At 72.6% G+C, this 456,429-nt stretch carries 392 protein-coding genes, 1 tRNA gene, 12 pseudogenes and 2 riboswitches (2 of these 407 running past the window's edge); of the genes and pseudogenes, 166 read left to right on the top strand and 239 right to left on the bottom strand.

All coding sequences use genetic code 11. The annotated features are described in order from the left end of the window. Positions 1-1,021 carry the 3' portion of a TerD family protein gene (locus AC2RP6_RS29270; protein WP_486448889.1) on the top strand. 266 nt of this gene lie to the left of the window's left edge, so 1,021 of the gene's 1,287 nt are visible here — the last part of the coding sequence; its start codon lies beyond the left edge, outside the window; the stop codon is at positions 1,019-1,021. 102 nt (positions 1,022-1,123) lie between these two features. After that, a complete protein-coding gene (locus AC2RP6_RS29265) occupies positions 1,124-1,300 on the top strand; it encodes a hypothetical protein (protein WP_356812006.1) in 177 nt (58 codons plus the stop codon). A 27-nt stretch (positions 1,301-1,327) separates the two neighbouring features. Here the strand turns inward: AC2RP6_RS29265 and AC2RP6_RS29260 are convergent, their stop codons facing one another. Both AC2RP6_RS29260 and AC2RP6_RS29255 read right to left on the bottom strand, forming a co-directional pair. After that, on the bottom strand, positions 1,328-2,767 hold the full coding sequence (locus AC2RP6_RS29260; RefSeq protein ID WP_486448888.1) for an alkaline phosphatase PhoX: 1,440 nt from the start codon (positions 2,765-2,767) through the stop codon (positions 1,328-1,330). A 182-nt stretch (positions 2,768-2,949) separates the two neighbouring features. After that, positions 2,950-4,467 carry a hypothetical protein gene (locus AC2RP6_RS29255; RefSeq protein ID WP_486448887.1) on the bottom strand — a complete coding sequence of 506 codons (1,518 nt, stop codon included), beginning with the start codon at positions 4,465-4,467 and terminating at the stop codon, positions 2,950-2,952. Between the two features lie 377 nt (positions 4,468-4,844). Here AC2RP6_RS29255 and AC2RP6_RS29250 point away from each other — a divergent pair, with 377 nt between their 5' ends. From AC2RP6_RS29250 to AC2RP6_RS29240, 3 genes are all read left to right on the top strand, one after another. After that, complete coding sequence (locus tag AC2RP6_RS29250; RefSeq protein WP_486448886.1) at positions 4,845-6,686, top strand: endonuclease/exonuclease/phosphatase family protein; 1,842 nt, start codon at positions 4,845-4,847, stop codon at positions 6,684-6,686. Positions 6,687-6,985: 299 nt separating this feature from the next. Then, the gene (locus tag AC2RP6_RS29245; protein WP_486448885.1) at positions 6,986-7,240 is read left to right on the top strand and encodes a hypothetical protein; all 255 of its coding nucleotides are present in this window, start codon (positions 6,986-6,988) and stop codon (positions 7,238-7,240) included. A gap of 297 nt (positions 7,241-7,537) precedes the next feature. Then, a complete protein-coding gene (locus AC2RP6_RS29240; protein WP_486448884.1) occupies positions 7,538-7,813 on the top strand; it encodes a hypothetical protein in 276 nt (91 codons plus the stop codon). Positions 7,814-7,873: 60 nt separating this feature from the next. Here the strand turns inward: AC2RP6_RS29240 and dapD are convergent, their stop codons facing one another. Further along, positions 7,874-8,854, bottom strand: coding sequence for a 2,3,4,5-tetrahydropyridine-2,6-dicarboxylate N-succinyltransferase (gene dapD, locus AC2RP6_RS29235; protein ID WP_486448883.1), 981 nt, complete (start codon positions 8,852-8,854; stop codon positions 7,874-7,876). Positions 8,855-8,863: 9 nt separating this feature from the next. After that, entirely contained in the window at positions 8,864-10,129 is a 1,266-nt protein-coding gene (locus tag AC2RP6_RS29230; protein WP_486450490.1) for an MFS transporter, read from the bottom strand. 93 nt (positions 10,130-10,222) lie between these two features. On the opposite strand from AC2RP6_RS29230, the gene AC2RP6_RS29225 reads away from it, so the two are divergent. Beyond that, positions 10,223-11,113 (top strand): winged helix-turn-helix transcriptional regulator, encoded by an 891-nt coding sequence (locus AC2RP6_RS29225; protein ID WP_486448882.1) that lies wholly within the window; start codon positions 10,223-10,225, stop codon positions 11,111-11,113. Between the two features lie 71 nt (positions 11,114-11,184). Here the strand turns inward: AC2RP6_RS29225 and AC2RP6_RS29220 are convergent, their stop codons facing one another. Beyond that, a complete protein-coding gene (locus AC2RP6_RS29220) occupies positions 11,185-11,733 on the bottom strand; it encodes a TetR/AcrR family transcriptional regulator (protein ID WP_486448881.1) in 549 nt (182 codons plus the stop codon). After that, a complete protein-coding gene (locus AC2RP6_RS29215) occupies positions 11,733-12,053 on the bottom strand; it encodes a DMT family transporter (protein ID WP_486448880.1) in 321 nt (106 codons plus the stop codon). Before AC2RP6_RS29215 ends, AC2RP6_RS29220 begins: the two co-directional genes overlap by 1 nt. A gap of 137 nt (positions 12,054-12,190) precedes the next feature. Here AC2RP6_RS29215 and AC2RP6_RS29210 point away from each other — a divergent pair, with 137 nt between their 5' ends. Further along, positions 12,191-13,030: a hypothetical protein gene (locus AC2RP6_RS29210; protein WP_486448879.1), complete on the top strand. Its 840-nt coding sequence runs from the start codon at positions 12,191-12,193 to the stop codon at positions 13,028-13,030. On the opposite strand, the gene AC2RP6_RS29205 is transcribed toward AC2RP6_RS29210, so the two are convergent. From AC2RP6_RS29205 to AC2RP6_RS29165, 9 genes are all read right to left on the bottom strand, one after another. Continuing rightward, positions 13,014-14,345, bottom strand: coding sequence for a hypothetical protein (locus AC2RP6_RS29205; RefSeq protein ID WP_486450489.1), 1,332 nt, complete (start codon positions 14,343-14,345; stop codon positions 13,014-13,016). The genes AC2RP6_RS29210 and AC2RP6_RS29205 overlap by 17 nt on opposite strands. A 204-nt stretch (positions 14,346-14,549) precedes the next feature. Beyond that, positions 14,550-14,894 (bottom strand): metal-sulfur cluster assembly factor, encoded by a 345-nt coding sequence (locus AC2RP6_RS29200; RefSeq protein WP_030027092.1) that lies wholly within the window; start codon positions 14,892-14,894, stop codon positions 14,550-14,552. After that, positions 14,891-15,352 (bottom strand): Fe-S cluster assembly sulfur transfer protein SufU, encoded by a 462-nt coding sequence (sufU, locus tag AC2RP6_RS29195; RefSeq protein ID WP_030027090.1) that lies wholly within the window; start codon positions 15,350-15,352, stop codon positions 14,891-14,893. The genes AC2RP6_RS29200 and sufU overlap by 4 nt, the downstream gene beginning before the upstream one ends. Positions 15,353-15,374: 22 nt before the next feature. Next, complete coding sequence (locus tag AC2RP6_RS29190) at positions 15,375-16,631, bottom strand: cysteine desulfurase (RefSeq protein WP_486448878.1); 1,257 nt, start codon at positions 16,629-16,631, stop codon at positions 15,375-15,377. After that, positions 16,628-17,392: a Fe-S cluster assembly ATPase SufC gene (gene sufC, locus AC2RP6_RS29185; protein WP_486448877.1), complete on the bottom strand. Its 765-nt coding sequence runs from the start codon at positions 17,390-17,392 to the stop codon at positions 16,628-16,630. Before sufC ends, AC2RP6_RS29190 begins: the two co-directional genes overlap by 4 nt. A gap of 7 nt (positions 17,393-17,399) precedes the next feature. After that, the gene (locus AC2RP6_RS29180) at positions 17,400-17,717 is read right to left on the bottom strand and encodes a bifunctional 3-phenylpropionate/cinnamic acid dioxygenase ferredoxin subunit (RefSeq protein ID WP_486448876.1); all 318 of its coding nucleotides are present in this window, start codon (positions 17,715-17,717) and stop codon (positions 17,400-17,402) included. Beyond that, positions 17,717-18,928, bottom strand: coding sequence for a Fe-S cluster assembly protein SufD (sufD, locus tag AC2RP6_RS29175; RefSeq protein WP_486448875.1), 1,212 nt, complete (start codon positions 18,926-18,928; stop codon positions 17,717-17,719). Before sufD ends, AC2RP6_RS29180 begins: the two co-directional genes overlap by 1 nt. Before the next feature lie 71 nt (positions 18,929-18,999). After that, positions 19,000-20,415, bottom strand: coding sequence for a Fe-S cluster assembly protein SufB (gene sufB / locus AC2RP6_RS29170; protein WP_361599162.1), 1,416 nt, complete (start codon positions 20,413-20,415; stop codon positions 19,000-19,002). After that, positions 20,412-21,173, bottom strand: a complete 762-nt coding sequence (locus AC2RP6_RS29165; RefSeq protein WP_486448874.1) for a helix-turn-helix transcriptional regulator — start codon at positions 21,171-21,173, stop codon at positions 20,412-20,414. The genes sufB and AC2RP6_RS29165 overlap by 4 nt, the downstream gene beginning before the upstream one ends. A gap of 357 nt (positions 21,174-21,530) precedes the next feature. Here AC2RP6_RS29165 and AC2RP6_RS29160 point away from each other — a divergent pair, with 357 nt between their 5' ends. From AC2RP6_RS29160 to AC2RP6_RS29145, 4 genes are all read left to right on the top strand, one after another. Further along, entirely contained in the window at positions 21,531-22,457 is a 927-nt protein-coding gene (locus tag AC2RP6_RS29160) for an ABC transporter ATP-binding protein (RefSeq protein WP_486448873.1), read from the top strand. Then, entirely contained in the window at positions 22,454-23,221 is a 768-nt protein-coding gene (locus AC2RP6_RS29155) for an ABC transporter permease (protein ID WP_486448872.1), read from the top strand. Before AC2RP6_RS29160 ends, AC2RP6_RS29155 begins: the two co-directional genes overlap by 4 nt. 68 nt (positions 23,222-23,289) lie before the next feature. Then, positions 23,290-24,423, top strand: coding sequence for a hypothetical protein (locus tag AC2RP6_RS29150; RefSeq protein ID WP_486448871.1), 1,134 nt, complete (start codon positions 23,290-23,292; stop codon positions 24,421-24,423). Positions 24,424-24,457: 34 nt separating this feature from the next. Then, positions 24,458-25,417, top strand: coding sequence for a COX15/CtaA family protein (locus AC2RP6_RS29145; protein WP_486448870.1), 960 nt, complete (start codon positions 24,458-24,460; stop codon positions 25,415-25,417). A gap of 30 nt (positions 25,418-25,447) precedes the next feature. On the opposite strand, the gene AC2RP6_RS29140 is transcribed toward AC2RP6_RS29145, so the two are convergent. The 3 genes from AC2RP6_RS29140 to AC2RP6_RS29130 all read right to left on the bottom strand — a co-directional run bounded on the left by AC2RP6_RS29140 (position 25,448) and on the right by AC2RP6_RS29130 (position 27,991). Beyond that, positions 25,448-26,539 carry an amidohydrolase family protein gene (locus AC2RP6_RS29140; RefSeq protein ID WP_486448869.1) on the bottom strand — a complete coding sequence of 364 codons (1,092 nt, stop codon included), beginning with the start codon at positions 26,537-26,539 and terminating at the stop codon, positions 25,448-25,450. Between the two features lie 126 nt (positions 26,540-26,665). Further along, positions 26,666-27,025: a hypothetical protein gene (locus tag AC2RP6_RS29135; protein ID WP_486448868.1), complete on the bottom strand. Its 360-nt coding sequence runs from the start codon at positions 27,023-27,025 to the stop codon at positions 26,666-26,668. A gap of 24 nt (positions 27,026-27,049) precedes the next feature. Next, complete coding sequence (locus AC2RP6_RS29130; protein WP_486448867.1) at positions 27,050-27,991, bottom strand: heme o synthase; 942 nt, start codon at positions 27,989-27,991, stop codon at positions 27,050-27,052. A 331-nt stretch (positions 27,992-28,322) separates the two neighbouring features. Here AC2RP6_RS29130 and tkt point away from each other — a divergent pair. From tkt to pgl, 5 genes and pseudogenes are all read left to right on the top strand, one after another. Beyond that, positions 28,323-30,411, top strand: a pseudogene (gene tkt, locus AC2RP6_RS29125) (transketolase). Between the two features lie 34 nt (positions 30,412-30,445). Beyond that, positions 30,446-31,564 (top strand): transaldolase, encoded by a 1,119-nt coding sequence (gene tal / locus AC2RP6_RS29120; RefSeq protein ID WP_486448866.1) that lies wholly within the window; start codon positions 30,446-30,448, stop codon positions 31,562-31,564. 5 nt (positions 31,565-31,569) lie between these two features. After that, positions 31,570-33,096: a glucose-6-phosphate dehydrogenase gene (zwf, locus tag AC2RP6_RS29115; protein ID WP_486448865.1), complete on the top strand. Its 1,527-nt coding sequence runs from the start codon at positions 31,570-31,572 to the stop codon at positions 33,094-33,096. After that, positions 33,093-34,121: a glucose-6-phosphate dehydrogenase assembly protein OpcA gene (opcA, locus tag AC2RP6_RS29110; RefSeq protein WP_486448864.1), complete on the top strand. Its 1,029-nt coding sequence runs from the start codon at positions 33,093-33,095 to the stop codon at positions 34,119-34,121. The genes zwf and opcA overlap by 4 nt, the downstream gene beginning before the upstream one ends. A 128-nt stretch (positions 34,122-34,249) precedes the next feature. Further along, positions 34,250-35,032, top strand: a complete 783-nt coding sequence (pgl, locus tag AC2RP6_RS29105; protein ID WP_486448863.1) for a 6-phosphogluconolactonase — start codon at positions 34,250-34,252, stop codon at positions 35,030-35,032. A 61-nt stretch (positions 35,033-35,093) separates the two neighbouring features. Here pgl and pgi read toward each other — a convergent pair whose 3' ends face one another. From pgi to AC2RP6_RS29040, 13 genes and pseudogenes are all read right to left on the bottom strand, one after another. Continuing rightward, positions 35,094-36,749 (bottom strand): glucose-6-phosphate isomerase, encoded by a 1,656-nt coding sequence (gene pgi / locus AC2RP6_RS29100; protein ID WP_486450488.1) that lies wholly within the window; start codon positions 36,747-36,749, stop codon positions 35,094-35,096. A 150-nt stretch (positions 36,750-36,899) separates the two neighbouring features. Then, entirely contained in the window at positions 36,900-37,235 is a 336-nt protein-coding gene (locus AC2RP6_RS29095; protein WP_010352468.1) for an RNA polymerase-binding protein RbpA, read from the bottom strand. A gap of 181 nt (positions 37,236-37,416) precedes the next feature. After that, positions 37,417-37,647, bottom strand: coding sequence for a preprotein translocase subunit SecG (gene secG / locus AC2RP6_RS29090; RefSeq protein ID WP_030659973.1), 231 nt, complete (start codon positions 37,645-37,647; stop codon positions 37,417-37,419). A 130-nt stretch (positions 37,648-37,777) separates the two neighbouring features. Continuing rightward, on the bottom strand, positions 37,778-38,554 hold the full coding sequence (gene tpiA / locus AC2RP6_RS29085; RefSeq protein ID WP_486448862.1) for a triose-phosphate isomerase: 777 nt from the start codon (positions 38,552-38,554) through the stop codon (positions 37,778-37,780). 6 nt (positions 38,555-38,560) lie between these two features. Further along, positions 38,561-39,772 (bottom strand): phosphoglycerate kinase, encoded by a 1,212-nt coding sequence (locus AC2RP6_RS29080; RefSeq protein WP_486448861.1) that lies wholly within the window; start codon positions 39,770-39,772, stop codon positions 38,561-38,563. Positions 39,773-39,899: 127 nt separating this feature from the next. Continuing rightward, the gene (gap, locus tag AC2RP6_RS29075) at positions 39,900-40,904 is read right to left on the bottom strand and encodes a type I glyceraldehyde-3-phosphate dehydrogenase (RefSeq protein WP_486448860.1); all 1,005 of its coding nucleotides are present in this window, start codon (positions 40,902-40,904) and stop codon (positions 39,900-39,902) included. A gap of 232 nt (positions 40,905-41,136) precedes the next feature. Beyond that, positions 41,137-44,108, bottom strand: a pseudogene (locus tag AC2RP6_RS29070) (M14 family metallopeptidase). 151 nt (positions 44,109-44,259) lie between these two features. After that, positions 44,260-45,255 carry a DNA-binding protein WhiA gene (gene whiA, locus AC2RP6_RS29065; RefSeq protein ID WP_030009075.1) on the bottom strand — a complete coding sequence of 332 codons (996 nt, stop codon included), beginning with the start codon at positions 45,253-45,255 and terminating at the stop codon, positions 44,260-44,262. After that, complete coding sequence (locus tag AC2RP6_RS29060) at positions 45,246-46,301, bottom strand: gluconeogenesis factor YvcK family protein (RefSeq protein ID WP_486448859.1); 1,056 nt, start codon at positions 46,299-46,301, stop codon at positions 45,246-45,248. Before AC2RP6_RS29060 ends, whiA begins: the two co-directional genes overlap by 10 nt. After that, entirely contained in the window at positions 46,298-47,245 is a 948-nt protein-coding gene (gene rapZ, locus AC2RP6_RS29055; protein WP_486448858.1) for an RNase adapter RapZ, read from the bottom strand. Before rapZ ends, AC2RP6_RS29060 begins: the two co-directional genes overlap by 4 nt. Next, on the bottom strand, positions 47,242-49,278 hold the full coding sequence (uvrC, locus tag AC2RP6_RS29050) for an excinuclease ABC subunit UvrC (RefSeq protein ID WP_486448857.1): 2,037 nt from the start codon (positions 49,276-49,278) through the stop codon (positions 47,242-47,244). Before uvrC ends, rapZ begins: the two co-directional genes overlap by 4 nt. Positions 49,279-49,482: 204 nt before the next feature. Further along, positions 49,483-50,319, bottom strand: a complete 837-nt coding sequence (locus AC2RP6_RS29045; protein WP_486450487.1) for a hypothetical protein — start codon at positions 50,317-50,319, stop codon at positions 49,483-49,485. Between the two features lie 5 nt (positions 50,320-50,324). After that, a complete protein-coding gene (locus AC2RP6_RS29040; protein ID WP_486448856.1) occupies positions 50,325-50,927 on the bottom strand; it encodes a papain-like cysteine protease family protein in 603 nt (200 codons plus the stop codon). Between the two features lie 229 nt (positions 50,928-51,156). On the opposite strand from AC2RP6_RS29040, the gene AC2RP6_RS29035 reads away from it, so the two are divergent. Further along, positions 51,157-52,098 (top strand): hypothetical protein, encoded by a 942-nt coding sequence (locus tag AC2RP6_RS29035; RefSeq protein ID WP_486448855.1) that lies wholly within the window; start codon positions 51,157-51,159, stop codon positions 52,096-52,098. A gap of 49 nt (positions 52,099-52,147) precedes the next feature. Here the strand turns inward: AC2RP6_RS29035 and AC2RP6_RS29030 are convergent, their stop codons facing one another. Then, positions 52,148-52,579 (bottom strand): Rieske (2Fe-2S) protein, encoded by a 432-nt coding sequence (locus tag AC2RP6_RS29030; protein ID WP_486448854.1) that lies wholly within the window; start codon positions 52,577-52,579, stop codon positions 52,148-52,150. Positions 52,580-52,674: 95 nt separating this feature from the next. Here AC2RP6_RS29030 and AC2RP6_RS29025 point away from each other — a divergent pair, with 95 nt between their 5' ends. Beyond that, positions 52,675-53,556 carry a carbohydrate kinase family protein gene (locus AC2RP6_RS29025; RefSeq protein WP_486448853.1) on the top strand — a complete coding sequence of 294 codons (882 nt, stop codon included), beginning with the start codon at positions 52,675-52,677 and terminating at the stop codon, positions 53,554-53,556. Between the two features lie 363 nt (positions 53,557-53,919). Here AC2RP6_RS29025 and uvrA read toward each other — a convergent pair whose 3' ends face one another. Beyond that, positions 53,920-56,925, bottom strand: a complete 3,006-nt coding sequence (gene uvrA, locus AC2RP6_RS29020) for an excinuclease ABC subunit UvrA (RefSeq protein WP_486448852.1) — start codon at positions 56,923-56,925, stop codon at positions 53,920-53,922. Between the two features lie 186 nt (positions 56,926-57,111). Here uvrA and AC2RP6_RS29015 point away from each other — a divergent pair, with 186 nt between their 5' ends. The 3 genes from AC2RP6_RS29015 to AC2RP6_RS29005 all read left to right on the top strand — a co-directional run bounded on the left by AC2RP6_RS29015 (position 57,112) and on the right by AC2RP6_RS29005 (position 59,993). After that, positions 57,112-57,801, top strand: coding sequence for a maleylpyruvate isomerase family mycothiol-dependent enzyme (locus AC2RP6_RS29015; protein WP_486448851.1), 690 nt, complete (start codon positions 57,112-57,114; stop codon positions 57,799-57,801). Between the two features lie 23 nt (positions 57,802-57,824). Next, positions 57,825-58,481 carry an MBL fold metallo-hydrolase gene (locus AC2RP6_RS29010; RefSeq protein WP_486448850.1) on the top strand — a complete coding sequence of 219 codons (657 nt, stop codon included), beginning with the start codon at positions 57,825-57,827 and terminating at the stop codon, positions 58,479-58,481. A 180-nt stretch (positions 58,482-58,661) separates the two neighbouring features. Next, on the top strand, positions 58,662-59,993 hold the full coding sequence (locus tag AC2RP6_RS29005) for an MFS transporter (RefSeq protein ID WP_486450486.1): 1,332 nt from the start codon (positions 58,662-58,664) through the stop codon (positions 59,991-59,993). 28 nt (positions 59,994-60,021) lie between these two features. Here AC2RP6_RS29005 and AC2RP6_RS29000 read toward each other — a convergent pair whose 3' ends face one another. The 4 genes and pseudogenes from AC2RP6_RS29000 to uvrB form a co-directional block, all read right to left on the bottom strand. Next, entirely contained in the window at positions 60,022-61,005 is a 984-nt protein-coding gene (locus AC2RP6_RS29000) for a TerC family protein (protein ID WP_486448849.1), read from the bottom strand. Positions 61,006-61,244: 239 nt separating this feature from the next. Beyond that, on the bottom strand, positions 61,245-63,203 hold the full coding sequence (locus tag AC2RP6_RS28995; protein WP_486448848.1) for a TerD family protein: 1,959 nt from the start codon (positions 63,201-63,203) through the stop codon (positions 61,245-61,247). A gap of 44 nt (positions 63,204-63,247) precedes the next feature. Beyond that, positions 63,248-63,826 (bottom strand): TerD family protein, encoded by a 579-nt coding sequence (locus AC2RP6_RS28990; RefSeq protein ID WP_486448847.1) that lies wholly within the window; start codon positions 63,824-63,826, stop codon positions 63,248-63,250. A gap of 88 nt (positions 63,827-63,914) precedes the next feature. Continuing rightward, positions 63,915-66,090 (bottom strand): annotated as a pseudogene (gene uvrB / locus AC2RP6_RS28985) (excinuclease ABC subunit UvrB). A 234-nt stretch (positions 66,091-66,324) separates the two neighbouring features. On the opposite strand from uvrB, the gene AC2RP6_RS28980 reads away from it, so the two are divergent. From AC2RP6_RS28980 to AC2RP6_RS28970, 3 genes are all read left to right on the top strand, one after another. After that, on the top strand, positions 66,325-67,227 hold the full coding sequence (locus AC2RP6_RS28980) for a glycerophosphodiester phosphodiesterase (RefSeq protein ID WP_486448846.1): 903 nt from the start codon (positions 66,325-66,327) through the stop codon (positions 67,225-67,227). A gap of 35 nt (positions 67,228-67,262) precedes the next feature. Continuing rightward, on the top strand, positions 67,263-67,826 hold the full coding sequence (locus AC2RP6_RS28975) for a methylated-DNA--[protein]-cysteine S-methyltransferase (protein ID WP_486448845.1): 564 nt from the start codon (positions 67,263-67,265) through the stop codon (positions 67,824-67,826). A 244-nt stretch (positions 67,827-68,070) separates the two neighbouring features. Beyond that, complete coding sequence (locus AC2RP6_RS28970) at positions 68,071-69,366, top strand: MFS transporter (protein ID WP_486448844.1); 1,296 nt, start codon at positions 68,071-68,073, stop codon at positions 69,364-69,366. Here the strand turns inward: AC2RP6_RS28970 and AC2RP6_RS28965 are convergent. Continuing rightward, positions 69,356-69,736: a cupin domain-containing protein gene (locus AC2RP6_RS28965; protein ID WP_486448843.1), complete on the bottom strand. Its 381-nt coding sequence runs from the start codon at positions 69,734-69,736 to the stop codon at positions 69,356-69,358. The genes AC2RP6_RS28970 and AC2RP6_RS28965 overlap by 11 nt on opposite strands. Before the next feature lie 181 nt (positions 69,737-69,917). On the opposite strand from AC2RP6_RS28965, the gene AC2RP6_RS28960 reads away from it, so the two are divergent. Beyond that, positions 69,918-70,862: a pseudouridine-5'-phosphate glycosidase gene (locus tag AC2RP6_RS28960; RefSeq protein WP_486448842.1), complete on the top strand. Its 945-nt coding sequence runs from the start codon at positions 69,918-69,920 to the stop codon at positions 70,860-70,862. Next, positions 70,859-71,764 (top strand): carbohydrate kinase family protein, encoded by a 906-nt coding sequence (locus AC2RP6_RS28955; protein ID WP_486448841.1) that lies wholly within the window; start codon positions 70,859-70,861, stop codon positions 71,762-71,764. Before AC2RP6_RS28960 ends, AC2RP6_RS28955 begins: the two co-directional genes overlap by 4 nt. A 43-nt stretch (positions 71,765-71,807) precedes the next feature. Here the strand turns inward: AC2RP6_RS28955 and AC2RP6_RS28950 are convergent, their stop codons facing one another. Then, positions 71,808-72,467, bottom strand: a complete 660-nt coding sequence (locus AC2RP6_RS28950) for a nucleoside/nucleotide kinase family protein (protein ID WP_486448840.1) — start codon at positions 72,465-72,467, stop codon at positions 71,808-71,810. 92 nt (positions 72,468-72,559) lie between these two features. Here AC2RP6_RS28950 and AC2RP6_RS28945 point away from each other — a divergent pair, with 92 nt between their 5' ends. Further along, positions 72,560-74,014, top strand: a complete 1,455-nt coding sequence (locus tag AC2RP6_RS28945) for a WGR domain-containing protein (RefSeq protein ID WP_486448839.1) — start codon at positions 72,560-72,562, stop codon at positions 74,012-74,014. Here AC2RP6_RS28945 and AC2RP6_RS28940 read toward each other — a convergent pair. Then, the gene (locus tag AC2RP6_RS28940) at positions 73,978-74,445 is read right to left on the bottom strand and encodes a cupin domain-containing protein (protein WP_486448838.1); all 468 of its coding nucleotides are present in this window, start codon (positions 74,443-74,445) and stop codon (positions 73,978-73,980) included. The two genes, AC2RP6_RS28945 and AC2RP6_RS28940, sit on opposite strands and share 37 nt — an antisense overlap. 150 nt (positions 74,446-74,595) lie before the next feature. Here AC2RP6_RS28940 and AC2RP6_RS28935 point away from each other — a divergent pair, with 150 nt between their 5' ends. After that, positions 74,596-75,264: a DUF2293 domain-containing protein gene (locus tag AC2RP6_RS28935; protein WP_486448837.1), complete on the top strand. Its 669-nt coding sequence runs from the start codon at positions 74,596-74,598 to the stop codon at positions 75,262-75,264. On the opposite strand, the gene AC2RP6_RS28930 is transcribed toward AC2RP6_RS28935, so the two are convergent. Next, on the bottom strand, positions 75,257-75,979 hold the full coding sequence (locus AC2RP6_RS28930) for a chaplin (RefSeq protein ID WP_486448836.1): 723 nt from the start codon (positions 75,977-75,979) through the stop codon (positions 75,257-75,259). The genes AC2RP6_RS28935 and AC2RP6_RS28930 overlap by 8 nt on opposite strands. A 125-nt stretch (positions 75,980-76,104) precedes the next feature. On the opposite strand from AC2RP6_RS28930, the gene AC2RP6_RS28925 reads away from it, so the two are divergent. Then, entirely contained in the window at positions 76,105-76,653 is a 549-nt protein-coding gene (locus AC2RP6_RS28925) for a hypothetical protein (protein WP_486448835.1), read from the top strand. Here the strand turns inward: AC2RP6_RS28925 and AC2RP6_RS28920 are convergent. The 3 genes from AC2RP6_RS28920 to AC2RP6_RS28910 form a co-directional block, all read right to left on the bottom strand. Continuing rightward, positions 76,634-77,839, bottom strand: a complete 1,206-nt coding sequence (locus AC2RP6_RS28920) for an SWIM zinc finger family protein (RefSeq protein WP_486448834.1) — start codon at positions 77,837-77,839, stop codon at positions 76,634-76,636. The two genes, AC2RP6_RS28925 and AC2RP6_RS28920, sit on opposite strands and share 20 nt — an antisense overlap. Continuing rightward, positions 77,836-80,712: a DEAD/DEAH box helicase gene (locus tag AC2RP6_RS28915; protein WP_486448833.1), complete on the bottom strand. Its 2,877-nt coding sequence runs from the start codon at positions 80,710-80,712 to the stop codon at positions 77,836-77,838. The genes AC2RP6_RS28920 and AC2RP6_RS28915 overlap by 4 nt, the downstream gene beginning before the upstream one ends. Before the next feature lie 96 nt (positions 80,713-80,808). After that, positions 80,809-82,254: a helix-turn-helix domain-containing protein gene (locus AC2RP6_RS28910; RefSeq protein ID WP_486448832.1), complete on the bottom strand. Its 1,446-nt coding sequence runs from the start codon at positions 82,252-82,254 to the stop codon at positions 80,809-80,811. A 138-nt stretch (positions 82,255-82,392) separates the two neighbouring features. Between AC2RP6_RS28910 and AC2RP6_RS28905 the strand changes: the two genes are divergently transcribed. Then, positions 82,393-83,010: a hypothetical protein gene (locus AC2RP6_RS28905; RefSeq protein WP_486448831.1), complete on the top strand. Its 618-nt coding sequence runs from the start codon at positions 82,393-82,395 to the stop codon at positions 83,008-83,010. A 45-nt stretch (positions 83,011-83,055) separates the two neighbouring features. Here AC2RP6_RS28905 and AC2RP6_RS28900 read toward each other — a convergent pair whose 3' ends face one another. The 4 genes from AC2RP6_RS28900 to rpsA form a co-directional block, all read right to left on the bottom strand. Continuing rightward, positions 83,056-83,442, bottom strand: a complete 387-nt coding sequence (locus AC2RP6_RS28900; protein ID WP_486448830.1) for a tetratricopeptide repeat protein — start codon at positions 83,440-83,442, stop codon at positions 83,056-83,058. Positions 83,443-83,509: 67 nt separating this feature from the next. Further along, entirely contained in the window at positions 83,510-84,139 is a 630-nt protein-coding gene (gene coaE / locus AC2RP6_RS28895) for a dephospho-CoA kinase (RefSeq protein ID WP_486448829.1), read from the bottom strand. A gap of 45 nt (positions 84,140-84,184) precedes the next feature. Continuing rightward, the gene (locus tag AC2RP6_RS28890; protein ID WP_486448828.1) at positions 84,185-85,123 is read right to left on the bottom strand and encodes a PAC2 family protein; all 939 of its coding nucleotides are present in this window, start codon (positions 85,121-85,123) and stop codon (positions 84,185-84,187) included. A gap of 254 nt (positions 85,124-85,377) precedes the next feature. Continuing rightward, positions 85,378-86,886: a 30S ribosomal protein S1 gene (gene rpsA / locus AC2RP6_RS28885; protein WP_030666059.1), complete on the bottom strand. Its 1,509-nt coding sequence runs from the start codon at positions 86,884-86,886 to the stop codon at positions 85,378-85,380. A gap of 352 nt (positions 86,887-87,238) precedes the next feature. Between rpsA and AC2RP6_RS28880 the strand changes: the two genes are divergently transcribed. Both AC2RP6_RS28880 and AC2RP6_RS28875 read left to right on the top strand, forming a co-directional pair. Then, positions 87,239-88,111: a class I SAM-dependent methyltransferase gene (locus AC2RP6_RS28880; RefSeq protein WP_486448827.1), complete on the top strand. Its 873-nt coding sequence runs from the start codon at positions 87,239-87,241 to the stop codon at positions 88,109-88,111. A 4-nt stretch (positions 88,112-88,115) separates the two neighbouring features. Further along, positions 88,116-91,394: an ATP-dependent helicase C-terminal domain-containing protein gene (locus AC2RP6_RS28875; protein ID WP_486448826.1), complete on the top strand. Its 3,279-nt coding sequence runs from the start codon at positions 88,116-88,118 to the stop codon at positions 91,392-91,394. On the opposite strand, the gene pgfA is transcribed toward AC2RP6_RS28875, so the two are convergent. The 3 genes from pgfA to AC2RP6_RS28860 form a co-directional block, all read right to left on the bottom strand. After that, positions 91,381-92,370 (bottom strand): cell envelope lipid trafficking protein PgfA, encoded by a 990-nt coding sequence (gene pgfA / locus AC2RP6_RS28870; protein WP_486448825.1) that lies wholly within the window; start codon positions 92,368-92,370, stop codon positions 91,381-91,383. The genes AC2RP6_RS28875 and pgfA overlap by 14 nt on opposite strands. Before the next feature lie 13 nt (positions 92,371-92,383). Beyond that, the gene (locus tag AC2RP6_RS28865; RefSeq protein ID WP_350994938.1) at positions 92,384-92,524 is read right to left on the bottom strand and encodes an SPW_0924 family protein; all 141 of its coding nucleotides are present in this window, start codon (positions 92,522-92,524) and stop codon (positions 92,384-92,386) included. Positions 92,525-92,680: 156 nt separating this feature from the next. After that, complete coding sequence (locus AC2RP6_RS28860) at positions 92,681-93,916, bottom strand: lytic transglycosylase domain-containing protein (RefSeq protein ID WP_486448824.1); 1,236 nt, start codon at positions 93,914-93,916, stop codon at positions 92,681-92,683. Between the two features lie 184 nt (positions 93,917-94,100). Between AC2RP6_RS28860 and AC2RP6_RS28855 the strand changes: the two genes are divergently transcribed. After that, the gene (locus tag AC2RP6_RS28855) at positions 94,101-95,006 is read left to right on the top strand and encodes a DUF4184 family protein (RefSeq protein ID WP_486448823.1); all 906 of its coding nucleotides are present in this window, start codon (positions 94,101-94,103) and stop codon (positions 95,004-95,006) included. A 39-nt stretch (positions 95,007-95,045) separates the two neighbouring features. Here the strand turns inward: AC2RP6_RS28855 and polA are convergent, their stop codons facing one another. Further along, complete coding sequence (polA, locus tag AC2RP6_RS28850; RefSeq protein WP_486448822.1) at positions 95,046-97,769, bottom strand: DNA polymerase I; 2,724 nt, start codon at positions 97,767-97,769, stop codon at positions 95,046-95,048. Between the two features lie 200 nt (positions 97,770-97,969). Here polA and AC2RP6_RS28845 point away from each other — a divergent pair, with 200 nt between their 5' ends. The 8 genes from AC2RP6_RS28845 (at position 97,970) to AC2RP6_RS28810 (ending at position 107,822) form a co-directional block, all read left to right on the top strand. Beyond that, on the top strand, positions 97,970-100,240 hold the full coding sequence (locus AC2RP6_RS28845) for an FdhF/YdeP family oxidoreductase (RefSeq protein WP_486450485.1): 2,271 nt from the start codon (positions 97,970-97,972) through the stop codon (positions 100,238-100,240). Between the two features lie 54 nt (positions 100,241-100,294). Continuing rightward, positions 100,295-100,786, top strand: a complete 492-nt coding sequence (locus tag AC2RP6_RS28840; protein ID WP_486448821.1) for a PaaI family thioesterase — start codon at positions 100,295-100,297, stop codon at positions 100,784-100,786. 318 nt (positions 100,787-101,104) lie between these two features. Next, positions 101,105-101,506 carry a hypothetical protein gene (locus tag AC2RP6_RS28835; RefSeq protein ID WP_486448820.1) on the top strand — a complete coding sequence of 134 codons (402 nt, stop codon included), beginning with the start codon at positions 101,105-101,107 and terminating at the stop codon, positions 101,504-101,506. A gap of 542 nt (positions 101,507-102,048) precedes the next feature. Next, entirely contained in the window at positions 102,049-103,281 is a 1,233-nt protein-coding gene (locus AC2RP6_RS28830) for a branched-chain amino acid ABC transporter substrate-binding protein (protein WP_136234319.1), read from the top strand. 116 nt (positions 103,282-103,397) lie between these two features. Continuing rightward, positions 103,398-104,330, top strand: coding sequence for a branched-chain amino acid ABC transporter permease (locus AC2RP6_RS28825; protein ID WP_486448819.1), 933 nt, complete (start codon positions 103,398-103,400; stop codon positions 104,328-104,330). Between the two features lie 5 nt (positions 104,331-104,335). Beyond that, the gene (locus AC2RP6_RS28820; protein WP_486448818.1) at positions 104,336-106,066 is read left to right on the top strand and encodes a branched-chain amino acid ABC transporter permease; all 1,731 of its coding nucleotides are present in this window, start codon (positions 104,336-104,338) and stop codon (positions 106,064-106,066) included. 5 nt (positions 106,067-106,071) lie between these two features. Continuing rightward, positions 106,072-107,109, top strand: a complete 1,038-nt coding sequence (locus tag AC2RP6_RS28815) for an ABC transporter ATP-binding protein (RefSeq protein ID WP_486450484.1) — start codon at positions 106,072-106,074, stop codon at positions 107,107-107,109. Then, positions 107,106-107,822 carry an ABC transporter ATP-binding protein gene (locus tag AC2RP6_RS28810; protein WP_486448817.1) on the top strand — a complete coding sequence of 239 codons (717 nt, stop codon included), beginning with the start codon at positions 107,106-107,108 and terminating at the stop codon, positions 107,820-107,822. Before AC2RP6_RS28815 ends, AC2RP6_RS28810 begins: the two co-directional genes overlap by 4 nt. Positions 107,823-107,914: 92 nt before the next feature. Here AC2RP6_RS28810 and AC2RP6_RS28805 read toward each other — a convergent pair whose 3' ends face one another. Next, positions 107,915-108,568, bottom strand: coding sequence for an ANTAR domain-containing response regulator (locus AC2RP6_RS28805; protein WP_030664904.1), 654 nt, complete (start codon positions 108,566-108,568; stop codon positions 107,915-107,917). A 98-nt stretch (positions 108,569-108,666) separates the two neighbouring features. On the opposite strand from AC2RP6_RS28805, the gene AC2RP6_RS28800 reads away from it, so the two are divergent. Together AC2RP6_RS28800 and AC2RP6_RS28795 are read left to right on the top strand one after the other, a co-directional pair. Beyond that, positions 108,667-108,741 (top strand) — tRNA-Leu (locus AC2RP6_RS28800). Positions 108,742-108,851: 110 nt separating this feature from the next. Next, a complete protein-coding gene (locus tag AC2RP6_RS28795) occupies positions 108,852-109,598 on the top strand; it encodes a helix-turn-helix domain-containing protein (RefSeq protein ID WP_486448816.1) in 747 nt (248 codons plus the stop codon). A gap of 46 nt (positions 109,599-109,644) precedes the next feature. On the opposite strand, the gene AC2RP6_RS28790 is transcribed toward AC2RP6_RS28795, so the two are convergent. The 3 genes from AC2RP6_RS28790 to AC2RP6_RS28780 all read right to left on the bottom strand — a co-directional run bounded on the left by AC2RP6_RS28790 (position 109,645) and on the right by AC2RP6_RS28780 (position 112,690). Continuing rightward, positions 109,645-110,229 (bottom strand): GNAT family N-acetyltransferase, encoded by a 585-nt coding sequence (locus AC2RP6_RS28790; protein ID WP_486448815.1) that lies wholly within the window; start codon positions 110,227-110,229, stop codon positions 109,645-109,647. Positions 110,230-110,411: 182 nt separating this feature from the next. Beyond that, positions 110,412-111,839, bottom strand: coding sequence for a pyruvate kinase (gene pyk / locus AC2RP6_RS28785; RefSeq protein WP_486448814.1), 1,428 nt, complete (start codon positions 111,837-111,839; stop codon positions 110,412-110,414). 146 nt (positions 111,840-111,985) lie between these two features. Further along, complete coding sequence (locus AC2RP6_RS28780) at positions 111,986-112,690, bottom strand: SIMPL domain-containing protein (RefSeq protein WP_486448813.1); 705 nt, start codon at positions 112,688-112,690, stop codon at positions 111,986-111,988. A 127-nt stretch (positions 112,691-112,817) separates the two neighbouring features. Between AC2RP6_RS28780 and AC2RP6_RS28775 the strand changes: the two genes are divergently transcribed. Beyond that, complete coding sequence (locus AC2RP6_RS28775) at positions 112,818-114,620, top strand: bifunctional metallophosphatase/5'-nucleotidase (RefSeq protein WP_486448812.1); 1,803 nt, start codon at positions 112,818-112,820, stop codon at positions 114,618-114,620. Positions 114,621-114,693: 73 nt separating this feature from the next. Here the strand turns inward: AC2RP6_RS28775 and AC2RP6_RS28770 are convergent, their stop codons facing one another. The 8 genes from AC2RP6_RS28770 to AC2RP6_RS28735 all read right to left on the bottom strand — a co-directional run bounded on the left by AC2RP6_RS28770 (position 114,694) and on the right by AC2RP6_RS28735 (position 125,461). Continuing rightward, positions 114,694-116,184 carry a hypothetical protein gene (locus AC2RP6_RS28770; RefSeq protein WP_486448811.1) on the bottom strand — a complete coding sequence of 497 codons (1,491 nt, stop codon included), beginning with the start codon at positions 116,182-116,184 and terminating at the stop codon, positions 114,694-114,696. A gap of 81 nt (positions 116,185-116,265) precedes the next feature. Beyond that, complete coding sequence (locus AC2RP6_RS28765) at positions 116,266-117,675, bottom strand: lysine N(6)-hydroxylase/L-ornithine N(5)-oxygenase family protein (RefSeq protein WP_486448810.1); 1,410 nt, start codon at positions 117,673-117,675, stop codon at positions 116,266-116,268. Beyond that, complete coding sequence (locus AC2RP6_RS28760) at positions 117,672-119,114, bottom strand: pyridoxal phosphate-dependent decarboxylase family protein (protein WP_486448809.1); 1,443 nt, start codon at positions 119,112-119,114, stop codon at positions 117,672-117,674. Before AC2RP6_RS28760 ends, AC2RP6_RS28765 begins: the two co-directional genes overlap by 4 nt. A gap of 176 nt (positions 119,115-119,290) precedes the next feature. Continuing rightward, a complete protein-coding gene (gene pepN / locus AC2RP6_RS28755; RefSeq protein WP_486448808.1) occupies positions 119,291-121,804 on the bottom strand; it encodes an aminopeptidase N in 2,514 nt (837 codons plus the stop codon). Between the two features lie 32 nt (positions 121,805-121,836). Next, positions 121,837-122,196, bottom strand: a complete 360-nt coding sequence (locus AC2RP6_RS28750; RefSeq protein WP_486448807.1) for a chorismate mutase — start codon at positions 122,194-122,196, stop codon at positions 121,837-121,839. A 67-nt stretch (positions 122,197-122,263) separates the two neighbouring features. Further along, positions 122,264-123,454 (bottom strand): sensor histidine kinase, encoded by a 1,191-nt coding sequence (locus AC2RP6_RS28745; protein WP_486448806.1) that lies wholly within the window; start codon positions 123,452-123,454, stop codon positions 122,264-122,266. Between the two features lie 316 nt (positions 123,455-123,770). After that, entirely contained in the window at positions 123,771-124,424 is a 654-nt protein-coding gene (locus tag AC2RP6_RS28740) for a response regulator (protein ID WP_486448805.1), read from the bottom strand. A gap of 284 nt (positions 124,425-124,708) precedes the next feature. After that, positions 124,709-125,461: a S1 family peptidase gene (locus AC2RP6_RS28735; RefSeq protein WP_486450483.1), complete on the bottom strand. Its 753-nt coding sequence runs from the start codon at positions 125,459-125,461 to the stop codon at positions 124,709-124,711. A gap of 171 nt (positions 125,462-125,632) precedes the next feature. Here AC2RP6_RS28735 and AC2RP6_RS28730 point away from each other — a divergent pair, with 171 nt between their 5' ends. Then, on the top strand, positions 125,633-126,529 hold the full coding sequence (locus AC2RP6_RS28730; protein ID WP_486448804.1) for a hypothetical protein: 897 nt from the start codon (positions 125,633-125,635) through the stop codon (positions 126,527-126,529). 170 nt (positions 126,530-126,699) lie between these two features. Beyond that, complete coding sequence (locus tag AC2RP6_RS28725; RefSeq protein ID WP_486448803.1) at positions 126,700-127,383, top strand: HAD family acid phosphatase; 684 nt, start codon at positions 126,700-126,702, stop codon at positions 127,381-127,383. A gap of 218 nt (positions 127,384-127,601) precedes the next feature. Here the strand turns inward: AC2RP6_RS28725 and AC2RP6_RS28720 are convergent, their stop codons facing one another. Both AC2RP6_RS28720 and AC2RP6_RS28715 read right to left on the bottom strand, forming a co-directional pair. Then, entirely contained in the window at positions 127,602-128,513 is a 912-nt protein-coding gene (locus tag AC2RP6_RS28720) for an SDR family oxidoreductase (protein ID WP_486448802.1), read from the bottom strand. 1 nt (position 128,514) lies between these two features. Further along, entirely contained in the window at positions 128,515-129,279 is a 765-nt protein-coding gene (locus AC2RP6_RS28715) for an SDR family oxidoreductase (protein ID WP_486448801.1), read from the bottom strand. 56 nt (positions 129,280-129,335) lie between these two features. On the opposite strand from AC2RP6_RS28715, the gene AC2RP6_RS28710 reads away from it, so the two are divergent. From AC2RP6_RS28710 to AC2RP6_RS28690, 5 genes are read left to right on the top strand one after another with little or no spacing between them, the layout of a single operon-like run. Continuing rightward, positions 129,336-130,085 (top strand): enoyl-CoA hydratase family protein, encoded by a 750-nt coding sequence (locus AC2RP6_RS28710; RefSeq protein ID WP_486448800.1) that lies wholly within the window; start codon positions 129,336-129,338, stop codon positions 130,083-130,085. Beyond that, a complete protein-coding gene (locus AC2RP6_RS28705; RefSeq protein ID WP_486448799.1) occupies positions 130,082-130,933 on the top strand; it encodes a CoA transferase subunit A in 852 nt (283 codons plus the stop codon). Before AC2RP6_RS28710 ends, AC2RP6_RS28705 begins: the two co-directional genes overlap by 4 nt. Then, entirely contained in the window at positions 130,930-131,691 is a 762-nt protein-coding gene (locus AC2RP6_RS28700) for a CoA-transferase subunit beta (RefSeq protein ID WP_486448798.1), read from the top strand. The genes AC2RP6_RS28705 and AC2RP6_RS28700 overlap by 4 nt, the downstream gene beginning before the upstream one ends. Positions 131,692-131,695: 4 nt before the next feature. After that, positions 131,696-132,805 (top strand): NAD(P)H-dependent flavin oxidoreductase, encoded by a 1,110-nt coding sequence (locus AC2RP6_RS28695; protein WP_486448797.1) that lies wholly within the window; start codon positions 131,696-131,698, stop codon positions 132,803-132,805. 30 nt (positions 132,806-132,835) lie between these two features. Continuing rightward, positions 132,836-133,765 carry a tyrosine-protein phosphatase gene (locus AC2RP6_RS28690; protein ID WP_486448796.1) on the top strand — a complete coding sequence of 310 codons (930 nt, stop codon included), beginning with the start codon at positions 132,836-132,838 and terminating at the stop codon, positions 133,763-133,765. A gap of 68 nt (positions 133,766-133,833) precedes the next feature. On the opposite strand, the gene AC2RP6_RS28685 is transcribed toward AC2RP6_RS28690, so the two are convergent. The 22 genes from AC2RP6_RS28685 to AC2RP6_RS28580 form a co-directional block, all read right to left on the bottom strand. Beyond that, on the bottom strand, positions 133,834-134,253 hold the full coding sequence (locus AC2RP6_RS28685) for a hypothetical protein (protein WP_486448795.1): 420 nt from the start codon (positions 134,251-134,253) through the stop codon (positions 133,834-133,836). 84 nt (positions 134,254-134,337) lie between these two features. Further along, a complete protein-coding gene (locus tag AC2RP6_RS28680; RefSeq protein ID WP_486448794.1) occupies positions 134,338-135,258 on the bottom strand; it encodes a glycosyltransferase in 921 nt (306 codons plus the stop codon). Between the two features lie 240 nt (positions 135,259-135,498). Continuing rightward, positions 135,499-136,146 carry a GOLPH3/VPS74 family protein gene (locus AC2RP6_RS28675; protein ID WP_486448793.1) on the bottom strand — a complete coding sequence of 216 codons (648 nt, stop codon included), beginning with the start codon at positions 136,144-136,146 and terminating at the stop codon, positions 135,499-135,501. Between the two features lie 58 nt (positions 136,147-136,204). Further along, complete coding sequence (locus AC2RP6_RS28670; protein ID WP_486448792.1) at positions 136,205-137,080, bottom strand: ABC transporter permease; 876 nt, start codon at positions 137,078-137,080, stop codon at positions 136,205-136,207. A gap of 35 nt (positions 137,081-137,115) precedes the next feature. After that, positions 137,116-137,997, bottom strand: coding sequence for an ABC transporter ATP-binding protein (locus AC2RP6_RS28665; protein ID WP_486450482.1), 882 nt, complete (start codon positions 137,995-137,997; stop codon positions 137,116-137,118). A 195-nt stretch (positions 137,998-138,192) separates the two neighbouring features. Beyond that, positions 138,193-139,347 (bottom strand): nucleotide disphospho-sugar-binding domain-containing protein, encoded by a 1,155-nt coding sequence (locus AC2RP6_RS28660; protein WP_486448791.1) that lies wholly within the window; start codon positions 139,345-139,347, stop codon positions 138,193-138,195. A 41-nt stretch (positions 139,348-139,388) separates the two neighbouring features. Then, complete coding sequence (locus AC2RP6_RS28655) at positions 139,389-139,739, bottom strand: transcriptional regulator (protein ID WP_486448790.1); 351 nt, start codon at positions 139,737-139,739, stop codon at positions 139,389-139,391. After that, positions 139,736-140,179: a hypothetical protein gene (locus AC2RP6_RS28650; RefSeq protein WP_486448789.1), complete on the bottom strand. Its 444-nt coding sequence runs from the start codon at positions 140,177-140,179 to the stop codon at positions 139,736-139,738. The genes AC2RP6_RS28655 and AC2RP6_RS28650 overlap by 4 nt, the downstream gene beginning before the upstream one ends. An 87-nt stretch (positions 140,180-140,266) precedes the next feature. Beyond that, positions 140,267-142,945, bottom strand: a complete 2,679-nt coding sequence (locus tag AC2RP6_RS28645; RefSeq protein ID WP_486448788.1) for a M16 family metallopeptidase — start codon at positions 142,943-142,945, stop codon at positions 140,267-140,269. 23 nt (positions 142,946-142,968) lie between these two features. After that, positions 142,969-143,919: a phosphotransferase gene (locus tag AC2RP6_RS28640; RefSeq protein ID WP_486448787.1), complete on the bottom strand. Its 951-nt coding sequence runs from the start codon at positions 143,917-143,919 to the stop codon at positions 142,969-142,971. Beyond that, on the bottom strand, positions 143,916-145,616 hold the full coding sequence (locus tag AC2RP6_RS28635; protein ID WP_486448786.1) for an LLM class flavin-dependent oxidoreductase: 1,701 nt from the start codon (positions 145,614-145,616) through the stop codon (positions 143,916-143,918). The genes AC2RP6_RS28640 and AC2RP6_RS28635 overlap by 4 nt, the downstream gene beginning before the upstream one ends. Beyond that, positions 145,613-147,403: an ABC transporter ATP-binding protein gene (locus AC2RP6_RS28630; RefSeq protein WP_486448785.1), complete on the bottom strand. Its 1,791-nt coding sequence runs from the start codon at positions 147,401-147,403 to the stop codon at positions 145,613-145,615. The genes AC2RP6_RS28635 and AC2RP6_RS28630 overlap by 4 nt, the downstream gene beginning before the upstream one ends. A gap of 50 nt (positions 147,404-147,453) precedes the next feature. After that, on the bottom strand, positions 147,454-148,458 hold the full coding sequence (locus AC2RP6_RS28625; RefSeq protein WP_486448784.1) for a methyltransferase: 1,005 nt from the start codon (positions 148,456-148,458) through the stop codon (positions 147,454-147,456). A gap of 99 nt (positions 148,459-148,557) precedes the next feature. Continuing rightward, positions 148,558-148,743 (bottom strand): LxmA leader domain family RiPP, encoded by a 186-nt coding sequence (locus AC2RP6_RS28620; RefSeq protein WP_037848572.1) that lies wholly within the window; start codon positions 148,741-148,743, stop codon positions 148,558-148,560. Positions 148,744-148,834: 91 nt separating this feature from the next. Continuing rightward, complete coding sequence (locus AC2RP6_RS28615; protein ID WP_486448783.1) at positions 148,835-149,002, bottom strand: LxmA leader domain family RiPP; 168 nt, start codon at positions 149,000-149,002, stop codon at positions 148,835-148,837. Positions 149,003-149,144: 142 nt separating this feature from the next. Then, positions 149,145-150,107: a T3SS effector HopA1 family protein gene (locus AC2RP6_RS28610; protein ID WP_486448782.1), complete on the bottom strand. Its 963-nt coding sequence runs from the start codon at positions 150,105-150,107 to the stop codon at positions 149,145-149,147. Positions 150,108-150,160: 53 nt separating this feature from the next. Beyond that, positions 150,161-151,264, bottom strand: a complete 1,104-nt coding sequence (gene lxmK / locus AC2RP6_RS28605; RefSeq protein ID WP_486450481.1) for a class V lanthionine synthetase subunit LxmK — start codon at positions 151,262-151,264, stop codon at positions 150,161-150,163. A 1,044-nt stretch (positions 151,265-152,308) separates the two neighbouring features. Next, positions 152,309-153,994: a DEAD/DEAH box helicase gene (locus AC2RP6_RS28600; protein ID WP_486448781.1), complete on the bottom strand. Its 1,686-nt coding sequence runs from the start codon at positions 153,992-153,994 to the stop codon at positions 152,309-152,311. Positions 153,995-154,095: 101 nt separating this feature from the next. Continuing rightward, entirely contained in the window at positions 154,096-154,299 is a 204-nt protein-coding gene (locus AC2RP6_RS28595; protein WP_030662250.1) for a cold-shock protein, read from the bottom strand. A 237-nt stretch (positions 154,300-154,536) separates the two neighbouring features. Beyond that, entirely contained in the window at positions 154,537-155,694 is a 1,158-nt protein-coding gene (locus AC2RP6_RS28590) for an acetyl-CoA C-acetyltransferase (protein ID WP_486448780.1), read from the bottom strand. Positions 155,695-155,728: 34 nt separating this feature from the next. Then, on the bottom strand, positions 155,729-156,370 hold the full coding sequence (locus tag AC2RP6_RS28585; RefSeq protein WP_486448779.1) for a TetR/AcrR family transcriptional regulator: 642 nt from the start codon (positions 156,368-156,370) through the stop codon (positions 155,729-155,731). Positions 156,371-156,392: 22 nt separating this feature from the next. Next, the gene (locus tag AC2RP6_RS28580) at positions 156,393-157,175 is read right to left on the bottom strand and encodes an SDR family oxidoreductase (RefSeq protein WP_486448778.1); all 783 of its coding nucleotides are present in this window, start codon (positions 157,173-157,175) and stop codon (positions 156,393-156,395) included. Positions 157,176-157,263: 88 nt separating this feature from the next. Here AC2RP6_RS28580 and AC2RP6_RS28575 point away from each other — a divergent pair, with 88 nt between their 5' ends. Both AC2RP6_RS28575 and AC2RP6_RS28570 read left to right on the top strand, forming a co-directional pair. After that, a complete protein-coding gene (locus tag AC2RP6_RS28575; RefSeq protein WP_486448777.1) occupies positions 157,264-158,409 on the top strand; it encodes an acyl-CoA dehydrogenase family protein in 1,146 nt (381 codons plus the stop codon). Beyond that, positions 158,409-159,404: an acyl-CoA dehydrogenase family protein gene (locus tag AC2RP6_RS28570; protein WP_486448776.1), complete on the top strand. Its 996-nt coding sequence runs from the start codon at positions 158,409-158,411 to the stop codon at positions 159,402-159,404. Before AC2RP6_RS28575 ends, AC2RP6_RS28570 begins: the two co-directional genes overlap by 1 nt. Here the strand turns inward: AC2RP6_RS28570 and AC2RP6_RS28565 are convergent. Continuing rightward, positions 159,391-160,119, bottom strand: a complete 729-nt coding sequence (locus tag AC2RP6_RS28565) for a class I SAM-dependent methyltransferase (RefSeq protein ID WP_486448775.1) — start codon at positions 160,117-160,119, stop codon at positions 159,391-159,393. The genes AC2RP6_RS28570 and AC2RP6_RS28565 overlap by 14 nt on opposite strands. A gap of 54 nt (positions 160,120-160,173) precedes the next feature. On the opposite strand from AC2RP6_RS28565, the gene AC2RP6_RS28560 reads away from it, so the two are divergent. Next, the gene (locus AC2RP6_RS28560) at positions 160,174-160,647 is read left to right on the top strand and encodes a hypothetical protein (protein WP_486448774.1); all 474 of its coding nucleotides are present in this window, start codon (positions 160,174-160,176) and stop codon (positions 160,645-160,647) included. A gap of 26 nt (positions 160,648-160,673) precedes the next feature. On the opposite strand, the gene AC2RP6_RS28555 is transcribed toward AC2RP6_RS28560, so the two are convergent. Together AC2RP6_RS28555 and AC2RP6_RS28550 are read right to left on the bottom strand one after the other, a co-directional pair. Continuing rightward, complete coding sequence (locus tag AC2RP6_RS28555; protein ID WP_486448773.1) at positions 160,674-161,225, bottom strand: hypothetical protein; 552 nt, start codon at positions 161,223-161,225, stop codon at positions 160,674-160,676. Between the two features lie 89 nt (positions 161,226-161,314). Further along, on the bottom strand, positions 161,315-162,046 hold the full coding sequence (locus AC2RP6_RS28550; protein ID WP_486450480.1) for a glucose 1-dehydrogenase: 732 nt from the start codon (positions 162,044-162,046) through the stop codon (positions 161,315-161,317). Between the two features lie 776 nt (positions 162,047-162,822). Here AC2RP6_RS28550 and AC2RP6_RS28545 point away from each other — a divergent pair. The 3 genes from AC2RP6_RS28545 to AC2RP6_RS28535 all read left to right on the top strand — a co-directional run bounded on the left by AC2RP6_RS28545 (position 162,823) and on the right by AC2RP6_RS28535 (position 164,635). Further along, positions 162,823-163,551 (top strand): VWA domain-containing protein, encoded by a 729-nt coding sequence (locus AC2RP6_RS28545; RefSeq protein ID WP_486450479.1) that lies wholly within the window; start codon positions 162,823-162,825, stop codon positions 163,549-163,551. Between the two features lie 35 nt (positions 163,552-163,586). Then, positions 163,587-164,132: a pyridoxamine 5'-phosphate oxidase family protein gene (locus AC2RP6_RS28540; RefSeq protein WP_486448772.1), complete on the top strand. Its 546-nt coding sequence runs from the start codon at positions 163,587-163,589 to the stop codon at positions 164,130-164,132. Between the two features lie 86 nt (positions 164,133-164,218). Next, positions 164,219-164,635: a hypothetical protein gene (locus tag AC2RP6_RS28535; RefSeq protein ID WP_486448771.1), complete on the top strand. Its 417-nt coding sequence runs from the start codon at positions 164,219-164,221 to the stop codon at positions 164,633-164,635. A gap of 54 nt (positions 164,636-164,689) precedes the next feature. Here AC2RP6_RS28535 and AC2RP6_RS28530 read toward each other — a convergent pair whose 3' ends face one another. After that, positions 164,690-165,079: an ATP-binding protein gene (locus tag AC2RP6_RS28530; protein ID WP_486448770.1), complete on the bottom strand. Its 390-nt coding sequence runs from the start codon at positions 165,077-165,079 to the stop codon at positions 164,690-164,692. Between the two features lie 145 nt (positions 165,080-165,224). On the opposite strand from AC2RP6_RS28530, the gene AC2RP6_RS28525 reads away from it, so the two are divergent. Together AC2RP6_RS28525 and AC2RP6_RS28520 are read left to right on the top strand one after the other, a co-directional pair. After that, positions 165,225-165,767 carry a GntR family transcriptional regulator gene (locus AC2RP6_RS28525; protein WP_486448769.1) on the top strand — a complete coding sequence of 181 codons (543 nt, stop codon included), beginning with the start codon at positions 165,225-165,227 and terminating at the stop codon, positions 165,765-165,767. Continuing rightward, positions 165,764-166,546, top strand: coding sequence for a GntR family transcriptional regulator (locus AC2RP6_RS28520; RefSeq protein WP_486448768.1), 783 nt, complete (start codon positions 165,764-165,766; stop codon positions 166,544-166,546). Before AC2RP6_RS28525 ends, AC2RP6_RS28520 begins: the two co-directional genes overlap by 4 nt. 881 nt (positions 166,547-167,427) lie before the next feature. On the opposite strand, the gene AC2RP6_RS28515 is transcribed toward AC2RP6_RS28520, so the two are convergent. From AC2RP6_RS28515 to AC2RP6_RS28505, 3 genes are all read right to left on the bottom strand, one after another. Beyond that, positions 167,428-168,888, bottom strand: coding sequence for a glutamate synthase subunit beta (locus AC2RP6_RS28515; protein WP_486448767.1), 1,461 nt, complete (start codon positions 168,886-168,888; stop codon positions 167,428-167,430). Then, positions 168,881-173,419 (bottom strand): glutamate synthase large subunit, encoded by a 4,539-nt coding sequence (gene gltB, locus AC2RP6_RS28510; protein ID WP_486450478.1) that lies wholly within the window; start codon positions 173,417-173,419, stop codon positions 168,881-168,883. The genes AC2RP6_RS28515 and gltB overlap by 8 nt, the downstream gene beginning before the upstream one ends. A gap of 361 nt (positions 173,420-173,780) precedes the next feature. Then, complete coding sequence (locus AC2RP6_RS28505; RefSeq protein ID WP_486448766.1) at positions 173,781-174,512, bottom strand: VIT1/CCC1 transporter family protein; 732 nt, start codon at positions 174,510-174,512, stop codon at positions 173,781-173,783. 261 nt (positions 174,513-174,773) lie between these two features. Here AC2RP6_RS28505 and AC2RP6_RS28500 point away from each other — a divergent pair, with 261 nt between their 5' ends. From AC2RP6_RS28500 to AC2RP6_RS28470, 7 genes are all read left to right on the top strand, one after another. Then, positions 174,774-175,769, top strand: a complete 996-nt coding sequence (locus tag AC2RP6_RS28500; RefSeq protein ID WP_486448765.1) for an ADP-ribosylglycohydrolase family protein — start codon at positions 174,774-174,776, stop codon at positions 175,767-175,769. Next, entirely contained in the window at positions 175,766-177,850 is a 2,085-nt protein-coding gene (locus tag AC2RP6_RS28495) for an ADP-ribosylglycohydrolase family protein (RefSeq protein WP_486448764.1), read from the top strand. The genes AC2RP6_RS28500 and AC2RP6_RS28495 overlap by 4 nt, the downstream gene beginning before the upstream one ends. A gap of 130 nt (positions 177,851-177,980) precedes the next feature. Next, complete coding sequence (locus AC2RP6_RS28490; protein WP_486448763.1) at positions 177,981-179,126, top strand: ADP-ribosylglycohydrolase family protein; 1,146 nt, start codon at positions 177,981-177,983, stop codon at positions 179,124-179,126. Continuing rightward, on the top strand, positions 179,123-181,348 hold the full coding sequence (locus AC2RP6_RS28485; protein ID WP_486448762.1) for an ADP-ribosylglycohydrolase family protein: 2,226 nt from the start codon (positions 179,123-179,125) through the stop codon (positions 181,346-181,348). Before AC2RP6_RS28490 ends, AC2RP6_RS28485 begins: the two co-directional genes overlap by 4 nt. Next, positions 181,345-182,313, top strand: coding sequence for a ribokinase (gene rbsK / locus AC2RP6_RS28480; protein ID WP_486448761.1), 969 nt, complete (start codon positions 181,345-181,347; stop codon positions 182,311-182,313). The genes AC2RP6_RS28485 and rbsK overlap by 4 nt, the downstream gene beginning before the upstream one ends. Positions 182,314-182,765: 452 nt before the next feature. Further along, on the top strand, positions 182,766-183,941 hold the full coding sequence (locus AC2RP6_RS28475) for a CaiB/BaiF CoA transferase family protein (protein ID WP_486450477.1): 1,176 nt from the start codon (positions 182,766-182,768) through the stop codon (positions 183,939-183,941). Then, positions 183,938-184,753 (top strand): HpcH/HpaI aldolase/citrate lyase family protein, encoded by an 816-nt coding sequence (locus tag AC2RP6_RS28470; protein ID WP_486448760.1) that lies wholly within the window; start codon positions 183,938-183,940, stop codon positions 184,751-184,753. The genes AC2RP6_RS28475 and AC2RP6_RS28470 overlap by 4 nt, the downstream gene beginning before the upstream one ends. Before the next feature lie 197 nt (positions 184,754-184,950). Here the strand turns inward: AC2RP6_RS28470 and lgt are convergent, their stop codons facing one another. The 11 genes and pseudogenes from lgt to hisI all read right to left on the bottom strand — a co-directional run bounded on the left by lgt (position 184,951) and on the right by hisI (position 194,309). Further along, positions 184,951-186,024 carry a prolipoprotein diacylglyceryl transferase gene (gene lgt / locus AC2RP6_RS28465; protein ID WP_486448759.1) on the bottom strand — a complete coding sequence of 358 codons (1,074 nt, stop codon included), beginning with the start codon at positions 186,022-186,024 and terminating at the stop codon, positions 184,951-184,953. Between the two features lie 334 nt (positions 186,025-186,358). Further along, a pseudogene (locus AC2RP6_RS28460) lies at positions 186,359-187,153 on the bottom strand (DsbA family protein); the annotation flags it as partial. 158 nt (positions 187,154-187,311) lie between these two features. Then, a pseudogene (trpA, locus tag AC2RP6_RS28455) lies at positions 187,312-188,140 on the bottom strand (tryptophan synthase subunit alpha). After that, complete coding sequence (gene trpB, locus AC2RP6_RS28450; protein WP_486448758.1) at positions 188,137-189,408, bottom strand: tryptophan synthase subunit beta; 1,272 nt, start codon at positions 189,406-189,408, stop codon at positions 188,137-188,139. The pseudogene trpA and the gene trpB overlap by 4 nt, the downstream one beginning before the upstream one ends. 205 nt (positions 189,409-189,613) lie before the next feature. Then, positions 189,614-189,805, bottom strand: coding sequence for a tryptophan biosynthesis modulator TrpM (gene trpM, locus AC2RP6_RS28445; protein ID WP_045324077.1), 192 nt, complete (start codon positions 189,803-189,805; stop codon positions 189,614-189,616). 8 nt (positions 189,806-189,813) lie between these two features. Beyond that, positions 189,814-190,623: an indole-3-glycerol phosphate synthase TrpC gene (trpC, locus tag AC2RP6_RS28440; protein WP_030032547.1), complete on the bottom strand. Its 810-nt coding sequence runs from the start codon at positions 190,621-190,623 to the stop codon at positions 189,814-189,816. Positions 190,624-190,795: 172 nt separating this feature from the next. Then, positions 190,796-191,296: a DUF2752 domain-containing protein gene (locus AC2RP6_RS28435; RefSeq protein WP_486448757.1), complete on the bottom strand. Its 501-nt coding sequence runs from the start codon at positions 191,294-191,296 to the stop codon at positions 190,796-190,798. A gap of 68 nt (positions 191,297-191,364) precedes the next feature. Continuing rightward, entirely contained in the window at positions 191,365-191,616 is a 252-nt protein-coding gene (locus AC2RP6_RS28430) for an HGxxPAAW family protein (protein ID WP_030662148.1), read from the bottom strand. A 122-nt stretch (positions 191,617-191,738) separates the two neighbouring features. Continuing rightward, complete coding sequence (locus tag AC2RP6_RS28425; RefSeq protein ID WP_486448756.1) at positions 191,739-192,419, bottom strand: TIGR02234 family membrane protein; 681 nt, start codon at positions 192,417-192,419, stop codon at positions 191,739-191,741. A 14-nt stretch (positions 192,420-192,433) separates the two neighbouring features. Further along, on the bottom strand, positions 192,434-193,924 hold the full coding sequence (locus tag AC2RP6_RS28420; protein WP_486448755.1) for an anthranilate synthase component I: 1,491 nt from the start codon (positions 193,922-193,924) through the stop codon (positions 192,434-192,436). A 16-nt stretch (positions 193,925-193,940) separates the two neighbouring features. After that, positions 193,941-194,309, bottom strand: a complete 369-nt coding sequence (gene hisI, locus AC2RP6_RS28415) for a phosphoribosyl-AMP cyclohydrolase (RefSeq protein ID WP_486448754.1) — start codon at positions 194,307-194,309, stop codon at positions 193,941-193,943. 91 nt (positions 194,310-194,400) lie between these two features. On the opposite strand from hisI, the gene AC2RP6_RS28410 reads away from it, so the two are divergent. Beyond that, positions 194,401-195,033 carry a TIGR03085 family metal-binding protein gene (locus AC2RP6_RS28410; RefSeq protein ID WP_486448753.1) on the top strand — a complete coding sequence of 211 codons (633 nt, stop codon included), beginning with the start codon at positions 194,401-194,403 and terminating at the stop codon, positions 195,031-195,033. A gap of 535 nt (positions 195,034-195,568) precedes the next feature. Here the strand turns inward: AC2RP6_RS28410 and hisF are convergent. From hisF to hisD, 8 genes are read right to left on the bottom strand one after another with little or no spacing between them, the layout of a single operon-like run. After that, positions 195,569-196,324: an imidazole glycerol phosphate synthase subunit HisF gene (hisF, locus tag AC2RP6_RS28405; protein ID WP_486448752.1), complete on the bottom strand. Its 756-nt coding sequence runs from the start codon at positions 196,322-196,324 to the stop codon at positions 195,569-195,571. After that, positions 196,321-196,707 carry a RidA family protein gene (locus AC2RP6_RS28400; RefSeq protein ID WP_030665595.1) on the bottom strand — a complete coding sequence of 129 codons (387 nt, stop codon included), beginning with the start codon at positions 196,705-196,707 and terminating at the stop codon, positions 196,321-196,323. Before AC2RP6_RS28400 ends, hisF begins: the two co-directional genes overlap by 4 nt. After that, the gene (priA, locus tag AC2RP6_RS28395) at positions 196,704-197,435 is read right to left on the bottom strand and encodes a bifunctional 1-(5-phosphoribosyl)-5-((5-phosphoribosylamino)methylideneamino)imidazole-4-carboxamide isomerase/phosphoribosylanthranilate isomerase PriA (RefSeq protein ID WP_486448751.1); all 732 of its coding nucleotides are present in this window, start codon (positions 197,433-197,435) and stop codon (positions 196,704-196,706) included. Before priA ends, AC2RP6_RS28400 begins: the two co-directional genes overlap by 4 nt. Further along, a complete protein-coding gene (hisH, locus tag AC2RP6_RS28390) occupies positions 197,435-198,085 on the bottom strand; it encodes an imidazole glycerol phosphate synthase subunit HisH (protein WP_486448750.1) in 651 nt (216 codons plus the stop codon). The genes priA and hisH overlap by 1 nt, the downstream gene beginning before the upstream one ends. Next, positions 198,082-198,249, bottom strand: a complete 168-nt coding sequence (locus tag AC2RP6_RS28385; protein ID WP_030028108.1) for a hypothetical protein — start codon at positions 198,247-198,249, stop codon at positions 198,082-198,084. The genes hisH and AC2RP6_RS28385 overlap by 4 nt, the downstream gene beginning before the upstream one ends. Before the next feature lie 2 nt (positions 198,250-198,251). Further along, positions 198,252-198,845, bottom strand: coding sequence for an imidazoleglycerol-phosphate dehydratase HisB (gene hisB, locus AC2RP6_RS28380; protein WP_486448749.1), 594 nt, complete (start codon positions 198,843-198,845; stop codon positions 198,252-198,254). After that, positions 198,842-199,963, bottom strand: a complete 1,122-nt coding sequence (locus AC2RP6_RS28375; protein WP_486448748.1) for a histidinol-phosphate transaminase — start codon at positions 199,961-199,963, stop codon at positions 198,842-198,844. The genes hisB and AC2RP6_RS28375 overlap by 4 nt, the downstream gene beginning before the upstream one ends. Next, positions 199,960-201,291 (bottom strand): histidinol dehydrogenase, encoded by a 1,332-nt coding sequence (gene hisD, locus AC2RP6_RS28370; RefSeq protein ID WP_486448747.1) that lies wholly within the window; start codon positions 201,289-201,291, stop codon positions 199,960-199,962. The genes AC2RP6_RS28375 and hisD overlap by 4 nt, the downstream gene beginning before the upstream one ends. Before the next feature lie 125 nt (positions 201,292-201,416). On the opposite strand from hisD, the gene AC2RP6_RS28365 reads away from it, so the two are divergent. From AC2RP6_RS28365 to ybaK, 3 genes and pseudogenes are all read left to right on the top strand, one after another. Next, the gene (locus AC2RP6_RS28365) at positions 201,417-203,015 is read left to right on the top strand and encodes an oxidoreductase (RefSeq protein ID WP_486448746.1); all 1,599 of its coding nucleotides are present in this window, start codon (positions 201,417-201,419) and stop codon (positions 203,013-203,015) included. Positions 203,016-203,049: 34 nt separating this feature from the next. Beyond that, positions 203,050-203,788, top strand: a pseudogene (locus tag AC2RP6_RS28360) (LON peptidase substrate-binding domain-containing protein). Positions 203,789-203,820: 32 nt separating this feature from the next. Beyond that, positions 203,821-204,315 (top strand): Cys-tRNA(Pro) deacylase, encoded by a 495-nt coding sequence (ybaK, locus tag AC2RP6_RS28355; RefSeq protein ID WP_486448745.1) that lies wholly within the window; start codon positions 203,821-203,823, stop codon positions 204,313-204,315. A gap of 87 nt (positions 204,316-204,402) precedes the next feature. On the opposite strand, the gene AC2RP6_RS28350 is transcribed toward ybaK, so the two are convergent. The 4 genes from AC2RP6_RS28350 to AC2RP6_RS28335 are packed head-to-tail and all read right to left on the bottom strand — an operon-like array spanning position 204,403 to position 208,397. Continuing rightward, a complete protein-coding gene (locus AC2RP6_RS28350; protein ID WP_486448744.1) occupies positions 204,403-205,086 on the bottom strand; it encodes a hypothetical protein in 684 nt (227 codons plus the stop codon). Positions 205,087-205,133: 47 nt separating this feature from the next. Then, a complete protein-coding gene (locus AC2RP6_RS28345) occupies positions 205,134-205,997 on the bottom strand; it encodes an ABC transporter permease (protein WP_486450476.1) in 864 nt (287 codons plus the stop codon). A 20-nt stretch (positions 205,998-206,017) separates the two neighbouring features. Then, positions 206,018-207,055 carry an ABC transporter ATP-binding protein gene (locus tag AC2RP6_RS28340; RefSeq protein WP_486448743.1) on the bottom strand — a complete coding sequence of 346 codons (1,038 nt, stop codon included), beginning with the start codon at positions 207,053-207,055 and terminating at the stop codon, positions 206,018-206,020. 28 nt (positions 207,056-207,083) lie between these two features. Next, entirely contained in the window at positions 207,084-208,397 is a 1,314-nt protein-coding gene (locus AC2RP6_RS28335; RefSeq protein ID WP_486448742.1) for an NYN domain-containing protein, read from the bottom strand. A gap of 225 nt (positions 208,398-208,622) precedes the next feature. Between AC2RP6_RS28335 and AC2RP6_RS28330 the strand changes: the two genes are divergently transcribed. Further along, the gene (locus AC2RP6_RS28330) at positions 208,623-208,781 is read left to right on the top strand and encodes a hypothetical protein (RefSeq protein WP_486448741.1); all 159 of its coding nucleotides are present in this window, start codon (positions 208,623-208,625) and stop codon (positions 208,779-208,781) included. Between the two features lie 126 nt (positions 208,782-208,907). Here AC2RP6_RS28330 and dnaE read toward each other — a convergent pair whose 3' ends face one another. Continuing rightward, the gene (gene dnaE / locus AC2RP6_RS28325) at positions 208,908-212,450 is read right to left on the bottom strand and encodes a DNA polymerase III subunit alpha (RefSeq protein WP_486448740.1); all 3,543 of its coding nucleotides are present in this window, start codon (positions 212,448-212,450) and stop codon (positions 208,908-208,910) included. 172 nt (positions 212,451-212,622) lie between these two features. Between dnaE and AC2RP6_RS28320 the strand changes: the two genes are divergently transcribed. The 5 genes from AC2RP6_RS28320 (at position 212,623) to AC2RP6_RS28300 (ending at position 218,518) form a co-directional block, all read left to right on the top strand. Further along, on the top strand, positions 212,623-213,948 hold the full coding sequence (locus tag AC2RP6_RS28320; protein ID WP_486448739.1) for a DUF2252 domain-containing protein: 1,326 nt from the start codon (positions 212,623-212,625) through the stop codon (positions 213,946-213,948). A gap of 56 nt (positions 213,949-214,004) precedes the next feature. Next, a complete protein-coding gene (locus AC2RP6_RS28315) occupies positions 214,005-214,703 on the top strand; it encodes a hypothetical protein (RefSeq protein ID WP_486448738.1) in 699 nt (232 codons plus the stop codon). A 47-nt stretch (positions 214,704-214,750) separates the two neighbouring features. Further along, positions 214,751-215,545 carry a DsbA family protein gene (locus AC2RP6_RS28310; RefSeq protein ID WP_486448737.1) on the top strand — a complete coding sequence of 265 codons (795 nt, stop codon included), beginning with the start codon at positions 214,751-214,753 and terminating at the stop codon, positions 215,543-215,545. A gap of 130 nt (positions 215,546-215,675) precedes the next feature. Continuing rightward, positions 215,676-217,337, top strand: a complete 1,662-nt coding sequence (locus AC2RP6_RS28305) for an alkaline phosphatase D family protein (protein ID WP_486448736.1) — start codon at positions 215,676-215,678, stop codon at positions 217,335-217,337. 233 nt (positions 217,338-217,570) lie between these two features. After that, a complete protein-coding gene (locus AC2RP6_RS28300; protein WP_486450475.1) occupies positions 217,571-218,518 on the top strand; it encodes a zinc metalloprotease in 948 nt (315 codons plus the stop codon). A gap of 59 nt (positions 218,519-218,577) precedes the next feature. Here AC2RP6_RS28300 and AC2RP6_RS28295 read toward each other — a convergent pair whose 3' ends face one another. The 6 genes from AC2RP6_RS28295 to AC2RP6_RS28270 all read right to left on the bottom strand — a co-directional run bounded on the left by AC2RP6_RS28295 (position 218,578) and on the right by AC2RP6_RS28270 (position 224,081). Continuing rightward, positions 218,578-219,147, bottom strand: coding sequence for a dienelactone hydrolase family protein (locus AC2RP6_RS28295; protein WP_486448735.1), 570 nt, complete (start codon positions 219,145-219,147; stop codon positions 218,578-218,580). A 241-nt stretch (positions 219,148-219,388) separates the two neighbouring features. Further along, on the bottom strand, positions 219,389-220,981 hold the full coding sequence (locus tag AC2RP6_RS28290; RefSeq protein WP_486448734.1) for a Na+/H+ antiporter: 1,593 nt from the start codon (positions 220,979-220,981) through the stop codon (positions 219,389-219,391). Positions 220,982-221,147: 166 nt separating this feature from the next. Beyond that, positions 221,148-221,615, bottom strand: coding sequence for a GNAT family N-acetyltransferase (locus AC2RP6_RS28285; protein WP_486448733.1), 468 nt, complete (start codon positions 221,613-221,615; stop codon positions 221,148-221,150). Then, on the bottom strand, positions 221,612-222,553 hold the full coding sequence (locus tag AC2RP6_RS28280) for an RluA family pseudouridine synthase (protein ID WP_387127653.1): 942 nt from the start codon (positions 222,551-222,553) through the stop codon (positions 221,612-221,614). Before AC2RP6_RS28280 ends, AC2RP6_RS28285 begins: the two co-directional genes overlap by 4 nt. A gap of 53 nt (positions 222,554-222,606) precedes the next feature. Then, entirely contained in the window at positions 222,607-223,167 is a 561-nt protein-coding gene (lspA, locus tag AC2RP6_RS28275; protein ID WP_356813203.1) for a signal peptidase II, read from the bottom strand. A 98-nt stretch (positions 223,168-223,265) separates the two neighbouring features. Beyond that, the gene (locus AC2RP6_RS28270) at positions 223,266-224,081 is read right to left on the bottom strand and encodes a TraR/DksA family transcriptional regulator (protein WP_486448732.1); all 816 of its coding nucleotides are present in this window, start codon (positions 224,079-224,081) and stop codon (positions 223,266-223,268) included. Between the two features lie 588 nt (positions 224,082-224,669). Between AC2RP6_RS28270 and ileS the strand changes: the two genes are divergently transcribed. After that, entirely contained in the window at positions 224,670-227,816 is a 3,147-nt protein-coding gene (gene ileS / locus AC2RP6_RS28265; RefSeq protein ID WP_486448731.1) for an isoleucine--tRNA ligase, read from the top strand. Positions 227,817-228,367: 551 nt separating this feature from the next. On the opposite strand, the gene AC2RP6_RS28260 is transcribed toward ileS, so the two are convergent. The 10 genes and pseudogenes from AC2RP6_RS28260 to murD form a co-directional block, all read right to left on the bottom strand. Continuing rightward, the gene (locus tag AC2RP6_RS28260) at positions 228,368-229,561 is read right to left on the bottom strand and encodes a DivIVA domain-containing protein (RefSeq protein WP_486448730.1); all 1,194 of its coding nucleotides are present in this window, start codon (positions 229,559-229,561) and stop codon (positions 228,368-228,370) included. A gap of 82 nt (positions 229,562-229,643) precedes the next feature. Continuing rightward, the gene (locus tag AC2RP6_RS28255) at positions 229,644-229,940 is read right to left on the bottom strand and encodes a YggT family protein (RefSeq protein WP_486448729.1); all 297 of its coding nucleotides are present in this window, start codon (positions 229,938-229,940) and stop codon (positions 229,644-229,646) included. A 60-nt stretch (positions 229,941-230,000) separates the two neighbouring features. Continuing rightward, positions 230,001-230,618 carry a cell division protein SepF gene (locus AC2RP6_RS28250; RefSeq protein WP_030031797.1) on the bottom strand — a complete coding sequence of 206 codons (618 nt, stop codon included), beginning with the start codon at positions 230,616-230,618 and terminating at the stop codon, positions 230,001-230,003. Between the two features lie 149 nt (positions 230,619-230,767). Continuing rightward, positions 230,768-231,488, bottom strand: a pseudogene (locus AC2RP6_RS28245) (YggS family pyridoxal phosphate-dependent enzyme). Further along, positions 231,475-232,242: a peptidoglycan editing factor PgeF gene (gene pgeF, locus AC2RP6_RS28240; protein WP_486448728.1), complete on the bottom strand. Its 768-nt coding sequence runs from the start codon at positions 232,240-232,242 to the stop codon at positions 231,475-231,477. Before pgeF ends, AC2RP6_RS28245 begins: the two are co-directional and overlap by 14 nt. Positions 232,243-232,259: 17 nt before the next feature. Further along, entirely contained in the window at positions 232,260-233,465 is a 1,206-nt protein-coding gene (gene ftsZ, locus AC2RP6_RS28235) for a cell division protein FtsZ (RefSeq protein ID WP_486448727.1), read from the bottom strand. A gap of 279 nt (positions 233,466-233,744) precedes the next feature. Next, the gene (locus AC2RP6_RS28230; RefSeq protein WP_486448726.1) at positions 233,745-234,323 is read right to left on the bottom strand and encodes a cell division protein FtsQ/DivIB; all 579 of its coding nucleotides are present in this window, start codon (positions 234,321-234,323) and stop codon (positions 233,745-233,747) included. A gap of 307 nt (positions 234,324-234,630) precedes the next feature. Then, a complete protein-coding gene (gene murG / locus AC2RP6_RS28225) occupies positions 234,631-235,725 on the bottom strand; it encodes an undecaprenyldiphospho-muramoylpentapeptide beta-N-acetylglucosaminyltransferase (protein WP_356813196.1) in 1,095 nt (364 codons plus the stop codon). Between the two features lie 6 nt (positions 235,726-235,731). Next, positions 235,732-237,102, bottom strand: coding sequence for a putative lipid II flippase FtsW (ftsW, locus tag AC2RP6_RS28220; protein WP_486448725.1), 1,371 nt, complete (start codon positions 237,100-237,102; stop codon positions 235,732-235,734). Between the two features lie 70 nt (positions 237,103-237,172). Continuing rightward, positions 237,173-238,619 (bottom strand): annotated as a pseudogene (gene murD, locus AC2RP6_RS28215) (UDP-N-acetylmuramoyl-L-alanine--D-glutamate ligase). Here murD and AC2RP6_RS28210 point away from each other — a divergent pair. Beyond that, complete coding sequence (locus tag AC2RP6_RS28210) at positions 238,509-238,760, top strand: hypothetical protein (protein WP_486450592.1); 252 nt, start codon at positions 238,509-238,511, stop codon at positions 238,758-238,760. The pseudogene murD and the gene AC2RP6_RS28210 sit on opposite strands and share 111 nt — an antisense overlap. Here AC2RP6_RS28210 and mraY read toward each other — a convergent pair. From mraY to rsmH, 6 genes are all read right to left on the bottom strand, one after another. Further along, the gene (gene mraY, locus AC2RP6_RS28205; RefSeq protein ID WP_356813193.1) at positions 238,733-239,803 is read right to left on the bottom strand and encodes a phospho-N-acetylmuramoyl-pentapeptide-transferase; all 1,071 of its coding nucleotides are present in this window, start codon (positions 239,801-239,803) and stop codon (positions 238,733-238,735) included. The genes AC2RP6_RS28210 and mraY overlap by 28 nt on opposite strands. Then, positions 239,800-241,230, bottom strand: a complete 1,431-nt coding sequence (locus AC2RP6_RS28200; RefSeq protein WP_486448724.1) for a UDP-N-acetylmuramoyl-tripeptide--D-alanyl-D-alanine ligase — start codon at positions 241,228-241,230, stop codon at positions 239,800-239,802. The genes mraY and AC2RP6_RS28200 overlap by 4 nt, the downstream gene beginning before the upstream one ends. After that, entirely contained in the window at positions 241,227-242,936 is a 1,710-nt protein-coding gene (locus tag AC2RP6_RS28195; RefSeq protein WP_486448723.1) for a UDP-N-acetylmuramoyl-L-alanyl-D-glutamate--2,6-diaminopimelate ligase, read from the bottom strand. Before AC2RP6_RS28195 ends, AC2RP6_RS28200 begins: the two co-directional genes overlap by 4 nt. 45 nt (positions 242,937-242,981) lie before the next feature. Then, positions 242,982-245,003, bottom strand: coding sequence for a peptidoglycan D,D-transpeptidase FtsI family protein (locus AC2RP6_RS28190; RefSeq protein WP_486448722.1), 2,022 nt, complete (start codon positions 245,001-245,003; stop codon positions 242,982-242,984). A 162-nt stretch (positions 245,004-245,165) separates the two neighbouring features. Then, positions 245,166-245,717 carry a cell division protein FtsL gene (ftsL, locus tag AC2RP6_RS28185; protein ID WP_486448721.1) on the bottom strand — a complete coding sequence of 184 codons (552 nt, stop codon included), beginning with the start codon at positions 245,715-245,717 and terminating at the stop codon, positions 245,166-245,168. Then, positions 245,714-246,673, bottom strand: coding sequence for a 16S rRNA (cytosine(1402)-N(4))-methyltransferase RsmH (gene rsmH / locus AC2RP6_RS28180; protein WP_486448720.1), 960 nt, complete (start codon positions 246,671-246,673; stop codon positions 245,714-245,716). Before rsmH ends, ftsL begins: the two co-directional genes overlap by 4 nt. Positions 246,674-247,017: 344 nt before the next feature. Between rsmH and AC2RP6_RS28175 the strand changes: the two are divergent. The 4 genes and pseudogenes from AC2RP6_RS28175 to AC2RP6_RS28160 all read left to right on the top strand — a co-directional run. Beyond that, positions 247,018-247,182: pseudogene (locus tag AC2RP6_RS28175) on the top strand (carbonic anhydrase); the annotation flags it as partial. Positions 247,183-247,320: 138 nt separating this feature from the next. Then, entirely contained in the window at positions 247,321-248,331 is a 1,011-nt protein-coding gene (locus tag AC2RP6_RS28170) for an AAA family ATPase (RefSeq protein ID WP_486448719.1), read from the top strand. Continuing rightward, positions 248,331-249,701 (top strand): DUF58 domain-containing protein, encoded by a 1,371-nt coding sequence (locus AC2RP6_RS28165; RefSeq protein WP_486448718.1) that lies wholly within the window; start codon positions 248,331-248,333, stop codon positions 249,699-249,701. Before AC2RP6_RS28170 ends, AC2RP6_RS28165 begins: the two co-directional genes overlap by 1 nt. Then, positions 249,698-252,109: a transglutaminase TgpA family protein gene (locus AC2RP6_RS28160; protein WP_486448717.1), complete on the top strand. Its 2,412-nt coding sequence runs from the start codon at positions 249,698-249,700 to the stop codon at positions 252,107-252,109. The genes AC2RP6_RS28165 and AC2RP6_RS28160 overlap by 4 nt, the downstream gene beginning before the upstream one ends. A 402-nt stretch (positions 252,110-252,511) precedes the next feature. Here AC2RP6_RS28160 and AC2RP6_RS28155 read toward each other — a convergent pair whose 3' ends face one another. From AC2RP6_RS28155 to AC2RP6_RS28145, 3 genes are read right to left on the bottom strand one after another with little or no spacing between them, the layout of a single operon-like run. Beyond that, entirely contained in the window at positions 252,512-253,144 is a 633-nt protein-coding gene (locus tag AC2RP6_RS28155) for a TetR/AcrR family transcriptional regulator (RefSeq protein WP_486448716.1), read from the bottom strand. 29 nt (positions 253,145-253,173) lie between these two features. Further along, the gene (locus AC2RP6_RS28150; protein ID WP_486448715.1) at positions 253,174-255,267 is read right to left on the bottom strand and encodes a YhgE/Pip family protein; all 2,094 of its coding nucleotides are present in this window, start codon (positions 255,265-255,267) and stop codon (positions 253,174-253,176) included. After that, complete coding sequence (locus AC2RP6_RS28145) at positions 255,239-256,225, bottom strand: ATP-binding cassette domain-containing protein (RefSeq protein WP_486448714.1); 987 nt, start codon at positions 256,223-256,225, stop codon at positions 255,239-255,241. The genes AC2RP6_RS28150 and AC2RP6_RS28145 overlap by 29 nt, the downstream gene beginning before the upstream one ends. A gap of 178 nt (positions 256,226-256,403) precedes the next feature. Here AC2RP6_RS28145 and AC2RP6_RS28140 point away from each other — a divergent pair, with 178 nt between their 5' ends. The 5 genes from AC2RP6_RS28140 to AC2RP6_RS28120 all read left to right on the top strand — a co-directional run bounded on the left by AC2RP6_RS28140 (position 256,404) and on the right by AC2RP6_RS28120 (position 260,625). Next, positions 256,404-256,910: an SAV_6107 family HEPN domain-containing protein gene (locus AC2RP6_RS28140; RefSeq protein WP_486448713.1), complete on the top strand. Its 507-nt coding sequence runs from the start codon at positions 256,404-256,406 to the stop codon at positions 256,908-256,910. Between the two features lie 73 nt (positions 256,911-256,983). Next, complete coding sequence (locus AC2RP6_RS28135; protein ID WP_486448712.1) at positions 256,984-257,742, top strand: methyltransferase; 759 nt, start codon at positions 256,984-256,986, stop codon at positions 257,740-257,742. 292 nt (positions 257,743-258,034) lie between these two features. Next, positions 258,035-258,436, top strand: coding sequence for a DUF3040 domain-containing protein (locus AC2RP6_RS28130; protein ID WP_030663992.1), 402 nt, complete (start codon positions 258,035-258,037; stop codon positions 258,434-258,436). Positions 258,437-258,543: 107 nt separating this feature from the next. Further along, entirely contained in the window at positions 258,544-259,170 is a 627-nt protein-coding gene (locus tag AC2RP6_RS28125; RefSeq protein ID WP_486448711.1) for a DUF4126 domain-containing protein, read from the top strand. Positions 259,171-259,206: 36 nt separating this feature from the next. Then, complete coding sequence (locus AC2RP6_RS28120; RefSeq protein WP_486448710.1) at positions 259,207-260,625, top strand: phytoene desaturase family protein; 1,419 nt, start codon at positions 259,207-259,209, stop codon at positions 260,623-260,625. A 10-nt stretch (positions 260,626-260,635) separates the two neighbouring features. Here AC2RP6_RS28120 and AC2RP6_RS28115 read toward each other — a convergent pair whose 3' ends face one another. The 5 genes from AC2RP6_RS28115 to AC2RP6_RS28095 form a co-directional block, all read right to left on the bottom strand. Beyond that, complete coding sequence (locus tag AC2RP6_RS28115; protein WP_486448709.1) at positions 260,636-261,499, bottom strand: hypothetical protein; 864 nt, start codon at positions 261,497-261,499, stop codon at positions 260,636-260,638. 42 nt (positions 261,500-261,541) lie between these two features. Then, a complete protein-coding gene (metF, locus tag AC2RP6_RS28110; RefSeq protein WP_030832763.1) occupies positions 261,542-262,456 on the bottom strand; it encodes a methylenetetrahydrofolate reductase [NAD(P)H] in 915 nt (304 codons plus the stop codon). A 176-nt stretch (positions 262,457-262,632) separates the two neighbouring features. Further along, positions 262,633-263,289, bottom strand: a complete 657-nt coding sequence (thiE, locus tag AC2RP6_RS28105) for a thiamine phosphate synthase (protein ID WP_486448708.1) — start codon at positions 263,287-263,289, stop codon at positions 262,633-262,635. Positions 263,290-263,367: 78 nt separating this feature from the next. Further along, positions 263,368-263,733, bottom strand: a complete 366-nt coding sequence (locus tag AC2RP6_RS28100; RefSeq protein ID WP_392577359.1) for an Rv2175c family DNA-binding protein — start codon at positions 263,731-263,733, stop codon at positions 263,368-263,370. Positions 263,734-263,807: 74 nt separating this feature from the next. Continuing rightward, complete coding sequence (locus AC2RP6_RS28095) at positions 263,808-265,028, bottom strand: NAD(P)/FAD-dependent oxidoreductase (protein ID WP_486448707.1); 1,221 nt, start codon at positions 265,026-265,028, stop codon at positions 263,808-263,810. 81 nt (positions 265,029-265,109) lie between these two features. Next, positions 265,110-265,221: riboswitch (TPP riboswitch) on the top strand. Here AC2RP6_RS28095 and thiO point away from each other — a divergent pair. From thiO to AC2RP6_RS28065, 6 genes are all read left to right on the top strand, one after another. Continuing rightward, positions 265,219-266,400 carry a glycine oxidase ThiO gene (gene thiO, locus AC2RP6_RS28090; protein ID WP_486448706.1) on the top strand — a complete coding sequence of 394 codons (1,182 nt, stop codon included), beginning with the start codon at positions 265,219-265,221 and terminating at the stop codon, positions 266,398-266,400. (Overlaps the previous riboswitch by 3 nt.) Further along, a complete protein-coding gene (gene thiS / locus AC2RP6_RS28085; protein WP_468137332.1) occupies positions 266,397-266,597 on the top strand; it encodes a sulfur carrier protein ThiS in 201 nt (66 codons plus the stop codon). Before thiO ends, thiS begins: the two co-directional genes overlap by 4 nt. 5 nt (positions 266,598-266,602) lie before the next feature. After that, a complete protein-coding gene (locus AC2RP6_RS28080; protein WP_486448705.1) occupies positions 266,603-267,397 on the top strand; it encodes a thiazole synthase in 795 nt (264 codons plus the stop codon). 168 nt (positions 267,398-267,565) lie between these two features. Next, a complete protein-coding gene (gene pknB, locus AC2RP6_RS28075; protein ID WP_486448704.1) occupies positions 267,566-269,479 on the top strand; it encodes a Stk1 family PASTA domain-containing Ser/Thr kinase in 1,914 nt (637 codons plus the stop codon). Between the two features lie 6 nt (positions 269,480-269,485). Beyond that, positions 269,486-270,346, top strand: coding sequence for a deoxyribonuclease IV (locus tag AC2RP6_RS28070; protein ID WP_486448703.1), 861 nt, complete (start codon positions 269,486-269,488; stop codon positions 270,344-270,346). A 90-nt stretch (positions 270,347-270,436) separates the two neighbouring features. Further along, entirely contained in the window at positions 270,437-270,946 is a 510-nt protein-coding gene (locus AC2RP6_RS28065) for a DUF4396 domain-containing protein (protein WP_486448702.1), read from the top strand. Positions 270,947-270,974: 28 nt separating this feature from the next. Here the strand turns inward: AC2RP6_RS28065 and AC2RP6_RS28060 are convergent, their stop codons facing one another. Continuing rightward, positions 270,975-271,607 carry a sulfite oxidase-like oxidoreductase gene (locus AC2RP6_RS28060; RefSeq protein ID WP_486448701.1) on the bottom strand — a complete coding sequence of 211 codons (633 nt, stop codon included), beginning with the start codon at positions 271,605-271,607 and terminating at the stop codon, positions 270,975-270,977. Positions 271,608-271,780: 173 nt separating this feature from the next. Here AC2RP6_RS28060 and bfr point away from each other — a divergent pair, with 173 nt between their 5' ends. After that, the gene (gene bfr, locus AC2RP6_RS28055) at positions 271,781-272,257 is read left to right on the top strand and encodes a bacterioferritin (RefSeq protein WP_486448700.1); all 477 of its coding nucleotides are present in this window, start codon (positions 271,781-271,783) and stop codon (positions 272,255-272,257) included. Positions 272,258-272,294: 37 nt separating this feature from the next. Here the strand turns inward: bfr and AC2RP6_RS28050 are convergent, their stop codons facing one another. Both AC2RP6_RS28050 and AC2RP6_RS28045 read right to left on the bottom strand, forming a co-directional pair. After that, on the bottom strand, positions 272,295-272,552 hold the full coding sequence (locus AC2RP6_RS28050) for a (2Fe-2S)-binding protein (protein WP_486448699.1): 258 nt from the start codon (positions 272,550-272,552) through the stop codon (positions 272,295-272,297). 172 nt (positions 272,553-272,724) lie between these two features. Beyond that, complete coding sequence (locus AC2RP6_RS28045) at positions 272,725-274,086, bottom strand: class II 3-deoxy-7-phosphoheptulonate synthase (protein WP_486448698.1); 1,362 nt, start codon at positions 274,084-274,086, stop codon at positions 272,725-272,727. 330 nt (positions 274,087-274,416) lie between these two features. Between AC2RP6_RS28045 and AC2RP6_RS28040 the strand changes: the two genes are divergently transcribed. After that, on the top strand, positions 274,417-276,342 hold the full coding sequence (locus tag AC2RP6_RS28040) for an anthranilate synthase family protein (RefSeq protein ID WP_486448697.1): 1,926 nt from the start codon (positions 274,417-274,419) through the stop codon (positions 276,340-276,342). On the opposite strand, the gene AC2RP6_RS28035 is transcribed toward AC2RP6_RS28040, so the two are convergent. The 6 genes from AC2RP6_RS28035 to AC2RP6_RS28010 form a co-directional block, all read right to left on the bottom strand. Further along, on the bottom strand, positions 276,311-276,619 hold the full coding sequence (locus tag AC2RP6_RS28035) for a hypothetical protein (protein ID WP_486448696.1): 309 nt from the start codon (positions 276,617-276,619) through the stop codon (positions 276,311-276,313). The two genes, AC2RP6_RS28040 and AC2RP6_RS28035, sit on opposite strands and share 32 nt — an antisense overlap. A 78-nt stretch (positions 276,620-276,697) precedes the next feature. Then, positions 276,698-277,693, bottom strand: coding sequence for a 2-hydroxyacid dehydrogenase (locus tag AC2RP6_RS28030; RefSeq protein ID WP_486448695.1), 996 nt, complete (start codon positions 277,691-277,693; stop codon positions 276,698-276,700). A gap of 71 nt (positions 277,694-277,764) precedes the next feature. After that, positions 277,765-278,793: a 6-phosphofructokinase gene (locus AC2RP6_RS28025; RefSeq protein WP_486448694.1), complete on the bottom strand. Its 1,029-nt coding sequence runs from the start codon at positions 278,791-278,793 to the stop codon at positions 277,765-277,767. A 154-nt stretch (positions 278,794-278,947) separates the two neighbouring features. Next, entirely contained in the window at positions 278,948-279,592 is a 645-nt protein-coding gene (locus AC2RP6_RS28020; protein ID WP_486450474.1) for a response regulator, read from the bottom strand. 59 nt (positions 279,593-279,651) lie between these two features. Continuing rightward, positions 279,652-280,869 carry a MacS family sensor histidine kinase gene (macS, locus tag AC2RP6_RS28015; RefSeq protein WP_486448693.1) on the bottom strand — a complete coding sequence of 406 codons (1,218 nt, stop codon included), beginning with the start codon at positions 280,867-280,869 and terminating at the stop codon, positions 279,652-279,654. 36 nt (positions 280,870-280,905) lie between these two features. Continuing rightward, a complete protein-coding gene (locus AC2RP6_RS28010; protein WP_486450473.1) occupies positions 280,906-281,637 on the bottom strand; it encodes a lysophospholipid acyltransferase family protein in 732 nt (243 codons plus the stop codon). 170 nt (positions 281,638-281,807) lie between these two features. Here AC2RP6_RS28010 and AC2RP6_RS28005 point away from each other — a divergent pair, with 170 nt between their 5' ends. Continuing rightward, on the top strand, positions 281,808-282,587 hold the full coding sequence (locus tag AC2RP6_RS28005; protein WP_486448692.1) for an alpha/beta hydrolase: 780 nt from the start codon (positions 281,808-281,810) through the stop codon (positions 282,585-282,587). Continuing rightward, a pseudogene (locus tag AC2RP6_RS28000) lies at positions 282,580-283,154 on the top strand (hypothetical protein). Before AC2RP6_RS28005 ends, AC2RP6_RS28000 begins: the two are co-directional and overlap by 8 nt. Before the next feature lie 143 nt (positions 283,155-283,297). On the opposite strand, the gene AC2RP6_RS27995 reads toward AC2RP6_RS28000, so the two are convergent. The 6 genes from AC2RP6_RS27995 to AC2RP6_RS27970 all read right to left on the bottom strand — a co-directional run bounded on the left by AC2RP6_RS27995 (position 283,298) and on the right by AC2RP6_RS27970 (position 288,341). Further along, positions 283,298-284,065: an endonuclease/exonuclease/phosphatase family protein gene (locus tag AC2RP6_RS27995; protein ID WP_486448691.1), complete on the bottom strand. Its 768-nt coding sequence runs from the start codon at positions 284,063-284,065 to the stop codon at positions 283,298-283,300. 67 nt (positions 284,066-284,132) lie between these two features. After that, entirely contained in the window at positions 284,133-285,074 is a 942-nt protein-coding gene (locus AC2RP6_RS27990) for an ROK family glucokinase (RefSeq protein ID WP_030385620.1), read from the bottom strand. A 61-nt stretch (positions 285,075-285,135) separates the two neighbouring features. Further along, entirely contained in the window at positions 285,136-285,600 is a 465-nt protein-coding gene (locus tag AC2RP6_RS27985) for a DUF5304 domain-containing protein (protein ID WP_486448690.1), read from the bottom strand. A 75-nt stretch (positions 285,601-285,675) separates the two neighbouring features. Further along, positions 285,676-286,842, bottom strand: coding sequence for an ArsA family ATPase (locus AC2RP6_RS27980; RefSeq protein WP_486448689.1), 1,167 nt, complete (start codon positions 286,840-286,842; stop codon positions 285,676-285,678). 103 nt (positions 286,843-286,945) lie between these two features. Then, entirely contained in the window at positions 286,946-287,386 is a 441-nt protein-coding gene (locus AC2RP6_RS27975; RefSeq protein ID WP_030850114.1) for an SRPBCC family protein, read from the bottom strand. Positions 287,387-287,522: 136 nt separating this feature from the next. Beyond that, positions 287,523-288,341, bottom strand: coding sequence for a metallophosphoesterase family protein (locus tag AC2RP6_RS27970; RefSeq protein ID WP_486448688.1), 819 nt, complete (start codon positions 288,339-288,341; stop codon positions 287,523-287,525). A 243-nt stretch (positions 288,342-288,584) separates the two neighbouring features. Here AC2RP6_RS27970 and AC2RP6_RS27965 point away from each other — a divergent pair, with 243 nt between their 5' ends. Continuing rightward, on the top strand, positions 288,585-290,381 hold the full coding sequence (locus AC2RP6_RS27965) for an AMP-dependent synthetase/ligase (protein WP_486448687.1): 1,797 nt from the start codon (positions 288,585-288,587) through the stop codon (positions 290,379-290,381). On the opposite strand, the gene AC2RP6_RS27960 is transcribed toward AC2RP6_RS27965, so the two are convergent. From AC2RP6_RS27960 to AC2RP6_RS27930, 7 genes are all read right to left on the bottom strand, one after another. Continuing rightward, a complete protein-coding gene (locus AC2RP6_RS27960) occupies positions 290,369-292,024 on the bottom strand; it encodes a GMC oxidoreductase (RefSeq protein WP_486448686.1) in 1,656 nt (551 codons plus the stop codon). The genes AC2RP6_RS27965 and AC2RP6_RS27960 overlap by 13 nt on opposite strands. A 127-nt stretch (positions 292,025-292,151) precedes the next feature. After that, a complete protein-coding gene (locus tag AC2RP6_RS27955; RefSeq protein WP_486448685.1) occupies positions 292,152-293,294 on the bottom strand; it encodes a glycosyltransferase family 4 protein in 1,143 nt (380 codons plus the stop codon). A 20-nt stretch (positions 293,295-293,314) separates the two neighbouring features. Continuing rightward, entirely contained in the window at positions 293,315-294,397 is a 1,083-nt protein-coding gene (locus tag AC2RP6_RS27950) for a hypothetical protein (RefSeq protein WP_486448684.1), read from the bottom strand. A 152-nt stretch (positions 294,398-294,549) separates the two neighbouring features. Then, complete coding sequence (locus tag AC2RP6_RS27945; protein ID WP_486448683.1) at positions 294,550-295,614, bottom strand: C40 family peptidase; 1,065 nt, start codon at positions 295,612-295,614, stop codon at positions 294,550-294,552. A 237-nt stretch (positions 295,615-295,851) separates the two neighbouring features. Beyond that, positions 295,852-296,880, bottom strand: a complete 1,029-nt coding sequence (locus tag AC2RP6_RS27940) for a C40 family peptidase (protein WP_486448682.1) — start codon at positions 296,878-296,880, stop codon at positions 295,852-295,854. A 252-nt stretch (positions 296,881-297,132) separates the two neighbouring features. Beyond that, on the bottom strand, positions 297,133-298,497 hold the full coding sequence (locus AC2RP6_RS27935; protein WP_486450472.1) for an NYN domain-containing protein: 1,365 nt from the start codon (positions 298,495-298,497) through the stop codon (positions 297,133-297,135). A 43-nt stretch (positions 298,498-298,540) separates the two neighbouring features. Continuing rightward, positions 298,541-298,780: a hypothetical protein gene (locus AC2RP6_RS27930; RefSeq protein WP_008738811.1), complete on the bottom strand. Its 240-nt coding sequence runs from the start codon at positions 298,778-298,780 to the stop codon at positions 298,541-298,543. Between the two features lie 123 nt (positions 298,781-298,903). Between AC2RP6_RS27930 and AC2RP6_RS27925 the strand changes: the two genes are divergently transcribed. Further along, positions 298,904-299,638, top strand: coding sequence for a rhomboid family intramembrane serine protease (locus tag AC2RP6_RS27925; RefSeq protein ID WP_486448681.1), 735 nt, complete (start codon positions 298,904-298,906; stop codon positions 299,636-299,638). After that, the gene (locus AC2RP6_RS27920) at positions 299,635-299,916 is read left to right on the top strand and encodes an Lrp/AsnC family transcriptional regulator (protein WP_030036325.1); all 282 of its coding nucleotides are present in this window, start codon (positions 299,635-299,637) and stop codon (positions 299,914-299,916) included. The genes AC2RP6_RS27925 and AC2RP6_RS27920 overlap by 4 nt, the downstream gene beginning before the upstream one ends. Positions 299,917-300,731: 815 nt before the next feature. Here the strand turns inward: AC2RP6_RS27920 and AC2RP6_RS27915 are convergent. The 6 genes from AC2RP6_RS27915 to ctaE all read right to left on the bottom strand — a co-directional run bounded on the left by AC2RP6_RS27915 (position 300,732) and on the right by ctaE (position 307,991). Next, positions 300,732-302,141, bottom strand: a complete 1,410-nt coding sequence (locus AC2RP6_RS27915) for an aminotransferase class V-fold PLP-dependent enzyme (protein WP_486448680.1) — start codon at positions 302,139-302,141, stop codon at positions 300,732-300,734. Positions 302,142-302,373: 232 nt separating this feature from the next. Then, a riboswitch (SAM riboswitch) is annotated at positions 302,374-302,490 on the bottom strand. An 85-nt stretch (positions 302,491-302,575) separates the two neighbouring features. Further along, complete coding sequence (gene trpD / locus AC2RP6_RS27910; RefSeq protein ID WP_486448679.1) at positions 302,576-303,640, bottom strand: anthranilate phosphoribosyltransferase; 1,065 nt, start codon at positions 303,638-303,640, stop codon at positions 302,576-302,578. A 164-nt stretch (positions 303,641-303,804) separates the two neighbouring features. Next, positions 303,805-305,433: a cytochrome bc1 complex cytochrome b subunit gene (gene qcrB, locus AC2RP6_RS27905; protein ID WP_030654928.1), complete on the bottom strand. Its 1,629-nt coding sequence runs from the start codon at positions 305,431-305,433 to the stop codon at positions 303,805-303,807. Further along, a complete protein-coding gene (gene qcrA / locus AC2RP6_RS27900; RefSeq protein ID WP_486448678.1) occupies positions 305,430-306,488 on the bottom strand; it encodes a cytochrome bc1 complex Rieske iron-sulfur subunit in 1,059 nt (352 codons plus the stop codon). Before qcrA ends, qcrB begins: the two co-directional genes overlap by 4 nt. Beyond that, positions 306,485-307,294, bottom strand: a complete 810-nt coding sequence (gene qcrC, locus AC2RP6_RS27895) for a cytochrome bc1 complex diheme cytochrome c subunit (protein WP_030036316.1) — start codon at positions 307,292-307,294, stop codon at positions 306,485-306,487. The genes qcrA and qcrC overlap by 4 nt, the downstream gene beginning before the upstream one ends. A gap of 76 nt (positions 307,295-307,370) precedes the next feature. Next, complete coding sequence (gene ctaE / locus AC2RP6_RS27890) at positions 307,371-307,991, bottom strand: aa3-type cytochrome oxidase subunit III (protein WP_030036314.1); 621 nt, start codon at positions 307,989-307,991, stop codon at positions 307,371-307,373. 199 nt (positions 307,992-308,190) lie between these two features. Here ctaE and AC2RP6_RS27885 point away from each other — a divergent pair, with 199 nt between their 5' ends. After that, positions 308,191-308,595, top strand: a complete 405-nt coding sequence (locus AC2RP6_RS27885; RefSeq protein WP_183065062.1) for a hypothetical protein — start codon at positions 308,191-308,193, stop codon at positions 308,593-308,595. Positions 308,596-308,648: 53 nt separating this feature from the next. Here the strand turns inward: AC2RP6_RS27885 and AC2RP6_RS27880 are convergent, their stop codons facing one another. The 4 genes from AC2RP6_RS27880 to ctaC all read right to left on the bottom strand — a co-directional run bounded on the left by AC2RP6_RS27880 (position 308,649) and on the right by ctaC (position 313,121). Further along, positions 308,649-309,893, bottom strand: a complete 1,245-nt coding sequence (locus AC2RP6_RS27880) for a L,D-transpeptidase (RefSeq protein ID WP_486448677.1) — start codon at positions 309,891-309,893, stop codon at positions 308,649-308,651. Between the two features lie 131 nt (positions 309,894-310,024). After that, positions 310,025-310,423: a cytochrome c oxidase subunit 4 gene (locus AC2RP6_RS27875; protein ID WP_030654914.1), complete on the bottom strand. Its 399-nt coding sequence runs from the start codon at positions 310,421-310,423 to the stop codon at positions 310,025-310,027. Then, positions 310,420-312,150: an aa3-type cytochrome oxidase subunit I gene (ctaD, locus tag AC2RP6_RS27870; RefSeq protein WP_030654913.1), complete on the bottom strand. Its 1,731-nt coding sequence runs from the start codon at positions 312,148-312,150 to the stop codon at positions 310,420-310,422. Before ctaD ends, AC2RP6_RS27875 begins: the two co-directional genes overlap by 4 nt. Continuing rightward, positions 312,147-313,121, bottom strand: a complete 975-nt coding sequence (gene ctaC, locus AC2RP6_RS27865) for an aa3-type cytochrome oxidase subunit II (protein WP_486448676.1) — start codon at positions 313,119-313,121, stop codon at positions 312,147-312,149. The genes ctaD and ctaC overlap by 4 nt, the downstream gene beginning before the upstream one ends. A 283-nt stretch (positions 313,122-313,404) precedes the next feature. Here ctaC and AC2RP6_RS27860 point away from each other — a divergent pair, with 283 nt between their 5' ends. Further along, positions 313,405-314,784, top strand: a complete 1,380-nt coding sequence (locus tag AC2RP6_RS27860; RefSeq protein ID WP_486448675.1) for an aminotransferase class V-fold PLP-dependent enzyme — start codon at positions 313,405-313,407, stop codon at positions 314,782-314,784. A 398-nt stretch (positions 314,785-315,182) separates the two neighbouring features. Here the strand turns inward: AC2RP6_RS27860 and AC2RP6_RS27855 are convergent, their stop codons facing one another. Continuing rightward, positions 315,183-316,157, bottom strand: coding sequence for a carbohydrate kinase family protein (locus AC2RP6_RS27855; protein WP_486448674.1), 975 nt, complete (start codon positions 316,155-316,157; stop codon positions 315,183-315,185). Positions 316,158-316,288: 131 nt separating this feature from the next. Between AC2RP6_RS27855 and AC2RP6_RS27850 the strand changes: the two genes are divergently transcribed. Together AC2RP6_RS27850 and AC2RP6_RS27845 are read left to right on the top strand one after the other, a co-directional pair. Then, positions 316,289-316,528: a hypothetical protein gene (locus tag AC2RP6_RS27850; protein ID WP_486448673.1), complete on the top strand. Its 240-nt coding sequence runs from the start codon at positions 316,289-316,291 to the stop codon at positions 316,526-316,528. Between the two features lie 91 nt (positions 316,529-316,619). Next, positions 316,620-318,056 (top strand): hypothetical protein, encoded by a 1,437-nt coding sequence (locus AC2RP6_RS27845; protein ID WP_486448672.1) that lies wholly within the window; start codon positions 316,620-316,622, stop codon positions 318,054-318,056. A gap of 138 nt (positions 318,057-318,194) precedes the next feature. Here AC2RP6_RS27845 and erpA read toward each other — a convergent pair whose 3' ends face one another. Next, positions 318,195-318,551: an iron-sulfur cluster insertion protein ErpA gene (gene erpA / locus AC2RP6_RS27840; RefSeq protein ID WP_030010511.1), complete on the bottom strand. Its 357-nt coding sequence runs from the start codon at positions 318,549-318,551 to the stop codon at positions 318,195-318,197. Between the two features lie 295 nt (positions 318,552-318,846). On the opposite strand from erpA, the gene nadA reads away from it, so the two are divergent. Next, a complete protein-coding gene (nadA, locus tag AC2RP6_RS27835) occupies positions 318,847-320,034 on the top strand; it encodes a quinolinate synthase NadA (RefSeq protein ID WP_030029079.1) in 1,188 nt (395 codons plus the stop codon). A 110-nt stretch (positions 320,035-320,144) separates the two neighbouring features. Here nadA and AC2RP6_RS27830 read toward each other — a convergent pair whose 3' ends face one another. The 3 genes from AC2RP6_RS27830 to cobS all read right to left on the bottom strand — a co-directional run bounded on the left by AC2RP6_RS27830 (position 320,145) and on the right by cobS (position 325,054). Then, entirely contained in the window at positions 320,145-323,282 is a 3,138-nt protein-coding gene (locus AC2RP6_RS27830; RefSeq protein WP_486448671.1) for an efflux RND transporter permease subunit, read from the bottom strand. Between the two features lie 136 nt (positions 323,283-323,418). Continuing rightward, on the bottom strand, positions 323,419-324,108 hold the full coding sequence (locus AC2RP6_RS27825; protein WP_486450471.1) for a response regulator: 690 nt from the start codon (positions 324,106-324,108) through the stop codon (positions 323,419-323,421). Between the two features lie 124 nt (positions 324,109-324,232). After that, a complete protein-coding gene (gene cobS / locus AC2RP6_RS27820) occupies positions 324,233-325,054 on the bottom strand; it encodes an adenosylcobinamide-GDP ribazoletransferase (protein ID WP_486448670.1) in 822 nt (273 codons plus the stop codon). Between the two features lie 70 nt (positions 325,055-325,124). Between cobS and AC2RP6_RS27815 the strand changes: the two genes are divergently transcribed. Beyond that, positions 325,125-325,928: a hypothetical protein gene (locus AC2RP6_RS27815; RefSeq protein WP_486448669.1), complete on the top strand. Its 804-nt coding sequence runs from the start codon at positions 325,125-325,127 to the stop codon at positions 325,926-325,928. Positions 325,929-326,036: 108 nt separating this feature from the next. Here the strand turns inward: AC2RP6_RS27815 and pspAA are convergent, their stop codons facing one another. Both pspAA and AC2RP6_RS27805 read right to left on the bottom strand, forming a co-directional pair. Next, positions 326,037-326,315, bottom strand: a complete 279-nt coding sequence (pspAA, locus tag AC2RP6_RS27810) for a PspA-associated protein PspAA (RefSeq protein ID WP_486448668.1) — start codon at positions 326,313-326,315, stop codon at positions 326,037-326,039. 13 nt (positions 326,316-326,328) lie between these two features. After that, entirely contained in the window at positions 326,329-327,123 is a 795-nt protein-coding gene (locus AC2RP6_RS27805; protein WP_078658699.1) for a PspA/IM30 family protein, read from the bottom strand. A 271-nt stretch (positions 327,124-327,394) separates the two neighbouring features. On the opposite strand from AC2RP6_RS27805, the gene AC2RP6_RS27800 reads away from it, so the two are divergent. After that, the gene (locus AC2RP6_RS27800; protein ID WP_326479230.1) at positions 327,395-328,003 is read left to right on the top strand and encodes a DUF3043 domain-containing protein; all 609 of its coding nucleotides are present in this window, start codon (positions 327,395-327,397) and stop codon (positions 328,001-328,003) included. 56 nt (positions 328,004-328,059) lie between these two features. Continuing rightward, positions 328,060-328,812 (top strand): class I SAM-dependent methyltransferase, encoded by a 753-nt coding sequence (locus AC2RP6_RS27795; protein ID WP_486450470.1) that lies wholly within the window; start codon positions 328,060-328,062, stop codon positions 328,810-328,812. An 87-nt stretch (positions 328,813-328,899) separates the two neighbouring features. Here the strand turns inward: AC2RP6_RS27795 and AC2RP6_RS27790 are convergent, their stop codons facing one another. Further along, positions 328,900-329,112, bottom strand: a complete 213-nt coding sequence (locus AC2RP6_RS27790; protein WP_030765703.1) for a hypothetical protein — start codon at positions 329,110-329,112, stop codon at positions 328,900-328,902. A gap of 104 nt (positions 329,113-329,216) precedes the next feature. Here AC2RP6_RS27790 and AC2RP6_RS27785 point away from each other — a divergent pair, with 104 nt between their 5' ends. The 5 genes from AC2RP6_RS27785 to AC2RP6_RS27765 all read left to right on the top strand — a co-directional run bounded on the left by AC2RP6_RS27785 (position 329,217) and on the right by AC2RP6_RS27765 (position 335,476). Continuing rightward, positions 329,217-330,419: a bifunctional adenosylcobinamide kinase/adenosylcobinamide-phosphate guanylyltransferase gene (locus tag AC2RP6_RS27785; protein ID WP_486448667.1), complete on the top strand. Its 1,203-nt coding sequence runs from the start codon at positions 329,217-329,219 to the stop codon at positions 330,417-330,419. A 105-nt stretch (positions 330,420-330,524) separates the two neighbouring features. Next, positions 330,525-331,589 (top strand): nicotinate-nucleotide--dimethylbenzimidazole phosphoribosyltransferase, encoded by a 1,065-nt coding sequence (gene cobT, locus AC2RP6_RS27780; protein WP_486448666.1) that lies wholly within the window; start codon positions 330,525-330,527, stop codon positions 331,587-331,589. Positions 331,590-331,672: 83 nt separating this feature from the next. Further along, the gene (locus AC2RP6_RS27775; RefSeq protein ID WP_486448665.1) at positions 331,673-333,538 is read left to right on the top strand and encodes a phosphatidylglycerol lysyltransferase domain-containing protein; all 1,866 of its coding nucleotides are present in this window, start codon (positions 331,673-331,675) and stop codon (positions 333,536-333,538) included. Then, entirely contained in the window at positions 333,535-334,236 is a 702-nt protein-coding gene (locus tag AC2RP6_RS27770; protein WP_486448664.1) for a hypothetical protein, read from the top strand. Before AC2RP6_RS27775 ends, AC2RP6_RS27770 begins: the two co-directional genes overlap by 4 nt. 73 nt (positions 334,237-334,309) lie before the next feature. Next, positions 334,310-335,476, top strand: coding sequence for a sensor histidine kinase (locus tag AC2RP6_RS27765; protein ID WP_486450469.1), 1,167 nt, complete (start codon positions 334,310-334,312; stop codon positions 335,474-335,476). A 210-nt stretch (positions 335,477-335,686) separates the two neighbouring features. Here AC2RP6_RS27765 and AC2RP6_RS27760 read toward each other — a convergent pair whose 3' ends face one another. The 5 genes from AC2RP6_RS27760 to AC2RP6_RS27740 all read right to left on the bottom strand — a co-directional run bounded on the left by AC2RP6_RS27760 (position 335,687) and on the right by AC2RP6_RS27740 (position 342,414). Continuing rightward, positions 335,687-336,511, bottom strand: coding sequence for an endo alpha-1,4 polygalactosaminidase (locus tag AC2RP6_RS27760; RefSeq protein ID WP_486448663.1), 825 nt, complete (start codon positions 336,509-336,511; stop codon positions 335,687-335,689). Continuing rightward, positions 336,508-337,212, bottom strand: a complete 705-nt coding sequence (locus tag AC2RP6_RS27755) for a spherulation-specific family 4 protein (RefSeq protein ID WP_486448662.1) — start codon at positions 337,210-337,212, stop codon at positions 336,508-336,510. The genes AC2RP6_RS27760 and AC2RP6_RS27755 overlap by 4 nt, the downstream gene beginning before the upstream one ends. Beyond that, positions 337,209-338,765 (bottom strand): hypothetical protein, encoded by a 1,557-nt coding sequence (locus tag AC2RP6_RS27750; protein WP_486448661.1) that lies wholly within the window; start codon positions 338,763-338,765, stop codon positions 337,209-337,211. Before AC2RP6_RS27750 ends, AC2RP6_RS27755 begins: the two co-directional genes overlap by 4 nt. After that, positions 338,762-340,288: a GT4 family glycosyltransferase PelF gene (gene pelF, locus AC2RP6_RS27745; RefSeq protein WP_486448660.1), complete on the bottom strand. Its 1,527-nt coding sequence runs from the start codon at positions 340,286-340,288 to the stop codon at positions 338,762-338,764. Before pelF ends, AC2RP6_RS27750 begins: the two co-directional genes overlap by 4 nt. 95 nt (positions 340,289-340,383) lie before the next feature. Continuing rightward, positions 340,384-342,414 (bottom strand): hypothetical protein, encoded by a 2,031-nt coding sequence (locus AC2RP6_RS27740; protein WP_486448659.1) that lies wholly within the window; start codon positions 342,412-342,414, stop codon positions 340,384-340,386. A 346-nt stretch (positions 342,415-342,760) separates the two neighbouring features. On the opposite strand from AC2RP6_RS27740, the gene AC2RP6_RS27735 reads away from it, so the two are divergent. From AC2RP6_RS27735 to AC2RP6_RS27710, 6 genes are all read left to right on the top strand, one after another. Beyond that, positions 342,761-344,296: a leucyl aminopeptidase gene (locus tag AC2RP6_RS27735; RefSeq protein WP_486448658.1), complete on the top strand. Its 1,536-nt coding sequence runs from the start codon at positions 342,761-342,763 to the stop codon at positions 344,294-344,296. A 286-nt stretch (positions 344,297-344,582) separates the two neighbouring features. Continuing rightward, complete coding sequence (gene lpdA / locus AC2RP6_RS27730; RefSeq protein ID WP_486448657.1) at positions 344,583-345,971, top strand: dihydrolipoyl dehydrogenase; 1,389 nt, start codon at positions 344,583-344,585, stop codon at positions 345,969-345,971. Between the two features lie 54 nt (positions 345,972-346,025). After that, entirely contained in the window at positions 346,026-347,861 is a 1,836-nt protein-coding gene (gene sucB / locus AC2RP6_RS27725) for a 2-oxoglutarate dehydrogenase, E2 component, dihydrolipoamide succinyltransferase (protein ID WP_486448656.1), read from the top strand. Positions 347,862-347,995: 134 nt separating this feature from the next. Further along, on the top strand, positions 347,996-348,619 hold the full coding sequence (locus AC2RP6_RS27720) for a GntR family transcriptional regulator (RefSeq protein ID WP_486450468.1): 624 nt from the start codon (positions 347,996-347,998) through the stop codon (positions 348,617-348,619). Between the two features lie 220 nt (positions 348,620-348,839). After that, entirely contained in the window at positions 348,840-351,536 is a 2,697-nt protein-coding gene (gene aceE / locus AC2RP6_RS27715) for a pyruvate dehydrogenase (acetyl-transferring), homodimeric type (RefSeq protein WP_486448655.1), read from the top strand. A gap of 166 nt (positions 351,537-351,702) precedes the next feature. After that, on the top strand, positions 351,703-352,221 hold the full coding sequence (locus AC2RP6_RS27710; protein ID WP_486450467.1) for a DUF4240 domain-containing protein: 519 nt from the start codon (positions 351,703-351,705) through the stop codon (positions 352,219-352,221). Here the strand turns inward: AC2RP6_RS27710 and AC2RP6_RS27705 are convergent, their stop codons facing one another. Beyond that, complete coding sequence (locus AC2RP6_RS27705) at positions 352,222-352,992, bottom strand: SDR family NAD(P)-dependent oxidoreductase (protein ID WP_486448654.1); 771 nt, start codon at positions 352,990-352,992, stop codon at positions 352,222-352,224. 86 nt (positions 352,993-353,078) lie between these two features. On the opposite strand from AC2RP6_RS27705, the gene AC2RP6_RS27700 reads away from it, so the two are divergent. Then, positions 353,079-353,732 (top strand): TetR/AcrR family transcriptional regulator, encoded by a 654-nt coding sequence (locus tag AC2RP6_RS27700; protein WP_486448653.1) that lies wholly within the window; start codon positions 353,079-353,081, stop codon positions 353,730-353,732. Positions 353,733-353,831: 99 nt separating this feature from the next. Here AC2RP6_RS27700 and AC2RP6_RS27695 read toward each other — a convergent pair whose 3' ends face one another. Both AC2RP6_RS27695 and glnA read right to left on the bottom strand, forming a co-directional pair. Then, positions 353,832-354,368, bottom strand: a complete 537-nt coding sequence (locus AC2RP6_RS27695) for a hypothetical protein (RefSeq protein WP_486448652.1) — start codon at positions 354,366-354,368, stop codon at positions 353,832-353,834. 168 nt (positions 354,369-354,536) lie between these two features. Further along, positions 354,537-355,946 (bottom strand): type I glutamate--ammonia ligase, encoded by a 1,410-nt coding sequence (glnA, locus tag AC2RP6_RS27690; RefSeq protein WP_030654817.1) that lies wholly within the window; start codon positions 355,944-355,946, stop codon positions 354,537-354,539. 185 nt (positions 355,947-356,131) lie between these two features. Between glnA and AC2RP6_RS27685 the strand changes: the two genes are divergently transcribed. Continuing rightward, positions 356,132-356,599, top strand: coding sequence for an RDD family protein (locus AC2RP6_RS27685; protein WP_486448651.1), 468 nt, complete (start codon positions 356,132-356,134; stop codon positions 356,597-356,599). Positions 356,600-356,689: 90 nt separating this feature from the next. On the opposite strand, the gene AC2RP6_RS27680 is transcribed toward AC2RP6_RS27685, so the two are convergent. From AC2RP6_RS27680 to AC2RP6_RS27660, 5 genes are all read right to left on the bottom strand, one after another. Then, positions 356,690-357,388 (bottom strand): DUF4191 domain-containing protein, encoded by a 699-nt coding sequence (locus tag AC2RP6_RS27680; RefSeq protein WP_030030927.1) that lies wholly within the window; start codon positions 357,386-357,388, stop codon positions 356,690-356,692. Between the two features lie 10 nt (positions 357,389-357,398). Beyond that, on the bottom strand, positions 357,399-357,596 hold the full coding sequence (locus AC2RP6_RS27675) for an SCO2195 family GlnR-regulated protein (protein WP_030010916.1): 198 nt from the start codon (positions 357,594-357,596) through the stop codon (positions 357,399-357,401). 443 nt (positions 357,597-358,039) lie between these two features. Continuing rightward, complete coding sequence (gene lipA / locus AC2RP6_RS27670; protein WP_356812181.1) at positions 358,040-358,993, bottom strand: lipoyl synthase; 954 nt, start codon at positions 358,991-358,993, stop codon at positions 358,040-358,042. A gap of 119 nt (positions 358,994-359,112) precedes the next feature. Then, a complete protein-coding gene (gene lipB / locus AC2RP6_RS27665) occupies positions 359,113-359,904 on the bottom strand; it encodes a lipoyl(octanoyl) transferase LipB (protein ID WP_486448650.1) in 792 nt (263 codons plus the stop codon). A 77-nt stretch (positions 359,905-359,981) separates the two neighbouring features. After that, on the bottom strand, positions 359,982-360,254 hold the full coding sequence (locus AC2RP6_RS27660; protein ID WP_486448649.1) for a hypothetical protein: 273 nt from the start codon (positions 360,252-360,254) through the stop codon (positions 359,982-359,984). A gap of 172 nt (positions 360,255-360,426) precedes the next feature. On the opposite strand from AC2RP6_RS27660, the gene AC2RP6_RS27655 reads away from it, so the two are divergent. Next, positions 360,427-361,866, top strand: coding sequence for an NsdA family TPR-like regulatory protein (locus tag AC2RP6_RS27655; protein WP_486448648.1), 1,440 nt, complete (start codon positions 360,427-360,429; stop codon positions 361,864-361,866). A 60-nt stretch (positions 361,867-361,926) separates the two neighbouring features. On the opposite strand, the gene AC2RP6_RS27650 is transcribed toward AC2RP6_RS27655, so the two are convergent. Continuing rightward, a complete protein-coding gene (locus AC2RP6_RS27650; RefSeq protein ID WP_486448647.1) occupies positions 361,927-363,198 on the bottom strand; it encodes an NAD(P)/FAD-dependent oxidoreductase in 1,272 nt (423 codons plus the stop codon). A gap of 153 nt (positions 363,199-363,351) precedes the next feature. Beyond that, on the bottom strand, positions 363,352-364,251 hold the full coding sequence (locus tag AC2RP6_RS27645) for a TIGR01777 family oxidoreductase (RefSeq protein ID WP_486448646.1): 900 nt from the start codon (positions 364,249-364,251) through the stop codon (positions 363,352-363,354). Positions 364,252-364,498: 247 nt separating this feature from the next. Between AC2RP6_RS27645 and AC2RP6_RS27640 the strand changes: the two genes are divergently transcribed. Next, positions 364,499-365,587, top strand: a complete 1,089-nt coding sequence (locus tag AC2RP6_RS27640) for a PP2C family protein-serine/threonine phosphatase (protein ID WP_486448645.1) — start codon at positions 364,499-364,501, stop codon at positions 365,585-365,587. A gap of 92 nt (positions 365,588-365,679) precedes the next feature. Here AC2RP6_RS27640 and AC2RP6_RS27635 read toward each other — a convergent pair whose 3' ends face one another. Continuing rightward, a complete protein-coding gene (locus tag AC2RP6_RS27635; RefSeq protein ID WP_486448644.1) occupies positions 365,680-365,931 on the bottom strand; it encodes a hypothetical protein in 252 nt (83 codons plus the stop codon). Positions 365,932-366,038: 107 nt separating this feature from the next. Between AC2RP6_RS27635 and AC2RP6_RS27630 the strand changes: the two genes are divergently transcribed. Further along, on the top strand, positions 366,039-366,410 hold the full coding sequence (locus AC2RP6_RS27630) for an ArsC/Spx/MgsR family protein (RefSeq protein WP_486448643.1): 372 nt from the start codon (positions 366,039-366,041) through the stop codon (positions 366,408-366,410). Here AC2RP6_RS27630 and AC2RP6_RS27625 read toward each other — a convergent pair. Then, positions 366,407-367,237 (bottom strand): class I SAM-dependent methyltransferase, encoded by an 831-nt coding sequence (locus AC2RP6_RS27625; RefSeq protein WP_486448642.1) that lies wholly within the window; start codon positions 367,235-367,237, stop codon positions 366,407-366,409. The two genes, AC2RP6_RS27630 and AC2RP6_RS27625, sit on opposite strands and share 4 nt — an antisense overlap. A 50-nt stretch (positions 367,238-367,287) precedes the next feature. Further along, positions 367,288-368,163 carry an alpha/beta fold hydrolase gene (locus AC2RP6_RS27620; RefSeq protein WP_486448641.1) on the bottom strand — a complete coding sequence of 292 codons (876 nt, stop codon included), beginning with the start codon at positions 368,161-368,163 and terminating at the stop codon, positions 367,288-367,290. 345 nt (positions 368,164-368,508) lie between these two features. On the opposite strand from AC2RP6_RS27620, the gene AC2RP6_RS27615 reads away from it, so the two are divergent. The 3 genes from AC2RP6_RS27615 (at position 368,509) to AC2RP6_RS27605 (ending at position 371,005) form a co-directional block, all read left to right on the top strand. Then, a complete protein-coding gene (locus tag AC2RP6_RS27615) occupies positions 368,509-368,943 on the top strand; it encodes a MarR family transcriptional regulator (protein WP_486450466.1) in 435 nt (144 codons plus the stop codon). Continuing rightward, a complete protein-coding gene (gene pdxR / locus AC2RP6_RS27610; RefSeq protein WP_486448640.1) occupies positions 368,940-370,340 on the top strand; it encodes a MocR-like pyridoxine biosynthesis transcription factor PdxR in 1,401 nt (466 codons plus the stop codon). The genes AC2RP6_RS27615 and pdxR overlap by 4 nt, the downstream gene beginning before the upstream one ends. Positions 370,341-370,474: 134 nt before the next feature. Then, a complete protein-coding gene (locus tag AC2RP6_RS27605) occupies positions 370,475-371,005 on the top strand; it encodes a hypothetical protein (RefSeq protein ID WP_486448639.1) in 531 nt (176 codons plus the stop codon). An 11-nt stretch (positions 371,006-371,016) separates the two neighbouring features. On the opposite strand, the gene AC2RP6_RS27600 is transcribed toward AC2RP6_RS27605, so the two are convergent. After that, complete coding sequence (locus AC2RP6_RS27600) at positions 371,017-371,958, bottom strand: Gfo/Idh/MocA family protein (protein WP_486450465.1); 942 nt, start codon at positions 371,956-371,958, stop codon at positions 371,017-371,019. A gap of 201 nt (positions 371,959-372,159) precedes the next feature. On the opposite strand from AC2RP6_RS27600, the gene glnII reads away from it, so the two are divergent. Continuing rightward, positions 372,160-373,179 (top strand): glutamine synthetase, encoded by a 1,020-nt coding sequence (glnII, locus tag AC2RP6_RS27595; protein WP_486448638.1) that lies wholly within the window; start codon positions 372,160-372,162, stop codon positions 373,177-373,179. A gap of 520 nt (positions 373,180-373,699) precedes the next feature. Continuing rightward, entirely contained in the window at positions 373,700-374,269 is a 570-nt protein-coding gene (locus tag AC2RP6_RS27590; RefSeq protein WP_486448637.1) for a winged helix-turn-helix domain-containing protein, read from the top strand. A 69-nt stretch (positions 374,270-374,338) separates the two neighbouring features. Here AC2RP6_RS27590 and AC2RP6_RS27585 read toward each other — a convergent pair whose 3' ends face one another. Then, positions 374,339-375,796, bottom strand: coding sequence for a PepSY-associated TM helix domain-containing protein (locus AC2RP6_RS27585; RefSeq protein WP_486448636.1), 1,458 nt, complete (start codon positions 375,794-375,796; stop codon positions 374,339-374,341). Positions 375,797-375,882: 86 nt separating this feature from the next. Then, entirely contained in the window at positions 375,883-376,476 is a 594-nt protein-coding gene (locus AC2RP6_RS27580; protein WP_486448635.1) for a hypothetical protein, read from the bottom strand. A 185-nt stretch (positions 376,477-376,661) separates the two neighbouring features. Between AC2RP6_RS27580 and AC2RP6_RS27575 the strand changes: the two genes are divergently transcribed. From AC2RP6_RS27575 to AC2RP6_RS27540, 8 genes are all read left to right on the top strand, one after another. Then, a complete protein-coding gene (locus AC2RP6_RS27575) occupies positions 376,662-377,249 on the top strand; it encodes a rhomboid-like protein (RefSeq protein ID WP_486448634.1) in 588 nt (195 codons plus the stop codon). A gap of 33 nt (positions 377,250-377,282) precedes the next feature. Next, positions 377,283-378,080, top strand: a complete 798-nt coding sequence (locus AC2RP6_RS27570; RefSeq protein ID WP_486450464.1) for a tyrosine-protein phosphatase — start codon at positions 377,283-377,285, stop codon at positions 378,078-378,080. Between the two features lie 56 nt (positions 378,081-378,136). Beyond that, positions 378,137-380,077 (top strand): hypothetical protein, encoded by a 1,941-nt coding sequence (locus AC2RP6_RS27565; RefSeq protein ID WP_486448633.1) that lies wholly within the window; start codon positions 378,137-378,139, stop codon positions 380,075-380,077. Positions 380,078-380,250: 173 nt separating this feature from the next. Beyond that, a complete protein-coding gene (locus tag AC2RP6_RS27560; protein WP_486448632.1) occupies positions 380,251-381,654 on the top strand; it encodes a hypothetical protein in 1,404 nt (467 codons plus the stop codon). Positions 381,655-381,732: 78 nt separating this feature from the next. Then, complete coding sequence (locus tag AC2RP6_RS27555) at positions 381,733-382,629, top strand: metal-dependent hydrolase (protein WP_486448631.1); 897 nt, start codon at positions 381,733-381,735, stop codon at positions 382,627-382,629. Then, complete coding sequence (locus tag AC2RP6_RS27550) at positions 382,626-383,681, top strand: PDR/VanB family oxidoreductase (RefSeq protein ID WP_486448630.1); 1,056 nt, start codon at positions 382,626-382,628, stop codon at positions 383,679-383,681. The genes AC2RP6_RS27555 and AC2RP6_RS27550 overlap by 4 nt, the downstream gene beginning before the upstream one ends. Positions 383,682-383,704: 23 nt before the next feature. After that, complete coding sequence (locus AC2RP6_RS27545; protein ID WP_486448629.1) at positions 383,705-384,421, top strand: TetR/AcrR family transcriptional regulator; 717 nt, start codon at positions 383,705-383,707, stop codon at positions 384,419-384,421. 64 nt (positions 384,422-384,485) lie between these two features. Continuing rightward, a complete protein-coding gene (locus AC2RP6_RS27540; RefSeq protein ID WP_486448628.1) occupies positions 384,486-385,022 on the top strand; it encodes a GNAT family N-acetyltransferase in 537 nt (178 codons plus the stop codon). On the opposite strand, the gene pulA is transcribed toward AC2RP6_RS27540, so the two are convergent. The 7 genes from pulA to AC2RP6_RS27505 all read right to left on the bottom strand — a co-directional run bounded on the left by pulA (position 385,009) and on the right by AC2RP6_RS27505 (position 399,813). Then, complete coding sequence (pulA, locus tag AC2RP6_RS27535; protein WP_486448627.1) at positions 385,009-390,351, bottom strand: pullulanase-type alpha-1,6-glucosidase; 5,343 nt, start codon at positions 390,349-390,351, stop codon at positions 385,009-385,011. The two genes, AC2RP6_RS27540 and pulA, sit on opposite strands and share 14 nt — an antisense overlap. Positions 390,352-390,450: 99 nt before the next feature. Next, positions 390,451-392,169, bottom strand: coding sequence for a carbohydrate-binding module family 20 domain-containing protein (locus tag AC2RP6_RS27530; RefSeq protein ID WP_486448626.1), 1,719 nt, complete (start codon positions 392,167-392,169; stop codon positions 390,451-390,453). A 1,831-nt stretch (positions 392,170-394,000) separates the two neighbouring features. Further along, positions 394,001-395,017: a LacI family DNA-binding transcriptional regulator gene (locus AC2RP6_RS27525; RefSeq protein WP_486448625.1), complete on the bottom strand. Its 1,017-nt coding sequence runs from the start codon at positions 395,015-395,017 to the stop codon at positions 394,001-394,003. After that, positions 395,002-396,591 carry a glycoside hydrolase family 13 protein gene (locus AC2RP6_RS27520; protein WP_486448624.1) on the bottom strand — a complete coding sequence of 530 codons (1,590 nt, stop codon included), beginning with the start codon at positions 396,589-396,591 and terminating at the stop codon, positions 395,002-395,004. Before AC2RP6_RS27520 ends, AC2RP6_RS27525 begins: the two co-directional genes overlap by 16 nt. 51 nt (positions 396,592-396,642) lie before the next feature. Further along, entirely contained in the window at positions 396,643-397,485 is an 843-nt protein-coding gene (locus tag AC2RP6_RS27515; protein WP_356812154.1) for a sugar ABC transporter permease, read from the bottom strand. A 2-nt stretch (positions 397,486-397,487) separates the two neighbouring features. Beyond that, the gene (locus AC2RP6_RS27510; RefSeq protein WP_356812153.1) at positions 397,488-398,534 is read right to left on the bottom strand and encodes a carbohydrate ABC transporter permease; all 1,047 of its coding nucleotides are present in this window, start codon (positions 398,532-398,534) and stop codon (positions 397,488-397,490) included. A gap of 7 nt (positions 398,535-398,541) precedes the next feature. Next, positions 398,542-399,813 (bottom strand): extracellular solute-binding protein, encoded by a 1,272-nt coding sequence (locus AC2RP6_RS27505; RefSeq protein WP_486448623.1) that lies wholly within the window; start codon positions 399,811-399,813, stop codon positions 398,542-398,544. A gap of 222 nt (positions 399,814-400,035) precedes the next feature. On the opposite strand from AC2RP6_RS27505, the gene AC2RP6_RS27500 reads away from it, so the two are divergent. From AC2RP6_RS27500 to AC2RP6_RS27490, 3 genes are all read left to right on the top strand, one after another. Continuing rightward, complete coding sequence (locus AC2RP6_RS27500; protein ID WP_486448622.1) at positions 400,036-402,531, top strand: alpha-amylase family glycosyl hydrolase; 2,496 nt, start codon at positions 400,036-400,038, stop codon at positions 402,529-402,531. Positions 402,532-402,557: 26 nt separating this feature from the next. Continuing rightward, positions 402,558-403,598, top strand: a complete 1,041-nt coding sequence (locus AC2RP6_RS27495) for a LacI family DNA-binding transcriptional regulator (protein ID WP_486448621.1) — start codon at positions 402,558-402,560, stop codon at positions 403,596-403,598. Positions 403,599-403,672: 74 nt separating this feature from the next. Beyond that, positions 403,673-404,566, top strand: coding sequence for a phosphatase PAP2 family protein (locus AC2RP6_RS27490; protein ID WP_486448620.1), 894 nt, complete (start codon positions 403,673-403,675; stop codon positions 404,564-404,566). On the opposite strand, the gene AC2RP6_RS27485 is transcribed toward AC2RP6_RS27490, so the two are convergent. The 4 genes from AC2RP6_RS27485 to AC2RP6_RS27470 are packed head-to-tail and all read right to left on the bottom strand — an operon-like array spanning position 404,563 to position 406,791. After that, complete coding sequence (locus tag AC2RP6_RS27485) at positions 404,563-405,081, bottom strand: GNAT family N-acetyltransferase (RefSeq protein ID WP_486448619.1); 519 nt, start codon at positions 405,079-405,081, stop codon at positions 404,563-404,565. The two genes, AC2RP6_RS27490 and AC2RP6_RS27485, sit on opposite strands and share 4 nt — an antisense overlap. Beyond that, positions 405,078-405,689 carry a hypothetical protein gene (locus AC2RP6_RS27480; protein WP_486448618.1) on the bottom strand — a complete coding sequence of 204 codons (612 nt, stop codon included), beginning with the start codon at positions 405,687-405,689 and terminating at the stop codon, positions 405,078-405,080. Before AC2RP6_RS27480 ends, AC2RP6_RS27485 begins: the two co-directional genes overlap by 4 nt. Continuing rightward, positions 405,686-405,946, bottom strand: coding sequence for a DUF397 domain-containing protein (locus tag AC2RP6_RS27475; protein ID WP_486448617.1), 261 nt, complete (start codon positions 405,944-405,946; stop codon positions 405,686-405,688). The genes AC2RP6_RS27480 and AC2RP6_RS27475 overlap by 4 nt, the downstream gene beginning before the upstream one ends. Beyond that, complete coding sequence (locus AC2RP6_RS27470) at positions 405,943-406,791, bottom strand: helix-turn-helix domain-containing protein (RefSeq protein ID WP_486448616.1); 849 nt, start codon at positions 406,789-406,791, stop codon at positions 405,943-405,945. The genes AC2RP6_RS27475 and AC2RP6_RS27470 overlap by 4 nt, the downstream gene beginning before the upstream one ends. 110 nt (positions 406,792-406,901) lie before the next feature. On the opposite strand from AC2RP6_RS27470, the gene AC2RP6_RS27465 reads away from it, so the two are divergent. Together AC2RP6_RS27465 and AC2RP6_RS27460 are read left to right on the top strand one after the other, a co-directional pair. Next, positions 406,902-407,366 (top strand): ATP-binding protein, encoded by a 465-nt coding sequence (locus tag AC2RP6_RS27465; protein WP_486448615.1) that lies wholly within the window; start codon positions 406,902-406,904, stop codon positions 407,364-407,366. A 204-nt stretch (positions 407,367-407,570) separates the two neighbouring features. After that, positions 407,571-408,416: a DEAD/DEAH box helicase family protein gene (locus AC2RP6_RS27460; protein ID WP_486448614.1), complete on the top strand. Its 846-nt coding sequence runs from the start codon at positions 407,571-407,573 to the stop codon at positions 408,414-408,416. Between the two features lie 7 nt (positions 408,417-408,423). Here AC2RP6_RS27460 and AC2RP6_RS27455 read toward each other — a convergent pair whose 3' ends face one another. Further along, positions 408,424-408,993, bottom strand: coding sequence for a hypothetical protein (locus tag AC2RP6_RS27455; RefSeq protein ID WP_486448613.1), 570 nt, complete (start codon positions 408,991-408,993; stop codon positions 408,424-408,426). A 650-nt stretch (positions 408,994-409,643) separates the two neighbouring features. On the opposite strand from AC2RP6_RS27455, the gene AC2RP6_RS27450 reads away from it, so the two are divergent. Further along, on the top strand, positions 409,644-410,438 hold the full coding sequence (locus AC2RP6_RS27450) for a CAP domain-containing protein (protein ID WP_486448612.1): 795 nt from the start codon (positions 409,644-409,646) through the stop codon (positions 410,436-410,438). A 91-nt stretch (positions 410,439-410,529) separates the two neighbouring features. Here the strand turns inward: AC2RP6_RS27450 and AC2RP6_RS27445 are convergent. Further along, positions 410,530-413,518, bottom strand: a pseudogene (locus tag AC2RP6_RS27445) (bifunctional [glutamine synthetase] adenylyltransferase/[glutamine synthetase]-adenylyl-L-tyrosine phosphorylase). A 488-nt stretch (positions 413,519-414,006) separates the two neighbouring features. On the opposite strand from AC2RP6_RS27445, the gene AC2RP6_RS27440 reads away from it, so the two are divergent. Together AC2RP6_RS27440 and AC2RP6_RS27435 are read left to right on the top strand one after the other, a co-directional pair. After that, complete coding sequence (locus AC2RP6_RS27440) at positions 414,007-416,838, top strand: PIG-L family deacetylase (RefSeq protein WP_486448611.1); 2,832 nt, start codon at positions 414,007-414,009, stop codon at positions 416,836-416,838. 279 nt (positions 416,839-417,117) lie between these two features. Continuing rightward, positions 417,118-418,803 (top strand): annotated as a pseudogene (locus AC2RP6_RS27435) (PIG-L family deacetylase); the annotation flags it as partial. Positions 418,804-419,365: 562 nt separating this feature from the next. Here AC2RP6_RS27435 and AC2RP6_RS27430 read toward each other — a convergent pair. The 4 genes from AC2RP6_RS27430 to AC2RP6_RS27415 form a co-directional block, all read right to left on the bottom strand. Beyond that, complete coding sequence (locus AC2RP6_RS27430; protein ID WP_486448610.1) at positions 419,366-420,031, bottom strand: histone deacetylase; 666 nt, start codon at positions 420,029-420,031, stop codon at positions 419,366-419,368. A 163-nt stretch (positions 420,032-420,194) separates the two neighbouring features. Then, positions 420,195-420,449: a hypothetical protein gene (locus AC2RP6_RS27425; RefSeq protein ID WP_486448609.1), complete on the bottom strand. Its 255-nt coding sequence runs from the start codon at positions 420,447-420,449 to the stop codon at positions 420,195-420,197. A gap of 158 nt (positions 420,450-420,607) precedes the next feature. Continuing rightward, entirely contained in the window at positions 420,608-421,399 is a 792-nt protein-coding gene (locus tag AC2RP6_RS27420) for an arylamine N-acetyltransferase family protein (RefSeq protein ID WP_486448608.1), read from the bottom strand. A gap of 125 nt (positions 421,400-421,524) precedes the next feature. Beyond that, the gene (locus tag AC2RP6_RS27415; protein WP_486448607.1) at positions 421,525-422,886 is read right to left on the bottom strand and encodes a glutamine synthetase family protein; all 1,362 of its coding nucleotides are present in this window, start codon (positions 422,884-422,886) and stop codon (positions 421,525-421,527) included. A 217-nt stretch (positions 422,887-423,103) separates the two neighbouring features. On the opposite strand from AC2RP6_RS27415, the gene AC2RP6_RS27410 reads away from it, so the two are divergent. From AC2RP6_RS27410 to AC2RP6_RS27395, 4 genes are all read left to right on the top strand, one after another. Further along, positions 423,104-423,433, top strand: coding sequence for a hypothetical protein (locus AC2RP6_RS27410; RefSeq protein ID WP_486448606.1), 330 nt, complete (start codon positions 423,104-423,106; stop codon positions 423,431-423,433). Between the two features lie 57 nt (positions 423,434-423,490). After that, a complete protein-coding gene (locus AC2RP6_RS27405) occupies positions 423,491-424,192 on the top strand; it encodes a thioredoxin-like domain-containing protein (protein WP_486448605.1) in 702 nt (233 codons plus the stop codon). A gap of 8 nt (positions 424,193-424,200) precedes the next feature. After that, positions 424,201-424,863 (top strand): DUF305 domain-containing protein, encoded by a 663-nt coding sequence (locus AC2RP6_RS27400; RefSeq protein WP_486450463.1) that lies wholly within the window; start codon positions 424,201-424,203, stop codon positions 424,861-424,863. 176 nt (positions 424,864-425,039) lie between these two features. Then, entirely contained in the window at positions 425,040-425,459 is a 420-nt protein-coding gene (locus AC2RP6_RS27395) for a CBS domain-containing protein (protein WP_486448604.1), read from the top strand. A 52-nt stretch (positions 425,460-425,511) separates the two neighbouring features. Here the strand turns inward: AC2RP6_RS27395 and AC2RP6_RS27390 are convergent, their stop codons facing one another. After that, a complete protein-coding gene (locus AC2RP6_RS27390; RefSeq protein WP_486448603.1) occupies positions 425,512-426,519 on the bottom strand; it encodes an alpha/beta fold hydrolase in 1,008 nt (335 codons plus the stop codon). After that, positions 426,516-427,217 (bottom strand): DUF998 domain-containing protein, encoded by a 702-nt coding sequence (locus AC2RP6_RS27385; protein ID WP_486448602.1) that lies wholly within the window; start codon positions 427,215-427,217, stop codon positions 426,516-426,518. Before AC2RP6_RS27385 ends, AC2RP6_RS27390 begins: the two co-directional genes overlap by 4 nt. Positions 427,218-427,388: 171 nt before the next feature. Here AC2RP6_RS27385 and AC2RP6_RS27380 point away from each other — a divergent pair, with 171 nt between their 5' ends. From AC2RP6_RS27380 to AC2RP6_RS27365, 4 genes are all read left to right on the top strand, one after another. Beyond that, positions 427,389-427,766 carry a hypothetical protein gene (locus AC2RP6_RS27380; RefSeq protein WP_486448601.1) on the top strand — a complete coding sequence of 126 codons (378 nt, stop codon included), beginning with the start codon at positions 427,389-427,391 and terminating at the stop codon, positions 427,764-427,766. Positions 427,767-427,885: 119 nt separating this feature from the next. Continuing rightward, entirely contained in the window at positions 427,886-429,502 is a 1,617-nt protein-coding gene (locus AC2RP6_RS27375) for a multicopper oxidase family protein (protein WP_486448600.1), read from the top strand. A gap of 112 nt (positions 429,503-429,614) precedes the next feature. Beyond that, positions 429,615-430,907: a DUF4352 domain-containing protein gene (locus tag AC2RP6_RS27370; protein WP_486448599.1), complete on the top strand. Its 1,293-nt coding sequence runs from the start codon at positions 429,615-429,617 to the stop codon at positions 430,905-430,907. Between the two features lie 95 nt (positions 430,908-431,002). Next, on the top strand, positions 431,003-432,757 hold the full coding sequence (locus tag AC2RP6_RS27365) for an NAD+ synthase (RefSeq protein ID WP_486448598.1): 1,755 nt from the start codon (positions 431,003-431,005) through the stop codon (positions 432,755-432,757). A gap of 70 nt (positions 432,758-432,827) precedes the next feature. Here the strand turns inward: AC2RP6_RS27365 and AC2RP6_RS27360 are convergent, their stop codons facing one another. Further along, positions 432,828-433,856, bottom strand: coding sequence for an endonuclease/exonuclease/phosphatase family protein (locus AC2RP6_RS27360; protein WP_486448597.1), 1,029 nt, complete (start codon positions 433,854-433,856; stop codon positions 432,828-432,830). Between the two features lie 287 nt (positions 433,857-434,143). On the opposite strand from AC2RP6_RS27360, the gene panB reads away from it, so the two are divergent. The 3 genes from panB (at position 434,144) to AC2RP6_RS27345 (ending at position 437,052) form a co-directional block, all read left to right on the top strand. Then, positions 434,144-435,013 carry a 3-methyl-2-oxobutanoate hydroxymethyltransferase gene (panB, locus tag AC2RP6_RS27355; RefSeq protein WP_030832402.1) on the top strand — a complete coding sequence of 290 codons (870 nt, stop codon included), beginning with the start codon at positions 434,144-434,146 and terminating at the stop codon, positions 435,011-435,013. Between the two features lie 177 nt (positions 435,014-435,190). Continuing rightward, on the top strand, positions 435,191-436,204 hold the full coding sequence (locus AC2RP6_RS27350) for an ATP-binding cassette domain-containing protein (protein ID WP_486448596.1): 1,014 nt from the start codon (positions 435,191-435,193) through the stop codon (positions 436,202-436,204). After that, positions 436,201-437,052, top strand: a complete 852-nt coding sequence (locus AC2RP6_RS27345; RefSeq protein ID WP_486448595.1) for an ABC transporter permease — start codon at positions 436,201-436,203, stop codon at positions 437,050-437,052. Before AC2RP6_RS27350 ends, AC2RP6_RS27345 begins: the two co-directional genes overlap by 4 nt. Before the next feature lie 57 nt (positions 437,053-437,109). Here the strand turns inward: AC2RP6_RS27345 and AC2RP6_RS27340 are convergent, their stop codons facing one another. After that, a complete protein-coding gene (locus AC2RP6_RS27340; RefSeq protein ID WP_486448594.1) occupies positions 437,110-441,036 on the bottom strand; it encodes an AfsR/SARP family transcriptional regulator in 3,927 nt (1,308 codons plus the stop codon). 73 nt (positions 441,037-441,109) lie between these two features. Here AC2RP6_RS27340 and AC2RP6_RS27335 point away from each other — a divergent pair, with 73 nt between their 5' ends. Beyond that, positions 441,110-441,910, top strand: coding sequence for a site-2 protease family protein (locus AC2RP6_RS27335; RefSeq protein ID WP_486448593.1), 801 nt, complete (start codon positions 441,110-441,112; stop codon positions 441,908-441,910). Between the two features lie 61 nt (positions 441,911-441,971). Further along, positions 441,972-442,589: a DUF7691 family protein gene (locus AC2RP6_RS27330; RefSeq protein ID WP_486448592.1), complete on the top strand. Its 618-nt coding sequence runs from the start codon at positions 441,972-441,974 to the stop codon at positions 442,587-442,589. Between the two features lie 29 nt (positions 442,590-442,618). On the opposite strand, the gene AC2RP6_RS27325 is transcribed toward AC2RP6_RS27330, so the two are convergent. Further along, positions 442,619-442,807: a hypothetical protein gene (locus AC2RP6_RS27325; protein ID WP_486448591.1), complete on the bottom strand. Its 189-nt coding sequence runs from the start codon at positions 442,805-442,807 to the stop codon at positions 442,619-442,621. Between the two features lie 239 nt (positions 442,808-443,046). On the opposite strand from AC2RP6_RS27325, the gene AC2RP6_RS27320 reads away from it, so the two are divergent. Beyond that, on the top strand, positions 443,047-445,098 hold the full coding sequence (locus AC2RP6_RS27320) for a TerD family protein (protein ID WP_486448590.1): 2,052 nt from the start codon (positions 443,047-443,049) through the stop codon (positions 445,096-445,098). Positions 445,099-445,198: 100 nt separating this feature from the next. Here AC2RP6_RS27320 and npdG read toward each other — a convergent pair whose 3' ends face one another. Continuing rightward, the gene (npdG, locus tag AC2RP6_RS27315; RefSeq protein WP_486448589.1) at positions 445,199-445,903 is read right to left on the bottom strand and encodes an NADPH-dependent F420 reductase; all 705 of its coding nucleotides are present in this window, start codon (positions 445,901-445,903) and stop codon (positions 445,199-445,201) included. An 84-nt stretch (positions 445,904-445,987) separates the two neighbouring features. Here npdG and AC2RP6_RS27310 point away from each other — a divergent pair, with 84 nt between their 5' ends. Further along, entirely contained in the window at positions 445,988-446,593 is a 606-nt protein-coding gene (locus AC2RP6_RS27310) for a hypothetical protein (protein WP_486448588.1), read from the top strand. A 103-nt stretch (positions 446,594-446,696) separates the two neighbouring features. Here AC2RP6_RS27310 and AC2RP6_RS27305 read toward each other — a convergent pair whose 3' ends face one another. Then, the gene (locus AC2RP6_RS27305; protein WP_486448587.1) at positions 446,697-446,939 is read right to left on the bottom strand and encodes a hypothetical protein; all 243 of its coding nucleotides are present in this window, start codon (positions 446,937-446,939) and stop codon (positions 446,697-446,699) included. A 93-nt stretch (positions 446,940-447,032) separates the two neighbouring features. On the opposite strand from AC2RP6_RS27305, the gene map reads away from it, so the two are divergent. Together map and AC2RP6_RS27295 are read left to right on the top strand one after the other, a co-directional pair. Further along, positions 447,033-447,890, top strand: coding sequence for a type I methionyl aminopeptidase (gene map / locus AC2RP6_RS27300; protein ID WP_486448586.1), 858 nt, complete (start codon positions 447,033-447,035; stop codon positions 447,888-447,890). Positions 447,891-448,017: 127 nt separating this feature from the next. Then, a complete protein-coding gene (locus AC2RP6_RS27295) occupies positions 448,018-448,665 on the top strand; it encodes a biliverdin-producing heme oxygenase (protein WP_486448585.1) in 648 nt (215 codons plus the stop codon). Positions 448,666-448,770: 105 nt separating this feature from the next. Here the strand turns inward: AC2RP6_RS27295 and AC2RP6_RS27290 are convergent, their stop codons facing one another. Both AC2RP6_RS27290 and AC2RP6_RS27285 read right to left on the bottom strand, forming a co-directional pair. Next, positions 448,771-449,439: a PhzF family phenazine biosynthesis protein gene (locus AC2RP6_RS27290; RefSeq protein ID WP_486448584.1), complete on the bottom strand. Its 669-nt coding sequence runs from the start codon at positions 449,437-449,439 to the stop codon at positions 448,771-448,773. Positions 449,440-449,458: 19 nt separating this feature from the next. Continuing rightward, positions 449,459-449,791: a hypothetical protein gene (locus tag AC2RP6_RS27285; protein ID WP_486448583.1), complete on the bottom strand. Its 333-nt coding sequence runs from the start codon at positions 449,789-449,791 to the stop codon at positions 449,459-449,461. A gap of 264 nt (positions 449,792-450,055) precedes the next feature. Between AC2RP6_RS27285 and efeO the strand changes: the two genes are divergently transcribed. Genes efeO through efeU form a run of 3 tightly spaced genes read left to right on the top strand, consistent with a single transcriptional unit; the run spans position 450,056 to position 453,428 of the window. After that, positions 450,056-451,207, top strand: a complete 1,152-nt coding sequence (gene efeO, locus AC2RP6_RS27280; protein ID WP_486448582.1) for an iron uptake system protein EfeO — start codon at positions 450,056-450,058, stop codon at positions 451,205-451,207. A gap of 42 nt (positions 451,208-451,249) precedes the next feature. Further along, on the top strand, positions 451,250-452,542 hold the full coding sequence (gene efeB, locus AC2RP6_RS27275) for an iron uptake transporter deferrochelatase/peroxidase subunit (RefSeq protein ID WP_486448581.1): 1,293 nt from the start codon (positions 451,250-451,252) through the stop codon (positions 452,540-452,542). A 25-nt stretch (positions 452,543-452,567) separates the two neighbouring features. Continuing rightward, entirely contained in the window at positions 452,568-453,428 is an 861-nt protein-coding gene (gene efeU / locus AC2RP6_RS27270; RefSeq protein ID WP_486448580.1) for an iron uptake transporter permease EfeU, read from the top strand. A 4-nt stretch (positions 453,429-453,432) separates the two neighbouring features. On the opposite strand, the gene AC2RP6_RS27265 is transcribed toward efeU, so the two are convergent. From AC2RP6_RS27265 to AC2RP6_RS27255, 3 genes are read right to left on the bottom strand one after another with little or no spacing between them, the layout of a single operon-like run. Continuing rightward, the gene (locus AC2RP6_RS27265; protein ID WP_486448579.1) at positions 453,433-454,005 is read right to left on the bottom strand and encodes a GNAT family N-acetyltransferase; all 573 of its coding nucleotides are present in this window, start codon (positions 454,003-454,005) and stop codon (positions 453,433-453,435) included. Then, positions 454,002-454,865, bottom strand: coding sequence for a PhzF family phenazine biosynthesis protein (locus AC2RP6_RS27260; RefSeq protein WP_486448578.1), 864 nt, complete (start codon positions 454,863-454,865; stop codon positions 454,002-454,004). Before AC2RP6_RS27260 ends, AC2RP6_RS27265 begins: the two co-directional genes overlap by 4 nt. Before the next feature lie 58 nt (positions 454,866-454,923). Further along, the gene (locus tag AC2RP6_RS27255; protein WP_486448577.1) at positions 454,924-455,682 is read right to left on the bottom strand and encodes an SDR family oxidoreductase; all 759 of its coding nucleotides are present in this window, start codon (positions 455,680-455,682) and stop codon (positions 454,924-454,926) included. A gap of 108 nt (positions 455,683-455,790) precedes the next feature. On the opposite strand from AC2RP6_RS27255, the gene AC2RP6_RS27250 reads away from it, so the two are divergent. Continuing rightward, on the top strand, positions 455,791-456,429 hold the start of the coding sequence (locus AC2RP6_RS27250; RefSeq protein ID WP_486448576.1) for a Bcr/CflA family multidrug efflux MFS transporter. 678 nt of this gene lie beyond the right edge of the window; the window shows 639 of its 1,317 coding nt (coding positions 1-639); it begins with the start codon at positions 455,791-455,793; its stop codon lies off the right edge, out of view.

Here is a 456,429-nt window from a genome sequence, read left to right as displayed (position 1 = left end):
CCCGGACGCCGCCGGGCAGACGTTCCAGGGCATCGAGCCCACCGCCACCGTGCGCAATGCCGACGGCGGCGCGGTGATCGCCTCGTTCACGCCGCCGCAGCTGGCCACCGAGACCGCGCTCGTCGTCGTCGAGATCTACCTGCGCGGTGGCGCGTGGAAGGTCCGGGCGGTCGGCCAGGGCTATGCGAACGGCCTCGCCGGCATCGCCACCGACTTCGGCGTCAGCGTGGAGGAGGAACCGGCTCCCGCGGCCGCCGTCACCCCGCCCGCACCGGCCGCGCCCGCGGCCCCGCCCGCGCCGCCCGCCCCGCCGGTCACGCACCAGCCCTCCCCCTGGCTCACCGCCGGCGCCGGGACCCCCGCCCCGGTCACCCCCGCCCCGGTCACCCCGGCCCCGGCGCCCGCCGCGCCCCCGGCCGCCCCCGCCGCACCGCCCGCCACCGGGAAGATCAACCTGGACAAGGGCCGGGTCAGCCTCCAGAAGAACCAGACCGTCTCGCTGGTCAAGGGCGGCCGCCCGCTGCTCTCCCAGGTCAAGATGGGCCTGGGCTGGGAGCCCGCGTTCCGGGGCAAGGACATCGACCTCGACGCGTCCGTCATCGCCTACGGCCCCCAGCGCAACCACATCGACAGCTGCTACTTCGGCAAGCTGTCCATCCTGGGCGGCGCCGTCAAGCACTCCGGGGACAACCTCACGGGTGAGGGCGCGGGCGACGACGAGGTGATCGTCGTCGACCTCGGCCGGCTGCCCGCCGACGCCACCGGCCTGGTCTTCACGGTCAACTCCTTCTCCGGCCAGAAGTTCACCGAGGTGGCCAAGGCCTACTGCCGGCTCATCGACGCGGCCAGCGGCGAGGAGCTGGTGCGCTTCGACCTCACCGCCGCCGAGCCCCAGACCGGCGTGATGATGGCGAAGCTGATCCGTCAGTTCTCCGGCGAGTGGGAGATGACGGCCATGGGCGAGTTTGTGAAGTCGCGCACAGTGCGCGGCATGGTCAAGCCCGCCGCCCAGGCACTCTGAGCAGGTGGGCGGGCACCGGCGGCCACCGGACCGGACCGCGGGTGATGGATGCCACGCGTAATCCGTGAGTGGCTGTCAGTGCCCGCCCGTAGCCTTGTAGGCATGCACGAGACACTCACACCCGCGGGGCCCGCCCGCCCGTCCGCCGCCGAGGCGAACGAGGCGATACGGCACCTCGTGGAGACCCGGGTGGACGGCGAGTGGCCCTCCGAGGCCTATGAGTTCCTGCTCGCCGAGTGGGCCGAGGCCTCCCGCGCGGAGGTGTCCCCGGCCCAGTGAGGCCCGCGATCCAGGCCGGGCGGGGCGTCAGTGTGCGCGCCGCCACGGCCCCGTGACGGCCAGCATGATCCCCGGGTCCTGGATGTTCGCGTAGAGGGTCCGCCCGTCCGGCGAGAAGCAGACGCCGGTGAACTCCGAGTACTCGGGCTCCTCCGGCGTCCCGATGTTCAGCTCGTTGCGCGCCAGCGGGTAGGTGCGCCCCGCTGCGGTCGCGCCGAACAGGTGCTGCAGCCCCGAGCCGTCCTCGGCGATGACCAGGCCCCCGTACGGCGACACGGTGATGTTGTCCGGGCCGTCGTAGCCGCCGTCCACCGACGGGTCCGCGTTGACGCCGATGAGGACGGTGAGCCGGATCGTGCGCCGCTTGGGGTCGTAGAACCAGACCTGGCCGTCGTGCGCCGCGCCCGGGCTCTCCTCCCGCGCGTACGAGGAGACGAAGTAGGCGCCCCCGTCGGCCCACCACATGCCCTCCAGCTTGCGGCCGCGCGTGACCGCGGTGTCGGTGAACTGCCGCCGCACCGGCACCGTCCGCGCGTCCCGGTCCGGCACGTCCACCCAGTCGACGCCGTAGACGGTGCCGATCCGCGCGGCGCGCGAGAGGTCGTCGACGAACCGGCCCGAGCTGTCCGTGCACTTGGCGGCCTGGAGCACGCCCGCGTCGGCGGCGAGCGTACGGAGCCTGCCGCGCCCGTGCTCGAAGCCGCGGGGCGGCGTCCAGCGGTAGAGCAGCCCGTTGGGGCCGGAGGCGTCCTCGGTCAGGTAGGCGTGGCCCTGCCGCGGGTCGATGACGACGGCCTCGTGGTCGTAGCGGCCGAACGCCTTGAGCGGCTGCGGATCGCGGTTGGCGCGGCGGTCGTGCGGGTCGACCTCGAAGACGTAGCCGTGGTCCTTCGTCATGCCGTTCTTGCCGGCGAGGTCGGAGTTCTCCTCGCAGGTCAGCCAGGTGCCCCAGGGGGTGGCGCCGCCCGCGCAGTTGGTCGACGTACCGGCGATGCCGACCCATTCGGCGACCTCGCCGCCGCGCCGGACCTCGACGACCGTGCACCCGCCGGCCGCGGCCGGGTCGTAGACGAGGCCCTCGGTGAGCGGGACCGGGCGCGCCCAGTTCTCCCGCTTGCCCTTGAGCTCGTGGTTGTTGACGAGGAGGGTGACGCCGCGGTGGCCCTCGAACGCGGCCGTGCCGTCGTGGTGGGAGGGGGTGGTCTCGCCGGACTCCAGCGTGGTGACGCCGCTGTGCGTGACGACCCGGTACCGGAACCCGGCCGGGAGGGCGAGGATGCCCGCCGGGTCGGGAACGAGCGGGCCGTAGCCGGGCTCGCAGGGCCGGCCGTGCTCGTCGCGGGCCGTGCCGTCCTCGGCCGCGAGCGCGCCCGGGGCGGTGGCGAGGGCGCCGACCGTCCCGGTGAGCGCGACACCCGCGCCGGCGATGACGGTACGGGCGGTGAAGTCTCTGCGGCTGAGCGGCATCGGGTCTCCTGGGGTGGGGAGTGGTGCGCCTGTCGTGCGGTCGTCGGCGCACACGCTCCCGCCCGCACGTGAACGGCGGCTGAACTACCCACGAAGCCGAACCGACCCCTCACGCATCGGCCGCAATGGCCAACTCAGTTCCAGGAACGGCGCATTGTCACCGGGCTCCCGGGCCTCCCGGCTCAGGGCCTGCGGGAGCGCGCCTTGAAGGCGGCCTTGCGGGCCTCCTTGGCCGTCCCCCGGTCCGGGTGCAGCCGGCCCATCGCCTCCAGCACCCGGACCGTCGACGGGTGCTCCACGCGCCACACCCGGTCGAAGAAGCCCGTGTGGTGCGCGGTCAGGGTCTCCATCAGGAGGGGCAGCTCCTCGGTCTCGCCGTCCGCCGCGAGCTGGGCGGCGATCGTGTCGACGGTCAGCCAGAACACCATCTCCGGGGCGGGCGCCGGTACGTCGGCCGCCCCGTGCTCCGCCAGCCAGACCCGGGCGAGCCCGCCGAGTTCCGCGTCGTCCAGCACGGAGCGGACCGCCGGTTCGGCCTCCGGTCCGGCCGGCGCGAGCGCCTGCTGGCAGCGCAGCCGTCGCAGCGGGCCGCCCTCGTCGTCCCCGCGGGCGGCGGCGAGCAGTTCGGCGACGGCTGCGGGCAGGTCACGGCCCGCCATCCACTGCTCGATCTCGGCCTGCGCGGCGTGCTCGGGGTAGGAGGCGACGGCGTCGAGGAGGGCGTCGGCGCCCTTGCCGGCCAGTTCCCCGAGCGCGGGGGCGTCGATCCCGGCCTCCAGCATCCGGGCGCGGATGCCGTAGAGGCCGAGCGGGGTCAGGCGGACCATGCCGTAGCGGGAGACGTCCTCGTCGTCGTCCTCCCGTTCACCGAGCGGGGCGTCCTCGTCGGCCTGCGCCATGAGGTCCTCGTCGACGGGCCGGAACTCCACCAGTCCGATCGGCTCCAGCTGCCGGAACTGGTCGTCGAGGCGCATCATCGCGTCCGAGACCTGCTCCAGCACGGCGTCGCTGGGCTCGCCCATTCCTTCGGGCACGACCATCGAGGCGGCCAGCACCGGAAGCGGGATCGGTCGGTCCAGCCCCCCGGCGCCGGAGACGGTGAGCAGGTAGAGGTTGGCGAGGACCGCGTCGAGCACGTCCGCCTCGCGGCCCGGGTTCCAGTCCAGCCGGTCGAAGTCGATCTCCCCGCCCGTGTCCAGCGCGTCGACGAGGTCCTCCAGGTCGGGTACCGCCGCGTCGGCGAGCACCGCCTCCAGGGCCGCCCGCCACAGGTCGAGCACGTCCCCCGGGGTGCCGCCCGTCACCAGGGCCAGGTCCTCGCCGGGCGCGGCCGTGCCGTACGGCCCCTCGCCGGTGTCCGCGGCGTCCCCGGCCGAGGCGGCACGCCCGTCCGCGTCCGCGCCCGCCTCCTCCTCCGGCTCGGTCACGTCCACCAGTCCGGTGTCCACGGCAACCCGCCAGGCCCGGCTCGCGTACCCGGGGGCGTCCTCGTCCGCGGAGTCGAGGCCGAGGTGCGCGGCGGCGGCGGGCAGCTGGTCGGCCGCCAGTTCACCGCCGACACCGACGCGGGTCGCGGGCCCGGCCCAGCGTGCGAGCCGTACGGCGCGCGCGAACAGCGGGGCACCGAGGGCGTCGCGCGCCAGCTCCGCATCGGAGTGCAGCCGGACCGGCGGCAGTGTGGGGTGCGACTCAGCGGACATGGGGCGGCTCTCCTCGCGGACGCGGTGGTGACGGGCGGGCCGTGACGGTCCGGCCGGGCGGCCGGGCCGTCAGGTGCGCCCGAAAACCGGCGACATGGCCGACATGACGGGGCAGTGCGGGCATGGCCGATGTGGCGCAGATGACAGCCGTGGCCGTCGTACGGCGACCCAGCGTAGACGCATATCGGGCGCCTCCGACGGGCCATCGCCTTTGGTTCATCCCACAGTCAGCTGCCGTCTCCCCTGGAGGGCTTGACAACTTTGCTGGCAACACAGGAAATTGACGCGCGTAGACGTTGGGGGGCCGACCAACCCCCCGCAGATCTCGCTGCTCGCAGCCTCTCCCTACCCCTCTCCCACACCGGAGTCTCCTGACCATGCGCTCCTCGTATCCCCGCTCCGCCGCCGTCGCGGCCCTCGTCGCCTCCGCGCTGGCCACCGGCCTGCTCGCGGGCTCCGCCGACGCGGCCGAGGGCACGGCGTCCGCCGACCCGGTACGCATCCACGACATCCAGGGCACCACCCGGATATCCCCGCTCAACGGCAAGCAGGTCGCCGACGTCGAGGGCATCGTGACGGGCGTGCGGACCTACGGCTCGCGCGGCTTCTGGATCCAGGACCCCGACGCGGACGACGACGCCGCGACGAGCGAGGGCGTCTTCGTCTTCACCAACTCGGTCCCGACCGTCGCCGTCGGCGACGCGGTGAAGGTGTCCGGCACGGTCGGCGAGTACGTCCCCGGCGGCGTCAGCTCCGGCAACCAGTCGGTGACCCAGATCTCCAAGCCGACGGTCACCGTGGTCTCCTCCGGCAACGCGCTGCCCGAAGCCGCCGCGATCAACGAGTACACGGTCCCCGCCGAGTACACCCCGGCCGGCGACCCGGCCGCCGGCGGCAGCATCAACGGCCTGACCCTGGACCCCTCGCGCTACGCCCTGGACTTCTACGAGTCCCTGGAGGGCATGAACGTCAAGATCGGCACCTCGCGCGTGGTCGGCGCCACCGACCCGTACTCGGAGCTGTGGGTCACGGTCAAGGGCTGGGAGAACACCGCCAAGCGGGGCGGCACGATCTACGGCTCCTACGAGTCCCAGAACACCGGCCGCCTGCAGGTCCAGCAGCTCGCGCCCATCGCGCAGCAGCCCTTCCCGGTGGCCAACGTCGGCGACAAGCTGACCGGCACCACCGAAGGCCCCCTGGACTTCAACCAGTTCGGCGGCTACACCCTGGTGGCCCGCACCCTCGGCACCGTCAAGGCGGGCACCATCGCCCCCGAGAAGACCAAGCCGCAGGCCGAGCAGGAGCTCGCGGTGGCCACGTACAACGTCGAGAACCTCGACCCGACCGACCCGCAGGAGAAGTTCGACGCGCTGGCGAAGGCCGTCGTCGAGAACCTGGCCTCCCCCGACATCCTCGCCCTGGAGGAGATCCAGGACGACAACGGCGCCAAGAACGACGGCACCGTCTCCGCGGAGCAGACCCTCGCCAAGTTCACCGCGGCCATCGCGGCGGCGGGCGGCCCGGCCTACCAGTGGCGGACCGTCAACCCCGAGGACAAGAAGGACGGCGGCGAGCCCGGCGGCAACATCCGCCAGGTGTTCCTCTTCAACCCGGCGCGCGTCTCCTTCACCGAGCGCGCCCCGGGCGACGCGGTGACGGCGACCGGCGTCGTCAAGGAGAACGGCAAGGCCCACCTGACCCACTCCCCCGGCCGCGTGGATCCCGCGAACCCGGCGTGGGCCGACAGCCGCAAGCCGCTCGCCGGCGAGTTCGTCTTCCGCGGCAAGACGGTCTTCGTGATCGCCAACCACTTCGGTTCCAAGGGCGGCGACGAGGGCCTGACCTCCCACCACCAGCCGCCGCTGCGCTCCTCGGAGGCCAAGCGGCTGCTCCAGGCGCAGGCCGTGAACGGCTTCGTGAAGCAGATCCTGGCGGAGGACAAGAACGCCAACGTCCTCGTCCTCGGCGACATCAACGACTTCGAGTTCTCGGCGACCACCGACGCGCTGGCGGACGGCGGGGCGCTGTACCCGGCGATCAAGTCGCTGCCGAAGGCCGAGCGGTACTCCTACGTCTACCAGGGCAACGCGCAGGTGCTGGACCAGATCCTGACCAGCCCGGCGATCAAGAAGTTCACGTACGACAGCGTGCACATCAACGCGGAGTTCGCGGCGCAGAACAGCGACCACGACCCGCAGGTGCTGCGCTTCCGCCCGTAACACCGGGGCCGGAGAGCAGGGGGCCCGGCCGCCGTCCCGGCCGGGCCCCCTGCCGTCTTTCCGGCCGGGCCCCCTGCCGTCTTTCCGGCCGGGCCCCCTGCCGTCTTTCCGGTCGGGCCCCCGCCGCCTTTCCAGCCGGGCCCCCGCCGCCTTTGCAGCCGGGATGGGGACTTTCGGCCCTGGCGTGACGCTCGCCACATCTCCACCGAATCGACCGGTTGTGGTGTTGAGTGTCTGCACGCCCGATCTTGTCCCGGACCGGCTCGCGCCGCTCGTACCGCTCCCCCTGGAGGATCCTGGTGTTCCCCTCGATCTCCCTCGCGCAGGAAATAGGGCTCGCCGTCCTGCTCGTGGCAGCGGTCGTCTGGGTGGCCGGACGGGGCCACGTCCTGCGGGACGGCCGCTTCCGGCAGCCGGAGCCGGTCGTCGCCGAGGCACTGCCGGTGATCCCGGCCCAGCGCGGCTCCGCCGGGCACCCGATGGAGTCGGTGCAGCTGACCGAGGCGGAGGAGCAGGCCTTCGCGGGCCTGATCCGTACGATCCCCCTCCACTGACCGTCGGCCCGGCGCATGGGTCACCGGACTCGGCCTGCCACCAGGGCCGGGAACTCCGGCCGCAGCCTGCCGTGGTCGAGCGCGCCGACCTCGGCGACCGGCTACGGTCGACCCATGACGACACATCAGGCGGATGCCCCGTAGATCCCCGCGCAGGCTGAGGGCCGACGCGCCCGGCAGCCGCGCAGACGCGGTCGGCACGCTGCTGGTCGGCACCTGCCCGGGCCGGCCTGCACCGACCTCCACACCTACCTCTTCGTCGACGGCCTCGACGTCATCACCCGCAGCGACAGCAGGATGGCCGGGCTGTCCCCCGGGGTGCTCCTGCGCCCGGGCGGGCCGCTCCACCCGACGGACACACCCCGCACGGTGAACGTGGCCGCCGAGGTACCGCCCGGCCCGGCGCCGGAACACCTCACCGTCCGGATCGGCCTCCGCGGCGCGACGGTCGTCTGGTCCGGCCTGGTGCACCCGGGCGCCGACGGCACGGTGGTCGAGGAGGTCCGCTTCCACCTGGACCAGTACCTGGCCGAGATCGAACGGGCCCGCACGGCACTCCGCCACCTGCCCTGACCCGGCCGAACGCCCTCCCGGGCCGCGGTGGGCCGGGAGGGCGTTCGGGGTGGGACGGGGTCAGTTGTGGCTGTGCAGGACCTCGTTCAGGCCGCCCCAGGTGGCCTTGTACGGGCGGGCTTCGACGGTGCCCGTGACCGAGTTGCGGCGGAAGAGGATGTTGTCGGCGCCGGAGAGTTCCAGGGCCTTGACGACCTGGCCGTCCGGCAGGGTGACGCGGGTGCCCGCGGTGACGTAGAGGCCCGCCTCGACGACGCACTCGTTGCCGAGGGCGATTCCCACGCCCGCCTCGGCGCCGACCAGGGTGCGCTCGCCGATCGAGATGATCTGCTTGCCACCGCCGGAGAGGGTGCCCATGGTGGAGGCGCCGCCGCCGATGTCGGAGCCGTCGCCGACGACGACGCCCGCGGAGATGCGGCCCTCGACCATGGAGGTGCCGAGCGTGCCGGCGTTGAAGTTGACGAAGCCCTCGTGCATGACGGTGGTGCCCTCGGCGAGGTGCGCGCCGAGGCGGACGCGGTCCGCGTCGGCGATGCGCACGCCCTTGGGGGCGACGTAGTCCGTCATCCGCGGGAACTTGTCGATCGAGGTGACCTGCAGGTGCAGGCCCTCGGCGCGGGCGTTGAGGCGGACGGTCTCGACCTGGTCGACGGCGACCGGGCCCAGCGAGGTCCAGGCGACGTTGGCCAGGAGGCCGAAGACGCCGTCGAGGTTCTGGCCGTGCGGCTTCACCAGGCGGTGGCTGAGCAGGTGCAGGCGCAGGTACGCGTCGTGCGCGTCCAGCGGCTTGTCCTCCAGGGAGGCGATGACCGTGCGGACGGCTACGACCTCGACCCCGCGGACCGCGTCCGAGCGGATCGCCTTGGCCGCGGCGGCGCCGAGGAACTCCACGGCCTGCTCGGCGGTGAGGCGCTCGGTGCCGGCCGGGCCGGGCTCGGCGACCAGCTCGGGGGCGGGGAACCAGGTGTCGAGGACGGTGCCGTCGGCGGTGAGGGTGGCAAGTCCGGCGGCGACGGCGCCGGTGGTACGCGTAGCAGTCATGCCCGAAACCTAACCGGCGACGGCCCGAGGTTGCGAACCGGTCTCATGTGCCGGTCGGAGCGCGTGTCGGGACGCCTCCGCGGACGCGTGGTCCGACGGGCGTCGCCGCTGCCGCGCCCAGGCCCACAGCACCGCCCCGCCCGCCGCCACCGCGAGCCCGGCGCACAGCGGCCACAGCAGACCGGGCGCGGCCGAGTACAGAGCACCGCCCAGCGGCGGCCCGAGGACGACGCCGCTGACCGAGATCCCCGCGTACAGGCTCTGGAACCGCCCGACGGCGTGCTCGGGCGCCTCGTCGGCGACGTAGGCGGTGGCGGTGGTCTTGTAGAGGATCTCCCCGAGGCTCAGCAGGACCATCATCACCACGGCGCTCGCGATCCCGGCCCCGAACAGCAGGGCCCCGTACCCGGCTCCGACCAGCACCAGCCCGGCGGCGATCACCGGCAGCGCCGGCCGTTCGCGCAGCGCGACGGCGGCGGGCAGTTCCAGCAGCAGGATCACCCCGCCGTTGAGGGCGATGACGAGGCCGAAGGCGCGCGGGTCCAGGCCGTGGTCGGTGAGGAAGACGGGGAAGACGGAGTACTGCTGGCGGTAGACGACGTCGGTCACGAGGATCGCGCCGAGCAGCACCAGCAGGGCCGGCCGGGCCCTCAGTTCGGCGGCGAGTCCGCGGCCCCGACCCCCGTCCGGGGCCGCGGAGGTCGTGCGGGCCGCGCCGCGCGCCGGGACGACGCGGGCGGTCCAGAGCGCGAAGGCGAGGGTCCCGGCCCCGTCGGCGACGAAGAGCCAGTCGTACGAGAGGCCGGTCGCGACGAGGGCGCCCAAGGGCGGCCCGAGGGTGAAGCCGCCGTTCGACGCGCAGCGCACCAGGGCGAAGGCCTGGCGGCGGCCGCCTTCCGGGACGGTGACGGCGACCAGCGCGGAGTTGGCGGCGCGGATCACCCCGGAGGCGTACTGGGCCACCGGCATGGCCGCGAAGAGCAGCGGCGTCGGCAGCAGCGGGAAGGCCGCGAGGGTGACCCCGGCGAGGGTGGAAGCGGCGAGCAGCACCCGGCGGTGGCCGAAGCGGTCCCCGTACCAGCCACCGCTGAAGTTGCCCGCGACCAGGCCGACCCCGCCGATGCCGCTGACCAGGCCGGCCTGGGCGGCGCCCAGTCCGCGCGGGCCGGTCAGGTAGAGGAAGACGAAGACGAACGTGAAGCTGACGACGGCGTTGACGAACACCCCCGCAGCCAGCAGCCACACGACCCTCGGTATGTCCTTGAACCCCTGCAGCACACCCGTGCCCCCCGATTCCCCGACTAAGTTCCTTTTGGGAACGGACTATGTCAGCATGACAGCCTTGGGTCAACGGACGAAGGAGTTCCCATGGCCCAGCGCACACACCTCGGCGACGCGGACTGCGCCATCGCCCAGGCCCTCGACGTGGTGGGCGACTGGTGGACGCTGCTGATCGTCCGTGACGCCGCGCGCGGCCTGCACCGCTTCGACGAACTCCAGCGCGAGCTGGGGGTCTCCCGCAAGGTGCTCGCGGAGCGGCTGAAGCTGCTCGTGGAGGCCGGGGTGCTGTCGCGCGAGCCGTACCAGGAACGCCCGGTGCGGCACGAGTACCGGCTGACCCCGCGCGGGCGGGGGCTGCTGCCCGTCCTGGTGGCCCTCCAGGACTGGGGCGACACCTGGGTCCTGGGAGACGGAGAGATGACGGCGACGACCGACGAGGCATCACGCGAGGCGGAACGGGTGCACGCGCTGCACGGCACGCGGGTACCGCCGCTGCTGCTGCCGGACCGTTTCGGCGGGCTCAGCGACCCGGTGGCGGACACCCCGTTCACGGTCTTGTACTTCTTCCCGGGCGGATACGCGCGGGCCGAGTCCTACCCGCCGGGCTGGGCCGGGATCCCGGGCGCCAAGGGCTGTACGTTCGAGTCGTGCACGTACCGCGACCAGCTCGCGGAGTTCACCGCGGCCGGCGCCACCGTGCACGGCGTCTCGACCCAGCGCCCCGACGAGCAGCGGGAGTTCGCGGAGCAGGAGCGGCTGCGCTTCCCGCTCCTGTCGGACGCCGACCTGGCACTGACGACCGCGCTGCGCCTGCCGACGTTCCGTGCCGCGGGGGTGAGCCGGATCAAGCGGCTCACCCTGGTCGTCGACCGCGACCGCGTGGTGCGCGAGGTCGTCTACCCCATCCGCGACATCGAGGCGAGCGTGCGGACCGCCCTGACGGCGGTCCGCACCGCCGCCCCGCCGGACACCCCCTAGGCTTTGTCGTCAAAGTTGCACCTGGCCCGCGGCGCCCGGCAGCCTGACCGGCGCCACTTTGACGACAGGACCTAGCGCGGCAGGAGGCGGGCCAGCACCTCGCGGGCGTACGCCTCGTCGTACTCGGCGTCCGTCAGCAGGACCTGCAGGCTGATGCCGTCCATGGCGGCGACGAGCGCCCGCGCCGTCACCGGGTCGGTCCGCCGGGTCAGCGCCCGGCACGCGGCCTCGCACCACTCGGCGGCCACCGGCCGCAGGGCCGGGCGGCGCAGGGCCGCGAGGTAGAGCTCGTACTCCAGCTCCACCCGGCCCCGGTCCGCCGCCAGGAACTCCCCCAGGAGGCGGGCCAGCGCCCCGGCCAGGTCGGCGTCCGGGTCTGCGAGCACCGGCGCGTCCGCCACCGCCCGGGCGAAGCCCTCGTTGGCCTGCCGCAGCGCCGCCACCAGCAGGTCGTCCAGCGTCTTGAAGTGGTACGTCGTCGAGCCCAGCGGTACGTCGGCTTCCGCGGCCGCGCTGCGGTGGCTCAGCCCGGCGATGCCCCTGGCGCCCACCACGCGGATCGCGGCGTCGATGATCCGCTGCCGCCGGTCGGGGTCGTAGCGCCGCACGCCCTGCGGCATCAGTGCGCCCCGCCCAGGTTCAGCAGGACCACACCGCCGATCACCAGGGCGATCCCGGCGATCTTGGCGGCGGTGGCCGCCTCCCCCAGGAACACCATGCCGATCGCGGCGATGGCGGCGGTGCCGACGCCGGCCCAGATCGCGTAGGCCGTGCCGACCGACATGGATTTGAGCGTCTGCGCGAGCAGGGTGAAGGCGATCGCGTATCCCACCAGGGTGCCGAGCGAGGGCCACAGCTTCGTGAAGCCGTCGCTGTACTTCATGGCGGTGGTACCGGCGACCTCGGCGGCGATGGCTGCGGCGAGCAGGACGTAGGGCATGTGTACAAGGGTACACAGCGATGCGTACACCTGTACACACGAGAGGAGGCGCGCGCGACCCGGGACTCCTGCGGCCCGCAGCGCTACCCTGGCGCCTCCTCGGGCGACGGCGACGGCGACGAAGGGGCGGGCGGCGCATGGCGCAGCATTGGACCCACCAGGGCGGCTGGCTGCCGCCGCGTGCTCCCCGGCCGGGCGTGATCCCCCTGCGCCCGCTGGCCGCCCGGGAGATCCTCGACGGCACCCTCACCGCGCTGCGCCGGTACGGCGGGCGGCTGGTCGGCGCCCTGCTCCTCGGCCAGCTCGGTGGACTGCTGCTGGTCACCGCGGTCGCGGGCGCGGCCACCCTGGCCTCCCTCACGCGGACCGCGGGCAGCCGGGCCTTCGTCTACGCCCTCGTCCCGGCCACCGCGCTGTTCCTGCTGTTCAGCTGGGCACTGGCCGGCGCACTGGCCGCGGTCCTGCTCCGGCCTGCCGTGCTCGGCCGCCCCGTCGCCGTGCGCGAGCTGCTGCGGGCCGCACTGTCCCGCACGCCGGCGGTGCTCGGCGCCCGGCTGCTGGCCCTGCTCGCCGCCACCGGGCCGGGCGCCGCCGCCTTCGCCGCCGGTCTGCCGCCGCTCGCGCTGCTCCCCCTCGCCCCGGCCGCCCTGTGGCTCGCCGTGCTGTTCGCCCTGGCGCCCACGGCCGCCGGGTACGAGGGACTCGGCCCCGCCGCCGCCCTGCGCCGGTCGGCCCGCCTGGTGCGCGGCGCCTGGTGGCGGACCTTCGCCGTGACGGCCCCGGCGGGCGCCCTGGCGCTGGGCGCCTCGTACGCCTTCCAGCAGTCCCTGGGCGTCCTCGGGCTCCTCTTCGCGCCCGCCCTGCTGCTGGCCTTCCCGCAGCTGGCCGTCGGCCTGCTCTACGCCGACCGGCGGTTGCGCCGTGAGCGCCTCGCCGGGACCTTCACGGCGGAGCCGCTGGTCACGGGTTCAGCGTGAACCAGGCCGCCCGCGCCTTCTTCCACTCCGGATGCGTCAGGTCCTTGGCATCGGTGCCGTCCCCGTACAGGTCCGCGGACCCGTTGTCGGTGATCAGCTGCACCCGGGCGCCCGCCGCGGTCAGGTCCGGGACGTCCACGATCGCCTCCCAGCCGCCGGGGTCGGTGGTCGGCAGGTCGGCCCGCTTGACCGGGGCGTGGCCCGGGACGCCGTCCCACTGGTAGAGGGCGTAGGGATCGGAGTTGTCGTCGGCGGCCCAGGAGCCGGCCAGGATCAGGTACTGCCCGGCCGCGTTCTTCCTGAGGTCCCGCACGGACAGCCCGCCGAGGTCCAGCTCGACGCCCGCGCCGAAGACGGCCTTGGCGCCGTTCGCCAGGACCTGGTCGATGTTGGTCACGGGCACCAGCAGTGCCCTGCCGCCCGGCAGGGCCGGTGCCAGCGGGGCGCGGAAGCCCAGGTAGGCGGTGGTCGTGGAGCCCGGCGCGAACTCCAGCCCCTCCACGTTGAAGCCGTCGATCTGCTTGGGGGCCTCGCCGGCTGCGGTACCCGCCGCGAAGCCGTAGCGGTTGCCGTTGGCCTTGTCCCAGGCGACCAGGTCGTCGCGGAGCTTCGTGTAGGAGCGTCCGTAGGTCAGCTGCGTGCCGGATCCGGATCCGCTCACGGTGGTGGTGAACACCGTGTTCCGGGGGGCCTTGTACTCGCCGTCCTTGTTGTTGCCGAGGGAACCCGTCCAGTAGACGGTGTCGCCGATCCGGGTCGCGCCCTCGATGTCGACCTCCTTGGTGACGCCGAGCCGGGAGCTGAAGTCCCAGGTCTTCACCGGCGCGCCCGAGCGGGAACGGTCGTACAGGCGCAGCACGTTGGACTCGTCGTCGGCCACCAGCGCGTAGCCGCCGCCCACGTCCACGGCGGCCGAGGCGTCCGCGGAGCCGGTGAGCCAGCGGGCGTCCGCCGGGTTCTGCACGGCGGCCGAGGCCGCGTAGTACAGCGTCCTGGTGGCGTTCTTCCCGCCCAGTCCGGCGACCTTGACGGTGAGGTTGGTGTAGCCGCGGCCGCGTGCGGTCACGGCCAGCTGCCGCACCGCGCCGGCGCCGGTCACGGTGACGTCCCCGGTCCCGGCGACCGAGGCCCTGCTCGACGCCGAGGCGCTGACCGTCAGCGCGGAGGCATCGGCCCCGCTCTGGCCCACGGTGACGTTCACGACCGGGTCCCCGGTCGCCCCGACGGCTCCGGACAGGTAGGACGCGGACAGCGCGATCGTCGGCGTCCCGTACGTCACGGCCTGTGCGGGCGCGGTCGTCCCGGCGATCAGCAGCGCGGCGACGCCGGCGGTCCCGGCGGCGAAACGAACGGTCACGGAGGGTCCTCTCGTATGCGGCGCCACGTCCTGGCGGCCGTCGAGAAGGTTCGGCGACGACGGACAACACGAGGTGCACGCCGGCCGTCCGCCCGGAGAACAGCACGCAGCAGGGCCCCCGGCACGTGCGTGCCGGGGGCCCTGCTGTGCGAGCGGTGCTGCTCAGACGTTGAAGCCGAGCGCGCGGAGCTGCTCACGACCGTCGTCCGTGATCTTGTCCGGGCCCCACGGCGGCATCCAGACCCAGTTGATCCGGAGTTCGTTGACGATTCCGTCCGTCGCCGACTTCGCCTGGTCCTCGATGACGTCCGTCAGCGGGCACGCCGCCGAGGTCAGCGTCATGTCGAGGGTGGCGATGTTCGCGTCGTCGATGTGGATGCCGTAGATCAGGCCCAGGTTGACGACGTCGATGCCCAGCTCGGGGTCGACCACGTCGTAGAGGGCCTCGCGGACCTCCTCCTCGGTGGCCGGCTTGGTCGACGCCTCGGGCGTCGCGTTCTCGGTCATGCCGTCTTCCTCTCCGCGTCGCCCAGAGCCTGGGCGGTCGCGTCCTTCCACGCCATCCAGCTCAGCAGAGCGCACTTCACACGCGCCGGGTACTTGGAGACGCCGACGAACGCGACCGCGTCCTCCAGCACCTCCTCCATGGCCTCGTCGGGCTCGATCTTGCCCTTGGACTGCATCATCTCCAGGAACACGGCCTGGATCTTCTGCGCCTCGGCCAGTTCCTTGCCCACGAGCAGCTCGTTCAGTACGGAGGCGCTGGCCTGGCTGATGGAGCAGCCCTGGCCCTCGTAGCTGACATCTGTCAGCGTCTCACCGTCGTACTTCACGCGCAGCGTGATCTCGTCACCGCAGGTCGGGTTGACGTGGTGCACCTCGGCGTCGCCGTCGCGCAGGCCACGCCCGTGCGGGTGCTTGTAGTGGTCCAGGATCAGTTCCTGGTACATCGAATCCAGCTTCACTGCGTCCTCGTCGCCTCGTCCGTCAGCCGAAGAAGTTCCGTACGTGCTCCAGCCCGTCGACCAGTGCGTCGACGTCGGCCGGAGAGGAGTACAGGTAGAAAGACGCTCGCGTCGTCGCGGGAATTCCGTAGCGCAGGCAGACGGGGCGCGCGCAGTGGTGTCCCACGCGGACCGCGATGCCCTGCTCGTCCAGGACCTGGCCGACGTCGTGCGGGTGGATGTCGCCGAGTACGAAGGAGATCGCGGCGCCGCGGTCCTCGGCCGTGGTGGGGCCGATGATCCGCAGGTCGGGCACCTCGGCGAGGCGCTTGATCGCGTACTCGGTGATCGCGTGCTCGTGCGCGGCGATCTTGTCCATGCCGATCGCGGACAGGTAGTCCACGGCCGCGCCGAGGCCGACGGCCTGGGCGATCGGGGGCGTACCGGCCTCGAACTTGTGGGGGGCCGGGGCGTAGGTCGAGGCGTGCATCGACACGGTCTCGATCATCTCGCCGCCGCCGAGGAACGGCGGCAGGTCCTCCAGCAGCTCCTGGCGGCCCCACAGGACGCCGATGCCGGTCGGGCCGCACATCTTGTGGCCGGTGAAGGCCACGAAGTCGGCGCCGAGCGCCTGCACGTCGAGCGGCATGTGCGGAGCGGCCTGGGAGGCGTCGATCAGCACCAGCGCGCCGACGTCCTGGGCGCGCCGGACGATCGCCTCGACCGGGTTGACCGTGCCCATGATGTTGGAGACCAGCGTGAAGGAGACGATCTTCGTCTTCTCCGTGATGACCTCTTCGATGTTGGACAGGTCGAGCCGGCCGTCGTCGGTGAGGCCGAACCACTTCAGCTTCGCGCCGGTGCGCTGCGCGAGCAGCTGCCACGGGACGATGTTGGAGTGGTGCTCCATCTCCGTGATGGCGATCTCGGTCTCACGGTCGACCCGGTAGGGCTCGTCCGCCCAGCCGAGCATGTTCGCGACGAGGTTGAGCGACTCCGAGGCGTTCTTGGTGAAGATCACCTCGTCGCGGCTCGGCGCGTTGATGAAGGCGGCGACCTTGTCGCGGGCACCCTCGTACAGCGCCGTGGCCTCCTCGGCGAGCACGTGCACGCCGCGGTGGACGTTCGCGTTGTGCTGCTCGTAGTACTCGCTCAGCGCGTCGAGTACCTGGCGCGGCTTCTGCGAGGTCGCAGCGTTGTCCAGGTAAACGATCTTCTTCCCGTCGTGGACCACACGATCCAGCAGGGGGAAGTCCTTGCGGATCGCCTCGATGTCGAGGAGGCCAGGCAGCTGTGTCACGCGGTCGCGCCACCCTTCACGTACTTGTCGTAGCCCTCGTTCTCCAGCTGGTCGGCGAGCTCGGCGCCGCCGGACTCGGCGATGCGGCCGTTCGCGAACACGTGCACGAAGTCGGGCTTGATGTAGCGCAGGATGCGCGTGTAGTGGGTGATCAGCAGGGTGCCGACCTCACCGGACTCGCGGACGCGGTTGACGCCCTCGGAGACGATGCGCAGGGCGTCGACGTCCAGGCCGGAGTCGGTCTCGTCGAGGATCGCGATCTTCGGCTTGAGGAGCTCCAGCTGGAGGATCTCGTGGCGCTTCTTCTCACCGCCGGAGAAGCCCTCGTTGACGTTGCGCTCGGCGAAGGCCGGGTCCATCGACAGCTGCTCCATCGCGGACTTGACCTCCTTCACCCAGGTGCGCAGCTTGGGGGCCTCGCCGCGGATGGCGGTGGCGGAGGTGCGCAGGAAGTTGGAGACCGAGACTCCGGGGACCTCGACCGGGTACTGCATGGCGAGGAAGACGCCGGCGCGGGCGCGCTCGTCGACGGACATCTCCAGGACGTCCTCGCCGTCGAGGGTCACAGTGCCACCGGTGACGGTGTACTTCGGGTGACCGGCCAGGGAGTACGCCAGCGTGGACTTGCCGGAGCCGTTCGGACCCATGATGGCGTGCGTCTCACCCTGCTTGACGGTGAGGTCGACGCCCTTGAGGATCTCGCGGGCGCCGTTCTCGGCCTCGACGGAGACGTGCAGGTCGTGGATTTCAAGCGTTGCCATGGATACCTCAGGACTCCTGGGTGAGGGAGACGAGCACGTCGTCCCCTTCGATCTTTACGGGGTAAACGGGGACGGGGCGCGTCGCGGGCAGGCCGGACGGCTTGCCGGTGCGCAGGTCGAAGGCCGACCCGTGCAGCCAGCACTCGATCATGCAGTCCTCGACCTCGCCCTCCGAGAGCGAGACGTTCGCGTGCGAGCAGATGTCGTTGATGGCGAACACCTCCCCGTCGGTGGAGACGATGGACACCGGCGTGCCGTCGAGTTCCACCCGCTTGGGGGTGTTCTCCTCCAGCTCGCTCAGCGCGCAGGCCTTGACGTAGGTCATCAGACGGAACCCTGGAGCTCGGCCTCGATCTTGGAGATCAGGCGCTCCTCGATGTCGTCGACGCCGATCTGCTGGACGAGCTCGGCGAAGAAGCCGCGGACGACCAGGCGGCGGGCCTCGTCGGCCGGGATGCCGCGGGCCTGCAGGTAGAAGAGCTGCTCGTCGTCGAAGCGGCCGGTGGCGGAGGCGTGGCCGGCGCCGACGATCTCGCCGGTCTCGATCTCCAGGTTCGGCACGGAGTCGACCCGCGCGCCGTCCGTGAGGACGAGGTTGCGGTTCATCTCGTACGTGTCGGTGCCCTCGGCGCTCTTCTCGATGAGCACGTCGCCGATCCAGACGGCGTGGGCGTCCTGGCCCTGGAGCGCGCCCTTGTAGACCACGTTCGACTTGCAGTGCGGGGCGTCGTGCGTGACGAGGAGGCGGTGCTCCTGGTGCTGGCCGGCGTCCGTGAAGTACAGGCCGAGCATCTCGGCCTCGCCGCCGGGGCCCGCGTAGGTGACGCGCGGGTGCAGGCGGACGAGGTCGCCGCCGAAGGTGACGACGACGGACTTGAAGGTCGCGTCGCGGCCGACGAGGGCGTTGTGCTGGGAGGTGTGGACGGCGGTGTCGTCCCAGTCCTGGACGGACACGAAGGTCACCTTGGCGCCGGCGCCGACGAGGATGTCCACGTTGGCGGCGCGCACGCCGTCGCCGGTGTGGTCGATCACGATGATCGCCTCGGCGAAGGGCTTCACGTCGAAGACGGTGTGGCCGAAGGTGGTGCCGCCCTCACCGTGCAGGGCGACCCGGATGGGCTCGCTGAGCACGGTCTCCTTGGGCACGGTGATGACCGTGGCCTTGGCGAAGGACGAGAAGGCCTGTGCGGCGACGCGGTCGACGGGGGTGCCGGCCTTGCCGATCCGCTCGTCGCCGCGCTCCACGGACTCGACCGTGACGCCCTCGGGCGCGTCGATCTGGGCCTTGATGGCGCCGTCCGCGACGGCGGTGCCGTCGTGCAGGCCCTTGAGGCGGGCGAGCGGCGTGAAGCGCCACTCCTCCTCGCGGCCGTGCGGGACCGGGAAGTCGGCCACGTCGAAGGACGGGGGCGCGCTCATCCGGGTGGCGACGGTGGACTCGGCGGCCACCGCGATCGCGCCGGCGGTGGTGGAGCCCGCCGCGGGGGTACCGCCCTGAACCGTCAGGTTCTTGGGGGCGTTCTGAGCCTCAGCCATGGCTGTCGTGTTGCTCTCTTCCTACGTCTACAGAATCGTCGCTGTACTGCGGTTCGGGGGCGGTCGGCGGGTCAGCCGACCGAGCCCTCCATCTGCAGTTCGATCAGCCGGTTGAGCTCCAGCGCGTACTCCATCGGCAGCTCCTTCGCGATCGGCTCGACGAAGCCGCGCACGATCATGGCCATGGCCTCGAACTCGGTGAGGCCGCGCTGCATCAGGTAGAAGAGCTGGTCGTCGGAGACCTTGGAGACGGTGGCCTCGTGGCCCATCGTCACGTCGTCCTCGCGGACGTCCACGTACGGGTACGTGTCCGAGCGGGAGATGGTGTCCACGAGCAGCGCGTCGCACAGGACGTTGGACTTCGATCCGGCGGCGCCCTCGCCGATCTCCACCAGACCGCGGTAGGAGGTGCGGCCACCGCCACGGGCCACCGACTTGGAGACGATGTTCGAGGAGGTGTTCGGCGCCATGTGGACCATCTTGGAGCCGGCGTCCTGGTGCTGGCCCTCGCCCGCGAAGGCGATGGACAGGGTCTCGCCCTTGGCGTGCTCGCCCATCAGGTAGACGGCCGGGTACTTCATGGTGACCTTGGAACCGATGTTGCCGTCGATCCACTCCATGGTCGCGCCCTCGTACGCCACGGCGCGCTTGGTGACCAGGTTGTAGACGTTGTTCGACCAGTTCTGGATCGTCGTGTAGCGGCAGCGGCCGCCCTTCTTCACGATGATCTCGACGACGGCGCTGTGCAGCGAGTCCGAGGAGTAGATCGGGGCGGTGCAGCCCTCGACGTAGTGGACGTAGGCGTCCTCGTCGACGATGATCAGCGTCCGCTCGAACTGACCCATGTTCTCCGTGTTGATGCGGAAGTAGGCCTGGAGCGGGATGTCCACGTGGACACCCTTGGGGACGTAGATGAACGAGCCGCCGGACCACACCGCGGTGTTCAGCGAGGCGAACTTGTTGTCGCCGACCGGGATGACCGTGCCGAAGTACTCCTGGAAGAGCTCCGGGTGCTCCTTGAGGGCGGTGTCCGTGTCGAGGAAGATCACGCCCTGCTCCTCCAGGTCCTCGCGGATCTGGTGGTAGACGACCTCGGACTCGTACTGGGCGGCGACACCGGCGACGAGGCGCTGCTTCTCCGCCTCCGGGATGCCGAGCTTGTCGTACGTGTTCTTGATGTCCTCGGGCAGGTCCTCCCAGGAAGCGGCCTGCTTCTCGGTGGAGCGCACGAAGTACTTGATGTTGTTGAAGTCGATGCCCGAGAGGTCGGAGCCCCACATCGGCATGGGCTTCTTGTCGAACAGCTTCAGGCCCTTGAGGCGGAGGTTCAGCATCCACTCCGGCTCGGACTTCTTCGCCGAGATGTCGCGGACGACGTCCTCGGACAGACCCCGCTTGGCGGCGGCACCGGCCGCGTCGGAGTCGGCCCAGCCGTATTCATAGGTGCCCAGGCCATCGAGCTCAGGGTGAGCGGTCTCCGTGGTCATGCGGGGTTCCTCCCGGCCGTACTTGCAGATACTGATGTGTCGGTCTGTGTGGTGCCCGCGCTTCGCGGAATGAACGTCGTGCACACTCCGTCGCCATGGGCGATCGTCGCGAGGCGCTGCACGTGCGTCCCGAGCAGGCGGGAGAAGACCTCGGTCTCCGCCTCGCAGAGCTGCGGGAACTGCTCGGCCACGTGGGCGACCGGGCAGTGGTGCTGGCAGAGCTGTTCACCGCTGTGCGGACCGGGAGCGCTCTTCGCCGTAGCAGCGTACCCGTCCTGCGTCAACGCCCTGGCAAGGGCCTCCGTGCGGCCCTCGGGGGCGGCCGCCTCGACGGCTTCCCGGTAGGCCTGCGCCTGCGTCTCCATCCGCGACCGGGCGAAGGCGGCGACGGCCGCCTCGCCCTGCTCGCCACCGCCGACGGACTGCGCGATCCAGCGCAAAGCGTCCGCGGCGAGCTTGTCGTAGGACTGGTCGAAGGCGTCGCGGCCGCAGTCGGTGAGCGCGAAGACCTTGGCGGGCCGACCCCGGGTCCGCGCTCCGTACACCCGCTGCTCACGGGCTTCGACGACGTCGTCGGCGACGAGCGTGTCGAGGTGGCGGCGGACGGCGGCCTGGGTGAGGCCGAGGCGCTGGGCGAGGTCGGCGACGGTGGACGGACCGTGGTCCAGGATCGAGCGCGCCACGCGGTTGCGGGTTGACCGCTCCCCGGTGGCGAGCTCCCCCTGGGGGGCCTCGTTCTGCCGTTCGCCGTATTTCACAACACCATTGTTGCGTAATTAACCGAGCCCGGACAAGCCGTGACGGACGCCACGCCTGGTGGCCTCCATCACTAAGGGTTACCTTATTTATCGACGGAGAGTTATTCGGAGGACGGAATTCCACTCACCCGCGAAAGGGCTCGACGCGCCGCATTCCCCACTCCCACCAGCACTCTTGCACCCTCGGCGGTTTCCGGCGCCCACCAGCGCGGCCCCCATGAAAGATCACCGAAACCGGATGGGCCGCCCGAAACCACGGGACCGAAAAAAGCCGTGACCGCGACCGGGCGTTCGAATGATTCGGCCCCGGGACCCGCGATCCGGGGCGCGCACCACGGCTCCGTAGACTCACCCACCATGAGCAACGACCCCGCCGTGGAGATCCGCGGACTGGTGAAGCGGTACGGCCCCAAGACGGCGGTGGACGGACTGGACCTCACCGTCCGCAAGGCCTCCGTCACCGCGGTCCTCGGACCCAACGGGGCGGGCAAGACCACCACCGTGGAGACCTGCGAGGGCTACCACCGCCCCGACGCCGGCACCGTCCGCGTCCTCGGTCTCGACCCGGTCGCCCAGGCCCCGGCCCTGCGCCCGCGCATCGGCGTGATGCTCCAGTCCGGAGGCGTCTACTCCGGGGCCCGCGCCGTCGAGATGCTGCGCCACATGGCCACGCTGTACGCCGACCCGATCGACCCGGACATCCTGGTGGAACGCCTCGGACTCGGCGGCTGCGGCCGCACTCCCTACCGCCGGCTGTCCGGCGGCCAGCAGCAGCGCCTCGCCCTGGCCATGGCCGTCGTCGGCCGCCCGGAGCTGGTCTTCCTCGACGAGCCCACCGCCGGCCTGGACCCGCAGGCCCGCCGCGCCACCTGGGACCTCGTACGGGAACTGCGCGCCGACGGGGTCACCGTCGTCCTCACCACCCACCACATGGACGAGGCCGAGCAGCTCTCGGACGAGGTCGCCATCGTCGACGCGGGCCGGGTCATCGCGCACGGCAGCCCCGAGCAGCTGTGCCGGGGCGGCGCCGAGAACACCCTGCGCTTCACCGGCCGCCCCGCCCTCGACCTGGCCTCGCTGCTGAAGGCCCTGCCCGACGGCAGCCGGGCGGCCGAGGTCACCACCGGCGTCTACCGGGTGACCGGCGAGGTCGACCCGCAGCTGCTGGCCACCGTGGCCTCCTGGTGCGCGCAGAACGGCGTGATGCCGGACAGCCTCGCGGTGCAGCGGCACACCCTCGAAGACGTCTTCCTCGAACTGACCGGTAAGGAGCTGCGCGCATGAGCGCCGGTACGTTCACCCCCCGCCCGGGGGCCGCGCCCGTGTCCCGCATGATCCTCGCGCAGACGGCGCTGGAGACCCGGATGCTGCTGCGCAACGGCGAACAGCTGCTCCTGACCGTGATCATCCCGGCGCTGCTCCTGGTGCTCTTCTCCGCCGTCGACATCGTCGACACGGGCGCCGGGGAGCCGGTCGACTTCCTCGCCCCCGGCGTCCTCGCCCTCGCCGTGATGTCCACCGCCTTCACCGGCCAGGCCATCGCCACCGGCTTCGACCGCCGCTACGGGGTCCTCAAGCGGCTCGGGGCCTCCCCGCTGCCGCGGTGGGCGCTGATGGCAGCCAAGACCCTCTCGGTGCTGGTCACCGAGGTGCTCCAGATCGCCCTGCTGACGGTGATCGCACTCGCCCTGGGCTGGTCCCCGCACGGCAACCCGCTCGCGGTCGCCGCGCTCATCCTGCTGGGCACCGCCGCCTTCTCGGGGCTCGGCCTGCTGATGGCGGGCACCCTCAAGGCCGAGGCCACCCTGGCCGCCGCCAACCTGGTCTTCCTGCTGCTGCTGGTCGGCGGCGGGGTGATCGTGCCGCTCGACAGGTTCCCGGAAGCCGTCCGGTCCGTTCTGGAGCTGCTGCCGATCTCGGCCCTGTCCGACGCACTGCGCGAGGTGCTCCGCAACGGCGCCGGGCTGCCGTGGGGCGACGCGGCCGTCCTCGCGGTCTGGTCCGTACTCGGTCTGGGCGCCGCCGCGCGCCTCTTCCGCTGGGAATGAAACCCTTCCCCTGCCGGCCGCGCAGCCGGGAGGATGGGCGCCTCCACACATGAAGCCGGGGGGCGGACATGGTGCAGCGGGAGGCCGTTCTTCGGCTGGACGACCAATGGGCGCGGGTACGGGCGGGGGCCGCGCCGACGGATCCGGCGGCGCGGGAAGGGCTCCTCGACGAGCTGATCGGCGCCCTGCGCACGCTCACCGACGACCCCGAGGGCACCGCCCTGCTCGGACTGCGCCTCGCAGACCGGGCCGCCCTGCGGTTCGCCGCGGGGGACCGCGCGGGCGCCCTCGCCACCATCGAAGAGGGCCTGCGCAGCTCCGAACGGGCCGCCCGGCACACCCCGGAGTACGCCCGCTGGTACGCCCGGGGGCTGATCAACCACGGCGTGTGGCTGGCCTGGCCGCTGAGCGACGCGGACCGGCTGCCGAGGCACCCGCTGGGCCCCGCCGCCGGCGACGGCCCGAGCGCCGTGGACCGAGCCGCCGGTGAGCGCGCCCGCGATCTGACCCGTACCGCCGTGGAGGTGTGGGCGGGACTCGACCAGGCCGATGCCGTCAACCGGCGGGGCCTCGCCCAGGCCAAGGTGTTCCTCGGCGACCGCCTGGCCGAGCTGGGCGCGACGGAGGACGCGGTGGCCTGGGCCGTGGACGCGGAGGCCGACTTCCGCCGGCTGCTGCTGGCGGACCCGGCCGCGGAGGAGGCCGGGGCCGCCGAGGAGGCCCTCGACCACATCGACCGCCAGCTGGAACTGCGCCTGCGGCACCTGGCCTTCGACGAACTGGTCGGCCTGCGCACCAGGGGTCTGCTGCCCGAACGGCTGCTGCCCCGGGCCGTGGTGGCCGCCCGCATCCGGTCGGTGGCGGAGCCGGAGATCGCGGCCCGGCTGCACCTCGACGCCGAACAGGTGCGCACCATGCTGGAGGTCACCCCGTGGCTCGCGGTGTGGCGCTTCGACGTGCGCGGCGCTGACGGACTGTGGAACGCACTCCCCCATCCCTGGCACAGCGCCACAGAGGTGAGGAACAGGACGGCAGAGGACGTAGCGGGCGAATTACTCAGCCGGTTCACCCGCTCGCGGGAGTACCCGGGGGACGCAGCGCACTGGCGCGTCCTCCTGTGGTGGCACGAGGAGGGCGACCCCGCCGGGGCCCGGTTCCGGCTGCTCGCCGGACCCGACACCCCCTCCCCCACCCCCTCGTGAAACTTTGCACAAGGGGTCGCCTACGATATGGGGCGTGTTGAACCCCCTCGCATACATCGCCAGCCGCTGGACCCCGTCACCCCGGACCGTCCGGCGGGCCGCGCTCGCCGCGCTCCTCATGAGCGTGGCCATCGTCGTCACCGGCGGCGCGGTGCGGCTGACCGGATCCGGTCTCGGCTGCGACACCTGGCCCAAGTGCACCGACGACAGCCTGATCGTGACGCAGGAGCAGGGCTTCCACGGCGCCGTCGAATTCGGCAACCGGATGCTGACGTACGTGCTCTCCGCCGCCGTCGGCTGGGTGATCGTCGCGGCCCGGTCGGCCAAGCCCTGGCGCCACTCGCTGACCAGGCTCGGCTGGATCCAGTTCGCCATCGTGATGTGCAACGCCGTGCTCGGCGGCATCACCGTCATGACGGGCCTCAACCCGTACAGCGTGGCCGGGCACTTCCTGCTCGCCACCACGCTGATCGCCGTCACGACGATCACCTGGCACCGCGTCGGCGAGGGCGACACCGCCCCCCGCCCGCGGGTCCCCGGCCCGGTCCGCAAGCTGTCCTGGGCGCTGATCGCGGCCACCCTCGTGCTGATCGCCGCGGGCACGGTGGTCACCGGTTCCGGCCCGCACGCCGGCGACAGCAGCGAGATCAAGCGGATGCCGTTCGACTGGGAGGCCACCGCACACGTCCACGCGATCGCCGCCTGGGTCGTCTGCGCGCTGGCCGTCGCGATGTGGCTGGTGCTGCGCGTGGTCGACGCCCCCGGCGACACCCGGGCCCGCGCCCGTGACCTGCTGCTCGTCCTGCTCGCGCAGGGCGGCATCGGCTACGTGCAGTTCTTCACCGACGTGCCCGAGGTCCTCGTCGCGGTGCACATGCTGGGCTCCTGCGTGGTGTGGATCGCCGTGCTCCGGATCGCCCTGAGCCTGCGCGAGCGGCCGTCGGAGGAGGCGGGCGTCCCCGCGGTGGACGACGCCCGGCTGTCCTCCGTCTGAGCCGACGGGTCCGGCGCCCGCGGACCGGCCTCACGGCCGGTCCAGCCGGTAGACGCGGCGGGCGTTGCCCGCCGCGACCATCGCGGCCACCCGGTCCGCGTCCCGCCAGGACCAGGACCCCTCGGCGACCCAGCCGCCGAGCACACGGCCCAGTGCCTCCCGGAACACCAGGGCCCCCACCGCGTGCAGTTCGGGCAGCCGCCGCCCCCCGCTGGAGAACAGCAGCTTCCCGAAGGGCGCGAGTTCCAGCAGGTCGGCCAGGACCGCCGAGGCGCGCGCCGGAGTCCGTCCGAGGTGCGCGCCCGCGTCGGCGTAGACGTGCGGGAAGGCCTGTGCGAGCCGCGCGGCGTGCCGGTGGTGCGGAGGTCCGCCGAGCAGTACCAGCCGCGCGCCCGGCCGCGCGGTGGCCCGTACGAATCCGGTCAGCGCCGAGGGGTCCTCCGTACCCGTGTGCAGCTGGAGCGGCACCCCGGACGCCACCGCGCTCCAGAGCAGGTGCCGCAGCAGTACGGGATCCCGCAGGGCTCCGCCGCGCGGCCGCCCCTCCAGCCACCGTCCGGCCGCCCCGCGCACTTCGCCGGGGCCGGGCGGGTCGGGATCGAGGAGCGGGCCGTCCGCGCGGTCCGGGGCCGGGGCGCAGGAGAAGGCCGCGGCCCCGGCGGCGGCGTGGTGCACGGCCTCGGCGAGGTTGGCGAGGAAGGCTGCCACGGTCCCGGACGTGTCGGCGACCTGCTCGGCCAGTGACTCCAGCCGGACCGTTTCGAAGGCCTCGGCGCCCGCCGCGAGCGCCATGTCCTTGGGGCCGGTGAGGTCCCCGGCCGTCCCGGTGTCGACCAGGTAGGCGGCGACCCCGGACCCCCGCAGCAGGCGCCGCGCGGACTCGTCGGGGCCCAGCTCGCGGCGCCGGGCCAGATAGCGGGCGGGGGCCGCGTGCGGCTCCAGCCCCAGCAGCGGCGGACACCAGCGGCGCACGGCGAAGCCGGTCTGGGTGTCGAAGAAGGTGGTGCCCGCGGCGGGCGGGCCGGCCGAGTCGACCAGCTCGGCCTCGAAGGTGCCCAGGCCCAGCTCCGTACGGAGGACTCCGTGGCAGTGCTGGTCCACCAGCGGCGGGGTTTCGATCATCCGGGCATCCCGTTGCGGACGTGGGGAAGGCGCTTCCACACGTCCTAACGGGTGAGCGGGGTGTGAGGTGTTGCTCGGGCTGTTGACCGAGGTCCCACACCGGCTCCGGACGCCGGTCCGGGGAGGTCAGGCGGCCGGGTTCGCGGATCCGCCGAGCTGGATGCCGGCCATCCGCGACCACTCGTACGGACCGGTCCGTACGCGCGCGGCGAACTCCCCGTCGAACTCGTCGTGCAGGGTCAGCCCGGCCTTCTCCGCGGCGAGCCGGGCCACCGCGAAGGTCGGGGCCACCAGGTCGCCCCAGCCGCCGTCCGTGCCCACGAGCACGATGCGGGTGCCGGCCTGGCCGATGTGGGCGAGCTGGCCCTCGGCGCCGCCGTGCTGCTCGGCGAAGGCGCCGATCTGCCGGGCCAGCTTCGCGGCGGTACGGTCCTGCTTCTTGTCCGCGGCGCCTGCGGCGGCCGCGCTGTCTGCGGTGTCTCCCATGAGGGTCATGCTACCGGCGAGTAATCAGCGGAGGAAGGGATCCACGGCCACCGCCACGAACAGCAGCGACACATAGGTGATCGACCAGTGGAACAGGCGCATCTCCTTGAGCTTCGCGCCCGTCACGCCCGCCTTGGCCCGCGCGTGCAGCGCGTGGGCCTCCCACAGCCACCAGCCGCCCGACGCCAGCGCGACCGCGGTGTAGAACCAGCCCGTGTAGCCCAGCGGGGTCAGCAGCAGCGATACCGCCACCATCACCCAGCTGTAGAGGACGATCTGGCGCGACACGGCCTTGTTGCCCGCGACGACCGGGAGCATCGGAACACCGGCGCGCGCGTAGTCGTCCTTCACCTTCATCGACAGCGGCCAGTAGTGCGGCGGCGTCCAGAAGAAGATGACGAGGAAGAGGATGACCGCGGCCCAGGAGACCGAGTTCGTGACGGACGACCAGCCGATCAGCACCGGCATGCAGCCGGCGATGCCGCCCCAGACGATGTTCTGCGCGGTGCGCCGCTTCAGCAGCATCGTGTAGATCACGACGTAGAAGAGGAGCGCCCCGAGTGACAGCGCCGCCGACAGCCAGTTGACGAGCAGGCCGAAGAAGAGGGTGGAGACCACCGCGAGCGTGAGGCCGAAGGCCAGGCACTCCCGCGGGCTGACCATGCCGGTCACCAGCGGGCGCTGCGAGGTCCGGTCCATCAGCGCGTCGATGTCGCGGTCGATGTACATGTTCAGCGCGTTGGCGCCGCCGGCCGACAAGTAGCCGCCGAAGCAGGTCACGAGGACCAGCCACATCGACGGCACGCCCTGCTCGGCGAGGAACATCACCGGCACTGTGGTGATCAGCAGAAGTTCGATGATCCGCGGCTTGGTCAATGCCACGAAAGCCATGACGCGGGTCCCGAGCGGCCGCTGACCGGGGCTCGTCCCGAGCACCCCCGCTGGACGGGATTCGACGGCCGTCACGCACACCCCTGAGAGAGAATCCAGCAAGCCCCGACGCGGGCCGTTCACAACATGAAGGCCCGGTTGAGGCTTGCGCGTACCACGCCACTGTAGACGTTGCGCTTACGTCGCCCCGCGCCGGGGTCGCTTCGTGTTGGGCCGATCGGACCGTGCATATATACGGGGCACGAGCCGCGCCCGGCCGCCGTGACCGGGTGAACGCGGGCCGGCGGCGCGGTGACGGACCGCCTGCACTCGAATAGCTGCACGCCGTTGCGGGGGTAGGCTCGGAATCGCCGGTGCACCGTTCGTCACCGGGACACGAACATGTGGAGAGGAGCCCTGACCCACGGTGAGCACCAAGCCGACCACCACAGAGCTCGAGTGGACCGAACTGGACCAGCGGGCCGTCGACACCGCCCGCATCCTGGCCGCTGACGCGGTCCAGAAGGTCGGAAACGGCCACCCCGGTACGGCGATGAGCCTGGCCCCCGCCGCCTACACCCTCTTCCAGAAGGTGATGCGGCACGACCCGGCGGACCCCGAGTGGGTGGGCCGCGACCGTTTCGTGCTCTCCGCGGGGCACTCGTCCCTGACCCTCTACACCCAGCTGTACCTGGGCGGGTTCGGGCTGGAACTGGACGACCTGAAGGCGTTCCGGACCTGGGGCTCGAAGACCCCCGGCCACCCGGAGTACGGCCACACGACCGGCGTCGAGACCACCACCGGCCCCCTCGGCCAGGGTGTCGCCAACGCGGTGGGCATGGCCATGGCGGCCCGCTACGAGCGCGGTCTCTTCGACCCGCAGGCCGCCCCCGGGACCTCGCCGTTCGACCACATGATCTACGCGGTCGCCGGCGACGGCTGCCTCCAGGAGGGCATCTCGCACGAGGCGTCCGCCCTGGCCGGCCACCAGAAGCTCGGCAACCTCGTCCTCCTGTGGGACGACAACCACATCTCCATCGAAGGTGACACGGAGACGGCCGTCTCCGAGGACACCATGAAGCGCTACGAGGCGTACGGCTGGCACGTCCAGCGCGTCGAGCAGCAGGAGAACGGCGACCTCGACCCGAAGGCGCTCTACGCCGCCCTTCAGGCCGCCAAGGCCGTCACGGACCGCCCGTCCTTCATCGCCGCCCGCTCCATCATCGCCTGGCCGGCCCCGCACGCCCAGAACACCGAGGCCGCCCACGGCTCGGCGCTCGGCGACGACGAGGTCGCGGCCACCAAGCGCGTGCTCGGCTTCGACCCGGAGCAGACCTTCGAGGTCTCCGACGAGGTCATCGCCCACACCCGCAAGGCGCTGGACCGCGGCCGCGAGGCCAAGGCCGCCTGGGAGAAGGACTTCTCCGCCTGGCGCACCGCCAACCCGGAGCGCGCCGCCGAGTTCGACCGCATCAACGCCAACGAGCTGCCCGCGGGCTGGGAGGACGAGCTCCCCCGCCTTCGAGACCGGCAAGGGCGTCGCCACGCGCGCCGCGTCCGGCAAGGTCCTGCAGGCGCTCGGCGCGGTCATCCCGGAGCTGTGGGGCGGCTCGGCCGACCTCGCCGGCTCCAACAACACCACCATCGACAAGGAATCCTCGTTCCTGCCGGTGGGCAACCCGCTGCCGGAGGCCGACCCGTACGGCCGCACCATCCACTTCGGCATCCGCGAGCACGCCATGGCCGCGGCCATGAACGGCATCGCGCTGCACGGCCACACCCGCATCTACGGCGGCACCTTCCTGGTGTTCTCCGACTACATGCGCAACGCCGTCCGCCTGTCCGCGCTGATGCACCTGCCGGTGACGTACGTGTGGACGCACGACTCCATCGGCCTCGGCGAGGACGGCCCGACCCACCAGCCGGTCGAGCACCTCGCCTCGCTGCGCGCCATCCCGGGCCTGAACGTCGTCCGCCCGGCCGACGCCAACGAGACCGCCATCGCCTGGCGCGAGATCCTGCGCCGCCACACCAAGGTGTTCGGCAAGGGTGCCCCGCACGGCCTCGCGCTGACCCGCCAGGGCGTGCCGACCTACGACCGCAACGAGGACGCCGCCAAGGGCGGGTACGTCCTGTTCGAGGCCGAGGGCGGCCCGGCGCAGGTCGTCCTCATCGGCACCGGCTCCGAGGTGCACGTGGCCGTCGAGGCCCGCGAGCAGCTCCAGGCGCAGGGCGTCCCGACCCGGGTCGTCTCGATGCCGTCGGTCGAGTGGTTCGAGGAGCAGGGCCAGGAGTACAAGGACAGCGTCCTGCCCCCGTCGGTCAAGGCGCGCGTCGCGGTCGAGGCGGGCATCGGCCTGACCTGGCACCGCTACGTCGGCGACGCCGGCCGGATCGTCTCGCTGGAGCACTTCGGCGCCTCGGCCGACGCGAAGGTGCTCTTCCGCGAGTTCGGCTTCACCCCCGAGAACGTGGTGGCCGCCGCCAACGAATCCCTCGCCGCCGCCGCGCGCTGACGCCGGTCCGGAACCAAGTAGGAGATGTAATCCCATGACAGACGCACTCAAGCGCCTCTCCGACGAAGGCGTCGCGATCTGGCTGGACGACCTGTCCCGCAAGCGCATCACGTCCGGCAACCTGGCCGAGCTCATCGACCAGTCTCACGTGGTCGGTGTCACCACCAACCCGGCGATCTTCCAGAAGGCCATCAGCAGCGGCGAGGGCTACGAGCAGCAGCTCACCGACCTCGCGACCCGCAGGGTCACCGTGGAAGAGGCCCTGCGCATGATCACGACGGCGGACGTCAGGGACGCCGCCGACATCCTGCGCCCGGTCTTCGACCGCACCGACGGCCAGGACGGCCGCGTGTCCATCGAGGTCGATCCCCGTCTGGCGCACAGCACCCCGGCGACCATCGCCGAGGCCAAGCAGCTCGCCTGGCTGGTGGACCGCCCGAACACGCTCATCAAGATCCCGGCGACCAAGGCCGGCCTGCCGGCGATCACCGAGGTCATCGGCAGGGGCATCAGCGTCAACGTGACGCTGATCTTCTCGCTGGAGCGCTACCGCGAGGTCATGGACGCGTACCTGGCGGGTCTGGAGAAGGCCAAGGCCGCCGGCCTGGACCTCTCCCTGATCCACTCGGTCGCCTCCTTCTTCGTGTCCCGCGTGGACACCGAGATCGACAAGCGCCTGGACGCCGTCGGCACCGACGAGGCGAAGGCCCTCAAGGGCAAGGCGGCGCTCGCCAACGCCCGTCTGGCCTACGAGGCCTACGAGGAGGTCTTCTCCTCGGACCGCTGGACCGCCCTGGAGCGCGCCGGAGCCAACAAGCAGCGCGCGCTGTGGGCCTCGACGGGCGTCAAGGACCCGGCGTACAAGGACACCCTGTACGTGGACGACCTGGTCGCCCCGAACACGGTGAACACCATGCCGGAGGCCACCTTGGAGGCCGCCGCGGACCACGGGCAGATCACCGGTGACACGGTGCGCGGCACCTACGAGCAGGCCCGCGCCGAGCTCGATGCGGTCGCGAAGCTGGGCATCTCGTACGACGATGTCGTTCAGCTGCTGGAAGACGAGGGCGTCGAGAAGTTCGAGGCGTCCTGGAACGACCTGCTGAAGTCGACCGAGGCGGAGCTCCAGCGCCTCGCCCCCACGGAGGCCTGAACACCTTGTCTGTAAACGGAGCGAACCCGCTTCGTGACGCACAGGACCGGCGGCTCCCGCGCATCGCGGGGCCGTCCGGCCTGGTCATTTTCGGCGTTACGGGTGACCTGTCGCGCAAGAAGCTGATGCCTGCCGTCTACGACCTGGCCAATCGCGGCCTGCTCCCGCCGGGCTTCTCCCTCATCGGGTTCGCCCGCAGGGAGTGGGAGCACGAGGACTTCGCCCAGGAGGTGTACGAGGCGGTCAAGGAGCACTCGCGCACCCCCTTCCGTGAGGAGGTCTGGCAGCAGCTGGTCCAGGGCTGCCGCTTCGTCCAGGGCGACTTCGACGACGACGCCGCCTTCGAGACGCTGAAGGCGACGATCGACGAGCTCGACAAGGCGCAGGGCACGGGGGGCAACTTCGCCTTCTACCTGTCCGTCCCGCCGAAGTTCTTCCCCAAGGTGGTCCAGCAGCTGAAGGACCACGGTCTGGCGCAGAAGGAGGGCTCCTGGCGGCGTGCCGTCATCGAGAAGCCCTTCGGCCACGACCTGAAGAGCGCCGAGGAGCTCAACAAGGTCGTCCACGAGGTCTTCCCGCGCGACGAGGTCTTCCGGATCGACCACTACCTCGGCAAGGAGACCGTCCAGAACATCCTGGCGCTCCGTTTCGCCAACACGATGTTCGAGCCGATCTGGAACCGGTCGTACGTCGACCACGTGCAGATCACCATGGCCGAGGACATCGGCATCGGCGGCCGGGCGGGCTACTACGACGGCATCGGCGCGGCCCGCGACGTCATCCAGAACCACCTGCTGCAGCTGCTCGCGCTGACCGCGATGGAGGAGCCCGGCTCCTTCCACCCCAAGGCGCTGGTGGCGGAGAAGCTCAAGGTGCTCACGGCGGTGCAGCTGCCGGAGGACCTGGGCAAGCACACCGTGCGCGGCCAGTACGCGGCGGCCTGGCAGGGCGGCGAGAAGGTCGTCGGGTACCTCGAAGAGGACGGCATCGACCCCAAGTCGAAGACCGACACCTACGCGGCCGTCCGCCTGGAGATCAACAACCGCCGCTGGGCGGGCGTCCCCTTCTACCTGCGGACGGGCAAGCGCCTCGGCCGCCGGGTGACGGAGATCGCCGTGGTCTTCAAGCGGGCCCCGTACCTGCCCTTCGAGTCGGGCGCGACCGAGGAGCTGGGGCAGAACGCCCTGGTCATCCGGGTCCAGCCGGACGAGGGCGTGACGGTGCGCTTCGGTTCCAAGGTCCCGGGCACCTCCATGGAGGTCCGGGACGTCACGATGGACTTCGCCTACGGCGAGTCCTTCACGGAGTCGAGCCCCGAGGCGTACGAGCGGCTCATCCTCGACGTGCTCCTCGGCGACGCGAACCTCTTCCCCCGTCACCAGGAAGTGGAGCTGTCCTGGAACATCCTCGACCCGATCGAGGAGTACTGGGACAAGCACGGCAAGCCCGCGCAGTACCCGGCGGGCACCTGGGGGCCGGTCGAGGCGGACGAGATGCTCGCACGAGACGGACGGAGCTGGCGCCGGCCATGAAGATCGACCTCACGGAGACCAACTCCAGCAGGATCAATGCCGCGATGGTGCAGGCACGCCGGGACATCGGCACGCCGGCCGTCGGCATGGTCCTCACGCTGGTGATCGTGACCGACGAGGAGAACGCGTACGACGCGCTCAAGTCGGCGAACGACGCGTCCCACGAACACCCCTCGCGGATCGTCGTCGTCATCAAGCGGGCCAGCCGCTCGCCGCGCAGCCGCCGCGACGCCCGGCTCGACGCGGAAGTCCGCGTCGGGGCGGACGCCGGCAGCGGTGAGACGGTCGTGCTGCGCCTTCACGGCGAACTGGTCGACCACGCCCAGTCGGTGGTTCTCCCGCTGCTCCTTCCGGATGCGCCTGTCGTCGTCTGGTGGCCGGACGGTGCTCCCACGAACCTGGCGGGCGACCCGCTGGGTGCGCTCGGTCAGCGCCGCATCACGGACACGTACTCCTGCGAGGACCCGGTCGGGACGCTCGGCGCCCGGGCGGGCGCGTACGCCCCCGGGGACACGGACCTCTCGTGGACCCGGATCACCCCGTGGCGCTCCATGCTGGCCGCGGCGCTGGACCAGCAGTCCCTGTCGGTCGTCTCGGCGACCGTCGAGGGCGAGGGCGACAACCCGAGCTGCGAACTGCTGGCCATGTGGCTGGCGGACCGGCTCCAGGTCCCCGTCCGCCGCACGCTGTCGTCGGGGCCGGGTCTGACGGCCGTACGCCTGGCGACGAAGGACGGCGACATCGTCCTGAACCGGGCGGACGGCGGGCTGGCCACGCTGTGCATGCCGGGGCAGCCCGACCGGAACGTGGCGCTCAAGCGCCGCGACACGGCCGAGCTCCTGGCGGAGGAGCTGCGCCGGCTGGACCCGGACAACACGTACGCGGCCTCGCTGAAGTACGGAGTGTCCCAGCTGGCGGCCGCGACGCCGGTGCCGGAGGCCGAGGCTCCTGCCGAGTCGGCTCCGGCCGGGAAGCCGGCGGCCGGGCCGACCGCCAAGGCGACGAAGAAGGCCCCGGCCAAGTAGCCCGTCCCGCTGCGCGGAGCTCTCCCCGCCACGTTTCCCGGGGCTCCGCCCCGGTTCGTGGCGGGGAGAGCTCCGCGCAGTGGCACCAAACCACCCCAGGACCACCACAAAGGCGGCAGCACATGGGTATGACGACTCCTCAGGTCGTCGTCCACCGGGACAAGGAACTGATGGCCCGGGCCACCGCGGCCCGGCTCATCACGAAGATCGTGGACGCCCAGGCGGCCCGCGGCACCGCGTCCGTGGTCCTCACCGGCGGACGCAACGGCAACGGCCTCCTCGCCGCGCTGGCCACCGCCCCGGCCCGCGACGCGGTCGACTGGCAGCGGCTCGACCTGTGGTGGGGCGACGAGCGGTACGTGCCCGCCGACGATCCCGAGCGCAACCACACCCAGGCCCGCGAGGCCCTCCTGGACTCCGTCCCGGTCGACCCGGCGCGCGTGCACGCCATGCCGGCCTCGGACGGCCCGTACGGCGCCGACGTGGACGCGGCGGCCGCCGCGTACGCGGCCGAACTGGCGCGGGCGGCCGGTCCGGAGGACCACGGCCCGGTGCCCACCTTCGACGTGCTGATGCTGGGCGTCGGCCCGGACACGCACGTGGCCTCGCTGTTCCCCGAGCACCCGGCGGCCCGGGAGACCGAGCGCACGGTGGTCGGCGTGCACGGCGCGCCCAAGCCCCCGCCCACCCGGATCTCGCTGACCCTCCCGGCCATCCGGGCGGCCCGCGAGGTCTGGCTGCTGGCGGCCGGCGAGGACAAGGCCGGAGCGGTCTCCATCGCCCTCGGCGGGGCGGGCGCGGTGCAGGCGCCGGCCGCGGAGGCGTACGGGCGCTCGCGCACCCTGTGGCTCCTGGACCGCGCGGCGGCGGCCAAGCTGCCGTCCGGGATGTACCCTCCGGCCTCCTCCTGACCGGGGACCGACGCGAAGGGCCCGCCCTCCTCCGGGAGGGCGGGCCCTTCGCGCGTGTGCGTCAGCCGCGTCCGCGCAGCTTCCGGTAGGTGGCCACCAGCGACTGCGTCGAGGCGTCCAGACCCGGCACCTCCGCGCCCTCGGTGAGGGCGGGCTCGACGCGCTTGGCGAGCACCTTGCCGAGTTCGACGCCCCACTGGTCGAAGGAGTCGATGTTCCACACGGCGCCCTGGACGAACACCTTGTGCTCGTAGAGTGCGATCAGCTGGCCCAGCACGCCGGGGGTGAGCTCCACGGCCAGGATCGTGGTCGTCGGGTGGTTGCCGTGGAAGGTCTTGTGCGGGACCAGCGACTCCGGCGCCCCTTCCGCGCGGACCTCGTCGGCCGTCTTGCCGAAGGCCAGTGCCTGGGTCTGCGCGAAGAAGTTGGCCATCAGCAGGTCGTGCTGGGCCGCCGGCGCGGCCTCCAGCTCGGCCACCGGGTTGGCGAAGCCGATGAAGTCGGCGGGGATCACCTTCGTCCCCTGGTGGATGAGCTGGTAGTAGGCGTGCTGGCCGTTGGTGCCGGGCGTGCCCCAGACCACCGGGCCGGTCTGCCAGTCCACCGGGTTGCCGTCGCGGTCCACGGACTTGCCGTTGGACTCCATGTCCAGCTGCTGCAGGTAGGCGGTGAAGCGCGAGAGGTAGTGGCTGTACGGGAGCACCGCGTGCGACTGCGCGTCGAAGAAGGCCCCGTACCAGATCCCCAACAGGCCCATCAGGAGCGGGGCGTTCTCCTCCGGCGGCGCCGTGCGGAAGTGCTGGTCCATCAGGTGGAAGCCGGCGAGCAGGTCGCGGAAGGCGCCCGGGCCGATGGCGATCATCAGGGAGAGCCCGATGGCCGAGTCGAAGGAGTAGCGCCCGCCGACCCAGTCCCAGAACTCGAACATGTTGGCCGGGTCGATGCCGAACTCGGTGACCTTCTCCGCGTTGGTCGACAGCGCGACGAAGTGCCGTGCCACGGCGGCCTGGTCACCACCCAGCCCGGCGAGCAGCCAGCCGCGCGCCGACGTGGCGTTGGTGATGGTCTCGATGGTGGTGAAGGTCTTGGAGGCGATGATGAACAGCGTCTCGGCCGGGTCCAGGTCGCGCACGGCCTCGTGCAGGTCCGCGCCGTCGACGTTGGACACGAAGCGCACGGTCAGGCCGCGGTCGGCGAAGGCGCGCAGGGCCTCGTAGGCCATGGCGGGCCCCAGGTCGGAACCGCCGATGCCGATGTTGACGACGTTCTTGATGCGCTTGCCGGTGAAGCCCGTCCACTTCCCCGACCTGATCTGCTCGGAGAATGCCGCCATCTTGTCGAGGACCGCGTGCACGCCCGGGACGACGTCCTCGCCGTCCACCTCGACGACCGTGTCGGCCGGTGCGCGCAGCGCGGTGTGCAGGACCGCCCGGTCCTCGGTCGTGTTGATCTTCGCGCCGCGGAACATGGCCTCGCGCAGCTCGGCCACGCCCGTCGCCGCCGCCAGTTCGCGCAGCAGCTCCAGCGTCTCGTCGGTGACGAGGTGCTTGGAGTAGTCGATGTGCAGGTCGCCGACCTGCAGGGTGTAACCGGCGCCGCGGCCGGGGTTCTCCTCGAACAGCTGCCGCAGGTGCGTGTTCCCGAACTCCTCCCGGTGCTTGCCGAGTGCCAGCCACTGCGGCGTCCGGTTGAGCTTCGCCCTGCTCTCTGCGTTCATCTCGGACATCAACCCGTTTCTTCCGTCCTGTCGTGCCCCGCCGTTCACCAACTTAAGGGATCACAAGCGGCGCAACGCACACAAAGAGGCCCGGCCCCGCAGGAGAGATTCCTGCGGGGCCGGGCCTCACGTCATATTCGCCGGGCGGGGTCAGATCTCGCCCCGGAGCTTGGCGAGCGCCTCGGCGAGGATCGCTTCGCCGTCGGCGTCGGAGCGCCGTTCGCGTACGTACGCCAGGTGCGTCTTGTACGGTTCGGTGCGCGGCGGCGCGGGCGGGTTGTCCCGGTCCTGGCCGGCCGGGAACCCGCAGCGCGGGCAGTCCCAGGTGTCCGGCACCTGCGCGTCGCTGGCGAAGCTCGGCTGCGTCTCGTGCCCGTTCGAGCACCAGAAGGAGATGCGCAGGCGGGGCGCGGACTCGCCGCGCTCTGCCTCACCCATCGGCCCCGCTCCGACCCGGCTACCACGGATCGCGTTGCCACTTGCCACGGTCGTAACTCCCTGCGTGATGGTGCCGCGGAGTATGAGTGGAATTCCCGCCGCGGAGCGCCCAAGTCTACGTAAGGCCCAACGCACGTCCAGTGAGCGGAGTTACTGATTCCACGTCGTGAACGCCTGCCCCATCATAGGTCGGGCGATGCCGACCGGACTGCCGGAATGGCGAGAACGGTCAGCTGCTCGACTTCATCACGAGGCCGAGCGCGACGATGCACGCGAACCAGAGCAGACCCACCACGACGGTGATGCGGTCCAGGTTCCGCTCCGCGACGGAGGAGCCGCCCACCGACGACTGCATGCCGCCGCCGAACATGTCGGAGAGGCCGCCGCCCTTGCCCTTGTGCATCAGCACGAGCAGCATCAGCAGGGCGCTGAAGACGATCAGGGCGATCGAGAACCCCATAATCACGGCTGATTCCTACTTTCTGGCTTTTTCAGGCTTTCCGGCTTTGCGGGATGTGCGCGGGGGCCAGCGGCTGGTGGTTCAGCCTCTGGCCCCCGCAAGGGTACGACGGATCGGCCCTACCGCATACTCACTGGTCGCGGAAGCGGACGATCTTGACGAACTCGTCCGCGTCCAGCGCCGCGCCGCCGATCAGGGCGCCGTCGACGTCGGGCTGCGCCATGATCGCCGCGATGTTCCCGGACTTCACGGAGCCGCCGTACTGGATGCGGACCGTGTCGGCCAGCTCCTGCGAGTACAGCTCCGCGAGGCGGCCGCGGATCGCCCCGCAGACCTCCTGGGCGTCCTCGGGGGTGGCGACCTCGCCGGTCCCGATGGCCCAGACGGGCTCGTAGGCGATCACGATGGACTCGACCTGCTCGGCCGGGACGTCCTTCAGGCCGCCGTCGAGCTGGGCGAGCGTGTACGGGACCTGCTCGCCGGCCTTGCGGACGTCCAGGCCCTCGCCCACGCACAGGATCGGGGTGATCCCGTGCTTGAAGGCGGCCTTGACCTTGGCGTTGCAGATCTCGTCGGTCTCGCCGTGGTACTGGCGGCGCTCGCTGTGGCCGACGGCCACGTACGTGCAGCGCAGCTTCGACAGCATCGGGCCGGAGATCTCGCCGGTGTAGGCACCGGAGTCGTGCGCGGAGATGTCCTGGGCGCCGTACTTGATCTTGAGCTTGTCGCCGTCGACCAGGGTCTGGACGGAGCGCAGGTCGACGAAGGGCGGCAGGACCGCGACCTCGACGGCGTCGTAGTCCTTGTCGGCGAGCGCGAAGGCGAGCTTCTGGACGTGGGCGATGGCCTCCAGGTGGTTGAGGTTCATCTTCCAGTTGCCCGCCATGAGCGGGGTGCGGGTGGTCATGCGGGTTCAGCCCTCCAGGGCGGCGAGGCCGGGGAGCGTCTTGCCCTCGAGGTATTCGAGGGAGGCGCCACCGCCGGTGGAAATGTGGCCGAAAGCGTTCTCGTCGAAGCCGAGCGTGCGGACCGCGGCGGCGCTGTCGCCGCCGCCGACCACGGTGAAGGCGTCGCTGTCGACGAGGGCCTGCGCGATCGCGCGGGTGCCTCCGGCGTAGTCGGGGTGCTCGAAGACGCCCAGCGGACCGTTCCAGAAGACGGTCGCCGCGTCGGCGATCTTCGAGGCGTACAGCTCACGGGTCTTCGGACCGATGTCCAGACCCTCCTTGTCGGCGGGGATCTTGTCCGCGTCGACGGTGGTGTACTCGGCCGGGGTCTTGCCCTTGAGGTCGGGGAAGTCCGTCGAGGCCAGGATGTCGACCGGCAGGACGAGCTCGACGCCGGTGGACTCGGCCCGGGCCATGTACTCCTTGACCTTGTCGACCTGGTCCTTCTGGAGCAGGGAGATGCCGACCTCGTAGCCCTTGGCGTAGAGGAAGGTGTAGGCCATGCCGCCGCCGATCAGGAGGCGGTCGGCCTTGCCGAGCAGCTCGTCGATGACGGCGAGCTTGTCGGAGACCTTGGCGCCGCCGAGGACCACGACGTAGGGGCGCTTGACCTCGTCGGTCAGCTTCTTCAGGACGCCGACCTCGGTGGCGATGAGCTGGCCGGCCGCGTGCGGCAGGCGCGCGGGCAGGTCGAAGACCGAGGCGTGCTTGCGGTGGACGGCACCGAAGCCGTCGCCGACGTAGACGTCGGCGAGCTCCGCCAGCTGGTCGGCGAAGGCGCCGCGCTCGGCGTCGTCCTTCGAGGTCTCGCCGGCGTTGAAACGCAGGTTCTCGATGACGGCGACCTTGCCGTCGGTGAGGGCGGCGACGGTCTCCTTGGCGGAGGACCCCACGGTGTCGGTGGCGAACGCCACGTCCGTGCCGAGCAGTTCACCGAGGCGCGCGGCGGCCGGCGCGAGCGAGAAGGCCGGGTCCGGGGCGCCCTTGGGGCGGCCCAGGTGCGAGGCCACGATGACGCGGGCGCCGGCCTCGGCGAGCTTCGCGATCGTGGGCCGGACGGCGCGGATGCGGCCGTCGTCGGTGATGGTGCCCTCGGCGAGCGGGACGTTGAGGTCCGCGCGGACGAAGACCCGCTTGCCCTTGACGCCTTCGGCGAGCAGTTCGTCGATCGTCTTCATGTGTTTCTGACTCCTTTGGGCGCCCGTGTCGGGGGCGAAGAACGACTGGCAAGCTACAGGGTCCGGACTGCGCATCGTCGCGCGGCCCGGACCCTGTGCTTCACATCGTGGTGTCAGCCCTGGAAACTCAGAGCCGGCCGCCGACGAAGACCGTCAGGTCCACGAGGCGGTTGGAGTAGCCCCACTCGTTGTCGTACCAGCCGACGACCTTGACCTGCTTGCCCTGGACCATGGTCAGGGAGGAGTCGAAGGTGCAGGACGCCGGCCAGTTCACGATGTCGGAGGAGACGATCGCGTCCTCGGTGTAGTCGAGGATGCCCTTCAGCTGGCCCTCGGAGGCCTTCTGGAAGGCGGCGTTGATCTCGTCCTTGGTGACCTCGCGGTCGAGTTCCAGCACGAGGTCCGTGACCGAGCCGGTCGGGACCGGGACGCGCATCGCGATGCCGTCGAGCTTGCCCTTGAGCTGCGGCAGGACCAGCGCGGTGGCTTTGGCGGCACCCGTGGAGGTCGGGATGATGTTCTCGGCGGCGGCGCGGGCGCGGCGCAGGTCCGAGTGCGGGAAGTCCAGGATGCGCTGGTCGTTCGTGTACGCGTGGACCGTCGTCATCATGCCCTTGACGATGCCGAAGTTCTCGTCGAGGACCTTGGCCATCGGCGCCACGCAGTTGGTGGTGCAGGACGCGTTGGAGATGACGTGGTGCTGGGCGGCGTCGTACTTGTCCTGGTTGACGCCCATCACGATGGTGATGTCCTCGTCCTTGGCCGGAGCCGAGATGAGGACCTTCTTCGCGCCGGCCGCGATGTGCTTGGCGGCGTCGGCCTTCTTCGTGAAGATGCCGGTCGACTCGATGACGATGTCGGCGCCCAGTTCGCCCCAGGGGAGGTTCGCGGGGTCGCGCTCGGCGAAGGTCTTGAAGGTGTTGCCGCCGACGGTGATCGTGTCGTCGGTGTGGGACACCTCGGCCTTGAGGCGGCCCAGGATGGTGTCGTACTTGAGAAGGTGCACCAGGGTGGCGTTGTCAGTCAGGTCGTTGACACCGACGATCTCGATGTCCGCTCCCTGCTCCAGGAGGGCCCGGAAGTAGTTGCGGCCGATGCGGCCAAAACCGTTGATGCCTACGCGGATCGTCACGAACCGATCTCCTCGTTGGTGCGCCGGTGAGAGCGCCGGCGAGATGTAAATGGGATGTCCCCGACCGCTTACGACCCTACCTCTCCGTGAGCTTTTGGGTGACATCGGTCGAGGCCTGACACTCCCCGCACTTCGCGGGGTACCCCCGCCGGGGCCCGCCCCGGACGCTCCGGTGCGGGCCCCGGGGACCGCGGTCCCGGTCACTCCGGGTGAGGGTCGGGGATGGCGCTGTTCAGCGGTGGAGCGAGCGGAGCGCCTTACCGACGAGTAGGGCGCGATCCGCCGCCGCGGGCAGGTGTTCCAGGCCGAAGCCCAGAAGGACGGTGTCACGCGTGGTCACCGAGGCGTAGGACCGGAAGAGCTTCTCCCGTCCGGGACCAGTCGCCCGGGACGTCGGGACTTCCGGCGGGGGCGCCCTGGGCGGCCCAGGCGCCGAGGGCGGTCTCGAACCCCTCGGCCGCCTGCTCCCCGGCGGCGGTCGACAGGCGCGCCTCGTCCGCGAAGACGCCGCGTCCGCCGGTGCTCGGGTCGGTGATGGAGGAGAGGGAGAAGCTCGACGGACCGGCCCGCGTAGGCGCTCAGGTCGAAGGAGACCTGCTTCCAGCCGCCGGAGGATCCGGTGAAGGTGTTCCACTGGCCGCTGGTGCCGGACGGGGTGCAGCCGCCGCTCTCCAGGGTGAGGTAGTGGCGCAGGAACGGGTGGCCGTTGACGAAGAATCCGGCCGCGCACTCCTCCGGGACGGCCGGGCTGCTCAGGCCGCCCGCCTCCGGCAGCATGGTCCAGTCCTCGCCGCCGGCGCTGCGGGCCTCCAGCGCGGCGTGGTCGTAGCCCTCCTCCAGGTTCCAGTTGAGGGCGAGCTTGAGCTGCGGCCGGTCGGCCGCGGTGACTCCGGTGAGGTCGAGGGTGCGGACGAGCCGCTTCCAGTCGCTGTCGTTGTGCAGGGCCGAGGCCATCCCGGTGCCGGCGTAGGGGGCGTACGGGTTGGTGATCCCGGTGTACCGGCCCGCCTGCGCGCTGGTGAACTGCGGGAACTGCGCGGGCGCCAGGGTCTCGGAGGTCACCGTGTAGGAGCCCGGGGCATTCAGCGGGTTGTCCGCCGCGTCGCCGAGGCCGCCGCTCGCTCCCTGCAGGGCGCCGGCGCCGGTGAAGCCGGTGGCGCCGGGGGTGCTGCTGCGGCCGTAGGCGCCGAGCCAGTACTGGCTGAAGTCGTTGGTCACGGCGCGGCCGACCTGGGCGTTGCCACCGGCCGGTTCACCGGCCTCGATCAGCTTCCCGCCCTCGTTCAGGAAGTCGCGGACGGCCAACTGCATGTCCCCGCCGGGCGTCTTGGCCCCGGTGTAGTGGACGGCCGTGCCGAAGTGGGAGAGGACCCCGAGGTCGTGCGGGACGCCCTGGACGGCGACGTCCCAGACCGCTGCGGACCTGCCGTTGGCGCGCAGCGCGTCGACGTACTTCTGGGCGTGCTGGGCGGCGGCCCCCTCCTCGGCGACCACCAGGACGTCCGCGCGCGGCCGCTCGGCCACCGTGTAGGTGAAGTGCTCGCTGGAGACCTGCGTGCCGGAGCGGTCGCGGCCGGTGAACCAGACCTCGACCTTGTCGCCCGGCCGGGTGCCCTCGACCTCGGCGCGGTACTCGTCGAACCAGTTGTTGTCCTCGCCGCCGTAGACGTCGCCGCCCTTCCAGGCCCTGAGGTCCTCGTCGTGCGTGCGGCCGCCGTTGATGCGGTAGTTGAGCTCCTTGTCCTTCAGTGCCTTGCGGGCGGTGACGGCGACCTCCTGGTCCTGGCCGCGGGCCGCGTAGGAGGTGGTGAAGGGGTCGAGGGTGAAGTCGGCAGCGCTCAGGCCGACGGGCGACGAGGGGCGGTCGGGGTGGGCGGCGCTCTCGGCGACCGCGAGGGCGAAGGGGACGTTCTTGGCGAACTCCGCCTGGATGAGCTTCTCGTCGTCCGGGAAGTTGAAGCCGGAGGCGCAGTCCTCGGGCTTCCACCGGTCGTCGGGGTCGGCCGCCGAGGCGGTCTGGCAGGTGGTCATCTCCGGCGTGAACATCATGATGCCGTTGACGTTGGAGGCGTGGCCGTCGGCCTCGCCGTTGGTGGTGTAGAGCTCGGAGGACACCTGCGGGTAGTAGCCGGGGACGGCCGGGTTCTCGGGGGTGCCCGCGAGGGCCTTGTAGGCCACGTCGTCGGGGGTGGGGGTGGCCACCTGCCAGCCCACGCCGTAGAGCAGCAGCTCGGCGGCGGAGTGGTAGTTGATGGCGTAGTCGAAGCCGACGCGCTTCTCGAAGGCGTCGAGGGCGGCGGTCTCGGGCTCGGAGGTGGCCCTGGGGCCGCGGTAGGTCTCGCTCGTCTGGTTCGGCGAGGAGCCCTCGTTGTCGTAGCCCCACTTGTAGGCGAAGTTGCGGTTGAGGTCGACGCCGTCGCCGGCGGTGACCTTGCCGTCGCCGTTGTTGTCGCGCAGGTTCTTGCGCCACAGCCGCTGGCTTTCGTCGGCGTGGGTGTAGTCGTAGCCGTCGGGGTTGGCGCTGAGCAGGAACCACAGTTCGCCGGAGTCCACCAGCTTCGTGATCCGCTGGTCCTTGCCGTAGTTGTCGAGCGTGTGGTGCATCAGCCGCCGGGTCATCTCGGGGGTGATCCACTCGCGGGCGTGCTGGTTGGACATGTAGAGCACGGAGGGCTTGGCGCCGTCCTTGGTCTTCCTGGCGTTCTTGCTGACCTTGAGGGCGAGGATGTCCTTGCCCTGGACGGTCCTGCCGATGGAGACGACCTTGGTGAGCGCCGGGTTCTCCTGCGCGGTCCGCAGGATCTCCTCCTGGAGGCCGCCCTTGCCGCTGTACGGGCGGAACACGCCGTCGCCGGCCGCCTCGGCCCGGGCCAGGCCCCGGGCCGGGATCCGGCGCTCGGCGAGCTTGACGCCCTGGGCCGCGAGTTCGGCGGCCTGGGCTCCGGTGAGGAAGAGCTCGACCCGGGCGGTTCCGCTCTCCGGGGCGCGCTCGGTGAGTTCGTGGGCGTCCTGGCCGGCCGCGAGGACGATCGGCACCTGCTCCCGGGTGATGTCGGCGTCGTAGACCCGCACCTCCTCGGCGCCGGACGCGGGGCCGGGCGCGGCGGGGCCGGGCCGGGCCTGGGCGGTCGCGGGCAAGGCGGCGAGTGTGGTTCCGAGAACGAGTGCGCTTGCGGCGAGGACGACTCTCGCGCGGTGACTCATGTGCCCCCCTGGGCGTCGGCTGCCACGAAAGGTTCGGACGCCAGACTCAAGACCGGCCCATGCTCATGTCAATGGGGCATGCGGGAAAGGGGCCCGCACGAGTGATCGCGCGAGCCCCTTCTGCCGTAGGCGGTGCCTGGGCGGCGACCGGTCATCCGGCCATGTTGTCGGCCATTTCCTCGCTGAGGTCGAGGTTCGACTCGGTGCCCGGGATGCCGAGGTCCTGGGCCCGCTTGTCGGCCATGGCCAGCAGGCGGCGGATCCGGCCGGCGACGGCGTCCTTGGTCAGCGGCGGGTCGGCGAGCGCGCCCAGCTCCTCCAGGGAGGCCTGCTTGTGCTCCATGCGCAGCCGGCCCGCCGCGGCGAGGTGTTCGGGGACCTCCTCGCCGAGGATCTCCAGCGCGCGCTGCACGCGGGCTCCGGCGGCCACGGCGGCCCGGGCCGAGCGGCGCAGGTTGGCGTCGTCGAAGTTGGCGAGGCGGTTGGCGGTGGCGCGCACCTCGCGCCGCATCCGCCGCTCCTCCCAGGCGAGCACCGACTCGTGCGCGCCGAGCCGGGTCAGCAGGGCGCCGATCGCGTCGCCGTCGCGGACGACGACCCGGTCCACGCCGCGGACCTCGCGCGCCTTGGCGGCGATGGAGAGCCTGCGGGCGGCGCCCACCAGGGCCAGGGCGGCCTCCGGGCCGGGGCAGGTGACCTCCAGGGAGGAGGACCGGCCCGGCTCGGTGAGCGAGCCGTGGGCCAGGAAGGCGCCGCGCCAGGCCGCCTCGGCGTCGCAGGTGGCCCCGGAGACCACCTGCGGGGGAAGACCGCGGATGGGGCGTCCGCGGCCGTCCACGAGGCCCGTCTGGCGCGCCAGCTGGTCGCCGCCGGCCACGACGCGGACCACGTAGCGGCTGCCGCGGCGCAGTCCGCCGGGGGCCATCACCACCAGGTCCGAGGAGTGGCCGAAGATCTCCAGGATGTCCTTGCGCAGGCGGCGGGCGGCGATCCCGGTGTCGAGCTCCGCCTCGATGACGATCCGGCCGCTCACCAGGTGCAGCCCGCCCGCGAACCGAAGGATCGCCGAGACCTCCGCTTTTCTGCAGCAGGTCCGGGTGACGGGGAGCCGGGAGATCTCATCCTTCACCGCTGGCGTCATCGCCATGGGCCGATCCTTCCATGCATCCGAAAAATACGGTCGTACGCGGCGGCCAGCAGCTCCGGGTCGTGCTTCGGTGAGCCGTCCTGCCTGGCCACGGGGGCCAGCTCGACCGCGGCACCGAACCGTTTCGCGGCATCGGCGAGGGACTCGCGGTCGGGCACGGCGGCCTCGTCGGCCAGCACCACGTCCAGGGCGAGTTTAGGGGCGTGTCGGGCCAAAACCTCCAAATGACGCTGCGGAGAGAAGCCCTCTGTTTCACCGGGCTGCGGCGCGAGGTTCAGCGAGAGGACCCGCCGGGCCTTCGTCTCCATCAGCGCGTCCAGCAGTTCCGGCACCAGCAGGTGCGGGATCACGGACGAGAACCACGAGCCGGGACCCAGGACCACCCAGTCGGCGTCCAGGACCGCGGCGACGGCCTCCGGTACGGCGGGCGGGGCGCTGGGCACGACCTGTACGGAGAGCACCTCGCCCGGGGTCAGGGCCACGGTGGCCTGCCCGCGGACGGTGTCGACGTCCTCGGGGCGGGCCGGGTCGTGGCCCCTGACCAGCGCCTGGAGCTCCAGCGGCACCGCCGACATCGGCAGCACCCGGCCCTGGGCGCCGAGCAGCCGGCCCACCAGGTCGAGGGCCTGGACGGGGTCGCCGAGCTGCTCCCACAGGGCGACGATCAGCAGGTTGCCGACGGCGTGCCCGTGCAGGTCGCCCTCGGACTGGAAGCGGTGCTGGATGACGCGGGCCCAGGTCTGGCCCCAGTCGTCGTCGCCGCACAGCGCGGCCAGCGCCTTGCGCAGGTCGCCGGGCGGCAGCACGCCGAGCTCCTCGCGGAGCCGTCCGCTGGAGCCGCCGTCGTCGGCGACGGTGACCACGGCGGTGAGGTCACCGGTGATCCGGCGCAGGGCGGCGAGGGAGGCCGACAGGCCCTGGCCGCCGCCGAGGGCGACCACCTTGGGCGTGGCGCCCCTCCGGCGGCCGGGGCGGCCCGCGCCGTCCTCTCCCCGCCCTGGGGTGAGGCGGCGCAGCCGGCTCAGCCGCGGGGTCCGTGCGGTCACTCGCGCCCCATGTCCCGGTGGACGACGACGGTCTCGACTCCCTCGGAGGCGAGGCGGGCGGCGAGCTTCTCGGACATGGCCACGCTGCGGTGCTTGCCGCCCGTGCAGCCGACCGCGATGGTCACGTACCGCTTGCCCTCGCGGCGGTAGCCGGTGGCGATGAGCTGGAGCAGCTCGGTGTAGCGGTCGAGGAACTCCTTGGCGCCGGGCTGGCTGAAGACGTACCCCGACACCTCCTCGTTGAGCCCGGTGAAGGGGCGCAGGTCAGGGACCCAGTGCGGGTTGGGGATGAAGCGGCAGTCGACGACGAGGTCGGCGTCGACGGGGAGGCCGTACTTGTAGCCGAAGGACATGACGGTGGCCCGCAGCTCGGGCTCCTCGTCCCCGGCGAACTGGGCGTCCATCTTGGCGCGCAGCTCGTGCACGTTGAGGCTGGAGGTGTCGATCACCAGGTCGGCGTCGCCGCGCAGCTCGCGCAGCAGGTCGCGCTCGGCGGCGATGCCGTCGGTGATGCGCCCGTCGCCCTGGAGCGGGTGCGGGCGGCGGACCGACTCGAAGCGGCGGACCAGCGCGTCGTCGGAGGACTCCAGGAAGACGATGCGGCGGGTGACGCCCTTGTTGTCGAGGTCGGCGAGGGACTCGCGCAGGGCGTCGAAGAACTGCCGGCCGCGGACGTCGACGACGACCGCGATGCGGGCCACGTTGCCCTGGGAGCGGGCGCCCAGCTCCACCATGGTGGGGATCAGCGCGGGCGGCAGGTTGTCGACGACGAACCAGCCGAGGTCCTCCAGACACTTGGCCGCCGTGCTGCGGCCGGCCCCGGACATGCCGGAGATGATCACCAGCTCGGGGATGGCCGCCTCGGCGGTCTCGCCGGGCTCCATTGTCGTGCCCGTACTCACCTGTGCTCCGTCTCGGTCGTGCGCGGTCTCGTGCTCGGTCATTGCTCGGTCCCCCGTTCGGACGATGCTCCCGCTGGCGCGGGGTTCTCATCCTCAATGATCTCTCCTGTGGCCGTGTTGACGGCAGGGCCGGCGGGGACCGCCCCGGCGAGGGCCGCGGCCACGGTCTCGGCCGTCTTCCGTCCTATGCCCGGGACCTCGCAGATCTGGTCGATTGTCGCCTGTCTCAGCTTCTTCACCGAACCGAAGTGCTTCACCAGGGCCTGCTTGCGGCTCTCGCCGAGGCCGGGCACCTCGTCCAGCGGCCCCGACTTCAGGCGCTTGCCGCGCTTGCTGCGCTGGTACTGGATGGCGAAGCGGTGGGCTTCGTCACGTACCCGCTGGAGGAGGTAGAGGCCCTCGCTGGTGCGGGGCAGGACGACCGGGTCCTCCTCGCCGGGCACCCAGACCTCCTCCAGCCGCTTGGCCAGGCCGCAGACGGCGACGTCGTCGATGCCGAGCTCGTCCAGGGCCCGGCGGGCGGCGGCCACCTGGGGCTGCCCGCCGTCGACGACGACGAGCTGGGGCGGGTAGGCGAAGCGCTTGGGCCTGCCGTCGTCCTCGGGCGGCCCGTCCTCGCCGTCCTGGGGGTCCCACTCCCCCGTCCTGGTCTTCTCCAGCAGGTAGCGGCGGAAGCGCCGGGAGACCACCTCGTGCATGGACCGGACGTCGTCCTGCCCCTCGCCGTGCCAGACCTGCGTGTCTCCGACACGGCCTTTGATCTGGAAGCGGCGGTACTCGCTCTTGCGGGCCAGGCCGTCCTCGAAGACGACCATGGAGGCGACGACGTCGTCGCCCTGGAGGTGGGAGATGTCGAAGCACTCGATGCGCAGCGGTGCGCCGTCCAGCTCCAGCGCCTCGGCGATCTCCTCCAGGGCGCGGGAGCGGGTGGTGAGGTCGCTGGCCCGCTTCGTCTTGTGCAGGGCGAGGGACTGCTGGGCGTTGCGGTGGACGGTCTCCATGAGGGCCTTCTTGTCGCCGCGCTGCGGTATCCGCAGGCTGACCTGCGATCCGCGACGCTCGGCGAGCCACTGGCCCAGTGCGGGCGTGTCCTCGGGGAGCGCGGGGACCAGCACCTCCTTGGGGACCGATTCGCCCGTCTCCTCGCCGTAGAGCTGCTGGAGGGCGTGCTCGACGAGCCCGGCGGTGTCCACGGCCTCGACCTTGTCGGTGACCCAGCCGCGCTGGCCGCGGACGCGGCCGCCGCGGACGTGGAAGATCTGTACGGCGGCTTCGAGCTCGTCCTCGGCGACGGCGATCAGGTCGGCGTCGGTGGCGTCGGCGAGCACGACGGCGTTCTTCTCCATGGCGCGGCGGAGCGCGCCGATGTCGTCGCGCAGCCGGGCGGCCTTCTCGTACTCCATGTCCTCGGCCGCGATGTGCATCTCCTTCTCCAGCCGGGAGAGGTAGGCGCCGGTGCGGCCGGCCATGAAGTCGCAGAAGTCCTCGGCCAGTTCGCGGTGCTCCTCGGGGGTGACCCGGCCGACGCAGGGCGCGGAGCACTTGCCGATGTAGCCGAGCAGGCAGGGACGGCCGATCTGGGCGGAGCGCTTGAACACTCCGGCGGAGCAGGTGCGGACCGGGAACACCCGGAGCATCAGGTCGACGGTCTCGCGGATCGCCCAGGCGTGGGCGTACGGGCCGAAGTAGCGCACGCCCTTCTTCTTGGGGCCGCGCATGACCTGGACGCGGGGGTACTGCTCGTTGAGGGTGACGGCGAGGGAGGGGTAGCTCTTGTCGTCCCGGTACTTGACGTTGAAGCGGGGGTCGTACTCCTTGATCCAGGAGTACTCCAGCTGGAGCGCCTCGACCTCGGTGGAGACCACGGTCCACTCGACGGAGGCGGCGGTGGTCACCATGGTGGCGGTACGGGGGTGCAGGCCCGCGACGTCCTGGAAGTAGTTGGCCAGGCGCTGGCGCAGGCTCTTGGCCTTCCCGACGTAGATCACCCGGCGGTGCTCGTCGCGGAATCGGTAGACCCCCGGGGAGTCGGGGACCTGCCCCGGCTGGGGGCGGTAGCTGGAAGGGTCGGCCATGCCAACCACCCTACTGGCGCGCACGGACAACGACCCGTACCCCTGCGGCGCGGACTCCGCCCTCTCAGCCCCGCCGGCGTTCGAGGCGCGGGGTCCGGGGCGGAGCCCCGGGAAACGGCGAAGGGCGGGGCGGGGAGAGCCGCCCGCAGGGCCCGGCCCCGAGGTGGGGGGACGGACCGGGCCCTGCGGGCGGGACGCCGTCGCTCAGGCCCGCGCGCCCACCCGGCGGGATCGCCGGACGGCGGCCGCGGCCAGCCCTCCGAGCGCCAGCACAGCGGCCCCTGCCGTCCACGGCACCTGCGCACCCTCGGCGACAGTCGACACGGCGTCCGACACGGCGTCCGGCACGGCGTCCGGCACGGCGTCGGCATCCGCACCGCCCTCGGCGTAGCCGCCCGCCGTGCCGCGTTCGGCGTACGGGGAACCGGGGAGCTTGTCCCCGTACGCCCCGGCGACCCGTGCCCGGTACGCGCCGAGCGTCGTGCCCCCGTCGCCCACGGCCCGTACGCCGTCCTCGTCCAGTGGCAGCACCCGGCCGCCCCCGGCCACGTACCAGGCGTCGATCTGCGGTTCCCGGAAGACGGTCCCGCCGGGCAGTTTCTCCGCGCCCAGTCGCGCGTAGCGGAATTCGTCGTCACCGGTGGCGATGTTCACCACCTGCCAGCCGTTCTCCGTCGGGGCCGTCCACAGCGCGGCCTCCTGCCCGTCGGAGGAGACGGCCCGGCTGGCGAGGAACTCCAGGCGGGCGACGGACGCGCCCGGCCGGCCCGCGACGAAGTCCGGGGAGAGGTGGTGGACGGGGACCGCCTCGCCCTCGATCCGGGGCTGCGCGGCGGCGAGGGAAACCTTGCCCTCCCGGGCGAAGAACCGGGAGAGCGTGGCCAGCGTGTCGGGGGCGGTCGCCGCCCGCGCGGCGGCCGCCCTGTTCTCGGCGGTGGCGGACGGGGGCTGCGGCACGGGGGCCGCGAGGGCCTGCGGGGCGAGTCCGAGGAGGGCGGTGGCGGCCAGGACGGCCGCGGCGGCCGAAGCGCGCAGGGTCATGGCGCTCACGCCCCGATCCGGTAGAGGGAGTGGGTCCAGGAGAAGGTGCTGTTGTTGACGTACCAGGCGTGGGAGGCCCAGTTGTAGCGGTCGCTGGAGGGCCAGGGGTCGCCCCAGTAGACCCAGTTGCTCGCGGTGTCGTAGCCGTAGACGACGTGCATGTGGCCGCCGCCGTTCGACCACTGGATCCGGGTCTCGATCGGGCGCCCCGCGTTGATCTCGGTCTGGACGGTGGAGTACTGCAGCCAGCCGGTGACGTACGAGCCGGGGCTGACGCCCGCCCAGCGCAGTCCGGTCTGGACGTTGCCGAGGGTGGCCTGGTTGTTGGGGCAGTCGGTGCCCTGCTGGCGGTTGAAGGCGGCGTTGCAGAACTGGTTCTGGGAGTGGTTCCGGCCGAACCAGGTGGCGATGGTGTTGCCGCCGGCGGCCCAGCACCAGTTGCTCTTCGTCTGGGACTGCATGGTGATGTTGAGGCGCTTGGCGGCGAGGGCGGAGTCGGTGCCGGCCTCCGCGGCGGTGGCGGTGGTGGCGGGCAGGGCGAGGACCAGGGCGCTGAGCAGGGCGGTGAGGGCGGCGGCCGGGGAAAGCCGCCGGTTTCGGTTGCGCATCGCGTTCCTCCCGAGGTGGGGAGTGGGGGGTGGAGGAGCGCGTCCGGACGCTGTGGAGGAGCATCAGGCAGTTGTCGCGATCAGGTCAACGCGCTTGAATACGCGGTGACGTTGCAGTGTGAACGGTGGGGCTGTGGTGTGAACGGTTGCTGCCGTTCCACCTGGCCCCCCGGGGCTGCCGCCGTGATCCCCCACCCCGGCGCGTGTGAACGTTCACAGAGGAGTCGCCATGCGGCCTTCCCCGGACCCGGCATGCCTGGCCGAACTGGACCGGCTGTTGCGCGGCGGCCCCTTCCACCTGGCCCTGCGCGCCGCCCTGGCCGCCCGGGGGCTGCCCTTGCAGCGGGTGCAGCACCGGCTCGCGGCGCAGGGCATCACGGTCGGGGTGACGAGCCTCAGTTACTGGCAGCAGGGCGCGCGGCGACCGCGCCGTCCGGAGTCCCTGCGGGCCGTCAGCGCCCTGGAGCGGATCCTGGAACTGCCCGACGGCGCCCTGGTCCGGCTGCTGGCGGCCCCGGCGTCCGGCGCGGGGCCCGCCCGGCCGGCCGGGCGCTCCTACCGGGCCCTGTTCAGCGGCGGCGGGACGGTGGAGCGGCTGCTGGAGGCGATGGACCTCCCGCCCGACGGCGGGCTGCACTCCCTCGGCCACCACGAGCGGGTCCGCATCGGGCCGGGGGGCGAGCTGCGGGTCCGCGAGTCGCAGCAGATCGTCCGGGCGCACCGGGACGGGGTGGACCGCTACCTCGCCGTCCACCACGGCGACCCGGGCTGCGACGTGTCCCGGGTGCGCGTGACGGCCTACGAGAACTGCCGTACGGGCCGGGTGCGGTGCCATCCGGAGGCCGGGGTGGTGGTCGCGGAGCTGCTCTTCGACGCCCGGCTGCGGCGCGGCGACACGTACGTCTTCGGTTACGGCGTCGAGGACGGCACGGGTCAGCGCAGTGGGGAGTACGTCCGCGGCTTCAGCTACGCGGGCGGCCAGTACGTGCTCCAGGTGCGCTTCGACGAGGCGGCCCTGCCGGTGCGCTGCCGGCGTTTCGCCCGCAGCGGGCCGGACGCCCCCCGCACCGGCCTCGCGGACCTGACGCCGAGCGGCCGGCACCGGGCGGTGCACCTGGTGGAACAGGCGGTGCGGCGCGGGATCGTGGGCATCGCCTGGGACTGGGACTGACGCCCGCCGGACCGGTGCCGGTCCTCGTCCCGCCGGAGCCGGGTACGGGTCAGCCCGCGACGAGCCTGCCGTTCTCCGCGCGGACCGGCACCTCCGGCAGCGGCCGCTCGGCCGGACCGCGCAGGACCTTGCCCGTCGACACGTCGAACCGGCTGCCGTGGCAGGGGCAGTTCCCCTCCCCCTCGTCGATCGTGTCGAGGACGCAGCCCGCGTGGGTGCACTGGGCGCTGAACGCCTTGTACTGGCCCTCCGCCGGGCAGCTGACGATCAGCTTCCGCTCCCGGTAGAGCTTCGCGCCGCCCACCGGGACGTCGGCCGCGGCGCCCAGCTCGACGGGCGCGGTGGGGGTGGCGGGGGTGTTGCCTCCGCTGTTGCCCTCGGTGGAGCAGGCCGTGAGCGCCGCCCCGGCGCCGGCGGCCCCCGCGAGCGCGGCGGCGCCCTTGAGGACGGTACGGCGGGCGGCGGACTGCGGCGCGGACATGCGGTTCTCCTGAGGTGCACGGGCGGGGGCGGCGACCGGACGGGCCGGACGGTCCACCCGACGATACCGCCGCCCCATGGAGTACCTTCCTCCGCGTGATCGTCGTCGGCGGAGAAGCCCTCATCGACCTGGTGCCCGCGGCCGGGCCGCCGGGCGCGCTGCTGCCCCGCCCGGGCGGCGGCCCGTACAACACCGCGCGTGCCCTCGGCCGCCTCGGCGCGGCGGTCGCCTTCTGCTCCCGGGTCTCGACGGACGGTTTCGGCGAGAGCCTGCTGGCCGGCCTGCGGGCCGCCGGGGTGGACGTGTCACTGGTGCAGCGCGGGCCGGAGCCGACCACCCTCGCCGTGCCGTCGCTGGCCCCGGACGGCTCGGCCTCGTACGGGTTCTACGTGGAGGGCACCGCGGACCGGCTGTTCACCCTGCCGCCCGCCCTCCCGGACGGCGTACGGGCCCTCGCGCTCGGCACCTGTTCGCTCGTCCTGGAGCCGGGCGCGAGCGCGTACGAGACCCTGCTGCGCCGGGAGTCGCGGCGCGGGCTGCTGACCCTGCTGGATCCCAACATCCGGCCGGCGCTGATCGCGGACCCGGAGGGGTACCGCGCCCGCTTCACCGAACGGCTGCTGCCGTGCACGGGCGTGCTGAAGCTGTCGGAGGAGGACGCGGCCTGGCTGGGCGGGCGGGTCGGTGACTGGCTGGCGGCCGGTCCCTCGGCGGTGGTGCTGACCCGTGGCCCGGCGGGGCTGACCGTCTGGACCCGGGACGGCGCGGAGTACTCGGCGGCGGCCCGTCCGGTCGCGGTGGCCGACACGATCGGGGCGGGCGACACCGTCAACGCCGCCCTCCTGCACCGCCTCGCCGCGGCGCCGGGCGGCCCGGTGGACTGGCCGGACGTCCTGGCGTACGCCGCGCACGCGGCGGCCCTGACCTGCACCCGCCCGGGAGCGGAGCCGCCGTACGCGGCGGAGCTCAGCGCCTAGGTCCTGTCGTCAAAGTGGCGCCGGTCAGGCCCGCGGCGTCCGGTGCCGTGCATCGCAAGGCGGAGGGGCGCCCGAGTACTGGACGTACTTGGGCGCCCCGACAACGCGGCGAGGTGCGGTGCCGGGCGCCGCGGGCCAGGTGCAACTCTGACGACAGGGCCTAGCAACCGCGCGCCGCGGCGGCCTGACGATCATCGCGTCCAGCACCGCATGCCACCGGCCCCGGCTCCCGAGCCCCTTGCCTCCGTGCGTCCGGGCGGGAGCGCACGGCCACGGCGCGGTGGCGCCGGGGCAGGGCCGGGACGGCGGGAGGGGCCCTGCCGGTGGCCGGGCCCCTCCCGTCTGCTGAGCCGATCGCAGCGATTAGACCTTGCGGGTCCGCGTCGTCGTCTTCTTGGCCGCGGCCGCGGTCTTCTTCGCGGGAGCCGCCTTCTTCGCCGCGGTCGCCTTCTTGGCCGCGGTCGCCTTCTTGGCCGGGGCCTTCTTCGCCGCGGACCGCACCGGGGACGCCCCGGCGTCGGAGACCCGGTCCGCGCCCAGGATGTCCCGCAGGAACTTGCCCGTGTGGCTCGCACCGACCGAGGCCACCTGCTCGGGCGTGCCCTCGGCCACCACCAGGCCGCCGCCGTAACCGCCTTCGGGGCCCATGTCGATGACCCAGTCCGCGGTCTTGATGACGTCCAGGTTGTGCTCGATGACGATCACCGAGTTGCCCTTGTCGACCAGCCCCGACAGCACCTTGATCAGCTTCGAGATGTCCTCGAAGTGCAGGCCCGTCGTCGGCTCGTCCAGCACGTAGACCGTGCGGCCCGTCGAGCGCTTCTGCAGCTCGGAGGCCAGCTTCACGCGCTGCGCCTCACCGCCCGACAGGGTCGGCGCGGACTGGCCGAGGCGGACGTAGCCCAGCCCGACCTCGTTCAGCGTCTTGAGGTGCCGCGCGATGGTCGGCACCGCCTCGAAGAAGCCCAGCGCCTCCTCGATCGGCATGTTCAGGACTTCCGCGATGGACTTGCCCTTGTAGTGGACCTCCAGCGTCTCCCGGTTGTACCGGTCGCCGTGGCAGACCTCGCAGGGGACGTAGACGTCCGGCAGGAAGTTCATCTCGATCTTGATCGTGCCGTCGCCGGAGCAGTTCTCGCACCGGCCGCCCTTGACGTTGAAGGAGAAGCGGCCCGGCAGGTAGCCGCGCACCTTCGCCTCCATCGTCTCGGCGAAGAGCTTGCGCACGTGGTCGAAGACGCCGGTGTACGTCGCCGGGTTCGACCGGGGCGTCCGGCCGATGGGCGACTGGTCGACGTGGACCACCTTGTCGACGAGGTCGTCGCCGTCCACCCGGGTGTGGCGGCCCGGGACGGAGCGGGCGCCGTTCAGCTCGCGCGCGAGGTGGGTGTAGAGGATGTCGTTGACCAGGGTCGACTTACCGGAACCCGAGACGCCGGTCACGGCCGTGAGCACGCCCAGCGGGAAGGACACGTCGATGTCCCGCAGGTTGTTCTCCTTGGCGCCGTGGACGGTCAGCCTGCGCTCGCCGTTCACCGGCCGGCGGATGTCCGGGATCTCGATGGACTTCTTGCCCGCGAGGTACTGCCCGGTCATCGACTCGGTGTTCTTCAGCAGCTCCTTCAGCGAACCGCTGTGGACGACCTTGCCGCCGTGCTCGCCCGCGCCCGGACCGATGTCCACCACCCAGTCGGCCACCTTGATGGTGTCCTCGTCGTGCTCGACGACGATGAGGGTGTTGCCCATGTCGCGCAGCCGCACCAGCGTCTCGATCAGCCGGTGGTTGTCGCGCTGGTGCAGGCCGATGGAGGGCTCGTCCAGCACGTACAGCACGCCGACGAGACCGGAGCCGATCTGCGTGGCGAGCCGGATGCGCTGGGCCTCGCCGCCCGACAGGGTGCCGGCGGCCCGGTTGAGGGAGAGGTAGTCCAGGCCGACGTCCACGAGGAAGCGGAGCCGCTCGTTGACCTCCTTCAGGACCCGCTCGGCGATCTTCTTGTCGCGGGCGTCGAGGCGCATCCGCCCCAGGAAGTCCGCGCACTCGCTGATCGACATGGCGGCGACCTCGGCGATCGACTTCTCCATCACCGTCACGGCGAGCACGATCGGCTTCAGGCGGGTGCCCTCGCAGGTCGGGCAGGGCACCTCGCGCATGTAGCCCTCGAAGCGCTCGCGGCTGGCGTCGCTCTCGGACTCCGAGTGCCGCCTCTTCACGAACGGCACGGCGCCCTCGAAGGCCGTCGTGTAGGCCCGCTCGCGCCCGTAGCGGTTGCGGTAGCGGACCTCGATCTGCGTCCGGTGGCCGTAGAGCAGGGCCTTCTTCGCGCGCACCGGCAGCCCGGCCCACGGGATGTCGGTGCGGAAGCCCAGTTCCCCGGCCAGCGCGCCGATGAGCCGCTGGAAGTAGTCCTTGGTGTGGCCGAGCGACCACGGCGAGACCGCGCCCTCGTCGAGGGACTTGTCCTCGTCGGGAACGATCAGCTCCGGGTCCACCTCCATGCGCGTGCCGATGCCGGTGCACTCGGGGCAGGCGCCGAAGGGCGAGTTGAAGGAGAAGGAGCGCGGCTCCAGCTCCTCGAAGGACAGGTCGTCGTACGGGCAGTAGAGGTGCTCGGAATACATCCGCTCACGCTCGGGGTCGTCCTCGGCGAGGTCGACGAAGTCCAGGATCACCATGCCGCCGGAGAGGCCGAGGGCGGTCTCCACGGAGTCGGTGAGCCGGCGCTTGGCACTGTCCTTGACGGTGAGGCGGTCGATGACCACCTCGATCGTGTGCTTCTCCTGCTTCTTCAGGGTCGGCGGCTCGGAGAGCTGGACGGTCACGCCGTCCACCCGCGCGCGGCTGTAGCCCTTGGTCTGGAGGTCGGCGAAGAGGTCGACGAACTCGCCCTTGCGCTCGCGCACCAGCGGCGAGAGCACCTGGAAGCGGCTGCCCTCGGGGAGCGCGAGCACCTTGTCCACGATCGCCTGCGGCGACTGGCGCGAAATGGGCCGGCGGCACTCGGGGCAGTGCGGCCTGCCGATGCGGGCGAAGAGCAGGCGGAGGTAGTCGTAGACCTCGGTGATGGTGCCGACGGTCGAGCGCGGGTTGCGCGAGGTGGACTTCTGGTCGATCGAGACGGCCGGCGAGAGGCCCTCGATGAAGTCGACGTCGGGCTTGTCCATCTGCCCGAGGAACTGACGGGCGTACGACGAGAGCGACTCGACGTAGCGGCGCTGACCCTCGGCGAAGATCGTGTCGAAGGCCAGGGAGGACTTGCCCGACCCGGAGAGTCCGGTGAAGACGATGAGGGAGTCGCGGGGCAGGTCGAGCGAGACGTTCTTGAGGTTGTGCTCGCGAGCGCCACGAACGATGAGACGGTCGGTCACGCCGGTCCGCACCTTTCTTGAGAGAGCGGGGGGCACGGCCCCCGTCCCAGGGTATGGGGGGGCGCCTCTGCGGTGGAGATGGAGCTTGGACTTCGAGCGTATAGCACGCACATTCGATTTACGGCACTCCGCGGACCTCTTCACCCGATCGTGTGGCCGACGTCCCCGAGCACTAGGCTCGACGTCATGACTGATCATGTGCACGACCTGCGATCTGTACGTGAAGCCACGGACCGACTGCTGACCGCGGTCGCGAAACTGGACAACGGCGCGCTGTCCGAGGAGTCACACCTCCCCGGCTGGACCCGCGGCCACATCCTGGCCCACCTCGCGCGCAACGCCGATGCCCTCGTCAACGTCTTCGAGGGCCGCCCCATGTACGAGAGCGGCGAGGCGCGGGACGCGGACATCGCCCGCGACGCCGGCCGGCCCCTGGAAGAACACCTGACGGACCTCGGTGATTCCGCGGCCCGCTTCCTGGCCACCACCGAGCACGACCAGGACTGGTCGCGCACCGTGGAGCTGCGGGGCGGCGTCACGGACCTCGCGGCGAACGTGCCCTTCCGCCGCTGGGTCGAGGTGGACCTGCACCACGTCGACCTGAACATCGGCTACGGGCTCTCCGACCTCCCGGCGGAGTTCACGGACCGCGAGATCGGCTTCCTCGCCGACCGCTGGTCCGGCCGTCCGGAGGTGCCCGCGACGGCCCTGACCACCACCGACGGCCGCACCTGGCGCACCGGCTCCGCCGGGGACCCGGCCGTGACCGTGTCCGGCTCCCCCGCCGCACTGCTCGCCTGGCTCGCGGGCCGCGGCGACAAGGGCGCCTCCCTGACCACCACGGGCGGCTCCCTCCCCGCGCTCCCGCCGTTGTAGGAAGACACCTCTAGGATCACCACATGACGTACACCGGAGAGGTCAAGGTCGGCGGTCCGGCCGACGTGCACGAACTCGCGGACCTGATGATTTCCAAGGTCGCCGTGGGTTCGATGAACAACAACGCGTACCTGCTGCGCTGCCGGTCCACCGACGAGCAGCTGCTCATCGACGCGGCCGCCGAACCGCAGACGCTGCTGAACCTGATCGGCGACGACGGCATCGCCGCCGTCGTCACCACCCACCGGCACGGCGACCACTGGGGCGCGCTCGCGGAGGTCGTGGCGGCCACCGGAGCGCGGACGTACGCGGGCGCCCTCGACGCCGAGGGCATCCCGGTCGCGACCGACGTCCCGGTCGCGGACGGGGACACCGTCCGCGTCGGGCGGGTCGAGCTGACCGCACGGCACCTGGTCGGCCACACCCCCGGCTCGATCGCGCTGGTCTACGACGACCCGCACGGTCACGCCCACGTGTTCACCGGCGACTGCCTGTTCCCGGGCGGCGTCGGCAACACCCACGACGACCCGGAGGCCTTCAAGAGCCTCCTCGACGACGTCCAGCACAAGCTCTTCGAGCAGCTGCCGGACGAGACCTGGGTCTACCCGGGCCACGGCAACGACACCACGCTCGGCGCCGAGCGTCCGCACCTCGCGGAGTGGCGCGAGCGCGGCTGGTAGGGGCCGCAACGCGTCAACTTCCCGGCGCGGAGCACTCCTTCCGGTCGTTGACGGGCGAACGCATGTCCCGGCGGACGGGGAGGCGGTATCTGGTGCGGCATGCAACAGGACCCCTCCCCGCCCCTCGCCCCCGCCGCCCCGCCGGCCGCTGACGACGACGGCCCCGCCCGCCGGCCCGGCATGCTGCGGCTCGCCTCGGCAGCGCTCGCCGGGACCGCCATCGAGTTCTACGACTTCTTCGTCTACGGCACGGCCGCGGCGCTCGTGCTCGGGCCGCTGTTCTTCCCGTCCTTCTCCCCGCTCGCCGGCACCCTCGCCGCATTCGGCACCTTCGGCGTCGGCTTCCTCGCCCGCCCGCTGGGATCGGCCCTCTTCGGCCACATCGGCGACCGCTACGGCCGGCGCCCGGTCCTGCTGGCCTCCCTGCTGCTCACCGGCCTCGCCACCGTCGCCGTCGGCTGCGTGCCGACGTACGGGACGATCGGCATCGCCGCCCCGGTGCTGCTGCTCCTGCTGCGCTTCCTCCAGGGCCTCGGGCTCGGCGGGGAGTGGGGCGGCGCGGTGCTGCTGACCGCCGAGCACGCGCCGGAACGCCGCCGCGGGCTGTGGGCGAGCTTCCCGCAGATCGGCCCGGCGGTGGGGTTCCTGCTGGCCAACGGCCTGATGCTGGGGCTGTCCGCCTCGCTGACCGACGCCCAGTTCGCCTCCTGGGGGTGGCGCGTGCCGTTCTGGGCGGCGGGGCTGCTGGCGCTGGCCGGACTGTGGCTGCGCCGCTCGGTGGAGGAGACCCCGCAGTTCCGTGCGCTCGCGGCGACCGGGCGGCGGGCCGACGCCCCGCTCGCCGAGGTGGTCCGGGGCCACTGGCGGCTGCTCCTGCTGACCGGCGGGGCCCTCGCGGTCGGGTACGCCGTCTTCTACGCGGTCACCACCTGGTCCCTCGCCTACGCCACCGAGCACCTCACGGTGAGCCGCACGACGATGCTGGCCTGCATCATGGCGGCCGTCGCGTTCAAGGGCCTGATGACTCCGCTGATGGCGATGCTCGGAGACCGCTACGGGCGGCGGCCGCTGTGCCTGGCCGGGTGCGCGGCCAGCGCGGTGTGGATGTTCCCGCTGGTGGCTCTGATGCGGACGGCCGACCCGCTGCTGATGACGCTGGGCTTCGCGGTGGCCCTGCTGGGCATGGTGACGATGTTCGCGGTGGTGGGCGCGTACCTGCCGGAGCTGTACGCCCCGCGGATCCGCTGCACGGGTGCGGCCGTGGGCTACAACCTCGGCGGGGTGCTGGGCGGCGCGCTGACCCCGATCGTGGCGACGGCGCTGGCCGACGGCTCCGGGCCGCCGTGGGGCGTCGCGGCCTACCTGACGGCGATCGCCCTGGTCAGCCTGGTCTGCTTCGCGATGCTGCCGGAGACCGGCCCGCTGGTGGTGCAGAGGCGGACGGGCGCGGGCTTCGACCGGATGGACGCGGAGACGGAAACGGGGGCGGCCGCTTCGGCCGCCCCCGTGTAACCCCGCGGAGAGGTCCGCGGGGTCCGGGTCAGGCGTCGATGCTCTCGGTGCGGGTGGCGGCCTCGGCCGCCGCCTGCTTCTTCGAGGCGATCAGGCTGGTGATCGTGGTGATGACCAGGACACCGCAGATGACGCCGAGGGAGACCGGGATCGAGATGACCGGGACGTGCACCCCGGACTCGTGCAGGGCGTGCAGCACCAGCTTGACGCCGATGAAGCCGAGGATGATCGACAGCCCGTAGCTGAGGTGGACCAGCTTCTTGAGCAGGCCGCCGATGAGGAAGTACAGCTGGCGCAGACCCATCAGCGCGAAGGCGTTGGCCGTGAAGACGATGTACGGGTCCTGGGTCAGGCCGAAGATGGCGGGGATCGAGTCCAGGGCGAACAGCACGTCGGTGGTGCCGATGGCCAGCATGACGATCATCAGCGGCGTCATGATGCGCTTGCCGTTGTTGACGATGAACAGCTTGGTGCCGTGGTACTGGTCGGCGACGCCGAACTTCTTCTCGACGGACTTCAGGAGGCGGTTCTCCTCGAACTCCTCCTCGTCCTCGTCCTTGCGGGCCTCCTGGATCAGCTTCCAGGCGGTGTAGATCAGGAACGCGCCGAAGATGTAGAAGACCCAGCTGAAGCTGGCGATGATGGCGGCGCCGGCGGCGATGAAGACCGCGCGCAGGACGAGTGCGATCAGCACGCCGATGAGCAGCACGCGCTGCTGGAGGTGGGACGGCACCGCGAACTTCGCCATGATCAGGACGAAGACGAACAGGTTGTCGACGCTCAGGGACTTCTCGGTGATGAAGCCGGCGAAGAACTCCTGCGAGGCCTGCGGGGTCCCGAAGAACCACAGACCGAGGCCGAAGAGGGCGGCGAGCACGATCCAGACGACCGTCCAGGTGCCGGCTTCCTTGATCGACACGTCGTGGGGCTTGCGGCCGATGAAGAAGTCGGCGCCGATGAGCAGGGACAGACCGAGAATGGTCGCGACCCAAAGGGCCCAGGAAACTTCCATGGTGAACACGCCTCCGGCGGATGGCTCAGCACTTCGTCAGCGTCATCGCTGCCGGAGGTCTCTTCCACCCTGGCGGCCTGGAGGCCGTGGGCCGACGCCCCGGGACCGACTTGCGCTCATTCAAACGCAAAGGTCCGTATTGACGGGTACGCCGTAGCAGGAAAGCAGGAATACTCCCCTCCGCGCTGTCGAGCTTACCCGCCGAAGGCGGTAAAGGTAAAGGGAATGCCAAAGGATGGTCACGGACGGGTAGTGCGCCGGGCCTCCGCCACGCGGTCGAGTGCCTGGTCGAGGACCCTGCTGCCCTGCGGCGGGAGGTTCGGTTCGAAGGTCCAGGCGTGCTGCACCCAGGGGTCGGCGAGGTGGTTGTCCGGCACCGGCGACAGCCGCATCAGCGAGCGCCACAGCGGGTCCAGCAGCGGCCCGTAGGCGGAGGCCTCGTCGCGGTCCGCGACCATCAGCAGGTGGACGCCGACCGCCGCGCCCTCGTCGGCCAGGTAGCGCAACTGGGTGACGGCGCGGTCGTCGAAGCCGTGCGGGAAGTCGTGCACGATCAGCAGCTGCTCGGCCGTGTCCACGTCCGGCGGCAGGTCCTCGGGGGCCCCGGCCCGCAATGCCATCTGTACGAGGTCCACGCGCCGGGTCAGCTCGGCCAGCGTCCGGGTGACCCCCGCGGCTCCGGCGGCGGGCGGCCCGGCCAGCACCCCGGCCCGTACGAGGGGTGCCAGGGAGGCGGCGCCGGCCCCGGCCGCGTCGATGACGTGGACGGAGAACCGGTCGGCGGGGTGGACCGCGAGCAGCCGGACCGCGTGGGCGACGGCCATGTCCATGGCGGCGCGGCGCAGCCGGTCGGTGTCCATGGCCATCGCGGCCTCGGAACCGGTACGGCCGTTGTCGATCCACAGCCCGCGCTCCAGCGGGAGCCGCACCAGCATGGGGATGCGCAGGTCGGGGCGCTCGGGCAGGTGCAGGTCGCCCAGGCGCAGGGCCAGGGGACCCTCCTCGGGCGTGTGGTGGCCGTGCCAGACCGGGTTGTCCCAGCGGGCGTACGAGGCCGGCAGCGCGGGCTCGACGACCTCCGACTCGGCGATCAGCTGGGCGAGGTCGCGGTCGAGGACGGCCTGGGCCTGGGCGACCAGTTCCTCGCGGCGGGCCCGGGCGGTGTCGCGGGCGGCGTTGCCGGAGCCGCCGAGGCGGTGGCGCGGGTCCGAGAGGGCCTCGTCGAGTTCGCGGTCCATGCGGTTGTCGGCGAACTCCACGGCGCTGCGGTAGGCGGCGACCGTGCGGGCCAGGTCCTCGAACATGCCCCAGACCTGGTTGTAGAGCCGTTCGTCCATGGACCAGCCGCTGGCGTCGCCGGCGACCGGCCGCGGCGGCTGCCCCGGCTCCGCGGCGGCCGCGGGCGTCGGGGCGGGCTCGGGCGGCTCGCTGCTGGTGCGGCGGCGGCGCGGGTGGGTGTAGCTGATCGTGGGCGGGGAGCCGTCGCCCGCGGGCGCGGCTCCGGGCGTACCTGCGTACGGGGCGCCGGAGACCGGCAGCGGGTCCGGGGGCTCGGGGGCGGACGCCGGGGCCCGGTCGGGCGTCTGCGGGGCGCGCAGGTCGCCGACGAGGGTGGGCATGGTGGCGAGCGTGATGTCCGCGTCCTTCAGCGGAGCGACGGTGCGCAGCGCGGCGGCGGCCAGCTCCCGGGCGGCCGGCACGGACAGCCCGCCGTCGGCGAGCAGGGCGCCGAGGCCGTCGGCGTAGCCCTGGCCGACGGCACGGACCTTCCAGGCGCCCTGGCGCCGGTACAGCTCCAGGGCGACCACGGCGCTCTCGGCGTCCAGCCCGGTCAGGGTGAAGCCGGCGATCTCGGTGCCGCCGTCGGGGGCGGCCACGGCCACGTGGGAGGCGGGGACCGCGCCGAAGCGGACCGGGCCGCCGGGCGGCAGGACGAGCAGCACGCCGACGCGGTGGACGTCCGCCGCGACGGCGTCGAGGTCCACGGCGAGGGTGTGCCGGTCGGCGAGCCCCGCCGGCGCCTCGACGCCGGGGAGGGACCTGGCACCCGGGTGGGCCAGGACCTCGCTGCCGGAGAGCCGGCCCTGTTCGTCGGCGAGCGAGGCCAGGGCCAGCACCGGCGTACCCGCCGAGACCCTGATCTCCACCCGGCTCTGGGACACGGGGTGGTTCTGCCCCCGGACCAGTTCGGCCGTCATCGTGCAGCCCCTCCCCCGTGCCTTCTTCTCTTCTTTCGGTACTGCTACAGGTGCGGCAGGATCGCCGGCATCAGGTCCTGGAAGGTCCGGCCGTTGGCCGGGTTGCCCAGGGCCGTCATCTGCCAGCCGGTGCCCACGCGGGACACCTTCGCCATGATCTGCGCGGTGTACGCGCCGCCGCCGTCGAGGGTGTAGCGCGCCAGCTCCTGGCCGTTGGTCTCGTCGACGATGCGGCAGAAGGCGTTCTGCACCTCCTGGAACGTCTGGCCGGTGAAGGAGTTCACCGTGAAGACGATCTGGTCGATGTGGACCGGCACGCGCTGGAGGTCGACGAGGATCGCCTCGTCGTCCCCGCCCTGGCCGACGCCGCCGACGAGGTTGTCGCCGGTGTGGCGCACCGAGCCGTCGTCGCTCTGCAGGTGGCGGAAGAAGACCACGTCGACCGGCTGCTTGTCGGCGAACAGCACCGCCGACGCGTCGAGGTCGATCTCCCGCGTCCGCGAGCCGAACAGCCCGCGGCGCTTCGCCGCCTGCCAGCCCAGGCCCATCCGGACCGCGGTCAGCGTCCCTCCGTCCGACTTCTGCAGACTGATGGCCTGACCCTTGGTCATGTTGACCGTCACGCGCGTCCCCTCTCCATAGCCCGCCCCAGTTGACTGGTGCGCAGCGTGTTCCTGCGGCTGTGACCCAACCCTACTGACAGCCCCCGGCTCAGGCGAGGCCCGCTTCCTTCATCTGCCGGAGCTCCTTCTTCAGCTCCCCGACCTCGTCCCGGATCCGGGCGGCGACCTCGAACTGGAGCTCCGCCGCGGCGGCGCGCATGCGGTCGGTCATCTGCTCGATGAGCGAGGCGAGTTCGGCGGCGGGCCGGTCGGTGAGCAGCTCGGTGCCCGCGGCGCCCCCGGCCGCCTTCGCGCCCTTTCCGGCCTTGCCGGCCTTCCCGCCCTTGGCGGCCGCCGGGGCGTGGGCGGCGAGCGCCGGCACGGGTGCCTTGGCGCCCTTGCCCTCCTTCGCCTGCCGGTATCCGGTGCCGAGGAGCTGCTCGGTGTCCAGTTCCTCGCGGGCGATGGTGGCGACGATGTCGTTGATCTTCTTGCGGAGCGGCTGCGGGTCGATCCCGTTCGCCGTGTTGTAGGCGATCTGCTTCTCACGGCGCCGGTTGGTCTCCTCGATGGCCTTCTCCATGCCCGGCGTGACCTTGTCCGCGTACATGTGGACCTGGCCGGAGACGTTGCGGGCGGCGCGGCCGATGGTCTGGATCAGGGAGGTGCCCGAGCGCAGGAAGCCCTCCTTGTCGGCGTCGAGGATCGCCACCAGCGACACCTCGGGCAGGTCGAGGCCCTCGCGGAGCAGGTTGATGCCGACCAGGACGTCGTACTCGCCGGCGCGCAGCTCGCGCAGCAGCTCGATGCGGCGCAGGGTGTCGACGTCGCTGTGCAGGTAGCGGACCTGGATGCCGAGCTCCAGGAAGTAGTCCGTGAGGTCCTCGGCCATCTTCTTGGTGAGGGTGGTGACCAGGACCCGCTCGTCCTTCTCGACCCGCTTGCGGATCTCGTGGACCAGGTCGTCGATCTGGCCCTCGGTGGGCTTGACCACGACTTCGGGGTCGATGAGGCCGGTGGGGCGGATGATCTGCTCGACGAAGCCGTCGCCGCGGGAGAAGCTCGTACTTTCCGGGGGTCGCCGACAGGTAGACGGTCTGGCCGATGCGCTCCTGGAACTCCTCCCACTTCAGCGGCCGGTTGTCCAGGGCGGACGGCAGCCGGAAGCCGTGGTCGACGAGGGTCCGCTTGCGGGAGGCGTCGCCCTCGTACATGGCGCCGATCTGCGGCACGGTGACGTGCGACTCGTCGATGACCAGGAGGAAGTCCTCCGGGAAGTAGTCGATGAGGGTGTTGGGCGCCGATCCCCGCTCGCGGTCGTCCATGTGCAGCGAGTAGTTCTCGATGCCGGAGCAGGAGCCGATCTGGCGCATCATCTCCAGGTCGTAGGTGGTGCGCATGCGCAGGCGCTGCGCCTCCAGCATCTTGCCCTGCTTCTCCAGCTCGGCGAGGCGCTCGGTCAGCTCGGCCTCGATGCCGGCGATCGCCTTCTCCATGCGCTCCGGGCCGGCGACGTAGTGGCTGGCGGGGAAGACGTAGAGCTCGCGGTCCTCGCTGATGACCTCGCCGGTCAGCGGGTGCAGGGTGGAGAGGGCCTCGATCTCGTCGCCGAACATCTCGATGCGGACGGCCAGTTCCTCGTAGACCGGGAAGATCTCGATGGTGTCGCCGCGGACCCGGAAGGTGCCGCGGGTGAAGGCGACGTCGTTGCGCGTGTACTGGATGTCGACGAAGCGGCGCAGCAGCTGGTCCCGGTCGATCTCCTCGCCCACCTTGAGCGCGACCATCCGGTCGACGTACTCCTGCGGGGTGCCGAGGCCGTAGATGCAGGACACGGAGGCGACGACGATCACGTCCCGCCGGGTCAGCAGCGAGTTGGTGGCGGAGTGCCGCAGCCGCTCCACCTCCTCGTTGATCGAGGAGTCCTTCTCGATGTACGTGTCCGACTGCGGTACGTAGGCCTCGGGCTGGTAGTAGTCGTAGTACGAGACGAAGTACTCGACGGCGTTGTTCGGCAGCAGCTCGCGGAACTCGTTCGCCAGCTGGGCGGCGAGCGTCTTGTTCGGCGCCATGACCAGGGTGGGGCGCTGGAGCTTCTCGATCATCCAGGCGGTGGTCGCCGACTTGCCGGTGCCGGTCGCACCCAGCAGGACGACGTCCTTCTCACCTGCACGGATGCGCTTCTCCAGCTCGGCGATGGCCGCCGGCTGGTCGCCGCTGGGCTGGTAGGGGCTGACGACCTCGAAAGGCGCCACCGTGCGTTCGATCTTCGATACGGGCCGCATGACTCAACCGTACGACCCTCCACCGACACTCACGTCCCCCAGCCGGGCCGCGGCACGCTCCGGGCCGCCCCGGCGGGCGGGGACGGCGTCATCCGTTCTGGTCCGTTTGTCGTAGTTCGGTGGCGGCTCTGTGATCTTCAACCCCATGATCGCGGTGAAGTGCATCGCCACAACGTCTGCCGCTCCGCACCCGTCTGACGCAGGAACAGGGCTCACGACCCGAGGAGAACGCACATGTACGTCCGACCCGCCGCCGCGGCCGCCGCCGCATTCCTGGGCTTCACCCTCACCCTGCTGGGCGGGACGGCGTCGTACGCCGCCCCCGGTCCCGGATCCGCCACCGGACCGCTGGGCCTGGGGGGACCCGTCGTGTACGCCCACCGGGGGGCCTCGGCGTACGCCCCGGAGAACACCCTCGAAGCGATCGACCTGGCGATGCGCCTCGGCTTCGAATGGGTCGAGAACGACGTGCAGCGCACCAAGGACGGGGTGCTGGTCGTGATCCACGACGACACCCTGGCCCGGACCACGGACGCCGAGCAGGTCTTCCCCGACCGCAAGCCCTGGAAGGTCAAGGACTTCACGGCGGCCGAGATCGCCCGGCTGGACGCGGGCAGCTGGTTCGGCGAGGAGTACGCGGGCGCCTCCGTACCGACCCTGCGGCAGTACGTCGACCGGGTGCGGCGCAACCGGCAGCGCCTGCTGCTGGAGATCAAGAAGCCGGAGCTCTACCCGGGCATCGAGCGGCAGACCCTGGAGGTGCTGGGCGAGGCGGGCTGGCTCGACGCGCGCCACGTCGCGCAGCGCCTGGTGGTGCAGAGCTTCAGCGCCGACTCCGTGCGCATCGTGCACGGGCTGCGGCCCGACCTGGTGACGGCCTTCCTGGGCACCCCGCCCGTGGCGGACCTGCCGCGGTACGCGGAGTTCACCGACCGGATCAACCCGTGGCACACCACCATCTCGGCCGACTGGGTCGCGGCGGTGCACGGCCTGCTGGGGGCGCACGGCAGGGCCATGGAGGTGGACACCTGGATCGTGGACGACGCCGCGACCGCCAGGAAGGTCCAGGAGATGGGCGTGGACGGGATCATCACGAACGCCCCGGACGTGGTCCGGGAGGCGGTCGGCGGCTTCTGAGCCGCCCTGTCGGCGGCGGGCCGTACCGTGGACGCGTGGACAGCACCGAGCGGCCCCGCGGACCGCACCTCGAATGGACCGTCGTCGCCAGCGACATCGGCCCCCTGCTCCTGGCGGCGACCCCGCAGGGGCTGGTCCGGGTCGAGTTCCATGCCGGGCCGGACCGGATCGACCGGATGACGGGCCCGCTCATATCGCGGCTCGGCGCCGACGCCCGGCGTCCCGCTCCGGGCGAGGAGGTGCTGCTGGCCGAGCCGGTGCGCCAGATCGCCGCCTACTTCGCCGGCTCGCTGCGGCGCTTCGACCTGCCGCTGGACTGGCGCCTCAGCTCCGGCTTCAACCGGCAGGTGCTCCAGGAGCTGGACCGTTCCGTGCCCTACGGCTCGGTCGTCGGCTACGGGGAGCTGGCCGCCCGCACCGGGCAGCCCGGGGCCGCCCAGGCCGTGGGCAACGCCATGGGCTCGAATCCGCTGCCGCTGGTCGTGCCCTGCCACCGGGTCGTGGAGAACGACGGCGGCATCGGGGGGTTCGGTGGCGGCGTGGAGACCAAGCGGCAGCTGCTCGCACTGGAGGGAGTGCTCCCCCAGCCGCTGTTCTGAGCGCCGCGCCCGCTGTTCCGAGCGCCGCGCGCTCCCGTACGCCCCGCTCCGCGCCGGCCGGGACGCCCCCGGCGCCGCGACGGCCGTGACGGCTGTGACCTGCGGGGCTCTGCCGCGGCGACGGCACGGTTCCGCCCGGCGGTAAGGGGTGGCACACTGCGGCGGTGACTACTGCTGCCGCCCCACCCGGCCCCACCGCGTCCTGCGTGCCCCGCGCCGCGCACCCGCGAGGGCGGGGTACCGCGTGACCGCCTCTCCGGGCACGGACCGGCCCGCCCCGCCGCTCGGCCTCCCGGACCTCGCGCGGCTCCGGAAGCGCACCTCCCGGGTACTCGTGGCGGGCCAGGTGCTCGGCGGCCTCGGCGTGCCCATCAGCATCGCCCTGGCCCCCGTGCTGGCCACGGAGGTCAGCGGCACCGAGGCGCTGTCCGGCTTCGCCTCCACCGCCTCGGTGATCGGCACCGCCCTGGTCTCGCTGCCGCTCGCCGCCCTGATGACGGCGCGCGGCCGGCGCCCCGGACTGGTCCTCGCCTACGGGATCGGCGCCGTAGGAGCGGGCCTCGTCGTCCTCGCCGCCACCGTCAAGAGCTTCCCGCTGCTGCTGATCGGCATGGCCGCCTTCGGCGCCGCCTCCTCCGCGAACCTCCAGGCCCGGTTCGCCGCCGCCGACCTCGCCGCCCCGGACCACCGGGCCCGGGCCATCTCGGTCGTCGTCTGGTCGTCCACCCTCGGCGCGGTGCTCGGGCCCAACCTGTCGGCTCCGGCGAGCCGCAGCTTCGCGGGGACCTCCATACCCGAGACGGCGGGCCCCTTCGTGTGGGCCGCCGTCGTCTTCGTACTGACCGGCACGCTGATCGCCGTACTCCTGCGCCCCGACCCCCTGCTGACGGCGCGGGCGCTCGCCGCACCCGAGGAGCAGAGCCGCGAGGGCCGCTCGATCCGGGCCGGGATCTCCGCCGTCCGCTCCTCCCCGCGGGCCCGGCTGGCCCTCCTGACCGTCGCCGTGTCCCACACCACCATGGTCTCGATCATGGTCATGACGCCGATGGACCTGGGCCACCACGGGGCCGGGCTGGAACTCGTCGGACTGGTGATCAGCGGCCACATCGCGGGGATGTTCGCCTTCTCCCCGCTCATGGGCTGGCTCGCGGACCGGCTCGGACGGCTCTCCGTGATCGGCCTCGCCGCCGGGCTGCTGTCCCTCGCCGCGCTGCTCGCCGGGACGGCCGGGCCCAGCCACGGCCAGAGCGCGCTCGGCCTCTTCCTGCTCGGCCTGGGCTGGTCCGCCGGAATGGTGTCCGGCTCGGCCCTGCTGACCGACTCGGTGCCGCAGCCCGCGCGGGCCGCCGTGCAGGGCCTGAGCGACCTCACGATGAACACGGCCGCGGGCGTGGGCGGGGCCGCCGCCGGCGTGATCATGTCCCAGGCGAGCTACGGCTGGCTCAACGCCGTGGGGGCCTCGCTGCTGCTGCCGATGGCGGCACTGGCCCTGTTCACCGCGCGCCGCCACCCCATGGACTCCAAGGGGGTCAGTAGCTGATGTGGTAGGCCTTGCGGAGGGTCTCGTGGACGGTCCAGACCGTCCTGTCGCCCTCGCGCAGGACGCACGCCGAGCCCGGACCGACCTCCAGGGTCCGGCCGCCCTCGACCTCGACGGTGGCCCGTCCGCTGACCACCACGAACAGCTCGTTCGCCTCGACGTCGGTGACCACGCCCGGGGTGATCTGCCAGATCCCGCGCACCTGCGAGCCGTCGGCCGACTCCCACAGGACCTTGCCCGTGACGACCGGGTCCCCGGACACGATCTGCGCGGGGTCGAGGTCGTCGGGCTCCAGTTCCACGTCCGCCACGTCGACGGCGAAGGAGGCGGGTACGGGTACGGAGGCGGAGGCGTGATCACTGGTGCTCATGGCGCGCCAGCCTAGTGCGGCCGCCCCGCGCGGCGCGGTGACCACAGCGTCCAGCGCCGGACCGGCCCACGCGTCACCCTGTCCAGTCGGCCCGGGGGCGCCGGGCGGCAACTCGGACAGGTTGGGACGGGTGTGGCGGAAGAGCGTTTGGGGGCCGTGGTCCTGTGCCATGGATGGGGACATGTCACAGCACAGAGCAAGTGCGTCCCCGTCCGGTGGCCCCGTCCTGTCGCACGAGGTGCGGGAGGCACTCGACCGGGGCAGGCCCGTCGTGGCCCTGGAGTCGACGATCATCGCGCACGGTCTGCCCCGCCCCCGCAACCTGGAGGTGGGTCTCGAACTGGAGGAGCTGGTCCGCGCGGAGGGTGCGGTCCCGGCGACGGTCGCGGTCCTCGACGGCGTGGCCCGGGCCGGTCTGGACAAGTCCCAGCTGGAGCGGATCGCGGCCGGTGACGGCGTGCGCAAGCTCGGGCACCGGGATCTGGCACCCGCGCTCGCGACGGGCGCCACCGGCGCGACCACGGTGTCCGCGACGGCCTTCCTCGCGGCCCGGGCGGGCCTGCGCGTCTTCGCGACGGGCGGACTCGGCGGGGTGCACCGCGAGTGGACACTGACGCAGGACGAGTCGGCCGACCTCGCCCTGCTGGCCCGGACCCGGATCACGGTGGTGTGCGCGGGGGTGAAGTCGATCCTGGACGTGCCGGCCACGCTGCAGCGGTTGGAGACGCTGGGGGTGGGGGTGCTCGGGTACGGCACGGACCGGTTCCCCGGGTTCTACCTGGCCGATTCCGGCGAGCCGGTGGACTGGACCGTGCACGGGCCCGAGGAGGTCGCGGCGGTGATGGCCGCTCAGGACGTACTGGGGGGCCCGGAGTCGGCGCTGCTCGTGGCCCATCCGGTGGCCGCCGCGGAGCAGCTGGATCCGGCGCTGCACGACCGGGTCCTGGCGGAGGCGCTCGCCGAGTGCCGCGAGCGGGGCATCACCGGGCAGGCGGTCACTCCGTTCCTGCTGGGGTTCCTGGTACGGGCGACCGGCGGGGCCTCGCTGGAGGCGAACCTGGCGGCGGTACGCGGCAACGTACGTCTCGGCGCCCGGATCGCCGGCGCCTGGGCGGCGCGGGCATGAGCGCGGCCGGGGCGCTGCTCGTCGTCGGCGACGTGGTGACGGACGTGGTGGCCGTCCACACGGAGCCGCTGGCTCCGGCCACCGACACCGCGGCCCGCATCCGCACCCTGCCGGGCGGCGCCGGGGCCAACGCGGCGTGCTGGGCCGCCCGTACGGGGAGCGCGGAGGTGCGCCTCCTCGCGCGGGTGGGCACGGAATCGGCGCGCTGGCACGAACGGGCCCTGGTCGACGCGGGGGTACGGCCCCGGCTGGTGATCGATCCGCAGGAGCCGACGGGGACGGTGGTGGTCCTCGTCGGCAAGGACGCGGAGCGGACCTTCCTGACGGACAGCGGGGCCTCGCTGCGGCTGTGCCCGGCCGACTGGGCGCCGTCGCTGCTGGACGGCGCGGCGCACCTGCACCTGTCCGGTTATCTGTTCTTCGCCGACAGCAGCCGGGAGCTGGCCGTGGTCGCGCTGCGGGCGGCCCGGACCCGGGGGGTGCCGGTGAGCGTGGATCCCGCCTCGGCGGGGTTCCTGGCGGCGCTCGGCCCGCAGCGGTTCCTGGACGCCGTGGCGGGGGCGGGGGTGCTGCTGCCGAACGAGGACGAGGCCCGGCTGCTGGCGGGGCTGCCGGAGGGGGCGGGGGCGGCCCGGGCGGCGACGGCGCTGAGCCGGCGGGTGCCGCTCGTGGTGGTGACCCTGGGCCCGGCGGGGGCCCTCGTCGCCGAACGGGGCCGGATCACGGCGGAGGTGGCGGCCGCGCGCCCGGCCGAGCCGGTGGTGGACTCCACGGGCGCCGGCGACGCCTTCACCGGCGCCTTCCTCGCGGCCCGCCTGGAGGGCGCGGACCCGGCGGAATCCGCCCGGGCGGGCTGCCGGGCGGCGGCCGCCGCCATAACGCACCCGGGGGCCCGCCCCTGACTCCATGTCCCCCGGCCCCCGTCGCCCGGGCGCGGGCCCGGGGTCAACTGCCCCGGATCCCCGTCCAGGCGGGGTGCCTCGCGTCATCGGCCCGCACCACCACGTCGGCGACGGACGCCGGATCCACCTCCGCCTCGTACCGGGCGAACGCCGCCCCCGTCCACCGCTCGGACTCCTCGGTGCGGCGCGCGAGGGCCCCCGCCGACAGCCGGAGGTGGACGCTCAGGTCGAAGGGGAACCAACGCCCCAGCAGCAGCGGTCCGTGCACCAGCAGCACACCGCCGGGCGGGAGTTCGACGTAGGGACTGCGGGTCGCCCGGTCGGTCACCGGATCCCACAGGTCGGGCAGCACCCGCCCGGTCCCGCCGGGGTCGGTCGGCCCGAAGACCTCGCGCCAGAGCGCGCCGGTGTCGTACCAGCCGTCCAGGTACGCGTCCACGTCCTGCCGGCCGTACTCGAAGCGGAGGGACGCGGGCCGCAGGAAGCCCGCGGTCGGCACCACCAGGACCGGACGCCCGCGCTGCCGGAGCTCCTCCGCGAGCCGTCCGGCGAGGGCGCCGGTGTCCGCCGCGGGGGCGCCGTCGATGCCCACGCGCAGCCGGCCTCCGCCGGGCCCGGACGCGCCGCCGTCACGGCCGGGGTCGTCGAGGTGGCCGGCGAGCCGCTCGGCCATCCGCTGCCATGTGATCGCTTCCCACTGCACCGGCCCATTGTCAGTGCTCGGCCGTAGCTTTTCCCACGAGGGATCACCGCGGAAACGGCGCCGGTGGACCGGCTTTCGGGGAGGGGTCTGTCATGGCTCGGGAGACGACGTATCTGGAGCTGTCGCAGGACGGCGGCGGGGCGCACAAGTTCTACGAGGTGGTCGTGGACGGCACGGCCGTCTCCGTGCGCTACGGACGCATCGGCGCGCCCGGCCAGCTGCAGAACTCCTCGTTCCCGACCGTGGAGAAGGCCCGTGCGGCCGCCGCGAAGAAGATCGGGGAGAAGGTCCGCAAGGGGTACGCCCCGGCCGTGCAGGGGCAGCGGGCCGCCCGGTCGGTGACGCGCCGCCAGGTGACGTCGGCGCCGTCCACCGCGCGGGCCGTCGCGCCGGTGCTGTGGCGTTTCCGCACCGGTTCCTCGGCCTTCGGGATCCATGTCGGCGAGGACCGCTGCTGGGTCGGCAACCAGGCGGGTGACGTCTACACGCTGAGCCACGGCGGTGAGGTGCTGGCCCGCTATTCGCTGCCGGACGGCGTGAAGTGCCTGGTGGCGGACGAGTTCTGGATATACGCGGGCTGTGACGACGGCACGGTGTACGACCTGTCGTCGAAGGTCCCCTTCGGCGCCTACGCCATCGCGGCGGACGTCGACATCTACTGGCTGGACATCCACGAGGGCGTGCTCGACGTCTCGGACGCGAACGGCGGTCTGACCGTCATCGACCACGAGGACGAGCACCAGTGGTCGCGGAAGTCCGCCGGGACCGGGGCGTGGATGGTCCGGGCCGACGAGCGGGCGGTCTACCACGGGCACAGCGGCGGTGTGACGGCCTACGCGGCCGACGGCACCGGGCAGTTGTGGCACACCGCGACCCCGGGCGGGGTCCTGTTCGGCTGGCAGGAGGAGCACTCGGTGTACGCGGGCACGGTCCGCAACACCGTGCAGCGGCTGTCGAAGGCCTCGGGGGCGACGGAGGCGACCTACCGGTGCGACGCGGCGGTGTACTCCTGCGCGACGTCGCCCGACGGCCGCCACGTCTTCGCGGGCGACTCCTCCTCCTCCGTCTACTGCTTCGACGCGGACGGGAACCGGCTGTGGAAGCTGGGGACCGGCGGCGGTTCGGCGCTGTCGATGCAGTACCTGGACGGGCGGCTGTACCTCGTCACCACGGACGGCTCCCTGGTCTGCGTGGACGCGAGCGAGCAGGCGATCGCGGCGGCCCAGCAGGGTTCGGTGCCCGCGCCGATGGACGTGAAGTCGGCGGCGGCGCTGCCGGTGTTCACGCCGGCCGCGTCGGCGTCGGCGGTGGCGACGGTCTCGATGGCCGCGGTGGCGTCCGACCCGGCGGGCGGCGTGGTGGTGGAGTGCGTGCAGCAGGGCGGCCGGATGCGGGTGCAGGTGGTGTCGGGCGGCTTCGAGCCGTCCTGGAACGTGCAGTTCCCGCGGGGTATCCGGGAGGCCGGCGCCCGGTACGTGGTGGACGGCCTGCACGCGGCGTCCGGGGGCTTCTACCGGGTCCGCGGGGAGATACGCCGACTGGTGTGAGCGTGGCCGGCCGGTTCGGCGAGCGGTTCGGGGGCGTGTTCCCGGCACGTGTGCGCGGTGGCGCCGGCGGGGGCGGGCGCGGGTATGGCGAAGGGGGTTCCTTCGGGCAGCCGGGGGGTCACGTGGAGCACGACCGGTTCGGTGCCGAGGTTGTGTCCCAGGTGTATGTGCCCGCTGCCCGCGGGCTCCACGAAGGTGGTCCCGGGCCGGTGCACCTCGACGGTGAGGTCGTGCAGGACCCGGGTCAGGGTGCCCGACAGGACGACGGCTTCAAGCCGTACGCGGTGGTAGTGCCAGCCGGTGCAGCCGCCCGGCGGTATGACGATCTCCCGGCCCGCCGGGACCGTGGTGACGCATGCCCTGCCGGTGCCGATACCGAAGCCCAGGCCGGTGACCTGCGACCGTGCCCGCGCCGTCCGCCGTGCGCCCATGTGCTCCTCCTCCGTGGACCGGCCCCCGCGGTCCATGGTCCACGGAGGCCACCGTAGGAGGGATCAGGCCGATGCAGGAAGAGTCGACGAAACCCCAACCTGCCTTCTCCATCGGGTGATATGAGGGGCCGAGGGCGGTATCACACCTGTATGAGCCTGGTCGTCTTCGAGTCGGTGAAGCAGATCCACTGCGCGGAGTGCCGGCGCGGGCCGCTCCGGCACCTGGTGCGCGAGGCCGGTGTGCCCCGCTGCCTGGACTGTGCGGACCTGGGGCACCTGGTCTACCTGCCGCGCGGGGACGCCGCGCTCACGCGCCGTGCGCGCACGGCCAGTTCGCTGTCCGCCGTCGTGGTCCGCTTCCACAGGCGGCGCCGACGGTACGAGCGCCTCGGGCTGCTCGTCGAGGATGCCGCGCTGGCCGCCGCCGAGCGTGCCTGTCTCGCGGACTCCGAGGCGCGGGCGCGACGCCGGGAGCGCGACCGGCTGCGTCGTGCGGCGGAGGACATCCGCTTCACGGCGGCCTTCGCCGCCGAGATAGTGCGGCTGTTCCCCGGCTGCCCGGCCGACCGGGCCGTGGCGATCGCCACCCACGCCTCCGTGCGCGGCAGCGGCCGGGTGGGGCGCACGGCGGCCGGGCGGGCCCTGGACGAGACGGCGGTCTCGGTGGCGGTGCGGGCGGCGGTCCGGCACACCGACACCGAGTACGACGCCCTGCTGATGGCGGGCGTCCCCCGTTTCGCGGCCCGGGCCCGGCTCGCCCCGCGGATCGACGCCATCCTGGACGGATGGCGCACGGTGAGCCGGGACCGGGCTAGTTGACCCGGAAGCGGCGGTAGAGCAGGAGGCCGCCGAGGAGCAGGGCGCCGCCGCTGGGCAGCAGGTAGCCGACGCCGTCGGCCCCGGTGTGGGCGAGTGCCTCGCTGTGCCGCGGGGGCTCGGGCGGGGTGACCCGGGTGACCGGAGAGGTCGGGACGGCCGGGGTGACCGGGGTGACCGGCTTCTCGACGACGGGCGGCTGAACGGGCTTGCCGGGGCCGGGCTGCTCGGCGTTGACGGACGTGTTGCCGAGCGAGGGGTTGCCGATGCCGACGACGTTGACGGAGTTGCCGCTGATGTTGACCGGCAGGTCCACCGGGAGCTGGAGGCCGTTGCCGGACAGCACTCCGGGGGAACCCTTCGCCTGGCCGTGCGCGACCGCTCCGCCGCCGTTGCCGGCCGCCGAGGTCGAGTTCGTGTGCGAGTGGTGCGACGTGCTCTGACCGGAGTGCGCGCCGCCACCGCCCTGCGAGGTGTTCGCGCAGCGGTTCCCGGCGGCCGGGTTCAGCAGGCCGACGACGCTCACGGTGTTGCCGCACGCGTTGACCGGCACGTTCACCGGCAGCTGTACGAGGTTCCCGGACAGCAGACCGGGCGAACGCTCGGACGTGCCGCCCGCGTCCGCATCGGCGTGAGCGAACCCGCCCACGCCCGCGACCGCCAGACCGCCGCCCGCGACGACCGCCGCGATCAAGCCGTTTCGACGACTGTGACGCATCACTTTCCTGCCTTCCGGTGGATTTCGGGGGCTTGCCCCACACCCGAAACAACGCCTCCAAACCCATACGGGTTATAGAAGCGGTAAGCATTTCACTCCATCGTGTGCTGGGTACTGGGTACTTCATGACGGAACGCCCGCTGCTCCTCCTCGACGTGGACGGCCCCCTGAACCCCTTCCGCTCACCCTTCGCCGGGCTGCGCGGTTACAAGAGCCACCGCATGTGGCCGGAGGTCTGGCTCTCCTACCGCGACCCGGAATCCCGCAGGGCCCGGCGCGGCGCACGGGTCCGCCTCCACCCGTCCCACGGCTCCCGGTTGCTGGCCCTGCCCTACGAGCTGACATGGGCCACCGCCTGGACGCACCAGGCCAACACCCTGATCGCGCCGCACATCGGGCTCCCCGACGACCTGTCCGTCGTCGAATGGCCTGAATTGTTCGCCCAAGATCCCGACGGGCTCTCGTGGAAGACCCGCCATCTGCGGGACTGGGCGGCCGGCCGCCCCTTCGCCTGGGTCGACGACATGATCACCCCGCGCGACCGGGCCTGGATCGCCGCCCATCACCCGGCACCGGCGCTCCTGCTGCGGATCCACCCCCGGCACGGGCTGCGGGACCGCGACTTCACCGTGTTGACGCGCTGGGCGGAGGGTCTCAGCCCCGCAGGGCGCTGACCGGGTCCGGGGAAGGGCGGCCCGTGGGCCACCAGTCCTCGTCGCCGGGACGGGACTCGTAGGCGTACCAGAGGGCGTCGCGGCCGAGCCGGAGCTGGCGGGTGTGGGACGTCAGCCGGTTGCGCTCGGGGCGGAAGGCCCCCTGGGACGCGGCGAGGAGCGCCGGGCGGGCCCGGTCGAAGGGTCCGGCCGGCGGATCCCAGGGCTCTTCGAGAGCGGCGAGGGCCGGGCGGCCGCCCTGGCGCCAGGCCGCCGCCGCCCGTGCGAGGTCGGTGGTGGTGCGGCCGGTGGCACGGGCCAGGTCCCGGTAGAGGGTGCGGGCCGCGCCCGTGAGCCCGGCCGTGGGGTGCGCGGAGGCCAGCCGTACGGCGTCGTGCCAGAGGGAGAGCCCGGCGATGGGGTCCTCGCCGGTGGTGAGCAGCGTCAGGGCGCGGGCGGCCGCGTCGGAGGCGAGCTGGTCGAGGGCCAGCGGGTCCGGTGCCGCCGGGTCGGCCGGGTAGGCGGGCGGCAGGCCGGCGGCAGCGGGGGCCGCGAGCGGCGCGGGCAGCGGCGGCCGGACCGTGCGGGCGAGGGCCGCCCTCGCCGCGACGCCGGGGAAGTCCGGTGTCGTGCCGGGCTGTTCGCGTGCCGCGTGGGCCGCGTTGCGGCGGGTGAGGTCTTCGAGGAGTTCCCGCTCGCCGCGGCCGCGCAGGAGCAGCAGGACGAAGGGGTCCTCGTCGAGGAGGCGGGCGGCGCGGTAGCAGAGGGCGGCTGCGTGCTTGCACGGCGGGCGGCCGAAGTCCGGGCAGGAGCAGTGCGGGACCAGCTCGCCCACCCCGGGCAGGACCGTCCCCGCCAGCGACTGCGGGACCTCCCGCTCCAGGAGGGCGCCGAGCGCCGCCGGGTCGGCGGCGACGTCCTCCAGCAGCTCGCCCCACTCCGCGTCCGCGAAGGCCGGCAGGGTCAGCTCGGTGCGGTACGGGCGGGGCCTGCTGCCGCGGACGTACGCGACGATCCGGCCGGGGGTGACCGTCACGGCATCGACGTGTCCGGCCGTGGCGTAGGTACGGCCACGGGCCAGGCGGGCCGGGTCGCCCGCGGCCTCCTCCAGGGCCGACACCCAGGCGCGGCCCCACCAGCTGACCGCCGCCTCCCCGGCGGGCACGGTCTCGAAGGTGCGGCGGCGGTCGTCCCGCGCGGTGATCATGCGGGCCTCCGCAGGGAGACGAGGTCGGCCAGCTCGCGGTCGGTCAGCTCGGTCAGCGCCGCCTCGCCGGAGCCGAGGACGGCGTCGGCCAGGGCCCGCTTCGCCTCCAGCATCTCGGCGATGCGGTCCTCGACGGTGCCTTCGGCGATGATCCGGTGGACCTGTACGGGCTGGGTCTGGCCGATGCGGTAGGCACGGTCGGTGGCCTGTTCCTCGACGGCCGGGTTCCACCAGCGGTCGAAGTGGACGACGTGGCCGGCGCGGGTGAGGTTCAGACCGGTTCCGGCGGCCTTGAGGGACAGCAGGAAGACGGGGACCTCGCCGGCCTGGAAGCGGTCCACGAGTTCCTGGCGGCGGGCCACCGGGGTGCCGCCGTGCAGGAGTTGCGTGGCGATGCCCCGGGCCGACAGGTGCCGCTCGATGAGCCGGGCCATGGTGACGTACTGCGTGAACACCAGCACCGAACCGCCCTCGGCGACGATGGTGTCCAGCAGCTCGTCGAGGAGGGCGAGCTTGCCGGAGCGGTGCGGGAGCCGGGGCTGCTCCTCCTTGAGGTACTGCGCGGGGTGGTTGCAGATCTGTTTGAGCGAGGCCAGCAACTTCATGATCATGCCGCGTCGTTCGATGCCCTCGCTCTCCCCGATGACGGCCATCGCCTCGTCGACGGCGGCCTGGTAGAGGGAGACCTGCTCCCGGGTGAGCGAGACCGGGTGGTCGGTCTCGGTCTTCGGCGGCAGCTCGGGCGCGATGCCCGGGTCGGACTTCTTGCGCCGCAGCAGGAACGGCCGGACGAGCGCGGCCAGCCGGGCGACCGCCGCCTCGTTGCCCCCGTCCTCCTCCTGCTGGTGCTCCACGGGGCGGGCGTGGCGGGCCCGGAAGGTGGTCAGCGGTCCCAGCAGCCCCGGCGTGGTCCAGTCGAGCAGCGCCCACAGCTCGGAGAGGTTGTTCTCCACGGGGGTGCCGGTCAGTGCCACCCTGGCGGGCGCCGGGATCGTCCGCAGGGCCTTCGCGGTCGCCGAGTGGGGGTTCTTGACGTGCTGCGCCTCGTCGGCGACGACCATGCCCCAGGGCTGTTCGGCGAGGAGGGCGGCGCTGGCGCGCATGGTCCCGTAGGTGGTGAGCACGAACCCGCCTTCGCAGGACGTGAGGTCCTCGGTGCTGCGGCCGCCGCCGTGGAAGCGGCGCACGGGGGTGCCGGGCGCGAACTTCTCGATCTCCCGCTGCCAGTTGCCCAGGAGGGAGGCGGGGCACACCACGAGCGTCGGCTCGCGGCGGCCGCGGTGCAGGTGCAGTGCGATCAGGGTGACGGTCTTGCCCAGGCCCATGTCGTCGGCGAGGCAGCCGCCGAGCCCGAGGGAGGTCATCAGGTCGAGCCAGGCCAGGCCGCGCGCCTGGTAGTCGCGCAGGGTGGCCCGCAGCGCGGCGGGCCGGGGGAGCGGGACGAGCTCACCCGTCAGCCGTTCCCGCAGGGCGGCCAGCGCCCCCACCGGTACGGCCTCCACGGGCTCGCCGTCGACCTCGGCCGTCCCCGACAGGGCGGCGGCGAGCGCGTCCACCGGGTCCAGCAGGCCCAGTTCCCGTTGGCGCGCCTTGCGCACCAGCTCGGGATCGACCCGCACCCACTGGTCCCGCAGCCGGACGACGGGCCGGTGGGCCTGCGCCAGCGCGTCCATCTCCCCCGGGGTCAGCCGGTCGCCGCCGAGGGCCAGTTCCCAGGAGAAGGCGAAGAGGTGCTCGGCGTCGAAGAAGGCGGTCCCGTCGGTGGCGGACCCGGGCGCGGTGGACCGGACGACGGCGGTCGCGGACAGCGTACGGGCCAGGTCGCGCGGCCAGTGGACGACGACCCCGGCGGCGGCCAGCCGGGTCGCGGCCACGCCCAGCAGGTCTTCCAGCTCCGGGTCGGACAGGGCCAGGGCGTCGGGCACGGGCTGGTCCAGCAGCCGCAGCAGCGGCGGCCACACGCGGGCCGCCCGGCGCAGCGCGAGCACGGCGTCGATCCGGGCGCGGGGGCCGAAGCCCGTCCCGGCCGTGCCGGCCCACAGCTGTGCGGCGTCGGTGACGAGCGTGGGGTCGGCGAGGCTGTGGACCTGGACGACGGCGGCTCCGGCGCGCCGGGTCTCCTCCCCCTCGGCCTCGTCGAAGAGGCGGAAGGAGGAGAGGTCGAGCCGGAGCGAGAGCCCGACGCCGGTGTCGGCCCCGGCGGCGACCTGCGCGGCCCATTCCCGTATCCCGGGCACGTGCTGCGGGTCGCGGGCGGCGAAGGGCGGCCCGGCGGCCACGGGCGCCGCCGGGGTGCGGGGCAGGCTGTCGGCGACGGCGTCGAGGAACGCGCGGACCAGTGCCTCCGGTTCGGGCAGCTGGAGCGGGCGGCGTCCGGCGAGGGGCGTCGCGTGCCCCTCGGGGGGCAGGGCGGCGGCGACCGCCCGGAGGTGGGCGATGTCGTCTGCGTCGAGCGGACCCGCGCGCCAGGCGTCGACTCCCCCGGGCGTGAGCCCGGGCAGCAGCCGGCCGCGCGCGGCCAGGGTGAGGGCCTGCGTGGCGGCGGTGCCCCAGGCCTGGGTGGCGGGGTGCGCGGCGGGGCTGCGGGGTGCTCGCGCGAGCAGGGGCAGCGCGTCGGCGACGGAGAGGGTCACCGCGGGGACGGTCCGGCTGCGGACCCCGCTGCCGTGCGGGCGCACGACGGTGAGCGGTCCGGGTGTGCCCGTTCCGGGCAGGGGGTCCCCGTCCGGCGACCAGAAGGCGACCCGCCCCTCCCGGGGGACGGCGGCGGGCAGGAAGACGGCGGCGTGGCGCAGCAGCGCGGATGCCTGCGGCTGCGACCGCTCCAGGGTCTCTGGCCGCGGCTGTCGCAGGGCCCGCGTCTGCGTCGTCATGCTGTCCCCCTCCCTCACGATCGTGTCGAACGGGCCTTCCAGCCCCTTCTCCACGAGTCTAGATGTGGCCACTGACAACGCCTCTGACCTGCGGTTTCAGCGGGCCCAGCGGCCCTGTTCCAGGGCGTAGCCGTAGACGGGCCGGCCCGTGGCGGCGCTCGTGCGCAGGGGGCGCCCGCCGTCGTCGACGCGCAGGGTGCCCGAACCCGCCGGGGAGGTCCACCTCAGGTCGAGGGACCAGTCGCAGTCGCAGCCCGTGGTGACGGCCTCCACCCGCAGGACGACCGGATCGTCGGCGGTGACCCGCATGGGGAAGGCCGGGGCGGGCAGCCGGTTCCCGGCGTCGTTGCCCGCGACGGGGCGGGCCAGCGGGCGCGGCGCGTCCAGGTCGACGGCGAAGAGGGCGGGGGTGAGGCCTCCGCCGCAGCCCTGCGACATCTGGTAGACGTTCCAGGCGGGTGGGGTGCGCCGCGCCCCCACCCGTACCTCCAGCCCCTCCAGGACCACCGCGCCCCCGCCCGTGCCGTGCAGGGTGACCTCCACGATCTGATTCCCGGCGTGCACGGCCCGCTGCGCCGCCGCCCAGGCGGGCGCGTCCGCCTGCACGGGCGGTGGGGGCACCGATCCGGGACTCCGTTCGGACAGGTAGGCGTGGTCGCATCCCGCGGCCCACACGTGCGGGCGCACCGCCGCCTTGAGGGGCGCCGCGGGCACCCGGCCCGGCGCCGACACCGGCGGCGGGCCGGGGACCGGGGCCGACGCCGCGGCCCGTCCCGCCGAGGAGGCCGGAGGCGGTACGGGAGCGGTCGCCGGATCCGTCGGCGGGGCCCCCGGTGCGGACGGGGCGGAGTCCATGGGAGCGGAGCCCCCGGGTCCGCCGGTAGCGGTGCCGGTGGCCGCCCCCGGCGCCGTCCCCGGGGCGGCCTGCGGCGTCCCCCGGTCGGGGCCGGCCACCGCCAGCAACGCGACGGCCACCGCACCGGCCGCCAGCCCGGCCGCGGCCACCACGACGGCCCTGCGCCGGTACCAGGACCCGCGGGCCACGGAGGCCACCTCGGCCGGTCCGGCCACCGCGGCGGGTCCGGGTCCCACCACGACGGCCCGCCCGTTCTCGTGCCCGTGCCCCTGCTCCCCCTCCTGCTCCTGCTCCTGCCGCGGCTCCGTCACCGGCTCCTGCTCCCGCTCCTGCCGCGGCTGCGTCACCGGCCCCTGCCCCGGCTTCCGGGTGGCGGGAGGTACCGGCGTCGGCGCGGCCGCACCCGCGCGCCGCCGGGCGTCCGCCAGCAGCCAGGCCCGGTGCAGGTCCACCGCCTCCGCCGCCGTGGCCCCGCAGGCCCGCGCGAAGCGGTCCACCACCGCGAACTCGACCGGCAGCGCCTCGCCGTTGCAGTACCGGTGCAGGGTCGACGTACTGGTGTGCAGCCGGCGCGCCAGGACGCCGTAACTGAGCCCTCCGCGCTCCTTCAGCCCCCGCATCAGCCGTGCGAAATCCTCGGCCTCACTCATGCCGTCCCCGTCCCCCGTCCCGTGGCGCCGTTCCATGCCTGGGATGTTCCCCCAGGTGACGGCGCGTACGGGCGTTCCAGTGTCCCGATTTCGCCCCGAACCGTGGCCCGGCGCCCCCGCCGGGGAACAGGCTCGTCAGGCAACACCGATGCCACGTCCACGGGGAGAACCGACATGTTCCGACGTACCGACACCGCCGCCACCCTCGCCACCGCTCTGGCCGCCGCGGCCGCCGCGCTCGTCCTCACCACCTCGACGTCCGCGGCGGCCGCCGCGGCGCCGGGCTTCCTGAACGGAACCGACCTGCCCGCGCACCCCTCGTCGCCCTGGTACGCCGGCGCGGTCACCACGGGCCTTCCCGAGACGGAGACGTTCTGCCTGGACGGGTTGCTTCCGGCGGCGGGCAGCTGGCACCGCACGTTCGGCACCGACTACGACACCGGCGCCGTGCAGATCTCCGTACGCTCCGCCTCGCCCTCGGCGGCCGCCAGGCTCGCCGGCATGCTGGAGCGCGAGGTCGCCGCGTGCGCCGCCGACTGGCTGCGCACGACCCCGGGCGGGACGGCCTCCTGGCAGGACTACGGGTCCCTGCCCGTCGAGGAGGGCGCGCACGTCTACGGGGTGCACACCTCGATCCCGGAATCCGAGCCGGGCGTGCACCTCTACGGGATCGGACGCGACGGCTCCACCGTGACCGTCGTCCAGTGGGGTCAGATGGGCGACCTGTCCCAGGCCCCGGTCGCCGCGTTCAAGAAGACGACGACGAAGGCGGTGAACAAGCTCAACCCTTAAGGGGTATCCAGCCACCGCTGAGCGGTCCCGGTCCCGGCGCTCGGATCAGGCCTGGTCCTCGAAGCGCGCCGCCGCCAGGTACTCCGGCTGCGGATCGAGGGCGGCGGCCAGCCGGAAGTGCTTGCGCGCCTGCTCGGGCCGCCCGGCGCGCTCGTGCGTACGGGCCAGCGCGAAGTGGGCGAAGGCATTGTCCGGTTCGCGCTCCAGCACCAGCTCGAACTCCAGCTCCGCCGGGCGCAGTTGGGCGGCCGCGAAGAAGGCCCGGGCGCGCAGCAGCCGGGCAGCGGTGTTCTCCGGGTGGGCGGCCACGACCGAGTCGAGCAGCTTGACCGCACCGCGCGGGTCGCGTGCGGCGAGCAGCTGCTCGGCCGCCCGGAAGTCGATGACGTGTGTTTCCGGGCTGGACGGCGTGGGACGCGTGGTCTCGGACACGGTATGGATCCTTCCCTCTACCGGCGCCTTCAACGCCCCCGCTCCGCGTGCTATTCCCATGCACACGTCAGGCAGGGCGGCCGTCGCCCGTCGTCGGCGCCGCCGACGCCCGCGCGGCGAGGTCCTCCCACACCTTGCGGACCTGCGGCTCCAGCGCGTCCAGCGGGCCGTCGTTGTCGATCACCAGGGTGGCGACCGCCAGGCGTTGCTCCCGCGTGGCCTGCGCGGCCATCCGGGCCCGGGCCTCCTCCTCGGCCATCGCGCGCGGCCCGGTCAGCCGTGCCAGCTGCGTCGACGGGGCCGCGTCGACCACGACCACCAGGTCGTAGAGCGGTGCGAGGCCGTTCTCGGTGAGCAGCGGTACGTCGTGCACGACGATGGCGTCGGGGCCGGCGGCGGCCTCCAGCTCGGCGGACCGGGCACCGACCAGCGGGTGCACGATCGCGTTGAGCGTGCGCAGCTTCTCCGGGTCCGCGAACACGATGGATCCCAGCTTCTGCCGGTCCAGCGTGCCCTCGGGGGTCAGCACCTCTTCCCCGAAGGCCGCCACGACGGCCGCGAGCCCCGGCGTACCGGGCTCCACGACCTCGCGTGCGATCCGATCGGCGTCGACGACGATCGCCCCGTACCCCGCCAGCAGCCGCGAGACCTCGCTCTTGCCGGCACCGATTCCGCCCGTCAGGCCCACCTTCAACATGCCCCGCAGCTTAGGCGGTGTCCGGCGGGCGGTGCCGTCCGGGCGTCAGTTCTCGCCCTCGCGCTCGGCCAGGAAGCGCTCGAACTCGCGGCCGATCTCGTCCGCCGAGGGCAGCTCCGCCGGTTCGGCGATCATGTTGCCCCGGGTCTCGGCCCCGGCGGCGGCGTCGTACTGGTGCTCCAGCCCCTGCACCAGGGCGACCAGCTCCTCGTCGCCCTCGCGGATCTGCCGGTCGATCTCCGTCTGCGTGCGGTGGGCCTCGGTCCGCAGCGCGTGCGCCACGGCCGGCAGCACCAGGCCGGTCGCCGCCGTGATCGCCTCCAGCACCGTCAGCGCCGCGTCCGGGTAGGGCGAGCGCGCCACGTAGTGCGGCACGTGCGCGGCGACGCCGAGCACGTCGTGCCCGGCCTGGGCCAGCCGGAACTCCACCAGGGACTCGGCGCTGCCGGGCACCTGGGCCTCGTCGAAGGGGCTGCGGTGGCCCGGCATGAGGTCGGTCCGGTTGCCGTGCGGGGTGATGCCGACGGGCCGGGTGTGCGGGACGCCCATCGGGATGCCGTGGAAGTTGACGGAGAGCCGGACTCCGAGGCGCTCGACGATCTGCCGCACGGCGGCGGCGAAGCGCTCCCACTCCACGTCCGGCTCGGGCCCGGACAGCAGCAGGAAGGGCGCGCCGGTGGCGTCCTGGACCAGCCGGACCTCCAGCCGGGGCTCCTCGAACTCCGCCCAGTGGTCGCGCTGGAAGGTCAGCAGCGGGCGCCGTGCCCGGTAGTCCACGAGGCGGTCCGCGTCGAAGCGGGCCACGACCTGGTGGGGCAGCGTGTCCAGCAGTCGCTCGACGATCTGCTCACCGGCTTCTCCGGCGTCGATGTACCCCTCGAAGTGGTACAGCATGACCAGCCCGGCCGAGTCCTGGGCGACCGCCAGGTCGGCCACCGCCAGACCCTTGGCATCCCATTCGTACAAACCCTGTGGATCAAGCACCGCCACCACTCCTCCTCGCCTCGTTCTCTGCGAAGAACGTCCAAGGCGGCGCCGCCATTCCCCAGTTGGCCCCCTTCACAGGAACGCAATGGATCACATCCGTGCGGGAGCCGTGACGAGGGGAGGACGGGGAGGACGAGCAGGACGGGAGGGGGCGCGGGGCAAAGCGGTGAGGCCCGCCCCCCCGAAGGGGACGGGCCTCACCGTCGTGCTCAGTCAGCTCTGCTCACACCGGAGTGCGATGCGCGCTGCGATCAGCTCTGGCCGCCGGCCAGCTTCTCGCGGAGCGCGGCCAGGGCCTCGTCCGACGCCAGGGCGCCGGAGGTCTCGTCCGACTCCGAGGAGTACGAACCACCCGAGATGCCCGCACCGGCGTTGCCACCGGCGGCCGGGGCGGCAGCGCCCTCGGCGGCAGCGGCCTCGTCGGCCTCGCGGCTCTTGATGACCTGAGCCTGGTGCTGCTCGAAGCGAGCCTGCGCCTCGGCGTACTGGGTCTCCCAGGCCTCGCGCTGCTTCTCGTAGCCCTCGAGCCAGTCGTTGGTCTCGGGGTCGAAGCCCTCGGGGTAGATGTAGTTGCCCTGGTCGTCGTAGGACGCGGCCATGCCGTACAGGGTCGGGTCGAACTCGACCGACGCCGGGTCGGCACCGAAGGACTCGTTGGCCTGCTTCAGGGACAGCGAGATCCGGCGACGCTCGAGGTCGATGTCGATGACCTTGACGAAGATCTCGTCGTTGACCTGGACGACCTGCTCCGGGATCTCCACGTGGCGCTCGGCCAGCTCGGAGATGTGGACCAGACCCTCGATGCCCTCGTCCACGCGGACGAACGCACCGAACGGAACCAGCTTGGTGACCTTGCCCGGGACGACCTGACCGATCTGGTGCGTACGGGCGAACTGCTGCCACGGGTCCTCCTGCGTCGCCTTCAGCGACAGGGAGACACGCTCGCGGTCCATGTCGACGTCGAGGACCTCGACGGTGACTTCCTGGCCGACCTCGACGACCTCGGACGGGTGGTCGATGTGCTTCCAGGACAGCTCGGAGACGTGGACGAGACCGTCGACGCCGCCCAGGTCCACGAAGGCACCGAAGTTGACGATCGAGGAAACGACGCCGGAGCGGACCTGACCCTTCTGCAGGGTGGTGAGGAACGTCTGGCGGACCTCGGACTGGGTCTGCTCGAGCCAGGCGCGGCGGGACAGGACCACGTTGTTGCGGTTCTTGTCCAGCTCGATGATCTTCGCCTCGAGCTCCTTGCCCACGTAGGGCTGGAGGTCGCGGACACGGCGCATCTCGACCAGGGAGGCCGGGAGGAAGCCGCGGAGGCCGATGTCGAGGATGAGACCACCCTTGACGACCTCGATGACGGTACCGGTGACGATGCCGTCCTCTTCCTTGATCTTCTCGATCGTGCCCCAGGCACGCTCGTACTGAGCGCGCTTCTTGGACAGGATCAGACGGCCTTCCTTGTCCTCCTTCTGGAGAACCAGGGCCTCGATCTCGTCGCCGACCTTGACGACCTCGTTCGGGTCGACGTCGTGCTTGATCGAGAGCTCGCGGCTCGGGATCACGCCTTCCGTCTTGTAACCGATGTCGAGCAGGACCTCGTCCCGGTCGACCTTCACGATGACGCCGTCGACGATGTCGCCGTCGTTGAAGTACTTGATCGTCTCGTCGATCGCGGCGAGGAAGGCTTCCTCGTTACCGATGTCGTTGACCGCTACCTGCGGAGTGGTAGAGGTGGTCTCGGTGCTGCTCGTCATGTGGGAAAGGGCTCCGGTTACGGACAGAAAGTCGTAGGTACTGCTACGCCGGGAGCCCTTATCGGCATCTGCCGAAGAAGCCGGACAGCCAAGGAAGCCCTGATCCGCACGAGCGGGGAGGGCCTCGAAAACCGAGGGGACATCAACAGATGCAAGCGCAGCCTGCTAGGTCTGAGGAGCACAGGCTCGCAGCGCAACTTGTAGCATACGGGGGCGGCCGGACAGGGTCAATGCGCGAAGGCCCACACCCCGGGCGGATCACCGCACAACCGGCACAATTCATGGGCGGGAACGCCGTGATGGCGGTTCCTGTCCCATCCCAAGACATTCGCAGACTACGACGACGGGCCCCATGAACCAAGAGGACGACGCCCCCGAAGACGCGTACGCGGCCGATCCGGCTTCCCTGAACGACGCTGACGACGCCGCCGGCGACGACGCCGAGGCCACGCGCCGTGACGCCGGGGAAGCGGAGAGCAGCCGGGCGAGCCGCTCCTGGTGGGACCGCAACGCCGACGACTACCAGAGCGAGCACGGCGCCTTCCTCGGCGACGACCGCTTCGTGTGGGGGCCCGAGGGTCTCGACGAGGCGGACGCCGCCCTGCTCGGGCCCGCCGCCGCACTCAAGGGCCGGGACGTGCTGGAGATCGGCGCCGGCGCCGCCCAGTGCTCGCGCTGGCTGGCCGCCCAGGGCGCCCGTCCGGTGGCCCTCGACCTCTCGCACCGCCAGCTCCAGCACGCCCTGCGCATCGGCGACGGCATCCCCCTGGTCGAGGCCGACGCCGGCCGGCTCCCCTTCCGCGACGGCTCCTTCGACCTCGCCTGCTCCGCCTACGGCGCCGTCCCCTTCGTCGCCGACCCCGTGAACGTCATGCGGGAGGTGCACCGCGTGCTGCGCCCCGGCGGCCGCTGGGTGTTCTCGGTGACCCACCCCCTGCGCTGGGCCTTCCCCGACGAGCCCGGGCCCGAGGGCCTGTCCGTCTCCGCGTCCTACTTCGACCGGACCCCGTACGTCGAGCAGGACGAGCAGGGGCGCGCCGTGTACGTCGAGCACCACCGCACCCTGGGCGACCGCGTCCGCGACGTGGTGGCGGGCGGCTTCCGCCTGATCGACCTCGTCGAGCCCGAGTGGCCCCAGTGGAACAGCCAGGAGTGGGGTGGCTGGTCCCCGCTGCGCGGCAATCTGATCCCCGGCACCGCGATCTTCGTCTGCGAGAGGGCCTGACGCCTTGATCCGCCAGGCCGCCCTGGACGCCCTGCCCGTGCGCGAGGTCCTGCCCGCGCTGGTCTCCGCGCTCGACGCGCACGGCGCCGCGGTGCTGTGCGCGCCGCCCGGGACCGGCAAGACGACGCTGGTCCCGCTGGTGCTCGCGGGCCTGGTGGGCGGCGGGCCGCGGCGCCGGGTGGTGGTGGCCGAGCCGCGGCGGATCGCCGCCCGGGCGGCGGCGCGCCGGATGGCCTGGCTGCTGGGCGAGCGGGTCGGCGCCTCGGTCGGGTTCACGGTCCGCGGCGAGCGGGTGGCGGGGGCCGGGACGGTGGTGGAGGTGGTGACCACCGGGGTGCTGCTCCAGCGGCTCCAGCGCGACCAGGAGCTGGCGGGTGTGGACGTGGTCGTCCTGGACGAGTGCCACGAGCGGCACCTGGACGCGGACACGGTCGCCGCGTTCCTCCTCGACGTGCGGGAGGCCCTGCGCCCGGAGCTGCGGCTGGTGGCGGCCTCGGCGACGACGGACTCCGCGGGCTGGGCCCGGGTGCTCGGCGGTGCGCCGGTGGTGGAGGCCGCGGGCGTCGCGTACCCGGTGGAGACGGTGTGGGCCCCGCCGGCCCGTCCGGTGCGGCCCCCGCACGGGATGCGGGTGGATCCGGCGCAGCTCGCGCACGTGGCGTCGGTGGTGCGGCGGGCGCTGGCGGAACGTTCCGGTGACGTGCTGTGCTTCCTGCCCGGCGTCGGGGAGATCGCCCGGGTGGCGGGGCTGCTGGGCGGCGTGGACGCGGAGGTGCTGCAGGTGCACGGCCGGGCCCCGGCGGCCGTGCAGGACGCGGCGCTGACGGCGTCGGAGCACCGCCGGGTGATCCTCGCGACGGCGGTGGCGGAGTCGAGCCTGACCGTGCCCGGGGTGCGCGTGGTGGTCGACTCGGGCCTGGCCCGCGAGCCGCGGGTGGACCATGCCCGGGGGCTGGGCGCGCTGGCGACCGTACGGGCCTCGCGCGCGGCCGGGCGCCAGCGGGCGGGCCGGGCCGGGCGTGAGGCGCCGGGTGTGGTGTACCGCTGCTGGACGGCGGCCGAGGACGGGCGGCTGCCGGCGTTCCCGGCGCCGGAGATCCGTATCGCGGACCTGGCGCAGTTCGCCCTGCAGGCGGCGTGCTGGGGCGATCCGGACGCGGCCGGGCTGGCGCTGCTGGACCCGCCGCCGGCCGGGGCGATGGCCGCCGCGCGGGAGGTGCTGGTGGCCGTCGGCGCGGTGGACGCGGCCGGCCGGCCGACCCCGCGCGGGCTGCGGATGGCGCGGCTGGGGCTGCACCCGCGGCTGGCGCGGGCCCTGCTGGACGGGAGTGCGGCGCTCGGCGCCCGCCGGGCGGCGGAGGTCGTGGCGCTGCTGAGCGAGGAGCCGCCGCGCGACTACGGGGACGACCTGGCGGCGGCCTGGCGGCGGGCCCGCGCGGGCGGCGACGGCTACGCGGCGCGCTGGCGCGCGGAGGCCGGCCGCTTGGAACGCGCCGTGTCCCCTGCGGGGAGCCCCGCCGAATCCGAGCCCGGGACCGCGGCTGCGGCCGGGCCCGGGCCCGAGGCGGGAACCGGAGCCGGAGCTGTGGCCGAGGCCGGGACTGGAGCTGTGGCCGAGCCCGGAACCGGGGCCGGGGCCGGAGGGCACGCATCCGATGCCGGGGAAGCGGGGCTCACCTCCGCGACCGGAACTGGGGCCGGGGCCGGGGCCCGGGCCGGGGCTGTGACCGAGGCCGGGACTGGAGCTGTGGCTGGGGCCGGAACCGGGGAGGCCGGGGCTGTGGTTGAGGCCGGGCCCGAAACCGGAGCTGTGGCCGGAACCGGGGCCGAGGCCGGGGCTGTGGTTGAGGCTGGGGCTGTGGCCAGGACCGGGACTCGGGCCAAGACCGGAGCCGGGGCTCCGGCCGGGCCCGAAACCGGAGCTGTGGCCGGAACCGGGGCCGAGGCCGGGGCTGTGACCGAGGCCGGGACTGGAGCTGTGGGCGGGGCTGTGGCCGAGGCCGGGGCTGTGGCCGAGCCCGGAACCGGAGCCGGGGCCGGAGGGCACGCATCCGATGCCGGGAAAGCGGGGCTCACCTCCGCGACCGGAACCGCAGCTGTGGCCGGGGCCGGGGTCACAGCCGGCACTGGTGACGCGGCCCTGGCCGAGGCCGGAACCGGGGCCGGGGCCCCGGTCGCCGCCGGGGCCGGGGAGGCGGGGCACGGTTCCGTCGCCGGGGCTCGTGGCTCGGGGGGCGGAGCTGCGCCGGCCGCGGGCCGGGCGGCGGCGGGTCCGGTGTCACCGGCGGTGGCGGGGCGGAGCACGGACGATGCCGCTGCCGGGCTCGTCGCCGCCCTCGCGTTCCCCGAGCGGGTGGCGAGGGCCAGGGGCGAGGGGGCGTTCCTCATGGCCTCCGGGACCGGGGCGGACCTCGGCGACGGGTCGGGGCTGCGCAGCGCGCCCTGGCTGGCCGTCGCCGTCGCCGACCGGCCCCCGCACTCCGCCGCCGCACGGATCCGGCTGGCCGCGGTCGTCGACGAGGACACCGCCCTGGCCGCCGCCGCGCACCTGCGCACGGACACCGACGAGGTGCGCTGGGAGGACGGTGACGTCGTCGCGCGCGCCGCGCGGCGGCTCGGGGCGATCGAGCTGGCCGTGCGCCCCCTGCGCACGCCCGACCCGGCGCTCGTGCGGGCCGCGCTGCTGGACGGGCTGCGCGCCGAGGGCCCCGGCCTGCTGCGCTGGACCCCGGAGGCGCTTTCGCTGCGGGCCCGCCTCGGCTTCCTGCACCGCACGCTGGGCGGCGGCTGGCCGGACGTGGCGAGTGACGCCGTGCTGCTGGAGCGGGCCGACGACTGGCTGGAGCCCGAGCTGTCCCGGGCCCGTCGGCGGGCGGACCTGGCCCGGATCGACGCCGGTCAGGCCCTGAACCGGCTGTTGCCGTGGGCCACCGGCGAGGCGGCCCGGCTGGACGAGCTGGCGCCAGAGCGCATCGAGGTGCCCAGTGGTTCCCGGATCCGCGTCGACTACGCGCCCGAACAGCCGGTGCTGGCGGTGAAGTTGCAGGAAATGTTCGGGCTGGCCCGGACGCCCCGGGTGGCCGGGGTTCCCGTCCTGGTCCACCTGCTGTCGCCGGCCGGGCGCCCCGTGGCCGTCACCGCCGACCTGTCCTCGTTCTGGCAGGACGGCTACCGCGCCGTCCGGGCCGAGCTGCGCGGCCGCTACCCCAAGCACCCCTGGCCGGAGGATCCGGCCACCGCAGAGCCCACCCGCCACACCAGCGCCCGGCTCAGGCGGGGCTGACGCCGTCGCCCGAGCCCTCGCCCCGGGCGCGGCGGCCGCGTGCCTCCAGCCACAGGGCCACGCCGAGCAGCACGAGGCCTGCGGCGGCGAGGCCCGCCGGGGCGTAGGTGTGGAGCGCGAGGACCTTCGTACGGTTCGCCTTGACCAGGTCGACGGTGTAGTCGGAGTAGTCCTCGCGCATGGTCACGTGCCCGGCGAAGGCGGTGAGCTTGCCGTCCGGTCCGCCGGAGGCGATGCCGCCGCGCATCTCCTGCTGGATGTCCTGTTCGGCGTTGACGGGGGCGCCGGTGACGGGGTCGACCCAGAAGCGCACCTTGGCGGTGTACCAGAGGGTGGTGCCGGTGGCCGCCTCGATCGTCGCCGGGTCGATGCCCTCGATCGGCATCTTCTTCGGCATGGACACCTTGGTCCAGGGGACGGTCTGCTCGAAGTAGTAGACGTCCATGCCCTTGAAGCGGCGCGGTCCGACGTAGTGGATGGGCGAGGAGGTGCGGGTCTGGGCGTCGAAGTAGAGGTAGTCGCGCGGCTCGGTGAAGAAGGGCCACTTGAACTCGATGCCCTCGCGCTTGACCGCGTCGCCGTCGACCATCTCGCCGGTGGCGTGCACCGGGTCCTGGGTGTGCGCGTCGAAGATGTAGCGCTCGGGTATCTGGGAGACCATCTTGCCGCCGGGGCCGATGATGTAGGACAGGGTGTCCCAGACCACGACGTCCTTGCCCGCGCTCGCCTCGATCTCCTTCGACGCCTCGACGTTGCCCTTGAGGGTCTGGACGATCGTGACCTTGTCGACCTTCTTGGGCTGCATGCCGCCGGTGTAGTCGAGGAGGGTCGCGTCCTTCGCCTCCAGGACCATCTCCTGGTACTGGTTCGGCGGGATCTTCGCCAGGCGCGGGTACGCGTACCAGCGCAGCAGCGGCGCGAGGGCCGCGCAGAACACGGCGAGGGCCAGCAGGACGAGGCTCGCTCTGCGTCGCACGGCCGGGCCTCCTCTACTGTCCGGGCGCGGGGGGCGCGGTGGTGAGCAGCGGCTTGGGTGAGGTCTCGCCTTCGGGCACCCCGAACGCCGTGACGGCGAACACGAGGGCCAGCGCGGCCGCGAGGCCGATGACGGCGGCGACGAATGCGCGCATGCCGGGGCTCCGGAATCTGATGAGGCGTCAGAGATGGGGCACCGTAGCAACGCGTGGCCGAGATGAGAACCGTCTCGCGCGCCTCACCGGTGAGCGACCGGGCGGGACCGGTCGGCCCGGACCGGACCGGACCGGACCGCCGTGCCCGGCGCTGCCCTACCGGGTACGCGTCGCGGTGGGGCTCGGTGCGGGAGTGGCACCGGACTTCGCGGAGGCCGTGGGCGTGGGAGTGGGCCGCGCCGCACCGGTCGCGCTCGGTGAGGGCTTCGGGGCCGGGCTTCCCGACGGGGTGGGCTTTGGGGTCGGCGTCGGCGTGGGGGTCGGCGTCGGCGTGGGAGTCGGGGTCGGAGTCGGCGTCGGCGTCGGAGTCGGCGTCGGGTCCGTAGGGGACGGAGTCGGCGTGGGAGTCGGCGTCGGCGTCGGCGTGGGAGACGGGTCCGGCGACGGAGTGGGCGTCGGGTCCGGGGTGGGACTCGGCGTGGGCTTCGGGGCGGGCCCGGGGGTCGGCTTCGCGGGGGTGCCCGGTGCCGTGCCGCCGGTGTCCGGGACCTCGTGCGTGCCCTGGAGGTAGTAGGCGAACCAGGACCGCACCGTCCGCAGGTACTCCGTCGACCGGTTGTAGGACAGCACCGCCCGGTCCAGGTCCGCGTCCACGCGCAGGTCCCGGCTGCCCGTGCACAGGTAGCGGGCGGCCGCGAGGGCCGCGTCGTGCACGTTGTTCGGGTTGCGGCGGCCGTCGCCGTCCGCGTCCTGGCCCCACGCCGCCCACGTCGACGGGATGAACTGCATGGGCCCGACGGCCCGGTCGTACCGCGCGTCCCCGTCGTAGGCTCCGCCGTCGGTGTCCGGGATGTTCGCGAAGCCGTTGCCGTCGAGCACCGGCCCGAGGATCGGCCGCAGCGTGGTCCCGGCGGCGTCGACCTGCCCGCCGCGCGCCTGGCCGGACTCCACCTTGCCGATGGCCGCGAGGAGTTGCCAGCGCAGTCCGCAGCCGGGGTCGCTCCGCCCCACCGTCCGCTCGGCCCGCTGGTACGCCGCGAGCACGCTCGCCGGTATCCCCTGCGCGGCCCCGCCCACGGCGACCGGCGTCGCCGACTGCGGCGACGGCTGTTCCTGCGGCCCCGGCCCGGGCGGTCCGTCCGGCAGCACCACGGCCGGCGGCTCCGGGCCGACCAGCGGCGGGAGTTCGGTGAAGTACGACGAGTCGCCGCCGCTCGGGTCCGCCGGCCGGGGCTGCGCACCCGCCGGGCCCGACGCCGACACCGCTTCCGGGACGACGGGGGACGGGCCGCGCGAGCCGGTCAGCGCGGCGGCCGTCAGGGCGCACACCAGGGCCGCCGTCGCACCCCGGTACAGCCTGTGGCGGCCGCGTCCGCCAGATATGGACGACATGAGCCGGACCCCTCCCCCTCGACGTCCGCGTGACCCTACGTCAACTGCCTTGGGAGGGCACGGACAGCGCCGCGGAATTCACCACATCCCCACGTCCATGTAGCGGTCACGCATACTGTCGGGACCCTTCGGCAGCATTGGCCCGAAGTAAAGGAACGCGCACGGAACGTCCAGGAGAGGTGCCATGCCCTTCACCCTCAGCCACGCGGCGGCCGTACTGCCGGCCGTCCGCCGGACGGGGCGCGCACGCGGCGCCCTCGTGGCCTCCGCCCTCGTCCTCGGCTCCTTCGCACCCGACACCTTCTACTTCACGGACGCGATCGTCGAGGGCGTCATGGCGTACGGCGCCTTCACACACTCGCTGCCCGGCGTCCTCACCCTGGACGCGCTGCTCACCGCCGTGCTCGTGGGCTGCTGGCTGCTGCTGCGCGAGCCGCTGATCGCCCTCCTGCCGCGCGCCGGGCGGGGCAGGGCGTACGCCTTCGTACGGGGTGAGGAGTGGCGCGGGGGCCGCCGACCGCCCGCGCTGGCCGCCTGGTTCTACGTCTCGGCGGTCATCGGCTCGCTCACGCACGTGGTGTGGGACAGCTTCACGCACATGGACCGCTGGGGAACGAACGCGATGCCGTGGCTCGGCGAGCCCGTCGCCCTGGGACTGCCGCCCTACACCTTCCTGCAGTACGGCACGTCGGCGGCCGCGGCCTGTGCGCTGCTCTGGTTCACCGCAACGGCGCTGCGCCGGCTCCCCGCCGCCCCGGCCCCCGCGGACGTGCCGGTGCTGGGACGCGGGGAGTACTGGGGCTGGCTGGCCCTGATCGCGGCGTGCGTGACGGCCGGGATCGCCGTGCGGGTGATCCGCTTCTTCACCTTCTTCGACCGGATCCGTACGCCCCTCGACATCATCCCGACCATCTGTTTCGGGGCGGGCGGCGGGCTGGCCGTGGGCCTGCTGCTCTACGGGGTGCTGGTCCGGCTGCGCCACCGCCGCGGCGGGCGGCCTGCGGCGGGCGAGAAAACGGGCAGGGAGACGGGCGGGGAGACGGGCGGGGAGACGGGCGAGGAAACGCGGACGCCCGTCCCCACCGCCTGAGCGGGTGGCGGGGACGGGCGCCGCGCTGCCTCGTGCAGGTCAGTGGGCGGCGGACTCCCAGTCCGTGCCGACGCCCACCGACACGTCGAGCGGGGCGCGGAGCTCGACGGCGGCGCCCATCTCGCGGCGCACCAGCTCCTCCACCCGCTCGCGCTCGCCGGGGGCGATCTCCAGCACGATTTCGTCGTGGACCTGCAGCAGCATCCGCGACCGGAGCCCGGCCTCCGCGACGGCCTTGTCCACGCGCAGCATCGCGACCTTGACGATGTCGGCGGCGGTGCCCTGGATCGGGGCGTTGAGGGCCATCCGCTCGGCGGCCTCGCGGCGCTGGCGGTTGTCGCTGTTGAGGTCGGGCAGGTACCGGCGGCGGCCGAAGATCGTCGCCGTGTATCCGGTGGCGCGGGCCTCGTCCACGACGCGCTGGAGGTAGTCCCGCACCCCGCCGAACCGCTCGAAGAAGGTCTCCATCAGCCCGCGCGCCTCGGCCGGCTCGATGCCCAGCTGCTGGGAGAGGCCGAAGGCGGACAGACCGTAGGCCAGGCCGTACGACATCGCCTTGATCTTGCGGCGCATCTCGGCGTCGACCTGGTCGCGCTCCACGCCGAACACCTGGGAGGCGACGGTGGTGTGCAGGTCCTCGCCGGTGGCGAACGCCTCGATCAGGCCCTCGTCCTCGGAGAGGTGGGCCATCACGCGCAGCTCGATCTGGCTGTAGTCGGCCGTCATCAGGGATTCGAAGCCCTCGCCGACGACGAAGCCGCGGCGGATGGCGCGTCCCTCGTCGGTGCGCACCGGTACGTTCTGCAGGTTCGGGTCGGTGGAGGACAGCCGGCCGGTCGCGGCGACGGTCTGGCTGAAGCTGGTGTGCACCCGGCCGTCGGCGGCGATGGTCTTGACCAGGCCCTCGACGGTGACGCGCAGCTTGGCCTGCTCCCGGTGGCGGAGCATGATCACCGGCAGTTCGTGGTCGGTCTGCGTGGCCAGCCAGGCCAGCGCGTCGGCGTCCGTGGTGTAGCCGGTCTTGGTCTTCTTCGTCTTCGGCAGGTCCAGCTCGCCGAAGAAGACCTCCTGGAGCTGCTTGGGCGAGCCGAGGTTGAACTCGTGGCCGACGGCCGCGTGCGCCTCCTTGACCGCCTGCTGCACCGCTCCCGCGAACTGCTGCTCCATGGCTTCCAGGTGGTCGCGGTCGGCGGCGATGCCGGCGCGCTCCATCCGGGCGAGCAGTTCGGAGGTGGGCAGCTCCATGTCGTGCAGCAGCTCGGCGGCGCCCACCTCGGCGAGCTTGCCGGTGAAGGCGTCGCCCAGGTCCAGGACGGCGCGGGCCTGGGCCATGAGGGCCTCGGCCTCGGCGGTCTCGTCGGCGCCGAAGGCCAGCTGCCCGTCGGCGGCGGCCGGGGCCAGCTCGCGGTGCAGGTACTCCGTGGACAGGGCGTCCAGCGCGAAGGAGCGCCGGCCCGGCTTGACCAGGTACGCGGCGAGCGCGGTGTCCATGGTGATGCCGGCCAGGCCCCAGCCGTGCTCGGGGAAGACCCGCAGCAGGCCCTTGGCGTTGTGCACGACCTTGGGCCGGGCCGCGTCGGCGGCCCAGGCGGCGAAGGCCCGCTCGTCGCCCTCGTCCAGCTCGGCCGGGGTGAACCAGGCGGCGGCTCCGCCGGCGGCGGCCAGCGCAACCTCGCTGACGTTGCCCTGGCCGAGCGCCCAGCTGTCGACGGTCGAGATGCCCAGCGGGCCGCCGCCATGGCTCTCCAGCCACGGTGCCAGCTCGCCCGTGCCCAACACGGAACCGTCGAGCTCCACGCCGGCCGCGGGCGCCGGGGCGGCCTCCTGCTCGGCGGCGCCCGGGTCGACGGCCAGCAGCCGCTCGCGCAGCGACGGGTTGCGGATCTCCAGCACGTCCAGCACACCGGTCACCGCGGCCCGGTCGTAGGGCAGGCGGCCCAGGTCGGCGGGGCCCTTGGCCAGCTCCACGTCCTTGACCATCTCGGTCAGGACCCGGTTGAGCCTGACCGCCTCCAGGTGGTCCCGGAAGTTCTGCCCGGCCTTGCCCTTGACCTCCTCGGCGCGGTCCACCAGCTCCGCGAACGACCCGAACTGGATGATCCACTTCGCGGCGGTCTTCTCGCCGACGCCGGGGATGCCCGGGAGGTTGTCGGACGGGTCGCCGCGCAGCGCCGCGAAGTCCGGGTACTGCTGCGGGGTGAGGCCGTACTTCTCCTCGACCTTCTCCGGCGTGAAGCGCGTCAGCTCCGAGACGCCCTTGGTCGGGTAGAGCACGGTGGTGTGCTCGGAGACGAGCTGGAAGGAGTCCCGGTCGCCGGTGACGATCAGCACCTCGAAGCCGAGGGCCTCCGCCTGCGTCGCCAGCGTCGCGATCACGTCGTCGGCCTCGAAGCCGTCGACCGCGAACCGCGGCACCTTCATCGCGTCGAGGAGCTCGCCGATCAGCTCGACCTGCCCCTTGAACTCGTCGGGCGTCTTGGAACGGTTCGCCTTGTACTCGGGGAACTCCGTCGAGCGCCACGTCTTGCGCGAGACGTCGAACGCCACCGCGAAGTGCGTGGGCGCCTCGTCGCGCAACGTGTTCGCCAGCATCGACGCGAAGCCGTAGATGGCGTTGGTCGGCTGGCCCGTCGCGGTCGTGAAGTTCTCCGCGGGCAGCGCGAAGAACGCCCGGTACGCCAGGGAGTGCCCGTCCATGAGCATCAGGCGGGGGCGGTCCGCTGCGGTCGTCTGGTCCGTCTTCTTCGATGCTGAATCTGCCACGTCCCCGATCCTAGGCGCCCCCACCGACATTTCCGGCCCGTCGCCTCCCCCGGCGCATCCACCCCACCGGACGCCCCCGGCGCACCCGCCCGGGCGCCGGGGACACCGGACCGCCCTCCCCCGGGACCCGTGGATCGTGCAAGGATCGAAGCATGCGGCCACCCGTGCTGCACACGTACGTACGCTCGAAGGGGAGCGCGATGGCGACCAAGCCGCCCACAGGCGATCCGGTACAGGACGCGCCGCAGGTCACACCGCCCAAGCACGCGGCCGCCGGCCTGCCCGCGATCGGCCACACCCTGCGGATCGCAGGGGCGCAGATGGGCCTGGCCCGCACCGCCCGCACCCTCCTCAAGGTCAACCAGAAGGACGGCTTCGACTGCCCCGGCTGCGCCTGGCCCGAGGGCGACAAGCGGCACACCGCCGAGTTCTGCGAGAACGGCGCCAAGGCCGTCGCGGAGGAGGCCACCCTGCGCCGGGTCACCCCGGAGTTCTTCGCCGCGCACCCGGTGGCCGATCTGGCCACCCGCTCCGGCTACTGGCTGGGCCAGCAGGGCCGCATCACCGAGCCCATGTACCTTCCCGAGGGCGGCGAGCGGTACGAGGCGGTCAGCTGGGAACGCGCCTTCGCCGTCATCGCCGAGGAGCTGACCGCTCTCGCCTCCCCCGACGAGGCCCTCTTCTACACCTCGGGCCGCACCAGCAACGAGGCCGCGTTCCTCTTCCAGCTCTTCGCCCGCGAGTTCGGCACCAACAACCTGCCCGACTGCTCCAACATGTGCCACGAGTCCTCGGGCTCCGCGCTCACCGAGACCATCGGCATCGGCAAGGGCAGCGTCTCCCTCGAAGACCTCCACCAGGCCGACCTGATCATCGTCGCCGGGCAGAACCCGGGCACCAACCACCCGCGCATGCTCTCCGCCCTGGAGAAGGCCAAGACCGCCGGCGCGAAGATCATCTCGGTGAACCCGCTGCCCGAGGCCGGCATGGAGCGGTTCAAGAACCCCCAGACCCCGGTCGGCATGCTCCGGGGCACCGCCCTCAACGACCTCTTCCTCCAGATCCGCATCGGCGGTGACCAGGCCCTCTTCCGCCTCCTCAACAAGCTCGTCATCGAGACCGGGGGCGCCACCGACGAGGCGTTCATCCGCGAGCACACCCACGGCTACGAGGACCTCGCCGCGGCCGTGAAGGAGACGGACTGGGAGGAGACCCTCACCGCGACCGGCCTGACCCGGCCCGAGATCGAGCGCGCCCTGACCATGGTGCTGGCCTCGAAGCGCACCATCGTCTGCTGGGCCATGGGCCTCACCCAGCACAAGCACGCCGTCGCCACCATCCGCGAGGTCGTCAACCTCCTCCTGCTGCGCGGGAACATCGGCCGCCCCGGCGCCGGCGTGTGCCCCGTCCGCGGCCACTCCAACGTCCAGGGCGACCGCACGATGGGCATCTTCGAGCGGCCCGCACCCGCCTTCCTCGACGCCCTCGACGCGGAATTCGGCATCACCTCCCCCCGCGGGCACGGCTACGACGTGGTCCGCTCCATCGAGGCGATGCGCGACGGCCGCGCCAAGGTCCTCTTCGCCATGGGCGGCAACTTCGTCGGCGCCACCCCCGACACCGAGGTCACCGAGGCCGCGATCCGCCGCACCGCCCTGACCGTGCACGTCTCCACCAAGCTCAACCGCTCCCACGCGGTCACGGGCCGGCGCGCCCTGATCCTGCCCACCCTCGGCCGCACCGACAAGGACGTCCAGGCCTCGGGCCGGCAGTTCGTCACCGTCGAGGACTCCATGGGGATGGTCCACGCCTCGCGCGGCAACCTCGCCCCCGCCTCCCCGCACCTGCTCTCCGAACCGGCCATCGTGGCCCGCATGGCCCGCGCCGTCCTCGGCACCGCCTCCGCCACCCCCTGGGAGCAGTTCGAGCGCGACTACGCCGCCATCCGCGACCGGATCTCCCGCGTGGTCCCCGGCTTCGAGGACTTCAACGCCCGGGCCGCCCGCCCCGAGGGCTTCCGCCTCCCGCACGCCCCGCGCGACGAACGCCGCTTCCCGACCACAACGGGCAAGGCCAACTTCACCGCGGCACCCGTCGAGTACCCGCGCGTCCCGCCGGGCCGGCTGCTCCTGCAGACCCTGCGCAGCCACGACCAGTACAACACCACCATCTACGGCCTCGACGACCGCTACCGCGGCATCACGGGGGGCCGCCGCATCGTGATGGTCCACCCCGCCGACGCCGCCGAACTGGGCCTCGCCGACGGCTCGTACACCGACCTGGTCAGCGAGTGGAAGGACGGCGTGGAGCGGCGCGCACCGGGCTTCCGCGTCGTGCACTACCCGACCGCCCGCGGCTGCGCCGCCGCCTACTACCCCGAGACGAACGTGCTGGTCCCGCTCGACTCCACCGCGGACACCAGCAATACCCCGGCCAGCAAGTCCGTCGTCGTCCGCTTCGAACCGGCCTGATAGAACGACCTCAGGACATGAAGGTTAACGAGCGTTGACGAACGGAGCCTGACCATGGGTGAGCAGCACGCAGTGAAGTTCCCGCAGGAGGTCCTCGACGAGTACGCGGCCCTGGGCGTCGACCTGCCCGCGCTGTTCTCGGCCGGCGACCTCGGCGAGCGCATGGACATCCGCATCCTGGAGGCCTCCGCCGACCGCGTCGTCGGCACGATGCCCGTCAAGGGCAACACCCAGCCCTACGGACTGCTGCACGGCGGCGCCTCCGCCGTACTGGCCGAAACCCTCGGCTCGATCGGCGCCATGATGCACGGCGGCATCAAGAAGATCGCCGTCGGCGTGGACCTGAACTGCACCCACCACCGGGGCGCCCGCACCGGCATCGTCACCGGTGTCGCCACCCCCGTGCACCGCGGCCGTTCGACCACGACCTTCGAGATCGTCATCACCGACGAGCAGGACAAGCGGATCTGCACCGCCCGCCTGACCTGCCTGCTGCGCGACGTCGACCAGGTCGCCGGCGGCGCCGAGGCCCACGCCGGGTCCTGACCGGCCGCGGGCCGCGGCACCCACGGCCTCCCCGGGCCCGGACCCCGCCTTTCGCCGGCGGTGGATCCGGGCCCGCGCCCGTCCCCGCGCGGTCCTCCGCGCCACCTCGCGCACAGCCCGCCCGCCCCCGCCGGGCGGCCAGCCGCCGGGCGCCAGCCGGGGGCGCCAGCCGGGGGGGCCAGCCGGGGGGGGGCCAGCTGCCCGGCGGCCGGGACCGACCCGGCCCGACCCGGCCCGCAACCGCCCGGAATCCGCCAGTCCGCACGCTGCGCGGCGCCACCTGTTGTCTCGCAGGTGGCCACCGCCTACCGTCCCCCCATGGGGACCATGCCACGCACGGCCCGGTACGCCGCCCACATCCTCCTCGCGGCGCTCGCCCTGACCGGATGCTCTTCCTCCGCGCCACCCCCCGCGGCGGCTTCCGCGAGCCCCTCCCCGGCCACCCCCGCCTCGCCCGTACAGGTGTGCACGAGCCTGGTGTCCTACTGGGCGAAGGAGACCCTCCTGGGCACCACGTGGTCCGGCCTCGACTGGGAACAGAAGGGGCTTTCCAACGACCAGTACGCCATCCACGAGGACGCGGTGGCCGCGGGCCGCGTCGAGGAGCGAACTGCCGGACGGGACAAGGCACTTGAGCTGATCGACCGCTTCGTCGCGCAGCGCTGCGCCGCACAGGGCGGCGCGACCCGCAGCTCGGAGAACTGGCGCCCGCCGATGTGACCGGCGTCACCGCATTCCGAGCACGCTGTCCGTCTTCCGGTCACACCGCGCCGCGGAGTCGAACCGCAGGTGGGAGGCCATGCCGCCATCGGGACAAGATCGTTCACAGTTCCGACACGCGGCCGCAATCATCACCCTGCGTAATGCCCAGGACGGTCGGAATCCGTCTTTTCCCTTGAGAATGGCCACCCGTTGGATTCTTCCGGACACGCGCAGCCACATTCGGCTGAATTTGATCCAAGACAGGAGCATGAAGCCCTCAAGCGCCTTAGGGGAACAGGTATTTCTCACGATGCGGACGATCTCAGGCGTACCTAAATGTCCGTTTTGTTTAAACTCCCACCACGCATTCTTGGCCTTGGCATAACAAGAGCGTCACATCCTCCTTTCCCGCCTCCCGGTGCTCGCCACCTCGGCCCTAGAGTCACGGCCAGTCACCGCGCCGCAGGGCGCGAATCAGCACGGCCGTGGACCTCTCCAGTGCGGCCCGGCGACCCAACGGCACCTCGACAGAGCGCGCCGCGCCAGGGAAAGGAAGAATCGTGCGACACCGTTCTTTGCTCATCCTCACCACCGTGATCACCACGGGAGCACTGACCCTCACCGCTTGCGGATCGCGCGACGGAGGCTCCAAGGACAACAGCGGCGGCAAGAAGACCGTCGTCGTCATCGGCGTCGACGCCCCGCTCACCGGATCCCTCTCCGCTCTCGGTCAGGGCATCAAGAACTCCGTCGACCTCGCGGCCAAGACGGCCAACAAGAACAACGAGGTCCCGGGCATCGAGTTCAAGGTCGAGGCCCTCGACGACCAGGCCGTCCCGGCCTCCGGCCAGGCCAACGCCACCAAGCTCGTCGGCAACAAGGACGTCCTCGGCGTCGTCGGCCCGCTGAACTCCGGCGTCGCCCAGCAGATGCAGGGCGTCTTCGCCTCCGCCAAGCTGGCGCAGGTCTCCCCCGCCAACACCAACCCCGCGCTCAGCCAGGGCGACAACTGGGGCAAGGGCGAGTTCAAGCGCGGCTTCGACACCTACTTCCGCACCGCCGCCACCGACGTGGTCCAGGGCAAGTTCGCCGCCCAGTACCTCTTCAAGGACGCCGGCAAGAAGAAGGTCTTCATCGTCGACGACAAGCAGACCTACGGCGCCGGCCTCGCCGCGATCTTCGCCGACGAGTTCAAGAAGCTCGGCGGCGAGGTCGCCGGCACCGACCACGTCACCGTGAAGGAGACCGACTTCTCCTCCACCGCCGACAAGGTCAAGTCCTCCGGCGCCGACTCCGTCTACTTCGGCGGTCAGTACCCCGAGGGCGGCCTGCTCGCCGACCAGATCAAGAAGACCGGCGCCAACGTCCCGCTCATGGGCGGCGACGGCATCCAGGACCCCGCCTTCATCAGCGCCTCCGGTGAGGCCAACGAGGGCGACCTCGCCACCTCGATCGGCTACCCGGTCGAGAAGCTCGACACCGCCAAGAAGTTCATCGAGGACTACAAGGCCGAGGGCTACAAGGACCCGTACGCCGCCTACGGTGGCTACTCCTACGACGCCGGCTGGGCCGTCATCCAGGCCGTCAAGGCCGTCGTCGCCGCCAACAGCGGCAAGCTCCCCGACGACGCCCGCGCCAAGGTCGTCGAGGCTCTCGGCAAGGTCTCCTTCGAGGGCGTGACCGGCAAGGTCGCCTTCGACCAGTACGGCGACACCACCAACAAGCAGCTCACCGTCTACAAGGTCGAGGGCGGCAAGTGGGTCGACGTCAAGAGCGACACCTTCAACCAGTAAGCCGTAGCACCCAGCAGCACCCGTAACACCCGCAACACCTGAACCAACGCCGCGCGAGGGCGCAAACAGTGCCCTCGCGCGGAGTCTTATCCGACACGCTCATCGGAGGCCCTGCGGTGCACGAACTGCCGCAACAGCTGGCCAACGGCCTGGCCCTCGGTGCTCTCTATGGCCTCATCGCCATCGGGTACACCATGGTCTACGGCATCGTCCAGCTCATCAACTTCGCCCACGGCGAGATCTTCATGATCGGCGGCTTCGGCGCGCTCACCGCCTACGCCATCCTCCCGACCGGCACCACCCTGCTGATCGCGATACCCGTCATGATCGTCGGCGGCGCCATCTGCTCCGTCGCCGTGGCATGCGCAGCCGAACGCTTCGCCTACCGCCCCCTGCGCAGCGCTCCCAGGCTCGCACCCCTCATCACCGCAATCGGCCTCTCGATCGCGCTCCAGCAGCTCGTCTGGCAGTTCTACCCGGACGCCAAGAAGGCGGTCAGCTTCCCCGAGTTCAAGGGAGCGGCCTTCAAGATCACCGACAGCCTGGCGATCCAGCGTGCGGACCTCTTCGTCCTCATCCTCGCCCCGCTCTGCATGCTCGCCCTCGGCGTCTTCGTCCAGAAGAGCCGCAGCGGCCGCGCCATGCAGGCCACCGCGCAGGACCCCGACACCGCCAAGCTGATGGGCATCAACACCGACCGCATCATCGTCATGGCCTTTGCCATCGGTGCCGCGTTCGCCGCCGTCGCCGCCGTCGCCTACGGCCTCGACAAGGGCCAGATCAACTTCGAGATGGGCTTCATCCTCGGCCTCAAGGCCTTCACCGCGGCCGTCCTCGGCGGCATCGGCAACATCTACGGAGCCATGGTCGGCGGCGTCGTCCTCGGACTCGCCGAAGCCCTCTCGATCGCCTACATCGAAGAGATCCCCGGCATGCAGCAGCTCGGCGGCGGAGCCTGGTCCAACGTCTGGGCCTTCGTGCTCCTCATCGTCGTCCTCCTCGTGCGGCCCCAAGGCCTGCTGGGCCAGCGCGTCACGGATCGGGCGTGAGAACCATGACCACAGACACCACCCCGCAGACGCAGACGCAGACCGCGAAGACGGCACCCGCACCCGCCGCGCTCCTCTACGCGATCGTCGGTGGCAGCCTCCTCACCATCGTCAGCGCCTTCCTCGCCTGGACGTGGACCGCCGACTTCCCCGGCGACCTCACCTTCTACGGCAGCCCGGCCGACCTGCAGTACATCACCCTGGCCGGAGCCGCCCTCACCCTCGTCCACGCGCTCTCCGCGCTCGGCGTCAAGGGCTTCGGCTGGCTCACCCCCGCCGGCGCCCGCAAGGCCGTCTGGTTCCTCGCCCTCGGCAACCTGGCCGCCACCTGGTTCACGGTCATCGCGATCACCGTCGTCCTCGGCGGCGTGGTCAACCTCGAACCCGGCGCCTACGTCGCCCTCGTCGGCTCCCTCGTCCCGGCCCTCGCCGCGTACAAGCTCCCCGACGACAGCCGCAAGGCGGCCCCCGCCAAGAGCAAGCTGCCCTCCTGGGCCGAAATCCTCGTCATCACCGGCGTCTTCGCCCTCGGTCTCTTCGTCATCACCTTCGGCATCGACACCGACGACAAGGAGCCGCAGCTCTTCGTCGCCTACCTGATCACGGTCGGCCTCGCGGCCCTCGCCCTGAACAAGTCGGGCCTCCTCGCCCGCTTCTCGGTCCTCACCGCGAACAACCGCCAGGTCACCCTCCTCGGCACCGCGGCCGCCGCGATCGCCTTCCCGTTCATCCAGCAGAGCGGCGACACCTACACGCTGATCGCGGTCAACATCCTGATCTTCGCGACCGTCGCCCTCGGCCTCAACATCGTCGTCGGCCTCGCCGGTCTCCTCGACCTCGGATACGTCGCCTTCCTCGGCGTCGGCGCCTACGCCGCCGCCCTGGTCTCCGGCAGCACCGCCTCCGCCTTCGGCATCCACCTCCCCTTCTGGGCGGCGGTCATCGTCGGCGCCCTCGTCTCGCTCGTCTTCGGCGTGGTCATCGGAGCACCGACCCTCCGCCTGCGGGGCGACTACCTCGCCATCGTCACCCTCGGCTTCGGAGAGATCTTCCGCATCGCCATGGGCAACCTCGACGGCACCTCCGGCCCGGACGTCACCAACGGCCCGAACGGCATCCCGAACATCCCCCACCTCGAAATCTTCGGGTGGAACTTCGGCGAGTCCCACGTCGTCGCCGGCATCGAACTGGGCGCCTACGCCAACTACTACTTCCTGATGCTGCTGGTGATGGCCCTGGTCGTCCTGGTCTTCGCCCGCGCCGGCAACAGCCGCATCGGCCGCGCCTGGGTCGCCATCCGCGAGGACGAGACCGCCGCCGAAGCCATGGGCATCAACGGCTTCAAGGTCAAGCTCATCGCCTTCGCCCTCGGCGCCACCCTCGCCGGCCTCGCCGGCACCGTCCAGGCACACGTCAACACCACGGTCGTCCCCGAGAACTACGTCTTCGCCGGGCCCGTCCCGCCGAACTCCGCGTTCCTCCTCGCCGCCGTCATCCTCGGCGGCATGGGCACCATCCGCGGCCCCATCCTCGGCGCCGCACTCCTCTTCCTGATCCCGGCGAAGCTGGCCTTCCTCCAGGACTACCAGCTCCTCGCCTTCGGCATCGCCCTCATCCTGCTCATGCGCTTCCGCCCTGAAGGCCTCATCGCCAACAAGCGCGCGCAGCTCGAGTTCCACGACGACACCGCTGACCAGGCCCCCACGGACCTGGCCACCGCCAAGGCGGGGGCGTGAACGACATGACGACCACCACGGACACCACCACCACGACGACCACGAAGACCACGGTCCTCGAAGCCAAGGGCGTCACCATGCGCTTCGGCGGCCTCACCGCCGTCAAGGGCGTCGACCTCCAGGTCAACGCGGGCGAGATCGTCGGACTCATCGGCCCCAACGGCGCCGGCAAGACCACCTTCTTCAACTGCCTCACCGGGCTGTACGTCCCCACCGAGGGCTCCGTCACCTACAAGGGCAAGGTCCTCCCGCCCAAGCCCCACCGGGTCACCGAGGCCGGCGTCGCCCGCACCTTCCAGAACATCCGGCTCTTCCACAACATGACGGTGATGGAGAACGTCCTCGTCGGACGCCACACCCGAACCAAGGAAGGCCTCTGGTCCGCCCTGCTGCGCGGCCCCGGCTTCAAGAAGGCCGAAGCCGCCAGCGAGGCACGCGCCATGGAACTCCTCGAGTTCATCGGCCTGGAGCACAAGGCCGACCACCTCGCGAAGAACCTCCCCTACGGCGAGCAGCGCAAGCTGGAGATCGCCCGCGCACTCGCCAGCGACCCGGGCCTCATCCTCCTGGACGAGCCCACCGCCGGCATGAACCCGCAGGAGACCCGCGCCGCCGAAGAACTCATCTTCGCGATCCGGGACATGGGCATCGCCGTACTCGTCATCGAGCACGACATGCGCTTCATCTTCAACCTGTGCGACCGCGTCGCCTGTCTCGTCCAGGGCGAGAAGCTCATCGAAGGCACCGCCTCCGAGGTCCAGGGCGACGAGCGCGTCATCGCGGCGTACCTCGGCACCCCCTTCGAGGGCGAGCCGGGAGCGGCCGAGGTCGCCGAGGTCGAGGCGGCCGAGGCCCACGCCGAGGCGGAGACCGCGACCGAAGCGGACGCGGAGCCCGAGGCCGAGGCCGAGCCCGAGGCTGCCGCCGAGCCCGAGAACGAGGCGGAAGCCCCGGCCGACGACGCGGCCCCCGCGGCCGACCCGGACGCCGACAGCACCACCGGCACCACCAGCACCACCAGCACGGAAGGAGAGGCCAAGTGACCGCACTGCTCAAGGTCGAGGACCTCAAGGTCGCCTACGGCAAGATCGAAGCCGTCAAGGGAATCTCCTTCGAGGTCAACCAGGGCGAGATCGTCTGCCTCGTCGGCACCAACGGCGCCGGCAAGACCACCACCCTGCGCACCCTCTCCGGGCTCCTGAAGCCCACCGCGGGCAGCATCACCTTCGACGGCCAGCCCATCGTCGGTGTCCCCGCCCACAAGATCGTCTCCCTGAAGCTGGCGCACTCCCCCGAGGGACGCCACATCTTCCCCAGGCTGACGATCGAGGAGAACCTCCAGCTCGGCGCCTTCCTCCGCACCGACAAGGACGGCATCGAGAAGGACATCCAGCGCGCATACGACCTCTTCCCCATCCTGGGCGAGCGTCGCAAGCAGGCCGCCGGCACCCTCTCGGGCGGTGAGCAGCAGATGCTCGCCATGGGCCGCGCGCTCATGTGCCAGCCGAAGCTCCTCATGCTGGACGAGCCCTCCATGGGCCTGTCCCCGCTGATGATGCAGAAGATCATGTCGACCATCTCCGAGCTCAAGGCCTCGGGCATGACGATCCTGCTCGTCGAGCAGAACGCCCAGGCGGCGCTCTCGCTCGCCGACCAGGCGCACGTCATGGAGATCGGCAAGATCGTCCTCTCCGGCACCGGCCAGGACCTCCTCCACAACGAGGACGTCCGCAAGGCCTACCTCGGCGAGGACTGACAGAACGTGTGAGGCCCGCCTCCCCTCGGGGGGAGGCGGGCCTCACGCATGTCCCGGGACACCCGGAGCGCACCGAGCGCCCCGAGCGGGAACTACTTCCCGCTCTCCTTCTTCTTCGCCTCGGCGTCCTCGATGACCACCTCGGCGACCTGCTGCATCGACATGCGGCGGTCCATGGAGGACTTCTGGATCCACCGGAACGCGGCGGGCTCGGTCAGCCCGTACTGCGTCTGCAGGATGCTCTTCGCCCGGTCGACCAGCTTGCGGGTCTCCAGCCGCTGCGACAGGTCCGCGACCTCCTGCTCCAGCGCACGCAGCTCGGCGAACCGGGACACCGCCATCTCGATGGCCGGCACCACGTCGCTCTTGCTGAACGGCTTGACGAGGTACGCCATGGCCCCGGCGTCCCGGGCGCGGTCGACGAGGTCGCGCTGCGAGAACGCCGTCAGCATCAGGACGGGCGCGATGGACTCCTGCGCGATCTTCTCGGCGGCGGAGATCCCGTCGAGCACGGGCATCTTCACGTCGAGGATGACCAGGTCGGGCCGGTGCTCACGGGCGAGCTCGACGGCCGTCTGGCCGTCGCCGGCCTCGCCGACGACGGAGTAGCCCTCTTCTTCGAGCATCTCCTTGAGGTCGAGACGGATGAGCGCCTCGTCCTCGGCGATGACGACGCGGGTCGTCAACGGCGGAACGTGCGACTGGTCGGCGTCGGGCGTGGGCGTCGACTCGTGCTCGGCGGTCACGGGGGCTCCTTGATACGGGGCATTACTGCTCCCCCGAGCCTACCTAGCTACGGTAAGGTGGACTCGCAGCGGGTCGGGGTAAACCTTCGATTCGCGGGGCCCCGGTAGCCCAATTGGCAGCAGGCGATGGATTCAAAACCCATACAGTGTCGGTTCGAGTCCGACCCGGGGCACTTTTCCTTCTTTTCCAAGGTCACGCGAGAATGCGTGACCTTCACTCTTTTCGGCGGCATGCTTCCGAAATGCGCGACGCGTCAGGAAAAGACGCAGCAGCGTCGGCCACGTGTACGACATCGCAACCCGCAAGCACGCCCTCAGGCTCTTGAGCGACGGCCGCAGCATCAATTCCGTCAGCCGGGAAACCGGAATATCCCGAGCCGCCATCCGGTCCTGGCGCGCCCGCGTCGAACCCGTGGCCCGTCTCCACCAGGCCCGGCCGTGCGCAGGTCCGGCCGACCCGGCGGCATACGCCTACCTCCTCGGCCTGTACCTCGGGGACGGCTGCATCAGCTCGCACCCGAAGGGTGGCCACTACCTGCGCATCGCCTGCGCGGACGCCTGGCCCGGCCTGATCGAGCAATGTCGCGCAGCCATCGTGGCGGTGCGGCCGTCCGACAAGGTCCATGTGGTGCAACGGCAGGGGTGCGTCAACGTCACCAGCTACGGGCGGCACTGGAGGTGCCTGTTCCCGCAGCACGGGCCGGGCAGGAAGCACGAGCGGCGGATCGTCCTCGAAGGCTGGCAGCAGGAGATCGTCGACGCCCACCCGTGGGAGTTCATCCGGGGGCTGATCCACTCCGACGGGTGCCGGGTCACCAACTGGACGGTCCGCAACGGCAAGCGCTACGAGTACCCGCGGTACTTCTTCACCAACAAGTCCGACGACATCCGGAAGCTCTGCACCGACACGCTCACGAAGGTCGGCGTCCAGTGGACAATGCTCGCTCGCGGCAGCGACCCGTTCAACGTCTCCATCGCTCGCAAGGGCTCCGTCGCGCTGATGGACGCGCACGTCGGGCCGAAGTACTAGGCCGCCGCCGCGGCGTCGTGTGGGGTGCGGTGGGGGACGTTCGGGGTCATGGGTGGGGTTCCGGGTCGGTGGCGAGGCGGGCGTGGAGGTGTTCGTCGTGGTGGCGGCCGTCGCCGAACTGGTGGGATGCGCGCAGGATGCCCTCGGGGAGGTAGCCGCAGCGGTGGGCGACCCGGCAGGAGGCTTCGTTGCCGACGGCGTGGGCGAGTTCGATGCGGCGGGCGCCGGCGGTGCGGATGCCCCAGGTGGTGACGGCCCGGGTGGCGCGGGTGGCGAGGCCTCGGCCGCGGCCGTCCGGCAGGAGCCAGTAGCCGATCATGGCCAGGCCGTCCGTCCGGTCGACCCAGCGCAGGTTGACGGTACCGAGCAGGGCGCGGTCGGTGGCGGACAGGACCGCGAAGGCGGCGCCCGCGCCGCGGTCCCAGCCGTCCCCGCGGGCTTCGATCCAGGTCTGCGCGGCTTTGTGGTCGGCCGTGGCGAGGGGGTTCCAGAGGGCGATGGCCGGGTCGGCGGCGGCGGTGACGAGGGCGTCCAGCAGTTCCGGTCCGGCGGGCTCGCGTCCCCACGGGTGGAGCGTCGCGTCGCCGAGGTCGAGCGTGGTGCGGACGAACGTCCGTGCGGAGGTGCTCATGGCGCCTTTCCTACTCGGCCGCCGGCCCCGTTGCCAGCCCTTTTCCGGTGGCTGCGGCAGGTCGCCGTCACCGCCGAGGTCGGCGGAAGGGGCCGGCGGCGCGGGGTGGTGGTGGCGCGCCGTGCGGGCGTCCGTGCACCGCGCCGGGTGTCCCGGCGCGGTGGGGTGGGTGCGCGGGTGGGTCAGCGGACGGCGTCGCCGATGTGGTGGATGCGGACGAGGTTGGTGGAGCCGGTGACACCGGGGGGTGAGCCGGCGGTGATGACGACGACGTCGCCGGTGACGCAGCGGCCGATGCGCAGGAGTTCTTCTTCGACCTGGGCGACCATGGCGTCGGTGGAGTCGACGTGGGGGCCGAGGAAGGTTTCGACGCCCCAGGTGAGGTTGAGCTGGGAGCGGGTGGCGGGGTCGGGGGTGAAGGCGAGGAGGGGGATGGGTGAGCGGTAGCGGGAGAGGCGGCGGACGGTGTCGCCGCTCTGGGTGAAGGCGACGAGGAACTTGGCGTCGAGGAAGTCGCCCATCTCGGCGGCCGCGCGGGCGACGGCCCCGCCCTGGGTGCGGGGCTTGTTGCGGTCGGTGAGGGGCGGGAGGCCCTTGGCGAGGATGTCTTCCTCGGCGGCTTCGACGATGCGGGACATCGTCCTGACCGTTTCGACGGGGTACTTGCCGACGCTGGTCTCGCCCGAGAGCATCACGGCGTCGGTGCCGTCGATGACGGCGTTGGCGACGTCGGAGGCTTCGGCGCGGGTGGGCCGGGAGTTGTCGATCATCGAGTCGAGCATCTGGGTGGCGACGATGACCGGTTTGGCGTTGCGCTTGGCGAGTTTGACGGCGCGCTTCTGGACGATGGGGACTTGTTCCAGGGGCATTTCGACGCCGAGGTCGCCGCGGGCGACCATGATGCCGTCGAAGGCGGCGACGATGTCGTCGATGTTGTCGACGGCCTGGGGCTTCTCGATCTTGGCGATGACGGGGAGGCGGCGGCCTTCTTCGTCCATGACGCGGTGGACGTCGTCGATGTCGCGGCCGCTGCGGACGAAGGAGAGGGCGATGACGTCGGCGCCGGTGCGCAGGGCCCAGCGGAGGTCTTCGATGTCCTTGTCGGAGAGGGCGGGGACGGAGACGGCGACGCCGGGGAGGTTGAGGCCCTTGTGGTCGGAGACCATGCCGCCTTCGATGACGCGGGTGCGGACGCGGGGTCCGTCGACGGCGGTGACTTCGAGGGTGACGCGGCCGTCGTCGACGAGGATGCGTTCGCCGGTGGTGACGTCCGCGGCGAGGCCCTTGTAGGTGGTGCCGCAGGTGTGGCGGTCGCCTTCGTGGTCTTCGACGGTGATGGTGAAGTCGTCGCCGCGTTCAAGGAGTACGGGTCCTTCGCGGAAGCGGCCGAGGCGGATCTTCGGGCCTTGAAGGTCGGCGAGGATGCCGACGCTGCGGCCGGTCTCGTCGGAGGCCTTGCGTACGCGCTGGTAGCGCTCCTCGTGTTCGGCGTAGGTGCCGTGGCTGAGGTTGAGGCGGGCGATGTCCATTCCGGCTTCGACCAGTGCTTTGATCTGGTCGTATGAGTCGGTGGCGGGGCCCAGGGTACATACGATTTTCGCTCGGCGCATGGGGCGAGCGTATTCCCCTACCAATGGGTAGGTAATCGCTTCCGGGTGTCCACTCAACAACCTTTGAGCAAAAGGTTGTTGACAACTGTTGAATGTGCATGGGGGTGCTCCGATGAGCACCCCCGAGGGCCCGTTTTGTACGCGTTTCAGAGTTGCGGCGGGGTCATCGTGAAGCGGGCGTTCACCTGGGCGTGGACGGTCTGGCGCTGGGGTTCGAGGTCGAGCGGCGGGGGGCCGCCCCCGTCCTCGGCTGCGCTGAAGGCCATGGTGCGCATGGCTCCGCCGGGAGCCTGGGGGAAGGGGGTGGCGTCCTCGGCCCCGAGGTCGGCCAGTTCGACGAGGGCGGCGAGGCGGGCGCCGAGGGCTTCGGCGTACTCGCGGGCGCGCTGGACGGCTTCGAGGACGGCCTGCCGGCGGGCCTGGCCGTGGGCGGGTGAAGTGGGGCGCAGGGCCCACCAGGGGCCGTCGACCTGCGTGAGTTCGAGGTCGGCGAGGCGGGTGGTGAGTTCGCCGAGGGTGGTGAAGTCGCTGAGTTCGGCGGTGATGTGGACGCGGCCGTGGTAGGCGCGGACGCGTTCGGCGCGGCCGTGGCGGGTGAGTTCGGGGGTGATGGACAGGGCGCCCGTTTCGATCTTCTCGACGGTGTCGCCGTAGCTCTTGACGAGGTCGAGGACGGCGCTGTTGCGCCGGGTGAGGTCGTCCAGCGCCGTGCGGCGGTCGGTGCCGCGCGCGCTGACGGTGATGCCGATGCGGGCGATTTCGGGGTCGACTTCGAGCCGGGCTTCGCCGCGGACGGCGACGCGGGGTGCTTCGGGGGTCCCGTAGGGCTGGTGCGATGCGTCCTGGGTCATGGATTCACTCTCGCACTGTCGCCCGTTCGGGTGTGGTCACCGGATCGAAACCTGACGGGGGTGTTGCGGCTTGTTACCAGTGGGTCAGAATCTACGCGCGTTGTTCAGGCCTCACGAGGGAGACGGCATGGCGTTCGACCGCAGGACATTCATAGGGACCACGGCCGCCACGGGTGCGGCCGTGGCGCTGGCGGGGGCCACGAGCACCCCGGCGGCCGCCGCGCAGCAGGATGCGCAGAGGAAGGGTCCGCGGACGTACGCGTTCACGGTGATGGGGACGACCGACCTGCACGGGAACGTCTTCAACTGGGACTACTTCACGGACAAGGAGTTCGACGACAAGGCGCACAACGACGTCGGCCTGGCGAAGATCTCGACGCTGGTGGACCAGGTGCGGGCGGAGAAGGGGCGCTGCAACACGCTGCTCATCGACGCGGGTGACACCATCCAGGGCACGCAGCTTTCGTACTACTACGCGAAGGTCGACCCGATCACGGCGCGGCGCGGTCCGGTGCATCCGATGGCGCAGGCGATGAACGCGATCGGCTATGACGCGGCGGCGTTGGGCAACCACGAGTTCAACTACGGCATTCCGGTGCTGCGGAAGTTCGAGGAGCAGTGCGACTTCCCGCTGCTGGGGGCGAACGCGCTGGATGCGAAGACGCTGAGGCCGGCGTTCGCGCCGTACAGCATGCACCGGCTGCGGACCCCGCACGGCCGGGACGTGAAGGTGGCGGTACTGGGGCTGACGAACCCGGGGATCGCGCTGTGGGACAAGGCGAACGTGCAGGGGAAGATGACGTTCCCGGGGCTGGAGGAGCAGGCGGCGAAGTACGTGCCGCGGCTGCGGTCGATGGGTGCGGACGTGGTGATCGTGTCGGCGCACTCGGGGTCGAGCGGTACGTCGTCCTACGGTGACCAGCTGCCGTACGTCGAGAACGCGGCGGCGCTGGTGGCGGAGCAGGTGCCGGGGATCGACGCGATCCTGGTCGGTCACGCGCACACGGAGATCCCGGAGTACCGGGTGAAGAACAGGGCGACCGGCAAGGACGTGGTGCTGTCGGAGCCGTTGAAGTGGGGGCAGCGGCTGACGCTGTTCGACTTCGAGCTGACGTGGGAGAAGGGCCGCTGGTCGGTGGCGAAGGTCGCGGCGAAGGTGCTGAACTCCAACACGGTGGCGGAGGACGCGAAGATCACGCGGCTGCTGTCGGACGAGCACCGCAAGGTCGTGGCGTACGTGAACCAGGTGATCGGCACCTCGACGCAGGCGATGTCGTCGGCGGAGGGTCCGGTCAAGGACGTGGCGATCATCGATCTGATCAACCACGTGCAGGCGGAGACGGTGAAGTCGGCGCTGGCGGGTACGGAGTGGGCGGCGCTGCCGGTGCTGTCGCAGGCTTCGTGCTTCTCGCGGACGGCGTCGATCCCGGCGGGTCAGGTGACGATCCGGGACGCGGCGGGTCTGTACCCGTTCGAGAACACGATGGAGGCGCGGCTGCTGACGGGGGCCCAGCTGAAGGACTACCTGGAGTTCTCGGCCCGGTACTTCGTACGGACGGCGCCGGGCGACGCGGTGGACCCGGCGAAGCTGACGAACGCCGACGCGATTCCGGACTACAACTACGACGCGGTGTACGGGCTGGCGTACGACATCGACATCGCGCAGCCGGCGGGTTCGCGGATCTCCGGGTTGTCGTTCCAGGGGAAGCCGCTGGATCCGGCGGCGCAGTTCGTGCTGGCGGTGAACAACTACCGGGCGTCGGGCGGCGGCAACTTCCCGCACGTGCCGCAGGCCAAGCAGCTGTGGTCGAACTCGGACGAGATCCGCAACACGATCATCGCGTGGGTGAAGGCGAAGGGGACGATCGACCCGGCGCAGTTCGCGTCGGTGGACTGGCGGCTGACGCGGGCGGGCGTGCCGGTGTTCTAGCCGGTGCTCGCCCGTGACGGGGCCGGTGTCCGCGGCGGCGGGCACCGGCCCCGCGCGTGTTTCCGACGGCGTCTCAGGCGTCGGTGTGGACGAGGTGGGCGGGGACGGCGGCGTCGATGGCCGCGATGAGGCGCTCGCCGCGTGCGACGTGGTCCGGGTGGATGTGCAGGTCGCAGCCGCAGCCGGTGAGGACGACGCGGCCGGGGCCCTCGTGGCGCACGAGGGCGATCTCGTCGAAGCGGATGTCGTGTTCGTCGTGGTTGCCGTCGCGGACGACGAGGCCCCAGGGGGTGAGGACGTATTCGCCGCTCTCGTCGCGGGGGGTGATGAGGCGGCGGAGGGGGGTCTTGCGGAAGCGGAGGCCGGGGGTGGCCGGGTGCGCGCCGTGGACGCGCCAGCAGGTGGAGTTGGGCAGGGGGGCGCCGCGGGGGGTGGCGGGCCGGGGGTGGACGCGGGGCGGCACGACGAGCACGGCTTCGGTGAGGACGCGTTGCAGGTGGTCGGCGACGTCCTGCGGGGTGACGGCGGCGTACTGCGCGAGGAGGGTGGCGGTGTCGTGGTGGGGCAGGCCGAGGTGCTCGCTGCCGAGGGCGCGGTGGAGGGACATCCAGCGGTCGTGCCCGCAGTGGCCGTCGTGGCAGCTGAGTCCGGCGCGTGTGTGCTCGGTGAAGGCGTCGAGTTCCGGCCGGGTGGGGCCGGTGCGGGCGAGGCGCTGGGCCTCGTTCCAGAGGACGCCGGCGGTTTCCTCGGCGTGGCCGTCGGCGGGGCGCAGGACGAGGACGCGGTCGAGGGTGAGGCGGTCGCGGAGGAAGCAGTGGACGGTGACCCCGTCGGCCGTGCCGCGCGTGTCGTGCGTGAGGTGTTCGACGCGGTGGCTCAGGACGTGGCAGGCGGCGACGGCGGCGGGTTCGTGGACCCGTGAGGTCAGCAGGAGGGAGACGGTGTCGACGAGGCGGTGCTGCCAGGTGCCGGGTACGCCGGCGCGCAGGCGGGGGGCCGGCCGGTCCGGGCGGGGGCCTTCGGGCAGCGGGAGGTCGAGTGCGGGGGGCGGGGGGCCGTCGAGGGCGAGGACGGCGTTGCCGCGGGTGAAGTGGGTGGCGGCGTGGGTGCGGGCGGTGTCGGGGCCGAGCCTGGCGTACATGTCGGGGTCCTGGTGCGCGACGAGGCCGAGGCCGTGCGGCCCGTAGCGGGCGTTGAGGGGTTCGGCGCCGCGGTGGTCGCGGGTGAGGGGTGCGTGCAGGCCGAGAAGGCGGGTGGCGTGCTCCATGTACTGCGTCGGCAGGTCGTGGAGGGCGCTGCAGACGGCGTGGAGGAAGCCGGTGACCTGTTCGGGGGTGCCTTTGACGGCGAAGTGGGTCGTCTCCTCCTCTACGGAGCTGCTGAACTCGTGGGGGCGCCTGCCGAGGTGGGTGGTCACGAGGGTTTCGACGAGGCGGGTGACGCCGAGGGTGGGGGCGGTCTCGTCCCGGACACCGGTGCCGAAGGAGAGGACGGCGGTGAGGGGGCCGGGGGTGGGGGCGGCCTCCCACAGGACGGTGACCCCGTCGGCACTGGTTCGCTGCATGACGGCGACGATAGCCGCAGGTCAGGTGCAGTGGGCCGAGGGGTCCGCCGGGGAGGTCCCCGGGGTGTCCCGGGGCCGGGGCTACGGGTGTTCGACGAGCGGGAGCAGTTCGCCGGCGGGGCGGGGGCGGGTGTGTTCGCGCTGTTCCAGGCCGAAGGTGGTGAAGGCGGTGCGCGGGGGCTGGGGGTAGGCCTCCTTGCCGGTGAGGGTGTTGAGGATGGCGGCGCTGCGCCAGGCCGCGAGGCCGAGGTCGGGCGCGCCGACGCCGTGGGTGTGGCGTTCGCCGTTCTGGACGAAGATGCTGCCGGTGACGGAGGGGTCGAGGACCATCCGGTAGCGGTCGTCGATGCGGGGGCGGCCCGAGGAGTCCTTGCGCAGGTAGGGGTCGAGGCCGGCGAGGAGGCGGGTGAGGGGGCGTTCCCGGTAGCCGGTGGCGAGGACGACGGCGTCGGTGGTGAGGCGGGAGCGGGCGCCCTGCTCGGCGTGTTCGAGGTGGAGTTCGACCTTGGTGGTGGCGACGCGTCCGGCGGTGCGGACGGTGACTCCGGGGGTCAGGACGGCGTCGGGCCAGCCGCCGTCGAGGGTGCGCCGGTAGAGCTCGTCGTGGATGGCCGCGATGGTGGCGGTGTCGATGCCCTTGTGGAGCTGCCACTGGGCGGGGACGAGGTGGTCGCGGACGGGTTCGGGGAGGGAGTGGAAGTAGCGGGTGTAGTCGGGGGTGAAGTGTTCGAGGCCGAGTTTCGAGTACTCCATGGGCGCGAAGGAGGGGGTGCGGGCGAGCCAGGTGAGGCGTTCGCGGCCGGTGGGGCGGGCGCGGAGCAGGTCGAGGAAGACTTCGGCGCCGGACTGGCCGGATCCGATGACGGTGACGTGTTCGGCGCCGAGGATGCGTTGGCGGTTGTCGAGGTAGTCGGCGGAGTGGATGACGGGGACGGTGGGGGCTTCGGCGAGGGGGCGCAGGGGTTCGGGGATGTGGGGGGCGGTGCCGATGCCGAGGGCGAGGTTGCGGGTGTGGGTGCGGCCGAGGGCTTCGGCTTCGCCGGCGGGGTCGAGCTGGGTGTAGTCGACTTCGAAGAGGTCGCGTTCGGGGTTCCAGCGGACGGCGTCGACCTGGTGGCCGAAGTGGAGTCCGGGGACGCGGCCCGCGACCCAGCGGCAGTAGGCGTCGTATTCGGCGCGGTGGATGTGGAACTGCTCGGCGAAGTAGAAGGGGTAGAGCCGTTCCTTGTGCTTGAGGTAGCTGAGGAAGCTCCAGGGGCTGGCGGGGTCGGCGAGGGTGACGAGGTCGGCGAGGAAGGGCACTTGGAGGGTGGCGCCCTCGATGAGGAGTCCCGGGTGCCAGCGGAAGTCGCGGCGCTGCTCGTAGAAGACGGTGGCGAGTTCGCCCGCTCCTTGCTGGGGCAGGCCGTGGGCGAGGGCGGCGAGGGACAGGTTGGACGGTCCGATGCCGATTCCGACGAGGTCGTGGGGTGCATCGAGCTGGGCGGTCATCGGTGGGTGCTGCCTTCCAGATGGGCGATGAGGGTGTCCAGGTCTCCCGCCGTGGTGTGCGGGTTGAGCAGGGTGGCTTTGAGCCACAGGCGGCCGTCGGCGTGGGTGCGGCCGAGGACGGCGAGGCCTTGGTGGAGGAGGGCGCGGCGCCGGGTGGCGAGTTCGTCGTCGGTGGCGTGGGTGGGCCGGAAGAGGACGGTGCTGATGGTGGGTGCCGAGTGGAGTTCGAAGCCGGGGTGGGCGTCGAGGCGCTGGGCGAGGTGCTGGGCGAGGGCGCAGGTGCGGTCGATGAGGTGGCCGAGGCCGTCACGGCCGAGTGAGCGCAGGGTGGCGGCGATCTTGAGGGCGTCGGGGCGGCGGGTGGTGCGCAGGGAGCGGCCGAGGAGGTCGGGGAGGCCGGCTTCGGTGTCGTCGGTGGCGTTGAGGTAGTCGGCCTGGTGGGCGAGGGGGGCGAGGAGCGCGGTGTCGGGGACGGCGAGGAGTCCGGCGGCGACGGGCTGCCAGCCGAGTTTGTGCAGGTCGACGGTGAGCGAGTGGGCGCGGCCGAGGCCTGCGAGTTTGTGCCGGTGGCGGGGGCTGAGGGCGAGGAGGCCGCCGTAGGCGGCGTCGACGTGGAGGTCGGCGCGGTGCTGGTCGCAGAGGTCGGCGAGGGCCGGGAGGGGGTCGATGAGTCCGGCGTCGGTGGTGCCGGCGGTGGCGGCGACGAGGGTGGGGCCGGGGGTGGTGGCGAGGGCTTCGGCGAGGCGGGTGGGGTCGAGGACGCCGGTGGGCGTGGGGATTTCGGTGGCCGGGGGCAGGCCGAGGAGCCATGCGGCGCGGGGGACGGAGTGGTGGGCGTTGGCTCCGTGCAGGACGGTGAGGCGGGGGCCGTGGCGTTCGCGGGCGAGGAGCAGGGCGAGCTGGTTGGCTTCGGTGCCGCCGGTGGTGACGAGGGCGTCGGGGCGGGGGGTGTCGTAGAACTCGGCGGCGAGGGTGCGGGTGAGTTCGGCTTCGAGGGCGGAGGCGGCGGGGGCCTGGTCCCAGGAGTCGAGGGAGGGGTTGAGGGCGCTGGCGGCGAGGTCCGCGGCGGCGGCGACGGCCAGCGGCGGGCAGTGCAGGTGGGCGGCGCAGAGGGGGTGGGCGGGGTCCGCGGCGCCTGCGGCGAGGGCGTGGACGAGGCTGCGCAGCGCTTCGTGGTCGCCGGTGCCGTGGTCGGGCAGTACGTCGCCCAGTGCGGCTCTGACCCGGGCGGTGACGGCGGCGGGGCCGCCGGCGGGGAGGGGTCCGGGGCGTTCGGCCGCGCCGGTGCGGAGGGCGTCGAGGACGGTGTCGAGGAGCGGCCGCAGGGCGCGGGCGCCGGTGGCTCCGCCGGCGAGCGGCGAGCCGTGCGGTGTGCCGTGCGGCGCGGTCGCGGGGTCTTGCGGCGGGCCGGGATGCCGGGTGCCGTGCGGCGCTGTCATCGGGACCTCCGGGGGCTGGCCGGGGTGCGGTGAGAAGCACCCGGCCAGTACAACGATCAGACCCGAATGGGGTAACCGCCGGGGTTTGTCCGAATCCCGGAGCGGCCGGGGCCGGGGCCGGCCCCGGTCCCCCGGCCCGTCGAGCGACCCCCGCAGGGCAGGGGCCGGGGCCGGGGTCAGCCGCGGACGCGGAGGGCGCGGGCCAGGTCGTCCAGCTGGTCCACGAGCTTGCGGCGCAGGAGCGGGATGAGGTCCGGGTCGGCGAGGCAGTCCCGGCCCGCCTTGAGGTTGGCTTCGTCGACGGCGTACACCGGGAAGGCGTAGCGGCCCGCGGCCTCGCCGATGGCGGGGCCGCGGCGGGCGCCGAGGGCGACGGCTTCGGGGTAGAAGCGGCTGACGTACTCGGCGGTGAGGTCGGCCTGTTCGGGCTGCCAGAAGCCCTGGGCGGTGGCGCTGAAGAGGTAGTTGGACAGGCTGTCGTCGTGGAAGAGGCGGTCCCAGGCGGCGGCCTTCGCTTCGGCGGTGGGCAGGGCGGCGCGGCAGCGGGCGGCGCCTTCCTCGCCGGTGGCGCTGGGGTCGGCGGCGAGGGCGGCGTCGATGTCGCTCTCGCCGACGGCGCCGAGGACGGCGAGGCGGCCGAGGATGCGCCAGCGCAGTTCGGGGTCGAGGGCGGGGCCGCCGGGGACGGTGTCGTCGGCGAGCCAGGCGGCGATCGTGTCGGGCTGGGTGGCGCTGCCCACGAGGCTGCGTACGGCGGTCAGGCGCATGCCGGGCTCCGAGCCGTCCTCGGTGCGGCGCAGGAGGTCGCGGGCGATGGTGGTGAGGGTGGCCAGCGCGGCCGTGCGGTCCTCGGGGGCGAGGTAGCGGACGGCGATCTCGTTGCGGGCGAAGGCGAGGACGCCCTGGACGATGGCGAGGTCGTGTTCTTCGGGCAGGTGCGCTTGGGCGGTGGCCAGGTAGTCCTGCGGGTCGAGTGCGCCGTCGCGGACCATGTCGCGCAGGCAGTTCCAGACCACGGCGCGGGTGAGGGCCTCGGGGATGCCGGAGAGGCTGCGCAGGACCGTTTCGAGGGAGGTGTCGTCGAGGCGGATCTTGGCGTAGGTGAGGTCGGCGTCGTTGAGGAGGAGCAGGGCGGGACGGGTGCCGCTCGTGGAGACGACCTCGTCGGAGGGGACGTCGAGGTCGAGGAGTTCGCGCAGTTCCAGGGTGCGGCCGTCGACGGGGTCGCGGTCGTAGACGCCGACGGCGATGTGGTGGGGGCGGCTGCCGTCGCGGTCGACGGTGAGGGTCCAGCCGGCGGTGCCTTCGGGGGCGTCCTCGATGCGCGGGGTGAGGGTGTCGATGCCGGTGGTGCGCAGCCACGCGTCGGCCCAGCCCCGGACGTCGCGTTCGGTGTGGGCGGCGAGGGAGTCGATGAAGTCGGCGAGGGAGGCGTTGGCGAACTTGTGGCGGGCGAAGTGGGTGTTGATGCCGGCCAGGAAGTCCTTCTCACCGAGCCAGGCGACGAGTTGGCGCAGCGCGGATGCGCCCTTGGCATAGGAGATGCCGTCGAAGTTGAGGAGGGCGGAGGCGGTGTCGGGTACGTCGTCGGGGGCGACGGGGTGGGTGGAGGGGCGCTGGTCGGCTTCGTAGCCCCAGGGTTTGCGGGTCACGCCGAAGGCGGTCCAGGTGTCGGTGAAGCGGGTGGCTTCGGTGAGGGTCTGGTAGCCCATGTATTCGGCGAAGGACTCGTTGAGCCAGATGTCGTCGAACCAGGCGAGGGTGACGAGGTCGCCGAACCACATGTGGGCCATCTCGTGGGCGATGACCATGGCGCGGGATTCGCGTTCGGTGTCGGTGACGGCGGAGCGGTAGATGAATTCGTCGCGGAAGGTGACGAGGCCGGGGTTCTCCATGGCGCCGGCGTTGAATTCGGGTACGAAGGCCTGGTCGTAGGAGTCGAAGGGGTAGGGCTCGGTGAACTTGACCTGGTAGCGGTCGAAGCAGGCCTTGGTGATGGAGAGGATCTCGTCGGCGTCGGCGTCCATGTGGGGTGCGAGGGAGCGGCGGCAGTGGATGCCGAAGGGCAGTCCGGCGTGTTCGGTGGTCACGCTGTGCCAGGGGCCCGCGGCGACGGCGGCGAGGTAGGTGGAGATGAGGGGCGTGGGGGCGGACTGCCAGATGACGGCGCCGTCGATGTCGCGGTCCGCGAGGCGGGTGGTGACGCCGTTGGCGAGGACGGTCCAGTGCGCGGGGACGGTCACGGTGAACTGGAAGACGGCCTTGAGGTCGGGCTGGTCGAAGGCCGCGAGGACGCGCTGGACGTCGTCGAGGAACATCTGGCTGTAGACGTACGTCTCGCCGTCGGCGGGGTCGGTGAAGCGGTGCAGGCCCTCGCCGGTGCGGGAGTAGCGCATGCGGGCGTCGATGCGCAGCTCGTGGTCGCCCGCGGTGAGGGCGAGCGGGAGGCGGTTGTCGTCGAGGGTCGCCGGGTCGAGGGGGTGGCCGTCGAGGGTGGCGGAGCGCAGTTCTTCGGGCTTCAGCTCCACGAAGGTGTCGCCGGCGGTGCGGGCGGTGAACCGGATGGTCGTGGCGGAGTCGAAGGTGTCGTCGCCGGTGGTGAGGTCGAGGCCGACGATGTAGTCGTGGACGTCGAGGAGCTGGGCTCGGAGCTGCGCTTCGTTGCGCGTCAGTGCGGACATGGGGCCCATGCTGCCCCAGGGGGCGGCCGGACCCCGAGTGGTTACTCCTCGCCGGCGGCGATCGTCTCGTGGTGGCGGATGACCTCGGCGATGATGAAGTTGAGGAGCTTCTCCGCGAAGGCGGGGTCGAGCTTGGCGTTCTCGGCGAGCTGGCGGAGCCGGGCGATCTGACTGGCCTCGCGGCCCGGGTCGGCGGGGGGCAGCTGGTGGCGCGCCTTGAGGTGGCCGACCTGCTGGGTGCACTTGAAGCGTTCGGCGAGCATGTGGACGACGGCGGCGTCGATGTTGTCGATGCTGTCCCGCAGGCGGGCGAGTTCGGCGGTGACGCTCTCGTCGATGCCGCCGGCGGCGCCGTTGGCGTTGCCGTTGCCCGTGCCGTTGTCGAGGTCGCTGATGTTCATGGTTGTCGAGCTTACGTGGCGCGGGCGCGCAGGTCGCGGGGCATGTCGGCCTGTGAGACGGCGTCGGTCACAGGGGCAGGACGGCGGTGACGACCCAGCCGCCCTCGGGGCCGGGGCCCGCGGTGAGGTGGCCGCCGAGGGCCTCGGCGCGTTCGGCCATGCCGGCGAGGCCGTAGCCGCCGCCGCGGGCCTTGTCGGAGAGGCGGGCGGGCCGGCCGCCGTCGTCGGCGATGCGGACTTCCAGGCCGGCGGGGACGGTGCGCAGGGTGACGCGTACGGCCGTGGCGGTGGCGGCGTGCTTGGCGGTGTTGGTGAGGGCTTCGCGGACGATGCGGTGGGCGGTGGCGGCGACGTGCGCGGGGAGGCGGTCCTCCAGGCCCTTCTCCACGGAGAGGACGACGGGCGGGCCGGTCCGGGAGGAGCGTTCGGTGAGCCCGCGGATGTCGGCGAGGCCGGCGACGGGGGTGGTGGCGCCGGTGGGGGTGGCGGTGGCGGTGGCGTCCGGGGTGGCGGGTGTGGGGTCGTCGTCGTGGTCGCGGAGGATCGTGACGAGGCGGCGCATGGAGCCGAGGGCTTCGTCGCCGGCGGTTTCGATGCGGCCGAGGACCTCGGCGGCGCGTTCGGCGGAGACCTGGGTGAAGCGGGCGGCGCGGGCCTCGACGACGATGCCGGTGACGTGGTGGGCCACGAGGTCGTGGAGCTCGCGGGCGAGTTCGAGGCGTTCGGCGGTGCGGACGGCGCGCAGGTCGAGGAGGCGCTGGGTGGCCTGGAGGCGCAGCAGGACGGAGTACGCGCCGACGACGACGGCGAGGACGGAGAAGAGCAGGGTGAACCGGCCGGGGTCGGTGTCCCGGGCGGGTACGGCCATGCAGCCGAGGCCGAGGAGGGGGCCGAGGACGGCGGCGGTGCGGGCGGGGGCGTGGAGGATCACCTGGGTGAGGAGGACGAGGAGGGCGACGGCCTCGCCGGCGCCCCAGACGGCGAGGGGGTGGTGGCCGAGGATCAGCAGGAGGGTGACGGTCCAGCTGACGGCGGCGGCGAACCAGGCGCGGGGCAGGAGGGGGACGGCCGGCCAGGGTACGGCGCTGAGGCAGACGAGGATGCCGGAGGCCCACAGGGCTGCGTGCGGGAGGCTGGGGTGGCCGGCCAGCTCGACGCCCTCGAAGGTGACGAGGGCGAGGAGGGCGAGGGTGAGGACGAGGCGGAGCCAGGGCGCGGTGTGCGGGTGGGTGCGGGCCCAGCCGCTGAGGGGGCTCACGGCGCCCCTCCGGCTGCGCCGGGGCCGTGCGGGACGGGGGCCGGGGCCCGGGTGCGGTCGGCTGCGCCGGGGCCGTGCGGGACGGGGGCCGGGGCCCGGGTGGCGGGTGCGGTCGTGGGGGTACGGGGGGCCGTGCGGGCGCGCTCCGGGGGTGGCGGGGCGGCTGCGCCGGGGCTTCCCGGGGCTCCGCCCCGGACTCCGCGCCTCAAACGTCGGCGGGGCTGGGATCTACCGGGCCCGGCGGCGCGAAGTGCGGCGGACGGCGTGGCGGGAGTCGGTGATGTCGCCGGCCCCGCGGCGGGGCGGGTGGGGGTGGTCACGCCGTGGTGGCGGCCAGGCCGCTTTCCCAGGCCCAGGCGGCGATCTCGACGCGGTTGCGGGCGTCGAGCTTGGCCTGGACGTTGGCCAGGTGGGTCTTGACGGTGGAGAGGGAGACGTAGAGCTCGCCGGCGATCTCGGCGTTGGTCATGCCGCGGGCGAGGCAGCGTACGACGTCGCGTTCGCGTTCGGTGAGCGGTTCGCCGGGGCGGCGGGCCCGGGAGGCCGGGGTGCTCGGGGCCATCTCGCGCAGCAGTCGCACGGTGATGGCGGGCGAGACGAGGGCGTCTCCGACGGCTGCCGCCCGTACCGCTTCAACCAGCATGGCGGGGCTTGCGTCTTTCAGGAGGAAGCCGGATGCTCCGCCGTGGAGCGCCGCGTGGACGTACTCGTCGAGGTCGAAGGTGGTGACGATGACGATGCGGGGCCGGTCGCTGCCGGACAGGCGCCGGGTGACTTCGAGGCCGTCGAGCCCGGGCATGCGGATGTCGAGGAGCAGGACGTCGGGGTGGTGCTCGGCGACGGCGGCGAGGGCCGCCGCTCCGTCGACGACGTCGGCGAGGACCTCGATGTCCGGCTGGCTTTCGAGGATCATCCGGAAGCCGGTCCTGACCATCTCCTGGTCGTCCGCGATGACCACGCTGATCGCCATGCGCCACCTGCCCCACTGCTGTCGCCCGCTGCCTCCGCCTCCCTCCCATGGGACCGGTGCGCGGGTCGGCCCGCAACCGCACGGCGGGCCGTCGCAGGGGTGTCCCGGGGGGCCGGCGGGCGGGCCTTCTGGGATACGACCCGGTCCCCCCGGCCGGTGCGTGGCGGGCCGGGAGGACCAGGTCGCGGGTGGGGCCGGGACGGGGCCGGGGGGTGTCCGCACAGGAGCGCCCGGCCACCCGGAGGGCGTACCCCATCGGGCAGGCGGGACCGTGCGGACACGACCTACAGGGTGGCCGCGGCGCTCTTGATCTGGGCGGCGAAGGTGGAGACCTCGGTGTAGACGCCCGGGTAGTCGGGGCGTGCGCAGCCGATGCCCCAGCTGACGATGCCGACCTGGATCCAGGCCCCGGCGTTGTCGCGACGGAACATGGGGCCGCCGGAGTCGCCCTGGCAGGTGTCGACGCCGCCCTGGTCGATGAGGCCGGCGCAGATCTCCTCACCGGGGACGAGGTCGCTGTAGGCGGCGCCGCAGGCGGCGTCGGAGACGAAGGGGACGGTGGCCTTCATGAGGTAGCGCTGCTGGCCGCCGCCTTCGCGGGTGGCGCCCCAGCCGGCGACGGTGAAGGTGCCGTTGTCGTAGGCCTTGGTCTCGGCGATCTTGAGGGTGGGCAGGTTGATGGGCTTGGCGAGCTTGATCAGGGCCCAGTCCTTGCCGGTGCCGTTGTAGCCGGGGGCGCGCAGGACCTTGGTGGATTTGACCTTGATGGCGCTGGAGCTGTTGAGGTCGACGACTCCGGCGGTGGCGGTGATGGAGGTGTTGTTGCCGGAGCCGTTCACGCAGTGGGCGGCGGTGAGGACGATCTGCTGGGTGTAGAGGGCGCCGCCGCAGCCCATGGAGAGGCGCACCATGAAGGGGAACTCTCCCTGGGCGGCTCGGGTGCCGCCTACGACGGGTGCGGTGCCGGCGGTGGCGGTGCCGGGCTGGAGGCTGACGGCCGCGAGGGCGACGGCGCCGACGGCGAGGGTGCGCTTCATGAATCGCACAAGGCTGGTCACGGTCAACACACTGCCTTTCGTGGGGGGTTGGGCCGTGCGTGTCATCGGGGAATGACGGGTCCATGACACATCAGGAGGATGGCGGCCAACAAGAAGGCAGTTTCGGCCAACTGCCGCCAGAGCCACAGGGATTGCGGTAAGGGGCATCCGATGAAGGAGAACGGCGGGCGGCGCGGGACCATCGAGCACGGTTTTCCGCACCTGGCGACGGTGCGCGCCTCGATCACCGCGCTCTTCCGGCGCATGTCGGCCGACGGGGTCCGCGCCTACGCCACGAGCCTCTCCCCCGCCGACGCGGCCTTCGGCGCCGGCGACGATCTGCACCTGGGGGCGCAGCGGGTGGCCTCGGGCGTGGTGCGCGCGCTGCGGCTGCCCGACGCGCGGATGGTGGTCGCCTTCCGGCCGATGGAGGAGGCGGCCACGGTGGAGCTGGCGGCGGGGCCCGAGTACTTCGTCGAGGTCAACGACCGTTTCCGCACGCACCGGCGGGACCTCGCGGCCGCCCTGTCGCACGAGGCCGCCCACGTACTGCTGCACCGGCTGGAACTCGCCTTCCCCGATCCGGCGGAGAACGAGATCCTCACCGACACCGCCGCCGCCTACCTGGGGGCGGGCTGGCTGCTTCTCGACGCCTACCGGGAGGACGCCCTCGGCCACCAGCGATTGGGATACCTGACGCCGGAGGAGTTCGGCTACGTCCTCGCCAAGCGGGCGGCGCTGTTCGGCGAGGACCCGTCCCCGTGGTTCACCAGCCCCCAGGCGTACGAGGCGTACGTGCGCGGGAGCGCGCGGGCGGCCCGGGACCTCCGCCGGGCTCCGCTCGCGGCCGCGGGCCCGGGCGCGCGGCGGCGGTACGCGAGGGCGCGGCGCGGCGGGGCCGTTCCGGCGGACGGTTCGGCGTACCGCTTCGAACCCGACGGGTCCGGGGCGGGGTTGCGGGTCAGCTTCCCGTGCCCGGTGTGCCAGCAGCGGGTGCGGGTCGCCGTGGGCGGACGGCTGCGGGCCCGGTGCGGACTGTGCCGCTCGGTGCTCGACTGCGACACGTAGCGGCGCACCCGCGGGGGCGGGTCCGGCCGAGCGGGGCCCGGTCCGCCCGCATATGGCTTGATCATTCACCGGTCGGTCGCGAAAAGTTTCCTACCGGCCAGTAGACACGGGTGCGGTTCTCGCCAACTCTGGTCACGTCCATGTCAATTCGTGACCGAGGAGCACCCCACATGCGCCTGCCCCGCCGCACCCGAACGCCCCGTACCGCCGCCGCCGGCCTCGCCGCAGCAGCCGCCGTCCTGACGCTCGTTCCGGCCACCGCGGCCGAGGCCGCCCCGGTCGCCGCGCCCGCGCCCGTCTCCGCACCGGCGCCCGCGGCCGGGTCCGCGCCGGGCGGCAACGCGGCGATACTCGGCATCGACTACGCCACCTGGCAGCGGGAGGTGGCCGCCGCCGTCGACGCGGCCCGGCCCGCCATCGAGCAGCGCATCGCGAACTCGCCCGCCGGCGAGAAGCCGGCCCTCGTCCTCGACATCGACAACACCTCCCTGGAGACGGACTTCCACTGGTTCTGGACGTACCCGACCCCCGCGATCGCCAAGGTGCGCGCGCTGACCCAGTACGCCCACGCGCGCGGCGTCGCCGTCTTCTTCGTCACGGCCCGCCCGGGGATCATCCACTCGCTGACCGAGTACAACCTCAAGTCCGTCGGCTACCCGGTGTCCGGGCTCTACGTCCGCGACCTGCCCGACCTCTTCGAGGAGGTCAGCACCTACAAGACGGCCAAGCGCGCGGAGATCGAGGCGCGCGGCTACACGATCATCGCGAACATCGGGAACAGCCCGACCGACCTGGTCGGCGGGCACGCCGAGCGCACCGTCAAGCTCCCGGACTACGACGGCAAGCTCTCCTGACGCACCGGCGGGACCGCTTCCGCGCGACGTCGCGCAACTTTCCGCACAACAGATGGGCCGACTGCGGTTCAGCGGGTGGACCCAGCGGGTAGTCATATCCCAACGCACCGACGAAGACTCGGGCCCGACCCCTCGCCAGGGGGCCGGGCCCGCTTCCGTTCCCGGCCCCCACGGGCGTCCGGCCCGGGGGGCGCGCCCCGGTCCACGGCGGGCTCCCGCTAGCGGGAGCCGTAGACCGGGAGCGGGGGCCGGGCCTGCGCGAGGAGCTTCTGCGCCGTCTCGCCCGCCTCCGCGGGCGTGCGCCGGGCGCCGCAGTCCCCGGTGGGGCCGGGCCGCCAGCCCTCCATGACGGTGATCCGGCCGCCTTCGGTCTCGAAGACCCGCCCGGTGACCCCGGCGGAGGCGTCCGCACCGAGCCAGACGACCAGCGGTGACACGTTCTCGGGCGCCATCGCGTCGAAGCCGCCGTCCTCGGGGGCGGCCATCGTCTGCGCGAAGGTCTCTTCCGTCATGCGCGTCCGGGCCGCCGGGGCGATGGCGTTGACCTGCACCCCGTACCGGCCCATCTCGGCCGCCGCGACCAGGGTCAGGCCGAGGACGCCGGCCTTGGCCGCGCTGTAGTTGCCCTGGCCCACGGAGCCCCGCAGGCCCGCCCCGGAGGAGGTGTTGACGACCCGGGCGGCCACCGGGCGGCCCGCCCGGGCCGCCGCCCGCCACCACGCGGCGGCCGACCGCAGCGGCAGGAAATGCCCTTTCAGGTGGACCCGCACGACCGCGTCCCAGTCGTCCTCGTCCAGGTTCACCAGCATCCGGTCGCGCAGGAACCCCGCGTTGTTGACCAGGGTGTCGAGCCGCCCGAAGGTGTCGACGGCGGCCCGCACCAGGGAGTCGGCGCCCTGCGCGGTCGCGATGTCCCCGCCGTGCGCCACGGCCTCGCCACCGAGCTCCTCGATCTCCCGGACCACCTGCGCCGCCGGGCTCTGCGGGTCGGGCCGTCCGTCCAGTCCCACGCCCAGGTCGTTGACGACGACCTTCGCCCCTTCCGCGGCGAAGCCCAGCGCGTGGGCCCGGCCCAGCCCCCGCCCCGCGCCCGTCACGATCACGACCCGGCCCTCGCACAGTCCCGCCATCTCAGCTCCCCTTGTTGACAGTTGCCGCATCCAGGAACGCCGGCCGCTCGCCGCCGCCGTGCACCAGCAGGGAGGCCCCGCTGACGTACCGCGCCCGGTCGGAGGCGAGGAAGACCGCCGCGTCGCCCACGTCCGCGGGCTCGGCGAGCCGGCCCAGCGGGACGGTCCGGCCGACCGCCTCGATCCCGGCCCCGTCGCCGTAGTGCAGGTGCGCGAGTTCGGTCCGCACCATGCCGAGCACCAGCGAGTTCACCCGTATTTCGGGCGCCCACTCGACGGCCATCGACCGGGCCAGGTTCTCCAGGCCCGCCTTGGCCGCCCCGTACGCCGCCGTCCCCGGGGAGGGGCGGGTACCGCTGACGCTGCCGATCATCACCACCGAGCCGCGGGCCCGTTCCAGCCAGGGGCGGGCCGCCAGGGAGGCCGTCATCGGGGCGACGAGGTTGAGCTCGACGACCCGAGCGTGGCGTTCGGCGTCACCCTCGCCGAGGAGGCGGTACGGGGTCCCACCGGCGTTGTTGACCAGGCAGTCGAGCCGCCCGTACCGCTCCCCGACCGCGTCGAAGAACTCCCGTACGGCGCCGGCGTCGCGCAGGTCGAGCGCGGTGAAGGAGACCTCGCGGCCGCCCGCCGCCACCGGTTCGCCGGGGGGCCGCCGGGCGCAGACGACGACCTCCGCTCCGGCCGCGAGGAACGACCGGGCGATCCCCGCACCGACGCCCCTGGTTCCGCCGGTGACGACGACGACCCTCCCGTCGAGCTCCATGGGCTGCTACCTTCCTCACCTAACAAATGTTTGGTGGAAAGGTAGCGGATCCTCTCATGAGTGTCTCCACCTCCGGCCCGGCCAAGGGCGTCGCACTGGTCACGGTCGACTTCCCGCCCGTCAACGCGCTGCCCGTACGGGGCTGGTACGACCTGGCCGACGCCCTGCGGACCGCGGGGCGGGACCCCGACGTGCGCTGCGTGGTCCTCGCCGCCGAGGGCCGCGGCTTCAACGCGGGCGTCGACATCAAGGAGATGCAGCGCGACACCGGGCACGCGGCCCTCATCGGCGCCAACCGGGGCTGCTACGAGGCGTTCGCCGCCGTCTACGAGTGCGAGGTGCCCGTCGTCGCGGCCGTGAACGGCTTCTGCCTGGGCGGCGGGATCGGCCTGGTCGGCAACGCCGACGCGATCGTCGCCTCCGACGACGCCGTCTTCGGCCTGCCCGAGCTCGACCGCGGGGCCCTGGGCGCCGCCACCCACCTGGCCCGGCTGGTCCCCCAGCACCTGATGCGCGCCCTCTACTACACCTCGCGCACCGCGACCGCCGCCGAACTGCACGCCCACGGCTCGGTCTGGAGGGTGGTCCCGCGCGGGGCGCTGCGCGGCGCCGCCCTGGAGCTGGCCGCCGAGATCGCGAAGAAGGACGGCTACCTGATCCGCCTGGCGAAGGCGGCCATCAACGGGATCGATCCGGTGGACGTGCGCCGCAGCTACCGCTTCGAGCAGGGCTTCACCTTCGAGGCCAACCTCAGCGGGGTGGCCGACCGGGTCCGCGACACCTTCGGGAAGGAAGAGCGCGCATGAGCGACAAGAGCATGACCGTCGACGAGGTGGTCGGGCAGCTGCGCAGCGGAATGACCCTGGGGATCGGCGGCTGGGGGTCCCGGCGCAAGCCCATGGCACTGGTCAGAGCCCTGCTCCGGTCGGAGATCACCGATCTCACCGTGATCTCGTACGGGGGCCCCGACGTGGGCCTGCTGGCGGCCGCGGGCCGGATCCGCCGGCTCGTCGCCCCCTTCGCCACCCTGGACTCCATCGCGCTGGAGCCGCACTTCCGGGCGGCCCGCGAACGCGCGGCCCTCACGCTGACCGAGTACGACGAGGCCATGTTCATGTGGGGCCTGCACGCGGCCGCGAACCGGCTGCCCTTCCTGCCCGTCCGCGCCGGACTCGGCTCCGACGTGATGCGGGTCAACCCGGAACTGCGCACGGTCACCTCGCCCTACGCCGACGGCGAGGAGCTCGTCGCCGTCCCCGCCCTGCGCATGGACGCCGCGCTGGTCCACCTCAACCGCGCCGACCGGCTCGGCAACGCCCAGTACCTGGGCCCGGACCCGTACTTCGACGACCTGTTCTGCGAGGCGGCCGACGCCGCCTACGTCTCCTGCGAGCAGCTCGTCGGGACCGCCGAACTGGCCAAGGCCGGGCCGCCGCAGTCCCTCCTGGTCAGCCGGCACTCCGTCACCGGGGTGGTGGAGACCCCGAACGGCGCGCACTTCACCTCATGCGCCCCCGACTACGGACGCGACGAGGCCTTCCAGAAGCTCTACGCGAGCACCCCCTGGCCCGAGTTCTCGGCGCGCTTCCTGTCCGGGGCGGGCGAGCACGACTACCAGCTGGCCGTCCGGACCTGGCACGAGGAGCAGCAGTGACCACGACGACCACCACCCATGCCACCGCCTCCGCCTCCGTCACCCGCGCCGAGTACTGCGTGATCGCGTGCGCCGAGGCCTGGCGCGGCGACGGCGAGGTGCTCGCCAGCCCGATGGGCCTGATCCCCTCCTTCGGGGCCCGGCTCGCGAAGCGGACCTTCTCCCCCGACCTGCTGCTGACGGACGGCGAGGCCATGCTGGTCGGGCTCGACGGCACGCCCGAGGGCTGGCTCCCGTACCGGCGCCACCTGACGATGGTCACCGGCGGCCGGCGCCACGTGATGATGGGCGCGAGCCAGATCGACCGGTTCGGCAACCAGAACATCTCCTGCATCGGCGACTGGGAGCGGCCGGCCCGCCAGCTGCTCGGAGTCCGCGGCGCTCCGGTCAACACTCTCAACAATCCGGTGAGTTACTGGATCCCGAAGCACTCGACGCGGGTCTTCGTCGAGCGCGTCGACATGGTCAGCGGTGTCGGCTACGACCGCGCCGCCGAGGCGGGGGTGACCCGTTTCCACCGGCTGCCCCGGGTGGTCAGCGATCTGGGCGTCTTCGACTTCGCGGGCCCGGGCCACGCGATGCGGCTCGCCTCCCTGCACCCGGGGGTCACCGTGGAGCAGGTCCGGGCGGCGACCGGCTTCGAGCTGGCGGTGCCCGAGGAGGTCCCGTACACGCGGGAGCCGACCGACGGGGAACTGCGGCTGATCCGCGAGGTGATCGACCCGGAGGGGTTGCGCGACCGGGAAGTGCGGGGCTGATCCGGTGCAGACGGCGTTCACGAGACTGGTCGGGGTCGAGCACCCCGTCGTGCAGACGGGCATGGGCTGGGTGGCCGGTCCGCGCCTGGTGTCGGCCGCGGCGCGGGCCGGCGCGCTGGGCATCCTGGCCTCCGCGACGATGACCACGGAGCAGTTGCGGGTGGCGGTCCACGAGGTGAGGTCGCGCGTCCCGGAGGGCACCCCGTTCGGGGTCAACCTGCGTGCGGACGCCGGGGACGCTCCCGAACGCGTAAGGCTGATCATCGACGAGGGGGTGCGGGTCGCGTCCTTCGCACTCGCGCCGTCCAGGGAGCTGATCGGCCGGCTCAAGGACGCGGGCGTGATCGTCATCCCGTCGATCGGGGCCCGGCGGCACGCGGAGAAGGTGGCCGCGTGGGGCGCCGACGCGGTGATCGTGCAGGGCGGCGAGGGCGGCGGCCACACCGGTGACGTGGCCACGACGGTGCTGCTGCCGCAGGTCGTGGACGCGGTGGACATCCCCGTGGTCGCGGCGGGCGGCTTCAGCGACGGCCGCGGCCTGGTCGCGGCCCTGGCGTACGGGGCGGCGGGCATCGCCATGGGCACCCGGTTCCTGCTGACCTCGGACTCGACGGTGCCGGACGCGGTGAAGGCCGAGTACCTGAGGGCGTCGGTCCGGGACGTCACCGTCACCACGGCCGTCGACGGGTTGCCGCACCGCATGCTCCGTACGGAGCTGGTCGACTCCCTGGAGCGCGCGGGCCGGGCCCGGGCGCTGGTCCGGGCCGTCCGGCACGCGGCGGGCCTGCGGAAGCTGTCCGGTCTGAGCTGGCCGCAGATGGTTCGCGACGGCCTGGCGATGAAACACGGCAAGGACCTGTCCTGGAGCCAGGTCCTGCTCGCCGCGAACACTCCGATGCTCCTCAAAGCGTCCATGGTCGAGGGCCGCACGGACCTCGGCGTCATGGCATCGGGTCAGGTCGCGGGGGTGATCGACGATCTCCCCTCCTGTGCGGAGCTCGTCTCCCGCGTCATGGCCGAGGCCCACTCCGTGCTGGACCGTCTGCACGGGCCGAACGGACCCGACGGGCCCGACGGGCCGCATGCGCTCGACGCCCTGCCACCACCAGGGTGATCCCCCTTCTCCGTCACAGGAGTCGCCCCCATGAGCCGTGTCAGAATCCGCAGAGGGGCCGCGGCGGCCGTCGCCGCCCTCGCCCTCGCCGTCCTGCCGACCGCCGCGCACGCGGCGGCGGCACCCGGAGCCGGGGCCAGTGCCCGGCACCCTCACCAGCAAGCCGAATCGATTCGTCAGATCGTCCTGCAGGGCGCCGTCAACGTCCGCGACCTCGGCGGCCACCGCACCTGGACGGGCGGCCAGGTCCGCCAGGGGCTCGTCTACCGCTCCGACGCACTGAGCAAGCTGACCGACGCGGACGTCACCACCGTCTCCGGTCTCGGCCTCACCAAGGTCATCGACTTCCGCATCCCGATGGAGGTCCAGTACGACGGCGCCGACCGGCTGCCCGCCGGACTCTCCCCCACCGCCCGCCCGGTCAGCGACCTCGGGCTCTACGGGACGCTCGTCGCGGCGATCGGCAGCGGAGATCCCGTCACGCAGGAGCAGATGCTCGGCGGCGGCCGCGCCGAGGCGTACATGCGCGACATCTACCGCACCTTCGTGAGCAGCCCCGAGAACCGGACGCAGTTCGCGGCGACCCTGCGGGAGCTCGCGGACGGCCGGCAGGGCCCGGTCCTGTACCACTGCACGTCCGGCAAGGACCGGACGGGCTGGATGAGTTACGTGCTGCTGCGGGCCCTCGCCGTCCCCGAGGACACCGCCGAGCGCGACTACCTGGCATCGAACACGTTCCGCGCCGCCTACGACGCCAAGGTGCGGGCGGGCCTGAAGCAGTCCGGCCGCATGCAGAACCCGGACCTGCTGATCCCGCTCCAGGAGGTCCGCCAGGACTACCTGGACTCGGCGACGGCGCAACTGGAGGCCGACTACGGCGGCTTCTACGGCTACCTGACCCAGGGCCTCGGCCTGGACCTGCGCACGCTGGCGAAACTCCAGAGCAGGCTGGTCCGCTGACCTGCGTCCGCCCTCCCGCCCCCGCGGCGCCGGCTGCCCGCCGACGCCGCGGGGTGCCCGGCGGGGGGCTATCCCAAGCGGGCGGGGAACTCCCGCGCCGCGAACTGCGGCCCGCAGTCCTCGGTGCCCTCACCCCGGCATATGAAGAACACTCCGCCCGGGTTCATACCCGGTGCCGACCGCAGTGTGAACGGCGTGGCGCCCGGCCCGCACCGGGTGGCGGCCTTGGCGGCCGGCGCGCTGCTGCCGTCGAACCTGGCCCACAGGGAGTGGCATTCGGCACCGGTGTTCCTCAGCTCACCCTTGACCACGAGCGTCGTCAACACGGAGAAGGGGAGTTCTCGCTCCGTCCAGCGCGTTCCGGTGACCGTGGCGCTCCCGTGCGTCTTGGACCAGGCGTCGGCGGCCGTGGCGGAGCTGGTCCCGAGCAGACTGGCCACGGCAGAGGCCATGACCACGGCAGCCGTCTTGGACAGGGACAGGCGCATGCTGGTTCCTTACGTCGGTGGTTCTCGGACAGTGCGGATCGGCCGACCCCTCGGAGGGGCGGCGCATGGGTCCTGCGGTGTTCCTCAGCCCGCGGCCCGTCCCGCCGACAGCAGGTCGTGCAGCGTGCGGCGGGCTGCCGCGGGGCTGAAGCGGGCCTCCAGACGACGGCCCGCCGCGCGGACCAGTCGGCCGTGCAGGGAGTCGTCGCGGATGAGGCGCACGATCTGTGCGGCGATACCGGCCGGGTCCTCGCCGACGAGGACGTGACGGTCGTGCTCCAGGCCCATGCCTTCGAAGGCGAGCGCCGTGCCGACGACCGGCACCCCGCGCTCCAGGGCCTCGCCCACCTTGCCCTTGACCCCTGCCCCGTACCGCAGGGGAGCCACGGCCAGCCGGGTGTGCGCGTACGTCCCGGCGAGGTCTTCGACCCAGCCGTGCACGGTCACCCCCTCACCCGCGAGGGAGGTCACCGACTCCGGGGCGGAGCTGCCCACCAGGTCCAGGGCCGCCTCGGGTACCTCGCGCCGGACCAGCGGCATGATCTCGTGTGCCAGCCAGCGGGCCGCGTCGACGTTCGGAGCATGCTGGTAGTGCCCGACGAAGAGGACCCGTGCGCCGGTGGGGGCGGCGCAGTCCCGGGGGGCGTCGGCAGGGCTGTGGATGTTGGAGAGCACCCGGATGTCGGCGTCCGGGACCAGGCGCGCGAGGGCCTCCTGCTCGTCCGGGGAGACCACCAGCGTCACGTCGGTCTCACCGACCAGGAACAGTTCGAGGGCGCGCGTGGCCGCGGCCTGGGCCTGCAACCTGAAGCGGTCCGCGTCCCCCTGTTCCCGGGCCAGCCGTGCCTGTCGCCCGAGGCGTCTGAAGTGCAGGTCCACCGTGTCGTACACCACGGTGCAGCCGGGGGCCGAGTCCCTGACGGCGCCGAGGAGTTCCACGGCGGGCTGCGGCCGGCACAGCAGGGCGAGGGCGATCCTGCGGCCCTGCTCGTGCAGGAACCTCACCTGTGCCCGCCGGTCGGCGAGGACGGCGACCCCGAGGTCCGCCAGCGCGGCGGCGTACCGCTGCTCGGCGCGTCCGTCCAGGGGGAAGAAGAGGACCTGCCCGGCCCAGTCCGCGGATCTCCGCGATCATGCGGGTCAGGCGCAGGGATCCCGAGTCGCGGTCGGGGGTGGGCAGTTGGTGATCGACGATCAGAACGGTGTCGGCCACAGGTGTGCCCGGTTCCGTGGTGCGCACGTGGGTCAGCTCGCCAGGAGTACGGCGAGCAGGGCGGAGTTGAAGCCCTTGAGCGCCTCGCGCCAGGGGCCGCTCTGCTCGGTCTCGCTGATGATCCGCTCGGCCCGTTCCCCGACGGCCTTCTTGTCCTCGCCGGGAAGGAGCGCGGCCAGGGCGCCGATCCCGTGCAGGATCGTGATCAGGAGTGCGGTCTGCTCGTCCGGCTGCCGCCCGTCCGCCAGCGCACCGCGGATGCGTGCGAGGACCTGGTCCTCGTGGGCCGGGTCGGCGGACGGCCAGGAGTTGGTACGGATCACGCCGAGGAACCGGCCCTGCTCGTGGCGCAGGTGGCCCTGCTCGACGAGGCCTTCGAGCAGGGGCCGCCACGAGCGGTGGCCGGTGGTCTCGGCCGCCCAGCCCAGACTCGTGTCCTTGGCGGACAGGGTGGTGAGGGCGTCGTCGAGGACCGTGTCGCCGGTGGGGGCGGTGTCGCGTACGACGACACGGCTGTCCGCGGGCCGGTCCTGCGGGGTCTCGACGGCGATGCGGCCGGCCCGTACCAGGTCCAGCAGGACGGCGGTGCCCACGGCGCGGTGCCGGCGTCCCACCTCGATGGTGGTGCGGCCGGACTCGTCGTCGAGGAGGAGGAGGGCGAGATCCTGTGCGAGGGACATGGCGTCTTCACTTTCTGTCGGTGTGGTGGGTGAGGGGAAGCGGTGGCGGGCGGATCGCTCAGACGGGGCGCTGCAGGGCGCGCTCGCGGCGCGTCGCCATGGCGGAGCCCGATTCGCGGCGTGCCGTGCGGCGCAGTACCGCCGGTGCGACGAGCAGGCCGAGGGCCGCCCAGAGGCCGAGGACTCCCACCGTCTCCCAGTGCCGCCAGCTCTCCCCGATCTCGGCGGCCACTGCGCCGGCGGGCAGCAGCGCGGCCCGGGCGGCCAGGCCGATCCAGTAGAGCGGGAAGACCTCCGCCACGTGCTGGACCCAGACGGGCAGCTGGGAGGCGGGGTAGAAGATCCCGGAGACGGAGGCGAGTCCGAAGAGGGGGATCATGACGAGGCCGATGTTGCGCGGGCTCTCGATGAGCGAACCGAGGATCGCCCCGAGGGGCAGCATCGACAGCAGGCCGAGCGGCAGCACCCAGGCCAGCGCGAGCCATAGTCCGGGATTGCCGGGCGAGACGTCCGGCAGCATGAGGATGCCGGTGAGGACCACGACCGCGCAGGCGGCGAGCACGGTGCCGGCCACGTTTATGATCTTGCCGATGAGGTAACCGGGCATGCCGTGGGGCATCGCCTTGAGCCGGAGCAGCGTGCCGTCCTGGCGGTCCACGATCAGCTGCTGGGTGAGGCTCAGCATGCCGTTGAAGGCCACGCACATGCTGATCAGACTCGGCAGGAGGAAGCCGGCGACGGACATCCCGGTGTTCCCCAGCTCGTTGTCGCGCAGCATGTGGAGCGGGGCCAGCAGGCCGACCAGCCAGACGAGGTTGCTGGCGAGGTCCTGGCCGTTGGTCACCATCTGGTGCAGTTCCCTGCCACCGCGGTGCAGTCCTTGCCGGACCGTGGTCCGCAGGGGATGCACGGTCGCGCTGGTGGTCGTGGTCATGGACGTGCCGCCTTCCCGGTCGTCGTACCGGCCGTTCACAGGGCCGCTCCCGCGAGCCGTCGTGCCGCCTCGTCCGTGCGGCCCACCTCGGCGTCCCTGACGACAGCGAGGTAGACGTCCTCCAGGTTGACCTGGCGTACCCGGAGGTCGGCGACATCGTCGCCGTGCTCCGCGAAGAGCCCGCGGAGGAAACCGGTGACGTCCGGGGTCCTGTGCCGGTGGCCGGTGCGTCCCGTCGTCCAGGTCACTTCCACGTCCGCACCGATCCGGCGGGCGAGTTCGTCGACCGTTCCGTGGGCGATGATCCTGCCGGCGACCAGGATGAGGACACGGTCGGCGAGCTTCTGGGCTTCTTCGAGATCGTGGGTCGTCAGGAGGATGGTGTTCCCCTGGTCCGCCAGGACCCTGACCAGGGCGTGGAACTCCTGGCGGGCCTCCGGGTCGAATCCGACGGTCGGCTCGTCCAGGAAGAGCACCTCGGGGCGGCCCACCACTCCGATGGCCAGGTCGAGACGGCGGCGCTGACCGCCGGAGAGGCTGCCGACCCGCTGCTCCGCCTGGTCGGTCAGCCCGACGAGTGAGAGCAGTTGCCCGGCGTCCCAGGGGCGCGGGTGGTGCGGGGTCGAGTAGGGGGCGTAGAACGCGGCGAAGTGCTCCAGCAGTTCCCGGACGTGCCACTTGCCGTGGTCGCGCCAGGACTGCAGGACCACGCCGAGGCGCGAACGCCACCGTTCGTCGCCCTCCGAGGGGTCGGTGCCCAGTACGCGCACGGTCCCGGCGGACCGCTCGCGGAACCCTTCCAGGATCTCGATCGTGGTGCTCTTTCCCGCGCCGTTGGGTCCCAGCAGCGCGACGACCTCACCCCGGCGCACCGAGAAGTCCACGCCGTGCAGCACCTGGTGGCCGCCGTAGCGCATGCACAGGCCGCGCACCTCGATCACGGGCGCGCCGGGCCCGTCGGGCCGGGCGGCGGCCCCGCGGTGAGGGGTGCGCGGGGCCGCGGCCCCGTCCTTGTCCTTCATCTGCTCCGTCCCCGCCTTCTCGTTTCGTTGCCCGTTGGGGCTGTGGGTCCTCTGCCTGCGTTGCGCCGCCCCGGGGTCGCCGGGACTGCGTCAGCGGCCGGCGGGGGTGCGCACCACGAGGGATGCTTCTACGATGTCGGCCGCGGCGCGCGCGCCGCCCGCCTCGGCCATCTCCTTGCGCATGGCCCCGAGCCGCCCGCCGATCGCCGTGTCGGTGACCGTCTCCCGGACTGCCGCGCGCAGCGTCTGCGGCGTGATCCGGCCCGGCAGGACGACCCGGCCGAGCCCGAGGGCCTCGATCCGCTGCGCCGTGACGAACTGCTCGACGCCTTGCGGCAGCACGACCAGGGGAACGCCGTGGGCCAGGCCCTCCAGGACGCTTCCGGTGCCTCCTGCGGTCAGGAAGACGTCGGCGTGGGCCAGCACGCTCATCTGCGGCACCCACTCGTGGACCTCGACCCACGGGGGAAGGGCGCCGAGCCGGGCAGGGGCGTCGTGACCGCTGCCGTGGCCGGTCGCGAGTACGACGTGCCAGCCGGAGCCGTCGAGTTCCTCGAAGGCCTGCACGCACCGGCGGAAGACGTCGGTGCGCCGGTTGTACGTCGTCCCGAGCGAGACGAGCGCGATGCGCCGGTCCCCTTCGGGCGGCGTCCACCGGCCGTGGCCCTCCCGCTGCCAGGGGACGGGGCCCACGAAGGTGTGCTGCGCTCCCACCCTGTCGGCCTCGAACTGCAGGGACCGGGGCATCGCCACGATGCAGGGGGCATTCTCGGACAGGGCTCCGGTCCCTTCCCCGACCGACGGGCCGGTGGCACCGCCGGCCAGGGCGTGTGTGGGTGAGAACTGCACTTCGGGAACGTTCCACTGGCGGGCGAGGAGCGGGGCGTGTCCGGTGACGGTGTCGTACACCACGAGGTCGGGCAGGTCGTCCGCGTAGGCGGCGGCGACCTGGGGCAGTGCGATGCGGCACTCGCGGCGGAAGGCGTCCACCGCGAGGCTGCCGTCGTCGTCGGCGGGCAGCCAGGTACGGCCGGGAGCGGTGCGGCTGGGGAAGGCGGAGGTGTAGCCGATCCCCGTGGCGCCCGTCTGCTCGACCAGCGGGGCGAAGTCGTCGCCGGTGGCGAAGGTGACCCGGTGACCGCGGGCCACCAGTTCGGCCGCGAGGCCGAGCATGGGGTTCACATGTCCGTGCAGCGGAACGGACATGAGGGCGATGTGTGCGCCCGGGCCGCGGTGCGTGGGCATGACCTTGCCTTCTCCTTGCTTGGACGGGTGGGGCCGGCGGCCTACTCGTTCGGGTCGGCGGGGGCCTGCGCCAGGTCCGCGATGCGCCGCAGCCGCTCCAGGTGGGCGGCGAGCGCCGTGCGGCCCAGGGGGGTCAGGCTGATCCAGGCCCTGATGCGCGAGTTGAGCGTCTCCTTGCGCATCGTGACGTAACCGGCCGCCTGGAGGATCTTCACCTGCTTGCTCAGCACCGAGTCGCTCACCCCCAGGGCGTCCCGCACGACGGGGAACGCAAGGGATTCGACGGGGGCGAGCATCGCGCAGATCTGGAGCCGGTTGATCGGGTGGATGACTTCGTCGAAGTCCACCGGCGGTTCGGCGCCCGGCTGCTCCTGCGAGCCCGCGCCCGTCACGGCCGCAGCTCCTCGGCGAGGGTCCGGTCCAGGCGCCGGCCGGCGGCGACCACGGCGATCAGAGCGGCCACGCCGCATGCCGCCATCGACCAGCGCAGGTCGGCCACCCATTCCAGGACCAGCCCGAGGGCGATCAGCGCCACCACGAACGGCCCGAGGAACGACGTGGTCCGGCGCAGGCCGGGCGTTGCGTAGTAGCGGTCGAGGGACACACCGGTGGCGCGGCCGGCGGCCATCGTCAGCAGGAGCGGGCCAAGCGAGAGCCCGAGGACCACACCGTAGGGGATGAGGTCCCAGTCGATGCTGACGGAGGCGAAGGCGAAGAGGAGGCAGCAGCCGACGCCCGGGTAGTACCACCAGGGGCTGGGTGTGCGCGCCACGATGCGCGCCCGGGCCGCCGCGACCTGCTCGAGGGCCGCACGCGCGTCTGCCGGATCCATGGTGACCACCTCTCCGTCCACTGGTCCACGTACCGTTTCCATACTGGAAACAATAACCTCGACTTTCCAGTGTGGCAACAGGCGGTTTCATCCGCGCGCCGCCAGCTCCGCCGCGACCTCATGGGCGGGGCCCACGTCCCCGAGCACGACCACGGTGTCCGTGACCGGCACGAAGAGGGAGCGCGCCGCCTCCGACACCGCCTCGCCCGACACCCCACCGAGCAGCCGCGGCCTGCGGATCACCCACTCCAGTCCGCGCCCGGAGACCATGGTGTGCCGCAGGGCGTCCGCGAGCAGGCCCGGCGAGTCGAACGCCGTGAGCAGCTGAGCCGCACAGTACTGCCGTACGGTGTCCAGCTCCTCGCGTCCCGGCGGTACGGCGGCCAGCGCGGCGGTCTCCTCGCGCACGTCCCGGACCGCGTCGGCAAGCGACCGGCGCGGCGCGGTGACCCGGACCAGTGCGCGGGCACGGTCGGCGACGAGGTCCCGGGCGGCGAACACGACGTGGTCCGCCCGGCCCAGGCGGCGGCAGCGCTCCGCCAGGCGCGCCCCGAAGTGCCCTCCGAGCAGGGCGGTCGCCAGGTAGCGGGCCGCGTCTCCGTGCCCCTCGCGGGGCGGTTCCGGTGCACACAGCGTCAGATGGACGGCAGCCGCGGACGGTTCCCGCAGGGCGAGGACATCGGGAACACCGGCCGGAGCGGGTACGCGGGGCCGCAGGACGGGCAGGACGCGCACCGGGGCGGCGGCCCGCCAGCCGCCGAGCGCCCGCGCGGCCTCCTCCACCGCGCGGCGGGGCGACACGTCGCCCACCACGACGAGGACCGCGTCCCCCGGCGACAGCAGTGCCCGGTGCAGCGCCGGGAGGGTTTCGCCGCCCGCCCCTTCGGCAGCCGCCTGCGGCCCCAGCCAGTGCAGACGCAGCGCACCGTCCATCCGGTGCTCCGGCGAGCGCCGCAGGGATCCGCTTCCCGACTCAGCGTATCCGTCCCGCAGGCGGGCGGGATCCAGCAGGTCCGCCACGATGCCCATCAGTCGGGGGAACTCCCGCGAGGGCGCCCACGCGCTGACGTCCGCCCACTGGCCGCCGGTGGACACCTGCAGTTCTCCGCCGAGGCGCAGCGCCCGTGCCGACGCAGCGGCGGCCCGGTCGGCGGCGCGCAACAGTCCGGCCGCCCGTTCGGGGCGACTCCACCCGGCGGGACCGAGCGATACCCGCAGCCGCACCTCGACCAGACCGGCCCGCCGGTCCGGTACGGCCATCACCCGCAGGCCGTTGCCCAGGACGGTCTCCCGGGCGCCGTCGAAGGCCGGTGACACGCCAGCCCCGAGCGGCGGCATGGGGCGCGGCCGCCCGGTCGGTCGCGCCGGCCCCGCGGGCTCCGCGGCAGGGGCGGTCCCGGCAGGGGCGGGCGCCGGGGTCGGCGGGGTCGCGGGGGACGGGCCGCCGCGCACCTCACCCGGCTCCAGCACGAGGACGGCCCGGTGCGCGTCGGCCAGCGCACCGGCCGCGGAGGCGACCTGCTCGGCGGTGGTCTCGGTGATCAGCCCGGGGAGTTCCAGCGCCAGTTCGGCCCGGCCGTGCAGCAGCTCGAAGCGGCCGAGCGCACGGCAGCGCCGCTGCAGGTCTGCGTGGTCGCGCCGGTGGCGGGCCGCGAGCGAGCGGGCCGCAGCCACGGTGTCGCCTCCGGACGGGACCACCGCGAGCGGATCGCGGAGCCGGGACCACCACTCGTCCAGCCGGCCGGTGAAGTCCTCCGGGGCCTGGCCGTCCGGGAGCAGTGAGGTCACCACGAGAACGTCGGGAGAGACCGCGTCGAGCGGGCCGAAGAAGCCGCAGCCCGCCCCGACGGGCCCGGTGAAGGGCCGTGGCAGGCTCGACGCGCCGGGCCGTCCGGTGAGTTCCGCCAGGACCATGTGGGCCACGTACGCGGGAAGTTCGGAGGTCGGGTCCGGCAGCAGGTGGCCGACGGCGACGGCCGTGCGCACCGCCCGCGGATCGGTGCGCCGCAGCAGCCGGTCGCGGTCGGGCGCGGGCTCGCCCAGCGGCTGCCGGCTGGCGACCGCGCGGGCGGGGACGTCGCCGAAGTGGCGTTCCACCAGGTCCCCGAGCTGCTCCGGGCCCTGCGGGCCGACCACCGTCAGCACCGCGTTCGAGGGCGCGTAATAGGCGTCGAAGAAGCGTGCGCAGTCCTCGGGCGTGATCCGGCCCAGCTGCTCCGGGTCACCGTATCCGTCGTGCGCGTTGGCGAAGGTGCGGAAGAGCGCCTGGGGCAGCAGGGGCCACGGGAAGCCGCCGTACGGCCGGCCGTCCCGCATGTGCCGGATCTCCCGGGCCACTTCCACGAGTTGCGCGGACAGCTCGGCGGGGGCGAAGCGCGGGGCGCGCATCCGGTCGGCCTCGCGGAACAGGGCCTGTTCCAGGGCCTGGGCCGGGACCGTCTGGAAGTAGTCGGTGTAGTCCTGGTGGGTGGTTCCGTTCGCGGCGCCCGCGAGCGGGAGCAGTCCGTCGAAGAAGGCGCCGTCGGCGATGCTGGCGCTGCCCCGGAACATCAGGTGTTCGAAGAGGTGGGCCATGCCCTCCTGGCCCGGCCGCTCGGAGCGGAACCCGACACCGTAGTGCACCGCGACCGCCGCCCGGGGCGTGGGCCAGTGCGGGGACAGGACCACGCGCAGGCCGTTGGGCAGGGTGCGCTTGTGCAGCCCGCCGCCGGCCGGCGCCGCGTCCGGGGTGGCCCGTGTCTGCGGCACGGCCGGTGTGCGGATCATGTCTGTCTCCCAAGGTTTCCGGCTCAGAGGTCCAGCAGGAACATCGCGAAGCCCGTGTACTTCTCGAAGGTCTTCTCGTCCCAGCCGACGTAGGCCGTGTAGTCGTGCAGGTGCAGCAGGACCCGCAGGGCGGCCAGCCGGCCCCAGTCATCACCGAGGTCGCGGCCGTATCCCTGGAAGAGCGCGTCGAGCAGGCGCGGCCACGCGGGATGGCCGTCACCCCGGTACCACTTGAGTTCGATGAGTTCGCCCAGGAGCCAGCCGAGGTCGAAGTACCAGGGGGCCAGGCACAGGTCCTCCCCGATCAGCAGGTCGGCGCCGCCGGACGGCATCGCGGGGACCAGGGAGCCGAGGGCGGGTGCGCCGTGGCAGAGCACGGGTTCCGGCTCGTCCGCGATCCGTGCGCACAGTGCGTGCAGCGCGGCCATGCGCGTCTCGCCGAGGCGGGGACGCAAGCGCGACTCCGCGTACGCGGCCCGGGGGCTCGCGGCCCTGCCGGCCAGCCAGTCGGCGAACCGTACGAGGCCGCGCGGCCGGGCCTCCGGACGTCCGGCCGGGTCCTGGGGCACGGGCGTCTCGTGGAGGCCGCGCAGCAGGCTGCCGACCCCCTCCAGAACGGCGACGAGGTCCTCGTCCGGGCCGTGGTGCAGCAGGCGCCGGGCGACCGACTCCGGGCCGCGCACGTGGTAGCGGCGCCCGCCCGGTTCGGCGGTCTCGGTGCCGGCCGCCCAGCGGACGGCGCCGGTCGACGGCCCCGGGCCCGGCTCTGTCAGCGCGATCGGCGGGACGAGGCCGGGCGCGGCGAAGGGCGAGGGCGACAGGGGGCCGGGACGGCGCACCCACGTGTACCCGTGGTCCGGGTCCCCGGTCACCACCGTCTGCAACAGACCGGTCCCGAACTCCCGTCGCACTTGGGCCTGTTGGGTCGGCGCCCGCCCGATCGCGGACCCGGTCGCGGGTGAGGTGGCGCTCATGCCCGTGCTCCGTCCGCCAGCACCGCCGCGTACGCGAGGGCGCTCACTTCCTCCGGCGGGCTCCCGGCCCGTTCCCGGCGCTCCCGCTCCTGCTCGCGTTCCCGTTCGGTCCTGCGGTCCTCGATGCGACGCAGCGCCTCGGTCAGGGGCGGCGGGACCCAGCCGTCCTCCCGCCCGGTGGTCAGGCTGTACCCCGGGGCCGGTGGCACGAGAACGACATTGGGCCGGGCCGCCAGGGTGGACCAGTGCGACCGGAACGCGGGGCTGTCCATGCCGCCGGGCGGCAGCGAGGGAGCCACCGCCACGATCGCGTCGGTGCACTGGAGGGCCAGCAGCGCGGGTGTGTCGGCGAGGCCCAGCGCCAGCCGGGCGGTGAAGTGGAACGTCGACGGGTAGACGAGCACGGCCTGGGCCCACTCGGCGTACTCCACGTGCCGGGCTCGGGTGCACTCATCCCAGGCGTCGATCTCCACGTCCTCCTCCAGGCGCAGGCCGAGGGAGAGCGGGGTGACGAACCGCTCGGCGCTGCGGCTCATCGCCACGCGCACGGCCAGCTGCGGGTACTCGCGCCGGAGCCAGCCGAGCCACTGGGGCAGCCCGATGGCCGAGGCCGAACCGGTGACGACCAGCAGCAGCCGGGAGATCCCGAACGGCGCGGCCTGCGCGGATTCCACCGCCTCCGACGCCCCGACGGCCGCCGGCACGTCCTGTCGTGGCGGGTGCGCCGTCATGCGGCATCCACCAGACGGAGCAGGGCCTCGAGCTTCCCGCAGCGCGGCGGGACCGCCCTCGGTCATCGCGACGCCGGTGACGTTGAGCACGATCTCGTCGACGCCGGCCGCCGTGAACTGGGCGAACTTCGCACGGATTTCGGACTCGTCGCCGTAGAGAAAGGCGTCACCGCCCACCAGCGCCTTGCCGCTGGCCTCCGGGTCGGCCTTCATGTCCACGTCGATGCCGGAACGGCTGAGCATGTCGGTGTAGTGCGGCAGCCGCATGTGTCCCGAGTTGCTGGCGAGCGCCAGCTTCGTCGCGTCGCGGTTCGGGCCGGCGAGCGCGACGGGCACGATCGCCACCACGCGCGGCACCGGCCGCCCGGTCTTCCCCGCGCCGACGCGCAGCGCGGGCACCACGGTGTCCTGAAGGTACGCGGCGGGGGTCAGCCAGGTGATGGCCACGTCGGCCAGTTCACCGGCGAGTTCGGCCATGCGCGGCCGGAGCACGCCGAGCCCCACCTGGACGGGCGGCAGCGGCATCCGCGGCAGCGCGGCACGGCAGGTGTAGAACTCGCCCTCGTGGTCCGCCTTCCCTTCCGCGAGCAGGTCGCGCACGATCGTGACGTAGTCGCGGACCGCGCCGAGCTGGCTGCGGTAGGGGGCGCCGAGGATGCTGTTCTGGAGCACCTTGGCTCCCGGCCCGAAGCCGGCCACCACGGAGTGGCCCATGGCGGCGGCGAGGCTCTGGGCCCGCAGTGCGGCGTCGTACGGGTGGCAGAAGGGCATCAGGGAGACCGAGGTGCCCACCGGGCCGCGGAAGCCGCTGGCCGCTGCGTAGGTGAACGCCTGATGGGTGTCGCTCGCGGTGCCCTGCCCCTGCCAGAGACGGCCCGCCTTGCTCCACTGGGCGAGTGCGGCGAACGGCAGGAGCTGTTCGGGGCGCGTCGGTACGAACGGCACCAGGAAGGAGTAGTCGCTCATGCCCGCGCCCCCGTTTCCAGGACGCGTGCGCCGTCGGCGGTGGTGCCGTCCTCGGCTGCCAGCATCTGGCCTCGTACCAGGCGCGCGTACACGGGGCAGTCCCGCATCAGCGTGGCGTGCTGTCCCTCTCCGACCACGCGGCCCTCGTCGAAGACGATCACATGGTCGGCGTGCTGGACGGTGGAGATGCGGTGGGCGACCACGAGCATGGCCCGCTCCCGGGCGAGTTCGTCCACCAGGTCCCGGAGCTTCTGCTCGTTGACGCTGTCCAGCTGCGAGGACGGCTCGTCGAGGAGCACGAGATCGGACTCGGAGAGCATGGCGCGGGCGATGGCGAGGCGCTGGCGCTGCCCGCCGGAGAGGTCGACGTTGCCGGCGAGGACGGTGTCCAGGCCCTGCGGGGTGCGGGCCAGTTCCCCGGCGAGACCCACCCGGTCGAGGACCCGCAGCATGTCGTCGTCCGAGACCGAGGTGGCGCTCCGGCCGAGGGTGAGGTTGCTGCGGACGGACTCCTGGACGAGCGTGGCCGATTGGTCGACGTACGCCATGCGGCGGCGCAGGTCGCTCAGGGGCCAGTCGGCGACGTCCCGCCCGAAGACGCGGACGCTGCCGCCGTCGGCGAGGGCGAAGCGCTCGATGAGTTCGAGCGACGTCGTCTTGCCGGAACCGGACAGGCCCACCATGGCGGTGAGTCCTCGCGCCGGTACGCGGAAGTCCGCGCCGCGCAGCACCGGAGTCGAACCGTAGCCGAACCGGACGTCCTCGAACTCGACGGCGGGTGCGGCGGGCCGGCGCTCCGGCAGCGTCCCCCGGTCCTCGTCGCCCGCCTCCTGCTCCATTGCGAACAGGCTGGTGAAGCGCTCCCGCGCGACCACGCCCATCTTGAGGGCGGTCACCGCGGACGCGATCATCATCAGCGGTGCGGTGAGCTGGAGCAGGTACAGCAGGAACGCCACGAAGTCGGCGAGCGTGAGTCGCCCGTCCAGCATCCGGGCCCCGCCGCCCGTGATCACGGCGACCAGTGCGATCTGCTGGCCGAGTGTGATCACCGGCATCATGAGGGCTTCCATGCGTGCCGCGTCGATCTCGCGTCGGGCGACGTTCTCGGCGTGTTCGGCGAGGTCGTCGCCCACCTGCTGTTCGGCGCGGTAGGCCTTGATGACCTTGACGGCGTCGGTGGCGGCGATGTAGCGCTGGGCGAGGTGGCTCGTGACCTCCTGGACCGACACGTAGCTGCGCCGCAGGCCCTTGACGACACCGGTGATCAGCACAGCCGCGACCGAGAAGGCGCCGAGGGTCACCAGGAGCAGCACCCAGTCGATGAACCCCATGATCACGAGGGTGCCGACGGTGGTGAGCGCGGCCATCGGCAGCTGGATGGGGCCCGCGTCGATCAGCTTCTTGATCCGGGACGTGTCGGCGGTGATCCGGGCGACGAGGTTGCCGCTGCCCTCCGCGCGGATGTCGGACACCTTCATGCCCAGCGTGTGGCGCATCGTCCGGACCCGCAGGCGGCAGATCATCCGCTGGCCGAGGCGGGCCAGCAGGAACGTGGCGCCGGCGCCGGCCAGGGCGGAGCCGATGCCGAGGGCCACCAGAAGCCCGGTCCACCAGGTCAGCCCGTCGTCACCGAGCGTCGAGAGCAGCTTTCCCACCACCCACGGCAGGGTGAGGGTCGACGCGGTCGACAACAGGGCCAGCAGGGCGACGAGCGCGATCTGGCCCTTCCGGTCGGCGGCGAGTTCCCGCAGGATGCGGAAGTCTTGGTTGGGGTCGGGCACGGCCACTGGGCGTCTTCCTTTCACAAAGCGCGTGCGGTTCCTCGGGCGGGCGGAGCTCAGCGCGGGGCCAGTTCCAGCAGGGTGCGCAGCCCCGTACGCCCCCGCCAGGTGACCTTCAGCCCGGCCTCGGTGCACAGCGCCTCCAGTTCCTCGGCGGAACGCGACGGAGCGGGCATCATCGAGCGGAACTGCAGTTCGGTGGCCGGGCCGTTCGCGGGCATGGCCACGTCGGCGAGCAGGATCCGGCCCTCCGGTCCCGCGGCGTCGCGGCACCGCCCGAGGATCCGTACGGCGTCGTCGTCGCACCAGTCGGCGAGGATCGCGGAGAGCAGGTAGACGTCGGCGCCCTCGGGCAGCGGGTCGAAGAAGCTCCCCACCACGGCTTCGGCCCGGTCGGCCACCTCGCTGCGCGCGAAGCGGGCGCCGGCCTGTTCCGCGACGTTCTTGAGGTCGACGAGCGTGCCCCGCAGGTGCGGGTGGTGGCGCAGCAGCGCCATCAGGATGGCGCCGAGGTGTCCGCCGACGTCGACGACACTGCGGGCGCGGCTCCAGTCGTACTCGGTGACGATGTACTGGGCGCCCCAGGACAGTGGCTGGTCGGCGACCTCGTCGAAAGCCCGGGCCTGCTCCCCCCACTCCTCGGCGTAGGCGGGGTCGTTGTTCACGCTCTCCCAGTAGCCGCCGCCGTGGGTGGGTTCGCCGGTGCGGACGGTGTGGTCGAGACGGAGCAGGGACTGCGTACCGCGGCCGATCATGCTGTCGTTGCGCAGCACCTGGCGCATGCTGAAGGGGTGGTCGGACAGCAGCGGCTCGCCGACCGGGGTCAGGGAGTAGTGCCGTCCCTCGTCGTCAGCCGACAGGATGCCGATGTCGGCCAGGTGGCGCAGGAGGGAGTCGGTGACATCGGGCTGCGTGCCCGCGCGTTCGGCGAGGGCCTCGGACGTGGTCGCGCCGGCCTTGATGTGGTCGGCGAGGCACAGCGTGGCCGTGGCTCGGATGGCGGCCGGGGTCAGCAGGTCCGCCATGGACATCAGTTTCTCGTAGGGCTGGGGCTCTGCCATCGGTCGCGCCTCACGCTGGAAGTTCTGGGGGTGGAGGGGTGGTGCGGCGTGCGCGGGGAAGGCCCGCGCACGCCGCACCGTGTGATCCCTGAAGGGAGATCAGCAGCCGTCGTCGACGGTCTTCGAAACGACCTGACCGCTCATCCAGCTGATGCTCGCCGACACGGCGGCGCAGCCCCAGGTGGTGGCCGGGGCGTCGGAAGCCGCGGACAGGTTGATCTCCTCGACGGAGCTGTATGCCTCGTAGCCCGACAGCAGCTCTACGATGGACGTGGCCTTCTCCATGTGCTCTCTCCTAAATGAGTGCGTGAATCGAGTGGGCTGCTCGCCGCTCCGCTTGCCCCGGAGCGGTGAGCGCGGCTCTGTGGCCGGTTCTTCAGCAGGTGGCTTCGTACGTCGCGGCGCTGAGGAAGCTGACCGCGGCGGAGGCGCAGTACCAGGTGGTGGCGGGCGCGTCGGCGACGGCCGTGACGTCGAGGTCGCTCGCGTCCATGTAGGTCTCGTAGCCTGCGACGAGTTCCATGATGCTGTCGTTGCTGTTCATGATTCTTCTTTCTCGTTCGAGTGCTTGAGCTCAAGACAGGAAGCGCCGTTGGCGCTTCCTGCGATGGGCTCATCGCGTGTCGCGCTCCCCGCCCGGCCCACCGGTCCTGGTGGTCCGGGCGTTCGGGATTCGATGTGGGCGCTCAGGCCGCGGACGGCAGGTTGCGCGCCGGGTTGGCCGGGTCGATCCCGGCCTCGGTGAAGTGCTCGACGACGGTGCGCTCGGCCGCCTCCGGGGTGTCGGAGCTGTCGACCAGGGCCGTGGCGAGGACGCTGGCGCGGTGCTGGCCGAAGCTCAGGCCCTGTCGGCCGGAGTGGGGGTCGGTGGGCTCCCAGGCCGTGGCGATGCCGGGGCGCAGCTCCTCCACGAAGGAGGAGGTGTCGGCTCCGATGCCGGGCATGTCCTCCAGCGCTGCGGCGAGTTCGGGAGCAACGGGTGCCAGCTCGCCGTCCAGGTAGACCACGAGCGCGTCGCGCCGGGGGTAGAGCTCGGGCGCGGACAGCACCTTCGCCCGGTACGGGAGCCCGCGCTCCTCCAGGAAGGACAGTGCGGCCCCCCAGACCCCGATGGCGTCGTCGACGTTGGTGACGTTCACGTAGAGCCGCAGGACGTCACGGCCCCCACGGCGCGGTGTCGAACCGTCCACCAGGAAGAATCCGGGCGACAGCCCCGGTCTCGCCGAGGGCATCCGCAGCCGGACGACGTCCCCGGGCTGCACGTCCGAGGAGTTCACCTCGGCGCCGGCGCCGGTGTCGGCGTCGGCCGACGGCCCGCCCGCCGTGACCAGAACGCCTTCCGGCGCCCAGAAGCGCACGCCTTCGCGCTCCACCAGCACCCGGGTATTGCCTTTGTCGTCCTGCTCGGCCCCGGAGCGGGCCACCGCGCTGGTGAGGATGTCCGCGTGCGGCACGACGGCGGCGAACCGGGCCTCGAGGGCCGGGTCCCTCAGCCGCGTCGGGATCTTGGTGTCCTGCTGACCCGAGTGGAAGACGTCGTAGATCGCTTCGGAAAGGATCCGACGCAGCTCCCGGGGCGTCTCCGCCTCGGTTTCGCGCTCCCCGACCCGGGCCGCCGAACGGTCTGCCGAGACGTTTATGCGCCGCATTACTTCGAGTACATCTGACGATAGCATCGCAACAGCTCCCCGCTCTTCTGTCGTCACGCTACTTTCACGTCCCCGAATCCGAGTGTCAATGAGAATTTCTCCGGATTTACGACCGCCGCTCGACCGACGCCGGCCGCCGCCCGCTGAATACCCGTAAGCCGGGAAGAGGACAGGGCGCCCGCAACGAGTCGATCCAGCAAATGCCATCCGGCGAATGCCGTCGCCCGCACGGCGAGGCCGTCGTCCACCTGGGTCCGCACCGTCCTGTAACCCTGCCAGAATTCGGCCACCAGGGGTAGCAGACGCTGCATCTTCTCAACACCGCGCTGAATTATCAATTCGTGCGTGAATTCAACGTCGACGAATATATCGTCACCCCTGTTGGTCACGACGTCAAGGACCGATCGGTAAATCCATTCACCCGCGAACGCGCCGACGTCGCGCGCCGGATCGGCCAGCCGGAATTCTTCCCAGTCGGCGACGTAAATGGCATCCGGATGCACGAGCAGCTGGTCCACGCGGAAGTCGCAGTGCGACGGCACGCGCGGCGACGACTGCTCCATGTCACGCAGCCGCTCCAGGGCTGCGATCAGCACGGGGTCGCCCTGGAGGAGGCGCCATGCCTCCAGTTCACCCGCGCTGGACTTGACGTAGACGGACATGGGAAGACCGCGCAGGAACGGTACGGGCGGAAAGGGCGGCGGCTCGTCGTCCAGTTTCGCGGAGTCCGGCGGGACGGCCCCGTGCAATTGCCCAATGATGCGGCCTATCCGGTGCGCATGTTCTCCCGTGAACACTTCGTCCACCATCAGCTGCGCGCCGTTCTGTGCGTCGACGATGCGCTCGAAGGCGACCACGTTGTGCTCGGCGTCGCTGCCCAGCAGAACCGGGCGATGCAATTCGGGCGGTCGGGCGGCGGCGGCGAACTCCTCGAAGGCGAGCATGCGCCGCATGCGTGCACGGATGTCGGGAGCGGCCCCGGTGAGGCGTTTGACGAACACCTCGGTCCCATCGGCGGTGAGGCCGGCCCAGGCATCGTTCCTGCCGATGGGAGAAGTGACCGAGTCCCGCACGAAGGGCCCTACTCCGAGGTCGACGAGGAGTTTGTCGACCTCCGGAGCGGCGTCGAGATCCACGGGCGCCACTTCTTTTTGCATGACAGCCACCTACTTCTCCCCTCAAGCACAAAGAATGAATCCCTACGGGCACCACGAAGCACTGCACAGGACAGCGCAGGACGGAGCACGCAAAGGACGACCGAATCGGCGGATGGCCGAATCGGGGGTCCACTGGGAAGGAAGCGGTCGGGCGGGTTCTGCACATGTGCACCCGGCGGCGGAATCACGCCTGCCGGACGGTGCAGAAGTCAGCGCGACCGTTCGCGGAAATGAGGGCGCACTGCGGCGCCGTAAAAAATGCGCTTCGGATCAGCCGGAAACGCGGGCACCGTTCGAAGCGGCGCGAAGAAGAGCGGGACTATTGATGTCAGCGCCCATGAAAATTTTCGTGCGATGCACTTTTCGTTCCCCCGTTGTTCATCGAGGGCAGGTCCGCTCCTCGACTGATCAGCACCGTATGCATCCTGCATCCACATCCGCAAGGCGACGATCGGCTGTGTGACGCACGCCACTTTCCAATCCTGCAAGACGGGCTGTTCATAACGGGATCAAAGCCACGCAAGCGGCATGTATCGCCTCCATTTGGAGTCCGTAAACAGCGTTGCGCGGCGACGGGCGGGCCTGAAGGATCAAGGTGTGCGACCTCGGGTAACCTGACGCGGTCGACGTCGACCAGCGGCCGAGCTGCCCCTCCGCCGCGTGGCGACCGCTGCCCCGGCGCGAGTGCTGCGCCCCGCGGATCCCGCCGCCCGCCACCCGGGTGCGGGCGTGTGAAGGCCCGTCACATCTGCGTCCCGCAGCGACCGTACGGACATTTTTCAGCCGATTATCGAGCTGCCTGATTCAGCCAGATCTTTCTTCTCCGTACCACCCGAAGGCAGTTCCCGGCCCGCACGCCGGGCGGACGGAGTGCGGATCGTGTGAAGAGATCTCTCCAACCGGGCGGGTGGGGTGCGCGGTTCGCCAGCCCACTCGGGCGGTGACAGCGGGGTGCCCGGCCCGCGAGAACGGCGAAGCCGGGCAGCGCGTGGTGCGCTGCCCGGCTTCGCCGTGCGTATCGGTGGGGCCGGTGGGGCCGGTGGGTCAGACCGTGCGGCGGCGGGCCTGACCGCCCGTGCCGACCCGGCTGCGGGCGGAGGCCGCCGCGGCGCCGCCGCCGGAGCCGCCCGCGCCGCGTCGGCCGCGGTCGCCGGATCCGGTGACCGAGCCGCCCTGGCCGCCCTGGCCGCCGCGACGGGCCTGGCCCGAGCCGGAGGACGCCGGGGCCTGCCCGGAGCCCGCGCCGGACCGGCGGGTGCGGCCGCCGGCCGCCGGGGCGCCGCCCGCGGCGGCGCCGCCGCGTCCGCCGCCCGAGCCCGAGCGGCGGCGCGAGCCGGAGCCCGAACCGGACCCGCTGCGCGCCTTCGGCGCGGGCTGCTGCGGAACCTCCAGCACCACCGGGATGCCCGAGGGCTCCTTGGCGCCGGTCAGCCGGGCCAGCTCCTCGTCGGAGGACTTGATCTGGGCGGTGCGCGGGGAGATCCCGGCGTCCGACATCAGCCGGGTCATGTCCCGCTTCTGGTCCGGCAGGACCAGGGTCACCACGCTGCCCGACTCGCCGGCCCGGGCGGTACGGCCGCCGCGGTGCAGGTAGTCCTTGTGGTCGGTGGGCGGGTCGACGTTGACGACGAGGTCGAGGTCGTCGATGTGGATGCCGCGGGCCGCGACGTTGGTCGCGATCAGTGCGGTGACCTCGCCGGTCTTGAACCAGTCCAGGGTGCGGTTGCGCTGCGGCTGCGAGCGGCCGCCGTGCAGGCCGGAGGCGCGCACGCCGTCGGCGAGGAGCTTCTTGACCATGCGGTCCACACCGCGCTTGGTGTCCACGAACATGATCACCCGGCCGTCGCGAGCGGCTATGCGCGTCGCCACGGCCTTCTTGTCGGTCTCGTCCATGACGTAGAGGACGTGGTGCTCCATGGTGGTGACCGCGCCGGCCGACGGGTCGACGGAGTGGCCGACCGGGTCGGTCAGGAACATCTTGACGAGCTTGTCGATGTTCTTGTCGAGGGTCGCCGAGAAGAGCATCGTCTGGCCCCCGGGCTCGACCTGCTTGAGCAGCGCGGTGACCTGCGGCATGAAGCCCATGTCGGTCATCTGGTCGGCCTCGTCCAGGACGGTGATCGACACCTGCGAGAGGTCCGCGTCCCCGCGGTCGATGAGGTCCTTCAGGCGGCCGGGGGTGGCGACCAGCACCTCGGCACCGCGGCGCAGGGCGCCCGACTGCCGGTTGATCGACATGCCGCCGACGACGGTGGCGATACGGAGGTTGACGGCTGTGGCGTACGGGGCCAGGGAGTCGGTCACCTGCTGGGCGAGTTCGCGTGTCGGTACGAGGACCATCGCGAGCGGCGCCTTCGGCTGCGCGCGGCGGCCGGCGGTACGGGCCAGCAGCGCCAGGCCGAACGCCAGCGTCTTGCCGGAGCCGGTGCGTCCGCGGCCGAGGAGGTCGCGGCCGGCGAGCGAGTTCGGCAGGGTCGCGGCCTGGATCGGGAACGGCTCGGTGACGCCCTGGGCGGCGAGGGTCTTCAGCAGCGCCTCGGGCATGTCCATGTCCTCGAACGCGGCGACCGCCGGCAGTGCCGGGACGGTCGGCTCGGGCATGGTGAATTCCTGGGGCCGGGGGGCGGGGGCGGACTTCTGCCGTCCCGCACCAGCCTTCGGACGCCCCTGGGCCGCTCCTCGTCCCCGGGCGGGGCGGCGGCTGGGTCGTGCGGAGCTGGAGCTGGTCATGCGAGAAAGCCCTCCTGAAACCGGCAGGTAAAACAAAGGTCGAGACAGCAGACAAGCCGGGGCCCGCACCTCTCGGTGCGGACCCCGGCATGCTGAGAAAATTAGGCGGGAACGATGTTCTCCGCCTGGGGGCCCTTCTGGCCCTGCGTCACGTCGAAGGACACGCGCTGGCCCTCGGTGAGCTCACGGAAGCCCTGGGTGGCGATGTTCGAGTAGTGGGCGAAGACGTCCGGACCGCCACCGTCCTGCTCGATGAAGCCGAAGCCCTTTTCCGAGTTGAACCACTTCACGGTGCCAAGTGCCATTTTAAATCTCCTGAATAGGCGGCAAGGGCCCCATCCGGAGATTCCGGCAAAACAATAAAAGCGCCTGCGGAGCATTCCCGTCAGGCGCACATAAAGTTCATGGGTACCACAACTGCAACGCTCCCTAAGCTAGCACACCTCGCTTCCGGCGTGCGGGCGGGCGGGTGTGACCTCCGCCCGCCGCCCCGCAGGCTGCCCGGAACGGCCCGTGACCCGCGCCTCCCGGCCGGGCGGGAACTACAGGCGTTCGATGATCGTCACGTTGGCCTGGCCGCCGCCCTCGCACATCGTCTGGAGGCCGAAGCGGCCGCCCGTGCGCTCCAGTTCGTGCAGGAGCGTCGTCATCAGCTTGACGCCGGTCGCGCCCAGTGGGTGGCCCAGCGCGATGGCACCGCCGTTGACGTTGACGCGCCCGGGGTCGGCGCCGGTCTCCTTCAGCCAGGCCAGGACGACCGGGGCGAACGCCTCGTTGATCTCCACCAGGTCGATGTCGGCCAGGGACATGCCGGTCTTCTTCAGCGCGTGGGCCGTCGCCGGGATGGGCGCGGACAGCATGCGGATGGGGTCCTCGCCCCGGACCGACAGGTGGTGGATGCGGGCCCGCGGGCGCAGGCCGTGTTCGCGGACGGCCCGCTCGGAGGCGATCAGCAGCGCCGCGGCCCCGTCGGAGACCTGGGAGGAGACGGCGGCGGTGAGGGTGCCGCCCTCGATCACCGGCTTCAGCGCCGCCATCTTCTCCAGGGTGGTGTCCCGGCGCGGCCCCTCGTCCGTGGTCACGTCCCCGTAGGGCACGGTCTCGCGGGCGAAGCGGCCCTCGTCGATCGCGCGGACCGCCCGCCGGTGGGAGCGGAGGGCGAACTCCTCCATGTCGCGGCGCGAGATCCCCCACTTCCGGGCGATCAGCTGGGCGCCGTGGAACTGGTTGACGGGGGCGTCGCCGTACCGGGCGCGCCAGCCGGCGGATCCGGCGTAGGGGCCGTCGGTGAGGCCGAGGGGTTCGGCCGCCTGCCGGGAGGCGAAGGCGATCGGGACCATCGACATGTTCTGGGTGCCGCCGGCGACGACGAGGTCCTGGGTGCCGGAGAGCACGCCCTGCGCGGCGAAGTGCACGGCCTGCTGGGAGGAGCCGCACTGGCGGTCGACCGTGACCCCGGGGACCTCCTCGGGCAGGCCGGCGGCGAGCCAGGCCGTGCGGGCGATGTCCCCGGCCTGCGGGCCGACCGTGTCGAGGCAGCCGAAGACGACGTCCTCCACGGCGGCGGGGTCCACCCCGGACCGGTGGACGAGTTCCCTGAGGACGTGCGCGCCGAGGTCGGCCGGGTGGACGGCGGACAGGCCGCCCCCGCGCCGCCCCACGGGGGTGCGTACGGCGTCGACTATGTAGGCCTCGGGCATCGGGACTCCTCGGTCGGGCGGGCGGTCGGATCTGTCAGGTGGGGCGCAGGGCGATCCCGTCCAGGACCATCGACAGGTACTGGCGGGCGATCTCGTCGGGGCTGTGCTGTCCGCCCGGCCGGTACCAGGACGCCGCCACCCACACCGTGTCGCGCACGAAGCGGTAGGTGAGGCGGATGTCGAGGTCGGCCCGGAAGACCTGGGCGGCGACCCCCCGTTCCAGCGTCCCCAGCCAGGCCTTCTCGAACTTCACCTGCGAGTCGGAGAGGTAGTGGAAGCGGGGCTGGGCGGAGAGGGTGCGGGATTCCTTCTGGTAGATCGCGACGGCGGCGCGGTGCCGGTCGATCTCGCGGAAGGACTCGGTGACGAGGGCCTCGATGGTCTCCCTGGGGCCGAGACCGGCGGCGAGGACGGCGTCGTAGCCCTCCCACAGCTCGGTCAGGAAGGCGGAGAGGATCTCGTCGAGCATCGACTCCTTGGAATCGAAGTGGTAGTAGAGGCTGCCGGCGAGCATCCCGGCGGCGTCGGCGATCTTGCGGACGGTGGTGGCGTTGTAGCCCTGCGCGGCGAAGACTTCGGCGGCGGTGTCGAGGAGTTCCCGGCGCCGTTCGGGCGAGGGCGTCACCTGCGGCTTCTTCTTGGCTGCGGGCGGGGCCGCGGGCTTGTTCGTTGGCACGCGTCCATTGTCGGGCAGGCCGTTACGGGTGCTGGCTGCTGACGGACACCGTCTCGCCCGTCATGTACGAGGCGTAGCCGCTGGCCAGGAAGACGATGACGTTGGCGACCTCCCAGGGCTCGGCGTACCGGCCGAAGGCCTCGCGGGCGGTGAGTTCGGCCAGGAGCTCCTCGCTGGTGACCTTCACCAGGTGGGGGTGCATGGCCAGGCTCGGGGCGACGGCGTTGACGCGTACGCCGAACTCCGCGGCCTCCAGGGCGGCGCAGCGCGTGAGCGCCATGACCCCGGCCTTGGCCGCGGCGTAGTGGGCCTGGCCGGCCTGGGCGCGCCAGCCGACGACGGAGGCGTTGTTGACGACGACTCCGCCGGCGCCGGAGGCCCGGAAGGAGCGCAGTGCGGCGCGGGTGCAGCGGAAGGTGCCGTTCAGGGTGACGTCGAGGACGCGGGTCCACTGTGCGTCGGTCATGTCGACGAGGGCGGTGGTGCCGCCGAGTCCGGCGTTGTTGACGACGATGTCGAGGCGGCCGTGGGCCTGCTCGGCGAGCGCGAACAGCGCTCCGACCTGCTGCTCGTCGGTGACGTCGCAGGGCAGGGAGGCGACGCGGCCGGGACCGAACTCGGCGGTGAGCGCGTCCTCGGTCTCCTTCAGCCGGCGGGCGTGGGCGTCGCCGATGACGATGCGGGCGCCCTCCTCCAGGAAGCGGCGGGCGGTGGCCCCGCCGATCCCGGCGCCCGCGGCGGCGGTGATGACGGCGGTGCGGCCTCGCAGCAGGTGGTGGCCGGCGGTGTACCGGGGCTCGTTCATGCGAACTCCTCGACGCTGCTCATGACCGTACGTTAACCTACCAAACACTTGTTAGGGAAGTGACGGCGTTCGAGGAGGCGGGCACCCGATGGACCTGACCCAGACGGCCGGAGTGGACGCCTTCCGGGCCGAGGCGCGCGCCTGGCTGGCCGAACACGTACCGGCCGCTCCCCTGCCCTCGCTGGAGACGCGGGAGGGCTTCGCTGCGCACCGGGCGTGGGAGGCTCGGCTGCACGCGGACCGCTGGTCGGTGGTGTCCTGGCCCGAGGAGTACGGCGGGCGGGGCGCCGACCTCCCGAAGTGGCTGGTCTTCGAGGAGGAGTACTGGGCGGCGGGCGCGCCCGGCCGGGTCTCGCAGAACGGAATCAGCCTGCTCGCGCCGACGCTCTTCGACCACGCGACGCCAGAGCAGCGGGCGCGCGTGCTGCCGCCGATGGCGAGCGGTGAGGTGGTCTGGGCGCAGGCCTGGTCGGAGCCGGAGGCGGGGTCGGACCTGGCCTCGCTGACGTCGCGGGCGGTCCGGACGGACGGCGGCTGGCTGCTGTCCGGGCAGAAGACCTGGTCGTCGCGGGCGGCCTTCGCGGACCGGGCCTTCGGCATCTTCCGCACCGACCCCGACGCCCCGAAACCGCACCAGGGGCTGACGTACCTGATGTTCGACCTGCGGGCGGCGGGGGTCACGGTGCGGCCCATCGGCCGCCTCGACGGCAAGCCGGCCTTCGCCGAGCTGTTCCTGGACGGGGTCTTCGTACCGGACGAGGACGTGATCGGGGAGCCGGGGCAGGGCTGGCGCATCGCGATGTCGACCACCGGCAACGAGCGCGGCCTGACCCTGCGCTCCCCCGGCCGGTTCCTGGCGGCGGCGGACCGGCTGTCCGCCCTGTGGCGGCAGCGGAGCGATCCGGCCGACACGGCGCTGCGCGACCGGGTGGCGGACGCCGTGGTCGGCGCGCGCGCCTACGAGCTGTTCACCTGGGCCGCCGCCTCCCGGTTCGCCGCGGGCGGGGCGGCCGGCGCCGAGTCCAGCCTGAACAAGGTGTTCTGGTCGGAGTACGACATCGCCCTGCACGAGACGGCCCTGGACCTGCTGGGCGCGGACGCCGAGCTGGCGGACGGGCCGTGGGCCGAACCCTGGATCTTCTCGCTGGCCGGGCCGATCTACGCGGGGACGAACGAGATCCAGCGCGACATCATCGCCGAGCGGCTGCTCGGCCTGCCGAAGGGCCGCCGCTGATGCGTTTCCTGCCGACCGACGAGCAGTCGGACTTCGCCCGTACGCTGCGCTCCCTGCTCGGGGCGGCGCAGGTCCCGGCGGCCGCACGGGCGTGGGCGGACGGAGCGTACGGGCCCGGGCTGGCGCTGCGGTCCCGCCTCGCGGCGACGGGCCTGTTCGCGCTCGCCGCGCCCGAGGCGTACGAGGGGGCCGGGCTGCTCCCCGTGGAGCTGGCGCTCGGGTTCGTGGAGCTGGGCCGGGCGGGGGTGCCGGGGCCGGTGGTGGAGAGCGCCGCCGTATCGGTACTGCTGTCGGAGCTGGGGGACGGGGCGCTCGCCGAGCGGTACCTGCCGGGTCTGGTCGCGGGCGAGGCCTGGGCCACGCTGACGCTGCCGGCCGACTGCGGCGGCGGCCCGTACGCGCTGGACGCGGAGGCGGCGACGTACCGCTTCGCCGTGTCGGGGGCGGGCGAGCTGCGGCCGGCCGCAGCGGGCGGCACCCTGCGGTCGACGGATCCTGCCCGGCGGCTGTCGCGCCTCTCGACCGGTGGGAGCGAGCCGCTCGCGGCGGGACCGGCGGTGGATCGGGCCGCGCGCACGGCCGGGCTCTGGGCACGGCTGCTGACGGCGGCCCAGTGCCTGGGCGTGGCCGAGGCACTGCTGGAGCGGACGGTCGGATACGTGAAGCAGCGCACGCAGTTCGGGGTGCCGATCGGCTCCTTCCAGACGGTCAAGCACCGGCTGGCGGACACCCTCGTGGCGCTGGAGTTCGCGCGGCCCCTGGTGTGGGCGGCGGCGCTGTCACTGGCCCCGGGGGACGTGGCCGCGGCGAAGCTGCGCTGCGGCGAGGCGGCGTACCGCGCGGCCCTGACGGCGCTCCAGCTCCATGGTGCGGTCGGCTACACCGAGGAGCTGGACCTGTCGCTGTGGCTGCGCAAGGCACGCCCGCTGCGGGACGCCTGGGGGACGCCGTCGGCCTGCCGGACCCAGGTGCTGCGACCGCTCACACCCGGGTGACGTGGAGTCCGACCACGTAGCTCTCCTGGACCGTGCCGTCGGGGAAGTGCCGTGCCAGGAGGGCACGTTCCGTGTCGACGAACACGCGGGTGCCGGACTCCCCCAGCATCAGGAAGGCGGAGTGGCTGGCGAGGTTGGCGAGGTGCGCCTCCAGCGGAACGCTCCGCGACCAGCGCACGGAGCGGGAGGCGAAACCGCCCGGCACGCGGGGCAGCGTACGGAAGCCGGTTGCCTGCTTCGCCCCGAAGAACTCCGCCAGGCGGGCCTCCTGCTCGCCGATCCAGGGGACGGTGGTGTCGGCGTCGTTCCACCAGAGGGCGAGCGCGCCGCCGGGCCGCAGCACCCGGCGGGCCTCGGGGACGGAGCGGGCCGGGTCGGTCCAGTGCCAGGCCTGGGCGTAGGTGAGGAGGTCGACGGCAGCGGTGGCGAGCGGGAGTTGGTTCCCGTCCCCGCGCACGATCGGGATACCGGGGTGCGCGCGGCGCAGCTGCGCGGCCATCCCGTCGCCCGGTTCCACGGCGACGACCTCGGCTCCGCGCGCGTGCAGCAGGGCGGTGGCGATCCCGGTGCCGGCGCCGACGTCGGCCACGCGGGCGCCGACGAGCGGCCGGCCGACCAGCTCCTCCAGGGCGTCGAAGAGGGCCGGCGGGTATCCGGGCCGGTGGGCGGCGTAGGAAGCGGCCGCGGCGTCGAAGGAACGGGCGCGTGTCGTCATGCGTCCATTCTTTTCGATCACACGAACGACGCAACAAGATCGAGGTACCAGGACATGCGCAGGACCATCACCACCGCCGTCTCGCTGTGCGCCGGGGCGGCGCTGCTCCTCAGCGGCTGCGGGAGCGCGGAGCCGAAGCCGGCCCCGGAGGGCGGGAAGCAGCAGCCGCAGCCGGCGGGCTCGCAGGACCGGGGTCAGGGGCCCGCGCCGGCCCCGGCGGCCGGCGGTGGCGCGAAGCACGAGGTGACCCTGGAGGTCGGCGGCACCGGCAGGACGGCCGTCATGTACAGCGGCATCGGCAGCGGCTTCGAGCCGCAGATCCTGCCGTGGTCGAAGTCGGGCACCGCCGAACTGACCGCGGCGGAGCAGAAGGTGGGCTACCTGGTCAACGTGGTCCCGGGCACGATCACGGGCGCCGACGGCAAGCTCCAGCAGGCCCCCTGCACGATCAAGGTCGACGGCAAGGTGGTCGCGGAGAGCGACGGCGTCACGAACGCCAAGGGCTGCTCGTACACGATCAAGCAGTAGCCGGCGGCCCCGCGCGCCGCCTGCCGTCAGGCACGGGAGCGGCGCAGGGAGATCCGGAGCACCAGGGCGGTCTGGAGCAGGAGGAGCGCGCCGGTGCCGGTCGCCTGCCACAGCGGCCGGTCCGGGCGGCCGCCCAGGGACCACGCGGGCCCGTCCGGGTCGACGGTGACCATCAGCCGGGCGCCGACCGCGAGGTCCAGCGTCACCGGGCCGGGCAGGTCGCGGCCCGCTTCCGTGCGCAGCCGCAGCGACGGGGACATGGTCGAGCCGTCCTCCACCATCGTCCGCCGCGCGACCACCGCCACCTCCTCCCGGCCGCGATCGTGCAGGACGTGCCGGTCCCAGGTGATCCCACCCATGACCGCGACGCCGACCGCGGTGAGGGCCACGGCGGTACGGGCGACGAACTCGGCGTCCGTGCCGTGCGGTACGGCCGCACCCGCGACGAAGACGGCCAGCAGCACCGGTACCCAGAGGCCCTCCGGGCCGCGCAGCATCCAGATCGCCCCGAACTCCACTGCCAGGAGGAGGCAGTTGCGCAGCACCGCTGCCAGCAGCCCCCGTGTCCGATCAGCCATGGACACATCATGCCCGGCGGGTGCGCGGTGCCATGCGGGCCCGTGGCGGGTCCGTGCGGGTCCTTGCGGTCCGTGCGGGTCCGTGCGGGTCAGGCCGTCGTCATTCCTCCGTCAACGGTGAACTCGGCGCCCGTGACGTACGAGGACGCGTCCGAGCAGAGGAAGAGGACGAGCTCGGCGACCTCCTCCGGCCGCCCGATCCGCCCCAGGGGCAGGTGCGACCAGTCCCGGCCCTCGACCGCGCCGGCCACCATCGGGGTGTCGATGGCCCCCGGGTGCACCGAGTTCACCCGGATCCGGTCCCGGGCCAGGTCCAGTGCCGCCGACCGGGTCAGCCCGCGCAGCCCGAACTTGGTGGAACCGTAGGCCGCGTGGCCCCGTATCCCGACCAGCCCGGCGGTGGAGGAGACGTTGACGACGGAGCCGCCCCCGCCCGTGCGGAGCACCGGGGCCACGGCCTGGATGCCGAGGAAGGGTCCCAGCAGGTTGACCCGCAGGAGGGTCTCGAAGTCGTCGAGCCGCTGCTCCTCCACGTGGGCCGTGCGCCACAGGGCGGCATTGTTGACCAGCGCCGACACGGTGCCGAAGGCGCGTACCGACGCGGCGACCACCGCCGCCCAGCCCGCCGGTTCACCCACGTCGTGGCGGACGTACAGGCCCTGCTCCCCGAGCTCCGCCGCAACGGCCCGCCCCTCTTCCTCCCGGATGTCGGTGACCACCACCCGCGCACCGGCCCCGGCGAGGAGCCGCGCCGCGGCGGCGCCCTGGCCGCGCCCGGCGCCGGTGACGATGACGACCTTCCCGTCGAGTCCGGTGCGCACCACGGAGCCCCCTCGCTCGTATGCCTAATAGGCATACTTCTAGCAGTCGTGTCCGCAAGCGGGAAGGGTGCCGGGCGGGCGGTCGTGAACTGCGCGGCGTGGCCGACGACACGAACCGGCGCACGCTCCCCGCGACCGGCTGGGCGGTGCTCGGCCTGCTCTCCTTCCAGGAGAAGCTCTCCGGCTACGACCTGAAGAAGCGGTCGGACCTGTCGCTGCGCTCCTTCTACTGGAGCCCGTCCTTCAGCCAGGTCTACGGTGAGCTCAAGCGCCCGGAGAAGGCCGGCTACGCGACCTCGCGCCGGATCGGCCACGACACCGGGACGCGGGACAAGCGCGTGTACCGGATCACCGGTGAGGGCCCGGCGGCCGTACGGGAGTGGGCCCGGCGGACCCCGGTCGACCCGCCGGTCCTCAAGCACGGCCCGATGCTGCGGCTGTGGCCGGGCCACCTGCTGGAGCCGGAACAGATGCGCGAAGTCCCGCAGCGGCAGCGGGACTTCGCGGAGGAGATGCGCCGCGGCCCGGAAGCCCACGCGAAGGCAGACGCGGAGGCCGACGCGAAGGCCGACGCGGAGGCGACCGGCGACGTGCCGGCGGGAGCGTACCCGGCGGTGACCCTCAAGTGGGCCGAGCGCCACTACGCCTCCGAACGCGACCTGGCGGCGGCCGTGCCGGCCGACATCGAGGCACTGCCCCACCACCGCCCGCCCGGCCCGGAGACGCCCCGCCCGAACCGACCGCGGCGCCCGGGCGTTCGGCACTACCCTCGCTCCATGACGAGCAGCGCCATCAGCCTCCGCAAGGTCGAGGAGTCGGCTCCGGCCCTCGTGAACCTCTACAAGACCGCCGGGATATCCCTGCGCAAGTACGGCCTGGAGGGCGGCCGCGCCGCCGTCTACCTCGTCCTGGACTACTCCGGGTCGATGCGCCCGTACTACCAGGACGGCAGCGTGCAGGCCCTCGCTGACCGGGTGCTGGGCCTGTCCGCGCACCTGGACGACGACGCCCGCGTGCCGGTGGTCTTCTTCTCCACCGAGGTCGACGCCGTGGAGGAAATCACCCTGCCCGGCCACGAGGGCCGGGTCACCGAGATCGCCTCCCGCCTGGGCCACATGGGCAAGACGGCCTACCACGCGGCGATGGACGCGGTCATCGACCACTACCTCGACTCCGGGTCGACCGCCCCCGCCCTGGTCGTCTTCCAGACCGACGGCGGCCCGATCAACAAGCTGGCGGCCGAGAGGTACCTGTGCAAGGCGGCCCGGCTGCCGCTGTTCTGGCAGTTCGTGGGCTTCGGCAACACCCGCAGCACCCAGTTCGACTTCCTGCGCCGGCTGGACGAGCTGCCGGTCCCGGCGAAGCGGCCCGTGGACAACGCGGGCTACTTCCACGCCGGCCTCGACCCGCGCACCGTGCCCGACGGCGAACTGTACGACCGCCTCGTGGGGGAGTTCCCCGCCTGGCTGGCGGCGGCCCGCGGGGCGGGCATCGTGCGCGCCTGACCCCCGGGCGCCGGTGCCCGCGCTTTGATGGATGTATGACGCACACCAGTTGGGCAGTCTTCGAGAGGGCGGAACCGGACTTCGCGGCGGCCGTCCGGGCCCGTTTCGCGCAGTACCCGCATCACGTCCTGGCCACCCTCCGCAAGGACGGCTCCCCCCGGGTGGCCGGGCTGAACGTCGACATCCGGGGCGGGGAGCTGTGGCTCGGCATGATGGCCGGCTCGATGAAGGCCAAGGACCTCCAGCGCGACCCGCGCTTCGCGCTGCACACCAATCCGGGCGCGGGCGAGACCATGCCGGACGGGGACGTACGGATCTCCGGCCGGGCGGTGGAGCTCGTCGACCCGCCCGAACTCCACCGGTACGCGGAGGAGACGGAGACCCCGCACCCCTTCCACCTCTTCTACGCCGACCTGACGGAGGTCGTCCACATCGGTATCGAGGGGGACGACCTGGTGGTGCGGACGTGGCTCCCGGAACACGGCCTGCGCACCCAGCGCCGGGGCAACGACGACGAGCCACCCCGCGAGGACCCCGCCCCGGAGGACGAGCCCGGCGGCGGCGGCCTGCCGCTGCGGTGAGTACGTGTACTCAGGCGGGTGTCAGTACCGCTGGTTAGCGTTACGACGGTCCGACGAACGGACGACACGACCACCTGGGGGACGACATGAAGAAGCGCACGACGGCCCTGGCGGCCCTGGCCCCGGTCCTCGCCCTGACCCTGGCGGCGACCCCGGCCCAGGCCGCCCCGGCGGGGGAGATCATCGGCTACCCGGGCCCCGACGGGCTGATCTGGATCGCCGACCAGGCCGGCTCCAGCGGCTTCGTCTCGGGGGGCCTCTCATCCCGGCTGGACACGTTCATCACCTTCGGCTGCGCCGACGGCGGAAGCATAGAGGTCTCGTTCCGGCTCCAGGAACACCCGGACCGCGACCCGGCCCCGTTCACCGTCGAGTGCCCCGGCACGGACCCGACGGTCGTCACGGTCCCCCTCGGCACGGGCATCCACGGCGGATTCACCGCATGGGTGACGGCCTCGACCCCGACCACCCGCTGGGGCGCCACGGTCACCCAGCCCGAATAGCCCCGAATCCGCCGCAGCGCCCGCCGTACCCTGCGGGCGCTGCGGCACCCTGCGTCAGGCGCGCACCAGCTCGAAGCCGGCCCTGACCGTCTTGCCCACCACCTCTGGGCGCACCTCGAACTCGTCGGCGAGCGCGGCGACCATCAAGAGACCGCGTCCCCTTTCCGACGAGCAGCCGGGCCGACCCGGCAGCGGGTGACCCGGGCCGCTGTCACGCACCTCGATCCACACCCGTCCTCCCTCCCGTGTCAGCCGCACCGAGAACTCACGCCCGGGCAGGGCGCCGTGCAGTACGGCGTTCGCCGCCAGCTCCGAGGCGCAGAGGCGCATGTCGTCCCACCTCTGGGACACGCCCCAGCCGGCAAGCGTGTCACCGACGAACTGCCGGACCGCACGCGCCGAAACGCGAGCCCGGGGGAATCGCTGCTCTCGAAACGAAGACACGGACCTACCACCTCACTTTGTGCTTCCAAGGCAACACAGAACGTATCGCTGTTCGCGAAAAGCAGCAAGGTTTTCAGGGTGGGTGCACGCGGCGCCGTCGCATAACGTGGAGGCGACGGAACGGACTTCAGGCCTGGGAGGCACCATGAGCGGCAACGAGTGGACGAGTACGTCGATGCCGTACCTGACCGCGCGCCCGCCCGGCGCGCCGGACGCCTGGACGGACGAGGCCTCGAGCGCCGGGCGTCGAGGCGGTCAGCGCATCCTGCACGCCGGCGACACACCCGCTCCGGCCGCCGTCGCCGCCATGCTCGGCCTGGCCGCCGGAAGCACCGTCGTGGTACGCCGCAGGATCATTGAAATCGACCACGAGCCGACCGAGTTGACCGACACCTACTATCCCCCGGACATCGCCGTCGGAACCGCTCTCGCCGGCACGGCGAAGATCCGTGGAGGCGCCGTCACCCTCTTGGCCGCCCTGGGGCACATCGGCGTGCGCGTCGTCGAGAACGTGACGGCGCGGATGCCCAGCGACGAGGAGCGCGCAGGACTCCGCCTCGCGCCGGCTGAACCGGTTCTGCAACTCGCTCGCACCACCTACGACTCGGCGGACCGGGCCATTCAGGCGGACATCATGGTCATGCCCGCCGGACGCCATCAGGTTCGGTACGAGATCAGGATCGGATGACCTTGCCCAGCCACGAAGCCGATGATTTCGACCCGCGACCGCTCCATGTCCGGATCGCCGCCGATCTCCGCGAGGAGATCCTGAGCGGCGAGCTGGCGGCGGGTGCGAAGCTGCCCTCGACCACGCAGCTCAAGGACCGGTTCAATGCCTCCAATGCCACGATCCAGAAAGCCGTGCACCTGCTGAAGGACGAGGGACTCGCCGTCGGGCGGGCCGGAGCCGCGGTGACCGTCCGGGAGAACCGGCAGCGAACCGTCCGCCCGGCCGAATCCCTCACCACGGCGGCCGCCGGGGAGCCGTACCCCTGGCTGACCGGCGCCACGAACTCGCGGTCGTCCGCACGCAGTGTCCTGCTGTCCGTGGAGGAGGTGCCGGTCGCCGGTGACGTGGCCGAGGCCCTCGGTCTGCCGAGCGGCGAGTCGGCCGTGCGCCGCCGCCAGCTGATCAGCATCGAGGGTGAACCGGCCGAGCTGGTCACCTCGTACTACCCCCTGGACATCGCGCGCTCCACGGCTCTTGCCGAGCCTCGCCGGATCCGAGGCGGTACACCGACCCTGCTGACCTCCCTGGGATTCCCGCCGCGCCACAGCGTGGACCGGATCTCCGCGCGCGTGGCGACGCAGGAGCAGTACAGGGCCCTGCGGCTCCCCGGTGAGCTGCCGGTCCTGCGCACCCTCCGCACCGTGTACGGCGACGATGATCGACCGGTCGAGGTCACCGTCATGGTCAAGGCCGGCCACCTCTACGAGCTGCGGTACGAGTTCACCCCTGGAGCCTGACCGAACACGTCACAGCGCCCGCCACCCCTGGTCGGGGACGTGGCGGGCGCTGTGCCGGGTGTTCCGTACGCCGTTGTACGGACCGTATGAGGGGTCCCGCCCTTCGCGAGGCGGGGGCGCTTCCGGGGGCCCCGGCGTCGCACCGCCGGTCGGAGGCCGGCGCAGCCGGGCGAAGCCCGGGAGGCCGCCCACGGCCGAGCGGTGCGAGCACGGCGTCCGGAAGGAGTCGTGGCGGGCGCTGTGCCGGGTGTTCCGTACGCCCTTGTACGGACCGTATGAGGGGTCCCGCCCTTCGCGAGACGGGGGCGCTTGCGGGGGCCCCGGCGTCGCACCGCCGGTCGGAGGCCGGCGCAGCCGGGCGAAGCCCGGGAGGCCGCCCACGGCCGAGCGGTGCGAGCACGGCGTCCAGAAGGAGTCGTGGCGGGCGCTGTGCCGGGTGTTCCGTACGCCCTTGTACGGACCGTATGAGGGGTCCCGCCCTTCGCGAGGCGGGGGCGCTTCCGGTGACCCGCACCCGCACCGCCGGTCGGAGGCCGGCGCAGCCGGGCGAAGCCCGGGAGGCCGCCCACGGCCGAGCGGTGCGAGCACGGCGTCCGGAAGGAGTCGTGGCGGGCGCTGTGCCGGGTGTTCCGTACGCCCTTGTACGGACCGTATGAGGGGTCCCGCCCCTCGCGAGGCGGGGGCGCTTCCGGTGACCCGCACCCGCACCGCCGGTCGGAGGCCGGCGCAGCCGGGCGAAGCCCGGGAGGCCGCCCACGGCCGAGCGGTGCGAGCACGGCGTCCGGAAGGAGTCGTGGCGGGTGCTGTGCCGGGTGTTCCGTACGCCGTTGTACGGACCGTATGAGGGGTCCCGCCCTTCGCGAGACGGGGGCGCTTCCGGGCTACACCGTCAGGGAGCGGTCCGTCGGCTTGACCGGGTACGGGAGGGTGCTGCTGCCGGTCAGGAAGCGGTCGACGCCGCGGGCGGCCGAGCGGCCCTCCGCGATGGCCCAGACGATCAGCGACTGGCCGCGGCCCGCGTCGCCGGCGACGAAGACGCCGTCGACGTTGGTCGCGTAGGAGGCGTCGCGGTCGATGTTGCCGCGGGCGTCCAGGTCCACGCCGAACTGCTGGACCAGGCCGTTCGCCTGGTCGGTGCCCGTGAAGCCCATCGCCAGGGTCACCAGCTGCGCGGGGAGGACGCGCTCGGTGCCGGGCTTCTGGACGAGCTTGCCGTCGACGAACTCGACCTCGACCAGGTGCAGGGCCTTGACGTTGCCGTCCTCGTCACCCTCGAAGTGGGTGGTGGAGACGGAGTAGACCCGCTCGCCGCCCTCCTCGTGGGCCGAGGTGACCTTGTAGAGCATCGGGAACGTCGGCCACGGCTGGTTGGCGTTCCGCTCCTCGCCCGGCTTCGGCATGATCTCCAGCTGCGTGACCGAGGCAGCGCCCTGGCGGTGGGCGGTGCCCACGCAGTCCGCGCCGGTGTCGCCGCCGCCGATGACGACGACGTGCTTGCCCTCGGCGGTGATGGGCGGGGCCAGGAAGTCGCCCTCCTGGACCTTGTTCGCGAGCGGCAGGTACTCCATGGCGAAGTGGATGCCGCCCAGCTCGCGGCCCGGGACGGGCAGGTCGCGGGAGACGGTGGCACCCGCCGCGACGACCACCGCGTCGAACCGCTTGCGCAGATCCGTCGCCGTGATGTCACGGCCGACCTCGATGCCGGTGCGGAACTTGGTGCCTTCCGCGCGCATCTGCTCGATGCGGCGGTTGATGTGCACCTTCTCCATCTTGAACTCGGGGATGCCGTAGCGGAGCAGGCCGCCGATGCGGTCCGCGCGCTCGTAGACGACCACGGTGTGGCCGGCCCGGGTCAGCTGCTGGGCGGCGGCCAGGCCGGCCGGGCCCGAGCCGATCACGGCGACGGTCTTGCCCGACAGGCGCTCGGGGGCCTGCGGGGTGACGTCCCCGTTGTCCCACGCCTTGTCGATGATCGAGACCTCGACGTTCTTGATGGTGACGGCCGGCTGGTTGATGCCGAGCACGCACGCCGATTCGCACGGGGCCGGGCACAGGCGGCCCGTGAACTCCGGGAAGTTGTTCGTCGCGTGCAGCCGCTCCGACGCCGCCGCCCAGTCGTCGCGGTAGGCGTAGTCGTTCCACTCGGGGATCAGGTTCCCGAGCGGGCAGCCGTTGTGGCAGAACGGGATGCCGCAGTCCATGCAGCGGCCGGCCTGCTTGCTGATGATCGGCAGCAGCGAGCCCGGGACGTAGACCTCGTTCCAGTCCTTCAGCCGGTCGGCGACCGGACGGGAACAGGCGGTCTCGCGCGTGGTGGTGAGGAAGCCCTTCGGGTCAGCCATGGGTCGCCGCCTCCATCATCTTCTCCGTGGTCTCGGATTCCGAGAGTCCGGCGAGCCGAGCGGCGTCCTTGGCGGCGAGCACTGCCTTGTACGTGGTGGGGATGATCTTGCTGAAGCGGTCCACCGCGACGGACCAGTCAGCCAGGAGCTTCGCGGCCACGGTCGAGCCGGTCTCCTCCTCGTGGCGGCGCACCACATCGTGCAGCCACTGCTTGTCGGTGTCGGACAGGGCCTCGACGGCGCCCGCGTTGCCGACGTTGACGTTGTGCGGGTCCAGGTCGACGACGTAGGCGACGCCGCCCGACATGCCGGCCGCGAAGTTGCGGCCCGTCTCGCCGAGGACGACCGCCGTGCCGCCGGTCATGTACTCGCAGCCGTGGTCGCCCACGCCCTCCGAGACGACCAGGGCGCCGGAGTTGCGGACGCAGAAGCGCTCGCCGGTGCGGCCGCGCAGGAACATCTCGCCGCCGGTGGCCCCGTAGCCGATGGTGTTGCCGGCGATGGTGGAGTACTCGGCGAGGTGGTCGGCGCCGCGGTCCGGGCGGACCACGATGCGGCCCCCGGAGAGGCCCTTGCCGACGTAGTCGTTGGCGTCGCCCTCCAGGCGGAGGGTGATGCCCTTCGGGACGAAGGCGCCGAAGGACTGGCCGGCCGAGCCCGTGAAGGTCAGGTCGATGGTGTTGTCGGGCAGGCCCGCACCGCCGAACTTCTTGGTGACGTGGTGGCCGAGCATCGTGCCGACGGTCCGGTTGATGTTCCGGATGGCGACCTGGGCGCGGACCGGCTGGGCGGTTTCGGCGGACTCGGCGTTCAGCGCGTCGGCCGCGAGCTCGATCAGCTCGTTGTCGAGGGCCTTCTCCAGACCGTGGTCCTGCTCGATCAGGGCGTGGCGGACCGCGCCCTCGGGCAGCTCAGGCACGTGGAAGAGCGGCTCCAGGTCGAGACCCTGCGCCTTCCAGTGCGTGACGGCCTGGGTGGTGTCGAGGAGCTCGGCGTGGCCGACGGCCTCCTCGATCGTGCGGAAGCCCAGCTCGGCGAGGAGCTCGCGGACCTCCTCCGCGATGAACTCGAAGAAGTTAACGACGAACTCGGGCTTGCCGGAGAAGCGGTCCCGCAGGACCGGGTTCTGCGTGGCGATGCCGACCGGGCAGGTGTCCAGGTGGCAGACGCGCATCATGACGCAGCCGGAGACGACGAGCGGCGCGGTCGCGAAACCGAACTCCTCGGCGCCGAGCAGCGCGGCGATGACCACGTCGCGGCCGGTCTTGAGCTGGCCGTCGGTCTGGACGACGATGCGGTCGCGCAGCCCGTTGAGCAGCAGGGTCTGCTGGGTCTCGGCGAGGCCGAGTTCCCAGGGGCCGCCCGCGTGCTTGAGCGAGGTGAGCGGGGAGGCGCCCGTACCGCCGTCGTGGCCGGAGATCAGGACGACGTCCGCGTGGGCCTTGGACACGCCGGCCGCGACCGTGCCGACGCCGACCTCGGAGACCAGCTTCACGTGGATGCGGGCGACCGGGTTGGCGTTCTTGAGGTCGTGGATCAGCTGGGCCAGGTCCTCGATGGAGTAGATGTCGTGGTGCGGCGGCGGTGAGATCAGGCCGACGCCCGGGGTGGAGTGCCGGGTCTTGGCGACCCAGGGGTAGACCTTGTGGCCGGGCAGCTGGCCGCCCTCGCCGGGCTTGGCGCCCTGCGCCATCTTGATCTGGATGTCGTCCGCGTTGACCAGGTACTCGCTCGTGACACCGAAGCGGCCGGAGGCGACCTGCTTGATGGAGGAGCGGCGCGCCGGGTCGTACAGGCGGTCCGGGTCCTCGCCGCCCTCACCGGTGTTGGACTTGGCGCCCAGCTGGTTCATGGCGATGGCGAGGGTCTCGTGCGCCTCCTTGGAGATGGAGCCGTACGACATGGCGCCGGTGGAGAAGCGCTTGACGATCTCGGAGACCGGCTCGACCTCGTCGATCGGGATCGACGGACGGTCGGACTTGAAGCCGAAGAGGCCGCGGAGCGTCATGAGGCGCTCGGACTGCTCGTTCACGCGGTCCGTGTACTGCCGGAAGATGTCGTACCGGCGGTTGCGGGTGGCGTGCTGGAGGCGGAAGACCGTCTCCGGGTCGAACAGGTGCGGCTCGCCCTCGCGGCGCCACTGGTACTCGCCGCCGATCTCCAGCGCGCGGTGCGTGGCGGCGACGCCGGAGGCCGGGTACGCCTTGGCGTGGCGGGCGGCCACCTCCTTGGCGATGACGTCCAGGCCGGCGCCGCCGATCTTGGTGGCGGTGCCGTTGAAGTAGGTCTCGACGAACTCGTCGTTGAGGCCGACGGCCTCGAAGACCTGGGCGCCGCGGTAGGAGGCGACGGTGGAGATGCCCATCTTGGACATGACCTTCAGGACGCCCTTGCCGAGCGCGTAGATCAGGTTCTTGATGGCCTGCTCCGGCTCCAGGCCGGACAGGAAGGTACCGGCGCGCAGCAGGTCCTCGACGGACTCCATGGCGAGGTACGGGTTGACCGCGGCGGCGCCGTAGCCGATGAGCAGGGCGACGTGGTGCACCTCGCGGACGTCACCGGCCTCGACGAGCAGGCCCACCTGGGTGCGCTGCTTGGTGGCGATGAGGTGGTGGTGCACGGCGGCGGTGAGGAGCAGCGACGGGATCGGCGCGTGCTCGGCGTCGGAGTGCCGGTCGGAGAGGACGATGAGGCGGGCGCCGTTGGCGATGGCCGCGTCGGCCTCGGCGCGGATCTGCTCGATCCGGGCGGCGAGGGCCTCGCCGCCGCCGGAGACCCGGTAGAGGCCGGAAAGGGTGGCGGCCTTCATGCCGGGCATGTCGCCGTCGGCGTTGATGTGGATGAGCTTGGCCAGCTCGTCGTTGTCGATCACCGGGAAGGGCAGGGTGACGCTGCGGCAGGACGCGGCGGTCGGCTCCAGCAGGTTGGACTGCGGGCCGATCGAGGACAGCAGCGAGGTGACGAGTTCCTCGCGGATGGCGTCCAGCGGCGGGTTGGTGACCTGCGCGAAGAGCTGGGTGAAGTAGTCGAAGAGCAGCCGGGGGCGCTCGGACAGGGCCGCGATCGGGGAGTCCGTGCCCATGGAGCCGAGCGGCTCGCCGGCGGTACGGGCCATCGGCGCGAGGATGACGCGCAGCTCTTCCTCGGTGTAGCCGAAGGTCTGCTGGCGGCGGGTGACCGAGGCGTGCGTGTGCACGATGTGCTCGCGCTCGGGCAGGTCCGTCAGCTCGATCTCGCCGGTCTCCAGCCATTCGGCGTAAGGGGCGGCGGTGGCGAGCTCGTTCTTGATCTCGTCGTCCTCGACGATCCGCTTCTGGGCGGTGTCGACGAGGAACATCTTGCCGGGCTGGAGGCGGCCCTTGCGGACGACCTTGGCCGGGTCGATGTCGAGGACGCCGACCTCGGAGCCGAGGACGACGAGGCCGTCGTCGGTGACCCAGTAGCGGCCGGGGCGCAGGCCGTTGCGGTCGAGGACCGCGCCGACCTGGGTGCCGTCGGTGAAGGTGACGCAGGCGGGGCCGTCCCAGGGCTCCATCATCGTGGAGTGGTACTGGTAGAAGGCGCGGCGGGCCGGGTCCATGGAGGCGTGGTTCTCCCAGGCCTCCGGGATCATCATGAGCACGCTGTGCGGCAGCGACCGGCCGCCGAGGTGGAGCAGCTCCAGGACCTCGTCGAAGGAGGCCGAGTCGGAGGCGTCCGGGGTGCAGATGGGGAAGATGCGGTCGAGCGCGCCCTCGCCGAAGGCGGTGGACGCGAGCTGGGACTCGCGGGCCTTCATCCAGTTGCGGTTGCCCTTGACCGTGTTGATCTCGCCGTTGTGGGCGACGAAGCGGTACGGGTGGGCGAGCGGCCACGACGGGAAGGTGTTCGTGGAGAACCGGGAGTGGACCAGGGCGAGCGCCGAGGCGAAGCGGCGGTCGGAGAGGTCGGGGAAGAAGGGCTCCAGCTGGCCGGTGGTCAGCATGCCCTTGTAGACGATGGTGCGGGCGGAGAGCGACGGGAAGTACACGCCGGCCTCGCGCTCGGCGCGCTTGCGCAGCACGAACGCCTTGCGGTCCAGCTCGATGCCGGTCGTCCCGTTGCTCACGAAGAGCTGGCGGAAGGCGGGCATGGTGGCGCGGGCGCCGTTGCCGAGCAGGTCGGGGGTGACCGGGACCTCGCGCCAGCCGAGGACCGTGAGGTTCTCCTCGGCGGCGATGGCCTCGATCTGCTCCGCGGCGACGGCCTGTGCGGTGCCGTCGGCGGGGAGGAAGGCGATGCCGACGGCGTACGCGCCGGCCTCGGGGAGCTCGAATCCGGCGACCTCGCGCAGGAAGGCGTCCGGCACCTGGGACAGGATTCCCGCGCCGTCGCCGGAGTCCGGCTCGGAGCCGGTGGCGCCACGGTGCTCGAGGTTCCGCAGAACGGTCAGGGCCTGCTCAACGAGGGTGTGGGTGGCCTCGCCGGTGAGGTTCGCCACGAATCCGACGCCGCAGGCGTCCTTCTCGTTGCGCGGGTCGTACATGCCCTGCTGGGCGGGGCGACCGTCCATGGGCGACCAGGCGGTGTTCAGGCCGGTCGCGGAGTGCGTGGATGCGGAACGCATCGGCTCTCCCGTCGTCGTCGTGGCATATGTGCATAGCCGAGGGACGACGTTGGCCCTCTGCGAGAAATTTCGTGCAGATTACATGATGACGACTATCCCGAGAAGCGGATATGCCATTCCAGCATGCGGACACTGCGCGAGGCAGAAAGAGGGGACTTCCGCGGCACGGGGGCGGAGGTCCTGGCACAGGGCGGGCATCGTTGCCCGCCCGGAGTCCTGGAGTGATGCCCGGCGGACACGGGATCGAAACCGCCGGGTAACGGACTACTTATGTTGCGTACTGCATAGTGTCTCACTCCCGGGCCGGTCAGCCTATGGCTCCGCCGATCCAGGTTCCCAGGACGTACGTCACACCGGCCGCCGCGCCGCCGAGCAGCAGCTGGCGCAGGCCGCTGTACCACCACGACCGGGCGGTGACCCGGGCGACGACCGCACCGCAGGCGAAGAGACCGGCCAGGGCGAGCAGCACCGCGGGCCACAGGGCCGTGGCGCCGAGCAGGTAGGGCAGTACGGGGAGCAGCGCGCCCAGCGCGAAGGAGCCGAAGGACGAGACGGCGGCGACCAGCGGCGACGGCAGGTCGTCGGGGTCGATGCCGAGTTCCTCGCGGGCGTGGATCTCCAGGGCCTGCTCGGGGTCGCGGGAGAGCTGCACGGCGACCTCGCGGGCGAGCGCCGGCTCGACGCCGCGGGAGACGTAGAGCTCGGCGAGCTCCTCCATCTCGTCGACGGGGTGCTTGCGCAGCTGCTGCCGTTCGATGTCGAGTTCGGCGAGGACCAGCTCGCGCTGCGAGGCGACGGAGGTGTATTCACCGGCGGCCATCGAGAAGGCCCCGGCGGCGAGACCGGCGAGGCCGGTGATCACGACGGTCTGCGGGGCGACGGCTCCGCCGGCCACGCCGGTCATGAGGGCGAGGTTGGAGACGAGCCCGTCCATCGCGCCGAAGACGGCCGGCCGCAGCCATCCGCCGTTGACGTCGCGGTGGGTGTGGTTGTCGCGGTGGGCGGTGTGCAGCGGTGCTTCGATGTCGATGATGGACATGCGTGTTGTCTCCCCTTTTCTCCCCATTGGTGCGAACGGACGCCGTGACACGTCCCGCTCCCCCCTGAACACCTCGAAACTACGCACGATTTTCGCGGCCCGCCAGCAAGGAAGGCCGTACTTACCTGCGGTTTTGCGGGTCGGCGACCGGGTGACGCCGGTGTTCCCGGGGTGTTTCGCGGCGCGCGACAAACCGGATGACATGGCACAAATCCCCCAAGGGCTCATGATGGGCCCCATCCACGTGGGAGAGGCGCGCCAATGGAGCCGGTGAGGCAGATTGCATGCGATCCGCAGGTCCTCCTCGAACGGGCCCGGGGCGCTCTTCTGGGACTCGCGGTGGGCGACGCGCTCGGCGCCCCCGCGGAGAACATGAAGCCGTCGCAGATCCGGGCCACATGGGGCCGCATCGAGGGCTTCGTGACGGAGGACCCGGCGGGCACGGACGACACCGAGTACGCGATCTTCTCGGGGCTGCTCCTGGCGCGCCACGGCTCGGCGCTCACCGTCTCCCACGTCGAGCGGGCGTGGCACCACTGGATCGCCGACCTCGACGAAGGCCCGTTCCGCGGTGCGGGGTTCTCGGAGCGCGGCACGCTGGAGAACCTCCGCCGCGGCCTGGCGGCGCCCATCTCGGCCCAGCACCGGCACGCGTGGTCGGACGGACTGGCCATGCGGGCCGCGCCGTTCGGGGTGTTCGCCGCGGGCCGGCCCGCCGAGGCGGCACGGCTGGTCGCCATCGACGGCACGGTCAGCCACGACGGCGAGGGCATCTACGGCGGCCAGGCGGTCGCGGCGGGCGTGGCGGCGGCCATGGCGGGCGGCAGCCCGGCGTCCGTCGTCTCCGCCGCCCTCTCGGTGATCCCGTCGGACTCCTGGACGGCTCGCTCCCTGCGCCGGGCGGTCACCGCCGCCCCGCGCGGGGAACGGGCGGTGCGCTCGGCGGTCGTCATCGGCGGCTACCCGTGGACGGACCTGGCGCCGGAGGCGGTGGGCCTGGCCTTCGGCGCGTTCGCCGCCTCCGGCGGCGACTTCGCCGCCTCCGTCCTGACCGCCGTGAACATGGGGCGCGACGCCGACACCACCGCCGCGGTGGCGGGCGCCCTGGCCGGCGCGATGTCGGGCGCGACGGCGATCCCCGCCGCCTGGGGCTCCGCGATCGGCCCGGTACGCGGCAGCTGCCTGCCGTCGATGCGGGGCTACCACGTCCTGGACATCGCGGACCTCCTCACCCCCGAATACGAGGCCGCCCGATGACCGCGACCCCCCTGAACGAGCCCACCCCGCCCGACGTCGCCCCGGCCCGGCCACCGGAGTCCCTGACCCACCTGGCACCGGCGGACGGGCGGGGTCCGGGGGCGAACGCTCTGCCGAGGCCCGTGCCGGCGCACCCGGCGCCCCCCGCGGACCCGGCCCGCAGCAGTCCCGCCTCTGCGCCGGTCCGGGGGCCCCAGCACAGCGCGCGGTCCGCGGAGGCCGACGCGACGGCGGTCCCCGCGACCGGCGCCTGCCCCGGGGCGACGGCAGCCCCGGGGCTGGGCGCCCCGGCGGACCGGGCCGCCCTCGCGCCCTCGTACGCGCCACCGCCCTCGTACGCGCCACCGCCGACCGACCCGGCGGGTCCCCCCGTCCTCGGCCCCGGGGCGCCCCGGACGACGGAGGTCACGCCCGGGCCGGTACCGGCCTTCACACCGGTGGCACGGCCGCACCCCGAACCGGCCGACGAGGACACGAGCCGGAGGGCCCGGACGCCGGCGGGCGGGCCGGTGGCGGACCCGGACCCCGCAGGCCCGGCCGCCCTCCGTCACGCTGCCGCCGCCCCGCAACCACATGCGTCGTTGCCGGCCGTACCCGCGGTACCGGACCCCGGGCCGACGGACGCGGTCGGCGGGGCGGGCCCCACCTGTCCACCCGTGGTCATCTCGGCGGCCGGCCCCGGGGCAGGGGTCCGGCCGGCCGGGCTGCCCGCGGGCGCGGCGGAGCCGGGCGCCGGGCCGGCCGCCGTGTCCCCCACCGGGCTCGTGGAGCGCGGTGCCCCGGCCGGGCCGGGGCCCCGGGGCGTGCTCCTGGTTCCGGGGAGGGCCGGGGCGGGGCACCACCGGGCCCCCGCACCCGCGCACCGCAGCGCGACCCGCGCGGCCGGGCTCCCGGCCGGATTCCCGGCACGGGGCCCGGCCCCCGACCGGCGTCCCATCGAGGGCCTCCTGCTCGGGCTCGCCGCCGGTGACGCGGCCGGGTGGCCCGCGGCCCGCCACCGCGCCAGCCGGATGCCCGAGTGGACCCGCCGCCTCACCCGCGAGCTCGACACCTTCGCCGAGCAGAACGCCACCACCACCCTCCCCGTCCCCATCGCCCTCAACCAGCCCCCGGAGCCGCTGCGCCTCGGCCCGTCCGACGACGCCGAGTGGGCGGCGTTCGTGGCCGAATCCGTACTCACCGCCGCCGGCGTCCTCCTCAGCGACCTGTCCCGCTCCCGCCGCATGCGCGCCGCCATCGACCTCGCCTGGAACGCCCTCGCGTCCGAGGTCGCCGCCGCGGCGGAACGCGCACCCGAGGTCGAGTCCGCCGTCCTGCCCCTGCGCGCCCGGATCTCCGTACGCGCCGGCCTCGGCAACCTCGCCGCCGGCCTGCGCCCGCCCGCCACCGGCCACGACAACCCGCACTACTTCGACGACGCCGCCTGCGTCCGCGCCTGCGTGCTCGCCGTCGTCCACCCCGGCGACGCCGCGGCCGCCGCCGACCTCGCCGAGTTCGACGCCCGCTACACCCAGGACGGCGACGGCGTGCACGGCGCCCGCGCCATGGCCGCTGCCGTCGCCACCGCCCTCACCACCGCCGACGTCGACGCCGCCGTGGACGCCGCCCTCGCCCGGCTCCCCGCCGCCACCGAGATCGGCCGCAACGCCCGCCACGCCGTCCGCCTGGCCCGCGCCCACACGGAGGACGGGGCCTGCGCCGGCGCCTTCGCCATCGTCCCGATCCTTGAACACGAGATCGTGGACCACGTCTACAGCTACGGCATCGCCGCCGCCGAGACCGTCCCCGTGGCCCTCGCCCTCGCGACCGCCGCCCGCGGCCGGGCCACCGAGGCGGTACCGGCCGCCGCCTGCCTGTCCCGTGTCGCGGACTCCGCCCCCGCCCTCGCCGGCGCGCTCACCGGCGCCATCGGCGGCGGCGACTCGATTCCCGCCGCATGGCGCGAGGCCTGCCGCACCCTGTCCGGCTGCGCGCTCCCCCGCCTCGCCGGCACCGACCTCGTGCAACTCGCCGCGCTCCTCGCCGGCACCGAACTCACATCGCCCAGGACCGCCCCGCCGGAGCGGTCACCGCACGCGTGATGCGGCGGCTTCCAGCCCGGCGGCGCCGCTCAGGACGTGTCGCCACGCCTGCGCCGGCACGTCGGGGGCAAGGTGGTAACCCTCCCGCACGCACCGGCTGCGACCAGTGTTTCCGGACAAGGAGAGTGGAATGACGCTCACGTTGGAGGACCGGGCCTGCGGGGCCCTGGTCGGCGCCGCCGTCGGTGACGCGCTCGGCGGCCCCGTGGAGGGCTGGACCCCGGACCAGATCCTCGAACGGCACGGCGGCCGCGTCCACGGCATCGTCGGCCCGTGGCACGAGAACTGGCGCACGGCCCGCCCGATCGCCCCGTACCACAAGGGCGACGGGAACGTCACGGACGACACCTTGATGACGCACGCACTGGTACGGGTCTACGCGACCGTACGGGACCACCTCGACGCCCACGCCGTCGCCGAGCACCTGGTCCCCGACCTGATGTCCGTCCCGCGCTGGATCCCCGAACTGGAGGCCGAGGCGCTGCCGTTGCAGCGGATCTTCCTCGCGGAGAAGTGGATGGTGACCCGCCTGCACTACGCGCACGTCGACCCGCGCGAGGCCGGCAGCGGCAACATCGTCAACTGCGGCGCGGCCATGTACATGGCGCCGGTGGGCATCGCCAACGCGGGCAACCCCGCGGGCGCCTACGCGGAGGCCCTCGACATCGCCGGTGCGCACCAGTCCTCGTACGGGCGGGAGGCGGCGGGCGTGTTCGCGGCGGCCGTGGCGGCGGCCTGCGTGCCGGGTGCGACGGCGGCGGACGTGGTGGACACCGCGCTGTCCCTGGCGAAGGACGGTACCCGGGCCGCGATCGCCGCGGTCCGCGAAGCGGCCGGCGGTCACCGGGACTTCGAGTCGGCTCTCGTGCCGCTGCGGGCGGCGGTGGCCCCGTACGACTCGGTCGGCCCGGACTACCGCAACCCCTCGCTCGACGCCCGCCGCCCGTCCCGCCTGCACGCCATCGAGGAACTCCCCGTCGCACTCGGGATGCTGCTCGTCGCGGACGGCCGGTACGAGGGGGCCGTGCTCGGGGCGGTCAACTACGGGCGGGACTGCGACTCCATCGCCACCATGGCGGGGGCGATCGCCGGAGCCCTGGGCGGCGAGGCCGCGGTCCCGGCCGGCTGGGCGAAGCAGGTGGCCGAGGCCAGCCGTCTCGACCTGCACGCCCCCGCCGTGACGCTGGCCGCCGTGGCGCGGGAGATCTTCGCCCTGGACCAGGAGCGCCGCCGCGCCCACGCATCGGCCTTCGCCGCGATCGCCACCCCGCGATGACGCCCGCCGCCCCCTGCGACCCCCCTCGCCGGCCCGGTGGCGACCCGGCGCCCAGGACGGCCCGGCCCACCCTGACCACCGGCCCGCAGGTGGCCGGAACCCGCGCCCCCGCGGCCGGCCGGCGCCCGGCTGACGGGACCCGCTCGGCCCCTCCGGAAACCCACGCCGCCTCCTCCCCCGGCGCAGCGTCTCCCACCGGCCCGACGGCTGCCCGCCGACCGCTCGGCAGGAACCCTTCCGACACCCCGTCACCGCCGCCGTCCGGACCCGCCCTCCGCCCCTCGCTGCGGGGCCCGGCCGGGGAGCCTCCCGATGGGCCCGCGCCCGGTACGGCGCCCGCCCACGGGCCGGGGCCCGTCCGACCCGGAACCGGCGCAGCGCCCACCACCGGGCCGGCGGCCATCCGCCGAACGGCCGGCATCGGCGTCGCCGCCGCCCCCGACGCCGCGGGCCGGAAGCCCTGCACGGGGCCGGCGCGGGCCCCTTCCGCCGCTGACACCCGGGCCGCCGCCGGGGCAGCGGGCGGCGCAGACCCGGCCCGGGAGCGGTCCGATCCACCCGTACCCGGCACGGCCACGGCCACGGCCACGGCCACGGCCGACCGGTGTCCGGCCGGTCCGTCGGCGGAGGCGGGCGGGGTACGGCTGACGTGGGCGCAGCCCGAGGACCTGATCGGGCACGAGCTGCGTCAGGCGGCCGAGGACGGCCGCGATCCGGGCCCCGCCCGGCGGGCATGGTCCGCGGCGGGCGGCCACCCGGCGCCCGAGCGTGCCGGGGCCTCTCCGGCCCCGGCGCCCCCGCACCTGCGTGCGCTGGCCACCCGTCTGCTGGACGAACTCGCCGCCCTGCCCTCCCCGTTGTCCGCCGACGAGCCGACCTCCTGGCCGGCCGTCACCGCGGCCACCGCCCAGAACCTCCGCCTGCCGTCGGACCACCCGCGGACGGCCCCGGCCCCGGACGGCCCGATCACCGGCCGGGCCCCCCAGGCCCCACCCCCTGGTACCCGCGCCGACCGGGGACGCGCGCACTGCGCACCTGCAGCCGTGGCCGAGCCCGGTCCCCCGGCCGGCCCGGCCGGCCCCCGCCCGGGACCCGGGTGTCGGCCGCGGGGCACGGCCGGGGCCGGGAGCGTCGTGCCGGAGGGCGACCTCGCGGGGCACGGAAGCGGACTGCGCGAGCGGCTGGAGGCCGCCTGGGTCGGCCGGGCCGTCGGGTGCCTGCTCGGGAAGCCTGTGGAGAAGCTGCCCCTCGACGGGATCCGCGCCCTGGCCCGCGCCGCGGGCAACTGGCCGCTGGACGACTGGTTCACCGCCCGCGGCGTCCCCGCGGAGCTGCTGGCCGCGTACCCCTGGAACCGCCGCTCCGCCCCCACCTCCCTCGCCGAGACCATCGACGGCATGCCCGAGGACGACGACCTCAACTACCCCCTGCTGAACCTGCGCCTGCTCCAGCGCTCCGGCAAGGCCTTCACCACCGCGGACGTCGCCCGCCTGTGGCTCGACGAGCTGCCCGCCGGCCGTACCTTCACCGCCGAACGCGTCGCCTACCGCAACCTCCTGCTCGGACTGGAGCCCCCCGCCACCGCCACCCACCACAACCCCTTCCGCGAGTGGATCGGCGCCCTCATCCGGGCCGACGTGCACGGCTGGACCAACCCCGGCGATCCGGCCGCCGCCGCGGCCCAGGCACACCGGGACGCCGTGCTCACCCACACCGGCAACGGCGTCTACGCCGCCCTCTTCGTCGCCGCCGCCACCGCCCGAGCGGCCACGGGCCGCGCGGACGTCCACACCGCCCTGCGCGCCGGGCTGGCCGCCGTACCGCCCCGTTCCCGCCTCGCCGAGGCGATCCGCTTCGGGATCCGGACGGCCGGTGAGGAAGCGGACTTCGACCTGGTCGTCGACCGGCTGCACGCCCGCTACGGGCACTACCACTGGGTCCACGCCGTCCCGAACACCGCCCTGATCGCCGCCGCCCTCACCCACGCCGACGGGGACTTCACCCGTTCCGTCTGCCGTGCCGTGTCCGGCGGCTGGGACACCGACTCCAACGGCGCCACCGCCGGCGCCCTCGCCGGGCTGCTCGCCGGCTCTCCGGAACGGATCCCGCACCGCTGGACCGGCCCCCTCAAGAACCGCCTCGCCACCACCGTCCCCGGCTTCGACGGCATCGGTTTCGACACCCTCGCCCACCTCACCGCACAGGAGGCAACACGCTCATGACGGCCATCGCCGTGCTCGGCAGCACCAACATGGACCTCGTCGCCTACGTCCCCAAGGCCCCCCTGGCCGGGGAGACGGTCACCGGCCGCGCCTTCCGGACCGTCCCCGGCGGCAAGGGCGCCAACCAGGCCGTCGCCGCCGCCCGTTCCGGCGGGAGGGTGGTGATGATCGGCGCGGTCGGGGCCGACGAGTTCGGCGTACGGCTGCGCTCCGCGCTCACCGCCGCCGGCGTCGAGACGGCGGGTCTGCGCACCGTCGAGGGCGCCAGCGGCACCGCGCACATCACCGTGGACGACGAGGGCTGCAACCGCATCGTCGTCATCCCGGGCGCGAACGGCAGCGTCACCGGCCTGGAAGCGGGCGACGAGGCCCGGATCGCCGCCGCCGGCGCGCTGCTCCTCCAGCTCGAACTCCCCCTGTCCGCCGTTCTCGCCGGCGCCCGCGCCGCCCGTGCGCACGGCGTCCGTACGGTGCTCACCCCGGCTCCGGCGCAGCCGCTGCCCGCCGAACTCCTCGCCGCCACCGACCTCCTGGTGCCCAACGAGCACGAGGCGGCCGCCCTGACCGGCCTGACCGACCCCCGGCAGGCCGCCGAGGCACTGCTGGCCACCGTGCCCGAGGTGGTCATCACCCTGGGTGCGGCCGGGGTCCTCCACGCGGCGCGCGGCCGGGACCCGCTGACGGTGCCCGCGCCCCGGGTCCGGGCCGTGGACACCACCGCGGCCGGGGACACCTTCGTCGGCGCCCTGGCCGTGGCCCTGGGCGAGGGCCGGCCCGTCCCCGAGGCACTGCGCTGGGCCTCGGCGGCGGCAGCGCTCTCGGTACAGCGCCACGGAGCCCAGGACTCGATGCCGACCCGTGCCGAGACCGACTCCTTCGCCCTGGCCGACTGGGAGGCGGAGCACGAGCAGCGTGCCCCGGCTGCCTCCGGCCCCGCCGACCCCGGAGCCGGAGCCACCCCGTGACCCCCGCCGGGTCCGAGCGCGCGCCGGGGCGACCCCCGTCCTCCCTCGCCGGGGCCGAGCCGGAGCGATCCCCCCAACCAGCCGACCACACCCCGGCCGCCCCTTCCGACCCCGCCGGGACCGGAAGCCTGCCGGAGCGATCCCCCCAACCAGCCGACCACACCCCGGCCGCCCCTTCGGACCCCGTCGGGGCCGGGAGTGTGCCGGGGCGATCCCCGCAGGGCGCCGAACGCACCGCCGCCGCGCGTTCCGGCCCCGAGAACCGTTCGGCGCCCGAGGAGACGCCCCGGCGCGCGCCCGGCCCCACCGGAGCCACCCCGCCCCCGGCCGAAGCCGCCGCCGCGCACCGCGCACCCGCCCGGACCGCCACCCCCGCCTCCGCCCCGCCTCCGGCCCCCGCCGCCCACACCGGCGCCCGGCCAGGGCAAAGGCAGGGCCAGGGCCAGGGCCCCCTGCACGGGCTGCGGGTGCTGGACCTCGCCACCCTCTTCGCTGGCCCGCTCGCCGCCACCCTGCTCGGGGACTTCGGCGCCGAGGTGGTCAAGGTCGAGCACCCGGCCGTTCCCGACCCCTCCCGCGGCCACGGCCCCGCCAAGGACGGGATCGGCCTGTGGTGGAAACTGCTCGGCCGGAACAAGCGGACCATCACCCTCGACCTGTCCACGCCCGGCGGCCGGGACACCCTCCTGCGCCTCGCCGCCACCGCCGACGTGATCGTCGAGAACTTCCGCCCCGGCACCCTGGAGCGCTGGGGCCTGGGCTGGCCCGAGCTGTCCGCCGCCAACCCGCGCCTGGTCCTGGCGCGCGTCACGGCCTTCGGCCAGCAGGGTCCGTACGCCCACCGCCCCGGCTTCGGCACCCTCGCCGAGGCCATGAGCGGCTTCGCCGCGGTCACCGGGGAGCCGGACGGCCCGCCGACCCTGCCGCCCTTCGGCCTCGCCGATTCGATCGCCGCGCTGACCTGCGCTTACGCCGTGATGACGGCGCTCGCCGGACGCGACCGCACCGGGCACGGGCAGGTGGTGGACCTGGCCATCGTCGAGCCGATCCTGACCGTGCTCGGCCCGCAGCCGCTCTGGTACGACCAGCTCGGCTACGTCCAGCCGCGTACCGGAAACCGCTCCGCCAACAACGCCCCCCGCAACACCTACCGCAGCGCCGACGGTCGCTGGCTGGCGGTCTCCGCCTCCGCGCAGTCCATCGCCGAACGGGTGATGCGGCTGGTCGGCCGGCCGGAGCTGATCACGGAGCCGTGGTTCGCCACCGGCGCCGGTCGGGCCCGGTACGCCGACGTGCTCGACGAGGCGGTCGGCGGCTGGGTCGCCCGCCACAAGGCGGAGGAGGTCGTCGGCGCCTTCGAGGAGGCCGAGGCGGCCGTGGCGCTGGTCTACGACGTCCGCGACGTGATGGCCGACCCGCAGTTCGCGGCCCTCGACACCGTGACCGAGATCGAGGATCCGGAGTTGGGCCCGCTGCGGATGCAGAACATCCTCTTCCGTCTGTCCGAGACCCCCGGCGGGATCCGCTGGGCGGGCCGCCCGCACGGCGCGGACACGACCGAGGTGCTGACCGAGCTCGGGCTGACCGGGCCGGAGATCGCCGCACTGCGAACCGAGGGGGCACTGTGATCCTGACCTGGCTGTACGCGCCCGGCGACCGCCCCGCGGTCGTCGCCAAGGCACTGGCCTGCGGGGCCGACGCCGTCATCGTCGACCTGGAGGACGCGGTGGCGGCCTCCCGCAAGGAGTACGCCCGCGCCGCCACCGTCGAGTTGCTCGCGGAACGGCCCGCGGTGCCGGTCCACGTACGCGTCAACGCCCTCGACTCCCCGTGGGGCGGCGCCGACCTCACCGCGCTCGCGGGGCTGCGCGGGCTCGCGGGGCTCCGGCTGCCCAAGATCAGCGCCCCGGAGCAGATCGCCCTGGCCGCCGACCGGACCGGCGGGGTGGGCCTGCACGCCCTGCTGGAGTCCGCGCTGGGCGTGGAGCGCGCGTACGAGATCGCCCGCGCGCACCCCGCCCTGCGCGGGCTCTCCCTCGGCGAGGCGGACCTGCGGGCTGACCTGGCGGCCAGCGCGGAGGAGGGCCTGGACTGGTGCCGGTCCCGGGTGGTGGTCGCGGCGCGGGCCGCGGGTCTGGCGCCGCCGGCGCAGTCGGTGTTCCCGGACATCCGGGACCTGGAAGCGCTGGCGGTGTCCTGCGCCCGCGGCCGGTCCCTCGGCTTCCTCGGCCGAGCGGCGATCCACCCGCGCCAGCTCCCGGTGATCGAGCGGGCCTTCCTCCCGGCACCCGAGGAGGTGAGCGCCGCGGTGGAGGTCCTCAGCGCGGCCCGGGCCGCCCCGGGCGCCCTGGCCCTGCCCGACGGCCGCTTCGTGGACCCGGCGGTGGTGGCTTCGGCCCACCGCACCCTCGCACTGGCCGCACGCCTCCCGGTCCACTGACCCCCACCGGGGTCCCGCCCCGCACCCCCACCCCCCGCCCGGGCGGGCCGGACCCGGCCCCGCCGGCGATCGAGGCGCGGCCACCGGGCCGCACCCGGAAACGGGACCCGCACCAGGGCACGGGACCCGCACCGCCCGGGAGACGCGCGAGGGGGGTGCCGCGTCGTGCGCGGCACCCCCCTCGTGACGTTTCGGCGTCAGGCCTTGCCGGCCTCAGGGGCCTCGGCGTCGACGGCCGGCTTGCGCAGGTCGGCCTTGACGGCCCCCTCCCGCACCTCGGCGTCCGCGCTCGGGGCGCCGGTCGGCAGGGCGTCCTTCGGCCCGGCGACGGACGCGGCCTCGGACCCGGCCTCGGACCCGGCCGTGCCGTCCGCCGCGGTCCTGCTTCCGTCCTTGCTGTCGCCCTTGCCGTCGGACGCGTCCTTGGTCCCGGGCTCGTCCTTGCCGTCCGCGCCGGAGGCGTCCGGCTCGACGACCTCCTCGCGCCCCGGCCGCAGCTTCGCGGAGAGCACGAAGTAGACGACGGCGAGCACGAAGACGACGATCGAGGTCCAGACGTTCAGCCGGACGCCCAGGATGTGGTGCGCCTCGTCGACGCGCATGTACTCGATCCAGCCGCGGCCCACGCAGTACGCGGCCACGTACAGGGCGAACGCCCGCCCGTGCCCGAGCTTGAAGCGGCGGTCGGCCCAGATCACCAGGAAGGCGACGCCGATGCACCACAGCGACTCGTACAGGAAGGTCGGGTGGTAGGTCCCGGCGTCGCGGTTCGGGCCGGCGCTGATCTCGACCGCCCACGGCAGGTCGGTGGCCCGGCCGTAGAGCTCCTGGTTGAACCAGTTGCCCCAGCGGCCGCAGGCCTGAGCCAGCGCGATGCCGGGGGCCAGGGCGTCGGCCCAGGCGGGGAGCGGAATGCCGCGCAGCCGGCAGCCGATCCAGGCGCCCACCGCGCCGAGCGCGATCGCGCCCCAGATGCCGAGGCCGCCCTCCCAGATCTTGAAGGCGTCGACCCAGTTGCGGCCCTCGCCGAAGTAGAGCTGGTAGTCGGTGATCACGTGGTAGAGGCGACCGCCGACCAGCCCGAACGGCACCGCCCACACGGCGATGTCCGCGACCGTGCCCGGCTTTCCGCCGCGCGCGATCCAGCGCTTGTTGCCGAGCCAGACGGCGACGAAGACGCCGATGATGATGCAGAACGCGTAGCCGCGGAGCGGGATCGGTCCGAGATGGATCACGCCGGTCGACGGACTGGGGATGTAAGCAATGTCCATGGCAGACCTGACGCTACCCTGCCGGACGGTGCGTACCGCAACCCGCCCGGCAGGGTCGAAACCAAATCCAGACATGGATCGGCGGAAGTCAGTCCCCCGATGAACCGTTCCCGGAACCGTTCCCGGCGCCGTTCCCGGTGCTGGTCCCGTTGCTGCTCCCCGACCTGCCGCCGGAGTCGCTCGCGGTGCCGTTCACGGAACTGCTCGTGCCCTTCGAGGACGTGGACGCCGTCCTCGACGCCGAGGGGGAGGCCTTCGCCCCGCTCTTGCCCGCGTCCTTCTCCGTACCCTTCTCCGTGCTCTTCTCCGCGCCCTTGGCCCCGGCCCCGCCGGAGCCCTTGGCAGCCGCCTCCACCTGCTCCTTCAGCTTCTGCGGGGTCAGCGGGTTGGCCTGGTCGGCGAAGATGTCCTTGCCGTCCAGCAGCACGGTCGGCGTGCCGCGGAAGTTCCCGGCGGCGAAGGCCTCGTGCGACTTGCCCACCCAGCTGTTGTGCGTGCCCTCCTCGACGCACTTGCGGAACTCTGGGGTGTCCAGCCCCTCGACCTTGCCCGCCAGCTCCAGCAGCTTGGCGTTCTTGCCGTAGGCGTCGTCGACCTCCTGCGGCTGGTTCTGGAAGAGGACGTCGTGGTACTCGGCGAACTTGCCCGCGTCCTGCGCACAGGCCGCCGCGTTGGCGCCCTTCAGGGAGCCGCTGCCGCCCATGTTCCCGTCGATGAGCGTGACCAGGTGGTAGTCCACCTTCAGCAGGCCCTTGGCCTCCAGCTCGTGGACGGTGTCCCGGTAGTTGTCCTCGAAGGACTTGCAGGCGGGGCAGCGGAAGTCCTCCCACACGGTGAGGGTGGACTTCGCCTCGGGCTTGCCCGTCTGGATGGCGAGAGCGTCCTTGCCGGTGGCGCCGGAGGGGGCGACCACCGGCCCCGCCGAGTCGGACTTGTCGCCCTTGCCGGCGTTGGCCGCGATCACGCCCACGACCGTCGCCAGGCCCAGGACGCCGACCACCGCCGCCGCCACGATCAGGGTCCGCCGGCGCTTGTCCCGGGTCTTCTGCCGCTCGCGCTCCGCTTGGAGTCGCTCCCGGGCCGATCGTTTCGTCGCATCGCGGTTCGCACCGTCGTTCTTCTCGCTCACGTTCCGCCAAACGAAGCAGGGAGGCACTCGCGTGCCTCCCTGCCGACCATTCCACCCGATCGGACTACAGAACCCGATCGGGTGTCCGGTTTGTCACAGCCCTCGCGGACCGCGACTCAGTCCCCGCGGGCCACGACCCAGTCCCTGCGGACTACGGCTCAGCCCCTGCGGACGCCCCGCGCGAGCTCGCCCGCCAGCGCCCGTACGGCGTCCAGCCCGGCCGGCAGGTCCGGCGCGTCCAGCAGCAGCTTCACGAAGGCCGAACCGACGATCACTCCGTCGGCGAAGCCCGCGACCTCCTTCGCCTGGGCGGCGTTGGAGACGCCGAGGCCCACGCAGACGGGGAAGCTCGGTGGTCGCGCGGGTGCGGCGGACCAGGTCCTGGGCCTGGTTGCCGACCGATTCACGGGTTCCGGTGACGCCCATGAGGGAGGCGGCGTAGACGAAGCCGGAGCCGGCCGCCGTGATGGTGGCCAGACGTGCGTCCTTGCTGCTGGGGGCCACGACGAAGACGGTCGCCAGACCGTGCTTGTCCGCGTGCTCGCGCCACAGCGCGGACTCCTGGACCGGCAGGTCCGGCAGGATGCAGCCGGCCCCGCCCGCGGCCGCCAGCTCGGCCGTGAACCGCTCGACGCCGTAGCGGTCGATGGGGTTCCAGTAGGTCATCACCAGGATCGGCGCGCCGGTCGCCTCGTGGGCCTCACGGACCGTGCGGAACACGTCGGCGATCTTGACCCCGCCGCGCAGGGCGATGTCGTCGGCGGTCTGGATGACCGGCCCGTCGAGGACCGGGTCGCTGTGGGGCAGACCGATCTCCACCACGTCCGCACCACCGGCGACGACGGCCTTGACGGCCTCGATGCCGCCGTCGACGGTCGGGAATCCGGCGGGGAGGTAGGCGACGAGGGCGGCGCGGTCCTCGGACTTCGCCTTGGCGAGGGTGGCGCTCAGCAGCTCGATGTTGCCGCGTCCGTGCGTGGAGCTCACTTGTCGTCCCCCTCGGAGAACTCGTTGTCGGCCACTTCGCCGTCGGTGTCGTACAGGCCGAAGTAGCGGGCGGCGGTGTCCATGTCCTTGTCGCCGCGGCCGGACAGGTTGACGACGACCAGGCCGTCCTCGCCCAGTTCCTTGCCGAGGCCCAGGGCGCCGGCGAGGGCGTGCGCCGACTCGATCGCCGGGATGATGCCCTCGGTGCGCGAGAGCAGGCGCAGGGCCTGCATGGCGGCGTCGTCGGTGACCGCGCGGTACTCGCCGCGGCCGGTGTCCTTGAGGTAGGAGTGCTCCGGGCCGATGCCCGGGTAGTCCAGTCCCGCCGAGATGGAGTACGGCTCGGTGATCTGCCCCTCCTCGTCCTGCAGGACGTAGGAGCGGGAGCCGTGCAGGATGCCGGGCTCGCCCGCGGTCAGCGTCGCCGCGTGCTCGCCGGTCTCGACGCCGTGCCCGGCGGGCTCGAAGCCGACCAGACGGACGCCGGCGTCGGGGATGAAGGCGTGGAACAGGCCGATGGCGTTGGAGCCGCCGCCGACGCAGGCCGCGACGGCGTCGGGCAGCCGGCCGGCGCGCTCCAGGATCTGGCGCCGGGCCTCGACACCGATGACCCGGTGGAAGTCGCGGACCATCGCCGGGAAGGGGTGCGGTCCGGCGACCGTGCCGAACAGGTAGTGGGTGCGGTCCACGTTGGCGACCCAGTCGCGGAACGCCTCGTTGATGGCGTCCTTCAGGGTCCGCGAGCCGGACTTCACCGCGATGACCTCGGCGCCCAGCATGCGCATGCGGGCGACGTTCAGCGCCTGGCGCCGGGTGTCCACCTCGCCCATGTAGATGGTGCATTCGAGGCCGAAGAGGGCGCAGGCGGTGGCGGTGGCCACGCCGTGCTGGCCGGCGCCGGTCTCGGCGATGACGCGGGTCTTGCCCATGCGCTTGGTGAGCAGCGCCTGGCCCAGCACGTTGTTGATCTTGTGCGAGCCGGTGTGGTTGAGGTCCTCGCGTTTGAGGAAGATCCGTGCGCCGCCGGCGTGCTCGGCGAAGCGGGGCACTTCGGTGAGGGCGCTGGGGCGGCCGGTGTAGTTGACCATGAGGTCGTTGAGCTCGGCCGCGAAGGACGGGTCGCCCTTCGCCTTCTCGTACTCGACGGCGACTTCGTCCACGGCGGCGACGAGCGCCTCCGGGATGAACTTGCCGCCGAAGTCGCCGAAGTAACCCTCGGCGTTGGGGACGTGACCCTCCGGGTCCGGGATGAAGAACTCGCTGGACATGATCCAGTGCTCCTACGGGTGCGAGGTGCGGCCGGGTGGTTTCACCGTATGGCGCCGCCCGCCCGTGCCGCGGACACCCCGCTGGGGGATGTCGACGTACGGTGCGGCGGCCCGCTCCCGGAGCCGGTCGGCCCGGGGCAGCGGGCCGTACGGGATCGCTTCGCGGCGCGGTACGACGTTACGTACCGGGCCGCGGCAGCCCTCGTTACGGCGCGTCTCCGCGGCGCCATCGCATGCCGTTGACCTGGCCGGGCTCGGAGCCGATCACGTACCGGACCCGCCGCCCGTGGACGCGCCGGGCCGGGGCGCGGCAGCCGCGGGGGCGGCAGCCGCGCGCCAGGGGCGCGTACGCCGTCGGCACGCGGCGCGTGCGGACGGAGGGGCGGTCGTGGGCCATGGGACGGGTCAGCTCCGTCCGTGGCGCAGGGCGGGGTGGGCCCCGGCGGCGACGAGGTCGGCCACGGCCGCCTTCGGGTCGCGGCCGGTGACCAGGGACTCGCCGACGAGGACGGCGTCGGCGCCCTCGTTCGCGTAGGCGATCAGGTCGTGCGGTCCGCGGATGCCGGACTCGGCGACCTTGACGATGTGGGGCGGGATCTCGCCGACGACGCGCTCGAAGGTGGAGCGGTCGACCTTGAGGTCCTTGAGGTTGCGGGCGTTGACACCGATGATCTTGGCGCCTGCGGCCACCGCGCGCTCCACCTCCTCCTCGTCGTGGACCTCGACGAGCGGGGTGAGGCCGATGGACTCGGCCCGCTCGATGAGGGAGACGAGGGCCTCCTGCTCCAGGGCGGCGACGATCAGCAGCGCGAGGTCGGCGCCGTACGCGCGGGCCTCCCAGAGCTGGTACGCCGTGACGATGAAGTCCTTGCGCAGGATCGGGATGTCTACGCGGGCGCGGACGGCCTCCAGGTCGGCCAGCGAGCCGCCGAACCGGCGCTGCTCGGTGAGGACGGAGATGACCGCCGCACCGCCCGCCTCGTAGTCCGCGGCGAGCCCGGCCGGATCCGCGATCGCGGCCAGCGCGCCCTTGGAGGGGCTGGAGCGCTTGACCTCGCAGATCACCTTGACGCCGTCGCCGCGCAGGGCCGCGACGCCGTCCTTGGCCTGGGGCGCCTTGGCGGCACGCTCCTTGAGCTCGTCGAGGCTCACGCGGGCCTGCCGTTCGGCAAGGTCTTCGCGGACCCCTTCGATGATCTCGTCGAGCACACTCACGCGAGCGGCCCCCTTCCGGGTCGATGACGGTCGGCCGCCCTGCAGACACGTACCACTGCAAGGTCGGCTATCAAATGGTATCCGGCGGAGGCGTCGCCCTCCGCACCCGGTTGACGGCGTCCCAGTAACTGGACATTCGGAATACGCCCTTCATCCGTGCTGGGCACGGGGCTCAGGGCGCCAGCGCCGACCCGAAAGAGAGATTTCGGACAACGGCGAAAACCAGTACCACCGCGCCCACCGCCCACCAGTGGGCGGGACGCAGGACGATCCTCGGGACCGGCCCTCCGCGCACGGCGCGAACCAGCCACAGGGCCATGAACCCCGCGAAGACGAAGTAGCCGGCGACCGCGACCGCATTCGACCCGAAAGCGGCGGCCAGGTCCCCGTGGGCGAACGCGTGCGCGCTGCGCAGCCCGCCGCAGCCCGGGCACAGGATGCCGGTCAGCCGCAGCATCGGGCAGACCGGGTAGTGGCCCGGCTCGTTGGGGTCCACGGTGCCCACGTACGTGAACGCCGCGGCCGCCGCGGCCAGCCAGAGCACCGGGGCGGCGAGCCGGCGCGCCCGGGACGTCCGCTCCGCGGGGACCACGGGTACGGCGTGCCCGGCCGGCGGACCGGGTACGGCGTCGGGGGTGCTGGAGGCGTCCACCTGCTGATTCTCTCCGCTCACGACAAAAGGCGCAGCCCGGCGGGGCCGCGCCTTTCGGCTCTCTTCCAGGACCGGCGCAGGAGGCGCGCTCAGGCCTTGGCGGGGACCTTGTTCGCGGCGATGACCTCGGCGAGGTCCTTGTGGGCGGCCTTCGGCGCGCCCATGCCCGCGGCCTTCATCGCCAGGCCGACGACACCGCCGAGCGCGACGACGACGAGTCCGGCCCAGAAGCCCAGCGGGTTCGCGAGCACCATGAAGGCGCCGGAGATGCAGAAACCGATGAAGGCGATGATGACACCGGTCCAGGCGGCCGGGGTGTGTCCGTGGCTAGTGCCCGCCATGAGTTGCTCCTCGTTGCTCTGTCGCGCTGCTGTGTCGAACGTGCGGTCTGTTGCGAACGCTCGGTGACATTGTCCCGCACCCGGCCGTCCCGCCGTCCAGGGGGGTCGGCTCAGGGGCCGGGTCAGCGGGCCCGGTCGCCGCTCGGGTCCGTGGTCGGGTCCTCGCCGCGGTCCAGAGCCTTCCACAGATCTTCCGGCCGGTCCGGATCCACCGCCGCGGCGGCCCGCCGACGGGGGCTGCCGTCACGCTCGTAGCGGCCACCCATCGAGGGCCAGCCGCGGCCGAAGCGCAGCGCCAGCAGTCCGGCGGCCAGGATCAGGGCGGCGCCGACGGCCGTGACGTACGGCCACGTCGTCTGGGTCAGGCCGGCCACGTGAGCGGCGCTGTCCGCGGTCGTGCGGACGGCCTGCGCGTCCAGGGCGCTGCGCCCGTCGGAGCCGAAGAGGGCCGACAGGGCCGCACCGAGGCCGCTGAGCGCGAGCAGGCCGGACACCAGCAGCCGGCTCTTGCCGCGTACGGCGAAGACGGCGACCAGCGCGGCCAGGCCCACGATGGCCAGGGCCGCCGGGAGGCCGGTGACGGCGCGCCCGTCGGCACTGAGCTGGAGCGAGTCGCTGCCGATGGCGGCGGTGCCCCGGGCCCAGACGCGGCCGGAGGCGAGCAGGACGACGGTGGCGCCGAGCGTGCCGAGCAGCAGCGCGGCGGCCACGCTGCGGCGGCTGCTGCGGCTGTCGGCGGCCTCGGGCTCGGGCTCGGCGGAGGCATCGGATCGGGGCTGGGGTACGGCACTCACGTACCCCACTATCCCCTACGCCCTCAAGAGCCGCTCAGGCGGTTCGCCGCTGCCACCGCGCGCAGCACGGCGGCGGCCTTGTTGCGGCACTCGTTGTCCTCCAGCTCGGGCACCGAGTCGGCGACGACACCGGCGCCCGCCTGCACGTACGCCGTGCCGTCGCGCAGCAGGGCCGTACGGATGGCGATGGCGGTGTCGGAGTCGCCGGCGAAGTCCAGGTACCCGACGCAGCCGCCGTACAGGCCGCGGCGGGAGGGCTCCAGCTCCTCGATGATCTGCATGGCACGCGGCTTGGGCGCTCCGGAGAGCGTGCCGGCCGGGAAGCAGGCGGTGAGGACGTCGAAGGCGGTCCTCCCCTCGGCAACCCGGCCCGTGACGGTGGAGACGATGTGCATGACGTGGGAGTAGCGCTCGATCGACATGAAGTCGACGACTTCCACCGAGCCCGGCTCGCAGACCCGGCCGAGGTCGTTGCGGCCCAGGTCGACGAGCATGAGGTGCTCGGCGCGCTCCTTGGGGTCGGCCAGCAGCTCCTCGGCGAGGTCGTTGTCCTCCTGCGGGGTCGCGCCCCGGTGCCGGGTGCCGGCGATGGGGTGGACCATGGCCCGCCCGTCCTCGACCTTGACCAGGGCCTCGGGGCTGGACCCGACGACGTCGAAGCCGTTCTCGAAGCGGAAGAGGTACATGTAGGGGGACGGGTTGGTGGCGCGCAGCACCCGGTAGACGTCCAGGGCGGAGGCCTCGCAGGAGGTCTCGAACCGCTGCGAGGGCACCACCTGGAAGGCCTCGCCGGCCCGGATGCGCTCCTTGATGTCCTCGACGGCCGCCTGGTACTTCTCGCCGCCCCACAGGGCCGAGAACTCGGGCAGCTCGGAGGCGGGCAGCGGGGCGGGCACGTACGGCGCGGGCCGGGCCAGGTCCGCCTGCATGGCGTCGAGGCGGGCCACGGCGTCCGCGTACGCCTCGTCGACCCCGGAGTCGAGGTCGTTGTGGTTGATGGCGTTGGCGATGAGCTGGACGGTGCCGTCCCAGTGGTCCAGCACCGCCAGGTCGGAGGTGAGCAGCATCGTCAGCTCGGGCAGCTCCAGGTCGTCGCTGCCGTGCTCGCCGATGCGCTCCAGGCGGCGCACGATGTCGTAGCCGAGGTAGCCGACCATGCCGCCGGTGAAGGGCGGCATGCCGCCCGCGAGGTCGCGGGGGGTGTGCAGGGCCTCGACGGTGGCGCGCAGGGCGTCGAGCGGGTCGCCGTCGGTGGGGACGCCGACGGGCGGGGTGCCGATCCAGTGCGCGCTGCCGTCCCGGACGGTCAGCGTCGCGTCGCTGCGGACCCCGACGAAGGAGTACCGGGACCAGGACCGGCCGTTCTCCGCGGACTCCAGGAGGAAGGTGCCGGGGCGTTCGGCGGCCAGCTTGCGGTACAGCCCGACGGGCGTGTCCCCGTCGGCGAGCAGCTTGCGGCTCACGGGGATGACGCGGCGGTCGGCCGCGAGCTTGCGGAACGTCTCGAGATCCATTGAGGGGTGCCCCTACCTAGTCGGCTGCGCGGAGGAGGACGTCTTCGTCGAAGCAGGTGCGGGTTCCGGTGTGGCAGGCGGCTCCGACCTGGTCGACCCGGACGAGCACGGTGTCGGCGTCGCAGTCGAGGGCGACGGACTTGACGTGCTGGAAGTGGCCGGAGGTGTCCCCCTTCACCCAGTACTCCTGGCGGCTGCGGGACCAGTACGTGCAGCGGCCGGTGGTCAGGGTGCGGTGCAGGGCCTCGTCGTCCATCCACCCGAGCATGAGCACCTCTCCGGTGTCGTACTGCTGGGCGATGGCCGGTACCAGTCCGTCGGCGGAGCGCTTGAGGCGCGCGGCGATGGCGGGGTCGAGGTTGCCGGGGCTGGGGGACGTACTCATGGAGCCATTGTGCCGGGCGAGGACGGTCGGAATGATCCATGTCCGTCTGATGGGCGGGCGTCCGGCCCGATCCGGTCGTAGGCTGGCTGGCATGTCTACCCATGCGAAGCGTGAACGCCTGCTGCTGGCGGACCTGTTGGAGGCGGCCGGCCCGGAGGCCCCCACGCTGTGCGACGGCTGGACCTGTCGCGACCTCGCCGCCCACGTGGTCGTCCGGGAACGGCGGCCGGACGCGGCGGGCGGGCTCCTGCTGAACGTCCTGAAGAGCCGGCTGGACAAGGCGATGGAGGAGTACACGGCCAAGCCGTACGAGGAGCTCATCCAGCTCATCCGGACCGGGCCGCCGCGGATGTCGGTGTACGCGCTGAAGCAGATCGACGAGGCGGCGAACGCGGTGGAGTTCTACGTCCACGCGGAGGACGTCCGGCGGGCCCAGCCGGACTGGTCCCCGCGGGAGCTGGACCCGGTGTTCTCGGACTCGCTGTGGTCCCGGCTGGAGAAGCTGGCGCGTCTGACGGGGCGCCGCTCGCCGGTGGGCCTGGTGCTGAGGCGTCCCGACGGGCGGACGGCGGTGGCGCACAAGGGCGCGCCGGTGGTGACGGTGACGGGCGAGCCGGGGGAACTGACGCTGTTCTGCTTCGGGCGCCAGGCGTCCGCCGCGGTGTCGCTGGACGGCGAGAAGGACGCGGTGGCCATGCTCACCGCTGCCGCCCTGGGCATCTGACCCCTCGCCTCCGGCGCGGCCCGCCGTTGTCTCCCGCCTGCGGCCCGTGCCGTTCCCGGCTGCGGGCCGGTGGCCGCGCCTCAATCGCCGGCGGGGCTGGGCGTGGCCGCCTGGGCGGGGCCGGGACAGGGGGGTGGGGGCGCGGGGCCGCCGGGGGGTGTCTCCTCGGCTCGCGCGGGACTGGCTGTCTCGGTTGTACCCGGTGGTGCGCGCTCGTCCTGCGGGGACACCCCCCACCGTCCCCGCACCCCCACCCCGGCGGTCCCGGCCCGCCTGGCACCCGGGGGGCCGTGGGGTGGGGACACTGCGGGGGCTCCCCGCAGGACGAGGCGCGACCACCGGGCACAGCCGGGACATACCCGCACGCGCCGAGCCGAGGAGAGCCCCCGGAGGGGCACCACCCCACCCGAAGCCCAAACCCAGCCCCGCCGGCGATTGAGGCGCGGCCACCGGCCCGCAGCCGGGAAACAACGGCACTGCCCGGCCAGGGCAGCGGCGGCCACCCGCCCGCACCCGGAAACGGCACGGGCGGGGGTCAGCGGATCGGGTGGCCCGCTTCGCGGAGGGCGGACTTCACTTCGGAGATGCGCAGGTCGCCGAAGTGGAAGACCGACGCGGCGAGCACGGCGTCCGCGCCCGCGGCGATGGCCGGGGCGAAGTCCGCCAGGCGGCCCGCGCCGCCGGAGGCGATCACCGGCACCGTGACGTGCTTCCGCACCGCCGCGATCATCTCGACGTCGTAGCCGTCCTTCGTACCGTCGGCGTCCATGGAGTTCAGCAGGATCTCCCCGGCGCCCAGCTCGGCCGCCCGGTGCGCCCACTCCACCGCGTCGATGCCGGTGCCGCGACGGCCGCCGTGCGTGGTGACCTCGAAGGATCCCGACTCCGTGCGGCGGGCGTCGACCGACAGCACGAGGACCTGCCGGCCGAACCGCTCGGCGATCTCCTGGATCAGTTCGGGGCGGGCGATGGCGGCCGTGTTCACGCCCACCTTGTCCGCTCCGGCGCGCAGCAGCTGGTCGACGTCGTCGGCCGTGCGGACGCCGCCGCCCACGGTCAGCGGGATGAAGACCTGCTCGGCGGTGCGGCGCACCACGTCGTAGGTGGTCTCGCGGTTCCCGGAGGACGCGGTGATGTCGAGGAAGGTCAGCTCGTCGGCGCCTTCGGCGTCGTACAGCTTGGCCATCTCCACCGGGTCGCCCGCGTCGCGCAGGTTCTGGAAGTTGACGCCCTTGACGACCCGGCCGTTGTCCACGTCCAGGCAGGGGATCACGCGTACGGCGAGGCTCATGCGGGCACCGCCCCGTACGCCTCGACCTCCACCTCGACAACCATCGAGGGGTCGACGAAGCCGGAGACGATGAGCATGGTCGCGGCGGGGCGGACGGCGTCGAAGAGCTCCTTGTGGGCGCGGCCCACCTCGTCCACGTCGCGGGCGTGCGTCAGGTACATGCGGGTGCGGACGACGTCCTCGGGGCCGAGGCCGGCCTGGGCGAGGGCCTTGAAGGCGACACCGAAGGCGGCGACGGTCTGGTCGTACGGGCCGCCCGCGTCGGCGGCGGTGCAGCCGGAGACGAGCACGAGCCCGTTGGGGAGCTGCACGGCTCGGGAGTACGCGATGACGTCCTCGTAGGGGCCGCCGGAGGAGATGCGGCGTACGGCGTCGGAGCTCATGCGGAGACCACCTTCAGGGCTTCTTCCAGGGTGAAGGCCTTGGCGTACAGGGCCTTGCCGACGATCGCGCCCTCGACGCCCAGCGGGACCAGCTCGGACAGGGCCCGCAGGTCGTCCAGGGAGGAGACGCCGCCGGAGGCGACGACGGGCCGGTCGGTGGCGGCGCAGACGTTGCGGAGCAGCTCCAGGTTGGGGCCGGTGAGCGTGCCGTCCTTGCCGATGTCGGTGACGACGTAGCGGGCGCAGCCCTCGGAGTCGAGGCGGGCGAGGGTCTCGTAGAGGTCGCCGCCCTCGCTGGTCCAGCCGCGGCCCTTGAGGGTGGTGCCGCGCACGTCGAGGCCGATGGCGATCCGGTCGCCGTGCTCGGCGATGGCCCTGGCGGCCCATTCGGGGGTCTCCAGGGCCGCGGTGCCGAGGTTGACGCGGGTGCAGCCGGTGGCGAGGGCCGCGGCGAGCGAGGCGTCGTCGCGGATGCCGCCGGACAGTTCGACCTTGATGTCCATGGCGCGGGTGATCTCGGCGACCAGGGCGCGGTTGTCGCCGGTGCCGAAGGCGGCGTCGAGGTCGACGAGGTGGAGCCATTCGGCGCCGGCGGCCTGCCAGGCGAGGGCCGCCTCCAGCGGGGAGCCGTAGGAGGTCTCGCTGCCGGAGACGCCGTGGACGAGGCGGACGGCCTGGCCGTCGCGCACGTCGACCGCGGGGAGGAGTTCGAGCGTGGGTGCGGTCATCAGAGGGTCTCGATCCAGTTGGTGAGGAGCTGGGCGCCGGCGTCGCCGGACTTCTCGGGGTGGAACTGGGTGGCCCACAGGGCCCCGTTCTCCACCGCCGCGACGAAGCGTTCGCCGTGGGTGGCCCAGGTGACCTTGGGGGCGCGGATCAGCGGGTTGGTGACTTCCAGGGTCCAGTCGTGGGCCGCGTAGGAGTGCACGAAGTAGAAGCGGGCGTCGGCGTCCAGTCCGGCGAAGGCCTGGCTGTCGGCGGGGGCGTCGACGGTGTTCCAGCCCATGTGGGGGACGACAGGGGCCTTGAGCGGGCCGACCGTGCCGGGCCACTCGTCGAGGCCTTCGGTCTCCACGCCGTGCTCGATGCCGCGTTCGAAGAGGATCTGCATGCCGACGCAGATGCCCATGACGGGGCGGCCGCCGGAGAGCCGCCGGCCGATGATCCAGTCGCCGCGGACGTCCTTGAGGCCCTGCATGCAGGCGGAGAAGGCGCCGACGCCGGGGACGAGGAGTCCGTCGGCGTCCATGGCCTTGTCGTAGTCGCGGGTGATCTCGACGTCCGCGCCGACGCGGGCGAGGGCGCGTTCGGCGGAGCGGATGTTGCCGAAGCCGTAGTCGAGGACGACGACCTTCTTGGTGGGGCGTGCTGTGCTCATTCCCAGATTCCTTGGATCCGCAGGACTCCGGCCGCCAGGCACATCGCGGAGGCGATGGCGAGCAGGACCACGACCGATTTGGGCATCTGCTGCTTCTGGAAGGAGTAGACGCCCCCGGCCAGGAACAGGCCGAGGACGATCAGGATGGTGTTCAGCCCGTTCACTGCTAGAGGGCGCCCTTCGTGGAGGGCAGGATGCCGGCGGCGCGCGGGTCGAACTCGGCGGCGTAGCGCAGCGCGCGGGCGAGGGCCTTGAACTGGCACTCGACGATGTGGTGGGCGTTGCGGCCGTACGGGACGTGGATGTGCAGGGCGATCTGGGCCTGTGCGACGAAGGACTCGAAGATGTGCCGGGTCATCGTCGTGTCGTAGGAGCCGATCATCGGCGCCATGTTCTCGGGCTCGGTGTGCACGAGGTAGGGGCGGCCGGAGAGGTCGACGGTCACCTGGGCGAGGGACTCGTCGAGCGGCACGGTGCAGTTGCCGAAGCGGTAGATGCCGACCTTGTCGCCGAGGGCCTGCCGGAAGGCGGCGCCGAGCGCGAGGGCGGTGTCCTCGATGGTGTGGTGGGAGTCGATGTGCAGGTCGCCGTCGGTCTTGACGGTGAGGTCGAAGAGGCCGTGGCGGCCGAGCTGGTCGAGCATGTGGTCGTAGAAGCCCACGCCCGTCGAGACGTCGACCTTGCCGGTTCCGTCGAGGTTTATCTCGACGACGACGGAGGTCTCCTTGGTGGTCCGTTCGACCCGTCCGATGCGGCTCATGCGTGCTGCTCCTTCTTCAGTGCGCGAACCGCTTCCAGGAACGCGTCGTTCTCTGCCGGGGTGCCGGCGGTGACCCGCAGCCGGCCGGGTACGCCGTTGTCCCGGACCAGGACCCCGTGGTCGAGGATCTTCTGCCAGGCGGTGTGCGAGTCCTCGAACGTCCCGAACTGGATGAAGTTCGCGTCGGACTCGGTGACCTCGTAGCCGATGGCGCGCAGTTCGGTGACGAGGCGGTCCCGCTCGGCCTTGAGCTGCTCGACGTAGCCGAGCAGGGTGTCGGTGTGCTCCAGGGCGGCGAGTGCCGTGGCCTGGGTGACGGCGGACAGGTGGTACGGCAGGCGCACCAGCTGGACGGCGTCGACGACGGCGGGGTGTGCGGCCAGGTAGCCCAGGCGCAGGCCGGCGGCGCCGAAGGCCTTGGACATGGTCCGGGAGATCACCATGTTGGGGCGGCCCTCGATGAGGGGCAGCAGCGAGTCCCGGTGGCTGAACTCCACGTAGGCCTCGTCGACGATGACGAGGGAGGGCTTGGCCGCCTGGGCCGCCTCGTAGAGGGCCAGGACGGTCTCCGCGTCGACCGCGGTGCCCGTGGGGTTGTTGGGCGAGGTGATGAAGACGACGTCGGGGGCGTGCTCGGCGATGGCCCGCTCGGCCGCCTCGGTGTCGATGGTGAAGTCCTCCCGGCGCGGGCCGGAGATCCAGCCCGTGCCGGTGCCGCGGGAGATCAGGGCGTGCATGGAGTACGAGGGCTCGAAGCCGATCGCGGTGCGGCCGGGCCCGCCGAAGGTCTGCAGCAGCTGCTGGATGACCTCGTTGGAGCCGTTGGCGGCCCATACGTTCTCCCGCGCGACCGGGTGCTTGCCGGTACGGGTGAGGTAGGCGGCCAGCTCGGTGCGCAATTCGACCGCGTCCCGGTCGGGGTAGCGGTTGAGGGTGCGGGCGGCTTCGGCGACGCGCTCGGCGATGCGCGCGACGAGTTCCGCGGGCAGCTCGTAGGGGTTCTCGTTGGTGTTGAGCTGGACGGGCACGTCGAGCTGCGGGGCGCCGTACGGGCTCTTGCCGCGCAGTTCGTCGCGGACGGGGAGGTCGTCGATGCCGACCCGGTCGTACGAGGTCACTGGCCGGGCACCTTCCATCCGAAGCGGGCCTTGAGGGCGGCGCCGTGGGCGGGCAGGTCCTCGGCCTCGGCGAGGGTCACCACGTGGTGGGTGACCTCGGCGAGGGCGTCGCGGGTGTAGTCGACGATGTGGATGCCCCGCAGGAAGGACTGCACGGACAGGCCGGAGGAGTGGCAGGCGCAGCCGCCGGTGGGCAGCACGTGGTTGGAGCCGGCGCAGTAGTCGCCGAGGGAGACCGGGGCCCACGGGCCGACGAAGATCGCGCCGGCGTTGCGGACGCGGGCGGCCCAGGCGGCGGCGTCGGCGGTCTGGATCTCCAGGTGTTCGGCGCCGTAGGCGTCGACGACCTTGAGGCCGTCCTCCAGGCTGTCGACCAGCACGATCGCGGACTGCTTGCCGGCGAGGGCGGGCTTGATCCGGTCCTCGACGTGCTTGGTCGCGGCGACCTGCGGCTCCAGCTCCTTCTCGACGGCCTCCGCGAGCTCGGCGGAGTCCGTGACCAGGACGGCCGCGGCCAGCGGGTCGTGCTCGGCCTGGCTGATCAGGTCGGCGGCGACGTGCACCGGGTCGGCCGTGGAGTCCGCGAGGACGGCGATCTCGGTCGGGCCGGCCTCGGTGTCGATGCCGATCCGGCCGGTGAAGTACCGCTTGGCCGCGGCGACCCAGACGTTGCCGGGGCCGGTGACCATGTTGGCGGGACGGCAGCCGTCGGGTCCGGAGGTCCCGTACGCGAACATCGCGACGGCCTGGGCGCCGCCGACCGCGTACACCTCGTCCACGCCGAGCAGCGCGCACGCCGCGAGGATGGTGGGGTGCGGCAGGCCGCCGTGCTCCTTCTGCGGCGGGGACGCGAGCGCGACGGACTCGACGCCCGCCTCCTGGGCCGGAACGACGTTCATGACGACGGAGGACGGGTACACCGAGCGGCCGCCCGGGGCGTACAGGCCCACGCGCTCCACCGGAACCCACTTCTCGGTCACGGTGCCGCCGGGGACCACCTGGGTGGTGTGTTCGGTGCGGCGCTGTGCGCGGTGCACGGTCCGGGCGCGCCGGATCGACTCCTCCAGGGCTGCGCGGACGGCCGGGTCGAGCTCGTCGAGGGCGGCCTTGAGCGCCTCGGCCGGCACCCTGACCTGCTCCAGCGTCACCCCGTCGAACTTCTGCGCGTAGTCGATCAGCGCCGCCGTGCCACGATGATGGACGTCCTCGCAGATGGGCCGCACCTTCTCCAGGGCGGCTTCCACGTCGAACTCGGCACGGGGCAGCAGGTCGCGCAGGGCGCCGCCCTCGGGGAGGGCGTCACCGCGCAGGTCGATACGAGAGATCACCTCCCAATTCTCTCAGACCGCCTCGTGCCACCGTTCGCCCGTATCACTGGCTGATACACGCCCCGGACGTCACAGGTGCCCGTTAGCGTTCGATCACACGTACCTGACGGCGGAGGGGGACCGCGGTGACCGAGGTGGGCCCGGAGGGGTATCCGGCGGATCTCAGCGCCTCCGAGCTCCGCATGTGGGACGCCTACCGCACGGGCAACGTCTGCGACCTCAGTGCCCGCGCCGCCGACGTGGACGATCCGCACGGGGACCACCCGTGGGGGGCGGGGCGCAGCGTCCGGGCCGGGGTGGTGGCGCTGCTGCTGCTCCACGGGCCGCCGCCGGTGCCCGGCCGGGTGGCCTCGCTGAAGCTGCGCGGGGTACGGATCACCGGGCGGCTGGACCTGTCCGGTGGGACCGTCGCTCCGTACGTGGAGCTGCAGTCCTGCCGCTTCGACAGCGAGATCCAGCTGTCGGAGGCCCGCTTCGGCACGTTGCGCCTGGTCAACTGCGCCGTCCCGCGGCTGGAGGCGGCCCGGCTGCACACCGAGGGCGATCTGCACCTGCCGCGCTGCCGGGTGGCGCGCGGGATCCGGCTGACCGACGCGCAGATCGGCACCGATCTGCTGGTCAGCCAGGCCGTGGTGCAGCGGGACAACAAGGGGCGGGCGATCGCCGCCGACGGAATGTCGGTCGCGCAGGACTTCCAGGCCGAGCTGCTGGAGACGTACGGCGAGGTGAGCCTGCGCGGCGCGAAGGTCGGCGTGTCGATGAACCTGCGCGGGGCCCGGCTGCGCAATCCGGCCGGGCGGCACGCGCTGAACGCGCCGCAGCTGACCGTGGAGCGGACCCTGTACCTGACCTCGATCGCCATGGACTACGGCCACGGCGGGTCGGGCTCCTCCACTCCCCCGTACGGGCTGGGCCGGACGCCGACGCGGGGGCAGCGGGCGCAGCCGTTCGAGTGCCGGGGCGGGCTGCGACTGGACGACGGCCGGTTCGGGGACGCCATCGACTTCTACGGCGCCCGCTTCGAGCTCACGGACGAGCAGGAGATATCCCTGCGGCGGATCCAGACCCCGGAGTTCCGTTTCGTCGGGGAAGGGCCGGAGCGCGGCCGGGTGGTGGTGTCCGGGGCCAAGGTGGTCAAGCTCGTCGACACCTCCACGAGCTGGCCGGGCACGGGCCGGGTGTCCATCGAGGGTTTCGAGTACGAGGACCTCGCGCCGCGCGGCCACTTCCCCCTCTCCCGCCGGCTGGCCTGGCTCGCGGCGGCCACCCCGGAGTACTCGCCGGGACCGTACGAGCGGCTGGCGGCCGTGCTGCGGGCCTGCGGCGAGGACGCGGAGGCCCGGGAGGTGCTGCTGGCCAAGCAGCGGCGGCGCCGGGCCACGCTGCCGCCGGGGCCGAAGGCGTGGGGGTACCTGCAGGACTGGACGGTGGTCTACGGGTACCGGCCGGGCCGGGCGGCGCTGTGGATGGCGGTGCTGTGGGCGGCGGGGGCGCTGCTGTTCTCGCAGCTCGACCCGCCCGCGATCAAGCAGGACGAGCATCCGGAGTGGAGTGCCCCGCTGTACGCCCTGGACCTGCTGCTCCCGGTGATCGACCTCGGCCAGCAGGGGCAGTGGAAACTGGCGGGCGGCTGGCAGTGGGGGGCGGCGGGCCTGGTCGTCATGGGCTGGATCCTGGCCACGACGGTGGCGGCGGGGGCTTCCCGGCTGCTGCGGCGGGGGTGACGGGGCGCGTCCGCGGACGATTACCCTGTGCGTCGTGACCACCGTTCGCCTGCCCCTCTTCCCGCTGAACTCGGTGCTGTTCCCGGGACTCGTCCTCCCGCTGAACGTCTTCGAGGAGCGTTATCGCGCCATGATGCGCGAGCTGCTGAAGGCGGGCGAGGACGAGCCGCGCCGTTTCGCGGTCGTCGCGATCCGCGACGGCCGGGAGGTCGCCCCGACCGCGCCCGGCCTGCCGGACCCGACGGCGCTGCCCGAGCGGGGCCCGGCGGCGGGCTTCGGTCCGGATCCGATCCAGGCGTTCCACCGGGTCGGCTGCATCGCCGAGGCGGCGACGATCCGGGAGCGGGAGGACGGCAGCTTCGAGGTCCTGGCGACCGGTACGACGCGGGTGCGGCTGCTGTCGGTCGACGCGTCGGGGCCCTTCCTGACGGCCGAGCTGGAGGAGCTTCCCGGAGGACGCGGGCGACGGCGCGGGTGTCCTCGCGGAGGGTGTGCTGCGGGCGTTCCGCAGCTACCAGAAGCGGCTGGCGGGGGCCCGTGAGCGGTCCCTGACGGGCGCCGAGCTCCCCGACGAGCCCTCGGTGGTCTCCTACCTGGTGGCCGCGGCGGCGGTGCTGGACATTCCGGCGAAGCAGCGGCTGCTGCAGGCGCCGGACACGGCGACGCGGCTGGCGGAGGAGCTGAAGCTGCTGCGCACGGAGACGGCGGTGATCCGCCACCTGCCGTCACTGCCGGCGGTGGACCTGACCCGGGCTCCGACGAGCCCCAACTGACGCGACCGACCGACGCGACCGACGGGGGACCGATGGCGAAGAAGACGAAGCAGGCGGCCGGGACCCCGGCCGTGGTGGCGCTGACGGCGGCGGGGGTCGCCTTCACCACGCACGCGTACGAGCACGACCCGGCGCATCCCTCGTACGGCGAGGAGGCCGCCGAGGCGATGGGCGTCTCACCGACGCAGGTCTTCAAGACGCTGGTGGCGGACGTGGACGGCGTCCTGACGGTGGCGGTGGTCCCGGTCTCCGGGTCGCTGGACCTGAAGGCGCTGGCGACGGCGGTGGGCGGCAAGCGGGCGGCGATGGCCGACCCGGTCCTGGCGGAGCGCACCACGGGCTACGTCCGCGGCGGCATCTCCCCGCTGGGGCAGCGCAAGCGGCTGCGCACGGTGATCGACGAGTCGGCGACGACGCACCCCACGATCTGCTGCTCGGCGGGCCGCCGCGGCCTGGAGATCGAACTCTCCCCCGCGGACCTGGCCGCCCTCACCGGAGCCACCCTGGCCCCCATCGCCCGCCCGTAGCCCGCTCCGGCCCCGGGACACGGAGAAGGGGCGGGGGCGGGGGGGCCGCGCAGCGGCGGGGTCAGCCGGCCCACCGCCCCGGAGGGGTCAGGCGCGGGGGGCCTCCGACGCGGTCGGGCCGGTGTCGGTCGGCGGCAGCGACCGCTCGGCCGGCGGCGGCGCCGGCTGGTAGTACCCGCTCCACCCGGCCAGCGGATCCGGCTCCGGGTCCCGCGGCGTCCACAGCGCGGTGCACCCCAGGTGCAGCAGCACGGCGGTCATCGGCCAGACGAGCAGCGCCCCGTGCGCCATGAGCTCCAGCGGCGCGTCGAACGGCACGCCCTTGCCCGCCGCGGCCGCCGCGGCGGCGACGTCCTTCGGCGACGCGAGCCACAGCCCGAACCGCCACCCCGCCAGGGCGGCGAAGCCGGACCCGAGAGCGAGCCCGATCACCAGCGGCACCCCGCCGGCCCGGCGCCACAGGAACGTGCCGACGGCGCTGAGCACGCCCAGCCCCACCGACAGCAGGAAGAAGGTCCCGTCGGCGGCGATCCGCGCCTCGCTCTCGCTGTTGCGCAGGAACACCGCCTCGCCGTTGGAGACGTACTGCACGCGCGGCGCCAGCCACACCCACAGCAGTCCGAGGAGCAGCCCGGCCACCCCGACCGCGAGGGCCACGACGGCCCCGTCGCGGATGTCCGCCGGGGTGATGCCCGCGGCGGTGCCACCCGGCTTCTCGGGCGGCGACGGCGGCGGGTCGAACGGGGACTGCGGGGTCACGGCTTCGGTCACCCCCACATCGTGCCAGGTGTGGCGGGCCGCGGCGTCGGCGGACCGCGTCAGCGCACCGACGCCCGCCGGTACGCCCAGGTCGCGACGGACAGGGAGACGACCCCGACGGCCGCGCACACGCCGAGGTCGACGGTGACGGCGGCCCAGTCCGGATCCGGGGCGAAGGTCCGGGCGAAGGCCTCGACGCCGTACGTGGACGGCAGCAGGTCCCGCGCCCACACGATGGGCGCCGGCATCCGCTCGGGCGGCAGCACCCCCAGCAGCAGTGCGGCCGACATGCCGAGCTGTCCCGCGAGCGTGGCCAGTTCCTGTCGCGGGGCCAGGAGTCCCAGCGCGGCGCCGAGCCCGGCCAGCGCAGCCCCGGCCAGCGGCACGACGGCGGCCAGGATCCACAGGCCGCTCATGGGCAGGCCGAAGAGCAGGCATCCGAAGACCGCGGTGACGAGGGTTCCGGGCAGCGTGAAGGAGGCGTACGCGGCGGCCGCGCCGAGCACCACCGAGGCGGGCGGGACGGGCAGGGTGGCGTAGTGGTCGAGTCCGCCGCCGGCCCGCAGCTGCCCGAAGTACTGGGCGAGCAGGTTCAGCGCGACGAAGGCGACGACGAGCACCGAGGAGCCCGCGACGACGGCGCGGGCCTCGGAGCCCCCGTCGACGACGCCCCGCATGAGGATCATGATGCCGACGGACTGGAAGGTGGCCACGAACAGCAGCGGTATCCGCGCGACCCGGGCGCGGGACAGCTGCGCCCGGTAGACGGCGGCCAGCGAGGGGAAGAAGCGCGCGCCGGGCGCCAGCGGCGCGGGCTGCTGGTGCGCCGGTGCGGGTGCCGGTGCTGGGCCCGCGGCGCCGCCGGCCGGTGCCGGCTGCGGCGCGGCGTTCGGGACGGCGTCGGGCGCGAGCGCGGCCCCCACGGCCCCGGTCGAGCGGTCGCTCACGACTTCACCAGCCCTTTCGTCCTGCCGCCGAGGGCGAGGTACACGTCTTCCAGGCTGGGGGTGGCCAGGGTGAAGTCGTCGAGCGCGGCGAAGGCCGGGCCCCCGGTGATCGAGGCGACCGCCGTGCGTGCCTCGTCGGGCGCCAGCCGGAGCACCCAGCGGCGGCCGGACTCGACGGCCCGCTCCTGCAACCGGGCGACTTCCGGCACCTCCAGCGGAGCGCTTTCGCGCCACACCAGGTCCAGTCGTACCTCGCCGGAGACCGTCGCCTTCAGCGCGGCCGGCGTGTCGCAGGCGATGACCTTGCCCTGGTCGATGACGGCGACCCGGTCGAGGACGGTCTCGGCCTCGATGACGTTGTGGGTGACGAGGAGGACGGTCGCGCCGTGCCGGGCGCGGCGCCGGTCCACGGCGGCCCACACGGCCCGCCGGGCCACGGGGTCCATGCCGGTGGTGGGCTCGTCGAGGACCAGGACCGGCCGCTCCCCCATCAGTGCGGTGGCGAAGCAGGCGAGGCGCCGCTGGCCGCCGGAAAGCTTCTTCAGGGGCCGCTCGGCGATCGCGGTCAGCCCGAGTTCCTCCAGTACGGCGTCGCGCGCCGCGCGGGCCGCCCGCAGGTCCAGTCCGCGCAGCCGCCCGGTGGTCTCGGCGGCCAGGGCCACCGTGAGTTCGTCCAGGGCGGTGGACTCCTGCCCGAGGTAGGCGAGCAGCCGGGCGGCGCGTCCGGGGTGGCGTACGAGGTCGTGGCCGAGGAGGGTCACGCTGCCCGCGTCGGGCCGCATCAGGCCGGTGAGCTGGCGGACCAGGGTGGACTTGCCGGCGCCGTTGGGGCCGAGCAGGCCGAAGACCTCGCCGCGGCGGACGTCGAGGGTGATGCCGTCGTTGGCGCGGGTCTCGGGCAAGGCGGGGGCTCCGCGCCGTCCGCGGACCGCGGGGTACGTCTTGACCAGGTCACGCACCGTGCAGACCACGTCCGACGCCGCTCCCGCGGCCGCCGCCGTGCTGTCCTGCGCCTGTGCTGTGCCCGTACTCACGAGGGAGCAGCCTACGGGGTTCCCGCCCCTACTCGGCCGCCGGGGTCAGCGGGCCGGGCAGGTCGGCGGGTGCGGTTCCGGGCGCGGCGGCCGGTACCGCGGCGACGTGCTCGGCGGCGGCGCGGACGTCGATCTCCCTCCAGAACCCGGCGCGGATGGCGTAGCGGTCGTGCTCGTCGATCTGGTCGTCCTTGTGCGCGAGCAGGCCGAAGCGGGCGGCGTAGCGCAGCAGCTCCCCGTCGATGCGGTGCGGGATGCGCGGGTACATGGTGGCCAGTTTCTGCAGGTGCACCGTTTCCGGGAGGCGTTCCATCCAGCGCCGGGCGAACACCTGTCCCACCTCGAACGGGTCGCCGCCGACGGTGGTGATGTCCTCCTCGCGGTCGGCCCAGCGCTGTTCGGCGCTGGTGAGCTGGGCGAGGGTGGGCAGGGAGGCGGTCTCGGCGGGTTCGCCGAGGGGTCCGGCGCGGTCGATCCAGCCCCGGTCGGAGGACCAGCGCAGGGCGCTGGCGGGCGCGGGGGCACTGCTCGCGGCGGCCTGCGGGCTCCCGTGCGGGCCGCTGCCGGGGGCGCGCAGGGCTCCGGCGAGGTCCTTGGGCGTGGGGACGGTCTTCCCGCCGGGGCTGGTGGGTGCCGGTACGGGGGCTCCCTCCCGGTCGTCGTCCGCGGCGGCGGCGGCGCCGTTGCGGGCGGCTTCGGCGAGTGCGGCCTCGGGCAGCGGCGCCGAGAGGATGGCGGCGATGTCGGGGCGGGGCACGGGCGGCGGGGAGCACAGTCCGGCGAGGTCCTTGGCGCGGACGGCCCGGGTGATCCAGGCGCGGTCGAGGACGCGGCGTTCGTCGGCCTCGGCGACGAGGTCCTCGGACTGGTTGTAGTCGCCGTCGGCGGCCTGGACGGCCCACAGGTGGACGGCGACGCCGTGTTCCTTGGCGGACATCAGGCCGGGCAGCAGGTCGCCGTCGCCGGTCACGAGGACCACGTCGGAGCAGGCGCGGTTGCGGGCCAGCTCGGTGAGTTCGGCGTGCATGGCGGCGTCGACGCCCTTCTGGGCCCATCGGCCGTCGCTGCGGGTCAGGGCGCCGAGGCGGACGGTGACCCGGGACATGACGCGCAGCCTGCGGTGTTCGGGCTGGGGCACCCGGTCGGGGGCGCCGTCGAACCAGTAGATGCGCAGGAGGGGCTGCTCGGTGTCGGCTTCGGCCCGCTCGCGCAGGCCCTGGATGAGGGCGGCATGATCGACGGTGATCCGGGAGCGGGAGGGCTCCCCGGCGAGAAGGCTGGCGGCGGCGCCCAGCAGGTAGCCGGCGTCCACCAGGACGACGCAGCGGTCCACGCGTTCCACCCTCTTCCCTGGCCCTGGGGTCCCCGTTCGTTTTCCGGGGTTCCCCGAGTCTGCCCGACCCCAAGGGTGTTGAAGGCCGGAACTCGATCATCGGCGTGGCGGATCTCACGCGGCGGCGGGCAGCGGGCCCCGGCTACGCGCAGTAATGATCCAAAATGCGCGGTTTCTGGGGCTGTGTGAGTGTGAAGGCGGTCCTGGCCCCTAGACCCTCACGGAGGCTCCACCATGGCCAAGAACAAGAACCAGAAGCAGCCGGCGAAGCAGCAGACCCGCGCGGGCGGCGGGGACGCGTCGCGAGCGGAGTCGTCCCACGAGCAGTCCCAGGCGCCGAGTCCCATGGACCTGGCCCACAAGAGCAAGCAGAAGAAGTTCGGCCACAACTGACGCTCCCGGCCGGCGCCCCGCGCGCCGGCCGGTGACGAGCGGACGTGACCGACAGGGCCCGCCCGGCGGTACCGGGCGGGCCCTGTCGTGCGTACGGCGGCGCCTCCGGCGCCGGGCGGCTCGCGGCTAGCCGGCCAGGCAGGACGGGCCGAGCAGGACCTTGAGGTCGCCGAAGAGGGCGGGGTCGGGCTGGACGCGGTGCCGGTCGAGGCGCAGCACGGTGGTGGTCCGCGGTCCCTGGAGCTTGATGCGCACCTCGGTGTTGCCCTTGTGGTGGCGCAGGATCTCCCCCAGACGGGTCACCATCGGCGGGGTGACCTTGACGGTGGGGATGGTGAGGACCACGGGTGCGTTGGTGCCGGCGGAGGAGAGGTCGGGGACCATCATCTCCATGGCGACCAGGCGGGGGACGTCCTCGCGCTTGTCGAGGCGGCCCTTGACGAAGACGACGGTGTCCTCGACCAGCTGGGTGGAGACGAGCTGGTAGGTGGCGGGGAAGAACATGCACTCGATGGAGCCGGCCAGGTCCTCGACGGTGGCGATGGCCCAGGCGTTGCCCTGCTTGGTCATCTTGCGCTGGAGGCCGGAGATGATGCCGCCGATGGTGACGACGGCGCCGTCGGAGTGCTCGCCGCCGGTGAGCTGGGAGATGCCGGCGTCGGTCTTGTCGGAGAGGACGTGCTCCAGGCCGAAGAGCGGGTGGTCGGAGACGTACAGGCCGAGCATTTCGCGCTCCTGGGCGAGCAGGTAGGACTTCTCCCACTCGACGTCGGAGAACTCCACGTCGAGGCCGAAGCCCGGCTCGTCCCCGGCGCTCTCGTCACCCATTCCGCCGAAGAGGTCGAACTGTCCCTCGGCCTCCTTGCGCTTGACCGCGACCACGTTGTCGATCATCGACTCGTGGTGGGCGACCAGGCCCTTGCGGGTGTGGCCCATCTCGTCGTAGGCGCCGGCCTTGATCAGCGATTCGATGGTCCGCTTGTTGCAGACGACGGCCTCGACCTTGTCCAGGAAGTCGGGGAAGGAGGAGTACTTGCCCTTGGCCTTCCTGGTCTTGATGATCGAGTCGACGACGTTCTGGCCGACGTTGCGGACGGCGGTGAGGCCGAAGAGGATCACGTCGTCGCCCTGGGCGGCGAAGTTCGACTCGGACTCGTTGACGTTCGGCGGGAGCACCTTGATGCCCATGCGGCGGCACTCGTTCAGGTAGATCGCGGACTTGTCCTTGTCGTCCTTGACCGAGGTGAGCAGGCCGGCCATGTACTCGGCCGGGTAGTTTGCCTTGAGGTAGGCGGTCCAGTAGGACACCAGCCCGTAGGCGGCCGAGTGGGCCTTGTTGAAGGCGTAGCCGGCGAAGGGGACCAGGACGTCCCAGAGCTTCTGGATGGCCTCGTCGCTGTAGCCGTTCTTGCGCGCGCCCTCCTGGAAGATCGTGAAGTTCTTCGCGAGTTCTTCGGGCTTCTTCTTGCCCATGACGCGGCGCAGGATGTCGGCCTCGCCGAGCGAGTAGCCGGCGATGATCTGGGCGGCCTTCTGGACCTGCTCCTGGTAGACGATCAGGCCGTAGGTGACTGCGAGCACCTCTTCGAGCGGCTTCTCCAGCTCGGGGTGGATCGGGGTGATCTCCTGCTGCTTGTTCTTGCGCAGGGCGTAGTTCGTGTGGGAGTTCATGCCCATCGGGCCCGGGCGGTACAGGGCCGACACGGCGGAGATGTCTTCGAAGTTGTCGGGCTTCATCAGGCGCAGCAGGGAGCGCATGGGGCCGCCGTCGAACTGGAAGACGCCGAGGGTGTCGCCGCGGCCGAGCAGTTCGAAGGTCTTGGGGTCGTCGAGCGGGAGGGCCAGGAGGTCGATGTCGATCCCCTTGTTGGCCTTCACCATCTTGACGGCGTCGTCCATGATCGTGAGGTTGCGCAGGCCGAGGAAGTCCATCTTCAGCAGGCCGAGCGACTCGCAGCTCGGGTAGTCCCACTGAGTGATGGTGACGCCGTCGGTGTGCCGCACCCAGACGGGCACGTGGTCGGTGATCGTCTCGCTGGACATGATCACGCCGGCGGCGTGCACGCCCATCTGGCGGACCAGGCCCTCCACGCCGCGGGCGGTGTCGATGACCTTCTTCACGTCGGGTTCGTTCTCGTACATGCTGCGGATCTCGCCGGCCTCGCTGTAGCGGGGGTGCGAGGGGTCGAGGATGCCGGAGAGCGGGATGCCCTTGCCGAGGACGTCGGCGGGCATGGCCTTGGTGAGGCGGTCGCCCATGGCGTACGGGTAGCCCAGGACGCGGGCGGAGTCCTTGATCGCGTTCTTGGCCTTGATGGTGCCGTAGGTGCCGATCATGGCGACCTTGTCCTGGCCGTACTTCTCGGTGACGTACCGGATCACCTCGACGCGCCTGCGCTCGTCGAAGTCGATGTCGACGTCGGGCATGGAGACGCGCTCGGGGTTGAGGAAGCGCTCGAAGATCAGGCCGTGCGGGATCGGGTCGAGGTCGGTGATGCCCATGGCGTAGGCGACGATCGACCCGGCCGCGGAGCCTCGGCCGGGGCCGACCGCGATGCCCTGGTTCTTGGCCCACATGATGAAGTCGGCGACGACGAGGAAGTAGCCCGGGAAGCCCATCGAGATGATCGTGTCCATCTCGTACTCGACCTGCTTCATACGGTCCTCGGGGATGCCCCCGGGGAAGCGGCGGTGCATGCCGCGCATGGTCTCCTCGCGGAACCAGGTGACCTCGGTGTAGCCCTCCGGGATGTCGAACTTCGGCATCAGGTTCCGGAACTTGAACATGCCCTCGGTGTCGATCTGGTCCGCGACCAGCTTGGTGTTGGCGCAGCCCTCCTGCCAGGCGTCCGAGGAGTCGATGGCGTACATCTCGTCGGTCGACTTCAGGTAGTAGCCGGAGCCGTCGAAGCGGAAGCGGTCGGGGTCCGAGAGGTTCTTGCCGGTCTGGATGCACAGCAGGGCATCGTGGGCGCCGGCCTCGCTGGCGTAGGTGTAGTGCGAGTCGTTCGTCACCAGCGGCGGGATGCCGAGCTTCTTGCCGATCTCCAGCAGTCCGTCGCGGACCCGGCGCTCGATCTCGATGCCGTGGTCCATCAGCTCCAGGAAGTAGCGGTCCTTGCCGAAGATGTCCTGGTATTCGGAGGCCGACTTCAGGGCCTCGTCGAACTGGCCGAGGCGCAGCCGGGTCTGCAGCTCGCCGGAGGGGCAGCCGGTGGAGGCGATCAGGCCCTCGGACCACTTGCTGATGGTCTCCTTGTCCATGCGCGGCCACTTCGTGAGCCAGCCCTCGGCGTAGGCGTCGGAGGACAGCCGGAAGAGGTTGTGCAGGCCGGTGGCGTTCGCCGCCCAGATCGTCTTGTGGGTGTAGCCGCCGGAGCCGGAGACGTCGTCGCGCTTCTGGTGGGGCTGGCCCCACTGGATGCGGCGCTTGTTGCGCCGGGATTCGGGGGCGACGTACGCCTCGATGCCGATGATCGGCGTGATCCCGGCCTTCTGGGCGCTGTGGAAGAAGTCGTAGGCCCCGTGCAGGTTGCCGTGGTCGGACATGGCGATGTGCGTCATGCCCATCTCGTTGCACGCGTTGAACATGTCCTTCAGCCGTGCGGCACCGTCCAGCAGCGAGTACTGGGTGTGGACGTGCAGGTGCGTGAACGGCGTCTTGGTCACGGCGCTGGTCTCCTGGCGGCGGGGGGAGGGGGGCAGCTTCGAATCCTACGTCCCACGGGTGACAGATCACGGGCACGCAGGGGTACGGTCGGGCGTTGCAGAACCAGGGGCGCAGGTCCGGCGTCCAGTCCGGCAGAGCCCGTACCACCCCGTGCACCAGGAGGAACCCGCCATGGCGGTCCCCGAGACGAACGACGAGCAGCGCGCCGAGGAGATCCTCGACGTGTTCGACACCGCTTTCGGTGAACTGCTCGCCGCCGACCCCGCTGCCTTCCAGGTCAAGTTCCGCAAGATGGCGGCCTCGGCCTTCGCCTTCTACCGGGGCACGGCCTGCCTCTTCTACTCCGACCTGGAGCGGGACCGGCACGGCGGCCCGTACCTGGACGAGCGGACCGGCCGGGTGTGGATCCACGGCGATCTCCACGCCGAGAACTTCGGCACGTACATGGATGCCAACGGCCGGCTGGTCTTCAACGTCAACGACTTCGACGAGGCCTACGTCGGCCCCTTCACCTGGGACCTCAAGCGCTTCGCCGCGTCCGTCGCGCTGATCGGCTACACCAAGGCGCTCAGTGACGACCAGATAAGCGAGCTGGTGCGGATCTACGCGGGCGCCTACCGGGAGCGGATCCACCGGCTGGCGGCCGGCGCCAAGTACGAGGAGGTCCCCTCCTTCACCCTGGACACCGCCGAGGGCCCCCTGCTGGGCGCGCTGCGCTCGGCCCGCTCGCGCACCCGGTTCTCGCTGCTGGACTCGATGACGGAGATACGGGACTACGAGCGCCGCTTCGCCTCCGGCGGGGGCTCCGTCGAGCTGGACGCGGCGACCCGCTACAAGGTGCTGGCCGCCTTCGACGGGTATCTGGAGACGCTGCCCGACGAATCGCTGGTGCGGCCCGATTCCTACCGGGTCAAGGACGTGGTGGGCCGCCGGGGCGTCGGCATCGGCTCCGCGGGCCTGCCCTCCTACAACATCCTGCTGGAGGGGCACAGCGACGCCCTGGAGAACGACGTCGTGATCTACCTCAAGCAGGCGCAGACCCCGGCGGCGTCCCGGCACATCACGGACCGGGCGGTGCGGGAGTACTTCCGGCACGAGGGGCACCGCACGGTGATCTCGCAGCGGGCGCTCCAGGCGCACGCCGACCCGTGGCTGGGCTGGACCGAGCTGGACGGGGCGGGCCAGCTCGTCGCGGAGGTCTCCCCGTACGCGGTGGACCTGGACTGGTCGGACCTGGACGACCCGGAGGAGATCGCGGCGGTCGTCGCCGACCTCGGCCGCGCCACGGCGACCATGCACGCGTCGGCGGACGAGGCGGAGAGCGGGCAGTCCCTGGTGCCGTTCTCCACCGAGCGGGCCATCGACGCGGCGATCGCGGCGGACGAGGAGGGCTTCGCGGAGCTGCTGGTGGACTTCGCGCACGCGTACGGGGCCCGGGCGCGCGCCGACCACCAGATCTTCGTGGACCTGTTCCGCAACGGGCGCCTCACCTCCTGATCGGCCGGGTGCCCCCTGACCCGGCCCCCACAGGAACTCGTGGCACACTCGCGAGGATGGATTTTTCCGGGACGGGACTCAGAGGGCTGCGGGCCGCGCTGTTCAGCGCGCTCGTCGTGCTGCTCTCGTCCGGCTCGCACGTCCTGATGTCCCGCGTCCCGCTGCCGCCCGCGCTGGTGGCCGGGGCCTTCGCGGGCGTGTTCGTGATCGCCTACGCCCTCGCGGGCCGCGAGCGGGGCTTCGGCCCCATCGCGGGGCTCCTCGTACCGCTGGAGCTGGCCGCCGACACCGTCTTCACCGCCGGTCAGCACCTCTGCTACGGCCCGGCCGGGGGTCCCGTCGCGGGGCCGCTGCGCGCCATGGGCCTGGAGGAGCTGTGCGGGGGCACCCCGGTGGGCGGGCCGCTGACCGAGGTCACCGGTCCCGCCGCCGACGCGGCGGCGCTGCTGGCCGCACCGGGGCCGTACACGCCGTGGCTGCTGCTCGGCGGCCACGTCGCGGTGGGGCTGCTCGCCGCCGCCTGGCTGCGTCACGGCGAGCGGGCGCTGGGCCGGCTGCTGCGGGCGGTGGCGGCCTTCGCGTTCCGGCCGCTGCGGCTGGCCGCCGCGGCCGTCGCCGCGGTGGCCTGCGGGCCGGCGCGGCGGGCGCTGCGGCCGGTCCGGGCGGGCGCCGGGGCCCGTACCCGCTTCCCCGCACACTCCGTGGGACGGCGGGGGCCTCCCGTACTCGTGCTCGGTGCGCTCGCGCGCGCCTGACGCACGTACGGCAGTCCCTTCCCACGTCACACATCACGGAGATCATCATGAGTTCACGCAACAGCCAGGCGAACAAGGCGGCGGCCCGCGAGCGGCTGCGGGCCGAGCGCGAGGCGCAGGCCAAGAAGGACAGGCTCCGCCGGCAGGTCATAGTCGGCGTCGGTGTCGTCGCCGCGCTGGGGCTGGCGGGCGTCATCACGTACGGGGTGATGAAGGCCAACGAGCCCGACCAGTGGGAGAAGGCCGCCGAGGCCACCCTGGTCAAGCCGAAGAACACCGAGGGCGAGGACGGCACCACGGTCGTCGTCGGCAAGGCCGACGCGAAGAAGACCCTGGAGCTGTACGAGGACTCGCGCTGCCCGGCCTGCGCCGCTTTCGAGCAGGCGGCCGGCGAGCAGATCAAGAAGGACGTCGACGCGGGCAAGTACAAGCTCCAGTACGTCGGCGCCACCTTCATCGACAACGCCGTCAAGGGCGAGGGCTCGAAGAACGCGCTGAGCGCGCTGGGCGCCGCGCTGAACGTCAGCCCGGAGGCCTTCCTGGAGTACAAGGGCGCGCTGTACTCCAAGGAGCAGCACCCCGAGGAGACCGACGACAGCTTCGCGAAGGACGACTACCTGCTGAAGGTCGCGGACACGGTCCCGGCGCTCAAGGGCAACGCCGAGTTCAGGAAGGCCGTCGAGGACGGCACGTACGACCGGTGGGCGCTGGAGATGTCGAAGGTCTTCGACAAGTCCGGCGTGAAGGGTACGCCGACCCTGAAGATGGACGGCAAGAAGATCGACACCCCGCAGACGGCGGAGCAGTTCACGGCGGCGATCGACAAGGCCCTGCAGGGCTGATCCCGGGCATTCCGGGAAACACCCTTCCGGACCGGCCGCACCGACGGGCGGGCGAACTCCCAGAGTTCGCCCGCCCGTTGCATTCCGACGTCTGTTCCCCGGCGTGTACCCGTCGGTAATATGACCGGCCGTGACCAGTCATCTCACCCCTTCCCAGGCCGCGGCAACGCCCCGGCGCCGCACGGTCGTTCTCGCCGCGGCGGCCACGGCCACGCTGGCCCCCCTCGCCTCGCTGGGCTCCGGAACAGCCCATGCGGCGGGCACCGCACCCGCCTTCCTCCACGGCGTCGCCTCGGGCGATCCGCTGCCCGACGGCGTGCTGCTGTGGACCCGCGTCACCCCCACCCCCGAGGCCGTCCCCGGTTCCGGCCTCGGCCCGTCCGTCCAGGTGGGCTGGGAGGTGTCCTCGGACCAGGCCTTCTCCCGGGTCGTCGCCGGGGGGACCGTCACCGCCGGCGCCGCCACCGACCACACGGTCAAGGTGGACGTGCGCGGGCTCCAGCCGCAGACGCCCTACTGGTACCGCTTCACCGCGGGCTCGGCCGTCTCCCCCGTCGGGCGCACGCTGACCACCCCCGGCCACGACGTGACGACCCCGTCGGTGCGCTTCGGCGTGGTCTCCTGCGCCAACTGGGAGTCCGGCTGGTTCTCGGCCTACCGCCACCTGGCCGCCCGTACGGACCTGCACGCGGTCCTGCACCTGGGCGACTACATCTACGAGTACCAGTCCGGGGGCTACCCTGAGGCCAAGTACACCGTGCGCCGGCACGAGCCGGAGCACGAGATCGTCTCGCTGGCCGACTACCGCACCCGGCACGGCAAGTACAAGACGGACGCCGACCTCCAGGCCCTGCACCACGCGCACCCCGTCATCGCGATCTGGGACGACCACGAGTTCGCGAACGACATGTGGTCCGGCGGCGCCGAGAACCACACCCCGGGCGCCGAAGGCGACTGGGCGGCCCGCGCCGAGGCCGCCAAGCAGGCGTACTTCGAGTGGATGCCGGTACGGACCTCCACCGCCGGCACCGTCTACCGCAGGCTGCGCTTCGGCACGCTCGCCGACCTCCACCTGCTGGACCTGCGCTCCTTCCGCTCGCAGCAGACCAAGGTGGGCAGCGGGACGGTGGACGACCCGGAACGCACGATCACCGGGCGCGCCCAGCTGGACTGGCTCAAGTCCGGCCTCGCGAACTCCAACGCGACCTGGAAGCTGGTCGGCACCTCGGTGATGATCTCGCCGGTGGCCTTCGGCTCACTGCCCGCGCACCTGCTGGGGCCGCTCACCAAGCTGCTCGGCCTGCCCGAGGGCGGCATCGCCATCAACGTGGACCAGTGGGACGGGTACACGGACGACCGCAAGGAGCTGCTGGGCCACCTGAAGGACCGCAACGTCAAGAACACGGTGTTCCTGACCGGCGACATCCACATGGCCTGGGCGAACGAGGTCCCGGTCAACATGGCCACCTACCCCGGATCGGGCACGGCGGCGACCGAGTTCGTCGTCACCTCGGTGACCTCCGACAACCTCGACGACATCCTGCACGTACTGCCGGACACCGTCTCCCTGGTCGCCGAGACGGCCATCAAGGCCGCCAACTGGCACGTGAAGTGGCTCGACATGGACGCGCACGGCTACGGCGTGCTGGACGTGACGCCGGAGCGGTCGCAGATGGACTACTACGTCATTTCCGACAAGCGCCGGCCCGGTGCCACGTCCGCCTGGTCCCGCTCCTACCGGACCCTGAACGGGACCCAGAAGGTGGAGCGGGTGCACCAGCCCGTCCGCTGACCGACGGTCAAATCTGTTGCGACATGGGGCGCCCGGGACATACCAGGCGCCCCCTGTGCGCACTCGGCAACAAATCTTTTACGTACGACCCTTGACCTGAATATGTCATGCACACATAAGCTTCGCGCCAGCCGAAGAAGATCTTCGGGCCACCACCCCCCACCACCCCCCACCCGCGAGGAGCACACGTGCGCGCGAACGCCCGCATATCCCCCCTTCTCCGCCGCCGCCTGATGGGCACGGCGGTTCTGGCCGGAACCCTTGCTTTCACCCCGCTTGCTGCCCCCACCACGCTCGCGGCCGCCAAGACCCCCGCCGAGGCGTGCGCCGACCAGGCCGCCGCCCCCGCCAACGCCCGCGTGACCCGCGCCCACGACGAGCACGCGGACGAGCCGAACGAGCTCACCGACGCGCAGGCCAAGGCCATGGACGCCGACCTCAAGTCGAAGCTGGACAAGGCCCTCAAGAACCAGCCGCAGCGCAGCCTCGCCGCCGCCGAGGCCGTCGTGAACATCCCCGTGTACTTCCACGTCGTGCACTCCGGCGCGGCCGGCAAGCTCACGGCCACCGACGTCAGCAAGCAGCTCGCGGTCCTCAACGCCGCCTACGGCGGCCAGGGCACCGGCAACGTCAACACCAACTTCCAGTTCACGCTGGCGTCGACCGACTACACGGACAACGCGTCCTGGTACAACCTGGCCTCCGGCTCCCAGGCCGAGAAGGACATGAAGAACACCCTGCGCAAGGGCGGGCCGGGCGCGCTCAACTTCTACACCGCCAAGCTCTCCGGCGGCCTGCTCGGCTGGGCGACCTTCCCGACCTCCTACGCCTCCAGCCCCAAGATGGACGGCGTGGTCGTGCTGGACAGCTCGCTGCCCGGCGGCTCCTCCGCCAACTACAACGAGGGCGACACCGCCACCCACGAGGTCGGCCACTGGCTGGGGCTGTACCACACCTTCCAGGGCGGCTGTAACGGCAACGGCGACTACGTCTCCGACACCCCGGCCGAGAAGAGCGCCGCGTACGAGTGCCCGACCGGGCGCGACAGCTGCGCGAGCAAGCCGGGCGCGGACCCGATCCGCAACTTCATGGACTACACGTACGACTCCTGCATGTACCAGTTCACGGCCGGCCAGGTGGCCCGCATGAGCAGCAGCTGGACCGCGTACCGCGCGGGCTGACCCCCGCGACGGGGAGGGCCCGGTCCGGCGTCCGCCGGGCCGGGCCCTCCCCCGTGTCCCTAGAGGCTGTCGAGGAAGCCGATCGCGGTCTTCCAGGCCTGCTCCGCGGCCTCGGCGTCGTAGTCGTCGAGGTCCGGGTCGGTGAACAGGTGCCCGGCACCCGGGTAGCTGTGGACCTCGACGTCCGCACCGGCCCGCTGCATCCGCAGGTACCAGGCCGTCAGCCAGTCGTGCGGCTCGAAGGGGTCCGGGTCCGCGATGTGCAGCTGCACCGGGAGCTCGTCCACCGAGGCGCCGTCCTCCAGGTCCGCCGTCCCGTGCAGCAGGAGCAGCCCGCGCGCCTTCTCGTCGGCCAGCGCCAGGTGCTGGGCGAGGGAACCGCCGAAGGAGAAGCCCGCGTAGACCAGCCCCCGGTCGGAGTGCGGGGCCGCGGCCAGCACCGCCCGCTTCAGCAGTTCGTCACGACCGATCTCGTCCCGGTGGGCCATGCCCTCCTCGACGGTGTCGAAGGTGCGCCCCTCGAAGAGGTCCGGCACCTGGACCTGGTGACCGGCCGCGCGCAGCCGGTCGGCCGCCGCGTGCACCGCGGGCCGCAGCCCGTACGTCGAGTGGAAGAGCATGATGTTCATGCCTCCATCGTGCCAGCCCTCCCGGGTCCCCGGACGCCACGGCGGCGATGCTGCTGACCTTCCCGCCGATGCGTGCGGTCGGCGCGTCGGTGCCGGCCCCGGCGGGCGTCCTCGGCACCACACCGCACACGGTCCGCACACGGTCCGGATCTGCGGCGTGGTCACCGCCGACGAGGCCTGCGACCTCTGGACCCTGCGCTGCGCGGTCCGCGAGCGGCTGATCACCTGGCTCGGAAACGCCTCAGGGCGCGCGCAGGCTGCGTACGTCGAGGTGGCGCAGCACCCGGTCGACGACCTCCGGGTCGGAGCCGGGCTCGCTGCGGGCGGCCAGCACCTCGTGGCGGGCGGCCGACATCATCTCCCGCTGGATCCGCTGGACGTCGTGGAGCCGCTGCACGCGCTGCGCGTACGCCTCGCGCCGTTCCTCGTCGACCATGTCGGGGCTGATCCTGGCCCCCACGTCGTACGCGCGCCGGCTCAGCTGCTCCAGCAGGTCCTCCGGCAGTTCCTCGGTCGCCTCGATCTCCTTCAGCCGCCGCTTCGCGGCCTTGGCGGCGCGGATCGCCAGCTGCCGCTCGGCGTCGCGCCGGGCGTCGGTGTCCTCCTCCACGCCCAGGCGCCGCACCAGCCACGGCAGGGTCAGCCCCTGGCACACCAGGGTCACCATGATCACCGCGAACGCGATGAAGATGATCTCGTCCCGTGCGGGGAAGGGCTCGCCGGAGTCCGTCCTCAGGGGAATGGCCAGGGCCAGGGCCACCGAGGCCACCCCGCGCATCCCGGCCCACCACATCACGACGCTCTCCCGCCAGCTGAGCGGGATCTCCTCGTCGTAGTCGCGCCGCTGGTGCAGCTTCTTCGCGAGCCATCCGGCGGGCAGCAGCCAGGCCAGCCGCACGCCGACCACCACGGCGACGACCACCGCCGCCCATCCGGCCATCTCCCACTCCCGGTCCTGGGCCGTCCCGAAGACGTTGTGCAGCTCCAGCCCGATCAGCCCGAAGGCCACGCCGGTGACCAGCGTGTCCACGACCTCCCAGAAGGTGTGCCCGGCCAGGCGCCCCAGCACGTCGTCGGCGTCGGAGGCGTACTCGGCGAGGAACAGGGCAGTGGTCAGCACGGCCAGCACCCCGGACCCGTGGAGTTCCTCGGCGAGGACGTACGACACGAACGGCACCAGCAGCGTCAGGCCGATCTGGAGGGTGGCGTCGCCGAGCCGTCCCATCAGCCGGTGCGTGGTCCAGCCGAGGGCCAGGCCGACGACCACGGCGACGACCGCCGACAGCACGAACTCGCCGAGCGCGTCGGGCCAGGAGAAGCTGCCGCTGACGGCCGCGGCGATCGCCACGTGGTAGAGCACGATGGCCGTCACGTCGTTGAAGAGCCCCTCGCCCTCCAGGATCGACACCATGCGGCGGGGCAGCCCGAGCGAACCGGCGACGGCGGTGGCGGCGACCGGGTCGGGCGGGGCCACGAGCGCGCCGAGCGCGACGGCGGCGGCGAGCGGCAGCGCGGGCACCACGGAGTGGGCGACGGCGGCCACGGCGGCGGTCGTGACGAACACCAGAGCCACGGCCAGCAGCAGGATGGGCCGGACGTTGGCGGCGAACTGCCGCCACGAGGTCCGCTGCACGGAGGCGTACAGCAGCGGCGGCAGCACCAGCGGCAGGATGTATTCGGGCGGGACCTCGACCTCCGGCACGGCCGGCACCAGGGCGAGGACCGCCCCGCCGAGGGTCATCAGGACCGGCGCGGGCAGCCCCAGCCGGTCCCCGAGCGGCACCATGACCACGGCCCCGAGGAGGAGTACGAAGAGCAGAGCGAGCTGATCCACTCCCCCACCCTGCCAGGCCGCTGCGCCTGGCCGGGGCGGTGTGTACCGGGGCCCGCGTGTCGGGCCCCGGCCCGAACCCCGGACGGCGCCCCGGACCCCGGGGCGGAGCCCCGGTCCTTCGGCTTCGCCGGCCTTCGAGGCGGTCCCCGGGAGCAGGGCCGCAGGGCTACGGCAAGGGGCGGCGCATCGCGCGGTGGGGGATGCCCGCGTCCTGGAACTCGGGGCCGTGGGCCACGTACCCGAGCCGCTCGTAGAAGCCCAGCGCGTGGGTCTGCGCCCCGAGGTCGACGGCGGTCAGACCCAGCCGGACGGCCTCCGCCTCGATCGCGCGGACCAGCAGCCTTCCCACGCCCAGTCCGCGCGCGGACCGGGCGACGGCGAGCCGTCCCAGCGAGCCGACCCCCGGGGCGCCGGTCTTGCCGAGGGCCGCCGGCCCGTGCAGCAGGCGGCCCGTTCCCAGCGGGTTCCCGTCGGCGTCCACGGCCAGGACGTGCACCGCGTCCGCGTCGTACGCGTCGTACTCGACGGACTCCGGGACCGACTGCTCGACCACGAAGACCTCGGACCGCACCGCGAAGCAGGCCTTCAGGTCCTCCTCCGAGACGGCGACCCGGACCTCGACGGGGGAGGTCACTCGCTCTCGGCCCGGATCACGTCGAGGGCGTGCTGGAGGTCCGCCGGGTAGGTGCTCTCGAACTCCACCCACTGGCCGTCCGCCGGGTGCTCGAAGCCCAGCCGGACCGCGTGCAGCCACTGCCGGGTGAGCCCGAGCCGCTTCGCGACGGTCGGGTCGGCGCCGTAGGTCAGGTCGCCGACGCACGGGTGGCGGTGCGCGGACATGTGCACGCGGATCTGGTGCGTACGCCCCGTCTCCAGCTTGATGTCCAGCAGCGAGGCGGCGCGGAAGGCCTCGATCAGGTCGTAGTGGGTGACGGACGGCTTGCCGTCCTGGGTCACCGCCCACTTGTAGTCCGCGCTCGGGTGACGGCCGATCGGCGCGTCGATGGTGCCGCTCATCGGGTCGGGGTGGCCCTGCACGAGGGCGTGGTAGCGCTTGTCGACGACGCGCTCGCGGAACTGGTTCTTCAGGGAGGTGTAGGCGCGCTCGGACTTGGCGACGGCCATCAGGCCGGACGTGCCGACGTCGAGGCGGTGCACGATGCCCTGGCGCTCGGACGCGCCGGAGGTGGAGATGCGGTAGCCCGCGGCGGCGAGACCACCGATGACGGTGGTGCCGGTCCAGCCGGGGCTCGGGTGGGCGGCGACGCCCACGGGCTTCATGATGACCACGATGTCGTCGTCGTCGTGGACGATCTCCATGCCCGGGACCGGCTCGGCCACGACCTCGACGGGCCGCGGGGGTGCGGGCATCTCGACTTCGAGCCAGGCACCGCCGTGGACGCGCTCGGACTTCCCGACGACGCTGCCGTCGACCGACACCTTCCCCTCGGCCGCGAGCTCGGCCGCCTTGGTCCGGGAGAAACCGAACATACGGGCGATGGCGGCGTCGACGCGCTCGCCTTCGAGGCCATCGGGAACGGGCAGGGTGCGGATCTCGGGAATCGTACTCACCCGTCGAGTATGCCGGACGGGGCGGACGGGCCGTCCCTCGATCGCTCCCGCGGTCAGTCCTTGTGGACGGTGCCGTCCGGGTCCAGGCCCTTGAACGACAGCAGGACGATGAGGATGCCGCCGCACACGATCGCCGAGTCGGCGATGTTGAAGACGGCGAAGTGGGCCGGCGCGATGAAGTCGACGACCGCCCCGCGGAACACGCCCGGCGAACGGAAGATCCGGTCGGTCAGGTTGCCCAGCGCACCGCCCAGCAGGAGGCCCAGGGCGATGGCCCACGGCAGGCTGTAGAGCTTGCGGGCCAGGCGCACGATCACCACGATGACGGCCGCCGCGATGGCGGTGAAGATGATCGTGAACGCCTCGCCGAACCCGAAGGCGGCGCCCGGGTTGCGGACGGCCTCGAACTTCAGCAGGTCACCGATGATCTCGATCGGCGGCTGGTGCTCCAGCTTCGCCACGACCAGCATCTTGGTGCCGAGGTCCAGCAGGTAGGCGAGTACCGCCACGACGAGCAGTGCCGCGATCCGCCGACGCCCCTTGGGCGCGGCCGACTCCGGCTGGGCGTCGTCCCCGACCTCCGGCGTACCGATGATGCGCTCCGCCTCTGCCACGTGAGTCCCTCGAACTAGCCGACCCAGGCTTCTCCTGGACCCTGACCAGACGAGGGTACGTCAGGCCCCGGACACCCCCTAGTGCCGCCCGGTGCCGCCTAGTGCCGCCGTTCCTGCTTCTGCTTGCAGTCCACGCACAGCGTGGCCCGGGGGAAGGCCTGCATCCTGGCCTTGCCGATGGGCTGCCCGCAGTTCTCGCAGAGCCCGTACGTGCCCGCCTCCAGCCGCTCCAAGGCCCGCTCGGTCTGCTCCAGCATCGAGCTGGCGTTGGCAGCGAGTGCCAGCTCCGACTCGCGCGTGATGTTCTTGGTGCCCGTGTCGGCCTGGTCGTCGCCGGCGCCGTCACCGGAGTCCCGCATCAGGCCCGAGATGGCCACCTCGGAGGCGTCCAGCTCGGCGCGCAGCCGCAGCACCTCGGACCCCAGCTCCGCCCGGGCCTCCTCGACCTCCTTGGGCGTCCACGGGTCCTCCCCGGGGCGTACGGCGAGTTCGCCGGGGGCCGCGGCCGCCGCCGTGACCCCGGTCCTGGGCAGGCCGCTGGTGGCGGCCGCAGCCGTCTTCCTCGCCGCACCGGTGCTCTTCTTGGCAACCACGTTCCGCACTCCCGTCTCCTTCGCGGCGTGCGCCGCCCCCTCGGCTCCGGCCTTCTTGGCCGCAGCCGTCCGCTTCCCGGCGGCGGTCGTCTTCTTCGCGGCCGGGGCCGTCGTGTCCGCCGCGGCCGTCTTCTTCGCCTTCGCCGAAGCCTTGGTCGCCGGAGCCTTGGTCGCCGGAGCCGCCTTCGCCGCCGCCTTCGCCGCCGCCTTTTTCGCCGGAGCCTTCTTCGCCGGAGCCTTCTTGGCGGCCGCCTTGCGGGCCGGCGTCGCCTTCTCGGCGGGAGCCGGGTCCCCGGAGACCGCTGTCTTCTTCGCCACCATGGCCGCGGCCCCTTCACATACCGTGATATTGCTCGCGAATCGTGCCGGAACGATAAATCGGCTCCGCCCCCGCGGCAACGGGGCACGCATCCGTCGAGGTCAACCTGCATCCGTTGTGCCCATCCGGAGGCCCGGTAATCCGCCCCTCCCGCCCCACCCGGTCCCCGAGCGGCGCCGATGGCCCGTTCGGGTCACTCCCGGTCCGCCGGCTCCCCCCGGCCGCGGCCCCGCCACGCCGTGGCCGGGGGGAGCCGCACGCGCCCCCGTAAACCGGTCCGCCGGGTGCCCTCCCGGCCCGTACACTGGGCCCAGCGAAAGGCATGGACGGGGACGAGTAGCGTCGGACGCAGCCAGGAGCGACCCGGGGACGGTGAGAGCCCGGGGGCGAGCGCGACGTGAAGGATCACCCCTGAGCCGTCGGAAGAAAGCCGCGGGTCCCCCGCAGGGCGAGTAGAACCGGCTTCGCACCCCAATGAGGGGGCCACCGGATCCGTCCGGCGGCCAAGGAGGGTGGTACCGCGGGAGCAGCAGTCGGCTCTCGTCCCTCCGGACGGAAGTGACACCCCGCCGGAGGAAGAGTTCAGCCTCATGACCACACCGCCGCAGTACCGCCCGGTACCCGCCCAGGTCGACCTGCCTGCCCTCGAGCACGCGGTCCTCGACTTCTGGCGCGAGAGCAAGACCTTCGCCAAGACCCTGGAGCAGTCCGAGGGCCGCCCCGAGTGGGTCTTCTACGAGGGCCCGCCCACCGCGAACGGCATGCCCGGCGCGCACCACATCGAGGCCCGCGTCTTCAAGGACGTCTTCCCCCGCTTCCGCACCATGCGCGGCTACCACGTGGCCCGCAAGGCCGGCTGGGACTGCCACGGCCTGCCCGTCGAGCTCGCCGTCGAGAAGGAGCTGGGCTTCAACGGCAAGCAGGACATCGAGGCGTACGGCATCGCCGAGTTCAACGCCAAGTGCCGCGAGTCCGTGACCCGGCACACCGACGCGTTCGCCGAGCTCACGACCCGCATGGGCTACTGGGTCGACCTGGACGACGCCTACCGGACCATGGACCCCGAGTACGTCGAGTCCGTGTGGTGGTCGCTGAAGGAGATCTTCAACAAGGGTCTGCTGACCCAGGACCACCGCGTCGCCCCCTGGTGCCCGCGCTGCGGCACCGGCCTGTCCGACCACGAGCTGGCCCAGGGCTACGAGACCGTCGTCGACCCCTCGGTCTACGTCCGCTTCCCGCTGACCTCCGGCCCGCTCGCGGGCGAGGCCGCGCTGCTGGTCTGGACGACCACCCCGTGGACCCTGGTGTCCAACACGGCGGTCGCGGCCCACCCGGAGGTCCCGTACGTCGTCGCCACGAACGGCGAGGAGAAGCTGGTCGTCGCCCAGCCGCTGCTGGAGAAGGCGCTCGGCGAGGGCTGGGAGGCCACCGGCGAGTCCTTCACCGGCAAGGAGATGGAGCGCTGGACGTACGAGCGCCCCTTCGAGCTGGTCGAGTTCCCCGAGCCCGCCCACTACGTCGTGAACGCCGAGTACGTCACGACCGAGGACGGCACCGGTCTCGTCCACCAGTCCCCCGCCTTCGGCGCCGACGACCTCGCGGTCTGCCGCGCGTACGGCCTGCCCGTCGTGAACCCGGTCCGCCCCGACGGCACCTTCGAGGAGGAGGTGCCGCTGGTGGGCGGCGTGTTCTTCAAGAAGGCCGACGAGAAGCTGACCGCCGACCTCGACGCGCGCGGCCGGCTCTTCAAGCACATCGCCTACGAGCACAGCTACCCGCACTGCTGGCGCTGCCACACGGCCCTGCTCTACTACGCGCAGCCGTCCTGGTACATCCGCACCACCGCCGTCAAGGACGCGATGCTGCGGGAGAACGAGAAGACCAACTGGTTCCCGGACTCCGTCAAGCAGGGCCGCTTCGGCGACTGGCTGAACAACAACATCGACTGGGCGCTCTCCCGCAACCGCTACTGGGGCACCCCGCTGCCGATCTGGCGCTGCGAGGAGAACCACCTCACCTGCGTCGGCTCCCGCGCCGAGCTGGGCGAGCTGTCCGGCCAGGACCACTCGGACCTGGACCCGCACCGCCCGTACATCGACGACGTCACCTTCACCTGCACGCACGAGGGCTGCTCCCTCGAAGCGGTCCGCGTGCCGGAGGTCATCGACGCCTGGTACGACTCGGGCTCGATGCCGTTCGCGCAGTGGGGCTACCCGTACAAGAACAAGGAGATCTTCGAGAAGCGCTACCCGGCGCAGTTCATCTCGGAGGCCATCGACCAGACGCGCGGCTGGTTCTACACGCTGATGGCGGTCGGCACCCTCGTCTTCGACAAGTCGTCCTACGAGAACGTGGTCTGCCTGGGTCACATCCTCGCCGAGGACGGCCGCAAGATGTCCAAGCACCTGGGCAACATCCTCCAGCCGATCCCGCTCATGGACCAGCACGGCGCGGACGCGGTCCGCTGGTTCATGGCGGCCGGCGGCTCCCCGTGGGCGGCCCGCCGCGTGGGTCACGGCACGATCCAGGAGGTCGTCCGCAAGACCCTCCTCACGTACTGGAACACGGTCGCCTTCCAGGCGCTGTACGCCCGTACGTCGAACTGGGCCCCGTCCGCGGCCGACCCGGCCCCGGCCGACCGCACGGTGCTGGACCGCTGGCTCCTGTCGGAGCTGCACGCCCTGGTCGCCGAGGTCACCGAGGCGATGGAGTCCTACGACACCCAGCGGGCCGGCAAGCTCCTCTCCGCCTTCGTGGACGACCTGTCCAACTGGTACGTCCGCCGCTCGCGCCGCCGCTTCTGGCAGGGCGACGCGGCCGCGCTGCGCACCCTGCACGACGTGGTCGAGACCGTCACCCGGCTGCTCGCCCCGCTGACCCCCTTCATCACGGAGCGGGTCTGGCAGGACATGGTGGTCCCGGTCACCCCGGACGCCCCGGAGTCGGTGCACCTCTCGACGTGGCCGACGGCCGACACCTCGGCGATCGACCCGACCCTGTCCCAGCAGATGCAGCTGGTCCGCCGCCTGGTGGAGCTGGGCCGTGCCACGCGCGCCGAGTCGGGCGTCAAGACCCGCCAGCCGCTCTCCCGGGCCCTGGTCGGCGCGGTGGGCTTCGACGCGCTCTCCCCGGAGCTCCAGGCCCAGATCACGGAGGAGCTGAACGTCTCCTCCCTGGCCTCGCTCTCGGAGGTGGGCGGGTCCCTGGTGGACACCACGGCGAAGGCCAACTTCCGCGCGCTGGGCAAGCGCTTCGGCAAGGGCGTCCAGGACGTCGCGAAGGCGGTGGCCGCGGCCGACGCCGCCGCCCTGTCCCTGGCGCTCCGCTCCGGCGAGGCGTCGGTGGAGGTGAACGGCGAGCCGGTCACCCTCACCCCCGAGGAGGTCATCATCACGGAGACCCCGCGCGAGGGCTGGTCGGTGGCGTCCGACTCGGGCGCGACGGTCGCCCTGGACCTGGAGATCACCCCGGAGCTGCGGCTGGCGGGCCTGGCCCGTGACGCGATCCGCCTGATCCAGGAGGCCCGGAAGAACTCCGGTCTGGACGTCGCCGACCGGATCGCCCTGCGGTGGTCCTCCGCGGACCCGGAGGTCGTGACGGCCCTGACGGACCACGCGGGCCTCATCGCGGACGAGGTGCTCGCCACGGACTTCGCGTCCGGCGAGGCCGACGCCGCCTACGGCGACCCCTTCACGGACGAGTCCCTGTCCCTGACCTTCCGCCTCCGCAAGGCGTAACCCGCCCGAACCGGCCCGCCCTTCCCCTCCCGGGGGGGGCGGGCCATTCGCGTCCCCGGGTCCGCCCCGGTGGCCGCGCCTCAATCGCCGGCGGGGCTGGGTCCGGCTCCGGCCGGGCGGGGGTGGGGATGCGGGGCCGCCGGGGGGTGTCTCCTCGGCTCGCGCGGTTCTCGGGGTCACCGGCTGTGCCCGGTGGTGCGCGCTCGTCCTGCGGGGACACCCCCCACCGTCCCCACACCCCCACCGGCCGCACACCGGGGCCGTGGGGTGGGGACACTCCGGGGCTCCCCGCAGGACGAGGCGCGACCACCGGGCACAGCCGGGACACGCCCGCACGCGCCGAGCCGAGGAGAGCCCCCGGAGGGGCACCACCCCACCCGAAGCCACCACCAGGACACGCTCCCGCCCAGGCGGGCCAGACCCAGCCCCGCCGGCGATTGAGGCGCGGCCACCCGCCCGCACCCCCGGGCACGGGAACGGGCCGGGCCCGGTGCCCCCTTGGGGGAACCGGGCCCGGCCCGTGACTGCTGCCGACCGCGCGGCGGCCGCGCCTAGTTGTCGTCCTCGTCGATCAGGAAGCCCCGCATCGGCGACGGCGCCTGCATCGGCTGCGGCGCGGCCGGCCGCACCGGAGCCATCGGCTGGGTCATCGCCGGGGACATCTGCTGCTGGCCGCCGTAGGACGGACCGGCACCCATCGGGGAGGGACCGCCCATGGACGGGCCGCCCATGGAGTGGCCCATCGCGCCGGCCGGAGCCATCGAGGGGGACGGCGACGGGGGCAGCGCGGGACCGGCCGGGTTGCGCGGCGGGGCCAGCGAGTCGTCGGCCTGGGTCTCCAGCTGACGCAGCTGGGACTCCAGGTAGGACTTCAGGCGCGTGCGGTACTCACGCTCGAAGCCGCGCAGGTCCTCGACCTTGCGCTCCAGCGTGGCGCGGGCGGACTCCAGGGAGCCCATCGCGACGCGGTGCTTCTCCTGCGCGTCCCGCTCCAGGGCGTCGGCCTTGGCGCGGGCGTCCCGCTCCAGGCCCTCGGCGCGCGACCGGGCCTCGCCGACGATCTTGTTGGCCTCGGAGCGGGCCTCCGCGATCGCCTGGTCGGCGGTCTGCTGCGCCAGCGACAGGACGCGGGCGGCGCTGTCGCCACCGGGGCCCTGCTGCGGGAGCTGGGGCTGCTGCATCTGCTGCATGGGCTGGCCCATGGGCTGCATCTGCTGACCCATCGGCTGCATCTGCTGACCCATGGGCTGCATCTGCTGGCCGAGCGGGTTCTGGCCGCCCATCGACTGCTGCTGCTGCATGGGCTGCTGGCCCATGCCCTGCGGTCCGCCCATGGGGTGCTGCTGCATGGGTCCGCCCATGGGGCCGCCCATCGGGCCGGGGCCCTGCTGGCCCTGGCCGCCGGGGCCCGGCGGGAGCTGCGGCGCGCCGCCCGGCAGCTGGGGCGGGCCCATCTGCGGGTTCTGCTGCTGCGGCGGGCCGGATATGGCCGCGGGCACGGGGGCGCCGGGGCCGCGCTGGTCCTGGGGCTCGGGCTTGCGCATGTTCTGCTGCTGCTGGTTCTGCGCGGCGGCACGCGTGGCGGCAGCCAGCTTGGCGCGCAGGTCCTCGTTCTCGCGCAGCAGGCGCGTCAGTTCGGACTCGACCTCGTCGAGGAAGGCATCGACCTCGTCCTCGTCATAGCCTTCTCGGAGGCGGACGGTCGTGAACTGCTTGTTCCGCACGTCCTCGGGAGTCAGCGGCATGTCTTCTTCACCTCTACGTAGTCGTCGGCAGTCGGCTGGACCGTATCGGGACCGTCCCCGCGCGTGCGGGGAAGCTCATCGTTCACACGCTTCTCGCAGCGGTGCTCACGAAGCTGATGAGGATGTAAACGATGATCATCAGAACGAAGAAGGACAGGTCGAGTGCCACGCCGCCGAGACGCAACGGCGGGATGAACCGCCGAAGGAGCTTGAGCGGTGGATCGGTGACAGTGTAGGTGGCCTCCAGAACGACCACCATCGCCTTGCCGGGTGTCCATGAACGTGCGAACTGGAACACATAGTCCATGACCAGTCGGAAGATCAGCACGATCAGGAAGCACATCAGCACGATGTAGATCACCTGCAGCGCGATGCCCATCCCGTGCTTCCCTCTCCCCGTTTCCCGATCTGTTCCCGGTCCCGTATCTGACGGATCGGTCTAGCTTTGGTTGAAGAACCCGCCCTCCGCGATGCGGGCCTTGTCCTCCGCCGTGACATCGACGTTAGCAGGCGACAGCAGGAACACCTTCTGTGTCACGCGTTCAATGCTGCCGTGCAGACCGAACACGAGTCCGGCGGCGAAGTCCACGAGACGCTTCGCGTCCGTGTCGTCCATCTCCGTGAGATTCATGATCACCGGAGTGCCCTCACGGAAGTGTTCCCCGATGGTACGGGCCTCGTTGTAGGTCCGGGGGTGCAGTGTCGTGATGCGGTACGGCTCCCGCTCGGAGACGACCTTGGGCATGATCACGGGGGCGTTCTTCTCCAGGTTCGTGCGATCAGGTGTGATGGATGCCACGGGGGCAATTCGCGCAGGACGTCCGTTTTCCACCGGAATTGGGATGGGTTCCCGCTGCGCCGGAGGCTGTACGGCTCGTACCGGTTCGTCCGATACGGGCGACTGGTGCACGGGCTGCTGTCGGCGATCCCGCTCCCGAGCCCGCTCCATCTCCGGCTCGGGCTCGAACTCGTCGTCGGGGTCGTACCCCGGGTTGTCGTACCGGTCGTCCTCCACGAGGCCGAGGTAGACCGCCATCTTGCGCATCGCGCCGGCCATTCTCCGAGTCCTCCGCTCTGTGGTGGATCGCCCTGTCGCAGGTGCCGCCGTGTCACGAATGTCACCAACTGCCCGCGATCCACGTGGTCTGCCCGCTCATCGACGGGAATGACCATATTTTCTGCTGTGGTCCGACTTTCTTCGCGACGTTACCCGAGCCGGGGTCTCGCGCCGAGTACCGCAGTGCCGACGCGTACATGTGTCGCACCGGCCGCAACGGCCTGTTCCAGGTCTGCGCTCATCCCGGCCGACACCATCGTGGCAGTCGGATGGTCCGCGCGCATGCGGGATGACAATTCCATCAACCGCTCGAAGGCGGCCCGTTCGCGTCCCGCGTAGGGGCCGGACAGCGGTGCGACGGTCATCAGTCCGTCGATCCGCAGTCCGGGCGCCCCGGCGACGAGGTCCGCCAACTCCGCGAGCTGCTCCGGGGCGGCGCCGCCCCGGGTCCCCCGCTCGCCCGACTCGGCGTCGAGGGCGATCTGGACGAGGCAGCCGAGTTCGCGGCCGGCGCCGGCCGCGGCCGCCGACAGGGCGGTCACCAGCCGGGGGCGGTCGACGGACTGCACGACGTGCGCGTATCCCGCCACGGAACGGACTTTGTTGGTCTGCAACTGGCCGACGAAGTGCCAGGTGAGCGGCAGATCCGAGCAGGCCGCGGCCTTGGGGGCGGCGTCCTGGTCGCGATTCTCGGCAACATGACGGACGCCCAGCTCCGCCAGCAGTCGTACGTCGCTCGCGGGGTAGGTCTTGGTGACCACGACGAGCGTCACCTCCCCCCGGTCCCGCCCCGCCGCGGCACAGGCGGACGAGATGCGCTCCTCCACCCGCGCCAGGTTCGCGGCGAGCTTCCGACTTACGATCCGTCATTCTTCTTTTCCCCCGGGGTCCGGGGGTCCTCCCCCCGGGAAAGCTCCGTCAACCAGACATATCCGGCCAGTCGGCCGGTGACCCGGTCGCGGCGGTACGAGAAGTGGTCCCGCGACTCCAGTGTGCAGACCGGTGAGCGCAGGCCGTTCACCACCCCCGCCTCCGCGAGCTGCGCGTGCACCCCCGCGACGACGTCGACCGCCGGTGTGCCCCAGCTGGTCTCGGCCCGGGCGGCGGGCACCACTACCGCGACCGACTCCCGCATCTCGGCCGGCACCTCGTAGCAGTGCCCGCAGACCGCGGGTCCGGTGCGGGCGACGATCCGGCCCGGTTCGGCGCCGAGGGAGACCATCGCCTCCACGGCCGCGGGCACCACCCCGGCGACCAGTCCGGGCCGCCCGGCGTGGGCGGCCGCGGCCACCCCGGCGACGGGGTCGGCCAGCAGGACGGGCGTGCAGTCGGCGGTGAGCACGGCGAGGGCGAGTCCCCGACGGGCGGTCACCACCGCGTCCACGGCCGGGATCCCGGTGTCCGCGCCCCAGGGGCCGTCCACCACCGCGACGTCCCGCCCGTGCACCTGGTTCATCCAGACCACCAGGTCCGGGTCGAGTCCCAGGGAGCGCGCCGCCTCGGCCCGGTTCGCGCGAACGGCGGCCGGGTCGTCTCCGACCGCGCCGCCGAGGTTGAGCTCTTCGTACGGAACGGCGCTCACCCCGCCCCACCGGTCGGTGAAGGCGAAGTGGGCGCCGCCCACGTGATGCTGCTCCGGTGTCACTTCAAGAAGTCCGGGACATCCAGTTCCTCGGCCGGGCTGTCCTGGTACGGCCGGGCCGTGGGGACCTGCGGCGCCGGGGCCTGGACCTCGACCGGGGCCGGCTCGACGGGGGCCGGGGGCTCCTCGCGCGGGGGGACCGTGCCGAGTCCGCCGAAGGCCGGGCGGGCCGGCTCGGCGGCGCGGACCGGAGCCGGGGCCGGCTCCTCGCGCTTGGTGGACGCGGCGCCGATGACGTTGTCCCGGCGGGCCGGGGGCTGTCCGCCGTCGAACCCGGCGGCGATGACGGTGACCCGTACCTCGTCGCCGAGCGCGTCGTCGATGACGGCGCCGAAGATGATGTTCGCCTCGGGGTGCGCGGCCTCGCTCACCAGCTGCGCGGCCTCGTTGATCTCGAAGAGACCGAGGTCCGAGCCGCCGGAGATGGAGAGCAGCACGCCGCGGGCGCCGTCGATGGACGCCTCCAGCAGCGGCGAGGAGATCGCCATCTCGGCGGCGGCCACCGCGCGGTCGTCGCCGCGGGCCGAGCCGATGCCCATGAGGGCCGAGCCGGCCTCGGACATCACGGACTTGACGTCGGCGAAGTCGAGGTTGATCAGACCCGGGGTGGTGATGAGGTCGGTGATGCCCTGCACGCCGGACAGCAGGACCTGGTCCGCCGACTTGAAGGCGTCCAGGACGCTGACCTGGCGGTCCGAGATGGACAGCAGGCGGTCGTTGGGGATGACGATGAGGGTGTCGACCTCTTCGCGGAGCTCGGCGATGCCGTCCTCCGCCTGGTTCGCGCGGCGCCGGCCCTCGAAGGTGAACGGCCGGGTGACCACACCGATCGTCAGGGCGCCCAGCGAGCGCGCGATGTTGGCGACGACGGGTGCGCCGCCGGTGCCGGTGCCGCCGCCCTCACCGGCGGTGACGAAGACCATGTCGGCCCCCTTGAGGACCTCCTCGATCTCCTCGCGGTGGTCCTCTGCCGCCTTGCGACCGACCGCCGGGTTGGCGCCGGCGCCGAGGCCGCGGGTGAGTTCACGACCGACGTCGAGCTTGACGTCGGCGTCGCTCATCAACAGCGCCTGCGCGTCCGTGTTGATGGCGATGAACTCGACGCCCTTGAGACCGACCTCGATCATTCGGTTGATGGCATTGACACCACCGCCGCCGACACCGATGACCTTGATGACTGCGAGGTAGTTCTGCGGTGCTGCCACGTCGAAGGCCTCTCGCCTCGAGTTACGTGTCGCCGCCTCGCGGGCCTGCGTTGCGACGACTGATGCCGAAATAGGGACGGTCCGAACGCGCCGACCCGAACCCTCACCCTGAAGTTTAGGGTTAGGGGTGTGTCTGTTCCTTGGACTCTTCCGAACAGGACACTAAGTCGACAAGTAGCGCGTGTTCAACGAACACGCCGAACCTCCCGTTTTTCTTTTCACCCTATGTGATCACCCGTATCGCTGGCCAACCAGGGTGCGCCGCTGTTCGACCTGACGTCAACTCCCGGCCGCCGCAGGGGCGGTGGGAACGCTCACGTCGAAGTGACCGGCCTTCGGGGCGGCTTTCAACAAAGCGGTCAGCGCGCGCCCCTTCGCGTCGCTCTGTTCGCCGCTGCCCCACCGCACGGACCGGCCCCCGGTCAGCTCCAGCACGATGGAATCGTAGGAACCCACCTTGACCTGCACGGTCTGCCGGGCGATCGGCGCCGGGAGGGACCCGGCGACGAGCACGGCCTCGTGCAGCAGCCGCTCTTCGTCGAAGCGCCGGGCGCTCGGGGAGCCTCCGGCGTTCAATTCGAGGACCGGAACACCCGCGGGCGCTTTCGGAACCGTGTCGAATCGCACACCCGATGCGTCCACTTCCACGAAGTTGGCGTCCTTTTTGATGAGCAGGACGGGTTTGCGCTCGGTCACCTTCAGTCCGATTCCGTGCGGCCAGGCCCGCACCGCATCGACCGAATCGATGCGGGGCAGACGCCCCCGGACGCGGCTCTCGATCTCGTCGGTGTCGACGCTCACGAGGGGCGCGCCCACGGGCACGGCCGCGGCGGAGAGCACCTGCTCGGGGGTGAGCACCTCCGTGCCGGTGGCGGTGACCTTCTCGACGCGGAGCCAGGAGGATCCGCAGAAGACCCAGCTGCCGCCCCCGACGAGGAGGACCGCGGCGGCCAGGGAGGCCAGCACGGGACCCCGGCGCAGCTGCTTGCCGGGGCCCCGCGGGGCGGTCCTCGCCGGGGCCTTCGCGGACTTCGAGCCCTTGGGCGGCTCGGGAAGGGCCGGCGCCCTTGCGGGGCGGCCGGCCGGGCCGATCAGGAGACGGTGTTCCGCGCTGTGCGGTCGTCGCTCCGGCCACTCCTGTGCCTCCTGCGTCCGTGCTCCCGCGTCAGCGGGATCGGTGGGCTGCGATCGCCTCGTACACCATGCCGACCAGGAGCTCGTCGGCGTCCCGGCGGCCGAACTCACCGGCGGCGCGGGACATCTCGTACAGGCGGTGCGGGTCGGACAGCACCGGGAGGACCTGGCCGAGCACCCACTCGGGCGTCAGTTCCGCGTCGTCCACGAGCAGGCCGCCGCCGGCCTTGACCACCGGCTGGGCGTTGAGCCGCTGTTCGCCGTTGCCGATCGGCAGCGGGACGTAGGCGGCGGGCAGCCCGACGGCGGACAGTTCGGCGACGGTCATCGCTCCCGCGCGGCACAGCATCATGTCGGCGGCGGCGTACGCGAGATCCATCCGGTCCACGTACGGTACCGGCACATAGGGCGGCATCCCGGGCATGTTGTCGACACGCGGCAGTTCGTTCTTCGGCCCGACGGCGTGCAGGATCTGCACGCCGGAGCGCTGAAGGGTCGGCGCGACCTGCTGGATGGTCTCGTTGAGGCGGCGTGCGCCCTGCGAGCCGCCCGAGACGAGCAGCGTGGGCAGGTTGGGGTCCAGGCCGAACGCGGCGCGCGCCTCGGGGCGTACGGCGGCCCGGTCGAGGGTGGAGATGGAGCGGCGCAGCGGGATGCCCACGTAGCGGGCGCCGCGCAGCTTGCTGTCGGGGGTGGAGACCGCGACGGCGTGCGCGTACCGGGAGCCGATCTTGTTGGCCAGTCCGGGCCGGGCGTTGGCCTCGTGGACGATGATCGGCACCCCGAGCCGCTTGGCCGCGAGGTAGCCGGGCAGGGCCACGTAGCCGCCGAATCCGACGACGCAGTCCGCCTTGGTGCGCAGGAGGATCTCCTCCGCGGCCTTGATGGTGCCGCGCAGCCGCCCGGGGACGGTGATCAGCTCGGGAGTGGGCTTGCGGGGCAGCGGGACGGCGGGGATCAGTCCCAGCTCGTAGCCGCGCTCCGGCACCAGCCGGGTTTCGAGTCCGCGCTCGGTGCCCAGGGCGGTGATGCCCACTGAAGGGTCCTGCCTGCGCAGGGCGTCCGCGAGGGCGAGCGCCGGCTCGATGTGGCCGGCGGTCCCCCCACCGGCGAGTACGACATGCACCGAAATTCACCGCTCTCCGGACGGACGCTTCTTGACGCGCCGTCTCATCGACTTCCATCTCACCCCGGTCCGCCTCCAGCCGGTCTTCGGCTGTCGCATCGCGAGGGCCGCGCGCGCGGCGGGCTCCTCCCGCGCGAAGGCGATGAGCAGTCCGACCGCGAACATGGTCGGCAGCAGGGCCGACCCCCCGTAGGAGAACAGCGGGAGCGGGACACCGGCGATCGGCAGCAGGCCGAGCACCGCACCGATGTTGATCACGGCCTGGGCCGTGATCCAGGTGGTCACGCCTCCCGCGGCAAACCGTACGAAGGAGTCCTCCGTGCGTCCGGCCACGCGGATACCCGCATAGCCTAGAGCCGCGAACAGGGCGAGCACCGACAGCGTCCCCGCCAGTCCCAGTTCCTCCCCCGTGATGGCGAAGATGAAGTCGGTGTGGGCTTCCGGTAGTTGACCCCATTTTTCCACACTTGCACCCAGGCCGGAACCGAACCAGCCACCCGACGCGAGCGCGTAGATCCCGTGTACGGCCTGCCAGCAAAGGTCGTTCTTGCCCGGTTCTGTCGCCCCGATGCACTCCAGCCGGTCCATCCGGTGCGGGCTGGTCTTGATGAGCAGGGCGACGATCGCAGCCGCGAAGGCCAGGACGCCGACGAACATCCGCGTGGGGGCGCCGGCGAGCCAGAGCAGACCGAACAGGATGGCTCCGAGGATCATCGCGGTGCCCATGTCCCCGCCGAGCATGATGAGCCCGAGCAGCAGGAAGGCCACGGGGACCAGGGGCACCAGGAGGTGCTTCCACTGGCTCAGGAGGCCCTTGTCGCCCTTGCGGGCCAGCAGGTCGGCGCCCCACAGGATCAGCGCCAGCTTGCCGAACTCGCTGGGCTGGAGCATGAACGGGCCGCCGAGCGAGATCCAGTTCTGGTTGCCGTTGATCGAGACCCCTATCCCGGGGACCTGGACCAGGACCATGAGGAACAGCGTGCCGGCGAGGACCGGGTAGGACAGCGCCCGGTGCAGCTTCACCGGCATCCTGGAGGCGACCAGCAGCAGGCCCGCGCCGATGAGGGCGGCCAGGAACTGCTTCTTGAAGAAGTACGCGTCCCCCAGGCCCAGCTGGAGGCCTTTGATCATAGAGGCGGAATACACCATCACCAGGCCGAGCACGGTGATGAGCAGGGAACTGCCGAAAATCAGGTAATAAGCCGTGAGCGGGCGGTCCCACGCCTTGCGCAACTGCTGCTGCGTGCGCCGGAGACCGGCCAGCGGCCCGCGCCCGGCGGGCCGGGCCGGGCGCTTCGCACTCACACCGGGGCGCTTGCGGCCCTGCGCCTTCACGGCGGACGGCCGCCGCCCCGGCAGCATCTGCTTGGCCGGCATCTGTGATCTTCCCCTCCACTCGTGCGAGGCGAGCATCCGGCCGGAGGGAACCTGTCCCGGCGCCCCCGGCCTAGGCCGTGTCCGCGGCGCCCTCGGCGGCCAGTTCGCGGACCGCGTCGGCGAACGCTTCCCCGCGCTTGTTGTAGTTCGCGAACATGTCCATCGAGGCGCAGGCCGGTGCCAGCAGGACCGTGTCGCCGGGCTCGGCGAGCGCGGCCGCCTCGCGGACCGCTGCGAGCATCGCCCCAGTGTCGGTCCGGTCGAGGTCGACGACCGGGACCTCGGGGGCGTGTCGCGCCAGCGCCTCGGCGATCAGCGCCCGGTCGGCGCCGATCAGGACGGCGCCGCGCATCCGCGCGGCCGACTTCTGCACGAGTTCGTCGAAGGTCGCGCCCTTGGCGAGACCGCCGGCGATCCACACGACCTTGTCGAAGGAGGCGAGGGAGGCCTCCGCCGCATGGGTGTTGGTGGCCTTGGAGTCGTCGACGTAGACGACGGAGCCGACCTCGTCCACCCGGGCGACCCGGTGGGCGTCCGGACGGAAGTCGCGCAGCCCGTCGCGGACCGCGCGCGGCTCCACGCCGAAGGCGCGGGCCAGGGCCGCGGCGGCGAGGGCGTTGGCGATGTTGTGCGGGGCCGGCGGGTTGACGTCCTTGACCTCGGCGAGCTCCTGGGCGTTCTTCTGCCGGTTCTCCACGAAGGCGCGGTCGACGAGGATGCCGTCGACGACGCCGAGCATGGAGGGGCCGGGGGCGCCGAGGGTGAAGCCGATCGCACGGCAGCCCTCTTCGACGTCCGCCTCGACGACCAGTTCCTCGGTGGCCGGGTCGGCCACGTTGTACACGCAGGCCACCGTGTTGCCCTCGTAGATCCGGCCCTTGTCGGCGGCGTACGCCTGCATGGAGCCGTGCCAGTCGAGGTGGTCGGGGGCCAGGTTGAGCACGGCCGCCGAGTGGACGCGCAGCGAGGGCGCCCAGTGCAGCTGGTAGCTGGAGAAGCTCGACGGCGAGCACGTCGTACTCCTGCTCGCCGAGCACCACGTCGATGATGGGGGTGCCGATGTTGCCGACGGCGGCGGTGCGCAGGCCGGCGGCCTTCAGGATCGACGCGAGCATCTGCGTGGTGGTGGTCTTGCCGTTGGTCCCGGTGATCGCGAGCCATTCGGCGGGCGCGGCCGGAGGCCGGTCGCCGGCGCCGTCGGCGCCCTGCGAGCCGGCCCGGCGGGCGGTACGGAGTTCCGCGCCGGCCCCGCGCAGGCGCCAGGCGACCTCGACGTCGCCGACGACGTCGACGCCCGCCGCGGCGGCGGCCAGGAAGAGCGGGCTCTCGGGCTGCCAGCCGGGCGAGGTGACGACCAGTTCGGTGCCCTCGGGCAGCGTCTCGCCCGCCCGGGCTCCGTCGGGCAGGTGGCCGAGGCGGACCTCGATGCCGAGCTCGGCGAGCTCGGCGGCCCTGGCCCGGTGCGCGTCGCCGTCGCCGTTGTCGACGACGGTCACGCGCGCACCCAGCCCGGCCAGGGCCCGGGCGGCGCTGATCCCGCTGATGCCGAGACCTGCCACGGTGATCCGGCCCGGCAGGCCGAACCGGCCCAGGGCGTCGGGGCCGAGCACGCCGGCCAGGTCGGAGGAGGTCACTTGTCGGCTGCCCATCCCGCGTAGAAGAGACCGAGACCCACGATCACGCACATGCCCTGGATGATCCAGAAGCGGACCACGACGAGGACTTCGGACCAGCCCTTGAGTTCGAAGTGGTGCTGGAGCGGCGCCATCCGGAAGACGCGCTTGCCGGTCAGCTTGAAGGAGCCGACCTGGATGACGACCGACATCGTGATGAGCACGAAGAGGCCGCCCAGGAGCGCCATCAGGAACTCCGTGCGGGAGCAGATGGCGAGGCCGGCGAGCGCGCCGCCGAGGGCCAGCGAACCGGTGTCACCCATGAAGATCTTGGCGGGCGAGGTGTTCCACCACAGGAAGCCGAAGCAGGCGCCCATCAGGGCGGAGGCCACGACGGCCAGGTCGAGGGGGTCGCGCACCTCGAAGCAGGCGTTCGGGTTGGTGAGGTCGGCCGCCATCGCGCACGACTCCTGGAACTGCCAGACGCCGATGAAGGTGTAGGCGCCGAAGACCATCACGGCGGCGCCGGTGGCCAGGCCGTCCAGACCGTCCGTCAGGTTCACGCCGTTGGACATGGCCAGGATCATGAACAGCGCCCAGACCACGAAGAGCACCGGGCCGATCGACCAGCCGAAGTCCGTGACGAACGACAGCTTGGTGGAGGCCGGGGTCAGCCCGCGCGAGTCCTTGAACTGCAGTGCGAGCACCGCGAAGGCGATGCCGACGATCAGCTGGCCCGCCATCTTCGCCTTGGCCCGCAGACCCAGCGAGCGCCGCTTGACGATCTTGATGTAGTCGTCGAGGTAGCCGACGAGACCCATGCCCGCCATCAGGAACAGCACGAGCAGGCCCGAGAAGCTCGGCTCCGAGCCCGTGAGGATCTTCGTCAGCGCGTACGCGACGAGCGTCGCCAGGATGAAGGAGATACCGCCCATGGTGGGCGTGCCCTTCTTCCCGGCGTGGCCGCGCGGGCCGTCGTCGCGGATGAACTGGCCGTAGCCCTTGCGGGCGAGCAGCTTGATCAGCAGCGGGGTGCCGACGACGGTCAGGAACATGCCGATGACACCGGCGAACAGGATCTGCCTCATCGGCCGGCGACCTCGCCCTCGACAGTGCCCTCGAGCAGGGCCTGCGCCACCCGCTCCAGACCGGCCGACCTGGAAGCCTTCACCAGCACGACGTCACCCGGGCGCAGCTCACTGCGCAACAGGTCGACCGCCGCCTGCGCGTCGGACACGAGCACCGACTCCTCACCCCACGAACCCTCGTTATATGCGCCCAGTTGCAGCCAGGAGGCTTCCCTGCCCCCGACCGCGACGAGCTTGCTCACGTTGAGCCGGACGACAAGTCGTCCGACCGCGTCGTGCTCGGCGAGAGCGTCGTCTCCGAGCTCGGCCATCGGGCCGAGCACCGCCCACGTGCGCCCCCCGTCCGCACTGCCGCCACCACCCATCGCGGCGAGCGCGCGCAGTGCGGCCCGCATGGACTCCGGGTTCGCGTTGTAGGCGTCGTTGACGATCGTCACACCGTCCGCCCGCTCGGTGACCTCCATCCGCCACCGCGACAGCGTGCCCGCCCCGGAGAGCGCGGTGGCGATCTCCTCGACGGACATGCCCAGGACGTGGGCGACGGCGGCCGCGGCGAGCGCGTTCGACACGTGGTGCTCACCGTACAGCCGCAAGGTCACGTCGCTGCACCCGGTCGGTGTGTGCAGTGTGAAGGAAGGCTGCCCCTTGTCCGTCATGCGGACTTCCGTGGCCCGGATTTCGGCGTCGTCGGCCTCTCCGAACAGCACCGTACGGGCCTTCGTGCGCGCGGCCATGGAACGAACCAGCAGGTCATCGGCGTTGAGGACGGCGACGCCGCCCTCCGCCTCGGCCGGGAGCGCCTCGACGAGCTCGCCCTTGGCCTGGGCGATCTGCTCGCGGCCGCCGAACTCGCCGATGTGCGCGGTGCCGACGTTGAGGACCAGACCGATCCGAGGGGGTGTCAGTCCGGTGAGGTAGCGGATGTGGCCGATGCCGCGGGCGCCCATCTCCAGGACGAGGTGCTGGGTGTCCTCGGTGACGCGGAGCGTCGTGATCGGCAGGCCGATCTCGTTGTTGAGGTTTCCGGGGGTCCACACGGTCGGCGCGTGGTGCTGGAGCACCTGCGCGATGAGGTCCTTGGTGGAGGTCTTGCCCGCGGACCCGGTGAGGGCGACGACGTCGGTGCCGAGGCGGGCGACGACGGCGCGGGCGAGCGCTCCGAGGGCTGCCACCACGTCGGGGACGACGATGGCCGGGACGCCGACGGGCCGGGTCGCGAGGACGGCGACGGCGCCGGCGGCCACCGCTCCCCCGGCGTAGTCGTGGCCGTCCACCCGCTCGCCGACGAAGGCGGCGAACAGGCTGCCGGGCCGGACCTCGCGGGAGTCGTAGACGACGGGACCGGTGACCTGGACGGACGGATCCGGTATGTCGTGGGGCCGCCCGCCGGTGATGTCGGCGATCTCGGCGAGGGAAAGGGCGATCACTGGTTCACCTCGGCCTGTCGGACCTGGGTCGTTCGATCGAGCACGCGTTGGTGTTCGATCGCGGCGCGGAGCACCGTGCGGTCGTCGAAGGGCCGGACCACCCCTGCGGTGTCCTGGCCCTGCTCGTGGCCCTTGCCGGCCACGAGCACGGTGTCGCCGGGCTCGGCGCGCGCGACGGCGGCGGCGATGGCGGCCGCCCGGTCGGCGTCGACGAGGACGGTGCCGCGCTCGGCGGGCGGTACGGACACGGCGCCGCCGAACATCGCGGCGAGGATCGCGAGCGGGTCCTCGGAACGCGGGTTGTCGGAGGTCAGGACGGCCACGTCGGCGAACCGGGCGGCCGCGGCGCCCATCGGGGCCCGCTTGGTGGTGTCGCGGTCGCCGCCGCAGCCGAGCACGATGTGCAGCTTGCCGGTGGTGACTTCGCGCAGGGCGCGCAGCACCGATTCGACGGCGTCCGTCTTGTGGGCGTAGTCGACGACGGCGAGGTACTGCTGTCCCGCGTCCACCCGCTCCAGTCGGCCGGGGACCCCGGGGACCGCGGCGACGCCGTCGGCGGCGGTCTGCGGGTCGAGGCCGGCGGCGGCGAGCGTCACGATCGCGGCGACGGTGTTGGCGACGTTGAACGGGCCGGGCAGCGGGGCCTTGGCCCGTACGCGCTGTCCCTCGGGGCCGACCAGCGTCAGCGTGGAGTCCATGTGGCCGGTGACGACGTCCTCGGCGCGCCAGTCGGCGGCCGGGTCGCCCGCGGCGGAGAAGGTGACGACCGGGACGGTCGCCTCCTTGGCCAGCCGGCGGCCGTACTCGTCGTCGAGGTTGACCACGCCCAGGCGGGAGCGGCGGGGGGTGAAGAGCCCCGCCTTCGCCTGGAAGTAGTCCTCCATGTCGGAGTGGAACTCCATGTGCTCGGGGCTCAGGTTGTTGAAGACGGCGACGTCGAAGACGCAGCCGTCGACGCGGCCGAGCACCAGGGCGTGGCTGGAGACCTCCATGGCCACGGCCTCGACGCCGCGTTCGCGCATGACCGCGAAGAGGGCCTGGAGGTCGGTCGCCTCGGGGGTGGTCCGCTCGGACTTGATGCGCTCGTCGCCGATGCGCATCTCGACGGTGCCGACCAGTCCGGTGCTGCGGCCCGCCGCGCGCAGGCCGCCCTCGACGAGGTACGCCGTGGTGGTCTTGCCGGAGGTTCCGGTGATGCCGATCTGGAGGAGGCCGTCGCCGGGCCGGCCGTAGATCGCGGCGGCGAGCTCGCCCATCCGGCCGCGCGGGTCGGCGACGGCCAGGACCGGCAGGCCGGTCGCCGCGGCGCGCTCGGCGCCGGCGGGGTCGGTCAGCACGGCGGCGGCGCCGAGGCCGGCGGCCTGGGCGGCGAAGTCGGCGCCGTGGGTCCTGGCTCCCGGCAGGGCCGCGTACAGGTCTCCGGGGCGGACCGCACGGGAGTCGTGCGTGATCCCGGTGATCTGCGCCGCGCCGGGCGACGGGACGCCCAGCAGCGCGGCCAGCTCGCCCAGCGGGCTCGCAGTGGCGGACGCGGGCCTGGGCGGTCCCGGCGGCGTTGCCGGGGCGTCTTGCTGGGTGGTTCTGGGCTGATCAGCGTGGGGCACGGCGGTGAGCGTACCGGGCGCGGCGGCCGGGTCGCGAAGTGAGGGCCCGGCCCCGGCTGGGGTGTCCGGTCGGTTCCCGGGTTTCGGGGTGATCGTTGTCACTGGTGGTGCCTCACGCTCTTGTGGCGGGCAGACCGCGGCCGTGGGTCACTGGCCGGGCTGCGGACTGGGCTGCGGGGCGGGCTGCTGGGCGGCCTGCGGGCCGGGCTCGTAGGTGACCGGGAGCCCTGCGGGGGCGGTGCCGGTGGGGGCGACCTGGAGGGTCTTGAGGGCGAACTCCATGACCTTCTTGTAGATGGGGCCGCAGATCTGGCCGCCGAAGTAGCTGCCCTTGGTCGGGTTCTGGATGGCGCAGTAGACGGTGATGCGCGGGTTGTCCGCGGGGGCGAACCCGGCGAAGGAGGCGGTGTAGCCCTTGTAGCGGCCGGTGGCCGGATCCACCCGGTTGGAGGTGCCGGTCTTGCCGCCGACCCGGTAGCCGGGGATCTTTGCCTTGGTACCGGTGCCCTCCTGGTCGTCGACGACGGATTCGAGCATCTCGGCGAGGGTCTTGGCGGTTTCCTGGCTGATCACGCGGTTCTGTTCGGGGGCCGGGGCCGGGGTGAAGCGGCCGTCGGGGCCCTTGGTGCCGCGGACCAGCGTCGGCTCGATGCGGACCCCGCCGTTGGCGATGGTCGAGTACACGGAGGCCGCCTGCATGGCGTTGAGGGACAGTCCCTGGCCGAAAGGGATCGTGTACTGCTGCGAAGTGGACCATTCCTGGGGCCGGGCGAGGATGCCGCGGGACTCGCCCGGGTAGTTCAGGCCGGTGGGCCGGCCGATGCCGAACTTGGTCAGGTACGAGTGCAGGACCTCGTTGGACTTCGCCTGGGTGGGGCCGAGCTGGCCGGTGGCCAGGATGGTGCCGATGTTGGAGGACTTGGCGAGGACCCCGTTGAGGGTCAGGTACCAGGTCGGGTGGTCGACGTCGTCCTTGAAGAGCCGGTCGCCGCGGTGCAGCCGGTTGGGGACCTCGACGCGGGTGTCGGGGGTCGCCTTCTTCTCCTCCAGCACGGCCGCCATCGACATCACCTTGGCGGTGGAGCCCGGCTCGTAGACGTCCTGGAGCGCGGCGTTGCCCATGGCGGCGGAGCTGGCCCGGGTCAGGTCGTTGGGGTCGAAGCCGGGGGCGTTGGCCATGGCCAGCACCTCGCCGGTGCGGGTGTCCTGGACGATGACGTAGCCGCGGTCGGCCTCGGACTTCTGCACCTGCTCGGCGATGGCGCTCTGCGCCGCCCACTGGATGTCGCGGTCGATGGTCAGCTCGATGTCGTCGCCGGGGACGGCGGGCTTCTCGCTGGAGCCGGCGGTGGGCACCTTGCGGCCGCCGGACTGGGCGTAGGTGATCTCCCCGTCCTTGCCGGCCAGTTTCTTGTCGAGGGAGGACTCCAGCCCGCCGCCGCCCTTGCCCTCGGCGTTGACGTAACCCAGTATCCCGGCGGCGAGGTCCCCGCCCGGGTACACGCGCTTGCTGCTGTCCTCCTTGAACACGCCCGCCAGGACGTTGGCGCCGGGGGCGTTGTTCTTCTTGTCGGCGGTCGCCTTCTCGGCGAAGACCCGCTTGAGGTCCTTGATCTGGTTCCAGACCTGCGGGGTCTGGCGCTGGGCGAGGACCACGTACCGGCTGTTCTTCGTCCTGAGCTTGTCCGCGATCCCCTTGGCGTCCTTGCCGAGGATGGGTGCCAGCAGCGCGGCGGCCTGCTCGGGGGCGTCCGGGGCCTTGCTGTCCTGCGGGGTGAACATCTTCGGGTCGGCGGTGATGTCGTACGCGTCGACGCTCGTGGCGAGGGCCACGCCCTTGCGGTCGGTGATCTCGCCGCGCTCGGCGGCGAGTTTGACGTTGGTGTAGCGGTTCTTGGAGGCCGCCGCGGAGAAGGACGAGGCGTCGACGGCCTGCACCTGGAGCAACCGGACGACGAAGGCGAGCATGACGAGGGTCAGGCCCACGCCGACCAGGCGCAGCCGGGGCCGGGGGCTGCCGAGCCGGATCGTGTGGGGCTTGCGGGGGCCGGCGGGGCGCCGGGTCGCCGGGCGTGAGGCCGGGCGGGCGGTGGCGCGGGGCCGGTCGCCCGGCCGTGGGGGCCTGGCCGGTCCGGGCACTCGCCGTCGCGGCGGCTCCTGCGGGCTCACCCGGCCACCGTCCGCGGCATGCCGGTGCCTCCGGTACGGGTGCCCGTACCGCCGCGGGCGGCGCGGTGCGGGGCCGCGGGCCCGGGCCTTCCGGGGCTCCGCCCCGGACCCCGTGCCTCGAACGCCGGCGAGGCTGGTTCAGACGGGATCCGCGTCACGACGTCACCTTCCAGGGGTCTGGCTGGGCTGCGGGCTGCCGGTGGGGGCGGGCTGGGCCGGAACCGGCGCCGGGGGTGCGGCCGGGGCCGGGGACTGGCCCGGTCCGGCCGGCGCGGGGGGCTGCGAGGCCGGGATCGCGGCCGGGGTCGGCGACGGCGGGGCCTCGGCCACCGAGACGCTGCCGGCGACCTTGCCGTCCGGGCCGATGAAGACGGGGCTGCCGCCCGGGACGAGGCCCAGTTCCCGGGCGCGGCGCTGGAGTGCGTCGGGGGCAGAGTGGGCGTCCACGTCGCGCTGGAGGGCCTGCTCCTCGTCGGTCAGGGCGGTGGTCTCCTTCTTCAGCCGGGTCAGCTGGAAGGAGCCCTCGTTGAGCGCGGAGTTGAGCAGCAGCAGGCTGATCAGCCCGCCGGCGAGCAGGGCCACGACCAGCAGGACGAACGGCATGCGCGCCGCCTGCCCGCCGGGCCGCGGCCGGGCCGGGCGGGCGCCGAGGGCCCGCCCGATGCGGGCCGCCTGCCCGCGGGTCAGCGTGGCGACCTTCCCGGCCTTGGTCACAGTCGCGCCTCCCGGATGCGTTCGACCCCCCGGAACCTCGCCGGGGCGGCCCGCCGGTTCTCGGCGATCTCCTCCTCGGTCGGCAGTTCCGCGCCGCGCGTGAGCAGTTTGAGCTTCGGCTGGTACTTCTCCGGCACCACCGGCAGCCCGGGCGGCGCGGTGGAGGTGGCGCCCGCCGAGAAGACCTGCTTGACCAGCCGGTCCTCCAGCGAGTGGTACGAGAGCACCGCGATCCGGCCGCCGACCGCGATCCGGTCCACGGCCGCGGGGATGGCCCGCTCCAGCCCGGACAGTTCGCCGTTGACCTCGATCCGCAGCGCCTGGAAGGTGCGCTTCGCCGGGTTGCCACCGGTCCGCTTGGCCGCCTGGGGCAGGGCGTCGCGGATGAGGTCGACCAGCCGGGCGCTGTTGCTGAAGGGCGCCTTCTCGCGTTCCCGGACGATCGCGGACACGATCCGCTTGGCCTGCTTCTCCTCGCCGTACTGGCGCAGGATCCGCACGAGTTCGCCCGGAGCGTAGGTGTTGAGGACCTCGGCGGCGCTGATGCCGGTCGTCTGGTCCATGCGCATGTCCAGCGGCGCGTCCTGCGCGTACGCGAACCCGCGGTCCGCCTCGTCCAGCTGCATGGAGGAGACGCCCAGGTCGAAGAGGATGCCCTGGACGGCCGGGAGGCCCAGCCCGTCGAGCACCTCGGCGAGGTCCGCGTAGATGGCGTGGACGAGGGTGGCCCGGTCGCCGAAGGGGGCGAGGCGTTCGCCGGAGAGCCGCAGGGCCTCCTTGTCGCGGTCGAGGCCGATCAGGCGAGCCTCGGGGAACCGGGTCAGCAGGGCCTCGCTGTGGCCGCCGAGGCCGAGGGTGCAGTCGACGACGACGGCCCCGGGCCTCTCCAGCGCCGGGGCCAACAGGTCCAGGCACCGCTGGAGCATCACCGGGACATGTCGGGACTCGCTAGTCAAAGCGCCCTCTCAGGTAACGGCGCGGCATGCGTACGCACCGCCCGCTCCCCCGGCCGGTGAGCGGAAGAGGGCCGGGCCGTACGTACGCGCCGCGCACGCGGAGTCTTCATCGGTGGCCGGCGGCCGGTCAGGGCCGGGCTCCGGCCGGTTCGCGTCACTTTAGTGCAACGGTCGCCGCGGTCAACGAACCGGCCCGCGCGCCGTACGCCCCTCTCGGACCGAAGCCGCGTATCCCCTCGAACCACCCGGACGGCCGACCCCCGCCCACCCCTGTGGGTCAGCTCACAGCAAGCGGCGTTGACGTCGTTCGTCCCACCTCACGCCGGGGCGTCCGCGCCCGTGACCGCCCCTCCTGGGCCGTCGAGGCGTTCCGGGACGTCGGTCAGGAGGTCCGCCAGTCCGTGCAGCGGGTCCGGAGCAACCCGTTCCTGCCGCGCCAGGACGGTGTGCGAGGCTTCGTCTTCGACGTGCACACCGGACTCCTCCGGGAGATCGATCCCGGCTCCTGAGTGACACAAGGCCGTAACGCCGTCAAGAATGCGGGAAGACACCGTCCGGGGACCCCGGGTCCGGTGTCCGTGTTTCGGGGTGGGCCGGTCAAGCGCCATGGGGCGCCCGGCCCTGGGAAATGGGCCGAGGAGAACCAGGTGACGACGTATGACGACCGAGCGAGCCTCGCGGATCTGACCAGCACGGCGGAGCGGGTCCGCCAGTCGGTCGAGAGCGTGATCGAGGGCAAGCCCGAGGTCGTCCGCCTCGCGCTGACCGTGCTCCTCGCCGAGGGGCACCTGCTGATCGAGGACGTGCCCGGCGTGGGCAAGACGATGCTCGCCAAGACGCTGGCCAAGTCCATCGACTGTTCGGTGCAGCGCATCCAGTTCACGCCGGACCTGCTGCCCTCCGACATCACGGGCGTCAGCATCTACGACCAGCAGCGCCGCGAGTTCGAGTTCAAGCCGGGCGCGATCTTCGCGCAGATCGTCATCGGCGACGAGATCAACCGCGCCTCGCCGAAGACCCAGTCCGCGCTGCTGGAGTCGATGGAGGAGCGCCAGGTCACCATCGACGGCACCACCTACACCCTGCCCAGCCCGTTCATGGTCGTCGCCACCCAGAACCCCGTGGAGATGGAGGGCACCTACCCGCTGCCCGAGGCGCAGCGCGACCGTTTCATGGCGCGCGTCTCCGTCGGCTACCCCAGCCCGGAGGCCGAGCTCCAGATGCTCGACGTGCACGGCGCGGTGAACCCGCTCGACGACCTGCAGGCCGTCGCGCACGCCCACGACATCGTCAAGCTCATAGAGGCCGTGCGCGAGGTCTACGTCGCCGAGCCCGTCCGGCGCTACGTCGTCGACCTGGTCGCCGCCACCCGCAGCCATCCCGACCTGCGGCTCGGGGCCTCCCCCCGGGCCACCCTGCACCTCCTGCGCGCCGTGAAGGCCTCCGCCGCGCTCGCCGGCCGGGACTACGTCCTGCCCGACGACGTCCAGTCGCTGGCCGCGCCGGTCCTCGCGCACCGGCTGCTGCCCACCGCACAGGCCCAGCTGAACCGGCGGACCTCCGAGCAGGTCGTCGGCGAGATCCTCCAGCGCACCCCCGTCCCGGCCGCGCACGCCCGCGGCGAGATGCCGCCCGGCGCCGGCGCCCGGAGCTTCTGATGGGCGCCGGTGCCCCTCGCGGCGCCGGCGGCCCGGGAGAGGGCGGCGGACTGCGCGCCTCGCTGTCCGGGCTGACCACCCGCGGCCGCTCGTTCGTCGCCGCCGGGATCGCCGCGTCCGTCTGCGCCTACGTCCTGGGCCAGGGCGCCCTGCTGCGCGTCGGACTGCTGCTCGCCCTCCTGCCGCTGATCTGCGTCTACGCCCTGCACCGCACCCGCTACCGGGTCTCCGGCAGCCGCCGCCTCACCCCCGGTCGGGTGCCCGCGGGCGCCGAGGCCCGGGTGCAGCTGCGCATGGACAACGTCTCCCGGCTGCCCACCGGCCTGCTGATGCTCCAGGACCGGGTGCCCTACGTACTGGGCCCGCGCCCGCGGTTCGTCCTGGACCGGGTCGAGCCCGGCGGCCGCCGCGAGGTGTCCTACCGGGTCCGCTCCGACCTGCGCGGCCGCTACCCCCTGGGGCCGCTCCAGCTGCGCCTGACCGATCCCTTCGGGCTGGTCGAGCTGACCCGCTCCTTCAGCACCTACGACACCCTCACCGTCATACCGCGCACCGAGTCCCTGCCCCCGGTCCGGCTGACCGGCGAGTCCAACGGCTACGGCGACGGCAGCCGCCGCTCCCTGGCGCTGGCCGGCGACGACGACGTGATCCCGCGCGGCTACCGGCGCGGTGACGACCTGCGCCGCGTGCACTGGCGCTCCACCGCCCGCTACGGCGAGCTGATGGTCCGCCGCGAGGAGCAGCCCCAGCGCAGCAGGGCCACCGTCCTGCTCGACACCCGCCGCCTCGCCTACGACGGCGCGGGCCCCGACTCCGCTTTCGAGTGGGCCGTGTCCGCGGCCGCCTCCAGCCTCGTGCACGTCCTGGAACAGGGCTTCTCCACGCGGCTGCTCACCGACACCGGGAATTCGGTGCCCGGCGAGGGCGGCGGCGGCTTCTCCGCCGGCGGCCAGGAGTCCGCGGAGGCCGCCGGGCTGATGATGGACACCCTCGCCGTGGTCGGGCACTCCGACGGCGCCGGGCTCTCCCGCGCCTACGACGCCGTGCGCGGCGGCGGGGGCTTCGGCGAGGGCGGCGGCGACGGGCTCCTCATCGCCTTCTTCGGCGACCTGGACGACGTACAGACCGAACTGGCGGCCAAGATGCGCCAGCGCACCTCCGGCGCGGTGGCCTTCGTACTGGACACCGGGGCCTGGGGCGGACGGCCCGAGCCCGGGCACGACGTGGTGCCGCTGGAGGAACGGCTGCGCAGGCTGCGGGACGCGGGCTGGACGGCGCTGGCCGCCGCGCCCGGGGTGGCGTTCGGCGAGCTGTGGCGGCAGGCCGGGGCCGGGCGCGTCGGTACGGCGACGAGCGGAGGCCGGGAATGAGCGGACGGGCGAAACTGACGGTGTTCGCGGCGCTCGCGACGCTGCTCACCTCGTGGTCGCTGAGCCCCCTGGTGGAGTCGCAGGCCTGGCTGCTCCAGGGTGCGCTGCTGCTGGCCGTGCAGAGCGCGGTCGGCGCGGGCGCCCGGCGGGTGCCGCTGGCGCGGTCGCTCACCGTGGCCGCACAGCTGCTGGTGTCGCTGCTGCTGCTCGCGCTGCTCTTCGCGGGCAAGGTGGAGTCCAGCGGCAGCGGGCCGCTGGCCTACTTCGTGACGGACTTCGGCTCGCTGTTCGCGCAAGGCGTCCACGACGTGGGCGAGTTCGCGATACCGGCGCCCCTGACGGACGGCATCCAGCTGCTGCTGGTGTCCGGGGTGCTGCTGATCGGCCTGCTCGTGGACCTGCTGGCGGTGACCGCGCGCACGGCCGCCGCGGCCGGGCTGCCGCTGCTCGCGCTGTACTCGGTCGCCGCGGGCCTGTCGGGCGGCGGGGAGTCCTCCTGGGTGTCCTTCCTGATGGCGGGCTGCGGCTACTTGATGCTGCTGCTCTGCGAGGGCCGCGACCGGCTCGCGCAGTGGGGGCGGGTCTTCGGTGCGGCACCGCGCGGGCGCGGGGCGGCCGACTCCGGCCTCAGCCCGGGCGGCGGCCGGGCCGAGGCTCCGGTGAGGTTCGGCCGGCGGATCGGCGCCATGGCCCTGGGGCTGGCCCTGGTGGTGCCCGCGGCGCTGCCCGCCCTCGACGACGGGCTGCTCGGCGGCCCGCGGGACGGCGAGGGCAGCGGCGGGTCCGGCGGAACGATCTCGGCGGTCAACCCGCTGGTGTCCCTGCAGAGCAACCTGAACGCGCAGGACAACCGGGTGGTGCTCAGGTACCGCACGGACAACCCGCAGCAGGGCGACCAGTACCTGCGCATCCTGGCGCTCGACGAGTTCAACGGCTCCAAGTGGGAGGCGTCGGGGCGGGCCCTGACCGACGTGCCCGAGCAGCTGCCCGTCCCGCCGGGCCTCGGTGACCAGGTCCGCCTCGGCGCGACCGAGGTGACCACGAACATCACGGCGTCGGACGGCTACAGCCAGCGCTACCTCCCCATGCCGTACCCGGCGACCGCGGTGGACGTGCGCGGCAAGTGGCGCTTCGAGCCGGTCGGCCGGACCCTGGTCGGCGACCAGCTGGGCAGGGACAAGTACCAGACGGTGCAGGGCGCCGAGTACAACGTGCGCAGCCTGCTGCTGAAGCCGACCGCGCAGCAGCTGCAGAAGGCCCCGGCGCCGGACCCGGCGGTCCGCGAGGAGTACACCAGGGTCCCGGACAGCCTGCCGCCGGTGGTCGCCGAGACGGCCCGGAAGGTGACGCAGGGGACGAAGGACGACTATTCGCGCGCGGTGAAGCTGCAGGACTTCTTCGCCGTGAGCGGCGGGTTCCGCTACGACACGCAGACCGCCTCGGGGACCGGGCCGCAGGCCGTGGCCCGGTTCCTCGCGGACAAGGAGGGCTTCTGCATCCACTTCGCGTTCTCGATGGCGGCGATGTCCCGCACGCTGGGCATCCCGGCGCGCGTCGCGGTGGGCTTCACGCCCGGCGAGAGGCAGTCGGACGGCGTCGTGAACGTGTCGATGCGGGACGCGCACGCCTGGCCCGAGCTGTACTTCCAGGGCGTGGGCTGGACGCGGTTCGAGCCGACGCCCCGGTCCGGCCTCAACGTCCCGGACTACTCCCGGACGCAGGCCCCGGTGGCCCAGCCGTCCGCGCCGGCGCCGCTGCCCTCGCAGGGCGCGGTGCTGCCGGCTCCGGCGCCGTCGGCGTCGGTCGACTGCCCGCCGGCGCTGAAGAGGCTCGGTGAGTGCGGGCCGACGGCCCCGCAGCAGAGCGCGGCCGGGGACGGCGGGCCGTCGCTGACGGCGGTCCTCGGCTGGGTGGCGGTCGTGGCGGCGGTGCTGGGGCTGCCCCTGCTCCCGCTGCTGTGGCGCGGCCGGGTGCGGGCCCGGCGTCTGCGGACCGGGGAGGTCCTGGCGGCCTGGCAGGAGCTGGGCGACGCCGCCTGGGACGTGGGCGTGGCGCCGGACGAGGCGCTGTCCCCGCGCCGGGCGGCCAGCCGGATCGTGGACCTGGGCCGTCCGGAACCGGAGGCCGCCGCGGCGGTGCACCGGGTGGCGGGCGCGGTGGAGCGGGCCCTGTACGCGCCGCCGGGCGCGGAGGTCGCGTACGCGGGTCTGGCGGACGACGTGCTGGCGGCCCGGGCGGGTCTGCTGGCCGCGGCGGACCGGCTGACCCGGCTGCGCGCGTTGCTGCTGCCGCGCTCGGCGGCCCGGATCTCCTGGGCGGTCTCGGCCCGCTGGTCGGCCTTTGCCTCGGCTGCCTCGGCCCGTCTCGCGGCCCTCCGCCTACGCCTCCCCCTCCGGGACCGCGGCTAGCGTCCAGCCCGTCGGCGGGTGAAGCGCGGGGGCGCGGGGCGGAGCCCGCGCAACCGAACCAGGCAGCTGACAACCCGCGGACGCGAGAACGCGAGAACGCAAGAACGCGGCGAGGCCCGATCCCCCCGGGCCCCGCCGCGTCCGCGCTTTTCCCACCGGGTCCCCCGTACCTCCGCCCGGTGCCGGAAGGAGGTACCCGGTCCGCTCCGCAGCCCCGTGCCGGCGGTGCGGACCGGGTCTCCTGTCCGTTGCTCCCAGTCTGGCGTCCGCGCAGGTGGGAGCCCATCCGCGTGGCTACTCATTTCCGCGCCTAGGTACGGGTACTCAGTGGCCGCGGCGGGTCCCACCCGTTCTACCGGTCCGGCGCGCCCGCGCGGCACCGCCGACCGGGTGCCGCTGCGATCAGCGGTTGCCGCTCACGCGGCCCCGCAGCAGCAGCGACAGCGCCGAGTGGACGTCGTCGAGGGACCGCTCCCGCTGGAACGACTGCCAGTCCAGGGCGGCCACCAGCACCATTCCCACCATCGCGGCGGCGGTGAGCTGCACGTCGATCTCGGGGCTCAGCTCGCCCCGCTCGACGCCTTCGCGCAGCACCGTCTCCACGACGGCCACCGCCTCCTGGCGGACCACCATCAGGGTGGACTGCCAGGTGCGGTTGGTGCGCCACAGCTCGGCGACGTAGAGCTGGGTGAAGGCGGGGTAGCGGTCGATGAAGACGAGGCCCGCCCGGATCATCGCGTCGAGTGCCTCGACCCGGCTGCCGCCGCGCGCCTCGGTGTCCTCGGCCGCCGTCCGCAGGGACGCCGTCAGCAGCCCGACGCCGTGCCGGAGCAACTCCTCGAAGAGCTCGTTCTTGCTCGCGAAGTTGTAGTAGACGGTGCCCTTGGCCACGCCCGCCCGCTCGGCGATCTCATCCACCGTGGTCGCGGAGAAGCCCTTCTCGGCGATCAGGGTGACGGCCGCTTCGTAGAGCTTCTGCCGGGTGGCCGCACGACGGCCCCCGCCGGTACCCGTACCGGTGCTGCTGCTGTCCATGGCGCTGATTGTCACAGGTCAACACGTCCCTACAGGCTCAGTTCCGGGTGCAGTCGGTCCATGGTCCACACCTGCTTGCCGCGGGCGGCGAGCGCGGTGAGGGCGAGGGCTCCGACCGTGAAGGCCACCAGGACCACGCTGCCCTGCCAGACGGGGGTGAGGTCGCCGCCGGTGATGAGGCGGCGCAGGCTCTCCACCACGTAGGACATCGGCAGGTAGGGGTGGACGGCGTTGAAGAAGCCGGGACTGGTCTGGACGGGGTAGGTTCCGCCGGCGGAGGTCAGCTGGAGCATCAGGACGGCGAGGACGAGGATCCGTCCGGCGGCGCCGAACTTGGCGTTGAGCCACTGGATGATCGCCGCGAAGCAGCCGGTGACCAGCAGCAGGAAGCCGATGGTGAGGGCCGGGTTGGCCATGTCGAGGCCGAGGTCCGGGGCCCAGTGCAGGACGGACATCAGCAGGGCGACCTGGGCGGCGCCGATGCCCATGACCGGCAGCCAGCCGGCGAGGGCGATCCGCCAGGGCGAGGCACCGGCGGACAGGGCGCGCTTGTTCATCGGGGTGATCAGCATGTAGGCGACCATCGCGCCGACCCAGAGGGACAGCGGGATGAAGTAGGGCGCGAAGCCGGTGCCGTAGTTGGGCGCCTTGTGCAGGGACTGGTTGGCGAGCTTGATCGGGTCGGCCATGACCTCGGTGCGGGCGTCCCGCTGCTGCTGGTCGTAGTCGGGGATCTTGCCCACTCCCTCGTGCAGGCCGCCGGCGAGTTCGCCGGTGCCGTCGACGAGCTTGTACATGCCGCCGTCGAGGCGGCGGGCGCCGTCGCCGAGCTTGCCGACGCCGTCGCTGAGGGCGCCGGAGCCGGTGGTGGCGGTGCCGAGGCCGGTGTGCAGTTCGGCCATGCCGGTGGCGACCTTGTGGGCGCCGGAGTTGAGGGCGTTGACCTTGGCCACGGCCGTGTCGAGGTCGGCGGCGAGGTGGGGGGCCTTGTCGGCGAGGTCGCGGGCCTTGTTCTCCAGGTCGGTCAGCTGGGTGCGCAGCTTGGACACGTCGCCGTTGGCGTTCTTGACCAGGGCGCTGACGTCACCGCTGAGTTCGGCGGCCTCCGCCATGTCGTCCCGGACCTTCTTCAGGTCGGGGCAGGAGGCGAGGTGCGGTTCGCCGCCGGGGGTGACGCAGTGCTTGGTGTAGTAGGCGTCGGCGCCGGCGGAGGCGCGCTTGGCGGCGGCCGCGGCGGCCGGGGCCTTCTCGGCGAACTTGTCGAGGTGGTTGTTGACGACCTTCGCGCTGTCGGCGACCAGTTCGGCGGTGGCGGCGAGGCTCTTGGGGTCCTTGACGAAGGGGCGGGCCTTGTCGGCCGCACCGTTGACCTTGTCGGCGAGGACCTGGGTGCCGTTCGCGACGTCCCGTGTGCCGGTCTCCAGCTTGGCGGCTCCCGCGTTGAGCTTCTTCAGGCCGCCCGCGAGTTCACCGCTCTTCTCCTCGGCGGTGTCGAGACCGTCGGCGAGCTCCTTGGCGCCCTCCTGGGCCTTGCCCGCGCCGTCCTTGAGCTTGTCGGCGCCGTCGGCGGCCTCGGCGGTCTTGTCGTGCAGGTCGGAGAAGCTCACGAAGATCTTGTCGAGGAAGCCGCGGGAGGCGTTGGTGGACGCCGCCGAGCGGACCTCGGCGAAGACGGTGCGCGAGATCGAGCCGACGATGTAGTTGTTGGCGTCGTTGGTGCGGACCTGGAGGGCTCCGGTGGTGGGGTCCTCGCCCGAGCTGGAGGCGATCTTCTCGCTGAAGTCGGCCGGCATGGTGAGGGTCAGGTAGTACGTGCCGTCCTCCAGGCCTTCGGCCGCCTTCTGCGCGCTCACCTCCCGCCAGTCGAAGGTCTTGCTGTCGCGGAGCTTCTTGGTGATCTCGCCGCCCGCGTCCAGGTGCTTGCCGTCGACGGTCGCGCCCCGGTCGGAGTTGACGAGGGCGACGGGCACCTTGTCGAGGCGGCTGTACGGGTCCCAGAAGGACCAGAGGTACAGGGCTCCGTAGAGCAGTGGCAGCAGGAGCAGTGCGACGAGGGCGGCCCGGGGCAGCTTCCCCCGCCCGAACCGCTTGAGCTCAAGCGCGGCCAGCTTCGGCGAGCGCATCGTCCGTCCCCTTCGTGTCGTCGGTGTCGTTGCCGGTGCCGGTGCCGGCTGCGGTGCCGGTGTCCGGGGCGTGCTCGGTGCCGGCGTCCTTCTCCGCGTCCGCGTCCGCGTCCGCTTCCTTCTCCGCGGCCGGTTCCTTCTCCGCGGCCGCTTCGGTGTCCTGGCCGGCCCCGGTGTCGCCCTCGGTCCCCCTGCCCCACGTGATCTTCGGGGTGTCGGCGGCCGGGCCCGCCGGCTTCCCGTCCGGTGCGCCGTCGTCGGACGTCGGGCCGGTCCGCACGACCACCGCGTCCGCGGGGGCTTCGCTGCACACCGCGACGACGGTCGTCCCCCGGGCGGCGATCGAACGCAGCAGGGCCCAGACCTCGGTGCGTTCGGTGTCCGAGAGCTTGATGTCGAGGTCGTCGAGGGCGAGCACCCGCGGGGACCCGAGCAGGGCGATGGCCACCGACAGCCTTACGGCCTCCAGGCGTTCGAGGTCCCGGACAGTGGTCCGCCCGGCCTTGGGCAGCGTGGCGAGGTCCAGTCCGGCGGCGTCGAGGGCGGCGTCGATCCGGGCGGAGGCGGCGGCGCGGCGCTCGGCGCGGGGCCGCAGCAGCGCGCGGACCGGGCCCTCGTAGTGGCGCTGGAGCAGCGCGCCCTCGCGCAGCTGCTCGGCGACGGTGAGGGACTGGTCGAGGTCGTTGACCCCGGGGACCGGGCCGAGGGCGGCGATCCGGCGGACCGCGGACATCTTCTTCGGCAGCCGGTGCCGGCCGATCTCGGCGTGGCCCTCGGTGGGTTTCATCCGCCCGGTGAGGGCAAGGAGCAGGCAGGTGCGGCCACTGCCGGAGGGGCCTACGACCGCGATGAGCGAGCCGGGGGGCGCGTCGAGGCCGATGCCCCGGAAGGCCCAGCCGCGCGGGCCCTTGAGTCCGAAGTTCTCGGCCTTGACGGCCGCGCCGTGCGGGCTGTCCACGCCGTCCCCCTTCTTTTTGAACTGACCGGTCAGTTCAAAAACTACCACTCATCGAGCACCGGGCGCGCAGGAGGGGGCAGTTGCTCTGCATATGACGGAAAAGGTGCAGGTCAGGGCGATTGTCAGTGGGGTCCGTCACGATGGGGACAACGCACCACGCATCGACAGGAGGTTCGTCATGGCCACACCGTCCCCGTCCCCTGTCCACCCCGTCCTACGGAAGTCGACGGCCCCTCCGGCCGCCCTCGACCTCCTCGCCAAGGCCCACAGCGGCCTGGCCGAGGCCGCCCGGCTGACCCGGCCCAACGAGCGCTACGCGACCGCCCACCTCTCCGCACTGCGCACGGCCGCGGCCGTGCTCGCGGCGCGCGGGCGGCCCGAGCCGGTGAACCCCCGGCGGCGGCCCCGGATCCGCAGCGCGTGGGAGGTGCTGCCGGAGCTGGCGCCGGAGCTCGCCGAGTGGAGCGCGCTCTTCGCCTCCGGCGCCGCCCGCCGGGCCAGGGCGGAGGCGGGGATACCGGACGCGGCGAGCGCCCGGGACGCGGACGACCTGCTGCGGGCGGCGTCGATGTTCCTGCGCCTGGTGGAGCGGATGCTCGCCGTCCGGGCGCCCGCCCAGAGCCCGCCCCAGGGTCCGGCGCAGACCTTGCCCCAGCCACGGCCGGAGCGTCCGGACGCGGGATGACCTGCCCGGCTGCCGAAGGCAATAGGGTGGGGCACTGACCGCTCACCCTTACCGCGCCGAGGAGCCATCAGCCGTGTCGGACACTTCCCGCCCCCGTGCCTCCCTCCGCACCGCCGTGGTGTGGGAGGTTCTCAAGGAGGCGCTCGACCGCCGGGTGAAGGCGACCGGACGGGACGTGCTGGACGTGCTCGACACCGGCGGCGGCACCGGCAAGTTCGCCGTGCCGGTGGCCCACCTGGGCCACCGGGTCACCGTGGTCGACCCCAGCCCGAACGCGCTGTTCGGGCTGGAGCGCCGGGTGGCCGAGGCAGGCGTCGCCGACCTGGTGCGCGGCGTCCAGGGCGACGCCCAGGGCCTGTTGGACGTGGTGGAGCGGGACGCCTACGACGTGGTCCTGTGCCACGGCGTCCTGGAGTACGTGGACGACCCGGCCGAGGGCGTGGCCAACGCGGTGGCGGCCCTGCGCCCCGGCGGCACGCTCAGCCTGCTGGCCGCCGGCCTCGGCGGTGCCGTGCTCGCCCGGGCGCTGGCCGGGCACTTCACGGAGGCCCGTACCGCCCTCACCGACCCGGCCGGCCGCTGGGGCTCCGGCGACCCGGTACCGCGCCGTTTCACCGCGGAGCAGCTCTCCGAGCTGGTCGGCGGGGCCGGCCTGACGGTCGGCGCGGTGCACGGCGTGCGGATCTTCGCCGACCTCGTGCCGGGCGTCCTGGTGGACACCGAGCCGGGCGCGGTGGAGGCGCTGCTGCGTCTGGAGGAGGCCGCGGCGGAGCTGCCGGCCTTCCACGCGGTGGCCACGCAACTGCACGTGCTGGGCGAGAAGCAGGTCTGATCTGCGCTCTTCCGCGCACGCAGTCCGCTGCCGACCCTCCGCTCCGCCGGTCCTCCCCGTATGATCGGGAGCAGTGACCGGCATGGCGATCGGACCATTGGGGAATAACGGCCTCAGTGACCGCTCCCGCGGCGGTACGGTTTTCACGCAGTGGTTTTACCGGCTGTGTCTTTCTGTGCTTTGTCAATTTGGAACGTGCGTTGAGGGCGGGTGTCACGGGGGCGATTCCCCGCCTATCCTGAAGGGGACCCCTGGTCGCTACCCCCGCGACCGACGGATGAGGAGGACTCCCGTGCCGCTCTCGGAGCACGAGCAGCGAATGCTCGAGCAGATGGAGCGAGCGCTGTACGCCGAAGACCCCAAGTTCGCGACAGCGCTTGAGGGAAGCGGACTGCGTACGTACACCCGGCGACGGGTCTACCAGGCAGTCGCAGGCATTGTGGTGGGTATCGCGCTCCTCATGACCGGTGTGATCATTCCGAACGTGCTCTGGATCAGCGTGGTGGGCTTCCTCGTCATGCTGGGCTGTACGGTCCTGGTGGTCACCGGTTGGCGCAAGGCACCCAAGCCCGGCGAGCAGCCCGTCTCCGGAAGTACCGGCGGTTCGGCCCGCGGCCACAACCGGCAGCGTCGGTCGATGATGAACCGCATCGAGGACCGGTGGCAGCGCCGCCGTGACGAGCAGGGGCAGTAGCCCCCGGACAGCATGAGTGAGGGGACGGCCGCCGTCGTGCGACCGTCCCCTCACCGTTCTGCGCCGACCTGCGGTCCGCCCGTGCCCCCGTACGGCATGATGATCCGATGAGTGTGCTCCCCCTGGTCTTCACCAGCGGCTGGGCCAGTGGGATCAACGCTTACGCCGTGGTCCTCCTGCTCGGCATCTTCGGCCGTACCGGCCTGACCGACGAGGTCCCCGCGTCGCTGCAGCGCACGGACGTGCTGATCGTCGCAGCCGTGCTGTTCCTCTGCGAGGCGGTCGCCGACAAGATCCCGTACGTCGACTCGATATGGGACACCGTCCACACCGTGGTCCGCCCGGTCGCGGGTGCCGTGATCGGCGCCCTGCTGGCCGGCCAGAGCGGCTCGCTCTCCGACATCACCGCCGGGGCGGTCGGCGGCACCACGGCGCTGGCCAGCCACTTCGTGAAGGCCGGCACCAGAATGGCCATCAACACCTCGCCCGAGCCGTTCACCAACGTGGGGATGAGCATCGCCGAGGACCTCGGAGTGGCGGGCCTGGTCACCTTCGCGATGTTCCACCCGCTCGCCGCGGCGATCATCGCGGGCTCCTTGCTGGTCGTCGGGCTGGCCATACTCTTCTTCCTCTGGAGCCGGATCCGCCGCTTCCTGCGCCGGCGCGCCCAGCGCCGCGAGGAGAAGCGGCTGGCCACCGAGGCCCGTGAGGTCACCGGGGCCCCACCCCGCTGACCGCGGGCGCCCGCGCGGGGTCATAGGCTCGGCCGCATGGCACGAATTGCGGTGATCGGCGCCGGCATGGGCGCGATGGCTACGGCGGCCCGGCTGGCCGTGGCGGGGCACCAGGTGACGGTGTACGAGCGGGGCGCGACCTACGGCGGGGCCGTCGGCCGGTACGAACGCGACGGCTTCGGCTTCGACACCGGGCCGGGGCTGCTGCACCTGCCGGCCGTCTACCGCGACCTCTTCGTGAAGACCGGCAAGCGGTCGCTGGAGGACTGCGTCGACATGGCGCAGGCGAACCCGGCCGTCCGGCACGTCCTGCCCGCCCACGGCATCGACGTGACCCTGCCCGGCGCCTCGCACGGAGGGGTGGCCGCCGCCCTCGACGCCGCCTTCGGGCAGGGCTCCGGCGAACGCTGGAACGGCGTGCTGGGCCGCGCCCGGGACGTCTGGGACGCCACCCGCCGCCCGCTGCTGGAGGAGCCACTGCCCACCGGTGCCCGGCAGGCCCTCGGGGGCGATCCGTATCCGGCCCTGCGGCGCAGTGGCCTGCTCCGCCGCCGTACGCCGACCCTCGCCGAGGTGGCCGGCCGGGAGCTGGGCGGTCCCCTGGCCGAAGTGCTGACCGGACTGGTCCGCGGGTACGGCCTCGACCCCGCCACGGCTCCCGGCTCGGCGGCGGTCCTCCCGTACATGGAGCAGACCTTCGGCAGCTGGTACGTGCGCGGCGGGATGCGGGCGCTGGCCACCGCCGTGTACGAGCGCTGCCTGGAGCGCAAGGTCGCCTTCGTCTTCGGGGCGGAGGTGCGCGAGGTGCTGGTCCGCGGCGGCCGGGCGGCCGGTCTGCTGCTGGCCGACGGCACCGAGGCGGCCGCGGACTCCGTCGTCTGCGGGATCGACCCGCGGCGGCTGCCGGCCGGTTCGCTCCCCCGGCCCGCCGACGCCCTGCCGGCCCGCGGCGACGACGTGCCCGGCCGGATCACTCTGCTGCTGGCGCTGCGCGGGGCGCGCCCGGCGGGGGCCGTCCACCGCACCGTCGTGCACTCCGCCGGGGCGCAGGTCACCGTCATGCGGCCGGACGATCCCGCGATGCGGCCCGACGCGGAGCACGAGGCGGTCACCGTGAGCGCCGTGCACGGTCCCGGGACCTCGGAGCCCCGGGAGCTGCTGGAACTCGCGGAGAAGGCCGTACAGGGGCTGCGGGAGCGGCTGTTGTGGCAGGAGGTGCGCACCCCGGCCGACGTCGAGGCGGCGACCGGTGCGGCGGGCGGCGCGGTGCCCCCGCCCGCCCTCGCCGGCGCGGGGGGCCGGCTGCTGTACCCGGCCAACACCACGGCCCTGCCCGGGCTGTACCTCGCGGGTGGCTGGGCCCACCCCGGCGGCGGGCTCGCGCACGCCGGGATGACCGGGGCCCTGGTGGCCGGGCTGATCGTGGAGGGCGCGGGCTTCCGCGGCTCCCAGTGACCCGGCCGGCTCAGTAGCGGTACTGCTCGTACTCCCCCTGCTGCGGGTACGGGTACTGCTGCGGCTGCTGACCGCCCTGCTCGTCCGCCGGGTAGGGCTGGCCGCCCCCGTCGGTGGACCGCTGCTGCGGGACCCAGACGCCGCCGGGCGGGGTGTCGGTGGAGTACTGCTGCTGCCCGTAGTCGGCGTACGGCGTGTAGTCGTACGGCTGGGGCGGGACGACGGCGCCCCCGGTGCCGATGTACGGGTCCGAGTAGGCGGCGTAGACCTGCTGCTGCTCGGCGCCCGGGTAGCCGCCGGAGTAGTCGTAACCGCCCTGGTCGTGCTGGTCGTAGTACGCCGCGTACTGGTGGGCGTCCTGCTCGGCCGTGGTGAACGGCGAGGCGAAGGCCGCCGTCTGGCCCACTTCCGGGGCGGGCGTGGAGAAGCTCTGGATGCCGTAGGACCCGGTGTCCTCGGGCACCGGCTCCGGGCTGTAGACGTCCTCGGCCCGGGCCGGCGCCGGCCGCTCGTCCGCGGACCCGTCGGCGTCCCCGTACTCCAGGGCGGTGACCTGCAGGGCCGGTTCGGCCGGCGCGCCGCCGGACCGGCGGCGCCTGGCCTGCCGTACGGGCTCCCCGCCGCGGCGCAGCGCCCAGCCGGCGACGAAGCCCTTGCGGAAGGAGAGCGTCACCAGGGTCTGGCCCACGGCGAAGGCGGCGGCGCCGGCGCCGATGACCGGCACCGAGGGCAGTACGACCCCGGCGACCACGCCGAGGAAGCCGGCGAAGGCGAGCAGGCGCCAGCGGAGCCGGGCCTTGTACTGCATCAGTACCTCGGCAAGCAGCCACAGCGCGACGATTCCGAACGCGATGTAGAGGACCGTCATACCCATGCAAGGCCCCTCTCGGTACGGCCGTCACAAGGGTACGGCCGGTCAGGCCCGCTGGTGCAGGCCCAGGTTCTCGTAGATCTCGAGGGTCGCCGTGGAATTGTTCAGCGTGATGAAGTGCAGTCCCGGTACACCTTCGGACAGCAGCCGCGCGCAGAACTCCGTGGCGAACTCGATGCCAATGGAGCGTACAGCGGCCGGGTCGTCCTTGACGGCGAGCATGCGTTCTTTCACGTCCGCGGGGAAGACGGCGGTGCTGAGCTGGGGCAGTCGGTCGAGCTGCTTGATGCCCACAACAGGCATGACCTCGGGGATGATCGGGGTCTCGCAGCCCGCCTTCTCGACGCTGTCGCGCAGCCGAAGATAATTCTCGGGATCGAAGAACATCTGGGTGATCGCGTAGTCCGCGCCCGCACGGCACTTGTCCACGAAGTGCCGGATGTCCGTATCCCAGTCGGTCGATCGCGGGTGCATCTCCGGGAAGGCCGCGACGCCGACGCAGAAGTCGCCGGACTCCTTGAGCAGCCGCACCAGGTCGGCGGCGTAGTGCACGCCCTCGGGGTGGGCCACCCAGTCGGCCATCGGGTCGCCCGGCGGGTCGCCGCGCAGGGCGAGCATGTTGCGGATCCCGGCGTCGGCGAACTGGCCGATGACGTGGCGCAGCTCGGCGATGGAGTGGTCCACGGCGGTGAGGTGCGCGACCGGGGTCAGCGTGGTGTCCGCGGCGATCTCCTGGGTGGCCTTGACGGTGCCGCCGCGGGTGGAGCCGCCGGCTCCGTAGGTCACGGAGACGAAGCTCGGGGATACCGCCTCGACCCTGCGGAGGGCGTTCCAGAGGTTGCGTTCGCCCTTCTCGGTCTTCGGGGCCCAGAACTCGAAGGAGTACGAGCGCCCGGACGCGAGGAGGTCGCGGACCGTGTGTGCGCGGTCCGACCAGGTGGAAGCGGTACCAGAGGCCATGTGGGCAGGTTAGACGCGGCCCGGCGCTCCCCGAAGCGGCGTCCGCCTTTTGGACATGTTTTTGGACACCTGAGCGCCCGTCTCCTGCCCGGAGGGGCTTCCGGGCCCCGGGCGGCGCGGAATGCCACCGGCGGGCGATGTCCGGGCGGACGGGACCCGGCAGGCCCCTGCGGGTGTCAGCGGATCTCAGCGGAGCGCCGGCCGAGCCGGGCGCGCACCCGCTCGGCGAGGTCCGCGGCGGCGGCGCCGGGGTCGGAGGCCTCGGTGATCGCGCGGACGACCACGACGCGGGTGGCGCCCGCGTCCAGCACCTCGTCCAGGTTGGTGGCGTCGATGCCGCCGATGGCGAACCAGGGCCGGTCCTGCCGCAGGGAGGCGGCGTGGCGGACGAGGTCCAGGCCGGGGGCGTGGCGGCCGGGCTTGGTGGGGGTGGGCCAGCAGGGCCCGGTGCAGAAGTAGTCCACGCCCGGTTCGACGGCGGCCGCGGCGACCTCGTCCTCCGCGTGGCAGGAGCGGCCGATGAGCACCCGGTCGCCGAGGACGGCGCGGGCGGCGGGGACGGGGATGTCGCCCTGTCCGAGGTGCAGCACGTCGGAGCCTATGGCGTGGGCGACGTCGGCCCGGTCGTTCACGGCGAGGAGCCGGCCGTGGCGGCGCGCGGCCTCGGCGAACACCTGGAGGTGTTCCAGTTCCTCGCCTGCCTCCATGCCCTTGTCGCGGAGCTGGACGATGTCCACGCCTGCGGCCAGGACGGCGTCGAGGAACTCGGGGAGGTCACCCTGGCGCTTGCGGGCGTCCGTGCACAGGTAGAGCCGGGCGTCGGACAGCTGCATGGGTGTACCCCCCGTGATGGAGGCGGTGTACGGGCGCGGGGCCCGTACACCGCGGTGGTGCGGCTACTGCGGATCAGGTCAGAGGGCGAGCGCCTGAGCGCGGCGCTTCACCTCCGTGCCGCGATTCTCGCTCAGCGCCTGGGCGGGGGTGCCCGGCAGGGTCGGGTCGGCGGTGAAGAGCCACTCCAGCATCTCCTCGTCGGAGAAGCCGTCGTCGCGCAGGACGGTCAGGAGGCCGACGAGGCCCTTGACCACCTTGTCCCCGTCGATGAACGGCGCCGGAACCTGCAGGGCCCGGTTCTCACCCCGGCGGACGGCGATGAGCTGCCCTTCCTTGACCATCTGGCGGACCCGCGTCACCTCGACGTTGAGCATCTCCGCGATGTCGGGGAGGTACAGCCAGTCGGGGACGAGGGAATCGATCTTTGCGTCAATCTCGGTCACGGACCAAGCCTGCCACCTCCCACCGACAGCCGGTACCCGGGCGGACCGTCCGTGGCACGCCCCCGGGCGGCCGCCTACACGGTGGCCGATTTCAGCGGGGTGCCCGGGTCGGCGATCCTCGCCGGGTCGACCGGGGCGCCCGTCTCGATCAGCTTGCGGCCCTGCGCCAGGTCCCGGGGGCGGCCGACCGCCAGGACCGCGACCAGCGCGCCGTCCCGCAGCCAGCACACCGACCAGGTCTCTCCGGCCGGGTCCCCGCGCCGGACCGTCGTGTCGGCCCCGCCGTGGTGGCCGGCGTACTGCACGAAGCGCCCGAACTGCTCGGACCAGAAGTACGGCACCGGGTCGTAGACGGCGGTCGGCTCCCCGGCCAGGACGTTCGCCGCGACCGTCCTCGGGCCCTGGAGCGCGTTGTCCCAGTGGTGCACGAGGAGCCGGGTCCCGTACCGCCCGGACGGGAAGGAGGCGCAGTCGCCGACCGCGTACACCCCGGACAGGGAGGTCATCAGGTGCGCGTCGGCGGTGACCGAGCCGTCGGCGCCGCGCTCCACGCCGGAGCCGGCCAGCCATCCGGTGGCGGGGCGGGCGCCGATCCCCACGACCACCGCGTCGGCGGGCAGGACGCGTCCGTCGGCCAGGAGGACCCGCCCCTCCTCCACGCCGGCCACGGTCGCGCCGGTGATCAGCTCGGCGCCGGCCTGCCCGTACCAGCGGGACATCGGCTCGGCGACCTCGGCGGGCAGGGCGCCCGCCAGCACCCGGTCCGCGGCCTCCACGACGGTCACCGCGCAGCCGGCCTCCCGGGCGGCGGTGGCGAACTCGGCGCCGATCCAGCCCGCGCCGACGACCACGACCCGGGAGGCGGCGGCCAGGACCGGGCGCAGCCGCGCGGCGTCGTCCAGGGTGCGCAGCAGGTGGACGCCGGGGACGCCCCCGGCGCCGGGCAGGGTCAGCGGCCGCGCGCCGGTGGCCAGCACGAGGACGTCGTACGGGACCGGTCCGGCCCCGGTGTCCAGTTCGTGGTCGGCGGCCCGCAGTCCGGTGACCTCCGTGCCGAGGCGCAGCTCGATGCGCAGGGCCTCGAAGTCGACGTCGAAGGCGGAGTCCTCGGCCTTGCCGAGCAGCACCGCCTTGGACAGCGGGGGCCGGTCGTAGGGCTGGTGGGGTTCGGCTCCCAGCAGGGTCACGGGGCCGGTGAAGCCCTGCTCGCGCAGGGCGACCGCGGTCTGTACCCCGGCCATTCCGGCGCCGACGATGACGACGCCGGGCTGATTCTGTTCCGTCTGCTCGCTCACGCGGCCACCCTAGCCATCTGACGCTCCGTCAGGAACAGGTGCCGCCTTACCCGCCGTCCGCGGCCGGGATAGTCTGGCCACCGTACCTATCGCGGGAGTCCGGCGCACCGGGCTGAGAGGGAGGCTGGCCGGCCTCCGACCGTACGAACCTGATCCGGGTCATGCCGGCGAAGGGAGGGGCTGGACGCCCATGCACTCATCTCGAAAGGGATCCGACCGCAGGTCCGACGTCCTCGTCATCGGGGGCGGGATCATCGGCCTGGTCACCGCCTGGCGGGCCGCGGAGCGCGGACTGGTCACCGTACTGGCCGACCCGGCGCCCGGTGGCGGCGCCGCACAAGTGGCGGCCGGCATGCTCGCCCCCGTCACCGAACTGCACTACGGCGAGGAAGCCCTCCTCGGCCTCGGCCTCGCCTCCGCAGAACGCTATCCGCGGTTCGCCGCCGAGCTCCGGGCCGCCTCCGGCGGCATGGACATCGGCTACCGCGCCTGCGGCACCCTCGCCGTCGCCCTCGACTCCGACGACCGCCTCCACCTGCGCGAACTGCACGCCCTCCAGCGCCGCTGCGGCCTGGAGTCCGAGTGGCTCACCGGTCGCGAGTGCCGCCGACTGGAGCCGATGCTGGCCCCCGGCGTACGCGGCGGCCTGCGCGTCGACGGCGACCACCAGGTCGACCCGCGCCGACTGGCCGCCGCCCTGCTCGCCGCCTGCGAGAACGCCGGGGTGACCCTCCACCGGGCGGGCGCCGAGCAGCTCCTGGCCACCGCGGACCGGGCCACGGGCGCCCTGCTGGACGACGGGACGGAGCTGCGCGCCGACCAGGTCGTCCTGGCCGCGGGCTCGCTCAGCGGCAGGCTGGCCGGGGTACCCGCCGAGGTGCTGCCGCCCGTACGGCCGGTCAAGGGCCAGGTGCTGCGGCTCACGGTGCCCCCCGCGTACGCGCCCTTCCTCTCGCGCACCGTACGGGCCGTCGTCCGCGGCAGCCACGTCTACCTCGTGCCCCGCGAGAGCGGGGAACTCGTCATCGGCGCCACCAGCGAGGAACTCGGCTGGGACACCACCGTCACCGCCGGCGGGGTCTACGAACTCCTGCGCGACGCCCACGAACTGGTGCCCGGCATCACCGAACTCCCGCTGACCGAGACGCGCGCGGGACTGCGCCCCGGGTCGCCCGACAACGCCCCGCTGCTGGGCCCGACCGACCTGCCCGGCCTGCACCTGGCCACCGGGCACTACCGCAACGGGGTGCTGCTGACCCCGCTCACCGGCGAGGTGATGACCGAGCTGCTGGTCACGGGCGAACTGCCCGGGATCGCCCGCCCCTTCACCCCCCGTCGCTTCTCCGCCGCACGTCAGGAGTCGTACGCATGACCATCTCCGTCAACGGCGAGCCGCGCGAGGTCGCGGCCGGCACCACGCTCGACACCGTGGTCGCCACCCTGACCGCGGCCCCCTCCGGGGTGGCCGCCGCGCTCAACGAGACCGTGGTGCCGCGCGGGCAGTGGCCGGCCACCCCCGTGGGCGAGGGCGACCGGGTGGAGATCCTCACCGCGGTCCAGGGGGGCTGACCGGCATGGCCGACGACCTCTTCACCCTGGGCGGCCGGACCTTCTCCTCCCGCCTCGTCATGGGCACGGGCGGCGCCCCCAGCCTGGACGTGCTCGAACGCGCCCTCGTCGCGTCCGGCACCGAACTCACCACCGTGGCCATGCGCCGCCTGGACCCCACCGTGCAGGGATCGGTCCTCTCCGTCCTCACCCGGCTCGGCATCTCCGTCCTGCCCAACACGGCCGGCTGCTTCACCGCGGGCGAGGCCGTCCTGACGGCCCGGCTCGCACGCGAGGCCCTCGGCACCGACTGGATCAAGCTGGAGGTGGTCGCGGACGAGCGGACCCTCCTGCCCGACGGCGTCGAACTGCTCGACGCCGCCGAGATCCTGGTCGACGAGGGCTTCACCGTCCTGCCGTACACCAACGACGACCCGGTGCTCGCGCGGAAGCTGGAGGACGCGGGCTGCGCGGCGATCATGCCGCTCGGCTCCCCCATCGGCTCGGGCATGGGCATCCGCAACCCGCACAACTTCGAGCTGATCACCGAGCGGGCCGGCGTCCCGGTGATCCTGGACGCCGGCGCCGGCACCGCCTCCGACGCCGCGCTGGCGATGGAACTGGGCTGCGCGGCGGTGATGCTCGCCTCGGCGGTGACCCGCGCGCAGGATCCGGTCCTCATGGCGTCCGCGATGCGGGACGCCGTCTCGGCGGGCCGCCTCGCCCACCGCGCGGGCCGGATCCCCCAGCGCCGCTTCGCCGAGGCCTCGTCCCCCACGGAGGGCCGGGCCGCCCTGGACCCGGAACGCCCGGCGTTCTGACCGGGCTCCCGCGGGCCGCCCGCACCCCCGGCCGTGCTGGTCACGGCGTTGCGGGCGGGCGGGCGGCCGGTGGCCCGGGGCGCGGTCCGGTGGCCGTTCACGTCACAGCTGCGCTGCAAGGCGACCCGCCCCCGACGGGGTCCCGGCGTCGGCTCGTAGAATCGGCGGGTGGATACGACCTTGGAAGACCCCCTCGTCGGGCGTGTGCTCGACGGCCGCTACCGCATCGATGCCCGCATCGCGGCCGGCGGCATGGCCACGGTCTACCGGGCCGTCGACACCCGCCTGGACCGGATCCTCGCCCTGAAGGTGATGCATCCGGCGCTCGCGTCCGACGCCGCCTTCGTCGACCGGTTCATCCGCGAGGCGAAGTCCGTGGCGCGGCTCGCGCACCCCAACGTGGTCGCGGTGTTCGACCAGGGCACGGACGGACCGTACGTCTACCTGGCGATGGAGTACGTCTCCGGCTGCACCCTGCGCGACGTACTGCGCGAGCGCGGTGCGCTGCAGCCGCGGGCGGCCCTCGACATCCTCGAACCCGTCCTCGCCGCGCTCGGCGCCGCCCACCGGGCCGGCTTCGTGCACCGTGACATGAAGCCCGAGAACGTGCTGATCGGTGACGACGGCCGGGTCAAGGTCGCCGACTTCGGGCTGGTCCGGTCGGTGGACTCGGTGACCAACACCACCGGATCGGTCCTCGGCACCGTCTCCTACCTGGCCCCGGAGCAGATCGAGAACGGGGTCGCCGACACCCGCGCGGACGTCTACGCCTGCGGTGTCGTCCTCTACGAGATACTCACCGGCTCCAAGCCCCACCTCGGTGCCACCGCCGCGCAGGTGCTCTACCAGCACCTGCACGAGGACGTGCCGCCGCCGTCCGCCGTGGTTCCCGGGCTGTCCGTCGGGCTCGACGGGCTCGTCGCGACCGCCACCGCCCGCAACCCCGAACTGCGGCCCTACGACGCCGCCGCCCTGTTCGGCCTCGCCCGCGAGGCCCGCGCCCGGCTCACCGACGCCGAGCTGGACGCCGTACCGCCGCAGGCGCACGCCGTGGAACGGTCGTCCGCCGAGGACCGCACCGGCGTGATCCCGCGGCCGGTGGCCGCACAGCCCGTGAACCTCACCTCCCGGCTGGAGTCCCCGCCGCTGGATCCGCCCGCACCGCCCGGGCGCCGCTCGGCGCCCGCCGCACGGCCGCGCCGCGGCGTGCTGCTGGTGGTCGTCGGCGTCCTGCTCGCGCTGGGGATCGGTACGGGCGTCTGGTACATCAACTCCGGCCAGTTCACCAAGGTCCCGAACCTCCTCGGCAAGACCGAGGAGCAGGCCCGCGCCCAGCTGTCCGGGGCCGGACTCGGTGTGAAGGGCGTCGACCGGAAGTTCAGCGACGCCTTCGAGCGCGGGACGGTGATGGACACCGATCCCCCGGGCGGCCGGCGGATCCGCGGCAACGGCGCGGTGACCATCACGATCTCCCGCGGCCCCGAGGTCGTGTCCGTGCCCAACCTCAAGGGCAGGCCCCTGGAGGAGGCCAAGGCGGAGCTGGCCAAGACCGGGCTGGCCCCCGGGATCGTCACGCAGGCCTTCAGCCAGGAGGTCGCCCAGGGCTCGGTGATCAGCACCAACCCGGCGGGCGGCGAGAAGCGGGCCCCCGACACGGCGGTCGCGATCGTCGTCAGCAAGGGCCGGCCGGTGCCGGTGCCGGGCGTGACCGGGCTGCCCTTCGAGCAGGCGAAGGCCACGCTGGAGGGTCTGGGTCTGAAGGTCGTCGCGGCTCCCGAGCAGGTCAACGCGCCGTCGGACCCCGGTACGGTCGCCAACCAGTCCGTCGGCGCCGGCACCCAGGCCGCTGCCGGGGACACGATCACGCTGACCGTGTCCAAGGGCCCGCGCCAGCTCCCGGTACCGAACGTGGTCGGGCAGGACGTGGACACGGCCCGCAGGACCCTGGAGGCCGCCGGCTTCAAGGTGAAGGTCGACCGGCCGCTGATCTCCTTCAGCAGGACCGTCGCCGCGCAGTCGGTGCTGCCCGGGCAGACCGCCGCCGAGGGCCTCACCATCACCATCACGATCAAGGGGCTGTAGGGGCACGTGGTACGCAATCCGGTGGGCGGGCACGTCCCCGTCGCGGGCGGTCTCGCCTCGGTCGGGCTGACGTACGCCCGGGAGATGGGTGCCGAGGCCGTCCAGGTCTTCGTCGCCAACCCGCGCGGCTGGGCGACGCCGGTCGGGAGTCCGGCGCAGGACGAGCGGTTCCGCGAGGGGTGTGCGCGGGAGGGCATTCCCGCGTACGTCCACGCGCCGTACCTGATCAACTTCGGTTCGCACAACGGGGCCACGGTGGAGAAGTCGGTGGAGTCCCTGCGCCACTCGCTGCGCCGGGCCCGGCAGATCGGCGCGCTCGGGGTGGTCGTCCACACCGGCTCGGCGACCGGGGGCCGCCCGCGGGAGGCGGCGTACGCGCAGGTCAGGGAGCACATGCTGCCGCTGCTGGAGGAGCTGACGCACGACGACGACCCGTTCCTGCTGCTGGAGTCGACGGCCGGACAGGGTTCCTCCCTGTGCTCGCGGACGTGGGACTTCGGGCCGTACTTCGACGCGCTGGACCACCATCCGAAGCTGGGGATCTGCCTGGACACCTGCCACGTCTTCGCGGCCGGTCACGACCTGGCGGAGCCGGGCGGGACGAAGGTGATGCTGGACCTGCTGGTGGACACCGTGGGCGAGGGCCGGCTGAAGCTGGTCCACGCGAACGACTCCAAGGAGGGCGTGGGCGCGCACAAGGACCGGCATGCGAACGTCGGCCAGGGCCACATCGGCCGGGACGCCTTCGCCGAGCTGTTCACGCACCCGGCGATGGACGGCGTTCCGCTGATCATCGAGACGCCCGGTGGCAAGGAAGGGCATGCGGCGGACGTGGCGCTGCTGAAGGAGCTGCGCGGCCCGCAGTGATCCACTGATCCTTGAGGAATACCCCAGGGGGGTATACGGTTCGGTCATATCGACGGAACCGCTACCCGGCTTTCCCATCAGGGGGTTGTCATGGAGCACTCGCACGAAGAACACGACCACCAGCACCGCGGTCACGCCGTGGGCGCGGCCGGCGGCGCCGGCGGGGTCAGCTGGGCCATGGCCGCCCGGGCCACCCTCCACTGCCTCACCGGGTGCGCCGTCGGCGAGGTGCTCGGCATGGTCATCGGTACCGCGCTGGGGTGGGGGAACGTCGCGACGATGATCCTGGCGATCGTCCTCGCTTTCTTCTTCGGCTACGCGCTCACCCTGCGCGGGATCCTCGCCGCGGGCGTCGGCCTGCGTAGAGCCGTCCGGGTGGCCCTGGCCGCGGACACCCTCTCGATCGCCGTCATGGAGCTGATCGACAACGGGGTCATCGCGCTGTGGCCGGGAGCCATGGACGCGCACCTGTCGGACGCGAAGTTCTGGATCGTCCTGGTGATCGCGCTCGCGGCCGCGTTCGTGATCACGACCCCGGTCAACAAGTGGATGATCGGCCGCGGCAAGGGCCACGCGGTGGTCCACCAGTACCACCATTGAGCGACGGCCCCGGGGGGCACCGCAGCCCCTACAGCTCGGGGCCGTCCCCCGGCTCCTCCTGGTAGGAGTAGCGCTGCTCGCGCCAGGGGTCGCCGATGTTGTGGTAGCCGCGCTCCTCCCAGAAGCCGCGGCGGTCGGCCGTCATGTACTCGATGCCGCGGACCCACTTGGGGCCCTTCCAGGCGTAGAGGTGCGGGACCACGAGACGGACCGGGAAACCGTGCTCCGCGGTGAGCAGCTCGCCGCCCTCGTGGGTGGCGAAGACGGTCCGGTCGGAGGCGAAGTCGGCCAGCCGCAGGTTGGAACTGAAGCCGTACTCGGCCCACACCATCACGTGCGTGACCTGCGGCGCGGGCGGGGCCAGGGCGAGCAGGTCGCGGGCGAGCACACCGCCCCATTCGGCGCCCTGCATGCTGAACTTCGTGACGCAGTGCAGGTCCGCCACGACGGTCGCGAACGGCAGGGCCGTGAACTCCTCGTGGTTCCAGCAGTGCTTGTCGCCGTCGGCGGTCGCGCCGAAGACGCGGAACTCCCAGCGGTCCGGCTTGAACTTGGGCACGGGACCGTAGTGGGTGACGGGCCAGCCCTTCTGCAGCCGCTGCCCCGGTGGAAGCTCCAGCTGCTCTGCTCCCGGAGATTCCCGGCTTTCCGGCTGACCCATGACTCCATGGTGACAGACTGGGCAGGGTGGTCATGACCAGGTCCGGGCCGATTCGGGCAAGTCACGGCAACTCCCACTAAGGAGGCACTTACTGGACGACCCCCAGTGGCGGTGCAAGGATGCGCGCAACTGCCCCGTCACATAGCTGACATTGCCTGGAAGGAGCCTCTGCGATGCAGGGCGACCCCGAGGTCCTTGAGTTTCTGAACGAGCAGCTGACCGGCGAGCTGACGGCCATCAACCAGTACTGGCTGCACTACCGCATCCAGGACAACAAGGGCTGGACCAAGCTCGCCAAGTACACGCGTGAAGAATCCATCGACGAGATGAAGCACGCGGACAAGATCACAGAGCGCATCCTGATGCTCGACGGTCTGCCCAACTACCAGCGTCTCTTCCACGTGCGCGTCGGGCAGACGATCACCGAGATGTTCCAGGCGGACCGCCAGGTAGAGGTCGAGGCCATCGACCGGCTGAAGCGGGGCATCGAAGTCATGCGCGGCAAGGGCGACATCACGTCGGCCCGTCTTTTCGAGGAGATCCTGGAGGACGAGGAGCACCACATCGACTACCTCGACACCCAGCTGGAGCTCATCGAGACCCTGGGCGAGGCGCTCTACATCGCGCAGCTCGTCGAGCAGCCGAGCTGATCATGGTACGGACACCGGAACCCGGCCCCGCCTGCTCCTAGGCCGCTTCCGCCAGCGCGGGCGAGCGTGCCGCATCGGTGTCGGCGGCCAGCACGGACACCGCGTCGCCCTTCTCCAGCAGCTCCCTGCGCGGGCAGGCGCCGCGGCCGAGGATGCCCTGGATGGTGCGCACGCAGGAACCGCAGTCGGTGCCGGCCTTGGTGGCCGAGGCGATCTGGCGGGGCGTGCAGGCCCCGGCAGCCGCGTGTTCCTTGACCTGCTTGTCGGTGATCCCGAAGCAAGAGCAGACGTACACGCGGTTCACCTCCTGGCGCTGTGTGGTGCGGCGAGCCCTCCCGTATTCGGTGAGGCTTACCTAACCGTACCCAAAGTTAGGGTGGCCTAAAAGCCCCGGGTACGACAGTGGGGCGCGGATCACATCGATCCGCGCCCCACCGTCGTAGGAACGCACCTACTGATCGCGGCGACTAGTCGCGGTAGAGCTCCGCGACCAGGAAGGCCAGGTCCAGCGACTGGCTGCGGTTGAGCCGCGGGTCGCAGGCCGTCTCGTAGCGCTGGTGCAGGTCGTCGACGAAGATCTCGTCGCCGCCGCCCACGCACTCGGTGACGTCGTCACCGGTGAGCTCGACGTGGATGCCGCCCGGGTGGGTACCGAGGCCCTTGTGGACCTCGAAGAAGCCCTTGACCTCGTCGAGGACGTCGTCGAAGCGGCGCGTCTTGTGGCCCGAGGCCGCCTCGAAGGTGTTGCCGTGCATCGGGTCGGTGACCCAGCCGACGATCGCGCCGGAGGCGGTGACCTTCTCGACCAGCTCGGGGAGCCTGTCGCGGACCTTGTCGGCGCCCATGCGGACGACGAAGGTCAGCCGGCCCGGCTCGCGCTCGGGGTCCAGGCGGTCGATGTAGGTCAGCGCCTCGTCCACCGTGGTGGTCGGGCCGAGCTTGATGCCGATCGGGTTGGCGATCTGCGAGCAGAACTCGATGTGCGCGTGGTCCAGCTGGCGGGTGCGCTCACCGATCCAGACCATGTGGCCGGAGGTGTCGTACAGCTTGCCGGTGCGCGAGTCGGTGCGCGTCAGCGCGCCCTCGTAGTCGAGCAGCAGCGCCTCGTGGGAGGCGTAGAACTCGACGGCCTTGAACTCGGCAGGGTCGGTACCACAGGCCTTCATGAAGCTCAGCGCGTTGTCGATCTCCCGCGCCAGCTGCTCGTACCGCTGACCGGACGGGGAGGACTTCACGAAGTCCTGGTTCCAGGCGTGGACCTGGCGCAGGTCGGCGTAGCCACCGGTGGTGAAGGCGCGCACCAGGTTGAGCGTGGAGGCGGAGGCGTTGTACATCCGCTTCAGCCGCTCGGGGTCCGGGACGCGGGCCTCTTCGGTGAAGGCGAAGCCGTTGACGGAGTCGCCGCGGTACGTCGGCAGGGTGACGCCGTCGCGGGTCTCGGTGTCCTTCGAGCGCGGCTTGGAGTACTGGCCGGCGATGCGGCCGACCTTGACGACGGGCACGGAGGCCGCGTACGTCAGGACGGCACTCATCTGGAGCAGCGTCTTCAGCTTGGCTCGGATGTGGTCGGCGGAGACGCCGTCGAAGGCCTCGGCGCAGTCGCCGCCCTGGAGCAGGAACGCCTCGCCCTTGGCGACGGCTCCCAGACGGGCGCGCAGCTGGTCACACTCACCCGCGAAAACGAGGGGAGGATACGACTCGAGGTCCGCGACGACAGCGCGCAGAGCCTCGGCATCGGGGTACGAAGGCTGCTGCGCCGCGGGAAGGTCTCGCCAGGTCGCCTTGGTGGCGGGGGCTTGGGTTTCAGCGTTCACGGTCACCTCGTACACATTACGGCGTTGTGCGGGGCTTCCGGCCCCCCGCCCACAACGTGAGACGGATTTCTCGAAGGCCGTGGACCCCCGGCGGAACGGAATCCATGGTTCAGTGCGCGCCCCGGGACCGATCCGGCTCCTGGGCCGCCGGTCTGGGCTATGGTTCACCGCATGTACGCGCACACGAACCAGAACTGGTGGTGGCCCGCTCCCGGCGGCCCACTTCCTGCGCGTACCTGACGACACGCACGACGCGAAGGCCGCCCCGAGGGGCGGCCTTCCGCGTTCGGCGACCTCGACGCCGGCAGCGAGAGCCGCTCCTCCCTCCGGAAGGACGCTCCGCCCATGACATCCAGCCACCTGGACAGCCCGGACCGCCGGGACCCCCGGCACCCGCTGAGCCGGCTGCTCGACGATTCCTGCCCGCCGTTCGCCCTGCTGCGCCGGCGCGCCCCCGGCCGCGACCACGACACCGTCGAGGTGCTCCTCGGCCCGGTCCACGAGGCCGGCAGCCTCGCCGACCTGCCCGTCGGCCCGCTGCCCACCCTCGCGCTCGTGCCCTTCCGGCAGATCCGGGAGCGCGGCTTCGACGTGCGCGACGACGGCACGCCGCTGAGCGCGCTCGTCGCCGAGGAGGTGTACGAGGTCCCGCTCGCGCAGGCCCTGGCGCAGCTGCCGACGCACGCCGTGCGGGTCGAGGACGGTGGTTTCGACGTCAGCGACGAGGCGTACGCGGAGACCGTGCAGCGGGTGGTCCGCGACGAGATCGGCCGGGGCGAGGGCGCGAACTTCGTCATCCGGCGCACCTTCGGGGGCCGGATCGACGGCTTCGGCCGGGCGGACGCGCTCGCCCTCTTCCGCCGGCTGCTGGAGGGCGAGCGGGGCGCGTACTGGACGTACGTCGTCCACACCGGCGAGCGCACCCTGGTCGGGGCCAGCCCCGAGGTCCACGTACGGATGTCCGGGGGCACGGTCGTGATGAACCCGATCAGCGGCACCCACCGCCACCCCGCCGCGGGGCCGACCGCCGAGTCGCTCCTCGCCTTCCTCGACGACCGCAAGGAGACCGAGGAGCTGTCGATGGTGGTCGACGAGGAACTGAAGATGATGTGCACGGTCGGGGACCGGGGCGGGGTGGTCGTCGGACCGCGGCTCAAGGAGATGGCCCACCTCACGCACACCGAGTACGAACTGCGCGGGCGCTCCTCGCTGGACGTGCGGGAGGTGCTGCGGGAGACGATGTTCGCGGCGACGGTGACGGGCTCGCCGGTGCAGAACGCCTGCCGGGTGATCGAGCGGTACGAGAGCGGGGGCCGCGGCTACTACGCGGGCGCCCTGGCCCTGCTCGGCCTGGACGCGGCCGGGGCGCAGACCCTGGACTCCCCCATCCTGATCCGGACCGCGGACATCGCGGCGGACGGGACGCTGCGGGTGCCGGTGGGCGCCACGCTGGTCCGGCACTCCGACCCGGCGGGCGAGGTGGCGGAGACCCACGCGAAGGCGGCGGGGGTGCTGGCGGCGCTCGGGGTGCGCCCGGAGGCGGCGCGGCCGGCCGTCGAGGGGCCGCGGCTGGCGGAGGACCCGCGGGTGCGGGCGGCCCTCGCCGCCCGTCGCACCGGTCTGGCGCCGTTCTGGCTGCGGATGCAGGAGCGGCCGGCCGCTCCGACGGGCCACGCCCTGGTGGTGGACGGGGAGGACACCTTCACGGCGATGCTGGCGCACGTCCTGCGGGTGGCCGGGCTGGAGGTGACCGTACGGCGCTTCGACGCGCCGGGGCTGCGGGAGGCGGCCCTCGCCTGGGAGGGACCGGTCGTACTGGGCCCCGGCCCGGGGAACCCGGCGCACGGCGCCGACCCGAAGATGCGGATGCTGCGCGGGCTGGCGGCGGAGCTGCTGTCCGGGCACCGGCACGGCCTGCTCGGGGTCTGCCTCGGACACGAGCTGCTCGCCGCCGAGCTGGGCCTGCCGCTGGTCCGCAAGGCGGAGCCGGCCCAGGGTGCCCAGACCCGGGTCGCGCTGTTCGGGGCGGAGGAGGTGGTCGGCTTCTACAACACGTACACCGCGCGCTGCGACGACGCGGACGCGGCGCGGCTGGCCCGGGCGGGCGTGGAGGTGTCCCGCGACCCGGTGACCGGCGAGGTCCACGCGCTGCGTTCGGCCGCCGGCGGCTTCGCCGGGGTGCAGTTCCACCCGGAGTCGGTCCTCACCCTGCGGGGCGCCGAGCTGCTGCGCGAGCTGCTCACCGCGGTCCGCGCACCGGCCCCGGCATAGCCCCGGTACGCGGGTTCCGGCGCCGGAACCCGCGTACCAGCTGCCAGCTCATGACCGGACCCAGCAGGACCAGCCCGCACAGCACGGCGGTGATGTTCCCGGCGGCGAGCGCCGCCGACACCGGCGCACCGAGGGCGGGGTCGGCGAGGGCCAGCCAGGCGTCCACCCGCTCGCCCGGGGCGGCCCGCAGAGCGGGGCGGAGGGCCCGGACGGCGTGCACGAGCTGTACGGCGGCCAGGGCGAGCAGGAGCCACCGCCCCGCGGTGGGTATGTCCACGGGGCGAACCTATCCGTCGGCCGGCGCGTGCCGTACGGCCGTCCGGTGAAGCGCGGGCGAACGCGTGGGGCCGCGTCGCTATCCGGGCGCTACGAGGACGTTCTCGGAGCGGCGGCCCGCCAGGTAGTCGGCGACGTTGGCGGCGGTGGTGTCGATGATCTGGCCCACCGCGTCGGTCGTGTAGTAGGCCTGGTGGGAGGTCACCACGACATTGGGAAAGGTGACCAGCCGCGCCAGGGTGTCGTCCTCGACGGGCTCCAGGGACCGGTCCACGAAGAAGACCCCGGCCTCCGCCTCGTACACGTCCAGGCCCACGCCGGTGAAGCGGCCGGCGCGCAGCTCCGCGACGAGGGCTTCGGTGTCGACGAGCCCGCCGCGGCTGGAGTTCACCAGGATCGCGTCGTCCTTCATGAGCCGCAGGGCCGCCGCGTCGACGACGTGGCGCGTGGACTCCATCAGCGGCACGTGCAGGCTGATCAGGTCCGCGGAGGCGAACAGCTCCTCCTTGTCCACGTACTTCATGCCGAGTTCCGTGCAGGCCGGGTTGCGCGCCACGTCCCAGCCGAGCAGGTTCATGCCGTGGCCGTGCGCGATGCGGGTGAACGCCTCGCCGATCTTGCCGGTGCCGAGCACGCCGACCGTGCGGTCGTGCATGTCGCGGCCCATCAGCCCGTCCAGGCGGAAGTCGAAGTCCCTGGTCCGGGTCGCGGCCCGGACGATGCGCCGGTTCACTGCCATGGCGAGGGTCCAGGCGAACTCGGCCACGGAGTACGGGGAGTAGGACGAGACCCGGCTCACCGTCAGGCCGAGCTGTCGGGCGACGTCCAGGTCGATGTTGTTGAAGCCGGTGGAGCGCTGGGCGATCATCCGGGTCCCGCCGGCGGCCAGGACGCGCAGCACTCGACCGTTCAGATCGGCGTTGACGCTGGTGGAGACGATCTCGTGGCCGGCCGCGATGGGGGCGGTGTCGTCGCTGAGGAAGACGTCGAGGCAGCGCACCTCGTGCAGCCCCGCGAACGCAGCCTCCAGCATCGGCTTCTCGTCCGCCTGCACGCCGAATGCGAGGATTTCCACGTCGTCTCCCGTATGCCGGACCATGGGCCGTTCGTCACGATACGACCCATGGTGTGCCGGCGCCCGGCGGCTCAGCCGAAGAAGACGCCGACCTCCGCGTAGAGGGCGGGGTCGACCGTCTTCAGCTTCTCCGTCGCGTCCGCGATCGGCACCCGGACGATGTCCGTGCCCCGCAGCGCGACCATCTTCCCGAAGTCCCCCTCGTGGACGGCGTCGATGGCGTGCAGCCCGAAGCGGGTGGCGAGCCAGCGGTCGAAGGCGCTCGGGGTGCCGCCGCGCTGGATGTGCCCGAGGACCGTCGTCCGGGCCTCCTTGCCGGTGCGCCCCTCGATCTCCTTGGCCAGCCACTCGCCCACGCCCGAGAGCCGGACGTGCCCGAAGGAGTCCTTGGTGCCGTCCTTGAGCACCATGTCGCCGTCCTTGGGCATCGCGCCCTCGGCGACGACGACGATCGGCGCGTAGCTCGCCTTGAACCGGGAGGTCACCCAGGCGCACACCTGGTCCACGTCGAAGCGCTGTTCCGGGATGAGGATGACGTTGGCGCCGCCGGCCAGTCCGGAGTGCAGGGCGATCCATCCGGCGTGCCGGCCCATGACCTCGACGACGAGGACCCGCATGTGCGATTCGGCCGTGGTGTGCAGGCGGTCGATGGCCTCGGTCGCGATGCCGACGGCGGTGTCGAAGCCGAAGGTGTAGTCGGTGGCGGACAGGTCGTTGTCGATGGTCTTCGGCACGCCGACGCAGGGGATGCCGTACTCCCCGTGGAGGCGGGCGGCGACTCCGAGGGTGTCCTCGCCGCCGATCGCGATGAGGGCGTCCACCTCGTACTTGGCCAGGTTCTCCTTGATGTCGCGCACGCCGTTCTCCGTGGTGAACGGGTTGGTGCGCGAGGAACCGAGGATGGTGCCGCCGCGGGGCAGGATGCCGCGGACGGCGGGGATGTCGAGGGGGACCGTGCGCCCCTCGACCGCGCCCCGCCAGCCGTCCTTGAAGCCGACGAACTCGCAGCCGTACTCCTGGTGGCCCTTGCGGACGACGGCCCTGATCACCGCGTTGAGTCCGGGGCAGTCGCCGCCACCGGTCAGCACTCCGACCTTCATTGCATCTCCCTTCGCCATGACGGTCACGCTAGTGGTGACGCAGGTCACAGCAAGGTGTTGGGGGACGGCAATTCAGGTGGAATCGCGGGGCGTTGCGTACGCCCGTTCACTCGGACGGGGACGTAAGTACGATCGACGCCCGCACGAGCGGGGCTCACGCGTCGTCGAGGCCCGCCTCTATGGCGTACCGGACCAGCTCGACCCGGTTGTGCAACTGCAGCTTGCCCAGGGTGTTCTGGACGTGGTTCTGCACGGTGCGGTGGGAGATGACCAGCCGCTCGGCGATCTGCTTGTACGACAGTCCCTTGGCGACCAGGCGCAGCACCTCGGTCTCGCGGTCGGTCAGCTGGGGTGCCTTCGGCTCGTCGGAGGCGGTGGGCGCCGGGTCGGTGGCGAGTCGCCGGTACTCGCCGAGGACCAGTCCGGCCAGGCCGGGGGTGAAGACCGGGTCGCCGACGGCGGTGCGGCGGACGGCGTCGATCAGCTCTTCGGCGGCCGCGGACTTCAGCAGGTACCCGGTGGCGCCGGACTTGACCGCCTCCAGGACGTCGGCGTGCTCACCGCTGGCCGACAGGACCAGGACCCGCAGCGCCGGGTTGGCCCCGACCAGCTCCTTGCACACCTGTACGCCGGGCATGCCGGGCAGGTTGAGGTCGAGGACCAGGACGTCGGGGGTGACGGCGCGGGCCCGGCGCACCGCCTCGGGGCCGTCCCCGGCCGTGGCCACCACGTCGAGGCCGGCGGCGGCCAGGTCGCGGGCGACCGCGTCGCGCCACATCGGGTGGTCGTCGACGACCATCACCCTGATCTCACGCTGCTGCTGCGGCTGCTGCGGGTCGTTCACGTCGGTGTGCTCGCTCACTTCTTGTCCGTCCTGCCCCTCGGTACCTTCAGTTCCACTTCGGTGCCCTGCCCGGGGACGGACACCAGGTCGGCGCTGCCGCCGAGGTCGCGCAGCCGGCCGCGGATGGAGAGGGCCACGCCCATCCGGCCCTCGCCCTCGGCCTGGACGAGGCGGCCGGCCGGGATGCCGGGGCCGTCGTCGCGGACGGTCACGATCACCTCGTCGCCCCAGTCCTCGACCAGGATCCACGCCCTGGCGCCGTCCCCGGCGTGCTTGCGCACGTTGTCGAGGGCGGCGCCGACGGCGGCCGCCAGTTCCTTCGCGGCGGGCACGGGCAGCGGTACCGGGGTGCCCGGCTCGGCGAAGCTCACCCGGGACCCGGCGTGCGGGGCCAGCAGCGAGCGCAGGTCCAGCTCGCCGTCGTCCGCGCCGGGCTCGTCGTCCTCGTACGTGTCCACCAGCGCGCCCCGCGACTCGTCGTGGCAGACCCGGGAGGGCTGCACCAGGCCGCTGCTGACGAGCGTGCGCAGCGCCACCTCCTGCTCCCCCGCCATCCTGCCGAGTTCCTCGGCCTCCCCGCCCAGTTCGGCGCCGCGGCGCTGGACCATGGCGAGGACCTGGAGGACGCCGTCGTGGATGTCCCGGGCGAGGCGCTCGCGTTCGCGGGTGGCGGCCTCGATCTCCAGGGCGCGGGCGAGGGTGTTCTCACTGGCCCGGGCGACCTCGACGACGTAGCCGATGGCCACGGAGGCGACCCAGACCAGCAGGACGTTGTGGAGGGTGTCGCGGGTGGGCTGGCCGCCGTGGATCACGAGGTTGGCCATGGCCACGAAGGTGGAGGCGAAACAGGCCCAGCGCCAGCCGCCCTTGATCGCGAAGCCGAGGACGGCGCCGGCCGTCCAGATGGTGGGGAGGGTGGGGCCGCCGGCGGCGATCCGCTCCTGGGTGTCGACGATCGGCGTGAGCAGGACGCCCGCGATCGCCACGGCGAGGTCGGCGACGAGGAAGCCCTTGGTGCAGCTGGCGGCGTTGGAGACCTTGCGGAAGGTGACGAGGGTCCACCCGGCCAGGACGACGAGGTAGCCGGCCGCGGGCCAGGGGTGGGGGAACTGCTTGTACGCGGAGGCGAACAGCAGCACCGCGTAGACCATGGTCAGCAGCCGGTACGCGGTCAGGGCACGCCAGAGCGGCTGCTCGACCGACATACGTACGACGCGTTCGCGTTTCGCCATCTCCCCCACCCCCCGGACGGGCGGTACCGCCCGCCGCTACTCGCCCTTGTCGCCCTTGTCCGCCCTGGCGGCCTTCTCGGCGTCCTTGGCGGCCTTCTCGGCGTCGGCGATCTGCCGCTTGGCCGCCGTCGCGTAGATGTCGACGTACTCCTGGCCGGAAAGCTTCATGATCTCGTACATGACCTCGTCGGTCACCGAACGGAGGATGAAGCGGTCGTTGTCCATGCCGTGGTAGCGGCTGAAGTCCAGCGGCTTGCCGATCCTGATGCCCGGGCGCATGAGCTTGGGGACGACCTTGCCGGGCGGCTGGATCTTCTCCGTGTCGATCATCGCCACGGGGATCACGGGCGCTCCGGTGGCCAGTGCGACCCGGGCCAGGCCGCCCGGCTTGCCGCGGTAGAGGCGGCCGTCGGGTGAACGCGTGCCCTCGGGGTAGATACCGAACAGCTCACCGCGTTCGATGACTTCGATGCCGCTCTTGATGGCGGCCTCGCCGGCCCCGCGGGCGCCGGAGCGGTCCACCGGGAGCTGGCCGACGCCCTTGAAGAACGCGGCGGTCAGCCTGCCCTTGACTCCGGGGGAGGTGAAGTACTCCGCCTTCGCAATGAAGGTCACCTTCCGGTCCAGCACGGCCGGCAGGAAGAAGGAGTCGGAGAAGGACAGGTGGTTGCTCGCGAGGATCGCCGGCCCCTCGGCGGGAATGTTCTCGAGGCCCTCCACCCACGGCCTGAAAGCGAGTTTCAGGGAACCGCCGACGGAGAACTTCATTGCGCCGTAGATCAACTCGAAAGCCTTCCTGTGTCTGTCGAACAGACCTTATCCCGTGCCCCCGCCGGCAGGGGCCCGACGACCCTGGCCGGTGCCACCCCCGTCGCGTACGGTGAAGTCACACAGAGCAACGCACCCGCCCGACGTACGTCATGATCAAGGAGACCCTGGTGCCCGTCCTCCCTGGAGCCGAGCCGTTCCGCCACGAGGGCGGAGAGGTCGGCGTCCTCCTCTGCCACGGCTTCACCGGTTCCCCGCAGTCCCTGCGCCCCTGGGCCGAGTACCTCGCCGGGCGGGGCCTGACGGTGTCGCTGCCGCTGCTGCCCGGGCACGGGACGCGCTGGCAGGACATGCAGCTCACGGGCTGGCAGGACTGGTACGCCGAGGTCGACCGCGCCCTGCGGGAGCTGCTGGACCGGTGCGAGCAGGTGTTCGTCTTCGGGCTGTCGATGGGCGGCGCGCTGACCCTGCGGCTGGCGGCCAAGCACGGGGACGCCATCAGCGGCATCGTCCTGGTCAACCCGGCGAACAAGGTCCACGACCCGCTGGCCTTCGCCCTGCCGGTGGCGCAGCACTTCGTCCGTTCGACGCCGGGCATCGCCAGCGACATCGCCAAGCCGGGCTCGGTGGAGGTCGGCTACGACCGGGTCCCGACGCGCGCCGCGCACTCGCTGCGGCAGTTCCTGCGGCTGGTGGACGCCGAGCTGCCGCAGGTGACGCAGCCGCTGCTGCTCCTGCACAGCCCGCAGGACCACGTGGTGCCGCCCGCCGACTCGGCGCGCGTGCTGGCCCGGGTCTCGTCGACGGACGTCACCGAGACCCTGCTGGAACAGAGCTACCACGTGGCGACGTTGGACCATGACGCGGAGCGGATCTTCGCGGACAGTTTTGCGTTCGTCGGCCGACTGGCGGAGAGCGTGGGCAGGGAGGGGGCGGAGGCCGGTGGCTGAGCACGAGGAGCAGTCGGGCGGTATCCCGCCGCTGGACGAGGAGGCGGCGTGGGCCGCCATCGTGGCCGGGTATGGGCAGGAGCCGCCGGACCCGCCGGGGTCGAGGCCGTTCAGACCGATCGAGAACCTCGCGCTGCCGGAGGAGGACGTCAAGCCGCTGCCGCCGGAGCCGGCCCCGGACGCCGAGCCCGAGCCGCCGGCCGCGCCGTCGCCCGCGCCCGCGCTGGGCAGCTCGGTGGTCTTCGCCCCGGGCGTGGGCATGGCGGGTCCCCGGGACCATTCGCTGGCGGAGCCCGACGACGACGATGCGGCCGCGGTGGAGGAGGGCCATTTCGTCCAGCCCGAGCCTGAGCTCCGCCGGCGGACACCACGGCGAAGTTCGCCTGGCTCGCGGTGGTCGGCGGCCCGGTGCTCCTGCTGCTGGCGGTGCTCCTGCAGTGGGACATGACCTGGTGGCTGACGACGCTGGGCATCGGCGGCTTCCTGGGCGGCTTCGCGACCCTGGTGGCCCGCATGCAGCACGGCGACGACGAGGACGACGACCCGGGCCGGGGCGCGGTCGTCTGACCGGAGGCGGGGCCGCCCTTCGGCCCCGCCGGCGCGGCAACCCCGGGGCAGCGCCCCCGCTCTCTCCGGCCCCGGCGGCGTTCGAGGCGCGGGGCCCGGGGGCAACGGCGGCGCACCCGGCAGTCGGCGACAGTCGGCCAGAGCTACGGCGCGGCCGGCAGCCGCAGGGCCGCGAGCACCGGCAGGTGGTCCGTCGCGGCCCGCAGGTCACCGGCGCAGACCCCGTCCAGCCCCGCCGGGACCCCGCAGGCCAGCACCTCCACCCCCGCCGTGGCGAACACCGCGTCGATCCGCCGGTCCGGCGCCCCCGCCGGGAAGGTCCGCTCCCCGCCCCAGGGCGCGACGGCCCAGCAGTCCTGCAGGGCCCCGGCCAGCCGTGTGAAGGCGGCGCCGCCGGGTCCTTCGTTGACGTCGCCCGCGGCGATCCCGTACGGGGTGTCCAGCGCGGCCACCCGGTCGAGCAGGAGCTCCGCCTGGGCCAGCCGCTGGGCCCGGTCCAGCGACAGGTGCGCCGAGACCACGCCCACCCGTACGCCGCCGATCCGGACGACCGCGGTGGCCAGGCCCCGCCGGTGCAGTCCGGGCGCGTGCGGGAGGAGTACGTCCTCGGTCCGCTCCACGAAGACCCGCAGCGAGCACAGCAGCAGCGGTCCGGTCGCCGTCGCGCCGCCGCCCAGGACCACCAGGTCGCACTTCCTGGCCAGCCGCGCCGCGTGCTTGCGCCACCGGAAGAACCGCGGCGCCTCCTGGACGAGGACCAGGTCCGGCTCGCAGGCCCGGATGACCCGGACCAGCGCCTCCTCGTCGTCGCGCAGCGAACGGATGTTGTAGCCGAGGACCCGGATCACGACGGAACCGTCCGGTTCCGTACGGGACTTCGGCAGCGGGCGCGGCAACTGGTCCATGTCCATGCACCGCAAGATACGCAGCCGCCCGCCGCTCCCCCAAGGGGCGCGGCGGGCGGTCCGGGTGGCGGGGTCAGCCCTGGCGGGCCAGGTCGGCCGCGCCGACGAGTCCGGCCTTGCCTCCGAGCTGCGCGGCGAGCACCTGCGCGTGCGGGCGCCAGGCGCCGCCGACCAGCCAGCGCTTGAAGGACTTGCGGATCGGGTCGAGGACGAGGTCGCCCTCGTCGGAGACGCCGCCGCCGACGATGAACGCCGACGGGTCGAAGAGGGAGGCCAGGTCGGCGAGGCCTGCGCCGGCCCAGCGGGCCAGCTCGCGGAAGGCGTCGACGGCCACCAGGTCGCCCTGCCGGGCGGCCTCGCTGATGTGCTTGCCCTCGATGCCCTCGGGGGTGCCGTCGCCGAGCGCGAGCAGGATCGTCGCGTTCTCGGGGGTGGCGTTGGCGCGCTGCTTGGCGTAGCGGACGAGGGCGCGGCCGGAGGCGTACTGCTCCCAGCAGCCCTGGCTCCCGCACCCGCACAGCAGGCCGTCGGGGACGACCCGGATGTGGCCGAACTCGGCGGCGACGCCGAAGCGTCCGCGGCGCAGCTTGTTGCCGATGATGATGCCGCCGCCCAGACCGGTGCCGAGGGTGATGCAGATGACGTCGTCGTGGCCCTGGCCGGCGCCGAAGCGGTACTCGCCCCAGGCCGCGCAGTTCGCGTCGTTCTCGACGACGACGGGCAGGCCGATGCGCTGCTCGACCTTGTCCTTGAGCGGCTCGTGGCGCCAGTTGATGTTCGGCGCGAAGAGCACGGTCGCGCGCTTGTCGTCCACGTAGCCGGCGGCGCCGATGCCGACGGCCTCGATGGTGTGGTTGCTGCTGACCTCGGAGACGGCGGCGCAGATGGCCTCCGTCACTCCGTCCGCGGTCGGCGGGGTGGGCACCTTGTACGTCTCAAGGATCGTGCCCTCTTCGTCGACCACGCCGGCCGCGATCTTCGTGCCGCCGATGTCGACGCCGATGGTGAGTCCCATTAGTCCCTCGGTTTCCGGTCAAACCCCGCCACGGCCAACGGTACCCGAGGGCGCCGGGGGTTCAGTCGAGATCGATCCGCTCGGCGGGACCGTCGTCGGGGCCGTCGCGGCGCGGGTCGCGGTCGTCGGGTGCCCGGCGGGGTGCTCCGGTCTCGCCCCGGGTCCAGCGGCCCTCGTGGCCCTCGACGGCGGAGCGGTAGGCGGCGAGCAGCTCGGATCCGGCGGCCGCGAGGTGGTCGAAGACCTCGGGGTTGCGTTCGACGACGGGCTTCGCGGCGGCTTTGGCCTGGTCGACGATCTGCCGGACGGCGCCCTGCGCGGCGGCTCCGAACAGCGGGTTGTTCAGGCCGGAGACCTTGTCGGCGACGGCCTCGAAGAGCTTGAACAGCTCCTCGGCGGCGGTCCCGGTGGCTCCGGGGCCGGTCTGGCCCTGGCCGCGCAGGCGCTCCTTCTCGGCGGCGAGGTCCTCGGCACAGGCCTTGGCCCAGGCGTCGTCGTCGGTGGGGCGGTCGGTGGCCTCGCTCATGGCGGACTCTCCTGCGGCGGCTGCTGGGCGTGCGTGCTGTCTACCTTCGACGGTACCCGAACGGGGGTATCGCGTTCAGCGCGTACGGGGCCACAGGCCGGGGTCCGGCGTGAAGCGGATGCGGAGCTCGCCGTCGGCGAGGGCGGCTCCCGAGACGGTGCACCGGCGCAGCGCCGAGGGCAGGGGAACGGTCCTGCGGTGCGGGCCGGCGGTGAGCAGCAGTTCGTCGCCGCGACGGACGAGGTCGAGGTCGCGCTTGTGCGCGCCGGGCAGCGGAACCACCCAGACGAGGACCCCGTCGTCGGCGAGCCGGTCCTCGACGGTCCAGGCACGGCGGGGCGCGGGGAGGCCGGGGACGAGTCCGCCCGGCGTGGCGAGGGCGGCGAGCCGGTCGAGGTCGTCCTGGCCCTGCGGGTCGGGGCCGAGGTGGGCGAGGGCCACCACGGGCCCCTCGCCGGCCCACGCGGCGGCGTACTTCTCCTGCTGGGCGGCGAGCCCGGCGAGCCAGGGGTCGGCGGAGCCGGGCGGGACCGTGCGGTTGGCGACGACGTCGGTGACGGGCAGCTGCTGGAGGGCGAGGCCGAGCCGGCCGAGCCGCAGCGCGTCGGCGGCGGCGGGTCCGGGCTCGGCGACGAGGCGTACGTGGGTGGTGTCGGCCTCGATGACGCCCTGGACGGCGGCGAGCTCCTCGTCCCAGCGCGCGGCGGCTTCGTAGAGCCACTGGGCGGGCATGGGTACGCCGGCCAGCTGGGCCAGTACGGGGCGCAGGGCGCGGGCGGCCTGCTTCTCCGCGGGGAGGAGGCGGGCGAGGTAGCGGCGGAGCTGGGCGGGGAGGGCGAGGGTGGCGACGGCCTGGTGGAGCGGCGGCAGGTCGACGACGACGAGGTCGGCGGCGGGTGCGGTGGCGGCCCGCCGGAGGCCGCGGAGCAGGGCGAACTGTTCGGCTCCGGGCAGTTCGGTGAGTTCCTCGGCGGCGAGGGGGCGGGCGCCGACCATGGAGAGGAGGGCGGATCCGCGTTCCTGGAGGGCGACGAGTTCGTCGCGGAACTCCTGGCCGGAGTCGACCCGGGCGATGTCCAGGCCGGGCGGGAGCCGGTCGCCGAGCAGGTCGCCGAGCGGGTTTCCCGGATCGCCGGTGAGCAGGAGCACCTGCCGGCCCCGGCGGGCCGCGGCGAGTGCGGTGGCGGCCGCCACGGTGGTTCGGCCGGCCCCGCCGGGACCGGTGACGAGCAGGGTGTGCATGTGCGGGTGCTCCGGATCGGTGGGGTGCGCCGCCGTGCGGGGTCCGTGGCGGATCCCGCGGGGGTGCCGCACCCGGTCGGGCGCGGCATCCCCGGGTGCCGGGTCAGACGGACTCGACGCGCTTCTTCAGGCCCGCGAGGGCGCGGTCGATGATGACCTTCTCGGCCTTGCGCTTGATCATGCCGAGCATGGGGATCTTGACGTCGACGGTCAGCTGGTAGGTGACCTCGGTGCGCTTGCCGCCGTCCACCGGGGCGAGCCGGTAGGAGCCGTCGAGCTGGCGCAGCATCTGGGACTTGTCCAGGGTCCAGCTGACCTCGTCGGTGCCCTTCCAGGTGTAGGCGAGGGTGTGGTCGTCCTTGATCGCGCCCGCGTCGAGCAGGAGCCGGACCTTCTCGGCCCGGCCGGCGGCGTCGGTGGCGAGGACCTCGGCCTCCTTCACCTCGCCGGTCCACTCGGGGTAGCGGGCGAAGTCGGCGATCACGGCCATCACGTCGCCGGGCGCGGCGTCGATCGTGATGCTTGAGCTGGTGTGTTCCGCCATCGCGGTCGCTCCTCCGGAGATTGTTCGAGGATGTGTACGGCCTCCGGCCGCCGCGTGAAGGCTACCGCGCGTGCGGACGCCGCCACTCCAGAGGCTCCCCGGGCCGGGGGGCGGGCGGTCGGGAAGCGGCCGGTTCTCACCACTCCATGACCCAGGGGCGGCCGGTGGAGGCGAAGTGGCCGACGTTCACGCACTCGGTGGCGCCTATGCGCATCCGCCGGGCGAGGGGCTGGTGGACGTGGCCGAAGAGGGCGTAGCGGGGCCGGGTGCGGCGGACGGCGGCGAGCAGGGCCTCGCTGCCGCGTTCGAACCGGCGCGCGACGGTGTCGTAGCAGAGCTCGGGCACTTCCGGCGGGATGTGCGAGCAGAGCACGTCGACCTCGCCGAGGGCCTCGACCTTGGCGGCGTACTCCTCCACGTCCACTTCGTAGGGGGTGCGCATGGGCGAGGGAAGGCCGCCGCCGACGAAGCCGAAGACGCGGCCGGCGATCTCGACGCGCTGTCCGTCGAGGACGGTGAGGCCGTGGCGGTCGGCGTACTCGGGCCACAGCGCCGGGATGTCGACGTTGCCGTAGGTGGCGTAGGTGGGGCGGGGGAAGGCGGCGAACATCTCCGCGTACTGGCGGCGCACCGCGTCCTCGATCATCCGTTCGCGGTCGAGGCCCGCCCACAGCCGCCGGCCGAGGGCGTGGGCCTCCTCGAAGCGGCGCTGGGTGCGCAGCTCGACGATGAGGTCGGCGTTCTCGGTGCCGAACAGGTCGGGGAAGATGCCGCGCGAGTGGTCGGCGTAGTCGAGGAAGAGGACGAGGTCGCCGAGGCAGATCAGGGCGTCCGCGCCGTCGCCGGCGCGTGCCAGGGCCTCCGTGTTGCCGTGCACGTCGCTCACGACGTGGACCCGTGTGCGGCTCGAACCGCTCGTGTCGCCGCTCTTCCCGCCCCGCATGCTGCCAGCCATGCGGACAACCCTAGGGGGGCCGGTGAGGACCTGGTAGTGGGACTGTGAAAGCAGGGCCTACCTGCGGTTACTTCCGAGTCGCCGGAGTGGTCGACTACTGTCGGCCCGTCGGGGCCGGACCCCGTGAGTGCAGAATGTGACGCACGGAACATCTGGCCGGTTCCCTCTATCGGGAACCCACTACCGGTGGGTAACGTCCGGTCGGTCCACATGGTGGCGATGGCGCCCAGAGGAGCAGCAGTCTTGCGCGAGTTCAGCCTTCCGGCCCTGTACGAGGTCCCGTCGGACGGGAACCTGACGGATCTCATCCGCCGCAACGCCGCCCAGCACCCAGACATCGCCGTCATGAGCCGCAAGGTCGACGGCCGGTGGCAGGACGTGACGGCGACCGAGTTCCTCGCCGAGGTGCGTGCCACGGCCAAGGGCCTGATCGCGGCCGGTGTCCGCCCCGGTGACCGGGTCGCCCTGATCTCCCGCACCCGCTACGAGTGGGTCCTGATCGACTTCGCGATCTGGACCGCGGGCGGCGTCACCGTCCCCGTCTACGAGACCAGCTCCCCCGAGCAGATCCAATGGATCCTCGGCGACTCCGGCGCCGTAGCGGCCGTCGTGGAGAGCGCCGGGCACTCCGGGGCCGTGGCCTCGCTGCGCGACCGCCTGCCGGAGCTGCGTGACGTCTGGGAGATCGAGCAGGGCGCGCTGGCCGCGCTGAAGGCCGCGGGCGCGGGCGTCACGGACGCCGAGGTCGACGAGCGCAGCAGCCTGGCGAACGCCGACGACCCGGCCACCATCGTCTACACCTCGGGCACCACCGGCCGCCCCAAGGGCTGTGTGCTGAGCCACCGCAACTTCTTCGCGGAGTGCGGCAACGCGGTGGAGCGCCTGAGCCCGCTGTTCAAGACCGGCGAGTGCTCGGTGCTGCTGTTCCTGCCGGCCGCGCACGTCTTCGGGCGCCTGGTGGAGGTGGCGGCGGTGCTGGCGCCGATCCGCCTGGGCTGCGTACCGGACATCAAGAACCTGACCGACGAGCTGCAGTCCTTCCGCCCGACGCTGATCCTCGGCGTCCCCCGGGTGTTCGAGAAGGTCTACAACTCGGCGCGCGCCAAGGCGCAGGCCGAGGGCAAGGGCAAGATCTTCGACGCGGCGGCGGACACGGCCATCGCCTACAGCCGGGCGATGGACACCCCGCGCGGCCCGTCGTTCGGCCTCAGGCTCAAGCACAAGATCTTCTCCAAGCTGGTCTACAGCAAGCTGCACGCGGTCCTCGGCGGCCGCGGCGAGTACGCGATCTCCGGCGGCGCGCCGCTGGGCGAGCGGCTCGGCCACTTCTTCCGCGGCATCGGCTTCACGGTCCTGGAGGGCTACGGTCTGACGGAGTCCTGTGCGGCGACCACCTTCAACCCGTGGGACAAGCAGAAGATCGGTACGGTCGGCCAGCCCATGCCGGGCTCCGTGGTGCGCATCGCGGACGACGGCGAGGTGCTGCTGCACGGCGAGCAGATCTTCACGGGCTACTGGAAGAACGAGGCGGCGACCGCCGAGGCGCTGACCGACGGCTGGTTCCACACCGGCGACGTCGGCACCCTCGACGAGGACGGCTACCTCACGATCACCGGCCGCAAGAAGGAGCTCATCGTCACGGCGGGCGGCAAGAACGTGGCCCCCGCGGTGATCGAGGACCGGATCCGCGCGCACGCGCTGGTCGCGGAGTGCATGGTGGTCGGTGACGCGAGGCCGTTCGTGGCCGCGCTGGTCACCATCGACGAGGAGTTCCTCGGCCGCTGGGCCGCGGAGAACGGCAAGCCGGCCGGGGTCACGGCGGCGGAGCTGCGCGAGGACGCCGACCTCATCGCCGCCGTCCAGCAGGCGATCGACGACGGCAACGCGGCGGTTTCCAAGGCGGAATCGGTGCGGAAATTCCGCATTCTGCCCTCCCAGTTCACGGAGGAGTCGGGCCACATCACGCCGTCGCTGAAGCTCAAGCGCAACGTGGTGGCGAAGGACTACGCGGACGAGATCGAGGCGCTCTACCGCGGCTGACCGGCCGTGGCGGAGGCCGCCACCACCTGGCGGGGGTCCTCGGCGAGGATGCGCGCCATGTTGCGCTCGGCGAGGGCGGTGATGGTGACGAACGGGTTCACGCCGAGCGACCCCGGGACCAGGGAGCCGTCCATCACGTAGAGCCCCTGGTAGCCCTTGGCCCGCCCGTACGCGTCGGTCGCCCTGCCGAGGACGCAGCCGCCGAGCGGGTGGTAGGTGAAGTCGTCGGCGAAGGCCCGGTTCCCGCCGAAGAGGTCGTAGCGGTAGATGGTGAAGTTGCGCCGGTTGATGCGGTCGAAGAGGTTCTTGGCCGCGTTGACCGCGGGCGCGTTCTGGTCGCGCCGCCAGTTGAGGCGCGCGGAGTCGCTCGCCGCGTCGTAGGTGAAGTGCCCGCGCTCCGGGTTCCTGGTGATGGCCAGGTACATCGAGATCCAGTGTTCGAGGCCCATGGGGAGCGGGGCGATCTCGGCGAAGACCGGGTTCGCGGTGTTGTCCCAGTCGTCGATGCCCAGGGCGGGCATGGTGGACTGGTTGGCGCCGACCGTGTCCCAGAGGTGGTTGGCGCGCGCGGTCATGACGTTGCCGTTGGGTCCCCAGCCGCGGCCGACCTCGTCGCTGAGCGCGGGCAGTGCGCCGGTCTCGCGGGCGCGCAGCAGGATCTCGGTGGTGCCCAGGCTCCCGGCGCCGAGGAAGAGCTGCCGGCAGCCGAGTTCGCGGACCTGGGTGACCTTTCCCGTCACGTCGCTGGTCCGCACCGTCAGCACGTACCCGCCGGCCGGGTCGGGCCGTACGCCGACGACGCGCTGCATGGTCTCGATGGTGACGTTGCCGGTGCCGAGGGCGGCGGCGAGGTAGGTCTTGTCGACGCTCTTCTTCCCGTGGTTGTTGCCGTAGATGACCTCCCCGGCCAGGGCCGAGCGGGGCGCGGTGCCGGCCGCCTCGCGCTTCATGTGCTCGAAGTCGTAGACGTTGGGCACGAAGACGGTCTTCAGGCCGGTGTTGTGGGCGTGCTTGCGGGAGATCCGGGCGAAGCGGTACCACTCGGTCGACTCGAACCAGCCGGGGTCGATGTCGCCCACACCGAGCATGGCGCGGGCGCGCGGGTAGTAGGTGCCGTACATCTCGTCGGCGTCGACGCCGGGGAAGACCTCGGTGAAGTACGAGCGCCTGGGGGTCGGCGCCATACCGCCGTTGACGAGGGAGCCGCCGCCGACGCCGCGGCCGACGTAGACGGACATGTCGCCGTAGTTCACGCGGTCCAGGACGCCCGGGTAGGGGCTGATGTCGCGGTTGACCACGTCGAGCCAGAGGAACTGCGCGAGCGGGGCCTCGGTGCGGGTGCGGAACCACATGGAGCGGTGGTCGGGGGCGGAGGTGGAGGGGAAGACCTTGCCGTCGGGCCCGGGGGTGTTCCACAGCCGGCCCATTTCGAGGACGACGGTGCGCACTCCCGCCTGCCCGAGCCGCAGGGCGGCCACGGCGCCGCCGTAGCCGGAGCCGACGACGATGGCCGGGGCGTAGGGGACGGCGGCGGGCTCGACGGCGGCCGCGGAGGCCGCTCCGATGCGTGTGAAGCCGAGCGCGGCGGCGGTCGAGAGGGCGCCGAGTCCCAGCATTTGACGGCGCGTCAGGTTGGGTGTCATGGCCGCATCATGAGCGGATTCCAGCCTTCCGCCCAGACGCGGTGTTGACACACATCTGAGGAACAGTCAGACATGGCGCCGCCCCGGCAGCAGCGCCCCGCGGGGACGGTCGCGCGGACCGGCCCGGTTACAGCAGCTCGCGCAGGCGGTCCGCCAGGAGGTCCCAGCGCCACTTCTCCTCGACCCAGGCCCGCCCGCGCTCGCCCATGCGCGCCCGCAGGCCGGGGTCCCGCAGCAGGGCCACGATCCGGTCGGCCGCCTCCTCGGGCACGCCGCCCCGTACGACCCAGCCCGTCTCACCGTCGAGCACCGCGTCCGGCGCCCCGCCGGAGTCGCCCGCGACCACCGGCAGGCCCGTCGCCGACGCCTCCAGGTAGACGATGCCGAGCCCCTCCACGTCGAGGCCGCCCCGCCGGGTCCGGCAGGGCATGGCGAAGACGTCACCGGCGCCGTAGTGCGCCGGGAGTTCGGACCACGGGACCGCTCCCGTGAAGACCACCGATCCGGCCACACCGGTGGACGCGGCCAGCGCGCGCAGGTCCTCCTCGTACGGGCCGCCGCCGACGACCAGCAGCACGGCGTCGGGCACCGCGGCCAGGATCCGCGGCATCGCCTCGATCAGGGTGTCCTGGCCCTTGCGCGGGACCAGCCGCGAGACGCACACCACCACGGGCCGGTCCGACAGGCCGAGCCGCGCCCGGATCCCGTCACCGCCCGATCCGGGGTGGAAGGTCTTCTCGTCCACGCCCGGCGGGAGTTGCACCATCCGCGCCGCCGCCCGGTCCGTGACCGCCGAGGCGATCCGGGAGCGGGTGTACTCGCCCAGGTACGTGAGGGTGTCCGTGCCCTCGCCGATCCGCCGCAGCAGCTGCCGCGCGGCCGGCAGCTGCGCCCAGCCCGCCTCGTGCCCGTGCGTGGTCGCCACGATCCGCCGGGCGCCCGCCCGTCGCAGCGCCGGGCCCATCAGACCGAGCGGGGCGGCCGCGCCGAACCACACGGACTCGCAGCCGTGTTCGCGCAGCAGGCCCACGGCCCGCCGCGTCACCCGCGGGGTCGGCAGCAGCATCGTCGTACGGTCGCGGATCACCCGGAAGGGCTGCTCGGCGTCGAAGGCGGCGGTGGCCTCGCGGCCCTCCGCACCGTGCTTCCACGTGGAGGCGTAGACGACGACCCGGTCGGGATCCAGCCGCAGCGCCATGTTGTGGAGGAAGGCCTGGATGCCGCCCGGTCGCGGCGGGAAGTCGTTGGTCACGATCAGGGTCTTGTGCATCGCCTGCCGACAGTACCCGCTCAGCCCAGCTCCTCGCGAAGGGACTCCCGCCAGGCCTGCGCCAGCCCGGCCGGGTCCACGCCGAGGGTCTCGCGCAGCGCGGTCTCCAGCGGCTCGCGGCCCGCCCGCCCGTACAGGTCCACCAGCGCCTTCTCGCCCCATTTCGCCGCGATCAGCCGGCAGGCCAGCCACGCGCCCTCGTAGGCCCGCGCCGCCGCCTCGGCGTCGCCGCCGAAGGCGAAGTCCTCGGCCCGGGGCAGCTCCCCCGGCACCTGACCGCGGCGCACCGCCCGGGCGAGCGCGGGGGCGGCCTGGGCGGGGGGCGAGGAGACGCCCCGGTACGCCACCCAGTCGGCGAAGCCCTCCGAGAGCCACAGCGGGGTGGTGGCGGTCGTCGCGGCGCGCGTGGCCACGTGCGTGACCTCGTGGGTCAGGATGATCCGCCGCCCCTCCGCACCGAGGCCCCCGTACCCCTCCGGATTGATCACGACCCGGTCCGCGGGGGCCGGGCCCGCTCCCGTCCGGCCCGTGGTGACGGCGCCGAGGCCCCGGTAGGTGTCGGCCGGCCGGCCCAGCAGCCGGGCCATCGCGTCGAGGGAGCCGGGGACGAGGACCACCACCCGACCCGCCCAGGGGCCGGGCCGCGCCGCGCTCACGGCGGGCACCGCCCGGTCCGCCTCGGCGGCGATCTCCCGCAGCGCTCCCGCGCCCTGCCCGGCCCCGCCGAGGACGAGGGAGTGCGCTCCGGCGGCCACCGTGACGGCCCCCTGGTCCCACAGCAGCGGCAGGGCGCCCGGCGCGGGCCGGTCGGCGCTCACCCGCCAGCCCCCGCCCTCCCGGACCAGCTCCACCTCGCGGCCCGACTCCTCGGGGACCGTGTCGTAGCCGGCCAGCCGGTAGCGCAGCCGGGCCCGTACGAGGGCCCGCTCGCCGTCGCGCCGGACCGAGGCGACCTCGTACGACCGGTCGGCGAACGGGATCCCGGCGAGCCCCTCGGGCGTGGCCCGAGACCACTCCGCGACGGCCCGGCGGACGTCCCGCTCGGTGGTGCCTGCGCCGTCGGCGGGGCCGGCCGCGGACCGCATCCGGCGACCAGCGCGCACAGCAGGACCACCGGCACGAGCGGCCGGATGCGCGACGGACGGCGGAGGCGGGGCATCCGCCGATCGTACGCAGGCCGCCGGGGGCGCCGCGGGCGGCCGGGGTCAGGGGCGGGGGGACGCGGGTGGCCGGGGTCGGGGGCGGGCGGGCGGCATCAGGGGCGGGTGACCGCCGAGACCGGCATCATCCCGACCGGGTCGTAGCGCACCCGGGCCCCGGGGTAGGGGGCGTGGACGACCTGGCCGTTGCCGACGTACATGCCGACGTGGCTGGCGTCGGAGCGGTAGGTCACCAGGTCGCCCGGGCGGGCCTGCGACAGCGGCACCTGGCGCCCCGCGTGCCGCTGGGCCTGCGAGGTGCGCGGCAGCGAGACGCCCGCCTGCCGGTAGGACCACACCATCAGCCCCGAGCAGTCGAAGCCGGAGGGGCCCGTGGAGCCCCATACGTACGGGCGGCCGACGGCGGCCCGGGCGGCCATCACGGCGGCCGCCGCGCGGCCCGAGGAGGCGCCGCCGGAGCCCATGGGGCCGAGGTCGGGCAGGGACTCGTGGCGCCCGCCGGAGCGCGAGGAGCGCTCGAAGTCGGCCCGCTCCGCGGAGGGCATGGAGTTGAGGAGCCGCTGGGCGGCGGCGAGCTTGGCGGTGACGGACCGCTTGTGGCGGGCGACGTCGGAGCGCAGGGCGTCGAGTTCGGCGAGCTTGCGGGAGGCCTCCGCCCGTACCTGGCCGAGTCGGCGCTGCTCCTCGCGCAGGTCGTGGAGTTGGCGGGCCTGACGCTCGGTCAGCCGGTCCAGGGCGGCGGCCTGGGCCAGGTAGGCGTCGGGGTCCTCGGCGAGCATCAGCCCGACGGCGGGGTCGATTCCTCCGCTGCGGTACTGGGCTCCGGCGAAGGTGCCGAGGACTCCGCGCATGGTGTTGATGCGCTCCTGGCCCCGGGCCACCGCGTCCTGGGCCCGGTTGACCTCGGTGCGGAGCCGGTCGGCCTTCTCCCCGGCCTCGTTGAAGTGCTCGGTGGCCTGCTCGGCCTCCTCGAAGAGGCGGTCGACCTGGGCGCTGACACCGGATCTCGCACCGCCGCCGGGTTCCTGGGGGAGGCCCGGGGCGGCGCTCGCGGGTGCGCCCGCCATGGCGACCGCGGCGGTGGCCGCGGCGGCGGTGAGGACGGTGACCTTCGCGTTCCGGTCGAGGCCGCCGAGCCGGGACCGACGATGTGACGCCACGTGCACCCGCTCCCTTCCGCTGGGCGGGGCCCGGGTCCGCCCTCCGTGGACGGCCGTGTGCCGGGTTCCGCGCTGGCAGACAGTAGCCGTGCGACCACGCACCGACCAACGACCGCCCGCGGGCGCACACACCGACGCCCCGCCGGAGACGCAGGTCACCGGCGGGGCGCGCGGTCAGAGCGGGGCCGCGGAATTCGCCCGGATGGGCGGCGTACGGCGCGTCCCCGTGTGGGGCGGTCAGCCGATGCGGACGCCGAACTGGAAGGGCATGTTGTCCATCGACTCGTACTTGATGCCGCCGCGCGGGTTCGAGGCGTGCAGCGTCATGTTGTTGCCGGCGTAGAGGCCGACGTGGTGCAGGTCGCCGTAGAAGAAGACCAGGTCGCCCGGCTGCAGCTGGCTGCGGCTGATGCGGGTGCCGTCGTTGGCCTGCGTGTAGGTGACGCGGCTGATGCTGACGTTGGCCTGCTTGTAGGCCCACTGGGTCAGACCCGAGCAGTCGAAGACGCTGGGGCCGGTGCCGCCGGACTGGTAGGTGAAGCCCAGCTTGGTCTTGGCGGCGGCGAGGGCGGCCGCGGCGTGACCGGAGCCCTTGACGTCACCGAGGTCGACGCGCTGGCTGTCGGCGCGGCTGGCGCGGGTGTCCTCGTCCTTGAGCGCCGCGCGCTCCTGCGCCGTAAGGGTGTTGAGGAGGGCCTGGGCGGCGGCGAGCTTCTCGGTGGAGACCTTCTTCTTCTCGCCGAGCTCCTTGCGGGTGGCGTCGAGGTCGGCCAGCTTGCCGGCGGCCTCCTGGCGCTGCTGCGCGAGGGTGCGCTGCTTCGCCTGGATCTTCTGGACCGCTTCGACCTGCTTGCCGCTCAGGTGCTCCAGGGTGGAGGCCTTGTCGAGGTAGCTGTCGGGGTCCTCGGAGAGCAGGAGCGCGAGGGAGGGGTCTATCCCGCCGTTGCGGTACTGGGCGCTCGCCATCGAACCGAGCGCGCTGCGCAGGTCGTTGAGCTCGCTCTGGCCGCGCGCGACCTGGTCCTGGATCTGCCCGATCTCCTTCTCGAGCGTCTCCTGGCGTTCCTTCGCCCCGTTGAACTTCTCGGTGGCCTGTTCCGCCTCTTCGTAGAGCGCGTCGACCTGGGACTTGACCTCGTCCTTGCTCGGCTTGGCCGGAGCGGCGGAGGCGCTCTGCGCGGTGAGGGCGACGGCCGCGGCCGCGACCGAGGTGAGCACGGTCACACGAGCGCGGGTCGGCTGCTTGGGTCGACGGTGGGACGCCACGAAGGCGAGCTCCTTCTTCCTAGAGCCGCCGAAGAACGCAACTCGGCAGCACCTTCGCCGCCACCCCGAATGAGTGATCTACCGCACGAAGGTTTGAGCAGACCCTAGTGACCCATCTGTGATCAGTTCAAATCCTGCCGGGAAAAAACTCGGCCCCCGACCAGGTTCTTTACCTTCACCGCACGCTCCGTGCCGAGGACTTGACGGTGCGTCCTCCACATGCCCGGCCAATTCCGGCATTCGGGTGGGGAGTTAGGAAACGCGCGAAAGCCGCTTCAGCAACAAAGCGGACGTTACGGGCCGCGCTCCGGCCTTGGCCACGCCGTCGGCGACTTCCCGGTCCGTGGAGACCACGACGACCGGCCGGCCGGGCGGCTCGGCCCGCACCAGCTGCCGGATCAGCTCGTCGGCCGTGACCCCGGCCTTGGAGAACAGCACCCGCACGCCCCGCGGCGGAGCGAGCAGCACGGGGGCCGCCAGCTCCGCGCCGTCGAAGACACAGGTCATCTCCGCACCCGTCTGCGCGGCCAGCATCGACAGGCCGCCCAGCAGCCGCAGCCGCTGCTTCTCCAGGGGCATCGTCGGATAGCCGGTCTTCGTCACGTTGTAGCCGTCGACCACCAGATGGGCCTGGGGCAGCGCCAAGAGCTGGTCCAGCAAGGCCGGATCGGTCTCCGACAGGGCGCGCGCCGCGATGTCCTTCGGCGTCATGCGGCCCGGCTCCACCGCGTCCACCGTGTCGGCCGGGCGGGTGTTCACCGGCGGCAGCGCCAGCTCGCGGCGCAGCCCCTGCGCCGCGTCCAGGACGGTGTCCAGCAGCAGCCGCAGCCGCATGTCCTCGATGCTGCGTCCCTCACGGGTGGCCCGGCGGGAGGTCTCCAGCGCCGTCTCCACCTCCGCGAGCCGGGACTTGAGCCGCCGCGTCTCGCTCTCGGCCGCCGCCACGCGGGCCGCGGCCTCGCCACGGATGCCGTCGATCTCCGCGGTCACCTTGCGCAGGGCCGCCTCGCCGCGCTTGACGTCGCTCAGGGCGCTGCGCAGCCGACGCTGAAGCGATTCCGCTTCCTTGCGCGTCGCCTCCAGTTCCACCCGTACCTGCTCACCGCCGGTGCGCTGCAGTTCCCGTACGTGCTCCAGCTCCTCGCGCAGGCGGTCCAGCTCGCGCCGGGTCTCCTCGCCCACCCGCTCGGCGTCGGCGCGCTGCGCCTCCTCCCCCGCGGCGGCCACGAGTTTGACCCAGCCGGCGGGCCGCAGGACGAAGGCGGCGGCGGCCACGTCGAGCGGATCCGCGGCGGCCGGCGGCGCGCCGGACTCCAGCGCGGCGGTCAGGTCCGCCTGCGCCTCGCGCAGCTTCTCGGCCACCCGGCTGCGGAACACCGGGTCGGTCTCGACCGCCGCGGCCATGGCGTTGCCGGCGAACTTGGCCCGCCGGGTGGGTGTGAAGCGGGCGTACTGGCGCAGCTGCGCCGGAAGGTCCGCGACCGTCAGCGCGCCGAAGGCGTCCGAGACGAGCGCGACGACCCGGCGCCGCACGCCTTCCGGCAGCGGGCGGTCGAGCGCCTCCGCGGCGTCGTCGGCCGCGTCGGCCGGCCCAGCGCCGCTTGCTGGCTCCACAATCCGTCACCCCTACCGTGATGGTCTACCTGCCGACGGGGCTCCGTCAGGAGTCCGCGCCCGGCCTGTCCACGAGCTCGATCTGGTCCACCGCGTTGCACCAGCGGCAGCGGACCGACTCGATGGTCTCATTGACCACCTCTCGCTCCTCGACCTTGGGCTCCCCGGCGAGGTCCAGGTGGACGTACTCGACGACCTTCGACGAGCGGGTGACGTCGAAGCGCGTGAGGTTGCCGCACAGGGTGCAGCGCCACCGGGTGGTGTCGGTCGGCAGGGGAACCGTCATCGGCCTGCTCACTCCTTCGTAGCTCATTCAATTAAAGCGGTCGTTCGGCCGTCCGCGTCGGCCTGTGGACCGCAGCTCGTAACCCTACGGCCTGCCACCGCTCCAGCGGGGGCACGTTGCGTCATGCTCTGTCACATGATCGTAAGGTGGCAGGCTGTGCGCGAGGCCGCCCGGGGACCGGTGGTCACCCACGCGCTGATCGCGGGCTGCGGTGTGGTGTTCGTCCTGAGCCCCGCCTCGGGTCTCAATCCGGTCTACGGGACGGGCGACGAACTGCTGAACGCGGGCACCGCGTACTTCCGGCGCTGGGGCGTGGTCCCGGACGAACTCTTCACGGACACCCCGCGGGCCTGGCTGACGCCGCTCACCGCGCTGTTCGTCCACGGCAGCTGGCTGCACCTGCTCGGGAACATGCTGTTCCTCTTCGTCTTCGGGGCGATGGCCGAGGAGCGGATGGGCCGCCCGGCCTTCCTCCTGTTCTACCTCTGCACGGGCTACCTGGCGCTGGCGGCGTACGCGGCGGCCAACGCGGAGTCCGCGCAGACGCTGGTCGGTGCGTCGGGGGCGATCTCGGCCGTCCTGGGGGCGTTCCTCTACCTGCTGCCGCGGGCCCGGGTGACGAGCCTGTTCCCCTTCCTGTTCTTCCTGCCGCTGCGGTTCCCGGCATGGCTCGTGCTGCTCTTCTGGTTCGCCCTGCAGGGGGTGGCGGCGCAGCGCGCCGAGAGCGGGCCGGGGGTGGCCTATCTGGCCCACCTGGTGGGCTTCTCGCTCGGCTTCCTCTACGCGTGGGCGCGGTATCGGGGTACGACTAGAGTGAGTCGACCAGCGACGGCCACCGAGGGAGACAGCCAGCCGTGATCACCGCGATCGTGCTCATCAAGACCAGCGTGGACCGCATCCCCGAGATCGCCGAGTCCATCGCCGCGCTGGACAGCGTCAGCGAGGTCTACTCCGTGACGGGTACCTACGACCTGATCGCGCTGGTCCGCGTGAACCGCCACGAGAACCTGGCCGACATCATCCCCGGCCGCATCAGCAAGATTCCGGGCGTAGAGGCGACGGACACGCACGTGGCGTTCCGCACGTACTCGCAGCACGACCTGGAGGCGGCGTTCGCGATCGGCCTCGACGCGTAACTCCTCCGGCGCGGTCCGCGGATCCGGCCTCTGCCCGGCGGGCCGGCTCGGCGGAGCCCGACTCTCTTCCCGGACCCGCGCCTCAATCGCCGGCGGGGCTGGATGGTCGATCCGCGTCGGCCTGGTCGGTGCGGGGTGCCGCAGCGGTGGGCTTAGCGCGTGCGGGCCGGTGCCCGGGCGCTGCCCGGACCCGCGCCTCAAACGCCGGCGGGGCTGGATCGTCGATCCGGATCGGCCTGGTCGGTACGGGGTGCCACGGCGGGGTGTCTCCTCGGCTCGGCGCGTGCGGGCCATCGCGGTGGTGCCCGGGGGTCGCGCGCTCGTCCTGCGGGGACACCCCGCCCCGTCCCCCCTCCCCTCACGCCACCGGCGGGGTGGGGACACGCAGGAGGGTCCCCGCAGGACGAGGCGCAACCCCCGGGTACCGCCGCGAACCGCCCGCACGCGCCGAGCCGAGGAGACCCTCGTGCGGGGCACCACCCCACACCGAGACCCCGCCGAGCCCCGCGCCGGGACGGCCCGAACTGCACACCGCCGAGCCGCCCGCAGGGCAGGAGCATCGAGACCCCGCCCAACCAGCCCCGCCGGCGTTTGAGGCGCGGGTCCGGGCAGCGCCCGGAACACCGGCCCGCACCGCCGAGCCACGCGCAGCGCAGCCCCCGCCCAACCAGCCCCGCCGGCGATTGAGGCGCGGGTCCGGGCAGCGCCCGGAACACCGGCCCGCACTGCCGAGCCGACCGCAGGGCGCACCGCGGGTCCGGGCAGCGCCCGGGGCGCCGGCCCGCGCCGCCGAGCCGACCGCAGGGCGCACCGCGTCAGACGGCCGGGACGCAGCGGCCCTCCTCCGTGCGGTACTGCCACTTCGCACCGTCCGTGACGAGCTCGCGGACCGCGCCGAGGAAGCGGTCCACGTGTTCGTCCGGGGTGCCGGCGCCGAAGCTGACGCGGATGGCGTTCAGGGAGCGCTCGCCCGGGGCGGCCTCGGGGGCCCCGCACTCGCCCTGGGCCTGCGGCTCGCTGCCCAGCAGGGTCCGCACCAGCGGGTGCGCGCAGAACAGGCCGTCCCGTACGCCGATCCCGTACTCGGCGGAGAGCGCCGCCGCGAAGTGCGAGCTGTTCCAGCCGTCCACGACGAAGGAGATGACGCCGACCCGCGGGGCGTCGTCGCCGAAGAGGGAGAGGACCTTGACCTGCGGGACCGCGGCGAGGCCCTCCCGGACCCGGGTCACGAGCCGCTGCTCGCGCGCCACCAGGTCCTCGAAGCCCGCTTCGGTCAGGGCCCGGCAGGCCGAGGCGATGGAGTAGACGCCGATGACGTTCGGGGAGCCGGCCTCGTGGCGGGCGGCCGTGGTGTGCCACTCGACGTCGACGCCGCCGTCCTCGCGGCGGGAGACCTTGCGGGAGGCGCCGCCGCCCGCGAGGTACGGGTCGGCCTCCTGGAGCCAGTCGGCGCGGCCGGCGAGCACGCCCGAGCCGAAGGGCGCGTACAGCTTGTGCCCGGAGAAGGCCACCCAGTCGACGTCGAGGTCCCGCACGGAGACGGGGTGGTGCGGGGCGAGCTGGGCGGCGTCGAGCACGATGCGCGCGCCGTGGGCGTGCGCGGCGGCGGCGAGTTCCTTCACCGGCCACAGCTCACCGGTGACGTTGGACGCCCCGGTGACGCACACCAGCGCCGGGCCGTGGCCTTCTTCGAGGGATGCAGTGCGGTCGGCGAGCGCCCGCTCCAGGACGGCGACGGCCTCGGCCGGGGTACGCGGCGCGTCGAGGTAGCTGACCTGCGCGTTCGTCCACGGCAGCAGCGAGGCGTGGTGCTCGGTCTCGAAGACGAAGACCTGGCAGCCGGCCGGGAGGGCCGCGGCGAGCAGGTTGAGGGAGTCGGTGGTGGAGCGGGTGAAGACGACCTGGTCGGAGGGCCGGCAGTCGAGGAACTCGGCGACGGTGACGCGGCTCTGCTCGAACAGGTCGGTGGACAGCTGCGAGAGGTATCCGGCGCCGCGGTGGACGCTGCCGTAGTACGGGGCGTAGGCGGCCACGTCGTCCCAGACGCGCTGGAGCGCGGGGGCGCTGGCCGCGTAGTCGAGGGCGGCGTAGGTGACCTCGCCGCCGGTGACGAGCGGGACGGTGACGTCGCGGCCGAGGACGGCGAGCGGCTCGGCACGGTCGGGGTCCTGGGCGGCGGCGACGGGGGCGGCGGTTGCGGCAGCGGCGTTCAGGGATGCGGACATGGCGGTTTCTCCCGGCAGGCAGGGCGGAATGGCTTCGGTGTGCCCGTACGCGGGTACGGCGGTGCGGCCGTCCGGGGTACGGGAGGGGCCTCGGACCGGCGGTCGGGGCACGCGGAAGCGCGTACGCGGAAGTGACCTGGTCCGAGGGGGAAGTCGGGGCGGCAGTCGCCCTATCGCATTCGCTTGCTCACGGAAAACGCTCCTCGAGAGACCAGGACCCCTGGTGTCGAGGGATCCGCGCTTGCCGTAGGCCTTGCTGCCTACGACCTGGTCATCACCCGGGGCACCCCGCCACGGAAGGAGGGTTGCCGGACAGCAAGCCGGGGCCTCAACGCTGTCACTCGTGACCTGGTCTGCATCCTGCCACAAGATCCGCCGTGCACAAGACCCCGGTCCGCATGGCGGACCGGGGTCTGGCGGGAAACGGGTGCCGGTCAGGCGTTGCTGGCCGCCACCCATCGCTCCAGGGCGGCCCGGGCGGCTCCCGAGTCGATGGACTCGGCCGCGCGGGTGATGCCGGCGGTGATCTGCTCCTCCAGGCCGCCCGTGCCCGGGTCGAGGGCGACGAGGGCGGCCGCCGAGTTCAGGAGCACGGCGTCGCGCACGGGCCCGGTCTCGCCGGCCAGCAGGCGGCGGGCCACGTCGGCGTTGTACGAGGGGTCCCCGCCGGCCAGGGCGGACACGTCGACCAGCGAGATGCCCACGTCACGCGGGTCGAAGGACTGCTCGGCGACCTTGCCGTCGCGGACCCACCACACGCGCGAGGTGGCCGTCGTGGTCAGTTCGTCGAGGCCGTCGTCCCCGCGGAAGACCAGCGCGGAGGAGCCGCGCTCGGCGAGCACGCCCGCCACGATGGGGGCCATCCGCGGGTCGGCGACGCCCGTGGCCTGGGCGCGGACGCGGGCCGGGTTGGTGAGCGGGCCGAGGATGTTGAAGGTGGTCCGGATGCCCAGTTCACGGCGGGCTCCCGCGACGTGCCGCAGGGAGGGGTGGAACTTCACGGCGAAGCAGAAGGTGATGCCCGCCTCCTCCGCGACCTCGACGACGCGCGCGGTGCTCAGGTCGAGGTTGACGCCGAGCTTCTCCAGGACGTCCGAGGAGCCGCTGGCGGAGGACGCGGCCCGGTTGCCGTGCTTGACGACCTTGGCCCCGGTACCGGCCACGACGACGGCGGACATGGTGGAGATGTTGACCGTCTTGGCTCCGTCGCCGCCGGTGCCGACGATGTCGACGGTGCGGCCGGGAACCTCGATGAGGTTGGCGTGCCCGTACATGGCCCGTACCAGGCCGTTGATCTCCGCGACCGTCTCCCCCTTGGCGCGCAGCGCGACCACGAAGCCGGCGATCTGGGCGTCGGTGGCCTCCCCGCGCATGATCCGGTCCATGGCCCAGGCGGTGTCGTCGGCGCTGAGGTCCCGGCCGGTCAGCAGGGCGTCGAGGACGCCCGGCCAGCCACGGGCCGCCACGCTGTCGCCGCCTGCCGGGGTCGCAACGTTCATGGTCCGCTCCTGCTGTTGATGGGGGTTCCACGTCGAATGGGTCGGAGATCAGCCTATCCAGCCCCGGTTACGGCAAAGAGCCCCGTCCAGACACTGGACGGGGCTCTCGCCGTGGCGACACCAGGACTGACCGAAATCAGTCCCTCATGCTGTGGTGCGGGGGATCAGTGGTGACCGTGGCCGGACTGGATCTCCTTGTACTCCTCCACCGTGGGCTTCGGAATCTGGTTGCCCTCGGCGTAGAAGCCCTTGCTCAGCTTCGCGCGGAGCTTCTCGGTCGCCTTCACCTTGCGCTCGACACCGTTCTCGTCGACCGTCGGGCCGATCTCGATCGGCTTGTACTGCTCGTGCGCGGTGAGGGTGTGCAGCTTGCCCTGCGGGAGCGGCTCGTGGACCTCGACGAACTCACCGTGCGGCAGACGCTTGATGATGCCGGTCTCGCGACCGTGCAGCACCTTGTCGTGGTCCCGGCGCTGGAGGCCGAGGCAGATCCGCTTGGTGACGATGAAGGCGAGGACCGGGACGACGAAGAAGCCGATCCGGACGAACCACGTGATCGAGTTGATCGACAGGTGGAAGTACTGGGCGAACATGTCGTTGCCGCCGCCGATGAGGAGCACGATGTACTCCGCGATCCAGGCGACACCGAAGGCCGTGCGGGTCGGGACGTTGCGCGGGCGGTCCAGGATGTGGTGCTCGCGCTTGTCGCCGGTGACCCAGGACTCGATGAACGGCCAGACGGCGATCGAACCGAGCACCAGCGGGAAGAGCAGCAGCGGGATGAAAACGCCCAGGACGAGCGTGTGGCCCCACAGGTTGATCTCCCAGCCGGGCATGGCACGGATCAGGCCTTCCGGCATACCCATGTACCAGTCGGGCTGCGCGCCGGTGGACACGTGGTCCGGGCGGTACGGGCCGAGGGCCCAGATCGGGTTGATCGAGGCGACGGCGGCGACGACCGCGATGACACCGAAGACCAGGAAGAAGAAGCCTCCGGCCTTGGCCATGTAGACCGGCAGCAGCGGCATGCCGACGACGTTGTTGTTCGTCTTGCCGGGACCCGCGTACTGGGTGTGCTTGTGGTAGAAGACCAGGATCAGGTGGGCCACGAGCAGGCCCATCATGATGCCGGGCAGCAGCAGGATGTGCACCGAGTAGAAGCGCGCGACGAAGTCGCCGCCCGGGAACTCGCCGCCGAACAGGAACATCGACAGGTACGTGCCGACGACCGGGACGGACAGGATGGCGCCCTGCATGAAGCGGACACCGGTACCCGAGAGCAGGTCGTCCGGCAGCGAGTAGCCGGTGAAGCCGGTGAACATGCCGAGGACCAGCAGCAGGAAGCCGAAGATCCAGTTGACCTCGCGCGGCTTGCGGAAGGCGCCGGTGAAGAAGACGCGCATCATGTGCACGATCATCGCCGCGACGAAGATCAGCGCCGCCCAGTGGTGGATCTGGCGGATCAGCAGACCACCGCGGACGTCGAAGCTGATGTCGAGCGTCGAGGCGAAGGCCTCGGACATCATGACGCCCTGCATCGGCACGTACGAGCCGTGGTACTCCACCTCGTTCATGCTCGGGTGGAAGAACAGCGTCAGGTACACACCCGTGAGGATGATGATGATGAAGCTGTAGAGGCAGATCTCACCGAGCATGAAGGACCAGTGGTCCGGGAAGATCTTGCGCATGTTGGCCTTGGCGAGGCTGTAGATGCCCAGGCGGCCGTCCGCCCAGTCCGCTACGCGCTCTCCGGCCGGCGCTTTGCGCGCCTTGGTGTCAGTGGCGGTGCTCATCCGCGCTCCCAGAATGCAGGACCGACGGGCTCTTCGAAGTCGCCGAGCGCTTCGAGGAAGCCTTCGTCATTCACGCCGATCCGCAGCTGCGGAAGGGCGTGACCGGCCGGGCCGAAGATGACGCGGGCGCCGTCGGAGAGGTCGAAGGTGGACTGGTGGCACGGGCAGAGCACGTGGTGCGTCTGCTGCTCGTACAGGCTGATCGGGCAGCCGACGTGGGTGCAGATCTTCGAGTAGGCGACGATGCCGTCGTGGGACCACTCGAGTTCCTGCTTGTCCTTGATGTCCTCCGGCTGGATGCGGACGATCATCAGGGCGGCCTTGGCGATCTGGACCTGGAAGTCGTGCTGCTCCTCCTCCAGGCCTTCCGGCATGGCGAAGGTGAGCGAACCGACGAGGACGTCCTCGGGACGCAGCGGCTCCATCGTGTTCTGGTTGATGAGCAGCTTGCCCTTGGCCCACAGGGTCTTGCGCAGCTTCTCCTCGGGCAGCGGGCCCAGGTCGCGCAGCAGCATGACACCGGCGAGCGGCACCATGGCCATCGCGCCGAGCAGCGTGTTGCGGATCAGCGGGCGGCGGCCGATGCCGGACTCGTTCGCACCGTCGGCGAAGTCCTGGAGGACCTTCGCCTTGACCTCCGGCGCCGCGGCGATCTCGTGGCGGTCGTCGGCGACCTCGACGTCGGACATCAGGGTGCGGGCCCAGTGGACCGCGCCCGCGCCGATGCAGAACAGGGCCACGCCCAGCGTCATGCCCAGGGCGAAGTTGAGCGCGCTGACCTTCCCGAGCGGGAAGATGAAGACGATCTTGTCGACCGGGAAGATCACGTACGAGGCGATGAAGCCGATCGTGGCCAGCATCGACAGCGTGAAGAGCAGGGCGACGGTGCGCTCGGAACGCTTCGCCGCACGCTCGTCGATGTCCTGGATGCGCGGCTTGTGGACCGGCAGGCCCGGGTCGGCGAACGGGTCGTCCGCCACTGCTACGCCACCGTGGTGGGCGTCGCCCTGCTCGCTCGGCAGGTGCTTCTCTTCGGGAATCTCTTGGCTACTCATGACTTCTTGGCCTTAGCGGTGTGGGCCGCGACCCAGACGGCGACAGCGATCAGCGCACCCAGAGCGAAGATCCAGCCGAACAGACCCTCGGAGACGGGGCCGAGGCCACCGAGCTTGAGACCACCGGGGTTGGTCGACTTCTCACCGTTCACGTTCTGGAGGTACGCGATGATGTCCTTCTTCTGCTTCTCCGGCATGGTGCTGTCGGGGAAGGAGGGCATGTTCTGCGGGCCGGTCTGCATGGCCTCGTAGATGTGCTTCGGCGAGACGTCCTCAAGGTTGGGGGCGTACTTGCCGTTGGTCAGCGCGCCGCCTTCACCGGTGAAGTTGTGGCACTGCGCGCAGTTGTTGCGGAACAGCTCGCCACCGTTGGCGATGTCGGCGTCAGCCGGGTCGTACTGCTTCTCGGTCGGCGTGATCGGGCCGGCGCCGAGGGAGGCGATGTACGCGGCCAGCTGGTCGATCTGCGCCTGGGTGTAGATGACCGGCTTCTTCGGCACCTGGGCGCCGGGCTGCTGGGCGGGCATGCGGCCCGTGCTCACCTGGAAGTCGACGGCCGCGGAGCCGACGCCGACCAGGCTCGGGCCGTCAGAGGAACCCTGACCGCCGGTTCCGTGGCAGCTTGCGCAACCCACGGCGTAGAGCTTCTTGCCCTCCTCGATGGCGAGGGACTGGGCGGTTTCATCGGCCTGCGCCTTGCCCGCGGGAGCAAAGGCGGCGTACAGCCCCCCAGTGGCCGCCAGCGCGAGGAGTAGAACGACGACCGCCGCCAGCGGATGGCGTCGTCGTGCGGAGAGCTTTTTCACGGATTACCCCGGTGTCAGGATCTTCTGCGTCGGTGTGTCTGGATGGAGTGCCGGGTCGGACCCGGTGACGTGTTCGCTACTTGATCAGGTAGATCGTGGCGAAGAGGCCGATCCAGACGACATCGACGAAGTGCCAGTAGTAGGACACGACGATGGCCGACGTGGCCTGTTCGTGGGTGAACCTCTTGGCCGCGTACGTCCGGCCGAGGACCAGCAGGAAGGCGATGAGACCGCCCGTCACGTGCAGACCGTGGAAGCCGGTGGTCAGGTAGAAGACCGAGCCGTACGGACCGGACGAGAGGCTCATGCCCTCGTGCTTGACCAGCTCGGTGTACTCGAACACCTGGCCGCCAATGAAGATCGCACCCATGACGAACGTGATGATGAACCACGTCCGGAGCTTCTTCACGTCACCGCGCTCCGCGGCGAATACGCCGAGCTGGCAGGTGAGGGAGGAAAGCACCAGGATCGTCGTGTTCGTCGCCGAGAAGGGCAGGTTCAAGGCCGAGGCCTGCTCTGTCCAGTACTCGGGACCCGTCACGGATCGCAGGGTGAAGTACATCGCGAAGAGGGCCGCGAAGAACATCAGCTCGGAACTCAACCAGATGATGGTTCCGACGCTGACGAGGTTCGGCCGGTTGACCGTCGGGTGCGCGTGCCCGGTATCTACTGTCGTTGCTGTCGCCACGACCGACATTATGTCGGTCGCTTATCCCGCCCTCACCCCGGGGGGTGCCGTTCGGAGTGTCAGGGGCGTGTGCAAGGCCCGAACGGCCCATCAGATCACCTCTCCGAACGGCCCCGTGCACATGTCCGAAGCGATGTTGACGGGGCGGCGGGAGGAGTAGCATCCCGCGCAACATCAACGTGATTCATGGGACACGTGGAGGATCGAAATGCGGGCGACTGCGCGGGTTCTGGTCTACAGCGACGACGCGGGCACCCGGGAGCAGGTGAGACTGGCGGCGGGGCGCCGTCCCGCCGCGGATCTGCCGCCGGTGGAGTTCCTGGAGTGCGCGACCCTGCCGGCGGTCCTGTCGGAGCTGGACGCGGGCGGCATCGACGTGTGCGTGCTGGACGGCGAGGCGGTTCCGGCCGGGGGCATGGGTGTATGCCGGCAGATCAAGGACGAGATCTTCCGGTGTCCCCCGGTGCTGCTGCTGATGGGGCGCCCCCAGGACGCCTGGCTGGCCACCTGGAGCCGCGCCGACGCCGCGGTGACCCTTCCGGTGGATCCGGTGGAGTTCGCGGACGCCCTGGCGGCCCTGCTGCGTGCGCGGCTGTCCTCGTCGGCGGCCTGACCGCCGCCCGCGGCAGGGCCCCCGGACGGGTCCGGGGGCCCTGCCGCCCGCGCTCAGACGCTTGGCCTCAGGCGGGCCTGGTCGACGTGGCTGCGGCCGTCCTGGGTGCCCTTGAGGAGGGCGCTGCCCTCGCGCCAGTCCTTCCAGTCCATGTTCCAGTCCCCGAACCCGTTGCCGAAGATGTCCATGTCGTCGCCGATGCTGTTGATCACCTGGACGAGGTCGCCCTCGCGGATGTTCTCGTAGAACCAGGCGGCGTTGCCGGTGCTCATGCCCGTACAGCCGTGGCTGACGTTCGCGTAGCCGTGTGAGCCGACGGACCACGGTGCGGCGTGGACGTATTCACCACTCCAGGTGACGCGCGTGGCGTAGTAGACGGGCAGGTTGTAGTACTCGCTGCCGCCGATGCCGACGGTGTCCCCGCGCATCTGTACGTAGTACTGCTTCCCCAGCACCACCTTGATGCCGTTGCGGGTGGAGAACCCGGGCTTGCCGGTGGTGACCGGGATGGAATTGATCACTTCTCCGTTGCGCTTGAAGGTGAGCCAGTGGGAGGCGGCGTCGGTGGTGACCTCGACGCGGTCGCCGATCTCCAGCTTCAGCGGCTTGGCGGCGGCTCCGTGGAGCTCGTCCGTGATCTTGATGCCCTCCAGGTTGCTCCGCACGGAGACGGTGGTGTTGGCGGGCCAGTAGTCCTTCGGGCGGTAGTGCAGGTTCTTGTCGTCGACCCAGTGCCAGGCGCCTTCGACCCCGTCCGGGGCGTCGACGACCAGGCCGCGTTCCACGACGGCGCGGGCGGCCTTGTCCTTGACCGGCTCGTTGAGTTCGGCGGTGATGGGCTGTCCGACGCCGTACTTGCCCTCCTCCGGGCCGAATTCGACCTTCAGGACCCCCTTGGACGGCGTGGTGTCGAAGGCCATCGTGCGCTGCCCCGGGGTGCCCCGTTCGTCCTCCGTGCTCACGGTGACGGTGTAGCGGACGCCTGCGGCCATGGGGGCGGTGCTGTGCCAGCGGTCCCCCTTGGCGCTGAGTTCGCCCGCCAGGCGACGGCCGTGGGTGTCCACGGCCGTGACGTCGGTGATCCGGCTGCCCTTGCTCTTGGAGGTGATCTCCAGGGGCCGGTTGGGGTCGACGGGGCGGCTGCCTGAGGTCTGGTTGAAGGCGACCTGTTCGCCCGCGTCGACCGGGCGGGCAGACAGCGGGTTGTCGCCGGACCCGCATGCGGTGGCGCCGGCCCCGAGGGACGCGACCAGCAGGGAGCAGCTGAGTACCGTCCAAAGACGCGGTGAGTGCTTCATGGAGCCAACGCTATGAAGATATGACAATTACGGCGCGCGGGGTGACTGCAAACGAGGGGCCCGGACTCCTCCGAAGAGGTGTCCGGGCCCCACGTGGTGCGCGGCCGGGCCGCGCGGGTACCGCTCCGCGACTACTGGTTCGCGTTCTCACCGCGGTAGTACTCGTACACCCAGCCCCACAGGCCGATCATGATGATCGGGGCCGAGAAGTACATGAGCCACCAGCCGAAGATGACGCCCATGAAGGCGAGCGCGCCACCGATGCCCAGCGAGAGCGGCTGCCAGCTGTGCGGGGAGAAGAACCCCAGCTCGCCCGCCTCGTCGGCGACGTCGGCCTCCAGGTTGTCCTGGGCCATCTCGTCGACGCGCTTGGCCGTGAAGGCCAGGTAGTAGCCGATCATGACGCTCAGGCCGAAGGCCAGGAAGAGCGCGGTGGTGCCGACGGGCTCCTTCGACCACACGCCGTACACGACGGCCATGATCAGGATGAAGAAGGAGAGCCAGAGGAACATCTTGCCCTGGATCTTCACTTGCCGGCCTCCTTGCCACCGGTGACGGCCGCCTTGGCGCCGTGGTCCTCGAGGTGGTCGAGCGCCGCGATCTCCGGGTGGTGGAGGTCGAAGGCGGGCGACTCGCTACGGATGCGCGGCAGCGTGAGGAAGTTGTGCCGCGGCGGCGGGCAGGACGTGGCCCATTCGAGCGAACGGCCGTAGCCCCACGGGTCGTCGACCTCGATCTTCTTGCCGTACTTGGCCGTCTTCCAGACGTTGTACATGAACGGCAGCATCGACAGGCCCAGCACGAAGGAGCTGATCGTGGAGATCGTGTTCAGCGTGGTGAAGCCGTCGGCGGCGAGGTAGTCCGCGTAACGACGCGGCATGCCCTCGGCGCCCAGCCAGTGCTGCACCAGGAAGGTGCCGTGGAAGCCGATGAACAGCGTCCAGAAGGTGATCTTGCCGAGGCGCTCGTCCAGCATCTTGCCCGTGAACTTCGGCCACCAGAAGTGGAAGCCGGCGAACATCGCGAACACCACGGTGCCGAAGACGACGTAGTGGAAGTGCGCGACGACGAAGTACGAGTCGGAGACGTGGAAGTCCATCGGGGGCGAGGCCAGGATGACGCCGGTCAGACCACCGAAGGTGAAGGTGACCAGGAAGCCGATCGTCCAGAGCATCGGGGTCTCGAAGGACAGCGAGCCCTTCCACATGGTGCCGATCCAGTTGAAGAACTTCACACCGGTCGGTACCGCGATCAGGAAGGTCATGAAGGAGAAGAACGGCAGCAGCACACCGCCGGTGACGTACATGTGGTGGGCCCACACGGTCACCGAGAGGCCGGCGATCGCGATCGTCGCCGCGATCAGGCCGATGTAGCCGAACATCGGCTTGCGCGAGAAGACCGGAATGATCTCGGAGACGATGCCGAAGAACGGTAGCGCGATGATGTACACCTCTGGGTGTCCGAAGAACCAGAAGAGGTGTTGCCACAGCAATGCTCCGCCGTTGGCGGCGTCGAACACGTGCGAGCCGAACTTGCGGTCGGCCTCCAGCGCGAAGAGCGCGGCGGCCAGCACCGGGAAGGCGAGCAGGACCAGGACACCGGTCAGCAGCACGTTCCAGGTGAAGATCGGCATGCGGAACATCGTCATGCCCGGAGCGCGCATGCAGATGATCGTGGTGATGAAGTTGACCGAGCCGAGGATCGTGCCGAAGCCGGAGAAGGCCAGACCCATGATCCACATGTCGGCGCCGATGCCCGGCGAGCGGACCGCGTCCGACAGCGGGGAGTAGGCGAACCAGCCGAAGTCGGCGGCGCCGTTCGGCGTCACGAAGCCGGCCACCGCGATGGTCGAGCCGAAGAGGTACAGCCAGTACGCGAACATGTTCAGCCGCGGGAACGCCACGTCGGGCGCGCCGATCTGCAGCGGCATGATCCAGTTGGCGAAGCCCGCGAACAGCGGGGTGGCGAACATCAGCAGCATGATCGTGCCATGCATGGTGAACGCCTGGTTGAACTGCTCGTTCGACATGATCTGCGTGCCCGGACGGGCCAGCTCGGCGCGCATGAAGAGCGCGAGCAGGCCGCCGATGAGGAAGAACACGAACGAGGTGACCAGGTACATCGTGCCGATGGTCTTGTGGTCGGTGGTGGTGAGCCACTTCACGACCACGTTGCCCGGCTGCTTGCGCCGTACCGGCAGCTCGTTCTCGTACGAGTCAGCTGCGGCGGCACCCTGGGATTCGTTGAGGATGCTCACAGTTTGTTCACTTCCGCATTCCGGGCCGGGTCGGTCTGCTGGATGCCGGCGGGGAGGAAGCCGGTCTGACCCTTCTCCGCCAGCTCCTTCAGGTACGCCTGGTACGCCTCGGGGGAGACGACCTTGACGTTGAAGAGCATCCGGGAGTGGTCGACGCCGCAGAGCTCGGCGCACTTGCCCATGAAGGTGCCCTCTTGGCTCGGGACGACCTCGAAGACGTTGGTGTGGCCCGGGATGACGTCCTGCTTGAACAGGAAGGGGACCACCCAGAAGGAGTGGATGACGTCGTTGGACGACAGGATGAAGCGGACCTTCTCACCCTTGGGGAGGACCAGGGTCGGACCCGGGTTGCCCGTCTGCGGGTTCCGGTCGCCCGGGACGCCCTTCTCGTAGACGCCCTCGGCGCCCGCCGGGAAGTCCTTGGTGAAGCGGTCCGGGATGGAGGCCAGCTCCTTGGGAACCGCACCCGCCTTCGGGGTCGCCGCGTCGCCGTCGACGTTCTCGATGTAGTTGAAGCCCCAGCTCCACTGGAAGCCGATCACGTTGATCGTGTGCGGCGGCTTCGGGGTGAGGGCGAGGAGCTTCGACTCGTCACGCGCGGTGAAGTAGAAGAGCACCGAGACGATGATGAGCGGGACCACGGTGTACAGCGCCTCGATGGGCATGTTGTACCGGGTCTGCGCGGGGACCTCGATCTTCGTCCGGCTGCGCCGGTGGAAGATGACGCTCCAGATGATCAGGCCCCACACCAGGATGCCCGTGACGAGCGCGGCCGCCCAGGATCCCTGCCACAGGGAGAGGATGCGCGGCGCCTCCTCGGTTACCGGAGTCGGCATTCCGAGGCGGGGGAAGTCTTTCCATGTATACGAGCAACCAGTGGCGGTCGCCAGGACCACGCCCGCAGTCAGCGCCTGCAGCAGCTTCCGCCGCATCGGGCGCCGCGGCGAGCGGTCGGAGCCGTAGGGACTCACGTAGCGCCTTCCCGAGAGTCTCGGCCCGCGCGGCCGGCCGCGGCCGTGTTCGGGTCGGTCGCCGGCCCTGACGCAGGCAGGGGTTTGGATGTTTATGCGGACCAAACCCTACTGGACGCTATTTGGGGTCGCGCGGGGAGGGTGCCCAACGCGCCGCTACTGTCCCCGAAGGGATGGATCCGCCGTACGGGGGACGGTGCGAATGGCCCTGAATGGCGGGCTCCGGGGCGCATCTGACGCCCCCTGACCTCGAACGCTGCGGGGCTGGGGCTAGCGTGGCCGGATGCCGTACTTCGACAGCGCGTCCGCCGCTCCCCTGCACCCCGTGGCCCGGCAGGCGTTGCAGGCCTCCCTGGACGAGGGCTGGGCCGATCCGGCCCGGCTGTACCGGGAGGGCCGGCGCGCGCGGCTGCTGCTGGACGCGGCGCGGGAGGCGGCCGCGGAGGCGGTGGGGTGCCGCGCCGACGAGCTCGTGTTCACTCCTTCGGGGACGCACGCAGTTCACACGGGCGTCGCCGGTGTCCTCGCGGGCCGCCGGCGCGTCGGCGACCATCTGGTCGTATCGGCGGTCGAACACAGTTCTGTACTTCATGCGGCGGCGGCGCACGAGGCGCGCGGCGGGAGCGTCTCCGAGGTCCCGGTGGACCGGTGGGGTGCGGTGTCCGCCGCCGGGTACGCGGACGCGCTGCTCCCGGGGACCGCCCTCGCCTGCCTGCAGTCCGCGAACCACGAGGTGGGCACGGTCCAGCCGGTGGCCGAGGTGGCCGAGGTCTGCGGGGCGGCCGGGGTGCCGCTGCTGGTCGACGCGGCGCAGTCACTGGCCTGGGGCCCGGTGGGGGGTGCCTGGTCCGCCCTGGCGGCGAGTGCGCACAAATGGGGCGGCCCGCCCGGGGTCGGCCTGCTGGCGGTCCGCAAGGGGGTGCGGTTCTCGCCCCAAGGCCCCGCGGACGAGAGGGAGTCGGGCCGCTCCCCCGGCTTCGTGAACCTGCCCGCGATCGTGGCGGCGGCGGCGTCGCTGCGGGCCGTACGGGCGGAGGCCGAGGCGGAGGCGGCCCGGCTGCGGGTCCTCGTGGACCGGATCCGGCGGCGGGTGGTGCGGCTGGTCCCGGACGTGGAGGTGGTCGGCGACACGGACCGGCGGCTGCCGCACCTGGTCACCTTCTCCTGTCTGTACGTCGACGGCGAGGCGCTGCTGCACGAGCTGGACCGGGCGGGCTTCTCGGTCTCCTCGGGCTCCTCCTGCACGAGCTCCACGCTGACCCCCAGTCACGTGCTGCGGGCGATGGGCGTGCTGTCGGAGGGGAACGTACGGGTGTCCCTGCCGCCGGGCACCCCGGCGGAGGAGGTCAACGCGTTCCTGGAGGTGCTGCCGGGTGCGGTGGCGGGCGTACGGGAGCGGCTCGGCGTCACGGAGCCGCCGGTGGTGGTCGCGGAGGCGGACTCCCTGGAGCTCGACGCGCTCGGCCTGCGGTGTCCCCAGCCGGTGATCGAGCTGGCCCGGGCCATCGGCCGGGTCCCGGTGGGCGGCACGGTGACGGTCGTCTCGGACGACGAGGTGGCCCGGCTGGACATCCCGGCGTGGTGCGCGATGCGGGGCCAGGCCTACCTGGGCGAGTCCCCCCGCCCCACCGGCACGGCCTACACCGTCCGCCGCCTGTCCTAGGGGGTGTCCGGCCTGGCCGGCCCGATCCGGCCTGGCCGGCCCCGTCCGGCTGCGCCGGGCCCTCCCGGCTGCGCGGGCCCGATCCAGCCCCGCCGGCGTTTGAGGCGCGGGTCCGGGCGGAGCCCGGTGCCCGGCGGAGCCGGGTTTCCTGGGGCGCCGCCCCAGACCCCGCGCCTCAAACGCCGGCGAGGCTGAAAGTGCCCTGCGCAGCCTCGAAGACGGGGTCGGCGCAGCCTGGAGGAGGGGGCCGGGCGGAGCCCGGGAAACGGAGGAAGGGCGGGGCGGGGAGAAGCTCCGCGCAGCGGCGGCCCGACCCGGCGGTCCCCGCCCGGACCCACGGCCGACTCAGCCGCGGGTCCGGGCAGAGGCCGATGCTCAGGCTCAGGCTCGAGCCGGCGTCACGCCAGGTGGGCGCGGACCTCCGCCGCCGCCTCTTCGCCGTAGGCCTTCGTGAAGCGCTCCATGAAGTGCGCCCGCGCCAGCGTGTACTCCTGCGTGCCCAGCGTCTCGATGACGAGGGTCGCGAGCATGCAGCCGACCTGCGCCGCGCGCTCCAGGCCGACGCCCCAGCCCAGACCGGTCAGGAACCCGGCGCGGAAGGCGTCGCCGACGCCGGTCGGGTCGACCTTCGCGTTCTCCTCGGGGCAGCCGACGACGATCGTCTCCTCCCCGGCCCGCTCGATCTTCACGCCGTTGGAGCCCAGCGTGGTCACGCGGGTGCCGACCTTGCCGAGGATCTCCTCGTCCGTCCAGCCGGACTTCGACTCGATGAGGCCCTTCTCGTACTCGTTCGAGAAGAGGTAGGTCGCGCCCTCCATCAGGGTGCGGATGTTGTCGCCGTCCATGCGGGCGATCTGCTGCGAGAAGTCGGCGGCGAAGGGGATCCCCCGCGTCCGGCACTCCTCCGTGTGGCGCAGCATCGCCTCGGGGTCGTCCGCGCCGATGAGGACGAGGTCGAGGCCGCCCACGCGGTCGGCCACGGCCTTCAGCTCGATCAGGCGGGCCTCGCTCATCGCGCCCGTGTAGAAGGATCCGATCTGGTTGTGGTCGGAGTCCGTGGTGCAGACGAAGCGCGCGGTGTGCAGCACCTCGGAGATGCGGACGGAGTCGGTGTCGACGCCGTGGCGCTCCAGCCAGGCGCGGTACTCGTCGAAGTCGGATCCCGCGGCGCCGACCAGGATCGGGCGGCTGCCGAGCTGACCCATGCCGAAGCAGATGTTCGGGCCGACACCGCCCCGCCGGACGTCGAGGTTGTCGACGAGGAAGGAGAGGGAGACCGTGTGCAGCTGGTCGGCGACCAGCTGGTCGGCGAAACGGCCGGGGAAGGTCATGAGGTGGTCGGTGGCGATGGAGCCGGTGACTGCGATGCGCACGGCGTGGACGCTCCTGCTGAGGACGGCGAGGGACAGTCAAAACTACCCGGTAAGTGGCCGCGGGCCGAACCCCAGAAACTACCCCTTAGTAGGTCTTTCTTCGCGAGAGCTCCGATGCCTACGGTGCCCCCATGACCTCTACCGACGGTTACGGCTCCTGCGAGTACACCGCTCCGGCACGCGCGGCGGAAGGCCCGGGACGGCCCGGCTTCGCCCGTCTGCTCGGGGACTGCGCCCGGATGGCCCCGCACTGGGGCGTGGAGGAGGGCCCCCGGCCGGTCCGGGTGGCGCCCTCGCAGATCCACGGGATCCGGGTGCCGGCCGCCTCGGCCCGGCTGATCGCCTCCACCGCCGCCTACGGGGACCAGTAGGCGACCCGGTCGGCAAGCCGGGGGAACCGGTTGCGCCCCTGTTCCGTCACACCCGCATCAGACACTGCGGGACCAGTGAAGGAGCGATGCGGTGACCAGCGAAGAACCCGGTACGACAAGCGGCACACGACGACGGCCCGCCTGGGTCGTCGGCTCGATCGCGGCCGCCGTCCTGCTCGCGGGCGGCGGTACCGCCTACTGGGCGTCCGCGGCCCAGGGCGACGGCGGTACGGCCCGCCGTACGGGTGACAGCGCGGCCTCCGCGCCCCGTGACGCGGGAGATCCCTCGGGCCCGGGCATCGCGCCCGGGGAGCCGGATCCCTCGGGCGCGGGCGTGGTCTACCGGGCCGACGTGAAACTGCCCGAGGCCCCGGCGTCGGCCCCGGCCTACAGCGTGTCCGGTGATGTGGCGGAGGCCGATGTGGCCCGGCTCGCGGCGGCGCTGGGCATCTCGGGCGCGCCGCGGCTGGAGGGTGACGTCTGGCTGGCCGGGGAGGCCGCCGACGGCTCCGGGCCGCGGCTCACGGTGGCCCGTTCGGCTCCGGGCACCTGGAACTTCAACCGCTTCCAGGCGGGCGGCGGCGCGGGCAACGGCGCCGGGGACGACTGCGTGCGCGGCAAGGACACCTGCGGCCCCGCCACCCTCCCCCGGGACGCGGGCGGTGCGGGCGACAACGGCAAGCCCGTCTCCGAGGAGGCGGCCAAGGCCGCCGCTGCCCCGGTGCTGAAGGCCCTGGGGCAGGACGGCGCGAAGCCGGACGCGCGGCTCACCCAGGGCGCGGTGCGGGTCGTGAACGCGGATCCGGTGGTCGGCGGTCTGCCCACGCAGGGCTGGTCCACCAAGGTGAGCGTGGGCGCGGACGGCTCGGTGGTCGGCGGCAACGGCGAACTGAAGGCGCCGGTACGGGCGGCCGACCAGCCGGTGGTGGGGGCCGTGGAGGCGCTGGCCCGGCTGAACGCGAGGTCGGGTGGCGGCGGCAACCCGGAGCCCAGTGGCTGCGCGAGCGCGGTGCCGCTGGCGGCGGAGACCGCGGGTGGCGCCACGGACACGGTGCCGTGCAATCCGGAGCCGCGGCCCATGAAGCCGCCGCGCACGGAGACGGTGAAGGGCGCGGTGCTCGGGCTGGCGCCTGGGACGGTGGAGGGCTCGCGGGGCCTGGTCCCGGCATGGCTGTTCGAGGTGGCGGGCCAGGGCGGCGCGCCCGGCCACACGGTGGCCGAGCCGGCGTCCGCGCAGGAGGGCACGCCGGGGCCGAAGGACGGCCGTACGGTGCCCGGGTTCTCGTACAAGGAGGACGGCCGGAAGCTGACGGTGAACTTCTGGGGCAGCGCGTGCAGCACCTACGCCCTGGAGGCGCGGGAGCAGGCGGAGTCGGTCATGGTGAAGATCACCGACACGCCGAACAAGCCGGGCCAGGCGTGCATCATGCTGGCGGAGGAGAAGGCTCTGACGGTGACCTTGAAGGAGCCGCTCGGCGACCGGAAGGTGCTGGACACCACGACGGGCAAGCCGCTCACCGAGCAGTAGCGGCGGCCGCCTCACACGGGCGAGGGCCCGCCTCCGGGTCGGATGCGACCGGGGGCGGGCCCTCGTGGTGCCGGTGGTCCAGGCTCAGCCGGTGGTCCAGGCTCAGCCGGTGGTGCGGGCTCAGCCGGCGGTTCCGGCTTAGCTGAACGAGTCGCCGCAGGCGCAGGAGCCCGTGGCGTTCGGGTTGTCGATCGTGAAGCCCTGCTTCTCGATGGTGTCGACGAAGTCGATGGACGCGCCGTGGAGGTACGGGGAGCTCATCCGGTCCGTGACGACCTTCACACCGTCGAAGTCCTTCACGACGTCGCCGTCGAGGGAGCGCTCGTCGAAGAAGAGCTGGTAGCGCAGGCCGGAGCAGCCGCCGGGCTGGACGGCGACGCGGAGCGCCAGGTCATCGCGGCCTTCCTGCTCCAGCAGGGTCCTGACCTTCTCGGCGGCGGCGTCGGACAGGAGGATGCCGTCGCTCACAGTGGTCTTGTCGTCCTGTACGGACATCTGCATTCACTCCCGAAGTGGGCGGCTCCCCGCCGGAGGGCGGGGAAACGTCGGACTCTTGCCGTCGGTGGCAACGAGCGGGACCGCGGATTCATTCCGGGACCCGACGCTTGTTTCAGATATTCATGCTCGCACACCGCGCGCGGGCGCGGGCCCGGCGAATCGAGGGCTGATGCGTCACATTGACACTATCGGCATCGTCAAACTGACGTGAAGCGGTTATGATAGATAGCGTCAAGTAGACGAGAAGTGTCGAAGCGATGATCCTGAAATCCCTCGTCGCAGAACAGAAAGGGTGCGTGTCGTGACCACCGCCCAGCCGTTGGACGTCCAGCCGACGCCCCTTGCCCTGCTGCTGCTCGGCCGTGAGGCCGACCCCAAGAGCGAGCGCGGGGTGGAGTGCCCCGGCGACCTGCCCTCGCCGTCCGACCCGGACCTCGTGGAGCGCGCCCGCGCGGCCAAGGAGAAGCTCGGGGACAAGGTCTTCATCCTCGGCCACCACTACCAGCGTGACGAGGTCATCGAGTTCGCCGACGTCACCGGCGACTCGTTCAAGCTGGCCAAGGACGCGGCCGCCAAGCCGGAGGCCGAGTACATCGTCTTCTGCGGCGTCCACTTCATGGCCGAGTCCGCGGACATCCTGACCTCGGACGACCAGAAGGTGGTCCTGCCGGACCTGGCCGCCGGCTGCTCGATGGCCGACATGGCCACCGCCGAGCAGGTCGCGGAGTGCTGGGACGTGCTGACCGAGGCCGGTGTCGCCGGCTCGACGGTGCCCGTCTCGTACATGAACTCCTCCGCCGACATCAAGGCCTTCACCGGCAAGCACGGCGGCACGATCTGCACCTCGTCGAACGCGAAGAAGGCCCTGGAGTGGGCCTTCGAGCAGGGCGAGAAGGTGCTCTTCCTCCCGGACCAGCACCTGGGCCGCAACACGGCCGTCCGCGACATGGGCATGTCCCTGGACGACTGCGTGCTCTACAACCCGCACAAGCCGAACGGCGGCCTGACCGCCGAGCAGCTGCGCGACGCCAAGATGATCCTGTGGCGCGGGCACTGCTCGGTCCACGGCCGGTTCTCGGTCGACTCCGTCAACGACGTCCGCGCCCGCATCCCCGGCGTGAACGTCCTGGTCCACCCCGAGTGCAAGCACGAGGTCGTGGCCGCCGCGGACTACGTCGGCTCGACGGAGTACATCATCAAGGCGCTGGAGGCGGCCCCGGCCGGCTCCAAGTGGGCCATCGGCACCGAGCTGAACCTGGTCCGCCGCCTGGCGAACCGATTCGCCGCCGAGGACAAGGAAGTCGTCTTCCTCGACAAGACGGTCTGCTTCTGCTCGACCATGAACCGCATCGACCTCCCGCACCTGGTGTGGACGCTGGAGTCGCTGGCCGAGGGCACCCTCGTCAACCAGATCCAGGTCGACAAGGAGACGGAGAGCTTCGCGAAGCTCGCCCTGGAGCGCATGCTCGCCCTTCCGTAGCCGGTACGGAGCGGACCGACGCCAGAAAGAAGGGGCGCCCCCGGCCGGGGGCGCCCCTTCTCGGTGTTCGGGCCGCCGGACGGCGCGGGCCCGCGGGCCCGCGCCACCGGTCAGACCTTGGCCGGGGACTCCTCCGCCTGCTCCTGCGGCGGGACCGCCGTCCGGCGGGGCTCGCGCTTCGCGGAGCGCTTGGCGCGGCGGCGTTCCTTGCGGAGCTCGACCATCGTGTAGAGGGTCGGCACCAGGAGCAGCGTCAGCAGGGTCGAGCTGACCAGACCGCCGATGACCACGACCGCGAGCGGCTGCGAGATGAAGCCGCCCTCGCCGGTGACGCCGAGCGCCATCGGCAGCAGCGCGAAGATCGTCGCCAGGGCCGTCATGAGGATCGGCCGCAGGCGGTGCCGGCCGCCCTCGATGACCGCCTCGACGACGCCGAGGCCCTGGGCGCGGTACTGGTTGACCAGGTCGATCAGGACGATGGCGTTGGTCACGACGATGCCGATGAGCATCAGCATGCCGATCATCGCCGGGACGCCCATGGGGGTTCCGGTGACGAGGAGCAGGCCGAGTGCGCCGGTCGCCGCGAACGGAATGGACACCAGCAGGATCAGCGGCTGGACGAGCGAGCGGAAGGTCGCCACCAGCAGCATGAACACGATCGCGATGGCCGCGAGCATGGCGAGGCCGAGCGAACCGAAGGCCTCGTCCTGGTCCTCGGAGACGCCGCCGATGGAGGCGGTGGCGCCGTCCGGCAGGTCCAGGGCCTTGAGCTTGGTCTGGAGCGCGGCGCTGACCGCGCCCGTGTTGTCGCCCTGCGGGCGGGCGGTGATCGTCGCGGCGCGGGCGCCGTCGATCCTGGTCATCGCGACCGGGCCGGGGACCTCCTTGACCTCGGCGATGTCGCCGAGCCGGACCGGGCCGACCGGAAGGGCCTGGAGTTCGGCCAGGGTGGTGGCCGGCTGCGCGGACCTGATGACGATGTCCCGCTCGGTGTCGTCCAGTACGGCCTTGCCCGCCGGGTTGCCCCGTACGGCCTGGGCGACGACCGCGCCGAGCGCGGCCTGGTTCAGGCCCGCCTCCGCGGCCTTGGGCGTGGCGGTGACCGAGATCCGCGGCACGGACTGGGACAGGTCGCTCTGGACGTCGGTGACGTCGTCGAGCTTGGCGACCTCGGCGCGGACCTGCTCGGCGGCCTTGGCGAGGACCTCGCCGTCGCCGGCCTTGACCACCACGCTGAGGTTCTGGCTGCCGAAGGCGTCGCCCGCGGCGATGCGGGTCTCGCCGATCCCGTCGAGGGCGGCCAGCCGGTCCTCGATCCGCTTCTTCACGGCCTCGGCGTCGCCGGCTTCCTTCAGGGTGACCTGGTAGGAGGCCTGGTTGGAGCCGGTGCCGCCGCCGAAGGCCGCGAGGAAGCCGGAGGAACCGACGGTGACCTGGTAGCTCTTGACGCCGTCGACCGAGGCCAGCACCTTCTCGACCTTGCGGCTCGCCTCGTCGGCGGCGGCCAGCGAGGTGCCCGGGGCGAGCTCCTGCTTGACCGTCAGGAGGTCCTGCTCGCCCTGGTCGAAGAAGTTGGTCTTCAGCATCGGCGTCATGCCCAGGGTGCCCACCAGGACGACCACCGCGATGGCCACACTGGTCAGGCGGCGCCGGGTGGCGAAGCCCAGGACGCGGACGTAGAGGCGCTGCAGGCGGCTGCGCGACTCCTTCTCCTCGGCCTCGCGCCGGACCTTCGCCGCGCTCTCGGCGTCCCCGGCGGTGATGCCCTTGGGCGCGCTGAGGAACCAGTACGACAGGACCGGAACGACCGTCAGGGAGACGAGCAGCGAGGCGAGCAGGGCGGCGGTGACGGTGAGCGAGAAGGATCCGAAGAGCTCGCCGATCATGCCGCCGGTGAGGCCGATCGGCAGGAAGACGGCGACGGTGGTGAGCGTGGAGGAGGTGACCGCGCCGGCGACCTCCTTGACCGCGGTGATGATGGCGGCCTCGCGCTCCTCGCCGTAGCCGAGGTGGCGCTTGATGTTCTCCAGGACCACGATCGAGTCGTCGACGACCCGGCCGATGGCGATGGTCAGCGCGCCCAGGGTGAGCATGTTGAGCGACAGGTCGCGGGTCCACAGCACGATGAGCGCGAGGACCACGGACAGCGGGATGGACACCGCGGTGACCAGCGTGGAGCGCAGCGAGGCCAGGAACACCAGGATCACGATCACCGCGAAGAGCAGGCCGAGCATGCCCTCGGTGGTGAGGCTGGAGATGGACTTGGCGACGGCCGGGCCCTGGTCGCTGACGACGGTCAGGTCGGCGCCGGCACCGAGGGTGGAGCGCAGCTCGGGCAGCTTGTCCTTGACGGCGTCGGAGATGGCGACGGCGCTGCCGTCCTTGTCCATGGTGAGGACGAGGGCGAGGCTGGGCTTGCCGTTGGTGCGCGTGATGGACACGGCCTTGGCCGGCTCCTGCTTGACGACGGCGACGTCGCCGAGGCGGACCGCGGGCCGGCCCGGACCGGGGCTCAGCCGCAGGTCCTCGACCTGGGCGAGGGAGGTGAAGCCGTCGCCCACGCGGACGGTGCGGTTCTTGCCCGCCTCGTCGAAGGAGCCGGCGGGGACGGCGGCGCCGCCCGCCTGGAGGCCCTGGGCGAGGGCCGCGCCGTCGAGGCCGGCGGCGGCGAGCTTGGCCTCGTCGGGGGTGACGGTGACCTGGAGGTCCTGGACGCCGTCGACGCTGACCTGGCCGACGCCCTCGATGTCCGACAGGACGGGTACGACGGACTTCTCCAGCTGGTCGGCGAGCGCCTGCTGGTCCTTGTCGGAGGTGACGGCGAGGATGACCGTCGGGATGTCGTCGGTGGAGCCGGCCACCACCTGCGGGTCCACGTCGGCGGGCAGCCGGACGCGGGCCCGGTTGACGGCCTGCTGGACGTCGGCGACGAGCTGCTTGGTGCCGCTGTCGCCGTAGTCGAAGGTGGCCATGATGAGGGCGTTGCCCTCGCTGGCGGTGGAGGTGATGCCGGTGATGCCGTCGACGCCCTTGAGCGTGGCCTCGATGGGTTCGACGACCTGCTTCTCCACCACGTCGGGCGAGGCGCCCTGGTACGGCGCGAGCACGGACACCATCGGGAGTTCGATGGAGGGCAGCAGCTGCTGCTTGAGCTGCGGGATGGCTATGGCGCCGAAGAGGAGCGCGACGATCGACACGAGGCCGACCAACGCCCTTTGGGCAAGGCTGAAGCGGGACAGCCAGGACATGGGTATGGGATCTCTCTGCAGTGACGTACGCGAGGGCACTCCCACCCTGTCCCATCGGGCGGGGCCGTTTCGTCGCTCGCAGGTGCCGTCCTTATGTGCGGCATACCGCGTCTGTAGTACGCCGTACCACTCCGCTCTACTCCACGCGGGGCCGGACGAGTCCTGATTCGTAGGCAATGACCACCAATTGCGCCCTGTCGCGGGCGCCGAGCTTGGCCATGGCCCGGTTCACGTGGGTCTTGACGGTGAGGGGGCTGACCTCCAGCCGGGCGGCGATGCCGTCGTTGGACAGCCCCGCGGCGACGTGGACGAGGACCTCGCGCTCGCGGACGGTCAGCGCGGCGAGCCGCTCCGCGTGCATCCCGGCCGAGGCTCCGGCGGCGGCCGGGTCGGCGCCGCCGCCCTGGGCGAGGAAGGTGGCGATGAGCCCTTTGGTGGCGGCCGGGGAGAGCAGTGCCTCTCCGGCGGCGGCGACGCGGATGGCGTTGAGGAGTTCCTCGGGCTCGGCACCCTTGCCGAGGAAGCCGGAGGCGCCCGCCCGCAGGGCGGAGACCACGTACTCGTCGACCTCGAAGGTGGTCAGCATCACCACGCGCACGGCGGAGAGTTCGGGGTCGGCGCTGATCATGCGGGTGGCGGCGAGCCCGTCGGTGCCGGGCATCCGGATGTCCATCAGCACGACGTCGGGCCGCTGCTGCCGGGCGACCGCGAAGGCCTGGGCCCCGTCGGAGGCCTCCCCCACGACCTCCATGTCGGGTTCGGAGTCGACGAGCACCCGGAAGGCGCTGCGCAGCAGGGCCTGGTCGTCGGCGAGCAGCACCTTGATGGGCGAGCCGGGCGCGCCCGGCTCGGCGGGCGTCGCGGGGGGCGGGTCCGTCGGAGTGTGGTCCACGGGGTGAGGGTACGCGGGGCCGCCTGCGGTCCCGCGTACGGGACGGGACCGGCGGGGCTCAGCCGAGGGCGAGGACGACGAGGGCGGTGGTCGCGGACACCTCGGCCAACGCGCCGAACACGTCGCCGGTGACCCCGTCGAAGCGGCGGACGCAGCGGCGGAGCAGCAGTTCGGCGGCGAGCAGCGCCACCAGGACCGCGGCGGCGGACCGGGCGGCGGCGGGCGGGCCGGCCGGGAGGGCGGCGACGGCGGCCGCGGCGGTGACGAGGACGGTGAGCGCGGCGGCGGCGGTGCGCGGGACGACCCCGGCGACCGCGGCGCCGAGCCCCTCGGGCCGGGCGGGCGGGACGCCTTCGCGGGAGGCCAGGGTCATGGCGAGGCGGGCGGTGACGGCGGCGGTCACGGCGGCGAGGGCGCCGCGGATCCAGCTGTCGGCGTAGACCTCGGAGAGGGCGGCCGTCTGCACGAGCATGACGATCACCAGGGCGATCACGCCGAAGGGCCCGATGTCGGACTTCTTCATGATGCGCAGGGCCTCGTCGGCCGGCTTGGCGCTGCCCAGTCCGTCGGCCGTGTCGGCCAGTCCGTCCAGGTGGAGGCCGCGGGTCAGGGCGGCGGGTACGGCGACGGTGACGGCCGCCGCCAGCAGGGGGGCCGCGCCCAGCAGCAGGAGCAGCACGCCGGGGACGGCCGCGAGCGCGCCGACGGCCAGGCCGGCGAGCGGGGCGCAGGCCATTCCGGTGCGGGCCGCGGGGCGGTCCCAGCGGGTGATGCGGGCGGGCAGCACGGTGAGGGTGCCGAAGGCGAAGCGCACGCCGTCGCGGAACGAGGCGCGTTCCGCGGGCGGCGTGAGGGGCGGATCGTCGAACGAATCTGTCATCGGCGCGAACGCTACCCGCTCACGGCGGGCGGTAAATTACCCATTACGTTCCAAATAGGGAGTCAGTGGGATGGGTCACTGGTGGTATCGGAACATCCTTGAGCCGGGGAAGCTCCCCATGCTGCTCGCGCTGGTCTCCTTCGTGACGTCGTTCCTGGTCACCCGGGTGATCACCCGTCTGATCCGGGCCGGCCGCGGCCCCTTCAAGAACGTCACGCCGGGCGGCCTGCACATCCACCACGTGGTGCCGGGCGTGATCCTCGTGATCATCGGCGGCTTCGGGTCGATCGGCAGTGCCCGCCACACCTTCGGCGCGGCCCTGTCGGCCGTGATCTTCGGGCTGGGCGCGGGACTGGTCCTGGACGAGTTCGCGCTGATCCTGCACCTCGACGACGTCTACTGGAGCGAGCAGGGCCGCAAGAGCGTGGAGATCGTGGTCGTGACGGCCGCGGTGGTGGCCCTGGTGCTGGGCGGGTTCGTGCCGTTCGGGGTGAACGACCTGTCGGCCGAGGAGCGCCAGAGCCGCGGGCTGGTCGTGATGAACGCGGCGGGGAACTTCTGTCTGGCCCTGATCGCCCTGTGGAAGGGCAAGGCCCGCACCGCGCTCTTCGGCGTCGTCATCCCCTTCGTGGCGCTGGTCGGCGCGGTCCGGCTGGCCCGGCCCGGCTCCCCGTACGCGAAGCGGTTCTACGTGAACCGGCCGCGCGCGCGGGCCAAGGCCGGACTGCGGGCCTTCCACCACGACCGGCGCTGGACGCGGCGGCGGCGCAGGTTCGAGGACTTCATCGGCGGCGCCCCGGATCCGCGGCCGGTGCCGGTGTCCCTGGTGAAACCGCCCGTCCCGCTGGAGAAGCCGCCGGAGCCCCGGGACTGAGGGACTCTGCGGCGGTGGGGCCGGGCGCGGGCCGCGGCGCACGCGGCGACGGGCCCTCCCCCGCCCGGGGAGGGCCCGTCGTCGTGTCGGTGTGCGTGCGGTCCGTCCTCAGCCCGGGATCAGACCGTCGTCGCTGAGCATCTCCCTGACCTCGTCGAGGCTCGCGTCGGGCGCCGGCAGGATCAGCTCGGACGGCTCCAGCGCGTCGTCCGGGAGCGGCGTGCCCAGTCGCCGGACGGCGTCGAGGAGGGCGCCCAGGGTGCGCCGGAAGCCCGCCCCGTCACCGGACTCCATCTCCCGGAGCAGTTCGTCGTCGAGCCTGTTCAGCTCGGGGAAGTGGCCGTCGGCCACTTCCACCTGGCCTTCCCCCATGATGCGGACGATCATGACGGGCCCCGTCCTACTGCTTGTCGAAGCGGTGCTGGGTCTGCGGCTGCTGGGCGTTGCCCTGGGCGCCGCCCTCGATGGCCTGCTGCTGCGCGGACGGACCGCCGGCCAGCTCCGCCTTCATCCGCTGGAGCTCCAGCTCCACGTCCGTACCACCCGAGAGGCGGTCCAGCTCGGCCTGGATGTCGTCCTTGGAGCCGAGGCCGCTCTGGTCGTCGAGCGCGCCGGAGGCCAGCAGCTCGTCGATCGCGCCGGCGCGGGCCTGCAGCTGGGCGGTCTTGTCCTCGGCCCGCTGGATGGCCAGGCCGACGTCGCTCATCTCCTCGGAGATGCCGGAGAAGGACTCCGCGATCCGGGTCTGGGCCTGGGCCGCGGTGTAGGTGGCCTTGATGGTCTCCTTCTTCGTGCGGAAGGCGTCCACCTTGGCCTGGAGCCGCTGCGCGGCCAGCGTCAGCTTCTCCTCCTCGCCCTGGAGGGTCTGGTGCTGCACCTCCAGGTCGCTCACCTGCTGCTGGAGGGAGGCGCGCCGGGACAGGGCCTCGCGGGCCAGGTCCTCGCGGCCCAGGGCGAGGGCCTTGCGGCCCTGGTCCTCCAGCTTGGCGGACTGGCCCTGCAGCTGGTTCAGCTGCAGTTCGAGGCGCTTGCGGGAGGTCGCCACGTCGGCGACCCCGCGGCGCACCTTCTGCAGCAGTTCGAGCTGCTTCTGGTACGAGTAGTCGAGGGTTTCGCGCGGGTCCTCGGCCCGGTCAAGGGCCTTGTTCGCCTTCGCGCGGAAGATCATCCCCATACGCTTCATGACACCGCTCATGGGCTTCGCGCGCCCCCTTCTAGACGGACTGTGCTCCAGGTCACCGACAGAACCCACAGTACGGGCCCTGTCTCCATTACCGCACTGTTCGAGGACGGATGCGCTCCTCCTCCAGGACGACTACGCCCCGCCCGTGTCAGGCGTGAGGAGTAGGTGGGTCCCCGACCGCGCGCCGGGTTGGCCGCCGCACGGACCGTGCACAGGGAAGGACGCCCGCCGTTGCCGGATCGTTCCCCGCCGGGGTGGGGGCCGTGCCCGCAACCACGTAGGCTTGGGTTTTGTGTTTGGTAGCCGCTCCTCCAAGGAAGAGAAGGCCGCCGCCACCGACAAGGTGAGCGCCGACCTCTCGCAGCCCCGTGACCCGCAGGCCCCCAAGGGCCGCCCTACGCCGAAGCGCGCCGTGGCCCAGTCGCAGCGCAAGTCCGTCGTGGCCTCGACCGGCAACCGCAAGGAGGACGCGAAGCGAGCCCGTGAGCGTCGCCGTGTGGAGATGGCCAAGCAGCGCGAGGCGCTGGCCAACGGCGACGAGCGCTACCTGCCGGCCCGGGACAAGGGTCCCGTCCGCAGGTACGTGCGTGACTTCGTGGACTCCCGCTTCTCGGTCGCCGAGATGTTCCTGCCGCTGGCCGTCGTCATCCTCGTGCTCAGCATGGTGCGCCAGCCGGCGATCCAGAACATCGCACTGCTGCTGTGGCTCGGTGTGATCGCGCTGATCATCCTCGACTCCATCGGTCTGGTGTTCCGCCTGCGCAAGGCCCTCAACCAGCGCTTCCCGGACGAGCCGCGCCGCGGCGCCGTCGCGTACGGCCTCATGCGCACCCTGCAGATGCGCCGCCTGCGCCTGCCGAAGCCGCAGGTCAAGCGCGGGGAACGGCCCTGAGCGGAGGGACGCCCGGCGCGTCGGGGGAAGGCTTCGCCGAGGGGGCAAGGCTCTGGCTGGAGGGCCTGGGCGGGCTGCGCAACGCGGTCCGTCAGGAACTCGTGGGCCGGCAGGTCGACGAGCAGATCGCGCAGCGCTTCCCCGTGGGGCAGCGGCTGCGCGTCCTCGACGTCGGCATGGGCCAGGGAACCCAGGCGCTGCGCCTCGCCCGTGCCGGGCACAAGGTGACGGGCCTGGAGCAGGATCCGGGGATGCTGGCGGTCGCCCGTGAGGCGCTGGCCGTGGAGCCCGCGGGGATCCGTGACCGGGTCGAGCTGCTGGAGGGGGACGGGCGCGAGACCGGCGCCCATTTCCTTCCGGGCAGCTTCGACGTGGTGCTGTGCCACGGGGTGCTGATGTACGTGCCCGAGCCGGACGCGATGCTCGCCGGGCTGGCCCGGATGCTCGCGCCGGGCGGACTGCTGTCCCTGCTGGTGCGCAACGGCGACGCGCTCGCCATGCGGCCCGGGCTGGACGGCGACTGGAAGGGCGCGCTGGCCGCCTTCGACAGCACCGACTACACCAACCGGCTCGGCCTGGACGTGCGCGCCGACCGGCTGGCCGGGCTGACCGCGACGCTGTCGGGGATCGGCGCGCCGCTGCAGTCCTGGTACGGCGTACGCGTCTTCACCGACGGCACCGAGGCGGGCGAGACGCTGCCGCCCGACGAGGAACTCGAACGCCTGCTGTCCGCCGAGGACCGCGCGGGCCGCACGGACCCCTACCGGGGTGTCGCCGCGCTGCTGCACCTCTGCGGGGTCCGGGGCTGAGCACCGCCCACGGGACGGCCCCCTCGGTCCGTGACCGAGGGGGCCGTCCCCCGTGGTGGCGTCCCCGGAGTGCCCTGCCCCGGCGGGTCAGGCCTCCATCGCGGAGCGCAGGCTCATCGTGTACAGCTCGGTACCGCTGTCGTCGGACAGCTTCACCTGTTCGGTACCGCCTTCCAGCAGGTCCTTCCAGTACTCACCGATCCACGACTCCGCGTCGCCCTGCGTGGTGAACTCCTCGGGTACCACCGACGGGCTCGTCTCCGCGCCGTCGGCCGTCTCGAACCGCCACGTCCACGCCATGTCCGCCTCCGTTGCTCGTCCGCTGCTCACACGCTTCTCGCCTTGAGTGTGCCCGCAGAGTAACCGGGCGCGCAGCAGTCTCCGCGACGCGGGAGGATCATCCTGTGGAACTCACTCTGCTCGGCACCGGCACCCCCGAGGGGCTGCCCCGCCCCGGCTGCCCCTGCGCGGTCTGCGCCGTCTGCGTCGGACCGCGCGCCCGCGCGGCCACCGCGGTCCTCGTCGACGGGGCGCTGCTGCTCGACCTCACCCCCGGTGCGGTGCTGGCCGGTGCCCGGGCCGGGCATTCGCTGGCCGGTGTGCGGCAGGTCCTGCTGACCCACCCGCACGACGGACCCGCGGTGGAGCTGCCGCCGGGACTGCCGACCGCCGGCCGGGTGCCGGACGGGCAGGAGCTGTCGGTGATCTCCGGGCACCGGGTGCGGGCGGTACCCATGGACGCGCCGGGCACCGGCTACGAGGTGACCGGCCCGGGCGGCGGGCGGCTGCTGTACCTGCCGCCGGGCGGGGCGCCGGCCGGCGTCGACGGGCGGGGCGGGCAGCGCCCGTACGACGTGGTGCTCGCCGACGTGCCGGGCCGGCCCGAGGCCCTGGCCCGGCTGCGGGCGGCCGGGGCGGTCGGCCCGGGCACGGACGTGATCGCCGTCCACCTCGACCACGACGTGCCGCCGGGCCGGGAGCTGGAGCGCAGGCTGGCGGCCGCGGGGGCGCGGGCGGTGCCGGACGGCACCACCGTGGTCGTCGGCACGTACGACGGGCCGGACGTGCCGCGCCGCACGCTGGTGCTGGGCGGGGCCCGCTCGGGCAAGTCGGTGGAGGCCGAGCGGCGGCTGGAGTCCTTCCCCGAGGTCGTCTACGTGGCCACGGGCGGCACCCGGGAGGGGGACGCGGAGTGGGCGCACCGGGTCGGCCTGCACCGGGAGCGCCGCCCGGCGAGCTGGCGGACGCTGGAGACGTGCGACCTGGTGCCGCTGCTCGCGCAGGAGGGGCCGCCGCTGCTGATCGACTGCCTGGCGCTCTGGCTGACCGACGCCATGGACCGGGCCGGGGCCTGGGACGACGAGGTGTGGGCCGAGCGGGGGCGGCGGCAGCTGGGCGAGCGGACCGCCGGTCTCGTGGCGGCCGTGCGCGCGACCCGCCGACAGGTGGTGCTGGTGAGCAACGAGGTCGGCTCGGGCGTCGTCCCGGCGACCTCCTCGGGCCGCCGGTTCCGTGACGAGCTGGGCCGGCTGAACGCGCGCGTGGCGGGCGAGTGCGAGCACGTCCTGCTCGTCGTCGCGGGACAGGTGAGCGTGCTGAAGGAGTAGCGCGTGCCGCGGACTTCGCCCGGTTCACCGGGCCCGGGCGCGGGCCGGTGCGGGCGGACGCGCGGAGGCCTGAGGGAAGGCTTCACCGGCTGTACTCTCTGGCAGATGAGCACGCTGAATCTCGACGACTTCTCCGATCTGATCGAGCGTCCCGACGGGGGCGTCCGGCGTGATGCCGAGGAACGCCGTGAGCGCCTCGCCGTACCGCCCGGCGCGCTGGGGCGGCTCGACGAGCTCGCCGAGTGGCTCGCCGCCGCGCAGGGGCAGGTCCCGGTCAAGGCCATCGAACGGCCCCGCGTGGTGCTGTTCGCCGCCGACCACGGGATCGCCGGCCAAGGGGTCTCCGCCCGGCCCGCGTCCACCGCGCACGAGCTGGTGCGGTCCGTGCTCGACGGGTCCAGCCCCGTGGCGGTCCTGGCCGGCCGGTTCGGCGCCACGATACGGATCGTCGACGCCGGACTCGACTGCGATCCGGGGCTGCTGCCCGACGACGTGGTCGCGCACCGCGTCCGGCGGGGCAGCGGCCGCATCGACACCGAGGACGCGCTGACGGTCGAGGAGGCGCAGGCCGCGCTGCGGCTCGGCATGCGCGTCGCCGACGAGGAGGCCGACTCCGGGACCGACCTGGTCGTCCTCGGCGACCTGAGCGTCGGCGGCACGACCGTGGCCGCGACCCTCGTCGCCGCCCTGTGCGGCACGGACTCCTCGGTGGTCACGGGCCGCGGCGGCCGACCCATCGACGACCTGGCCTGGATGCGCAAGTGCGCGGCGATCCGCGACGCGCTGCGCCGGGCCCGTCCGGTCCTGGGCGACCAGGTCGCGCTGCTGGCGGCGGTCGGCGGCGCGGACGTGGCGGCCATCACCGGATTCCTGCTCCAGTGTGCGGTGCGGCGTACGCCCGTCATCCTCGACGGTGTTGTTTCGGCCGCGTGCGGACTGGTCGCGCAGCGGGCGGCGTTCCGGGCTCCTGACTGGTGGCTGGCGGGTCAGGCGAGCGGCGAGCCGGGGCAGGCGAAGGCACTTGACCGAATGGCGCTCAACCCCGTGCTCGATCACGGCGTCACAGTGGGTGAAGGCACCGGGGCATTGCTGGCCCTCCCCCTCGTCCAGGCGGCCGCCGCACTCGCGGCGGACCTCCCTGAACGGGCGGCGGAGGAGCCGACGGAATGAGACGCCGGGGTCCGCGGCCCTGACCAGGCCGTGGGCCCCGACCGCACCATCACGGACAGCGACGCCCCATATGATCGCTTTTTATGGGAGAGGTCCGTTTGACCAGCGCAGAGACCGACCGCACCGCCGTACCGGCGCCCGGTCCGTCATCCGGCAGGAAAGAGACCGGCGCAGACCCCGCCGGCAAGGCGGCGGGGGGCGGCCGGGAGACCGGTCGGGGAAGCGCCCGCTCACGGCGCGGAGCCGCCTTCGCGGTCTGGTACCTGCGCGTCGTCACCTTCATCAACTTCCTCAGCGCGGTGTGGGTTTCGCTCGGGCAGGACCTGCGGCGCCACAACGTCGAGGACTACTACACCCCGTACATGCTCACCGCGGGCTTCGCCTCCGGCCTGTTCACGCTGCTCCTGGCCGTCACCCTCGGCCGACGCAAGCGCGCCTCCTGGATCCTGAACCTCGTCCTGAGCGGCCTGCTCGCACTGCTGCTCGCCTACGCCCTCTACGCGTACGAGGAGATCCGCGAGCACCCGCAGAACTGGGTGTCCCTGGCCCTGACCGCGGCCTTCACCGGCGCGCTGCTGCTGGGCCGCCGCGAGTTCTACGCCAAGGGCGACCGCTCCAACCCGGCGTTCGCCGCAGCCGTGGCCGCCGTCGGCCTGCTCGTCACCTCCCTCGTCGCGGCCCTGCTCGTGGGCGCCGCCAACACCGCCCCCGACAGCGCGGACGTCTCCTTCCCGGAGCGCTGGAAGTACGGCGTGATGCGGCTGATCACCCTGGCCCCCGACGACCGGGCCTCCGCGGCGATCACCCCGCCCGGCTGGGTGGACGTCTCCATCAACGTCATGTCGATGCTGCTGCTGCTCGCCGTCCTGTTCGCCGCGTTCCGCTCGCGCCGCGCCGTGGACCCGATCAGCGAGGAGGACGAGGAGCGGCTGCGGGCGCTGCTGGCCCGCCAGGGCGACCGCGACTCGCTCGGCTACTTCGCGCTGCGCCGCGAGAAGTCCGTCATCTGGTCCCCCACCGGCAAGGCCGCCGTGACCTACCGCGTCGTAGGCGGGGTGTCCCTCGCCTCCGGCGACCCGATCGGCGACCCCGAGGCCTGGCCCGGCGCCATCGACCCGTGGCTGGCCGAGGCCCGCGAGCACGGCTGGGTACCGGCCGTGATGGGGGCGAGCGAGGAGGCCGGGCAGATCTACGCCCGGCACGGCCTGGACGCCCTCGAACTCGGTGACGAGGCGATCGTCGAGACGGCCGAGTTCACCCTGGAGGGCCGTGCCATGCGCACCGTCCGGCAGGCGTACAACCGTGTCAAGCGGGCCGGGTACACGGTCCGCATCCGCCGCCACGCCGACATCCCGGCCGAGGAGATGGCGGAGCTGGTGCGCCGCGCCGACGACTGGCGCGACGGCGCGACCGAACGCGGCTTCTCCATGGCACTGGGCCGGCTGGGCGACCCCGCCGACGGCCAGTGCGTGATGCTGGAGTGCACCGACGGCAACGGCGACCTGCGGGCCGTGCTGTCCTTCGTGCCGTGGGGGCCCAAGGGCCTTTCGCTGGACCTGATGCGCCGTGACCGCGACTCCGAGAACGGCCTGATGGAGTTCATGGTCATCGAACTCCTCGAACGCTCCAGGGAGATCGGGGTCACCCAGGTCTCGCTCAACTTCGCGATGTTCCGGTCGGTCTTCGAGCGCGGGTCCCGGCTCGGAGCCGGTCCGGTGCTGCGGATGTGGCGCTCGCTGCTGAGCTTCTTCTCCCGCTGGTGGCAGATCGAGTCCCTCTACCGGGCCAACGCCAAATACCGGCCGATCTGGGAACCGCGGTTCATGCTCTTCGAGAAGAGTTCGGACCTGCTGCGGATCGGTGTCGCGGCCGGACGGGCCGAGGGCTTCCTGGAGGCCCCCGGTCTTCCGAAGTGGCTGCACCGCAGACACCTGGAGACCCGCCGTTGACAGCGCGGAACACCACCCCACTGCGGCGGTTCGCCCGCCGTGAGTGGGGTCCCCTGTTCTGGACCGTCCGGGACGCGCTCGTCCGCGACAGGTGGCGGGCGGTCCCGATGACCCTGGGCGCGGTCTGCCTGACCTCGGTCTTCCAGATCGTCCAGAACACCCCGTGGGGCTTCCAGCCGGTGCAGGACCTCGGGTCGGTCAAGGCCGCCGACCCGTTCTGGCTGGCCCTGCTGCGCACTCCCCTGTCACTGTTCGTCCCGGCGCTCGACCTGCCGGTGTGGGGGGCGCTCGCGCAGATCCTGCTGGTGTTCGGCATCGCGGAGATCTGCATCGGCTGGTGGCGCACCCTGGTGATCGGCTACGTCGCCACCCTCGCCGGGACCACGTACGCGCGGATCGGCCTCGCGCTCGGCCCGGACCACCCCTTCGGCCTGCCGGTGTCGGACCGCGTCGTCAACGACACCGGGCCCTCGGCGGCGGTGGTCGGACTCGCCATCTACGTCTGCTGGCGCTACCGGGCGTACCTGACGGGCGCCCTGGTGATCCTCGTCATGATCGGCGAGGTGCTGATCAAGAACAACCTGGCGGGCAAGGAGCACCTGGCGGCCATCGCCGCCGTCATGGCCGTGTGCGTGGTCCGGGCGCAGTGGGGTCCGGTGCGCTCCCGCGTCCCGCTGGGGCAGGGCCCTCCGCCCTGATGGCGGCCCCGGCAGGCCGTACCGTATCGGGGTGACGACAGACCTCGGGCCGTTCGCCTCCACCCGGCAGTGGATGCGGGCCCATCCGCTGGCCACCGACGCCGTACTGGCGTTCGGTGCGCTCGTCGCCATGGTCCTCGGCTCCTTCGCCGATCCGCACGGCCCGCACGGCCCCACGTTCGGGACGCGCACACCCGAGCCCTTCTCGCTGCTGCTGATGCTGCTCGGCTCGGCCGCGCTGGTGTTCCGGCGCCGGCGGCCGATCGCCGTGCTCGCGGTGACCTGCGGGCTGTCGCTGCTGGAGCTGACCACGGGGGAGCCCCGGGCGCCCGTCGCCATGTGCACGGTGATCGCCCTCTACACGGTGGCGGCCCTCACCGACCGGCCCACGACCTGGCGGATCGGCCTGCTCACCATGGCGGGCCTGACCGGTGTGGCCATGCTCGCCGGGCCGCTGCCGTGGTACGCGCAGGAGAACCTCGGGATCTTCGCCTGGACGGGCATGGCCGCGGCCGCCGGGGACGCGGTCCGCAGCCGGCGGGCCTTCGTCGACGCGATCCGGGAGCGGGCCGAGCGGGCCGAGCGGACCCGCGACGAGGAGGCCCGCCGACGGGTCGCGGAGGAGCGGCTGCGGATCGCCCGGGACCTCCACGACGTGGTGGCCCACCACATCGCCCTGGTGAACGTGCAGGCCGGGGTGGCCGCGCACGTCATGGACCGGCGGCCGGACCAGGCCAAGGAGGCGCTGGCCCACGTACGGGACGCCAGCCGGTCGGCGCTCAACGAGCTGCGGGCGACCGTCGGCCTGCTGAGGCAGTCCGGCGACCCGGAGGCGCCGACCGAGCCGGCGCCGGGGCTGGGCGTCCTCGACGAACTGGTGGACACCTTCCGGCACGCCGGGCTGCCGGTGGAGGTGATCGTCCAGCTGGACTGCGGCACGGGCCCGCTGCCGGCCGCGGTGGACCTGGCGGCGTACCGGGTGATCCAGGAGGCGCTGACCAACGTGCGCAAGCACGCGGGGCCCGATGCCCGGGCCGAGGTGAGCGTGGTCCGGGTCGGCGCGTCGGTGGAGGTGACCGTACTGGACGACGGCGGCACGGAGCCCGCCGACAGCGAGCCGGGCGGAGGCCACGGCCTCCTCGGCATGCGGGAGCGGGCCACGGCCCTGGGCGGCTCCTGCTCCACGGGCCCCCGCTTCGGCGGCGGCTACCGCGTCCACGCCGTACTGCCGTGGGCCTGACCGCCGCCCCGCTCTGCCCCCGTTTCCCGGGCTCCGCCCGGCCCCCTCACCCGGCTCCGCCCAGCCTCTCACCCGGTACCGCCGGCCACCTGTCTGGCTGCGCCGGCCACTTCCAGCTGAGGCGCGGGTCCGGGCGGAGCCCGGCGCCCGGCGGGGCCGGAAGTGGCCGGCGCAGCCGCAAAGCAGGGGCCGGGCTGCAAGCCGCGGCCGCTAACAGGTGCGGCGCCACGCGTCGAGGTCGTACCGCTTCTGGATCGAGCTGAGCTTCGCGGCACGCGACTTCGCACAGAAGCGGGACGTCGACAGTTCGTACTCCGCGTGGAAGACCGCCTTGCCCGCTTCGATGAAAGGGGCGAGGCTGTCGCACTCGTCGTACTGCGCGCACTGCTCGTTGACCGCGAAGTCGAAGTCGCCGACGAGCTGCGGGATCTGGTCCAGGTCGTTCTTCAGGCCGACGGCCATCCCCCGGTCGTGGGCGAGCTTCGCGATCAGCCGGTTGTAGCGCAACTGGTCGTCGGCGGTGAGCGGGAAGCCGGACGTGTTCCGGTAGCCGTCCATGTTGTCCGGCTCGACGGCGTCGAAGCCCTTGTCCCGGCACATGTCGAACCGCTTGGCCATCAGCGGTTCCAGTTCCGCGACCCGCCGGATGTCCAGCCAGCGTTCCCCCTCCCAGCCGTTGCCCTTGCCGAGCAGGTCCCGCGGAAACGCTCCTGCGTCCGGGCGGAAGTCCTCCCACGCCCCGGTGGAGAGGTAGCAGATGGTCTTGCGCCCGGCCTTCTTCAGCGCCGCCACCTGCTCCTTGGTGGTGTTGAAGCCGTCGACGTCGTAGACGGGCGCCTTGACCGAGGTGTCGAGCTTGCCGGTGAGCTGCCACTGCCAGCCGGTGCCGGGCGGCGGCTGCCAGCGCTGTCCGGGGGCGAGTTCCGGCCAGCGGTGCGGTGCGTCGTCGCCCTCCTCGTCCGGTCCGGACGTACAGGCGGCCAGCAGGAGCAGGGGCAGTACCAGCAGGAGCCGCAGCGGTCGCAGGGCCTTCATCCCGCCGCCTCCAGCGCGTGCGGGAGGGTCCCCCACGGGTGCGGTCCGCTGCCGGGTACGGCGCAGTGCACGCCCGCGCCGCGCTGCGCGGCCAGTTCCGCGGCGAGGCGGGCGGCGAGTTCGCCGGGCGGGACGGCGTAGACGAGGTGGCAGAACCGCTGGGCCGGGTGGTCGGCCGTCCAGGCCGGGGGCGCCCCGGCCTCCCGGTAGGCGTCCCAGGGCCCTTCGAAGGTGACGAGGAGGTCCGCGAGTTCGGCGTAGCCGGGATGCGGGTGTGCCCCGTGGTTGAGCACGAGGGTGTGGGCCCCCGCGGCCCGGGCGGCGACCGTGAGCCGTCGGTAGTGCGGGAGCAGGTCGGGGTCGGCGCAGGCCTGGTCGAGGAAGGCCCCGTCGGTGGCGTACCAGTCGCGGTGCCGCAGCAGGTCCTGCACCACCTCGGCGTGCGGGCGCCGCCCGTAGTCGGTGTCGGCGTAGCCCAGTACGGGTACGCCGGCCTCCCGGAGCCGCTCCGCGACGAGGGCGAACCGCTCGTCGCGGGCGGCGCCGGGGCCGCTGTCGGGGTTGAGCACCACCGAGTGGAGCCGGTCCGCGGAGCGGATGAGCCGCTCCCAGGCGTCGGGCCGGTCGGCGGGATGCTCGTAGAGGGGCACCAGCAGCATGGGGTCCTTCTTCTCGTCCGTGTCGTACGTCTCGTGCGTCATCGGTGGGCGGTCGCGCGGCCGAGGAGCAGGCAGACCAGCACGGCCAGGGCCGCTGCGGCCGCGCCCGCCACGAGCAGCTGGACGACGCGGGGCTGGCCCAGCCCGGTCAGCAGGGCCAGGCTCTGGGCGACGGCGGCCGAGGCGCAGACCACGGCCGCGGGCCGGACGGCTCCGAAGGACTGCAGGAGCAGCCCGCTCCACATCACCGCCCCGAGCAGCAGCAGGGTGGCGACGCGGACGGCGGTGAGCCCGGGGGCTCCGGGCCACAGCAGGGTGCCGGTCATTCCGAGGGCCAGCAGCACCGCCAGGTAGACGCTCAGGCAGCGGGTCAGGGTGGTGAGCATCCGGGCCCGGAACTGACCGGGCGAGCGGGCCCCCTGGAGCCCGGAGAGGCTGCCGCTGCGGAAGCGGTGCAGCAGCCACTCGGCGGGTCCCATGCTGAGGGTGAGGGCGACGGCCGACGGCGCGGCGACGGCCTCGGCGGGACCTCCGGCGAGCACCTCGCCCAGGGCGGCGTAGAGGACGAGCAGGCCGGTGCCGAGACCGAAGACGCCGAAGGGCACCGAGTCACCGAGCCGGGGCCCGCGGGGGGTGTACTCCTCCTCGGCCCCGCGCAGCATCTGCCAGCGCACGGGGCCGACCCGGGCGGGCCTGCGGGTCGCCCAGCCCCGGATCCGGCGCGCGGCGCTCCGCACTCCGTCGGCCAGCGGCAGTTCCCGCAGGGCCAGGGTGCAGGCGGCGAGCAGGGACACGACGAGCAGGGCCACCCGGACCGGCACGGGCAGGTCGACGACGAGCACCGCCAGGGCGCCCGCGGCCATCGGCGCGAGGGCGCCGAGGAGGAGCCGCTCCCGGCCGAGGACCAGCAGCACGGTCGCGGCCCCCACGTACAGGGCCTGTCCGGCGGCGAAGGCGTAGGAGAACGGTGGCCCGCCGGGCACGGCGAGCGCCGCGGCGGTGCCCAGTACGGCTCCGACGGGGGCGCCGACGAGCAGGGTCCGCCCGGCGGCGCCCCGGTCGCCGAGGCCGAGCCAGGAGTAGGCGCGGTGGGACAGGGTCTGGTCCCAGACCCAGCCGATGAGTGCCCCGGCGAGCAGGGTGAGCGTCCCGGCGGGCAGGCCGAGACGGTCCGGGGGGCCTTCGAGGAGGGGGGCGCCCAGCAGGTAGGCGAGGCCCGGCAGGGCGAAGATGACCCCGCGCAGCAGGCACGCGCCGAGGGAGACCCGCCACGGGTCGGGGGCGGGCCCCGGCTCCGGGAAGGAGCGGGGCACGCGGGCGTACAGCTCCTCGGCGAGGGCGAAGGAGTCGCGGCGGCCGTAGGTGAGCCGGATGTACTCGTCCGTCATGCCGTCGGATTCGAGGACGGCGGCGATCTCGTCGGGGTGGACGGCGGAGGCGATGAACACGTGCAGGCGGTCGGCCAGTTCGTCCATCGGGTCGGCGGCGGGCCCGGGATCCCCGGCACGCGGCCGGGGGATCGCCGGGAGCGTGCCGGAGCCCCGGCCCGGACCGGAGCCGGGCCCGGGCGGTTTGAGCCAGAGGGATCCGCTCACCACAGGCTCCCGTCGGCCGCGAGTTCGCGGTACCAGGGGTCGGCGAGCCGCTGGGTCCAGGCGTCGCCCGCGTGGACGGGCAGGACGGGCTGGCCGGCGAGTTCCCGGTAGATGTGCCGGAAGCCGTCCACGGACTGGTGGAGGGTGAACTTCTCCACCACCCTGCGGCGGGACATCCGGCCGAGTTCGGCACGGCGTTCGTCGTCGCGGAGCAGGGCGAGCGTGGCGCGGGCCATGGTCTCGGGCTCGCGCGGCGGGACGACCAGGCCGGTGTCGCCGACGGCCTCGCGGACTCCGCCGACGTCGGTGGAGACGGTGGTGCGGCCGCAGGACATGGCTTCGATGATGCTGAAGGGGAAGCCCTCGCTGATGGAGGAGAGCATCACGACGCTGCCGGCCGCGTAGGCCCGGGCGACCTGTTCGATGCGGCCCTCGTAGGTGATCCCGTCGGTCACGCCGAGTTCGGCGGCGAGCTTCTCCAGGCGCAGCTTGTAGTCCTCGCAGCCGGCCGGGACGGGCCCGAAGAGGCGCAGCCGCAGATCGGGCAGTTCCTCGCGCATGAAGGCGTAGGCCCGGATCAGGGTTTCGAGGTCCTTGATCGGGTCGATGCGGCCGCACCAGCTGAGGGTGGGAACGTCCGGTTCGGGTCCGGCCTCGGGGAAGGCGTGCGGGTCGACCCCGTTGTAGACGGTGCGGATCCGTTCCGAGTCGGCGCCCCCGCGCTCCTCCCAGCGGCGGTTGTACTGGTTGCAGGGGGTGATCAGGTCGGCCCGGCGGTAGCCCTCGGTGTTGAGCTCGCGGTAGAAGCCGAGCATGAGTGCCTTGACGGGCCAGCGCTGCTCGGCGGTGCGGTAGCCGAGGTAGCGCTCGCGCAGGTAGATGCCGTGCTCGGTGAGGAGGAAGGGCACTCCGTCGAGGTGTGTGGCGGCGAGGGCGGGCAGGGTGGCGAGGCCGCTGCTGACGGCGTGGGCGACGCTGTCGGGCGGGATGCGCACGGCGAGCGGGCGCAGTGCGTGTTCCAGCAGGTCGGTCGCGGTGAGCGCGTCGTGGATGGTGGGCGCGGCCTCGGCGGTGGAGAGACCGGGGCGGGTCCAGACGTTCATCAGGAGGCGCAGAACCGATTCGGAGCGCAGGGCCGTGGCGAGTTTCCCGGCGCGGGCCAGGACGGCCAGTTCGCGCAGGGCCTCGGAGAAGGTGCGGTCGGCGGGGTCGGCCGACGGGTGGAGCAGGGAGAGCAGGAAGCTCTCGTAGACCTGGGTGAAGCGGCGGTGGGCCCTGCCGCGCAGGGCTGACCGACGGCCCCTCGACGGGGGTGGCCCCCAGAGCGGGACGGCGGTGTGCCGGTAGACGTTGCGGGGCAGTTCCCAGGTGACCGGCTCGCGACCGGAGCCGGTCAGGGCTATGACGTTGAAGTCGACCTCCGGCATGCCGCGGACCAGTTGGTCGCACCAGGTGCTGACGCCCCCGTGGACGTGTGGATAGGTGCCTTCGGTGAGCATGGTGACGTGACGCCCATGACTCATGCGGTGTGTCCCCCCAGGACGGAAAAGGGGCCGGCGCCCGTTGGGTTCGCGGAGCGCCGGCGCTGGGTGCTACTCGGTGGTGTTGTGCTGGACGGTCAGCTGGGCAGCTTGAGCGTGACGGCGCTCTGCAGCAGCTCGGGGCCGGTCCAGGTGGAACGGTTGCCGGCGTAGGCGGTGCCGAAGTCCGCCGTGCCGAGCAGCATCTGCTTCTTGGTGCCGTTGGGGGCGGTCACCGGGGCGACGACTCCGGAGGGCGCCTTGATGGTGACGTCCTTGCCGATGCGGTAGGCGGTGACCTTGCCGTCGGCGAGGGCCTTGTCCCAGGCCGCGCGGCGCTGGAGCTCGACGCCGGTGTCCTTCATGGACTGGTTGACGATCGGCGCGCTGGGCGCGTAGAGGGCGCGGTAGGTGTCGAGGACCTGGTTGAGGACGGGGTAGAGGGTGCGGTCCTCGGCGAGGTTGGACTGGTGGACGTAGTGCGGCCGGGGGTCGTTGGCCAGGACGTGGCGCAGCGCGGTGCGGGCCTCGGCCGGGACGATGTAGTCGAGGTAGCCGGTGGTGGTGTCCAGCGGGGCCGCCAGGCAGGTGGAGGTCGCCGGGTTGTCCTCGCAGACGCCGCTTCCGCCGTGGGCACGGCTGGTGTAGATCCAGTTGTACTCGTCGGCCATCTCGGCGTTGGTGCCCGTGTTGTAGTACACGTTCATGGGGTGCCGGGGGACGGTGAGGGCGGAGCCGACCGCTCGCTGCGCGGGCTCGCGGGAGTTGTCGCTGCCGGCCCACTTGACCCCGTTGTCGGCGAGGGCGCCCGCCAGGTTGGGGTTGTCCACGGGCTGCTGCGGGGCGGTCTTGAGACCGGAGTGCTCGCCGGTGACGAGTTCGCTCTTGTCGAGGGTGATGCCCTTGGAGGCGGCCCAGTTGTTGTTGTCCCGGATCTGGGCGGAGATCTCGGCGCGGCTCATGTACTGGATCGCGCCCTGGGCGTTCTTCGTACAGGTCCACGGGGTGACGGCGGTGTTCTGGACACAGCCGAGGAACGGGTGGGTGTAGGTGTGGTTCATCCAGCGGTACTTGGCGCGGTCGGCGACGAGCTGGGCGGTCAGCGCGTCGACGCCGCCGTTCTCGGCCTTCCACTCCTCGCCGGCGCCGCCGTTGAAGAGCATGTCGAGCTTGAAGTTCTTGGAGGTCTGCCACTGCGCCGCGTACACGGCGTCGGCGGCGGACATCCGGATGGTGCTCTCCTTGCCCTCGCCGCCCGCGCAGGCGTAGTCGCCCGGTGTGCAGTTGAGGTCCTTGTTCCAGCGGGCGTCGGGGGCGAAGACGTCGTCGACGTGGACCGCGAAGTAGTTGCGGCTCTGGCCGAGGTGCACCCCTTGCGTCAGCCAGTCGACGATGCCGCGGGCGAGCAGCCGGAACTGCTGCTGGTACTGGTTGTAGCCGAAGGTGACGACCAGCTCGCTGCGCCCGTCGTGGGTGTACTCGCCGACGAGCGAGGCCCGGCCGGAGCCGACGGGTGCGTCGACGTAGCTGGTGTAGCCGGCGCGCGGCTTGCCCATGTAGCCGTAGCTCTCGGGCACCAGGGCGGAGTTGTCCTCGAAGGTGACCTGTCCGCCGAGGTAGGCGAAGGGGCCGGCCTTGCCGGCGGTGGTGACGGCGGCCTGGGTGCCGTCGAGCTGTCCGCTGTAGCCGCCGTTGTCGGTGTACTCCAGCCCGACGCCCGGGTGCGCCCAGGTGTAGGCGTCGACCTGGCGGATGCCGTAGGTCGTCTCGTAGGCGGCGAGCGCGGCCATCTCGGCGGAGCCCTCGCCGAAGGGGTTCTCGTTGGGCAGGACCACGCCCTGGTACTTGGCGCGCGGCCGGCCGTCGACGGTGTCGCTGAGGAACGCCGCGTTGATGACGGGACGCCCCGCGCTGCCCAGCTGGACGCGGGTGTAGGGCACTCCGGTGTCCCGGAGCTCCGCGGTGATCGCCTCGACCGAGCTGCCGCCGTCGTCGACGACGAGCACCTTGAGGTCGATCCGCGGCGGTGTCTCGGCCGCCTGGGCGGTCGCCGCGGGTACTGCCACGGACACCAGGGCGGCCGCGGCCATGACGGCGGCCAGCCTGTTCATCCGGTTCTTGTTGACCATTTCGGCCTTTCCCCCCGCAGGCATCCCTCGGAACGGCCCTTGGCGTTCGGCCGGGCCGGGGAGGCTCTGTGGAAATCATGCAAAGGGACCCCGCGTCCCCTTGCGAGAGTGGACCGAGTCTTTCGGACCTCGTCAGGTCTACGAGGCAAACCTGGAGCAGAGTCCACGGATGGGTGAACCTGATGGCCGCTTGATCGAACAACTTGCCAAACCTTCGAGTGGCGTACGGGCGAGTCCGTGCGCGTAGGCTCCCTTCAGGCGGCCGTCGGGCCCCGAATACGATCGCTACGGACGGCCGTCCACCCACTCGGCCCACACCCACAAACGGAAGCGAGACTTCACCACCGTGACTGCTCTGACTCTCAGCACTGCCGGCGCGGCGACGCTGCGCGCCGACGCCCTCGTCGTCGGTGTCGCCAAGGGCCCCAAGGGCGCGATCGTCGCCGCGGGCGCCGAGTCCGTGGACAAGGCGTTCGACGGCAAGCTCGCCGGTGTCCTCGACGCCCTCGGCGCCTCGGGTGCCGAAGGCGAGGTCACCAAGCTGCCGGCCCCGGCCGGCCTCAAGGTCCCGGTCGTGCTGGCGGTGGGGCTCGGCTCCGTCCCGGAGAAGGACGAGTCGTTCGACGAGGAGGTGCTGCGCCGCGCCGCCGGTGCCGCCGCCCGCGCGCTGCACGGCAGCAAGAAGGCCGGCTTCGCCCTCCCGCTGGAGGACGCCTCCGCCGTCACCGCCGTCGCCGAGGGCGCGCTGCTGGGCGCGTACGCCTTCACCGCCTACCAGGGCGGCGAGAAGAAGGCCGGCAACGGCAAGGACTCCGGCCCGAAGCAGCCGCTCGCCGAGGTGGCCCTGCTGGGCGCCAAGCCGCGCGACAAGGAGCACAAGGCCGCCGCCGAGCGCGCCGCCGTCGTCGCGGCCGAGGTCAACGTCGCCCGCGACCTGGTGAACACCCCGCCGAACGACCTGACCCCCGAGGCCTTCGCCGCGGTCGCCTCCGCGGCCGCGAAGGAGAACGGCATCAAGGTCCAGGTCCTGGACGAGAAGGCCCTGGTCAAGGGCGCCTACGGCGGCATCATGGGCGTCGGCAAGGGTTCCGAGAACCCGCCGCGCCTGGTGAAGCTCACCTACACGCACCCCAAGGCGGAGAAGACCCTGGCCTTCGTCGGCAAGGGCATCACCTACGACTCGGGCGGCATCTCCCTGAAGCCGGCCGGCCACAACGAGACGATGAAGTGCGACATGGCCGGCGCGGCCGCCGTCTTCGCCTCCGTCGTCGCGGCCGCCAAGCTGGGCCTGCGGGTCAACGTCACCGGCTGGCTCGCGCTCGCCGAGAACATGCCGTCCGGTTCCGCCACCAAGCCCGGTGACGTCCTGCGCATGTACAGCGGCAAGACCGTCGAGGTCCTCAACACGGACGCGGAGGGCCGCCTGGTCCTCGGCGACGCGCTGACGAAGGCCTCCGAGGAGAACCCGGACGCGATCGTCGACGTCGCCACCCTGACCGGTGCCATGGTGCTGGCCCTCGGCGACCGCACCTTCGGGATCATGGCGAACGACGACGCCTTCCGTACCTCGATCCACGAGATCGCGGAGGAGGTGGGCGAGTCCTCCTGGCCCATGCCGCTCCCCGCCGAGCTGCGCAAGACCATGGACTCCCCCACCGCCGACATCGCGAACATGGGTGTCCGCATGGGCGGCGGCCTGGTCGCCGGTCTCTTCCTGCAGGAGTTCGTCGGCGAGGGCATCACCTGGGCCCACCTCGACATCGCCGGCCCCGCCTTCCACGAGGGTGCGCCGCACGGCTACACCCCCAAGGGCGGCACCGGCTCGGCCGTACGCACCCTGGTGCGGCTGGCCGAGCGGACGGCCACGGGCGACCTGGGCTGACACCGCCCGGTGTGACGCGTACCGCACCCCGGGGCCCGGCCGGGCCCCGGGGTGCGTTCTGCCGACGACGAAATCCGTAGGTTTCTACGCAGCGGTAACCCCGGCTTCGGAGAGAACGCCCTCTCACAACGTGGGCCCGGCGTCCCGCGTTCCCCCGACAAATGCGAAGATGGGTTCTCGGCAGGACAGGGCCCCCACCACAGGGCCGAAGAAACAGCGGCCGATTACCAGCCGCCGCCCGGTCACAGAGGACCGGTGCCCGGCGCACATGCATGGAGGACGTGACGTGGCGAACGACGCCAGCACCGTTTTCGACCTAGTGATCCTCGGCGGTGGCAGTGGCGGTTACGCCGCGGCCCTCCGCGCCTCGCAGCTGGGTCTCGACGTTGCCCTGATCGAGAAGAACAAGCTCGGCGGCACCTGCCTGCACAACGGCTGCATCCCCACGAAGGCTCTGCTGCACGCGGGCGAGATCGCGGACCAGGCACGCGAATCCGCCCAGTTCGGCGTCAAGGCCACCTTCGAGGGCATCGACGTCGCGGGTGTGCAGAAGTACAAGGACGACGTCATCTCGGGCCTGTACAAGGGCCTCCAGGGCCTGGTCGCCTCCCGCAAGGTGACCTACATCGAGGGTGAGGGCCGCCTTTCCTCGCCGACCTCCGTCGACGTGAACGGCCAGCGCATCCAGGGCCGCCACATCCTGCTGGCGACCGGCTCCGTGCCGAAGTCCCTGCCGGGCCTGGACATCGACGGCAACCGCATCCTCTCCTCGGACCACGCGCTGGTCCTGGACCGCGTGCCCGAGTCCGCGATCATCCTGGGCGGCGGCGTCATCGGCGTCGAGTTCGCCTCGGCGTGGAAGTCCTTCGGCTCCGACGTGACCGTCATCGAGGGCCTCAAGCACCTCGTGCCCGTCGAGGACGAGAACAGCTCCAAGCTGCTGGAGCGCGCCTTCCGCAAGCGCGGCATCAAGTTCAACCTCGGCACCTTCTTCGACAAGGCCGAGTACACGGAGAACGGCGTCCGCGTGACGCTGGCCGACGGCAAGACCTTCGAGGCCGAGGTGCTGCTGGTCGCCATCGGCCGCGGCCCGGTCTCGCAGGGCCTGGGCTACGAGGAGCAGGGCGTCGCGATGGACCGCGGCTACGTCCTGGTCGACGAGTACATGCAGACCAACGTGCCGACCATCTCGGCCGTCGGTGACCTCGTCCCGACCCTGCAGCTCGCGCACGTCGGCTTCGCCGAGGGCATCCTGGTCGCGGAGCGTCTGGCCGGCCTCAAGGCCGTCCCGATCGACTACGACGGTGTCCCGCGCGTCACCTACTGCCACCCCGAGGTCGCTTCCGTCGGCATCACCGAGGCCAAGGCCAAGGAGATCTACGGTGCGGACAAGGTCGTGGCCCTCAAGTACAACCTGGCGGGCAACGGCAAGAGCAAGATCCTGAAGACCGCGGGCGAGATCAAGCTCGTCCAGGTCAAGGACGGTGCCGTGGTCGGCGTCCACATGGTCGGTGACCGGATGGGCGAGCAGGTCGGCGAGGCCCAGCTGATCTACAACTGGGAGGCCCTGCCGGCCGAGGTCGCGCAGCTCATCCACGCGCACCCGACCCAGAACGAGGCGCTCGGCGAGGCCCACCTGGCCCTGGCCGGCAAGCCGCTTCACTCCCACGACTAGTTCGTCCCGGGCGCGACGACCACTTCCGCACTTTCGTAAGGAGCAACAGAAACCATGTCGGTTTCCGTAACCCTTCCGGCGCTCGGCGAGAGCGTCACTGAGGGCACTGTCACCCGCTGGCTGAAGGCCGAGGGCGAGCGCGTCGAGGCCGACGAGCCGCTGCTCGAGGTCTCGACCGACAAGGTCGACACCGAGATCCCGTCGCCCGTCGCCGGCATCCTGGCCTCCATCAAGGTCGCCGAGGACGAGACCGTCGAGGTCGGCGCCGAGCTGGCCGTCATCGACGACGGCTCCGGCGCCGCGGCTCCGGCCGCCGAGCCGGCCGCCGCTGCGGCTCCGGCCGCAGCCGAGGCCCCGGCCGCCGAGGCCCCCCAGGCCGCCCCGTCCACCGAGGTCCCGGCCGGTGCCGAGGCCCCGGCGCCGACCGCCGACGCGGCCGCCGGCGGCGGCTCGGCCGAGGGCACCGACGTCGTGCTCCCCGCCCTGGGCGAGTCCGTCACCGAGGGCACCGTCACCCGCTGGCTGAAGGCCGTCGGCGAGTCGGTCGAGGCGGACGAGCCGCTGCTCGAGGTCTCCACGGACAAGGTCGACACCGAGATCCCCGCGCCGGTCTCCGGCACCCTGCTGGAGATCGTGGTCGGCGAGGACGAGACCGCCGAGGTCGGCGCGCGTCTGGCCGTCATCGGTGCCGCCGGTGCCGCCCCGGCCGCTGCCGCTCCGGCCGCCGCCCCGGCTCCGGCCGAGGCCGCTCCGGCTCCGGCGGCTGCCCCGGCCGAGGCCGCTCCGGCCCCCGCGGCTCCGGCTCCGGCCGCTGCTCCGGCCCCGGTCCAGGCCGCCCCGGCCGCCGCCGCTCCGGCTCCGGCCCAGCCGGCCGCCCCGGTGGCCGCTCCGGCTCCGGTGACCCCGGCTCCGGCCGCTGCTGCCCCGGCAGCTCCGGCGTCCGCCGGTGACGAGGGCGCGTACGTGACCCCGCTGGTGCGCAAGCTCGCCTCGGAGTCCGGCGTGGACCTGTCCGCGGTCTCGGGCACCGGCGTCGGTGGCCGCATCCGCAAGCAGGACGTCCTGGCCGCCGCCGAGGCCGCCAAGGCCGCTGCCGCCGCTCCGGCTGCTGCGACCGCCGGGGGCGCTGCCGCTCCCGCCGCCAAGGCTCCGGCCGCCGCGGTGTCCGAGCTGCGCGGTCAGACGGTCAAGATGACCCGCATGCGCAAGGTCATCGGCGACAACATGATGAAGGCCCTGCACTCGCAGGCGCAGCTCAGCTCCGTGGTCGAGGTGGACATCACCAAGATCATGAAGCTGCGCGAGAAGGCCAAGGCCGGCTTCCTCGCCCGTGAGGGCGTCAAGCTGTCCCCGATGCCGTTCTTCGTCAAGGCCGCTGCCCAGGCGCTGAAGGCCCACGCGGTCGTCAACGCCCGGATCAACGAGGACGAGGGCACCATCACCTACTTCGACTCGGAGAACATCGGCATCGCCGTGGACTCCGAGAAGGGCCTGATGACCCCGGTCATCAAGGGTGCGGGCGACCTCAACCTGGCGGGCATCTCCAAGGCGACCGCCGACCTGGCCGCCAAGGTCCGCGGCAACAAGATCACGCCGGACGAGCTGTCGGGCGCGACCTTCACCATCAGCAACACCGGTTCGCGCGGTGCGCTGTTCGACACGGTCATCGTGCCGCCGAACCAGGTCGCGATCCTGGGCATCGGTGCCACGGTGAAGCGCCCGGTGGTCATCGAGACCGCCGAGGGCACCAACATCGGCATCCGCGACATGACGTACCTGACCCTGTCCTACGACCACCGTCTGGTGGACGGCGCGGACGCGGCCCGGTACCTCACCGCGGTCAAGGCGATCCTGGAGGCCGGCGAGTTCGAGGTCGAGCTCGGCCTCTGAGCCGAACGGCTTGTAACCAGCCTCACTGTCGGCGCCCCCGTCCGGGATACTCCCGGGCGGGGGCGCCGCCGTATTGTCTACGCATCAGGCCCCGCCGTGTCCCTGCGCACCCATCAGGAGATGAAGCCCCGATGATCACCCCACCCGTCGTGCACTCGCTGCGCGAGCAGATCCGCGAGCACATCGTGGAGGGGATCGTCAGCGGGCGCTGGAAGCCCGGTGAGCGGATCGTGGAGCGGCGCATCGCCGTGGAGCTGGAGGTCAGCCAGACCCCCGTACGGGAGGCCCTGCGCGAGCTGGAGACGCTCCGGCTGATCGAGTCCGCGCCGAACAAGGGGGTACGCGTCCGGAACCTCTCCGCCGCCGACCTGGAGGAGATCTACCCGGTCCGGGCGGGTCTGGAGCAGATCGCCGCCGAGCTGGCGGCGCCGCGGCTGGCGGCCGACTGCTCGGCCCTGGAGCCGCACGTGGCGGCCCTGTGGGACGCCGACCGCAGCTCGGACGGCACGGCGCAGGTGCGGCACACGGTGGGCTTCCACCGGGAGATGGTGCGGGCCGCCGGGAACAGCGTGCTGCTGCACACCTGGGAGAGCCTGGGCATCGAGGTGTTCACCGCCCTGTCCATCCGCTGGCTGGGGACCGTCCAGAAGTCCTACGCGGAGGAGCACGAGGCGCTCGTCGAGGCCTTCCGCAGTCGGGATCCGGACATCGGAGTCCTGGTGAAGCGGCATGTGCTGGGGTGCGCACCGCGCGCCTGAGCGACCGTTTCGACCCTCTTTGACCGGCACCGCGTGCCCGTTTCACTGGCACCCGGTGCCGACTTTTGTCGGATCGACGTTTCTTCGTCACTTTTATTTGATCGATCATCGATCAGGGATTTACAGTCGTCGCGGACCTCAACCAGGTCCACCGACCCTGTCCTGCCCGTCAGGGATTTTCTTCACCACCTCTCCTTTGTCCGGAAGGCGGCGCACAGCGATGTCCGACCCCGTAGGAAAGCTTCCGAGCGAGCTCGACCAGCTCCCGGACCGCGACACCGAGGAGACCGCCGAATGGGCGGCCTCCCTCGACGCCGTCGCACAGGCCGCCGGTACGCGCCGCGCCGAATACCTGCTCCGCCGCACGCTCCAGCACGCCGAGGCCGCCGGCCTCGCCCTGCCGAAGCTGCTGGAGACGGACTACGTCAACACCATCCCCACCGCCGCGGAGCCCGAGTTCCCCGGTGACGAGGCGATGGAAGCCCGGATCACCGCCTGGAACCGCTGGAACGCGGCCGCCATGGTCACCCGCGGTTCGAAGTACGGCGTCGGCGGCCACATCGCCACCTTCGCCTCGGCCGCGTGGCTGTACGAGACCGGCTTCCAGCACTTCTTCCGCGGGAAGGAGGCCGACGGATCGGGCGACCAGCTCTACATCCAGGGCCACGCCTCCCCCGGCATCTACGCCCGCGCCTTCCTCGACGGGCGCGTCTCCGAGCAGCAGCTCGACAACTTCCGCCAGGAGTCCGGCGGCAACGGCCTGCCGTCCTACCCCCACCCCCGGCGCCTGCCGTGGCTGTGGGAGTTCCCGACGGTCTCCATGGGCCTCGGCCCGCTCTCCGCGATCTACCAGGCACGCTTCAACCGCTACCTGCAGAACCGGAACATCAAGGACACCGCCAACTCGCACGTCTGGGCCTTCCTCGGCGACGGCGAGATGGACGAGCCCGAGTCGACCGCCGCCCTGGCCCTGGCCTCCCGCGAGCAGCTCGACAACCTGACCTTCGTCATCAACTGCAACCTGCAGCGCCTCGACGGTCCGGTCCGCGCCAACTTCCGCGTGGTCCAGGAGCTGGAGGCCCAGTTCCGCGGCGCCGGCTGGAACGTCATCAAGACCCTGTGGGGCTCCGCCTGGGACGAGCTGTTCCAGCTCGACACCACCGGCGCCCTGGTACGCCGCCTGCGCGAGGTACCGGACGCACAGTTCCAGACGTACGCGACCCGCGACGTCGCCTACATCCGCCAGCACTTCTTCGGCGCCAACGCCGAGCTCACCGCCCTCGGCGGCCTGCTCACCGACGCGAAGATCGCCGAGTGCTTCCACACCTCCCGCGGCGGCCACGAACCCCGCAAGGTGTACGCCGCGTACAAGGCCGCCCTGGAGCACAAGGGCGCGCCGACGGTCATCCTGGCGCAGACCGTCAAGGGCTACACGCTGGGTGCCGGGTTCGAGTCGAAGAACGCGAACCACCAGATGAAGAAGCTGACGATCGACGAGTTCAAGAGCATGCGCGACAAGCTCGACCTCCCGATCCCGGACAGCGCCTTCGAGGGTGGCCAGGTCCCCTACGGCCACCCGGGCGAGAACAGCGCCGAGGTGCGGTACCTCAACGAGCGCCGCGCGGCGCTCGGCGGCCCGGCCCCGGCCCGCAAGGTCAAGCACGTGGCCCTGCCCGCACCGGCCGACCGTTCCTTCGCCCCGCTGCTCAAGGGCTCCGGCAAGCAGGAGATGGCCACCACCATGGCCTTCGTGCGGCTCGTCAAGGACCTGATGCGGGACAAGGAGACCGGCAAGCGCTGGGTGCCGATCGTCCCGGACGAGGCCCGTACCTTCGGTATGGAGTCCCTCTTCCCGTCGGCCGGCATCTACTCGCCGCTGGGCCAGACGTACGAGCCGGTCGACCGCGACCAGCTGATGTACTACAAGGAGGCCAAGGACGGCCAGATCCTCAACGAGGGGATCACCGAGGCCGGCGCCATGGCCGACTTCATCGCCGCCTGCACGTCGTACGCGACGCACGGCGAGCCGATGATCCCGTTCTACATCTTCTACTCGATGTTCGGCTGGCAGCGCACCGCCGACCAGATGTGGCAGCTCGCCGACCAGCTCGGCAAGGGCTTCATCGTCGGCGCCACCGCCGGCCGCACCACGCTGACCGGTGAGGGCCTGCAGCACGCGGACGGCCACTCGCACCTGATCGCGTCCACGAACCCGGCGTCGCTCAACTACGACCCGGCGTTCGCGTACGAGATCGCGGTGATCGTCAAGGACGGTCTGCGCCGTATGTACGGCGAGCCGACGCCCGGCGAGGACTCGAACGTCTTCTACTACCTCACGGTCTACAACGAGCCGAAGGTGCAGCCGGCGATGCCCGAGGGCGTCGAAGAGGGCATCATCAAGGGCCTCTACCGCTTCAACACCGCGGCGGACCTGGCGGAGGCGGCCCCGGCCGCGGACGCCCCGAGGATCCAGCTGATGGCCTCCGGTACGGCGATCCACTGGATCCTGGAGGCTCAGGCCCTGCTCGCCGCCGACTGGAACGTGGCCGCCGACGTCTGGTCCGCCACCTCCTGGGGCGAGCTGCGCCGCGACGCGCTGGAGTGCGACGAGGCACTGCTGCGCGGCGAGGTCCGCACCCCGTACGTCACCCGCGCGCTGGAGGGCGTCACGAGCCCGGTGCTCGCCGTCTCCGACTGGATGCGCCAGGTCCCGGACCAGATCAGCCAGTGGGTGGAGCAGGACTACACCTCGCTCGGCACGGACGGCTTCGGCCTGTCCGACACCCGTGAGGGCGCCCGCCGCCACTTCGGTGTCGACGCCCAGTCGATCGTGGTGGCCGCGCTGGCCCAGCTCGCCCGCCGCGGCGAGGTCCCGGCCTCCGCGGTCAAGGAGGCCCGGGAGCGCTACGGCCTGTAGCCCCGGCCATCCGCCGACCCGCCCGTGAGGCGGCCCGCCCAGGAGGGGACGGGCCGCCTCACGGCGTTTCCGGCGCCGGGCATGCGGCCGGGTGGGGGCGATCACCGGCCTTTGGCCGTATGCGCGGTGGCGGTGCGGGGGTGCAACCGTGATGCTGGATCCCGTGATGGACGAGACGGAGTTCTGGGAGATCGTCGACCGTACGCGCGAGGCCGCCGACGGCGACGTCGAGGAGCATGCGGAGCTGCTCGTGGAGCGGCTGGCGCAGCTCGATCCTGACTCCGTCCTGGATTTCGCCCGGCACTTCGAGTCCCGGTACAACCGGGCGTACACGTGGGACCTGTGGGGCGCTGCGTGGGTGCTGCTCGACGGGGCGAGCGACGACGCGTTCGACTACTTCCGCTGCTGGCTGATCGGTCAGGGCCGGGAGGTCTTCGAGGGCGGGGTGCACGACCCCGACCATCTCGCCGAGCTGCTCGGTGACTTCGACGAGGAGATCGACGGGGACGGCGAGGAGCTGGGGTACGCGGCCGACGAGGCGTACGAGCAGCTCACCGGGGCGGTGGCCCCGGATCTGGGGATCCCGTTGCAGGCGGCGGAGCCGGAGGGCGCCCCGCTGGACTTCGAGGACGAAGCCGTGCTCGCGGAGCGCTTCCCCCGGCTGTGGGACCGGTTCCGCGCCTGATCAGTAGTGCGTGCCGCCGTCGATGCGGATCTCGGTGCCGGTGATGAAGGCGCCGTCCTCGGAGCCGAGCATGGCGACGACGCCCGCGACGGCCTCGGGGCCCGCGAAGCCCTGGCCGATGGCCGGGGCGAGCTTGGTGAAAAGGGACCAGTCGGTGTCCTCGGGCAGGCCGGGGCCGGTGCCGGTGGTCATGCCGCTCTCGATGGAGCCGGGCGCGACGCTGACGAAGCGCATGCCCTGCTTGCTGTACTCGGCGGCCAGCGCGTGGGTCATGGACTGGATGCCGCCCTTGCTGGCCGCGTAGGCGGACATGTAGGGGTGGGCGAAGGACGCCGAGGTGGAGCTGAAGTTCACGACGACCGGCCGGTCGCCGTCGAGCAGCGCCGGCAGGGACTCCCGGATCATCAGGAAGGTGCCGGTCAGGTTGACCGCGATGACCTGGTTCCACAGGTCGAGCGTGGTCCGGTGGGTGTGCGCGGAGCGCAGGATGCCGGCCGCGTTGACGAGGACATCGATCCCGCCGAGGGCGCGGGTCGCGGCGGCGACGCCCTCCCTGACGGCGTTCTCGTCGGATATGTCCAGGGGCGCGGTGGTGAGCCGGTCCTGGTGGCCGGCCGCCGCGGCGTGCTCGGCGGTGGTCTTGAGGCCGGCCTCGCTGACGTCCACCGCGTGGACCCGGCCGCCTTCGGCGAGGAGGCGGTGGACGGTGGCGCGGCCGATGCCGGAGCCGCCGCCGGTGATGAGGACGCGTCGTCCTTCGTAACGGTTCATGGCGTGAGCGTACCGAAGGAGTGGCACGTTTTGTCATGCTGACAAAAAATGCCTGACCGCAGATCGGCGGACGGTAGGCTTCACCCGTGAAATCCCCTCGCCCGTACGCACCCCACGCCGGCCCGGGAGCCCCGTCGCTGACCGAGCGCCGCAAGGCGGCCACGCAGCTCGACATCGCCCGGGCGGCCTGCGAACTCTTCGCCGAGCACGGCCCCGACGGCACCACCGCCGAGGACATCGCCCACCGCGCGGGCGTGGCACTGCGCACCTTCTACCGCTACTTCCGCAACAAGCAGGAGGCCGTGGCCCCGCTGCTGGCGGGCGGCGGCGACGCCTGGCGCGCAGTGCTCGCGGAGGAGGACCCGGGAACGCCCCTCGCCGAGGCGCTGGAACGCGCCGTCACCCGGTCCCTGAGCGGCCCGCAGGCGGTCGAGGAGGGCCTGGAGGTGACCCGCGGACTGCTCCGCGCGGCGGCGGACGACCCGGCCTTGCGCGCGGTCTGGTACCGGGTGAACCAGGACTCGGAGGAGGGCCTGGTGCCGGTGATCGGCAGGCTGGCCGGGCCGGACGCGGACGTGCGCGAGGTGCGGCTGCTGGCAGCGGCGGCCACGGACGCCATCCGGGTGGCGCTGGAGCTGTGGTCGGGGACGGACGCCCCGGTTGCGGGGCCCGGCTCCCCCGCCGAGCTCGCGGTTCTGTGCCTGCGCGATCTCACAGGAGCGATGCCCCTGCTGCGCTGATCCAGCGCGGCAGGGGCATCGACCCGGTCCCACGGCCCTTCCGTGGTCTGTTCGGCGTGCGACGTCAGGCGTCGGGTGCCAGGTGCGAGGCGTCAGACCTCAACGGCCGCCACCACCCCAGCCCCCGCCCCCGCCGTTGCCGCCGCCGTTGCCGCCGCCCCAGCCGCCCCCGCCGCCGTTGCCGCCGCCGCCCCAGTCACCGCCACCGTTGCCACCGCGACCGTTGCCCCAGTCACCGCCACCGTCACCACCGCGACCGTTGCCCCAGTCACCGCCGTTGCCGCCGCGGCCGTTGCCCCAGTCGTTCCAGTGGCCGTTGCCGCCGCGGCCGGAGTTGTTCCAGTTCGCGTCGTCGTGCCAGTTGTTGTTCCAGTTGCCGCGGCGCCAGTCGGAGTCGTTCCAGTTGCTGTCGCGCCAGTAGCCGCGGTCGCCGCCGACGCCCGCGTTGTCCCAGCACCAGCTGGGCCGGTCGCGCCAGTCACGGTTGCAGCAGTAGTCCCATCGGGCGTCGGAGCGGTTCGAGGGGTACCGGTAGCAGTCGTAGCCGCCGTTCCCGCCGCCGCCACCACCGGTGACGACCGCGGCCGACGCCGCGACGGGCAGCAGACCGATGGCTATACCTGCGGCTCCGGTCATGGCTGCCGCAACGATCCTACGGCGCATTCTCATGCACCTCCGAACATGTCTCGCTTATGAGGCCTTTAGGTCATTTCCACCCTTACTCCGCCCGAGCGGCCTGTCAAAGCGGAAAGGCCCCCCGCCTCGCTCCGTGGAGCGTGGCGGGGGGCCTCCCATCAGGCATTTCTAGAGGTCGAAGTACAGCTCGAACTCGTGCGGGTGCGGGCGCTGCGCGATCGGGGCGATCTCGTGCGTGCGCTTGTAGTCGATCCAGGTCTCGATCAGGTCGGGGGTGAAGACACCGCCGGCCAGGAGGTACTCGTGGTCCTCCTCCAGGGCCTTGAGGACGTCCTCGAGGCTGGTCGGGACCTGCGGGACGCTCGCGTGCTCGTCCGGGGAGAGCTCGTAGAGGTCCTTGTCGATCGGCTCCATCGGCTCGATCTTGTTCTTGATGCCGTCGAGGCCCGCGAGGAGCAGGGCCGAGAAGGCCAGGTACGGGTTGGAGGACGGGTCCGGCGCGCGGAACTCGACGCGCTTGGCCTTCGGGTTCGAGCCCGTGATCGGGATGCGCATGGCGGCGGAGCGGTTGCGCTGCGAGTACACCATGTTGACCGGCGCCTCGAAGCCCGGCACCAGGCGGTGGTACGAGTTCACCGTGGGGTTGGTGAAGGCGAGCAGCGACGGGGCGTGCTTGAGGATGCCGCCGATGTAGTAGCGGGCGGTGTCCGACAGGCCCGCGTAGCCGGCCTCGTCGTAGAAGAGGGGCTCGCCGCCGGCCCACAGGGACTGGTGGACGTGCATGCCCGAGCCGTTGTCACCGAAGATCGGCTTCGGCATGAAGGTCGCGGTCTTGCCGTTCTTCCACGCGACGTTCTTCACGATGTACTTGAAGAGCATCAGGTCGTCGGCCGCGGCCAGCAGCGTGTTGAACTTGTAGTTGATCTCGGCCTGGCCACCGGTGCCGACCTCGTGGTGCTGGCGCTCGACCTGGAGGCCCTGGGCGTCGAGCTCCAGGGAGATCTCGGCGCGCAGGTCCGCGAAGTGGTCGACCGGAGCGACCGGGAAGTAGCCGCCCTTGTAGCGGACCTTGTAACCGCGGTTGTTCTCCTCGGAACCGGTGTTCCAGGCGCCGGCCTCGGAGTCGATGTGGTAGAAGCCCTCGTTCGCGGTGGTCGCGAAGCGCACGCTGTCGAAGATGTAGAACTCGGCCTCGGGCCCGAAGAACGCGGTGTCGGCGATGCCGGTGGAGGCGAGGTACGCCTCGGCCTTCTTCGCGATGTTGCGCGGGTCGCGGCTGTAGGCCTCACCCGTGATCGGGTCGTGGATGAAGAAGTTGATGTTCAGCGTCTTGTCGCGACGGAAGGGGTCCAGGCGCGCGGTGGTGATGTCGGCGCGCAGGGCCATGTCGGACTCGTGGATCGCCTGGAAGCCGCGGATCGAGGATCCGTCGAAGGCGAGCTCCTCCGCCGGGTCGAATGCCCGCGCCGGGATCGTGAAGTGCTGCATCACACCAGGCAGGTCGCAGAAGCGGACGTCAACGAACTTGACGTCGTTCTCCTCGATGTACTGCTTGACTTCGTCGGCGTTCTGGAACATCCAACTCCTCCTACTCCCGACCCCGGGGGAGGGACGGGCTTTATAGCTCGTGGCGCGTCAGTGCGGTGCCGCACGCTGACCCGACCATAAGCAGACGGGATTTCCCAAGCATGACCCATTTGTTTCGCACAAGTTAACCAGGGTCCGGCCGGAGCGCCGTGAGGCGCCACCGGTACCGTGGTCGGGTGGACAACAGACAGGCAATCGGATCCTGGCTCTCCGGCCCCAAGGCGGCCGCCGAGGAGATGGGCGTCGACTTCGGCTATCCGGGCCAGCGGCTCGGCCTGCCGCAGGAGGGGCCCGGCTCGGTGGCGCGTTTCGGGCGCAGGATCGGAGCCGTGGCCCTCGACTGGATCGGCTGCCAGCTCATCGCGTACGGGCTGATCACCGGCGGGAACCTGGGCGCCGCGGGCAACTGGACCCTCGGGCTGTTCGTGGCCCTGACGATCCTCACCGTCGGCACCGTGGGCTTCACACCCGGCAAGCGGGCCGTGGGTCTGCGGGTGGTCGCGGAGGACGGCGGCCGCCTCGGCATCGTCCGGGTGGTCGTGCGCACGCTGCTGCTGGCGCTGGTCGTCCCGGCGCTGATCTGGGACCGCGACGGCCGCGGCCTCCACGACCGCCTCGCGCGCGCCGTCCAGGTCCGCATCTAGCAGCGGGAACGTACGGGACGGGGGTGCCCCCGAGCCGGCTCGGGGGCACCCCCGTCTCGTATACGGAAATCGGCTGAACGCGTCGGCGCGTCAGCGCATCTTTCCGCCCCGCGGCATCCGCATGCCCTTGGGCATGGGGCCCTTCGGCAGCGGCATGTTGCTCATGAGGTCGCCCATGGCCCGCAGCTTGTCGTTGACCTGGGTGATCTGGGGGCCCGACAGGACGCGCGGCAGCTTGAGCAGGGTGGTGCGCACCTTCTTGAGCGGCACCTCGCCCTCGCCCGTACCCACGATGAAGTCGTGGACCGGCACGTCCGGCATGATCCGGGCCATCTTCTTCTTCTCGTTCGCGAGCAGCGGCTTCACGCGGTTCGGGTTGCCCTCGGCGATCAGCACGACACCGGCCTTGCCCACGGCGCGGTGGACGATGTCCTGCTGCCGGGTCATCGCGATGGCCGGGGTGGTCGTCCAGCCCCGTCCCACGTTGTCCAGGACGGCCGCGGCCGCTCCCGGCTGCCCTTCCATCTGCCCGAAGGCAGCCCGCTCGGCCCGTCGCCCGAAGACGATCGCCATCGCGAGGAAAGCCACCAGGAAGCCCAGGATGCCCAGGTAGACCGGGTGGTCGATCAGGAAGCCGATCGCAAGAAAGACACCGAAGGTGACGATTCCCACGCCCGCGACGATCAGACCGACCTTCGGGTCGGCCTTGCGCGTCATCTTGTACGTCAGGGCGATCTGCTTCAGTCGCCCGGGGTTCGCAGCAGTCTCTGCGTTTGACTTCCTCGCCATACAGCGAAGTTTACGTGGCCTGCGGGGTCCGGGTGGCCGCGGCCTCAAGTACGTGTTCGGTTTCGACCCGGTCCTTGGCCCTCTTGCGGTCTTCCAGGACGGCCGTCCAGGCGTTGCGTCGGGCCCCGCTCATGAGGAGGGACTCGATGCCCCGGAAGGCGTCGGAGAGCGTCGGGATGGCGATTGCGCGTACTGGCGCGGCCTGCATGATGTCGATCCCTTTCGCGATGCTCACGTCTGGGGGAGGTGGGCGGTGTGTACGGTGCGTGGACCAAGCGTCACTGACTGGTGTTACCAGGGCGTGACCGGTCGGTCAAATGTGATGGACACGTTGCATACGCCGACGCGGCCCGCCGGGTTCTTTCCTTAGGAAAGAGCCTAGGGGCCGCGTCGGTGCGGAATTACCCGTTGGTAGCACTTTGTGCGCGACTTCACACGCACGGTTGCGTAGCTCGTCAGACGGTCGCGCGCTTCTTGGCCTGCGGTCGAGCTCCGCCTCGCCACCGCTCCGGCCGCGTGCCCACCCTCGTACCTCGGGCGGACCCGCAACCTACGCTACGGCTCCGCTGCGCTTCTCGGCTTGCGGTCGAGCTCCGCCTCGCCACCGCTCCGGCCGCGTGCCCACCCTCGTACCTCGGGCGGACCCGCAACCTACGCTACGGCTCCGCTGCGCTTCTCCATCGCCTGCTGGTAGAGGCGTCCCGCCCGGTACGACGAGCGGACGAGGGGGCCGGACATGACGCCGGAGTAGCCGATCTCCTCGGCCTCCTTCGCCAGCTCCACGAACTCGGCCGGCTTCACCCAGCGCTCGACGGGGTGGTGCCGCGGCGAGGGCCGCAGGTACTGGGTGATGGTGATGAGCTCGCAGCCGGCCTCGTGCAGGTCCTTCAGGGCCTGCGAGACCTCCTCGCGCTCCTCGCCCATGCCGAGGATCAGGTTCGACTTGGTGACCAGGCCGTACGCGCGGGCCTTGGTGATCACGTCGAGCGAGCGCTCGTAGCGGAAGCCGGGGCGGATCCGCTTGAAGATCCGCGGCACCGTCTCCACGTTGTGCGCGAAGACCTCGGGGCGGGAGGCGAAGACCTCCTCCAGCAGCTCCGGCACCGCGTTGAAGTCGGGGGCCAGCAGCTCGACCTTGGTGTGGCCGGCCTCGCGGCCCGCGGTCTGCTGGTGGATCTGGCGCACGGTCTCGGCGTAGAGCCAGGCACCGCCGTCGGCGAGGTCGTCGCGCGCGACGCCGGTGATGGTGGCGTAGTTCAGGTCCATCGTGACGACGGACTCGCCGACGCGCCGCGGTTCGTCGCGGTCGAGCGCCTCGGGCTTGCCCGTGTCGATCTGGCAGAAGTCACAGCGCCGGGTGCACTGGTCACCTCCGATGAGGAAGGTGGCCTCGCGGTCCTCCCAGCACTCGTAGATGTTGGGACAACCGGCCTCCTGGCACACCGTGTGCAGTCCTTCGCCCTTCACCAGGGCCTGCATCTTGGTGTACTCGGGACCCATCTTCGCCCGCGTCTTGATCCACTCGGGCTTGCGCTCGATGGGGGTCTGGGCATTCCGGACCTCCAGGCGCAGCATCTTGCGTCCGTCGGGTGCGACTGCGGACACGACCGGCTCCCTGTGACTTCGATTGTTCGGGCGCCCACCAGGGTACGCCCGTAATTTCGTACGCTCTTACGTCGCCCAACCTGCGAGCGGCCGGACTCATTCCCGCTGCGGGAAGGTCTCTATGCGGTCTCGATCTCGCGGGGCCGCAATTCGGCGTGCTCCAGTACGTCCTTCAGGTGCCGTTCGGCCACCGGGAGGACCTCGGCGATGGTGATCTCGCGGCCCAGTTCGTACGAGAGCGAGGTCACACCGGCGTCCCGGATCCCGCAGGGGATGATCCGGTCGAACCAGGTGCTGTCCGGGTTCACGTTGAGGGCGAAGCCGTGCATCGTGACGCCCTTGGCCACCCGGATCCCGATGGCGGCAAGCTTGCGGTCCTCGCGGCGCTGGCCGGCGTTGGAGGGGGCGTACTCGGGGCCGTTGAGACGGGGGTCGAACTCCTCGTCGTGCAGGCGGGGGTCGAACTCCAGGGAGAGCCCACCGATCTTCGGGCGGTCCTCCACCGGGTCGCCGAGCACCCAGACGCCCGAGCGGCCCTCGACCCGGGTGGTCTCCAGGCCGAAGTCTGCGGCGGTGCGGATCAGCGCCTCCTCCAGGCGGCGGACGTGGGCCACGACGTCCACCGGGCGGGGCAGCTTCATGATCGGGTAGCCGACGAGCTGGCCCGGCCCGTGCCAGGTGATCTTCCCGCCGCGGTCGACGTCGACGACGGGAGTGCCGTCGAGGGGGCGCTCGCTGGGGTCGGTGCGCCGGCCCGCCGTGTAGACCGGCAGGTGCTCCAGCAGCAGGCAGGTGTCCTCGATCTCGTCCGCGAAGCGCGCCGCGTGCACCCTGCGCTGCTCTTCCCAGGCAACGGTGTACTCGACGGAATCCGCGCCGAAGCCCATCCGGACAAACCCAAGCTCAGCCACCGCAGCGCCTCCTCATTGAACCTGCTGTGTGCACGTACTTCCGTGAGCCAAGGGTACGGCTGCCCGTTCGGGCCCCTTCAGGGCCCCGCGTCGGGCCCCGGCTGCCGCTTGGGCCGGCGGCGGCCCCTCACCGGGCGGTCCGGGTCCTCGTCGGCGCGCGGCAGCCGCCGGTGCCCCTCGGAGTGGTCGTTCACCCAGCCGCACACGCCGCACGCGTAACGCCCGTCGAGCCCCGCGATGTAGGTGCCGCAGCGCCGGCACTCGGCCTCGGTGAGCTCGGGCGGAGGCAGCGGAGCGGTGGATTCGGGCCGCTCCTCGGGGAGGTGCGGCCGGTGGTGCCGGCGGGTCATGGCCCGCAGCGTACGCGGGCGGAGCGGACGAGTCCGTAAAGGGTCCTACCGATTCTGCACACGATCGGATGAATGTGGGGCAGAGAGGGCGGCGTGGACGAAGTTCGCCGCTACATTCACGCCGGTCAAGGGCCGGGACTCCGGTCCGTCACGTCAGGAAACCGTGGAGCCGATGACGGAACGACCTGCCCAGCGCGTCCCCAACCGGCAGCTGGCGGCGCTGATCGCGGAAGCCGGGTTCTCCAACGCCGGGCTCGCCCGCCGCGTCGACCAGCTCGGTCTGGAACACGGTCTCGACCTGCGGTACGACAAGACGTCCGTGACCCGCTGGCTGCGGGGCCAGCAACCCCGCGGAACCACCCCGGCGCTGATCGCCGAGGTCTTCACGCGGCGCCTGGGCCGTCGGCTCTCCGCGCAGGACCTCGGTCTCGACGCGTGCGCCCCGGTCTACGCCGGACTGGAGTTCGCGGCCACGCCCGAGGAGGCCGTGGACATCGCGAGCGGCCTGTGGCGCAAGGACTCCGGCTCCCACGCCGAGCTACGGAAGATCGCGTTCACCCCGGCCGGACTGGTCGTGCCGAGCCGGGACTGGCTGATCGGGCGGCCCGACGAGCGCGTGGCCCGGGGGGCGGAGCCGGCCGCGGCCCGCGTCCCCCTCCAGGGGCGGGCCTCGGTACCGCGGCAGCGGCAGATCGACCGCGGCCCCGGGCAGCGCGTCACGGCGGGCGACATCGCCGCGCTGAGATCGGTGAGCGAGCTCTTCCGGACCCTGGACCAGTCCTACGGCGGCGGACACGCCCGGCAGGCGCTCGTGCGCTACCTGGAGCACGAGGCCGAGCCGATGCTCCGGGGCACCTACGGCGAGACCACGGGCCGGCGGCTGTTCGCGGCGGCCGCGGACCTGACCAGGCTCGCGGGCTGGACCTCGTACGACATCGCCGCGCACGGCCTCGCTCAGCGGTACTTCGTCCAGGCGCTACGGCTGGCGCAGGCGGCCGGGGACCGCCCCTACGGCTCGTACGTACTGGTCACCATGAGCCGTCAGGCGGTCTACCTCGGGCACGGCCGGGAGGCGGTCCAGCTGGCCCGGGTGGCCCAGCAGGGCGTCGGGTCCGGCCCGCCGCCGGTGGTGCAGGCGATGCTGCACGCCGCGGAGGCGCGGGGGCACGCGGTCCTCGGCGAGGTCCGGGCGGCGACGGCCTCCCTGGTGCGGGCCGAGCGCGCGCTGGGCGCCGCCCGGCCGGGGGACGACGTACCGCACTGGGCGCGCCCGTACGACGAGGCGCAGCTGGCGGACGAGTTCGGGCACTGCCACCGGGACCTGCAGCAGTACCGGGCCTCGGCGCAGCACGCGGAGCGGTCCCTGCAGCTGAGGGCGCCGGGGTTCGCGCGGTCGCGGCTGTTCTGCCGGGTGGTGCTGGCCACGGCCCGGCTGGGGCTGGGCGAGCTGGACCAGGCGTGCGCGCTGGGCGCGGAGGCGGCGCAGCAGGCGATGGAGATGCGGTCGGTGCGGGCGGTGGAGTACGTACGGGACTTCGAGCGGCGGCTGGAGCCGTACCGGGACGCGGCGGCCGTCCGGACGTACCGGGACCGGGTGGCGGCGCTGTCCTAGGGGCGTGGCAGGGGCCCGGTCCCGAGGCGGTGGACCGGGCCCCTGTGGCTTCTGTGGTTCTCAGGCCGCCACCGGGAGTGCGGGCTCCGGGGCCACCGGGAGCGGGATGCCGAAGTCGCGCAGGATCGCGCCGGCGGCGCGGCGGGCCGAGTGCAGGGCGCCCTGGACGGTGTTGGTGTCGCGGTGGTCGCCGCACACGTAGAGCCCGGCCAGGACGCGGACCGGGCGGCGCCGGTCGTGCGGCGGAGGCATGGCGGGGACGGCCTCCGGGGTGTGGTGGACGGCGAGCAGCTCCCAGGCGCGGGTGGGGGTGTCGTAGAGCCTGGCGAGGCGCGAGGCGACGGTGCGCACGGGCGGAGGCGGGCCGAGCACGGTCGTGGTGACCAGGCTGCGGTCGGCGGGGGCCCGCGTCGGGTCGACGGCGCTCATGACCGCGGTGTGGGAGACGGGCCAGTGGGGGTCCCCGTCCAGGATCAGCGAGCCGTCCCGGGGCAGGAGGCCGGCGGTGGCGTGGTGCAGGACGGTGACCTCGTGGAACGCGGGCACGCGCAGGCCGGGCAGCAGCTCGGCGGCGGCGCGGGCGCCGGTGGCGAGCAGGACGGAGCGACAGCGGAAGTCGCCGTGGTCCTCGGTGGTGACCAGGTTGGTGGCCATCGACCGGACCCTGATGCCGGTGCGTACGGTGCCGGGTGGCAGCCCGGAGGCGAGCAGGTCGGGCAGGGCGGAGGCGCCGCCCTCGGGCACGGCGAGGCGGCCGCGGGCGAAGGTGCGCAGGGCCAGGTCGGCGACCCGGCTGGACGTGGTGAGGTCCGGGTCGCGGAGCAGGGCGGCGAGCAGGGGCCGGACGACGCCGGCCAGCGTGCGCTGCGGCAGTCCGCGGGTGCGCAGGGCGGCGGAGGCGGTGCGTTCGGGCCGGGCGAGCAGCTTGTCCTCGGGCAGCGCGGCGAGCCTGCCGAGGGCGGCGCTGAGCCGGGCCTGGTCGAGGGATCCGCTGGCCAGGGCGCGGGCGGGGGTGAGGGACCCGGCCCGCAGCTGCCTGCCGTCGGTGTGGACGAGGACCCCGGGCGTGAAGGGCCGCAGGACCAGGGCGCGCAGGGCGTGGGTGCGTTCGAGTTCGCCGTACGCGGTGTTGAGCAACGGGGCCGTCCGGTCGAGCCGGAACCCGTCGGCCGTTTCGGTGGCCATCCGCCCGCCGGGGTCGTCGGCGGCCTCCAGGACGGTGACCGTGACCCCGGCTGCGATCAGGTGGTGCGCGGCCGCGAGTCCTGAGACCCCGGCTCCTACGATGACGACGTCCGCATGGTGTGCGGCATTGGGTGCGCTGCTGAGCACGTGCCCCTCCCCGAGGTCGGCGCGGCTGTGTGGGGATCCTCCTTCCCCCAACCGACTCCGGGGGAACCCGAGTTGGGCCGGGTATTACGGACAACTCCGGTCGCACGACGGTCGCATCCGGGTCACGAACGGTCGCACACGGTCGCACACCGACTATCGGAGTGCGGCGCGGATGGCTTGCTCGATATCGGGGTCGCGGAAGACGAAACCGGACTCCAGCAGCCGGGTCGGGCGGGCCCGCTGACCGCCCAGCACGTCCTCGGAGAACTCCCCGAGCACGACGCGCAGGGCCGCGGCCGGTACGGGCAGCACCGCCGGTCGGCGCAGGACCCGGCCCATGGCGGCGGTGACCTCACGGTTGGTCAGCGGTTCGGGGGCGGTGAGGTTGACGGGGCCACTGAGGCCCGGGGTGTCGATGATGTGGCGCAGGGCCGCGACCTCGTCGTGGAGGGAGATGAACGGCCAGTACTGGCGGCCGTCGCCGAGCCGGCCGCCGACGCCGGCGCGGAAGAGGGGGAACATCCGCCCCCAGGCCCCGCCCTCCTTGGCGACGACCAGTCCGGTACGGGAGAACGCGGTGCGGATGCCGGCTTCCTCGGCGGGGGCGGCGGCGGCCTCCCATTCCACGCAGACGGAGGGGAGGAAGCCGTGGCCGGCGGGCGAGTCCTCGTCGACGACGCGGTCGCCGGTGTCGCCGTAGTAGCCGACGGCGGAGCCGCTGACGAGGACGCCGGGCGGCTCGTCGAGACCGGCGAGCGCGCGGGCGAGGGCGGCCGTGCCGAGCACCCGGCTGTCGCGGATCGTCCGCTTGTACTCGGGGGTCCAGCGGTGGTCGCCGATCCCCGCCCCGGCCAGGTGCACGACGGCGCCGCAGCCGGCGAGCGCGGCCCGGTCGACGTGGCCGCGCTCCGGATCCCACCGGGCCTCGTCGGCCCGGGCCGGCTCCCGCCGCACGAACCGCACCACCTGACGGCCGTCGGCCCGCAGGGACCGTACGAGTGCACTGCCGATGAGCCCGGTCGACCCGGTGACTGCGATGCGCATGCTCCCCATCCTGCCGGGTCGCCGCGCTGTGCCCGGCGGATTCGGGGGTGCGTCGCCGTCCTTCGCCGGACGCGCGTGCCCGGGCGGGCGTCCCGACACGGCGCTCCGCGCCCGCGCGCCCGCCGCCGGCGGGGCCGGATGCGGCCCCGGCCGTCGTTTCCCGTCACGCCACCGCTGTCGCGGCCGGGGACGCGCGGAGCCACCCGGCGGACCGGTCCGGGGTGCGCGGGCCCCGCCCCCGTACCAGGGTGGAGGGGTGAGACGCGGACGCGGACGCGATGAGCCGGGCGGGCTGCGCGGCGAGCCACCGCCGCGCTGGGCCCGGATCGCGCCCGCGGCGGCGCTGGTGGCGCTCGTCCTGGCGCAGGCGCTCACCACGGACGTGGAGCTGGGCTTCTTCCTGGCGGGCCTGCCCCCGGTGGCGGCCTTCGCGTACGGGGCGGCCGGTACCGCGATCTTCGCTGCCATCGTCCTGCTGCTGCTCGGGGTGCACGACATCGGCGTCGCCCATGCCCGGGGCACCGACCTGGCGACGGTGGCCGTCGTCGGGCTGCTGAGCGTGGTCATCGCCTGGGTCCGCCAACGCCGGGACGAACAGCTGGTCAGCGTACGGACCGTGGCGGAGGCCGCCCAGCTGGCGGTGATGCCGCCGGTGCCGGACCGGGTGGGTGCGGTGCGCTGCTCGGGCCTCTACCGGGCGGCGCAGCGCGGCACGCTCGTCGGCGGCGACCTGTACGACGTACGGGTGGGGCCGTACGGGGTGCGGGCGCTGGTCGCGGACGTGCAGGGGCACGGGCTGGCGGCGGTGGCCACGGTGGCGGCGCTGCTCGGCGCCTTCCGCGAGGCCGTGCTCGACGACAAGGAGCTGGCGTCGGTGGCCGTGCGGCTGGACCGGCGGCTGCTGGCGGACGCGGCGGACGCCCACGAGGACCATCCGGAGCTGTTCGCGACGGCGGTGCTGGTGGAGTTCCCGCCGGGGCTTGACCTCGTACGGTTCGTGTCGTGCGGACATCCGCCGGCGCTGAGGCTGCGCGGGGCGACGGTGGACGAGGTCACGGTGGAGCCGGGCCCTCCGCTGGGTCTGGGGCTCGCGGGACCTGATCCGCCGGGGGTGGTGGAGCTGCCGGTGCTGCCCGGGGACCAGTTCCTGCTGCACACCGACGGCGCCACCGAGGCCCGGGACACGGCGGGGCACTTCTATCCCCTGGCGACCCGGGTGCCCGTCCTGGCCAGGGACCCGGTGGGCCTGGTCGGGGCGGTGTGGCGGGACCTGTCGGCCTTCACCAACGGCGGCCCGGGCGACGACGTCGCGCTGCTGCTGCTCTCCCCCGACGGACGCCCTTGACCGGCCGGGCTCAGGCACCGCCCCCGCCGGTGGTCGGGCGCGGGGGCGGAACCCGGGCCGTGGTCAGGACCCGGACGTGCGGTGATGAGCCGTCACGACTCCTTGATGAACGCGCGCACCATCTTGCAGGTGACGTTGGACGGGCGGTGGATCCCCGTCCGGACGGCCATGGTCCGGATCTTCCGGTTGGTGGCGCGCTTGGCGTCGTACGTCCCCGAGTCGAGCAGGGATATCGCCAGCCGCATCGCCTTCAGACGGCGGTTGTGGCTCTCGTACCACTCGCGGGGCAGACCCGCCGGCAGCGGCTTCTTCTGGACGGGCCGGACCATGCTGGCAGTGGCCATCTACAGCCTCCCAAACGGTAGTTGGCTTCCTGTCGTTCTCCTTCGATTTTACCGGGGACCACTGACAGAAGCCCCTGGCCAGACGGGCCCTGGGTAGGGTGGAACGCATGGAGATCTGGATCAATCCCGCCTGTTCCAAGTGCCGCAGCGCGCTCACCCTGCTGGACGCGGAGGGCGCCGATTACACCGTGCGCCGCTACCTTGAGGACGTGCCCTCCGAGGAGGAGATCCGCGAGGTGCTGGGCCGTCTGGGACTGGAGCCGTGGGACATCACGCGCACCTCGGACCCACTGGCCAAGGAGACCGGTGTCCGGGACCTGCCGCGCGAGGAGACGGACGCGGCGCGCGCCCGGTGGATCGCCCATCTGGCCGCGCATCCGAAGCTCATCCAGCGCCCGATCATCACCGCCGAGGACGGCACGGCCGTGGTCGCCCGCTCCGAGGAGGCCGTCCGCGACGCCCTGTCCCGGAAGGGCTAGACGCGGCGGGCGATGACCTCCATGCAGGCGCGGTAGCGCTCGCTGACCGCGTAGTGGAGGGGCGCGAAGCCCTGCTCCTCCATCAGCGCGTAGAGGCGCCGGCGGCTGAAGTTGTGGAAGTGCTCCAGCTCGCCCCAGTAGGGGTTGGCCTCGGCGGCGTCGAGCAGGCGCCAGACGGAGCAGCCGTAGTGGGGCATCGACGCGAAGACCACGCCGTCGTCGCGCAGCAGACGGTGCGCGGCGGCCAGGCCCTCGCCGGGGTACGGCATGTGCTCCAGGACGTCGGCAAGGCTGATCACGGAGTACCGGCCGGGGGCGTCGAGTGCGGTGAGGTCGGCGCAGTGCGCCTCGATGCCGAGTCGGCGCAGCCCTTCCGCCGTGGACGGCCGCAGGTCGAGGCCCTGCGGCTCGTAGCCCCACTCCTCGGCGGTGAAGAGCAGCGATCCGTTGCCGAAGCCGACGTCGAGCCAGCGGCCTTCGGGGACGAAGCGCGCGACGCGTTCGACGATGCGCGCCGAGGTGTAGCGGTTCTGCTCGAAGCCGGCGCCGGGCTGCTGGTTCGGGTTGGTCGCGGAGAAGATCTCGGCCGAGACCTCGTCGGAGAAGTAGCCGTCGGTGAAGACGTGGCCGCAGGCGGCGCAGCTCATCCAGGTCATGACCGGTGCGACGACGGGCTTGTAGAGCGGGTGCTGCGAGCAGTCTCCGGTCCTCAGGACGGAGATCCCGGGGTCGGAGCAGAGCGGGCAGGCGTCGTAGAGCAGGCGGGGCTGCGGGGACGCGAGCGGGGCGGTGGCGGAGGTGGCAGCGAGGGCCTGACCGGCGGACATACCAGGAAAATAGCGATTGTTTCGGTCGATGCGGCGCTGCCGCGCAGGGCTCAGCCCGTGAGGAGGTCGGCGATCCGGGCGGCCGCCGTCAGGGGCAGCGCGTGGTGCGAGACCCCGGGCAGTACGTCGACCCGCGCGCCCGGCAGCGCCTCGCGCGCGGCGCGGGCCGCCCGGGCGGGGTCGTGGCAGCGGGCCCGCCCGGCGAACAGGACGTCCACCCGGATCCCCGCCCGGCTCGGGTCGGGGCGCGGGCCGGTGACGGGCCGGACGGTAGGGAAGCGGGCGGTCTCGTCCTGCAGCCGGAGCCACGCCGGGTCCAGGGCGGCCCCGCGGGTCTCCCAGGCGAGGAAGGAGCGGATCCGCTCCGGGGTCGGCCGCAGCAGCATGGGCAGGGCGCGCAGGACGTAGCCGGGCCGCAGCCCCGCGAAGACCTGCGTCGGGTCGAGCAGGACGAGGCGGTCGACGCGGCCGGGCCGCCGGGCCGCGTGGTGGGCGGCGATCCAGGCCCCGTACGAGTGCCCGCCGAGGGTCACCGGAGCGCGCCCGGTCCCGTCGAGCACCGCGTCCAGCACCGCGTCGAGCCAGACGGCCAGGTCCTCGGGGGTCCGCAGGGCCCGGCCGGGCTCCGGGGCGCCGAGCCCTGGTTCGCCCAGCAGGTCCACGGCGTGCAGCCGGTGGGTGCGGGCCGCCCCGGCGGCGGCGCAGGCGCCCCACACCGTGGAGGTGGCGCCGCCGCCCGGCAGCAGGACCAGGGGCGGGGCGCCGGCCGGGCCGCAGCTGTTGACGCGGGTGGTCCCGAAGGGGGTCGGCACGTCGGCGCCCTCGACGGGGCCGGGCCATCCGCCGAGCACGGCGTCGTAGGCGGCCCGGAAGGAGGCGTGGCCGGGAGAGGCGGAGGGAGAGGGAATGGGTGAGGGAGAGGACACGGGCTGCTCCAATGTCTCGCCGGGCGATAATCTCGCTGAGCGAGATATTAGGCGGGAGGCGATGTGCACGACAACCACGAGCCGGACGGCCGCGCACCGGGCGACCGCGCACCGGACGGCCACGAGCCGGACGGCCGCGCACCGGGCGACCGCGCACCGGACGGCCACGAGCCGGACGGCCGCGCACCGGGCGACCGCGCACCGGACGGCCGCGCACCGGACGGCCGCGCACCGGGCGACCGCGCACCGGACGGCCACGAGCCGGACGGCCGCGCACCGGGCGACCGCGCACCGGACGGCCGCGCACCGGACGGCCGCGCACCGGACGGCCGCGAGCCCGACAATCTGCAGCTGGTGCATCTGCTGCGGGCGGTGAGCGTCGACTTCGGCCTGCGCCAGGCGGAGTTCGCGGCCCGCAACGGCATGCACCCCACCGACGTACGGGCCCTGATCTGCCTGCTGGACGCGGACCGCGCGGCCGAGCCGGCCACGGCGGGCCTGCTCGGCGCCCGGCTCGGCCTCAACTCGGCGGGCACGACCGCCGTGATCGACCGGCTGGAGCGGCTCGGCCACGTGGCCCGGGTCCGCGACGACCAGGACCGGCGCCGCATCCTGCTCCGGGTGGAGCCGGGGGCGGTCCGGCTGGGCCGGGAGTTCTTCGGGCCGCTGATCGACGGCGTGCTGGGGGTACTGGACTCCTTCGACCCCGTCGAACGGGCCGTCGTCCGGCGCTTCCTGACGGCCACCCATGCCGTCTTCGTGTCGGAGCCCCACCGGTGACCGCCTCCGCCTCCCCCTCCGGGTCCGACCTGCACCTGGACCTGCCCGCCGAAGGCCCCCGGCGCACCGCCCTCGCCCGGGCCCTGCGCGACGCCGTGCGCAGTGGCCGACTGGCCGGCGGGACACGGCTGCCCCCGTACCGGACCCTGGCCGCCGACCTGGGTCTGGCCCGCAACGCCGTCGCCGACGCCTACGCCGAACTGGTCGCCGAGGGCTGGTTCACAGCCCGGCAGGGCTCCGGCACCCGCGTCGCGGAGGGGGTGGTGCGCCCGCCCGCGCCGGCCGGCGGGACCGGCCCGCCGCCGGCACCGCCCCGGCACGACCTGCTCCAGGGCAAGCCCGACCCCGCCTCCTTCCCGCGGGGGCCCTGGGCCACCAGCGCCCGGCGGGCCCTCGCGGGGGCGCCCACCGAGGCGTTCGGTCCGGGCGACCCGCGGGGCCGTCCCGAGCTGCGGCAGGCCCTGGCCGGTTACCTGTCCCGGACGCGGGGCGTGCGGACCCGCCCCGAGAACATCGTCATCTGCTCCGGCTTCGCCAACGGGCTGCGCCTCCTGGCGTCGCTGCGCCCCCGGGACTGGGCCGTGGAGGCGTACGGACTCCCCTTCCACCACGGCATCCTCGACGCCGCCGGGGTCCGCCCGCACCCCGTCGCGATCGACGCGGACGGCGCCCGGACGGAGGAAATCCCCTCGCGGGCCCGTACGTTGCTGCTGACTCCGGCGCACCAGTTCCCGACCGGGTGCGCCCTGCTGCCCGCCCGGCGGGCCGCCGCCGTGGAATGGGCCCGCACCACCGGCGGCGTGATCGTGGAGGACGACTACGACGGGGAGTTCCGCTACGACCGCAAGCCGGTCGGCGCGGTGCAGGGCCTGGCTCCGGAGCACGTGGTGTACGCGGGTTCGCTCAGCAAGAGCCTCTCCCCCGCCCTCCGCCTGGGCTGGCTGGCCCTCCCGGACCACCTGGTCGGACCGGTGCTGGCGGCGAAGGGGCTGCGGGAGTCCTGGGCGAGCGCCCTGGACCAGCTGGCCCTCGCCGATTTCCTCGACTGCGGGGCGTACGACCGGCACGTGCGGCGGATGCGCCTGCGCTACCGACGCCGCCGCGACCAGCTGGTCTCCGTACTGGCCGCACGGGCCCCGGAGGTCCGGGTCACCGGAATCGCGGCCGGGCTGCACGCCGTGGTGGAACTCCCGCCGGGGCGCGAGGCCCGGGCCCTCGCGGCGGCGGAGGGCGCGGGCCTGGCCCTGGACGGCCTCTCCTCCTACCGGCACCCCACCGACCCGAACCCGCCCCGCGAGGGGCTGGTCGTCGGATACGCCGCTCCCCCGGAGTCGGCCTTCGGCCGGGCCCTGGACGCCCTGGCGGAGGTGGTCCACCGGGCGGCGACGGACCGATGAAGGGCGGCGGATGACGCGTCCGGCCGCCGGGACTCGCGGCGGCCGGACGGGACCTTCTTCATCTCGGCCCCACGGGTTCCTCTCGTAGGGTGGCCGGAGCACCGAAGAGGACATATCGCACCAAAGGACCCGACGTGACCGCACAACAGCCGCAGGAAGAGACCCGGACCGCGCCCCCGCCCCACCGGCACACCGACTGGATGTTCGGCGGGGTCTACGGAACCGTCCTGGCCAGCGCCCTGATGGCCGCGCTGCACCAGGAGGGGGAAGACTTCACGCCCTTCTACGACGCCAGCTGGGTGCTGGTGACGGCGGCCACGGCCGGGCTCGCGCACGGCTACTCGCACCACATGGCCTCCGCCGCGCACCAGGAGGGCTTCGGGGCACGCAGGTGGCGGCTCCTGGCCGGGGCCCTGTGGAGCGAGTGGCCCCTGGTCGTGGCCACCCTCCCCACCGTCCTGCTGCTGACCGCCGCGGGGCTCGGCGGCTGGGACGCCTACGACGTGACGGCCGGCGGGCTCGGCCTGAACACCGCCCTGCTCTTCGGCTGGGGCGCACTCGTGGCCCTGCGCGTGGGCCACCGGCTGACCCGGGCGCTGCTCATCGGCCTGGCCGACGCCGCCATCGGCCTCGCCATCATCGTCGCCAACGCCCTCATCAAATAGCCGTCGCGCCCCTACGCCGGGAGCTGGGCCTCCGCCTGCGCGAGGATCTCCGTCAGCCGCGCGCCGAACTCCGCGCCGCGCGGGTCCGGTACGCCCGTCCGGGCCGCCGTGAGCAGCGCGTCGAGGGCCCGTCCGTAGGCGCCGGGTACGTCGCTCCAGCCGGGCAGTTCGTGCACGCCCTCGGTGCCGCGCACCTCCAGCCCCACTCCGGCGGCCGCGCGCGGCGCGCCCAGGCTGAGCACGGCGGTGCTGGCCGCACCGGAGGCGTGCCGCAGCGCCAGCTGGACGACGTCGGACGGGCCGCGGGTGGCGCTGACGGCGGTGACGTCGCCGAGGATCGGGATCAGGACGGACAGGGCGTGCGGTCCGACGTCCCACAGGCCGCCCTTGGCCTTGCGCCAGGGCGAGTCGGCGTAGGCGCTGGGCGTGCCGTCGGGCGGGAAGACGGCTCCGAGCCAGTGCGCGGCCGCGGTGAACCAGCCGGTGCGGGCGGCCTGCTCGGCGACCCAGCCCGCGGTGGGCTCGGCGAAGCGCAGGGTGAGGAAGACGACGGAGGCGACCCCGTGCCGGGCGACCGCGTCGGCGACGGCCCGGGCGTCCTGCGGGATCGTCGCGACGGGCTTGTCGAGCAGCAGGTGGCATCCGGCGGCGGCCGCGCGCACGGCGAGCGGGGCCTGGACGTCGGGCGGGAGGGCGAAGGCGACGACGTCGCAGTCGGCGAACAGCGCGTCGGGGTCGTCGTACACCTTCACGCCGTACTCGTCCGCCAGCTCCGCGGCGGCTTCGGGCCGGCGGCCCCACACACCGGCGAACTCGGAGTCGGCGTGGGCGGCGAGGGCGGGGGCGTGGGTGCGGTGCGCCCAGGGGCCGGTGCCCAGCAGTCCGACCCGGGGGCGCGGGCCTGCGGGGGTCGGACCGGCGGCGGTCGCGGCGGGGCTCAAATCAGACGAAATGCTCACGCGGCCAGTGTGCCCCACCCGGACGGGTGCTCGACCGCCAACCCGCACACGTAGCCCGACCAGAGGCGTAAACCTCGGTAACACGAGGTTCACACACGGGCAACGGATGAGAAATCGCGGGCGGGCACGCTGCGGTCAACACCGCGGCGATGAAGCAGCGTCCAGCAGCACCCGCAGAGTCTGAGGATGGGGCCCGTGAGCTACAAGGCTGAATACATCTGGATCGACGGCACCGAGCCGACGGCGAAGCTTCGCTCCAAGACGAAGATCCTGGCCGACGGCGCCGAGCTGCCGATCTGGGGCTTCGACGGATCGAGCACCAACCAGGCCGAGGGGCACGCGTCCGACCGGGTCCTGCAGCCGGTGTTCTCCTGCCCGGACCCGATCCGCGGCGGTGACGACGTCCTGGTGCTGTGCGAGGTCCTGAACATCGACATGACCCCGCACGAGTCGAACGCCCGCGCGCTGCTGCGTCCGGTCGCCGAGAAGTTCGCCGGCCAGGAGCCGATCTTCGGCATCGAGCAGGAGTACACGTTCTTCGACGGCGCCCGTCCGCTGGGCTTCCCGGTGGGCGGCTTCCCGGCCGCGCAGGGCGGCTACTACTGCGGTGTCGGCGCGGACGAGATCTTCGGCCGCGAGATCGTCGAGAAGCACCTGGACCACTGTCTCGCCGCGGGCCTGAGCATCTCCGGCATCAACGCCGAGGTCATGCCGGGCCAGTGGGAGTTCCAGGTCGGCCCGGTGGGCCCGCTGGAGGTCTCCGACCAGCTGTGGATCGCGCGCTGGCTGCTCTACCGCACCGCCGAGGACTTCAACGTCTCCGCGACGCTGAACCCGAAGCCGGTGAAGGGCGACTGGAACGGCGCGGGTGCGCACACCAACTTCTCCACGAAGTCGATGCGCGAGGACTACCGCGCGATCATCTCGGCGTGCGAGGCGCTGGGCGAGGGCAGCAAGCCGCTCGACCACGTCAAGAACTACGGCGCCGGCATCGACGAGCGCCTGACGGGTCTGCACGAGACCGCTCCCTGGAACGAGTTCAGCTACGGCGTCTCGGACCGCGGCGCCTCCGTCCGCATCCCGTGGCAGGTGGAGAAGGACGGCAAGGGATACATCGAGGACCGCCGCCCGAACGCGAACGTGGACCCGTACGTGGTGACCCGCCTGATCACGGACACCTGCTGCACCGGCCTGGAGAAGGACGGCCTGGCCTGAGGCCCCGCCCCCACGTCCCGCCGAACCCACGTCCCCCGAACCCCCCCGTCCCCCGAACCCACCGCCCGCCGAGCCCCCCGGGGCCCGGCGGGCGCCGTCAGTACCGGGCGGCACGGCGGAACCGGGCCGCGGCGGCCGGGAGGGTGACGGGACTGGACTGGCGGAGGCGACTGGGGCGTTGGGGGATTGTCCTGGTTTGCCGGGCCGATCGGCCGTATCGTGAGACAGTGGTCCGTGATGCGAGACGCGGCCTGCCCGGGAGGCGGCGCTTCTGCTTGAATGGGGCCATGGCCAGCCATCCGCACACCTCGTCAGGTCGCAGCGACCTCGAGCCGTTCTGGCCGTCCCGTCAGGACCACGACTTCGATCGTGAGTGTTGCCGCGCGAAGAACGCGCCGGCCCTCTAAAGCCTCCGGGACCTCTCCTCCGGTTTCTCCGAGGCCTTCGGTCTGCGCGGTACGACATCGACGACGCACGTACGTCTCCTGCCGACCACTCCGCGTGAAAGAGCTGACCACTCATGGCGAACACCCGCTCCCTGACCTCCGCTGCGACCGCCACCGCCCCGGCCTATCCGCCCAGTCCCCGCCACCGGCTGCGTGCCGTGGACCGGGACGAGGTGGCCCGGGTCGCGGATTTCCTTCCGCCCGGTGCCACCTGGCTGCCCGCTCCCCAGCACACCCTCCCGGCACTGCCGGGCCAGCCGCCGATGGTCGGCTACCTGGTCCTCGTCCCCGCCGACCAGCAGCCGCCGATCGCCTTCGCGCCGCAGGCCGTCCCCGGTCCGGCGGGGGCGTCCGCCGCGGACGACGCCCTGATCCGGATCGACGCGGCGCAGCGCACCGCCGAGGTCGACGGCCGCGTACTGGACCTGACGTACCTGGAGTTCGAGCTGCTGGCCCACCTCGTGCAGCACCCGCACCGGGTGCACAGCCGGGACCAGCTGGTCACCACCGTGTGGGGCTACGGCCACGTGGGCGACGGCCGGACCGTGGACGTCCACATCGCCCGGCTGCGGCGCAAGCTGGGCGGGTCCCACCGCGGCGCCATCCAGACGGTGCGCCGGGTGGGCTACAAGTACGCCCCCTGACCGGACCCGTGAACGACGGTGGGCCCGTACCCCGAGGGGTACGGGCCCACCGCGTTCAGCGCCTCGGCGCTACGCGGCCGCGGCCGCGGATCCGGCCCGGCGGCGTGCCAGGAGGCCGAGCAGCAGGTCCACCGCCAGGAAGGCGGCCAGGCTGATCCCGAGCAGCGGGACGAACCAGCCCACGAGCGCGGTCACGGCAGCCAGCGGGAGCAGCACGGTCACGGGCAGCCTGCGCCAGGCGCCGCGCGGCTGGGCCCGGCCCACCGACAGCGTGCGGTCCTTCGTCGGCCGGCGCAGCCACCACATGCGGTAGCCCCAGAAGATGAGCAGCATCAGGCCGACGGCCAGCGCGGCGAGCACGATCTGGTTGACGATCCCGAAGGTCTGGCCCATGTGCAGGTCGATGCCGAAGCGGGTCATCTTGGCGAGGAGCGGATAGTCGGCGAAGCGCAGTTCGTCCATGACGCGGGCGTCGGCCGGGTCGACGGCGACGGTGTCGAAGTGCACCGGCACCTGCTTGTCCTGCTCCTTGATCACGTACCCCTTGCCCTCGGCGGGCAGGGTCACGCGGATCTCCTCGCTGACGCCGGCGTCGCGGGCGGCGGCCACGGCCCGGTCGATGCCGACGTCCGCGGTGGGTGCGGGCGGGGGCGGCGTCTCCGCGCCGTCGGGCATGTGGTGGCCCGCGTGCTCGTCGGCTCCGCCGGCCCCCTCGCCCGGGTTCAGCTTGGCGGAGACGGCGGGGGTGGCCCCGCCGAGGCTGTCCTGGAGCTGCCCGATGTTCTCACCGGCGTACTTCGACCAGGTCAGGCCGGTGACGGAGAGCACGACGAGTCCGGCGACCGACCAGAGGCCGACGACCCCGTGCCAGGACAGGGTCCGGCGGCGCCCGGTGGCCCCGCGGTCGGGGAGGACGAGCTGCGCCCTGCGCTTGCGGCGGCGGCCGATCCACAGGGCGAGGCCGCCGAGCGCGACCACCCACATCCAACTGGCGGCCATCTCGCTGTAGTTGCGGCCGAACTCCCCGAGCTGGAGGTTGGAGTGGAACGTGCTCAGCCAGGCCCGCAGCGGCAGCGCGTCGCCGACGGTGGTGAGCTGCCCGCGCACCTCGGCGGTGTACGGGTCGACGAAGACGGTGAGGGTCTCGCCCTCGGCGAGACCCGAACTCTCCATGATCACCCGGGTGGTGGCCTCGGGGTCGGGGCCGGGCCACACGGACACGACCTCGCCCTGCGGTGCGGCGCCCTTGGCGGCCTCGACCTGGGCGCTGAGCGGGAGGGCGCCGTCGCCGACGCGGGCGACGGTCAGCTCGTCGGAGTAGACGATCTTCTCGGCCTGCCAGGAGGCGGCGTAGAGCAGGCCGGTGGCGGCGGCGAGGAACAGCAGCGGGGCGATGAGCAGGCCCGCGTAGAAGTGCATGCGCAGGAGCAGGGGGCGTACGGCCGCCCAGGTGCCGGCGCGGCTCGTGGAGGGGGCGGGCGGGTCGGAGTCCGGGGTGCGGACGTCCTGAACCTCGTCAAGGGACATGGTGGTCCTCGGGGTCGGTGAAGGCATGGGGACTGCGGCCCCGGGCTTCGCCTCCCCCGCACGGGCGCGCCGTGGAGGTGCGCCGGTCAGGCGCGGGCAGGACGGCCGGGGGCCGTGGGACGGTGTGCGCTGCCGCCCCGGGGCGGCCCGCGGCGCACCACGGCGTGGGCGTGGACCGCTCCGCGCAGCCGGCCCGGCCGCCGGTCCGGATACAGGACGGGGAAGGCGGACGGGGCCGGTGGGGCCGCCGCCCGGGCCCGCACGAGGTCGAGGGCGCGGGCGAGCGGCCGGGCGGCGTGGAGGGCGGCGGCGCCCAGGACGCGGGCCAGCCGGAAGACGGCGGCCTCCCCCCGGGCGAGCCAGGCGGCGCAGAGCAGCCCGGCGAGCACGTGCGCGGCGATCATCCCGGCGCCGCCGTGACCGGCCATGTCTGCCATGTCGGCCATGCCCGCCACGTCCGCGGTGCCCGCCGCGGCCGCCGTGCCCGCGTCGGCCGCGGACGCGTGGTGGTGGTGCTGGACCGCGTCGGACCCGGTGGCGGCGCCGGCCGTCTGGCTGCCGGAGAAGACCAGGTGCAGCACGCCCTGTACGGACAGCACGGCCACGGTGATCCCCACGGCTCCCCGGCGTCGTCCGGCGGCGAGCCAGGCGAGCCCGAAGGTCGCCGCGAAAGCACCCATAAGGCCAGGGAGGGGACATCGGTCCCGGACATGTAGGAATGCCCCACCGCGCCCAGCGCGACGCACATCGCCGCGAACATCGCGGCTCGGGTGGCGCGCAGTGGCGCGAAGGATTCGAACATGGCCGGGACATGTTCGCACGGGGCCCCTTGGCTTCCGCCAGTGGCTTATCCGATCATGAGCATGTGAATCCAATTCCATGGGGCGCGGTGTACGCCGGCGGGGTCCAGCTCGGGGCGTACGCGCTGGAGCGCACCGGACCGGCCGACCGGGAGCGACTGCTCCGGGGCTGCTCGACGAACGTCGACAACCTCGCCTCCGGGCGCTGGGAGACGCTGCTGAGCAGCGCCCTCGTCGTCGAAGAGCCGATGCCCCTGCCGTACGCGCTGCTGCTGGTGGCGGTACTGGGCTACGCGGAATACGCGTACGGGGCCTGGTGGACGGCGGCGGTGTTCCTGTTCGGGCACGCCTCGGCGACCCTCCTGGTGTACGGGGCGCTGCGCAGGAGCACCGACGCCGCGACCCGGCGCGCCCTGGACGTGGGCACGAGCTACGGGTTCAACGCCGTCCTCGGCGCGCTGACCTCCGCCCTGCCCCGCGGGGCCGTGCGCACCGCCGCACGGGCCGGACTGCTGGCGCTCGCCGCCGCGCCGGTCCTGAAACGGGGCCGGACCTTCACGGACGCGGGGCACTTCGCGGCGCTCGGGATCGGCATAGGGGTCTCGCTGGCCCTCGATTACCGCCTCCGGGCAAACCGTCTGAAAATAGCCTGAATCATCTGAATGAACACCGCTGGAGCCGCCACGATGACCGCCACCCCGTCCACCACCGTCGCCAACCTGCGCGACCTCGGCGGCACCCCGCTCTCCGGCGGCCGCACGGTCCGCCCCGGGCTGGTCCTGCGCTCCGGGCAGCTCGACCGGCTCGACCTCGACGCCGACCCGGTGGTGGCGGCGCTGGGCGTGCGCACCGTCATCGACTTCCGCACCGACGCCGAGCGCGCCGACCATCCCGACCGCGTACCGGCCGGGGCCCGGCTCCTGATCGGCGACGTCCTCGCGGACAAGCTGCGTACGGCCGGGAAGAAGCCCGCCGCCGCGCAGCTCAAGGACCTGCTCTCCGACCCGGTGGTGGCCGAGGAGCACCTGGGCGGCGGCAAGGCGCAGGCCCTCTTCGCCGACACCTACCGGTCCTTCGTGCACTCCGGCTCCGCGCAGGCCGCCTACCGCATGCTGCTCACCGAGGCCGCCGACCCGGAGGCGGGGCCGCTGCTGTTCCACTGCACGGCCGGCAAGGACCGCACCGGCTGGGGTGCGACGGTCATCCTGTCGCTGCTCGGCGCGGACGACGACACCCTGATGGCGGAATACCTCTCGGTGAACCCGGCGGTCAAGCAGGCCTTCGCCCCGATGATCGAGGGCTTCACGGCGGCCGGCGGCAACCCGGACATCGCACTGGCGCTGATCGGGGTCTTCCCCTCTTACCTGGAGGCCGCCCTCGACGAGGTCGAGACGCGGTACGGCTCCATGGAGAAGTACGTGCGCGAGGGGCTCGGCGTCCCGGACGGGACGGTCGAGGCGCTCCGCGCCCACCTGGTGGGCTGATCCGCGCCGCGGGCGGGAGGGGGTGACCATCCGACGATTCGCTCGTTCTGCTGAACGTGACTGCGCCGGATACCGCCACCCGCCCCCTGCCCCCCGTGGCTCCCGTGCCGCCGGACGTCGAGCAGGCCGAGGCCGCCATCGTCGAGCACTACCCGCGGCTGGTGCGGCTGGCCTATCTGGTGCTGCCCCCCACTCTCGGCCGGAACCGGCGGGTGCTCACCGCGCACTCGCTCGTCCAGCGGGCGCTGCCGCGCGGGCGGCGGGACGCGGCGGCCGGCGCCGCCGCCGTGCAGGGCGGGGTGCCGGGGCAACGCGGCGGCCCGGAGGACTCCGGTTACGCGTACGTCCGGCTGCGGGTGCTCCGCGCGGCCCTGGAGGCGGGGCTCCCGCTGACGTTCCGGGCGCTGCCCCGGCGGGCGCAGCTGCCGCCGGCGCTGCCCCAGGTGTGGGGGCTGCGGCTGTTCCCGCGCTCGGGCGGGGCCGAGGAGCTGGCCCTCGACCAGTGGCTGGCCACCCTCGACGGTCCCGGCCGGGCCGCCTGCGTCCTGCGGGCCCTGGAGCGGCTGCCCGAGCCGGAGGTGCTGCGGGTGCTCGACCAGGCCGGCGTGCCGGACCCGGCCGCCGCGGCCCGGGAGTCGGGGGACCCGGCGAACGACGCGCTGTTCGCCTCACCCGAGTTCGATCCGTGCGTGCTCCAGGCCCGGCCCACCGACCTGCTGCGGCGCCGCCGGCTGACGCGGGCCGCCCTCGCCGCCGCGGCCGCGCTCGCCGTGTGCGGGGCGCTGCTCGCGCTGCCCGGCGGGGGCTGGGGCGCGGACGGGGCCGCCGCCCCGCCGTACGCGCGCAACGCCGCTGCCGAACTGGCCCTGGATCCGGGGAAGCTGGTCCGGGCGGCGCCCGCGCTCTGGCACACCTCCTCCCGTACGGACTTCTCCACCTGGCCGGCCCGCGGGGACCGCACGGACGACACGGCGCTGCTGCGCCGGGCGCTGGCCGTCTGGGCGCGGCCCGGCTCCTCCGTGGTCGTCTCCGCCACCCCGGGGACCCCGTCGGGGCCGCCGATGGGGCCGGCGCAGCTGCTGTTCGCCGGGGTCGTGGACCAGGCCGTCGTGGTCCTGCTGCACGACGGCCTGCGCGTGGTCCGCTACGCCGAACCGCGCTCCGGATCCGCCGGCGCGGCCCTGGACTTCGCCCGGACCGACGGCGCCTCCGCGGACACCGCGACCGCGCTGGTCGTGAGCCGCGTCGACGGCAACGTCCGCTACCTGACCGCCCCCTGGGTGACGGGCGTGGCCCTGCGGGACCTGCTCAAGCCGGGTGGTCCCGCGCCCGCGCTGAAGCCGACCCAGGACGGCGTGACCCCGCCGGTCCCGGGCCCGGCGCCGACGGGTGACTGCACGAGCTGGAACGCCCTGTCCCTGACCGGCGACGGAGCCACCCGTCTGATCACCGACCTGGGTGAGCTGACCCCGGCCCGGCTCACCTCGGGGGCGCCCGGGGCCGAGCGGAACGTGACGGAGGCCGCGGAGCTGGCGGACTGGTCGAGGATCGCCTGCCTGCTGCCGTCGGTCCGCTCGCACGGGGTCCGCACGGTCAACGCCTGGACGTACGCCAAGCAGCCGCTGCCGGAGGGCGACGGGACGGCCACCTGGCTCTGCACCCGGGCCGAGACATGGCAGGGTGCGGCGGATCGTGTGCAGGCCCAGTTCCTGGCGCCGGGCTCGGCCGCGGCGGCGCAGGCCGCGGCCGCGGAAGGGGCCGCGGCCTGCGGGCCCCGGGAGCCGCGGGTGCTGGCGGGCGTGCTGTGGAAGTCGCGGGCGGGTCAGTGGTACGTCCTGGCGGCGGGCAGCGCGCAGTTCGCCTCGCTGTCGGTGTCGGGCGGCGGGGTGAACGGCTCGGCGAACGGCAACCGGCTGGCGGTCAAGGCACCGGCCGGAGCGCAGGTCGACCTGTCGGGCAGGCTCACGGACGGGACGAAGGCGGGCGTGCTGCGCTGACGACGGGGACGGGGCAGGTCGGCCACGAAGTCGGGTGAAGATTCAACGACCAAGCGGCCGAGGGGAGTTGGCGGGATCCGGGCATGACGGCCACTGCGCACACGTGGCATGATCGGATTCCGGTTACCGCTCGGTAATCCCCCACACCCCTGCCCCTTTTGAAGGTCCACCACGTGCGCACGCTTGCCCGCAGCCTCCTCCTCCCCGGTCTGACCGCCCTCGCGCTCACCGCCACCGGCTGCGCATCGACATCCCACGACGGCGCCGCCGAACCGGCCGCGCCCGCCCCCCTCACCCCGTCCGCCGACGGCACGTCGCAGCAGCTGGACGTGGCCGCGGCGCCCCAGGGCGAGCCCACGCCCGCGGCCGTGGCCCGCGGCGGCTCCAAGGGCAGGACGGAGAAGTCCACGCTGAAGGTCGCCTCGTACGACGCGGCCAGCGGCCGGGCCGTCATAGCCAAGGCCCCGCCGAAGGGGCCCTCCGCAGGACCCTCGAAGGACGCGTCGCCCGAGGCCGAGAAGCCCGTGGCGGCGGGTGACGTGATCGCCAGCGCCCCGGCGCCCGGCGCCCCCGACGGCCTGCTCGCCAAAGTCACCGAGGTCGTCGGCAAGACCGACCGCGGCACCGAGGTCAAGACCGCCTCGACGACCCTGGCCGCCGTCCTCAACGACGACAAGGCCGACGGCAAGGTCCCCGTCGACCCGTCGACGGTCGTCGTCGAACCCCTGATGAAGGGTGTCACCTTCTCCTGGGCCAAGAGCGAGGGCCTGAAGTTCGGTCCCGAGGGCGCCAAGCTGCCGCTCGGGAACCTGCGGCTCGACGTGAACGCCGCCGTCGACACCGCCCCGGACGCCCCGGCCTCGGCCGGGGCCTCGGTCTCCGGCTTCGTCCAGCTCGCCCCGCAGGTCGAGTTCTCCTACGACGGCGCCCGGGGCGGCGGCTCCGGCCCGCGCGGCGCGTTCCTCGGGATGAGCGGCGACTGGTCCTCGCAGTGGAAGCTCCAGGGCCGGGCCGCGGCGAGCACGGGAGCGCCCAAGCGGATCCCCTTCGCCAAGCTGCACAGCTCGCCGGTCATCCAGGTCGGCCCGGTGCCGGTCGTCGTCAACCTCGGCCTGACCTGCTACATCCAGGTGGAGGCCGACGGCAAGGTCACCCTCGACGTCCAGCAGGACGTCAAGGGCGACTTCAAGGTCGGCGGCAGCTACGCCTTCGGCAAGGGCTGGACCCCGGTCAGCTCCTCGAACGTGCAGAGCACGCCGGTCCGGGCGACCGTCACCGCCGCCGGGAAGGTCAAGGGCGCGCTCGGCGCCGAGGCGTCCGTCGGCCTCTACGGCGCCGTCGGCGTCACCGGCGACTTCGCGCCCTACCTGCGCGGCGAGGCCGACGTCAAGGCGACCGCGTCCAGCGACGGCAAGGCCTCCGTCAACGGGGCCTGGGCACTGTACGGCGGGTTCGACCTGAGCGGGAACCTCCAGCTCCAGCTCTCCCTCTTCGGCACGCCCGCCTTCGAGCGGAAGATCCCGCTCGGCTCGCTGAACCGCGAGTGGGCCCTGGCGAGCGGCAGCACCGGACGCTGACCGCCCCGGACGGCGGCGGGCGCGAGAAGTCGGCGCAGGGGTCTTCTCACTCCCTGTACCCATCAGTACATTGACGCCATGTCTAATACGCCGCTCGCGCCCGCCCCCGTGGCGTCGGAACACGTGGACCTCAGGCCCCGGAACGTGTCCTTCGGCTGGGAGGACACCCCGCTGCACTGGCTGCCCGGCGAGCCCTTCGCCGGGCACATGATCAACGTGCTGCACCTGCTGCTGCCCGCCGGCGAGCGGTGGTTCGTGCACGTCTACAAGCAGGCGCTCCCCCACATCGAGGACGAGCGGCTGCGGGAGGACGTCGTCGGCTTCATAGGCCAGGAGGCCATGCACGCCGCCGCCCACGACGACGTCCTCCCGCACCTCAAGCGGCTCGGCCTCGACCCGACGCCCTACACCGCCCAGGTGGACTGGCTGTTCGAGAAGCTGCTCGGCGACCGGACCCTGCCGCCGGGCCGCGCCCGGCACTGGTGGCTGATGGAGCGGATCGCGATGATCGCGGCGATCGAGCACTACACGGCGTTCCTCGGCGACTGGGTGCTCAACGCCGACGCCCTCGACCGGCGCGGCGCCGACCCCACCATGCTGGACCTGCTGCGCTGGCACGGCGCGGAGGAGGTCGAGCACCGCTCGGTGGCCTTCGACCTCTTCATGCACGTCGACGGCGGCTACCGGCGCCGGGCCCGGACCTGGGCGACGGCCTTCTCCGCCCTGGTCTTCCTGTGGCAGCGCGGCGTCCGCTTCTTCATGGAGAACGACCCCCACCTCACCGACGGCAAGGCCTCCTTCGGGCAGTTCCTCCAGGCCGGCCGGCAGGGGGTGCTCCCCTCGGCGGGCTCCATGCTGCAGTCCATCCCGAAGTACCTCTCCCGCACGTACCACCCCTCCCAGGAGGGCTCCACCGCCCAGGCGGTGGCCTACCTGGCCTCCTCCCCCGGCGCGAACGGCGGGGTGCGGGCATGAGGCGCGCGCTCGCCGTGACGGTGGGAGCGGCGGTCGCGGGCGCGGCCTGGGCGGCCCGGCGGTCCCTGAACCGCCGCATCGGCGACTCCCCGCTGTGGCCCCTGCCCGCCCTGGAGGTGCCGGTCTCGGGCCACTCGCCGCGCCGCGCGCTGCGCGCCCTGATCGTCTCCCGCACCCAGCCGGCGCAGAACGTACTGGAACTGGCCCTGGAATCACCGGAGCTGCCCGCGTGGACGCCGGGCGCGCACGTCGACGTCACCCTTCCCTCGGGGCTGGTCCGGCAGTACTCGCTGTGCGGCGACCCGGCGGACGAGGGCCGCTACCGGATCGCCATCCGGCTGGTCGAGGACGGCCGGGGCGGCTCCCGCGAGGCGCACGCCCAGCTCGTCGAGGGGGCCGAGCTGGAACTGCGGCCCCCGCGCAACCGCTTCGAGCTGCTCCCGGCGCCGTCGTACGCGTTCGTCGCGGGCGGCATCGGCATCACCCCGATCCTGCCGATGCTGCGCGCCGCCACCGCGGCGGGCGCCGACTGGACCCTCGTGTACGGCGGCCGCTCCCTCGACTCGATGCCCTTCCTGGACGACCTCGCGGCCTACGGTGACCGCGTCACCGTCCATCCCGAGGACGAGGTCGGCCTCCCCGACCTCACCCCGCTGGCGCGGACCGCGCCCGGCACCCTGGTCTACTGCTGCGGCCCCGAACCCCTGATGGCGGCCGTCACCGCGGCGGTCCGGGACCCGGCGGCCGTGCACCTGGAGCGGTTCGCCCCGTCCGCGGCGCCCGGACCGGCGCGGGCCTTCACGGTCGAACTGCGCCGCTCGGGACGGGTCGTCGAGGTCGGCGCGCAGGAGAGCACGCTCGCCGCGGTGCGCCGCGAGCTGCCGGACACCCCGTACTCGTGCGAGCAGGGTTTCTGCGGGACCTGCCAACACCGGGTCCTCGCGGGCGAGGTGGACCACCGCGACGACCTGCTCACCGACCAGGAGCGCGGGGAGTCGATGCTGCTGTGCGTCTCGCGGGCGAAGGGGGACCGCCTCGCCCTGGACCTGTGAAGGCTCCCCAGTAGGGTGTCCGCATGACGACCGGAGTGCGGCGCAGGATGGGTGTCGAGGAGCGGCGGCAGCAGCTGATCGGGGTTGCCCTGGAGCTGTTCAGCCACCGCTCGCCCGACGATGTGTCGATCGACGAGATCGCGGCGGCCGCGGGGATATCCCGGCCGCTGGTCTACCACTACTTCCCCGGCAAGCTCAGCCTGTACGAGGCGGCGCTGCGGCGGGCCGCCGACGAGCTGGCGCAGCGGTTCGTGGAGCCGCGGGAGGGGCCGCTCGGGGCGCGCCTGCTGCGGGTCATGGGGCGGTTCTTCGCGTTCGTCGAGGACCACGGGCCCGGTTTCTCGGCCCTGATGCGCGGCGGTCCCGCGGCCGGCAGCAGCCGGGCCAACGCGATGATCGACGAGGTCCGGCAGGCGGCGTACGAGCAGATCCTCACGCACCTGGGGATCGGGCCGGACGAGGTGCCGGCCCGGCTCGAACTCGTGGTGCGCTCCTGGGTGTCGCTCGCCGAGTCCACCGCGCTGATCTGGCTGGACGGGCGCCGGATCCCGCGGGGTGAGCTGGAGCTGCAGCTGGTGCACGACTTCGCGGCGCTGGCCGCGGTGAGCGCCGCGTACGACGCGGAGATGGCCGGGGTCCTCGTACGGATCCTGGCGGACGAGCCGGCCGACGGGCCGTTCGGGGAACTGGTGGGGCGACTGGTGGGGCTCGTGCCGGGCGGCGCCGCTCCGGCGGTGTGACCGGGCGCGCACATACCGCGCACTCCCTTGATCACCACCGGTGGTGATCACCGATAATGCCCGCGTGATCATTGACGACGGGATCTTGTTCCGGCCGGCCGTGGAGAAGGACGCCGGCACGCTGGTGCGGCTGTACGACGAGGCCGCCCGCTGGATGGTGAAGCACGGGATCGAACAGTGGAAGCCCGGCGACAAGGACGCCGCGCACTTCCGGTCGAAGATGCACGACGGAGAGGTGTGGCTCGCCGGGGACGCCGACGGGCGGGTGTGCGGGGCCTACGAGTTGTGGTGGTCCGACGAGGAGGCCTGGGGGATCCAGCCGCCGGTCGCGGGCTACGTGCACCGGCTGATGGTCTCGCGCGAGACCGCTCCCGCCGGAGCCGGACGCCGGCTGCTCGAACACGCCGAGCGGCGGACGGCCAGGACCGGGCGGGAGCGGGCGCGGCTGGACTGCGTCTCCACCAACCCCCGGCTGCTCGCGTACTACGTGGACGCGGGCTACCGGGTGGTCGGCGAGCTCCCCGACAAGCGGGGCAAGGACGGCAGGGTCTACGGGGTGATCCTGCTGGAGAAGCGGCTCGACCGGCTCACCGTCGTGTGAAGACGGCCACGGTGCGCGCCGGGACGGTGAACTCTCCTGTCGTGACGTCGTAGGCGGACTGCTTGACGGTGGCGTCGGAGCCCGCGGCCTGCACCGGGTGCAGCCGGTGGGCGGTGCCCGCGAGGGCGGTGACGCGCTGCGGCTGGGCGGTGGGGGTGGCGTTGAAGACCACCACGAGGTCGCCCAGGGCCATGGTGATGACGCCCGGCGTCTCCTCCCGGCCCGAGAGCGGGAACGCCAGCCGGGACTGGACGGCCTGCGCCGTGCCGAGGGCGAAATCCGGCTCGGTGGTGCGGATCTTCAGCAGGTCGCGGTGGGCGGCGGCCGTGGCGCCGATGTCGGTGCAGGTGGGCGCCGGTCCCGTCAGCAGCGGCTTCGCGTAGGGCCACTTCGGGGCGTTGTCGGCGGCCGGGGGCAGGCCGCGGCCGAAGCCGTTGCCGGCGCGGCAGTCCCACTGGATGGCGTTGAACCAGTCGCCGCTGTCGTAGGAGTTGCGGTCGAGGGACTTGGAGCGCAGCAGGTCCGTGCCGGCCTGGGACAGGGACGGGCCCTGGGAGAGGGTGGCCGTCGCCATGGCCAGGACCTGCATGCGCGCCCTGTCGGCGTTGGCGGTGGCGGGTGGGAGCTTGAAGGTCAGGGCGTCGGCGAGGGTCTCGTTGTCGTGGGCGTCCGCGTAGGCGAGGGCGTCGCCGGGGGCGGCCGCGTAGCCGGCCGGGGCGCCGTTGTAGTCGACCTCGGAGCCCTTGACGCGGCGCCCGGAGGTGTCGGTGAAGGCGTACGAGGCGAGGTTGCCGGAGAGGCCGACCTTGATCAGGTCCTGGGCGTGCAGGAGGCGGGCCTTCTGCTGCTCGGGGGTGCCGTTGGCGGGCGAGCCGTTCGGGGCGGTGAACAGGCCCGAGGCGAAGCCCTGGACGCGCGGGTCCTCGTCGAAGGGGCCGCCGCCGCGGACCGCGTCGCGCGCCCGGTCGGAGAAGGTGGCGATGCCCGTCCCGGCCATGTTCTTCTGCGTGGCCTGCACGAAGCGGGCGTCGTCGGCGATCTCGCCGAAGTTCCAGCCCTCCCCGTAGAGGACGATCTTCTTGCCGTCGACGCCGTCCTTGGCGGGCGTCAGGGCGTCCAGTGCGGCGCGGACGGCCAGGATGTTGGCCTTCGGGTGGTGGCCCATCAGGTCGAAGCGGAAGCCGTCGACCTTGTACTCCTTCGCCCAGGTGACGATCGAGTCGACGACCAGGCGGCCCATCATGGCGTTCTCGGGAGCGGTGTTCGCGCAGCAGGTGGAGGTGGCGACGCTGCCGTCGGCCAGCAGGCGCTGGTAGTAGCCGGGAACGATGCGGTCGAGGACCGACTTGTCCGACTGCCCGGCGGCGACGGTGTGGTTGTAGACGACGTCCATCACCGTGCGCAGCCCGGCCCCGTTCAGGGACTGGACCATCCTGCGGAACTCCACGGTACGGGCGGTGCCGTTCGGGTCGCTGGCGTAGCTGCCCTCGGGAACGGTGTAGTGCAGCGGGTCGTAGCCCCAGTTGTAGGAGTCCTTCGCCGCGGCGGCCGCCACGCACGCCTGCTGCTCCTGCGAGTCCGGCGCGTACACCGTGAGGTCGCAGGCGGGCTCGGTGCGGTCGGCGGCCTTCTCCGGGATGGTGCCGATGTCGAAGGCGGGCAGGAGGTGGACGTAGGAGGTGCCGGCGGCGGCCAGGTCGCGCAGGTGGCGCATGCCCGCCGAGGAGGTGTCGGTGAAGGCCAGGTACTGGCCGGGGTGGCCGCTGGTGCGGTCCGCGACGGAGAAGTCGCGGATGTGGAGCTCCTGGATCTGCGCGGAGGTGAACGGCACCGCCGCGGGCTTGCGCAGGGACTTCCAGCCGGGCGGGGCCAGCTTCGGGTCGGCGAGGTCGACGGCCAGGCTGTGGGTGGAGTCGGCGGTCAGGGCGGTGGAGTAGGGGTCGGTGACCAGGTTGCGGACGACCTGGCGGGCACTGGGGGCCCACACTGTCACCGCGAAGCGGTACGGCTTGCCGGTCCAGGAGCGCTCGCCGCGCACCGACCAGACGCCGGTGGCGTCGTCGCGGCGCATGGCGACGGTGCGGCCGTCGAGTTCGAGGGAGACCTGCTGGGCGGTGGGCGCCCAGACGGACAGGGTGGGGCGGCCGTCCTTGAAGACCGGGCCGAGGGCGGCGGTCGTCGCGTACAGGTCGTCGAGGACGCCGGCGAGCTGGACGCCGGTCGCGGCGAGGACGGCGCCGTTCGCGGCGCGGGCCGACGCGACGAGCTGGCCGCGCAGGGCCTCCCGTACGCGGTCACGGTCGCGGGGGTCGACGCGGAACGCGGTGGAGGCGGCCAGGTGCGGGAACTTCTGCTTCTGAGCGGCGGTCAGCTCGGTGCGGCCCAGCCGCAGCCACTGGGCCGGGCCGGTCAGGGCGCCGTTCTCCGCCTTCACGGCGCCTTCGCGGGAAGCGAGGAGCTGGACGGAGGCGGCGGCCGCGGGGGCGTTCCAGGCGACGGTGTCGCGGTCGATCCAGACGGCCTGGGACTTGGTGAGGTCGAGGGCGGCGGCGGAGCCGGCGGGCTGCGGCAGGAGGTACTTCTCCTGGCCGCCCAGCATCCACACCTCGTGGCCGGTGGCCTTCAGGTCCAGCGACTGGTCGGTGGGCAGGTCCTTCTCGTCGCCCTTGTGCAGGATGTAGCTGAGGCTGGTCGCGCCGGCGGCGAGGGGGACCTCGTAGACCGCGCCGAAGGAGTCGGTACGGGCCGGCGGCAGCGGCTTGGACCAGTCGGTCGGGGTCGCGGCCCCGGTCCACACGTGCAGGCCCCAGCCGTCGTAGGCGCCGTCGGGGCGCTGGTGGTGCAGGACCGCCTTGCCCTGGTCCTGCGGCGGGTAGGGCGGGCGGTCGGTGCGGGCGGGCTCCTTGCCCTGCTCGAGCCAGACCTCGCCGGTCTTCGTCACGTCGATGGTGCGGTCGGCGGCGACGTCCTTGTTGCCGTCCTTGTCGATGACGAGGTAACCGACCGAGGAGGCACCGGGCTTGAGCTTGACGTACGCGAAGGCTCCGTAGGCGTCGCGGCCGGTGAAAGCGTGGCCGGCCGGCCACGGCGTGGCCTCGCCCTCGGCGATGTCGCCCCAGGCGTACAGCCGCCAGTCGGTGTAGTCGCCGTCGGGGCGGTTGTAGTGGACGACCGCGTAGTCGCGCTGGGTGGCGGTGGGCACCTCTACGGGCGGGGCCTGGCCGGCGACGGACGCGGCGAGGGCGCTCGCGGTGCGGCCGGCGGAGTCGACGACGACGGCCTTGTAGCGCAGCGGGGTACCGGCCGGCGCGGTGACGTGCTGGGTGACCTTGTAGGGGGCGTGGTCGGCGGAGCCGAGGACCTGCCACGGGTCGTTGCCGGTCTGCGCGGCGAAGACGACCCGGTTCAGGCCGCCGCCGCTGACGTCGGCGGACAGCTCGACGGTGCCGGCGGCGCCGGGAGCCGGGGCCTTGAGGGTCAGGGCGGGCTTGGCGGTGGGCGCGGCGAGCGGCTTGACGGCCTGGAGGACCACCGAGCCGAGGGCGGGGACGACGACGGTGAGCCTGCCCGCGGCGGAGGCGCGGATCAGGGCGGTGCCGCCGTACAGGGTGCGGTACTGGGCGCCGGCCGGGGCGTCGATCTCGACGGTGCGGGACTCGGCGCCGTTGTTCGCGGCGACCAGGTACTCGGTACGGGTGCGGGCGTCGGTGCGGGCGAAGGCGTACACGCCGCCGTCGGAGAAGCGTTCGCTCTGGATGCCGTCGCGCAACGCCGGGTGGGCCTTGGTCAGCTTCGAGAGAGCACTGATCTCCTTGTAGAGGGGGTGCTCCGGATCGTAGGCATCGCTCGCGTGCGTGCGCGCCGTTCCGAGCTGGTCGTCGTCCAGGTAGTCGGCGGTCTTCGAGGCGAACAGCGGCTGGCGCGCGTCCTTGTCGCCGCCCGCGCCGGTGTAGCCCTGCTCGTCACCGGAGTAGATCACCGGGTTGCCGCGGGAGAGGAACATCAGCTCGTTGGCGAGACGGTAGCGGGCCAGCAGCTCCTGCTCGCCGGCGTCCGGCCGGTCCTGCTTCAGGAAGGAACCGAAGCGGCCCATGTCGTGGTTGCCGAGGAAGGTCACCTGCTCGTAGGCGTTCGCCCTGCCCGAGGTGTAGCGGTAGTCGTCGGCGAGGACGGAGCCCAGCCGGGAGGCACCCGCGCCCTGGGAGGCGTACGCGCGGATCGCGTCCTGGAGCGGGAAGTCCAGGGTGGCGTCCAGACGGCCGCGCGTCACGTACGGGGAGGTGACGGCGGTGTCGGCGGAGTAGACCTCGCCGAACATGAAGAAGTCGTCGCGGCCGCGCTTCGCCGCGTACGCGTCGAGGGCGGTCGCCCACTGGGTCCAGAACTCCGTGTTGACGTGCTTGACCGTGTCGATGCGGAAGCCGTCGATCCGGAAGTCCTTGACCCACTTCTCGTAGATCTTCTCCATGCCGCTGACGACCTCGGGGCGCTCGGTCCACAGGTCGTCGAGGCCGAAGAAGTCGCCCTGCTCGGATGACTCGCCGGCGAAGGTGGAGTCACCCCGGTTGTGGTACATCGTCGGGTCGTTGAGCCAGCCGGGCACCTTGAGGTTCTTCTTCGCGTCCGGCACGAACGGGGTCCTGGGGAAGGACTCCCCGTCGACCTTCGGGAACTTCTTCTTCCCGTCGGCGTAGTCCTTGTCGTCGAAGGGGGCGCCGTCCTTCGTCAGATAGGGGAACGCCCCCTTCGACAGGTAGGAGTAGGAGGCCTCCCGGTAGTCCACGACGTCGGCGGTGTGGTTGGTGATGACGTCGAAGAAGACCTTCATCCCCTTCGCGTGGGCCTTGTCGATCAGCCGTTCCAGGTCCGCGTTGGTCCCGAAGTGCGGGTCGACCTGGGTGAAGTCGGTGATCCAGTAGCCGTGGTAGCCGGCGGAGACGTCGTCGCCCTTGCCCTGTACCGGCTGGTTCTTGAAGATCGGCGCCATCCAGATGGCCGTGGTGCCGAGCCCCTTGATGTAGTCGAGCCGGTCGGTGAGCCCCTTGAGGTCGCCGCCCTGGTAGAAGCCCTTGTCGGTGGGGTCCAGGCCGGTCTCCAGGCGGGAGCCGGTCAGTCCGCCGCGGTCGTTGCGCGGGTCACCGTTGGCGAACCGGTCCGGGAGCACGAAGTAGAACTGCTCGCGGGTCAGGTCGTGACGGGCCGGCTCGGCGGCCAGTTTCGCGTCCGAGGGCGGGGCGGGCGCCTTGGCCTCGGCGGCCGCGGCGGGGAGGGCGGGCAGGAGCGTCACGGCCAGGGCGGCGGCGAGCACTCCTGCGGCAGGGCGTATCAAGGCGGGTCTCCTTGTGTACGTGTCGCATGGATGAGGGCCGCCCGGGTGGAGGCGGGGCAGGTGCTGCCGGGCGGCCCTGGTCGGTGGGGCGGGCGGCGGTCAGCTGCGCCAGGTGTCGCTCAGCGTGACCTTGCCGCTCGCGGGGACGGTGGCCGTCCGGTTGGCGCCGCTCTCCCAGGTGACGTTCCCGGAGGCGTCCTTGCGGACGTACTTGTACGCGAAGGACGTGCCGGCCGGGAGCGTGACGTCGAGCTTCCACACGGGATAGGCGGCCGGGTCCAGCTTGAGCGCGGCGCCGGTGTTCCAGCCGCCCAGCTCGGCGCGGTCCCCGGTGACGTAGATGTTCTGGCCCGGCACGGTGGTGGCGTTGACGGCGAACGCGGCGCCGCCGGGGCCCGCCGGGGTACCGGCGCAGGTACGGGCGTCGACGTGCAGGGCGAGGGCGGTCCCGGCGCCGAGCGTCGCGGTGAACCGGCCGTCGGAGCCGACGGTGACGGTGCGCCCGCTCTGCACGTCGCAGTAGGCGCCGGCGGGGAGCGAGGTCTGGAAGGTCCGGGTCAGGGCCGAGGTCTCGTGGTTGATCGCGACGTACGCCTTGGAGCCGCGGCCGAAGGCGATCTGGTCGCCGCCGTTGTCCCACCAGTTGCCGACGGCCTGCCCGCGGGCCGCGTTGCGGAAGCCGACCATGGAGGAGATCTCCCGCCAGGCGTGCTGGCACTTCCATCCGTCGGAGTAGCAGGCGTTGACCGTGCCGCCGTTCGGCGGGCCGGCGTCCTTGTCGGTCCACTCGTAGCCGGAGTGCACGTCGGGGGAGCCGTACGGCCAGGCCAGCGCGAAGACACTGGCGAGGGTGTAGGCGGAGCCGTCCTTGTAGGTCAGCGTGTCGCCGACCCGCTCGGTGTCGTGGTTGTCGACGAAGACGCCGCTCCGGGCGGAGGGCATGTAGCCCCAGGCCTCGCCGAAGTTCTTCAGGAAGGCGAGGTTCTCGTTCTGGAAGACGCGCTTGAGGTCGCGGGCGTAGCGGAACTCCTGCACGTCCCCGTTGCCCAGGTACTCGCTCGGCGAGACGGCCTCTCCGGCCCCGTGGATGGCCTCCTGCTTCCAGTAGACGCCGGGATTGGTCAGCCGGGACTTGATGTTGGCGAGGTCGGCGGCGGGCATGTGCTTGGCGGCGTCGATGCGGAAGCCGTCGACGCCCAGCGACAGCAGGTCGTTGAGGTATCCGGCGATGCGGCCCCGTACGTAGTCCTCGCCGGTGTCCAGGTCCGCGAGCTGCACGAGCTCGCAGTTCTGGACGTTGCCGCGGTCCTGGTAGTCGGAGATCGTCGCCCGGCAGTCGTCCAGGTCCGAACCGGAGTAGATCCCGGGGTAGTTGTACTTCGAGTACGAACTCCCGCCCGTCCCGGTGAGGGTGGCGTTCGCGTCCGCCGGGCCCGCCATGTGGTTGACGACCGAGTCGACGACGACCTTCACGCCCGCGGCGTGACAGGTGTCGACCATGGCCTTGAAGGCCGTACGGTCACCCAGCCGGCCGGCGATCTTGTAGCTGACGGGCTGGTAGGAGGTCCACCACTGGCTCCCCTGCACGTGCTCCTGCGGGGGCGAGACCTGGACGTAGCCGTAACCGGCGGGGCCGAGGCTGTCGGTGCAGGCCCTGGCCACGGAGTCGAAGCGCCACTCGAACAGGACGGCGGTGACGTCCTTCTCACCGGGAGGCGCGGCGGCGGCCGGCGGCGCGGAGGCGGTGAGCGCGGCAGCGGCGACGAGCGCGGAGGCGGTACTGAAAAGAGTTGCAGCTCTGACGGCTCTGGCAGGCATGCGGGGTCCTCCTGGGGGGAGAGGTGGGGATTGGAGCGACCGTAGGTGCCAGGTAGGAGCGCTGCAAGACTTTGCGCAAGAGATTGCAGAATTGTTTCCGAGGCGTATCCTCCCGTCCCCCCGCCCCGACTACGGCCCCCCGGGGGCGAGTTCGGGGGGGGCGGGGGGCGGCGGGTGCGGGGCGGGGCGGGGGCTTCGGGAAGGGACGGGATCCACTCGGCCGGCATCAGAGATGTCCTGGGGTTTCCCGTCAGTCCCATCGTCTTCCGTGTCGGGCCGGCCCCTCAAGGGCGCTCCCTACGGTCGCGTCGCTACGCGATGGCCTTCGGCCACCCTTGACCGTCCGTCCCGCCACGGAAAATTCGAGGACTGCCAGGAAGCCCCCAGAAGAACGGGCCGGGCGTTCCGTTCCAGGGACGGGCACCTCAGCGACGCGAGCCGGTGGTCGGGGTGCGCCTCAGATCGCTACGCGCTCCTGCCAGGCGGCGTCCGCGAGCCTCTGGGGCTGGGCATAGGCCGCCATCGATCGCTACGCGCTCCCGCGAGACGGCGTCCGCGAGCCTCTGGGGCTGGGCATAGGCCGCCATCTGTCGCGCACGGTTCCCGCTCACGCGGCTGCGATCCGTCCGAGGCCGGGCACACAGCCGCCACCCATCGCTACACGCTCCTGCCTGGTGGCGTCTGCGAGCCCCAAGGGCTGGACACAAGCCGCCGTCGATCGCGTCGCACGCTCTCGATCACACGTCTCCAGTTCGTCCGGGGCAGGTCGCAAGCCGCAGAAACCTTCCACCGCCCCGCGCAGACGGCGTCCGCCCCTCCCACGGGGTGGAAAAGCGCCAGACGACGGCAGGAGCGATCCCAATCCATGTGTGCGTGGGTGGCCGCACCGAAAAGCCGCCGATATGCCCCAATCGCACCTGTCTGCACCGGCGGATGGGATCCCACCATCCCCTTGTCCGGGGTTGGCATCGGCTGAGCCGATGGATCCCCCCCTGCCCCCGATTTCGCCCCTCCCGGCGACGAACAAGCGTCGGACGCCTTCCGGGAGGGGCGATGGAAAGTTTCTGCGGCCCGCGGCCAGCCCCGGACGAACTGCAGACGCGTGATCGGGAAAGCCGGGCCGTAGTGGGCGGCCTCTACGCGTCCCACGGGAGCGCCTAGCGATCGATGGCGGCCTCCGTCCGGCCCCAGACGGACCGCAGACGCGTGATCGAGGAGCGCGTAGCGATCGATGGCGGTTCATGCCCCACCACAGGGGCTCGCCGACGCCGTCTTCGAGGAGCGCGGAGCGATCGGTGGCGGCCTATGTCCAGCCCACGACATCTGCGGGCGCCGTCCCACAGGAGCGCGTAGCGATGGGTGGCGGCTTATGCCCAGCCCACGGGGCCTGCGGACGCCGTCCTCGAGGAGCGCGTAGCGATGTGGGGCGCACCCCGGACACCGGCTCGCATCGCTGAGGTGCCCGTCCCTGGAACGGAACGCCCGGCCCGTTCTTCTGGGGGCTTCCTGGCAGTCCTCGGATTTTCCGTGGCGGGACGGGCGGTCAAGGGTGGAGCGCAGCGACATCGCGTAGCGACGCGACCGCAGGGAGCGCCCTTGAGGGGCCGGCCCGACACGGAAGACGATGGGACTGACGGGAAACCCCAGGACATCCCTGATACCGCCCGGCGCGGACCCTGCTCCTCGAAGCCCCCGCCGACGCATACCGATCCCGCCCACACGGACCCCGCCCCCCGAAGCCCCCGCTCCGCAGGCCACCGGCCCCGCCGTGATCCCGCCCCTCCCGAAGCCTCCGCCCCGCCGGGATCCCAGCCCCCCGGAGCCCCCGCCCCTACTCCGGGACCTGGCCCGTCGACCCGCGGACCACCAGCTCCGGCTGGAAGACGTACTCCGTGCGCTGGACCGGGGTCCCCGAGACCGCCTCCAGGAGGGCGCCGACCGCCGCCGTCGCCATCGCCCGTACCGGCTGGCGGACCGTGGTCAGCGGCGGGTCCGTGAAGGCGATCAGCGGCGAGTCGTCGAAGCCGACCACGGACACGTCCTGCGGCACCCGCAGGCCGCGCTCGCGCGCGGCTCTTATGACCCCGAGCGCCATGGGGTCGCTGCCGCACACGATGCCCGTGCACCCGCGGTCGAGGAGGGCGCCGCCCGCGGCGTGCCCGCCCTCGACCGTGAAGAGGGTGCGCTGGATCCGCCCCTCGGCCTCCGCGTCCGGGACGACGGACCGGAAGCCCTGCTCCTTGCGGGCCGACGGCACGTAGCGGGTCGGGCCGATGGCCAGGCCGATCCGTTCGTGCCCGAGGTCCTGCAGGTGCCGTACGGCCATCTCGGCGGCCGCCCGGTCGTCCGGGGAGATGAAGGGGGCGTTCACGTGCTCGTTGAAGCCGTTGATCATCACGAACGGCAGCCCGCGTGCGGCGAGCCGCTGGTAGCGGGCGGGATCGGCGTGGGCGTCCGCGTGCAGCCCCGACAGGAAGACGATGCCGGTGACGCCCCGCTCCTCCAGCTGCTCCACCAGCTCGTCCTCGGTGGCCCCGCCCGGGGTCTGCGTGCACAGCACGGGCGTGTAGCCGTGTCCGGCCAGAGCCTGTTCGATGACCTGGGCGAACGCCGGGAAGATCGGGTTGGTCAGCTCGGGGATGAGCAGTCCGACCAGGCCGTTGCTGCGGCGCTTGAGCCGCACGGGCCGCTCGTAGCCGAGCAGGTCCATCGCGGCCAGCACCTTGTGCCGGGTGCCGGCCGCGACGCCCGCCTTGCCGTTGAGCACGCGGCTGACCGTCGCCTCGCTGACCTGGGCCTGCGCAGCGATGTCGGTCAGCCGCAGCGCGGAGGTCACCCCTGCCACCACACCGTGGTGTCGGCGGGCAGGACGTCGGGGTCGGCGAGCTCACCGCTGGTGAGCAGGACGGTGCCCGGCGCGGGCAGGGCCACCGGCTCGCCGGTGGTGTTCGCGGTGCAGACGAAGTCCCCGCGGCGGAAGGCGAGGACGCCCTCGGGCGCGGGCAGCCACTCGACGGCGTCGCCGGCGCCGAGCTGCGGGTGGGCGCGGCGCACCTGGAGGGCCGAGCGGTACAGCTCCAGGGTGGAGGCCGGGTCGCCGGTCTGCGCCTCGACGCTCAGGCCGGCCCATTCGGCGGGCTGGGGCAGCCAGCTGCCGCCGGTGCCGAAGCCGTAGGGGGCCTGGTCGCCGGACCACGGGAGGGGGACGCGGCAGCCGTCGCGCAGCCCGTCCTGGCCGTTCTCCTTGAAGAAGGAGGGGTCCTGGCGGACCTCGTCGGGCAGGTCGGTGACCTCGGGCAGACCGAGTTCCTCGCCCTGGTAGACGTACGCGGATCCGGGGAGGGCCAGCATCAGCAGGGCGGCGGCGCGGGCGCGGTCCAGGCTGCCGAAGCGGGTGCGGTGGCGGACGACGTCGTGGTTGGAGAGCACCCAGGTGGTGGGCGCGCCGACGGTCCGCATCGAGTCGAGGGACTCGTCGATGGTGGCGCGCAGGGCCGGGGCGTCCCAGCCCGTGGTCAGGTAGTGGAAGTTGAAGGCCTGGTGGAGCTCGTCGGGCCGCAGGTAGAGGGCGGTGCGGTCGGCGCTGGGGGTCCAGGCCTCGGCGACGCCGATGCGGTCGCCGGCGTACTCGTCGAGGACCTTGCGCCAGGTGCGGTAGATCTCGTGGACGCCGTCCTGGTCGAAGAACGGCAGGACCTGGTTGCCGAGGAGCTTGAGCTGCTCGTCGCGGCCTAGGTCGGGCAGGCCGGGGGCCTTGACGAGGCCGTGGGCGACGTCGATGCGGAAGCCGTCGACGCCGAGGTCCAGCCAGAACCGCAGGACGGATCGGAATTCGTCCTGGACGGCGGGGTGCTCCCAGTTGAAGTCGGGCTGCTCGGGGGCGAAGAGGTGCAGGTACCACTCGCCGTCGCCGACGCGGGTCCAGGCGGGGCCGCCGAAGATGGACTCCCAGTCGTTGGGCGGGAGTTCGCCGTTCTCGCCCTGGCCGGGGCGGAAGTGGAAGCGCTCGCGCAGCGGGCTGCCGGGGCCTTCGCGGAGTGCCTGCTTGAACCATTCGTGCTGGTCGGAGCAGTGGTTGGGGACGAGGTCGACGATGATGCGCAGGCCGAGTGCGTGGGCTTCGCGGATCACGGCGTCGGCGTCGTGCAGGGTGCCGAACATGGGGTCGATCGCCCGGTAGTCGGCGACGTCGTAGCCCGCGTCGGCCTGCGGTGAGGCGTAGAAGGGGCTGAGCCAGACGGCGTCGACGCCGAGGTCCTTGAGGTAGGGCAGGCGGCTGCGGATGCCTTCGAGGTCCCCCATGCCGTCTCCGTTGGAGTCGGCGAAGCTGCGCGGATAGACCTGGTAGATCACCGCGTCTCTCCACCAGCCGGGCAGGGTGCCGGTGGTGGTGGGAAGTGCGTCGGCGAGGTGCTGGGTCATGTCGTCCTTGAGGAGGTCGGGCCGGGAGGTGGAACGGGCGGGCTCGGGTGGTCAGCCCTTGGTGGCGCCTGCCGTCATCCCGGCGACGAGGTGACGCTGGGCGAATACGAAGAAGATCGCCGCGGGGATGGCGATGAGGACCGAGGCGGCGCTCATGGCACCCCAGTTGGAGGTGTACTGGGTGACGAAGGTCTGCAGTCCGCCGGCCAGGGTGAGGTTCTCGTCGCCGACCATGAAGGCGGAGGCGTAGGCGACCTCGCCCCAGGCGGTGATGAAGGCGTAAAAGCCGGTGACGGCGAGGCCGGGCTTGGCGAGCGGGAGGATCAGCCGCCAGAAGGTGCCGAAGGGGTTGAGTCCGTCGACGCGGCCCGATTCGTCGATCTCGACGGGGATGGTGTCGAAGAAGCCCTTCATCATCCATGCGCAGAACGGCACGGCGATGGTGAGGTAGGTGATGATCAGGCCGACGGGCTGGTTGAGCAGCCCGAGCTGTCCCATCAGGTTGTAGAGCGGGACGATCAGGATGGCCATGGGAAACATCTGCGTGATGAGCAGGGTCCACATGAGGGGCTTCATGCCGGGGAACTTGAAGCGGCTGACCGCGTATCCGGTGGTGGCGGCGATGAAGACACCGAGGACGGTGGTGACGCCGGCGACCAGGACGGAGTTGAGGAACCAGTCGAGGAAGTGGCTCGACTCCAGCAGGTACTCGTAGTTGCTGAGGGTGGGTTCCTTGACGAAGTCCGTGGTGATCGCGTGCTGCGCGGGCTTGAGCGAGGTCAGCAGGATCCACAGGACCGGGAAGACGGCGATGACCGACGCGACGACGAGCGTGGCGTGGAGGCCGACGGAGGCGAGCGGGGAGCGGCTGCCCCGGGTACGCGTGCTGGTCATGGTCACCACACCTCTCCCTGCTTGCGCAGCGAGCGCCGGTAGACCAGCGCGAAGATCATGAGCAGCAGGAGGATCAGGACGCCCCACGTCGCGGAGACGGCGAAGTCGCGCGGGCTCGTGATGAAGGCCTCCCGGAAGGCCTGGGTCACCAGGATCTCGGTGGAGTCTCCCGGTCCGCCGCGGGTGAGCAGGAAGATCACCGGGAACATGTTGAAGGTCCAGATGGTGGAGAGCAGGATCACGGTCATGCTCACCGCGCGCAGTCCGGGCAGGGTGATGTGCCGGAAGCGCTGCCAGGCGCTGGCGCCGTCCATCTCGGCGGCCTCGTAGAGCTCGCCGGGGATGGACTGCAGGCCGCCGAGGAGGGCGACCATCATGAAGGGGATGCCCAGCCAGACGTTGACGGCGATGACCGAGAACTTGGCCCAGGTCGGGTCGTCGAGCCACGGCACTGCGGCGATGCCGCCGCCGTCGAGGACCTTGTTGAGGATGCCGTTGTCGCGGTTGAAGAGGAACCGCCAGGCGAATACGGAGACGAAGCCGGGCACGGCCCAGGGCAGGATGAGCGCCATGCGGTAGGCGGCGCGGCCCCGGAACTGCCGGTTCAGCATGTTGGCGAGGGTCAGTCCGAGCACGAACGTGATGGACACGCACGCGACGGTCCAGACCACCGTCCACACCAGCCGCTGCAGGAACACCGGGTCGCCGAGCACCGCCGTGTAGTTGTCGAGTCCGATGAACTCGTACGTGGCGTCGATGTGGCGGGCGCCGATGTCACGGGCGACGTTGCGCTCGTTGGCGTCGGTCAGCGACAGGTAGATGCCGCGCACCAGCGGCCAGCCGATGATCACGCCGAGGACGAGCACCACCGGGGCGACCATGGCCCAGGCGTACCAGTGGGTGGCGAGGGCGCGCCTCAGGCCACCGGTGTTGCGTGTGTTGCCTGTGTTCCCGCTGTCAGTCCAGCGGCTCCGGCCGCGGACGGCGGAGTCGTTCCCGACTCCGTCGTCCGCGGCCTTCACCACCGACTGGCTGGTGTCAGCAGCCATCGTTTCGTTACTTCCAGCCCTTGAGGATCTTGCGGAACTCGATGCCGGCCGCCTTGGCCGCGTCCTCCGGGCTCGACGCCCCGGTGATCGCCTTGGTGTATTCGACCTTCAGCGGCTCGAAGAGGGAGCCGTTCTCCGGGATCCAGGCGCGCTCGACGGCCTTGTCCACGGCCGGCTTGAAGAACTGGACCATCTCGCTGCTCTTGACGTCCGGCTGCTCGTAGGCGGCGGTACGGGTGGGCAGCAGGCTCAGCTCCTTGGCGGACTGGACCTGGACCTCCTGGGAGGTCATGTACTCGACGAAGGCGTGGGCGGCGGCGCGGTTCTTCGAGCCGGCGTAGACGCCGAGGTCGTGGCCGCCCTGCGGGGCGCCGGCCTTGGCCGAGCCGGCCGGGACGGCGGCGACGCCGAGGTTGGCCTTGTCCTTGAACTGGTCGCCGGCGTAGGTGTCGGCGACGGCCCACGGACCGTTGATCATCATGGCGGCCTCGCCGGTCTTGAAGGCCGTCTGCATGTTGGCGTAACCGTCGGTGGCGTTGGTGACGGCCGCACCGGAGGCGACGAGGTCGCGGGCGGTCTTGAAGGCCTTGACGCCCGCTTCGTTGTCGACGGTGACCGTCTTGTTCTTCGCGTCGACGAGGTCGCCGCCCTCGCCGTAGATCAGCGGGAGGAACCAGTAGGAGTCGTCACCGCGCAGGTAGAGGCCGGCCTTGCCGGTCTTCGCCTTGATGGCGGCGGCGGCCGTCTTGACCTCTTCCAGCGTCTTGGGGGGCTGGACGCCGGCGTCGGCGAGCATCTTCTTGTTGTAGAAGAGGCCGAGGGTGTCGATGACCTGCGGCACGGCGTAGGTCTTGCCCTCGTACTTGCCGCTGGCCGCGGCCTGCGGCAGGAACTCGCTGTCGACCTTCTTCGCCATGTCCGCCGGGACCTCGTCGAGGTAGCCGAGGGACGCGAAGTCGGCGACCCAGCCGACGTCGGCGCGGATCACGTCAGGCGCGTCGGAACCGCTGCTGAAGGCGTTCTTGACCTTGTTCTGCGCGTCGCCGTACGGGACGTTGACGTACTTGACGGTGACCTTCGGGTGCTTCGCGGTGAACGCCTCGGCGATCTTCTGGAAGCTGGCCTTCTCGGCATCGTTCGCGGTGTCCCACCACGTGACCGTGCCGGAAAGCTCGCCGCCGGCGTCGGTCCCGCCGTCGCCCTTGTCGTCACCGCCGCAAGCCGTCGCCGCGAGCGCCAGGGCCGCGACCAGCGCGGTGGCCGCTATGCCACGCCGCATATGAACTCCTTCGATGATCCCGGCCGCGCCCTCGCGGTCCCGAGTTGCCAGGAACGTAACAAGACTGAAAGAGGACCGAAAGGCCTTGCGCAAACTTTCTGCAAGCGGAGGCGATCGTTACATCCGTGTGTCCGTACGGTGTCCGCGGCTTGCTGTTAGTTCGAGTCACCTTCGACTGCCCGGGCCCGCAACCAGGGGGGTAGTCGCCGCGTTGACCCCGATATGACCCACGAGTCGACGGCCGTCGGCCTTGCAAGCGCTTACAGCAACGCGACGACCGCGCGCGGTGACTGGTGGCGCGATGCCGTCATCTACCAGGTGTACGTACGCTCCTTCGCCGACAGCGACGGCGACGGGATCGGCGACCTGCGCGGCGTCCGCTCCCGCCTCCCCCACCTCGCCCGCCTCGGGGTCGACGCCGTGTGGCTGACCCCGTTCTACGTCTCGCCGCAGGCGGACGGCGGCTACGACGTCGCCGACTACCGGGCCGTCGACCCGCTCTTCGGCGAGCTGGCCGACGCCGAGGAGCTCGTCCGCTCCGCCCACGAGCTGGGGCTGCGGGTCATCGTGGACGTGGTGCCGAACCACACCTCCGAGCAGCACCCGTGGTTCCGGGCCGCGCTCGCCGGCGAGCCGGGGGCGCGGGGGCGCTACCTCTTCCGCCCCGGGCGGGGCGCCGACGGCGGCCTCCCGCCGAACGACTGGGAGTCGATCTTCGGCGGCCCGGCGTGGACCCGGGTACCGGACGGCGAGTGGTACCTGCACCTCTTCGCCCCCGAGCAGCCGGACCTGGACTGGACCCACCCGGACGTTCCGGCGGAGTTCGAGTCCGTCCTGCGCTTCTGGCTCGACCTCGGCGTCGACGGCTTCCGCATCGACGTCGCCCACGGCATGGTCAAGGCCGACGGCCTGCCGGACATCGGCCGCGGCGCCCAGGCCACGCTGATCGGCAGCGAGCCGCTGCCGTTCTTCGACCAGGACGGGGTGCACGAGATCCACCGCGCGTGGCGGCGGCTGCTCGACTCCTACGGGGGCCGGCGCATCGGGGTCGCCGAGGCGTGGGCCCCGTCCTCGGAACGGCTCGCCCTGTACGTCCGCCCGGACGAACTCCACCAGGCCTTCAACTTCCGCTTCCTGAACTGCCCGTGGGACCCGGGGGCGATGCGGACGGTGATCGACGAGTCCCTGGCCGCCACGACGGGCGTGGGCGCCCCCACCACCTGGGTCCTGTCGAACCACGACGTGGTCCGCCACGTCACGCGCTACGGCGGCGGTGCGCAGGGCCTCGCCCGGGCCCGCGCCGCGGCCATGCTGATGCTGTCCCTGCCGGGCTCGGCGTACCTCTACCAGGGCGAGGAACTGGGCCTGCCGGAGGTCACCGCCCTCCCCCCGGAGTCCCGCCAGGACCCCGCCTTCCGCCGCGGCCGGCGCGAGCAGATCCCCGTGGGCGCGCCCACCCCCGGCATCATCGCCCCACGCCACGGCGAACCGCCCGCCCGGCAGGCGCCCGCCCCCACTCGGCCGCAGGCCGAACCCGGCACCGGGCCCGTGCCGGAGGCGCGGGGGCAGGAGCAGGAGCCCGGGCCGGCGGCCCAGGCGTGCTGCGGGCCGCGGGCGCCGGGAGCCTGCCGGACGGAGGCCGCGCCCGGGCCCACGCCCGAACCCCCCACCGCGCCGCAACCGCCAGGAGCCGGCCGTGCGCACCCCGGCAGCGGGCCCGAGGCGGAGGCCGACAGCGGGTCCGAGGCGCAGCCCGACAGCGGGACCGGGGTACAGCCCGGCAGCAGGCTTGAGCCGGAGCCCGGCAGCGGGCCCCAGGCGGAATTCGGGTCCGGGCCGCAGCCCGGCTGTGGGCCGGGGGCGCAGCCCGAGAGCGGGCCCGGGGCACAGCCCGGGAGGGGGTCCGTGCCGGAGCCCGGTAGCGGGTCCGGGGCGGAAGCCCGGGTGTGCTGCGGGACCCAGGTCGAAACGGGGCTCGGGCCGGAGCACGATCTGCCGACCGCACCGCAGGCGCAGGAAGCCGGCCGGGCGCAGCCCGGCAGCGGGACCGGGGCACAGCCCGGGAGCGGGACCGGGGCACAGCCCGGGAGCGGGACCGGGGCACAGCCCGGGAGGGGGTCCGGGCCGCAGCCCGGCAGCGGGCCCGAGGCGGAATTGGATTCCGGGCCGCAGCCCGGCAGTGGGTCCGGGGCGGAGGCCGGGAGGGGGTCCGGGGCGGAGGCCGGGAGCGGGCACGGGCCGGAGCCCGATCTGCCGACCGCGCCGGAGGCGGAGGGGCAGGACGGGCTGCGCGACGGCTGCCGCGTCCCGCTGCCCTGGTCCGGGGCGGAGCCCCCGTACGGCTTCGGGCCCGCCGGCAGCTGGCTGCCGCAGCCCCCCGAGTGGGCCGGCCTGAGCGTCGCCGCCCAGACCGGCGACCCCCACTCCACGCTGGAGCTCTACCGCGCCGCCCTGGAACTGCGCCGGGCCATGCCCGGCCTCGGCGCACCCGAAGCGGCCGGCCCGTCCCCGGACCACCCCTGCGGGATGCGCTGGCTCACGGCCCCCGACGGAGTCCTCCTCTTCACCCGCCCCGGCTTCGCCTGCACCCTCAACACCCGCCCCGAGCCCGTCGAGCTGCCCGCGCCCGGTCGCCCCGTACTCTCCAGCGCCCCCGTCGAGACCGACGGCCGCACCGTCCGTCTTCCCCCGGATTCGTGCACGTGGTGGGCATTTTGACGTGGCGGCCGGTACAGTCCAATCCCGTGACCGCACGGCTAGCCGACATCGCAGCCCAGGCGGGGGTCAGCGAAGCCACAGTCAGCCGCGTGCTCAACGGCAAGCCCGGTGTGGCCGCGGGCACCCGCGAATCCGTGCTGGCCGCGCTCGACGTCCTCGGATACGAACGTCCCGTGCGGCTGCGCCAGCGCAGCGCCGGCCTCGTCGGTCTCATCACGCCGGAGCTGGACAACCCCATCTTCCCGGCGCTCGCCCAGGTCATCGGCCAGGCCCTGACCCGCCAGGGGTACACGCCGGTGCTGGCCACGCAGACCCCCGGCGGGTCCACCGAGGACGAGCTGACCGAGATGCTCGTCGACCGCGGGGTCTCCGGGATCATCTTCGTCTCCGGCCTGCACGCCGACACCACGGCCGATATGGGCCGTTATGACCAACTCCGCGGCCAGGGCGTCCCCTACGTCCTCATCAACGGCTTCTCCGACAAGGTGCAGGCCCCCTTCGTCTCCCCCGACGACAGGGCCGCGATGCACCTCGCCGTCACCCACCTCGCCGCCCTCGGCCACACCCGGATCGGCCTGGCGGTCGGACCGAAGCGGTTCGTGCCGGTCCTGCGCAAGATCGAGGGCTTCCGCGCCGGGATGCAGGAGCGGCTCGGGCTCGGCGAGGCGGAGACCGAGGAACTGATCCAGCACTCCCTCTACTCCCTCGAAGGCGGCCAGGCCGCCGCGTCCGCGCTGATCTCGCGCGGCTGCACGGCCGTGGTGTGCGCGAGCGACATGATGGCGCTCGGCGCCATCCGGGCGGCCCGCCAGCAGGGACTGCGGGTCCCGCAGGACGTTTCCGTCGTCGGTTTCGACGACTCCCCGCTCATAGCGTTCACCGACCCCCCGCTGACCACCATCCGCCAGCCCGTGCAGGCGATGGGGCAGGCGGCGGTGCGGACCCTGCTGGAGGAGATCGGCGGTACGCCCGCCCCGCACAGTGAATTCGTGTTCCTGCCGGAACTGGTCGTGCGCGGCTCCACGGCCTCGGGCCCCGGCCAGCGGCGCGCCCCGTCTCGTACCTGAGGGGGACCGGCTGCGCCGAAGACCGTCCCGAGGGATGATCGGAGGCGAGAGCTCATCTGGCAGACTCTCTCCCCATGGGTGAATCGAGCGTGAAGACACTGGAAACCCGGACGGATGTCTCCTCACCCGTAGTGGTCGAGACCGAGACCCGCCCGGCGTCCGAGCGCGCCCCGCTGTCCCGGCTGCGTGTCCCGCGGCGGCCGCGGATCTGGTTCGAGATCGTACTGATCGCGGTCAGCTACTGGACCTACTCGCTGATCCGCAACGCGGTGCCCGAGCAGAAGTCGATCGCCCTCGCGAACGCCGACTGGATCTGGAGCGTCGAGCGGACCCTCGGCATCGCCGTCGAGCAGTCGGTCAACCACGCCGTCAACTCCGTGACGTGGCTGATCGTCGGCATGAACTACTACTACGCCACGCTCCACTTCGTCGTGACCATCGGCGTCCTGGTGTGGATCTACCGCTTCCACCCCGGCCGGTACGCCGCCACGCGCCTGGTCCTCTTCGCCACCACCGGCGTCGCCCTCGTCGGCTACTACTTCTACCCGCTCGCGCCGCCCCGGCTGATGAACGGGCAGGACTTCATCGACACCGTGCTGGTCCACCACACCTGGGGCTCGATGGCCTCCGGGAACCTCAAGCACATGTCGAACCAGTACGCTGCGATGCCCTCCATGCACATAGGGTGGTCGCTCTGGTGCGGCCTGACGATCTTCGCGGTCGCCTCGGCGCCCTGGGCCCGCATCCTGGGCCTGCTCTATCCGACGGCGACCCTCGTCGTCATCGTCGCCACCGCCAACCATTTCTGGCTGGACGCGGTGGGCGGCATGATCTGCCTGGCCTTCGGTTACACCGTCTCGCGCACCTGGTACGGCGCGATGCCGCACCGCCTGCCCCGCCACCCCGAGCACACGGGACCGCACCCCGCGGCGCAGATGCTGAACCGCTTCCGCACCCGCCGCTCCTAGAGGGTGTCCGTGGAGCTCGTGCGTTCGTACTCGACCTGTGTCAGCGGCCGCCCGTCGCCGAAGTCGTACGTGCGGGAGGCGCCGCTCTCGGTGAATCCGGCCTTCGTGTAGAACCGCCGGGACCGAGGGGTGTCGCGCAGCGTCCACAGGTGTGCACGGGTGAAACCGGCGCCGTGCAGGTCCTCCAGCGTCCCCGCCATGAGCGCGGCGGCGGCGCCGCTGCCCCAGCTGTCGGGGTGGCTGTAGAAGGAGAGGATCTCGGCGAGCCCCGGCCTGGTCGAGGAGGACGAGCGATGGACGGACAGGGCCACCGGACGCCCGTTCCCCTCGGCGATCAGGATCGTGGAGTCCGGCTCGGCGAGCCGTGCGTGCCAGCGGGTGCGCCTGCTCGCGATCCCGTCCGCGGCGAAGGCCGAATCGAAGAAAGGCGCGTACGCCGCCTCCCAGGCGGCGGCGTGGATCTCCCCGAGGACGTCCCCGTCGTACGGGCCCGCGCGGCGGATCGTGAACGTCATGCCCCCCACGTGTCGATCCCTTCCCAGGCGTCGGTGAGCGTACGGACCGCGAGCAGGACCGGTACGGCGGGCTCCGGGTCGCCGGTGATCGGCCAGTACGCGTACGCGGCGTAGATTCTCGTCCATGCTCCGGGCGGGCCGGTGGCGACCGCATGTCCGGCGGCGCCGGCTCCGCAGAGCGCGAGGACTTCGAGGGCGGTGGTGTTCCGTGGTGACCGTCGCTGCCGCCGGCGCAGCGCGGTCCTGTGAGCATTGACCTCGGTCAGCTCGGCCGGGGGCGGAGCGGTGGTGGCACGGTCCTCGGGGCGGGCGTACGGAAGCCCGCCGTGCTCGTCGAGGGCGTGCGGGGCGGGCAGGGCCCGCCGGCTCCCCGTGCCCGCGAGGGCGCGCACGCTCACGCGATGGCCGAAGGCACCTTGCTGTCGGCGCAGGTCCGTGGTGATCCGGTCGACGTGCCGGGTGATGGCCGGGCCCGCCTGGACCAGCACCCGCCCGGCGTCGCAGCCGGGCCCTTCAGGACACACCGCGTCGACCACGGCGTCCCAGCACCCCCGATCCGGGCGCTGCTGTCGCAGGACGGCCTCGACGGCTCGGGCCCCGCCGGTCACGCGGTGGCTGCGTGCGCCACGAACCCGGTCCAGGCGGCCGGGGCGACGGTCAGTCGCGCACCCTCGGGCCGCTTGGAGTCCCGCACGAGCACCGTCCCGGGGACGTGGGCGACCTCGACGCAGTTGGGGCCGTCGGCCGTGCTGTAGCTGCTCTTGGTCCAGGCGACCTCGATGCAGTTCGGGCCGTCATTGGTGCTGTAGCTGCTTTTGACCCATGCCAGTTCGGAGAGGTCAGCGGCCGACTGTTTGATGCTCATGTCTCCCCTAGTACCTTCTCGATGAACGTCAGCGATGCGCGAGGCGTGAGAGCCTGTGCCCGGATCATGCCATAGCGCATGTCCAGAATCTGGACCTCTTTGGGTTCCGTGATCAAGCGGCTGACCAGCTGAACTTCGTTGTGACCGACGGTCGTTCCGTCCCTGAGCCGCATGACCGTGAGGGACCCTGCAAGCCCAGCATGCTCCTCGACGAGGGTAGGCATCACCTGGATTTCCACGTTGCGCAACTGGCCGACATCCAGAAGGTGTTCCAGCTGGCGACGCATGACCATCTTGCCCCCGATGGGCCGCCGAAGGACAGCCTCGTCCTGCACCACCGTCAGCAGGGGAGCCAAATGCTGCCGGAGGATGTGCTGGCGTGCCTGCCTCGCCGCGACCAGACGCTCGGTGGCGTCTTCAGAGTAGACGGGACGCCGCACCGCATACAGCGCACGCGTGTACTCCTCGGTCTGGAGCAGGCCCGGCACCACACCGTTGTCGTAGGACCCGATCTCCACCGCCTCGGATTCCAGCTTGGCCAGATCCCGGACCTTTTTGGGATAGCGGGCCCTCTCGACATCCGCCTTCATGGCGGCGATTTTCCCGTCCGCCCCGAGGACCTCGTCCGCCTTGTCCAGGAACTCCGGGCGCGGAATACGGGCTCCTCGCTCGATCTTGTAGATCAGGTTCGCCCCATATCCCATCCGCTCACCGAACTTGGTTCGGTCAAAGCCCGCCGCCTCGCGCCACATCTTCAGCTGGCGTCCCACCGTGGCGATGACCGCCCCGGATTCGTCCTCCGGGTCGAGTTCCCAGCTCGACTCGTCGGCGCCGTCCGTGTTCACATCCGCCTCCCCTTGGACCGCGAGGACACCACGGGACCGCTCTGGACAGCCGTCGTACACAGCACCCTCAACTCTGTTCAGCGTACGCACGGACGGCCACGCTGAGTCACGTGAATCAGGAAATGTCCCTCGTCGCCACCCTCCCCTCCACCCCGCGCGGCGCCCGCGCCGCACGTGTGCTCACCGTGGCCCAACTCGCGGAGCGGAAGCTTCCGTTCGAGGACGCCGCACTGGTCGTCGCCGAACTGGCCGCGAACGCCGTGACCCACGGCCGGGTGCGCGGGCGGGACTTCCGGCTCGCGCTGCGCCTCGCGCCGGGGCCTACGCTGCGTATCGAAGTCTCGGACACTCGCCGGGAGTCCGGGCCGCCTTCGACCACCGGGGCGCCGGACGTCGGGGCGGAGTCGGGGAGAGGGCTGGTGCTGGTGTCCGCGCTCGCCGTGCGGTGGGGTACGGATCACGGGCCGGCACCGCTGAAGACGGTGTGGGCGGAAATCGACGTGGCGAGTCCGATTTCACCGGATCGAGCTTTCCACGACCCGGTGGATCGATATCCGGGGGCGCACGACGCCTAAAGACCAATAACCGGGGGGAAATGACCTTCCACACCTCCCCCTCCCCTCTCACCCGGTCGGGTGAATTACCCCAACCGGGCTGGCGCGGAGGGCAATTCGCCGTGCACCCTGACTCCCGACAACCCCATAAAACGCATTCGGCCCCCGGCCGGGACGGCAATCCCGGGCGAGGGCCTGACCACAGCGGAAGTGAGCCCTTCCCCCATGGCTGACCAGCAGCTTAGCGCGCCCGCGCGCGTCCCGTCGGGTATCCGACACGTCAACCACGACCACCGGCGCGGCTACGTCAAGATCGGCAACCACCTCGCCCAGCACCGCCGGCTGAGCATGGCGGCGATCGGCCTGGCCACGCACATCCAGTCGCTCCCGACCGGCTCCAAGGTGACCATCAAGGCCCTCGCCGAACGCTTCCCCGAGGGTGAGGTCCGGATCGCCGCAGCGCTGCGCGAGCTGGAACGCCACGGCTACCTGGCCCGCTTCCAGGAGCGGCTGCCGTCTGGACGCGTCGTGACCTGCACGGTCTCGTACAACAACCCGCCCGCCATGGCCGAGACGGCCCGCGCGCCACGGGTCGCGCCCCCGCAGCCGGCGCCGAAGCCCGCCTCCCGGCCCGAACCAGATCCGGAGCCCGAACCTGCCCCCGAACCGGTCGCGCCGGAGATCGAGTTGCAGGTCGAGTTGGAGGCGCGGGAGGTGCTGGCCCGGCTGCGCCTGCGTGACCCGCGGCTGACACTGTCCGAGCGGGACACCGTACGGCTGGCGCCCGCCGCGGCGGAATGGCTGGAGCGCGGGCTGGCCCCGAGCGCCGTCACCGCGGCCCTCACCCGCTCGCTGCCGACGCAGACGATCCACTCCCCCGCCGCGCTGGTCGCCCACCGCCTGCGGGAGCTGCTGCCGCCGCGCCTGCCGGACCCCGGGGCGCCCGACCCGGGCGGCCCGGACCGCGCCGTCCATCCCCTCCGTACGTGCGACGGCTGCGAACGCGCCTTCCGCTCCCCCACCCCCGGCCACTGCCGCGACTGCACACCACCGGCGAGCGCCGCCGCCTGACCTCGCGCTACAGCGATTCGTCGGCCGCCCGGTCCATGAACCTCTGCACGGCCGCCAGCTGCGCCTTCACCGCCTCGGCGAACTCGGCGTCGGCCTTCACCAGGTCCACGCCTTCGGGTCCCCTCGCGTACCAGTCCGTCGCCAGCTCCCCCAACCGCGCGGAGGTGCTGTCGATCGCCGCCAGTTCCCGGCGCCCGTCGGACGGCGTCACGAGGCGCGCCGTCGTGAGGGCCCGTGCGAGCTCCGTGTTGGCCGGCGCGTATCCGTTCTCGAACTGGCGCTGCCTCTCCTGCGGCGTCTTGGCGGGGTCGAGGCTCGCGGCCAGCAGGTGGGTGGCCTGCTGCACGTACGTGTTCGCCGTCCCGGCGAGGTCCACGTAGGCGGTCCGGCGGATATCGGCACGGCGGGCGTGGGCCTCCTCGCTGCGCGTGTCCTTGGCCTCGAAGTAGGCCAGCGTGCTGCCCGTCAGACCGGCCAGGGCACCGATCAGCGCTCCCGCGAGCGCGGCGGTCGTGGCGCTCCCCTGCCTCGGCCGCCGACTCGCCCCGCCATCGGCCTCGTCCTGCCTTTGTGTCATGCAGTAGCCCTACCGTGTCGGGAGCGGCACGGCACCCGCAACCACCTGGAGGCACGAACGCACCGGGGCCGCCCGAAGGAATTGCGGCGGGCCCATCGCCCCGTCGGCCGGATTGGATCTTTTCCGTTCTCGGCAATTCCTCCGAATGGGCCACGGGGAAAGCGGGCAGGCTCTCGCGGCACCCTCCACCGGGGCCTTTCCCGCGCGGGCAGGACCACACCCCTGGACTGCAGCCGTCACGGGGCGGGCCGGACGCCACGATCCGGCACCCGGTTGCGTGACATGCGTCACGGCATGAATCCCGGCGCTGGAGGCCCTCCCGGGCGCGCCACCCCCTCGACATTTCGACATTTGTCCGTTTTGGATTCGACATTCCCCTCTCCTACGGGAACGGAATCCCGGCTACCGCCTTACCGGCCCCCTACTTCCCTGGTCACGACCGCTCCTGAAGACACATCACATGGCTGTGCCAGTGACCTGATCGTGACCATGCACGATCAACGGCCCGTTTCAAGCCGCGTGCCGAATCCCCGGGGTGCGCGCGAAAGGGAAACTTGCCAGGCCAATGGCGGACTTCTAAGAATGTCGACCATTCCGGCGTCCCGCAGTTCCGGCGCCGGAAGCTTCGCGATCACCGAATGAGGTCACGCATGCAGAAGCATCGGAAGAAGAAGCAGTACCGGAAGATAATCATCGGCGTCAGCGCACTGGGAATCGTGGGCGTTCCCACGGCCGCCATGGCCTGCTTCGACACCGGCGGCGACGACACCGGCCGGACCCGTACCGCGAGCCACCAGGCGCAGCGCCCGTGGGAGTACGTCCCCACCGCCGACCCCAACACCGCGGTCCCGGTGGACGTCCCGACGACGCCGAGCAGCACCCCGGCGCCCGAGCAGCCGTCCGCGGAAGCCTCGGAGTCCGCCGCCCAGCCCCCGCAGGCCCAGCCCCCGCAGGCGCAGCCCTCCCAGGCGCAGCCGCCGCAGGCGAAGCCGCAGCCCGCGAAGCCGCCGGTCACGAAGAAGCCGCAGGCCCCGCAGCCGCCGAAGACCTCCCCCGCGCCGGCCGCCTCCGGCTCCGTCGCCGCGGTCCTCGCCCTGGTCAACCAGGAGCGCGCCGCCGCCGGATGCCAGGCCGTCACCCTGAACGCGAAGCTCACCAAGGCCGCGCAGGACCACAGCGCCGACATGGCCGCGAACAGCACCATGTCCCACACGGGCTCCGACGGCTCGGACCCCGGCACGCGCATCACCCGCGCCGGCTACGCGTGGAGCACCTACGGCGAGAACGTCGCCTACGGCTACAGCACGCCCGAGAAGGTCATGGAGGGCTGGATGAACAGCCCCGGCCACCGCGAGAACATCCTGAACTGCTCCTTCAAGGAGATCGGCATCGGCCTCGCCCAGCCGAACTCCTACTGGACCCAGGACTTCGGCACGGCCCGCTGACACGACGTCGAGGCCCCGCAACGGCGGTCGGCGGCCCCCTCATGGGGTCCGCCGACCGCCGTTCCGCGTCGCGGGGAGGGTGTCCGGGCCGTCAGCCTCCGTAGAACCGTTCCTCGACCACCGCGCGGGCGCGGCGCGTGATGCGGCGGTAGTCGTCGAGCAGCTCGCCGACCGTGCCCTCGGCGTAGCCGAGGTAACGGCCCACCGCCCCCAGTTCGCGGGCCTCGGACGGGAAGGTGTCCCCTGCGCGGCCCCGCACCAGCATCACGGCGTTGCGGACCCTGGTCGCCAGGACCCAGGCCTCGTCCAGGATCTGCGCCTCGTCGGTCGGGATCAGCCCGGCCGCGTGGGCGGCGGCGAGTGCCTCGCGGGTCCGGGTGGTCCGCAGGCCCGGTTCGGCCCAGGCGTGCTGCATCTGCATCAGCTGCACGGTCCACTCGACGTCGCTGAGGCCACCGCGGCCCAGCTTGGTGTGCAGGGTCGGGTCGGCGCCGCGCGGCAGCCGTTCCGACTCCATACGGGCCTTCAGGCGGCGAATCTCGCGCACCGCGTCCTCGCCGAGGCCCTCGGCCGGGTAGCGCAGCGGGTCGATCAGCTCGATGAAGCGGCGGCCCAGCTCCTCCTCGCCCGCCACCGGCTCGGCCCGCAGCAGCGCCTGGCTCTCCCAGGTCAGCGACCAGCGCCGGTAGTAGGCGGCGTAGGAGGCCAGGGTGCGCACCAGCGGGCCGGAGCGGCCCTCGGGGCGCAGGTCGGCGTCGATGAGCAGCGGCGGGTCCGCGGTGGGCAGCTGGAGCAGCCTGCGCATCTCGGCGATGACGGTCTGGGCGGCCTTGGCGGCCTCCTGCTCGTCGACGCCCTCGCGGGGCTCGTGGACGAAGAGGACGTCGGCGTCGGAGCCGTAGCCCAGTTCGTGGCCGCCGAAGCGGCCGACGCCGATGACGGCGAAGCGGGTGGGCAGGGTGTCGCCGAAGTGCGACTGCACGGCGGCGCGCAGGGCGCCCGCGATGGTCGCGGCGGTGAGGTCGGAGACGGCTCCGCCGACCCGGTCGACCAGGGCTCCGTGGTCCTCCTCGGCCGGGCTGTCCTCCGTACCGTACGAGCCGATGATGTCGGCCGCGGCGGTACGGAACAGCTCGCGGCGGCGCACGCCGCGGGCGGCCGCGACGGCGGTCTCCGGGGTCTCGGCGCGGCCGACGGCGGCGAGGACCTCCTGGACCAGGGCCTCGTGGCTGCGGGGCGCCAGACCCTCTGGGTCGCCGAGCAGGGCCACCGCCTCCGGGGCCCGCATCAGCAGGTCGGGGGCGAGGCGGCCGGCGGACAGGACGCGCGCCAGGTTCTCGGCGGCGGCTCCCTCGTCGCGCAGCAGGCGCAGGTACCAGGGGGTCTTGCCGAGGGCGTCGGAGACCTTGCGGAAGTTCAGCAGGCCGGCGTCCGGGTCGGCGGAGTCGGCGAACCAGCCCAGCATCACCGGGAGCAGGGTGCGCTGGATGGCGGCCTTGCGCGTGACGCCGGAGGCGAGGGCCTCCAGGTGGCGCAGGGCGGAGACCGGGTCGGCGTAGCCGAGGGCTTCGAGTCGCTGGCCGGCGGCGCGCGGGGAGAGCCGGGTCTCGCCGGGGGTGAGCTGGGCGACGGCATCGAGCAGCGGCCGGTAGAAGAGCTTCTCGTGCAGGCGGCGCACGACGGAGGCGTGCCGGCGCCAGGCCTTGTTGAGCTCGGCGACCGGTTCGGTGCGCAGGCCCATGGAGCGGCCGAGGCGGCGCAGGTCGTCCTCGTCCTCGGGGACGAGGTGGGTGCGGCGCAGCCGGTAGAGCTGGATGCGGTGTTCCATGGCGCGCAGGAAGCGGTACGCGTCGTGCAGCTGGGCGGCGTCGGCACGGCCCACGTAGCCGCCGGCGGCGAGGGCGTGGAGGGCGTCGAGGGTGGTGCCGGAGTGCAGGGTGGCGTCGCTGCGGCCGTGCACGAGCTGGAGGAGCTGGACGGCGAACTCGACGTCGCGCAGGCCGCCGGGGCCGAGCTTGAGTTCGCGGTCGACCTGGGCGGCGGGGATGTTGTCGACGACGCGGCGGCGCATCTTCTGGACGTCGGGGACGAAGTTCTCGCGTTCGGCCGCCTGCCAGACCAGAGGCGTTATGGCGTCGATGTACGCGGTGCCGAGGGTCTCGTCGCCGGCGACGGCGCGGGCCTTCAGGAGCGCCTGGAACTCCCAGGTCTTGGCCCAGCGCTGGTAGTAGGCGAGGTGGGAGGCGAGGGTGCGGACGAGGGGGCCGTTGCGGCCCTCGGGGCGGAGGTTGGCGTCGACGGGCCAGATGGTGCCCTCGACGGTGGTCTCGGAGCAGATCCGCATCAGGTGGGAGGCGAGGCGGGTGGCGGCCTGGAGGGCCTTGGCCTCGTCGGCGCCGGGGGCCGCGTCGCCGACGAAGATGACGTCGACGTCGGAGACGTAGTTCAGCTCGTTGCCGCCGCACTTGCCCATGGCGATGACGGCGAGGCGGCAGATCGCGGCGTCGTCGGGGGCGGCGGCGGTGGCGATCCGCAGGGCCGCGCGGAGGGTGGCGGTGGCGAGGTCGGCGAGTTCGGCGGCGGTCTGGGCGACGTCGATGGTGCCGCAGACGTCGCGGGCGGCGATGGAGGTCAGGCAGCGGCGGTAGGCGACGCGCAGGCCGACGGGGTCGTGCGCGTCCGCGAGGCCGCGTTCGAACTCGGGGAGCCCGGGGTGCAGGTCGGCGGCCTCGTAGGTGACGAGGCCGAGCCAGTCGCGGGGGTGGCGGGCGAGGTGGTCGCCCAGGGCCTCGGAGGCGCCGAGCACGCCGAGGAGGCGGTCGCGCAGCGGCTTGGCGCTGACGAGGGTGTCGAGGAGCCCGGGGAAGCTCGCCGTCGGGCTGGGCCTCGGCGAGCCGGGCCAGCCCGCGCAGGGCCAGGTCGGGGTCGGCGGTCGCGCCGAGGGCGTCGAGCAGCACGGGATCGGCGCGGACGGCGGCGAGCGCGTCGGAGTCGAGCAGCGCGGCGGCTGCGGAGGGGTCGGTGAAACCGCTGCGGAGCAGCCGGATGAAGGTGCTGCTCCTGCGTCCCGGGACCGTCATCCCGCCGCCTCCCGCGGTCGTCGCTGCCACTGCCCTGGCGTACTTGGGTCGAGCCTATCCGGAGCAGGCGTTCGACTCACCGGGACGTACCATGGCATGGATTATCGGATTATCTGCTTAATTCTGAACACTTATCGCTTGATGGGGCCCGCTCCCCGCCGACCGGCCACGAGGAGCCCCATGCCCGACGGACACCCCCGCCCGGGCGGGAACCCGAAGGCAGCCGGGGGACACCCCGTGCCCGGAGGGGTTCGAGGAGGACGGGCGGTTACGAGTGGGACGCGCGGGGCGCGCAGCACGTGGGGGACGGGTTGTACGAGGGGGACGGGTTGTACGGGCGGTACGAGGGGGACGGGCAGTTCGGGCAGTACCAGGGGGACGGGTGGGATGGGCAGTACCAGGGGGACGGGCGGGACGGGCAGCCGGTAGGGCACCAGCAACCCCAGCAGTACCACCAGTCGCACCTGCCCCACCAGCACCAACACCCCGTGCCCGTACGTGAGTTTCCCCATGCCGAGCCGCCGCCCCGGCGCGACACCCCCGTCCCGTACACCCCCTCGATCCCCCACCAGTCACAGCACGCGACGTCCCGGGGCGGAGCCCCCGACTTCCCCTCCCCGCAGGGGCGCGGGGCGGCCCGACTCCCGGCCCAAGCCGGTGCCCCCGACGACACGGCACCGCACGCGCCGGCGGCCGGCGGCGCCACGCCGCCCGCCCCGCAGGGGCGCAGGGCGGCCCGACTGGCCCGCAGAGCCGGGGCCCCGGACTCCCTCGGCGCCGAGCCCCGGATCCCGGCCGGCGGCCGCAAGGCCGCCCGACTCGCCCGCAAGGGTGGAGCCACTGATGGCGACGCCCCGGGCGCGTCCCCCGCTGCCCGGGGCACGACCGGAAGCCGCCGGGCCACCGGGGCCGCCCGCCCGCCGGACGCCCCGCAAGGCCGCCGAGCCACGCGCCTCGCCCGCGAGGGCGGAGCACCCGCCCCGGAAGCAGGCGCACCCACCCCCACCCGGGGCGCGGCAGGCGCGTCCACCCCAGCCCAGACCCCGGACGGCGTCGCACCGGCACCCTCCGCACCGCAGGTGCCGCCCGGCGGCCGCAAGGCCACGCGGCTCGCCCGCGAGGCCCAGGCCCAGGCCGAGGCCGGCGGCCGCCGAGCCGCGCGGCTCGCCCGCGAGGGCGGGGCGTCCACCGCCGCCCGGGGTGCGGACGACGGCCGCAGGGGGCACCGGTGGGCCGGGCTCGTCAAGGGCGTCGCCCTCTGCGCGGCCCTCTCCGCCGCCGGCATGCTCGTGCTCCGGGCCGGCGCCGTCACCGCCCTCACCGCCGACCCCGCCGGCCCGGCCCGTCCGGACAACTCGCCCGTCGCCATCGGCGCCGTACCCGACCCCGGCCGCGTGCTCCAGATCGTCGCGCACCCCGACGACGACCTGTACTTCATGAATCCCGACCTGCGGTACTCCATATCCGCCGGCCACCCCGTCACCTCCGTCTACCTCACCGCGGGCGAAGCCGACGGCGTCAACGCCACCCCCGCCAAGGGCCCGGGCACCGCCCCCGACAAACACGCCCCCAACAAGCCCGCCTACGCCGAGGCCCGCCAGAACGGCATCCGCGCCGCCTACGCCAAGATGGCCACCGGCGACCGCGCGAGCGCATGGCAGCGCACCGTCGTCCCGACGAAGGGCGGCGGCCACGCCGAGGTCGACGTCCTCGTCGCGAACCCCCGCGTCAACCTCGTCTGGCTGCAGCTGCGCGAGGCCGGCCACGGCTACGCCGACGCGCCCGCCAGCCTGCACGGCCTCTGGGACGGCAAGGTCGCCCGCCTGGACTCGATGCTCTCCTCCGGCACGCCGGTGAAGCAGCGGTTCGGGTACTCGAAGGACCAGGTCGTCCAGACCCTCACCGGCGTGCTGGAGCAGTACCGGCCGACCACCGTCCGCTTCCAGGACCCCACCCCCGGCCGGTACCCGGACACCAAGCAGTACACCGACCACCAGGACCACTTCTACGGCGCCCGCTTCGTGCAGATGGCAACGGCCGCCTACGCGAAGGACGTCACGGACCGCCCGCACTTCGCCGTGCAGAACTACGTCGGCTACTTCAACGGCTCCCTCCCCAGCGCACTGGACCCCCAGGAGGCGAAGGAGAAACTGGACAGCCTCGACACCTACGCCTGGCTCGACCGCCAGAACCACTGCGGCAGCGACGCCGGCTGCGGCGACCTCAAGGTCTCCGACCACCCCGCCGGCAACCGCTGGACGGACTCCATCAACTACGCCCGCGGCACCGGCACCAACTGGCTGACCTCCGACCAGGACCACGGCCTGTGGGCCTTCAAGGTGCTCGACGGCCAGGTCGCCGTCTGGCACCGGCCCGGCCCGGTCGGCGCCTGGCGCGGCCCCGACCTGCTGCCCGGCACCGGAATGGACCCCGGCGCCTCCGCCGTGACGCTGAAGGACGGCCGCATCGCGGTCTTCGGTACCCGTACCTCCTTCGGGGCGCGGCCCACCGACTACAAGCGCGAGGTGGTCTACGCGGTCCAGAAGGCGCCGCGGGCCGACGGGTTCGGGCCGTGGCAGTCGCTCGGCACCCCCGAGACGGCGGACGAGGCGTGGACCTCCGACATCAGCGCCCCGGCCGTCTCGGTCGACGGCACCGGGCAGGTGGCGGCGTACGTCCGCGACGGCGCGTACGGCCTGCGCGGCCGGGTGCAGCAGGCCGACGGCGGCTGGGGCCCCTGGGAGAAGTACGGCGGTGAGGACCTGCACGGTACGCCGGTCACCGCGACCGACGGCGCGGGGCGGCGCATGGTGCTGTCCGCGACGTCGAAGTCGGTGGTCGGCTGGGCGCAGCCGAAGCCGGGCGCCCCGCTGGGCCGGGCCACGGCCACGGGGCTGCCCGACACCACCCTCCCGCTGACGGCGGAGGGCCGGGAGGGCGGGGTACGGCTGTGGTTCCGCAAGCCCGGTTCGGGCAACGTCCGTACGGCCCTGATGACGGCCGAGGGCGGGCTGAAGGTCAACCACATGACCGACCTCGGCGGCCTGAACGGCTTCGGCTCGGTGACGGCGAGCGGGCACGTGCTCGCGGGGCGCGCGGCGGGCGGGCAGCTGGGCTCGGAGGTCGGGCCGGGGCGGCCGTGGGGGCGGTCCCCGCTGATGTTCGTCGGCGCGCCCTCGTCGACGATGACCGGGGGGAACATGGTCAGCCTGGCGGTGGTGGGGCTCGACGCCCGCCTGTACGTGACCTCGTCGGCGGACGCCCCGGACGCCTACCTGGCCCCCTGGCAACCGGTGGGCCCGCGCAACGCGCCTCCGTAACCCGCCCGCGCCCGGGCAGCGACCCCATGGCCCGGGCCCCAGACGGCAACCCCGGCCCCGCACCACGTGCCCCTGGCACGGGCTCCTGCAACGGCGGTGCACGCCGCGGCGTTCCCGTACCGCAGACCCCACAGCGCGTGCCCCTGCGCGGCGGCCCCCGCGGAGGCGCAACCCCGCAGAGGCGCAACCCCGCAAAGGCGCAATCCCGCACAGACGGCGCCCCGTACAGGCCCGGTTCCCCTACCATCCGGCGCTCTCGCCGCGCGCGGAGCGGACGAAATGCCCGCCCACGGGCGGCACTTACCCGCTGTTTTCCGGAAAGCAGGAGTCATCGGCGGCTTCGGTGAACCAAGTTCGCCGATTCCGCCTCTCTCTGACTGCTCAGCGTTTTCTCCTGCCCGGAACGAACCCAAGGCGTGCCCGATGCCCGTGACCCGTCGCCGCTTCGCGGCCCTGCTCACCGCGCTGACAGCCGGCACCACCGGCGTGCTCTCCGTGCTCTCGGTGGCCTCCGGCCAGCAGACCGCCGCCGACGCCGCCCAGGGGAAGAACCCGACCGTCGTCCAGCCCGCGAGCGTCACCTCGGGCTCGGTCGTGCAGATCGTCGCGCACCCCGACGACGACCTGTTCTTCATGAACCCCGACCTCAGCCGTTCCCTGACCGCCGGCACCCAGGTCACCACCGTCTACCTCACGTCCGGGGAGTCCGACGGCCGCAACGAGGCGCACGGCAACGCCGCCAAGGACCCCGAACAGCCCGCCGACCGCGCCCACTACGCGGAGGCCCGGCAGAACGGCATCCGCTCCGCCTACGCCCAGATGGCCACCGGCGACCGCACCAGCGCGTGGCGGCGTACGGTCGTGCCCACCGCCGGCGGCGGCCGCGCCGAGGTCGACGTCCTCATGGCCGAGCCGCAGGTCAACCTGGTGTGGCTGATGCTGCGCGAGGCGCGTACGACCGGCGAGGACACCCCCGAGAGCCTGCGCGGCCTGTGGAACGGCCGAATACCGGCGCTGGAGTCCCAGCTGACCACCGGAACCCCCGTCAAGCAGGGCCACGCGTACACGAAGGACCAGCTGATACAGGCGATAGCCGGGGTACTGGAGCAGTACCGGCCCACGACGATACGCATGCAGGACCCGACGCCCGGCCGGTACCCGGACAGCGGCCGCTTCACCGACCACCAGGACCACATGTACGGCGCCCGCTTCGTGCAGGCCGCCACTGCCGCCTACGCCCAACAGGTGCAGCGGCGACCGCACTTCTCCGTCCAGAGCTACCTCGGCTACCACAACAGCACGCTCCCGCACTCGCTGGACCCGCAGACGGCCGAGACGAAGACCGACTACCTGCGGACCTACGCCTGGCAGGACCACCAGGACCACTGCGGCAGCCCCTCCGGCTGCGGCGACCGCAAGGTCGCGGGCAACCCGACCGGGCGCAACTGGGCCCAGTCGCTGCGCTACACCCGCGCCGACAACACCTCCTGGCTGACGCAGGGGGTGTCCGGCCGCCTCTGGGCCTTCACGGTGCTCGACGGACGCATGGCGTACTGGACGCGGGGCGCGACCGGCGTCTGGGAGAAGCCGGTTTTCCTCGCGGGCCCGGGCATCGACCCGGGCGCGACCGCCGCCCGGCTGCCCGACGGCCGCGTCGCCGTCCTCGCCACCCGCACCGTCCTCGGCCCCGCCCCCGCGGACTACCGGCGCGAGGTCGTGTACGCCGTCCAGGTCGCGCCCGAGGGGGCGTTCGGGGGGTGGCAGTCGCTCGGCAGCCCCGAGAAGGGCGACGACGACGGCACCTCGGCGATCAGCGCGCCCGCGGTCGCGGTGGACGCGCGCGGCCTCCTCACGGTCTACCTCCGCGACTCCCGCCGCACCCTGCGCGCCGTCACGCAGCAGCCCGACGGAGGCTTCTCGCCCTGGCAGCGCCTCGGCGGCGAGGACCTGCAGGGCGACCCGGTCACGGCCGTCGACTCCGCCGGGCGGCGCCACGTGTACGCGACGACCACCACCTCGGTGCTGGCCTGGACCCAGGCCGGCCCGGACGGCCCGCTCCGCGGGCCCTCGCCGACGGGCCTGCCGGCCACGACGGTCCCCCTGACGGCGTCCCCGGACGGCGCGGGCGTCCGCCTGTACTTCCGGCGGCCCGACTCGGGCGTGGTGCGCACCGCGGTGGTGACGGCGGGCCCCGCGACCAGGCCGCAGGTCTCCAGCGTCACGGAGGCGGGCGGCCGGGCCTGGCTACGGCGCGGTCGGCGCCGCGGGGCGCCACGTGGCGGGCCGCGCGGACAGCGGCACGGTCAGCACCTCGGGCCTCGGCGGCCCGCCGGCCTGGGCGGAATCCCGCATGCTGTTCGCGGGCGCCCCGGCGGCCGTGGCGGAACCGGACGGCACGACCACCACCACCGTCCTCGGCCTCGACGCCGAACTCCACACCTCCACCACCCCCGCCACCCCCACCCGCCCCACCTGGCACCGCGCCACCCCCTGACGCCTGAGGCCCGAAGCCCTGCCCCGGCCGGTCTCAGGGGTTGGCCGTCAGGAGGGTGTGGATGCGGGCGGGGGTCCAGGTGCCGGTCGCGCCGGGGCAGGTGGAGAGGTAGGCGGCGATGTCCTGGGCCGTCCAGGGGCCGGAGTCCAGGAGGCCGGCGGCCAGGTGGCGCAGGTACGCGGCGGCCGGGGCGCGCAGTGCGACGTCCCGGAGGGTCCACGGCGCGGTGAAGGTGACGACCGGGATTCCCTCGATGGTGCCCGGGCAGACGAGGGTCTCGTACCGGCCGGGGCCGAGGGCGTGGCGGCCGTCCCGCAGGACGGTGGTGAGGTCGAGGTCCGCGCCGGGTATCCGGCCCATCTCCTGTGCGGCGATGTCGGAGAGCTGGCCGGTGGTCACGAGGTGGGCGCGCAGGCGGATCCGGCCGGGGGCGGTGGGGTCGTAGTAGCCGCGGCCGCCGGTCCACACCAGGGACTCGGTGGCGAAGTACAGGCGGCCGTCGAGCTCGACCGGGACCGACCGCTCGGGCGCCCGCCGGTCGCGGCAGCCGGGGTGGGCGTGGGTCGCGCCGGGCGGGGTGCCGCCGGCGATGTAGGCGGTGAGGCGGTCCATGTGCATGTTGGACCCGTAGGAGGCGTACCAGACGCGCTCGGGGGCGCGGATCGTCCGGGTGAGCGGGCGGACGGTGTGTACGGGCATGCACGGGTCCTCGGGGCTGCGCTGTGCGGGTTTCCCTGTCTCGCCTGCACGCGCCGGGCGGATCGTATGCCCCGTATCGGGCAAAGTTCTCCCCAAAGGTCTGGGTACGCCGCGGGGGCGGCCGACGTCGTCGTCGCACCGCCCCCGGGCGTCGGCCGCCGGATCAGGCGCCGAGGTGGTGACCCTTCGCCCACTCGAACTCACCGTCGGTGAGGCAGCTGGAGGTGTAGACCGGGCCGGTGAAGGCGGGCTTGGTGGCGGGCACCGCGGCGAGCGAGGAGCAGTTCGACGACACGCCCGCGCGACCGCCGGAGAAGTAGTCGATGTCGACCCCGTCGTTGGCGAGAGCGGCACCGGCCCCGCCCAGCAGGATGCCGGCGGCCAGGACGGACGCGGTGACAGCAGAACGAATACGCATGACTCCCCTAAGGATCTGTGGAACGACGACGCGCTGGTCGATGTGCGCGTCGGCCGGTCCAACGCCCGGGGGCACCGCGGGGAACGGCCGTTCACTCCAATGCCGCGGCTGTATCGTTTCGACAACTCACGCCCCCCGCACGCCCCCCGCGTGCGCCCCTAGGACCGGGGGTGGAGGGCCACGGGCAGCCGGTCGAGCGCGATGCCGAACTCGGCACGGTAGGCGGCCCGCACCTCCGCCTCGCCGGCCAGCTCCTCCTCCGCACGGTCGCCGTCCGCGGAGGTCCGGATGAGGGTGTGGTCCCGCAGGGTGATGCGGCCGCCGTCCTCGGTGAGCCGGGAGCAGACCGGGCCCCGGGTGAAACCGGACTCCGGGCTGGTGCTGTGCCACCACGCGCCGGTCCGGAAGTCGGCGAGCACCCGGGGGCGCGCTTCCAGCCGGTACGCCGGGACGCCGTCGCGCACGACGTCGAGATCGCCGGCGCGGCCGACGGAGCGTACGAGGAACACCCCGCCGGGATCCTTCTGCTCACCCGGATCGTCCAGGTCGAGCGGATACACGCTGTGCTCGCCGAAGCCCACGTCGGCGAGCCAGCGCCCGTCGACGCGCAGGGCGAGGTGGTCGTACGGGATGCCCGGCTCCCCGTCCTTGCCGTACACCCGCGCCTGGAGGAGCTCGACGCGGTACCCGAGGGCGGCGAGCAACTGCGCGAAGGCGCCGTTCAGTTCGTAGCAGATGCCGCCGCGCCCGCCGGTCACGAGCTTGTCGAAGAGGGCGTCCGTGGTGAGCCCGATGTCCTCGCCGAGGTGGATCGCCAGGTTCTCGAACGGCACGGTACGCAGATGCCGCAGATGCAGCTCGCGCAACGCTCCACCCCCGCCCCGCACGGGCACCCCCACCCCCAGCCTCCGCAGATAGGCACCTGCCCGGTCGTCGTCAAGAGCTTCCATCCCCCCACTCTCCCCACCCGGCCCCGCCCCCGCCATGCGCCATTGGACCTAGGTCGCGCCCCGGAAACGCCTCCGGGCCGGTGGCTGACGCCACCGGCCCGGATCGTCGTCGCGCCGCCCTGCGGCTACAGCACCGGCAGGTTCTTGCGGAGTTCGAAGGCCGTGACCTCCGAGCGGTATTCCTCCCACTCCTGCTTCTTGTTGCGGAGGAAGAAGTCGAAGACGTGCTCGCCGAGGGTTTCGGCGACCAGTTCGCTGCGTTCCATCAGGGAGATGGCCTCGCCGAGGTTCTGCGGGAGGGGCTCGATGCCCATCGCGCGGCGTTCGGCGTCGGAGAGGGCCCAGACGTCGTCGTCGGCGCCCGCCGGGAGTTCGTAGCCCTCCTCGATGCCCTTGAGGCCGGCCGCCAGGAGGACGGCGTACGTGAGGTAGGGGTTGGCGCCCGAGTCGATCGAGCGGACCTCGATGCGGGAGGAGCCCATCTTGCCCGGCTTGTACATCGGGACGCGGATCAGCGCCGAGCGGTTGTTGTGGCCCCAGCAGATGTACGAGGGGGCCTCGCCGCCCGCGCCGGCGCTGCGCGAGGAGCCGCCCCAGATGCGCTTGTAGGAGTTGACCCACTGGTTGGTGACCGCGGCCGTCTCCGCGGCGTGCTTGAGCAGGCCCGCGATGAAGGAGCGGCCGACCTTCGAGAGCTGGTACTCGGCGCCCGACTCGTAGAAGGCGTTGCGGTCGCCCTCGAAGAGGGAGAGGTGGGTGTGCATGCCCGAACCCGGGTACTCCGAGAACGGCTTCGGCATGAAGGTGGCCTGGACGCCCTGTTCGAGGGCGACCTGCTTCATGACCAGCCGGAAGGTCATGATGTTGTCGGCCGTGGAGAGGGCGTCCGCGTAGCGCAGGTCGATCTCCTGCTGGCCCGGCGCGCCCTCGTGGTGGCTGAACTCCACCGAGATGCCCATCGATTCGAGCATGGTGATCGCCTGGCGGCGGAAGTCCATGCCCACGTTCTGCGGGGTGTGGTCGAAGTAGCCGGAGTTGTCGGCGGGCACCGGCCGGCTGCCGTCCAGCGGCTTGTCCTTCAGCAGGAAGAACTCGATCTCCGGGTGGGTGTAGAAGGTGAAACCCAGGTCGGAGGTCTTGGCGAGGATGCGCTTGAGGACGTAGCGCGGGTCCGCGAAGGACGGCGAGCCGTCCGGCATGAGGATGTCGCAGAACATGCGGGCGGTCCCGGGGGCCTCGGCGCGCCACGGCAGTATCTGGAACGTGCCCGGGTCCGGCTTGGCGATCATGTCGGACTCGTAGACCCGCGCGAAGCCCTCGATGGCGGAGCCGTCGAAGCCGATGCCCTCGTCGAAGGCCTGCTCCAGCTCCGCGGGGGCGACCGCGACGGACTTGAGGAAGCCCAGTACGTCGGTGAACCACAGGCGCACGAAGCGGATGTCGCGCTCCTCAAGCGTCCGGAGGACGAATTCCTGCTGCTTGTCCATGCCTTCATCCTCGCAGTTCAGACGGCCTGTGCACCACCGCCTGAAGGGTCGCGGCACAGTCGGGTCGGCCCAGTATCGCCAGTGGTGGTTTCCGCCACATTACGCACCCGCGAAAGCTCGCGGCACCCCCGCACTGACCTCGGCCCGGTCATGAGCATTACCATCTGCGCCCATGGGGGGCCGGCAGTACACGCAGCGGGGGCGTCGGGGACGTTCCGTGCTCCGGCGCGCCGTCCTGCTCACGGTCCTCGGGGCGCTGGCCGGCGCGCTGTTCCTCTGTGCGCGCCCGGGTGAGCCGCACTCCGCCCACGAGGTGCGGGCGCACGGTACCGACCACGTCGTCTGCGTGTCCCCGTACGACCCGCCCGGCTGTTCCCCCCTCGCGCACGTGACCCCGGCCGTGCTGCCCGTGCCGCCGCCCGCCGTCACCGTGACGGACGGCGGCCCGCTGGCCTCCCCCCGCGCGACGGCCGCGGGGCGGACCAGGCCGCCGGAGCCGCTGGCGCGCGCCCCCGACCTGCATGTTCTCCAGGTGCTGCGGACCTGACGGGTCCGGTTTTGCGTTCCGTCCACCCCCCTCATCCAGAAGAAGGAACCAGGGCACATGGCCAGCCAGTCCGGCAGGACCCCCCAGCACACCGACCCGCACTCCCGCCAGGCGCGCATAGCCGAGATGCGCCGCGCCGAGAAGGCCCGGGAGCGGCGCAACAAGGCGATCGCGATCACCGTCTCCTCGGCCGTGGTCGTCGGTCTCGTCGGTTTCGGCGCCTGGGTGCTGATCGACCAGAAGCAGGCCGAGCAGCGCAAGCAGGAGGCCGCGGAGCAGCTCCGCAAGGAGGCCGAGGAGATCCGCAGGAAGCCGGTCGAGGGCGAGCAGCTCTGGGACGTGAAGAAGCTCGGCCGCAACCACGTCGAGACGCCGGTGAAGTACGAGATGAACCCGCCGGTCGGCGGCGACCACCACCCGCGCTGGATGAACTGCAACGGCGACGTCTACAAGACCGCGCTGCCCGAGGTGAACGCCGTCCACTCGCTGGAGCACGGCGCCGTCTGGGTGACGTACAACGAGAAGGCCGCCCCGGCCGACGTGGACAAGCTCGCCGCGACCGTCGGCAAGACCCCGTACACGCTGATGAGCCCGGTCAAGGAGCAGTCCGGCACGATCATGCTGAGCGCGTGGGGCAAGCAGCTCACGGTGGACAGCGCGGACGACCCCCGGGTCAAGCAGTTCTTCACCAAGTACGTGCAGGGCGAGCAGACCCCGGAGCCGGGCGCGGCCTGCACGAGCGGGCTGGCGGCCAAGTGAGCCGCACGATGACCCGTACGTACTGGGTCGCGGGCACGGCCGTGCTGCTGGCCCTGCTGTTCGCGGCGGCGGCCACGGTCGCCGCCGCGAACGGCGGATCGCCCGCTCCGGCCGCGACGGTTCCCCGGACGCCGGGGCTGCACTCCGCCGAGGCCGGCTTCGCCCGGGACATGGCGGTCCATCACCAGCAGGCGGTGGAGATGTCCTTCATCGTGCGGGACCGCACCCAGGACGAACCGGTGCGCACCCTCGCCTACGACATCGCCAACACGCAGGCCAACCAGCGGGGCATGCTGCTCGGCTGGCTGGACCTGTGGGGCCTGCCGAAGGTGGTGGCCGGCGAGCCGCCCATGTCCTGGATGGGGGCTGCGGGCCACGGCGGCCACGCCGGGCACGGATCCGCCAAGCCCGGCGCGCTGATGCCCGGCATGGCCACCAAGGAGGAGCTGGAGCAGCTCGGCGCCGCCTCGGGACGGGACGCGGAAGTGCTGTTCCTCCAGCTGATGACCGACCACCACAAAGGCGGCGTCGCGATGGCCGAGGGGTGCGCGCAGCAGTGCGCGATCCCCGTCGAGCGGGAGCTCGCGCAGGGCATGGTCGACGCGCAGCGCTCGGAGCTCGCCCTGATGGCGGACATGCTGGAGCAGCGCGGAGCCACACCGCGCGGCTGACGGGGCACGCTCGTACGGTGGGGGGAGGCGCCCCCTCTCATCCGTACGGGCGTGTGCTGTCCGACTCCGTCCCCCGTCCGGGGGCGTCGCGTGGCCGAACGGCCGCACCGCGACGGGGACGCCGGGCCGGGCGCGCCCGCACCCGGTCGGACACGGCGTACTCAGGAGGTTCGCTCATGACCACCGCCGCAGACATCATGCACCCCGGGGCCCAGTGGATACCGGCGCACGAGACGCTCGACCGGGCCGCCGAACTGATGGCCCGGCTCAATGTGGGCGCACTGCCCATCAGCGACACCGAAGAGCGGTTGTGCGGGATCGTCACGGACCGCGACATCGTCGTGAACTGCGTGGCCAAGGGCCTGGACCCGTCGAAGATGACGTGCGGGGACGTGGCCCGGGGCACCCCGCGCTGGATCGACGCCGGCGCGGACGTGACCGCGGTGCTCGACGAGATGGAGAGCCACCAGATCAAGCGGCTGCCCGTGATCAAGGACAAGAAGCTGGTCGGCATGATCAGCGAGGCCGACCTGGCCCAGCACCTGTCCGACGACCAGCTGGCCGGCTTCGTCGAGAAGGTCTACGCCCGCCGCTGACGCGGGCCTGCTGCGTCGAGAAAGGTCGACGCCCGCCCCTGACGCGGGCCGGTCAGCCGGTCGTGCCGGGCGCCGCCGTCCGCGTCCGCCCGTCCCCGCGATCCCGCTCGCCCGCCTCCACGACCGCCCGGGCCACCTGGTCCGGGCGGTCCAGCATGACCAGGTGACCGGCGGGCTCGGCGACGTCGAAGCGGGCGCCGATCCGGTCGGCGAGGTCCGCCTGGCGGCCCAGCCAGCGCAGCGCGCCACGCCCGGCCGATCCGTCGTGACCGGCCAGGACGGTCGCGGGGGCGGTCAGCGGGCGGGTCCGGCGCAGTGCCGCCAGCTCGGCGGCCATGTCCAGGTAGCGGGAGTTCTCCAGCAGCGTGCCGCGCCAGACGCGGCCGGTGCGGTAGCAGCGGCGTACGAGGTCCCGCGCGGCCGGATCCCCGCCGCCGGTGCGGGAGGCCCGTACGGTGGCGCGCCGGACGGCGGGACCGAGCGCGGCCGGCAGCCCGACGGCGGTCACGGCCCGGCCGAGGGCGCGGGCCGCGCCGGTGCGGAACGCCGCGGGCAGGAGCGTACGGGGGTCCTCCTCGACGCTGGCGTCGACCAGGACGAGGGCGGCGGTACGCCGCGGGTACAGGCGGGCGAAGCCCTCGGCGTGGAAGGCGGCGATCGAGTGCCCGACCACGGTGACCGGGGCCGCGGCGGGCCCGCCGTACCCCAGCGCGTCGAGCAGGCCGGCGATCCGGCGGGCTTCCCCGGCGGTGGTGGGCGGTGCGGTGGCCGGGCCGCTCAGTCCGTGCCCGGGCCGGTCGAAACGGACGACGGTGCGGCCGTCGGCGACGAGCAGCGCGGCGACCTCGTCCCAGTCGAACCAGGCCATGGCCAGTCCGGCGCTCAGCACGCACACCGGCCCGCTGCCCTCGACGACGACGTGGAGCGGGACCCCGTCGACGCGCACGAACCCGCCCGTCGCCTCCCCGCTCGCGCGGGGACGGGGGTACGGCGGCCCCTGCGGGGGCTCCTGCGGGGGCTGGTGCGACGGCTCGTGCGGGGGCTGGTGCGACGCGGTCATGTGCGGCGTTCCTTGTGGACGGACCAGGCGAGCAGACCCAGCCAGAGTGCCACGAGCAGGACCTGGAGCCGCTGACCGGCGCCCAGGGCCCAGGTGCCGCGTCCGGCGGTGAACATCGCGATGGCGGACAGGGTCCAGGCGGTGGCGAGCAGCTCCAGGACGACCAGCGCGGGGCCGTAGCGGGCGAGCGGGGCGAACCAGCCGTAGCGGCGGGCGGCGACGGTCAGGGCCACCAGTCCCACGAGGGCCCCGGTCATGGCGAGGCTGCTGCTGACGGCGTGGGCCTGATGGGTGGCGGGGACGAGCCCGGCGGTCTCACGGGCGGCGCATTCGGGGTCCGCGGTGGGCGTGCAGCTCAGCGGGAGCCAGGCGTCGGCCGCGGTGGCCGCCCCGAACAGGGTGACCCCGGCCCAGCCGACGACGGCCCACGGGCGGCGGGACTCCGCGTACCTCAGCAGCCGTACCAGCGCCAGCAGGCCCCCGGCGAAGGCGAGCAGGCCCGCGGTGAAGTCGGTGGCCCGGAAGAGGCCGCCGAGCGGCTGGTCCTGGGCGGCGAGTTCGCTGACGTACGTCTCGATGGGGTTGAGGCCCGTGGAGAGGACGACTTCGAGCACCCACGCGGTGTAGGCGGCACCGGCGAGGCCGATGAGGAGGGCGACCGGCCAGGCGGTGCGCGCAGTGAGCCCGTGCGGGGACATGGTGTGACTGCTTCCTAGGGTCTCGTCGGTCGGGCCGGATCAGGGAGCGGGACGAAGCGGTGGGGCGCGGCGGCGGGCGCCGCTCCCCGGTCCGATCGACAGGACGCCCGCCACGGGGTCGCCCGGGGTCGATCCCGGGATCGGATACCCACCCCGGGTAGGGTTCCGGCCATGACGCGCAGAGGTCGGCGAGCCGCCCCGGGGCCCCGGCTCCTGTTGCTCGCCGCGCTGCTGCTGGGCGCCGTCACCGTGCTCTCCCCGGGCCGTCCCTCTGAGTCCCGCACCGTGGAGGACGCGTCCGCGAGCCGGTGCGTTGCCTCGGCCGGGGCTCCCGGTGCGGCGGAGCGCGGTGGCGCTCACCACACTCCGGCCGCTCCGGCGCGGACGCGGGGGCCGGTCCAGGAACCGGTGCCCGAGCCGGCTCAGGCACAGCCCGCCCGGGCGGCGCGGCCCGCGACCGGGACGCACCCCGGGTGCGGCCGCCCCGCCGCGCCCCCGGCGACCGCCGCCCACGATCACCTCGGCCGGCCGGCGGTCCTGCGGATATAGGGCCGGCCCCGGCGTCACCGCAGCCCCCGCCACCGTGCCGCGCTTCTCCCACGGTGTGTCCCTCGGGGTGACGCCGCACCGCGCCCCCCACCGTCACACCACACCCCCGAGGTGCACCCTTGCGCTGTCTCCCCACCCGCCGCGCCGTACTCGGCGCCGCCGCGGCCGCCGCCGGCTCCGGGCTGCTCGCCGCCTGCTCCGGTCCCCACGACTCCCCCACCGGCCACGGCGCCGGGCACGGCCAGGGCTCCGGCCACGGCTCCATGCACCACGGCGGCTCGAAGGCCGACGGGCCCGCGGGGTACGTCGACCCGGCCGGACCCGAGGTCCGGGCCGCCGAGGCCGCCCGCAAGGCCACCGGCCCGGTCACCGAGGTCAAGGTCACCGCCACCGCCACCCCGCTCGACCTCGGCGGGGGACGCACCGTGCGTTCCTGGGCGTACGGCGACAGGCTGCCCGGGCAGGAGGTCCGCGCCACCGCGGGCGGCACACTCGCCCTCACCCTGGCCAACAACCTCCCCGAGGCGACCTCCCTGCACTGGCACGGCCTCGCGCTGCGCAACGACATGGACGGGGTCCCGGGACTGACCCAGCGGGACATCGCCCCGGGCGGGTCCTTCGCGTACAGGTTCGCCGTCGCGCACCCGGGGACGTACTGGTTCCACCCGCACACCGGGGTCCAGCAGGACCGCGGCCTCTACGCCCCGCTGATCGTCGAGGACCCCAAGGAACCGCTCTCCTACGACAAGGAGTGGGTGGTCGTCCTCGACGACTGGATCGACGGGGTGGACGGCGCCACCCCGGACGCCGTTCTCGCCGAACTCCGCAAGGGCATGGGCGCACAGGGCGCGGGTGCACGGAGCGGCGGCGCACAGGGCGCGGGCGGCGGCGCCCACACGGGACGCACGCACGTCGCCATGGGCGGCGAGAGCGACGTCCTCGGCAAGGACGCGGGCGACGTCGTCTACCCGCACTACCTGGTCAACGGCAGGGTGCCGGAGGATCCGACCGTCTTCACCGCCCGCCCCGGGGACCGGATCCGGCTGCGGATCGTCAACGCCGGCGGCGACACGGCCTTCCGTATCGCCCTCGGCGGCCACGAACTGACGGTCACCCACACCGACGGCTACCCGGTCGAGCACACGAGGACCGGTTCGCTGCTGCTGGGCATGGGCGAGCGCTACGACGTCCTGGTCACCGCGCAGGACGGGGTGTTCCCGCTCACCGCGCTGGCGGAGGGCAAGGACGGGTCGGCGCTCGCGGTGCTGCGCACCGGTTCCGGTACGGCGCCCACGGCGGCGACCCGCCCGGCCGAGCTGGAGGCGCGGCCGCTGACGGCGGACGCGCTGCGGGCCGCGGGGGCGGCCGTACTGGCTCCGCGCGAACCGGACCGTACGGTGCAGATCCGGCTGACGGGCTCCATGTCCCGCTACAACTGGGCCTTCGACGGCACCCCGTACACGCCGGACCAGCGGCATCCGGTCAAGGCGGGCGAGCGGGTCCGGCTGGAGTTCCGCAACGCGACGCCGATGTGGCATCCGGTGCACCTGCACGGGCACACCTTCGCCATGGGCACGGAACCCGGCGGGGCGCGCAAGGACACCGCGATCGTCCTGCCCGGCGGGCGGCTGACGGCGGACTTCGACGCGGACAACCCGGGGCTGTGGATGGCGCACTGCCACAACGTCTACCACTCGGAGTCGGGGATGATGACGGTGATCGGCTACCAGCTGTAGGGGCGGCCCGGGGGCCGCCCCGGGCCGGGCGGGAATTCGGAAGGGCGTTCGCCACCGGCATGGCACTCTTGCTCTGATCACGACAGCCGCGACAAAGGACGCTTCCGCCGGTATGACCACCCCGCCGAACCCGCCCAGCACCCCCTCCGGCCCGCCGACGGAACCGGCGGGCACGCCCGCTCCGGAGACGGCCCCGATACCGGCGCCCGCGCGGCCGCTCTCGCTCGAGAAGACCCCCGCGACCGATCCGGCCCCGGAGGACCGGGCCACCGCGCCCGCCACCGAACCGTCCGCCCAGCCCGCCACCGAACCGGCCACCGAACCGTCCGCCCAGCCCGCCACCGAACCGGCCTCCCCGCCCGCCGAGGCGCCGGCACCCGCCACCGCCGCCGAGGCGCCCTCCGCTCTCCGGGCCCCCGCCGCTCCCGAGGCCCCCGCCGCCGCGGCGCCGGCCTCCTCGCCGTTCGCCCCGCCCGGCCCGTCCCCCGCCGGCCCCGCCGCCCCGGCCGGGCCGTTCGGCGCGCCCGCCGCCGCGGGCGCTCCCGGCCCCGGCGGCCCCGTCGACCCGTGGGGGCGGCCCACCTCCGCCTTCGGCGCCGCCGGATACCCGGGCTACGCCCAGGGGGCCGCGCCCACCACCAACGGCCTGGCCGTCGCGGCCCTGATCGTCGGCGGTTTCGGCATCATCCTCGGCATCATCCCGTTGCTCTTCTGGCTCGGCGGCATCCTCGCCCTGACCGGCCTGGGCCTCGGCATCGGCGCCATCGTGCGCGCCGGCAAGGGCGCCCCGAACAAGACGATGGCCGTCGTCGGCACCGTCCTCGCCGGGGTGGGCGTCCTCGCCTCGATCGGCGGCTTCTTCCTGACCGTCGCCTTCGTCGAGCGGGCCTCCGACCGCGTCGAGGCGGGCATCGAGGAGAACGAGCTGGACCTGGACGGCCTGTACCCGAGCGAGGAGCCGTGGCCGTCGGCGTCCCCCTCGCCCACGCAGGTACCCGGTCTGACCAGCGCGCTGGTGTTCGGGGAGACCTTCACCTACCCCAACGGCGTCAAGGTGAGCCTGTCGAAGCCGACGAAGTACGAACCCAAGGGCATCATCGCCCGCGAGCAGGTCAAGAACGCCGTCCAGCTCACGATCACCATCACCAACGGTTCGAACGCACCGCACGAGGTGATCTACGCCGTGCCCAACGTCCGCGACGACAAGGGCATGACGGCCGAGATGGTCTTCGACAGCGGCGGCGGCAGCACCGTCCCGAAAATGGTCAAGGGATCGATCCTGCCGGGTGAGACCGCCAGCGGCGTCGTGGCGTTCGAGATCCCCGAGGGCACCAAGAGCATCACCGCCGACATCTCCGCCGGGACCCTGCTGGAGGACGTGAAGTACGTCGGTCCCATCGGCTGACACGCCGCACCGGCCGGCCCGTGCGGCACGCCGGAAACCCTGGAAACACACGGGGCCCAGGACATCGCGTCAGAAAGACGATTAGACTGGGCCCCGTGCCTCAACTACGCCTCGCTCTGAATCAGATCGATTCGCACGTCGGCGACATCGCCGCCAACGCCGACTCGGTCGTCCACTGGACCCGGCACTCCGCCGAGCAGGGCGCCCACCTGGTGGCGTTCCCCGAGATGATGCTGACCGGGTACCCCGTCGAGGACCTCGCCCTGCGCGGCTCCTTCGTCGAGGCCTCCCGCGGCGCACTGCGCGCACTCGCCGAGCGGCTGGCCGCCGAGGGCCTCGGCGACCTGCCGGTCGTCGTCGGCTACCTCGACCGGACCGAGCGGGCCACGCCCCGCCTCGGCCGCCCGGCCGGCTCCCCGGAGAACGCGGCGGCCGTCCTGCACGAAGGCCGGGTGGTGCTGCGCTTCGCCAAGCACCACCTGCCCAACTACGGCGTGTTCGACGAGTTCCGGTACTTCGTGCCGGGCGACACCCAGCCCGTGATCCGGGTCCGCGGCGTCGACGTGGCCCTGGCCATCTGCGAGGACCTCTGGCAGGAGGGCGGCCGCGTCCCGGCCACCCGCTCCGCCGGAGCCGGGCTGCTGATCTCCGTCAACGCATCCCCGTACGAGCGCAACAAGGACGACGTGCGACTCGAACTGGTGCGCAAGCGCGCCCAGGAGGCCGGCTGCACCCTCGCCTACCTGGCGATGATCGGCGGCCAGGACGAGCTGGTCTTCGACGGCGACTCGATCGTGGTCGGAGCCGACGGCGAGGTCATCGCCCGCGCCCCGCAGTTCTCCGAGGGCTGCGTCCTGGTCGACCTCGACCTGCCGGCGGCGCACGCCGACGCCCCCGAGGGCGTGGTGGACGACGGGCTGCGCATCGACCGCGTCGTCCTGTCCGCGGAACCGGTGGAACCGTACGAGCCGGTCGTGCCCGGCGGCTACGCCGACCGGCTCGACGACGACGAGGAGGTCTACGACGCGCTGGTCGTGGGCCTGCGCGCCTACGTGCGGAAGAACGGATTCCGCTCGGTCCTGATCGGGCTCTCCGGTGGGATCGACTCCGCGCTCGTCGCCGCCATCGCCTGCGACGCGATCGGCGCGCAGAACGTGTACGGCGTCTCGATGCCGTCGAAGTACTCCTCGGAGCACTCCAAGGGCGACGCGGCCGACCTGGCCGAGCGCACCGGCCTGAACTTCCGTACCGTGCCGATCGAGCCGATGTTCGACGCCTACATGGGCTCGCTGGGCCTCACCGGTCTGGCCGAGGAGAACCTCCAGTCCCGGCTGCGCGGCACCCTGCTGATGGCGCTGTCCAACCAGGAGGGCCACCTCGTGCTGGCTCCCGGCAACAAGTCGGAGCTGGCCGTCGGCTACTCCACCCTCTACGGCGACTCGGTGGGCGCGTACGGCCCGATCAAGGACGTCTACAAGAGCGACGTCTTCCGGCTCGCCCGGTACCGCAACCGCGCGGCCGCCGAGCGCGGCGAGACGCCGCCGATCCCGGAGAACTCGATCGTGAAGCCGCCGAGCGCCGAACTGCGCCCCGGGCAGGTGGACACCGACTCGCTGCCGGACTACCCGGTGCTCGACGCGATCCTCGCCCTGTACGTGGACCGGGACCAGGGGCTGGACGAGATCGTGGCCGCCGGCTTCGACGCCGAGCTGGTCGCGAGGACCCTGCGGATGGTCGACACGGCCGAGTACAAGCGCCGCCAGTACCCGCCGGGCACGAAGATCTCCGCGAAGGGCTTCGGCAAGGACCGCCGGCTGCCGATCACGAACGGCTGGCGCGAGCAGGCGTAGCACCACCCCGCGCGAAGGGGCCCCGGCACCCGAGGTGGTGGGGCCCCTTCCCGCGGTCCCGGGTGCGCCGCTACTTGTCGACCGTCAGCCGGGCGGCGACCGGCAGGTGGTCGCTGCCGGTACGGGGCAGGGTCCAGGAGGCCTCGGGCCGGATCCCGCGGACCATGATCTGGTCGATGCGGGCCATCGGGAACTGCGCCGGCCAGCTGAAGCCGAAGCCGTCGCCCGCGGCGCCCTGCGTGGAGCGCATCTGCGAGGTGACCTCGGACAGGGCGCGGTCGTTCATGGTGCCGTTGAGGTCGCCGAGCAGGACGACCTTCTTCAGCGGCTCGGCGGCGAGCGCCGCGCCCAGCGCGTCGGCGCTGTCGTCGCGCTGGTTGGCGGTGAAGCCGGCGTTCAGCTTGACCCGGACCGAGGGCAGGTGGGCGACGAACGCCGCGACCTCGCCCTGCGGGGTGGCGACGGTGGCCCGCATGGCCCGCGTCCAGCCCATCCTGATGTCGACGGGGGCGCTGCCGCTCAGCGGGTACTTGCTCCACAGTCCGACGGTGCCCTCGACCGAGTGGTACTTGTACGTGCTCGCCAGGGCCTTCTCGTAGACGGGGACGACACTGCCCTTGAGCTCGGTCAGGGCCAGGACGTCGGCCCCGGAGCGGGCGACGGAGGCGGCGGTGCCGCGCGGGTCGGGGTTGTCGGCGTCGACGTTGTGGGTGGCGACGACCAGGTCGCCGCCGGTGCCGGACTTGTCGAAGACGAGTCCGCCGAAGAGGTTCAGCCAGACGACCGAGGGCAGCAGGACCGCGATCAGCGCCGTCGCCGACCGGCGGATGACGGCCCAGACCAGCAGGACCGGGACGGCCAGGCCCAGCCAGGGCAGGAAGGTCTCGGTGAGGCTGCCGAGGTTGCCGACGTCGTTGGGCAGCTCGGCGTGGAAGATCATCACCAGTGACAGCAGGACCGCGACCGCGGCCAGGACCAGGCCGCGCCGCCAGATCCCGGGGTCCCGGCGCAGTTCGGCGAACCGGCGCCGGAAGCGGAACCCGGAGGGCTCGGGCTCCGAGCCGCCGTTCCCCGGTTCCGTCCTGTACGCCTGTGCCATGCCACTGCCCTCACTGCCGTGCTCGCGCTCCGTCCCCGCCCCTTGACCCTAGGCGATGAAGCGGAGCCTTCCGTGCCGTACGTCACGACCGTCCGTCACGGTCGCACGTCCGGAAGGACGAACGGCTGAACGCAGGGGGTTCCGCTTGTCACGAAACGCGCACATTGGCGCCCCCGGCGTGGCGGCCCTCACGACCACTTCCGCCCGGGCCCCCGGGGATGCCACCATGGTGGGTGAGTCCGGGGACACCGTGAGGGTGCCTCGAGATGACACAAGGAGCAGTTGCAATGACGCACGCCGTTTCGCCTGCCCGCGAACCCGCAGCCGCCGCCTCCCCCACCCTGTACGGAGGCACGGGCACCCGGCGCATCACCGTCCGCGACCTGACCCTCGCCAAGGAACGCGGCGAGAAGTGGCCCATGCTCACCGCCTACGACGCGATGACCGCGTCCGTCTTCGACGAGTCCGGCATCCCGGTCATCCTCGTCGGCGACTCGATGGGCAATTGCCACCTCGGTTTCGACTCCACCGTCCCGGTGACGATGGACCACATGACCATGCTGTCGGCGGCCGTCGTGCGCGGCACCAGCCGTGCGCTGGTCATCGGCGACATGCCGTTCGGCTCGTACCAGGAAGGCCCCGTGCAGGCGCTGCGCAGCGCGACCCGCCTGGTCAAGGAGGCCGGCGTGGGCGCCGTGAAGCTGGAGGGCGGTGAGCGTTCGCTGGCCCAGACCGAGCTGATCGTGCAGTCGGGCATCCCCGTCATGTCCCACCTGGGCCTGACCCCGCAGTCGGTCAACGCCATGGGCTACCGGGTGCAGGGCCGCGGCGACGAGGCCGCGCACCAGCTGCTGCGCGACGCGAAGGCCGCGCAGGACGCGGGCGCCTTCGCGGTGGTGCTGGAGCTCGTCCCGGCCGAGCTGGCCGCCGAGGTCACCCGGTCCCTGCACATCCCGACGGTCGGCATCGGCGCGGGCGCGGAGTGCGACGCGCAGGTCCTGGTGTGGACCGACATGATGGGCCTGACCGGCGGGAAGATGCCGAAGTTCGTCAAGCAGTACGCGAAGCTGCGCGAGACGATGACCGACGCGGCGAAGGCGTTCGCCGAGGACGTCGTCGGCGGGACGTTCCCGCAGGAGCAGCACGCCTTCCACTGATCCGCCCCGGCCGTCCGGGCGAACGGCCCGCGCGACCTGCATGGCGCGCACGGCCCGCGCGACCTGCACCGCTCCGACAGCCCGCCGACCGTTGCGTCGGCGGGCTGTCGTACGTCTGTCGTACGTTTGTCGGTCGGCTGTCGGTGCTTTGTCAGTGGCGGCTGCTCCCATAGGGGCATGACGCGAAACGACAACACGCCCAACGCCGTGGAGGTACGGGGGCTGGTCAAGCACTACGGCGAGACCAAGGCCCTCGACGGCGTCGACCTGGACGTCCGGGAGGGCACGGTCCTCGGGGTCCTCGGCCCCAACGGCGCCGGCAAGACGACGCTGGTCCGCTGCCTCTCCACCCTGGTCCTCCCCGACGCCGGCACCGCGACCGTCGCGGGCTACGACGTGGTCCGCCAGCCGCGGCAGCTGCGCCGCACCATCGGCCTCACCGGCCAGTACGCCTCGGTCGACGAGAAGCTCTCCGGCTGGGAGAACCTCTACATGATCGGGCGGCTGCTCGACCTCTCCCGCAAGGACGCCCGGCTGCGCGCGGACGAGATGCTGGAGCGGTTCTCCCTGACCGAGGCGGCGAAGAAGGCCGCCATGAACTACTCCGGCGGCATGCGCCGCCGGCTCGACCTGGCCGCCTCGCTGATCGGCCGCCCGGCCGTGATCTACCTGGACGAGCCGACCACCGGTCTCGACCCGCGCACCCGCAACGAGGTGTGGGACGAGGTCCAGCGCCTGGTCGCCGAGGGCGCCACCGTGCTGCTCACCACCCAGTACATGGAGGAGGCCGAGCAGCTCGCGAGCGAGCTGACGGTCATCGACCGCGGCAAGGTCATCGCCAACGGCAAGGTCGACGAGCTGAAGGCCCGCGTCGGCGGCCGCACCCTGAAGATCCGCCCGGTGTCCTCCGCGGACCTGCCGGGGATGGCCCGTTCGCTGGCCGAGGCCGGGCTGGACGGCGTGGCCGGCTCCCAGGCCGTGCCGGACGAGGGCGTGCTCCTCGTACCGATCCTCAGCGACGAGCAGCTGACCGCCGTGGTCGGCCTGCTGGCCGCCCGCGGGTACGCGATCGCCGACCTCGGCACCTACCTGCCCAGCCTCGACGAGGTGTTCCTGGCCATCACCGGCCAGAAGCCCGCCCTCGTCGAGGACTCCGTCCCCACCGAGAAGACCGAGGAGGTCGCGGCATGAGCACCGTAACCACGACGAAGCCCGCCCCGGCCGCGCCCGGCAAGCCCTCGGTGGCCGCCCCGCACGGGGAGGGACGGATCGGCCTGCGGGGCAACCTGCGGCACATCGGCGCCCTGGTGCGCCGCAACGCCCTGCAGATCAAGCAGGACCCGGAGTCGATGTTCGACGTCCTGTTCATGCCGATCATCTTCACGCTGCTGTTCGTGTTCGTCTTCGGCGGCGCGATCTCCGGCAAGGGCAACCAGGCGGACTACGTCAACTACGTCGTCCCGGGCCTCATGGCCATGATGGGCATGAACATCGCGATGGCGGTCGGCACCGGCGTGAACGACGACTTCAAGAAGGGCGTCATGGACCGCTTCCGGTCCATGCCGATCGCCCGGTCGTCCGTACTCCTGGCCAAGATCGTCGTCGAGCTCGGGCGGATGATGGTGGCCATCGCCATCCTGCTCGCCGTGGGCTTCATCCTCGGCCTGTCGATCAAGTCCTCGGTGCTGGACCTGTTCCTCGCCATCGGGCTGTCCGCCGTGTTCGGCAGCGCCCTGATGTGGATCTTCATCCTGCTGGGTCTCACCATGCAGAGCGCGCAGGCCGTCCAGGGCATGGCCATGCTGGTCCTGATGCCGCTGCAGTTCGGCAGTTCGATCTTCGCCCCGCCGTCGACGATGCCGGGCTGGCTGCAGTCCTTCACCGACTACAACCCGCTGTCGAACCTCGCCGACGCGGCCCGCGCCCTGATCAACGGGACGCCCGTGGGCGACTCGGTGTGGATGACGCTCGCCTGGTCGCTGGCGATCACGGCGGTCACCATGCCGCTCGCGGTGCGCAAGTTCCGCCAGAAGACCTGACCCGCGGACCGGTCCACTCCGGATCGCGTCCCGGACGGGCACCGGCCGGGGGCCGGGTCAGACGAGGGCGGTGGCCTCCTCCAGGGTGAGGCCGCCGCCCTCGGCGTACGCCGCCTCGTAGGCGGTGTCGCCGAGCGCAGACCGCGCCAGCTTCTCGGCGAGGGCGAAGTCCTCGCGTTCCGTCGTCACGGGGACGTGGGAGGGCGGCAGCAGGGCGCGGTAGGCACCGAGCAGCCGGGCGCCGTCGTACTCCCGCTGCGGACCGCCGGGCGACACCAGGGAGACGGCCGCCGTCAGCAGGAAGGTGGCGGGCAGGTGCGGGGCGACCATCAGCGCCAGCGGGTGCCGGAAGGCGGCCGCGGCGTCGCGGATCCCCTGCAGGGCGTCCTCGTGACGGCCGTCCTGGTTGTCGAGCCAGGCCGACGTGGCGAGCAGGAACACGTCGAAGATGGCGTAGGCGCCGTAGGCGAACTCCTCGCGCAGTACCTGGATCTGGGCGCGGGCCTCGGCGATCCGGCCGGTACGGCCGAGGATGCCGGCGAGGAACATCCGGGCCGCGGGCATCGCCTCGTTGCCGAAGCGCTGCACCGTCGCGGTGATCTCGGTGAGGATCCGCTCGGCCTCGGCCATCTCCCCGTTCTCGGTGAGCGCGCCGGCCATCCGGACGCGCAACACCGTCACCTGCGCCTTGGCGCCGAGGCGTTCGGCGTACGCGATCGCCTCGCGGTAGTCGCGGGCGGCCAGGGCGTGCTCGCCGCGCCGTTCCCGGGACTCGGCACGGGCGGACAGTGCCTCCGCACAGCCCCAGTCGTCGCCCAGCTCCCGGAACAGCTCCAGGCTCTCGTCGGCGTCGCGGGAGGCGTCGCCCGCCCAGTCGGCGCGGTTGGCGAGGATGTTGGCGCGCAGCTGGAGCGCGGAGGCCAGCTCCCAGCGGAGGCCGAGGGTGCGGGCGGTGTCAACGGTCGCGTCGACGACCAGTTTCAGCAGCCCGGGATCGCCCGCGATCATGACGGCGTAGATCCACAGGGAGGCCGGTGTGCGGCAGGTCTGCGGGAGCCCGGGGCGGTAGGTGGCGATCACCCCGTCCACCAGGGCCCGGATCTCGGGGTCGTCCCAGTCCTTGTTGGTCTGGTCCCGGGACGCCAGCCGTACCAGGTGCAGGGCGCGCCACGCTTCGTCGAGCACCTCGCCGCGGTAGGGCGGCGGCGTGTCCACGAGCTGCCCGTACACCGGCTCGGCGGGGACGACCGGCGCCACGAAGGGGTTGGTGCCGAGGGCTGCGACCGCCTCCGTCCAGTGCCGGGACTCGGTCCGCTGGTCGTGGAGGTGCCAGTACCAGCCCAGGGAGTGGACCAGGCACAGCGCCTCGTCCGCGTCGCGGGTGGTGACGGCCCGGCGCAGGGCGGTACGGAGGTTCTCGTACTCGGTGGCGAGCCGGTCCGCCGCCTCGCGCTGGCGGCGTCCGCGGAGCAGGGGGTCGCTGGTCCGGGCGAGTTCTCGGTAGTGCACGAGGTGGCGACGGGCGGTCTCCTCGCGGTCGCCGCCGGCTTCGGCGAGGCGCTCGGCGGCGTACTCGCCGACGGTCTCCAGGAGCCGGTAGCGCATGCCGGAGCCGCCGGGGGCGGGGGTGGCGACGACGAGGGACTTGTCGACGAGGGAGCCGAGGGTGTCGGCGACGTCGAAGTCAGCGCTGGTGCGGGTGCGGGTGCCGGTGCCGGTGCTGGTGCCGGTGCTGGTGCTGGTGCTGGTGCTGGTGTCGGTGTCGGAGCAGACGGCTTCGGCGGCGGCGAGGTCGCAGCCGCCCGCGAAGACGGACAGGCGGCGCAGGACGGTCCGTTCGGCCTCGTCGAGGAGGTCCCAGGACCAGTCGACGACGGCCCGCAGCGTCTGCTGGCGGGGCAGGACCGTACGGGCGCCGCTGGTCAGCAGCCGGAACCGGTCGTCGAGCCGGTCGGCGATCTGCCGCGGGGTGAGCAGCCGCAGCCGGGCCGCGGCCAGCTCGATGGCCAGCGGCAGGCCGTCCAGGCGGCGGCAGATCTCCGCGGCGGCGGCCGGGTCCTCGTCCACGGAGAACCCGGCCCGGGCCGCGGCCCCGCGGTCGCCGAGCAGCCGCAGGGCGATCGCGTCGGGCAGCGGTTCGACGGGGCGCAGGGACTCCCCGGGCACGCCGAGGGGTTCGCGGCTGGTGGCGAGGATCTGGACGCCGGGGCAGTGGGTGAGGAGGCGTTCGCTGAGCTCGGCGGCGGCCTCGACGACGTGCTCGCAGTTGTCGAGCACGAGCAGCAGGCTGCGGTGGGCGCAGTGCTCGACGAGGCGGCTGGTGGGGTCGTCGCCGTGGCGGTCGGTCAGCGCCCGCAGTTCCTCGGCGGCGGCGCCGCGCAACTTGGTCTCCCGTGCGCCGACCGCGGCGAGGGTGGCCTCGGCGACGTCCTCCGGGTCGTCGACGGGGGCCAGTTCGACGAGCCACACGCCGTCGGGCCAGTCGCCGCGCGCCTCGTGCGCCTCGGCGGCCTCCTGCGAGAGCCGGGTCTTGCCGGCACCGCCGGGCCCGAGGAGCGTGACGAGCCGGGCCCGCGCGAGGTCCTCCCCGATGACGCGGATGTCGTCCTCGCGGCCGACGAAGGTGGTCAGGCGCGCCCGCAGATTGCCGTTGCCCTGACCGGGCGGTGCGGGAACGGTACCCCCGCCCCGCCCCGGAGCACCCCCGGAAGCGGTGTCACGGCCGGGGCCCGGGTCATGGCCGGGCGCCGGGGCGGGCGCGTCGCCCGGGACCGGGGCGTAGCCGGAGGCCGGGGTATGACCCGAAGCGGGGGCGCGCCCCGGCGCGGGGGCGGGGACCGGGGGCTCGGCGTAGCCCGCAGCCGATGCGTCGCCCGGGGCGGGGGCGTGTCCCGCAGCTGGCGCGTGGCCGGGGGCCGGGGCGTGGCCCGAGGCGGGAGCGTGGCCCGCAGCCGATGCGTCGCCCGTAGCCGACCCATCGCTCGGCGCCTGCGCGTAGCCGTAGGCCGGGCCGTGGCCCGGAGCGGGCGCATCGCCCCGTACCGGCGCGTAGCCGGAGGCCGGGGTATGGCCCGCCGCCCCTGCGTGGCCGGGAGCCGGGGCGTAGCCGGGGGTCGGGGTATGGCCCGAAGCCGTCGCGTTGCTCGGGGCCGGGGCGTGGCCGGGGGCGTGGCCCGGGGTCGGGGCGTGGCTCGCAGCCGGTGTGTGGCCGTAGGCCGGGGCGTCGCCCGGGGCGTGGGTTGGGGCCGGGGCCGGGGCGTAGTCGGGGGGCGGGGTGGGGGTCAGGAGTTCGGCGTGGAGGGTGCGGAGGGCCGGGCCGGGGTCCGTGCCGAGCCGGTCGGCCAGGTCCCGGCGGACGTCGTCGTAGGCGGCCAGGGCCTCCGCCGGGCGGCCCGCGTCGCGCAGGGCCCGGATCCGGAGCGCCTGGAACGGCTCGTCCAGCGGCTGCCGCGCGCACAGCGCGGTCAGTTCCGGCAGGCACTGCTCGGCCCGGCCCAGGGCGAGGGCCGCCGTGATCCGGCCCCGGCGCGCCTCCATCCGTACGGCCTCCCAGCGCGCGGCCTCCGCGGCCGGGTCGGGCAGGTCCGCGAGGGCGGGTCCGCGCCACAGGGCGCGCGCCTCCTCGTACAGGGCGGCGGCCTCGGCGGGGTCCGCCGCCTCGGCGCCGGCTCGGGCCAGCCGCTCGAAGCGGTACAGGTCGACGTCCTCCCGCTCGGCGGCCAGCTGGTAGCCGCCCTCGGCGGACAGCACGGCCGCGTGCCCGAGCGCCCGGCGCAGCCGGCCCACCAGGGCCTGCAGGGCGGCGACCGCGTCGGCCGGCGGATCGGCGTCCCACACCTCGTCGACCAGCAGCCGGACCGGCACCATCCGCCCCGGGCGCAGCGCGAGCGCCGTCAGCAGCGCGCGCAGGCGCGCCCCTCCGACGGCCACGGGGGTCCCGTCGTCGCGGTGGGCCTGGGCGGAGCCGAGAATCGCGTAACGCACCGGCCCATTGTCCCCGTACCCCGGCCCGGCCCCGAACCGTTTTCCGTACGCGGCCCGGGATAGGTTTCCCCGCATGGGTCATCAGGGTGCCCGCCACGAGCGGCGGATCAGTTCGGTATTCCTCGGCATCCTCGCCGTCATGGCCGTCACCGGCTGGGCGGTGTGGACGGGGTACTCGACGAGCACCGGGCTCGCGGTGTTCCTCTTCGTGACGTCGGCGTGGATCGTCTCGCTCTGCCTGCACGAGTACGCGCACGCCCGGACCGCCCTGCACGGCGGCGACCTCACGGTCGGCGCCAAGGGCTACCTGACGCTGAACCCGCTCAAGTACACGCACGCGCTCCTCAGCATCGTCCTGCCCGTGGTCTTCGTGATCCTCGGCGGCATCGGCCTGCCCGGCGGCGCGGTCTTCATCGAGCGCGACCGGATCCGCGGCCGCTGGAAGCACAGCGCGATCTCGGCGGCGGGACCGCTGACGAACGTGGCGTTCGCGATCGTCTGCACGGCGCCGTTCTGGCTGGACGCGCTGGACGGGGTGCCGCTCGCCTTCCGCTACGCCCTGGGCTTCCTCGCGATGCTGCAGGTGACGGCGGCGATCCTGAACTTCCTGCCGGTGCCGGGCCTCGACGGCTACGGGGTGATCGAGCCCTGGCTGTCGTACCGGGTGCGGCGCGAGGTGGAGCCGCTGGCACCGTTCGGCCTGATCGCGGTCTTCGCGCTGCTGTGGATCCCGGGGGTCAACGCCGTCTTCTTCGACGCGGTGGACGGCGTGCTGTCGGCGCTGGGCGTGTCGGACCTGGAGACGTACTGCGGCCGCGACCTCTACCGCTTCTGGCAGGAGGGCGCCGGCGTCTGCGAGGTCCCGCAGAACTAGCGGACACCTCTCTGCCCGCGGTCGGCGATCATGGACGTCGACAAACGGAGGGAACGAGTCCATGGGAAACCTGGAGATGAGCACCGGCGACATGCGGGTCGTGATCCGGCTGCTGACGACGCTGGAGCGGACACCCGAGCAGCACCGGGTGCTCGACGTCGCGCGGGAGCGGTGCGCGCTGCTCGACGCGCGCCTGGCGGACCAGGGCATCACGCTGGGCGTGCCGGTCACCCGGGCGCTGGAGGAACTGCTGGCCGACGGCCCCGGCGCGGACAGCGGACCCGGCTACCGCTACGCGTTCCAGGCGCTGGTGGCGGTGAACTTCTCCGACACCTACGACCTCGGGTACTGGCGGCGGCCGTCCTGGTTCCACACCGTCGACGACGAGATGACCCGCCACGGCGTCCCGGCCGACCTGGCGCCGGCCGCGCTCGTGTTTGCCGGCCCGCCGATCCGCCTCCCGCACCCGGGTGACGTCCTCCCGGCGATGGGCACGTTCCCGGCTTCCCGGGCGGCGGAACTGGTCCGGGCGTACGAGGCCGTCCTGGGCCGGCTCGACCTCGAGGTGCGCGAGACCGCCGAGCTGTTCCTGGAGCCCATGCGGGTGGAGGCCGCGGAATGGGAGCGGACGAAGCGGGCGGGCCGCACCGAGGACACCGTCTTCTTCTGGCTCCACTGAGCAGCGGCGGCGGTGGCCGCGGCCGCGCCTCAGGCGTTGCGGGCGGTGGCGGCCTTCTCGGCCTTGGCCTTGCGCAGGTAGTACCAGGCCATGTTGGACGTGAGGCCCGCCAGGAGCACCCACACGATCCCGAGGAAACTGCCCTCCACGAAGGCGACGACGGCCGCGGCCACGGCGAGGGCGCAGACGACTACGGCGAAGACGGCAAGGCGGGGCATGGGAAGAGCTCCTCGGGGACACGGAAGGCGGTAGAGCCCCTCCAGTGTCCCCCATGCCCCGCAGTGCTGCCGTAAAGGAGGCGCGCTGCCGCCGCCGACGCATTTTCCGCTTTGCCTGACCTCCTCCCCCGCGCGGCGTTAGCGTTCGCCGGTGACGCACCGTGTCGGGTGCGCGACAGAACGAACGGCCCGGCCCGCTCCGCCCGCGACGGATGCCGCCGGCCGAGTGGGGGGACGCCATGCAGGAGATCTCGAAGGGCGCCAACGTCAGCCTGACCGCCCTCAGCGAGGACGCGGGGTCGGTGGTGGTGAGCCTGGGCTGGACCAGCGCATCCGGAGCCGGTGACGCCGATGTCTCCGTGCTGCTCCTGAACGCGAACGGCAAGGTCCGCAGCGAGAACGACTTCTACTTCTACAACAACCCCGCCGCCGCCGACGGCAGTGTGCAGCTCCTCGGGAAGACCCCGACCGACCACGGCGACGAGGACCGCATCAGCGTGGACCTGAGCGCCGTTCCCGAGGACGTCGTACGGATCGTGGTGGCGGCCAGCCAGTACGGCGGCGCCCGGTTCGGTGACCTCGACGACCTGCGGATGACGGTCACGGACCGCTCGGGTGACGCGCTCGTGGGATTCTCCGTGGAGGGTGCGGGGGCGGAGACGGCCTTCATCTTCGGCGAGCTCTACCGGCGGGGCGAGGAGTGGAAGTTCCGCGCCGTGGGCCAGGGGTACGAGACCGGGCTGGCCGGGCTCGCCACGGACTTCGGCATCGACGTCGACACCGGCGAGGAGGAGGCCGCGGAGCCCTCCGCACCACAGGAACGGCAAACGTCGTCCGGTACCGCCGCCGGGACGCCGGCGGCCCCCGATGACAGCGCCCCCGTCACCGCCGTCCCCGCGGCCGCGCCCGCCGAGCGGACGGCCGCCGTGCCCGCCCCGCCCGGTGGGGCGGGCGTACCGGCCCAGACGCGCGGCCGCGGCCCGCGCACGACGAGGAAGAAGGTCACCCTCCCCAAGGTGGCCCGCACCTCCCTCGCCGAGAACGACTCCTGGCGGACCGCCCGGCTCTTCCCCGTCCCGTCCCTCAAGAGCGACAAGGAGCGCGAGGTCAGGGCCACCTCCGTGCTGCTGTCCGTCATGGCCCAGGTGCCGGAGTTCGGGCGCCGCCTCACCGCGGCGTTCGGGGCCCCGGCGGGCCGCATGCAGACCTTCACCGAAGTGCCGCTGCCTCACGGCGACGCCCCGAAGCGCCCCGACGGCGTCATCCGGGTGGAGCGCGCCGGAAAGCTGTGGACGGCGCTGGTGGAGACGAAGACGAACGGCAATGCACTCAAGGCCGAACAGGTCCAGCAGTACGTGGACATCGCCGCGCGCCGCGGCTACGAGGCCGTGATCACCCTGTCGAACGACGTGGCGCTCGAAGGGGCGCCCACGGTCGAGGTGAAGATCGACGGGAGGCGGAAGCACAAGGTCAGCCTGTGGCACCTGTCGTGGGCGGAGGTCGCCCACCAGGCGCAGATGCTGATCCGCCACGAGGGCGTCGGCAACGCCGCCCACGCCTGGCTCCTGCAGGAGCTGTTGGAGTACCTGCAGCACGAGCACTCCGGGTGCCACGGCTTCCAGAACATGGGTCCCGCCTGGGTGCCGGTCCGCAACGGCATCGACGACGAGACGATCGGCATCGGCGACGCCCGCGCCGTCGACGTGGTGGAGAGCTGGGAACGCCTCATCCGGCAGGTCTGCCTGCGCCTGGGCGGCGAGCTGGGGCAGAAGGCACTGCCCGTGCAGCGGGCCCGGCGCGGAAGCGACCCCCGGGCCCGGCGCACGGCCGCCGCGGAGAGGCTGTGCACCGAGGGCAGGCTCGCCGCCGAACTGCGCATCGACGGTACGAGTTCCGTCATCGGGGTGATCGCCGACCTGCGCACGATGAAGGTGCGCACCTGCGTCGACGTCCCCGCCTCCGAAGGGGCGTATCCGCTGGTCGCGGCGAAGCGGCTGATCCGGATGCTCGCCGAGGCGCCGGCCGACCTGCACGTGCAGAGCCTGGTGGAGGGCGAGAACGGGCCGCGCGGCACCCTGGAGCGCCTACGGCCCGAGCCGGGAAATCTGCTGCCCGCCGACGGCGCGCCCATCACCGGTTTCCGGCTGACGCTCATCAAGGGGATGGGCAACAGCCGGGGCAACACGGAGTCGGGGTTCATCCGCAGCGTCGACGACGCCGTCGACCGCTTCTACCACGGGGTGCTGGCCCACCTGGGTGCCGTCGAGGCGCGCGGCGGGCGGCGCGGCTGAGCGGCCGAGGGCTGGACGGCCGAGGGCTGAGCGGCACACGCGTCCGGCGGTCCTGTCCGGGACCGGACCGCCGGGTGCGGGGTCGGACGGGCGGGCGGGGTCAGACGTCCGTCGTGCGGAGGCCCGCGTGGGCCTTGTAGCGGCGGTTCGTGGAGATCAGGTTGGCGACGAGGGCCTCGACCTGGTGGGCGTTGCGCAGGCGGCCCGCGAAGACGCCGCGCATGCCCGGGATGCGGGCGGCCAGGGCCTGGACGATGTCGGTGTCGGCGCGGGACTCGCCGAGGACCATCACGTCGGTGTCGATCTCGTCGATCGACTCGTCCTGGAGGAGGACCGCCGAGAGGTGGTGGAAGGCGGCGGTGACGCGGGAGTCCGGGAGCAGGGCGGCGGCCTGCTGGGCGGCGCTGCCCTCTTCGACCTGGAGGGCGTAGGCGCCCTGCTTGTCGAAGCCGAGGGGGTTCACGCAGTCGACCACCAGCTTGCCCGCGAGGTCCTCGCGGAGGGCTTCGAGGGTCTTGGCGTGGCCCTCCCACGGCACCGCGATGATGACGATGTCGCTGCGGCGCGCGCACTCGGCGTTGTCCGCGCCCTCCACTCCGAGGCCCAGTTCGTCGGCGGCGGCGCGGGCGCGGTCGGCGGCGCGGGAGCCGATGATCACCTTCTGGCCGGCGCGGGCGAGCCGGTAGGCGAGGCCCCGGCCCTGGTCGCCGGTGCCGCCGAGGACGCCGACGACGAGGCCGGACACGTCGGGCAGGTCCCAGGGATCCTTGGCCGGCGGCTTCTGCGTGCTGTCTGAGGAAGTCATGGGGGCGAGGGTACTGCCGGGTAGTCCCAGGTCGAAGTGCCGGTAAGCGCCCCCCGTGTCGGCGTGATGCGGCAGGATGCCGCCATGGATGCCGTCAGGGTCGCCCTGCTGCGCGAGGTGCTCGCCGGTACGCAGTGGCCGGGCGACGCGCGCCGCTTCGCCGGCTCGCTGCGCCGGTCCGTCGTTCCGACCGGCGGGAACCTGCTGCTGGTGGGGACCGAGGGCTACGAGCCCTGGCACCTGGCGGCGCACCTCGTGGACGAGGCCGCCTGGTCGGGGAGCCCGGAGCTGGCGCCGACGCTCGTACGCCACCGGGTGCGCCCCGGCGAGCCCCCGCATCTGTCGGTGGGGCTGGGCCGGCTGGCGGCGGCCGGGCGCGGGCACACGGTGCTGGTGGTGGCGCCCAGGGAGCCCGGCGAGGGGCTGCTGGAGCGCGTGCACGACGCGCGCCGTGCGGGGGCGACCGTACTGTCCCTGGACGGCGGGGACCGGGATCTCGGTGCGCTCGCGCACGACGCGCTGTCGGTGCCGGAGGAGGGGGCCGAGCTGGACCTGGACACTGTGCAGCACCTGGTCAGCGCGGCGGCCGGGGAGAACGGCCCGCCGGCACCGCGCGGGTCGCGCCGGCTGCGGGACCGGCTGGCGGGACTCGCCGACCGGCTGACCACGCCGCCGCCCAGCCGCTGGTAGCCACCCGGGGGGCGACCGGATCCGCCGACGGCTACGCGCCCGCCCCCCGGGTGCCCGCCCCCCGGTGCCCGTCAGCAGGCCGTGCCCGCCCCCCGGGTGCCCGTCAGCCGGCCGTGCCCGTGCCCTCTTCGTCCTCGCGGGTCTTGTCGTTCCAGTTGGGGTCGTTCTGCCACTCGAGATTGCGTTCCTTCGCCGTCTCCATGGCGTGGGCGGCCTCCTCGGGCGATCCGTAGGGGCCGAACCGGTCCTTGGCCGGGCACTCGGGGCCTTCCTCGACCTTCTGGTGGACCAGGCAGTAGTACCACTCGCCCGGTTTGCCCACCTGGCGCTTCTTGAACAGTGCCATCGTCGTCCAGGCTCCTCTCGATGCCTCCGCAAGCCGCTGTGTGCCGCTCTATCCCGCCATGCTGCCCCATCACCGCTGGATACACTCGCTTGCATGTCCGGTCAGTCGCTGCTCGTACCAGGCGAGCTCTCTCCCGCCCGTTCCGTTCCCGGAAACATCCGCCGGCCCGAGTACGTCGGCAAGCCCGCGCCCACTCCGTACACCGGACCGGAGGTGCAGTCGGCCGAGACCATCGAGGCCATGCGCATCGCCGGCCGGATCGCCGCCCAGGCGATGGAAGAGGCCGCCAAGCTGATCGCGCCGGGGGTGACCACCGACGAGCTCGACGAGGTCGCCCACACGTACATGTGCGACCACGGCGCCTACCCCTCGACGCTCGGCTACCGGGGCTACCCGAAGTCGCTCTGCTCCTCGGTCAACGAGGTCATCTGCCACGGCATCCCCGATTCCACCGTCCTGCGCGACGGCGACATCGTGAACCTCGACGTGACGGCCTACATCGGCGGCGTGCACGGCGACAACAACGCCACCTACCTGTGCGGTGACGTGGACGAGGAGTCGCGGCTGCTGGTGGAGCGCACCCGCGAGGCGCTGAACCGGGCGATCAAGGCCGTGAAGCCGGGCCGCCAGATCAACGTCATCGGCCGGGTCATCGAGTCGTACGCGAAGCGCTTCGGCTACGGCGTGGTCCGGGACTTCACCGGCCACGGCATCAACTCGTCCTTCCACTCCGGCCTGATCATCCCGCACTACGACAGCCCGCACGCGACCACGGTGATGGAGCCGGGGATGACCTTCACCATCGAGCCGATGCTGACCCTGGGCACCCACGACTACGACATGTGGGAGGACGGCTGGACGGTCGTCACCAAGGACCGCAAGCGCACCGCGCAGTTCGAGCACACCCTGGTGGTGACGGACTCCGGGGCGGACATCCTGACCCTTCCCTAGCCGGTCCCCGACCGGATTTTTTTACCGACAAGGCGTCGGGAACTCATTGACTTAGGCAAACCTAAGTAGGAATATCGGGCGTGGCGGCAGTGCCGCCACGCCTGTTTCCCCTTCCTGGAGGTCCGCCTTGGACGCCTTCTCTACGGTCATCCGCGTCGCGTCGCACGAACAGCACACCGAGGCCGAGACGTCGACCTTCATGAGCGACCTGCTGGGCGGACGACTCGGGGTGGACGCGTACACGCGGTACACCGAGCAACTGTGGTTCGTGTACCGCGCCCTGGAGGAGGCGGCCGAATCCCTCAAGGACGACCCGGTGGCGGGCCCGTTCATCCGGCCCGAGCTGATGCGCGTCGCGGAGATAGAGCGGGACCTCGCCCACCTGCGGGGTCCGCAGTGGCGCGAGGACGTGGTGGCGCTGCCCGCGACCGCGGCCTACGCCGCCCGGGTGGCCCAGTGCGCCGCCGACTGGCCGGGCGGGTACGTCGCCCACCACTACACCCGCTACCTGGGCGACCTCTCCGGCGGCCAGATCATCCGCGACAAGGCGGAGCGGACGTGGGGATTCGAGCGCAAGGGCGACGGCGTCCGCTTCTACGTCTTCGCGGACATCTCCAACCCGGCGGCCTTCAAGCGGACCTACCGCGACCTGCTGGACGCGATCGCCGCGGACGACCTGGAGAAGCAGCGCATCATCGACGAGTGCAAGCGCGCCTTCGACTTCAACGGCGCGGTCTTCCGCGAGCTGGGCGAGGAGTTCCCCCTCAGCGCGTGACCGCCCCTTCGGGTACGGGTACGACCGCGGGGCCGGGCCGGGTGCACGGTGCATCCGGCCCGGCCCCGCGGTCGTGCCGGGGCGCGGACGGGTCCGGGCGGGCGCCTACGGCGCCGGGGCCGGGGGCGGGGCGAAGCGCACGCGGCCGCCGACCTCGATGGTGCCGTCGGCGCCGGGGGCGGTGAGGATCTGGGAGCCGGCGCCCTGGGTGATGTTCAGGGCGCGGTTCAGTTCGGCCGTCAGCAGGATCGCCGCCGAGCCGGTCGCCTCGTCCTCGGCGATGACGCCGTCGGGACGTCGCGGGAAACCCCGGGCGCGCACCCGGCCCGCGGCCTCGTCCTCCCACGCCCACGCGTACAGCCAGCCCTCGCCCGGCGGTGGCGCCGGGAGCGCCTCGACCTCGGCGACGCTGTCGTACTGCCGCGTCCGCTTGCCCTCGACCCATTCGGGCCGGGCCGTGATCCAGGTGAACTCGCCGTCGTCACGGGTCCATACGGAGCCGACGGGCGGCTGGAGCTCCTCGATGTCGAGCAGCCACGCGACCCCGACCAGCGGGTGTCCCGCGAAGGACATCCGCGTGCCGGGGGTGCGGATGTCGACGACCCCGCGCTCGGGGTCGTCGACGAACACCGTCTCGCTGTAGCCCAGTTCGGCGGCCAGCGCCTGCCGCGACGCGTCGTCGGGGCAGGTCCGGCCGTCGCGCACGACGCCGAGCAGGTTGCCGTACCGGCCGTCACCCGCGCAGAAGACCCTCAGCACATCGAGATCGTTCACGCGGGAATTCAAGCACGGTTCAGACCTGGGCCGTACGCCGCCTGCGGGCGAGGGAGACCGCCCCCGCGCCGGCCGCGATCACGGCGCCGGAGGTGGTGAGCAGGGCGCCGGCCGGGATCCCGGCGCCGGTGTCGGCCGGGTTGCCGCCGACGGAGCCACCGCCCGCCGAACCGCCGCCGGAGCCGCCCGCCGAACCGCCGCCGACCGTGCCGCCCGTACCGCCGGCGCTGCCGGTGCTGCCGCCCGTGGACCCGCCCGTGGAGCCGCCGGTGGTGCTGCCTCCCGTGGAGCCACCGGTGGACGGCAGGGTGGCGTCCTTGTCGACCGCCGGCCCGTCGAGGTGCTGCCGCACCCGCGCACGGGTGCTCCGCTCGTGCTCCCCGTCCGGGCGGCGGGGGACGCCCGCCTACCGGACAGCACGCCGTCTTGACCCCGGCTTGACCGGCCCATGGGTTCGTCGTGGAGGGTCCGTGACGCCGTCGTGTCCGGGGCCCGAACGTGAGAGCTGAATCACGGCACGAGGGGGTATGGGCCAAGTAAGGCTCGGTTAAGTTAGGTCCGCCTCACTGGCCTCTCCCCCTCGGGACGGCCCTCGCCCGACGCCCAGGAGCCCCCTATGCGCCCCGCCCGCCTCACCGTCGTCGCCACCTCCGTGGTGGCCGCCCTGACCGTCGTCACCGGCTGCTCCGAGAAGAGCGACAAGGGCGGCGACGACGCGATCCGCGTGGCGGCCTCCGACAGTGCCTGTGACGTGTCGAAGACGGAGTTCCCGGCCGGCAAGGTGCAGATCGACGTCGAGAACAAGGGCTCCAAGGTCACCGAGGTCTACGTCCTCTTCCCGGACGCCCGCATCGTCACCGAGCGCGAGAACATCGGCCCCGGCACGAAGGCGTCCATCACCGCCGAGATCAAGGCGGGCGACTACGAGATCGTCTGCAAGCCCGGCATGAAGGGCGACGGCATCGCCAAGAAGGTCAAGGCGACCGGCGCCCAGGCCGGCGGTGAGAAGCGCAGCCCGGAGGCGGACGCCGCCGTCGCCGCCTACCGCGCCTACGTCGTCGCGCAGGCCGAGGAGACCCTCCCCAAGGCGCAGGCCTTCGCGGACGCGGTCAAGTCGGGTGACGTCGAGGCCGCGAAGAAGGCCTACGCGCCCTCGCGCATCGGCTGGGAGCGCACCGAGCCGGTCGCCGAGTCCTTCGGCGACATCGACCCGAAGGTCGACGTCCGCGAGGACGGCCTGGAGGCCGGCCAGGACCCGGCGAAGGACTGGACGGGCTGGCACCGCCTGGAGAAGTCCCTGTGGGCCGACAACAAGATCGACGACAACGACAAGAAGCTCGCCGACACCCTGATCGTGGACCTGACCGACTGGCAGAAGAAGGTCGGCCAGGCGGAGATCACCCCCACCTCGATCGCCAACGGCGCCAAGGAGCTCCTCGACGAGGTCGCCACCGGCAAGGTCACGGGTGAGGAGGAGCGCTACTCCCACACCGACCTGGTCGACTTCAAGGCCAACGTCGAGGGCGCGCAGAAGGCGTACGAGCTGCTCAAGCCGATCGCCGAGAAGAACGACCCGGAGCTGTCCAAGCAGCTGGACACGCAGTTCGCCGCCCTGAACACCCTTCTGGACAAGTACCGCGCCGACAAGACCTCCTACGAGTTCACCTCGTACGACAAGGTCGGCGAGGCCGAGCGCAAGGAGCTCTCGGACGGCGTGAACGCGCTCGCCGAGCCGCTCTCCAAGCTCGCCGCCGCGGTCGCGAAGTAACGGCGCACCGGAAAGCACACGAAAAGCAGACGGGAGCAGACGATGACCGAGTCGGACACGGCCTCCGGACAGCCGCAGCAGGACGGCGGCGGCCCCGCCGCGGCCCCCGGGACCGCCCCCTCCCGTCGCGCGGTGCTCGGCTGGGGCGGAGCCGGGCTCGCGCTCGGCGCCGCCGCGGCCGGCGGCGCGGCCGCGGCCTTCGGCGGCGGCTCGGACATGGTGTCGGCGTCGGCAGCCGGCGCGGCCGTGCCCTTCCACGGCGAGCACCAGGCCGGGATCGCGAGCGCCGTGCAGGACCGACTGCACTTCGCGGCCTTCGACGTGAAGACGAAGGACCGCGCGGAGCTGGTCGAGCTGCTGAAGGAGTGGACCGCGGCGGCCCGTCTGATGACGGCGGGCCTCCCGGTCGGCGACGTGTACGAGGGCCTGCCGGAGGCCCCGCCGACCGACACCGGGGAGGCCCTCGGCCTGAAGGCCTCCCGGCTCACCCTGACCGTCGGTTTCGGGCCCGGGCTGTTCGCCAAGGACCGCTTCGGACTGGAGGGCCGGCGCCCCGAGGCGCTGGTGGACCTGGAGCTCTTCCCCGGTGACAACCTGGACCCGGCCCGCTCCGGCGGCGACCTGTGCGTCCAGGCGTGCGCCGACGACCCGCAGGTCGCCGTGCACGCCATCCGCCAGCTGGCCCGGATCGGGTTCGGCCGGGTCGCGGTGCGCTGGTCGCAGCTCGGCTTCGGCAAGACCTCCTCGACCACGCCCGACGAGCAGACCCCGCGCAACATGATGGGCTTCAAGGACGGCACCCGGAACATCTCGGGCACCGACAAGGCGGCCCTGGACCGGCACGTGTGGGTCGGCGCGGGCGACGGCAGCGACTGGCTGACGGGCGGCTCCTACCTGGTGGCGCGTCGGATCCGGATGAACATCGAGACGTGGGACCGGACCCCGCTGCAGGAGCAGGAGGACATCTTCGGCCGCGACAAGGGCGAAGGTGCCCCGGTGGGCAAGTCCAAGGAGCGCGACGAGCCGTTCCTGAAGGCGATGAAGCCGGAGGCGCACGTGCGTCTCGCGCACCCGGACTCCAACAGCGGTGCGACGATCCTGCGGCGCGGCTACTCCTTCACCGACGGCACGGACGGGCTCGGCCGCCTCGACGCGGGCCTGTTCTTCCTCGCCTACCAGCGTGACGTCCGCAAGGGCTTCGTCCCGATCCAGCGCAACCTGGCGAAGTCCGACGTCCTCAACGAATACATCCAGCACGTGGGTTCGGCCGTCTTCGCCGTCCCGCCGGGCGTCCGCGACAAGGACGACTGGTGGGGCCGGACGCTGTTCGCGTAAGTACCAGCCGGAGAGGAACACCAACGTGTTCGGCAACTATCTGATCGGCCTGCGCGAGGGGCTGGAGGCCAGCCTGGTCGTCTGCATCCTCGTCGCGTACCTGGTGAAGACGGAGCGCCGGGACGCCCTGCGCCCGGTGTGGCTCGGCATCGGGATCGCGTGCGCGCTCTCGCTCACCTTCGGTGCGCTGCTCGAATTCGGCTCCCAGGAGCTGACCTTCGAGGCGCAGGAGCTGCTGGGCGGCAGCCTGTCGATCATCTCGGTGGGGCTGGTGACGTGGATGGTCTTCTGGATGAAGCGCACCGCGCGGCACCTGAAGGCCGAACTGCACGGCAAGCTCGACTCGGCGCTCGCCATGGGCACGGGCGCGCTGGTCGCGACGGCGTTCCTGGCGGTCGGCCGGGAGGGCCTGGAGACGGCGCTGTTCGTGTGGGCGTCGGTCCGGGCCAGCGGCGAGGGCTCCTCGGCGCCGCTGATCGGGGTGCTGCTGGGCATCGCCACGGCGATCGTCCTGGGGCACCTCTTCTACCGGGGCGCCGTGCGGATCAACCTGGCGAAGTTCTTCCGGTGGACCGGCGCGATGCTGGTGGTGGTGGCCGCGGGCGTGCTCGCGTACGGCGTCCACGACCTGCAGGAGGCCCGTTTCCTGGGCGGTCTGAACGACAGGGCCTTCGACATCAGCACCGCCGTCCCGCCGGACAGCTGGTACGGGACCCTCCTGAAGGGTGTCTTCAACTTCCAGCCGGACCCGACCGTCCTGCAGCTGACCGTGTGGGCGCTGTACGTGGTGCCCGTGCTGGTGCTGTTCTTCGCCGAGCGCGGCGGCCGCCGTCCGGCGGGCGCGTCCGCGCCCGCCGACGCGCCGAGCGCGACGCCCGCCGGCTGACGCTTCACCAGAGCCGGTCGATGCTGCCGGGGTGGAGCGGGACGCGTACGCCGGTGAAGGCGGCGCGGTCGCGGGCCGGGGTGCGGGTGAAGAACGCCGCCTGCACCACTTTGTCGAAGCCGGGGGCGTCGGTGGCCAGCGGTTCGGCGCGGGTGCCGCCGACGAGGACCGTGCCGGGCAGCGGCGCGAAGCCGGCCGCCTCGTAGAACGGCGCGAGGGGCCGGTCGCAGCTGAACAGCGCCAAGTCCACGGCCGGGTCCGCCGCCAGTTCCGCCCGGGCGGCGGCCACCAGCCGGCCCCCGAGTCCCCGCCCGCGTCGTGCGGTCCGCGTGACGACGGAGCTGAGTCCGGCGGCGCGGTACGTGCGGCCGCCGAGCCGGATCTCCTTGTGGAGCAGTGACAGGGCGGCGGCGACCGTCCCGGAGTCGTCGACGAGGAGCAGGGTGCGCGGCGCGAGCGCCGGGTCGTGTCCGGGGGTGGAGCCCGGCCAGGCCTCCGCCTCCAGGTCGGCGACCTGGCGCGCCAGCGCGTCGGGTACGTCGGCCTCGGCGAAGCCCAGCACGGGGAGTGCCGTCACGGGATGCGGACCGCCGTGCCGCCCACGCGGACGCGGGGGTCGCCCGCGCGCAGTCCGACCGTGAGGACGCCGGGGCGGCCCATGTCCGCGCCCTGGTGGAGGGTCAGTACGGCTTCGTCCGGGACCAGGCCCAGCTCGCGGGCGTACGCGCCGAAGGCGGCCGCCGCGGCTCCCGTCGCCGGGTCCTCGACGACACCGCCGACCGGGAACGGGTCGCGTACGTGGAACTCCGCCGGGCCCGCGCGGTACACCAGCTGGACCGTGGTGAGGTCCAGGCGCCGCATCAGGGCTTCCAGGCGGGCGAAGTCGTAGTCGAGGTCCGCGAGGCGGGCCCGGGTGGCGGCGGCGAGCACGAGGTGGCGGGCTCCGGCGTAGGCGATCCTCGGCGGGATCTCCGGGTCGAGGTCGGCCCGCGGCCAGTCCAGGGCGGCGAGCGCCTCGGCGAGGTCGTCGGGGCCGATGTCCTCGGTGTGCGGCTCGACGCTGGTCAGTGTCGCCCGCAGGCCTCCGTCCTCGGCGGTGACGGACACCGGCACGGTGCCCGCGCGGGTGGCGAGGAGCAGCTCACCGGGTCCGACGCGCTCCGCCAGCGCGACGGCGGTGGCGATGGTGGCGTGGCCGCAGAAGGGGACCTCGGCCTTCGGGCTGAAGTAGCGCACGGTGAAGGAGCGGCCCTCCTGTCCGCCGAGCCCGTCGGGCGGGCCGGTGAGGAAGGCCGTCTCGCTGTAGCCCAGTGCGGCGGCGATCTCCAGCATCGCGGCTTCGTCCAGCCCGGAGGCGTCGAGCACGACCCCGGCGGGGTTGCCGCCGTCCGGGTCGGCGGAGAAGGCGGTGTAGCGCAGTACCTCGGTATCGGTCATGCGGTCATGATCGGCGTCCGCCGGGCCCGTCGGCAACGGAGATCCCGGGGAGGGCTGCTCAGCCGCGGCCGATGTAGGGCATGGACGTGGCCATGACCGTCGCGAACTGCACGTTCGCCTCCAGTGGCAGCTCGGCCATGTGCAGGACCGTGCGGGCCACGTCGGCGGCGTCCATGACCGGCTCGACGGCCAGCTGACCGTTGGCCTGGAGGATGCCGGTCTGCATGCGTTCGGTCATCTCGGTCGCCGCGTTGCCGATGTCGATCTGGCCGCAGGCGATCCGGTACGGCCGCCCGTCCAGTGACAGGGACTTCGTCAGACCGGTCATCGCGTGCTTGGTGGCGGTGTAGGCGATGGAGTTCGGGCGGGGCACGTGGGCGGAGATGGAACCGTTGTTGATGATGCGGCCGCCCTGCGGCTCCTGTCCCTTCATCTGCCGGAAGGCGGCCTGCGCGCACAGGAAGGCGCCCGTCAGGTTGACGTCGACGACCGAGCGCCAGGCCTCGTAGGTGATGTCCTCCAGCGCGACCCCGCCGGGCCCGAAGGTGCCCGCGTTGTTGAAGAGCAGGTCGAGGCGCCCGTAGCGGGCGCGCACTGACTCGAACAGCCGAGCCACGTCGTCCGGGTCGCTCACGTCGGCCCGTACGCACAGCACGTCGGCCCCGGCACCGGCGGCGGCGGTCTCCTCCAGCGGTTCGGCCCGGCGGCCGGCCAGGGCCACGCCCCATCCCGCCGCGGCCAGGGTCAGGGCCACGGAGCGGCCGATTCCGGAGCCCGCGCCGGTCACCACGGCGATCTTCTTCGTACGTTCGTCCATGGGGCCGCAGGGTACGTCACAGCGCGCTCCGGTCCCCGGACGTTCCGATTGCTGAGAGCATGGGTCGGTCAGGGGTGCATAAGAGCAGATGAGAAGACTGGAGTTCGCATGTCGGAGAGAGGCCCCGCGACGGCACCCTCGCACGACTCGTCGCCCGAATCGCCCTCCGCGCACGTCACCGCGCCCCTGAAGGCGGCACGCCGTACGAGCCTGCTCGTCACCTTCATACTCGGCGGGCTCACCGCCCTCCCTCCGCTCTCCATGGACATGTACCTGCCGGCCCTGCCGCAGGTGACCGACGCCCTGAGCAGCCCCGCCGCCACGATCCAGCTGACCCTCACCGCCTGCCTCGCCGGCATGGCCCTCGGCCAGCTCGTCATCGGTCCGATGAGCGACCGGTGGGGGCGCCGTCGCCCGCTGCTCGTCGGCATGGCCGTCTACGTCCTGGCCACCGCGATCTGCGCGCTCGCCCCGACCGCCGGGCTGCTGATCGCCTTCCGGCTGCTCCAGGGACTGGCCGGGGCCGCCGGCGTCGTCATCGCCCGTGCCGTCGTCCGCGACCTGTACGACGGCGACGAGATGGCCCGCTTCTTCTCCACTCTGATGCTCATCTCCGGCGCCGCCCCGATCGTCGCGCCGCTCATCGGCGGCCAGGTGCTGCGCTTCGCCGACTGGCGGGGCGTCTTCGTCGTCCTCACCGCCGTCGGCACGGTCCTCACCCTCATGGTGTGGCGCGGCCTGGGCGAG

The organism is Streptomyces sp. WAC03905 (genome assembly GCF_057371075.1).
Note: the sequence above shows the minus strand (reverse complement) of the source record. Positions and strands in the feature narration are given on the sequence as shown.

Excerpts from the sequence above, each read along its gene's own strand:
- AC2RP6_RS27660 (WP_486448649.1), bottom strand. The coding sequence starts at position 360,254 with ATGACCCGCCGGCACCACCGGCCGCACCTCCCCGAGGAGCGGCCCGAA.
- AC2RP6_RS28540 (WP_486448772.1), top strand. The coding sequence starts at position 163,587 with ATGACGCACACCAGTTGGGCAGTCTTCGAGAGGGCGGAACCGGACTTC.
- AC2RP6_RS28500 (WP_486448765.1), top strand. The coding sequence starts at position 174,774 with ATGGAGCCGGTGAGGCAGATTGCATGCGATCCGCAGGTCCTCCTCGAA.
- AC2RP6_RS28160 (WP_486448717.1), top strand. The coding sequence starts at position 249,698 with ATGAGCGGACGGGCGAAACTGACGGTGTTCGCGGCGCTCGCGACGCTG.
- AC2RP6_RS29155 (WP_486448872.1), top strand. The coding sequence starts at position 22,454 with ATGAGCGCCGGTACGTTCACCCCCCGCCCGGGGGCCGCGCCCGTGTCC.
- AC2RP6_RS27755 (WP_486448662.1), bottom strand. The coding sequence starts at position 337,212 with ATGACGCACGAGACGTACGACACGGACGAGAAGAAGGACCCCATGCTG.
- AC2RP6_RS28490 (WP_486448763.1), top strand. The coding sequence starts at position 177,981 with ATGACGCTCACGTTGGAGGACCGGGCCTGCGGGGCCCTGGTCGGCGCC.
- hisI (WP_486448754.1), bottom strand. The coding sequence starts at position 194,309 with ATGAGTACGTCCCCCAGCCCCGGCAACCTCGACCCCGCCATCGCCGCG.
- tpiA (WP_486448862.1), bottom strand. The coding sequence starts at position 38,554 with ATGACCACCCGCACCCCGCTCATGGCGGGCAACTGGAAGATGAACCTC.
- sufB (WP_361599162.1), bottom strand. The coding sequence starts at position 20,415 with ATGACCACGGAGACCGCTCACCCTGAGCTCGATGGCCTGGGCACCTAT.
- AC2RP6_RS29265 (WP_356812006.1), top strand. The coding sequence starts at position 1,124 with ATGCACGAGACACTCACACCCGCGGGGCCCGCCCGCCCGTCCGCCGCC.
- AC2RP6_RS27380 (WP_486448601.1), top strand. The coding sequence starts at position 427,389 with ATGACGCGCAGAGGTCGGCGAGCCGCCCCGGGGCCCCGGCTCCTGTTG.
- glnA (WP_030654817.1), bottom strand. The coding sequence starts at position 355,946 with ATGTTCCAGAACGCCGACGAAGTCAAGCAGTACATCGAGGAGAACGAC.
- AC2RP6_RS28730 (WP_486448804.1), top strand. The coding sequence starts at position 125,633 with ATGAAGGAGAACGGCGGGCGGCGCGGGACCATCGAGCACGGTTTTCCG.
- AC2RP6_RS28295 (WP_486448735.1), bottom strand. The coding sequence starts at position 219,147 with ATGAACATCATGCTCTTCCACTCGACGTACGGGCTGCGGCCCGCGGTG.
- AC2RP6_RS27345 (WP_486448595.1), top strand. The coding sequence starts at position 436,201 with ATGAGCACCGTAACCACGACGAAGCCCGCCCCGGCCGCGCCCGGCAAG.
- AC2RP6_RS28025 (WP_486448694.1), bottom strand. The coding sequence starts at position 278,793 with ATGAAGGTCGGAGTGCTGACCGGTGGCGGCGACTGCCCCGGACTCAAC.
- AC2RP6_RS28775 (WP_486448812.1), top strand. The coding sequence starts at position 112,818 with ATGGCGTTCGACCGCAGGACATTCATAGGGACCACGGCCGCCACGGGT.
- AC2RP6_RS27570 (WP_486450464.1), top strand. The coding sequence starts at position 377,283 with ATGACCGCCACCCCGTCCACCACCGTCGCCAACCTGCGCGACCTCGGC.
- gltB (WP_486450478.1), bottom strand. The coding sequence starts at position 173,419 with ATGGACGGTCGCCCCGCCCAGCAGGGCATGTACGACCCGCGCAACGAG.
- AC2RP6_RS28320 (WP_486448739.1), top strand. The coding sequence starts at position 212,623 with ATGGCGGTCCCCGAGACGAACGACGAGCAGCGCGCCGAGGAGATCCTC.
- AC2RP6_RS27805 (WP_078658699.1), bottom strand. The coding sequence starts at position 327,123 with ATGAGCGGTGTCATGAAGCGTATGGGGATGATCTTCCGCGCGAAGGCG.
- AC2RP6_RS28250 (WP_030031797.1), bottom strand. The coding sequence starts at position 230,618 with ATGGCCGGCGCGATGCGCAAGATGGCGGTCTACCTCGGCCTCGTGGAG.
- AC2RP6_RS28635 (WP_486448786.1), bottom strand. The coding sequence starts at position 145,616 with ATGAGCGACTACTCCTTCCTGGTGCCGTTCGTACCGACGCGCCCCGAA.
- AC2RP6_RS28315 (WP_486448738.1), top strand. The coding sequence starts at position 214,005 with ATGGATTTTTCCGGGACGGGACTCAGAGGGCTGCGGGCCGCGCTGTTC.
- rpsA (WP_030666059.1), bottom strand. The coding sequence starts at position 86,886 with ATGACGAGCAGCACCGAGACCACCTCTACCACTCCGCAGGTAGCGGTC.
- AC2RP6_RS27330 (WP_486448592.1), top strand. The coding sequence starts at position 441,972 with ATGGGAAACCTGGAGATGAGCACCGGCGACATGCGGGTCGTGATCCGG.
- AC2RP6_RS28120 (WP_486448710.1), top strand. The coding sequence starts at position 259,207 with ATGGCACGAATTGCGGTGATCGGCGCCGGCATGGGCGCGATGGCTACG.
- ctaE (WP_030036314.1), bottom strand. The coding sequence starts at position 307,991 with ATGTCGGTCGTGGCGACAGCAACGACAGTAGATACCGGGCACGCGCAC.
- AC2RP6_RS27955 (WP_486448685.1), bottom strand. The coding sequence starts at position 293,294 with ATGCACAAGACCCTGATCGTGACCAACGACTTCCCGCCGCGACCGGGC.
- AC2RP6_RS29240 (WP_486448884.1), top strand. The coding sequence starts at position 7,538 with ATGGCCGGGCTGTCCCCCGGGGTGCTCCTGCGCCCGGGCGGGCCGCTC.
- AC2RP6_RS27790 (WP_030765703.1), bottom strand. The coding sequence starts at position 329,112 with ATGGCGTGGACGTGGCGGTTCGAGACGGCCGACGGCGCGGAGACGAGC.
- AC2RP6_RS29250 (WP_486448886.1), top strand. The coding sequence starts at position 4,845 with ATGCGCTCCTCGTATCCCCGCTCCGCCGCCGTCGCGGCCCTCGTCGCC.
- qcrA (WP_486448678.1), bottom strand. The coding sequence starts at position 306,488 with ATGAGTAGCCAAGAGATTCCCGAAGAGAAGCACCTGCCGAGCGAGCAG.
- AC2RP6_RS28845 (WP_486450485.1), top strand. The coding sequence starts at position 97,970 with ATGGCGACCAAGCCGCCCACAGGCGATCCGGTACAGGACGCGCCGCAG.
- AC2RP6_RS27505 (WP_486448623.1), bottom strand. The coding sequence starts at position 399,813 with ATGCGGCGTGGCATAGCGGCCACCGCGCTGGTCGCGGCCCTGGCGCTC.
- AC2RP6_RS27360 (WP_486448597.1), bottom strand. The coding sequence starts at position 433,856 with ATGGCACAGGCGTACAGGACGGAACCGGGGAACGGCGGCTCGGAGCCC.
- erpA (WP_030010511.1), bottom strand. The coding sequence starts at position 318,551 with ATGTCCGTACAGGACGACAAGACCACTGTGAGCGACGGCATCCTCCTG.
- AC2RP6_RS28060 (WP_486448701.1), bottom strand. The coding sequence starts at position 271,607 with ATGGGTCAGCCGGAAAGCCGGGAATCTCCGGGAGCAGAGCAGCTGGAG.
- macS (WP_486448693.1), bottom strand. The coding sequence starts at position 280,869 with ATGGCGAAACGCGAACGCGTCGTACGTATGTCGGTCGAGCAGCCGCTC.
- AC2RP6_RS27830 (WP_486448671.1), bottom strand. The coding sequence starts at position 323,282 with ATGTCCTGGCTGTCCCGCTTCAGCCTTGCCCAAAGGGCGTTGGTCGGC.
- sucB (WP_486448656.1), top strand. The coding sequence starts at position 346,026 with ATGTCGGTTTCCGTAACCCTTCCGGCGCTCGGCGAGAGCGTCACTGAG.
- AC2RP6_RS28300 (WP_486450475.1), top strand. The coding sequence starts at position 217,571 with ATGGGCACGGCGGTTCTGGCCGGAACCCTTGCTTTCACCCCGCTTGCT.
- AC2RP6_RS29225 (WP_486448882.1), top strand. The coding sequence starts at position 10,223 with ATGGCCCAGCGCACACACCTCGGCGACGCGGACTGCGCCATCGCCCAG.
- AC2RP6_RS27305 (WP_486448587.1), bottom strand. The coding sequence starts at position 446,939 with ATGGCACTGTTCAAGAAGCGCCAGGTGGGCAAACCGGGCGAGTGGTAC.
- AC2RP6_RS28905 (WP_486448831.1), top strand. The coding sequence starts at position 82,393 with ATGTTCCGACGTACCGACACCGCCGCCACCCTCGCCACCGCTCTGGCC.
- AC2RP6_RS28835 (WP_486448820.1), top strand. The coding sequence starts at position 101,105 with ATGGGGACCATGCCACGCACGGCCCGGTACGCCGCCCACATCCTCCTC.
- AC2RP6_RS28820 (WP_486448818.1), top strand. The coding sequence starts at position 104,336 with ATGACCACAGACACCACCCCGCAGACGCAGACGCAGACCGCGAAGACG.
- pgi (WP_486450488.1), bottom strand. The coding sequence starts at position 36,749 with ATGAACGCAGAGAGCAGGGCGAAGCTCAACCGGACGCCGCAGTGGCTG.
- pyk (WP_486448814.1), bottom strand. The coding sequence starts at position 111,839 with ATGCGCCGAGCGAAAATCGTATGTACCCTGGGCCCCGCCACCGACTCA.
- trpM (WP_045324077.1), bottom strand. The coding sequence starts at position 189,805 with ATGGCCCACGACCGCCCCTCCGTCCGCACGCGCCGCGTGCCGACGGCG.
- AC2RP6_RS28600 (WP_486448781.1), bottom strand. The coding sequence starts at position 153,994 with ATGACCAGCTCCAGCTCCGCACGACCCAGCCGCCGCCCCGCCCGGGGA.
- trpB (WP_486448758.1), bottom strand. The coding sequence starts at position 189,408 with ATGTCCAGCGAGTTCTTCATCCCGGACCCGGAGGGTCACGTCCCCAAC.
- AC2RP6_RS28255 (WP_486448729.1), bottom strand. The coding sequence starts at position 229,940 with ATGGGCATCGCGCTGCAGGTGATCTACATCGTGCTGATGTGCTTCCTG.
- pepN (WP_486448808.1), bottom strand. The coding sequence starts at position 121,804 with ATGGGCCCCATGTCCGCACTGACGCGCAACGAAGCGCAGCTCCGAGCC.
- bfr (WP_486448700.1), top strand. The coding sequence starts at position 271,781 with ATGCAGGGCGACCCCGAGGTCCTTGAGTTTCTGAACGAGCAGCTGACC.
- AC2RP6_RS28780 (WP_486448813.1), bottom strand. The coding sequence starts at position 112,690 with ATGACCCAGGACGCATCGCACCAGCCCTACGGGACCCCCGAAGCACCC.
- AC2RP6_RS27520 (WP_486448624.1), bottom strand. The coding sequence starts at position 396,591 with ATGACCCAGCACCTCGCCGACGCACTTCCCACCACCACCGGCACCCTG.
- aceE (WP_486448655.1), top strand. The coding sequence starts at position 348,840 with ATGTCCGACCCCGTAGGAAAGCTTCCGAGCGAGCTCGACCAGCTCCCG.
- AC2RP6_RS28935 (WP_486448837.1), top strand. The coding sequence starts at position 74,596 with ATGAGCCTGGTCGTCTTCGAGTCGGTGAAGCAGATCCACTGCGCGGAG.
- AC2RP6_RS28945 (WP_486448839.1), top strand. The coding sequence starts at position 72,560 with ATGGCTCGGGAGACGACGTATCTGGAGCTGTCGCAGGACGGCGGCGGG.
- AC2RP6_RS27775 (WP_486448665.1), top strand. The coding sequence starts at position 331,673 with ATGGGAGAGGTCCGTTTGACCAGCGCAGAGACCGACCGCACCGCCGTA.
- trpD (WP_486448679.1), bottom strand. The coding sequence starts at position 303,640 with ATGAACGTTGCGACCCCGGCAGGCGGCGACAGCGTGGCGGCCCGTGGC.
- AC2RP6_RS27530 (WP_486448626.1), bottom strand. The coding sequence starts at position 392,169 with ATGCCTGCCAGAGCCGTCAGAGCTGCAACTCTTTTCAGTACCGCCTCC.
- AC2RP6_RS28590 (WP_486448780.1), bottom strand. The coding sequence starts at position 155,694 with ATGCCCGAGGCCTACATAGTCGACGCCGTACGCACCCCCGTGGGGCGG.
- AC2RP6_RS28620 (WP_037848572.1), bottom strand. The coding sequence starts at position 148,743 with ATGGAGAAGGCCACGTCCATCGTAGAGCTGCTGTCGGGCTACGAGGCA.
- AC2RP6_RS28610 (WP_486448782.1), bottom strand. The coding sequence starts at position 150,107 with ATGCGGCGCATAAACGTCTCGGCAGACCGTTCGGCGGCCCGGGTCGGG.
- AC2RP6_RS28770 (WP_486448811.1), bottom strand. The coding sequence starts at position 116,184 with ATGCAGCGAACCAGTGCCGACGGGGTCACCGTCCTGTGGGAGGCCGCC.
- AC2RP6_RS28915 (WP_486448833.1), bottom strand. The coding sequence starts at position 80,712 with ATGACGACGCAGACGCGGGCCCTGCGACAGCCGCGGCCAGAGACCCTG.
- rapZ (WP_486448858.1), bottom strand. The coding sequence starts at position 47,245 with ATGACCGAGCACGAGACCGCGCACGACCGAGACGGAGCACAGGTGAGT.
- AC2RP6_RS28765 (WP_486448810.1), bottom strand. The coding sequence starts at position 117,675 with ATGACCGCCCAGCTCGATGCACCCCACGACCTCGTCGGAATCGGCATC.
- AC2RP6_RS28560 (WP_486448774.1), top strand. The coding sequence starts at position 160,174 with ATGCGCAGGACCATCACCACCGCCGTCTCGCTGTGCGCCGGGGCGGCG.
- pelF (WP_486448660.1), bottom strand. The coding sequence starts at position 340,288 with ATGAGTCATGGGCGTCACGTCACCATGCTCACCGAAGGCACCTATCCA.
- AC2RP6_RS27970 (WP_486448688.1), bottom strand. The coding sequence starts at position 288,341 with ATGGCTGGCAGCATGCGGGGCGGGAAGAGCGGCGACACGAGCGGTTCG.
- AC2RP6_RS27675 (WP_030010916.1), bottom strand. The coding sequence starts at position 357,596 with ATGCAGGCCGCGCCAGTACGCGCAATCGCCATCCCGACGCTCTCCGAC.
- AC2RP6_RS27630 (WP_486448643.1), top strand. The coding sequence starts at position 366,039 with ATGGAGATCTGGATCAATCCCGCCTGTTCCAAGTGCCGCAGCGCGCTC.
- AC2RP6_RS27815 (WP_486448669.1), top strand. The coding sequence starts at position 325,125 with ATGGGTCACTGGTGGTATCGGAACATCCTTGAGCCGGGGAAGCTCCCC.
- thiO (WP_486448706.1), top strand. The coding sequence starts at position 265,219 with ATGCACTCATCTCGAAAGGGATCCGACCGCAGGTCCGACGTCCTCGTC.
- AC2RP6_RS28575 (WP_486448777.1), top strand. The coding sequence starts at position 157,264 with ATGGACCTGACCCAGACGGCCGGAGTGGACGCCTTCCGGGCCGAGGCG.
- AC2RP6_RS28420 (WP_486448755.1), bottom strand. The coding sequence starts at position 193,924 with ATGGATCTCGAGACGTTCCGCAAGCTCGCGGCCGACCGCCGCGTCATC.
- priA (WP_486448751.1), bottom strand. The coding sequence starts at position 197,435 with ATGACCGCACCCACGCTCGAACTCCTCCCCGCGGTCGACGTGCGCGAC.
- AC2RP6_RS27350 (WP_486448596.1), top strand. The coding sequence starts at position 435,191 with ATGACGCGAAACGACAACACGCCCAACGCCGTGGAGGTACGGGGGCTG.
- AC2RP6_RS28790 (WP_486448815.1), bottom strand. The coding sequence starts at position 110,229 with ATGAGCACCTCCGCACGGACGTTCGTCCGCACCACGCTCGACCTCGGC.
- AC2RP6_RS28570 (WP_486448776.1), top strand. The coding sequence starts at position 158,409 with ATGCGTTTCCTGCCGACCGACGAGCAGTCGGACTTCGCCCGTACGCTG.
- AC2RP6_RS28155 (WP_486448716.1), bottom strand. The coding sequence starts at position 253,144 with ATGGACAGCAGCAGCACCGGTACGGGTACCGGCGGGGGCCGTCGTGCG.
- AC2RP6_RS28115 (WP_486448709.1), bottom strand. The coding sequence starts at position 261,499 with ATGGGTATGACGGTCCTCTACATCGCGTTCGGAATCGTCGCGCTGTGG.
- ftsW (WP_486448725.1), bottom strand. The coding sequence starts at position 237,102 with ATGCCGGCCAAGCAGATGCTGCCGGGGCGGCGGCCGTCCGCCGTGAAG.
- AC2RP6_RS28940 (WP_486448838.1), bottom strand. The coding sequence starts at position 74,445 with ATGGGCGCACGGCGGACGGCGCGGGCACGGTCGCAGGTCACCGGCCTG.
- AC2RP6_RS29135 (WP_486448868.1), bottom strand. The coding sequence starts at position 27,025 with ATGGGAGACACCGCAGACAGCGCGGCCGCCGCAGGCGCCGCGGACAAG.
- thiE (WP_486448708.1), bottom strand. The coding sequence starts at position 263,289 with ATGCAGCTGTCCGACGCCCGGCTCTACCTGTGCACGGACGCCCGCAAG.
- AC2RP6_RS27415 (WP_486448607.1), bottom strand. The coding sequence starts at position 422,886 with ATGGACAAGCAGCAGGAATTCGTCCTCCGGACGCTTGAGGAGCGCGAC.
- AC2RP6_RS28330 (WP_486448741.1), top strand. The coding sequence starts at position 208,623 with ATGGCCAAGAACAAGAACCAGAAGCAGCCGGCGAAGCAGCAGACCCGC.
- AC2RP6_RS27985 (WP_486448690.1), bottom strand. The coding sequence starts at position 285,600 with ATGAGCGAGGCCACCGACCGCCCCACCGACGACGACGCCTGGGCCAAG.
- cobT (WP_486448666.1), top strand. The coding sequence starts at position 330,525 with ATGAGCACGCTGAATCTCGACGACTTCTCCGATCTGATCGAGCGTCCC.
- AC2RP6_RS28910 (WP_486448832.1), bottom strand. The coding sequence starts at position 82,254 with ATGGAACGGCGCCACGGGACGGGGGACGGGGACGGCATGAGTGAGGCC.
- AC2RP6_RS28955 (WP_486448841.1), top strand. The coding sequence starts at position 70,859 with ATGAGCGCGGCCGGGGCGCTGCTCGTCGTCGGCGACGTGGTGACGGAC.
- AC2RP6_RS27655 (WP_486448648.1), top strand. The coding sequence starts at position 360,427 with ATGACGGAACGACCTGCCCAGCGCGTCCCCAACCGGCAGCTGGCGGCG.
- AC2RP6_RS28430 (WP_030662148.1), bottom strand. The coding sequence starts at position 191,616 with ATGGCGGGCACTAGCCACGGACACACCCCGGCCGCCTGGACCGGTGTC.
- AC2RP6_RS27550 (WP_486448630.1), top strand. The coding sequence starts at position 382,626 with ATGAGGCGCGCGCTCGCCGTGACGGTGGGAGCGGCGGTCGCGGGCGCG.
- AC2RP6_RS27325 (WP_486448591.1), bottom strand. The coding sequence starts at position 442,807 with ATGCCCCGCCTTGCCGTCTTCGCCGTAGTCGTCTGCGCCCTCGCCGTG.
- AC2RP6_RS28140 (WP_486448713.1), top strand. The coding sequence starts at position 256,404 with ATGGCCACACCGTCCCCGTCCCCTGTCCACCCCGTCCTACGGAAGTCG.
- AC2RP6_RS29150 (WP_486448871.1), top strand. The coding sequence starts at position 23,290 with ATGGTGCAGCGGGAGGCCGTTCTTCGGCTGGACGACCAATGGGCGCGG.
- AC2RP6_RS28565 (WP_486448775.1), bottom strand. The coding sequence starts at position 160,119 with ATGACGACACGCGCCCGTTCCTTCGACGCCGCGGCCGCTTCCTACGCC.
- hisB (WP_486448749.1), bottom strand. The coding sequence starts at position 198,845 with ATGAGCCGCATCGGACGGGTCGAACGGACCACCAAGGAGACCTCCGTC.
- sufD (WP_486448875.1), bottom strand. The coding sequence starts at position 18,928 with ATGGCTGAGGCTCAGAACGCCCCCAAGAACCTGACGGTTCAGGGCGGT.
- opcA (WP_486448864.1), top strand. The coding sequence starts at position 33,093 with ATGAAGATCGACCTCACGGAGACCAACTCCAGCAGGATCAATGCCGCG.
- AC2RP6_RS28930 (WP_486448836.1), bottom strand. The coding sequence starts at position 75,979 with ATGCGTCACAGTCGTCGAAACGGCTTGATCGCGGCGGTCGTCGCGGGC.
- cobS (WP_486448670.1), bottom strand. The coding sequence starts at position 325,054 with ATGACAGATTCGTTCGACGATCCGCCCCTCACGCCGCCCGCGGAACGC.
- AC2RP6_RS28615 (WP_486448783.1), bottom strand. The coding sequence starts at position 149,002 with ATGAACAGCAACGACAGCATCATGGAACTCGTCGCAGGCTACGAGACC.
- thiS (WP_468137332.1), top strand. The coding sequence starts at position 266,397 with ATGACCATCTCCGTCAACGGCGAGCCGCGCGAGGTCGCGGCCGGCACC.
- AC2RP6_RS27455 (WP_486448613.1), bottom strand. The coding sequence starts at position 408,993 with ATGACACAAAGGCAGGACGAGGCCGATGGCGGGGCGAGTCGGCGGCCG.
- hisH (WP_486448750.1), bottom strand. The coding sequence starts at position 198,085 with ATGAGCACAGCACGCCCCACCAAGAAGGTCGTCGTCCTCGACTACGGC.
- AC2RP6_RS27555 (WP_486448631.1), top strand. The coding sequence starts at position 381,733 with ATGTCTAATACGCCGCTCGCGCCCGCCCCCGTGGCGTCGGAACACGTG.
- AC2RP6_RS27585 (WP_486448636.1), bottom strand. The coding sequence starts at position 375,796 with ATGTCCCTTGACGAGGTTCAGGACGTCCGCACCCCGGACTCCGACCCG.
- AC2RP6_RS28485 (WP_486448762.1), top strand. The coding sequence starts at position 179,123 with ATGACGCCCGCCGCCCCCTGCGACCCCCCTCGCCGGCCCGGTGGCGAC.
- AC2RP6_RS28720 (WP_486448802.1), bottom strand. The coding sequence starts at position 128,513 with ATGGCGGGACTGTGCGAGGGCCGGGTCGTGATCGTGACGGGCGCGGGG.
- AC2RP6_RS27390 (WP_486448603.1), bottom strand. The coding sequence starts at position 426,519 with ATGACCGCGTCGCACCAGCCCCCGCACGAGCCGTCGCACCAGCCCCCG.
- AC2RP6_RS28525 (WP_486448769.1), top strand. The coding sequence starts at position 165,225 with ATGAGCGGCAACGAGTGGACGAGTACGTCGATGCCGTACCTGACCGCG.
- AC2RP6_RS29255 (WP_486448887.1), bottom strand. The coding sequence starts at position 4,467 with ATGTCCGCTGAGTCGCACCCCACACTGCCGCCGGTCCGGCTGCACTCC.
- AC2RP6_RS27765 (WP_486450469.1), top strand. The coding sequence starts at position 334,310 with ATGCGGGCCCATCCGCTGGCCACCGACGCCGTACTGGCGTTCGGTGCG.
- sufC (WP_486448877.1), bottom strand. The coding sequence starts at position 17,392 with ATGGCAACGCTTGAAATCCACGACCTGCACGTCTCCGTCGAGGCCGAG.
- AC2RP6_RS28595 (WP_030662250.1), bottom strand. The coding sequence starts at position 154,299 with ATGGCACTTGGCACCGTGAAGTGGTTCAACTCGGAAAAGGGCTTCGGC.
- AC2RP6_RS27850 (WP_486448673.1), top strand. The coding sequence starts at position 316,289 with ATGACCTCTACCGACGGTTACGGCTCCTGCGAGTACACCGCTCCGGCA.
- AC2RP6_RS28580 (WP_486448778.1), bottom strand. The coding sequence starts at position 157,175 with ATGAACGAGCCCCGGTACACCGCCGGCCACCACCTGCTGCGAGGCCGC.
- AC2RP6_RS29200 (WP_030027092.1), bottom strand. The coding sequence starts at position 14,894 with ATGACCGAGAACGCGACGCCCGAGGCGTCGACCAAGCCGGCCACCGAG.
- AC2RP6_RS27475 (WP_486448617.1), bottom strand. The coding sequence starts at position 405,946 with ATGAGCATCAAACAGTCGGCCGCTGACCTCTCCGAACTGGCATGGGTC.
- AC2RP6_RS29080 (WP_486448861.1), bottom strand. The coding sequence starts at position 39,772 with ATGAAGACGATCGACGAACTGCTCGCCGAAGGCGTCAAGGGCAAGCGG.
- AC2RP6_RS28965 (WP_486448843.1), bottom strand. The coding sequence starts at position 69,736 with ATGAGCACCAGTGATCACGCCTCCGCCTCCGTACCCGTACCCGCCTCC.
- whiA (WP_030009075.1), bottom strand. The coding sequence starts at position 45,255 with ATGGCGATGACGCCAGCGGTGAAGGATGAGATCTCCCGGCTCCCCGTC.
- AC2RP6_RS27705 (WP_486448654.1), bottom strand. The coding sequence starts at position 352,992 with ATGAACCGTTACGAAGGACGACGCGTCCTCATCACCGGCGGCGGCTCC.
- AC2RP6_RS27370 (WP_486448599.1), top strand. The coding sequence starts at position 429,615 with ATGACCACCCCGCCGAACCCGCCCAGCACCCCCTCCGGCCCGCCGACG.
- AC2RP6_RS28125 (WP_486448711.1), top strand. The coding sequence starts at position 258,544 with ATGAGTGTGCTCCCCCTGGTCTTCACCAGCGGCTGGGCCAGTGGGATC.
- AC2RP6_RS27255 (WP_486448577.1), bottom strand. The coding sequence starts at position 455,682 with ATGGACGAACGTACGAAGAAGATCGCCGTGGTGACCGGCGCGGGCTCC.
- hisF (WP_486448752.1), bottom strand. The coding sequence starts at position 196,324 with ATGAGCCTCGCCGTACGCGTGATCCCCTGCCTGGACGTGGACAACGGC.
- efeO (WP_486448582.1), top strand. The coding sequence starts at position 450,056 with ATGCGCCCCGCCCGCCTCACCGTCGTCGCCACCTCCGTGGTGGCCGCC.
- AC2RP6_RS28920 (WP_486448834.1), bottom strand. The coding sequence starts at position 77,839 with ATGATCACCGCGCGGGACGACCGCCGCCGCACCTTCGAGACCGTGCCC.
- AC2RP6_RS28855 (WP_486448823.1), top strand. The coding sequence starts at position 94,101 with ATGCCCTTCACCCTCAGCCACGCGGCGGCCGTACTGCCGGCCGTCCGC.
- AC2RP6_RS28660 (WP_486448791.1), bottom strand. The coding sequence starts at position 139,347 with ATGCCCACGCACCGCGGCCCGGGCGCACACATCGCCCTCATGTCCGTT.
- AC2RP6_RS27385 (WP_486448602.1), bottom strand. The coding sequence starts at position 427,217 with ATGTCCCCGCACGGGCTCACTGCGCGCACCGCCTGGCCGGTCGCCCTC.
- pspAA (WP_486448668.1), bottom strand. The coding sequence starts at position 326,315 with ATGATCGTCCGCATCATGGGGGAAGGCCAGGTGGAAGTGGCCGACGGC.
- AC2RP6_RS28080 (WP_486448705.1), top strand. The coding sequence starts at position 266,603 with ATGGCCGACGACCTCTTCACCCTGGGCGGCCGGACCTTCTCCTCCCGC.
- AC2RP6_RS28980 (WP_486448846.1), top strand. The coding sequence starts at position 66,325 with ATGTACGTCCGACCCGCCGCCGCGGCCGCCGCCGCATTCCTGGGCTTC.
- dapD (WP_486448883.1), bottom strand. The coding sequence starts at position 8,854 with ATGACTGCTACGCGTACCACCGGCGCCGTCGCCGCCGGACTTGCCACC.
- AC2RP6_RS27460 (WP_486448614.1), top strand. The coding sequence starts at position 407,571 with ATGGCTGACCAGCAGCTTAGCGCGCCCGCGCGCGTCCCGTCGGGTATC.
- panB (WP_030832402.1), top strand. The coding sequence starts at position 434,144 with ATGACGCACGCCGTTTCGCCTGCCCGCGAACCCGCAGCCGCCGCCTCC.
- AC2RP6_RS28150 (WP_486448715.1), bottom strand. The coding sequence starts at position 255,267 with ATGCGCTCGCCGAAGCTGGCCGCGCTTGAGCTCAAGCGGTTCGGGCGG.
- AC2RP6_RS29215 (WP_486448880.1), bottom strand. The coding sequence starts at position 12,053 with ATGCCCTACGTCCTGCTCGCCGCAGCCATCGCCGCCGAGGTCGCCGGT.
- AC2RP6_RS27310 (WP_486448588.1), top strand. The coding sequence starts at position 445,988 with ATGGATGCCGTCAGGGTCGCCCTGCTGCGCGAGGTGCTCGCCGGTACG.
- lgt (WP_486448759.1), bottom strand. The coding sequence starts at position 186,024 with ATGGACATTGCTTACATCCCCAGTCCGTCGACCGGCGTGATCCATCTC.
- AC2RP6_RS28860 (WP_486448824.1), bottom strand. The coding sequence starts at position 93,916 with ATGTCGTCCATATCTGGCGGACGCGGCCGCCACAGGCTGTACCGGGGT.
- AC2RP6_RS28260 (WP_486448730.1), bottom strand. The coding sequence starts at position 229,561 with ATGCCGCTGACTCCCGAGGACGTGCGGAACAAGCAGTTCACGACCGTC.
- AC2RP6_RS29210 (WP_486448879.1), top strand. The coding sequence starts at position 12,191 with ATGGCGCAGCATTGGACCCACCAGGGCGGCTGGCTGCCGCCGCGTGCT.
- tal (WP_486448866.1), top strand. The coding sequence starts at position 30,446 with ATGACAGACGCACTCAAGCGCCTCTCCGACGAAGGCGTCGCGATCTGG.
- AC2RP6_RS27645 (WP_486448646.1), bottom strand. The coding sequence starts at position 364,251 with ATGGGGAGCATGCGCATCGCAGTCACCGGGTCGACCGGGCTCATCGGC.
- map (WP_486448586.1), top strand. The coding sequence starts at position 447,033 with ATGTCCGGTCAGTCGCTGCTCGTACCAGGCGAGCTCTCTCCCGCCCGT.
- AC2RP6_RS27980 (WP_486448689.1), bottom strand. The coding sequence starts at position 286,842 with ATGCACACCCTGCTCGTCACCGGTCCCGGCGGGGCCGGCCGAACCACC.
- AC2RP6_RS28535 (WP_486448771.1), top strand. The coding sequence starts at position 164,219 with ATGAAGAAGCGCACGACGGCCCTGGCGGCCCTGGCCCCGGTCCTCGCC.
- AC2RP6_RS28555 (WP_486448773.1), bottom strand. The coding sequence starts at position 161,225 with ATGGCTGATCGGACACGGGGGCTGCTGGCAGCGGTGCTGCGCAACTGC.
- AC2RP6_RS28815 (WP_486450484.1), top strand. The coding sequence starts at position 106,072 with ATGACGACCACCACGGACACCACCACCACGACGACCACGAAGACCACG.
- AC2RP6_RS29030 (WP_486448854.1), bottom strand. The coding sequence starts at position 52,579 with ATGTCCGCGCCGCAGTCCGCCGCCCGCCGTACCGTCCTCAAGGGCGCC.
- AC2RP6_RS27915 (WP_486448680.1), bottom strand. The coding sequence starts at position 302,141 with ATGTCCGCATCCCTGAACGCCGCTGCCGCAACCGCCGCCCCCGTCGCC.
- AC2RP6_RS28760 (WP_486448809.1), bottom strand. The coding sequence starts at position 119,114 with ATGACAGCGCCGCACGGCACCCGGCATCCCGGCCCGCCGCAAGACCCC.
- AC2RP6_RS28640 (WP_486448787.1), bottom strand. The coding sequence starts at position 143,919 with ATGAGCGCCACCTCACCCGCGACCGGGTCCGCGATCGGGCGGGCGCCG.
- AC2RP6_RS28270 (WP_486448732.1), bottom strand. The coding sequence starts at position 224,081 with ATGGTGGCGAAGAAGACAGCGGTCTCCGGGGACCCGGCTCCCGCCGAG.
- mraY (WP_356813193.1), bottom strand. The coding sequence starts at position 239,803 with ATGAGGCAGATCCTGTTCGCCGGTGTCATCGGCATGTTCCTGACCGTC.
- AC2RP6_RS27880 (WP_486448677.1), bottom strand. The coding sequence starts at position 309,893 with ATGAAGCACTCACCGCGTCTTTGGACGGTACTCAGCTGCTCCCTGCTG.
- AC2RP6_RS28065 (WP_486448702.1), top strand. The coding sequence starts at position 270,437 with ATGGAGCACTCGCACGAAGAACACGACCACCAGCACCGCGGTCACGCC.
- AC2RP6_RS27710 (WP_486450467.1), top strand. The coding sequence starts at position 351,703 with ATGGACGAGACGGAGTTCTGGGAGATCGTCGACCGTACGCGCGAGGCC.
- AC2RP6_RS28995 (WP_486448848.1), bottom strand. The coding sequence starts at position 63,203 with ATGACGGCCGAACTGGTCCGGGGGCAGAACCACCCCGTGTCCCAGAGC.
- metF (WP_030832763.1), bottom strand. The coding sequence starts at position 262,456 with ATGGCCTCTGGTACCGCTTCCACCTGGTCGGACCGCGCACACACGGTC.
- AC2RP6_RS29260 (WP_486448888.1), bottom strand. The coding sequence starts at position 2,767 with ATGCCGCTCAGCCGCAGAGACTTCACCGCCCGTACCGTCATCGCCGGC.
- AC2RP6_RS28520 (WP_486448768.1), top strand. The coding sequence starts at position 165,764 with ATGACCTTGCCCAGCCACGAAGCCGATGATTTCGACCCGCGACCGCTC.
- AC2RP6_RS28665 (WP_486450482.1), bottom strand. The coding sequence starts at position 137,997 with ATGCGCTACGGCGGCCACCAGGTGCTGCACGGCGTGGACTTCTCGGTG.
- AC2RP6_RS28675 (WP_486448793.1), bottom strand. The coding sequence starts at position 136,146 with ATGTCCCTCGCACAGGATCTCGCCCTCCTCCTCCTCGACGACGAGTCC.
- AC2RP6_RS28650 (WP_486448789.1), bottom strand. The coding sequence starts at position 140,179 with ATGGATCCGGCAGACGCGCGTGCGGCCCTCGAGCAGGTCGCGGCGGCC.
- AC2RP6_RS27395 (WP_486448604.1), top strand. The coding sequence starts at position 425,040 with ATGACCACCGCCGCAGACATCATGCACCCCGGGGCCCAGTGGATACCG.
- AC2RP6_RS27430 (WP_486448610.1), bottom strand. The coding sequence starts at position 420,031 with ATGCCCGTACACACCGTCCGCCCGCTCACCCGGACGATCCGCGCCCCC.
- AC2RP6_RS27930 (WP_008738811.1), bottom strand. The coding sequence starts at position 298,780 with ATGACGGTTCCCCTGCCGACCGACACCACCCGGTGGCGCTGCACCCTG.
- AC2RP6_RS28670 (WP_486448792.1), bottom strand. The coding sequence starts at position 137,080 with ATGACCACGACCACCAGCGCGACCGTGCATCCCCTGCGGACCACGGTC.
- AC2RP6_RS28495 (WP_486448764.1), top strand. The coding sequence starts at position 175,766 with ATGACCGCGACCCCCCTGAACGAGCCCACCCCGCCCGACGTCGCCCCG.
- lxmK (WP_486450481.1), bottom strand. The coding sequence starts at position 151,264 with ATGCAAAAAGAAGTGGCGCCCGTGGATCTCGACGCCGCTCCGGAGGTC.
- AC2RP6_RS27695 (WP_486448652.1), bottom strand. The coding sequence starts at position 354,368 with ATGACCGGAGCCGCAGGTATAGCCATCGGTCTGCTGCCCGTCGCGGCG.
- AC2RP6_RS27860 (WP_486448675.1), top strand. The coding sequence starts at position 313,405 with ATGCCGTACTTCGACAGCGCGTCCGCCGCTCCCCTGCACCCCGTGGCC.
- efeB (WP_486448581.1), top strand. The coding sequence starts at position 451,250 with ATGACCGAGTCGGACACGGCCTCCGGACAGCCGCAGCAGGACGGCGGC.
- AC2RP6_RS27485 (WP_486448619.1), bottom strand. The coding sequence starts at position 405,081 with ATGACGTTCACGATCCGCCGCGCGGGCCCGTACGACGGGGACGTCCTC.
- pgl (WP_486448863.1), top strand. The coding sequence starts at position 34,250 with ATGACGACTCCTCAGGTCGTCGTCCACCGGGACAAGGAACTGATGGCC.
- npdG (WP_486448589.1), bottom strand. The coding sequence starts at position 445,903 with ATGACTTCCTCAGACAGCACGCAGAAGCCGCCGGCCAAGGATCCCTGG.
- AC2RP6_RS28505 (WP_486448766.1), bottom strand. The coding sequence starts at position 174,512 with ATGTCCATCATCGACATCGAAGCACCGCTGCACACCGCCCACCGCGAC.
- AC2RP6_RS27320 (WP_486448590.1), top strand. The coding sequence starts at position 443,047 with ATGCAGGAGATCTCGAAGGGCGCCAACGTCAGCCTGACCGCCCTCAGC.
- AC2RP6_RS27590 (WP_486448637.1), top strand. The coding sequence starts at position 373,700 with ATGGCGAACACCCGCTCCCTGACCTCCGCTGCGACCGCCACCGCCCCG.
- AC2RP6_RS29160 (WP_486448873.1), top strand. The coding sequence starts at position 21,531 with ATGAGCAACGACCCCGCCGTGGAGATCCGCGGACTGGTGAAGCGGTAC.
- AC2RP6_RS27400 (WP_486450463.1), top strand. The coding sequence starts at position 424,201 with ATGACCCGTACGTACTGGGTCGCGGGCACGGCCGTGCTGCTGGCCCTG.
- AC2RP6_RS28710 (WP_486448800.1), top strand. The coding sequence starts at position 129,336 with ATGAGTGTCTCCACCTCCGGCCCGGCCAAGGGCGTCGCACTGGTCACG.
- AC2RP6_RS29140 (WP_486448869.1), bottom strand. The coding sequence starts at position 26,539 with ATGATCGAAACCCCGCCGCTGGTGGACCAGCACTGCCACGGAGTCCTC.
- AC2RP6_RS27545 (WP_486448629.1), top strand. The coding sequence starts at position 383,705 with ATGACGACCGGAGTGCGGCGCAGGATGGGTGTCGAGGAGCGGCGGCAG.
- AC2RP6_RS27580 (WP_486448635.1), bottom strand. The coding sequence starts at position 376,476 with ATGGGTGCTTTCGCGGCGACCTTCGGGCTCGCCTGGCTCGCCGCCGGA.
- AC2RP6_RS28880 (WP_486448827.1), top strand. The coding sequence starts at position 87,239 with ATGAACCAAGAGGACGACGCCCCCGAAGACGCGTACGCGGCCGATCCG.
- AC2RP6_RS28840 (WP_486448821.1), top strand. The coding sequence starts at position 100,295 with ATGGGTGAGCAGCACGCAGTGAAGTTCCCGCAGGAGGTCCTCGACGAG.
- AC2RP6_RS28410 (WP_486448753.1), top strand. The coding sequence starts at position 194,401 with ATGTCTACCCATGCGAAGCGTGAACGCCTGCTGCTGGCGGACCTGTTG.
- AC2RP6_RS27740 (WP_486448659.1), bottom strand. The coding sequence starts at position 342,414 with ATGGTCAACAAGAACCGGATGAACAGGCTGGCCGCCGTCATGGCCGCG.
- AC2RP6_RS28165 (WP_486448718.1), top strand. The coding sequence starts at position 248,331 with ATGGGCGCCGGTGCCCCTCGCGGCGCCGGCGGCCCGGGAGAGGGCGGC.
- AC2RP6_RS28865 (WP_350994938.1), bottom strand. The coding sequence starts at position 92,524 with ATGCGCGCATTCGTCGCCGCCGTCATCGGCCTCGCGGCCGCGCTGGCC.
- AC2RP6_RS28310 (WP_486448737.1), top strand. The coding sequence starts at position 214,751 with ATGAGTTCACGCAACAGCCAGGCGAACAAGGCGGCGGCCCGCGAGCGG.
- AC2RP6_RS27960 (WP_486448686.1), bottom strand. The coding sequence starts at position 292,024 with ATGACACCCAACCTGACGCGCCGTCAAATGCTGGGACTCGGCGCCCTC.
- AC2RP6_RS27510 (WP_356812153.1), bottom strand. The coding sequence starts at position 398,534 with ATGGCTGCTGACACCAGCCAGTCGGTGGTGAAGGCCGCGGACGACGGA.
- AC2RP6_RS27995 (WP_486448691.1), bottom strand. The coding sequence starts at position 284,065 with ATGGACATGGACCAGTTGCCGCGCCCGCTGCCGAAGTCCCGTACGGAA.
- AC2RP6_RS27635 (WP_486448644.1), bottom strand. The coding sequence starts at position 365,931 with ATGGCCACTGCCAGCATGGTCCGGCCCGTCCAGAAGAAGCCGCTGCCG.
- qcrB (WP_030654928.1), bottom strand. The coding sequence starts at position 305,433 with ATGAGCACCGCCACTGACACCAAGGCGCGCAAAGCGCCGGCCGGAGAG.
- AC2RP6_RS27335 (WP_486448593.1), top strand. The coding sequence starts at position 441,110 with ATGGGTCATCAGGGTGCCCGCCACGAGCGGCGGATCAGTTCGGTATTC.
- AC2RP6_RS27425 (WP_486448609.1), bottom strand. The coding sequence starts at position 420,449 with ATGCGTATTCGTTCTGCTGTCACCGCGTCCGTCCTGGCCGCCGGCATC.
- AC2RP6_RS29220 (WP_486448881.1), bottom strand. The coding sequence starts at position 11,733 with ATGCCGCAGGGCGTGCGGCGCTACGACCCCGACCGGCGGCAGCGGATC.
- AC2RP6_RS28690 (WP_486448796.1), top strand. The coding sequence starts at position 132,836 with ATGAGCCGTGTCAGAATCCGCAGAGGGGCCGCGGCGGCCGTCGCCGCC.
- uvrC (WP_486448857.1), bottom strand. The coding sequence starts at position 49,278 with ATGGCCGACCCTTCCAGCTACCGCCCCCAGCCGGGGCAGGTCCCCGAC.
- secG (WP_030659973.1), bottom strand. The coding sequence starts at position 37,647 with ATGGGGTTCTCGATCGCCCTGATCGTCTTCAGCGCCCTGCTGATGCTG.
- coaE (WP_486448829.1), bottom strand. The coding sequence starts at position 84,139 with ATGTTGAAGGTGGGCCTGACGGGCGGAATCGGTGCCGGCAAGAGCGAG.
- AC2RP6_RS29180 (WP_486448876.1), bottom strand. The coding sequence starts at position 17,717 with ATGACCTACGTCAAGGCCTGCGCGCTGAGCGAGCTGGAGGAGAACACC.
- rbsK (WP_486448761.1), top strand. The coding sequence starts at position 181,345 with ATGACGGCCATCGCCGTGCTCGGCAGCACCAACATGGACCTCGTCGCC.
- AC2RP6_RS27490 (WP_486448620.1), top strand. The coding sequence starts at position 403,673 with ATGGGTGAATCGAGCGTGAAGACACTGGAAACCCGGACGGATGTCTCC.
- AC2RP6_RS27450 (WP_486448612.1), top strand. The coding sequence starts at position 409,644 with ATGCAGAAGCATCGGAAGAAGAAGCAGTACCGGAAGATAATCATCGGC.
- AC2RP6_RS29045 (WP_486450487.1), bottom strand. The coding sequence starts at position 50,319 with ATGACCCTGCGCGCTTCGGCCGCCGCGGCCGTCCTGGCCGCCACCGCC.
- AC2RP6_RS27515 (WP_356812154.1), bottom strand. The coding sequence starts at position 397,485 with ATGACCAGCACGCGTACCCGGGGCAGCCGCTCCCCGCTCGCCTCCGTC.
- ileS (WP_486448731.1), top strand. The coding sequence starts at position 224,670 with ATGACCACACCGCCGCAGTACCGCCCGGTACCCGCCCAGGTCGACCTG.
- AC2RP6_RS29040 (WP_486448856.1), bottom strand. The coding sequence starts at position 50,927 with ATGCGCAACCGAAACCGGCGGCTTTCCCCGGCCGCCGCCCTCACCGCC.
- AC2RP6_RS27760 (WP_486448663.1), bottom strand. The coding sequence starts at position 336,511 with ATGAAGGCCCTGCGACCGCTGCGGCTCCTGCTGGTACTGCCCCTGCTC.
- AC2RP6_RS28725 (WP_486448803.1), top strand. The coding sequence starts at position 126,700 with ATGCGCCTGCCCCGCCGCACCCGAACGCCCCGTACCGCCGCCGCCGGC.
- AC2RP6_RS28750 (WP_486448807.1), bottom strand. The coding sequence starts at position 122,196 with ATGAACATCAGCGACCTCGACAACGGCACGGGCAACGGCAACGCCAAC.
- ybaK (WP_486448745.1), top strand. The coding sequence starts at position 203,821 with ATGGCGAAGAAGACGAAGCAGGCGGCCGGGACCCCGGCCGTGGTGGCG.
- AC2RP6_RS27975 (WP_030850114.1), bottom strand. The coding sequence starts at position 287,386 with ATGGCGGAACACACCAGCTCAAGCATCACGATCGACGCCGCGCCCGGC.
- AC2RP6_RS27500 (WP_486448622.1), top strand. The coding sequence starts at position 400,036 with ATGACCCACGAGTCGACGGCCGTCGGCCTTGCAAGCGCTTACAGCAAC.
- AC2RP6_RS29010 (WP_486448850.1), top strand. The coding sequence starts at position 57,825 with ATGACGTACACCGGAGAGGTCAAGGTCGGCGGTCCGGCCGACGTGCAC.
- AC2RP6_RS28010 (WP_486450473.1), bottom strand. The coding sequence starts at position 281,637 with ATGAAGTTCTCCGTCGGCGGTTCCCTGAAACTCGCTTTCAGGCCGTGG.
- AC2RP6_RS28515 (WP_486448767.1), bottom strand. The coding sequence starts at position 168,888 with ATGGCTGACCCGAAGGGCTTCCTCACCACCACGCGCGAGACCGCCTGT.
- AC2RP6_RS29000 (WP_486448849.1), bottom strand. The coding sequence starts at position 61,005 with ATGGAAGTTTCCTGGGCCCTTTGGGTCGCGACCATTCTCGGTCTGTCC.
- AC2RP6_RS28705 (WP_486448799.1), top strand. The coding sequence starts at position 130,082 with ATGAGCGACAAGAGCATGACCGTCGACGAGGTGGTCGGGCAGCTGCGC.
- AC2RP6_RS27990 (WP_030385620.1), bottom strand. The coding sequence starts at position 285,074 with ATGGGACTCACCATCGGCGTCGACATCGGCGGCACGAAGATCGCGGCC.
- AC2RP6_RS28685 (WP_486448795.1), bottom strand. The coding sequence starts at position 134,253 with ATGCGCCTGTCCCTGTCCAAGACGGCTGCCGTGGTCATGGCCTCTGCC.
- AC2RP6_RS28740 (WP_486448805.1), bottom strand. The coding sequence starts at position 124,424 with ATGGCGATCAGCGTGGTCATCGCGGACGACCAGGAGATGGTCAGGACC.
- AC2RP6_RS28545 (WP_486450479.1), top strand. The coding sequence starts at position 162,823 with ATGACGAGCAGCGCCATCAGCCTCCGCAAGGTCGAGGAGTCGGCTCCG.
- AC2RP6_RS28020 (WP_486450474.1), bottom strand. The coding sequence starts at position 279,592 with ATGGTCGTCGACGACCACCCGATGTGGCGCGACGCGGTCGCCCGCGAC.
- AC2RP6_RS28400 (WP_030665595.1), bottom strand. The coding sequence starts at position 196,707 with ATGAGCTCCGACGCCGTACGCCGCATCTCCTCCGGCGGCCCCTACGAG.
- AC2RP6_RS27925 (WP_486448681.1), top strand. The coding sequence starts at position 298,904 with ATGCTCTGTCACATGATCGTAAGGTGGCAGGCTGTGCGCGAGGCCGCC.
- AC2RP6_RS29005 (WP_486450486.1), top strand. The coding sequence starts at position 58,662 with ATGCTGCGGCTCGCCTCGGCAGCGCTCGCCGGGACCGCCATCGAGTTC.
- AC2RP6_RS28040 (WP_486448697.1), top strand. The coding sequence starts at position 274,417 with ATGACATCCAGCCACCTGGACAGCCCGGACCGCCGGGACCCCCGGCAC.
- AC2RP6_RS28925 (WP_486448835.1), top strand. The coding sequence starts at position 76,105 with ATGACGGAACGCCCGCTGCTCCTCCTCGACGTGGACGGCCCCCTGAAC.
- AC2RP6_RS28960 (WP_486448842.1), top strand. The coding sequence starts at position 69,918 with ATGTCACAGCACAGAGCAAGTGCGTCCCCGTCCGGTGGCCCCGTCCTG.
- AC2RP6_RS28645 (WP_486448788.1), bottom strand. The coding sequence starts at position 142,945 with ATGATCCGCACACCGGCCGTGCCGCAGACACGGGCCACCCCGGACGCG.
- AC2RP6_RS27885 (WP_183065062.1), top strand. The coding sequence starts at position 308,191 with ATGCGGGCGACTGCGCGGGTTCTGGTCTACAGCGACGACGCGGGCACC.
- AC2RP6_RS27405 (WP_486448605.1), top strand. The coding sequence starts at position 423,491 with ATGGCCAGCCAGTCCGGCAGGACCCCCCAGCACACCGACCCGCACTCC.
- AC2RP6_RS27680 (WP_030030927.1), bottom strand. The coding sequence starts at position 357,388 with ATGGCGAGGAAGTCAAACGCAGAGACTGCTGCGAACCCCGGGCGACTG.
- AC2RP6_RS29015 (WP_486448851.1), top strand. The coding sequence starts at position 57,112 with ATGACTGATCATGTGCACGACCTGCGATCTGTACGTGAAGCCACGGAC.
- AC2RP6_RS28625 (WP_486448784.1), bottom strand. The coding sequence starts at position 148,458 with ATGGCAGAGCCCCAGCCCTACGAGAAACTGATGTCCATGGCGGACCTG.
- AC2RP6_RS28735 (WP_486450483.1), bottom strand. The coding sequence starts at position 125,461 with ATGAAGCGCACCCTCGCCGTCGGCGCCGTCGCCCTCGCGGCCGTCAGC.
- AC2RP6_RS29035 (WP_486448855.1), top strand. The coding sequence starts at position 51,157 with ATGCGGCCTTCCCCGGACCCGGCATGCCTGGCCGAACTGGACCGGCTG.
- AC2RP6_RS28715 (WP_486448801.1), bottom strand. The coding sequence starts at position 129,279 with ATGGAGCTCGACGGGAGGGTCGTCGTCGTCACCGGCGGAACCAGGGGC.
- AC2RP6_RS27625 (WP_486448642.1), bottom strand. The coding sequence starts at position 367,237 with ATGTCCGCCGGTCAGGCCCTCGCTGCCACCTCCGCCACCGCCCCGCTC.
- AC2RP6_RS27260 (WP_486448578.1), bottom strand. The coding sequence starts at position 454,865 with ATGACCGATACCGAGGTACTGCGCTACACCGCCTTCTCCGCCGACCCG.
- AC2RP6_RS27420 (WP_486448608.1), bottom strand. The coding sequence starts at position 421,399 with ATGGAAGCTCTTGACGACGACCGGGCAGGTGCCTATCTGCGGAGGCTG.